The sequence below is a fragment of the Pantoea sp. YR525 genome (genome assembly GCF_900116775.1).
GTDB lineage: Bacteria > Pseudomonadota > Gammaproteobacteria > Enterobacterales > Enterobacteriaceae > Pantoea > Pantoea symbiotica.
In genome coordinates, this window is record NZ_FPBU01000002.1 from 173,015 (window position 1) to 634,387 (window position 461,373).

Annotated in this window: 431 protein-coding genes, 5 tRNA genes, 1 pseudogene and 1 other annotated feature (2 of these 438 only partly in view); of the genes and pseudogenes, 175 read left to right on the top strand and 262 right to left on the bottom strand. The window is 54.8% G+C overall.

Annotated features, from left to right (window positions below; all coding sequences use genetic code 11):
- On the bottom strand, positions 1–478 hold the 5' portion of the coding sequence (araD, locus tag BM323_RS04265; RefSeq protein WP_008106507.1) for an L-ribulose-5-phosphate 4-epimerase. It extends 221 nt beyond the left edge of the window; the window shows 478 of its 699 coding nt (coding positions 1–478); its start codon is at positions 476–478; its stop codon lies beyond the left edge, outside the window.
- Positions 479–725: 247 nt separating this feature from the next.
- Here araD and osmB point away from each other — a divergent pair, with 247 nt between their 5' ends.
- Positions 726–944 (top strand): osmotically-inducible lipoprotein OsmB, encoded by a 219-nt coding sequence (gene osmB, locus BM323_RS04270; RefSeq protein ID WP_008106509.1) that lies wholly within the window; start codon positions 726–728, stop codon positions 942–944.
- Positions 945–1,013: 69 nt separating this feature from the next.
- On the opposite strand, the gene yciH is transcribed toward osmB, so the two are convergent.
- The 5 genes from yciH to pgpB form a co-directional block, all read right to left on the bottom strand.
- A complete protein-coding gene (gene yciH / locus BM323_RS04275; protein ID WP_008106511.1) occupies positions 1,014–1,337 on the bottom strand; it encodes a stress response translation initiation inhibitor YciH in 324 nt (107 codons plus the stop codon).
- Complete coding sequence (gene pyrF / locus BM323_RS04280; protein ID WP_008106514.1) at positions 1,337–2,044, bottom strand: orotidine-5'-phosphate decarboxylase; 708 nt, start codon at positions 2,042–2,044, stop codon at positions 1,337–1,339. The genes yciH and pyrF overlap by 1 nt, the downstream gene beginning before the upstream one ends.
- Before the next feature lie 202 nt (positions 2,045–2,246).
- Positions 2,247–3,416, bottom strand: a complete 1,170-nt coding sequence (gene lapB, locus BM323_RS04285; protein ID WP_008106516.1) for a lipopolysaccharide assembly protein LapB — start codon at positions 3,414–3,416, stop codon at positions 2,247–2,249.
- Positions 3,417–3,422: 6 nt separating this feature from the next.
- The gene (locus BM323_RS04290) at positions 3,423–3,728 is read right to left on the bottom strand and encodes a LapA family protein (protein WP_008106517.1); all 306 of its coding nucleotides are present in this window, start codon (positions 3,726–3,728) and stop codon (positions 3,423–3,425) included.
- 128 nt (positions 3,729–3,856) lie between these two features.
- Complete coding sequence (gene pgpB / locus BM323_RS04295; RefSeq protein ID WP_008106519.1) at positions 3,857–4,621, bottom strand: phosphatidylglycerophosphatase B; 765 nt, start codon at positions 4,619–4,621, stop codon at positions 3,857–3,859.
- Positions 4,622–4,849: 228 nt separating this feature from the next.
- Between pgpB and ribA the strand changes: the two genes are divergently transcribed.
- Entirely contained in the window at positions 4,850–5,443 is a 594-nt protein-coding gene (ribA, locus tag BM323_RS04300) for a GTP cyclohydrolase II (protein ID WP_008106521.1), read from the top strand.
- Between the two features lie 49 nt (positions 5,444–5,492).
- On the opposite strand, the gene acnA is transcribed toward ribA, so the two are convergent.
- The 5 genes from acnA to topA all read right to left on the bottom strand — a co-directional run bounded on the left by acnA (position 5,493) and on the right by topA (position 13,219).
- Positions 5,493–8,174 (bottom strand): aconitate hydratase AcnA, encoded by a 2,682-nt coding sequence (gene acnA / locus BM323_RS04305; protein WP_091003307.1) that lies wholly within the window; start codon positions 8,172–8,174, stop codon positions 5,493–5,495.
- Positions 8,175–8,618: 444 nt separating this feature from the next.
- The gene (locus BM323_RS04310; protein ID WP_036648922.1) at positions 8,619–8,798 is read right to left on the bottom strand and encodes a hypothetical protein; all 180 of its coding nucleotides are present in this window, start codon (positions 8,796–8,798) and stop codon (positions 8,619–8,621) included.
- 3 nt (positions 8,799–8,801) lie between these two features.
- Positions 8,802–8,960 (bottom strand): YmiA family putative membrane protein, encoded by a 159-nt coding sequence (locus tag BM323_RS04315; RefSeq protein WP_071531660.1) that lies wholly within the window; start codon positions 8,958–8,960, stop codon positions 8,802–8,804.
- 493 nt (positions 8,961–9,453) lie between these two features.
- A complete protein-coding gene (cysB, locus tag BM323_RS04320; RefSeq protein WP_007892425.1) occupies positions 9,454–10,428 on the bottom strand; it encodes an HTH-type transcriptional regulator CysB in 975 nt (324 codons plus the stop codon).
- A gap of 193 nt (positions 10,429–10,621) precedes the next feature.
- Entirely contained in the window at positions 10,622–13,219 is a 2,598-nt protein-coding gene (gene topA, locus BM323_RS04325) for a type I DNA topoisomerase (RefSeq protein ID WP_008106525.1), read from the bottom strand.
- Between the two features lie 370 nt (positions 13,220–13,589).
- Here topA and BM323_RS04330 point away from each other — a divergent pair, with 370 nt between their 5' ends.
- Positions 13,590–13,838 carry a DUF2498 family protein gene (locus tag BM323_RS04330; protein ID WP_008106527.1) on the top strand — a complete coding sequence of 83 codons (249 nt, stop codon included), beginning with the start codon at positions 13,590–13,592 and terminating at the stop codon, positions 13,836–13,838.
- Between the two features lie 26 nt (positions 13,839–13,864).
- Here BM323_RS04330 and sohB read toward each other — a convergent pair whose 3' ends face one another.
- Entirely contained in the window at positions 13,865–14,911 is a 1,047-nt protein-coding gene (gene sohB / locus BM323_RS04335) for a protease SohB (protein WP_008106528.1), read from the bottom strand.
- 173 nt (positions 14,912–15,084) lie between these two features.
- On the opposite strand from sohB, the gene BM323_RS04340 reads away from it, so the two are divergent.
- Both BM323_RS04340 and cobO read left to right on the top strand, forming a co-directional pair.
- Positions 15,085–15,849: a YciK family oxidoreductase gene (locus BM323_RS04340; protein ID WP_008106531.1), complete on the top strand. Its 765-nt coding sequence runs from the start codon at positions 15,085–15,087 to the stop codon at positions 15,847–15,849.
- Entirely contained in the window at positions 15,846–16,433 is a 588-nt protein-coding gene (cobO, locus tag BM323_RS04345; RefSeq protein WP_008106533.1) for a cob(I)yrinic acid a,c-diamide adenosyltransferase, read from the top strand. Before BM323_RS04340 ends, cobO begins: the two co-directional genes overlap by 4 nt.
- Positions 16,434–16,470: 37 nt before the next feature.
- On the opposite strand, the gene rluB is transcribed toward cobO, so the two are convergent.
- A complete protein-coding gene (rluB, locus tag BM323_RS04350) occupies positions 16,471–17,346 on the bottom strand; it encodes a 23S rRNA pseudouridine(2605) synthase RluB (RefSeq protein ID WP_008106535.1) in 876 nt (291 codons plus the stop codon).
- An 817-nt stretch (positions 17,347–18,163) separates the two neighbouring features.
- On the opposite strand from rluB, the gene BM323_RS04355 reads away from it, so the two are divergent.
- Positions 18,164–18,820: a serine protease gene (locus BM323_RS04355; protein WP_175501684.1), complete on the top strand. Its 657-nt coding sequence runs from the start codon at positions 18,164–18,166 to the stop codon at positions 18,818–18,820.
- Here the strand turns inward: BM323_RS04355 and BM323_RS04360 are convergent, their stop codons facing one another.
- The gene (locus BM323_RS04360) at positions 18,821–19,441 is read right to left on the bottom strand and encodes an L-threonylcarbamoyladenylate synthase (RefSeq protein WP_008106539.1); all 621 of its coding nucleotides are present in this window, start codon (positions 19,439–19,441) and stop codon (positions 18,821–18,823) included.
- Between the two features lie 12 nt (positions 19,442–19,453).
- Positions 19,454–20,338, bottom strand: a complete 885-nt coding sequence (locus BM323_RS04365; protein WP_008106543.1) for an RNase RNM — start codon at positions 20,336–20,338, stop codon at positions 19,454–19,456.
- Between the two features lie 154 nt (positions 20,339–20,492).
- Positions 20,493–20,601: a sequence feature (Trp leader region), on the top strand.
- A 23-nt stretch (positions 20,602–20,624) separates the two neighbouring features.
- On the opposite strand from BM323_RS04365, the gene BM323_RS04370 reads away from it, so the two are divergent.
- The 6 genes and pseudogenes from BM323_RS04370 (at position 20,625) to BM323_RS04400 (ending at position 27,756) form a co-directional block, all read left to right on the top strand.
- Positions 20,625–22,187, top strand: a complete 1,563-nt coding sequence (locus BM323_RS04370; RefSeq protein WP_008106546.1) for an anthranilate synthase component 1 — start codon at positions 20,625–20,627, stop codon at positions 22,185–22,187.
- Positions 22,187–23,780 (top strand): annotated as a pseudogene (gene trpD / locus BM323_RS24600) (bifunctional anthranilate synthase glutamate amidotransferase component TrpG/anthranilate phosphoribosyltransferase TrpD). The gene BM323_RS04370 and the pseudogene trpD overlap by 1 nt, the downstream one beginning before the upstream one ends.
- A gap of 1 nt (position 23,781) precedes the next feature.
- Positions 23,782–25,149 carry a bifunctional indole-3-glycerol-phosphate synthase TrpC/phosphoribosylanthranilate isomerase TrpF gene (gene trpCF, locus BM323_RS04385; RefSeq protein WP_008106551.1) on the top strand — a complete coding sequence of 456 codons (1,368 nt, stop codon included), beginning with the start codon at positions 23,782–23,784 and terminating at the stop codon, positions 25,147–25,149.
- 46 nt (positions 25,150–25,195) lie between these two features.
- The gene (gene trpB / locus BM323_RS04390; RefSeq protein ID WP_007892408.1) at positions 25,196–26,389 is read left to right on the top strand and encodes a tryptophan synthase subunit beta; all 1,194 of its coding nucleotides are present in this window, start codon (positions 25,196–25,198) and stop codon (positions 26,387–26,389) included.
- Positions 26,389–27,192 (top strand): tryptophan synthase subunit alpha, encoded by an 804-nt coding sequence (trpA, locus tag BM323_RS04395; RefSeq protein ID WP_008106554.1) that lies wholly within the window; start codon positions 26,389–26,391, stop codon positions 27,190–27,192. Before trpB ends, trpA begins: the two co-directional genes overlap by 1 nt.
- Before the next feature lie 249 nt (positions 27,193–27,441).
- Positions 27,442–27,756 carry a BON domain-containing protein gene (locus BM323_RS04400; RefSeq protein WP_008106555.1) on the top strand — a complete coding sequence of 105 codons (315 nt, stop codon included), beginning with the start codon at positions 27,442–27,444 and terminating at the stop codon, positions 27,754–27,756.
- Between the two features lie 46 nt (positions 27,757–27,802).
- On the opposite strand, the gene ompW is transcribed toward BM323_RS04400, so the two are convergent.
- On the bottom strand, positions 27,803–28,435 hold the full coding sequence (ompW, locus tag BM323_RS04405; protein ID WP_008106557.1) for an outer membrane protein OmpW: 633 nt from the start codon (positions 28,433–28,435) through the stop codon (positions 27,803–27,805).
- A 245-nt stretch (positions 28,436–28,680) separates the two neighbouring features.
- On the opposite strand from ompW, the gene BM323_RS04410 reads away from it, so the two are divergent.
- The 4 genes from BM323_RS04410 to yciA are packed head-to-tail and all read left to right on the top strand — an operon-like array spanning position 28,681 to position 30,932.
- Entirely contained in the window at positions 28,681–29,097 is a 417-nt protein-coding gene (locus BM323_RS04410) for a YkgJ family cysteine cluster protein (RefSeq protein ID WP_008106559.1), read from the top strand.
- Between the two features lie 27 nt (positions 29,098–29,124).
- Positions 29,125–29,859, top strand: a complete 735-nt coding sequence (locus BM323_RS04415; protein ID WP_008106561.1) for a YciC family protein — start codon at positions 29,125–29,127, stop codon at positions 29,857–29,859.
- A gap of 59 nt (positions 29,860–29,918) precedes the next feature.
- Positions 29,919–30,458 carry a septation protein A gene (locus BM323_RS04420; RefSeq protein WP_008106564.1) on the top strand — a complete coding sequence of 180 codons (540 nt, stop codon included), beginning with the start codon at positions 29,919–29,921 and terminating at the stop codon, positions 30,456–30,458.
- A 54-nt stretch (positions 30,459–30,512) separates the two neighbouring features.
- A complete protein-coding gene (gene yciA, locus BM323_RS04425; protein ID WP_007892397.1) occupies positions 30,513–30,932 on the top strand; it encodes an acyl-CoA thioester hydrolase YciA in 420 nt (139 codons plus the stop codon).
- A 54-nt stretch (positions 30,933–30,986) separates the two neighbouring features.
- Here the strand turns inward: yciA and tonB are convergent, their stop codons facing one another.
- On the bottom strand, positions 30,987–31,715 hold the full coding sequence (tonB, locus tag BM323_RS04430; protein ID WP_175501683.1) for a TonB system transport protein TonB: 729 nt from the start codon (positions 31,713–31,715) through the stop codon (positions 30,987–30,989).
- A gap of 204 nt (positions 31,716–31,919) precedes the next feature.
- Here tonB and BM323_RS04435 point away from each other — a divergent pair, with 204 nt between their 5' ends.
- Positions 31,920–32,216, top strand: coding sequence for a YciI family protein (locus tag BM323_RS04435; protein ID WP_008106569.1), 297 nt, complete (start codon positions 31,920–31,922; stop codon positions 32,214–32,216).
- A gap of 190 nt (positions 32,217–32,406) precedes the next feature.
- Here the strand turns inward: BM323_RS04435 and BM323_RS04440 are convergent, their stop codons facing one another.
- Positions 32,407–32,580: a YciY family protein gene (locus tag BM323_RS04440; protein ID WP_007892390.1), complete on the bottom strand. Its 174-nt coding sequence runs from the start codon at positions 32,578–32,580 to the stop codon at positions 32,407–32,409.
- Between the two features lie 162 nt (positions 32,581–32,742).
- Between BM323_RS04440 and cls the strand changes: the two genes are divergently transcribed.
- A complete protein-coding gene (gene cls, locus BM323_RS04445; RefSeq protein WP_008106571.1) occupies positions 32,743–34,203 on the top strand; it encodes a cardiolipin synthase in 1,461 nt (486 codons plus the stop codon).
- 37 nt (positions 34,204–34,240) lie between these two features.
- On the top strand, positions 34,241–34,570 hold the full coding sequence (locus BM323_RS04450) for an HI1450 family dsDNA-mimic protein (protein ID WP_196761379.1): 330 nt from the start codon (positions 34,241–34,243) through the stop codon (positions 34,568–34,570).
- Positions 34,571–34,613: 43 nt separating this feature from the next.
- Here BM323_RS04450 and oppF read toward each other — a convergent pair whose 3' ends face one another.
- The 7 genes from oppF to BM323_RS04485 all read right to left on the bottom strand — a co-directional run bounded on the left by oppF (position 34,614) and on the right by BM323_RS04485 (position 43,226).
- The gene (oppF, locus tag BM323_RS04455) at positions 34,614–35,618 is read right to left on the bottom strand and encodes a murein tripeptide/oligopeptide ABC transporter ATP binding protein OppF (protein WP_008106573.1); all 1,005 of its coding nucleotides are present in this window, start codon (positions 35,616–35,618) and stop codon (positions 34,614–34,616) included.
- On the bottom strand, positions 35,615–36,634 hold the full coding sequence (locus BM323_RS04460; protein WP_008106576.1) for an ABC transporter ATP-binding protein: 1,020 nt from the start codon (positions 36,632–36,634) through the stop codon (positions 35,615–35,617). Before BM323_RS04460 ends, oppF begins: the two co-directional genes overlap by 4 nt.
- Positions 36,635–36,645: 11 nt before the next feature.
- Complete coding sequence (gene oppC, locus BM323_RS04465; RefSeq protein WP_008106577.1) at positions 36,646–37,554, bottom strand: oligopeptide ABC transporter permease OppC; 909 nt, start codon at positions 37,552–37,554, stop codon at positions 36,646–36,648.
- Positions 37,555–37,569: 15 nt separating this feature from the next.
- Positions 37,570–38,490, bottom strand: a complete 921-nt coding sequence (oppB, locus tag BM323_RS04470; protein ID WP_007892378.1) for an oligopeptide ABC transporter permease OppB — start codon at positions 38,488–38,490, stop codon at positions 37,570–37,572.
- 80 nt (positions 38,491–38,570) lie between these two features.
- Positions 38,571–40,211, bottom strand: coding sequence for an oligopeptide ABC transporter substrate-binding protein OppA (oppA, locus tag BM323_RS04475; protein ID WP_008106580.1), 1,641 nt, complete (start codon positions 40,209–40,211; stop codon positions 38,571–38,573).
- Between the two features lie 159 nt (positions 40,212–40,370).
- Entirely contained in the window at positions 40,371–42,005 is a 1,635-nt protein-coding gene (locus tag BM323_RS04480) for an ABC transporter substrate-binding protein (protein WP_036648926.1), read from the bottom strand.
- Positions 42,006–42,578: 573 nt separating this feature from the next.
- Positions 42,579–43,226: a YchE family NAAT transporter gene (locus tag BM323_RS04485; protein ID WP_008106584.1), complete on the bottom strand. Its 648-nt coding sequence runs from the start codon at positions 43,224–43,226 to the stop codon at positions 42,579–42,581.
- 445 nt (positions 43,227–43,671) lie between these two features.
- Here BM323_RS04485 and adhE point away from each other — a divergent pair, with 445 nt between their 5' ends.
- Positions 43,672–46,347 carry a bifunctional acetaldehyde-CoA/alcohol dehydrogenase gene (gene adhE / locus BM323_RS04490; RefSeq protein ID WP_008106586.1) on the top strand — a complete coding sequence of 892 codons (2,676 nt, stop codon included), beginning with the start codon at positions 43,672–43,674 and terminating at the stop codon, positions 46,345–46,347.
- Positions 46,348–46,402: 55 nt separating this feature from the next.
- On the opposite strand, the gene tdk is transcribed toward adhE, so the two are convergent.
- Positions 46,403–47,023 carry a thymidine kinase gene (gene tdk / locus BM323_RS04495; RefSeq protein ID WP_008106587.1) on the bottom strand — a complete coding sequence of 207 codons (621 nt, stop codon included), beginning with the start codon at positions 47,021–47,023 and terminating at the stop codon, positions 46,403–46,405.
- Positions 47,024–47,435: 412 nt separating this feature from the next.
- On the opposite strand from tdk, the gene hns reads away from it, so the two are divergent.
- Positions 47,436–47,843, top strand: a complete 408-nt coding sequence (gene hns / locus BM323_RS04500; RefSeq protein ID WP_008106589.1) for a histone-like nucleoid-structuring protein H-NS — start codon at positions 47,436–47,438, stop codon at positions 47,841–47,843.
- Positions 47,844–47,938: 95 nt separating this feature from the next.
- Here hns and BM323_RS04505 read toward each other — a convergent pair whose 3' ends face one another.
- From BM323_RS04505 to rssA, 5 genes are all read right to left on the bottom strand, one after another.
- On the bottom strand, positions 47,939–48,946 hold the full coding sequence (locus BM323_RS04505) for an NAD-dependent epimerase (RefSeq protein WP_008106591.1): 1,008 nt from the start codon (positions 48,944–48,946) through the stop codon (positions 47,939–47,941).
- 10 nt (positions 48,947–48,956) lie between these two features.
- Positions 48,957–50,300: a UDP-glucose dehydrogenase family protein gene (locus BM323_RS04510; protein WP_008106593.1), complete on the bottom strand. Its 1,344-nt coding sequence runs from the start codon at positions 50,298–50,300 to the stop codon at positions 48,957–48,959.
- A gap of 23 nt (positions 50,301–50,323) precedes the next feature.
- Positions 50,324–51,232 (bottom strand): UTP--glucose-1-phosphate uridylyltransferase GalU, encoded by a 909-nt coding sequence (galU, locus tag BM323_RS04515; protein WP_008106595.1) that lies wholly within the window; start codon positions 51,230–51,232, stop codon positions 50,324–50,326.
- Positions 51,233–51,425: 193 nt separating this feature from the next.
- On the bottom strand, positions 51,426–52,442 hold the full coding sequence (gene rssB / locus BM323_RS04520) for a two-component system response regulator RssB (protein ID WP_061718765.1): 1,017 nt from the start codon (positions 52,440–52,442) through the stop codon (positions 51,426–51,428).
- Between the two features lie 102 nt (positions 52,443–52,544).
- Complete coding sequence (gene rssA / locus BM323_RS04525) at positions 52,545–53,450, bottom strand: patatin-like phospholipase RssA (RefSeq protein WP_008106599.1); 906 nt, start codon at positions 53,448–53,450, stop codon at positions 52,545–52,547.
- A 96-nt stretch (positions 53,451–53,546) separates the two neighbouring features.
- On the opposite strand from rssA, the gene BM323_RS04530 reads away from it, so the two are divergent.
- From BM323_RS04530 to xthA, 5 genes are all read left to right on the top strand, one after another.
- On the top strand, positions 53,547–54,002 hold the full coding sequence (locus BM323_RS04530; protein ID WP_036648929.1) for a YchJ family metal-binding protein: 456 nt from the start codon (positions 53,547–53,549) through the stop codon (positions 54,000–54,002).
- A 182-nt stretch (positions 54,003–54,184) separates the two neighbouring features.
- Positions 54,185–55,033 carry a formyltetrahydrofolate deformylase gene (purU, locus tag BM323_RS04540; RefSeq protein ID WP_036648946.1) on the top strand — a complete coding sequence of 283 codons (849 nt, stop codon included), beginning with the start codon at positions 54,185–54,187 and terminating at the stop codon, positions 55,031–55,033.
- Between the two features lie 144 nt (positions 55,034–55,177).
- A tRNA-Tyr gene (locus tag BM323_RS04545) sits at positions 55,178–55,262 on the top strand.
- 42 nt (positions 55,263–55,304) lie between these two features.
- Positions 55,305–55,389 (top strand) — tRNA-Tyr (locus BM323_RS04550).
- A 115-nt stretch (positions 55,390–55,504) separates the two neighbouring features.
- Positions 55,505–56,311: an exodeoxyribonuclease III gene (gene xthA, locus BM323_RS04555; RefSeq protein WP_008110344.1), complete on the top strand. Its 807-nt coding sequence runs from the start codon at positions 55,505–55,507 to the stop codon at positions 56,309–56,311.
- A gap of 32 nt (positions 56,312–56,343) precedes the next feature.
- Here the strand turns inward: xthA and BM323_RS04560 are convergent, their stop codons facing one another.
- The 4 genes from BM323_RS04560 to BM323_RS04575 all read right to left on the bottom strand — a co-directional run bounded on the left by BM323_RS04560 (position 56,344) and on the right by BM323_RS04575 (position 60,332).
- On the bottom strand, positions 56,344–56,640 hold the full coding sequence (locus BM323_RS04560; RefSeq protein ID WP_008110345.1) for a YnjH family protein: 297 nt from the start codon (positions 56,638–56,640) through the stop codon (positions 56,344–56,346).
- Positions 56,640–58,562, bottom strand: a complete 1,923-nt coding sequence (locus tag BM323_RS04565) for a DNA topoisomerase III (protein WP_091003300.1) — start codon at positions 58,560–58,562, stop codon at positions 56,640–56,642. Before BM323_RS04565 ends, BM323_RS04560 begins: the two co-directional genes overlap by 1 nt.
- A gap of 21 nt (positions 58,563–58,583) precedes the next feature.
- Positions 58,584–59,627: a selenide, water dikinase SelD gene (gene selD / locus BM323_RS04570; RefSeq protein WP_008110347.1), complete on the bottom strand. Its 1,044-nt coding sequence runs from the start codon at positions 59,625–59,627 to the stop codon at positions 58,584–58,586.
- Between the two features lie 153 nt (positions 59,628–59,780).
- Positions 59,781–60,332 carry an NAD(P)H nitroreductase gene (locus tag BM323_RS04575; RefSeq protein WP_008110349.1) on the bottom strand — a complete coding sequence of 184 codons (552 nt, stop codon included), beginning with the start codon at positions 60,330–60,332 and terminating at the stop codon, positions 59,781–59,783.
- A gap of 169 nt (positions 60,333–60,501) precedes the next feature.
- Between BM323_RS04575 and sppA the strand changes: the two genes are divergently transcribed.
- The 3 genes from sppA to pncA all read left to right on the top strand — a co-directional run bounded on the left by sppA (position 60,502) and on the right by pncA (position 64,084).
- The gene (gene sppA, locus BM323_RS04580) at positions 60,502–62,361 is read left to right on the top strand and encodes a signal peptide peptidase SppA (RefSeq protein ID WP_008110351.1); all 1,860 of its coding nucleotides are present in this window, start codon (positions 60,502–60,504) and stop codon (positions 62,359–62,361) included.
- Between the two features lie 85 nt (positions 62,362–62,446).
- Positions 62,447–63,460: an asparaginase gene (gene ansA, locus BM323_RS04585; RefSeq protein ID WP_008110353.1), complete on the top strand. Its 1,014-nt coding sequence runs from the start codon at positions 62,447–62,449 to the stop codon at positions 63,458–63,460.
- A 15-nt stretch (positions 63,461–63,475) separates the two neighbouring features.
- On the top strand, positions 63,476–64,084 hold the full coding sequence (gene pncA / locus BM323_RS04590; RefSeq protein ID WP_008110355.1) for a bifunctional nicotinamidase/pyrazinamidase: 609 nt from the start codon (positions 63,476–63,478) through the stop codon (positions 64,082–64,084).
- 36 nt (positions 64,085–64,120) lie between these two features.
- Here pncA and BM323_RS04595 read toward each other — a convergent pair whose 3' ends face one another.
- Together BM323_RS04595 and msrB are read right to left on the bottom strand one after the other, a co-directional pair.
- On the bottom strand, positions 64,121–64,402 hold the full coding sequence (locus tag BM323_RS04595) for a YeaC family protein (RefSeq protein ID WP_008110357.1): 282 nt from the start codon (positions 64,400–64,402) through the stop codon (positions 64,121–64,123).
- A gap of 2 nt (positions 64,403–64,404) precedes the next feature.
- Positions 64,405–64,815, bottom strand: coding sequence for a peptide-methionine (R)-S-oxide reductase MsrB (gene msrB / locus BM323_RS04600; protein WP_008110360.1), 411 nt, complete (start codon positions 64,813–64,815; stop codon positions 64,405–64,407).
- Positions 64,816–65,153: 338 nt separating this feature from the next.
- On the opposite strand from msrB, the gene gapA reads away from it, so the two are divergent.
- Entirely contained in the window at positions 65,154–66,152 is a 999-nt protein-coding gene (gapA, locus tag BM323_RS04605) for a glyceraldehyde-3-phosphate dehydrogenase (protein WP_007889697.1), read from the top strand.
- 74 nt (positions 66,153–66,226) lie between these two features.
- Positions 66,227–67,099 carry a D-hexose-6-phosphate mutarotase gene (locus BM323_RS04610; protein WP_091003297.1) on the top strand — a complete coding sequence of 291 codons (873 nt, stop codon included), beginning with the start codon at positions 66,227–66,229 and terminating at the stop codon, positions 67,097–67,099.
- Between the two features lie 23 nt (positions 67,100–67,122).
- Here the strand turns inward: BM323_RS04610 and BM323_RS04615 are convergent, their stop codons facing one another.
- Positions 67,123–67,971, bottom strand: a complete 849-nt coding sequence (locus BM323_RS04615) for an aldo/keto reductase (RefSeq protein WP_008110362.1) — start codon at positions 67,969–67,971, stop codon at positions 67,123–67,125.
- A gap of 83 nt (positions 67,972–68,054) precedes the next feature.
- A complete protein-coding gene (locus tag BM323_RS04620) occupies positions 68,055–68,804 on the bottom strand; it encodes a MipA/OmpV family protein (protein ID WP_008110363.1) in 750 nt (249 codons plus the stop codon).
- 408 nt (positions 68,805–69,212) lie between these two features.
- On the opposite strand from BM323_RS04620, the gene yeaG reads away from it, so the two are divergent.
- The 6 genes from yeaG to BM323_RS04650 all read left to right on the top strand — a co-directional run bounded on the left by yeaG (position 69,213) and on the right by BM323_RS04650 (position 77,937).
- Positions 69,213–71,147, top strand: coding sequence for a protein kinase YeaG (gene yeaG / locus BM323_RS04625; RefSeq protein ID WP_008110364.1), 1,935 nt, complete (start codon positions 69,213–69,215; stop codon positions 71,145–71,147).
- Positions 71,148–71,238: 91 nt separating this feature from the next.
- The gene (locus BM323_RS04630) at positions 71,239–72,516 is read left to right on the top strand and encodes a YeaH/YhbH family protein (protein ID WP_008110365.1); all 1,278 of its coding nucleotides are present in this window, start codon (positions 71,239–71,241) and stop codon (positions 72,514–72,516) included.
- Positions 72,517–72,746: 230 nt separating this feature from the next.
- Positions 72,747–74,474 carry a potassium/proton antiporter gene (locus tag BM323_RS04635; RefSeq protein ID WP_008110366.1) on the top strand — a complete coding sequence of 576 codons (1,728 nt, stop codon included), beginning with the start codon at positions 72,747–72,749 and terminating at the stop codon, positions 74,472–74,474.
- Between the two features lie 78 nt (positions 74,475–74,552).
- The gene (locus BM323_RS04640) at positions 74,553–74,786 is read left to right on the top strand and encodes a DUF1480 family protein (protein WP_008110367.1); all 234 of its coding nucleotides are present in this window, start codon (positions 74,553–74,555) and stop codon (positions 74,784–74,786) included.
- 377 nt (positions 74,787–75,163) lie between these two features.
- Complete coding sequence (gene wbaP, locus BM323_RS04645; protein WP_008110368.1) at positions 75,164–76,630, top strand: undecaprenyl-phosphate galactose phosphotransferase WbaP; 1,467 nt, start codon at positions 75,164–75,166, stop codon at positions 76,628–76,630.
- 113 nt (positions 76,631–76,743) lie between these two features.
- Positions 76,744–77,937: a multidrug effflux MFS transporter gene (locus BM323_RS04650; RefSeq protein ID WP_008110369.1), complete on the top strand. Its 1,194-nt coding sequence runs from the start codon at positions 76,744–76,746 to the stop codon at positions 77,935–77,937.
- Here BM323_RS04650 and dadX read toward each other — a convergent pair.
- Positions 77,930–79,000: a catabolic alanine racemase DadX gene (dadX, locus tag BM323_RS04655; RefSeq protein ID WP_008110370.1), complete on the bottom strand. Its 1,071-nt coding sequence runs from the start codon at positions 78,998–79,000 to the stop codon at positions 77,930–77,932. The two genes, BM323_RS04650 and dadX, sit on opposite strands and share 8 nt — an antisense overlap.
- 21 nt (positions 79,001–79,021) lie before the next feature.
- The gene (locus tag BM323_RS04660) at positions 79,022–80,323 is read right to left on the bottom strand and encodes a D-amino acid dehydrogenase (RefSeq protein ID WP_008110371.1); all 1,302 of its coding nucleotides are present in this window, start codon (positions 80,321–80,323) and stop codon (positions 79,022–79,024) included.
- 494 nt (positions 80,324–80,817) lie between these two features.
- Here BM323_RS04660 and BM323_RS04665 point away from each other — a divergent pair, with 494 nt between their 5' ends.
- Positions 80,818–82,353: a SpoVR family protein gene (locus tag BM323_RS04665; protein ID WP_008110374.1), complete on the top strand. Its 1,536-nt coding sequence runs from the start codon at positions 80,818–80,820 to the stop codon at positions 82,351–82,353.
- Between the two features lie 36 nt (positions 82,354–82,389).
- Here the strand turns inward: BM323_RS04665 and fadR are convergent, their stop codons facing one another.
- Positions 82,390–83,109, bottom strand: coding sequence for a fatty acid metabolism transcriptional regulator FadR (gene fadR, locus BM323_RS04670; protein WP_008110376.1), 720 nt, complete (start codon positions 83,107–83,109; stop codon positions 82,390–82,392).
- Between the two features lie 320 nt (positions 83,110–83,429).
- On the opposite strand from fadR, the gene dsbB reads away from it, so the two are divergent.
- Positions 83,430–83,960, top strand: coding sequence for a disulfide bond formation protein DsbB (gene dsbB, locus BM323_RS04675; RefSeq protein WP_008110379.1), 531 nt, complete (start codon positions 83,430–83,432; stop codon positions 83,958–83,960).
- Positions 83,961–84,000: 40 nt separating this feature from the next.
- Here dsbB and BM323_RS04680 read toward each other — a convergent pair whose 3' ends face one another.
- From BM323_RS04680 to BM323_RS04690, 3 genes are all read right to left on the bottom strand, one after another.
- The gene (locus BM323_RS04680) at positions 84,001–84,447 is read right to left on the bottom strand and encodes a YcgN family cysteine cluster protein (protein WP_008110381.1); all 447 of its coding nucleotides are present in this window, start codon (positions 84,445–84,447) and stop codon (positions 84,001–84,003) included.
- A gap of 64 nt (positions 84,448–84,511) precedes the next feature.
- A complete protein-coding gene (locus tag BM323_RS04685; protein WP_008110383.1) occupies positions 84,512–85,171 on the bottom strand; it encodes a fumarylacetoacetate hydrolase family protein in 660 nt (219 codons plus the stop codon).
- A 267-nt stretch (positions 85,172–85,438) separates the two neighbouring features.
- Positions 85,439–85,714: a YcgL domain-containing protein gene (locus tag BM323_RS04690; protein ID WP_007889664.1), complete on the bottom strand. Its 276-nt coding sequence runs from the start codon at positions 85,712–85,714 to the stop codon at positions 85,439–85,441.
- A 153-nt stretch (positions 85,715–85,867) separates the two neighbouring features.
- Here BM323_RS04690 and minC point away from each other — a divergent pair, with 153 nt between their 5' ends.
- From minC to minE, 3 genes are read left to right on the top strand one after another with little or no spacing between them, the layout of a single operon-like run.
- Positions 85,868–86,578 (top strand): septum site-determining protein MinC, encoded by a 711-nt coding sequence (gene minC / locus BM323_RS04695; protein WP_008110384.1) that lies wholly within the window; start codon positions 85,868–85,870, stop codon positions 86,576–86,578.
- 33 nt (positions 86,579–86,611) lie between these two features.
- Positions 86,612–87,424 (top strand): septum site-determining protein MinD, encoded by an 813-nt coding sequence (gene minD, locus BM323_RS04700; RefSeq protein WP_007889662.1) that lies wholly within the window; start codon positions 86,612–86,614, stop codon positions 87,422–87,424.
- Between the two features lie 3 nt (positions 87,425–87,427).
- A complete protein-coding gene (minE, locus tag BM323_RS04705) occupies positions 87,428–87,697 on the top strand; it encodes a cell division topological specificity factor MinE (RefSeq protein WP_007889661.1) in 270 nt (89 codons plus the stop codon).
- A 55-nt stretch (positions 87,698–87,752) separates the two neighbouring features.
- Here minE and rnd read toward each other — a convergent pair whose 3' ends face one another.
- From rnd to BM323_RS04730, 5 genes are all read right to left on the bottom strand, one after another.
- Positions 87,753–88,874, bottom strand: a complete 1,122-nt coding sequence (rnd, locus tag BM323_RS04710; protein ID WP_091003294.1) for a ribonuclease D — start codon at positions 88,872–88,874, stop codon at positions 87,753–87,755.
- A gap of 98 nt (positions 88,875–88,972) precedes the next feature.
- On the bottom strand, positions 88,973–90,649 hold the full coding sequence (fadD, locus tag BM323_RS04715) for a long-chain-fatty-acid--CoA ligase FadD (RefSeq protein WP_139221401.1): 1,677 nt from the start codon (positions 90,647–90,649) through the stop codon (positions 88,973–88,975).
- 208 nt (positions 90,650–90,857) lie between these two features.
- Positions 90,858–91,451: a Slp family lipoprotein gene (locus BM323_RS04720; protein ID WP_008110390.1), complete on the bottom strand. Its 594-nt coding sequence runs from the start codon at positions 91,449–91,451 to the stop codon at positions 90,858–90,860.
- 60 nt (positions 91,452–91,511) lie between these two features.
- Entirely contained in the window at positions 91,512–92,210 is a 699-nt protein-coding gene (gene tsaB / locus BM323_RS04725; protein ID WP_008110392.1) for a tRNA (adenosine(37)-N6)-threonylcarbamoyltransferase complex dimerization subunit type 1 TsaB, read from the bottom strand.
- A 52-nt stretch (positions 92,211–92,262) separates the two neighbouring features.
- The gene (locus BM323_RS04730; protein WP_008110394.1) at positions 92,263–94,173 is read right to left on the bottom strand and encodes an ATP-dependent DNA helicase; all 1,911 of its coding nucleotides are present in this window, start codon (positions 94,171–94,173) and stop codon (positions 92,263–92,265) included.
- Between the two features lie 124 nt (positions 94,174–94,297).
- Here BM323_RS04730 and BM323_RS04735 point away from each other — a divergent pair, with 124 nt between their 5' ends.
- Positions 94,298–94,642 (top strand): RidA family protein, encoded by a 345-nt coding sequence (locus BM323_RS04735; protein ID WP_008110396.1) that lies wholly within the window; start codon positions 94,298–94,300, stop codon positions 94,640–94,642.
- 14 nt (positions 94,643–94,656) lie between these two features.
- Here BM323_RS04735 and BM323_RS04740 read toward each other — a convergent pair whose 3' ends face one another.
- Complete coding sequence (locus BM323_RS04740; protein ID WP_008110398.1) at positions 94,657–94,854, bottom strand: YoaH family protein; 198 nt, start codon at positions 94,852–94,854, stop codon at positions 94,657–94,659.
- Positions 94,855–94,964: 110 nt separating this feature from the next.
- Between BM323_RS04740 and pabB the strand changes: the two genes are divergently transcribed.
- The 4 genes from pabB to BM323_RS04760 all read left to right on the top strand — a co-directional run bounded on the left by pabB (position 94,965) and on the right by BM323_RS04760 (position 100,381).
- Positions 94,965–96,323: an aminodeoxychorismate synthase component 1 gene (gene pabB / locus BM323_RS04745; protein WP_008110400.1), complete on the top strand. Its 1,359-nt coding sequence runs from the start codon at positions 94,965–94,967 to the stop codon at positions 96,321–96,323.
- Position 96,324: 1 nt separating this feature from the next.
- A complete protein-coding gene (locus tag BM323_RS04750) occupies positions 96,325–96,894 on the top strand; it encodes a CoA pyrophosphatase (RefSeq protein WP_008110402.1) in 570 nt (189 codons plus the stop codon).
- A 340-nt stretch (positions 96,895–97,234) separates the two neighbouring features.
- Positions 97,235–98,599, top strand: coding sequence for an L-serine ammonia-lyase (locus BM323_RS04755; RefSeq protein ID WP_008110404.1), 1,365 nt, complete (start codon positions 97,235–97,237; stop codon positions 98,597–98,599).
- 219 nt (positions 98,600–98,818) lie between these two features.
- A complete protein-coding gene (locus BM323_RS04760) occupies positions 98,819–100,381 on the top strand; it encodes an EAL domain-containing protein (RefSeq protein WP_008110406.1) in 1,563 nt (520 codons plus the stop codon).
- Positions 100,382–100,429: 48 nt separating this feature from the next.
- Here BM323_RS04760 and BM323_RS04765 read toward each other — a convergent pair whose 3' ends face one another.
- Positions 100,430–101,995 carry a TerC family protein gene (locus BM323_RS04765; protein ID WP_008110408.1) on the bottom strand — a complete coding sequence of 522 codons (1,566 nt, stop codon included), beginning with the start codon at positions 101,993–101,995 and terminating at the stop codon, positions 100,430–100,432.
- Between the two features lie 511 nt (positions 101,996–102,506).
- On the opposite strand from BM323_RS04765, the gene manX reads away from it, so the two are divergent.
- The 4 genes from manX to BM323_RS04785 all read left to right on the top strand — a co-directional run bounded on the left by manX (position 102,507) and on the right by BM323_RS04785 (position 105,748).
- Positions 102,507–103,478: a PTS mannose transporter subunit IIAB gene (gene manX, locus BM323_RS04770; RefSeq protein ID WP_008110409.1), complete on the top strand. Its 972-nt coding sequence runs from the start codon at positions 102,507–102,509 to the stop codon at positions 103,476–103,478.
- Between the two features lie 58 nt (positions 103,479–103,536).
- Positions 103,537–104,337: a PTS mannose/fructose/sorbose transporter subunit IIC gene (locus BM323_RS04775; RefSeq protein ID WP_008110410.1), complete on the top strand. Its 801-nt coding sequence runs from the start codon at positions 103,537–103,539 to the stop codon at positions 104,335–104,337.
- A 14-nt stretch (positions 104,338–104,351) separates the two neighbouring features.
- Entirely contained in the window at positions 104,352–105,197 is an 846-nt protein-coding gene (locus BM323_RS04780; protein ID WP_008110411.1) for a PTS mannose transporter subunit IID, read from the top strand.
- A 92-nt stretch (positions 105,198–105,289) separates the two neighbouring features.
- Positions 105,290–105,748, top strand: a complete 459-nt coding sequence (locus tag BM323_RS04785; RefSeq protein ID WP_008110412.1) for a DUF986 family protein — start codon at positions 105,290–105,292, stop codon at positions 105,746–105,748.
- Here the strand turns inward: BM323_RS04785 and rlmA are convergent.
- The 4 genes from rlmA to BM323_RS04805 form a co-directional block, all read right to left on the bottom strand.
- Positions 105,745–106,551 (bottom strand): 23S rRNA (guanine(745)-N(1))-methyltransferase, encoded by an 807-nt coding sequence (gene rlmA / locus BM323_RS04790; protein ID WP_008110413.1) that lies wholly within the window; start codon positions 106,549–106,551, stop codon positions 105,745–105,747. The genes BM323_RS04785 and rlmA overlap by 4 nt on opposite strands.
- 141 nt (positions 106,552–106,692) lie before the next feature.
- Entirely contained in the window at positions 106,693–106,902 is a 210-nt protein-coding gene (gene cspE, locus BM323_RS04795) for a transcription antiterminator/RNA stability regulator CspE (RefSeq protein WP_008110414.1), read from the bottom strand.
- 83 nt (positions 106,903–106,985) lie between these two features.
- Entirely contained in the window at positions 106,986–107,060 is a 75-nt protein-coding gene (locus tag BM323_RS24235) for a DUF2627 domain-containing protein (protein WP_110866451.1), read from the bottom strand.
- A gap of 686 nt (positions 107,061–107,746) precedes the next feature.
- The gene (locus BM323_RS04805; RefSeq protein WP_008110415.1) at positions 107,747–108,022 is read right to left on the bottom strand and encodes a YebO family protein; all 276 of its coding nucleotides are present in this window, start codon (positions 108,020–108,022) and stop codon (positions 107,747–107,749) included.
- Positions 108,023–108,237: 215 nt separating this feature from the next.
- Between BM323_RS04805 and BM323_RS04810 the strand changes: the two genes are divergently transcribed.
- Positions 108,238–108,474: a YobH family protein gene (locus BM323_RS04810; RefSeq protein WP_008110416.1), complete on the top strand. Its 237-nt coding sequence runs from the start codon at positions 108,238–108,240 to the stop codon at positions 108,472–108,474.
- A gap of 36 nt (positions 108,475–108,510) precedes the next feature.
- On the opposite strand, the gene kdgR is transcribed toward BM323_RS04810, so the two are convergent.
- Positions 108,511–109,302 carry a DNA-binding transcriptional regulator KdgR gene (kdgR, locus tag BM323_RS04815; protein ID WP_008110417.1) on the bottom strand — a complete coding sequence of 264 codons (792 nt, stop codon included), beginning with the start codon at positions 109,300–109,302 and terminating at the stop codon, positions 108,511–108,513.
- Between the two features lie 193 nt (positions 109,303–109,495).
- Here kdgR and BM323_RS04820 point away from each other — a divergent pair, with 193 nt between their 5' ends.
- A complete protein-coding gene (locus BM323_RS04820; protein WP_008110419.1) occupies positions 109,496–110,878 on the top strand; it encodes an MFS transporter in 1,383 nt (460 codons plus the stop codon).
- Positions 110,879–110,929: 51 nt separating this feature from the next.
- Here BM323_RS04820 and htpX read toward each other — a convergent pair whose 3' ends face one another.
- The 4 genes from htpX to BM323_RS04840 form a co-directional block, all read right to left on the bottom strand.
- Complete coding sequence (gene htpX, locus BM323_RS04825; protein WP_008110421.1) at positions 110,930–111,811, bottom strand: protease HtpX; 882 nt, start codon at positions 111,809–111,811, stop codon at positions 110,930–110,932.
- Between the two features lie 220 nt (positions 111,812–112,031).
- Complete coding sequence (gene prc / locus BM323_RS04830; RefSeq protein ID WP_008110423.1) at positions 112,032–114,071, bottom strand: carboxy terminal-processing peptidase; 2,040 nt, start codon at positions 114,069–114,071, stop codon at positions 112,032–112,034.
- A gap of 19 nt (positions 114,072–114,090) precedes the next feature.
- Positions 114,091–114,771: an RNA chaperone ProQ gene (gene proQ / locus BM323_RS04835; RefSeq protein ID WP_008110425.1), complete on the bottom strand. Its 681-nt coding sequence runs from the start codon at positions 114,769–114,771 to the stop codon at positions 114,091–114,093.
- A 96-nt stretch (positions 114,772–114,867) separates the two neighbouring features.
- Entirely contained in the window at positions 114,868–115,368 is a 501-nt protein-coding gene (locus BM323_RS04840; RefSeq protein WP_008110428.1) for a GAF domain-containing protein, read from the bottom strand.
- 217 nt (positions 115,369–115,585) lie between these two features.
- Here BM323_RS04840 and yebS point away from each other — a divergent pair, with 217 nt between their 5' ends.
- From yebS to rsmF, 3 genes are all read left to right on the top strand, one after another.
- The gene (gene yebS / locus BM323_RS04845; protein WP_008110430.1) at positions 115,586–116,830 is read left to right on the top strand and encodes a membrane integrity lipid transport subunit YebS; all 1,245 of its coding nucleotides are present in this window, start codon (positions 115,586–115,588) and stop codon (positions 116,828–116,830) included.
- Positions 116,799–119,438, top strand: coding sequence for a PqiB family protein (locus tag BM323_RS04850; protein WP_008110432.1), 2,640 nt, complete (start codon positions 116,799–116,801; stop codon positions 119,436–119,438). Before yebS ends, BM323_RS04850 begins: the two co-directional genes overlap by 32 nt.
- Positions 119,439–119,510: 72 nt before the next feature.
- A complete protein-coding gene (rsmF, locus tag BM323_RS04855) occupies positions 119,511–120,935 on the top strand; it encodes a 16S rRNA (cytosine(1407)-C(5))-methyltransferase RsmF (protein WP_008110434.1) in 1,425 nt (474 codons plus the stop codon).
- A gap of 3 nt (positions 120,936–120,938) precedes the next feature.
- On the opposite strand, the gene BM323_RS04860 is transcribed toward rsmF, so the two are convergent.
- Entirely contained in the window at positions 120,939–121,586 is a 648-nt protein-coding gene (locus tag BM323_RS04860; RefSeq protein ID WP_036650188.1) for a metallophosphoesterase, read from the bottom strand.
- A 256-nt stretch (positions 121,587–121,842) separates the two neighbouring features.
- Between BM323_RS04860 and BM323_RS04865 the strand changes: the two genes are divergently transcribed.
- Entirely contained in the window at positions 121,843–122,574 is a 732-nt protein-coding gene (locus BM323_RS04865; protein WP_008110449.1) for a class I SAM-dependent methyltransferase, read from the top strand.
- 78 nt (positions 122,575–122,652) lie between these two features.
- Here BM323_RS04865 and BM323_RS24460 read toward each other — a convergent pair whose 3' ends face one another.
- The 7 genes from BM323_RS24460 to copC all read right to left on the bottom strand — a co-directional run bounded on the left by BM323_RS24460 (position 122,653) and on the right by copC (position 125,960).
- The gene (locus BM323_RS24460; protein WP_008110452.1) at positions 122,653–122,820 is read right to left on the bottom strand and encodes a hypothetical protein; all 168 of its coding nucleotides are present in this window, start codon (positions 122,818–122,820) and stop codon (positions 122,653–122,655) included.
- 117 nt (positions 122,821–122,937) lie between these two features.
- The gene (locus BM323_RS04870; protein ID WP_008110454.1) at positions 122,938–123,258 is read right to left on the bottom strand and encodes a hypothetical protein; all 321 of its coding nucleotides are present in this window, start codon (positions 123,256–123,258) and stop codon (positions 122,938–122,940) included.
- A gap of 195 nt (positions 123,259–123,453) precedes the next feature.
- Complete coding sequence (locus BM323_RS24605) at positions 123,454–123,597, bottom strand: cold shock small protein YmcF (RefSeq protein WP_085982370.1); 144 nt, start codon at positions 123,595–123,597, stop codon at positions 123,454–123,456.
- 2 nt (positions 123,598–123,599) lie between these two features.
- Positions 123,600–123,812 (bottom strand): transcription antiterminator/RNA stability regulator CspE, encoded by a 213-nt coding sequence (locus BM323_RS04875; RefSeq protein WP_007889586.1) that lies wholly within the window; start codon positions 123,810–123,812, stop codon positions 123,600–123,602.
- Between the two features lie 504 nt (positions 123,813–124,316).
- The gene (locus tag BM323_RS04880; protein ID WP_036650191.1) at positions 124,317–124,664 is read right to left on the bottom strand and encodes a YebY family protein; all 348 of its coding nucleotides are present in this window, start codon (positions 124,662–124,664) and stop codon (positions 124,317–124,319) included.
- A 33-nt stretch (positions 124,665–124,697) separates the two neighbouring features.
- A complete protein-coding gene (gene copD / locus BM323_RS04885; protein WP_008110456.1) occupies positions 124,698–125,579 on the bottom strand; it encodes a copper homeostasis membrane protein CopD in 882 nt (293 codons plus the stop codon).
- 3 nt (positions 125,580–125,582) lie between these two features.
- Positions 125,583–125,960, bottom strand: coding sequence for a copper homeostasis periplasmic binding protein CopC (gene copC, locus BM323_RS04890; protein WP_008110457.1), 378 nt, complete (start codon positions 125,958–125,960; stop codon positions 125,583–125,585).
- Between the two features lie 153 nt (positions 125,961–126,113).
- Here copC and BM323_RS04895 point away from each other — a divergent pair, with 153 nt between their 5' ends.
- Together BM323_RS04895 and exoX are read left to right on the top strand one after the other, a co-directional pair.
- Complete coding sequence (locus BM323_RS04895) at positions 126,114–126,344, top strand: DNA polymerase III subunit theta (RefSeq protein ID WP_008110458.1); 231 nt, start codon at positions 126,114–126,116, stop codon at positions 126,342–126,344.
- Positions 126,345–126,347: 3 nt separating this feature from the next.
- On the top strand, positions 126,348–127,016 hold the full coding sequence (gene exoX, locus BM323_RS04900; protein ID WP_008110459.1) for an exodeoxyribonuclease X: 669 nt from the start codon (positions 126,348–126,350) through the stop codon (positions 127,014–127,016).
- On the opposite strand, the gene BM323_RS04905 is transcribed toward exoX, so the two are convergent.
- Together BM323_RS04905 and BM323_RS04910 are read right to left on the bottom strand one after the other, a co-directional pair.
- On the bottom strand, positions 127,010–129,073 hold the full coding sequence (locus tag BM323_RS04905; RefSeq protein ID WP_008110460.1) for a prolyl oligopeptidase family serine peptidase: 2,064 nt from the start codon (positions 129,071–129,073) through the stop codon (positions 127,010–127,012). The genes exoX and BM323_RS04905 overlap by 7 nt on opposite strands.
- A gap of 139 nt (positions 129,074–129,212) precedes the next feature.
- The gene (locus tag BM323_RS04910) at positions 129,213–129,854 is read right to left on the bottom strand and encodes a tellurite resistance TerB family protein (RefSeq protein ID WP_008110461.1); all 642 of its coding nucleotides are present in this window, start codon (positions 129,852–129,854) and stop codon (positions 129,213–129,215) included.
- Between the two features lie 161 nt (positions 129,855–130,015).
- Between BM323_RS04910 and purT the strand changes: the two genes are divergently transcribed.
- On the top strand, positions 130,016–131,194 hold the full coding sequence (gene purT, locus BM323_RS04915) for a formate-dependent phosphoribosylglycinamide formyltransferase (RefSeq protein ID WP_008110462.1): 1,179 nt from the start codon (positions 130,016–130,018) through the stop codon (positions 131,192–131,194).
- Between the two features lie 45 nt (positions 131,195–131,239).
- Here purT and BM323_RS04920 read toward each other — a convergent pair whose 3' ends face one another.
- Together BM323_RS04920 and zwf are read right to left on the bottom strand one after the other, a co-directional pair.
- Positions 131,240–131,881, bottom strand: coding sequence for a bifunctional 4-hydroxy-2-oxoglutarate aldolase/2-dehydro-3-deoxy-phosphogluconate aldolase (locus tag BM323_RS04920; protein ID WP_008110463.1), 642 nt, complete (start codon positions 131,879–131,881; stop codon positions 131,240–131,242).
- 187 nt (positions 131,882–132,068) lie between these two features.
- Entirely contained in the window at positions 132,069–133,544 is a 1,476-nt protein-coding gene (gene zwf / locus BM323_RS04925) for a glucose-6-phosphate dehydrogenase (protein WP_036650196.1), read from the bottom strand.
- 372 nt (positions 133,545–133,916) lie between these two features.
- Between zwf and BM323_RS04930 the strand changes: the two genes are divergently transcribed.
- The 3 genes from BM323_RS04930 to BM323_RS04940 all read left to right on the top strand — a co-directional run bounded on the left by BM323_RS04930 (position 133,917) and on the right by BM323_RS04940 (position 137,640).
- A complete protein-coding gene (locus BM323_RS04930; protein WP_008110468.1) occupies positions 133,917–134,771 on the top strand; it encodes a MurR/RpiR family transcriptional regulator in 855 nt (284 codons plus the stop codon).
- 107 nt (positions 134,772–134,878) lie between these two features.
- Positions 134,879–136,321, top strand: a complete 1,443-nt coding sequence (gene pyk, locus BM323_RS04935; protein ID WP_008110470.1) for a pyruvate kinase — start codon at positions 134,879–134,881, stop codon at positions 136,319–136,321.
- Between the two features lie 86 nt (positions 136,322–136,407).
- Positions 136,408–137,640, top strand: coding sequence for an MFS transporter (locus tag BM323_RS04940; RefSeq protein WP_008110472.1), 1,233 nt, complete (start codon positions 136,408–136,410; stop codon positions 137,638–137,640).
- Positions 137,641–137,692: 52 nt separating this feature from the next.
- On the opposite strand, the gene lpxM is transcribed toward BM323_RS04940, so the two are convergent.
- From lpxM to znuA, 3 genes are all read right to left on the bottom strand, one after another.
- Positions 137,693–138,667 carry a lauroyl-Kdo(2)-lipid IV(A) myristoyltransferase gene (gene lpxM, locus BM323_RS04945; protein WP_008110474.1) on the bottom strand — a complete coding sequence of 325 codons (975 nt, stop codon included), beginning with the start codon at positions 138,665–138,667 and terminating at the stop codon, positions 137,693–137,695.
- Between the two features lie 126 nt (positions 138,668–138,793).
- Positions 138,794–140,122: a murein DD-endopeptidase MepM gene (gene mepM / locus BM323_RS04950; protein ID WP_008110476.1), complete on the bottom strand. Its 1,329-nt coding sequence runs from the start codon at positions 140,120–140,122 to the stop codon at positions 138,794–138,796.
- Positions 140,123–140,135: 13 nt separating this feature from the next.
- Entirely contained in the window at positions 140,136–141,107 is a 972-nt protein-coding gene (gene znuA / locus BM323_RS04955) for a zinc ABC transporter substrate-binding protein ZnuA (RefSeq protein WP_008110478.1), read from the bottom strand.
- A 77-nt stretch (positions 141,108–141,184) separates the two neighbouring features.
- On the opposite strand from znuA, the gene znuC reads away from it, so the two are divergent.
- Complete coding sequence (znuC, locus tag BM323_RS04960) at positions 141,185–141,940, top strand: zinc ABC transporter ATP-binding protein ZnuC (RefSeq protein ID WP_036650204.1); 756 nt, start codon at positions 141,185–141,187, stop codon at positions 141,938–141,940.
- A complete protein-coding gene (gene znuB, locus BM323_RS04965; RefSeq protein WP_008110483.1) occupies positions 141,937–142,722 on the top strand; it encodes a zinc ABC transporter permease subunit ZnuB in 786 nt (261 codons plus the stop codon). Before znuC ends, znuB begins: the two co-directional genes overlap by 4 nt.
- Positions 142,723–142,729: 7 nt before the next feature.
- On the opposite strand, the gene ruvB is transcribed toward znuB, so the two are convergent.
- From ruvB to aspS, 6 genes are all read right to left on the bottom strand, one after another.
- On the bottom strand, positions 142,730–143,734 hold the full coding sequence (ruvB, locus tag BM323_RS04970) for a Holliday junction branch migration DNA helicase RuvB (protein WP_007889560.1): 1,005 nt from the start codon (positions 143,732–143,734) through the stop codon (positions 142,730–142,732).
- Between the two features lie 8 nt (positions 143,735–143,742).
- Entirely contained in the window at positions 143,743–144,357 is a 615-nt protein-coding gene (gene ruvA / locus BM323_RS04975) for a Holliday junction branch migration protein RuvA (protein ID WP_007889559.1), read from the bottom strand.
- A 91-nt stretch (positions 144,358–144,448) separates the two neighbouring features.
- The gene (ruvC, locus tag BM323_RS04980) at positions 144,449–144,976 is read right to left on the bottom strand and encodes a crossover junction endodeoxyribonuclease RuvC (RefSeq protein ID WP_008110486.1); all 528 of its coding nucleotides are present in this window, start codon (positions 144,974–144,976) and stop codon (positions 144,449–144,451) included.
- Between the two features lie 37 nt (positions 144,977–145,013).
- A complete protein-coding gene (locus BM323_RS04985; RefSeq protein ID WP_008110488.1) occupies positions 145,014–145,757 on the bottom strand; it encodes a YebC/PmpR family DNA-binding transcriptional regulator in 744 nt (247 codons plus the stop codon).
- Between the two features lie 271 nt (positions 145,758–146,028).
- Complete coding sequence (gene nudB / locus BM323_RS04990) at positions 146,029–146,460, bottom strand: dihydroneopterin triphosphate diphosphatase (protein WP_008110490.1); 432 nt, start codon at positions 146,458–146,460, stop codon at positions 146,029–146,031.
- On the bottom strand, positions 146,460–148,241 hold the full coding sequence (aspS, locus tag BM323_RS04995; protein WP_008110492.1) for an aspartate--tRNA ligase: 1,782 nt from the start codon (positions 148,239–148,241) through the stop codon (positions 146,460–146,462). Before aspS ends, nudB begins: the two co-directional genes overlap by 1 nt.
- A gap of 232 nt (positions 148,242–148,473) precedes the next feature.
- Here aspS and BM323_RS05000 point away from each other — a divergent pair, with 232 nt between their 5' ends.
- The 3 genes from BM323_RS05000 to cmoB all read left to right on the top strand — a co-directional run bounded on the left by BM323_RS05000 (position 148,474) and on the right by cmoB (position 151,067).
- On the top strand, positions 148,474–149,295 hold the full coding sequence (locus BM323_RS05000; RefSeq protein ID WP_091003289.1) for a DUF72 domain-containing protein: 822 nt from the start codon (positions 148,474–148,476) through the stop codon (positions 149,293–149,295).
- 78 nt (positions 149,296–149,373) lie between these two features.
- Positions 149,374–150,102 carry a carboxy-S-adenosyl-L-methionine synthase CmoA gene (gene cmoA / locus BM323_RS05005; protein WP_008110496.1) on the top strand — a complete coding sequence of 243 codons (729 nt, stop codon included), beginning with the start codon at positions 149,374–149,376 and terminating at the stop codon, positions 150,100–150,102.
- Positions 150,099–151,067: a tRNA 5-methoxyuridine(34)/uridine 5-oxyacetic acid(34) synthase CmoB gene (cmoB, locus tag BM323_RS05010; protein WP_008110498.1), complete on the top strand. Its 969-nt coding sequence runs from the start codon at positions 150,099–150,101 to the stop codon at positions 151,065–151,067. Before cmoA ends, cmoB begins: the two co-directional genes overlap by 4 nt.
- A gap of 3 nt (positions 151,068–151,070) precedes the next feature.
- Here cmoB and BM323_RS05015 read toward each other — a convergent pair whose 3' ends face one another.
- The 3 genes from BM323_RS05015 to cutC all read right to left on the bottom strand — a co-directional run bounded on the left by BM323_RS05015 (position 151,071) and on the right by cutC (position 153,649).
- Positions 151,071–151,691 (bottom strand): LysE family translocator, encoded by a 621-nt coding sequence (locus BM323_RS05015; RefSeq protein WP_008110500.1) that lies wholly within the window; start codon positions 151,689–151,691, stop codon positions 151,071–151,073.
- Between the two features lie 178 nt (positions 151,692–151,869).
- Complete coding sequence (locus BM323_RS05020; protein ID WP_008110503.1) at positions 151,870–152,727, bottom strand: hypothetical protein; 858 nt, start codon at positions 152,725–152,727, stop codon at positions 151,870–151,872.
- 169 nt (positions 152,728–152,896) lie between these two features.
- Positions 152,897–153,649 (bottom strand): copper homeostasis protein CutC, encoded by a 753-nt coding sequence (cutC, locus tag BM323_RS05025; RefSeq protein WP_008110505.1) that lies wholly within the window; start codon positions 153,647–153,649, stop codon positions 152,897–152,899.
- Between the two features lie 85 nt (positions 153,650–153,734).
- Between cutC and BM323_RS05030 the strand changes: the two genes are divergently transcribed.
- Positions 153,735–154,874, top strand: a complete 1,140-nt coding sequence (locus tag BM323_RS05030; protein WP_008110506.1) for a MalY/PatB family protein — start codon at positions 153,735–153,737, stop codon at positions 154,872–154,874.
- Here BM323_RS05030 and BM323_RS05035 read toward each other — a convergent pair.
- Entirely contained in the window at positions 154,871–155,431 is a 561-nt protein-coding gene (locus BM323_RS05035; protein ID WP_008110508.1) for a VOC family protein, read from the bottom strand. The two genes, BM323_RS05030 and BM323_RS05035, sit on opposite strands and share 4 nt — an antisense overlap.
- A 311-nt stretch (positions 155,432–155,742) precedes the next feature.
- Here BM323_RS05035 and BM323_RS24675 point away from each other — a divergent pair, with 311 nt between their 5' ends.
- The 6 genes from BM323_RS24675 (at position 155,743) to aroQ (ending at position 162,085) form a co-directional block, all read left to right on the top strand.
- Positions 155,743–155,865: a hypothetical protein gene (locus BM323_RS24675; RefSeq protein WP_007889544.1), complete on the top strand. Its 123-nt coding sequence runs from the start codon at positions 155,743–155,745 to the stop codon at positions 155,863–155,865.
- Between the two features lie 170 nt (positions 155,866–156,035).
- On the top strand, positions 156,036–157,766 hold the full coding sequence (argS, locus tag BM323_RS05040) for an arginine--tRNA ligase (RefSeq protein ID WP_008110510.1): 1,731 nt from the start codon (positions 156,036–156,038) through the stop codon (positions 157,764–157,766).
- Between the two features lie 394 nt (positions 157,767–158,160).
- Positions 158,161–159,540 carry an MFS transporter gene (locus tag BM323_RS05045; RefSeq protein ID WP_008110512.1) on the top strand — a complete coding sequence of 460 codons (1,380 nt, stop codon included), beginning with the start codon at positions 158,161–158,163 and terminating at the stop codon, positions 159,538–159,540.
- 18 nt (positions 159,541–159,558) lie between these two features.
- On the top strand, positions 159,559–160,818 hold the full coding sequence (locus BM323_RS05050) for a gallate dioxygenase (RefSeq protein ID WP_008110513.1): 1,260 nt from the start codon (positions 159,559–159,561) through the stop codon (positions 160,816–160,818).
- Positions 160,818–161,657 carry an amidohydrolase family protein gene (locus BM323_RS05055; protein ID WP_008110516.1) on the top strand — a complete coding sequence of 280 codons (840 nt, stop codon included), beginning with the start codon at positions 160,818–160,820 and terminating at the stop codon, positions 161,655–161,657. The genes BM323_RS05050 and BM323_RS05055 overlap by 1 nt, the downstream gene beginning before the upstream one ends.
- The gene (gene aroQ / locus BM323_RS05060; protein ID WP_008110518.1) at positions 161,654–162,085 is read left to right on the top strand and encodes a type II 3-dehydroquinate dehydratase; all 432 of its coding nucleotides are present in this window, start codon (positions 161,654–161,656) and stop codon (positions 162,083–162,085) included. Before BM323_RS05055 ends, aroQ begins: the two co-directional genes overlap by 4 nt.
- On the opposite strand, the gene BM323_RS05065 is transcribed toward aroQ, so the two are convergent.
- Positions 162,086–163,312, bottom strand: a complete 1,227-nt coding sequence (locus BM323_RS05065; RefSeq protein ID WP_008110520.1) for a LysR family transcriptional regulator — start codon at positions 163,310–163,312, stop codon at positions 162,086–162,088.
- 130 nt (positions 163,313–163,442) lie between these two features.
- On the opposite strand from BM323_RS05065, the gene galB reads away from it, so the two are divergent.
- The 8 genes from galB (at position 163,443) to BM323_RS05105 (ending at position 170,906) form a co-directional block, all read left to right on the top strand.
- Positions 163,443–164,183, top strand: coding sequence for a 4-oxalmesaconate hydratase (gene galB / locus BM323_RS05070; RefSeq protein ID WP_008110522.1), 741 nt, complete (start codon positions 163,443–163,445; stop codon positions 164,181–164,183).
- Entirely contained in the window at positions 164,180–164,893 is a 714-nt protein-coding gene (locus tag BM323_RS05075; RefSeq protein WP_008110525.1) for a 4-carboxy-4-hydroxy-2-oxoadipate aldolase/oxaloacetate decarboxylase, read from the top strand. The genes galB and BM323_RS05075 overlap by 4 nt, the downstream gene beginning before the upstream one ends.
- Before the next feature lie 3 nt (positions 164,894–164,896).
- Positions 164,897–165,985: a 4-oxalomesaconate tautomerase gene (locus tag BM323_RS05080; protein WP_008110526.1), complete on the top strand. Its 1,089-nt coding sequence runs from the start codon at positions 164,897–164,899 to the stop codon at positions 165,983–165,985.
- 3 nt (positions 165,986–165,988) lie between these two features.
- Entirely contained in the window at positions 165,989–166,873 is an 885-nt protein-coding gene (locus BM323_RS05085; protein ID WP_008110528.1) for an NAD(P)-dependent oxidoreductase, read from the top strand.
- 116 nt (positions 166,874–166,989) lie between these two features.
- Positions 166,990–167,445, top strand: coding sequence for a GlcG/HbpS family heme-binding protein (locus BM323_RS05090; protein WP_008110530.1), 456 nt, complete (start codon positions 166,990–166,992; stop codon positions 167,443–167,445).
- 15 nt (positions 167,446–167,460) lie between these two features.
- On the top strand, positions 167,461–167,988 hold the full coding sequence (locus BM323_RS05095; protein WP_008110533.1) for a sugar dehydrogenase complex small subunit: 528 nt from the start codon (positions 167,461–167,463) through the stop codon (positions 167,986–167,988).
- Positions 167,981–169,582: a GMC family oxidoreductase gene (locus BM323_RS05100; RefSeq protein ID WP_008110536.1), complete on the top strand. Its 1,602-nt coding sequence runs from the start codon at positions 167,981–167,983 to the stop codon at positions 169,580–169,582. The genes BM323_RS05095 and BM323_RS05100 overlap by 8 nt, the downstream gene beginning before the upstream one ends.
- 10 nt (positions 169,583–169,592) lie before the next feature.
- Positions 169,593–170,906, top strand: coding sequence for a c-type cytochrome (locus BM323_RS05105; protein ID WP_008110537.1), 1,314 nt, complete (start codon positions 169,593–169,595; stop codon positions 170,904–170,906).
- A gap of 45 nt (positions 170,907–170,951) precedes the next feature.
- Here the strand turns inward: BM323_RS05105 and BM323_RS05110 are convergent, their stop codons facing one another.
- The 10 genes from BM323_RS05110 to BM323_RS05155 form a co-directional block, all read right to left on the bottom strand.
- Positions 170,952–171,359 carry a flagellar protein FlhE gene (locus tag BM323_RS05110; RefSeq protein WP_008110538.1) on the bottom strand — a complete coding sequence of 136 codons (408 nt, stop codon included), beginning with the start codon at positions 171,357–171,359 and terminating at the stop codon, positions 170,952–170,954.
- Positions 171,359–173,446: a flagellar biosynthesis protein FlhA gene (flhA, locus tag BM323_RS05115; RefSeq protein WP_008110540.1), complete on the bottom strand. Its 2,088-nt coding sequence runs from the start codon at positions 173,444–173,446 to the stop codon at positions 171,359–171,361. Before flhA ends, BM323_RS05110 begins: the two co-directional genes overlap by 1 nt.
- Positions 173,439–174,590 (bottom strand): flagellar biosynthesis protein FlhB, encoded by a 1,152-nt coding sequence (flhB, locus tag BM323_RS05120; RefSeq protein WP_008110543.1) that lies wholly within the window; start codon positions 174,588–174,590, stop codon positions 173,439–173,441. Before flhB ends, flhA begins: the two co-directional genes overlap by 8 nt.
- Before the next feature lie 520 nt (positions 174,591–175,110).
- Positions 175,111–175,941: a uroporphyrinogen-III C-methyltransferase gene (gene cobA / locus BM323_RS05125; RefSeq protein ID WP_008107714.1), complete on the bottom strand. Its 831-nt coding sequence runs from the start codon at positions 175,939–175,941 to the stop codon at positions 175,111–175,113.
- A gap of 11 nt (positions 175,942–175,952) precedes the next feature.
- Positions 175,953–178,556: a nitrate reductase gene (locus BM323_RS05130; protein ID WP_008107712.1), complete on the bottom strand. Its 2,604-nt coding sequence runs from the start codon at positions 178,554–178,556 to the stop codon at positions 175,953–175,955.
- Positions 178,553–182,620: a nitrite reductase large subunit NirB gene (nirB, locus tag BM323_RS05135; protein ID WP_008107710.1), complete on the bottom strand. Its 4,068-nt coding sequence runs from the start codon at positions 182,618–182,620 to the stop codon at positions 178,553–178,555. The genes BM323_RS05130 and nirB overlap by 4 nt, the downstream gene beginning before the upstream one ends.
- A gap of 10 nt (positions 182,621–182,630) precedes the next feature.
- The gene (locus tag BM323_RS05140; RefSeq protein ID WP_008107708.1) at positions 182,631–183,419 is read right to left on the bottom strand and encodes an ABC transporter ATP-binding protein; all 789 of its coding nucleotides are present in this window, start codon (positions 183,417–183,419) and stop codon (positions 182,631–182,633) included.
- Positions 183,420–183,489: 70 nt separating this feature from the next.
- On the bottom strand, positions 183,490–184,362 hold the full coding sequence (gene ntrB, locus BM323_RS05145; protein WP_091003284.1) for a nitrate ABC transporter permease: 873 nt from the start codon (positions 184,360–184,362) through the stop codon (positions 183,490–183,492).
- A gap of 11 nt (positions 184,363–184,373) precedes the next feature.
- Positions 184,374–185,627, bottom strand: a complete 1,254-nt coding sequence (locus BM323_RS05150; RefSeq protein WP_036649254.1) for a CmpA/NrtA family ABC transporter substrate-binding protein — start codon at positions 185,625–185,627, stop codon at positions 184,374–184,376.
- 265 nt (positions 185,628–185,892) lie between these two features.
- Entirely contained in the window at positions 185,893–187,113 is a 1,221-nt protein-coding gene (locus BM323_RS05155) for a nitrate regulatory protein (protein WP_008107702.1), read from the bottom strand.
- Between the two features lie 484 nt (positions 187,114–187,597).
- Between BM323_RS05155 and BM323_RS05160 the strand changes: the two genes are divergently transcribed.
- The 8 genes from BM323_RS05160 to BM323_RS05195 all read left to right on the top strand — a co-directional run bounded on the left by BM323_RS05160 (position 187,598) and on the right by BM323_RS05195 (position 196,582).
- Positions 187,598–188,092 (top strand): SH3 domain-containing protein, encoded by a 495-nt coding sequence (locus BM323_RS05160; RefSeq protein ID WP_154156458.1) that lies wholly within the window; start codon positions 187,598–187,600, stop codon positions 188,090–188,092.
- Between the two features lie 84 nt (positions 188,093–188,176).
- On the top strand, positions 188,177–189,391 hold the full coding sequence (gene icmH, locus BM323_RS05165) for a type IVB secretion system protein IcmH/DotU (protein WP_036649251.1): 1,215 nt from the start codon (positions 188,177–188,179) through the stop codon (positions 189,389–189,391).
- Positions 189,391–191,505 (top strand): type VI secretion system membrane subunit TssM, encoded by a 2,115-nt coding sequence (gene tssM, locus BM323_RS05170; RefSeq protein WP_008107695.1) that lies wholly within the window; start codon positions 189,391–189,393, stop codon positions 191,503–191,505. Before icmH ends, tssM begins: the two co-directional genes overlap by 1 nt.
- A 13-nt stretch (positions 191,506–191,518) precedes the next feature.
- Complete coding sequence (gene tagF, locus BM323_RS05175) at positions 191,519–192,217, top strand: type VI secretion system-associated protein TagF (RefSeq protein ID WP_008107694.1); 699 nt, start codon at positions 191,519–191,521, stop codon at positions 192,215–192,217.
- 33 nt (positions 192,218–192,250) lie between these two features.
- Complete coding sequence (gene tagH, locus BM323_RS05180) at positions 192,251–193,363, top strand: type VI secretion system-associated FHA domain protein TagH (RefSeq protein WP_008107693.1); 1,113 nt, start codon at positions 192,251–192,253, stop codon at positions 193,361–193,363.
- Positions 193,360–194,136, top strand: a complete 777-nt coding sequence (locus BM323_RS05185; protein WP_008107692.1) for a PP2C family protein-serine/threonine phosphatase — start codon at positions 193,360–193,362, stop codon at positions 194,134–194,136. The genes tagH and BM323_RS05185 overlap by 4 nt, the downstream gene beginning before the upstream one ends.
- A 13-nt stretch (positions 194,137–194,149) precedes the next feature.
- Entirely contained in the window at positions 194,150–195,100 is a 951-nt protein-coding gene (locus tag BM323_RS05190; RefSeq protein WP_008107691.1) for a hypothetical protein, read from the top strand.
- A 66-nt stretch (positions 195,101–195,166) separates the two neighbouring features.
- Positions 195,167–196,582 (top strand): serine/threonine protein kinase, encoded by a 1,416-nt coding sequence (locus BM323_RS05195; RefSeq protein ID WP_008107690.1) that lies wholly within the window; start codon positions 195,167–195,169, stop codon positions 196,580–196,582.
- Between the two features lie 6 nt (positions 196,583–196,588).
- On the opposite strand, the gene BM323_RS05200 is transcribed toward BM323_RS05195, so the two are convergent.
- Both BM323_RS05200 and chaB read right to left on the bottom strand, forming a co-directional pair.
- Positions 196,589–197,260 carry a gamma-glutamylcyclotransferase gene (locus BM323_RS05200; RefSeq protein WP_008107689.1) on the bottom strand — a complete coding sequence of 224 codons (672 nt, stop codon included), beginning with the start codon at positions 197,258–197,260 and terminating at the stop codon, positions 196,589–196,591.
- Between the two features lie 237 nt (positions 197,261–197,497).
- Positions 197,498–197,728: a putative cation transport regulator ChaB gene (gene chaB / locus BM323_RS05205; RefSeq protein WP_008107682.1), complete on the bottom strand. Its 231-nt coding sequence runs from the start codon at positions 197,726–197,728 to the stop codon at positions 197,498–197,500.
- A gap of 367 nt (positions 197,729–198,095) precedes the next feature.
- Here chaB and chaA point away from each other — a divergent pair, with 367 nt between their 5' ends.
- Positions 198,096–199,181, top strand: a complete 1,086-nt coding sequence (gene chaA / locus BM323_RS05210; RefSeq protein ID WP_008107674.1) for a sodium-potassium/proton antiporter ChaA — start codon at positions 198,096–198,098, stop codon at positions 199,179–199,181.
- Positions 199,182–199,255: 74 nt separating this feature from the next.
- Here the strand turns inward: chaA and kdsA are convergent, their stop codons facing one another.
- From kdsA to hemA, 6 genes are read right to left on the bottom strand one after another with little or no spacing between them, the layout of a single operon-like run.
- A complete protein-coding gene (gene kdsA / locus BM323_RS05215) occupies positions 199,256–200,110 on the bottom strand; it encodes a 3-deoxy-8-phosphooctulonate synthase (RefSeq protein ID WP_008107666.1) in 855 nt (284 codons plus the stop codon).
- Positions 200,111–200,140: 30 nt separating this feature from the next.
- Positions 200,141–200,950, bottom strand: a complete 810-nt coding sequence (gene sirB1, locus BM323_RS05220; RefSeq protein ID WP_008107665.1) for an invasion regulator SirB1 — start codon at positions 200,948–200,950, stop codon at positions 200,141–200,143.
- Positions 200,947–201,345 carry a SirB2 family protein gene (locus BM323_RS05225; RefSeq protein ID WP_008107663.1) on the bottom strand — a complete coding sequence of 133 codons (399 nt, stop codon included), beginning with the start codon at positions 201,343–201,345 and terminating at the stop codon, positions 200,947–200,949. Before BM323_RS05225 ends, sirB1 begins: the two co-directional genes overlap by 4 nt.
- Before the next feature lie 2 nt (positions 201,346–201,347).
- Positions 201,348–202,187 carry a peptide chain release factor N(5)-glutamine methyltransferase gene (prmC, locus tag BM323_RS05230; RefSeq protein WP_008107662.1) on the bottom strand — a complete coding sequence of 280 codons (840 nt, stop codon included), beginning with the start codon at positions 202,185–202,187 and terminating at the stop codon, positions 201,348–201,350.
- Positions 202,187–203,269 (bottom strand): peptide chain release factor 1, encoded by a 1,083-nt coding sequence (gene prfA, locus BM323_RS05235; RefSeq protein ID WP_008107659.1) that lies wholly within the window; start codon positions 203,267–203,269, stop codon positions 202,187–202,189. Before prfA ends, prmC begins: the two co-directional genes overlap by 1 nt.
- Before the next feature lie 41 nt (positions 203,270–203,310).
- Complete coding sequence (gene hemA, locus BM323_RS05240; RefSeq protein ID WP_008107657.1) at positions 203,311–204,567, bottom strand: glutamyl-tRNA reductase; 1,257 nt, start codon at positions 204,565–204,567, stop codon at positions 203,311–203,313.
- 216 nt (positions 204,568–204,783) lie between these two features.
- Here hemA and lolB point away from each other — a divergent pair, with 216 nt between their 5' ends.
- The 4 genes from lolB (at position 204,784) to BM323_RS05260 (ending at position 208,748) form a co-directional block, all read left to right on the top strand.
- The gene (lolB, locus tag BM323_RS05245) at positions 204,784–205,407 is read left to right on the top strand and encodes a lipoprotein insertase outer membrane protein LolB (protein WP_008107647.1); all 624 of its coding nucleotides are present in this window, start codon (positions 204,784–204,786) and stop codon (positions 205,405–205,407) included.
- Positions 205,404–206,273 (top strand): 4-(cytidine 5'-diphospho)-2-C-methyl-D-erythritol kinase, encoded by an 870-nt coding sequence (gene ispE / locus BM323_RS05250; RefSeq protein WP_008107645.1) that lies wholly within the window; start codon positions 205,404–205,406, stop codon positions 206,271–206,273. Before lolB ends, ispE begins: the two co-directional genes overlap by 4 nt.
- Positions 206,274–206,397: 124 nt before the next feature.
- The gene (gene prs / locus BM323_RS05255; protein WP_006118899.1) at positions 206,398–207,345 is read left to right on the top strand and encodes a ribose-phosphate diphosphokinase; all 948 of its coding nucleotides are present in this window, start codon (positions 206,398–206,400) and stop codon (positions 207,343–207,345) included.
- A 227-nt stretch (positions 207,346–207,572) separates the two neighbouring features.
- Positions 207,573–208,748 carry a GGDEF domain-containing protein gene (locus BM323_RS05260; protein ID WP_008107643.1) on the top strand — a complete coding sequence of 392 codons (1,176 nt, stop codon included), beginning with the start codon at positions 207,573–207,575 and terminating at the stop codon, positions 208,746–208,748.
- Here the strand turns inward: BM323_RS05260 and ychH are convergent.
- Complete coding sequence (gene ychH, locus BM323_RS05265) at positions 208,745–209,020, bottom strand: stress-induced protein YchH (protein ID WP_008107641.1); 276 nt, start codon at positions 209,018–209,020, stop codon at positions 208,745–208,747. The two genes, BM323_RS05260 and ychH, sit on opposite strands and share 4 nt — an antisense overlap.
- A gap of 257 nt (positions 209,021–209,277) precedes the next feature.
- Between ychH and pth the strand changes: the two genes are divergently transcribed.
- Together pth and ychF are read left to right on the top strand one after the other, a co-directional pair.
- Positions 209,278–209,865 carry an aminoacyl-tRNA hydrolase gene (gene pth, locus BM323_RS05270; protein ID WP_008107639.1) on the top strand — a complete coding sequence of 196 codons (588 nt, stop codon included), beginning with the start codon at positions 209,278–209,280 and terminating at the stop codon, positions 209,863–209,865.
- A gap of 111 nt (positions 209,866–209,976) precedes the next feature.
- The gene (gene ychF / locus BM323_RS05275; RefSeq protein WP_008107633.1) at positions 209,977–211,068 is read left to right on the top strand and encodes a redox-regulated ATPase YchF; all 1,092 of its coding nucleotides are present in this window, start codon (positions 209,977–209,979) and stop codon (positions 211,066–211,068) included.
- A 146-nt stretch (positions 211,069–211,214) separates the two neighbouring features.
- On the opposite strand, the gene BM323_RS05280 is transcribed toward ychF, so the two are convergent.
- A complete protein-coding gene (locus BM323_RS05280) occupies positions 211,215–211,667 on the bottom strand; it encodes an Lrp/AsnC family transcriptional regulator (protein WP_008107631.1) in 453 nt (150 codons plus the stop codon).
- Positions 211,668–211,877: 210 nt separating this feature from the next.
- Between BM323_RS05280 and BM323_RS05285 the strand changes: the two genes are divergently transcribed.
- Positions 211,878–212,489, top strand: a complete 612-nt coding sequence (locus BM323_RS05285; protein WP_008107629.1) for a LysE family translocator — start codon at positions 211,878–211,880, stop codon at positions 212,487–212,489.
- Between the two features lie 11 nt (positions 212,490–212,500).
- Positions 212,501–213,301 carry a 3-methyl-2-oxobutanoate hydroxymethyltransferase gene (gene panB, locus BM323_RS05290; RefSeq protein ID WP_008107626.1) on the top strand — a complete coding sequence of 267 codons (801 nt, stop codon included), beginning with the start codon at positions 212,501–212,503 and terminating at the stop codon, positions 213,299–213,301.
- Positions 213,302–213,392: 91 nt separating this feature from the next.
- Here the strand turns inward: panB and BM323_RS05295 are convergent, their stop codons facing one another.
- Together BM323_RS05295 and BM323_RS05300 are read right to left on the bottom strand one after the other, a co-directional pair.
- Positions 213,393–214,628: an MFS transporter gene (locus tag BM323_RS05295; RefSeq protein ID WP_008107625.1), complete on the bottom strand. Its 1,236-nt coding sequence runs from the start codon at positions 214,626–214,628 to the stop codon at positions 213,393–213,395.
- Positions 214,629–214,691: 63 nt separating this feature from the next.
- A complete protein-coding gene (locus BM323_RS05300; protein ID WP_008107617.1) occupies positions 214,692–215,645 on the bottom strand; it encodes a sugar phosphate isomerase/epimerase family protein in 954 nt (317 codons plus the stop codon).
- 322 nt (positions 215,646–215,967) lie between these two features.
- Between BM323_RS05300 and BM323_RS05305 the strand changes: the two genes are divergently transcribed.
- The gene (locus BM323_RS05305; protein ID WP_008107616.1) at positions 215,968–216,849 is read left to right on the top strand and encodes an SIS domain-containing protein; all 882 of its coding nucleotides are present in this window, start codon (positions 215,968–215,970) and stop codon (positions 216,847–216,849) included.
- 11 nt (positions 216,850–216,860) lie between these two features.
- Positions 216,861–217,793, top strand: coding sequence for a ribokinase (locus tag BM323_RS05310; RefSeq protein ID WP_008107613.1), 933 nt, complete (start codon positions 216,861–216,863; stop codon positions 217,791–217,793).
- 85 nt (positions 217,794–217,878) lie between these two features.
- Here the strand turns inward: BM323_RS05310 and BM323_RS05315 are convergent, their stop codons facing one another.
- Genes BM323_RS05315 through BM323_RS05325 form a run of 3 tightly spaced genes read right to left on the bottom strand, consistent with a single transcriptional unit; the run spans position 217,879 to position 221,212 of the window.
- Positions 217,879–218,859, bottom strand: a complete 981-nt coding sequence (locus BM323_RS05315) for a LacI family DNA-binding transcriptional regulator (protein WP_008107611.1) — start codon at positions 218,857–218,859, stop codon at positions 217,879–217,881.
- A 57-nt stretch (positions 218,860–218,916) separates the two neighbouring features.
- Complete coding sequence (locus BM323_RS05320) at positions 218,917–219,990, bottom strand: sugar phosphate isomerase/epimerase family protein (RefSeq protein ID WP_008107608.1); 1,074 nt, start codon at positions 219,988–219,990, stop codon at positions 218,917–218,919.
- A 16-nt stretch (positions 219,991–220,006) separates the two neighbouring features.
- The gene (locus tag BM323_RS05325) at positions 220,007–221,212 is read right to left on the bottom strand and encodes an MFS transporter (RefSeq protein ID WP_254773229.1); all 1,206 of its coding nucleotides are present in this window, start codon (positions 221,210–221,212) and stop codon (positions 220,007–220,009) included.
- Between BM323_RS05325 and BM323_RS24610 the strand changes: the two genes are divergently transcribed.
- Positions 221,163–221,312 (top strand): hypothetical protein, encoded by a 150-nt coding sequence (locus BM323_RS24610; protein ID WP_238541736.1) that lies wholly within the window; start codon positions 221,163–221,165, stop codon positions 221,310–221,312. The genes BM323_RS05325 and BM323_RS24610 overlap by 50 nt on opposite strands.
- A gap of 144 nt (positions 221,313–221,456) precedes the next feature.
- The gene (locus tag BM323_RS05330; protein WP_036649246.1) at positions 221,457–221,846 is read left to right on the top strand and encodes a cupin domain-containing protein; all 390 of its coding nucleotides are present in this window, start codon (positions 221,457–221,459) and stop codon (positions 221,844–221,846) included.
- Here BM323_RS05330 and BM323_RS05335 read toward each other — a convergent pair.
- Positions 221,843–222,517 carry a GntR family transcriptional regulator gene (locus tag BM323_RS05335; RefSeq protein ID WP_008107597.1) on the bottom strand — a complete coding sequence of 225 codons (675 nt, stop codon included), beginning with the start codon at positions 222,515–222,517 and terminating at the stop codon, positions 221,843–221,845. The two genes, BM323_RS05330 and BM323_RS05335, sit on opposite strands and share 4 nt — an antisense overlap.
- Before the next feature lie 115 nt (positions 222,518–222,632).
- Here BM323_RS05335 and BM323_RS05340 point away from each other — a divergent pair, with 115 nt between their 5' ends.
- Genes BM323_RS05340 through BM323_RS05355 form a run of 4 tightly spaced genes read left to right on the top strand, consistent with a single transcriptional unit; the run spans position 222,633 to position 226,609 of the window.
- Positions 222,633–223,313, top strand: a complete 681-nt coding sequence (locus BM323_RS05340; RefSeq protein ID WP_008107595.1) for a DUF2848 domain-containing protein — start codon at positions 222,633–222,635, stop codon at positions 223,311–223,313.
- Between the two features lie 8 nt (positions 223,314–223,321).
- Positions 223,322–224,665 (top strand): amidase, encoded by a 1,344-nt coding sequence (locus BM323_RS05345; protein ID WP_008107593.1) that lies wholly within the window; start codon positions 223,322–223,324, stop codon positions 224,663–224,665.
- 2 nt (positions 224,666–224,667) lie between these two features.
- Positions 224,668–225,303, top strand: coding sequence for a DUF4286 family protein (locus BM323_RS05350; protein WP_008107591.1), 636 nt, complete (start codon positions 224,668–224,670; stop codon positions 225,301–225,303).
- Positions 225,296–226,609: an MFS transporter gene (locus BM323_RS05355; RefSeq protein WP_008107588.1), complete on the top strand. Its 1,314-nt coding sequence runs from the start codon at positions 225,296–225,298 to the stop codon at positions 226,607–226,609. Before BM323_RS05350 ends, BM323_RS05355 begins: the two co-directional genes overlap by 8 nt.
- Positions 226,610–226,683: 74 nt before the next feature.
- Here the strand turns inward: BM323_RS05355 and BM323_RS05360 are convergent, their stop codons facing one another.
- Positions 226,684–226,887 (bottom strand): hypothetical protein, encoded by a 204-nt coding sequence (locus tag BM323_RS05360; RefSeq protein WP_008107586.1) that lies wholly within the window; start codon positions 226,885–226,887, stop codon positions 226,684–226,686.
- 61 nt (positions 226,888–226,948) lie between these two features.
- On the bottom strand, positions 226,949–227,566 hold the full coding sequence (locus BM323_RS05365) for a TetR/AcrR family transcriptional regulator (protein WP_036649243.1): 618 nt from the start codon (positions 227,564–227,566) through the stop codon (positions 226,949–226,951).
- Between the two features lie 297 nt (positions 227,567–227,863).
- Between BM323_RS05365 and BM323_RS05370 the strand changes: the two genes are divergently transcribed.
- Positions 227,864–228,073, top strand: a complete 210-nt coding sequence (locus tag BM323_RS05370) for a CsbD family protein (protein WP_008107582.1) — start codon at positions 227,864–227,866, stop codon at positions 228,071–228,073.
- Between the two features lie 43 nt (positions 228,074–228,116).
- On the opposite strand, the gene BM323_RS05375 is transcribed toward BM323_RS05370, so the two are convergent.
- Together BM323_RS05375 and BM323_RS05380 are read right to left on the bottom strand one after the other, a co-directional pair.
- The gene (locus BM323_RS05375; protein WP_008107580.1) at positions 228,117–228,395 is read right to left on the bottom strand and encodes a hypothetical protein; all 279 of its coding nucleotides are present in this window, start codon (positions 228,393–228,395) and stop codon (positions 228,117–228,119) included.
- Positions 228,396–228,473: 78 nt separating this feature from the next.
- Complete coding sequence (locus BM323_RS05380) at positions 228,474–229,097, bottom strand: response regulator (RefSeq protein ID WP_008107578.1); 624 nt, start codon at positions 229,095–229,097, stop codon at positions 228,474–228,476.
- A 217-nt stretch (positions 229,098–229,314) separates the two neighbouring features.
- Here BM323_RS05380 and BM323_RS05385 point away from each other — a divergent pair, with 217 nt between their 5' ends.
- The 7 genes from BM323_RS05385 (at position 229,315) to BM323_RS24245 (ending at position 235,770) form a co-directional block, all read left to right on the top strand.
- On the top strand, positions 229,315–229,845 hold the full coding sequence (locus BM323_RS05385; RefSeq protein ID WP_008107577.1) for a fimbrial protein: 531 nt from the start codon (positions 229,315–229,317) through the stop codon (positions 229,843–229,845).
- A gap of 291 nt (positions 229,846–230,136) precedes the next feature.
- A complete protein-coding gene (locus tag BM323_RS05390) occupies positions 230,137–232,656 on the top strand; it encodes an outer membrane usher protein (RefSeq protein ID WP_008107576.1) in 2,520 nt (839 codons plus the stop codon).
- A 47-nt stretch (positions 232,657–232,703) separates the two neighbouring features.
- The gene (locus tag BM323_RS05395) at positions 232,704–233,447 is read left to right on the top strand and encodes a fimbria/pilus periplasmic chaperone (RefSeq protein WP_008107575.1); all 744 of its coding nucleotides are present in this window, start codon (positions 232,704–232,706) and stop codon (positions 233,445–233,447) included.
- Between the two features lie 26 nt (positions 233,448–233,473).
- Entirely contained in the window at positions 233,474–233,956 is a 483-nt protein-coding gene (locus tag BM323_RS05400; RefSeq protein ID WP_008107574.1) for a fimbrial protein, read from the top strand.
- Positions 233,953–234,450, top strand: a complete 498-nt coding sequence (locus BM323_RS05405) for a fimbrial protein (protein WP_008107573.1) — start codon at positions 233,953–233,955, stop codon at positions 234,448–234,450. The genes BM323_RS05400 and BM323_RS05405 overlap by 4 nt, the downstream gene beginning before the upstream one ends.
- Positions 234,450–234,980: a fimbrial protein gene (locus BM323_RS05410; protein WP_091003278.1), complete on the top strand. Its 531-nt coding sequence runs from the start codon at positions 234,450–234,452 to the stop codon at positions 234,978–234,980. The genes BM323_RS05405 and BM323_RS05410 overlap by 1 nt, the downstream gene beginning before the upstream one ends.
- Positions 234,981–234,990: 10 nt before the next feature.
- Positions 234,991–235,770: an MrpH family fimbial adhesin gene (locus BM323_RS24245; protein ID WP_008107569.1), complete on the top strand. Its 780-nt coding sequence runs from the start codon at positions 234,991–234,993 to the stop codon at positions 235,768–235,770.
- Between the two features lie 21 nt (positions 235,771–235,791).
- On the opposite strand, the gene BM323_RS05420 is transcribed toward BM323_RS24245, so the two are convergent.
- The 6 genes from BM323_RS05420 to BM323_RS05445 all read right to left on the bottom strand — a co-directional run bounded on the left by BM323_RS05420 (position 235,792) and on the right by BM323_RS05445 (position 241,248).
- Positions 235,792–236,643, bottom strand: a complete 852-nt coding sequence (locus BM323_RS05420) for an aldo/keto reductase (protein ID WP_008107567.1) — start codon at positions 236,641–236,643, stop codon at positions 235,792–235,794.
- 118 nt (positions 236,644–236,761) lie between these two features.
- Positions 236,762–237,805, bottom strand: a complete 1,044-nt coding sequence (locus BM323_RS05425) for an alpha/beta hydrolase (protein ID WP_371515157.1) — start codon at positions 237,803–237,805, stop codon at positions 236,762–236,764.
- Positions 237,806–237,852: 47 nt separating this feature from the next.
- A complete protein-coding gene (locus BM323_RS05430) occupies positions 237,853–238,602 on the bottom strand; it encodes a carboxymuconolactone decarboxylase family protein (RefSeq protein WP_008107564.1) in 750 nt (249 codons plus the stop codon).
- Positions 238,580–239,050 (bottom strand): (R)-mandelonitrile lyase, encoded by a 471-nt coding sequence (locus BM323_RS05435; RefSeq protein WP_008107562.1) that lies wholly within the window; start codon positions 239,048–239,050, stop codon positions 238,580–238,582. Before BM323_RS05435 ends, BM323_RS05430 begins: the two co-directional genes overlap by 23 nt.
- Before the next feature lie 67 nt (positions 239,051–239,117).
- Positions 239,118–240,566 carry a heavy metal sensor histidine kinase gene (locus tag BM323_RS05440; RefSeq protein WP_008107560.1) on the bottom strand — a complete coding sequence of 483 codons (1,449 nt, stop codon included), beginning with the start codon at positions 240,564–240,566 and terminating at the stop codon, positions 239,118–239,120.
- A complete protein-coding gene (locus BM323_RS05445) occupies positions 240,559–241,248 on the bottom strand; it encodes a heavy metal response regulator transcription factor (protein WP_008107558.1) in 690 nt (229 codons plus the stop codon). The genes BM323_RS05440 and BM323_RS05445 overlap by 8 nt, the downstream gene beginning before the upstream one ends.
- A 208-nt stretch (positions 241,249–241,456) precedes the next feature.
- Between BM323_RS05445 and BM323_RS05450 the strand changes: the two genes are divergently transcribed.
- On the top strand, positions 241,457–242,500 hold the full coding sequence (locus tag BM323_RS05450; RefSeq protein ID WP_008107557.1) for an alpha/beta hydrolase: 1,044 nt from the start codon (positions 241,457–241,459) through the stop codon (positions 242,498–242,500).
- Here BM323_RS05450 and BM323_RS05455 read toward each other — a convergent pair.
- The 7 genes from BM323_RS05455 to BM323_RS05485 form a co-directional block, all read right to left on the bottom strand.
- Positions 242,497–243,708, bottom strand: coding sequence for a multidrug effflux MFS transporter (locus BM323_RS05455; protein ID WP_008107555.1), 1,212 nt, complete (start codon positions 243,706–243,708; stop codon positions 242,497–242,499). The two genes, BM323_RS05450 and BM323_RS05455, sit on opposite strands and share 4 nt — an antisense overlap.
- A gap of 121 nt (positions 243,709–243,829) precedes the next feature.
- Positions 243,830–244,669 (bottom strand): DUF817 domain-containing protein, encoded by an 840-nt coding sequence (locus BM323_RS05460; protein WP_008107553.1) that lies wholly within the window; start codon positions 244,667–244,669, stop codon positions 243,830–243,832.
- 157 nt (positions 244,670–244,826) lie between these two features.
- Entirely contained in the window at positions 244,827–246,209 is a 1,383-nt protein-coding gene (locus BM323_RS05465) for an NtaA/DmoA family FMN-dependent monooxygenase (RefSeq protein WP_008107550.1), read from the bottom strand.
- 19 nt (positions 246,210–246,228) lie between these two features.
- A complete protein-coding gene (locus tag BM323_RS05470; RefSeq protein WP_008107548.1) occupies positions 246,229–247,851 on the bottom strand; it encodes a dipeptide ABC transporter ATP-binding protein in 1,623 nt (540 codons plus the stop codon).
- Positions 247,848–248,708 carry an ABC transporter permease gene (locus tag BM323_RS05475; RefSeq protein ID WP_008107547.1) on the bottom strand — a complete coding sequence of 287 codons (861 nt, stop codon included), beginning with the start codon at positions 248,706–248,708 and terminating at the stop codon, positions 247,848–247,850. Before BM323_RS05475 ends, BM323_RS05470 begins: the two co-directional genes overlap by 4 nt.
- Complete coding sequence (locus BM323_RS05480; protein ID WP_008107544.1) at positions 248,705–249,727, bottom strand: ABC transporter permease; 1,023 nt, start codon at positions 249,725–249,727, stop codon at positions 248,705–248,707. Before BM323_RS05480 ends, BM323_RS05475 begins: the two co-directional genes overlap by 4 nt.
- Positions 249,724–251,334 carry an ABC transporter substrate-binding protein gene (locus BM323_RS05485; protein ID WP_008107543.1) on the bottom strand — a complete coding sequence of 537 codons (1,611 nt, stop codon included), beginning with the start codon at positions 251,332–251,334 and terminating at the stop codon, positions 249,724–249,726. The genes BM323_RS05480 and BM323_RS05485 overlap by 4 nt, the downstream gene beginning before the upstream one ends.
- Positions 251,335–251,633: 299 nt before the next feature.
- On the opposite strand from BM323_RS05485, the gene BM323_RS05490 reads away from it, so the two are divergent.
- The 3 genes from BM323_RS05490 (at position 251,634) to gap (ending at position 255,076) form a co-directional block, all read left to right on the top strand.
- Positions 251,634–252,854 (top strand): acyl-CoA dehydrogenase family protein, encoded by a 1,221-nt coding sequence (locus BM323_RS05490; protein ID WP_008107541.1) that lies wholly within the window; start codon positions 251,634–251,636, stop codon positions 252,852–252,854.
- Between the two features lie 155 nt (positions 252,855–253,009).
- Positions 253,010–253,990 (top strand): GlxA family transcriptional regulator, encoded by a 981-nt coding sequence (locus tag BM323_RS05495; RefSeq protein WP_008107539.1) that lies wholly within the window; start codon positions 253,010–253,012, stop codon positions 253,988–253,990.
- A 78-nt stretch (positions 253,991–254,068) separates the two neighbouring features.
- Positions 254,069–255,076, top strand: a complete 1,008-nt coding sequence (gap, locus tag BM323_RS05500) for a type I glyceraldehyde-3-phosphate dehydrogenase (RefSeq protein WP_008107537.1) — start codon at positions 254,069–254,071, stop codon at positions 255,074–255,076.
- Between the two features lie 43 nt (positions 255,077–255,119).
- Here the strand turns inward: gap and phoA are convergent, their stop codons facing one another.
- Entirely contained in the window at positions 255,120–256,526 is a 1,407-nt protein-coding gene (phoA, locus tag BM323_RS05505; RefSeq protein WP_008107534.1) for an alkaline phosphatase, read from the bottom strand.
- A gap of 244 nt (positions 256,527–256,770) precedes the next feature.
- Here phoA and BM323_RS05510 point away from each other — a divergent pair.
- Positions 256,771–256,858 (top strand) — tRNA-Ser (locus tag BM323_RS05510).
- A gap of 127 nt (positions 256,859–256,985) precedes the next feature.
- On the opposite strand, the gene BM323_RS05515 is transcribed toward BM323_RS05510, so the two are convergent.
- The 25 genes from BM323_RS05515 to putP form a co-directional block, all read right to left on the bottom strand.
- Entirely contained in the window at positions 256,986–258,329 is a 1,344-nt protein-coding gene (locus BM323_RS05515; protein WP_008107533.1) for a VasL domain-containing protein, read from the bottom strand.
- A 36-nt stretch (positions 258,330–258,365) separates the two neighbouring features.
- A complete protein-coding gene (gene tssE, locus BM323_RS05520) occupies positions 258,366–258,821 on the bottom strand; it encodes a type VI secretion system baseplate subunit TssE (protein ID WP_008107531.1) in 456 nt (151 codons plus the stop codon).
- Complete coding sequence (tssJ, locus tag BM323_RS05525) at positions 258,818–259,354, bottom strand: type VI secretion system lipoprotein TssJ (RefSeq protein ID WP_008107529.1); 537 nt, start codon at positions 259,352–259,354, stop codon at positions 258,818–258,820. The genes tssE and tssJ overlap by 4 nt, the downstream gene beginning before the upstream one ends.
- Positions 259,332–260,399: a type VI secretion system baseplate subunit TssG gene (tssG, locus tag BM323_RS05530; protein ID WP_008107527.1), complete on the bottom strand. Its 1,068-nt coding sequence runs from the start codon at positions 260,397–260,399 to the stop codon at positions 259,332–259,334. Before tssG ends, tssJ begins: the two co-directional genes overlap by 23 nt.
- Complete coding sequence (gene tssF / locus BM323_RS05535; RefSeq protein WP_008107526.1) at positions 260,363–262,117, bottom strand: type VI secretion system baseplate subunit TssF; 1,755 nt, start codon at positions 262,115–262,117, stop codon at positions 260,363–260,365. The genes tssG and tssF overlap by 37 nt, the downstream gene beginning before the upstream one ends.
- Positions 262,118–262,180: 63 nt before the next feature.
- On the bottom strand, positions 262,181–263,752 hold the full coding sequence (gene tssA, locus BM323_RS05540; protein WP_008107524.1) for a type VI secretion system protein TssA: 1,572 nt from the start codon (positions 263,750–263,752) through the stop codon (positions 262,181–262,183).
- Positions 263,752–267,132: an ImcF-related family protein gene (locus tag BM323_RS05545; protein ID WP_008107522.1), complete on the bottom strand. Its 3,381-nt coding sequence runs from the start codon at positions 267,130–267,132 to the stop codon at positions 263,752–263,754. The genes tssA and BM323_RS05545 overlap by 1 nt, the downstream gene beginning before the upstream one ends.
- Positions 267,132–268,571: a hypothetical protein gene (locus tag BM323_RS05550; protein ID WP_139221400.1), complete on the bottom strand. Its 1,440-nt coding sequence runs from the start codon at positions 268,569–268,571 to the stop codon at positions 267,132–267,134. Before BM323_RS05550 ends, BM323_RS05545 begins: the two co-directional genes overlap by 1 nt.
- A complete protein-coding gene (locus BM323_RS05555; RefSeq protein WP_008107517.1) occupies positions 268,571–268,834 on the bottom strand; it encodes a PAAR domain-containing protein in 264 nt (87 codons plus the stop codon). The genes BM323_RS05550 and BM323_RS05555 overlap by 1 nt, the downstream gene beginning before the upstream one ends.
- A gap of 713 nt (positions 268,835–269,547) precedes the next feature.
- Entirely contained in the window at positions 269,548–271,521 is a 1,974-nt protein-coding gene (locus BM323_RS05565) for a T6SS effector phospholipase Tle3 domain-containing protein (protein WP_008107513.1), read from the bottom strand.
- 16 nt (positions 271,522–271,537) lie between these two features.
- Positions 271,538–272,287 (bottom strand): T6SS immunity protein Tli3 family protein, encoded by a 750-nt coding sequence (locus BM323_RS05570; RefSeq protein ID WP_008107511.1) that lies wholly within the window; start codon positions 272,285–272,287, stop codon positions 271,538–271,540.
- 15 nt (positions 272,288–272,302) lie between these two features.
- Positions 272,303–274,804 carry a type VI secretion system Vgr family protein gene (locus tag BM323_RS05575; protein WP_091003273.1) on the bottom strand — a complete coding sequence of 834 codons (2,502 nt, stop codon included), beginning with the start codon at positions 274,802–274,804 and terminating at the stop codon, positions 272,303–272,305.
- A 43-nt stretch (positions 274,805–274,847) separates the two neighbouring features.
- On the bottom strand, positions 274,848–277,448 hold the full coding sequence (gene tssH, locus BM323_RS05580; protein WP_008105312.1) for a type VI secretion system ATPase TssH: 2,601 nt from the start codon (positions 277,446–277,448) through the stop codon (positions 274,848–274,850).
- 203 nt (positions 277,449–277,651) lie between these two features.
- A complete protein-coding gene (gene hcp / locus BM323_RS05585; RefSeq protein ID WP_008105313.1) occupies positions 277,652–278,143 on the bottom strand; it encodes a type VI secretion system effector Hcp in 492 nt (163 codons plus the stop codon).
- A gap of 4 nt (positions 278,144–278,147) precedes the next feature.
- Positions 278,148–279,839: an OmpA family protein gene (locus BM323_RS05590; RefSeq protein WP_008105314.1), complete on the bottom strand. Its 1,692-nt coding sequence runs from the start codon at positions 279,837–279,839 to the stop codon at positions 278,148–278,150.
- Positions 279,836–280,510, bottom strand: coding sequence for a type VI secretion system protein TssL, short form (gene tssL, locus BM323_RS05595; RefSeq protein WP_008105315.1), 675 nt, complete (start codon positions 280,508–280,510; stop codon positions 279,836–279,838). The genes BM323_RS05590 and tssL overlap by 4 nt, the downstream gene beginning before the upstream one ends.
- On the bottom strand, positions 280,507–281,847 hold the full coding sequence (gene tssK, locus BM323_RS05600) for a type VI secretion system baseplate subunit TssK (protein ID WP_008105316.1): 1,341 nt from the start codon (positions 281,845–281,847) through the stop codon (positions 280,507–280,509). Before tssK ends, tssL begins: the two co-directional genes overlap by 4 nt.
- Before the next feature lie 14 nt (positions 281,848–281,861).
- Positions 281,862–283,409, bottom strand: a complete 1,548-nt coding sequence (tssC, locus tag BM323_RS05605) for a type VI secretion system contractile sheath large subunit (RefSeq protein WP_008105317.1) — start codon at positions 283,407–283,409, stop codon at positions 281,862–281,864.
- A 29-nt stretch (positions 283,410–283,438) separates the two neighbouring features.
- Complete coding sequence (gene tssB / locus BM323_RS05610) at positions 283,439–283,936, bottom strand: type VI secretion system contractile sheath small subunit (RefSeq protein WP_008105318.1); 498 nt, start codon at positions 283,934–283,936, stop codon at positions 283,439–283,441.
- Positions 283,937–284,345: 409 nt separating this feature from the next.
- Positions 284,346–285,134 carry a phosphate starvation-inducible protein PhoH gene (phoH, locus tag BM323_RS05615; RefSeq protein WP_008105319.1) on the bottom strand — a complete coding sequence of 263 codons (789 nt, stop codon included), beginning with the start codon at positions 285,132–285,134 and terminating at the stop codon, positions 284,346–284,348.
- A gap of 72 nt (positions 285,135–285,206) precedes the next feature.
- A complete protein-coding gene (locus BM323_RS05620) occupies positions 285,207–285,410 on the bottom strand; it encodes a hypothetical protein (protein ID WP_008105320.1) in 204 nt (67 codons plus the stop codon).
- A gap of 297 nt (positions 285,411–285,707) precedes the next feature.
- The gene (efeB, locus tag BM323_RS05625; RefSeq protein ID WP_008105321.1) at positions 285,708–286,985 is read right to left on the bottom strand and encodes an iron uptake transporter deferrochelatase/peroxidase subunit; all 1,278 of its coding nucleotides are present in this window, start codon (positions 286,983–286,985) and stop codon (positions 285,708–285,710) included.
- 2 nt (positions 286,986–286,987) lie between these two features.
- Positions 286,988–288,106 carry an iron uptake system protein EfeO gene (gene efeO, locus BM323_RS05630; RefSeq protein WP_008105323.1) on the bottom strand — a complete coding sequence of 373 codons (1,119 nt, stop codon included), beginning with the start codon at positions 288,104–288,106 and terminating at the stop codon, positions 286,988–286,990.
- 54 nt (positions 288,107–288,160) lie between these two features.
- Positions 288,161–288,994, bottom strand: a complete 834-nt coding sequence (efeU, locus tag BM323_RS05635) for an iron uptake transporter permease EfeU (RefSeq protein WP_008105324.1) — start codon at positions 288,992–288,994, stop codon at positions 288,161–288,163.
- A gap of 218 nt (positions 288,995–289,212) precedes the next feature.
- A complete protein-coding gene (gene putP / locus BM323_RS05640; protein ID WP_008105326.1) occupies positions 289,213–290,697 on the bottom strand; it encodes a sodium/proline symporter PutP in 1,485 nt (494 codons plus the stop codon).
- Between the two features lie 391 nt (positions 290,698–291,088).
- Here putP and putA point away from each other — a divergent pair, with 391 nt between their 5' ends.
- Positions 291,089–295,033 carry a trifunctional transcriptional regulator/proline dehydrogenase/L-glutamate gamma-semialdehyde dehydrogenase gene (putA, locus tag BM323_RS05645; RefSeq protein ID WP_008105327.1) on the top strand — a complete coding sequence of 1,315 codons (3,945 nt, stop codon included), beginning with the start codon at positions 291,089–291,091 and terminating at the stop codon, positions 295,031–295,033.
- 39 nt (positions 295,034–295,072) lie between these two features.
- Here putA and BM323_RS05650 read toward each other — a convergent pair whose 3' ends face one another.
- The 14 genes from BM323_RS05650 to BM323_RS05715 form a co-directional block, all read right to left on the bottom strand.
- Positions 295,073–296,155, bottom strand: a complete 1,083-nt coding sequence (locus BM323_RS05650; RefSeq protein WP_008105329.1) for an acyltransferase family protein — start codon at positions 296,153–296,155, stop codon at positions 295,073–295,075.
- Between the two features lie 454 nt (positions 296,156–296,609).
- Complete coding sequence (locus BM323_RS05655; RefSeq protein WP_008105331.1) at positions 296,610–297,698, bottom strand: acyltransferase family protein; 1,089 nt, start codon at positions 297,696–297,698, stop codon at positions 296,610–296,612.
- A gap of 357 nt (positions 297,699–298,055) precedes the next feature.
- A complete protein-coding gene (gene tcyN / locus BM323_RS05660; RefSeq protein WP_008105333.1) occupies positions 298,056–298,808 on the bottom strand; it encodes an L-cystine ABC transporter ATP-binding protein TcyN in 753 nt (250 codons plus the stop codon).
- Complete coding sequence (tcyL, locus tag BM323_RS05665; protein WP_008105335.1) at positions 298,805–299,473, bottom strand: cystine ABC transporter permease; 669 nt, start codon at positions 299,471–299,473, stop codon at positions 298,805–298,807. The genes tcyN and tcyL overlap by 4 nt, the downstream gene beginning before the upstream one ends.
- Entirely contained in the window at positions 299,473–300,273 is an 801-nt protein-coding gene (gene tcyJ, locus BM323_RS05670) for a cystine ABC transporter substrate-binding protein (RefSeq protein WP_036648575.1), read from the bottom strand. Before tcyJ ends, tcyL begins: the two co-directional genes overlap by 1 nt.
- 107 nt (positions 300,274–300,380) lie before the next feature.
- Positions 300,381–301,367 (bottom strand): D-cysteine desulfhydrase, encoded by a 987-nt coding sequence (locus BM323_RS05675; RefSeq protein ID WP_008105339.1) that lies wholly within the window; start codon positions 301,365–301,367, stop codon positions 300,381–300,383.
- A gap of 131 nt (positions 301,368–301,498) precedes the next feature.
- Complete coding sequence (gene fliZ, locus BM323_RS05680) at positions 301,499–302,002, bottom strand: flagella biosynthesis regulatory protein FliZ (RefSeq protein ID WP_007891377.1); 504 nt, start codon at positions 302,000–302,002, stop codon at positions 301,499–301,501.
- A 51-nt stretch (positions 302,003–302,053) separates the two neighbouring features.
- Positions 302,054–302,776 (bottom strand): RNA polymerase sigma factor FliA, encoded by a 723-nt coding sequence (locus BM323_RS05685; protein WP_007891379.1) that lies wholly within the window; start codon positions 302,774–302,776, stop codon positions 302,054–302,056.
- Positions 302,777–302,919: 143 nt separating this feature from the next.
- On the bottom strand, positions 302,920–303,888 hold the full coding sequence (locus BM323_RS05690) for an HNH endonuclease signature motif containing protein (protein WP_008105342.1): 969 nt from the start codon (positions 303,886–303,888) through the stop codon (positions 302,920–302,922).
- 230 nt (positions 303,889–304,118) lie between these two features.
- On the bottom strand, positions 304,119–305,510 hold the full coding sequence (gene uhpT, locus BM323_RS05695) for a hexose-6-phosphate:phosphate antiporter (RefSeq protein ID WP_008105344.1): 1,392 nt from the start codon (positions 305,508–305,510) through the stop codon (positions 304,119–304,121).
- Between the two features lie 137 nt (positions 305,511–305,647).
- Positions 305,648–306,976 (bottom strand): MFS transporter, encoded by a 1,329-nt coding sequence (locus BM323_RS05700; RefSeq protein ID WP_036648590.1) that lies wholly within the window; start codon positions 306,974–306,976, stop codon positions 305,648–305,650.
- 10 nt (positions 306,977–306,986) lie between these two features.
- A complete protein-coding gene (gene uhpB / locus BM323_RS05705; RefSeq protein ID WP_008105348.1) occupies positions 306,987–308,483 on the bottom strand; it encodes a signal transduction histidine-protein kinase/phosphatase UhpB in 1,497 nt (498 codons plus the stop codon).
- The gene (gene uhpA / locus BM323_RS05710) at positions 308,483–309,073 is read right to left on the bottom strand and encodes a transcriptional regulator UhpA (protein WP_008105350.1); all 591 of its coding nucleotides are present in this window, start codon (positions 309,071–309,073) and stop codon (positions 308,483–308,485) included. Before uhpA ends, uhpB begins: the two co-directional genes overlap by 1 nt.
- A gap of 282 nt (positions 309,074–309,355) precedes the next feature.
- Complete coding sequence (locus BM323_RS05715; protein WP_008105351.1) at positions 309,356–311,056, bottom strand: FliC/FljB family flagellin; 1,701 nt, start codon at positions 311,054–311,056, stop codon at positions 309,356–309,358.
- Positions 311,057–311,394: 338 nt separating this feature from the next.
- Here BM323_RS05715 and fliD point away from each other — a divergent pair, with 338 nt between their 5' ends.
- The 3 genes from fliD to fliT are packed head-to-tail and all read left to right on the top strand — an operon-like array spanning position 311,395 to position 313,592.
- Complete coding sequence (gene fliD / locus BM323_RS05720) at positions 311,395–312,819, top strand: flagellar filament capping protein FliD (protein ID WP_008105353.1); 1,425 nt, start codon at positions 311,395–311,397, stop codon at positions 312,817–312,819.
- 12 nt (positions 312,820–312,831) lie between these two features.
- Positions 312,832–313,239, top strand: a complete 408-nt coding sequence (gene fliS, locus BM323_RS05725; protein WP_008105355.1) for a flagellar export chaperone FliS — start codon at positions 312,832–312,834, stop codon at positions 313,237–313,239.
- Positions 313,239–313,592 (top strand): flagella biosynthesis regulatory protein FliT, encoded by a 354-nt coding sequence (gene fliT, locus BM323_RS05730; protein ID WP_008105357.1) that lies wholly within the window; start codon positions 313,239–313,241, stop codon positions 313,590–313,592. The genes fliS and fliT overlap by 1 nt, the downstream gene beginning before the upstream one ends.
- 132 nt (positions 313,593–313,724) lie before the next feature.
- Here the strand turns inward: fliT and yedD are convergent, their stop codons facing one another.
- Entirely contained in the window at positions 313,725–314,198 is a 474-nt protein-coding gene (yedD, locus tag BM323_RS05735) for a lipoprotein YedD (protein ID WP_008105359.1), read from the bottom strand.
- A 195-nt stretch (positions 314,199–314,393) separates the two neighbouring features.
- Here yedD and BM323_RS05740 point away from each other — a divergent pair, with 195 nt between their 5' ends.
- The 3 genes from BM323_RS05740 (at position 314,394) to BM323_RS05750 (ending at position 317,734) form a co-directional block, all read left to right on the top strand.
- Positions 314,394–315,938, top strand: a complete 1,545-nt coding sequence (locus tag BM323_RS05740) for a methyl-accepting chemotaxis protein (RefSeq protein WP_008105362.1) — start codon at positions 314,394–314,396, stop codon at positions 315,936–315,938.
- Between the two features lie 11 nt (positions 315,939–315,949).
- Entirely contained in the window at positions 315,950–317,239 is a 1,290-nt protein-coding gene (locus tag BM323_RS05745; protein ID WP_008105365.1) for an ABC transporter substrate-binding protein, read from the top strand.
- A 171-nt stretch (positions 317,240–317,410) separates the two neighbouring features.
- Positions 317,411–317,734 carry a DUF6388 family protein gene (locus BM323_RS05750; protein ID WP_008105368.1) on the top strand — a complete coding sequence of 108 codons (324 nt, stop codon included), beginning with the start codon at positions 317,411–317,413 and terminating at the stop codon, positions 317,732–317,734.
- A gap of 195 nt (positions 317,735–317,929) precedes the next feature.
- Here BM323_RS05750 and iraP read toward each other — a convergent pair whose 3' ends face one another.
- Positions 317,930–318,223: an anti-adapter protein IraP gene (gene iraP / locus BM323_RS05755; protein ID WP_008105371.1), complete on the bottom strand. Its 294-nt coding sequence runs from the start codon at positions 318,221–318,223 to the stop codon at positions 317,930–317,932.
- A 62-nt stretch (positions 318,224–318,285) separates the two neighbouring features.
- Between iraP and BM323_RS05760 the strand changes: the two genes are divergently transcribed.
- Positions 318,286–318,525, top strand: coding sequence for a DinI-like family protein (locus BM323_RS05760; RefSeq protein ID WP_008105373.1), 240 nt, complete (start codon positions 318,286–318,288; stop codon positions 318,523–318,525).
- Between the two features lie 20 nt (positions 318,526–318,545).
- Here the strand turns inward: BM323_RS05760 and BM323_RS05765 are convergent, their stop codons facing one another.
- From BM323_RS05765 to BM323_RS05780, 4 genes are all read right to left on the bottom strand, one after another.
- Positions 318,546–318,812 (bottom strand): hypothetical protein, encoded by a 267-nt coding sequence (locus tag BM323_RS05765; RefSeq protein ID WP_008105375.1) that lies wholly within the window; start codon positions 318,810–318,812, stop codon positions 318,546–318,548.
- Between the two features lie 156 nt (positions 318,813–318,968).
- Positions 318,969–319,361, bottom strand: coding sequence for a hypothetical protein (locus BM323_RS05770; protein ID WP_008105377.1), 393 nt, complete (start codon positions 319,359–319,361; stop codon positions 318,969–318,971).
- An 82-nt stretch (positions 319,362–319,443) separates the two neighbouring features.
- Complete coding sequence (locus tag BM323_RS05775) at positions 319,444–319,773, bottom strand: hypothetical protein (RefSeq protein WP_036648578.1); 330 nt, start codon at positions 319,771–319,773, stop codon at positions 319,444–319,446.
- Positions 319,754–320,143, bottom strand: a complete 390-nt coding sequence (locus BM323_RS05780; RefSeq protein ID WP_008105381.1) for a hypothetical protein — start codon at positions 320,141–320,143, stop codon at positions 319,754–319,756. Before BM323_RS05780 ends, BM323_RS05775 begins: the two co-directional genes overlap by 20 nt.
- 144 nt (positions 320,144–320,287) lie before the next feature.
- Here BM323_RS05780 and BM323_RS05785 point away from each other — a divergent pair, with 144 nt between their 5' ends.
- On the top strand, positions 320,288–320,935 hold the full coding sequence (locus tag BM323_RS05785; RefSeq protein ID WP_008105384.1) for a S24 family peptidase: 648 nt from the start codon (positions 320,288–320,290) through the stop codon (positions 320,933–320,935).
- A gap of 120 nt (positions 320,936–321,055) precedes the next feature.
- A complete protein-coding gene (locus BM323_RS05790; protein WP_008105386.1) occupies positions 321,056–322,267 on the top strand; it encodes a diguanylate phosphodiesterase in 1,212 nt (403 codons plus the stop codon).
- A 32-nt stretch (positions 322,268–322,299) separates the two neighbouring features.
- On the opposite strand, the gene BM323_RS05795 is transcribed toward BM323_RS05790, so the two are convergent.
- Together BM323_RS05795 and fliE are read right to left on the bottom strand one after the other, a co-directional pair.
- Positions 322,300–323,007 carry a YnfC family lipoprotein gene (locus BM323_RS05795; protein WP_008105388.1) on the bottom strand — a complete coding sequence of 236 codons (708 nt, stop codon included), beginning with the start codon at positions 323,005–323,007 and terminating at the stop codon, positions 322,300–322,302.
- Positions 323,008–323,146: 139 nt separating this feature from the next.
- Positions 323,147–323,458: a flagellar hook-basal body complex protein FliE gene (fliE, locus tag BM323_RS05800; RefSeq protein WP_008105389.1), complete on the bottom strand. Its 312-nt coding sequence runs from the start codon at positions 323,456–323,458 to the stop codon at positions 323,147–323,149.
- Positions 323,459–323,698: 240 nt separating this feature from the next.
- Between fliE and fliF the strand changes: the two genes are divergently transcribed.
- The 15 genes from fliF to BM323_RS05875 all read left to right on the top strand — a co-directional run bounded on the left by fliF (position 323,699) and on the right by BM323_RS05875 (position 337,555).
- Positions 323,699–325,429 carry a flagellar basal-body MS-ring/collar protein FliF gene (gene fliF / locus BM323_RS05805; protein ID WP_008105390.1) on the top strand — a complete coding sequence of 577 codons (1,731 nt, stop codon included), beginning with the start codon at positions 323,699–323,701 and terminating at the stop codon, positions 325,427–325,429.
- Positions 325,426–326,418 carry a flagellar motor switch protein FliG gene (gene fliG, locus BM323_RS05810; protein ID WP_008105392.1) on the top strand — a complete coding sequence of 331 codons (993 nt, stop codon included), beginning with the start codon at positions 325,426–325,428 and terminating at the stop codon, positions 326,416–326,418. The genes fliF and fliG overlap by 4 nt, the downstream gene beginning before the upstream one ends.
- Positions 326,411–327,112, top strand: coding sequence for a flagellar assembly protein FliH (fliH, locus tag BM323_RS05815; RefSeq protein WP_008105393.1), 702 nt, complete (start codon positions 326,411–326,413; stop codon positions 327,110–327,112). Before fliG ends, fliH begins: the two co-directional genes overlap by 8 nt.
- Entirely contained in the window at positions 327,112–328,476 is a 1,365-nt protein-coding gene (gene fliI / locus BM323_RS05820; RefSeq protein ID WP_008105395.1) for a flagellar protein export ATPase FliI, read from the top strand. Before fliH ends, fliI begins: the two co-directional genes overlap by 1 nt.
- Positions 328,477–328,495: 19 nt before the next feature.
- Complete coding sequence (fliJ, locus tag BM323_RS05825) at positions 328,496–328,939, top strand: flagellar export protein FliJ (RefSeq protein WP_008105396.1); 444 nt, start codon at positions 328,496–328,498, stop codon at positions 328,937–328,939.
- Positions 328,936–330,201, top strand: coding sequence for a flagellar hook-length control protein FliK (locus BM323_RS05830; RefSeq protein ID WP_008105398.1), 1,266 nt, complete (start codon positions 328,936–328,938; stop codon positions 330,199–330,201). Before fliJ ends, BM323_RS05830 begins: the two co-directional genes overlap by 4 nt.
- Positions 330,202–330,330: 129 nt before the next feature.
- The gene (gene fliL, locus BM323_RS05835) at positions 330,331–330,816 is read left to right on the top strand and encodes a flagellar basal body-associated protein FliL (RefSeq protein ID WP_008105400.1); all 486 of its coding nucleotides are present in this window, start codon (positions 330,331–330,333) and stop codon (positions 330,814–330,816) included.
- A gap of 4 nt (positions 330,817–330,820) precedes the next feature.
- A complete protein-coding gene (fliM, locus tag BM323_RS05840) occupies positions 330,821–331,828 on the top strand; it encodes a flagellar motor switch protein FliM (RefSeq protein WP_008105401.1) in 1,008 nt (335 codons plus the stop codon).
- Positions 331,821–332,231, top strand: a complete 411-nt coding sequence (gene fliN / locus BM323_RS05845) for a flagellar motor switch protein FliN (protein WP_008105402.1) — start codon at positions 331,821–331,823, stop codon at positions 332,229–332,231. The genes fliM and fliN overlap by 8 nt, the downstream gene beginning before the upstream one ends.
- Before the next feature lie 2 nt (positions 332,232–332,233).
- Positions 332,234–332,629, top strand: coding sequence for a flagellar biosynthetic protein FliO (fliO, locus tag BM323_RS05850; protein WP_008105404.1), 396 nt, complete (start codon positions 332,234–332,236; stop codon positions 332,627–332,629).
- Positions 332,629–333,360: a flagellar type III secretion system pore protein FliP gene (fliP, locus tag BM323_RS05855; RefSeq protein ID WP_036648594.1), complete on the top strand. Its 732-nt coding sequence runs from the start codon at positions 332,629–332,631 to the stop codon at positions 333,358–333,360. Before fliO ends, fliP begins: the two co-directional genes overlap by 1 nt.
- Before the next feature lie 25 nt (positions 333,361–333,385).
- Positions 333,386–333,655, top strand: a complete 270-nt coding sequence (gene fliQ, locus BM323_RS05860) for a flagellar biosynthesis protein FliQ (RefSeq protein WP_008105408.1) — start codon at positions 333,386–333,388, stop codon at positions 333,653–333,655.
- Positions 333,655–334,443, top strand: coding sequence for a flagellar biosynthetic protein FliR (gene fliR / locus BM323_RS05865; RefSeq protein WP_008105410.1), 789 nt, complete (start codon positions 333,655–333,657; stop codon positions 334,441–334,443). Before fliQ ends, fliR begins: the two co-directional genes overlap by 1 nt.
- 630 nt (positions 334,444–335,073) lie before the next feature.
- Positions 335,074–335,709, top strand: coding sequence for a transcriptional regulator RcsA (rcsA, locus tag BM323_RS05870; RefSeq protein ID WP_008105413.1), 636 nt, complete (start codon positions 335,074–335,076; stop codon positions 335,707–335,709).
- A 142-nt stretch (positions 335,710–335,851) separates the two neighbouring features.
- Positions 335,852–337,555, top strand: a complete 1,704-nt coding sequence (locus BM323_RS05875; RefSeq protein WP_008105415.1) for a methyl-accepting chemotaxis protein — start codon at positions 335,852–335,854, stop codon at positions 337,553–337,555.
- A 71-nt stretch (positions 337,556–337,626) separates the two neighbouring features.
- On the opposite strand, the gene dsrB is transcribed toward BM323_RS05875, so the two are convergent.
- Together dsrB and BM323_RS05885 are read right to left on the bottom strand one after the other, a co-directional pair.
- Positions 337,627–337,821: a protein DsrB gene (gene dsrB / locus BM323_RS05880; protein ID WP_008105417.1), complete on the bottom strand. Its 195-nt coding sequence runs from the start codon at positions 337,819–337,821 to the stop codon at positions 337,627–337,629.
- A gap of 68 nt (positions 337,822–337,889) precedes the next feature.
- Positions 337,890–338,048, bottom strand: a complete 159-nt coding sequence (locus tag BM323_RS05885) for a YqaE/Pmp3 family membrane protein (protein ID WP_007891469.1) — start codon at positions 338,046–338,048, stop codon at positions 337,890–337,892.
- A 314-nt stretch (positions 338,049–338,362) separates the two neighbouring features.
- Between BM323_RS05885 and BM323_RS05890 the strand changes: the two genes are divergently transcribed.
- The 3 genes from BM323_RS05890 (at position 338,363) to BM323_RS05900 (ending at position 341,000) form a co-directional block, all read left to right on the top strand.
- Positions 338,363–338,596, top strand: a complete 234-nt coding sequence (locus BM323_RS05890) for a DUF2525 domain-containing protein (protein ID WP_008105419.1) — start codon at positions 338,363–338,365, stop codon at positions 338,594–338,596.
- Between the two features lie 359 nt (positions 338,597–338,955).
- The gene (locus tag BM323_RS05895; RefSeq protein WP_008105422.1) at positions 338,956–339,753 is read left to right on the top strand and encodes a mannosyl-3-phosphoglycerate phosphatase-related protein; all 798 of its coding nucleotides are present in this window, start codon (positions 338,956–338,958) and stop codon (positions 339,751–339,753) included.
- Between the two features lie 26 nt (positions 339,754–339,779).
- Positions 339,780–341,000 (top strand): glycosyltransferase family protein, encoded by a 1,221-nt coding sequence (locus tag BM323_RS05900; protein WP_008105424.1) that lies wholly within the window; start codon positions 339,780–339,782, stop codon positions 340,998–341,000.
- On the opposite strand, the gene dgcQ is transcribed toward BM323_RS05900, so the two are convergent.
- From dgcQ to BM323_RS05925, 6 genes are all read right to left on the bottom strand, one after another.
- Positions 340,997–342,649 (bottom strand): cellulose biosynthesis regulator diguanylate cyclase DgcQ, encoded by a 1,653-nt coding sequence (dgcQ, locus tag BM323_RS05905; RefSeq protein WP_091003270.1) that lies wholly within the window; start codon positions 342,647–342,649, stop codon positions 340,997–340,999. The genes BM323_RS05900 and dgcQ overlap by 4 nt on opposite strands.
- Before the next feature lie 133 nt (positions 342,650–342,782).
- Entirely contained in the window at positions 342,783–342,962 is a 180-nt protein-coding gene (locus tag BM323_RS05910) for a YodC family protein (protein ID WP_008105429.1), read from the bottom strand.
- Between the two features lie 182 nt (positions 342,963–343,144).
- Positions 343,145–343,279 carry a hypothetical protein gene (locus BM323_RS24680; RefSeq protein ID WP_255253243.1) on the bottom strand — a complete coding sequence of 45 codons (135 nt, stop codon included), beginning with the start codon at positions 343,277–343,279 and terminating at the stop codon, positions 343,145–343,147.
- Between the two features lie 44 nt (positions 343,280–343,323).
- Positions 343,324–344,226 carry a DUF808 domain-containing protein gene (locus tag BM323_RS05915; protein ID WP_008105432.1) on the bottom strand — a complete coding sequence of 301 codons (903 nt, stop codon included), beginning with the start codon at positions 344,224–344,226 and terminating at the stop codon, positions 343,324–343,326.
- Positions 344,227–344,240: 14 nt separating this feature from the next.
- A complete protein-coding gene (locus BM323_RS05920) occupies positions 344,241–344,513 on the bottom strand; it encodes a hypothetical protein (RefSeq protein WP_008105433.1) in 273 nt (90 codons plus the stop codon).
- 69 nt (positions 344,514–344,582) lie between these two features.
- The gene (locus BM323_RS05925; RefSeq protein WP_008105435.1) at positions 344,583–345,059 is read right to left on the bottom strand and encodes a very short patch repair endonuclease; all 477 of its coding nucleotides are present in this window, start codon (positions 345,057–345,059) and stop codon (positions 344,583–344,585) included.
- Between the two features lie 128 nt (positions 345,060–345,187).
- Here BM323_RS05925 and dcm point away from each other — a divergent pair, with 128 nt between their 5' ends.
- Both dcm and BM323_RS05935 read left to right on the top strand, forming a co-directional pair.
- Positions 345,188–346,579, top strand: a complete 1,392-nt coding sequence (dcm, locus tag BM323_RS05930; protein ID WP_008105437.1) for a DNA (cytosine-5-)-methyltransferase — start codon at positions 345,188–345,190, stop codon at positions 346,577–346,579.
- Between the two features lie 124 nt (positions 346,580–346,703).
- Positions 346,704–348,296: a methyl-accepting chemotaxis protein gene (locus tag BM323_RS05935; protein WP_008105440.1), complete on the top strand. Its 1,593-nt coding sequence runs from the start codon at positions 346,704–346,706 to the stop codon at positions 348,294–348,296.
- A gap of 42 nt (positions 348,297–348,338) precedes the next feature.
- Here the strand turns inward: BM323_RS05935 and BM323_RS05940 are convergent, their stop codons facing one another.
- Positions 348,339–348,587 (bottom strand): hypothetical protein, encoded by a 249-nt coding sequence (locus tag BM323_RS05940; RefSeq protein ID WP_008105442.1) that lies wholly within the window; start codon positions 348,585–348,587, stop codon positions 348,339–348,341.
- 76 nt (positions 348,588–348,663) lie between these two features.
- Entirely contained in the window at positions 348,664–349,362 is a 699-nt protein-coding gene (locus BM323_RS05945; protein ID WP_008105444.1) for a phosphohydrolase, read from the bottom strand.
- A gap of 570 nt (positions 349,363–349,932) precedes the next feature.
- Between BM323_RS05945 and BM323_RS05950 the strand changes: the two genes are divergently transcribed.
- The 3 genes from BM323_RS05950 (at position 349,933) to BM323_RS05960 (ending at position 351,767) form a co-directional block, all read left to right on the top strand.
- The gene (locus BM323_RS05950; protein ID WP_008105447.1) at positions 349,933–350,607 is read left to right on the top strand and encodes an ASCH domain-containing protein; all 675 of its coding nucleotides are present in this window, start codon (positions 349,933–349,935) and stop codon (positions 350,605–350,607) included.
- 204 nt (positions 350,608–350,811) lie between these two features.
- Positions 350,812–351,588: a DgsA anti-repressor MtfA gene (mtfA, locus tag BM323_RS05955; protein ID WP_008105449.1), complete on the top strand. Its 777-nt coding sequence runs from the start codon at positions 350,812–350,814 to the stop codon at positions 351,586–351,588.
- A gap of 103 nt (positions 351,589–351,691) precedes the next feature.
- Positions 351,692–351,767: transfer RNA gene (locus tag BM323_RS05960), tRNA-Asn, on the top strand.
- A 151-nt stretch (positions 351,768–351,918) separates the two neighbouring features.
- Here BM323_RS05960 and BM323_RS24465 read toward each other — a convergent pair.
- The 7 genes from BM323_RS24465 to BM323_RS05990 all read right to left on the bottom strand — a co-directional run bounded on the left by BM323_RS24465 (position 351,919) and on the right by BM323_RS05990 (position 358,816).
- On the bottom strand, positions 351,919–352,086 hold the full coding sequence (locus BM323_RS24465) for a hypothetical protein (RefSeq protein ID WP_008105452.1): 168 nt from the start codon (positions 352,084–352,086) through the stop codon (positions 351,919–351,921).
- Positions 352,087–352,269: 183 nt separating this feature from the next.
- On the bottom strand, positions 352,270–353,682 hold the full coding sequence (locus BM323_RS05965) for an EmmdR/YeeO family multidrug/toxin efflux MATE transporter (protein WP_008105454.1): 1,413 nt from the start codon (positions 353,680–353,682) through the stop codon (positions 352,270–352,272).
- A gap of 120 nt (positions 353,683–353,802) precedes the next feature.
- On the bottom strand, positions 353,803–354,552 hold the full coding sequence (locus tag BM323_RS05970; protein WP_008105456.1) for an ABC transporter ATP-binding protein: 750 nt from the start codon (positions 354,550–354,552) through the stop codon (positions 353,803–353,805).
- Entirely contained in the window at positions 354,545–355,420 is an 876-nt protein-coding gene (locus tag BM323_RS05975; protein ID WP_008105458.1) for an ABC transporter ATP-binding protein, read from the bottom strand. The genes BM323_RS05970 and BM323_RS05975 overlap by 8 nt, the downstream gene beginning before the upstream one ends.
- Positions 355,413–356,693: a high-affinity branched-chain amino acid ABC transporter permease LivM gene (gene livM, locus BM323_RS05980; RefSeq protein ID WP_008105460.1), complete on the bottom strand. Its 1,281-nt coding sequence runs from the start codon at positions 356,691–356,693 to the stop codon at positions 355,413–355,415. Before livM ends, BM323_RS05975 begins: the two co-directional genes overlap by 8 nt.
- A 10-nt stretch (positions 356,694–356,703) precedes the next feature.
- Positions 356,704–357,618 (bottom strand): ABC transporter permease subunit, encoded by a 915-nt coding sequence (locus BM323_RS05985; protein WP_008105462.1) that lies wholly within the window; start codon positions 357,616–357,618, stop codon positions 356,704–356,706.
- A gap of 82 nt (positions 357,619–357,700) precedes the next feature.
- On the bottom strand, positions 357,701–358,816 hold the full coding sequence (locus tag BM323_RS05990) for a branched-chain amino acid ABC transporter substrate-binding protein (RefSeq protein ID WP_008105464.1): 1,116 nt from the start codon (positions 358,814–358,816) through the stop codon (positions 357,701–357,703).
- Between the two features lie 401 nt (positions 358,817–359,217).
- Here BM323_RS05990 and BM323_RS05995 point away from each other — a divergent pair, with 401 nt between their 5' ends.
- Positions 359,218–360,666 carry an AMP nucleosidase gene (locus BM323_RS05995; RefSeq protein ID WP_008105468.1) on the top strand — a complete coding sequence of 483 codons (1,449 nt, stop codon included), beginning with the start codon at positions 359,218–359,220 and terminating at the stop codon, positions 360,664–360,666.
- Positions 360,667–360,717: 51 nt separating this feature from the next.
- Here the strand turns inward: BM323_RS05995 and BM323_RS06000 are convergent, their stop codons facing one another.
- On the bottom strand, positions 360,718–361,491 hold the full coding sequence (locus tag BM323_RS06000; protein ID WP_238541717.1) for a hypothetical protein: 774 nt from the start codon (positions 361,489–361,491) through the stop codon (positions 360,718–360,720).
- Positions 361,492–361,494: 3 nt separating this feature from the next.
- Positions 361,495–362,793, bottom strand: a complete 1,299-nt coding sequence (locus tag BM323_RS06005; protein ID WP_008105472.1) for an NCS2 family permease — start codon at positions 362,791–362,793, stop codon at positions 361,495–361,497.
- Positions 362,794–363,180: 387 nt separating this feature from the next.
- Here BM323_RS06005 and BM323_RS06010 point away from each other — a divergent pair, with 387 nt between their 5' ends.
- Positions 363,181–363,927: a response regulator gene (locus BM323_RS06010; RefSeq protein WP_008105475.1), complete on the top strand. Its 747-nt coding sequence runs from the start codon at positions 363,181–363,183 to the stop codon at positions 363,925–363,927.
- Here the strand turns inward: BM323_RS06010 and BM323_RS06015 are convergent.
- From BM323_RS06015 to BM323_RS06040, 6 genes are all read right to left on the bottom strand, one after another.
- Complete coding sequence (locus BM323_RS06015) at positions 363,864–364,913, bottom strand: carbohydrate kinase family protein (RefSeq protein WP_008105477.1); 1,050 nt, start codon at positions 364,911–364,913, stop codon at positions 363,864–363,866. The genes BM323_RS06010 and BM323_RS06015 overlap by 64 nt on opposite strands.
- Positions 364,914–364,917: 4 nt before the next feature.
- Positions 364,918–365,778, bottom strand: a complete 861-nt coding sequence (locus tag BM323_RS06020) for a ketose 1,6-bisphosphate aldolase (protein ID WP_008105480.1) — start codon at positions 365,776–365,778, stop codon at positions 364,918–364,920.
- 11 nt (positions 365,779–365,789) lie between these two features.
- Positions 365,790–366,473 carry a D-lyxose/D-mannose isomerase gene (locus BM323_RS06025; protein ID WP_008105484.1) on the bottom strand — a complete coding sequence of 228 codons (684 nt, stop codon included), beginning with the start codon at positions 366,471–366,473 and terminating at the stop codon, positions 365,790–365,792.
- A 62-nt stretch (positions 366,474–366,535) separates the two neighbouring features.
- Entirely contained in the window at positions 366,536–367,474 is a 939-nt protein-coding gene (locus tag BM323_RS06030) for an ABC transporter substrate-binding protein (protein ID WP_008105486.1), read from the bottom strand.
- 95 nt (positions 367,475–367,569) lie between these two features.
- Positions 367,570–368,553, bottom strand: a complete 984-nt coding sequence (locus BM323_RS06035) for an ABC transporter permease subunit (protein ID WP_008105488.1) — start codon at positions 368,551–368,553, stop codon at positions 367,570–367,572.
- A 10-nt stretch (positions 368,554–368,563) separates the two neighbouring features.
- Positions 368,564–370,069 carry a sugar ABC transporter ATP-binding protein gene (locus BM323_RS06040; protein ID WP_008105490.1) on the bottom strand — a complete coding sequence of 502 codons (1,506 nt, stop codon included), beginning with the start codon at positions 370,067–370,069 and terminating at the stop codon, positions 368,564–368,566.
- Positions 370,070–370,213: 144 nt separating this feature from the next.
- On the opposite strand from BM323_RS06040, the gene BM323_RS06045 reads away from it, so the two are divergent.
- Positions 370,214–372,802, top strand: a complete 2,589-nt coding sequence (locus BM323_RS06045; protein WP_008105492.1) for an ATP-binding protein — start codon at positions 370,214–370,216, stop codon at positions 372,800–372,802.
- Here BM323_RS06045 and phnE (BM323_RS06050) read toward each other — a convergent pair.
- From phnE (BM323_RS06050) to phnF, 13 genes are all read right to left on the bottom strand, one after another.
- Positions 372,756–373,640 (bottom strand): phosphonate ABC transporter, permease protein PhnE, encoded by an 885-nt coding sequence (gene phnE, locus BM323_RS06050; protein WP_008105493.1) that lies wholly within the window; start codon positions 373,638–373,640, stop codon positions 372,756–372,758. The genes BM323_RS06045 and phnE (BM323_RS06050) overlap by 47 nt on opposite strands.
- The gene (gene phnE, locus BM323_RS06055; RefSeq protein WP_036648584.1) at positions 373,637–374,500 is read right to left on the bottom strand and encodes a phosphonate ABC transporter, permease protein PhnE; all 864 of its coding nucleotides are present in this window, start codon (positions 374,498–374,500) and stop codon (positions 373,637–373,639) included. The genes phnE (BM323_RS06050) and phnE (BM323_RS06055) overlap by 4 nt, the downstream gene beginning before the upstream one ends.
- A gap of 83 nt (positions 374,501–374,583) precedes the next feature.
- A complete protein-coding gene (phnD, locus tag BM323_RS06060) occupies positions 374,584–375,510 on the bottom strand; it encodes a phosphonate ABC transporter substrate-binding protein (protein WP_008105497.1) in 927 nt (308 codons plus the stop codon).
- Positions 375,511–375,536: 26 nt separating this feature from the next.
- A complete protein-coding gene (gene phnC / locus BM323_RS06065; protein WP_008105499.1) occupies positions 375,537–376,367 on the bottom strand; it encodes a phosphonate ABC transporter ATP-binding protein in 831 nt (276 codons plus the stop codon).
- Between the two features lie 164 nt (positions 376,368–376,531).
- Positions 376,532–377,062, bottom strand: coding sequence for a ribose 1,5-bisphosphokinase (gene phnN / locus BM323_RS06070; RefSeq protein ID WP_008105501.1), 531 nt, complete (start codon positions 377,060–377,062; stop codon positions 376,532–376,534).
- Positions 377,062–378,198 carry an alpha-D-ribose 1-methylphosphonate 5-triphosphate diphosphatase gene (gene phnM, locus BM323_RS06075; RefSeq protein ID WP_008105502.1) on the bottom strand — a complete coding sequence of 379 codons (1,137 nt, stop codon included), beginning with the start codon at positions 378,196–378,198 and terminating at the stop codon, positions 377,062–377,064. The genes phnN and phnM overlap by 1 nt, the downstream gene beginning before the upstream one ends.
- Positions 378,195–378,899 (bottom strand): phosphonate C-P lyase system protein PhnL, encoded by a 705-nt coding sequence (phnL, locus tag BM323_RS06080; RefSeq protein ID WP_008105503.1) that lies wholly within the window; start codon positions 378,897–378,899, stop codon positions 378,195–378,197. Before phnL ends, phnM begins: the two co-directional genes overlap by 4 nt.
- Before the next feature lie 170 nt (positions 378,900–379,069).
- Positions 379,070–379,831, bottom strand: a complete 762-nt coding sequence (gene phnK, locus BM323_RS06085; protein ID WP_008105506.1) for a phosphonate C-P lyase system protein PhnK — start codon at positions 379,829–379,831, stop codon at positions 379,070–379,072.
- On the bottom strand, positions 379,821–380,669 hold the full coding sequence (locus BM323_RS06090; protein ID WP_008105508.1) for an alpha-D-ribose 1-methylphosphonate 5-phosphate C-P-lyase PhnJ: 849 nt from the start codon (positions 380,667–380,669) through the stop codon (positions 379,821–379,823). Before BM323_RS06090 ends, phnK begins: the two co-directional genes overlap by 11 nt.
- The gene (locus BM323_RS06095) at positions 380,662–381,738 is read right to left on the bottom strand and encodes a carbon-phosphorus lyase complex subunit (RefSeq protein WP_008105510.1); all 1,077 of its coding nucleotides are present in this window, start codon (positions 381,736–381,738) and stop codon (positions 380,662–380,664) included. The genes BM323_RS06090 and BM323_RS06095 overlap by 8 nt, the downstream gene beginning before the upstream one ends.
- Positions 381,738–382,313, bottom strand: a complete 576-nt coding sequence (gene phnH, locus BM323_RS06100; protein WP_008105512.1) for a phosphonate C-P lyase system protein PhnH — start codon at positions 382,311–382,313, stop codon at positions 381,738–381,740. The genes BM323_RS06095 and phnH overlap by 1 nt, the downstream gene beginning before the upstream one ends.
- Complete coding sequence (gene phnG / locus BM323_RS06105; RefSeq protein WP_008105514.1) at positions 382,313–382,759, bottom strand: phosphonate C-P lyase system protein PhnG; 447 nt, start codon at positions 382,757–382,759, stop codon at positions 382,313–382,315. Before phnG ends, phnH begins: the two co-directional genes overlap by 1 nt.
- On the bottom strand, positions 382,756–383,472 hold the full coding sequence (gene phnF / locus BM323_RS06110) for a phosphonate metabolism transcriptional regulator PhnF (protein WP_008105516.1): 717 nt from the start codon (positions 383,470–383,472) through the stop codon (positions 382,756–382,758). Before phnF ends, phnG begins: the two co-directional genes overlap by 4 nt.
- A gap of 309 nt (positions 383,473–383,781) precedes the next feature.
- Here phnF and BM323_RS06115 point away from each other — a divergent pair, with 309 nt between their 5' ends.
- Together BM323_RS06115 and BM323_RS06120 are read left to right on the top strand one after the other, a co-directional pair.
- The gene (locus BM323_RS06115; RefSeq protein ID WP_008105518.1) at positions 383,782–385,947 is read left to right on the top strand and encodes a bifunctional diguanylate cyclase/phosphodiesterase; all 2,166 of its coding nucleotides are present in this window, start codon (positions 383,782–383,784) and stop codon (positions 385,945–385,947) included.
- Between the two features lie 152 nt (positions 385,948–386,099).
- Positions 386,100–386,546: a transposase gene (locus BM323_RS06120; RefSeq protein ID WP_008105520.1), complete on the top strand. Its 447-nt coding sequence runs from the start codon at positions 386,100–386,102 to the stop codon at positions 386,544–386,546.
- Positions 386,547–386,669: 123 nt separating this feature from the next.
- Here the strand turns inward: BM323_RS06120 and BM323_RS06125 are convergent, their stop codons facing one another.
- The 3 genes from BM323_RS06125 to BM323_RS06135 are packed head-to-tail and all read right to left on the bottom strand — an operon-like array spanning position 386,670 to position 391,128.
- Positions 386,670–388,616 (bottom strand): hydantoinase B/oxoprolinase family protein, encoded by a 1,947-nt coding sequence (locus BM323_RS06125; RefSeq protein ID WP_008105522.1) that lies wholly within the window; start codon positions 388,614–388,616, stop codon positions 386,670–386,672.
- A 1-nt stretch (position 388,617) separates the two neighbouring features.
- The gene (locus tag BM323_RS06130; RefSeq protein ID WP_008105523.1) at positions 388,618–390,666 is read right to left on the bottom strand and encodes a hydantoinase/oxoprolinase family protein; all 2,049 of its coding nucleotides are present in this window, start codon (positions 390,664–390,666) and stop codon (positions 388,618–388,620) included.
- Between the two features lie 15 nt (positions 390,667–390,681).
- The gene (locus tag BM323_RS06135; RefSeq protein WP_008105526.1) at positions 390,682–391,128 is read right to left on the bottom strand and encodes a GNAT family N-acetyltransferase; all 447 of its coding nucleotides are present in this window, start codon (positions 391,126–391,128) and stop codon (positions 390,682–390,684) included.
- A gap of 316 nt (positions 391,129–391,444) precedes the next feature.
- Here BM323_RS06135 and BM323_RS24470 point away from each other — a divergent pair, with 316 nt between their 5' ends.
- The gene (locus BM323_RS24470; protein ID WP_008105528.1) at positions 391,445–393,952 is read left to right on the top strand and encodes an Ig-like domain-containing protein; all 2,508 of its coding nucleotides are present in this window, start codon (positions 391,445–391,447) and stop codon (positions 393,950–393,952) included.
- A gap of 312 nt (positions 393,953–394,264) precedes the next feature.
- On the opposite strand, the gene BM323_RS06145 is transcribed toward BM323_RS24470, so the two are convergent.
- The 12 genes from BM323_RS06145 to BM323_RS06200 form a co-directional block, all read right to left on the bottom strand.
- A complete protein-coding gene (locus tag BM323_RS06145) occupies positions 394,265–394,774 on the bottom strand; it encodes an Lrp/AsnC family transcriptional regulator (RefSeq protein ID WP_008109584.1) in 510 nt (169 codons plus the stop codon).
- A 140-nt stretch (positions 394,775–394,914) separates the two neighbouring features.
- Positions 394,915–396,231 carry a 4-aminobutyrate--2-oxoglutarate transaminase gene (gene gabT, locus BM323_RS06150; RefSeq protein ID WP_008109585.1) on the bottom strand — a complete coding sequence of 439 codons (1,317 nt, stop codon included), beginning with the start codon at positions 396,229–396,231 and terminating at the stop codon, positions 394,915–394,917.
- A 115-nt stretch (positions 396,232–396,346) separates the two neighbouring features.
- Positions 396,347–397,480, bottom strand: coding sequence for a M20 aminoacylase family protein (locus tag BM323_RS06155; protein ID WP_175501686.1), 1,134 nt, complete (start codon positions 397,478–397,480; stop codon positions 396,347–396,349).
- A gap of 7 nt (positions 397,481–397,487) precedes the next feature.
- Positions 397,488–398,414 (bottom strand): 2-hydroxyacid dehydrogenase, encoded by a 927-nt coding sequence (locus BM323_RS06160; RefSeq protein ID WP_008109587.1) that lies wholly within the window; start codon positions 398,412–398,414, stop codon positions 397,488–397,490.
- A complete protein-coding gene (locus BM323_RS06165; RefSeq protein WP_008109588.1) occupies positions 398,414–399,259 on the bottom strand; it encodes a GNAT family N-acetyltransferase in 846 nt (281 codons plus the stop codon). The genes BM323_RS06160 and BM323_RS06165 overlap by 1 nt, the downstream gene beginning before the upstream one ends.
- A 177-nt stretch (positions 399,260–399,436) precedes the next feature.
- Positions 399,437–401,101 carry an ABC transporter ATP-binding protein gene (locus BM323_RS06170; RefSeq protein ID WP_008109589.1) on the bottom strand — a complete coding sequence of 555 codons (1,665 nt, stop codon included), beginning with the start codon at positions 401,099–401,101 and terminating at the stop codon, positions 399,437–399,439.
- Entirely contained in the window at positions 401,098–401,949 is an 852-nt protein-coding gene (locus tag BM323_RS06175) for an ABC transporter permease (protein ID WP_008109591.1), read from the bottom strand. The genes BM323_RS06170 and BM323_RS06175 overlap by 4 nt, the downstream gene beginning before the upstream one ends.
- Positions 401,949–402,902 (bottom strand): ABC transporter permease, encoded by a 954-nt coding sequence (locus BM323_RS06180; protein WP_008109594.1) that lies wholly within the window; start codon positions 402,900–402,902, stop codon positions 401,949–401,951. Before BM323_RS06180 ends, BM323_RS06175 begins: the two co-directional genes overlap by 1 nt.
- A 66-nt stretch (positions 402,903–402,968) precedes the next feature.
- The gene (locus BM323_RS06185) at positions 402,969–404,573 is read right to left on the bottom strand and encodes an ABC transporter substrate-binding protein (protein ID WP_008109596.1); all 1,605 of its coding nucleotides are present in this window, start codon (positions 404,571–404,573) and stop codon (positions 402,969–402,971) included.
- A 263-nt stretch (positions 404,574–404,836) separates the two neighbouring features.
- Positions 404,837–406,114 (bottom strand): NAD(P)/FAD-dependent oxidoreductase, encoded by a 1,278-nt coding sequence (locus BM323_RS06190; protein ID WP_008109359.1) that lies wholly within the window; start codon positions 406,112–406,114, stop codon positions 404,837–404,839.
- A 14-nt stretch (positions 406,115–406,128) separates the two neighbouring features.
- Positions 406,129–406,797 (bottom strand): haloacid dehalogenase type II, encoded by a 669-nt coding sequence (locus BM323_RS06195; RefSeq protein ID WP_008109358.1) that lies wholly within the window; start codon positions 406,795–406,797, stop codon positions 406,129–406,131.
- A 29-nt stretch (positions 406,798–406,826) separates the two neighbouring features.
- Positions 406,827–408,296 (bottom strand): aldehyde dehydrogenase family protein, encoded by a 1,470-nt coding sequence (locus BM323_RS06200; protein ID WP_008109357.1) that lies wholly within the window; start codon positions 408,294–408,296, stop codon positions 406,827–406,829.
- Positions 408,297–408,493: 197 nt separating this feature from the next.
- On the opposite strand from BM323_RS06200, the gene BM323_RS06205 reads away from it, so the two are divergent.
- Entirely contained in the window at positions 408,494–408,676 is a 183-nt protein-coding gene (locus tag BM323_RS06205; protein WP_008109356.1) for a hypothetical protein, read from the top strand.
- 2 nt (positions 408,677–408,678) lie between these two features.
- On the opposite strand, the gene BM323_RS06210 is transcribed toward BM323_RS06205, so the two are convergent.
- The 6 genes from BM323_RS06210 to BM323_RS06240 all read right to left on the bottom strand — a co-directional run bounded on the left by BM323_RS06210 (position 408,679) and on the right by BM323_RS06240 (position 416,522).
- Positions 408,679–410,136: an NAD-dependent succinate-semialdehyde dehydrogenase gene (locus tag BM323_RS06210; RefSeq protein ID WP_008109355.1), complete on the bottom strand. Its 1,458-nt coding sequence runs from the start codon at positions 410,134–410,136 to the stop codon at positions 408,679–408,681.
- A 183-nt stretch (positions 410,137–410,319) separates the two neighbouring features.
- Positions 410,320–411,279, bottom strand: a complete 960-nt coding sequence (gene cbl, locus BM323_RS06215; RefSeq protein WP_008109354.1) for an HTH-type transcriptional regulator Cbl — start codon at positions 411,277–411,279, stop codon at positions 410,320–410,322.
- A 268-nt stretch (positions 411,280–411,547) separates the two neighbouring features.
- Positions 411,548–412,465, bottom strand: coding sequence for a nitrogen assimilation transcriptional regulator NAC (gene nac, locus BM323_RS06220; RefSeq protein ID WP_008109351.1), 918 nt, complete (start codon positions 412,463–412,465; stop codon positions 411,548–411,550).
- 569 nt (positions 412,466–413,034) lie between these two features.
- Positions 413,035–414,066 (bottom strand): ABC transporter permease, encoded by a 1,032-nt coding sequence (locus BM323_RS06230; RefSeq protein ID WP_091003268.1) that lies wholly within the window; start codon positions 414,064–414,066, stop codon positions 413,035–413,037.
- A gap of 14 nt (positions 414,067–414,080) precedes the next feature.
- The gene (locus BM323_RS06235; protein WP_008104783.1) at positions 414,081–415,565 is read right to left on the bottom strand and encodes a sugar ABC transporter ATP-binding protein; all 1,485 of its coding nucleotides are present in this window, start codon (positions 415,563–415,565) and stop codon (positions 414,081–414,083) included.
- 33 nt (positions 415,566–415,598) lie between these two features.
- Complete coding sequence (locus BM323_RS06240) at positions 415,599–416,522, bottom strand: sugar ABC transporter substrate-binding protein (protein WP_008104782.1); 924 nt, start codon at positions 416,520–416,522, stop codon at positions 415,599–415,601.
- A 507-nt stretch (positions 416,523–417,029) separates the two neighbouring features.
- Here BM323_RS06240 and BM323_RS06245 point away from each other — a divergent pair.
- Positions 417,030–417,105: transfer RNA gene (locus BM323_RS06245), tRNA-Asn, on the top strand.
- Positions 417,106–417,249: 144 nt separating this feature from the next.
- Here the strand turns inward: BM323_RS06245 and BM323_RS06250 are convergent.
- The 4 genes from BM323_RS06250 to BM323_RS06270 all read right to left on the bottom strand — a co-directional run bounded on the left by BM323_RS06250 (position 417,250) and on the right by BM323_RS06270 (position 421,746).
- The gene (locus tag BM323_RS06250) at positions 417,250–417,552 is read right to left on the bottom strand and encodes a helix-turn-helix domain-containing protein (protein WP_008104780.1); all 303 of its coding nucleotides are present in this window, start codon (positions 417,550–417,552) and stop codon (positions 417,250–417,252) included.
- A 14-nt stretch (positions 417,553–417,566) separates the two neighbouring features.
- A complete protein-coding gene (locus tag BM323_RS06255) occupies positions 417,567–417,911 on the bottom strand; it encodes a type II toxin-antitoxin system RelE/ParE family toxin (protein WP_008104778.1) in 345 nt (114 codons plus the stop codon).
- A gap of 546 nt (positions 417,912–418,457) precedes the next feature.
- Positions 418,458–419,444, bottom strand: a complete 987-nt coding sequence (locus BM323_RS24250) for an HNH endonuclease family protein (protein ID WP_139221399.1) — start codon at positions 419,442–419,444, stop codon at positions 418,458–418,460.
- Position 419,445: 1 nt separating this feature from the next.
- Positions 419,446–421,746 (bottom strand): AAA family ATPase, encoded by a 2,301-nt coding sequence (locus BM323_RS06270; protein ID WP_008104774.1) that lies wholly within the window; start codon positions 421,744–421,746, stop codon positions 419,446–419,448.
- Between the two features lie 100 nt (positions 421,747–421,846).
- Here BM323_RS06270 and BM323_RS06275 point away from each other — a divergent pair, with 100 nt between their 5' ends.
- Entirely contained in the window at positions 421,847–423,421 is a 1,575-nt protein-coding gene (locus tag BM323_RS06275) for an ATP-binding protein (protein WP_091003262.1), read from the top strand.
- Positions 423,422–423,508: 87 nt separating this feature from the next.
- On the opposite strand, the gene BM323_RS06280 is transcribed toward BM323_RS06275, so the two are convergent.
- The 5 genes from BM323_RS06280 to BM323_RS06300 form a co-directional block, all read right to left on the bottom strand.
- Positions 423,509–424,807 (bottom strand): NtaA/DmoA family FMN-dependent monooxygenase, encoded by a 1,299-nt coding sequence (locus BM323_RS06280; protein WP_008104770.1) that lies wholly within the window; start codon positions 424,805–424,807, stop codon positions 423,509–423,511.
- A gap of 11 nt (positions 424,808–424,818) precedes the next feature.
- Positions 424,819–426,018 carry a M20 family metallopeptidase gene (locus BM323_RS06285; protein ID WP_008104769.1) on the bottom strand — a complete coding sequence of 400 codons (1,200 nt, stop codon included), beginning with the start codon at positions 426,016–426,018 and terminating at the stop codon, positions 424,819–424,821.
- Between the two features lie 80 nt (positions 426,019–426,098).
- Positions 426,099–426,755, bottom strand: coding sequence for a methionine ABC transporter permease (locus tag BM323_RS06290; RefSeq protein ID WP_008104768.1), 657 nt, complete (start codon positions 426,753–426,755; stop codon positions 426,099–426,101).
- On the bottom strand, positions 426,736–427,866 hold the full coding sequence (locus BM323_RS06295) for a methionine ABC transporter ATP-binding protein (RefSeq protein WP_008104767.1): 1,131 nt from the start codon (positions 427,864–427,866) through the stop codon (positions 426,736–426,738). Before BM323_RS06295 ends, BM323_RS06290 begins: the two co-directional genes overlap by 20 nt.
- 12 nt (positions 427,867–427,878) lie before the next feature.
- A complete protein-coding gene (locus BM323_RS06300) occupies positions 427,879–428,706 on the bottom strand; it encodes a MetQ/NlpA family ABC transporter substrate-binding protein (RefSeq protein ID WP_008104766.1) in 828 nt (275 codons plus the stop codon).
- A gap of 212 nt (positions 428,707–428,918) precedes the next feature.
- On the opposite strand from BM323_RS06300, the gene BM323_RS06305 reads away from it, so the two are divergent.
- The 3 genes from BM323_RS06305 (at position 428,919) to BM323_RS06315 (ending at position 431,863) form a co-directional block, all read left to right on the top strand.
- Positions 428,919–429,560 carry a TetR/AcrR family transcriptional regulator gene (locus BM323_RS06305; RefSeq protein WP_036648441.1) on the top strand — a complete coding sequence of 214 codons (642 nt, stop codon included), beginning with the start codon at positions 428,919–428,921 and terminating at the stop codon, positions 429,558–429,560.
- A 74-nt stretch (positions 429,561–429,634) separates the two neighbouring features.
- Positions 429,635–431,017, top strand: a complete 1,383-nt coding sequence (locus BM323_RS06310; protein ID WP_091003258.1) for a D-arabinono-1,4-lactone oxidase — start codon at positions 429,635–429,637, stop codon at positions 431,015–431,017.
- A gap of 18 nt (positions 431,018–431,035) precedes the next feature.
- Positions 431,036–431,863, top strand: a complete 828-nt coding sequence (locus tag BM323_RS06315) for a glycosyltransferase family 8 protein (RefSeq protein WP_008104763.1) — start codon at positions 431,036–431,038, stop codon at positions 431,861–431,863.
- Positions 431,864–431,924: 61 nt separating this feature from the next.
- On the opposite strand, the gene BM323_RS06320 is transcribed toward BM323_RS06315, so the two are convergent.
- Positions 431,925–432,947, bottom strand: a complete 1,023-nt coding sequence (locus BM323_RS06320; RefSeq protein ID WP_008104762.1) for an LLM class flavin-dependent oxidoreductase — start codon at positions 432,945–432,947, stop codon at positions 431,925–431,927.
- 204 nt (positions 432,948–433,151) lie between these two features.
- Between BM323_RS06320 and BM323_RS06325 the strand changes: the two genes are divergently transcribed.
- Together BM323_RS06325 and BM323_RS06330 are read left to right on the top strand one after the other, a co-directional pair.
- Positions 433,152–434,219, top strand: coding sequence for a fatty acid desaturase (locus BM323_RS06325; RefSeq protein ID WP_008104761.1), 1,068 nt, complete (start codon positions 433,152–433,154; stop codon positions 434,217–434,219).
- Positions 434,116–434,901 carry a phosphate/phosphite/phosphonate ABC transporter substrate-binding protein gene (locus BM323_RS06330; protein ID WP_371515156.1) on the top strand — a complete coding sequence of 262 codons (786 nt, stop codon included), beginning with the start codon at positions 434,116–434,118 and terminating at the stop codon, positions 434,899–434,901. Before BM323_RS06325 ends, BM323_RS06330 begins: the two co-directional genes overlap by 104 nt.
- Positions 434,902–435,351: 450 nt before the next feature.
- On the opposite strand, the gene BM323_RS06335 is transcribed toward BM323_RS06330, so the two are convergent.
- The 8 genes from BM323_RS06335 to BM323_RS06370 all read right to left on the bottom strand — a co-directional run bounded on the left by BM323_RS06335 (position 435,352) and on the right by BM323_RS06370 (position 445,086).
- Positions 435,352–436,692: an LLM class flavin-dependent oxidoreductase gene (locus BM323_RS06335; RefSeq protein WP_008107339.1), complete on the bottom strand. Its 1,341-nt coding sequence runs from the start codon at positions 436,690–436,692 to the stop codon at positions 435,352–435,354.
- Positions 436,693–436,702: 10 nt separating this feature from the next.
- The gene (locus BM323_RS06340; protein ID WP_008107338.1) at positions 436,703–438,310 is read right to left on the bottom strand and encodes a dipeptide ABC transporter ATP-binding protein; all 1,608 of its coding nucleotides are present in this window, start codon (positions 438,308–438,310) and stop codon (positions 436,703–436,705) included.
- Complete coding sequence (locus BM323_RS06345; protein WP_008107334.1) at positions 438,307–439,140, bottom strand: ABC transporter permease; 834 nt, start codon at positions 439,138–439,140, stop codon at positions 438,307–438,309. Before BM323_RS06345 ends, BM323_RS06340 begins: the two co-directional genes overlap by 4 nt.
- Positions 439,137–440,129 carry an ABC transporter permease gene (locus tag BM323_RS06350; RefSeq protein ID WP_008107332.1) on the bottom strand — a complete coding sequence of 331 codons (993 nt, stop codon included), beginning with the start codon at positions 440,127–440,129 and terminating at the stop codon, positions 439,137–439,139. The genes BM323_RS06345 and BM323_RS06350 overlap by 4 nt, the downstream gene beginning before the upstream one ends.
- 13 nt (positions 440,130–440,142) lie before the next feature.
- A complete protein-coding gene (locus BM323_RS06355; protein WP_008107331.1) occupies positions 440,143–441,756 on the bottom strand; it encodes an ABC transporter substrate-binding protein in 1,614 nt (537 codons plus the stop codon).
- A 36-nt stretch (positions 441,757–441,792) separates the two neighbouring features.
- Complete coding sequence (locus tag BM323_RS06360; protein ID WP_008107329.1) at positions 441,793–442,317, bottom strand: GNAT family N-acetyltransferase; 525 nt, start codon at positions 442,315–442,317, stop codon at positions 441,793–441,795.
- 225 nt (positions 442,318–442,542) lie between these two features.
- Complete coding sequence (locus BM323_RS06365; protein ID WP_008107328.1) at positions 442,543–444,156, bottom strand: ABC transporter substrate-binding protein; 1,614 nt, start codon at positions 444,154–444,156, stop codon at positions 442,543–442,545.
- Positions 444,157–444,315: 159 nt separating this feature from the next.
- Positions 444,316–445,086, bottom strand: coding sequence for a hypothetical protein (locus BM323_RS06370; RefSeq protein WP_238541730.1), 771 nt, complete (start codon positions 445,084–445,086; stop codon positions 444,316–444,318).
- 590 nt (positions 445,087–445,676) lie between these two features.
- On the opposite strand from BM323_RS06370, the gene BM323_RS06375 reads away from it, so the two are divergent.
- The 4 genes from BM323_RS06375 to BM323_RS06390 all read left to right on the top strand — a co-directional run bounded on the left by BM323_RS06375 (position 445,677) and on the right by BM323_RS06390 (position 451,213).
- Complete coding sequence (locus BM323_RS06375; protein WP_008107324.1) at positions 445,677–446,474, top strand: hypothetical protein; 798 nt, start codon at positions 445,677–445,679, stop codon at positions 446,472–446,474.
- 102 nt (positions 446,475–446,576) lie between these two features.
- A complete protein-coding gene (locus BM323_RS06380; protein ID WP_008107322.1) occupies positions 446,577–447,080 on the top strand; it encodes a CS1 type fimbrial major subunit in 504 nt (167 codons plus the stop codon).
- Positions 447,081–447,301: 221 nt separating this feature from the next.
- Positions 447,302–450,037, top strand: a complete 2,736-nt coding sequence (locus BM323_RS06385; RefSeq protein WP_091003253.1) for a TcfC E-set like domain-containing protein — start codon at positions 447,302–447,304, stop codon at positions 450,035–450,037.
- A gap of 9 nt (positions 450,038–450,046) precedes the next feature.
- Positions 450,047–451,213: a CfaE/CblD family pilus tip adhesin gene (locus BM323_RS06390; RefSeq protein ID WP_008110576.1), complete on the top strand. Its 1,167-nt coding sequence runs from the start codon at positions 450,047–450,049 to the stop codon at positions 451,211–451,213.
- Between the two features lie 93 nt (positions 451,214–451,306).
- On the opposite strand, the gene BM323_RS06395 is transcribed toward BM323_RS06390, so the two are convergent.
- Entirely contained in the window at positions 451,307–451,900 is a 594-nt protein-coding gene (locus BM323_RS06395; protein WP_091003250.1) for a LuxR family transcriptional regulator, read from the bottom strand.
- A 167-nt stretch (positions 451,901–452,067) separates the two neighbouring features.
- Positions 452,068–454,164 carry an elongation factor G gene (gene fusA / locus BM323_RS06400; RefSeq protein ID WP_008110572.1) on the bottom strand — a complete coding sequence of 699 codons (2,097 nt, stop codon included), beginning with the start codon at positions 454,162–454,164 and terminating at the stop codon, positions 452,068–452,070.
- Positions 454,165–454,375: 211 nt separating this feature from the next.
- Between fusA and BM323_RS06405 the strand changes: the two genes are divergently transcribed.
- Entirely contained in the window at positions 454,376–455,287 is a 912-nt protein-coding gene (locus tag BM323_RS06405; protein WP_008110570.1) for a ketopantoate reductase family protein, read from the top strand.
- A gap of 114 nt (positions 455,288–455,401) precedes the next feature.
- Here BM323_RS06405 and BM323_RS06410 read toward each other — a convergent pair whose 3' ends face one another.
- Positions 455,402–456,169, bottom strand: coding sequence for a YdcF family protein (locus BM323_RS06410; RefSeq protein ID WP_008110567.1), 768 nt, complete (start codon positions 456,167–456,169; stop codon positions 455,402–455,404).
- A gap of 99 nt (positions 456,170–456,268) precedes the next feature.
- On the opposite strand from BM323_RS06410, the gene BM323_RS06415 reads away from it, so the two are divergent.
- Positions 456,269–457,330, top strand: coding sequence for a LacI family DNA-binding transcriptional regulator (locus BM323_RS06415; RefSeq protein WP_008110565.1), 1,062 nt, complete (start codon positions 456,269–456,271; stop codon positions 457,328–457,330).
- 47 nt (positions 457,331–457,377) lie between these two features.
- Here BM323_RS06415 and tmaR read toward each other — a convergent pair whose 3' ends face one another.
- The 4 genes from tmaR to dacD all read right to left on the bottom strand — a co-directional run bounded on the left by tmaR (position 457,378) and on the right by dacD (position 460,885).
- The gene (tmaR, locus tag BM323_RS06420) at positions 457,378–457,698 is read right to left on the bottom strand and encodes a PTS system regulator TmaR (protein WP_008110563.1); all 321 of its coding nucleotides are present in this window, start codon (positions 457,696–457,698) and stop codon (positions 457,378–457,380) included.
- A 161-nt stretch (positions 457,699–457,859) separates the two neighbouring features.
- Complete coding sequence (locus BM323_RS06425; RefSeq protein ID WP_008110562.1) at positions 457,860–458,918, bottom strand: FUSC family protein; 1,059 nt, start codon at positions 458,916–458,918, stop codon at positions 457,860–457,862.
- 247 nt (positions 458,919–459,165) lie between these two features.
- Entirely contained in the window at positions 459,166–459,630 is a 465-nt protein-coding gene (locus tag BM323_RS06430; RefSeq protein WP_008110560.1) for a GyrI-like domain-containing protein, read from the bottom strand.
- Between the two features lie 88 nt (positions 459,631–459,718).
- Positions 459,719–460,885, bottom strand: coding sequence for a serine-type D-Ala-D-Ala carboxypeptidase DacD (gene dacD, locus BM323_RS06435; RefSeq protein WP_154190099.1), 1,167 nt, complete (start codon positions 460,883–460,885; stop codon positions 459,719–459,721).
- Between the two features lie 201 nt (positions 460,886–461,086).
- Between dacD and sbcB the strand changes: the two genes are divergently transcribed.
- A protein-coding gene (gene sbcB, locus BM323_RS06440; RefSeq protein WP_091003247.1) for an exodeoxyribonuclease I crosses the window boundary here: on the top strand, positions 461,087–461,373 show its 5' portion. It continues 1,135 nt past the right edge of the window; the window shows 287 of its 1,422 coding nt (coding positions 1–287); the start codon lies at positions 461,087–461,089; the stop codon falls past the right edge of the window.

Sequence of the window (461,373 nt, forward strand, 5' to 3'; positions counted from 1 at the left end):
GCTCAGTTGCGCGCTGCGCAAAAGTTTCAATGATCACCTGCCCGGTGTTCCACTCGTATTCCTGCTCAATTTCTTCACGCTTCATTTGCCGTGTACAAGGAATGGTACCGTAGAAATCATCGGCGTGCGTGGTACCCAACGCGATGATTTCGCGTCCAGCCTGCGCCCAAATGGTGGCGTGCCGCGAGTGCGTATGCACGATGCCGCCGATCTCTGGCCAGGCGAGATAGAGCGCGCGGTGCGTAGCGGTATCCGATGACGGGCGCATTTTACCTTCAATCACCTCACCGCTGGCGAGATCGACAACCACCATATCGTCGCGCTGCATCTGTTCGTACTTCACGCCCGACGGCTTAATCACCAATAAACCGCGATCGCGGTCCACCGCACTGACATTGCCCCAGGTGAAAGTGACCAGGTTGTAACGGGGTAAATCGAGGTTGGCTTCCAGCACCTGCTGCTTTAACGCTTCCAGCATCTTTTTTCTCCTGCTAACTGTGATAGCTGAATTGTGCGGAGCAGTGAGGAAAAGCGTTATGGAAGGAATGGCTGTAAAAGCTGCGGAAAGTGGCTATGACGAGAAATCTGTGGCTTGGAAGGGGTTTCGAACAACAAACAAGATGTGGATTGCAGACTTGTAGTTTAGGACCGTTTTACCCTGCCGAGTGCGCCGTAACATCTATAATTAGAAAGTTACCTCGGTGATAACAATCAAGGAGAAGTTAATGACTACAACAATGAAACGTCTTACTGCTGCCGTATTGGCAACAACTTTAGTTGTCGCGCTGAGCGGCTGTTCAAACTGGTCCAAACGCGACCGTAATACCGCAATCGGTGCGGGTGCCGGTGCCATTGGTGGTTCAGTACTGACCAACGGCAGCGGACTCGGTACGGTTGGCGGCGCAGCTGTCGGCGGCATCATCGGCCACCAGATCAGCAAATAAAATATAATTATCAGGCTACGCAGCGCATCTACCTAACAACGGGCCACCTAATAAGTGGCCCGAACTGTTTCAACCGCCAGCCAGTTTGACTTTCATGCCTTTGGCTTCCAGCAGCGTTTTAATCAGATCGCGTTTGTCGCCCTGAATCTCAATCACGCCCTCTTTAACTGCCCCGCCACAACCACACTTTTTCTTAAGTTCAGCGGCCAGTTTTTCGAGTGCGCCATCATCCAGATCGATGCCGGTGACCAGACACACGCCCTTCCCTTTGCGTCCGCTGGTTTGGCGCTGGATACGCACGATACCATCGCCTTTCGGCCGCGGCGCTTTCTCTTCTTCATGGGTGATTCGGCCGCTGTCGGTCGAATAGACCAATCGATTGTCCTGAGCCATTAAGCCTCCTGTAAACTTTGCAGGATTTGCTGCAGTGTGGCGGCCGGATCGGCGGATTGGGTGATCGGACGCCCGATGACCATATAATCCACACCAGCGAGTTTAGCCTGCTGCGGCGTCATGATACGGCGCTGATCGCCCGCATCGCTGCCAGCCGGACGAATACCTGGGGTAACCAGCGCGAAATCCTGACCAATTACCTGCTTAAAGTGCACGGCTTCCTGCGCCGAACAAACCACGCCGTGCAGGCCGCAATCGCGGGTCAAACGCGCCAGTCGTTCAGCCTGCTCAGCTGGAGATAAGGTAATGCCCAAACCTTTCAGATCGTCTTCATCCATGCTGGTCAACACGGTTACTGCAATCAGCAGCGGTGCATCTTTACCAAATGGCACCAGCGCTTCACGTGCCGCGTTCATCATGCGAGCGCCACCGCTGGCGTGCACGTTCACCATCCATACGCCGAGATCGGCCGCTGCCGCGACTGCATGTGCGGTGGTGTTTGGGATGTCATGGAACTTGAGATCGAGGAACACTTCAAAACCACGTTCCTGCAGCGTTTTCACCAGCGATGGACCAAACAGCGTGAACATCTCTTTGCCCACTTTCAGGCGACACTGGCTTGGATCGATGCGATCTACAAACTGCAGCGCGCTGTTGAGATCATGATAGTCGAGTGCCACCAGAATAGGTGAAGTGGTTACAGGCATAACGTTTCCTCAGTAACAGGCACCCGCAGGCGCGATGGACAAACGGCAAGCATTCTACCTGCGCAGGCCGGTGCCGACAATCACGCTGCCGCCAGAACTTGCCTGTTTGACCGCTTGCTGCACGATGCTGAGGTAGTATCAGTATTAAACATTAAAGTATGTTGTAACTAATGAGCTTTAAATAGAAAAAACATACGGCCATTTATTGGCCGTCAAGTCCACGAATAGGTTTTACGGAAGACCAGGCGCGGCAAGATGGGCAATGCCAGTAAAGTGCATGTGCAGTGAAGCCGCATTTCTGGCAACGATATCGCGGCTTAGTACGGATTTGCTCGCCGACCATATCGCGCAGCACCATCAAGCTCTCTTTCGCGCGTCCGTCTTCCGCTTCGTGTAAGTGGAAGTCCATTAAACGATGGAACACGCGCATGGTGGGATGGCGTTGTAGCTGGCGATTGATATACAGCTGCGCCGCTTCGGGGCCCTGCTGCTGCTCGAGAATATCGGAGAGATAAAGCTCTGCTGCGGCGCCGGTATTTTCATCGACACAGCGTTGTAAGAATTGCGCCCAGTTTTCAGGTTGGTTCAGGCGCTGATAGCAGGTTTCCAGCATCGGTAAGGTTTCACTCACCAGCTCTTTATCCTGCTCGAGTACGCGCTGCAGTCGGCTGGCGGCTTTCGCATACTCGCCCTGCTCCATCAAAATGCGGCCCATCATGATAGAGACGCGCGCACTTTGATGATCGGCTGACTCGCCCTTCTTCAACAAACTCATCGCCCGATCAAGGTCGTCGCTGCTTAATGCCTGCAACGCCAGCTCACAGTAGAAATGGGCAATTTCGCCTTTCTGTTTGTCTTTGCCGAGCTTAACCAGCTTTTCCGCCACTTCGATGGCTTTTTGCCAGTCGCTGGTTGCCTGATGAATCAACAGCAATTGCTGGAGCGCACCAATGCGGAAATCGGTCTCTTCCACCAGTTGCCCGAACATATCTTCGGCACGATCGTACAATCCCGCCGCCATGTAATCACGGCCGAGTTGCTGGATCGCCAGTAAGCGCTGCTCGTAGCTGAGCGACGCACTTTCCATCAGGGATTGGTGAATGCGAATGGCGCGATCAACTTCACCACGCGAACGGAACAGGTTGCCGAGCGTCAGATGTGCTTCAACCGTGCCGCTGTCCTCTTTCAACATGTCGAGAAAGAGATCAACCGCTTTGTCCTGTTGATTGGAGAGCAGGAAGTTTACCCCTGTCACATAATCACGCGACAGGCGGTTCGCTTCCTGTTGCTTATCCTGATGTGCACTGCGGCGGCCCATATACCAGCCATACGCCGCAGCAACAGGAAGAAGCAAAAACAGCAATTCAAGCATCGAAAATTAATCCCGACGGCTGGCAGTTGGTGATGTGGTCACTGCGGTTGATTGTTCATTCTGTGCCTGCATACGTTTAAGTTTACGCTGTGCATTGGCCAGTGAAACCCGTAAGCGTAACCAGAACAGGCCACAAATTGCCCATCCCAGCAGGAATCCAGCGCCAAACAAGCTGGCGAGCAGTGTTGAAATGCGGAATTCGCCCTGCGCTAGCAGATAGTTAAAGGTGATGACTTGGTCGTTGTGCGCTCCGAGCGTGACGGAGATGATGAAAATGACCAATACCACGAGAAAAATAAGCAAATATTTCACAATGCGTCCTGTCGAGAGGTTATCCAATAGAAGTATGCCAAAAAACCGCCGTCGATGCTGCTTATCCCCACATCTGATAGCGCTTTTTTCTGCAAGCACAATCAATCATATGGGGACGAATAGCGTAATTACAATCCATCATCACGTTGCGCGATCTCACGATGCTCTTCTGGCGGGATGGTGAGCGGGCCGCAGAAACGCTGCGCAAGTAAAGTGGCAACGGTGACCAACAACCAGGATATCAGCGTTGCCATCACTAAATCACGCGGCCAGTGCATGCCTAACACTAAACGGCTGCCCATCACCGCGGTCGCCCAAACAAATAATACGGCAACCGTGGCGAAATGGCGGCGCGGCCACAATAACCCGATCGCCAATAACGCCCAGCTGGCGGCAAACATGGTGTGCCCGGAAGGAAACGCATAACCGGTTTCAAACGCCCAGTGATTCTTCAACCATTGCGGCAGCTGGGTATCGTTGGCCAGCAAAGTTGCGACCATTTCGCCACGCTGCTGACGATGCAGCTGATAAAACTCATCACCGTTAATGCCATGACTTTTTTCCAGCCAGATGACATACGGGCGCGGCTCCTGCACCTGCTCTTTGATTGTGGATTTGGTGTACTGACCGGCAAGAATTGCGCCGTTCATAATAAGGATGAGCAGAATCGCGGGTTTAAGCCGAAAGCGTAAACACCACAACACCCAGGCGCTGAGGATGATACTGGTGAGAATGCCCCACGGATTGGTGACGGTTTCTGTCATCCAAAACAGCACGCGAAGTAGATTGCCACTTTCCCCTGGTTGCCATTGCCAGTTGGATATCCATACGCCCAACGGCATGAGCAACAATAAAAACGCCCCTAAAGTGGTGCGCTGAATGATTTTTAACATTCGCTTCCTTTTAGATCCGCATTACTACGCGCGATTAGCATAACTTTAGCTGAAAAAAGAATAACATACCCATTGCGACTTGGATAATTGTGCTTTATCACTACAATCACTCTGACCGATTAACGGCAGCCGTTCGGGTTGTGGCACAATAGTGTAAGTTTCATCGGGCCATATGGCCCTTGCGTTATCATGATGATAGCGCATCCTCTGAAGGTTCTGGAGAGTCACATGCAGCTTAAACGGGTAGCAGAAGCCAAACTGCCCACGCCATGGGGAGATTTCCTGATGGTTGGTTTTGAAGAACTGGCAACCGGCCACGACCATGTCGCGCTGGTTTATGGTGATATTAGCGATCACAATCCGGTGCTGGCGCGCGTCCATTCCGAATGTTTAACTGGCGATGCCCTGTTCAGCTTGCGCTGCGACTGTGGTTTCCAGCTGGAAGCCGCGTTAACGGCGATTGCGGAAGAAGGTCGTGGCATTCTGATGTATCACCGTCAGGAAGGACGTAACATCGGTTTGCTGAATAAAATTCGTGCTTATGCGTTGCAGGATAAAGGTTACGACACTGTCGAAGCCAACCATCAGCTCGGTTTCGCCGCTGATGAGCGCGACTTCACGCTGTGTGCGGATATGTTCAAACTGTTGGGCGTCAATGAAGTGCGCTTGCTAACGAACAATCCGCGCAAAGTTGAGATCCTGACCGAAGCCGGTATCAATATCGTTGAACGCGTGCCGCTGGTTGTCGGGCGTAACCCGAAAAACGCGCACTATCTTGATACGAAAGCCGAGAAAATGGGTCATTTGCTACCGAAGTCTTAAGCAGATTTTAGAGCAGATAAAAAAAGCCGGGAATTCCCGGCTTTTTCTTTTAGTTCAGCATATTGCGTATCACATAATGCAAAATACCGTCGTTCTGGTAGTAGGTTAGTTCGTTACCCGTATCGATACGGCAGCGCGTTTCCAGCGTCTCTTTGCTGCCATCCGCGCGCGTCAGCGTGACGTTTACAGTGCCTCCCGGTTTCAGCTGTGACAGGTTCGCCACATCAATAAACTCTTCACCGGTGAGCTGCAGCGTTTTACGCGTCACGCCAGCCGGAAACTCGAGCGGCAGAATCCCCATACCAATCAGGTTAGAGCGGTGAATACGCTCAAAGGATTCGGAAATAACTACGCGCACGCCTTGTAAGCGCGGCCCTTTTGCTGCCCAGTCACGACTGGAGCCTGAACCGTACTCTTTACCGGCAATCACGGCTAACGGTACGCCTTCCTGCTGATACTTCATTGCCGCGTCGTAAATCGCCAACTGCTCATTAGTCGGGAAGTGTTTGGTATAACCGCCCTCCACACCCGGCACCATTTCGTTACGAATACGGATATTAGCGAAAGTGCCGCGCATCATCACTTCGTGGTTACCACGACGCGAACCGTAAGAGTTGAAATCGGTGCGCTCGACGCCATGCGACAGCAAATAGCGTCCGGCTGGACTTTCCGCTTTGATGCTACCCGCCGGAGAAATGTGGTCGGTGGTGACGGAATCACCCAGCATCGCCAGAATGCGCGCGCCTTTGATGTCCTGTACCGGCTTCGGCGTTTTCTCCATGTCATCGAAGAATGGCGACAGGCGGATGTATGTAGAATCGCCATCCCAATCATAGGTTGCCGCTTCGCTGACTTTGATTTGCTGCCACTCCGGCGTGCCGTCAAACACCTCGGCATACTCTTTGTGGAACATATCGCTGGTAACTTTCTGCACCGCTTCCGCAATTTCTTCCGGTGAAGGCCAGATATCCTTGAGGAAGACATCATTGCCCTGTCGATCTTGGCCGATCGGATCAGATTGCAGATTGATCTTCATGTTACCCGCTAAGGCATAAGCCACCACCAACGGCGGCGAAGCCAGCCAGTTGGTTTTAATCAGCGGGTGAATGCGGCCCTCAAAGTTACGGTTACCCGAAAGCACGGCAGCAACCGTGAGATCGCCCTCTTTAATCGCGCTTTCTATCGCATCGGGTAACGGACCGGAGTTGCCGATACAAGTGGTACAACCGTAACCGACCAAATTGAACCCTAATTCGTCCAGATAAGGCGTGAGTTGGGCCACAGCGAGATAGTCAGAAACCACTTTAGAACCAGGCGCCAGCGAAGCTTTAACCCACGGCTTGCGCATCAGGCCGCGTTCCACGGCTTTCTTCGCCAGCAAACCGGCAGCCATCAGCACGCTAGGATTCGAGGTATTAGTACAAGAGGTAATCGCCGAGATCACTACCGCACCGTCATCCAGCTGATAGCTTTCTCCGGTTTCGCTATCACGATAGCTAACCGTTTTATGCGGCTTTTGCGCCTGATTGACTTCAAGTTCGTTGCTGGCATCAAAGGCTGTAGGAACATCGCCCAGCGATACGCGATCCTGCGGGCGTTTTGGTCCGGCAAGGCTGGATTCAACATCACCCATGTCCAGCGCTAAAGAGCTGGTGAACACCGGTTCATCGCCCGCATTGCGCCACATACCTTGTTGCTTAGCATAAGCCTCAACCAGTTCAACTTGCTCAGCATCGCGGCCGGTTAGCGTCATGTAGCTTAAGGTAACATCATCAACCGGGAAGAAGCCGCAGGTCGCACCATATTCCGGTGCCATGTTGGCGATGGTGGCGCGGTCGGCCAGCGGCAAGTCCGCTAATCCATCACCGTAAAACTCAACGAATTTACCTACCACGCCGTGTTTACGCAGCATTTGGGTGACGGTTAACACTAAATCCGTTGCGGTAATACCGGGACGCAGTTTACCGGTGAGTTTGAAACCGACTACGTCAGGAATCAGCATCGAAACCGGCTGGCCAAGCATCGCCGCTTCAGCCTCAATTCCGCCGACCCCCCAACCCAATACGCCGAGCGCATTGATCATGGTGGTGTGCGAATCGGTGCCCACCAGCGTATCGGGATAAGCAATCTCTTGCCCATTCAGCGTCTCATGCCAGACAGATTTACCGAGATATTCCAGATTGACCTGATGACAAATCCCGGTGCCCGGCGGTACGACGCGGAATCGATTGAAGGCTTTTTGCCCCCAGCGCAGGAAGACGTAGCGCTCATGGTTGCGCTCCATTTCCAGATGCACATTTTCACCAAAGGCTTTGTCATCACCGAAATGGTCTACGGTGACAGAGTGGTCGATGACCAGATCTACCGGGGATAAGGGATTGACTTTGGCGACATCGCCGCCGAGGCGTTTCACCGCTTCGCGCATGGCGGCTAAATCCACCACCGCCGGCACGCCGGTAAAATCTTGCATTAATACACGCGCTGGACGATAAGCAATCTCACGATCGGCGTGAGCATCTTTTTGCCAGGCGACCAACGCTTCAATATCTTCTAGCGTGACAGAATCACCATCCTGCCAACGCAATAGGTTTTCCAGCAGGACTTTCATTGACTTGGGCAAACGATCAATATTGCCCAATTGCTGAGCTGCTTTGGGCAAGCTGTAGTAATGATATTTTTTTGCCCGAACATCCAGCGTGTCCTGACTCTGCTCGCGTAACGTTAACGACATAGCGCCTCCATGTAAGTGAATCTCTTTTTAAACCTCAGTGACTGCAAGGTTTAACTTAAAGATAGACCACATTACCGTTAACGTTTTGATAACAACACGAATTGACACATAAAAGCACAATGAAAAATGCCCCGACGTTTGTCAGGGCATTTATATAATTCAGTTTAATTTGAGTTAGAGCTTAAATCATCGCCCAAAAGGCGGCAGCCCAAAAAGCCAGGGAAAAGGTATATACGCTCACCCAGGATAATGTCGTTGTATTGATGTTCATAATTCACTCCCTCCCGGATTCCGGGCAAAAAAAGTCCACCGTCTTCAGCGTTGTACTGATGACACCGTTTTTTTAATGCTGAGTGTTAAAGGACGGGCTTTTAACTTGCCCACCGGATAATCCGGCAAAAAGAGGGACTAAATGTCTAAATATGGAACAGAACGCATACCGCGTTATTTGGACTTCATATCCATGAAGGATTCAATAAAGTTGCGCTGATTCTCACTGAGTTCCCACGAAACAGGAATGGTCACTTGTGGTTCAGTGGATACAACGTCTTTCACTTTGCACGCAGGCGTTTGCGGCTGACGCGCAGAAACCGGATGCTTACGACTGAGTGTATTTGCCCACATGGCTTAACCCCACATACGCCAAATCATTAACGCCACCACTACCCAGAACAGTGCTGAAGCAGCGAAGACAGTCATCCAAGCTTTGCGACGGGTGTTGCCAGTACGCTCAACTTTGGTGCTTTTAGTCCGGAAGCCCGGCTGTACAGTTATTCTCGTATTCATAGTTTTTGATAATCACTCTCAATAAAACGATTGATGACAACGATTAAGATTTAGGACGAATCCTAAACTTGTTAAGACCGAAAATCCAGTTATTTTTATTGAGCACAACGATTAACGCTATTTATCAAAACACAAAAGATTGATGAGATAAATTTAATTGCCAACATAACTATTAATTAAATCGTTACATTGTAAATTTGGGTTAACAGCAAATTAGATCCAATCTAAATTTGAGTTTAATTTACCAACCCAATAAAAAAGCCCTTCTCCATCAACTCTTAACTAGAGTATGGGAATATTCCTGGCGAGCTGCAAAGTAGCATCGTAAAAATTGTGTACTGATTCGCATTTAATAGATAACAATGAAAAAACATGTGACCCATGTTTCATTTACATAAAAATAATGATTTTTTTTGAAGTACTCGTGGCGCTAAGCGCTAAGGGATTCCGAAGGTGCCCACTGGACACCTTGGCAAAAGAATGAGTTAGGAATTTACTTGAAGGGTAATTTGATGTCGCGGAACATCGCTTCAATGTCTTCATTGGAGCGCAGTGCGACCGCCGCATCCACCACATCACGTGTGAGGTGCGGTGCAAAACGTTGAATAAAATCATACATATAGCTGCGCAGGAAGGTGCTACGTCTAAAGCCAATCTTGGTCGTACTATTCGTAAAGATTTCTGATGCTTCAATGCGCACCAAATCGGGGTCTGCAATCGGGTCCACCGCCATGCTGGCAATCACGCCAACGCCCAAGCCTAAACGCACATAGGTCTTAATTACGTCAGCATCTGTCGCAGTAAAGACGATGCGTGGTGTTAATCCTGCGCGATTGAACGCGGTATCCAGCTCTGAACGGCCGGTAAAGCCGAAGGTGTAGGTCACGAGCGGGAAATCCGCCAGCTCTTCGATCGTCACATTCGATTTACCTGCCAGCGGATGGTCGGGCGTCACGACGATGGCGCGATTCCAGTGATAGCACGGCAGCATGATCAAATCGTCATACAGATGCAGCGCTTCAGTGGCAATGGCAAAGTCCGCATTACCCTTTGAAACCGCCTCAGCTATTTGTGTGGGCGATCCCTGATGCATATGTAATGAGACGCGTGGATAACGTTCGATAAAACCTTTAATAACGCCAGGCAGCGCATAACGCGCTTGCGTGTGCGTGGTCGCTACATATAACGAACCTTTATCCGGCCAGGTATGTTCACCGGCAACCGATTTAATCGCGTCAACTTTGGAGAGCACTTCACGCGCAATCCGAATAATCTCTTCGCCTGCAGGCGTTACTTGCGTCAGATGCTTACCACTGCGCGCAAATATCTGCACGCCCAGCTCATCTTCTAACATACGGACTTGCTTACTGATGCCTGGCTGCGAGGTATATAAGCCTTCGGCGGTCGATGAGACATTAAGATTGTGATTTACCACTTCGACGATGTAACGCAACTGCTGCAATTTCATAGTTATATCTTCCTGGTAGCGACAGAGGTGCATTCCCGGCAGGCGTGTTTCCGCCTTGATTGCAGTGAGGGAGGGAAAGCGAGTCAGCGAAACGAAAAGAGTTCTATAACTACTATATCAGTTAAAGGAAGAATGTAGAACGAATAGCTATAAGGATAAGAGAAAGGCCAGCGCATGCTGGCCTTGTGGGGAATTACTTCTTCGCTTCCTGCCATTTGCCGTCAATATAGAACATTGACCAGCCAGTGGCTTTGCCATCCTTTTCGGAAGAGACATATTGTTGTTTAGTTTTGCGACTGAAACGCACCATCGTCTTATTCCCTTCCGGATCGGCGGCTGGCGCTTCTGACAGATATTTCAGCTTCTCTGGCAGACGGTCGGCAAAGCGTTGCAGCTCTTCCACCAGCGGCGCGCGCGTTTCACGTGATTTCGGGAAGGTATTCGCGGCAAGGAACACGCCTGCGGCACCATCACGCAACACAAAGTAAGCATCCGATTTTTCACACTGCAGTTCTGGCAGCGGCACCGGATCTTCTTTCGGCGGCGCAACATCACCATTACGCAGAATCTTACGGGTGTTTTTGCACTCGTCGTTGGTACAGGCCATGTACTTACCGAAACGCCCCATTTTCAGGTGCATCTCAGAACCACATTTCTCGCACTCTACAATCGGACCATCGTAGCCCTTGATGCGGAATTCGCCCTGCTCGATCTCGTAGCCGTCGCACTCTGGATTATTACCGCAGACGTGCAGCTTGCGCTGGTTATCGATCAGATAGCTGTCCATCGCGGTGCCACACTTCTGGCAACGACGACGGGCGCGCAGCGCGTTGGTTTCAGCATCATCGCCTTCCAGCACGTTGAGCACTTCATTTTCCGGGATCAGGTTGATGGTCTGCTTGCAGCGCTCTTTCGGCGGCAACGCATAACCCGAGCAACCAAGGAACACGCCGGTACTGGCGGTGCGAATTCCCATCGGACGGCTACAGGTTGGACAGTCAATCGACGTCAACACCATCTGGTTAGGCTGCATGCCGCCCTCTTCCGGATCTTTCTCAGCATCATCTAACTGCTGGCTAAAATCACTAAAGAAGGAGTCGAGCACTGCTTTCCATTCGGCTTCATTATTCGCCACCTGATCGAGACTATTTTCCATACGCGCAGTGAAGTCATAGTTCATCAGCTCGCGGAAATTAGACTCAAGACGATCGGTAACAATTTCACCCATTTTTTCAGCGTAGAAACGGCGGTTCTCAACACGCACGTAACCACGATCCTGAATGGTAGAGATAATCGAGGCGTAAGTAGATGGACGACCAATGCCGCGTTTTTCCAGCTCACGGACCAGTGACGCCTCGCTGAAGCGCGCTGGCGGTTTAGTGAAGTGCTGGCTTGGCATCAGCTCTTTAAGATCCAGCATGTCGCCAACATCAACTGGCGGCAGCGTCAGATCTTCATCATTTTTACGCAGCGCAGGCATCACGCGCGTCCAGCCATCGAAACGCAGCGTACGGCCTTTGGCTTTCAATTTAAATTCAGCCGCGCCCACGGTCAGCGTGGTGGAGTCATACTGAGCCGGTACCATCTGGCAAGCAACGAACTGGCGCCAAATCAGCTGGTAGAGTTTTTGCGCGTCAGCTTCCATATCTTTGAGTTGCTCAGCGACGATATTCACATCAGAAGGACGAATCGCTTCGTGCGCTTCCTGTGAATTCTCTTTGCTGGCATAAGTATTTGGCGCTTCTGGCAGATACTTTTTACCGAAGCTGCTCTCAACATAGCCACGCGCCATCGCCACGGCATCCTGGCTCAGGTTGGTGGAGTCGGTACGCATATAGGTGATGTGGCCCGCTTCATACAAGCGCTGCGCCATCATCATGGTCTTCTTCACGCCGAAGCCCAAACGCGTACTCGCCGCCTGTTGCAGCGTTGAGGTAATAAATGGTGCAGAAGGCTTGCTGCTGGTCGGTTTGTCTTCACGATCCAGCACTTCGTAACGCGCTTTCTGCAAAATCGCTACCGCCGCGTGAGTTTGCTCACGATTAACCGGGCGGAACGCTTTGTCATTCTGATGCGTAACCTGCATGGCCAGATCGGCGCCTTTCGGCGTGGCGAAATCAGCATCGATTTCCCAATACTCTTCTGGCACGAAGGCTTTGATTTCGTGCTCGCGCTCAACCACCAAGCGCACAGCAACCGACTGAACGCGACCAGCTGACAGGCCGCGAGCAATTTTCTTCCACAGCAGTGGCGATACCATGTAACCCACCACGCGATCCATAAAGCGGCGCGCTTGCTGTGCGTTGACACGTTCAATATTGAGCTCGCCCGGCTTGTCGAACGCCTGACGAATCGCATTCTTGGTAATTTCGTTAAACACCACGCGGCTAAAGCGCTTATCGTCCCCACCGATCACTTCCCGCAGGTGCCAGGCAATGGCTTCCCCTTCGCGGTCAAGGTCGGTTGCGAGATAGATGTGGTCTGCATCGGCAGCCAGGTTTTTCAGCTCGGCGACAACTTTCTCTTTGCCCGGCAGAATTTGATAATCCGCTTCCCAACCATGCCATGGATCAACGCCCATGCGGTTTACGAGTGCGGCTTTCTCATCCTTTTTTACCTTTTTTCCAGGTTTCGCTTTTTCCCCGTCGGCACTTTTACGGGCAGTTGAACCGCTGGTCGGCAAATCACGGATATGACCGACACTGGATTTCACCACGTAGTCATTACCGAGGTATTTATTGATTGTTTTGGCCTTTGCCGGGGACTCAACGATTACGAGTGATTTACCCATATGTACCTTTACCTAAATGAAACGTCCTGATAAACGGGAGAGAATTGGAGGTCCCAAAACCCAATGGGTTCAATATTGCTGCCAGCATTTCGCATTTCAAGGCAGCAGGGATAATCTCAGGTCAGATTGCGTCGACTTCTGCAACTTTATGATTAGGAGCGAGTTTTCCATCTGACAGAACCACACATCCGGGTGTGATCTCCCTGAAAGCTGAATCGCCCACACTCTACCTGATAAAATCCGTTACGCAACTTAATTAGCATTCTGCCTAATTTTGCGCCAGTTTTATGACGCAATGCTGATTTGCTGAACGCGATAGCTCGCAAGTAATATAGAAGGAGAAAAATGGCTGTCAAAAAAGAGGTGAAAAATGTCAGTGCCAACAGAATCTATTTCACGCCACGCGTTACTGGAAATAGCCAATCAGATGATCACGCAGCACGACAATTATTTTGTCGGATTAGAAGCTAATGACGTGATTCAGCAAGGTGAGATTTTGGTGTTTCGCGGTCCCTATTTTCTCGATGATCAAGGCTTGCCCACCGCCAAAACCACCACGGTATTTAATGTGTTTAAACACCTCGCGGTCGAACTCTCCTCTCAATATCATCTGGCATAAAAAAGCCCGGCAATTGCCGGGCTCGGTTACAACAGCGGCTTCTCGCCACGCTGCCATATTTTCAGAATCAACCGCTCTGCCGCCAGACTGGCGCTGTTAGTAAAGCGATCCATCATTTTACGCTTACGTGCATAGTGCACGCCTAACACGGTGAAGCGATCCATATGCTTGATAATCAACGCATCACTGGTGCCGATTTCATCGACCAGACCTAAATCCAGCGCCTGACGGCCATACCAATGCTCGCCGGTCGCCACTTTATTCAGATCAAGCGACGGACGCATCTGCTGTACGAAATCCTTAAATAGCTGATGCGTTTCATTGAGATCTTCCTGGAATTTCTCGCGCCCTTCGTCGGTGTTTTCACCAAACAGCGTTAAGGTACGTTTGTATTGACCGGCGGTATGCAGTTCGACGTCAATATCGTTACGCTTTAACAGGCGGTTGAAGTTAGGGATCTGCGCGACCACGCCAATCGAACCAATAATAGAAAACGGTGCCGCCACAATACGATCGGCCACGCAAGCCATCATGTAACCGCCGCTGGCAGCGACTTTATCCACTACAGCTGTCAATTGCAGGCCGGCATCACGCAGACGTTGCAGCTGCGAAGCCGCCAAACCGTAGCCGTGTACCACGCCACCTGGGCTTTCCAGACGCAGCAGCACTTCATCGCCCGGCAGCGCAACTGCCAGCACTGCGGAGATCTCTTCACGCAATGAGGTGACTTCACTCGCGTCCATGCTGCCTTTGAACTCCAGCACATACAGCGTGGGTTTCAGCGTCTCGCTCACGCCCGCTTTGGCATTGCGTTTATCGGCTTTCGCCTTTTGCTTCTCTTCTTTCTTATGCTGCTTGAGCCACACTTTTTGCGCCTGTGGCTTCATTTTGGCGAGCTGCAGATCTTCCTTCATCTCACGATAGTCATCATCAAGATGCGTCAAACGCAGCTGGCCGCTGCTGTGACGTTTACGCAGCGCGGCATTAAGCACAATCAGAACAATAGCTGCGATCGCCACCACCACGGTGACGGCCTTAGCCAGAAATAATCCGTAACTGGAGAAAAAATCCATTCTGCCGCCTTATTAAACAGTAAATTACAACAGCTTCAAGTTTACCCGCTTTACGCGCTGTCGTCGCCTGAAATGCCCGCAGGCGGCACAGAATGCGAGGCTAAGCGATTGCACCGCGCGGCAAATTCAGGCATAAAGCCAAAAACCTCCTGACCCGAGCAAAGGATATCGCTGTGCATTATCAACCGAAAAGCGATCTGCTGGAAAATCGCATCATTCTCGTCACCGGCGCTTCCGACGGCATTGGCCGTGAAGCAGCGTTGACCTATGCGCGCTACGGCGCGCGCGTCATCCTGCTGGGACGCAACGCCGACTCGCTGCAGAAAACTGAGCAAGCCATCAACCAGTTAAACAAGCAGCCTGCGTCTTCTTTGTTACTGGATCTGGCTAAAGCCACGCCAGAAAGCTGCCAGCAGCTGGCCGATCAGGTCGCTGCTCTGGTGCCGCGTCTGGATGGCGTGCTGCACAACGCCGGCATTCTGGGCGAGATTGTGCCGCTGGAAGAACTCGATCCGCAGATCTGGCGTGACGTGATGCAGATTAACCTTGATGCCACCTTCTATTTAACCCAGGCATTACTGCCGCTGCTGCTGCAATCAGATGCCGGATCGCTGGTGTTTACCACCTCCAGCGTAGGCCGCACCGGACGTGCCGGCTGGGGCGCGTATGCGGTTTCGAAGTTTGCCACTGAAGGCATGATGCAGGTACTGGCCGACGAGTATAAAAACCGTCATCTGCGAGTGAACTGCATCAATCCTGGCGGCACGCGCACCAAAATGCGCGCCAGCGCCTTCCCGGAAGAGGATGCCAATTTACTCAAAACCCCGGCTGATTTGATGCCGCTCTACCTCTATTTAATGGGCGATGACAGTCGTCGTAAAACCGGTACCAGCTTCGATGCGCAGCCGGGACGTAAAGCGGGGCCAGCAACCGCATGAGCGATCGCCATCAGCAACGCCAGCAACGCCTTAAAGAGCAGGTCGATGCCCGTATCGCCGCCGCCACCGAGACGCGCGGCATTTTGATGGTGTTCACCGGTAACGGCAAAGGCAAAACCACCGCCGCTTTCGGCACCGCGTTGCGCGCCTGCGGGCACGGCAAAAAAGTGGCGGCGGTTCAGTTTATTAAAGGCGAATGGCCAAACGGTGAACGCAACTTGCTGGAGCAGCACGGCGTCGAATTTCAGGTGATGTCCACGGGATTTACCTGGGATACGCAGAACCGCGAGACAGATACCGCCGCCTGCCAGTTGGTGTGGCAGCAGGCGCGTCGCATGTTGGCTGATGACAGCGTCGATCTGGTGATCCTGGATGAAATCACTTACATGGTGAGCATGGATTATCTGGATTTAAATGAGTTGGTCGATGTGCTGAACCAGCGCCCTGCACAGCAAAGCGTGATCGTTACTGGTCGCGGCTGTCATCGTACGTTACTGGATTTGGCGGATACCGTGACGGAAATGCGTCCGGTGAAGCATGCGTTCGATGCGGGAATTCAGGCACAGCAAGGAATAGACTGGTAAAACGCTGACGCCGCAAATTACGGCGTCAGGTTTCGCATCAGGAACCGCGTTTGGTGTTATTACGACGCGGATTGTTGCTCACCACACCGTGACGTTTTACCGCACGACGGATTTGGTTAGCCTTGGTGCGACGACGATCCTTTTCGACGGCAACTTTAGTCACCGTCTCTTCCGGCATACTGACTAACGTACGCAGATAGTTGACCGCCGGTAATTCCATCTCGATCCAGCCGCCGCGTGGCAGGCCTTTCGGCAACTGGATATCACCGTAACGCACACGCATCAGTCGGCTAACCTGCACGCCGACCGCTTCCCACAGACGACGCACTTCGCGGTTACGTCCTTCGGTCAGCGTCACGTTGTACCATTGGTTAATGCCTTCGCCACCAGCAAACTTAATGGTCTTGAACGATGCCGGGCCATCTTCCAGCTGCACGCCTTTGCTCAGCTGACGGATTTTATCGTCATCCACTTCGCCAAACACGCGAACCGCGTATTCACGCTCAACTTCACGGCTTGGGTGCATCAGACGGTTAGCCAGTTCACCATCAGTGGTGAACAGCATTAAACCGCAGGTATTCACATCCAGACGACCGACGGCAATCCAGCGTGAACCACGCAGACGCGGCAGACGATCAAACACGGTTGGACGCCCTTCCGGGTCGTTACGCGTGCAGAGTTCACCTTCCGGTTTGTAATATGCCAGTACGCGGCACACTTCGGTCGCCGACTCAGCGATGGACACCAGATGACCATCAATACGGATTTTCAGGGATTTATCACTTTCAACACGATCGCCAAGCGTCGCCAGTTTGCCGTCAACGCTGACGCGTCCGGCTGAAATCATGGTTTCGATTTCGCGACGCGAACCGTGACCGGCGCGCGCTAATACTTTCTGTAATTTTTCGCTCATGGAGCCTCGTTGTCGCCTTCCCAGGCGTCGTGGTAAGAAGAGGTACGATACAGGGATTACCAATTCCCATATCAGAATCTGTTACCGCTCTGCATCGCTGTTGCAATCTCAGACGGCCCGCGATTTTACACTAACGCAAGTTTTGTTAACACCTTTTCCTTTGCTGCCGATAACAGAGGGTCCGTTAAAAACGGCTTAATTAGCACCACGACAATAAACATTCAGCTGACTGATAGATCGATCTCCTTTTCGTCATCAGCATTCACACCAAGTCACTGAAATATTGTCATTTGCCCCTCACCTCTCTCACCTGAATCAGCCCCCAACTTAAGCCACCTGATACATTAGCGCTTCGCAAGACTGCGAGGGCAGTATTGCGCGCCACGCTTAAGGATAATCACAAACTTTAAATCTAATAAAAAAAGACAAAACAGCATAAAAAACTATTTAATGGCGTTAAATAAGCCCTTTTCTGGTAATAAATGTAAATTGATAGTTTATTGGCACTACAGGTTGGATTAAGTCTGTATTTTTGTATTTTTTGATTAATATTAAATTTGATGAATTGTTCTGAAGAAAAAACTGTGTAAAATTTAAGCCTGAAATCCAGTGAGTCGTCATAATAACATAGCTTTTATTTACTATTTATATTCGTTCAACTAACAAACCATTAACGAACACTGTGTAATTTCACTGATATTATAAACCGGCGCGCGCGGGATTTGACGCGTTTATTCATTTACGGAATGAATTTAATTTGCATGTCGAAAGTCTTCACCAGGGATTTTACGGACATGCTTTAATGAAGATCACTGCCATGAAAACCTCTCTGCTTTGGCCTGCGCTTGCTGCGCTGGCACTGAGCGGTTGTTCCGTGGGCCACACTGAGTACAGTCGTACTGCGATGCAACACGTTGATATGAGCGTGACAGGCATCCCGACTGTGCTGGGTTTGGGTATCCTCGGCACAACCATTCCTTTGACGCCAGAATACAGTCTGACGGCGGCGCACGTGGCAAAAACCGCCGTGCAACGTGTGAAGGCTTATCATCCCTATTGCGACGTCGCGATTATTTATCATAAGAACAGCCCAGAAACGCTGGCTAAATTCCGCAGCGGTGCGATTGGTGAACCGATTAAAATGTACGGCTATAGCTTTATTTCCGCTATGCCAGTGGAATCGAGCGGCGTTAATTTAGCGCGCACCGCAATTACCAATAAATGGAATAAAAAGCCCTGCATGGCGATGGCATCAAATGCTGGGGTTGTGCAAGGAATGTCGGGTGGCGCGGTATATAATGCTGACCAAACTATCGGCGGCGTGATTGTCGGTTACAGCCATGAAATATCTAACGTGCGCAGCAAGAAAGTCATTTTAAAAGATGTCTCGCTGTATATTCCGTACGGGGATTTCAAAAATTGGCTGGAATCCAATATTGGTCAGACGCAGAACGCCACGCCTGACCATGCATAATTACTCGAACGGGCGCGTGTCACCGACGCCTTCGCGTACCACTACTGGCGCATCGCTGGTGAGATCGATCACCGTGGTCGGCTGCTGTCCCAGCGTACCGCCATCGATGATCAGATCCACCAGCTTGCCAATGCTGTACTGAATCTCTTCCGGATCGGATTCGGTAAAATCGTTGCCCGGCAGCATCAGCGAAGTCGACATCATCGGTTCGTTGAGGCGCTCCAATATTGCCAGCGCTACCGGATTGGACGGCACGCGCAGACCGATGGTTTTACGTTTGTCATTCATCAAACGACGCGGCACTTCTTTGGTCGCCTTCAAAATGAAGGTGTAATTGCCCGGCGTATTATTTTTTAGGATGCGAAACGCGGAGTTATCCACCTGCGCGTAAGTCGACAGCTCCGACAAATCACGACACATCAGCGTGAAGTTGTGATTGCCATCCAATTGGCGAATGCGACAAATGCGCTCCATGGCATTTTTCTCTTCCAGACGACAACCCAGCGCATAGCCAGAATCGGTTGGATAAACAATCACGCTGCCTTTATTCAGATAATCAACGGCCTGATTCACCAGGCGCGGCTGCGGATTGTCGGGATGAATGTGAAAATATTGACTCATAAAAACCTCATATCACCTGTCTGCAACAGCAATGCTGGGCGCCAACTCGGGGAAGCGTTCCCAAACCGGCTCCACGCCGCCCGGTAACCATAACTTGCGTCCCAGTTCTATCCACGGACAAGGTTGGTGGAAATCTGATCCCTGCGACCCGGCTAACTGATGGTCACGCGCATAGGTTGCCAGCTGCGTGCGCTCGTTTGGCGCTTGCTGACACTGCGCGACTTCCATGGCATCGCCGCCCACGTCGGCAAAATGCGCAATCAGCCGCTTTAACCATTTAGCCGACAAACCATAACGACCGGGATGCGCCAAAACGGCATAGCCGCCAGAATGATGAATAGCATCAATGGCTTGTTTAATTGTACACCATTGCGGAGGCACGTAGCCGGTTTTCCCGCGCGCCAGATAATTCTTGAACACCTGTGCCATATTATCGGCTTTGCCAATCTCCACCAGATAACGCGCAAAATGGCCACGCGTAATCAAGCCACCTTGCGCCAGACGTTGGGCTCCGGCCAGCGCATCAGGAATACGCGCGCGCTCAAGGCGTTCGGCAATTTGCTGTGCACGATCCACACGTGTCTGATGCTGTTGCGCGAGGAATTCAGTCAGCGCGGGATGCTGGCAATCGACATTCAGCCCCACAATGTGGATTTCGTGGTTTTCCCATAAGGTTGACGCTTCTAAACCGGCTAGCACGCGGATCGGCAGATCCTGTTGCACCACTGCCGCCTGCGCTTCTGCCACGCCCGCCACCGTGTCGTGATCGGTGATCGCCAGCACGCCGACTTTCATCTCAACCGCACGCTGCACCAGCGCGGTCGGCGTTAATAAGCCGTCAGAAGCCAGCGAATGGCTGTGTAAATCATAAAGGGGAAAACGTGCGATGTCCGACAAGATAACTCCAGCAACTGCATAAACCGGCAGGCATGATAACGATTTTGTCCCTGGCTGAAAAAGGGTATTGACATTTTTCGCCCGAACCAGTTAACTAGTACACAAGTTCACACGTAACGGGTATTTAATCATGACTATTTTCGGTACGCTTTTAAATGGTTGGTGGCGCGAAGATCCCTTTATCGGGCGACATCGTCGTGCACAACTCGCGTAACCGCAGTGCAGATTGATACCTAAGCCCGCCACCGAGCGGGCTTTTTTTTGAGCGAAATTCAGAGAATCCATTATGGCTATTGCGAAACCTACATTGAAGTTGATAACCGGTACCGCGCCCTACCGCGAAGATCCGGCCGCAGTGTTTCATCAATTATGCGGCGCACGTCCAGCAACTCTGCTGCTTGAATCCGCTGATATCGACAGCAAACAAAACCTGAAAAGCCTGTTAATCGTCGATAGCGCGCTGCGCGTCAGCGCGCTGGGCAACATCGTCACCATCAAAGCGCTGTCGGAAAATGGTCGCGCCATCTTGCCACTGCTGGACGAAGCGCTGCCACCTGAAGTGCGCATCGATGTGCGCCCCGATGGCCGCGAGCTGCATTTCACTCAGCCGCAAGGTATGCAGGACGAAGATTCCCGCCTGAAAGCCCTTTCGGTTTTTGATGCGCTGCGCCTGATTCCGCAATTGGTGAACAGCCCGGAAGAAGAGCGTGAAGCGATGTTGCTCGGTGGATTGTTCGCTTATGACTTAGTCGCGGGTTTCGAAGATCTGCCAGAGCTGCGCAACGAACAGCGTTGCCCGGATTACTGCTTCTACCTGGCCGAAACCTTACTGGTGATCGACCACCAGCAACGCACGGCGCGTCTGCAGGCCAGCTTGTTCAGCCCATCGACCAGCGAGTTCCAGCGCCTGCAAGGCCGCATAGAACAACTGCGCGGGCAAATGACGCAAGCTGCGCCCGCATTGCCGGTCCAGCGCGTCGAGCAAATGACGCTGAGCACCAGTCAAAGCGACGAAGAGTATTGCAACGTGGTGCGTGAGATGCAGGAAGCGATTCGCATCGGCGAAATCTTCCAGGTTGTCCCTTCACGTCGCTTCTCGCTGCCGTGCCCTTCTCCACTGGCCGCTTACGACACGCTGAAAAACAGCAACCCAAGTCCTTATATGTTCTTTATGCAGGACCAGGATTTCGCGCTGTTTGGCGCCTCGCCAGAAAGCTCACTGAAATATGACGCGACCTCGCGCCAGATTGAGATCTACCCGATTGCCGGAACCCGTCCTCGTGGCCGCCATGCTGATGGCTCGCTGGATCGCGATCTCGATAGCCGCATCGAACTGGAAATGCGCACCGACCATAAAGAGATGGCCGAACACCTGATGCTGGTGGATTTGGCGCGTAACGATTTGGCGCGCATCTGCGTGCCGGGCAGCCGCTACGTAGCTGACCTGACCAAAGTGGACCGTTACTCGTTCGTGATGCATCTGGTGTCACGCGTGGTCGGCACGCTGCGCGCAGACCTCGACGTCCTGCACGCATACCGCGCCTGCATGAACATGGGCACGCTGAGTGGCGCACCTAAAGTGCGTGCGATGCAGCTGATAGCCGGAAAAGAAGGCACACGTCGCGGCAGCTACGGCGGCGCAGTCGGCTATTTCACCGCTAACGGCGATCTGGATACCTGCATCGTTATCCGCTCTGCGTGGGTCGAAGACGGCGTCGCCACCGTGCAAGCCGGCGCTGGTGTGGTGCTGGATTCACAGCCACAGGCAGAAGCGGACGAGAGCCGCAACAAAGCGCGCGCGGTATTGCGTGCCATCGCAACAGCCCATCACTGCAAGGAGATTTTCTGATGGCCGATATCCTGCTGCTCGATAACATCGACTCCTTTACTTACAACCTCGTTGACCAGCTGCGTACCTTCGGCCACAACGTGATGATTTACCGCAACATCGTGCCCGCAGAAGTGCTGATTGAACGCCTGCAGCAGATGGAGAATCCGATTCTGATGCTGTCGCCGGGTCCGGGCGCGCCGAAAGATGCCGGTTGCATGCCAGATTTGCTGCAAGCGCTGCGCGGTCGTCTGCCGATTATCGGCATTTGCCTCGGTCATCAGGCGATTGTTGAAGCTTACGGCGGACATGTCGGCCAGGCCGGCGAGATCCTGCACGGCAAAGCCTCTTCTATTACCCACGATGGCGAAGGCATGTTCGCGGGCCTGAGCAATCCGCTGCCGGTGGCACGTTATCACTCGCTGGTCGGCAGCAATACGCCAGCCGAATTGACCGTTAACGCCAGCTACAACGGCATGGTGATGGCCGTGCGCCACGATGCCGACCGTGTGTGTGGCTTCCAGTTCCACCCCGAATCCATTCTCACCACTCAGGGCGCGCGCTTGTTAGAACAGACGTTGGCCTGGGCGCTGGCGAAGTAATAGGGAGATTATGATGCAAACTATTTTGGAAAAACTTTATCAGTCCGAGACGCTGAGCCAGGGTGAAAGCCACCAGCTATTTAGCGCGATTATCACCGGTCAGCTGGAGCCGACGCAGTTAGCCGCCGCGCTGATCGCCATGAAAGTCCGTGGCGAACGTCCGGAAGAGATCGCTGGTGCCGCTTCCGCGTTGCTGGCCGATGCGAAACCGTTCCCTCGTCCGGATTACACCTTTGCCGATATCGTGGGTACCGGCGGTGACGGCAGCAACAGCATCAATATTTCTACCGCCAGCGCCTTTGTCGCGGCAACTTGTGGCCTGAAAGTGGCGAAGCACGGCAATCGCAGCGTCTCAAGCAAATCTGGATCGTCCGATCTGCTGGCGGCTTTTGGCATCAATCTGGATATGCCTGCTGAGCAGGCACGCCAGGCGCTGGACGATCTCAACGTCTGCTTCCTGTTTGCCCCGCAGTATCACAGCGGTTTTCGTCACGCGATGCCGGTACGTCAGCAGTTAAAAACCCGTACGATCTTTAATGTGCTGGGGCCGCTGATCAATCCAGCGCGTCCACCGCTGGCGGTGATTGGCGTTTACAGCCCAGAGCTGGTGCTACCGATCGCTCAAACGCTGAAAGTGCTCGGCTATCAACGTGCCGCGGTGGTACATGGCGGTGGCATGGATGAAGTGGCGCTGCACAGCCCAACGCAGGTCGCTGAGCTGCGTGATGGCGAAATCACCGGCTATCAGCTGACGCCAGAAGACTTCGGTTTTGGCTTCCATGATAAAGACGCGTTGGCAGGCGGCACGCCGGAAGAAAACCGTGACATTCTGACCCGTTTACTCCAGGGTAAAGGCCAGCCCGCCCATGAGCAGGCGGTTGCGGTGAACGTCGCAATGTTACTGAAAGTGTTCGGAAATGAAGATTTGCGCGACAACGCACAACGCGCCATCGCTGCCATTCGCAGCGGACAGGCCTACGAGCGCGTTGTCGCTCTGGCAGCGAGAGGATGAGATGAGTATTAAGGGCACTGTTTTAGAGAAAATCGTACAAGATAAAGCCGTCTGGGTTGAAGCGCGCAAAGCACAGCAGCCGCTGGCCACCTTCCAGAACGATTTGCAGCCTGCGGAACGTCATTTTTACGATGCACTGCGTGGCTCACGCACCGTATTCATCCTGGAATGCAAAAAAGCCTCGCCTTCCAAAGGGCTGATTCGCGAGGATTTCGATCCCGCGACTATTGCTGGCGTTTACCGTCACCACGCTTCAGCGGTATCGGTGTTAACCGATGAAAAATACTTCCAGGGCGATTTTGCGTTCCTGCCGATTGTCAGCGCCGCCATCACGCAACCGGTGTTGTGCAAAGACTTCATCATCGATCCGTACCAGATCTATCTGGCGCGCCATTATCAAGCCGATGCCATCCTGCTGATGTTGTCGGTGCTGGATGATGAGCAATATCATCAGCTCGCCGCCGTGGCGCACAGCCTGAAAATGGGCGTGCTGACCGAAGTGAGTAATGAAGAAGAGATGGAACGTGCCATCGCGCTGGAAGCCAAAGTCGTCGGCATTAATAACCGCGACCTGCGCGACCTGTCGATCGACCTGAACCGCACACGTCAGTTAGCGCCGCGTCTCGGACATGGCGTCACCGTCATCAGCGAATCCGGCATCCACAATTACGCGCAGGTACGTGAATTAAGCCACTTCGCTAACGGCTTCCTGATTGGCTCCGCGCTGATGGAAGAAGCGGATCTCACCGCTGGCGTTCGTCGCGTGTTGCTTGGCGATAACAAAGTCTGTGGCCTGACCCGCGCTGAAGATGCGCGTGCAGCGCAGGAAGCTGGCGCCATTTACGGTGGCTTGATCTTCGCTGAAGGCTCGCCGCGTAAAATCAGCATTGAGCAGGCGCAGTTGGTTCAGGCTGCTGCCCCGCTAAAGTATGTTGGCGTGTTCCGCAACAACGCTTTAAGTGACATTGTCACGCTTGCGGAGACGTTAAAACTGGCCGCAGTACAATTGCACGGCGATGAAGATCAGGCGTTTGTCGCACAACTGCGTCAGGCGCTACCAGCAGACACTAAAATCTGGAAAGCGTTGAGCATCAAAGATCACTTACCTGCGCGCGACTGGCCGCATGTCGATCGCTACGTGTTCGATAACGGCCAGGGTGGCACCGGCCAGCGTTTCGATTGGTCACTGCTGCAAGGCCAGGATCTCAGCAACGTATTACTGGCCGGTGGCCTCAGCGCTGACAACTGCGTTGAAGCCGCACAGCTGGGCTGTGCCGGCCTCGATTTCAACTCCGGCGTAGAATCTGCGCCAGGCATTAAAGATGCCAGCAAAGTCGCGGCGGTATTCCGCACGCTGCGCGCCTATTAATTTCGCTTGCCCGCCATCGCGCGGGCCGAATAAGGAAGATGAAAAAATGACCACGTTATTGAATCCCTATTTTGGCGAGTTTGGCGGCCAATATGTGCCGCAAATCCTGATGCCAGCTTTGCGCCAGCTGGAAAATGCGTTTGTTGAAGCGCAGCGCGATCCCGAGTTTCAGGCCGAGTTTACTGACCTGCTGAAAAACTACGCTGGACGCCCAACGGCTTTGACGCTGTGTAGCAACCTGACCAAAGGCACCAAAACCCGCCTCTATCTGAAGCGTGAGGATTTGCTACACGGTGGCGCGCACAAAACCAATCAGGTGCTGGGTCAGGCGCTGTTGGCCAAGCGTATGGGCAAAAACGAGATTATCGCGGAAACTGGCGCCGGTCAGCATGGTGTCGCATCAGCGTTAGCCTGTGCCCTGCTGGGTATGAAGTGCCGCATCTATATGGGCGCGAAAGATGTTGAACGTCAGTCGCCAAACGTATTCCGTATGCGTTTGATGGGCGCGGAAGTGATTCCAGTGCATAGCGGTTCAGCTACGCTGAAAGATGCCTGTAACGAGGCGCTGCGCGACTGGTCTGGCAGCTATGAAACCGCTCACTACATGCTCGGCACCGCCGCAGGTCCGCACCCGTTCCCAACTATCGTACGTGAATTCCAGCGCATGATTGGTGAAGAGACCAAAGCTCAGATTCTGGAGCGCGAAGGTCGTCTGCCCGATGCGGTGTTAGCCTGCGTGGGCGGTGGTTCGAACGCTATCGGCATGTTCGCTGACTTCATCGAAGAAGAAAGCGTTGGCCTGATCGGCGTTGAACCTGCAGGACACGGTATCGAAACCGGTGAACACGGTGCGCCGCTTAAGCACGGTCGCGTCGGGATCTACTTCGGTATGAAAGCGCCGATGATGCAGACCGAAGAGGGTCAGATTGAAGAATCCTACTCCATCTCTGCGGGTCTGGACTTCCCATCGGTGGGACCTCAGCATGCGCATCTGAACAGTATCGGCCGCGCGGAATATGTTTCGATCACCGATGATGAAGCGCTCAGCGCCTTCAAAGAGCTGTGCCGTGCTGAAGGGATTATTCCTGCACTCGAATCCTCACACGCGCTGGCACATGCGCTGAAAATGATCCGCGAGAATCCGGAAAAAGAGCAGCTGCTGGTAGTTAACCTTTCCGGACGCGGCGATAAAGACATCTTCACCGTTCACGATATTTTGAAAGCCAAGGGAGAGATCTGATGGAACGTTATAATCAGCTGTTTCAACGTCTGTCGGCGCAGAAAGAAGGCGCGTTCGTCCCCTTCGTTACCCTCGGCGATCCTTCACCTGAACTGTCGCTGAAAATTATCGATACTTTGGTGGAAGGCGGTGCGGACGCGTTAGAGCTCGGTATTCCGTTCTCGGATCCGCTGGCTGATGGCCCAACTATTCAGGGCGCGACGCTGCGTGCCTTTGCTTCCGGCACCACCGTGGCGCAGTGTTTTGAAATTCTGGCGACCGTGCGTCAGAAATATCCCGACCTGCCGATTGGCTTGCTGATGTACGCTAATCTGGTGTTCAGCAAAGGTATCGATAACTTTTATGCGCAGTGTGAAGCGGTGGGCGTCGATTCCGTGCTGGTTGCTGATGTGCCGCTGGAAGAGTCTGCGCCGTTCCGTCAGGCTGCCATGCGCCACAATGTGGCACCGATCTTTATCTGTCCGCCAAATGCCGACGATGAACTGCTGCGCGAGATTGCTGCGCACGGTCGCGGATATACCTATCTGCTGTCACGCGCAGGCGTCACCGGTTCAGAAAATCGAGCCAGCCTGCCGCTGCATCACCTGATCGAAAAACTGCGAGAGTTTAACGCTGCGCCACCGCTGCAGGGCTTTGGTATCTCTGAGCCTGGCCAGGTGAAAGAAGCGATCGCTGCGGGTGCGGCGGGCGCCATTTCCGGTTCGGCGATTGTGAAAATCATTGAGCGTAACCAGAATGATCCGGCAACGCTGCTCAGCGAGCTGAAAGCTTTTGTGAGTAGCCTGAAAGCGGCCACTCGCTAAATCCTTCAGGGCCTTATTCCCGCGCGGATAAGGCCTTTTTACCGTCATAAACCAACCCCCCTGCTCATTTTCTCGGCCACTCTCAGCTTTTCATACCCGGCTAAAACTGGGATTGGATCAATAAGTGGCAAAAATTCCCTATTTCTCACTTTTTCGCACGTGCCGATTTGCCGATTTCGCATCGCCAGACCACAATTAACTGCGCCGCCCCATTGCGGCGAAACATCATCTAAGACAGGGAGATAACCAATGAATTTTTTTAAAGTCGTTGCAGGATTTATGATGGCTGCGGTAATGGCGCTGGCTCTTAGCGCGTGTGCCCCCACAGCAACCAAAGAAGGCACTGGCGGTTACATCGACGATACCGTGGTAACAACCAAAGTTAAGGCTCAGTTGTTGAATGACGAGTCGCTGAAATCGACCGAAATCAATGTTGAAACCTTTAAGGGTAAAGTTCAGCTGAGCGGTTTTGTCAGCTCACCGCAGATGGCTAATCGCGCTGTTGCCGTAACGCGTAGCGTGGCAGGCGTGAAGTCTGTGGTTAACAATATGCAGATCAAATAACACAACGGGCGACCTTCTGGTCGCCCGCTTCATTTCTGCTTGCCGATTAGAAACGATATCCCGCACCAAAGAAGAACACCCACGGATCGATACGCGTGTTGATGTTTTGCTGCTCACCACCGGCTTTGAATTTCACTTCGGTATCAATGTCCATGTACCACAACGATGCGTTCAGCATCCAGTCGCGGTTGATTTGATAATCCAGACCAACTTGTCCGGCCATGCCCCACGAGTCTTTCACGCTCAGGTCGCTTAAGCCGGCATCCTGTCCAGTCTGATTGAATTTGGCATCATAGAAGGTGGTGTAGTTAATACCGACGCCCACATACGGGCGGACTTTGCTTTTGCTATCAAAGAAATAGTACTGCGCCATTAAGGTTGGCGGCAGCTGGCGCACGGTGGCCAGATTTCCGGTGGCGCCCAGTCCAACCTTATGACGAAACGGTGTGGCGGCCAGTAGCTCAACGCCGATGTTATCCGTCGCCATATAGGTAAAAGTTAAACCCAGTTGCGTATCGTTGCTGACGTTAAAGCCGCCCATACCCAGCACATTGTCAGAGCCTTCGGTCGGACGGACGGTGGCGCTACCTGCGCGCATAAAGAAATCACCGGCTTCATGAGCCAGAGCCAGTTGCGGAATTGCCAGCGCCATCAGCAGTGCGCATTTTGCCAGTTTCATAATCACTCCTTTGCCAAAAAAGATGGGTCTCGATGTTGAATGCGGCACAACATTTACCCCTTTTTTGGTAAAAGATCATCTGCATCAATCTAAATTAATCACTTAAAAAACAATGGATTGATTCAGATCAATTTTGGCCTTACACCGCGTAATAAAAGTCCGCTTGCGAAAATTTTTCGCCGTGATTATTTTACCTTTCCCCTGTGTGATTTTGGTTCGATGCCTTAGAGGTGGCGGGCGATCAGATGAGCGATTTACTAAACCCTTGTGTAACCTGTGGCGCATGCTGCGCGCATTTCCGTGTTTCTTTTTACTGGGCCGAAGCCGATGATGGCGCCGGTGCCGTTCCCGTTGAATTAACCGAGCCGTTAGGCCTGTTTATGCGCAATATGCGCGGCACCAACCAACACCAACCGCGCTGTGTTGCGTTAGAGGGAGAGGTCGGCGGCTGCGTCTCCTGCGGCATTTATCAGCAGCGTCCGTCACCTTGTCGGGAGTTTTCGATGTCCGGCGAGAACGGTGAACTGAACGAAGCCTGCGATCGCGCCCGTGCTCGCTATGGTCTTCCTGCGCTTTTTCACCCTTCTTTACCTGTTATGACAGAAAGTTATCCCAATGCGGGTGCCAGCACGCCAGTAGAACATGTACAATCGCCGGGTTAATTAATCCGGTTCTTTCAAGGAGTTTACATGTCTATCACGGCAAGCTCGTTATACCGTGACACAGGAAATTTTTTGCGCCATCAGTTGGTTACTATTTTACTGCTGGCGCTGCTGACCTCGTTCATTACTGTGATCGTCGGCCACGCGTTAACACCAGGTGAAGACCAGCTCTCATTGTTGAGCCAGTCAGATGACAGCGCATCCTCGCTGTTTGAGCTGGTACAAAATATGTCTCCGGACCAGCAGCGTATTTTGCTGCGCGCTTCCGCTGCAGGCACGTTTGCTGCATTAATTGGTAATACGCTGCTGCTGGGTGGCATGCTATTCCTGATCCCAATGGTGTCGGGCGGACAACGCGTGAGCGCACTGCGTGCTATTGGTGCGTCTGCGCCGATCTTGCCAAAGCTGCTGCTGCAAACCTTCCTGATCACCTTGCTGGTACAGCTGGGCTTTATGGTGCTGATGGTGCCGGGCGTGATTCTGGCCATCCTGTTTTCACTGGCGCCAGTGATTCTCGCCAATGAGAAGCTCGGCGTGATCGGCGCGATGCGCGCCAGCATGCGTCTCGCATGGAAGAATATTAAGGTTATCGCACCGGCCATTGTGCTGTGGCTGCTGGCCAAAATTGTGCTGATGTTCTTCTTTTCATCGCTGACCGTGCTGCCCGCCAACATCGCCTCCGTGGTGTTGAACGCGCTGGGTAATCTGGTCTCCGCTGTACTGATCATCTATCTGTACCGGCTGTATATGCTGTTACGTTAATCGTTATGGCGCTCACCCGGGCGCCATAATTGAACGCTCCTGCCCTAATTGGAAACGCTATGAAGCAGTTACTCGATTTTCTTCCCCTGGTGGTTTTCTTCATCTTCTACAAGCTGTACGACATCTTTGTCGCCTCCGGCGCACTGATTGTTGCCACCGGTCTGGCGCTGGTCGTCAGTTGGGTGCTTTACCGCAAGCTGGAAAAGATGACCATTTTTACTTTTGTGCTGGTTGCGGTATTCGGCACGCTGACGCTGGTGTTCCATAACGATGAATTTATCAAATGGAAAGTCACGGTGATCTATTCGCTGTTTGCCGTCGCGCTGCTCTACAGCCAGTGGTTTATGAAGCAACCGCTGATCCAAACCATGCTGGGTAAAGAGTTGCAATTGCCGTCAGGCGTGTGGCGAAATCTCAACATTGCCTGGGCAATCTTCTTCCTTGCCTGCGGCTTAGCGAATATTTATGTTGCGTTTTGGTTATCGCAGGAATTTTGGGTTAACTTTAAAGTGTTCGGTCTGACCGGCCTGACCCTACTCTTTACCCTGTTAAGCGGCGTGTATATCTGGCGACAGATGCCGCAACAAGAACAAAAATAATGCCACTCCGCCCGACAACGTCGGGCTTCTCTTCACCTGCAGAAGAACTGAGCAATGGACGAAAAACATAAGTCGCCGCAAGGCGAGATGGTGTTGCGTACCCTGGCAATGCCAGCCGATACCAATGCCAACGGTGATATCTTTGGTGGTTGGTTGATGTCGCAGATGGATATGGGCGGCGCAATCAAGGCAAAAGAGATTGCTGAAGGACGTGTTGTTACCGTGCGCGTGGATGGAATGACGTTCCTTAAACCCGTAGCGGTTGGCGATGTGGTGAGCTGCTACGCACGCTGCATCCGCACCGGCAACAGTTCCATGACCATTAACGTCGAAGTGTGGATCAAGAAAGTGTCGTCCGAACCCATTGGCCAGACTTACTGCGCAACTGAAGCGGTGTTTGTCTACGTCGCCGTCGACAATACCGGGCAATCTCGCCCACTGCCGCCCGGCAGAAGCAATTTAAGCGATCTATAACACTAAAAAAGCGGTCATCTGACCGCTTTCTTTTTGCCTATCAAACAGCAGTACTTATTCGATATTGGCGCCGCCGTTGATGCGGAACACGATATTCATGGTCAGATTCTTGCCAGGACGACCCGGCTGATAACGCCATTTCTTCATCGCCTGCTTCACTTCGCGCTCAAACATGTTGCGCGGTTCAGCCGATAAAATCTGAACGTTATCGACACGACCGTCACTATCAACATCAAACTGCACGCGTACACGTCCCTCAACGCGCAGCGCGAACGCACGCGCCGGATAGGCTGGTTTGCTGACGTTCATCGCTTTCGGGCCATCAGAGATGCTTGGCGTTGCGGTTGGATTGGCTTTCGGCGCAGTGGTTGGACGCGTCTGCGTGGTTGGCGCGTCCTGCTTCACCGGATTTTCCTGCGGCTTCACTTCCTGACGCGGTTTCGGCTCAACCTTTTTTTCCACCTTTGGCTTCGGTTTAGGTTTTGGCTTCGGCTTAGGTTCCGGTTTAGGAATCGGCACCGGCTCAACCTTCGGCGGCTCTGGTGCTACTTCAGGTTCCGGCTCAGGCTCGGGAGGTGGTGGCGTAACCTGGGCAGGTGCAGGTTCGGGTTGCACTTCAGGCGCCACCAGCGAAACGCTGATAGGCTGCGACGCTTTTGGAACTTCAATGACCTGATGAAACGATGCATAGAGAATGCCAGCGATCAACGAACCGTGAAGTACCACGGATAAAATTACAGCAATGGGGGTACGTGTAGGTAAAGGCGTAGTCAACGTGGTCATATCATTCATGTTCATTGAGTGAAGCGCAGATTTTAAATGCAAATAGCAATCAGTTTCAATAAGCGATGTAAATGTGGCTGCAGAAAGGCCTTTTTTAACCCTGATTGCGCTGAATGACAGCGTATTTATCTTTCGTTTGCACTCTGATTAACGATCACTTAACGTGTCACGCAATTTCGGCAAGTCTAACGGGAGTATCCCATCGTGCTTTACGTCATTTATGCGGAAGATACCGCTGATTCACTGGAAAAACGCAACTCGGTACGTCCCGCGCATCTTGCTCGTTTACAGCTGTTGCAAGATGAAGGTCGTCTGATTGCTGCGGGTCCGCTGCCAGCGGTTGACAGCAACGATCCAGGCCCGGCCGGTTTCAGCGGTTCCGTGATCATCGCCGAATTCTCTTCACTTGAAGTCGCGGAATCATGGGCCAAGGACGATCCCTACATTGCCGCAGGCGTGTATGAGAAAGTCGCGGTCAAACCGTTCAAACGCGTTTTCTAATCTATGTGGCAGTCAGTTTTACTGCTGGTGATAGCTTTCGCTCTCATCGGCAGGGCACTTTGGCTATGGCGTCAGCAAGGCTGGCGCAACGCTCGGCAGCACATTGTGATGTTAATTGTGCTGGCAGCGGCAGTAGAGATGGTCAATGTCATTCGGGTGCTACGCGGCGCATAGTGGCCGCGTAAGCCCATCAGACCATTTGCGAGATAAACAGGATGGAGCGGCGATGCTGCTGCGCCACCTGATGACGAATGGTGTGGATGCGTTTATAACGACGCGACTGCCCTTCCAGCCAGCGAGAACGACGACGGTGTACCTGACGTAACATTCTCCAGCGCGCCACTTCATTTTTGCTGCGTCTCATCACATCCTCTCAGACAGGCTAAACTCGGCAGGCATTATAAAGATCTGTTGGGAAATGCCAAATCGAAAGCTTCATCGAAACGTCATTCACGATTAAAGGTTTCACTACCTGTGATCAGCACGTAAACTTTGCACAACAAAGCGCGAACAGGATGTCCACTTAATGACCACATTTTATACCCTCATCAGTTGGTTGCTGCTGTTTGGTTACTGGCTGCTGATTGCGGGTGTCACGCTACGTATTCTGATGAAACGCCGCGCAGTCACCTCTGCAATGGCCTGGCTGCTGATCATCTACATTCTGCCGCTGGTGGGTATAATCGCCTATCTCTCCTTTGGTGAGTTGCATTTAGGTAAACGGCGTGCCGAACGCGCACGCACCATGTGGCCCTCTACCGCCAAATGGCTCAACGACCTCAAACAGTGTCGGCATATCTTTGCCACCGAACACAGCGACGTGGCGCGTTCCCTGTTTGATTTGTGCCGCCATCGTCAGGGCATTGCGGGCGTGAAAGGCAACCAGTTGCAGCTGCTGACCAGCTCCGACGACGTGATGCACGCGCTGATTCGCGATATCCAGCTGGCGCGTCACAACATCGAGATGGTGTTCTATATCTGGCATCCCGGCGGGCTGGCTGATGAAGTGGCGGAATCGTTGATGGCCGCGTCGCGTCGCGGTGTGCATTGCCGCTTGATGCTGGATTCAGCGGGCAGCGTCACCTTCTTCCGCAGTCCGTGGGTCAATATGATGCGCAACGCTGGCATCGACGTGGTTGAAGCGTTGCAGGTAAGCTTGCTGCGTGTGTTCCTGCGCCGCATGGACTTACGTCAGCATCGCAAAGTGGTGCTGATCGATAACTACATCGCGTATACCGGCAGCATGAACCTGGTCGATCCACGCTTCTTTAAGCAGGAAGCGGGCGTGGGCCAGTGGATTGATCTGATGGCGCGCATGGAAGGTCCAGTGGCAACCACCATGGGCATTGTGTATGCCTGCGACTGGGAGATTGAAACCGGTAAACGCATTCTGCCGCCCGCGCCAGATGCCAACGTAATGCCCTTCGAACAGGAGAGCGGTCATACCATTCAGGTAATCGCTTCTGGCCCTGGTTTCCCGGAAGATATGATCCATCAGGCATTGCTCACGGCGGTTTACTCCGCGCGCGAGCAGCTGATCATGACCACGCCCTACTTTGTGCCAAGCGATGACCTGCTGCACGCCATCTGTACTGCGGCGTTACGCGGGGTGGAAGTGAGCATCATTGTGCCGCGCCACAATGATTCGTTGCTGGTAGGCTGGGCAAGCCGCGCCTTCTTTACCGAGTTGCTGGAAGCGGGCGTAAAAATTTACCAGTTTGAAGATGGCCTGTTGCATACCAAAAGTGTGCTGGTGGATGGGCAGCTGAGTTTGGTCGGCACTGTTAATCTGGATATGCGCAGCCTGTGGCTTAATTTTGAGATCACATTGGTGGTTGATGATGATGGTTTTGGCAGCGATCTCGCTACCGTGCAGGACGATTACATCGCCCGCTCACGCTTACTGGATGGCGCTCGCTGGGCTAAACGTGCCTGGTGGCAACGCATCGTTGAACGACTGTTTTACTTCTTTAGTCCTTTACTGTAAAACGAGCGAAAATATTACCGCCTCAGGGCAAGCAGGAATGACCATGGATTTAAATAATCGCCTTACTGAAGATGAAACGCTGGAACAGGCTTACGATATTTTTCTTGAGCTGGCTGGCGACAATCTCGATCCCGCTGACATTATTCTGTTCAATCTGCAGTTTGAAGAGCGCGGTGGCGCGGAACTGTTCGATCCTGCGGAAGACTGGCAGGAACATGTTGATTTCGATCTCAACCCAGACTTCTTCGCAGAAGTGGTGATTGGCCTGGGTGAAGCTGATGGCGAGCCGATCACTGATGTGTTCGCACGCGTCCTGCTGTGCCGCGAGAAAGATCACAAACTCTGCCACATTCTTTGGCGCGAGTAAGCGACAGATAAAAAAACGCCGGGCAATCGCCCGGCGTTTTCATTTACAGCGGATCGACTTTTAGACAAGACACCGCATGACGGAAACTGCCTTCCAGCAGCGGTCGGGTTTTCGCGCATTCTGGTCCGGCAATCGGGCAACGCGTGCGGAATACGCAACCGGATGGCGGATTGATCGGTGATGGCAGCTCCCCTTCCAGCAGCTGGATTTCCTTGTTCTTCTCCAGATCCGGATCGGGAATCGGCACTGCTGACATCAGCGCGCGGGTGTACGGATGCTGCGGATTGTTGTACACCGCATCGTAAGTACCCAGCTCGACCGCATGACCGAGATACATCACCAGCACGCGATCGGAGATGTGTTTTACCACCGCCAAATCGTGCGCGATGAAGATCAGTGACAACCCCATTTCTCGCTGCAACTTCTGCAACAGATTGACGACCTGCGCCTGAATCGACACGTCGAGCGCCGATACCGGTTCATCACAGATAATCAGTTTAGGTTCAAGGATTAGCGCACGCGCAATACCAATACGCTGACACTGACCGCCCGAAAACTCATGCGGATAGCGGTTGATGAGGTTAGGTAGCAACCCAACCTTCATCATCATGCTTTTGACCTTATCCTTCACTTCCTGACGCGGCATCTTCGGATAATAGGTGCGCAGTGGTTCGGCAATGATATCGCCAATGGTCATGCGCGGATTAAGCGATGCCAACGGATCCTGGAAGATCATCTGGATATCGCTGCGCGCCTGACGCCACTGCTCCTGGCTTTGCCCCAGCAAATCGCGTCCTAACCAGGCGACGCGCCCTTCCGTAGCTTTCACCAGGCCGATGATGGCGCGGGCCAGCGTCGATTTACCGCAACCCGACTCACCAACGACACCCAACGTTTCACCTTCGTAGAGTCGCAGGCTGACGCCGTCGACCGCTTTCAGCGTGTGCGGTGCCTGCCAGAACCACTGTTTGCCATCCTTAATCTCGAAATGCACCTTAAGGTCGGCGATCTCCAGCAGGACTTTTTTCTCTTCGACTAAGGTGCTCATACTAATTCCTCCACCGGCTTGAAGCAGGCACGCAAGCGCCCTTCAGCAAAAGGCTCCAGCGGCGGTGCCTTGGAGCAAATGTCCATGGCGTAAGCGCAGCGAGGCTGGAACGGACAGCCTTGCGGCAGGCGCAGCAAGTTTGGCGGGTTGCCTGGAATGGTGGTCAGCGACTCGCCCTCTTCAGCGTCCAGACGTGGCACCGCACTCAGCAAGCCAATCGAGTACGGATGTGCTGGATGATAAAACACATCGCGGGCACGTCCATACTCCATGGTACGACCGGCGTACATCACCAGCACTTTGTCACAGATACCCGCTACCACGCCGAGATCGTGGGTAATCATCACAATCGCGGTATTAAACTCGCGCTTCAGCTCATTCAGCAGTGTCATGATCTGCGCCTGCACGGTGACGTCGAGTGCTGTGGTCGGCTCATCGGCAATCAGCAGCTTAGGTCGACACAGCAGCGCCATCGCAATCATCACACGCTGGCGCATACCGCCAGAGAATTCATGTGGGAACATCTTCATGCGCTTACGCGCTTCCGGCATTTTCACGGCGTCCAGCATGCGTACCGACTCTTCAAACGCCTGGGCGCTGTTCATGCCTTTATGCAGCTTCAGCACTTCCATTAACTGCTCGCCAACGCGCATATACGGATTCAGCGACGTCATCGGGTCCTGGAAGATCATCGCGATCTGCTCAGCACGCAGTTTGTTCAGTTTGTTTTCTGGCAGATTGAGAATCTCTGCGCCGTTGAATTTTGCTGATCCGCCAATGCGCCCATTTTTCGCCAGCAACCCCATCAAGGCAAACGCGGTTTGCGATTTCCCGGAGCCGGATTCGCCAACAATGCCCAGCGTTTCACCCGCATGCAGTGAAAAGTTGAGGTCGTTCACAGCGGTGACATCGCCATCGTGGGTGCTGAAGGTGACGCGCAGATCTTTTACATCCAGCAGCAGGTTATTGTTTCCCGCACGTGCAGCCATGGCTGGCTGAAATTCATGAATGGTCATCGGGAAACTCCTTAACGATCTTTCGGGTCGAGGGCATCACGCAAGCCATCGCCGATAAAGTTAAAACAGAACAGCGTGACCACGAGGAAACCTGCCGGGAACATCAGCAACCACGGCGAGACTTCCATCGAATTGGCGCCATCACTCAGCAACGCGCCCCAACTACTCAGCGGTTCCTGCGTGCCGAGGCCAAGGAAGCTGAGGAAGGATTCGAACAGGATCATGCTCGGCACCAGCAGCGAGGCATACACCACCACCACGCCCAACACGTTCGGCACAATGTGGCGCAATACGATTTTGAAGGTGCTGACACCGCCGACCTGAGCCGCTTCGATGAACTCTTTGCGCTTCAAGCCCAGGGTCTGCCCGCGCACGATACGCGCCATGTCCAGCCACGACACCATGCCGATCGCCACAAAGATCAGCAGGATATTGCGACCAAAGAAGGTGACTAGCAGGATGACGAAGAACATGAATGGGAAGGAGTTGAGGATCTCCAGAATACGCATCATCACCGAGTCGATTTTACCGCCCAGATAACCCGCCAGTGAGCCATACAGCGTGCCCACCAGCACCGCGATCAGCGCGGAAGCGATGCCAACCATCAGCGAGATACGGCCACCAATCGCAACGCGCACCAGCAGATCACGGCCAGAGGAATCAGTGCCAAACCAGTGACCGGAAACGGTATCCGGCGCGGCAGACATCATCGCCCAGTCGGTATCGTCATATTTAAATTGCGACAACATCGGGGCGAACACCACGAACAGCGTGATCACCAGCAGCACCAGCAGGCTTATAAAGGCCGCGCGGTTGTGAATAAAGCGGCGACGCGCATCCTGCCAGAGGCTGCGCCCTTCGACTTCCAGTTTTTCACTGAAGGCATCCAGAGCTTCGCTGTTTTTCTTACTTAACATCATGGGCGAGCTCCACAATCAGTAACGGATTTTCGGATCGATCACGGCGTACAGCACATCAACGATCGCGTTAAACAGGATGGTCAGCACGCCAACCAGAATGGTCAGGCTCATCACCAGCGAGTAGTCACGGTTCAATGCCCCGTTGACGAACAACTGGCCGATGCCCGGCAAACCATAGATGGATTCAATCACCATGGAACCGGTGATGATGCCGACAAACGCCGGTCCCATATAGGAAAGCACCGGTAACATAGCGGGCTTCAGCGCGTGACGCAGCACGATACGGCGCAACGGCAGGCCTTTGGCGCGCGCGGTGCGGATGAAGTTTGAGTGCATCACTTCAATCATCGAACCACGGGTAATACGCGCGATGCTGGCGATATAGGCCAGCGACAGCGCCACCATCGGCAGCAACATGTAATTCCATTGGCCGCCGTTCCAGCCGCCGCCTGGCAGCCAGCGTAAGGTAATCGCAAATACCAGCACCAGTAACGGTGCTACGACAAAGCTGGGGATCACCACGCCGGTCATCGCGACCCCCATCACGGCATAATCCCACAAGCTGTTCTGCTTCAGGGCGGCGATCACGCCAGCCGTTACGCCCAGCACCACGGCGAGGAAGAATGCCGCCAGACCGAGTTTGGCTGATACCGGGAAGGCGTGGCCGACCAGATAATTGACCGAGTAATCTTTGTATTTAAACGAGGGACCAAAGTCGCCATGTGCCAACTGCACCAGATAGCTCAGGTACTGTTTACCAATCGGATCGTTGAGATGGTACTTCGCTTCAATATTCGCCATCACTTCTGGCGACAGAACACGTTCGCCGGTAAATGGACTGCCGGGTGCCAGTCGCATCATAAAGAATGAGATGGTGATGAGGATAAACAGCGTCGGGATGGCTTCAAGAAGCCGACGCAGGATGAATTTTAACATTGCCGTACCTACCAGGCTGTTGCTTCACAAAGTAAAAAGGCGGTGCCGCAGCACCGCCACTGTCGATAGCCTGAGTGCTATTAATGTTTAATGATATACAGGTTTTTATCGACGGTTTTATCCAGCGGATCGTTGCCGGTGTAACCGCCCACGTAAGGTTTCACCAAACGCGCATTGACGTAGTAGTAAACCGGCACGATGGTGCTGTCTTTATCCAGAATCTGCTCAGCTTTCTGATAATCCGCTACGCGCGCTTTATCGTCTGTGGCTTTAACCGCATCGTGGATAACTTTATCGAAGTCAGCGCTCTTATAGTGCGAGGTGTTACTGCTGCTGTCAGACAGCATGATGTTCAGGAATGAAGTCGGTTCGTTGTAATCTGCGCACCATGCCGCGCGAGAGACATCAAAGTTGCCCTGATGACGCGTATCCAGGAAGGTTTTCCACTCCTGGTTCTCCAGCTTGATGTTAACGCCGATGTTTTTCTTCCAGATAGAAGAGGCAGCGATCGCCAGTTTCTTGTGCAGATCGGAGGTGTTGTACAGCAGATTGAAGGTCAGCGGTTTATCCGCAGTGTAACCCGCTTCAGCCAGCAGCTTTTTCGCTTCTTCGTTACGCTTGTTCTGATCCCACTTGAACCAATCCGGCGGCAGCAGTTCCATGCCATCGGTGGCTGGCGGGGTGAAGCTGTAAGCCGGTTGCTGACCTTGTGCCAGAACCTTGTTTACCATGATGTCGCGATCCAGACCGAGTTTCAGCGCGGTACGGACGCGTGGATCGGTGAATGGTGCTTTCTGGTTATTGATTTCGTAGTAATAGGTGCACAGATATGGCTTCACCATCAACTCTTTGCCGTTATCACGCTGCAGTTTTTTGAACAGCTCGATTGGCATGTTGTTGTAAGTGATATCACTGCCGTTCTCAGAGAAGTAACGGTTAACGTCGCTGACTTCGGAGTTAATTGGCAGGAAGGTGACTTTGTTCAGAACGGTATGCTCGTTATCCCAATACTGCGTATTACGCACGAGAGTTACGCGTTCGTTGATCACGTGTGATTCAAGTTTGAATGCGCCGTTGCCGACCCAGTTCTGCGGTTGGGTCCACTGATCGCCAAATTTGTCGATAGCAGGCTTATACACCGGAGACATCACTGAGTTGATCAGCAGCTTATAAAAGTACGGTACTGGCTCGCTCAGCGTCACTTCCAGCGTGTGATCGTCGATGGCTTTTACACCCAGTTCGGAAGTTGGCTTTTTACCGGCAATGATGTCGTCAACATTGACGATGTGGCCGTATTGCGGATAGCTGGCGTATGGCGATGCCGTTTTCGGATCGACCAGACGCTGCCAGCTATAAACGAAATCTTGTGCGGTGACTGGTTCACCGTTGGACCATTTGGCGTTCTTGCGCAGGTGGAAAGTCCAGACTTTGAAATCTTTGTTTTCCCAGCTTTCCGCCACGCCCGGTACCGGTTTGCCATCGCTGTCGCTGGTAATCAAACCTTCATACAGGTCACGCGCGATGTTGTCTTCCGGAACACCTTCAATCTTGTGTGGATCCAGCGACTGTACTTCATCGCCGTTACCGCGAACCAGTTCCTGTTTTGCTGCCAATTCAACGCCTGCTGGCACTGTTGCTGCCAGCGCGGCATTCCCTGCCAGCGCGCCGATTGCTGCTAATACGCCCGCTGCAATCAGGCTTTTTTTTGTGATGTTGTTCATTATTACGCTCCAGTTTTATTATCTTTACCGGGTCGATTTAACGCCCGGCGTACCCCGTTTCCAGGTGATCTTCGCGTGTCTGAACGAAGACCCTAATCACCCTTCAGGGTTTACCACGGTAAAGTGCCGCCCGACTGTAGCGCCGGATCGGCCCATTACTCAATGTTTCTTTATGTAATAGTATTTCAACGCCAGCATGTCCTGCGGATCCTTACCGGTAAAACCGCCCACCCACGGTTTGACCAACCGCACGCTAACGCGGTAGTAGACAGGTACGATTGGCGAATCTTTATCGAGTTGCGCTTCAGCCTGCTGATAAAGAGCGGCGCGCTTTGCTTCATCTGAGGTGGTTAATGTTTGCTTCATTAACTGGTCAAACGCCGGACTTTGGTAAAACGCGGTGTTGATTGATGAACCGCTCAACAGCATATTCAGGAAGGTCGAGGGCTCGTTGTAATCTGCGCACCATGTCGCGCGTACTACGTCATACTGCGCCTGATGACGTGCCTCCAGCAGCGTTTTCCACTCCTGATTCTGTAATGTCACCACCGCACCCAAATTTTTCTGCCACATCGAGGCCGCAGCAATCGCCTGTCGCTTGTTTTGTTCCGAGGTGTTGTACAGCAGCGTAAAACGCAGCGGGTTTTGCTGATTAAAGCCGGCCTCGGCTAATAACTGTTTGGCGCTGGCATTACGCTCGGACTGCGTTTGTTGCGCCCAGGTCGGTGGGGAAAGCGTGATACCGTGGGTAAACGGCGGCGTCAAACCGTAGGCAGGAATCTGCCCCTGTCCCATGATCTTCTGCGCAATGATGTCGCGATCAAGGGTTAACTTCAGCGCTGCACGTACTCGTGCGTCATCGAATGGCGCTTTTTTGTTGTTGATTTCGTAGTAGAAGGTGCACAGCAGCGGACTGATTTTGACCTCATTGCCGAGATCCTGCTGTAACTTTTTAAACAGTTCCGGCGGCACCGCACTGTTGGTCATATCGGTGCCACCGCTGCGATAGCGGTTGATATCACTGTTCTCTGAAGAGAGAGGCAAGAACAAGCCCTCTTCAATCACCGTGTGTGCATTATCCCAATACTGCGGGTTGCGTTTCACCACGATTTTTTCATTCACCACCCAGTCCGACAGCGTAAAAGCGCCATTGCCAACATAGTGTTGCGGCTGCGTCCACTGCTCGCCCCACTGCTCTATCGCCGGACGATAGACGGGTTTCATCGCACTGTGAGCCAGCATGGCAACAAAATAGGGAACGGGTTCAGAAAGGGTAACTTGTAGATGACGATCGTCGAGGGCTTTAACGCCGAGTTCAGCTGGCGCGGCTTTGCCAGACAAGATGGCATCAACGTTGGCGACATGGGCCGCCTGTAAATAGCTGGCGTAAGGCGAGGCCGTTTTGGGATCGGCCAGGCGCTGCCAACTGTAGACGAAATCCTGGGCGGTAACGGGCTGGCCGTTACTCCAGCGCGCATCGTCACGCAGCGTGAAAGTCCAGATGCGCCCCTCTTCGCTTTTCCATTGCTTAGCGACACCGGGGACGAGTTGACCGTTATTATCGGTTTCAACCAGACCTTCCAGCAAATTACGCATGACATTGGATTCCGGCACGCCTTCCGCTTTCTGCGGATCGAGCGTTGCCACTTCGCTGCCATTATTAATCACGATCCGCTGTAATTCGGATAATTGAGTGCCTGCGGGAATTTGTGCTGCCTGGCTTAAGGCCATTGCGCCTGTGAGACATAAGGCAAGCACTGAACGTACGGCCGTTTTCGCTACCATGCATTTCATCAACAAATATCAACCTTAATCATAAGCCTGATAGCCTGTAAGCAAGAAGCGTACACATTTGTCGCTATCAGATAAAAAATTTGTGATGTGCCGAAAATTATCAGAACCGATGCCCGCACGCCAAAGCTAAACTGCAAAAATGTTAGCAGATTCTCTTTTATCACGTTCAGCCAGGTAGGAAAAGTGTTAATTATTGGGATGAAAAATCATTTAACGCACTGATTTACACCAACATAATATCGTTATTGCATAAAGTTTATTCATTATTGTTATTAAGTTATAGCTTTTACGAATACAACTGAAAAATCATCATTTCACAACATAATGATTTCATCACTCAGCCAATGACTTTCCCGTAATGCTAACAAGAAAGAATTATACAGAGTATTTATCTGTGATAATTATCACAATTTAATGTGAACTGCTGGATACTTTTATCAGGATTAGTAGTAAAAGTGATGCGGAGGTTAATGCGTTAAGAAGGATGAATGAAATTACCAAAATGGTGCAATTACGTTTAACGTTGCACCATTGTGGATCGCGTTGCTGGTTAAGATTAAAAATTAAGTGCTTTTAATTGAGTAATCCGGGGAAGATTGATTTCATGCCGGTGACAATAAATTCTATGCCCAATGCCATTAACAACAATCCCATGATACGAGTGATAACGTTGATCCCGGTTTGGCCAAGTACTCGCACCATTAATGGTGCTGCGCGAAACAGTAGCCAACAGCAAAACGCGAAAATTGCAATCGCGATACTAAAGCCAATTAGGTTCTGCCAGCTGTGATAACGCGTACTCCAGACGATGGTTGAACTGATTGCGCCGGGACCGGCCATCAACGGTAAAGCCAGCGGTACCACGCCAATACTTTCACGAATGGCGCTCTCTGACTTCTCCTGCTTGTTCTGCTTATCCTCACCCAGTTTTCCGCTGATCATCGACATCGCGATGGTGACGACCAGAATCCCGCCGGCAATACGGAACGAATCTATCGAAATACCAAACAGATGCAGGATGCCATCACCAAGGAAAAGTGACGTCCACAGGATAATGGCGACGGCCAGGTTCGCGGTGAGGTTGGTTTTGTTGCGCTCAACCACAGCCTGATAGCTGGTCATGCTGATAAAGACCGGGATGATACCTACCGGATTTACCAGGGCAAACAAACCGACAAAAAACTTAATGTAGCCGGATAGATCAAGTAGCACGGGGTTCAAAGTGGGCTCCGGTAAAGTCTGAGTAGAAAAACGCGCTTAATGTAGTGCATAAGCCGGGCTGAAAACCAGAGGTGCCAACAGAAATTTATGCTACCGGCAAAGCTTTAAGTCAGTTCTTTCAACTACTGTTAACGTTGGGTTATCGCAATGAAGCCAGCAGGTACCGCAGATGTGGCACATCACGCTAACTTTACTTGCAAAAGTTAGTGCTGAAAGGTGTCAGCTTGGAACAGGATTGATCTGCATCAAAATTTACCTACCCCATCAGGGGTAATCTTACCCCGTCGAAACAACTTCCTGACGTTTAGTATCTTGACCAGGAAACCCTTTTAGTAAGCAAAGGCAAAACAGTTGCCAACCTGACCGAAATATAAGCATAGCGTGACTATACTTCTGGATTCAGGCTTGTTTACTAAAAGAGTTTAACTTCCTTCAGGAGAGCACTATGGCCGTTACTAATGTTGCCGAACTTAATGCACTGGTTGAACGTGTAAAAAAGGCACAGCGTGAGTACGCTAATTTCAGTCAGGAACAAGTTGATGCCATCTTCCGCGCTGCCGCACTTGCTGCTGCAGACGCACGAATTCCTCTCGCCAAGCTGGCCGTTGCCGAATCAGGCATGGGTATTGTTGAAGACAAAGTGATCAAGAACCACTTTGCTTCTGAATACATCTACAACGCTTACAAAGATGAAAAGACCTGCGGTATCCTCGCCACTGATGACACCTTCGGCACCATTACCATTGCTGAACCGATTGGCCTGATCTGCGGTATCGTTCCAACCACAAACCCAACTTCTACGGCTATTTTCAAAGCGCTGATTAGCCTGAAAACCCGTAACGGCATTATCTTCTCGCCACATCCACGTGCGAAAGATGCAACCAATAAAGCCGCAGACATTGTGCTGCAGGCAGCGATTGCGGCAGGTGCGCCTAAAGATATTATCGGCTGGATCGATACCCCTTCTGTCGAGCTTTCTAATCAGTTAATGCATCACCCTGATATCAACCTGATCCTTGCAACCGGCGGTCCGGGCATGGTGAAAGCCGCCTACAGTTCCGGTAAACCGGCAATTGGTGTGGGTGCGGGTAACACGCCAGTCGTGATTGATGAAACAGCGGATATCAAACGCGCTGTGGCTTCTATCCTGATGTCGAAAACCTTCGATAACGGTGTGATTTGTGCTTCTGAACAATCCGTGATTGTGGTTGATTCGGCTTATGACGCGGTTCGTGAGCGTTTTGCCAGCCACGGCGGCTATCTGCTGCAAGGTAAAGAGCTGAAAGCCATTCAGGACATCATTCTGAAGAATGGCGCGTTGAATGCGGCGATTGTAGGCCAGCCAGCGACAAAGATTGCTGAATTGGCGGGAATTAGCGTGCCTGCAACTACCAAGATTCTGATCGGCGAAGTGAAGCTGGTTGATGAGTCTGAGCCATTCGCACATGAAAAACTCTCTCCAACTTTAGCAATGTACCGCGCGAAGGATTACCATGACGCGGTCGATAAAGCCGAGAAACTGGTAACGATGGGCGGTATCGGCCACACCTCATGCCTGTATACCGACCAGGATAACCAAATCGAACGCGTGCACTACTTCGGCGACAAAATGAAGACCGCGCGTATTCTGATTAATACGCCGGCGTCACAAGGCGGTATCGGTGACCTGTACAACTTCAAGCTGGCTCCGTCACTGACGCTGGGCTGTGGTTCATGGGGCGGTAACTCCATTTCTGAAAACGTGGGACCAAAACATCTCATCAACAAGAAAACCGTGGCCAAGCGAGCTGAGAATATGTTGTGGCATAAACTTCCGAAGTCTATTTACTTCCGTCGTGGCTCACTGCCGATTGCTCTGGAAGAAGTGGCAACTGACGGTGCCAAACGCGCCTTTATCGTTACCGACCGCTTCCTGTTCAATAACGGCTATGCCGACCAGGTGACTCGCGTACTGAAATCACACGGTATCGAAACCGAAGTCTTCTTCGAAGTTGAAGCTGACCCAACGCTGAGCATCGTTCGTAAAGGTGCAGAGCAGATGAACAGCTTTAAACCTGATGTGATTATTGCACTCGGCGGTGGTTCACCGATGGATGCAGCAAAAATCATGTGGGTGATGTACGAGCATCCTGAAACGCATTTCGAAGAGCTGGCCCTGCGCTTTATGGACATCCGTAAACGCATCTATAAGTTCCCGAAAATGGGCGTCAAAGCGCGCATGGTTGCCATCACGACCACTTCCGGTACTGGTTCTGAAGTCACACCATTTGCCGTGGTGACGGACGATGCAACCGGCCAGAAATACCCATTAGCGGATTATGCTCTGACACCAGACATGGCGATTGTTGACGCCAACCTGGTGATGGATATGCCGCGTTCACTCTGCGCCTTCGGTGGTCTGGATGCGGTAACGCACTCACTTGAAGCCTACGTTTCCGTATTAGCGAACGAGTATTCTGACGGCCAGGCTTTGCAAGCACTGAAACTGCTGAAGGAAAACTTGCCTGCCAGCTATCGCGATGGTGCGAAAAATCCAGTGGCTCGCGAACGTGTTCACAATGCGGCGACTATCGCGGGGATTGCGTTTGCTAACGCCTTCCTGGGTGTATGTCACTCAATGGCGCATAAACTGGGTTCTGAGTTCCACATTCCTCACGGTCTGGCAAACGCCCTGCTGATTTCAAACGTCATTCGCTACAACGCCAATGACAACCCGACCAAGCAGACGGCTTTCAGCCAGTACGATCGTCCACAAGCACGTCGTCGTTATGCTGAGATCGCCGACCATCTGGGACTTTCCGCTGCTGGCGACCGTACCGCGCAGAAAATTGAAAAACTGCTCGCCTGGCTTGAAGAGATGAAAACGCAGTTGGGCATCCCAACCTCTATCCGCGAAGCGGGTGTGCAAGAGGCGGACTTCCTTGCGAAAGTGGATAAACTGGCTGAGGATGCATTCGATGACCAATGTACCGGTGCGAACCCACGCTATCCGCTGATTGCTGAGTTAAAACAAATCATGCTGGATACCTTCTACGGCCGTGAATTCTCTGAGTCACTGAATGAGAAAGCTGAAGAAGTTAAAGCTGAAGTAAAAGTTGATAAGAAAACGAAGAAAGCGTAAAGCGCTTTAAACAAAAAACCCGCTACGGCGGGTTTTTTTATGGCTTGCTGATGAGTTAGGCCTGGGGCGATTGTGATCCATATATCGCCTGAAGTGAACCTTCATCAATCGCCTGCTTATAATGTTTACGGCAGACCGATATATAGCGCTCATTGCCACCAATCACCACCTGCTCGCCTTCGCTAAAGGGTTTACCCTTCGCATCTAGACGAAGGACCATGCTGGCTTTTCTGCCACAGTGACAGATGGTTTTAAGCTCAACCAGCTTATCCGCCCATGCCAGCAAATATTGGCTGCCCACAAATAGCTCTCCACGGAAATCCGTGCGCAAGCCATAGCAAAGGACTGGAATATCCAGATTGTCGACAACATCAGATAACGCTTTCACCTGTTCGCGCGTGAGGAACTGGCTTTCATCGACTAACACACAATGCACGGGTTGTTTCGCATGCTCTGTCGCTATTTCCTCATCGAGCCTTGTCTCATCGTTATATAAAAATGCAGGAGACGAAAGACCGATGCGTGAACTGACTTTGCCTGCACCAAAGCGGTTATCGATCTCGGCGGTATAAACCAGCGATCGCATCCCGCGCTCGTGGTAATTATAAGAAGATTGCAGCAAAGCCGTTGATTTACCCGCATTCATCGCAGAGTAATAAAAATAAAGTTGAGCCATTAGAAAATCTCATCGTAGCCTATATCTGTTGCGCCGCAGTTTACCATAAAGCTGTATACCTGTAGCGATGCATTATTTTTATCATTTGCTCAAATTAACATCACCATCAAGATGGATATCACAGCGCCCAAAAAAGAGAGCACGTTTTGACAAAGTAGCGATTAAGCCGATATTTTATTCGTTTTAATTAAAGCCGAAGCGTCAGGATTAGCGTGGGCTAAGCGTTCAGCCTACTAAGCCAGTTAAAAAAGATTGCCAGATAAGTAAATATATTCTGAATAGCGTTATAAAATCGCACTCCTTTTTTATTTTTACGTTTTGCTTTTAAATCCGGCTATTGCAGTTATTTTTTTGCACCACTATTATGAGTCGGCAGAACAACCTCCATTTATTATATTTTGAGATTAGGACAATGAGCGAAGCACTTAAAATTCTTAATAATATCCGTACATTGCGCGCACAGGCTCGGGAATGCTCTCTGGAAACATTGGAAGAGATGCTGGAAAAACTCGAAGTTGTGGTCAATGAGCGTCGTGAAGATGATACTCATGCACAAGCGGAAAATGCAGAGCGCACACGCAAGCTTGAACAATATCGCGAGATGCTGATTGCCGATGGCATCGACCCAAATGAGCTATTGCAGGCATTATCTGAAACAAAAGTTCCGGGTAAAGCCAAGCGTGCTGCGCGCCCCGCTAAATATTCTTACGTTGATGAAAACGGTGAAAACCGCACCTGGACTGGCCAGGGCCGCACGCCTGCTGTGATTAAAAAAGCAATTGAAGAACAAGGTAAACAACTGGACGATTTCCTACTGTAATCATTCCAGCGCTCAGAATTGTAATTAGTTCACCACTAATTCACTTTGACCAGGTAAGAAAAAGGAAGCCAATGGCTTCCTTTTTTCATGCTTAATTATTGTTGATAGAAGCGGCGATACCAATCAACAAAATGCTGCACACCCTGCTCAACGCTAGTTTGAGGACGGAAATTGATCGCCTGATACAGAGGTTGTGTATCAGCGCTGGTACCCAGCACGTCGCCGGGTTGCATCGGCAGCATATTTTTCTTCGCTTCAATGCCCAATGCCTTTTCCAGCGACTCAATATAGGTCATTAAGCTGGTCGGCTGGCTATTGCCGATGTTGTAAACGCGATAAGGTGCCGAACTGCTTGCAGGCGAACCAGCTTCAACTGTCCAGCTATCATCCGATTGAGGAATTACATCCTGCAAACGTACGATCGCTTCTGCAATGTCATCAATATAAGTGAAGTCACGCGTCATTTGTCCGTTGTTATAAACGTCAATTTGTTCACCCGCTAACATCGCGCGGGTAAATTTGAACAGCGCCATATCCGGACGGCCCCACGGACCATAAACGGTGAAAAAACGTAATCCTGTAGTGGGCAATTGATAAAGATGTGAATAGGTATGCGACATCAATTCGTTAGCTTTTTTAGTGGCCGCATAGAGTGAAACCGGATGGTCAACGGAATCGTCCGTTGAAAAAGGCATTTTGCGATTCAGGCCATAAACTGAACTGGATGAGGCATACAAAAGGTGGCCGATTTTATGATGGCGGCAGCCTTCAAGAATATTGAGATGACCGATTAAATTTGCTTCGGCATAAGCATGGGGATTTTCGATCGAATAACGTACGCCAGCCTGAGCGCCCAAATGAATAACGCGTTCAAACGCATGCTCAGCGAATAAAGAAGAAATGGCCTGGCGATCCGCCAGGTCCATTTTTACGAAAATAAAATCAGAATGTTGTGTGTTCTGGTCTAAACGGGCCTGCTTAAGGCTGACATCATAATAGTCATTCAGGTTATCGATACCGACAACCTGGTGACCAGCGGCCAGCAAGCGCTGACTGACGTGAAATCCAATAAAACCTGCCGCGCCGGTGACCAGAAACTTCATACATCCCTCATTATTCTACGATTTTAATTGATGCTCCGCGGCCGATTGCATAGTACGTGAAACCGCGCTTGCTGATACGCTCTGGATCATACAGGTTACGACCATCAAAAATCACGGGTTCTTTTAACGCACTTTTGATGACGTCAAAATCTGGTGCACGGAAGTTTTGCCATTCAGTACAGATAACTAAGCCATCCGCACCCTGCAGCGCTGCTTCTTTGGTGCCCATCAACTTCAGATCGTTACGATGACCATAAACGCGTTGCGCTTCGTCCATCGCTTCTGGGTCAAACGCCTGAACCGTTGCACCGGCTTCCCACAGTGTTTCCATCAGCACGCGGCTGGAGGCTTCACGCATGTCGTCAGTGTTCGGTTTGAACGCCAATCCCCACAAAGCAAAGGTTTTGCCGCGCAGATCGTCGCCAAAATGACGCTTAATAAAGGTTGGCAGCTTGTTCTTCTGCGAATCGTTAACGTCTTCAACCGCCTGCAACAGACGCGGAGTGTAACCAATTGACTCAGCAGTACGAATCAGTGCCTGCACGTCTTTCGGGAAACAAGAACCGCCATAGCCGCAGCCAGGATAGATGAAGTGATAACCGATACGTGAATCTGAACCGATACCCTGGCGAACCTTCTCAACGTCGGCTCCCAGACGTTCTGCCAGGTTAGAGATCTCGTTCATGAAGCTGATTTTGGTTGCCAGCATGCAGTTAGCCGCATATTTGGTCAGCTCTGCACTGCGGATATCCATCAAAATCATACGATCATGATTACGGTTGAACGGCTCATACAGCTCGCGTAGCAGCTCAACCACTTCATCATTATCGGTACCGACAACGATACGCTCAGGACGCATACAGTCATTAACTGCTGCACCTTCCTTGAGGAACTCCGGGTTTGAAACCACGTCAAAGGCGATGTTCACATCACGCTTTTGCAAAGTTTCAGTCATCACCGCACGAACGCGATCCGCTGTACCTACTGGTACAGTTGATTTGTCGATAACAACTTTGTGATCGTTCATGTGCTGCGCGATTGTGCGCGCAACAGCTGTCACATATTTCAGATCGGCAGAACCGTCTTCATCCGGTGGCGTACCCACGGCGATAAACTGCATCACGCCATGATTAACGCCCTCTTCCGCATTCGTGCTGAACTTCAGGCGACCCGACTCGTAATTGGACATAACGAGTGGCGTCAGGCCCGGTTCAAAGATCGGAATATTGCCTTTTTTTAAGTTCTCGACTTTCTTTTCGTCGACATCAATACAGAGAACGTCATGTCCGACTTCGGCCAACACCGCAGCCTGAACCAGACCGACATAGCCGATACCAAATACAGTGACTTTCATTGAATTATCCTGTGTTTATTGAGTTACTTTTTGTTGCCTACCGCGCCTTCGAGCCACTGAGTGAAATCTTTACCCAGGACTGGATGGCGAACGCCGTACTCAACAAACGCTTGCATGTAACCCAGTTTGTTACCGCAGTCATGGCTAACACCGTTTAGGTGATACGCTTCAACGGTCTCTTTTTCCATCAGCATCGCAATGGAGTCAGTCAGCTGAACTTCGCCACCTGCACCTGGAGGCGTTTTCGCCAGCAGTGGCCAGATTTCAGCAGACAGCACGTAACGACCAACAACGGCCAGGTTTGATGGGGCTTCAGAAGCTTTAGGCTTCTCAACCACGCCAACCATTGGCGCACTCTGACCTGCAGAGAGATCAGCACCCTGGCAGTCAACCACACCGTAAGCGGTTACATCCGCAACTGGCTCAACCATGATCTGGCTGCGGCCGCTCTCTTCGTAGCGCGCCAGCATCTCTGCCAGGTTGTCTTTGGTTGGGTCAGATTCGTATTCATCGATGATTACGTCTGGCAGGATTACGGCGAATGGCTCATCACCAATCAGCGGATGTGCACACATTACTGCGTGGCCCAGACCTTTCGCGATACCCTGACGAACCTGCATGATGGTGACGTGTGGAGGGCAGATTGACTGGATTTCATCCAGCAGCTGACGCTTAACACGTTTTTCCAGCATAGATTCCAGCTCAAAACTGGTATCAAAGTGGTTTTCGATGGCGTTTTTAGAAGAGTGTGTAACCAGCACAATCTCGTTAATGCCTGCTGCAATGCACTCATTTACGACATACTGGATCAACGGCTTATCGACCAGCGGTAACATCTCTTTTGGAATAGCTTTGGTCGCAGGCAGCATACGCGTGCCGAGGCCTGCAACTGGGATAACCGCTTTTTTAACTTTAGTCTTATAGGCAGACATCAAAATACCTCTCTTAATAGGCCGTTCAAGTTAATACTTGATATGTCGGTTTAAAAACGAAATGAGTATATCAGTTACTATCAGGTGGATTTATCCTGGAAGAAGTTAATCCACGGAATTTAGGACTATTACCCAAGTGTAAAGCTTGCCCCTGGTCCTGTCTTCAACCCGTGGAAAATTTAAATCCGACGGGTCATTCTTCGGCTGATAGCATCAAACGTAGCCTGCCCCCAGCGCCCCAAATATGGCACTGCCAGGCGTCGGCACGTTGACTGATTTGATTGAGATGGGTGCTGCCCATAGTACCAAGTGGCACACCATTACTGAGTTGGATTTGATGAGTATTGATATGCAATGTAGCGTTGAGTCCTGCTGAAACCAGGATCAAATTTTTCAACTGGCGATGGTAATAGCCCACCAGTAACGGGAACTGACCGCTGAGATTGGCTTGCCGTAACAGCATGTTGACCTGCCGTAGCAACCCATTTAATTCAGGCAATCGCTGCTTCTGGCCGGAGAGTTGCTCCTGCAGCAAACCATTAAACAGCGCGCGCAGTAACAGCGCGGCTAACACGCCATTATCGCCAGCGCGTGTCACATCAAGGCAATAGAATGCCAAATCGTTATCAGACAGCGCCGCGATATCCAGCACTAAGCCCGGCTGTTCCGCCATGGTGAGCTGGCGGTAATTGATTCGGCAATTGGCGATGGTTTGCTGCACCGGCGGCTGGAGCTGTTTAAGTAATTTAGAGGCCGCCAGCGGATCGCTGACCAGCGCATCCCAATCCTGAAATAGCTGCTCATCCTCCTCCACTTTGGAGGTAAACATTGAGGGATAGAGACACTCAAACACCGCTTCACGGAAACGTTCAAGATTTTTGAGCGGTTTGAGCAGCACATCCTGCACGCCCAAACGCAACACATGGGCGATATCCGCCATATTTTGTGTGGCGGAGATAATCAAAATGGGCACATTGTTGCCGCGCGTGCGAAGACGCTCAACGAACGGGATACCGCCCATACGCGGCATTTCAAGATCGCAAATAACCAGATCCACTGACTGCGCCGACAACAATGTTAAGCCATCAACGCCATCTCCCGCCTCAAGCGTACTGGCGCCCAAGCTGGTTAATAAATTGTCTATCAATGAACGGAAAACGACCTCATCTTCGACAATGAGTATCTTTTTGCCGATTAGCGGTTTTTCCATTCTCTCCCCCTGCGTACCAGATAATTCAATAGTGGTTCATAAAATGCAGTTGCGCCTTTCAGAATTGGCTGAAGTAGCAACACCTGTGAATGAACAACCTGACTATCTGCCACGGACCAGCGGTAATAGTTCATCCATTTTTTTCTCAACGGCGGCCTTGCCAGCCGCGATGGCTTCTTCTGCACGATGGAAGTCCAGTGTGGAAATTTGTGGACAAAACGGCTGAATCAGCACATCCGGCGGATCGCCCGCCATGCGGTTACGTTTCAGGCGATTTTCCAGAACCTGGATGGATGTCGACATAATCTCCATCGCACCCGGCGTTTGATTAGCACGGCGTTGCGTCAGGCCAATCAGGCGTTGACGCAGTTTTTTCCCCCAGCTCAGCGCTTCAACTGCCGCCGCCTCTTCACCGCTTTGCGGCGTGACTGACAATAGATCTTGCTGCATCAGGTGCGCGTCATGCTGTAAATCCACAGCGATAACGATGTCAGCACCTAATGCGCGGGTTAATGAGATCGGTACAGGATTCACCACCGCACCATCCACCAACCAATACCCATTGTAAGCGATGGGTGGTAATAAGCCTGGCATACTACAGGACGCACGCACAGCTTGATGCAAATCGCCCTCGGTTAACCACACTTCACGTCCGGTACTCAGATTGGTTGCCACCACGCCAAACGGCTTGTCGCACTCATCGATCAGATCGTTAGGAATCAGCTGGCGGATATGACTGAACACCCGATCGCCGCGCAGGAGACCGCCGCGCTGCCACGAGAGATCCATCAGTCGGATGACGTCCCAGTAACGGAATGCGCTCACCCATTTTTCCATCACGCCCAGCCGTCCATTCACGTAAGCCGAGCCGACCAACGCGCCAACAGAACATCCCGCCACCACATCGATTTCAATCCCCGCGCGTTCCAGCGCATTGATCACGCCGATATGCGACCAACCTTTGGCAGCACCTGAACCTAGTGCCAGCCCGATTCTGACTTTTCTCATCTCACCTCATGATTGGCATGGTACGTAGCATCACGCCTGACAGTCGGCTACCATAGCGCACGCTTTAATTTACTTTAATCACTTCCAGGAGATGACGTGTCTGAAAAGTGCCCTTGCTGCAGCGGAAAGGAGTATAGCCTATGTTGCCAACCCTTTCTGAATGGCCAAACGAACCCGTCCAGCGCGGAGCAATTGATGCGCTCACGCTATACCGCCTACGTCGTGAAAGATGCCGCGTGGCTGGCAAAAACCTGGCACTCCAGTAAACGCGTGGCTGACCTTGAGACGTTATTATCCGAAAGTTTTAGCGGTACTGAATGGCTGGGCTTGAATGTAACTCGTTGTAATCATGGAAGCCACGAGAATGAAGCCTTCGTGACGTTTTTTGCGCGTTACCTCGAAAAAGGCCGCACTTCAGCCATCTATGAATGTTCGCGCTTTCTTCGCGAGGATCAACGCTGGTACTATGTCGACGGAACAACGCCTGAGTTGGGACGTAACGATCGCTGTCCTTGTGGCGCCGATAAAAAATACAAAAAATGTTGTGGTTAATCTGGACAGATAGACCCTAAATAATTTGAGTTGCAGCAAGGCGGCAAGTATGTGAATTCCCAGGAGCTTACAAAAGTAAGTGACTGGGGTGAGCATGCGCAGCCAACGCAGCTGCAGCGCAAAGTATGACGGGTATTCACAACGGCTTTACCATTCATCGCTTTGACAGGACTCTGATCGAGATGCAAGCGCAAACCATCCAACGAAAAGTTTTACGAACCATTTGCCCTGATGCGAAAGGTTTGATCGCCAAGATCACCAACATTTGCTACAAGCACGAACTCAATATTGTGCAGAACAATGAGTTTGTTGATCACCGTACCGGGCGCTTTTTCATGCGCACCGAGCTGGAAGGCATTTTCAACGACAACACCTTGCTGGCCGATCTTGATAGCGCGCTGCCAGTCGGTTCTGTGCGTGAACTGCAAAGTGCCGGTCGTCGTCGTGTGGTGATTCTGGTGACCAAAGAGGCGCATTGCCTTGGCGATCTGCTGATGAAAAGCGCATTTGGCGGTCTGGATATGGAGATTGCTGCAGTCATCGGTAACCATGAAACGCTGCGTTCATTGGTGGAACGTTTCGATATTCCGTTTGTGTTGGTGAGCCACGAAGGCCACACGCGTGAAGAGCACGATAACCGCATGGCGGACGAAATTGACCGTTATCAGCCTGATTACGTGGTACTGGCGAAATATATGCGCGTGTTGACGCCCGCCTTCGTGCAACGTTATCCAAACCAAATCATCAATATCCATCACTCCTTCTTGCCAGCGTTCATTGGCGCGCGTCCTTATCATCAGGCTTATGAGCGTGGCGTAAAAATCATTGGCGCTACCGCGCACTACGTGAACGATAACCTCGATGAAGGCCCAATCATCATGCAGGACGTGATCAACGTCGACCACAGCTACACCGCAGAAGAGATGATGCGTGCAGGACGAGACGTTGAGAAGAATGTGTTGAGCCGCGCGCTGTATAAAGTGTTAGGCCAGCGCGTGTTCGTTTACGGCAACCGCACGATCATTCTTTAACCACTTCGGCGCTGAACTGCACAACCTTTCAGCGCCACGCGTAAAAAGTGGGCAAACAGTTTTTATTTTCAGTGACGGCGCTTTACAGGCTGAGCGCATTTGTTATGATGCGCCCCGCTTTAAGACGCAATGATTCAGGCCAGTGGTGGGATTCCCGAGCGGCCAAAGGGAGCAGACTGTAAATCTGCCGTCACAGACTTCGAAGGTTCGAATCCTTCTCCCACCACCATCTGAATCGTCTCTGCTTGAAGCCACAATACGTAATATCCCCGGTGGGATTCCCGAGCGGCCAAAGGGAGCAGACTGTAAATCTGCCGTCACAGACTTCGAAGGTTCGAATCCTTCTCCCACCACCATCACATGTTTTCCCCTTCTGCTTTAATCGCTGTTTTCTCCCGCTTATCACCATGACTTTTGCCCAAAAACTCGTTACCATCGCGCCATACTTTTGCGGATAAAAATGGCAGCGAAATGAAATTTGTCTCTTTCAACATCAACGGCTTGCGTGCGCGTCCTCATCAATTAGCCGCGCTGGTTGAACAGCATCAACCTGATGTCATCGGCTTGCAGGAAACCAAAGTGCATGACGATATGTTCCCGCTCGAAGACGTCAGCAAACTCGGTTATCACGTGTTTTATCACGGGCAGAAAGGTCATTACGGCGTCGCACTGCTGACCAAAGCTGAGCCAGTCAACGTCTCACGCGGTTTTCCCGGCGATGATGAAGATGCTCAGCGCCGTATAATCATGGCGGAAATCCCGAGTCCAATTGGCGATATCACCGTTATCAACGGTTATTTCCCGCAGGGTGAAAGCCGCGACCATCCCACCAAGTTCCCGGCGAAAGAGAAGTTTTATCGCGATCTGCAAAGCTATCTTGAGCAGCAGTTGGCCGTGGATAAACCGGTGTTGATCATGGGTGACATGAACATCAGCAGCACTGATTTTGACATCGGCATTGGTGAAGATAATCGTAAACGCTGGCTGCGCACCGGCAAGTGCTCGTTCCTGCCTGAAGAGCGTGAGTGGATGGATCGCTTGCTGCAGTGGGGTTTGGTTGACACCTGGCGCGATAAGTTCCCGGAAACCAACGATCGTTTCTCATGGTTTGATTACCGCTCGAAAGGCTTTGACGACAATCGCGGTCTGCGCATCGATCTGCTGCTGGCGAGCCAGCCGCTCGCCTCGCGCTGTATTGAGAGTGGCATTGATTACGATATCCGCAGCATGGAAAAACCGTCGGATCACGCCCCAGTTTGGTCAACGTTTAAGCTGTAATGAAGCAGCGTGGCGTCATACGCCACGCGCTTTTATTTGATGATTTTCCAGATAAGCGGATTGGTGCCTAATACCTTCTCATCCCTGCCGCACTGCAATAACACGCCTTCTGCTTTAACCACCGCACCTTCAGAATAACTGCGATTCTCATAGGTACAGCACTGCATGCAGTTGCTCTGACGATTATTTTGCCCTTGCGTCCAGACTTCGGGTGGCAGATCCACCACCACATCGGTATTACCCGTACGATTATTTTCCGGCTGGCGGTTGGCCAGCGCCGAGGTGCTGCATAACAATAATCCGCCCAGCAACATCATTGCATAACGCATCACTCTGTCTCCTTGGTTTTGCGACGAGCCGTTTTTGGTTTGGCTCTCTTTTTGTGCCCAGGCGCAGTCAATCCGCGAAAGGCCTGTAACGACGGTCGCTGGCGTGCTTCACCAATCAGCCCAATCAAGGTGCTGACCAGCGGCTGCATAAACTCATCATAGCGACAAGATTTCTCACTGATGCGGGTCAGCGTTGATTCCCATTGCGCCGTCATATCCGGCCGGGCGGCCATTTCTGGCAGCGCATGGATCAACGCCCTGCCCGCATCCGTCGAATGAATATAGCGGCCTTTTTTCACCAGAAAAGTGCGGCGGAACAGCAATTCGATAATGCCTGCACGCGTCGCTTCCGTACCTAAACCATCGGTTGCACGCAGCACTTTCTTTAATTCTTTATCCTGCACAAAGCGGGCGATGCCCGTCATCGCAGACAACAGTGTCGCATCGGTAAACGGACGCGGCGGCTGCGTCTGCTTCGCCAGCACTTCGCCACGCTCGCACAGCAGCTCATCGCCTTTGGCGACCACCGGCAGCGGCGTACCGTCGTTCTCCTCGTCACGCTCTTTGCTGCCGAGCAGCGCACGCCAGCCGGCTTCGGCTAGAAAGCGCGCTTTGGCGACAAATTTACCGCCGCCGATATCGAGGTCAATCACGCATTTGCGGAACACCGCATCCGGGCAAAACTGCATCAGATATTGGCGCGCAATCAGACCGTAAATATTGGCTTCATTTTCGGTCAGATTGACCTTACTGGCACGCGCGGTGGGAATGATGGCGTGGTGCGCATCGACCTTTTTATCGTCCCAACAGCGGTTCTTCTGATCGGGATTGAAATCTGCTGGCGGCGTCAGATTGGGCTGATGCGCCTGAATGGCATTCAATACCGCATGGCGTCCGGCAAAGTGTTCATCGGGCAGATAGCGGCTGTCGGAACGCGGATAGGTGATCAGCTTGTGGGTTTCGTACAACCGCTGACAGCAATCGAGTACGTTCTGCGCGCTGAGGCCAAAGCGTTTGCCGGCTTCTATCTGCAGGCCAGAAAGCGAGAATGGCAGCGGCGCGGTATCCGACTCGCGTTTGTCGTTATAGCCGGTGACCAGCGCGGGCTTACCGTTAATGCGCTCAAGCACGTGATCCGCCAACGGACGATGCAGCAATCGCCCCTCTTCATCCTGCCATGGCTCGCAAGCGTCGCTTGGCACCCATGTCGCGACAAAACGCTCCTCTTTTGGCGTGACGATGTGTGCTTTAACCTCGAAATAGTCCTTCGGGATAAAGTTTTCGATCTCTTCATCGCGACGCACCACCAGACCCAGCACCGGCGTCTGTACGCGGCCAACCGACAGCACGCCATCGTAACCCGCATTACGCCCCAGCAAGGTAAAAGCGCGCGTCATATTGATGCCATACAGCCAGTCAGCGCGCGCACGCGCTAATGCGGACACGCACAGCGGAATAAATTCGCGGTTCTCACGCAAACGGCCGACCGCGCGTTCAACCGCCGAGGGATTGAGATCGTTAATCAAACAGCGCTGCACTGTTTTGCGTTTCTCTGGCGCGAGTTGCAGGTAATCCAGCACCTCATCCACCAGCAGTTGACCTTCACGATCGGGGTCACCCGCATGCACCACCGCGCTGGCTTGTTGCAGCAAGCCTTCAATCACTTTTAACTGCTTCGCCACCGAAGGACGCGGCTGCAAGCGCCATTTTTCCGGAATAATCGGTAAATCAGCCAGATTCCAGCGCGCATAGCGGCTGTCGTAACTGTCGGGTTGCGCCTGTTCAAGCAGGTGCCCAACACACCAGGTCACAACCTGGTCATTACCGCAGGCAATATAGCCGTCTCCGCGTCGATGCGGTTTCGGCAACACGTCGGCAATCGCACGCGCTAAGCTGGGTTTTTCGGCAATAAACAAACGCATGGATGGCGTCGTTCCTTAACGTCAGGTAACTACGGTAATCAGTGGACGATCGGCTTCGGCGGCAAACAGTTCGCCAATCGACGTTGCTTGTACGCCAGCAGCAGAGGCACAGCGCTGGAATGCATCAATAGTGCTGGGTTGAACCGCCACCAGCAAGCCGCCGGAGGTTTGTGGATCGCACAGCAGCGCGCGGGTGGCGTCATCAAGTGGGGAAACCTGCTCACCATAACTGGCAAAGTTGCGGCTGGTACCGCCAGGCACCGCTCCCGCAGCGATATAGTCATCGACGCCCGCCAGGCGCGGCACCTGCGACGCAATCACTTCAGCACGTAATCCGGAACCGTGACAGATTTCACTCAAATGACCAAGTAAGCCAAAACCGGTGACATCGGTCATCGCGCTTACGCCCGCCAGTTTGGCGAATTCCGCACCGGCTTTATTCAGCTGGCACATCACATCGGCGGCCAGCGACTGATGTTCAGGTCGCAGCAGGCCTTTTTTCTCGGCGGTGGTGAGAATGCCAATGCCTAACGGTTTGGTGAGGAAGAGCTGACAGCCGGCCTGCGCCGCGCTGTTCTTTTTCACACGCGCCACTTCGACAATACCGGTCACGGCCAGACCGAAGATCGGCTCTGGTGCATCAATCGAGTGCCCGCCCGCCAGGGCGATTCCTGCCGCCTGACAAGCAGCACGCCCGCCTTCGACCACCTGCTGGGCTACTTCAGGACTCAATACATTCACCGGCCAGCCTAAAATAGCGATCGCCATGATCGGTTTCCCGCCCATGGCATAAATATCGCTGATGGCGTTAGTGGCGGCGATACGACCAAAAGTGAAAGGATCGTCAACGATCGGCATAAAGAAATCGGTAGTGCTTACCACCGCAGTACCGTTCCCGAGATCGTATACAGCGGCGTCATCACGCGTTTCATTGCCCACCAGCAGTTGCGGATCGTGAAACGGGCTGAGCTCACTGCGCAGAATGGTTTCCAAAACCTGCGGCGAAATTTTGCACCCGCAACCCGCACCGTGGCTGTATTGCGTTAAACGAAGAGGTTCACTCATGGCGACTTCCTTATGCGATGAACAGAAAGCGCTATGTTAGCCTGGCTGTCAGTTGGGAGTAAGTGTTGCACGACCTAACCTCGATCTTTCGCACAGGCTTTGTGCAATCTCTGCAACGGCGCCTAACCTGCCGTAAATCGCCGCCTTTGTCTGTCAGAAATAACTGACAAAATGCGCGGTGTCCGGTGCCACCACAGTGGTGTTAGCTTTCAACTGCGGCGTGCCGAGATAGAGGAAACCGACAATCGCATCCTGTTCGCGGCAGCCGAAGGCTTCTCGCACGGACGGATGATCGGTCCAGGGTCCGCTACGCCAGATGCCGTTGAAGCCTTGCGCCACGGCGGCCATCTGCATCGCCATCACGGCACAGCTTGCAGACGCCAGCTGTTCCCAATGCGGCACTTTGGCGTGCTCTTCACAATGCGCCACCACAGTGATGATCATCGGCGCGCGAAAAGGCGCGGAAGCTGCTTTGTCGATCGCCTTCTGCTCAAGGTTGCTGTCTCGCGCGGCTTGTTCCAGCAAGTTAGCAAAACGCTCGCGCCCTTCATTTTCGACAATAATGAAACGCCAGGGCTGTAATGTGCCGTGATCGGGTGCGCGCATCGCGGCGTGCAGAATATTTTGCAACGCTTCCCCCGCCGGAGCCGGTTCTGCCAGACGTGACGCCGAGCGGCGATTAACTAATAAATCCAATGCATCCATTATTCTTCTCCCGTGAATAAAAAGCGTGGGCTAATCCTGGCACAGCGCGATCTTTTGTAACAGTCTGGCGCGATTTCCTGCTGACTTTTCGCACGCCGCTCTTTAGGATGAACCCGACATCGGGGCAGACCGCGTGCTGGCTGCCCTGCTACGTGAATATGGAGAGTTTATGCGCACTTTGTGGCGAATTATTTCCGGCCTGTTCCGCTGGACCTGGCGGGTACTGAATTTTATTCGGGAATTTATTCTTAATTTATTTCTTATTGTGTTGATCCTGGCGGGCGTCGGGATTTGGCTGCAGGTTTCCAGTTCCAATAGCAGTGAACCTGTGCAGCAAGGCGCGCTGAAAATCGATCTGAGCGGTGTGCTGGTCGACAAACCTTCCGTCAGCAATCGTTTGAGTCGTATCAGCCGCCAACTGTTAGGCGCCAATAGCGATCGCCTGCAGGAGAATTCCCTGTTTGACGTCGTTGACGCGATACGCCAGGCCAAAACCGATAAAAACATCACTGGCATCGTGCTGGAACTGCGTGACTTTGCTGGTGGCGATCAACCTTCGCTGCAATATGTGGGTAAAGCGTTGCGCGAATTCCGTGACGCCGGCAAACCTATTTACGCGGTCGGCGACAGCTACAGCCAGGCGCAATACTACATCGCCAGCTATGCCAACAAAGTGTATCTCTCACCGCAGGGCACGGTTGACCTGCACGGCTTCGCCACCAATGGTCTGTACTACAAGTCTTTACTGGATAAGTTGAAAGTGAACTCGCATGTGTTCCGCGTAGGCACTTACAAATCTGCGGTTGAGCCATTCCTGCGTGACGATATGTCACCGGAAGCGCGCGACGCCGACGGACGCTGGATTGGCCAGTTGTGGCAAAACTACCTGAATACCGTGGCGGCTAATCGTCAGATCACCCCAGAACAGCTGTTCCCAGGCGCAGCCGGCATCATTAGCGGCCTGCAAGCGGTGCAAGGCGATACGGCGAAATATGCACTGAACAATAAATTGGTGGATGCACTGGATACACGTGCAGCCGCCGATCAGGAACTGGTGAAAACCTTCGGCTGGGATAAGGCAAATAACGATTACCGTAGCGTCAGTATCTACGACTATACCGTTAAACAGCCGCCGCAGAGTCAGGATGGCAATATTGCGGTGATCCTCGCCAGCGGGGCGATTATGGATGGTGAAGAGAGCGCCGGAAATGTCGGTGGTGATACCACGGCGTCGCAAATTCGCGATGCGCGTCTGGATCCGAAAATCAAAGCCATTCTATTGCGTGTCAACAGCCCAGGCGGCAGCGTCACTGCGTCGGAAGCGATCCGTGAAGAGCTAGCGGCAGCTCACGATGCGGGTAAACCAGTAGTGGTTTCGATGGGCGGCATGGCAGCATCCGGTGGCTACTGGATTTCAACGCCTGCTGATTACATTGTCGCGGCCCCCAGCACGCTGACCGGTTCAATCGGTATCTTTGGCGTGATTAACACCGTTGAAAACAGCCTGAGTTCAGTAGGTGTGCATACCGACGGCGTGGCTACCTCGCCGCTGGCGGACGTGGCTACCACCAAAGCGCTGCCAACCGAAGTGCAGCAGCTGATGCAGCTGACTATTGAGAACGGCTATCGTAACTTCGTTGGTTTAGTGGCGACCTCACGTCACAAAACGCCAGACGAAATCAATGCGATTGCGCAGGGTCACGTCTGGACCGGTAGCGATGCAAAAGCCAATGGTTTGGTCGATGCGTTGGGTGACTTTGATGATGCCGTGGCGAAAGCCGCTGAGCTGGCGAAAGTCGTCAAGCCGGAGTTGAGCTGGTATCAGGATGATCCGGGCATGATCGATCTGCTGCTGAATCAGATGAACGCGTCGGTTCAGGCGGTGTTGCCGGCTGCGCTGAAAGTCTGGCTGCCTGCGCCAATGCTGGACGTGATGAGCGCAATGAAGCAGCAACCTGGCTTACTGAATAACCTTAACGATCCGCAAAATCGCTACGCTTTCTGCCTGAACTGCGGCAACGTACGCTAATCTTTACAGCCCGGCCGCTGGTCGGGCTGCTTTTCGTTCGCAATCCCCTTATACTGCGCGTTTTACGGCAAGTCTGAGTTCCTTCATGCAAAAGAAAAATATCTACGTAGCCTACACCGGCGGCACCATCGGGATGCAGCGCTCTGCGCAGGGCTACATTCCGGTCTCGGGTCATCTGCAGCAGCAGCTGGCAAACATGCCCGAATTCCATCGGCCTGAAATGCCGGCTTTTACTATCCATGAATATCAGCCGCTGATGGATTCCTCGGATATGACGCCGCAGGATTGGCAATCGATTGCGAACGATATTAAGCAAAACTACGATCGCTACGATGGCTTTGTGATTTTGCATGGTACCGACACCATGGCCTTCACCGCTTCGGCGCTCTCCTTTATGCTGGAGAACCTCGCCAAGCCGGTGATTGTCACCGGCTCGCAAATTCCCCTGGCAGAATTGCGTTCTGATGGTCAGCAAAACTTGCTGAACTCGCTGTACGTGGCGGCCAATTATCCAATTAACGAAGTTGCCCTGTTTTTCAACAACACGCTGTTTCGCGGCAACCGCACCACTAAAGCACATGCTGACGGCTTTAATGCTTTCGCGTCGCCCAACCTGGCGCCATTGCTGGAAGCAGGCATTCATATCCGCCGGTTGAATACGCCGCCCGCACCGCAAGGTCATGGCGAGCTGATTGTGCATCCGATTACGCCGCAGCCGATTGGCGTGGTGACGATTTATCCGGGGATCTCTGCCGACGTGGTGGGTAACTTCCTGCGCCAGCCGGTGAAAGCCTTGATCCTGCGTTCCTACGGTGTGGGCAACGCGCCGCAAAACGCCGAGTTCCTGTCAGAACTGCAACAGGCCAGCGATCGCGGCATTGTGGTGGTGAATCTAACGCAGTGTATGTCCGGTAAAGTGAATATGGGCGGCTATGCCACCGGCAATGCGCTGGAGCATGCGGGCGTAATCAGCGGTTTTGATCTCACCGTTGAAGCGACATTAACCAAACTGCATTTTTTATTGAGTCAGAACCTTACCAGCGCGGAAATTCGTGCCAAAATGCAGCAGAATTTACGCGGCGAACTGACCGAAGATTGATACGGAGCGAAACCAATGAAGCGGGCATTGATAATTATCGATATTCAGAACGATTTTTGCCCCGGCGGCCCAATGGCGGTGCATGATGGTGACCAAACGGTTGCCGTCGCCAATCGATTTGCGCGTGAGTTTCACGATCGGGGCGAATGTGTGGTGGCATTGCAAGACTGGCATCCAGCCAATCACGGCAGCTTCGCCTCAATCTCCGGCGAGCCGGTTTACACGCTGGGCGAATTAAACGGTTTAGCGCAAATCTGGTGGCCGGATCACGGTATTGAGAACTCTGTCGGGGCGGATTTCCACCCCGATCTCGATCGCTCTCTGATTGATGCCGTGTTCCATAAAGGCGGCGATGTTGAGGTGGATAGCTACAGCGCCTTCTTTGATAACGGCCATCGCCGCAAGACAGAGCTCGATAGCTGGCTGCGCGAGCGCGGCATCAGCGATTTGGTGATGTTGGGTATTGCCACCGATTACTGCGTCAAATACAGCGTGCTGGATGCGCTGGAGTTGGGTTACAACGTGGAGGTGGTTAAAGAAGGCTGCCGTGGCGTAAACCTGAATCCGGATGACAGTGAAATTGCTTTCGAGCAGATGGCAGCACAAGGTGCGGTATTAATCTGAAAATAAAGGGCTGGTGAGAACCAGCCCTTTGGCTTTTTAGTGCAGGTTGATGCGTGTGACATCGGGCTCAATGCCGAACTCTTCTTTCAGTTGTTTCTTCGATTTCATCACCATATCGCCACCTTTGCTGATGGTCATATGTTGCGGTTCGTCATTGTGGCGAGCCTGCCACAACATCACCAGCTGCAGGCAATTCTCTTTCTGCTCCGGCGTTAGCGCAACGCCATCCGGCCATTTGCCGATTTCAACCGCCGTGGAGAGTCGTTCGTAGACTTCCGGCGTCATCGCCTCCAGCATTGCTTCCAGTTCCTGTTTCATGCTTAGCCCTCTTGCTGATTGCCCTGCTCATCAGTGAAGTTTAGCGAAGCGGAGTTCACGCAATAGCGCTCGCCGCTTGGCTGTGGGCCATCCGGGAACACATGCCCCAAATGCGCGTCACAGTTGCCACAACGAATCTCAACCCGATGCATGCCGTGTGAATCATCTTCCAGATAGCGGATAGCTTCGTCACTAAAAGGCTGATAGAAACTTGGCCAGCCACAGCCTGAATCATATTTGGTTTCGGAGAGAAACAGCGGCGAGTTACAAACTAAGCAGTGGTAAATCCCTTCCTGCTTATTGTGCAGCAAGGCGCCCGAGAAAGGGGGCTCCGTTCCACGATGCTGAGTGACATAGCGCTGCATTTCGGAAAGCTGCGCAATTTTTGCGTCGGGTGCGGTGTCTTTAGCCATTTTGAGTTCCGGAGTGTCATTCTGAAAAAATCGACTAGTATTCTAACAAACGTACAACATCTATCGGGTCTTTTTTCGTGCTAACGCATCCGACATCTCTTCCACAGTACGATTTTGTGATGGCGATCACCCTTTGCAAAAGTCATCCCTTTTCAGCCCGCATTCGGCGTAACATAGGCGCGCAATAAGGGTGCTGCGTAAGCGATTGCGCAACGAATTATTCCTGGTGTTGGAATTGACCTGTCGCAACAATTGACACGATTCCGCTTGACGCCTGGTAAGGTTTTTGTAATTTTACAGCCAACCTTTTATTCACTAACAAATAGCTGGTGGAATATATGACTATCAAAGTAGGTATTAACGGTTTTGGCCGTATCGGTCGCATCGTTTTCCGTGCTGCGCAGCAGCGTTCTGACATCGAAATCGTCGCGATCAACGATCTGCTCGACGCCGATTACATGGCATACATGCTGAAGTATGACTCTACTCACGGTCGTTTTGACGGCACTGTAGAAGTGAAAGACGGTGCACTGATTGTTAACGGTAAGAAAATCCGTGTTACCGCTGAGAAAGACCCGGCTAACCTGAAGTGGGACGAAGTGGGTGTTGACGTTGTTGCTGAAGCGACCGGTATCTTCCTGACCGACGAAACTGCACGTAAACACATCACCGCTGGCGCGAAGAAAGTGGTTCTGACTGGTCCTTCTAAAGACAGCACCCCAATGTTCGTACGTGGCGCTAACTTTGACAAATATGCTGGCCAGGACATCGTTTCTAACGCGTCTTGCACCACTAACTGCCTGGCTCCACTGGCTAAAGTTATCAACGATAACTTCGGTATCGTTGAAGGTCTGATGACCACCGTGCACGCAACTACCGCAACCCAGAAAACCGTTGATGGCCCGTCTCACAAAGACTGGCGCGGCGGTCGTGGCGCAGCGCAGAACATCATCCCATCTTCTACCGGTGCAGCTAAAGCAGTTGGCGTTGTTCTGCCAGAGCTGAACGGTAAACTGACCGGTATGGCGTTCCGTGTTCCTACTCCAAACGTGTCTGTTGTTGACCTGACTGTTCGTCTGGAAAAACCAGCGACCTACAAAGAAATTTGTGCAGTGATTAAAGCTGAGTCAGAAGGCAAAATGAAAGGCGTTCTGGGCTACATCGAAGACGACGTGGTTTCTACCGACTTCAACGGCGAAACCCTGACTTCAGTGTTCGATGCTAAAGCAGGTATCGCTCTGAACGACAACTTCGTGAAACTGGTTTCCTGGTACGATAACGAAACTGGTTACTCACACAAAGTTCTGGATCTGATTGCTCTGGTTGCTTCTAAATAAGCTAACCGGCTAAATAGACAAGGGGTGACTTCGGTCGCCCCTTTTTTTCGACTGGATAAAGAGAAGGTCTGACCATGCAAGATACGCTTTATACCCTTCCGGTAGTGAATCAAATCACCCCTTATCTGTCACAGCGTCAGCTGGGTGATTTGCCGATTGTGGTGATCAGCCATCCCAAAGTACGTGCGGCGATTGCCCTGCAAGGCGCACATCTGCTCTCGTGGCAGCCGAGCGGCCAGCAGCCGGTGATTTGGCTCAGTGAAAAGACGCCGTTTACCACGGGCAAAGCAATTCGCGGCGGCGTGCCTATCTGCTGGCCGTGGTTTGGTCCGGCAGGTGAACCTGCACACGGTTTTGCACGTAACATGCCGTGGACATTGACCGCCCATGACGAAAATGAAGATGCAGTATTGCTGACTTTTACGCTGGAAAGCAATGCACAAACTAAAAAGCTGTGGCCACACGACTTCACCCTGCTCGCTCGTTTCCGTATTGCTGAACATTGTGAAATTGAGCTGGAAGCCTACGGCGATTATGAAGCCACGGCGGCGTTGCACAGCTACTTCCAGATTGCAGATATCGCGCAGGTCGAAGTGAGCGGATTGGGTAATAGCTTTATCGATAAGGTTAACGATAATGCGGTTGGCGCATCAGACGGCAAACAGACCTATCTTAACCGCGTGGATCGCATTCACACCGCAGCAGATGACTGCAGCGTGATTCACGATAAAGCCGTCAAACGTCAGATCGAAGTCTATCACCACTACCAGAGTGACGTTGTCACGTGGAATCCGGGTCCGGAATTGTCATGCAGCATGGGTGATATGCCAAATGAAGGCTATAAAACCATGGTGTGCGTGGAAACGGCGCGCATTAACAAGCCGTTGAAAAGCGCGGGCGAATCCCCTGCGCGTTTGGGCACCACGATTCGTATTGTTAAAAAGTAATAAGATGCGGCGCTGTTGCGCCGCTAAACCACATCCAATGAGGTTTTCGTTAGTGGCGCAGGAAACGCCCGATCGATGATGCTCAGCTCTTCAAGCGTCAGATTGATGCTAAGCGCCGCCGCGTTTTGCTGCACATGTGCAACGCTGCTAGCTTTTGGGATGGCTAAAATGCCCTGCTGACGTATCACCCAGGCCAGCATCACTTGCGCCACGCTAATGCCCTTCTGTTGTGCAATCTGTTGAAGATGCGGATCCTCAAACAACGCCTGTCGCAATCGTCCAGCCTGAGCCAACGGGCAATAGGCCATAATCGGCATCTCGCGCTGCTGACATTGTGGCAATAAATCGTACTCGATACCGCGCGACGCTAAGTGGTACAGCACCTGATTAGTTAAACAGGCTTTGCCGCCGGGCTCATGCCACAGTTCCAGCATATCGTCGTGGTCTAAGTTAGAGACGCCCCAATGGCGAATTTTGCCCTGCTGCTGCAAGGATTCCATCGCGCGGATGGTTTCTTCTAACGGCACATTGCCCCGCCAGTGCAACAGATAAAGATCGAGGTAATCGGTTTGCAGACGGCGCAGACTGCGCTCGCAAGCTTCAATAGCGTCAACTTCTCCGGCATTCCATGGATAGACCTTCGATACCAGCCAGGCTTGATCGCGACGTCCGCGTAACGCTTCCCCGACCACCTCTTCAGCGCCACCTTCTGCATACATCTCAGCGGTATCGATAACCTTGAGGCCGAGATCTAAGCCCGCCTGCAATGCCGCAACTTCCTGGCTGCGCAGTGATGGATTCTCGCCCATATACCAGGTTCCCTGGCCGATGGCGGGTAAAGCTAATTCACCATGAAATTGAATGGTCTTCATTACTCCTCCTGTTGCGCTAAATTGGGGCTCGGGATTGGTGCAATGCAAGAAAAACGCCTCATTATGAGGCGCTCATTTCATCATCAAAAGCTGTAACTGATACCGGTCCAGAGTGTGTACTGCCCACTCTTATTGACCATCGGGCTATCTTTAATTTCGCTGTCGAAGCGCGTGTAACGACCTGACAAGCTGGCGTTCCAGCTTTCAGTGATTTGGTAGCTGGCGTTCATCTCAACATACGGTGACCAGCTGTCGTCAGGATGGTACTCAGCGATGCCAGTACGCGCACTTTCATGCGAGGAAACACCGTAGTAATAACGGTTCTGATTGGCGCTGTTCCACAGCGCGCCAATGCCCGGAGTCAGGCTGAAAGCACCGAAATTAAAGCGATATAAATAGGTGAGATCCCACATCATGCCGTTGCTGTTATTGAGCACATCACCCAGCAATGTGGTGCGCACGATGCCCCAGTCCGCCACATGACGATAGTTGGCGCCGGCCATCAGCGTCATACGGCGCTTATCCAGCGCTTTCATATCACCCAAATCGTTGTCTTTAGGATCGTACTCCTGCGGCGATCCCAGCACGGTCAGCGACAGCTGGTTCTGAGGGTCTTTCCACAGGTAATAGCCGCCTTGCAGGCTGCGGAACCAGAAGTTTTCACCTTCATAATTAATCACCGGAATCGGCAGATAGCGGTCTTGTCCGCCCCGATAAGGTGACTGCGCGTAAATGACCGAAGCGCCGAGAGATAAGGGTTCTGCATGAGTGCCGAACGCCGCAAAATAACAAGGAACAGCCAAAGCAAGCGCTTTAAGTTTGAATTGGTTCACAATTTAATCAGTCCATTAATATAACAATCACACGCAGAGTCTAACCAAATTTTTGCTATCGGTTAACGTTTAATGATGCTCTCTAACCAGCACAGGGAAATAATCTGAGTGGCTGCAACGCTCTCGCTGCTTAGGTTGATTGCCTCGGTGCTTATGAGACTTTGTTATTGATATATCGCTGAATAAGGAGAAAAGTGGCTGCAGGTTTTCTGAATGCCTTCTACAGTTAAATGTAAGACGAGACTTTTTTGTACGAGCAGAGTAACCATAAGAATTGTGTACCCCGATTAAAAAACGTCAGGTTGGCATAAGGGTTGCTGTACTCAATAAAGAATATCTTCCGGGAGCTGCTACAAACTTTTATTACGCTCCTTTACCTGTGCTAAAAACGAAAGGACGGGCATCGCTATGAATATATTCGATCACTATCGTCAGCGTTATGAAGCTGCCAAGGATGAAGAGTTCTCATTGCAGGAATTCCTCGCCATCTGTAAACAGGATCGCAGTGCATACGCCAACGCTGCAGAGCGACTATTAATGGCCATCGGTGAGCCGGTGATGGTTGACACTGCGCAAGAGCCACGCCTTTCCCGCATCTTCTCCAACCGCGTCATGGGACGCTACCCTGCCTTCGAAGAGTTTTACGGTATGGAGGAAGCGATTGAGCAAATCGTCTCCTATCTGAAACACGCCGCGCAGGGTTTGGAAGAGAAGAAACAGATCCTTTACTTACTGGGCCCGGTGGGCGGCGGTAAATCTTCGCTGGCGGAGCGCCTGAAAGCGCTAATGCAGCGTGTACCGATTTATGTGCTAAGCGCCGACGGCGAACGCAGCCCGGTAAACGATCATCCACTCTGCCTGTTTAACCCGCAGGAAGATGCCAATATTCTGGAAAAAGAGTATGGCGTGCCGCGGCGCTACCTTGGCACCATCATGTCGCCTTGGGCGGCAAAACGTCTGCACGAGTTTGGCGGCGATATTACCCGTTTCAAAGTGGTGAAAGTGTGGCCGTCTATTCTGGAGCAGGTGGCGATTGCCAAAACTGAACCGGGTGATGAGAACAACCAGGATATCTCTGCGTTGGTCGGTAAAGTCGATATCCGCAAACTGGAAAATCACGCGCAAAACGATCCTGATGCTTACGGCTATTCAGGTGCGCTGTGCCGCGCGAACCAGGGCGTGATGGAATTCGTCGAGATGTTTAAAGCACCGATTAAAGTGCTGCATCCGCTGCTAACCGCTACGCAGGAAGGTAACTACAACGGTACTGAAGGGATCTCTGCCCTGCCGTTCAACGGCATCATTCTGGCGCACTCCAACGAATCAGAATGGGTCACCTTCCGTAATAATAAAAACAATGAGGCGTTCCTTGACCGTGTTTACATCGTCAAAGTGCCTTACTGCTTACGCGTTTCCGAAGAGATCAAGATCTACAACAAACTCTTGGATCACAGTGAGTTGACCACTGCGCCATGCGCGCCGGGTACGCTGGAAACGCTGGCCCGCTTCTCGATTCTGTCGCGTTTGAAAGAGCCGGAGAACTCCAGCATCTACTCAAAAATGCGTGTTTATGATGGCGAGAGCCTGAAAGATACCGATCCAAAAGCCAAATCATGGCAGGAGTATCACGATTACGCGGGCGTTGATGAGGGCATGAACGGCCTTTCTACCCGCTTCGCGTTTAAAATCCTGTCGCGCGTGTTCAACTTCGACCATGCCGAAGTGGCGGCCAACCCGGTCCACCTGTTCTACGTACTTGAGCAGCAAATTGAGCGCGAGCAGTTCCCACAGGATCAAGCCGAGAAGTATCTGGAGCACCTGAAAGGCTACCTGATTCCGAAATACGCCGAGTTCATTGGGAAAGAGATTCAGACCGCGTATCTGGAGTCCTACTCTGAATACGGTCAGAACATCTTTGATCGCTACGTTACCTACGCTGATTTCTGGATCCAGGATCAAGAGTACCGCGATCCTGACACCGGACAGCTGTTTGACCGCGAATCGCTGAACGCCGAACTGGAAAAGATCGAGAAACCTGCCGGGATCAGTAACCCGAAAGATTTCCGTAACGAGATTGTCAACTTTGTGCTGCGTGCCCGCGCGCAGAATAGTGGGCGCAATCCGAACTGGACCAGCTACGAAAAACTGCGCACGGTCATCGAGAAGAAAATGTTCTCGAACACCGAAGAGTTGTTGCCGGTGATTTCGTTCAATACCAAAACCTCAACGGACGAGCAGAAAAAACACGATGATTTTGTCGATCGCATGATGGAAAAAGGCTATACCCGCAAGCAAGTTCGCCTGCTGTGCGAGTGGTATCTGCGCGTGCGTAAATCTTCATAATCGTTATCTGTAAGCGTCGCGGTGCTTCGGTGCTGTAACAGGAGGCCGGGTTTTCCCGGCCTAAGCTTGCAATGCAGTTTGGGGGATTTTTATGGCCTATTTTATCGATCGGCGTCTCAACGGTAAGAATAAAAGCGCCGTCAATCGGCAGCGCTTTCTGCGCCGTTATAAGTCGCAAATCAAGCAATCGATCTCCGAGGCCATCAATAAGCGTTCGGTGACCGATGTCGAGAGCGGCGAATCGGTCTCGATTCCAATTGACGATATCAATGAGCCGAGTTTCCATCAGGGCCGTGGCGGCAGTCGCCATCGCGTTCATCCTGGGAACGACCATTTCGTGCAAAACGATCGCATTGAACGTCCGCAAGGTGGCGGCGGTGGCGGTGGTAGCGGCCAGGGCAATGCCAGTCAGGACGGTGAAGGCCAGGATGAGTTCGTCTTCCAAATCTCTAAAGATGAATATCTCGATTTGCTGTTCGAAGATTTGGCGTTGCCGAACCTGCGTAAGAATCAGCATCGTCAGTTAAACGAGTACAAAACCCATCGCGCGGGCTACACCTCAAATGGTACGCCGGCCAACATCAGCGTGGTGCGTTCGCTACAAAACTCATTGGCGCGTCGTACGGCGATGACGGCAGGTAAACGCCGCATGCTAAACGAACTGGAAGCCACGTTAACCGAAGTGGAAAACAGCGAACCAGCGCAGTTACTGGAAGAGGAGCGTTTACGGAAAGAGATCGCCGAGCTGCGCGCGCGCATCGATCGCGTGCCGTTTATCGATACATTTGATCTGCGCTACAAAAACTTCGAGAAGCGGCCAGAACCCTCCAGCCAGGCCGTGATGTTCTGCCTGATGGACGTATCAGGTTCGATGGATCAGGCCACCAAAGATATGGCGAAGCGTTTCTATATTCTGCTGTATCTGTTCCTGAGCCGTACTTATAAGAACGTCGACGTGGTTTACATTCGTCATCACACTCAGGCGAAAGAGGTCGACGAACAGGAGTTCTTCTACTCGCAGGAAACCGGCGGCACCATTGTCTCCAGTGCATTGAAGTTGATGGATGAAGTGGTTAAAGAGCGTTATGACCCGTCACAGTGGAACATCTATGCGGCGCAAGCGTCGGATGGTGACAACTGGGCCGATGATTCACCGCTCTGCCACGAGATCTTAGCCAAGCATATTCTGCCGGTTGTGCGTTATTACAGCTACATCGAAATCACGCGCCGCGCGCACCAGACCTTATGGCGCGAGTACGAACATCTGCAAGCGATGTTTGATAACTTCGCAATCCAACATATTCGCGAGCCAGAAGACATCTATCCAGTATTTAGAGAACTTTTCCACAAGCAGGCTGCAGAAGCCTAAGTCTATAAGCCGGTCACTGACCGGCTTTTTCTTTGCAGCAGCCCCGCTCACTTCCCGCCATTTCTTGTTGTTTTTTCATACAAATTTAGCTGTATATGGGATATGGCCCCACAGAATGAAAAAATGTGCAATTAAGCGCTGACAAGCTATTGATAAGGCATTATCTTTTCACCTTGTCTGTGTGAATCCCCCGCAGTTTGTCTTTTTTGCCCCGCCGCAGGAGAACGCCGTTGAATACCAGCATGATTTACAGTGTGTTTATTATTGGGTCCGTGCTGGTAGCAGCAAGTATTTTACTCAGTTCCTTTTCCTCGCGCCTTGGCATTCCGATTCTGGTGATCTTCCTCGCGCTCGGCATGTTGGCAGGCATTGATGGCATTGGTGGCATCGCGTTTGATAACTATCCGGTTGCCTATCTGGTCTCAAACCTGGCTTTAGCCATCATCTTGCTGGATGGCGGTATGCGCACCAAAGCGACCTCGCTAAAAGTAGCGCTCGGCCCGGCGCTATCGCTGGCGACCGTCGGCGTGATGATCACCGCAGGTTTAACCGGCGTAGCCGCTGCCTGGTTGTTTAAGCTCGACCTGATGCAGGGCTTCCTGATTGGCGCGATTATCGGTTCCACCGATGCCGCCGCAGTATTCTCGTTGCTGGGTGATAAAGGCCTCAACGAACGTGTCAGCTCCACGCTGGAGATTGAATCTGGCAGCAACGACCCGATGGCGGTGTTTCTCACCATCACGCTGATCGACATGATCCAGCAAGGCCAGTCAGGTCTGAGCTGGATGTTCGTGGTGCATCTGGTGCAGCAGTTTGGTCTCGGCATCGTATTAGGCCTTGGCGGCGGTTGGGCGCTGCAGCAGTTGATTAACCGCATCAATCTCGCGCAGGGTTTATATCCGCTGCTGGCGGTGAGCGGCGGCATCATCGTGTTTGCGCTGACCACGGTTATGGAAGGCAGCGGCATTCTGGCGGTGTATCTGTGCGGCTTCCTGCTGGGCAACAGCCCGATTCGCAACCGCCACGGTATTTTGCAAACCTTTGACGGCATGGCATGGCTGAGCCAAATCGGCATGTTTATTGTGCTGGGTTTGCTGGTGACGCCGTCCGATTTATGGCACATCGCGGTGCCGGCGATGATTCTGTCACTGTGGTTGATTCTGGTAGCGCGCCCGCTGTCAATTCTGGTGGGCCTGTTGCCTTTTAAGGGCTTTACTGGACGCGAACGTATCTTCATCAGCTGGGTGGGCTTGCGAGGCGCGGTGCCAATCATCCTCGCCGTCTTCCCGATGATGGCCGGACTGGAAAACGCCAAGCTCTATTTCAACATCGCCTTCTTTGTGGTGCTGGTATCGCTGATGCTGCAAGGTACGTCGCTGGGCTATGCCGCCAAACGTGCCAAAGTGGTAGTGCCGCCAACCGCCTCGCCGATTAGCCGGGTTGGACTGGACATCCATCCGGAGAATCCGTGGGAGCAATTCATTTACCAGTTGGGCGCAGACAAGTGGTGCGTCGGCGCGGCGCTGCGTGATTTGCAGATGCCCCGCGAAACCCGCATCGCCGCTCTATTCCGTGACAATGTGTTGATGCACCCCAACGGCAACACGCGCCTGAAGGAAGGCGATGTGCTGTGTGTGATTGGCCGGGAACGCGATCTCCCCGCATTGGGTAAAATGTTCAGCCAATCGCCGCCCGTCTCGCTGGATCAACGCTTCTTCGGCGATTTTATCCTCGATGCCGAGGCACGCTTGAAAGATGTAGCGCAAATCTACGGGCTTGAGTTGGATGAACAAACCAACGATCAGCAGTCGTTAGGACAGTTGGTGATGAGTTTACTGGGCAGCACGCCGGTGGTTGGCGATCAGGTGGAATGGAACCAGTTAACCTGGACGGTGGCAGAAAAAGAAGACAACCAAATCGTGAAAATCGGCGTGCGCGTAATGGAAGACAAGGAATAATCCGAGGCCATTATCGCTCGTAAACTGCGTGTGAACGACTATGCTCACTATTCAACCCAGTTAATACGGGAGAATGTAATGGGACACGTGGTGAAGATTGGTCGTTATGAAATTGTTGATGCAGAGTTCAATACTGACAATGGCGATACTGTGAGTATTCCCTGCCATACCAATCCCGGCCTGAGTGACCAACTCGACGGCTGGGATGTGGATACCAGTGTACCGGCATGGATTGATGAAGAGGCTGTCGATCTGCAAATCGGACACTATGACAAGCAGCAGGATCTTTGGGTACTGAAAAAACCTGCCTGACTGGCTGGCGCCGCCATTGATGGAAATGGCGGTCATTCCGAAAAGTTGTCTTAAAATGAAGCGTTATATCCGCGATTAATTAACTTTTAACGATATTTTTCAATTAGATAGCCAATTATTTCTTTAGTCATTTTTTTCCTTTTCAGACTATTTCCATATTAACTCTGTCAAATAACTCCTGCATACTCTTAAACGTTGCTGCAGCTTTTCGTGACGTGCATCACGTCTCAAACGGTCCTTTCCTTGCAGCGCTTATGGCAGCACAGACTTATAAATCGCTGAAAGAATTATTCTTTCTGCTTTTCAGCGGATCACTCCTGAGCGCGTACTTGATTCTGGTCAGGCCATCTTTTACTTAAGAAAAGAGAGCAGGTTTTATGGCAAGTACTTTGATAATGAATGATGCAACCCGCTCGTGGAGCGGACTGCGCAAAAACCTCATCGCAAAAGTCGCACTTAGTTTCTCGGATTTAATTGCGTTAAATCTGGCATTGTTTTTATCTGCCGCCACCGTTCAAGGTATTTGGGGCGAACTGGATACGTTTATTCCGCCTCAGCAGATTGAATACCGATTTATTGCCCAATTTAGCCTTTCTATTCTTTGCACCGCCTGGTTCTGGGTGCGTATGCGTCACTACACCTATCGCAAACCATTTTGGTTTGAATTGAAAGAAGTGATTAAAACCCTGTTCGTCTTCTCTCTGCTTGATCTGGCGCTGATTGCCTTTTCAAAATGGGACTTCTCGCGCATGGTTTGGGTGTTCAGCTGGACTTACGCCCTGCTGCTGCTGCCGCTGATGCGTGCCGTGGTAAAACGCGCGATCAATCGTGCAGGTCAGTGGCAGAAGGAAACCATCATTATTGGTTCCGGTAAAAACGCCATGGAAGCCTATGCAGCGTTGCAGAGCGAAGAGATCCTGGGTTACAACGTGCAGGCGTTCATTTCACTCGATGACGACCAACAGCACGAAAAAGTGAATGGCGTTCCGGTTATCACCTGGAAAGATATCAACTGGCAAACCATGGACCGTGACAACACGCAATTTATCGTAGCCACCGAATTTGAGCAGCAAGTGGTGCGCGATAAATGGCTGAAGTTCTTGTCCAAAATGAAGTGCCGTTCGATTTCCGTGATCCCAACGCTGCGCGGCGTGCCGCTATATGGCACCGACATGTCATTCATCTTCAGCCATGAAGTGATGATCTTACGCGTCAGCAACAACCTGGCAAAACGCTCTTCACGCTTCCTGAAACGCACCTTCGATATTGTGGTGGCATCCATGCTGCTGCTGTTCCTCGGTCCGGTATTCGGTCTGCTGTGTGCGATGGTGAAACGTGACGGCGGCAACGCGATTTATGGTCATGAACGCGTTGGACAAGATGGCGTGAAGTTTAAGTGCCTGAAGTTCCGCTCGATGGTGACCAACTCGCAGGAAGTGCTGCAAAATCTGCTGGCGACCAGCGAGGAAGCGCGTGCTGAATGGGATCGTGATTTCAAACTGAAAAACGATCCGCGCGTGACTAAAATTGGTAACTTCCTGCGCAAAACCAGCCTTGATGAGCTGCCACAGTTGTGGAACGTGATTCGCGGCGAAATGAGTCTGGTCGGTCCGCGTCCGGTGATTGAAGCGGAACTGGAGCGTTATGCCGGTGATGTGGATTACTACCTGATGGCGAAACCGGGCATGACCGGCTTGTGGCAGGTCAGCGGCCGTAACGACATCGACTACGATACGCGCGTTTACTTCGATTCCTGGTACGTGAAAAACTGGGCATTGTGGACTGACATTGCGATTCTGTTCAAAACCGCTGGCGTAGTGGTCCGTCGCGACGGCGCTTACTAATACCCTCGAGGCGATGCCTGTGCACTTCGGCAGGCATCGCTTTTTTTATCCCTTTCTTTTTCCCCAAAGAGTCATTACCCTTCCGGATTGTTTAACAGGTCGTCCGGTTCGTAATGCAAAAATTCACCTTAATACTCCTTAGCCTGGTGCTGCTGGCGCCACTGGGCATTGATCTTTACCTCCCTACATTGCCGCAAATCGCCGAAGGTCTTAATAGCCCGGTGAGCCTTATCCAAATCACAATTCCCCTGTTTTTATTGGTGATGGGCATCGGCCAACTGATTACCGGTCCGCTGGTGGATAATTTTGGTCGCAAGCCGATCGCCTTGATTGGTCTGGCGCTTTACATCGTTGGCAGCGCGATAGCCGCCACCAGCACACTGTGGCCGGTGTTCTTCCTTGCGCGCATCATTCAGGGCTGTGCCGTGTGCTGCACTGCGGTGGTGGCATTTAGTGGCGTGCGCGATCGTCTCAGCGGCGAAGATGCCGCACGCGCTTACGGCTTTCTCAATGGTGCGCTGAATATCGTACCTGCGCTGGCACCGCTGCTTGGCGGGATTCTGGCTGAAGCCTACGGCTGGCGTATGCCGTTCTGGTTCCTGTGTGGCTATGCGGTGGTAATCGGCTTGATCGTGATGCTGTGGCTGCCGGAAACGCGTCCCGCAGACACATTGCGCGTTAAAGGTTTACCGCTGGCGCAGTACGCTGCCATCGCTCGTGAACCGCGCTTCCTTGCCTTTGCTTTTGCCAATGCCGGCGCGCTAGGCATGGTGCTGACCTATGTGTCGCTGGCACCACACGTGCTGATGACCGAAGGCGGCCTGACGCCGCTACAATTCTCCTTTGCCTTTGGCGCCAATGGTTTTTGGATCATGCTGGTTAGCGCTTTCGTGAACAAAACCATTCGCAAAGCGGGACGTCCATTCTGTCTGGCGATGGGTTTCGCCACCATGTTGATCGGCGCGATTCTGTTGATGATGGGCACCACGCTATTACCGGCAGCGTGGCAAAACCATTGGTCGCTGTACATGATTCCCGTGGCGGTTTCCGTGGCTGGCCTGGCGTTCACGGTCGGTCCTGCCACAAGCTACGCGCTGGAGCCGTATCAGCAGCAAGCGGGCGTGGCCTCAGCACTGCAGGGATTTATTCAGATGGCGTGTGGTGCGGGCGGCAGCATGGCAATCGTGGCATTGCCGGTTGCGGAGAAATCGTCACTGGCATTGATGATGCTGCTGGGTGCAGCGCTGGCCATGACCGCCTGGCGCTGCAGCAAGAAGATGCACGGTCGCGTGACCGCGCTTAAATAACCTCAACCGGAACGCGTGGCGCGAGCGCGCACATCAGCTCGTAGCCCACCGTTCCGGCGGCTTTTGCCACCTCATCGATCTTCACCTGATTGCCCCACAGCTCAACCTTCGAACCGATGCCGGCCTGCGGGCAAGGTTCCAAATCGATCATCATCATGTCCATGGAGATGGCGCCGAGCGTTTGCGTGCGGATGCCATCTACGCTGACTGGCGTGCCGGTTGGCGCATGACGCGGATAACCATCGGCGTAACCGCAGGCGACAATACCGATACGCTGCGCGTCGCTGGCGTGATAGCGATAACCGTAACCTACGCCTTCACCGGCATTCAGCTGCTGCACACCAATAATTTCGCTGCTGAGCGTCATTACCGGTTGCAATCCGGTGCTGGCGATATCCTGCCAGTCACCGCTCGGTGACGCACCGTAGAGAATAATGCCGGGACGCACCCAATCAAAATGCGCTTCAGGATGCCATAGCGTAGCCGCTGAGTTAGACAAGGAACGCGGGCATCCGAGCCCTTCCGCCGCCCGTTCAACGCACTTCATCGGCTCAACTAATCCTTGCGGATTCTCTGCATCGGCAAAGTGCGCCATTAACGTCATTTCACCGACGTTCGGCATAGCACGCAGTTTCTGCCACGCCGCATGCGCCTGCTCTGGACGGAAACCAAGTCGATTCATGCCGCTGTTGATTTTGAGGTAAACATCGACCGGTGCCGACAGTTGCGCTTTGGCTAGCGCCTGAATTTGCCAGTTGCTGTGTACGCTGGTAGTGAGGCGATAGCGATCGATCAGCGCTAAATCATCGGCATGGAAGAAGCCTTCCAACAGCAGGATCGGCTTTTTCCAGCCCTGCTCCCGCAGTAAGATCGCCTCTTCCATATTCAGCAGCGCAAAACCGTCGGTTTCGGCCAGACTTTGCCACACGCGGGCCACACCGTGACCATACGCATTGGCTTTCACCACCGACCAGACGCGTGATTGCGGTGCCGCCTGGCGTACGACAGCCAGATTATGACGCAGTGCCTGTTGATTGATGGTGGCACCGGTTGGACGTGACATGCTTTTACTCTCCCTGAGGTCTCAGCGCGCCGCGCTGGCGTTACGCAGCGGCGAAGAATGTGGCTCAAAACCTGGCAGGTAGCGCAGCACTGACAAATCATCTGCGGCAATCGCCGGTTTCTGACCGGAAATTAAATCAGCCAAAAGCTGACCGGAACCACAAGCCATCGTCCATCCCAGCGTACCGTGCCCGGTATTGAGATAGAGATTGGAGAGCGGCGTGCGCCCGACAATCGGCGTACCGTCTGGCGTCATTGGACGCAATCCGGTCCAGAACGTGGCCTGTTCGACAAACCCGCCTTCAGGATAGAGATCGCGGACCACCATCTCCAGCGTTTCGCGTCGTGCCGGCAACAGTTTGGTGTTAAAACCAACAATTTCTGCCATGCCGCCCACGCGAATGCGATCGTCAAAGCGCGTAACCGCCACTTTGTAGGTTTCGTCGAGGATGGTGGAAACCGGTGCAGCGTCAGCGTTCTTGATCGGGATGGTCAACGAATAACCCTTCAGCGGATAAACCGGGATGGCGAGGATGTCTTTCAGCAGCGCGGTGGAATAGGAACCGAACGCCACCACGTAAGCATCGGCTTTGATCACCTCATCGCCACACTTCACGCCATAAATGCGATTGCCCTCGCGCAGCAACTGATCAACCGACGTGTTGTAGCGGAAGGTCACGCCCGCCGCCGCCGCCATTTCAGCCAGGCGCTGAGTAAACAGCTGGCAGTCGCCGGTTTCGTCGTTAGGGAGACGTAAACCGCCGGTGAGTTTATGCGCCGTCGCCGCCAGCGCAGGTTCGACATTTTTCAGCTGATGCGCTTCCAGTAATTCATAGGGAACGCCCGCATCGCGCAGCACGGCGATATCTTTGCTGGCGCTTTCGAACTGTTGCTGCGTACGGAACAGCTGCAGCGTGCCGCCCTGACGACCTTCATAGGCGATGCCGGTGCTGGCGCGCAGTGTTTTCAGGCAGTCGCGGCTGTACTCCGCGATACGCACCATGCGGCTTTTATTCTCTTGATAGTGCTGCATGTCGCAGTTACGCAGCATATTCCACATCCATTCCAGCTGGAACTTACTGCCATCGAGACGAACCGCAAGCGGCGCGTGACGCTGGAACATCCATTTGACCGCTTTCAGCGGAACGCCCGGCGCCGCCCAAGGCGCGGCATAGCCCGGTGAGATCTGCCCCGCATTACCGGCGCTGGTTTCCAGCGCGGCGGCAGGCTGACGATCGATAACCGTGACCTCATGTCCGGCCTGCGCCAGATACCAGGCGCTCGCCACGCCTACAACACCACTACCAAGAATCACTACGCGCATAAGCCCCTCGTCGCAGCAAAAGAATAATTAACTGTTAACCAAGCCCAAGACAGCATAACCCGACCGCCACTTAAATCTTACATTCGACCGACTTATTTCACATGTTTTTTACCTGGCTGCACACTGAAATCATGCAATAGAGCCAAAATCAGGATTTTTTATGCCTTAAATCCCTTAATCAGCAATTTATTATGCGGATGGTAGCGGTTTTGACTTTTTTCAGGAGAAAGCGCCGCAGTCATACAATCCACTTATAAACAGAATATTGTTCTGACAAATAAAATAAAACCAATATTTGTCATCAGTATCGACTTAACTAACGCTTTTTGAATGATTTTCTGCCAAAAGAATTCGATTGAGATTCAGTTTCGGATAGGCGACAGTGGACTATCATTGAAGTGTTCGCTCAGTTTTATTGGGCCATCTTTACTCAGGATGAGGCCTTAAACGATCGTGACAGGTAATTCCTGCCGCTTGCAAAACAGAGGTGCGCTATGACGACAATCTTTGACGAGCCAACCCGCAACAGTAAACGACTCAGTGATGGTCCCGACTGGACTTTCGAACTGCTGGATGATTATCTGGCGGAAATTGACCGCGTAGCCAAAAGTTACGGACTGGAAACCTATCCGCACCAAATTGAAGTGATCACCTCCGAACAGATGATGGATGCCTACTCCAGCGTGGGTATGCCGATCAACTATGCACACTGGTCGTTCGGCAAGAAATTCATCGAAACGGAACAGCGCTATAAGCACGGTCAGCAAGGCCTGGCGTATGAAATCGTCATCAACTCCAACCCGTGTATCGCTTATTTGATGGAAGAGAACACCATGACGATGCAGGCGCTGGTGATGGCGCACGCCTGTTACGGTCATAACTCTTTCTTCAAAAATAACTATCTGTTCCGCAGCTGGACCGATGCCAGTTCTATCGTGGATTACCTGCTGTTTGCGCGAAACTACATTACCGACTGCGAAGAGCGCTACGGCGTGGAGGAAGTTGAGCGGCTGCTCGATTCCTGCCATGCACTGATGAACTACGGCGTGGATCGCTATAAACGCCCGCAGAAAATTTCGCTGCAGGAAGAGAAAGCTCGCCAGCAGAGCCGTGAAGAGTATTTGCAGAGTCAGGTAAACACGCTGTGGCGTACGCTGCCGCGTAAAGAGAAGGAGTCGGTGCATATTGAGGCATCGCGCTACCCTTCTGAACCGCAGGAAAACCTGCTCTATTTCATGGAAAAAAATGCGCCGCTGCTGGAATCCTGGCAACGTGAAGTGCTGCGCATTGTGCGTAAAGTTAGCCAGTATTTTTATCCGCAGAAACAGACGCAGGTAATGAATGAAGGCTGGGCCACGTTCTGGCACTACACCATCCTTAATCATCTGTATGACGAAGGCAAAGTGTCGGAACGCTTTATGATGGAGTTCCTGCACAGCCACACCAACGTGGTGTATCAGCCGCCGTATAACAGTCAGTGGTATAACGGCATCAACCCGTATGCGCTGGGCTTTGCGATGTTCCAGGACATCAAGCGTATCTGTCAGACGCCAACCGAAGAAGACCGCTACTGGTTCCCGGACATTGCTGGTTCGGACTGGCTGAAAACCATGCATTTCGCCATGCGCGAATTTAAGGACGAGAGCTTTATCAGCCAGTTCCTGTCACCGAAAGTGATGCGTGATTTCCGTCTGTTCACGGTAATGGATGATGACCGCAACAATTTCCTTGAAATTGCAGCCATCCATGATGAAGCGGGTTATCGCGCCATTCGTCAGCAGCTGTCGGCGCAATACAATCTGAGCAATCTGGAACCGAACATTCAGGTCTACAACGTGGATTTACGTGGCGATCGCTCACTGACGCTGCGTTATGTGCCGCAACAGCGTGCGCCGCTCGATAAGAGCCGCAAAGAAGTGTTGAAGCATGTGCATCGTTTGTGGGGCTTTGATGTGATTCTTGAACAGCAGAATGAAGACGGCAGCGTTGAGTTGCTGGATCGTTCACCCGCGCGCGGCCCAACGCTTTAAAGCAAAAAACCGGACTGTTGAGGTCCGGTTTTTCTTTTAACGCTTGCTGGCTAAATCGTCCGGCATGCTTTTCTGCATCTTATGCCAAATCTCACCGCTGCGGCGTCCGTATTCACGCACGCTATCGACAATCTGCTCCTGCGATGGGTTGGCCACGCACAGGTCAGCCAATTGACGATAGAAGTTTCGCGCCAGTTCACGCGCTTCCAGGCTGGAGAAATAGTGACGACCAACGCGGGTATACAATCCTTTCAGGCCATTCAAAATCAGACCATAAATCGGGTTGCCCGAGGCAAACGCCAGGCCGCGGAACACGCGATAATCGAGCTCGGTATAGGCTTCGGCTTTATCTTCCTCGATCAGCGCATTCTCCAGCACTTCACGCGCTTTTTCTGGATGATGACGCAGCGCACGGCTGATAAAAATCGACGAGATGTTGGTGCGCACCGACAGCAAATTATCAATCAACTGCGGGACGCTATCGTGATCGAGTCGGGCCAGGGTTTCGAGGATGTTTAAACCGGAGGTTTCCCAGAAATCGTTAACGCGCGTCGGTTTGCCATGTTGAATGGTCAACCAGCCATCACGCGCCAGACGCTGCAACACTTCACGCAACGTGGTGCGTGTTACGCCAATCAGTTCAGAAAGCTCACGTTCGGCAGGTAGAATGGATCCCGGCGGAAAACGACTGTTCCAGATGCTTTCAATAATATACTCTTCAGCAAATCCCGCGGGGCTCTGCGCCTTAATCACCATAGCATTTATTTCTCGTTGCTTTCTTTATCGTAATGCGACTCATCATACCAGAGCGGCTATAGCGGAAATAGCCTGCCAACCGATTAAAAGCGCGCGCTGGCGCAAAATTCAGCCGTGAATTCAGAGGAAATTCCCCGGTCAGGCACACGTTTGCGCTGCGTCTGCAGCTTGCGCTCTTCGGGTCATGCGCTAAACAGACACTTTTTTGGCCTCAACGCGACTTAAGTCATTTTTGTACATGATTTTTTCCCCTTACCTGGCTGGCACGGTTGCGCTTTTGGTTTACACTGCGAAACATTAACGGTTACAGGAAAAGCAATATGTTGCGATATTTGAATCAATGCTCGCGTGGACGCGGTGCCTGGCTTCTGCTGGCCCTGACGGCGTTGGCGTTTGAATTGACGGCGTTGTATTTTCAGCACGTGATGGGGCTGCAACCCTGCGTAATGTGTATTTATGAGCGTTGCGCGCTGTTTGGCGTGATGGGCGCGGGCATTGTGGGCGCTATTGCGCCGAAAACACCGCTACGCTGGGCGGCCATTCTCATCTGGATCTACAGCGCAATTGAAGGCACGCGCCTCGCTTACGATCACACCATGATTCAACTGCATCCCAACCCGTTTGTCACCTGCGACTTTGCCGCGCGTTTCCCAACCTGGTTGCCGCTGGATAAATGGTTGCCTTCTGTATTCGTAGCGAGCGGTGATTGCGCTGAGCGCGGCTGGACCTTCCTGACCTGGAGCATGCCGCAGTGGATGATCGTGATTTTTGCCGCTTATCTGCTGGTGGCGCTGCTGGTGCTGATTGCACAACCGTTCAAACCGAAACGCCGCGATCTGTTCGGACGCTAAGCACAAACAAAACAGGCAGCCTTGGCTGCCTGTTCTATGTTTAACCGTTGCGATCCGGTCGATCGATAATATGCTCTTCCCAATCCCGCACTTCACTCTCACGCACCGCAATAAAACGCACGGAAATGCGCTGCGCATGCATCGCCTTTTTAGAACCGGCGATCAGCGGATGCCACGCCGGCAAGGTTTTACCTTCTCCTAACACACGATAGGCGCAGGTGCGCGGCAGCCATTCAAAACTGGTGAGGTTTTCACGCGTCAACTTGATGCAATTCTCTTCCAACTCAAAACGATGCTCGTAGTTACGACACTGGCAGGTTTTGATATTCAGCTGATTGCAGGCCACGTTGGTGAAGTAGATTTCGTCGGTGTCCGCATCCTGCAACTTATTCAGGCAACATTGGCCGCAGCCGTCGCACAGGGATTCCCACTCTGCGTCGTTCATTTGGTCAAGGCGTTTAGTCTGCCAGAAAGGTTGTTCAGTCATGATGGCGGTCCGGGTTAGCAAAGAGACCGCACCTTATAAAGGTTCAGGTGCGGTGATGCAAGTTTTACAGAACGCGTGTCGAAATACCGTGACCGGCCAGCGTGATTTCCAGCTTGTCGCCAGAACGCATCGGGCCAACGCCTTCAGGCGTACCGGTCAGCACCACATCGCCTGCGCGCAGGGTGAAATACTGGCTCATATAGGCAATCAGCGGCAAAATTTTGTGGATCATATCGGCGGTCGTGCCGTGCTGGCGCACTTCGCCGTTAACAATCAGCTTCAGTTCGGTGTCCTGAGGATCGCCGCTAAACTCAGAAACGGGAATAAAACCCGACAGCGGACACGAGTTATCGAAACCTTTGGATTTTTCCCACGGTTGGCCCGCTTTCTTCAAACCGGCCTGCACGTCGCGTAAGGTCAAATCCAGCGCGACGCCATAGCCAGCAATCGCCTTCGCCACGTGCTCTTCGCTCGCCTGTTTCAGCGTTGAGCCAATCAGCACCGCCAGCTCCACTTCATGATGCACTTCACCAAAATTTGCCGGAATCGACAGCGGCTGGCGCAAATCGCACACCGCAGTTTCCGGTTTGATAAACACCACCGGTTCGGTTGGCGTGGCACTTCCCATCTCCTTTATGTGCTTCGCATAGTTGCTGCCGACGCAAACCACTTTGCTGACCGGATAATCCAACAGAGCGCCCTGCCAGTTACGATGCTGATACATGCTATTCCCCTGCTTTGGTTATGTTTGCCGCCAGTGCATCTGGCGATGAAGTCTGGCTCAGTGCCGGAACGCGGCAGGCTGAGGTGGAATATATTAGCGGGTTTATGGCGGCTGGCGTGGCGGAAATTGTCAAAAGTCGTTAATCGTATACAACAAAATCAGCTAAACGCTTTGATAATTGCCCGCAATAAAGTGTTAAAGCGGGCAGTTAATTAACGCAAATAGCACTGATTATTTCTACAGGATATATTTACAGATGAATCTGAATTAATCTTTTTTACCCTGATCGAGATGAATGTTGAGCAGACTTTCAACCGGTGGTGGAATTTGCAAATAATAGCCGTGTTCGCTTAAACCTTGCTTAACTTTATTGATATCCGCATTAGCCAGCTTGTCACGCTTATCCAGCGATAACACCATTGCCAGCTGGGGTTTGCCGAAGCCACGCAGCAGTTCTTCCGGTACCCGTGAGAAATCGTCTTTTTTTTCAACATAGAGATAAGTCTGTTCACGTTGCGGGCTTCTGTAGATCACACAAAACATATTTTTTACTCGAATTAACCGATGGCGTCACTTGCCTGAATATAGCAGTAACTATAACATGCTTGCAGAACTTCGAATATTGACCGTTTGATGTTATTGCCGATTTTATCGGCGTACATTTAAGGGTCGTAAAACAGGACTGAGTCAGCACAGATGTCGCAAACGCCAATCGAATTCAAGGGAAGCAGTTTTACCCTGTCAGTCGTTCATCTGCATCATTCGCAACCCGAGGTGATTCGTCAGGCGCTACAGGACAAAATCGATCAGGCACCTGCCTTTTTGCTGAATGCGCCGGTAGTGCTGAATGTCTCAGCGTTAACCGGCGACATTAACTGGAAACAGATGCAACAAGCAGTGATGGCGACCGGTCTGCGTATCGTCGGTGTCAGCGGTTGCAAAGATGAAGCCCTGAAAAAAATGATTGCCCGCGCGGGTTTGCCGGTACTTTCGGAAGGTAAAGAGAGCCGCAAACAGGCTGCGGCTCCTGTGGTTGAAGCCGCGCCGGTTGTTCCGGCAGTGATCGCTGAAGCCGCCAGTAAAACCCGCATCATTAATACGCCGGTGCGTTCGGGCCAACAGATTTATGCGCGCAATGCCGACCTCATCGTCACCAGCAGCGTCAGCGCCGGTGCCGAATTGGTTGCCGACGGCAACATCCATATTTACGGCATGATGCGCGGTCGCGCGTTGGCCGGCGTCGGTGGACAACGCGACAGCCAGATTTTTTGCACCAACCTCGCCGCAGAGTTGGTCTCTATTGCCGGGGAATATTGGATGATGGACCACATTCCGGCGGAATTCTTTGGTAAAGCGGCGCGTCTGAGTCTCCAAGATGGCGCGCTGACCATTCAGACACTTAATTAAGCCCCTTTTCTTTCGTTAAGGAAATCAACATTTATGGCACGCATTATTGTAGTTACATCGGGTAAAGGGGGCGTTGGCAAGACCACGTCAAGCGCGGCCATCGCCACCGGCTTAGCGCAGAAAGGCAAAAAAACCGTCGTCATCGATTTCGATATCGGCCTGCGTAACCTCGATTTGATCATGGGCTGTGAACGCCGCGTGGTGTATGACTTTGTTAATGTCATTCAGGGTGACGCGACGCTGAACCAGGCACTGATTCGCGACAAGCGTACAGAGCAGCTTTATATTTTGCCGGCTTCACAGACGCGCGATAAAGATGCGCTGACGCGTGAAGGCGTTGAGAAAGTGCTGAACGATTTGGCGGCGATGGAGTTCGACTTTATCGTCTGCGACTCACCAGCAGGTATCGAAACCGGCGCGCTGATGGCGTTGTACTTCGCTGATGAAGCCATCATCACCACCAACCCGGAAGTCTCTTCAGTACGTGACTCCGACCGTATTCTCGGCATCATCTCTTCGAAATCCCGTCGTGCAGAGAATAGCCAGGATCCGGTGAAAGAGCATCTGCTGCTGACCCGTTACAATCCCGGCCGCGTTACCCGTGGCGATATGCTGAGCATGGAAGATGTGCTGGAAATTCTGCGCATTCCACTGGTTGGCGTCATCCCGGAAGATCAATCTGTCCTGCGCGCCTCTAACCAGGGTGAGCCGGTGATCCTCGACGCAAACGCTGACGCCGGTAAAGCCTATGCTGATACCGTAGATCGCCTGCTTGGCGAAGAACGCCCCTTCCGCTTTATTGAAGAAGAGAAGAAGGGTTTCCTTAAACGCCTGTTCGGGGGATAACCAATGGCATTACTTGATTTCTTTTTATCCCGTAAGAAGAACACAGCCAATATAGCCAAGGAAAGGCTGCAGATTATCGTAGCCGAACGCAGAAGGGGCGACAGTGAGCCCCACTATCTGCCGCAGCTGAAGCGCGATATTTTGGAAGTGATCTGTAAATACGTAAAAATTGACCCGGATATGGTGACCGTTCAGCTGGATCAGAAAGGGGATGATATCTCCATCCTCGAGCTCAACGTAACGCTGCCGGAGCCGGAAGACGTTCCTAAATGATTAAAGCGGTTTCCTGATTTTCCCCTGCGGTGTTGCGCAGGGGAAAATGCTCGCGTTAAAGTGCCTGCAGAATCTCGTCGATACCCGCTTTCAACAAATCGCCCCGCCAACCTGTCTGTAATTCAGGTGTGCGCGACGCGGTTTTCAATCCCCAATGTACACTCAGCACCTGATTAATCTGGCGACGTGAAGCCAGCAGTTCCTGGCTGAAACCACTCTCTTCACTTACCTGTTGCACCAGCGCTTTAATGGCTTTAAACGCCTGCTTGTAGTGCGGATGATCGATCAGATTAGGCAGCGGCGGCGGCAAGGTTGATTCATCCTGCGCCTGCGCTTCAGCCACCAGCGCCACCATCGCTTTACCGTGGAAGCGGATTTCATGGCCGTTCAGACCTAAATGATCCAGCTCACCAAGGCTGCCTGGCATAAAGCGCGCCACTTTCCACAGATTCTCTTCGCGTACCACGAAGTTCACCGCCATATCTTTCTGACGCGCGATGTTTAAACGCCATGCGGCCAGACGCTGCAACGCCGCCAGCTGACGCGGGCGCAGTTGCCACGCATTGATGATATCGCGCCAGGCTTCTTCCGGCTGCATCACATCGAGGCGACGCTGGCACAGCAAATTGCATTCGCTTAACGCCGCCGCCATATTGCCCGCTTCTTCGGTTTGCGCCACCAGCTTATGGGCAATCGGCAGCAGATAGGCGACATCGGCGGCGGCATATTCGCATTGACGCTCGGTCAGCGGACGCGCCAGCCAATCGGTACGCGACTCACTTTTATCCAGCTCAATCTGGTTGAAATGCATCACCATCGAGGCAAAACCCCACGACAGCGCCTGGCCGCTAAAGGCCGCCAGAATTTGCGTATCAATCATCGGATCGGGCAGGCATTTAAAACGATGCAGGAACACTTCCAGATCTTCGCCACCGGCGTGCAGGAATTTAGTGACCTGCTTATCCTGCAGCAACGCCACAAACTGCGTCCAGTCACTGATATTAAGCGGATCGATCAGGATCAATTGGTCGCCATCAAACAGCTGAATCAGGCCGAGCTGCGGATAGTAAGTGCGGGTACGCACGAATTCGGTGTCCAGCGCCACTGCGGCGTGCTGGCGTGCTTTTTCGCAAACGGCGGCCAGTTGGTCATTTTGGTCGATCAGAGTGTAATTCACGTTGTCTTTCTCGCTGCGGCAAACTACGCGCAGCGCTCCATGTTAAAAGCAATAAAAACGCCGGACTGTGCCGGCGTTAACCTGAGGAGAATGGCGCATTACTGCCCTTCTCGCTTCGCCTCATCACGCAATTCGCGACGCAGAATTTTGCCTACATTGGTCTTTGGCAACTCGTCACGAAACTCGATAATCTTCGGCACTTTGTAGCCGGTGAGCTGGCGACGGCAGTGATCCAGCACCTCTTCTTTAGTCAGTGATGGATCTTTCTTCACGATGCACACTTTAACCGCTTCGCCCGACAGATCGCTGGGAACACCAATCGCCGCAGCTTCACGCACTTTCTCGTGCTGCATTAGCACATCTTCGATCTCGTTAGGATACACGTTAAAGCCTGACACCAGAATCATGTCTTTCTTACGATCGACGATGCGAATAAAGCCTTCACTATCAACGGTAACAATATCACCGGTATGCAGCCAGCCATTTTTCAGCACTTCATCGGTCGCATCGGCACGCTGCCAGTAGCCAGTCATCACCTGCGGACCGCGAATACACAACTCTCCCGGTTCGCCTGGCGCTACATCTTTGTCTTCATCATCGACGATGCGCACATCGGTGGACGGCACCGGCAAACCAATGCTGCCGGTGTGACAGGTAATGTCATACGGATTCACTGACACCAGCGGCGAACACTCGGTTAGGCCGTAACCTTCCAGCAGATAGTGTCCGGTGAGTTTTTCCCAGCGCTCGGCGACCGCTTTCTGCACCGCCATGCCGCCGCCCGCTGACAGGCGCAGCGTGGAGAAATCGAGCTTATTGAAGTTGGCATCATTCAGCAGCGCATTGAACAAAGTGTTCACGCCGGTGATGGCGGTAAACGGGAACTTGCTGAGCTCTTTGACAAAGCCGGGTATATCGCGTGGATTGGTAATCAGCAGGTTGGTACCACCAAGATCGAGGAACAGCAGCCCATTCACCGTCAGCGCAAAAATGTGGTAGAGCGGCAGCGCGGTCACCACTTGCTCTTTGCCCGGACGCAGCAGCTTGCCGTAAGTGGCTTTGGTCTGTTCCAGATTGGCCTGCATATTGCGGTGTGTCAGCATCGCGCCTTTGGCCACGCCGGTGGTACCGCCGGTGTATTGCAGGAAGGCGAGATCGTCATTGGTCACGGTTGGGCGTTGATAGGTCATCTGTTCGCCCTGCGACAAGGCGCTGCGGAACGGGACCGCGCCCGGCAGATGGTATTTCGGCACCAGCTTTTTCACGTATTTAACGACGAAGTTCACCAGCGTGGCTTTCACCGGCGCCAGCTGATCGCCCATACGCGTTAGCATCACATGTTTGATCGGCGTTTCGGCTACTACTTTTTCCAGCGTGTGGGCAAAGTTCGAGACGATGACAATTGCACTGGCACCGCTATCAACTAGCTGATGCTTGAGTTCACGCGGCGTGTAAAGCGGATTGACGTTCACCACCACCATGCCAGCGCGCAATACGCCAAACAGCGCGACGGGATATTGCAGCAGGTTTGGCATCATCAGCGCCACGCGATCGCCCTGCTTCAAACCTAAACCTTGCTGCAGCCAGGCGGCAAAGGCGCGGCTCTGCTTTTCCAGCTGCCGATAAGTCATTGGCTGGCCCATATTAATGAAAGCCACCTGATCGGCGTATTGTTCTGCTGCGTGCTCGAAAAGTTCGACCAATGAAGCGTAACGATCCGCATTAATTTCCGCAGGGACATCTGCCGGATAGCGTTTGAGCCAAACCTTATTCAAAGAATCACCCCGATAATCTTGTTGCGTAGCCATCGCCGCCTCGACAATCAATGTTGTTAACAATATTTTAACTGATTGTACCAGTTTGCCTGTTTCGGCATTTTCAGGTTGCGAAGCGCATCACTAAATTTCGCGCATCGGTTGCGCGCCCAATAAAAAGGCCCGTTCGCAAGCACCGCGACCGGGCCGTAAATAACATAATAAAAACTTACTCGGTAAGTATTGTTTGCACCTGCGCCGGCTGGCCAAGGTTCATGCCCCAATACGGATTGGGTCCCCAATATCCCGCACGATGGCGCGTTGGGCCATACCAGATATACGGATCAATCGGCTGCGGCGGCGTCATCACCTGTTGCGTCAGATGCCAGCGCTGATAACCGCGCACATCGATTACTACAAAGTTGTAGCTGGCCTTACCAATATCCCCTTTCTCAATGCCTTTGATGTTGCCCAGCACCGTGATGTATTGGTTGTTCAAATCGACCGGATCGACAAAGCCGCGGATGTCGGCAAAGATGCGGCCAACCGAGGCGGCACCTAAACGCGGACGCGCGCTCTCATCCAGCGGTTGGGTCGCAATCTCTACGCGGGTTAAGCCGTTAAGATTGGTAACCTTCACCACTTTCCCGCCGAAGCGTGCTTCCTGGCCGACAAACAGTTGCGGCGCGTTCATCACGCGCAGTAAATCTTGCTGTGGAAGCTCAGAACTTCCTTTAATTGAATCTGGCACCGAAACACAGCCGCTGAGCAGCATTGCGCAGGCTAACAGAGCGCCAGACATCCCTTTACGACTTATTGGCATAGCACTTCTCCTGTTATTTCTCTGATTAGACTGAGCTCGCGAAGATAAGTTGCGCGCGACTTAGCGGCCGGGCAACTTTTTCCATGCCACTTCATTGCGCAGATAAACCGGCTCGGCATTCTCCACCGCGACCGCTTCGTCACGCTGCCAGGCGCTGAGCGCCAGCGGCAGCATATCTTCGGCGGCAGGTAATAACACGTCTGAAGCAATAAGCTGAGCGCCTGGTGAGGTCAACAGATGCGGATAGGCTTGCCAGCCGGTGCCAACGGCAGTCCATTCGCCGCCTAATGCCGCGATGCGTTCCTGCGCCACTTCCGGTTTGATCACCGCTTCGGTTTCCGCACCCAGCCATTCACCGTTTTCGTCGCGCTGATATTCAGCCCAATAGAGTTCGCCCATGCGCGCGTCAATCGCCGCCAGCACGCGCGTCGCGCCGGTCAAACGCCACGCGCCCTGCGCCATGGTCGCTAATGAGGAGACGCCGATCATCGGCAGATTCGCGCCAAGTGCCAGCCCCTGAGCAATACCAATGCCGATACGCACGCCGGTAAAACTGCCCGGACCCCGGCCAAACGCCAGCACGTCAAGCGCGGTCAGATCCAGCTGCTGCGCCTGCAACAGCTCCTGCACCAGCGGCAGAATACGTTGGGTGTGATCGCGCGGGGCGATTTCAAAGCGGGCATCAATCTGCTGCAGATTTTGCAGCGCGGCAGAACAGGCTTCTGTCGCCGTGTCCAGGGCTAAAATTCGGGCGGACATAACAACCTCAGAGAGTCAAAATGGCGCGCATCTTATCACAGCCTGGCACAAATTAGTGATCCGCAGGCTGACGGACAAATTCGATGGCGCGCGCAATATCGCGGGTGCGCGGCGTGGGCGGCAAACTGTTGAGGAACAGGCCGCCGTAAGGGCGTGAAACCAGGCGCTGATCGCAAATCACCAGCACACCGCGATCTTCCGTATCACGAATCAAACGCCCCACGCCCTGTTTCAGGGTGATCACCGCATCGGGCAGTTGCACATCATTAAAAGGATCGCCGCCACGCAGTCGACAATCTTCCATGCGTGCTTTGAGCAGCGGATCTTCCGGCGAGGTAAACGGCAGCTTGTCGATGATCACCAGCGACAGCGCATCGCCGCGCACGTCGACACCTTCCCAGAAGCTGCTGGTCGCGACCAATAGCGCGTTACCAGCTTCGAGAAACTGCTTCAGCAACTGTCCTTTACTGGTTTCGCCCTGCAGCAGCACCGGCAACGTCATCGAAGCGCGAAACTCGATGGCTAACTCGCGCATCATTTTGTGCGAGGTGCATAAGAAGAAGCAGCGGCCTTTGTTGGCATCAATCAGCGGCTTCATCATGCGCGCCAGCTGGCGAGCGCCGCCGGGATGATTGGGTTCCGGCATATTACGCGGCACGCACAGCAGCGCTTGCTGGGTGTAATCGAACGGGCTGTCGAGAATCATGGTGGTGGCGTTATCCACGCCAAGGCGGCTGGAGAAATGGCTCATCTGCTCATTTACCGCCAGCGTGGCAGACGTGAAAATCCACGCCGCTTTGCGGTTATCCATCACTTCCCGAAAACGTTCCGCCACCGATAACGGCGTCAGTGCCAGCGTGAAATGGCGGCTGTTGCACTCATACCAATAGCTGAAGCCCGGCTCATCAATGGCGCGCAGACGTTTCAGGCGCGTGCGATACAGCGCCGCGCGCTCAAAGGCGGCGTCCAGCAGCGCGGAGCGCCCGAGCGACAGTTTGATCACGTCGTAACAGAGTTCGAGCGCATCATCCAGCAAGGTAAACATGCGCATGATGTTGTTGTCGCTCAGCAGATCGCGCAGATTGCCGCGAAAGCCCGGTTCGCCGAGCGTCAAACGGAAATCCTGCGCGCATTGAGCCAGGCGATCAGCAGATTTCTGAAGCTGCTGCACATCCCGCACTTCGGTGCGATAGGCAATGATGATGTCTTTGGCGAGGTCCTGCAGTTGGCGGCTAGACAGCTGCTGACCGAAATACTGGCTGGCGATATCGGGCAACTGATGCGCTTCATCGAAGATCATCACATCGGCTTCCGGGATCAGTTCGCCAAAGCCGCCCTCTTTCACCACCAAATCGGCGAGAAACAGATGATGGTTCACCACCACCACATCGGCGTCCATGGCTTTTTTACGCGCTTTGACCACGAAGCAATCTTTATACAGCGGGCAATCGCTGCCGAGGCAGTTATCGTTGGTGCTGGTGACGAAGGGCCAGATCGGACTGTCTTCGGCCACGCCGTTGCAGTTGCTGACGTCGCCATCGGTAGTTTCTGACGACCAGCCGCGCACGCTGATCAAATCGCCCAGCGCCTGTACGCTGAGATCACCGCCGGTTTGATTCTGCTGCTCAAGACGTTCGAGGCATAAATAGTTGGAGCGTCCTTTCAGCAGCGCGGTTTTGCCGCTGAACTTCAGGGCACGCGCGATGGTGGGCAGATCGCGGTTATAGAGCTGATCCTGCAATGCTTTGGAGCCAGTGGAGACAATGACTTTTTTCTTCGCCCGCAATGCCGGCGCCAGATAGGCATAGGTTTTACCGGTTCCGGTGCCCGCTTCCACCACCAGCTCGCCGCCTTTTTTTACCGCCTCGGTGACCGCTTTGGCCATTTGGCGCTGTGCTTCACGCGGTTTAAAGCCCGGTATTGCCTGCGCCAGGGCGCCGTCAGCTGCAAAATCGTCTGCCACACTTCCTCACATCAAAAATAAAAACCACTGTAATTATGTCAGGATTCCCGGCAGGCAACCACAACAGATGACATCCGCCCCTGGGATATGGCAGGCTAGCGCAGCAAAATTAAAGGAGAACAGCATGACCATTACGCGTATTGATCCAGAGCACCGCATGTCTGAAGCCGTGGTGCATAACCAAACCGTCTATTACACCAGCGTACCGGAAAATCTGGATGAAGATGCGGAAGCGCAAACTGCCAATGCGTTGGCAGTGATTGACGCCATTCTGACGCGCGTGGGATCGGATAAGAGCAAGATCCTCGACGCCACCATTTTTCTGGTGGAGAAAAGCGATTTCACGGCGATGAATCGCGCCTGGGATGCATGGGTTTCACCGGGCAATGCGCCGGTGCGTTGCACCGTGCAGGCCGGTTTGATGAACCCGAAGTATAAAGTCGAAATTAAAATCATCGCCGCGCTGTAAAAATCGTTCGGGCGTTATTCGTTGTCGTCTTCTTCATCCTCGTCGTCTTCGAACATCGCCCGAATCGCTTCACCTTTATAGGTTTGACGAATTTCCTGCGCCACTTGCGCAATCGCCTGTCCGCTCGACATACCGCCCGCCATTAATTCCTGGATGCGTTCAACCGCTTGCTGCTGTTGCTCGTGGGATAACGCTGGAAGACCTGTAAACATAATTCACTCCTGGTGCATGGGGGACGCATTATTACCACGTGGAACAAACGGGTGCCAGCAACAAAAAAATATGTCAGGCTAGCCACCTGCTTGCTGAAGTGATTTGTCCCATGATGGTAAAAAGCCTCGTTCTGAAGTATACGCCCGAAACGCTGTTACACCTTTTTGCTCCGCTGGCCCACCAATGCTGGGCGATGTTGCTGACCTCCGGCCAGGCCGATCACGCGGATAACCGCTTTGATATCCTCACCGCCGACCCGCTCGCCACACTGACCACGCGCGGCGCCAGCACCGAAATTACCTGTGGTGATGAAGTGATTCACTCCGCCGCAGATCCACTGCTGCTGGTGCAACAGCAATGTGACGCGCTGGGTGTTAAGCCCGCTTTTGATGCCGATTTACCCTTTCAGGGCGGCGCATTGGGTCTTTTCGGTTACGATTTGGGACGGCGCTTTGAAACTCTGCCGCAGCGTGCGCAGCAGGATCTCACCACGCCGGATATGGCGGTGGGCATTTATGACTGGGCGCTGATCGCCGATCACCATCTGCAAAAACTGACGCTGATTTCGCTCAACGATGCCGAACAGCGCTGGCAATGGCTGCAAGCACAGGTCGCACCGCCAGCCGAGCCCTTCTCCTTGACCAGCCAATGGCAATCGAATCTCAGTTTTGACGCCTATGCGCAGCGGTTCCACGCGGTGCAGGCTTATATTCAGGCCGGTGATTGCTATCAGGTGAATCTGGCGCAGCGCTTTCAGGCGGGCTATCGCGGCGATGAGTGGCAGGCATTTTTGCGTCTCACGCAGGCGAATCGCGCGCCGTTCAGCTCCTTCCTGCGTTTGCCAAACAGCGCGCTGCTGAGTTTATCGCCTGAGCGTTTTCTCTCTTTACAGCAGCAGGAGATTGAAACGCGTCCTATTAAAGGCACCTTGCCGCGTCTTGCTGATGCCGAAGCCGATCGTTTGCAGGCAGAGAAACTCGCTAACTCAGAGAAAGATCGCGCTGAGAATCTGATGATTGTCGATCTGCTGCGCAATGATATTGGCCGCGTGGCCGTGCCCGGCAGCGTTAGCGTGCCGGAACTGTTCGTGGTTGAGCCTTTCCCGGCAGTACATCATCTGGTTAGCACCGTGCGTGCACGTTTGCCTGAAACGCTAAGCGCTACCGATCTGCTGCGCGCCTGTTTCCCTGGAGGTTCGATTACCGGCGCACCGAAGATCCGCGCAATGGAGATTATCGAAGAGTTAGAACCGCATCGTCGCAACGCGTGGTGTGGCAGTATCGGCTATATCAGCCTGTGTGGCCGCATGGATACCAGCATCACCATTCGCACGCTGATTGCGGAAAACCAACAGCTTTATTGCTCTGCCGGTGGCGGATTAGTGGCGGATAGCGACCTGAACGCCGAATATCAGGAAACCTTTCACAAGGTGAATCGTATTCTGCCCAGCCTGCGTGATGAGAACTGAGATGAATTTAACCCTTGAGCAGTTCCTCAGCCGCTTTGTCCTGCAACCGCCTTTGCACGTGCCAAAAAGCGCTATCAGCGGACGATGTGCGGCGGTGCTGGTACCGGTTATTGACGGCGCGGAACCTGGCTTGCTGCTCACACGTCGCTCATCACATCTGCGTAAACACGCGGGGCAAGTGGCGTTTCCCGGCGGCATGCAGGATGCCACTGACGCGTCGTTGATCCACACGGCGCTGCGTGAAGCGCAGGAGGAAGTGGGTATCCAGCCGGATCAAGTGCAGGTCATCGGCGTGCTGCCGGCGGTAACCAGCAGCACGGGTTTCGCCGTGACGCCGGTAGTGGGCATTATTCCAGCTGATTTGGCTTTGCAGCTCAATCCGGACGAAGTGGAAAGCGCCTTTGCCATGCCGCTGGCGGAAGCACTACGTTTGAGCCGTTACAGCGATCTCACCTTACGCCGCGGTCATCGCCAACATCAGGTTTGGTTGTCATGGTATGAGGATTACTTTATCTGGGGCATGACCGCCGGGATTATTCGTGCGCTCGGTCAACAAATCGCCCTGCCGTAAATCCTCTAATGCTCCTCAGTTAAGCGCCTTTCGGTCACCATAAATGGCGACCCTACAGTGGATTGACGCGTTTTTCGTAGGGTGCGCATTAATGCGCACCTGCATACAGATGCATATTAATGCTTAACTAACCAGCAATTTGCCCTAAATCCGCCACTTCGTGAGCCTTTCGCCAGAAAAACCGATCCGCTTCACAACTGTAGAAACGGATAACTATTTCTGTGGTTTATAATTAGTTTATTTCATGCGAAAAGCTTCTCGTTATCCGACATGGGCGATTACTATTAGCCGCATAAACGGCTTCTGCCGTACAGAATAAGATTTGTGAGGAGTGTCACCGGTGATTAGTGTTTTTGACATGTTTAAAGTGGGCATCGGCCCATCCAGTTCACATACCGTCGGCCCGATGAAAGCGGGCAAGCAGTTTGTTGATCTGCTGGCCGAACAAGGCAAATTGCAGGACGTGACGCGCGTGGCGGTCGACGTCTACGGTTCACTTTCGCTCACTGGCAAAGGTCACCACACCGATATCGCGATTATCATGGGCCTGGCGGGTTTCGAACCGGCCACCGTGGATATCGACGGCATTCCCGCGTTCATCAAAGATGTGGAGCAGCGCGAACGTCTGCTGTTAGCCAAGGGCGCGCGCGAAGTGGATTTCCCCCGTGAAGGCGGCATGGTGTTCCGCAGCGAAAACCTTTCGCTGCATGAGAATGGCATGACAGTGTTCGCTTTCGCTGGCGATCTATTAATTCTGAGCAAAACCTACTATTCCATCGGCGGCGGTTTCATCGTTGATGAAGAGCATTTCGGCCAGCCAGTGCTGGACGAAGTTTCTGTGCCGTGGCCGTTCCACTCTGCTAAAGAGCTGCTCAGCCATTGTCGCGAAAGCGGCCTGTCGCTGTCTGGTTTGGTGATGAAAAACGAACTGGCGCTGCATACTCGCGACGAGATTCACGCCTATTTTGGTCATGTGTGGCAAACCATGCAGGCCTGTATCGATCGCGGTCTCAATACCGAAGGCGTGCTACCGGGCCCACTGCGCGTACCACGTCGCGCAGCTTCCTTACGCCGTCTGCTGGTTTCATCTTCTAAGCATTCGAAAGATCCGATGGATGTCATCGACTGGGTGAACATGTTCGCGCTGGCGGTCAATGAAGAGAATGCGGCCGGTGGTCGTGTGGTGACAGCACCCACCAACGGTGCCTGCGGCATCGTGCCGGCGGTGCTGGCCTATTACAATCACTTTATCGAACCCGTTACGCCCGATATCTTTATCCGCTACTTCCTCGCCTCTGGCGCCATTGGCGTGCTGTATAAAATGAACGCCTCGATTTCAGGTGCCGAAGTGGGTTGTCAGGGCGAAGTTGGCGTGGCCTGTTCCATGGCGGCCGCCGGTCTGGCGGAACTGCTCGGCGGTAGCCCGGAGCAAGTGTGCGTCGCGGCGGAAATCGGTATGGAACACAATCTGGGATTAACCTGCGATCCAGTCGCCGGCCAGGTTCAGGTGCCGTGCATTGAGCGTAACGCCATCGCTTCCGTGAAAGCCATCAACTCCGCACGCATGGCACTGCGTCGCACCAGTGAACCGCGCGTATCGCTGGATAAAGTGATTGAGACCATGTACGAAACCGGTAAGGACATGAACGCCAAATACCGTGAAACCTCGCGCGGCGGATTAGCAATAAAGGTCCAGTGCGACTAACGCTTCGCTGATGATTAAAGCAACAGTTGACTATTTTTCTTCATCTGTTGCTACCTCCAACTGAGTAAACCAGATACATTGATTTTGAGCGCGGCCCTTTGTGGCCGCGCTTTTTTTGGTGCCGTTTTTTTTATTCAGCCGCGCTAAACCTGGCCGCCTCAATGCCGATAACCTACACGTTAATTTGGCTTCAATCTTTGTTTTGCAAGGTGGTTACTGATGCTCATTCCCCAGCAATTTGTGGGTCAATTTCGCCGTAAGCGACTGCTTATCGCGTTAGTGATCGCCTCGCTGGTTCTGGTCCTGACGCTGACTTTTCGCTATATCGAAGAGAAATCGCGCATTGAGCAGCAGTCGCTGAATTTCGCCACCCGCGCGATTGAACGCTTTGATCGTATGTTCTCGCCGCTGGATGTTTCCGCCAACAACACGCTCGGCCTGGTTGGCGTACCTTGCTCGCAGGTGCGTTATCCGCTGATTGAGAAAATTGCCGCGCTGCAAACCGTGCGCACCGTTTTGCTGGTGCAGGACGACACGCTCTACTGCTCAAGCATTTTCGGCCCGCAAAGTCTCTCCTTCAGCCAAACCTATCCTGAATTAGCCATCAATAATCAGCGCATGATGTTAGCCACCGATAATGATCTGCTGAAAGGATCACCGGTGCTGCTGCTGTGGACGCCAAAATCACTGGATAACCGTGAAGGGCTGCTGCAAGTCATTAATATTGAGTTGATGACTAACTATCTGCTGGAGCCGCAGTTGCCGTGGGTGGAGCGCGCCATCTTCAACGTCGGTGGTCAGAGCCTTGAATACGGCAATCCGCTGATTGAACAAACCGAGCCTTCTGAAGATGAAGTGGCTTACGATCAGGCGTCGCTGCGTTATCCGTTCAGCATCACCTTGTATGGCCCTTCTCCCGCCCGGCTGGCGCTCAACACGCTACCTTCACAGCTGCCGCTGGCGCTGATGCTGAGCCTGCTGATGGGTTATATCGTCTGGCTGGCGACCGCTAACCGCATGAGCCTTAGCTGGCAGATCAGTTATGGCATCACCGCCAACGAATTTATGGTCTATTGCCAGCCGTTGATTAACGCCAAAAGCGGCGAGTGTGACGGCATGGAGCTGCTGCTGCGTTGGCATAATCAGCGTCAGGGCTGGATTGCGCCGGACGTGTTTATTCCGCTCGCCGAGCGGCAAAACCTGATCGCGCCGTTAACCCGCTTCGTGCTGGCGAAAGTGGTGGATGAGTTGCCCAACCTGCCGCAATGTCCGTCGTTCCATATTGCCATCAACGTTGCCGCCAGCCATTTCCGCGACCGCGCCATTGTGGAAGACCTGCAGAATATCTGGTGGCCCGCCAATCCGATTCCAAAACTGGTGGTCGAGCTGACAGAGCGTGATGCCTTGCCGATTATCGATCAATCGGTGGTGTCGCAGCTGCATGAGATTGGTGTGCGTCTGGCGATTGATGATTTCGGTACCGGCCACAGTTCGCTGGCTTATTTGAAAGACCTCAAGCCGGACGTACTTAAAATCGACAAAATTTTCACTGCCGCCATTGGCACCGACGCGATTAACGCGACCGTGACCGATATGGTGATTTCGCTGGCACAGCGTCTGAATATTTCGCTGGTGGCGGAAGGTGTGGAAACCGCCGAGCAGGCGCACTATCTGCGTGAGCGCGGTGTCGACCATCTGCAAGGCTATTTCTACGCGCGTCCCATGCCGATTGAAGATTTCCCGCAGTGGCTGGAGCAGCATCAGGCGCAGTTAAGCGCATAAAAAAACGGCCACTTATGTGGCCGTTTTTATTCGCATCAATCAGATTACTTACTCGGCGTGTTCTTCATGATCGAATGGCTTATCTTTGGTCACGCGCACCAGGTCAATACGGTAATCGGTCGCCTCAATCACCTGGAAATGCAGCGGCGGTAAATCAATCACTTCGCCCGGCAGTGGCAACTGGCCTTTCTGCGCGATCAACAAACCAGCTAACGAGGCGTGATCTTCATCAGCCTTCACTAACTCGTGATGATCCAGCAACTGTTGCAGCGAGTGCAGATCGGTACCACCCTTCACTAACCAACCGTCGCCATCGGCAATGATGTCTGGCGTTTCATCTTCATCCGGGAACTCACCGGCAATCGCTTCCAACACGTCCAGCGGCGTGATCAGGCCCTGCACCACACCAAATTCGTTGGTAACAATCACGAAGCTACCTTTGGCACGACGCAACACGCCCAGCAGATTGATTGGGTCCAGCGTTTCCGGTACCACAATCGCCGGGGTATTAGCGGCAAAGGTTGCCACATCCATACCGTGTTCCAGCGCCACCAGCAGCTCTTTGGCACGCACCACGCCGATGATTTCATCCAGCTCACCGCGACACACCGGGAACAAGCTGTGTGGCGTATCCAGCAGCTGAATGCGGATTTCATCCAGCGGGCGCGAAACATCTACCCACGAAATGTTGCCGCGCGGCGTCATGATGCTGCGAATTGAGCGCTGCGATAACGTCAATACGCCGTTAATCATGTAGCGCTCTTCGTCTTTAAACGCTTCCTGCGGCATCGCTTCGGTCAACGAGGTTTCTTCGGTGGTCGTCGCTTGCTTACGCTGGCGTCCGCCCATCAGACGGAGAATCGCTTCGGCGGTGCGTTCACGCATCGGCCGATGTTCCTGATGCTTAATAAAGTTACGGCGCGCAATCTGGTTGAACAGCTCGATGATGATCGAGAAGCCAATCGCCGCGTACAGGTAACCTTTAGGAATGTGGAAACCAAAGCCTTCGGCCACCAGCGACAGACCAATCATCAGCAGGAAGCTCAGACACAGCACCACCACCGTTGGGTGTGCGTTAACAAAATTCGTCAGCGGTTTCGAGGCCAGCAGCATCACGCCCATAGCGATTACCACCGCAGTCATCATCACCGGCAGATGGTTCACCATACCGACCGCAGTAATCACCGCATCAAGTGAGAACACCGCATCCAGCACTACGATCTGAATCACCACCGCCCAGAAACTGGCGTAGCTCTTATTGCCCTGATGTTCGAGTCCGCGGTTCTCGAGCCGCTCATGCAGTTCCATGGTTCCCTTGAATAACAGGAACAAACCACCGAACAACAGAATTAAATCTCGTCCGGAAAAGCTGAAATCGCCTACGCTGAATAGGGGTCGCGTCAGCGTCACGATCCAGGAGATCAGTGACAGCAAGCCAAGACGCATAATCAGGGCGAGCGACAAACCAATCAGTCGGGCTTTATCGCGCTGCTTCGGCGGCAATTTATCCGCGAGGATGGCGATAAACACCAGGTTATCAATACCAAGAACGATTTCCAGCACGATCAGCGTAAGCAAACCCGCCCAAATTGAGGGGTCGAAGAGAAATTCCATCAATGACTCCTTACCGAACGTGAAGGCGCACGAAATTGCATCTGCACCAGAGGGCGAGACGAGAGATCGTTACAGGTGGTGATAACGCTGAAGAGCGTGGAAGCAGGCGCGGAAAAGCGCTGAGAACATGTTGAGCGACGTCGGTGACGGTCCATAAAGGTGAGCTGAAGCCCGGTACTCCTGAATAAAAAACAGAACGCTAATGTATCAGTTACATCAACGACGTCAAAAAAATTTATTACATTTACAAATATCTACGTGAACGCATGAATAACGAACAAAAGTGCACATTAGCGCCGTTACGCTCGAAATAGCTGACAAACATCACATAATTTATTTTTTCGATCACTAAAATAAATCGCGACCTTATCGCTGTGCAGCGGATTGTTTCGTTTTATTTATTGATGCTCTTTCTCTATCACATCACTAACGATCCACCTGAAACACTAACGGTAATTTTCAATGATTCCCGGCAATGCCAGAGAATCTCTCACGCGAACGGAGGTAGCAAGTGACCATTGCTATTGTAATTGGTACACATGGCTGGGCGGCAGAACAGTTGCTTAAAACAGCAGAAATGCTGTTGGGTGAGCAGGAAAATGTCGGATGGATTGATTTCGTTCCCGGCGAAAATGCAGAAACGCTAATCGAAAAGTATCAGGCACGGCTGGCAGATCTCGACACGTCAAAGGGCGTGTTGTTCCTGGTCGATACCTGGGGTGGCAGTCCATTTAATGCGGCCAGCCGCATTGTGGTAGATAAGGATGGCTATGATGTCATCGCCGGCGTCAACATTCCGATGCTGGTGGAAACCCTGATGGGACGTGATGACAATCCATCGCTGGAAGAACTGATTCACATCGCGGTAGAAGCCGGTCGTGAAGGCGTTAAAGCCCTCAAGACTGAAACGCCTGCGCAAGCCGCAGCTGCACCGGCTCCGGTTGCAGCGAAAGCGCCTGCTCAGCCGCAGAAACCGATGGCTCCGGGCGATCACATGAAGATCGGCCTGGCGCGTATTGATGACCGCTTGATTCACGGGCAAGTGGCCACGCGCTGGACCAAAGAGACCAACGTTAGTCGCATCATCGTAGTGTCTGATGAAGTGGCCAACGATCATGTGCGCAAAACCCTGCTGACACAGGTTGCTCCTCCAGGCGTCACCGCGCATGTGGTGGATGTCGACAAGATGGTTCGCGTGTGGAACAACCCGAAATATGGCCAGGATAAAGTGATGCTGCTGTTCACCAATCCCACGGATGTAGTGAGGATTGTTGAGCAAGGCGTGGACATTAAGTCGGTCAATATTGGTGGCATGGCGTTCCGTCAGGGCAAAACGCAGGTGAACAACGCGGTATCGGTGGATGAAAAAGATATCACGGCGTTCCGCAAACTTAATGAACGCGGTATCGAACTGGAAGTACGTAAAGTGTCCAGCGATCAGCGACTGAAAATGATGGACCTGATCGCCAAGGTCAATCCGTAGTTCGCCCTTTGCCTGCATATGTGGGCGAATTTTAGAGACCTTGCAGAGGAGAAATGCAATGGAGATAACCACGCTACAAATCATTTTGATATTTATTGTGGCCTGTATTGCCGGGATGGGATCGATTCTTGATGAGTTCCAGTTCCACCGTCCGCTGGTGGCTTGTACCTTAATTGGTGCGGTCCTCGGTGATATGAAAACCGGTATCATCATCGGCGGTACGCTGGAGATGATTGCACTGGGCTGGATGAACATCGGTGCGGCCGTTGCACCAGATGCGGCGCTGGCTTCTATTATCTCAACCATTTTGGTTATCGCCGGTGGCCAAAGCGTCGGTGCCGGTATCGCGCTGGCGATTCCACTGGCCGCAGCGGGTCAGGTTCTGACCATCATCGTGCGTACCATCACTGTCGCCTTCCAGCACGCAGCAGATAAGGCAGCTGAGAAAGGTAACCTTAATGCGATCAGCTGGATCCACGTTTCTGCGCTGGTATTGCAGGCGATGCGTATCGCGATCCCAGCCTTGATCGTGGCGATTTCTGTGGGTACTCACGTGGTTCAGGAACTGCTGAACTCGATTCCAGAAGTGGTCACCAACGGCCTGAATATCGCCGGCGGCATGATCGTGGTAGTCGGTTACGCGATGGTCATCAACATGATGCGTGCGGGCTACCTGATGCCGTTCTTCTACCTTGGCTTCGTTACTGCAGCCTTCACCAACTTCAACCTGGTTGCGCTTGGCGTGATTGGCGTGGTGATGGCGGTGCTGTATATCCAGCTGGCACCGAAATATAACCGCGTTGCAGGTGCTGCCAATGCCGGTCCTGCAAACAATGACCTCGATAACGAACTCGACTAGGAACAGGTGAAATCATGGTTGATACAACTAACACTCCAAAGAAACTCACCCCCGGCGATGTCCGTGGTGTGTTCCTGCGCTCTAACCTGTTTCAGGGTTCGTGGAACTTTGAACGTATGCAGGCGCTGGGTTTTTGCTACTCAATGGTGCCGGTGATTCGTCGCCTCTATCCAGAAAACAACGATGAACGTAAACAGGCAATTAAACGTCACCTCGAGTTCTTCAACACCCATCCTTACGTAGCGGCGCCGGTACTCGGCGTTACCATGGCGATGGAAGAGCAGCGTGCCAACGGTGCGCCAATTGATGATGCGGCGATTAACGGCATTAAAGTGGGTCTGATGGGGCCGCTGGCAGGTGTAGGTGACCCGATCTTCTGGGGTACCGTGCGTCCGGTGTTTGCTGCGCTGGGTGCCGGTATCGCCATGAGCGGCAGCTTGCTGGGTCCATTGCTGTTCTTCATCCTGTTTAACGCGGTTCGTCTGTTAACGCGTTATTACGGCGTGGCGTACGGCTACCGTAAAGGTGTGGATATCGTCAGTGATATGGGCGGCGGCTTCCTGCAGAAACTGACGGAGGGCGCGTCGATTCTCGGCCTCTTTGTCATGGGGGCCTTGGTCAACAAGTGGACGCATGTGAATGTGCCGCTGGTGGTGTCGCGCATCACTGACCAGACCGGTAAAACCACGGTTACCACGGTGCAATCGATCCTCGATCAGCTCATGCCTGGCCTGATCCCGCTACTGCTGACCTTTGGCTGTATGTGGCTGCTGCGTCGTAAGGTGAATGCGTTGTGGATTATCGTCGGCTTCTTCGCCCTCGGTATCTTCGGTTACTGGATCGGCCTGCTCGGTCTGTAATCAGCCAGCCGGGAGCCCTGCTCCCGGCTATTTATGAGCGGCATTACCTGAGCGCCCACATTGAGGTAATTTCGATTGAGGAAGAGTATTTTATGTCACTGACTGACGCGCTGATCGCCCTGCTGATTGCAGGCTTCATTCTGTTCGCCATCTATGATGAAGCGATCCTGCCGCGCCGCAACGGCCCGACCAAACTGCGCGTTGCTCTGCGCCGTCGTCACAAGATTGATAGCGCCATTTTCGTGGTGCTGCTGCTGATTCTACTGTGGAACAACATTGATAAGCATGGCACGCAACTCACCACCAATTTGCTGATGATGCTGTGCTTTATGGCGATTTGGCTGTTCTGGGTGCGTAGCCCGAAGCTGCTGATGAAGGAGAATGGACTGTTCTTTGGCAGCGTGTGGATCGATTACGCCCGCATTCAGAGTATGAACCTGTCGGAAGACGGCATTCTGGTGATGCAACTGGAGCAGCGTCGCCTGCTAATTGCCGTCAAACAGCTGGATGATTTGGAACGCATCTACAATACGCTGGTGGAAGCGCGTTAATCGCGCTGCCACAACGTCAGCATGAAGTCGGCATCACAGGTAAACTCGCTGGATGCCGCAAGCTTCTGCCACACCTCTTCGCGCGCACGCCAGGCAAATGGTGTCATCTGTAATAAGCTCACCGCCTCACTTCCGCTCAACGTCATGCTGTAATTTAGGTTTTGCTGATCGATCTGCTTAAAACCGGCATACATCTTCTCTTCTGCCGCATGCAGCTGCACTTCGCGATAAATCAGCGCCTTGAATTGCTGCAAGTGATGCGGACCCGGCGTCACCGTTAGCAGATAGCCACCCGCTTTAATCACGCGGCTCAGCTCCTCTTCATTGCAGGGCGCATAAATGCGCACCACGCCATCAAGAGAAGCATCGGCAAAAGGCAAACGCTGGCTGGAGGCCACGCAGAATTTAACTACGCGATAGCGTTTAGCGGCCATGCGAATCGCTGCTTTTGCAACATCCAGACCAAAGAGTTGCGCCTGTGGTAACGCGTCGGCCATCGCTGCGGTGTAATAGCCTTCTCCGCATCCGATATCTAACAGCTGCGCATTTTGCTCACTCAGGTGCTGCGCGAGGATTTCGGCAACACCCGCGCGCAACGGCTGATAATGTCCAGCATCGAGGAAGGCGCGCCGAGCCTGCAGCATCTCGGCGCTATCGCCCGGTTCGCGCGAACCTTTGTGCTGCACCGGCAGCAAATTGACGTACCCTTCTTTGGCCTGATCAAATTGATGACCCGCATCACAGCGGAAGCTATTCGCCTGCTGCAATAAAGGCTGATGACAAAGTGGGCAAATCAAAGACATAGATAACTCCGGGTTAGCAATTCGCGGCGCAGTTTACCCTGATCATCTGGCTACAGAAAGGATAAAAGAAAAAGCCCCGTTCAGTGAACGGGGCTTTAAGATTCGTTTCAGTGGTGCATGGCACCGAGCCTGAGGGCGAAATCAGATTGGGGTAACGTTGACCGCAGCAGGACCTTTCTGGCCGTCCTGGATTTCGAACTCAACGCTTTGGCCTTCGGCCAGAGTTTTAAAACCATTGCCCTGGATTGCAGAGAAGTGTACGAACACATCTTTGCTTCCATCAGCAGGAGTAATAAAACCAAAACCTTTAGACTCGTTGAACCACTTAACCTGACCTTTAATCTTTGCCATTTCGCAAATTTCCTTTCAATGATTATATTGCCCGCAGGCAGACTTACAGATAAACCAGAGACATTACTGAATGAGGCACTAATTTAAGGTTCGGCAAGGAAGCGGTATTCAACGTCAACGTCTTTACTCGTAACTTCTTTACTGAAGATGCCATACATAAACAGAACTGTACCTCGTTTGACCCACGATTTGTTATCACATATCCGTAAATTAATGGCAAGCCATTTTTAAACGGTGATCGACGTGACGCACATAATTAGTTAATTGGCGGTCCACTTCATCAATCAACATATTGACACCCAACGCGTAAGGTGCGCAAAAAAGGGTTATCAGTCAGTATAGTTAGCGCTTAATCCTTACTTAGTCAAGCGCAGCGGTAATGTCTAAACAGGTACATTCTAAAGGGGTTAACAGTACGACAAAAATATTGCACTAATATGGCATCAATAAAATATTCCACTAAAAAGTTCGCCAGCCACACAACAACTGCGCGCCGTTCAAATCTTGTACAAATAGTTTTCTCAGGTATAAGTTATTAATTGCTTTGCACCAAAATCAGGAGAAACCAATAATATGCGCCCCATATAAACGCATTAACATTAGGTGGCATTTATCTCAATTTTAACTAACTACCCAACAATTAAATGTTAAAAAAAACATTGATGAGCTTGATTTAACAAAAACTCCTTAGGATTAATCTTAGTTGATATTCTTTCTGGCAGAGATCATCGCTTTTCATACTTGATTTAGGAAGCGAATTCGCTAAAAGGCATTATCCCGCCACGCACCATTTCAGTGCGCAGCCGGTTGCCCAATCGGCGATTATTCCCCCCCTTCCAACGCCTTAACGTTCGGGGATCATCCGAATAAAATCGCGTTTTTCATCCGCGTCTTCATCCGCTGGTGGTTTTGCTGTGGATGGCTGTGCGTCAACCAAACGACGCAGTAGCGCATTCTGTTTCTTTTGCTCTTCGATAACGGCTTCCAGCAAACGGATCTGCTCACTGGCGCGCACGCTAGCCCGGTTAACAAAGAACCAGACAATAAAGGCCACAAGAATGATGATGGCCAGAACGCCATAGTTAAACAGCGGGCTGGTGTTTGCGGCTAATTCGTTCATAACTGCCTCTGTAGTCAAAAATCAAACATCTACTCCGCCGCTGATTCTACTCGTTGCCGGGGCAAAAGATAATAGGTAGCGACGGAAAGCAGATTATCCCGCAAAACCCTCTTTCAGTTATCTCTGATCGATTCGATGGCGAAAGCGAGGCATGCTGCTACAGTAGATTCGCAGCCATGTTGGACGCGCTGCGTTGTGTATCACAAGGAGAAAAGATGAAACTACTTATTCGGACGATTATGCTGGTGGCATTAATTTGGTTGGCGATGCTGCTAACCGGCTATGGCGTACTCACCGGCAGCAATAAGAATGCGGCGGGATTGGGACTGCAATGCAGCTATCTGACCGCACGCGGCATGATTACAGCACAGTATCTGCACACAGACAGCGGTATCGTCGGCGTAACGGATTGTCCACTGCTGAAGAAAAGTGGCGAAGTAGTCGACAACTAAGCGGCGAAACGGGCTGGCAACAGCCCGTTTTTCATTTCAGAACGGATAGTCGTGGTAGCCCATTTGTTCAGACAGATTGCGCGCCGCACGGTGCAGCATCGCCACATACTCATTTTTGGCTTCTTCTGAAAAACGAATGGTTGGGAACGAAATGCTCAATCCCGCAATCACCACGCCAAAGCGGTCAAACACCGGCACCGCGATACAGCGTAAGCCCTCTTCCTGCTCTTCATTATCTTCGCCAAATCCCTGCACTTTCACCTGATCCAGCACCGCCAGCAGCGCTTCTGCAGTGACAATGGTTTTGGCGGTACTGCGGCGGAACTCCACTTCGCTGAGGATCTCTTGTACTTCAGTGCGATCGCGCCATGCCAGCAACACTTTACCAATTGCGGTGGTGTGCAGTGGATTGCGGCGGCCGATGCGCGAATACATACGCAGGTTATACAGTGAATCGATTTTATGGATATAGACGATGCTGTCTTCTTCCAGCGCGCCGAGGTGAATGGTTTCTTTGGTTAGACGCGACAGCTCACGCATCTCAATATCGGCGCTACGAATCAGATCGACGTTTTGCAACGCTTTGGCACCGAGTTCAAACAGCTTAAGCGTCAGCGAGTACTTCTCACTTTCCCCTTCCTGCGCCACATAACCAAGCGATTTCATGGTTTGAAGAAAGCGATAGACGGTGCTTTTCGACATCATCACGCGTTGGGACAATTCGGTGATACCGTGATCGCGCTCTTCGCCCAGCGCCTGCAGAATGCCAAACACTTTCATCACCGATGAAACCGAGTCCGGCTGTTTATCGTTATCGCTGCTCGCCATGGCGCGTATCCTTTTTTGACAGTGTTTCAAAAAAAACGGAACAGAAGCGCCAGTATATGCGTTTCAACCTGATGGCGGCAACGACTGACGCTAAGTGACACATCCACACGTAATTTTATGTCAATGAATGCGGTGCTTTTCGGCAGCGAATTGATTAGCATGATGATATTCACTTCCTTTACTTACCTAACTTATGTCCTCTACTGTTACTCAGGATGGATTGCCCGTTCCACAGCGCTATGGCGCGATCATCACCATTGCGCTCGGTATCATGATGGCGGTGCTGGATGGGGCTATCGCCAACGTGGCCTTGCCAACCATTGCGCGTGAACTGAATGCCAGTCCAGCCGAATCGATCTGGATTGTTAACGCCTATCAAATCGCTATCGTTATCTCGCTGCTGTCGCTGTCGTTTCTTGGCGATATGCTTGGTTACCGCCGCGTCTATCAAGTTGGACTTGCGCTGTTTATCGCCACCTCGCTGTTTTGCGCCCTCTCCTCATCACTGAATACGCTGACCGTGGCGCGCGTGCTGCAGGGCTTTGGTGGCGCAGCTCTGATGAGCGTCAACACTGCGCTGATCCGCATCATCTATCCGCAGCGCTTTCTCGGGCGCGGTATGGCGATTAACTCGCTGATCGTCGCGGTGTCGAGTGCAGCCGGGCCAACCGTGGCGGCAGCGATTCTTTCGGTCGCCAGTTGGAAGTGGCTGTTCCTGATCAACATTCCACTCGGTATTGTTGCGCTGTGGTTGGCGTTGCGTTTCCTGCCGGATAACCCGCAGAAAGCCAAACAACAGAAATTCGACGTACCCAGCGCCATAATGAATGCGTTGTTCTTTGGCCTGCTGATTACAGCACTGAGCGGTTTCTCACAAGGGCAAAACGGCTGGCTGATTGTGGCCGAGTTGGTGGCATTGGTGTTGGTAGGCATAGTGTTTGTCCGTCGTCAGTTGGCAATGCCGGTGCCATTGTTGCCGGTGGATTTGCTGCGCATTCCGATCTTCTCGCTGTCGATTGGCACTTCAATTTGCTCGTTCTGCGCGCAGATGCTGGCGATGGTGGCGCTGCCGTTTTTCCTGCAAAACGTGCTCGGTCGTGATGAAGTAGCAACCGGTTTGCTGCTCACGCCGTGGCCGCTGGCAACTATGGTGATGGCACCCATTGCGGGTCGATTGATCGAGAAGTTCCATGCCGGATTATTGGGCGGACTGGGATTAGCGATGTTCGCTGCCGGTCTGTTCCTGCTGGCACTGTTGCCGACTCAGCCAACTGATGTGGATATCATCTGGCGCATGATGCTATGCGGTGCCGGTTTCGGTCTGTTCCAGTCACCCAACAATCACACCATCATCACCGCAGCACCGCGTAATCGCAGCGGTGGTGCCAGCGGAATGCTCGGCACCGCGCGTCTGGTGGGACAAAGCAGCGGCGCGGCGCTGGTAGCGCTGATGTTTAATCTGTTCCACGACCACGGTACACACGCCTCACTGCTGCTGGCAGGTGGCTTTGCCAGCGTTGCCGCCGTGGTGAGCCTCGCGCGTATGACGCAGACACGGCAGACTGCCGAATCCTGAAAACAGCAAGGGCGCCATCTGGCGCCCTTGTTTTTGGTATGCAAACACTGGTTACTTCAAGTATTCACCGCTGCGCAACGCTTCGATACGTTTATCGAGCGGCGGATGCGACATGAACAGCTCACTAAACGATTTGCTTTTACCGTTGATACAGAACGCCATCATGCTGCCTGGCTCCTGCGGCTCGTAGCTGGTTTTCAAACGTTGCAGTGCGGCAATCATCTTCTCGCGACCCACCAGTTTGGCGGAACCCGCATCGGCATGGAATTCACGGTGACGTGAGAACCACATAGTGATGATGCTGGCAAGGAAACCGAACAGCAGTTCCAACACCATGGAGACCGCGAAATAAACCATCGGATTACCGTTACTGCTCTCTTCACCGTCACGGTTGCCCGACAGGAAGCCAGCAGCTATCTGCGCCAGAATACGCGAGATGAAGATAACAAAGGTGTTCACCACACCCTGAATCAGCGTCATGGTGATCATGTCGCCGTTAGCGATGTGGGCGATTTCGTGTGCCAGCACCGCTTCCGCTTCATCGCGGCTCATGTTTTGCAGCAAGCCGGTGGAAACAGCGACCAGCGACGCGTCACGGCGCGCGCCTGTCGCAAAGGCGTTAATGTCGGGCGCGTGATAAATCGCCACCTGCGGCATCGCAATGCCAGCCTGTTGTGCCTGGCGGCCGACGGTTTCCATCAGCCAGCGTTCCGTCTCATTACGCGGTTGTTCAATAACCTCACCGCCAACGGATCGTAACGCCATCCATTTGGACATCAGCAGTGAAACAAACGCACCGCCAAAGCCAAACAGACCTGCCATAATCATCAGACCCTGAACACTGCTTGACTGGATTCCTGTCAGACTCAAAATCAGTCCGAATACCAACATCACCGCCAGGTTGGTGAGCAGGAAAAGAGCAATACGCATCATAAACGTTAATCTTCCTCAGTTGTGCACGCGCATATGCGCGGATATCTATCCTATGGTCATCGCCGCGCATTTCAAGCAACCTTAATCTTTAAGTGCCTAAAAAGACATAACTTTACATTAGGCAGTGAAGTGCGCAATTCAATGTATCAGCAGCGCTTAATAACGATTTTAGCCTAAAAAAAAGCACCGCCGAAGCGGTGCTGTTTCACAGGCCAAACGGTTATTTCGCGCTTTCGGCTGCAGGCTGAGATTTCTCAAGCTGCGCCATGTCGTTAGCGATTTTCACCGTTTCATCCAGATATGGATCTGGCTCTTTATAGTCCTTCGGCAGATCTTCGATGCTCTTCAGCGGCGCTTTGCCTTCCGCCTGATAGCGTGCGTTGATACGCTCCAGACGCAGTGCATCATCTTCGCGGTTCTCTTTCTCACGCTGAGCAAGATTGAGCGACACGATATTACGCTTGTCTTTCATCGCATCGAAACGCGCAATATCTTTCATGATGTACTGGAACTCGCGATCTTTAGCGATGCGATCGGCGTGCTCTTTGGTCAGCTGCGGTACCAGCGGCTCGATATCGCCGGTTTTGGTGTAGCTTGCCGCATTCACGCTGTCCCAAGGCAACGCGTTGTCCTCGAACTTCTCACCGGTTTCTGCCGCTTCGACGCCGGTTGGCATCAGCAGATCCGGCGTTACGCCTTTACGCTGAGTACTGCCGCCGTTGATACGGTAGAACTTCTGAATGGTGTACTGTACGGAACCCAACGCTGGCCATTCAGGACGCAGCATCTGATCGTAGATGCGGTTCAGCGAACGATACTGCTGCACGGTGCCTTTACCGAAGGTCGGTTCACCGACAATCAGAGCACGACCGTAATCCTGCATCGCCGCAGCGAAGATTTCTGACGCTGAAGCACTGAAGCGATCAACCAGCACCACCAGCGGACCTTTGTAATAGACGATGCCGTCATTATCGCTGTCTTCGCGCACGCGGCCATTGTTATCACGCACCTGCACCACCGGACCGCTTGGAATAAACAGGCCAGAGAGTGAAACGGCTTCAGTCAAGGCGCCACCGCCGTTGGTACGCAGATCGATCACCACGCTGTCAACGTTCTGCTTCTGCAGTTTCTGCAGCTGCACCTTCACATCGTCAGTCAGGCCAACGTAGAAGCCAGGAATGTCGAGCACGCCGACCTTCTCTTTGCCAACGTTATGCACGGTACCTTTCACGGCGCGATCTTCCAGACGGATTTTTTCACGCGTCAGCGTGACGGTGCGGGTTTTCGTGCCCTTGCCGGCTGGCAGGATTTCCAGGCGTACTTTGCTGCCTTTCGGTCCTTTGATTTTTGAAACTACATCATCCAGACGCCAGCCAATCACATCTTCCATCGGCTTGCCCGGCTGAGCGACACCGACAATGCGGTCACCGACGCTGATCGCTTTACTCTTCGCCGCCGGACCGCCTGCGACCATCGAGTTGATCACCGTGTAATCGTCATCCATCTGCAGCACTGCGCCGATACCTTCCAGCGACAGGCTCATTTCGGTATTGAACTGCTCGGTGTTGCGCGGTGAAAGATAGTTGGTATGGGGATCGATTTCATGCGCGAACGCAGTCATCGCCAGCTGGAACACATCTTCACTGTTGCTTTGCGCCAGACGGCGGATGGCAAAGTTGTAACGCTTGGTCAGCGTTTCGCGGATCTCTTTCTCATCTTTACCGGCCAGTTTCAGGCTCAGTTCGTCATATTTAACTTTGGCATCCCACAGCGCGTTGAGCTCATCAACGCTCTTCGGCCATGGCGATTTTGCCCGGTCAATGTCAATGGTGTCATTGCCGGTGAAATTCATTGGGCGGTTCAGCACGCTCAGCGCATATTGATAGCGCTCAAAGCGGCGTTTCTGCGCCAGATTGTAGAGATCGTAAAACACATCCAGCTTACCGCTGCGGAACTCATCACCGACGGTGGTTTTCTTGTCGGCGAATTGCGCGACATCCGATGCCAGCAGCACGTTGTGGCTGTAGTCGAGCAAATTCAGGTAGCGATCAAAAATTTTCGCAGAAAAGTCCTGATTCAAATCGAACTGACGATAGTGAGAGCGGGTAAAACGCGATGTAACGCGTTCGCTGACGGTGGGATGCTGTGGATCTTCGTGTAGCTGGGGAATCTGGTCGGCGCGGGTAATATTATCTGCACCAAAGGTGGGGCCTGCTAAAAGCAGGCCCGCGATCATACCGATCTTTAAAATATTGTTCATGCCAGGGTCAGCCTCCGTTTCAGAACTGCAAATGTTCTGCGCGCACAATCATAGCCATGCCGGAAGCGAGCTGAACCCGAACGCCATCTTTGGTAATTTCCAGAATGGTAGCGTCCATTGCACCTTTGCCTGCGGTCACTTTGATGTTCTGGCCGGGCTGCAACGTTGAGGTATCAGTGACAGGTTTAGCACGCGGTGGCTGCGGCGCTGCGGCACGTTCAGTAGCGGCCGCACGCGGCGCCTGAGGACGTGGCTTACGCGGTGCATCACCTTCGGCAGCTTTACGCGGAGCAGGCTTGCGCGGACGACGTTCAGCGGTCTCTTCACCGGCTTCACGCTTCTTCGCTTTCTGCTGATCGCGCTGCGCCTGAACGCGGGCTTTAGCTTCTTCCAGTTGCTTGCGCGCATGTTCTACGTGTTGCTCATCCAGCACGCCACAGGCGTTGCCATCGAGATCGACACGGATGGCACCTGCTTTGATGCCATAAAGATAACGCCAGCTAGAGGTATAAAGACGTAAGGCAGAACGCAGTTGCGTCTTGCTCAGGCTCAGTTCGCCTTGAACACGCTCGACCAGATCTTGAAAAATGCCGATTTTGAGCGGACGCGCCTCGCCTTCGGCGCTAAAGCATTGCGGAAAACGTTCCGCCAAAAAGGCGATGACTTCTTTACTGCTATTCAACTTAGGTTGATTTTCCATGAAATTTCCTGATTACAACGGATTTGCCGACCAGAGCAGGCATGAACAGGCGACATTATAATGACAACATCGCCAAATGCTATGTGATCCAGTCGATTAGCTGTGCGTCAGCTGAATAAATTTTACGATGTCGCTGCCCGCCAGCACTTCACAAAGCCCGTCGGTAAGGGCCACCAGCCCCGCTTCATCCTCGCTATCGAAGCGAGAATAAACCGTACTATCAATGTCTAAAACACCCACGAGGGTGCCATTTACTTTCAGAGGAATCACGATTTCGGCGTTGCTGGCCGCGTCACAGGCGATGTGACCTGGGAACGCGTGCACGTCTTCCACCAACTGCACTTTGTCCTCGGCTACCGCTGTACCACACACGCCTTTGCCAACCGGAATACGTACGCAAGCGATTTTGCCCTGGAACGGGCCCAGCACCAGCGTGTTCGGTTCCGTCAGTAAATAGAATCCAGCCCAGTTCACGCCTTCCAGGCGTTCAAAAAGCAACGCGCTGCAATTACCGAGCGCGGCCAGGAACGAGGTTTCGCCCGCCAACAGAGCGCGGATATCGCGATTCAAATCCTCGTAAAAAGCTTTTTTGTTCATTGTTCAACCATAACTCGTCACTGTGGTGACCTTGTTGTCACTCAGTTGTTAAAATAAGCACTAATAATCCAGGCGCATAAGGTGAATCATTCTGTTAGTTACTATACCCTTAGCAGTCGGTGGATAAGAGTATTCTGGTACCACCGAATATTGCAGGCAAATTTGCGCTACTCAGCATGCCGGTAAACGTAACGAACGATGGGCACTTGCGTCACCTATGAAAATTCACGCTATCAGCCAGACGTTGCCCCACGCACGTTATCAGCGTTGTCCGCAATGCGATACCCTTTTTTCCTTACCGGATGTGAAATCGCATCAGACAGCCTATTGCCCTCGCTGTCATGCACAAATTCAGAGCGGCCGTGACTGGTCGATGACGCGACTCACCGCCATGGCGGTAGTGATGATCGTGCTGATGCCGTTCGCCTTTAGCTTGCCGCTGGTCGATATTCGCCTGCTTGGCATGCGCATTAACGCCAGCCTGGTGGAGGGCGTGATTCAGATGGCGCAGCAGGGCGACACGTTAACCGCGTCGATGGTGGCGTTTTGCACCATTGGCGCGCCGGTCACGCTGGTCGTCGGCATCCTCTATCTCTGGCTGGGCAACGCGCTGGGTATGAACCTGCGCCCGGTCCTGCTGATGATGGATAAGCTCAAAGAGTGGGTGATGCTGGATATCTATCTGGTCGGCGTGGCGGTGGCCTCAATCAAGGTGCAAGATTACGCCTCGCTGGAAGTGGGCTACGGTTTAGTGGCTTATATCGCGTTGACGGTGCTCAGCTTGCTGACGCTGATTCATCTAAACGTTGAGCAGCTGTGGGAACAGTACTATCCGCAAGCGATGCCCACTTCCCCGCCCGAAGAGTGGCAAGTGTGCCTTAACTGCCATCAAACCGGTGTAGCCGATGAGCGTGGGCGCTGCACACGTTGCCACACGCCGCTCGACTATCGCCGCCGCCACAGTTTGCAGAAATCCTGGTCAGCGCTCATCGCCTCAATTGTGCTGCTGATCCCCGCCAATTTGCTGCCGATTTCGGTGGTGTACGTGAATGGCGCACGCCGTGAAGACACCATATTCTCCGGCATTCTGGGATTGGCATCGGGCAATATACCGGTCGCCGCCGTGGTGTTTATCGCCAGTATTCTGGTGCCCTTTACCAAAGTGTTAGTGATGCTGACCTTGCTGATCAGCATTCATTTCAAATGCGAACAGGGTTTAAAAACCCGCATTCGCCTGCTGCGCGCCGTCACCTGGGTGGGACGCTGGTCGATGCTGGATCTGTTCGTGATTGCTGTAACCATGTCGCTGGTCAATCGTGACCAGCTTCTGGCTTTTACCATGGGACCGGCCGCCTTCTATTTTGGTGCCGCCGTTGTTCTGACCATTATGGCTGTAGAGTGGCTTGATAGCCGCCTGATCTGGGATGCACATGCAACAGGAAACGCCGACTACACCGACTAGCGCCAATCTGCGCAACAAGCGCAAGATTTCGCCGTTCTGGTTATTGCCCATCATCGCCCTGCTGATTGCTGGCTGGCTGCTGTGGACCAATTATCAGGAGCGCGGTACGACGATCACCATTAACTTCCAGACCGCCGACGGGATTGTGCCAGGCCGCACACCCATTCGCTATCAGGGCGTTGAAGTGGGCACGGTGCAAGGCATTGTGCTGAGTGATGACTATCGCAGCATCCAGATTAAGGCCAGCATCAAAAGCGACATGCGCGATGCGCTGCGTGAAGACACCCAATTCTGGCTGGTGACGCCGAAAGCGTCGCTGGCGGGCGTCTCCGGACTTGATGCGCTGGTCGGCGGTAACTACATCGGCATGATGCCGGGCAAAGGTAAAGAGAGCGATCACTTCACCGCGCTCGATACCCAACCTAAATATCGCGTCAATACCGGCGAGCTATTGATCCATCTGCGTGCACCGGATCTCGGCTCGCTTAACACCGGTTCGCTGGTCTACTACCGCAAAATTCCGGTGGGTCGCGTTTACGATTACAGCCTGAATAACAGCACCGATGGCGTCACCATTGATGTGCTGATTGAGCGCCGCTTTATCAATCTGGTGAAAAAGCAGAGCCGCTTCTGGAATGTCTCCGGCGTTGATGCGGATGTCAGCCTGAGCGGTGCCAAAGTGAAGCTGGAAAGCCTGGCCGCGTTGGTGAACGGTGCGATTGCCTTCGATTCGCCCAATGACGGCGAGCAAGCGCAGGTGGATGCCAATTACCAGCTCTATCCGGATTTGGCGCGCAGTCAGCGCGGCGTGCAAGTGAAACTGGATTTGCCGAGCGGCGATAACCTGAAAGCCGATAGCACGCCGCTGATGTATCAGGGGCTGGAAGTCGGCACCTTAACCAAACTCAACCTGCTGGATGGCGGCAAAGTAACCGGCGAGTTAACAGTCGATCCTTCAGTAACCGGTTTGATGCGCAGCGGGACGCGCATTGAAATGCGTACACCGAAGATCAGCCTGACCGACACCAACCTCAGCAGCCTGTTAACCGGCAATACCTTCGAACTGGTGCCCGGCGAAGGTGAGCCGCAGGATCACTTCACTGTGTTACCGGCCAGCGAAACCTTGCTGCAAAAACCTGACGTGCTGACGGTAAAACTCAGCGCACCGGAAACCTACGGCATCGATGCCGGCCAGCCGGTGATGCTGTATGGCATGAAAATCGGCCAGGTGATTTCACGCACGCTGGATCAGAATGGCATCAGCTTTGTCGCGGCCATCAACCCGGAACACCGTAATCTGGTGCATGCCGACAGCAAGTTTGTGGTGAATAGCCGCCTCGATGTGAAGTTTGGCCTCGACGGTATGCAGGTGCTGGGTGCCAGCGCACGCGAATGGGTCGATGGCGGCATTCGCCTGATTCCCGGCGCGAAAGGCAATCCATCCAGTCGTTATCCTTTATATGCCGATGCGGAGCGGGCCCAGGAAGGCATCGTGGGCGAACAGCCGCCGACCACGCTGAAACTTACCGCCAACAGCTTGCCGGATGTGCAGGCCGGTTCGGTGCTGCTGTACCGCAAATTCCAGGTTGGTGAAGTGGTGGATGTGGTGCCGCGCGCGGATGCGTTTGAAATCTCGATTCACATTCAGCCGCAGTATCGCAAGCTGCTCACCAGCGAAAGCGTGTTCTGGGCCGAAGGCGGCGCCAAAGTGCAGCTCAACGGCAGCGGCTTGACGGTACAAGCGTCTCCGCTCAACCGAGCGCTGAAAGGTGCCATCAGCTTCGATAATCTGACCGGCGCGCAGGCCGCGAAAGGCGTTAAGCGTGTGCTCTACGCTTCAGAAACAGCCGCGCGCGCAGTTGGCAGCCAGATCTCGCTGCACACCTATGACGCTAGCAAACTGGCGGCGGGAATGCCGATTCGCTATCTCGGCATCAACATTGGTCAGGTTGAATCGCTGGCGTTGAGTTCGGATAACAATCAGGTTGTCGCTAAAGCGGTGCTTTATCCGGAATACGTGCAGGACTTCGCGCGCATCGGCAGTCGCTTCTCGGTGGTATCTCCGGAGATCTCTGCGGCGGGCGTTAATCATATTGAAACGCTGTTGCAGCCTTATCTCAACGTCGATCCGGGCAAAGGTGCTCCGGCGCGCACCTTTGAACTGCAGGAAAGCACCATCACCGATTCACGCTACCTGAACGGCTTGACAATTTATGTCGATGCAGCTGACGCGGGATCGCTGTCGGTGGGCACGCCAGTGCTATTCCGAGGCGTAGAAGTGGGCACCGTTACCGGAACATCGCTGGGCAATATGGCGGATCGCGTGCAGATCGCGCTGCGTATCAGTAAGAAGTATCAACATCTGGTGCGCAATAACTCGGTGTTCTGGCTGGCTTCAGGCTATAACTTCGATTTCGGTCTGATTGGCGGCGTGTTGAAAACCGGTACCTTCCAACAGTTCATTCGCGGCGGCGTACAGTTTGCCACGCCGCCGACGGTGCCATTAGCACCGCAGGCCGGCGCCAACAAACACTTCCTGCTACAGGATGAAGCGCCGAAAGCGTGGCGCGACTGGGGTACCGCGATTCCGGACCCTAATCAACCTTAAGCAAATCGGGCAGCCTGGCTGCCCGATTCTTTTTCGCGTGTTACACTTCGCGCTCATTTCGTTTCCCGGTAGATGCCCGTGTCCGATCGCTTTCCCGAAGATTTCCTCGCGCTGATGCGTGCCAGCCTTGCTGACGACGCCGAACTGCAACGCTTTCTCGCTATTAGCCAGCAACCGCTGCGTCGCAGCTTACGCGTCAACACCTTAAAAATTAGTGTGGAAGATTTCCTCGCCCGCACCGCCAACTATGGCTGGCGCTTGTCGCCCATTCCGTGGTGCGCAGAAGGGTTCTGGATTGAGCGTGACGACGAATCGCTGCCGCTCGGTAGCGTAGCGGAACACCTGAGCGGACTGTTCTACATCCAGGAAGCCAGCTCGATGCTGCCGGTCACCGCGCTGTTTGATGCCGCACCTGATGCGCGTCAGGTGATGGATGTAGCTGCTGCACCGGGCTCCAAAACCACGCAGATGGCCGCGCTGATGCGTAATGAAGGCGCTATTCTGGCGAACGAATACTCGGCCAGCCGCGTTAAAGTGCTGCACGCTAATATCAGCCGCTGCGGTGTCAGCAATGTGGCGCTGACCCATTTTGATGGCCGCGTGTTTGGTGCCGCGCTGCCAGAGCGTTTCGATGCCATTCTGCTTGATGCACCCTGCTCTGGCGAAGGCGTAGTGCGTAAAGATGCCGACGCGTTACGTAACTGGACTCTGGCCAGCACCGAAGCGATCGCTGAGACCCAACGCGATTTGCTCGACAGCGCATTCCATGCCTTGCAGCCCGGCGGCACGCTGATTTACTCCACCTGCACACTGAATCAGATCGAGAATCAGCAGGTGATTCACTGGTTGCAACAGCGTTATCCCGATGCGGTTGAAATCGTACCGCTGAATGGCCTATTCGCCGGCGCCGATCAGGCGTTAACCGCCGAAGGTTTCCTGCACGTGTTCCCGCAGATTTTCGATAGCGAAGGTTTCTTCGTCGCGCGTCTGCGTAAAACCGCCAGCATTCCCGCGTTGCCCACGCCAACCTATAAAGTTGGCAAACTGCCCTTCTCTCCGGCCAGCCGTAAACTGAGCGCCGAAGTGCAGCAGGCGGCGGCAAAAGTCGGCTTGCAGTGGGATGAGAACCACACGCTGTGGCAGCGCGATAAAGAGCTGTGGCTGTTCCCGGCGGCGCTGGAGAGTTGGTTGGGCAAAGTTCGCTTCTCGCGCATCGGCCTTAAGCTGGCAGAAACCTTCCCTAAAGGTTATCGCTGGCAGCACGAAGCGGTTGTGGCGCTGTCGCAGCCAGGCAGCGCGCTGGATTTCGAACTCAGCGATGCGGAAGCGGAAACCTGGTATCGCGGTCAGGATATTCATCCGGAAACCTTGCCCAATCGGGATGAAGTGATCGTCACCTATCAGCAGCAGCCGCTGGGATTGGCGAAGAAAGTGGGTAATCGCATTAAAAACAGTTATCCGCGTGAACTGGTGCGCGACGGGCGTCTATTCCGTTAAACGTCACTGCAATTGCACCAGAGTAAGATGATTGCCGAAGACCGCGCCGGTATCGATGTAATGCTGATTCGCCACATTAAGCGGTTGTTCTAACGGCGTGTGGCCGAAGTAGAAATCACTGGCGCCATCGATGTGGGTTGAACTGCCGCGTTGATGGCGTCCCAGCCGATCGCGACTCCACACCACTTGCTGCCAGTCAACATCCTGCCCCAGCGCATAATGGCTGGCAGGATAATCGGCGTGCGCAATGACCACTACGCGATCGCCGAAATCCAGATGCAGGATCAACGGTAACTCAGCGCAGCGTTTTAACGCATGGCGCGCAGCAATTAATTTTGCGCCCTTCAACTGCCAAAACCACTCGCCGCCGTTCATCATCCATAAGGTTTGATCGCGCCCATCCAGCGCAGCGAGCGCCATCTGTTCGTGATTGCCGCGCACGCAGCGAAACCAGGGTTCCTGCATCAGCGCTAGACAGCCACGACTGTCCGGCCCGCGATCGATTAAATCGCCCACCGACAGCAATAAATCCTGCTGCTTATCGAAATCCCGCTTCTGCAGTTGCGCATCGAGCTGGGCGCGGCAACCGTGCAGATCGCCAACCACCCAAATCTTTCGCCACATTTGCGTGTTTACCGTTTGGTAAAGCATGTAATCTTCCCCGGTTGACTGGAAGTTTAGTGAGCCCGGCATAAAGTATAGTCCGGTCAGGTTTAGCCAGCGGAGGGAACAGTATGAGCGGACGGAAGCAATTCATTGGTGTATTAATCGTTATTTTCATCGGCAGCTTGCTGCTACTGGAATCACTCGCTCGTCTGGTACATCTGTTATTTGTGGGATAATTACGCGACTTTACATTCCGCGCTAAACGCCTAAACTCCTTTGCGCATCATATAAAGGAGCCTGTATGAGCCAGAATATTTACGACAATCCTACCTTTTTTGCCGGTTACGCCACCTTGCCACGTTCCGTTAAGGGATTAGACGGCGCACCAGAATGGCCCGCACTGCGTGCATTACTCCCTGATCTGCAGGATAAACGTGTTCTCGATTTAGGCTGCGGCTACGGCTGGTTTTGCCGATACGCACAGCAGCAAGGCGCACGCGACGTGCTGGGACTCGACGTTTCCGAGAAGATGCTGGCGCAGGCCGCAACCATGACGCAGGGAACGCAGATTCGCTATCAGCGCGCCGATTTAGAAACGCTGCAGCTATCCGAATCCTTTGATCTCGCCTATAGCTCGCTGGCGCTGCACTACCTCACCAATATTGACGCGCTTTTCGCTACCCTCTTTAAGGCAATCACGCCTGGCGGCGCGCTGGTGTTTTCCTGTGAACATCCGATTTACACCGCGCCTGCACAACAGCAGTGGATTGTGGATGAGCACCAGCAGCGCAGCTGGCCGGTCAATCATTATCAGCAGGAAGGCGAACGCATCAGCAACTGGTTTGCCGATGGCGTGAAGAAGCAGCATCGCAAGCTGTCAACCTGGATCAATGCAGTGATCGGCGCAGGATTTGAGATCGTGCATCTCGATGAATGGGGTCCGAGCGAAGAGATGGTTGCGCTGAATCCCGCGCTGGCGGAAGAACGCGATCGTCCGATGATGTTTTTGCTGGCAGCGCGTAAACCATTGTGACGTTGTCTTGAGGCTGCACACTGCAGCCTTTTACATATCCCTGCGACGCTATTTGTGACATTCAGGAGGCATTGCGTACTAGCGCGTGATTAAAAAGATCGCCAGCAAGAAGAAGGCTAATAAACCGGCGAATGTCAGCGTTCCAATACGCGGCGTTTTGGCGCGGCCAACTACCACACCAATAAAGATACAAAGCAGCGTTAGGGTGCCAATCATTACCCAGAGAAGATATTGTGTATTTGCCATGAAGGATCCTTATCCGGCCATTAATCAGATGCGCCAACGTTATACCATTTTTCGCACAGACTGACTGCAGCTATATGACCGCACCTTTTCTGCTGATTATTTCCCGTCCGGTCATCATCAAGTCGCGTTATGCTCGCAACGCACAGCCTTGAGATTTTCCAACTGCTGTAAACGCGCTGCAGCCTTATTGTTCGCACTGGCTTTCGCAAGGCCGTTACCGATACCAAAATCCCCGACGAAGCCGAGTATGGTTAGCGCGTCAAACTCGCCAGTTTTATCGATCTGCTGCTTAACACTCTGGCTTTTAGCAATCTCCTGATTCAGTGCTGCACAGTCGTAGGTTTGCGCTTCGGCATCGCTCACATTGGCAGACTGCGGATATTGTTTCAGCGCGCAACCACTCAGCAGCATGGCGATCAGAATAACAGGCTTGTACATCTTGCAAGATTCTCACTAAAGCGGCGATTTATTACGAGAAACAGTAGCATCTGGGGGAGATGACGATCGGGGGAATAAGTAACGTTAAGATGGGTATTTAGAAATAAAAAAGCACTGCCTAAGCAGTGCTAATAATTCTGATATCAGGCAATTACCTGATAAGCCCTAATAATTATCAGGGCAGAATATCCATTATTATGCAGTTTTCAACATAATCATTGATGATTTGCAGAAAATGCATTTAGCGCCATGCGGGTTCATTTTAGTAATATCGAACGCGGAGGTGCGATATTGTGAACTCTGGCAATGCGGACATCTTAAACGATGATAAATACGAATAATTACAGACCTAATACATTTGTTGCAGACGGACCTTTAGGACCATCTTCAACTGAAAACTCAACACGCTGACCTTCATCAAGTGAGCGATAATCAGTGCCCTGAATGGCTGAGAAGTGGACGAAAACGTCCTTGCTGCCATTTTCAGGAGAAATAAAGCCGAAGCCTTTTTCAGAGTTGAACCATTTTACCGTTCCAAGAATTTTATTAGACATAATTTTTACCTTTTAAATGAGCCTATTGGCGTAAGGGCCGAGTTGCAGATACGAATCAGAACTTAGGATAAGACTCAAAGAGAAAGGGCTTGAAGCGGCACTAACTGGGATGAGAAATACAATGGGAACTAACCTTCTAACTGTCTGCTATTCAGACCGACGAAGCATTAACGCATTTATTTGCGCCACTAGCAAGCGAAAATAATATTTAATTCTCGATGAGTAATCGTTGTTTTTAAATTTGCAACGCAAAAAAGAGGCAAAAAAAGACCGAATACGATTCCTATATTCGGTCCAGGGAAATGGCTCTTTGAGAGCCGTGCGCTAAAAGTTGGCATTTTTGCAGGCGAGGACGCCTTGCCATTTAAAGGTAGACCAGGATTGGTGGTTTTCCAGCCAATATGGAGGTTTGATACGGAAAGGTGACAACTCTGTGATCGTGCAGACAGAACGGGGAAGCAGCGTAGCGACAGAAATGTGCGCTACGCCCGAAAAATTAGGGGATTACTTATCGCACAGTTGCTGGGCGCGATCGATGATCGGCTGCAGACTCATTTTCTGACCTGGATGGGCTTTATCAACGGCGACGATGGTGTCGATCGATTGCAGCGTGCCCTGCCCGGCAGTTTTGCGCGCCAGGGCTTTATCGTTGAGCGGATACTGCAGCAGCGTGCCCGGATTAATCGCGAACAGCGCGCCGTCTTTCTCGCAGGTCAACATCACCTCTTCGCGGGTGAAGGGCCATTTGTCTTTTCCAATCTCAAAACGGCTGACGGTAATAATCTGTGCCGCCATCGCCTGGCTGCACAGCGCCATCAATACGCAAGCTGGAATCAGTTTCTTCAGCAAAATATCGACCTCATTTCATCTTCTTTAATGACACATTCAGGCCGGTGACAGCGTGGCAAACACGCTCACCAACCCAATAACAATAACGGCCAGCAGCAGCTCAAGCTGCGTCAGGCGAATAAACAGATGCGCTGTATTGCTGGCCGCCAGGCGAAAACGCGGCACCAGCAGATAACGATTGGTTAACGCGATAGCGATCATCAGCATGACCAGCAGCACTTTCACCACCAGCAGCTCGCTCCACAGCGTGGCTTGCCAATTCAGCGGTGAACCGGCAATCAGCAGGCTATTAATCGTGCCCGTCAGCAGCGCTAGCGCTACCGCGAGATGTCCGTAACGCGAGAAGCGCATCATGCAGCGGATCGCATCGGTGCGAAAGGCAATCTGCCGCGCTTCACGCATCAGCACTAATAGCGGCAATAATCCACCCGCCCAGAATGCAGCCGCAATTAAATGCAGTGCATGATTGCCTTGCTGCAGCAATCCAGGCCAGCCATCGCGCATCGCGGCATGCCCTACGCCGGCTAAAGCCATCAGCTGCAAGAGGCCGCTGCATAGCAGCAGATTTTGCCGCAGTGTGCCACGCAGCAGCAGCGCCAACGTGCTCAGCAGTGCGAAAGCAATTTCCCAGCGCCAAACCTGACCGAAGCGTGTGCTAAGCACCGCTTGCCAGGTTGCGCTGTCACTGACATTTCGCCAGTCGCCGCTCATCAAGCCGGTTTGTGTTGCCAGCATCAACAGCGCGCTGAACAAACTCAGCAGCGCGCTGGTACGTAAAATTAAACCTAAACGTTGTGATAACAGCGGACGATAGCGGCGCGGCGCCAGCAGCGCGGTATAGAAGGCGCTACCGGCGAGCAGCAGCACCGACAAAAAATGCAGCGCTCGTAGGCCAATCCACAACGTGCTCAAACTCATCAATCACTTCACGCTGAAGCTGTAGCTGCCTTTGGTTTTATGCCCATCAACGGACAGCACATGCCAGTTAACCTGATAATTGCCCGCTGGCAGCGGCTGGCTGATCGGCACAATCAACTGATCATGTTGTTTATCGTTGAGTTCGGCTTTTCCGACCGCCACCGGCTGATGTTGAGAATTAAGCACATCCACGCCACTGAACGCCGCTTCAACATCTTCGGTAAAGGTCAGCGTTAAATTCTGCGGGGACGTTTCCACCACCGCTTTATCGGCTGGAACCGGTGTTTTCAGGTGAGCATGCGCCATGGCAAACTGGCTGAAGGCCAGCGTTGATGACGCCAGAAGTAGCGCGACGAACGAGTTGAACGCAGTTTTCTTCATGACTTCTTCCCTTTTAAATACGGCAAACCACCGTAAACGTGGCAGCAGGATACGCCGCCGATCCGCAGGTGTCGAGACTTGCGGTGCGATCCAATCCACTTGATCCCAGGGTCCGAAACCATTACTTTTGCCCCTGTTTATCAGGAGAAAAGCATGAGCCAAAACCTTGCCCTGCTCTCGCAGGAAGAGAAAGACAAAGTGAATGTCGATCTGGCCGCCGCAGGCGTTGCATTTAAAGAGCGCTACAATATGCCGGTGATTGCCGAAATGGTGGAACGCGAGCAACCCGAAGCGCTGCGTGACTGGTTTCGTCAGCGCTTAATGAACTATCGCCAGGCTTCGCTTAGCCTGTCGCGCCTGCCCTACGAACCTAAGCAGAAGTAATTTATGTTACGTGTTATTGATACCGAAACCTGCGGCCTGCAGGGCGGCGTGGTGGAAGTGGCGTCGGTGGATGTCATTGATGGTCAGATTGTTAATCCGATGAGCGACTTAATCTGCCCGGATCGCCCCATCAGTCGTCAGGCAATGGCGGTACATCGCATTACCGAAGCGATGGTAGTGGGCAAACCCACCATTGAAGAAGCGATTGGCCGCTATCATGGCAGCCCGCATTATGTGGCACACAACGCCAGCTTTGATCGCCGCATGTTGCCTACGATGCCAGGCGAATGGATCTGCACCATGACGCTGGCGCGTCAACTGTGGCCAGGCATTAAATACGGCAATCAGGCGCTGCGCCACAGCCTGAAGCTGGATGTCACGCCGCCTGCTGAATTGCATGCGCACCGCGCATTGTATGACTGCTACGTCACCGCTGCGCTGCTGATCCGCATTATGGAAACCTCCGGCTGGAACGCCGAGCAGATGGCTAATTTATGCCAGCCCGCGCCGGTGAGCGGCGATGTGTTCCCGTTCGGCAAATATCGCGGTCAGAGCATTGGCAGCATCGCGCGTAAGGATCCCGGCTATCTGCGTTGGGTGCTGGAAAATGTGCGCGATTTGCGCCCACCGTTACGGCAGGCGCTGCGCAAGTACGTGAAGAGCGATCAGTAATCGACGCGGTCTGGCAAGCTGCCCTGCGCCAGACCGATCAGAAAGGTGAACTCCTGCGCCACACCTTCGTACGCTTTGAAACGACCCGATTTGCCGCCGTGACCAGAATCCATCTCAGTGCAGAGTAACAGCAGCGAATCGTTGGTTTTCAGCTCACGCAGTTTCGCCACCCATTTGGCCGGTTCCCAATACTGCACCTGTGAATCGTGCAGGCCGGTGGTAACCAGTAAATGCGGATAGGCTTTGGCTTCGATGTTGTCATACGGGCTGTATTGGCGGATGAGGTGATAAAACTCCGCCTGTTCAGGATTGCCCCACTCATCGTATTCGCCGGTGGTCAGCGGAATCGACGGATCGAGCATCGTAGTGACCACATCCACAAATGGAACCTGCGCCACCACGCCGTGGAACAGATCTGGTGCCATGTTCACCACTCCGCCCATCAGTAATCCTCCGGCGCTGCCGCCCATCGCGTAGAGCTGCTGACGATTGCCATACCCTTTCGCCACCAGCGCTTCGGTGACATCAATAAAATCAGTGAAGCTGTTGATTTTATTCTTCAGCCGGCCACCGTCATACCATTGCTGGCCGAGTTCGCCGCCGCCGCGCACATGAATAATGGCGTAGACGAAGCCGCGTTCCAGCAAGCTGATGCGGCTGGTGCCAAAGCTGGCATCCATGCTGCTGCCGTAAGCGCCGTAACCATATACCAGCAACGGATTGTTACCGCGCTGGAAATGCTTGCGGTGATAGACCAGCGAAACCGGTACTTCCGTCCCATCGCGCACGGTGATCCACAGATGCTCGCTTTTATAATCCTCGGATTTGAAGCCCGGCACCGGCGTGCGCTTTAGCACGCGACGATCGCCGGTTTCCATATTCAGTTCAAACAAGGTGGTTGGCGTGGTCATGGAGGAGTAGCCATAGCGCAAAGTGTCGCTTTCCGGCGAAGGGTTGTAAGCCAGCCAGGTAACATAGGCCGGATCGTCGAAGGCGATACCAAAGCTTTCGCCGCTCTCCCAGTTAATCTGCCGTAAGGTGTTCACGCCGTGCTGACGCTCTTCCACCACCAGCCAATGGCGGAACAGCTGGAAATCCTCCAGCACCACGTTGTCACGTGCCGGGATCAGCGATTGCCAGCGCGCTTCCGCCAGCCACGCGCTGCGAAAGAGGCCGAAGTTTTTGCCGTCGCGATTCGAGCGAATGTAGAACTGATGATTGTAGTGATCGATGCTGTATTCATGGTCGCGGCGACGCGGACAAAACGTTTGCGGCTGTGCATCTGGATACTCGGCATCGATCAGCAGAATCTCGCTGGTGTTGGTGCTGTATAGCGCAATCAGAATGAAGTGCTCGGAGGTGGTTTTGTGCACGCTCAGGTGGAAGGAATCATCCTTCTCTTCATACACCAACTGATCGTCAGATTGCGGATGTCCCAGCTCATGGCGCCACACCTGATACGCCAGCAGCGTTTTCGGATGCTTACGCACGTAGTAGAGCGTGCGGGAATCATTGGCCCAGGCCACGCTGGATGACGCATTGGTCAGCACTTCCGGATACCAGCTGCCGCTCTGTAAATTACGGAAGCGAATGCCGTATTGACGGCGTGACAGGAAGTCTTCCGCTAAGGCCATCACCTGATTGTCCGGCGTAATCGCCAGCGCACCCATAGTGTAAAAATCACTGTGCGCGGCTCGCTGGTTACCATCAAGCAGCAGCTGCCACGGCTCCTCCGCCGGCGCGTCTAGCGGCTGGCGGAAATAGGCGGGATATTCGTTGCCCACTTCATAGCGGCTTTGATAGCGATAGCCGTTTTTCACGTAGGGCACCGAGTGATCCTGCGGCGGAATACGGTCAACAATCTCTTTCAACACTCGTTCCTGCAGCGGATTCTGCGACGCCATCATGGCGCGTCCATAATCATTTTCGGCGTGCAGATGGGCCAGCACTTCTGGATTCTCGCGGTCGTCATCACGTAACCAGTGATAATTATCGATGCGCGTTTCACCGTGCAGATTCATGGCATGGGGAATTTTTTTCGCGTGTGGCTGATTCATTAGGCTCTTCTCCCTGAAGGACAACATTCAGCAAGCGTGGCACTAATCGCGTTCGATGCCAAGCTGCACGCAGCATCACTTTGCGCAGAGCAAGCCAGACAGGGAAAACGAAGGCTGCGGATGCAACCTTCGTAATGGATTACGCGGCTTTTTCCGCATCGATATCGCGTTGAATACCGTCGCGCACATCCTGGGGAATTTTCAGCGCATCGCCGAGCGCGGAGAGATAACTGCGCTCCATAAAGTGGTCGACATCAATGGCGGCACAGCTGAGGAAATAGAGCTCCAGCGCCTCTTCTTCGTTTTTAACATCGGCGGCCAGCCAGTTGGGATCGAGCGGGCGATTCATCGCCTGCTGAATCAGCGCTTCAGCTTGAGCGCCGTAGCCCGCCTGCTGGATGTTTTGCTCAATCGCTGCGCGCTCCTGATCGTCAATATGACCGTCACTTTTAGCCGCGAACACCAGCGCCGTGACTAAACGCTCTGCGCGTTGATCCATCGGCGTTTGCAACTGGCCGAAACCCGCATCGTCCTGATGGGTTTCACGTATGCGCTGTTTGTATTTGTTCCACAGCAGCGCGCCCGCCGCCGCGCCGCCGCCCAACAACAAGGCTTTGCCGCCATATTTGGTCAGCAACTTACGCGTGGATTTACTGCCCACCAGCAATCCCGCCAGCCCGCCTAATGCGCCGGGTGCCAGCATGTCACTTAAGCCGCCCGACTTTCCGCCACCGCCCTTCTTCGCCAGCACCGATTGAATTTGCTGTAGCCAATTACTCATCGTTTAACTCCCGTTTAATTTTCCGTTCTCCATGCTGCCGCAGGCTGTGTCAGTTAACGTCAGAGCGGGAAAAGTAAGGCAAACCTGATCGTGGCGAAAGCGTGAGTACGCAAACGTTTTCGTTTATACTGCGCGCGCATTTTGACTGCTAAGGTGAAATTATGACGACTCTCGGAACCGCGCTGCGCCCTGCCGCTACGCGTGTCATGCTGTTAGGTTCAGGCGAATTAGGCAAAGAAGTGGCACTTGAGTGCCAGCGTCTGGGTGTGGAAGTGATCGCGGTGGATCGTTATGCCGATGCGCCGGCGATGCATGTGGCGCATCGCAGCTATGTGATCAACATGCTAGACGGCGACGCGCTGGCCGCACTGATTGCCCAGGAAAAGCCGCACTTCGTGGTGCCAGAAATTGAAGCCATCGCCACCGAAAAACTGCTGGAGCTGGAAGCGCAAGGTCAGAAAGTGGTGCCGACCGCACGCGCCGCGCGTCTGACCATGAACCGCGAAGGCATTCGTCGTCTGGCAGCGGAAGAGTTGTCGTTACCGACCTCGACTTACCAATTTGCTGACAGCAAAGAGAATTTTGTGGCCGCCGCTGAGGCGATTGGATTCCCGTGCATCGTTAAGCCGGTGATGAGCTCATCCGGTAAAGGCCAGAGCTTTATCCGCGAAGCCAGCCAGCTGGAGAAAGCCTGGGATTATGCGCAGCAAGGCGGACGTGCCGGTGCGGGCCGCGTGATCGTTGAAGGCGTGGTGAAGTTTGATTTCGAAATCACCCTGCTGACCATTAGCGCGGTGGATGGCATCCACTTCTGCGCGCCGATTGGTCATCGTCAGGAAGATGGCGATTACCGTGAATCATGGCAGCCGCAGCAGATGAGTGAACTGGCGCTGCAACGCGCGCAAGATATCGCCGCTAACGTGGTGAAAGCGCTCGGAGGATACGGCCTGTTTGGCGTGGAGCTATTCGTCTGTGGTGATGAAGTGGTGTTCAGCGAAGTATCACCGCGTCCGCACGATACCGGCATGGTAACGCTGATTTCGCAAGATCTGTCCGAGTTTGCGCTGCATGTGCGCGCCTTCCTCGGTCTGCCAATTGGCGGTATCCGTCAATACGGTCCTGCAGCGTCGGCAGTGATTCTGCCTGAGCTGAACAGCCAGAACGTGCAATTCGGGAATATCGAAGCCGCGCTGGGATCCGGGTTGCAGCTGCGCCTGTTTGGTAAACCGGAAATCGTCGGTCAGCGCCGTTTGGGTGTGGCTTTGGCGATCGGTGAAAACACCGATGAAGCTATCGCGCGCGCCGTTGCCAGTGCAGCAGCGGTGAAAGTGGAAGGTTAAATGTAAGTTGAGAGGTCGCCATGAATGGCGACCCTACGCAAGACGCTACGCGCGTGCCCCTTCAACCGCTTCACGCGCCAGACGCGTAATACGATCCCAGTCACCGCTTTCCAGCGCATCATTTGGTACCAGCCACGAACCGCCAATACACAGCACGCTTTTCAGCGCCAGATAATCACGATAGTTGGCTGGCGAGATGCCGCCGGTTGGGCAGAAACGCACCTGCGGGAACGGACCGCCAATCGCCGATAATGCTTTCACGCCACCATTGGCTTCTGCCGGGAAGAATTTGAACTCACGCAGGCCGTAATCCATGCCGGTCATCAGTTCTGAAACTGTGCTGATACCTGGAATCAATGGCACCGGACCTTCAACCGCAGCCTTAAGCAGCGATTCCGTCAATCCTGGGCTGATAACAAACTGCGCACCGGCGTCAGTGACTTCTTTCAATTGTTGGGTGTTGATAACCGTGCCCGCACCAACAATCGCTTCCGGTACTTCTTTAATCATGGCGCGCAGCGCGTCCATCGCCACCGGGGTACGCAGCGTGACTTCCAGCACACGCACACCGCCCGCTACCAGCGCTTTCGCCATCGGCACCGCGTGTTCCAGCTTGTTCACCACGATGACCGGCACGACCGGGCCAGTTTTCAGGATCTGTTCAGCACTTGTTTTCCAGTTCTTCATCACGTTTCCTTAGTTGCATCAGCCCGGCGTTTAACCACGCTGTCAATAATTGGGCTCTACCATACAAGATCGGCTGGAGCGGCGTCCATCGGATATCAAAATTTTTTGAAACTCAGGTTCACTTTTAAGAAAAATGAATTTTGGCCGAAAAAAAAGCCCGCGCATTGGCGGGCTCAGCTTTAGGTCTTTATTCGAACTCGTTCCAGGAACGGCCATCGCGGGTAATCATCGCGACTGAGGCAACCGGTCCCCACGTTCCCGCCTGATACGGCTTCGGTGCTTCGGCATCGGCATTCCAGGCATCGATGATGGAATCCACCCAGCCCCATGCAGCTTCAACTTCATCACGGCGCACAAACAGCGCCTGAATACCGCGCATGGTTTCCAGCAGCAGACGCTCGTAAGCATCGGCCAGATGCGACTGATTGAAGGTTTCGGAGTAGCTCAGATCCAGCTTGGTGGTCTGCAGTTTATGCTTGTGGTCGAGTCCCGGCACTTTGTTGAGGATTTCGATATCCACGCCTTCGTCTGGCTGCAGACGAATGGTCAGCTTGTTCTGCGGCAGTTCAGCGTAAGAATCTTTGAACAGGTTCATCTCAGGATTCTTGAAGTACACCACCACTTCAGAGCATTTGGTTGGCAAGCGCTTGCCGGTACGCAGATAGAACGGCACGCCAGCCCAACGCCAGTTGTCGATATCCACGCGGATAGCGACGAAGCTTTCAGTGGCGCTCTGCTTGTTCGCGCCCTCTTCTTCCAGGTAGCCTGGCACTTTCTTGCCCTGCACAAAGCCAGCGGTGTACTGACCACGCACGGTTTTCTCACGCACGTTGGTTTGATCAATACGGCGCAGTGAGCGCAGCACTTTCACCTTCTCATCACGAATCGCATCCGCGCTCAGATCGGATGGCGGCGACATGGCAATCATGGTGAGGATCTGCAACAGGTGGTTCTGAATCATGTCACGCATCTGGCCAGCTTTGTCGAAGTAACCCCAACGGCCTTCGATACCGACCTCTTCCGCCACGGTGATCTGCACGTGATCGATGGTGCGGTTGTCCCAGTTGTTGACGAAGATGGAGTTGGCAAAACGCAGCGCCAGCAGGTTGAGCACCGTTTCTTTACCCAGATAGTGGTCAATACGGAACACCTGACCTTCTTCGAAGTATTTGCCAACGCTGTCATTGATCTCTTGCGAGGTTTCCAATGAGGTGCCGAGCGGCTTTTCCATCACCACGCGCGCCGGTTTGGCGTTCAGCTTGGCGGCGCCTAAACCGTCACAGATCGCGCCGAAGGTGCTTGGCGGCATGGCGAAGTAGTTGATGGTGACGCGGTTTTTCTGGTCAAGCATTTTGCCCAGTTTGGTGAAATGCGAGGTGTCATTTACGTCGAGGTTACAGAAGTCGAGACGGCTGCTGAGAGTGTCCCACAGCGCTTCATCGATCTTCTCTTTCATGAAGGTTTCCAGCGCTTCACGTACCACTTTGGTGTACGCGGCTTTGTCCCAATCCGCGCGACCCACGCCAATAATGCGAGTGGTTTCATGAATCTGACCGGCTTTTTCCAGCTGATACAGTGATGGCAACAGTTTACGGCGCGCTAAATCGCCTTTGGCACCGAAAATCACCAGATCGCATGCCTGGGCTGTTTGTGTAACCGCCATTTTCCTCTCCTCGTTGCAGGATATACCCGGCTTGAGCGTTCTCATCACGCCGGGTCCTTATTGTAATTTTCTTACAGCACAATGTACGTTTTTCGCCGGTCCAGGACAACCCGAACACCGCGTTTTGCTGGCGTTAACTGTGAACGTAATAAAGGTGTTAAGTGTGTTGTAGCGTGCCATTTGAGCACATTTTCTGTTTCGATATTTGTCGTGGCAAAACACGTCAGCGATCAAAGTATCGCAAAAAATTCGCGTTTACATTTGTCCTCCGCTGCGTGCGAGGTGCTATTACACGGTATATTCTTGGGAATTGGCAGCGATTTCATTGATTGATGAACGCGGAAAAGTGATTGACGCTCATTAGGTTAAACCATGCTGGAACAAATTCAGGCGCAACTCGATGCGTTAAGTAAATCCGAACGTAAAGTCGCAGAACAAATTCTCGCTGCGCCGCAGCAGGCGATGCACTCCAGCATCGCCACGCTGGCACGCGCCGCTGACGTCAGCGAACCGACGGTGAATCGCTTCTGCCATCGTATGGGCACGCGCGGCTTTCCTGACTTTAAATTGCAGCTCGCGCAGAGCCTGGTGAAAAGCCCGAACTGGGTGAGCCGCGATGTGGAAGAAAATGACAGTGTGGAAAGTTATAGCCACAAAATTTTTGATTCCGCGTTAGCCGGCCTCAGCCGCGTCCGCCAGCAACTCGATTCTCAGATTATTCGCCAGGCCGTTCAGGCATTGTCAAACGCCCATAAAATTGCCTTCTTTGGCCTTGGTGCCTCTGCCGTGGTTGCACACGACGCCACCAATAAATTTTTGCGTTTTAATCTGCCGGTCATCTGGTCAGAGGATATTGTGATCCAGCGCATGAGTTGCATAAATAGTGGTCCAAATGATGTGTTTGTTCTCATCTCACATACTGGTCGCACCAAAAATATGGTAGAACTGGCTCGCCTGGCGCGTGTAAACGCTTCCACTGTGCTGGCTATCACTTCTCCGGGTTCCCCACTGGCGGCCGAAGCCACACTGGCTTTGACGCTCGACGTGCCCGAAGATACCGATATCTACCTGCCAATGGTTTCCCGCCTCGCACAATTAACCGTGATTGATGTTCTGGCGACAGGGTTTACCCTTGAGCGCGGCGCCGCTTTCCGTGAAAATTTGAAACGGGTGAAAGAAGCGCTGAAAGATTCACGCCTGGAGAAACAGGCGCAGGAAAATAATTAACATCACATTCACAATGTGAGTCGAATCACAGCCCATCGATCATATAGAATAGATGAACACTACGTGTCACTTGAGAGCGACACGATACTTTGCTAACGGAGTCCTTCATGTCCAGACGTCTCAGAAGAACCAAGATCGTTACAACCCTCGGTCCAGCCACCGATCGCGACAACAACCTCGAAAAAATCATCGCGGCGGGTGCTAACGTTGTACGACTCAACTTCTCCCACGGCACACCGGAAGATCATCAGCAGCGCGCCAACAAAGTCCGTGAAATCGCGGCGAAACTGGGACGTCATGTGGCGATCCTTGGCGACCTGCAAGGTCCAAAAATTCGCGTCTCAACCTTCAAAGAAGGCAAAGTGTTCCTTAACGTCGGCGATCGTTTCCTGCTGGATGCCGACTTAAGTAAAGGCGAAGGCGACAAAGAAAAAGTCGGTATCGATTACAAAGGCCTGCCAGAAGATGTGGTGCCAGGCGATATCCTGCTGCTGGACGACGGTCGCGTACAGCTGAAAGTGTTGGAAGTTCAGGGCGTAAAAGTGTTCACCGAAGTTACCGTCGGTGGCCCGCTCTCCAACAATAAAGGCATCAACAAACTTGGTGGCGGCCTCTCTGCCGACGCGCTGACCGAAAAAGACAAGGTTGATATCGTTACCGCCGCGAAAATTGGCGTGGATTATCTGGCCGTCTCCTTCCCACGTAACGGCGAAGATATGAATTACGCACGCCGTCTGGCGCGCGACGCCGGCTGCGATGCCAAACTGGTGGCGAAAGTGGAACGTGCTGAAGCCGTTGCCTCACAGGAAGCGATGGATGACATCATCCTCGCCTCTGACGTGGTGATGGTTGCGCGGGGCGATTTGGGGGTAGAAATTGGCGATCCAGAGCTGGTGGGTATTCAGAAAGCGTTGATCCGTCGCGCGCGTCAGCTGAACCGCACCATCATCACTGCAACGCAGATGATGGAATCGATGATCACCAATCCAATGCCAACGCGTGCCGAAGTCATGGACGTGGCAAACGCCGTGCTGGATGGTACCGATGCGGTGATGCTGTCGGCGGAAACGGCTGCAGGCCAGTATCCGGCTGAAACAGTATCAGCGATGGCGAAAGTTTGCCTCGGCGCAGAGAAAATCCCGAGCGTTAACGTTTCTAAGCACCGCCTGGAAGTGCAGTTCGATAACGTGGAAGAAGCGATTGCCATGTCGGCGATGTATGCTGCCAACCATCTGCAAGGGGTTTCGGCCATCATCACCATGACCGAATCGGGCCGCACCGCGCTGATGACTTCACGTATCACTTCCGGTTTGCCGATCTTCGCCATGTCACGTCATGAACGTACCCTGAACCTGACCGCGCTGTACCGTGGTGTTACACCGGTGTTCTTCGACAGCAATAATGATGGTGTTGCCGCCGCGCACGATGCAGTTAACCTGCTGCGCGAAAAAGGTTTCCTGGTTTCAGGCGATCTGGTGATTGTTACCCAGGGTGACGTGATGTCGACCACTGGCACCACCAATACCAGCCGTGTACTGCGCGTAGATTAATACGCAACACCGACAGCGGCTGTAACAACATGGACAAACGCGACTGCCTGGCAGTCGCGTTTTTATTTTTTTGACAAGGAGGCCAGATGGCCCGCTATCAACCTATTACTCAACTCACCGGGCGCGTGCTCCTGTTTCCACTCGCGCTGGTGCTATTTGAGTTCGCCACCTATATCGCGCATGACATGATCCAGCCCGGCATGCTGCTGGTAACGTCTGAATTCAGTGTCGGCCCGGAATGGGTATCCACCTCATTAACCGCGTATCTGATGGGCGGCGTGGTGCTGCAATGGCTGCTTGGTCCGCTTTCGGACAAATATGGCCGCCGTCCAGTGTTGCTGTTTGGCATTCTGTTCTTTGCCGCCGCCTGTATTCTGACCACGTGGGTCAGCAGTATTGAAGAGTTTGTCGCGCTGCGATTTGTGCAGGGCATTAGCCTGTGCTTTATTGGCGCAGTCAGCTATGCGGCGGTGCAGGAAGCCTTTGACGAAGCGCTGGCGGTGCGCATGATGGCGCTGATGGCCAATGTCGCGCTGCTGGCACCGTTAGCGGGCCCGCTGGCCGGTGCGGCATGGCTTACCGTTGGCGAATGGCGCAGCATGTTCTGGCTGTTTGCGATTTGCAGCGTGATTGCGTTTGCCCTGCTGTGGCGCGTGATGCCGGAAACGGCTGGCGACCGCAGTCACTCTATCGCCCTGCCAACGCTGGCGCGCGGCTATGCGCGTTTAGCGCACGATCGTCAGGTGATGTACGGATCCTTTGCCATTGGTTTGGTGTTTATCCCGATCCTGACTTGGGTGGCGCTGTCGCCAGTGATTCTGATGCACGATGAAGGATTGTCGCGCATGCAGTATGCGCTGCTGCAGTTGCCGGTGTTCCTGGCGATGATTGCCGGCAATATCACGCTGGGCAAACTGGCAGGCCGCGTTCCGATTGAGCAGCCAGTGAAATTTGCTGCGTGGCCAATCCTGATTGGTCTGAGCATTTCGCTGCTGGCTAACTTGCTGGATAGCCACACCTATCTGCTACTGACCGCCGGTTTAAGTCTGTACGCTTTTGGCGCGGGCATGGTGAATGCCGGTCTGTACCGACTGACGCTTTACTCAAGTAATGAAGGCAAAGGTAGCGTGGCGGCGATGCTCGGCATGATCAGTATTCTGACCTTAGCAGTCGGGATTGAGCTGGCGAAAAGCGGCTACTTCAGCGGCGGAACACCGTGGTTTAGCGGGATTAACTTCGTGGCTGGCGTATTGTGGTTTGGGCTGGTGACGCTGTTCCTGCGCGAGCGTAAGCGTCGCAGTCATGTGGCAGCAGTGTAATGTAAGGTGCGCAGTGATGCGCACCTGGTCGCCATGAATGGCGACCCTACGTTTACTTCTTAGGATAAAGATCTTTGCGCGCGTAAGGTTCGATGTCACCTTCCTTACGCGTTTTCAGCAGCTTTAAAATCCATGTGTACTGTTCTGGATGTGGGCGCACAAACACTTCTACTTCTTCATTCATGCGGCGTGCCAACGTGTTGTCATCGGCATCCAGCAAGTCATCCATAGGCGGACGCACATAGATTTCCAGACGATGGGTTTCGCTGTTATACACCGGGAAAAGCGGCACCACGCGTGCGCGGCACACTTTCATCAGGCGACCGACTGCCGGCAACGTTGCTTTATAAGTGGCAAAGAAATCCACAAACTCGCTGTGTTCCGGGCCGTGATCCTGGTCCGGCAGATAATAGCCGTAATAACCCTGACGCACCGAAGCGATAAACGGCTTAATGCCGTCATTACGCGCATGCATGCGGCCACCAAAACGGCGTCGCACGGTATTCCACAAATAATCCATTAACGGATCGCTTTGATTGTGGAACATCGCCGCCATCATCTGACCTTCAGACGCCAGCAGCATCGCCGGAATATCCACACCCCAACCATGCGGCACAAGGAAAATAACGTTCTCTTTGTTCGCCTGCAGTTGCTCGATGATTTCCCGGCCGTGCCAGTCAACGCGCTTACGCACATGTTCCGGATTGCGTAATCCGAGTTCAACCATCATCGCCATCGCCTGCGGTGCGGTGGCAAACATACGATCAGCAATCTCTTCGCGCTGCGCTTCGCTCAATTCCGGCAGGCAATAATAGAGATTGATCAGCGCACGGCGGCGCGCACTTTTCGCCAGTTTACCGGCGAACTTGCCCAATCCGCCCAGAATCGGATCGCGCACTTTGGCGGGAAGTAATGCCATGCCGGCCAGCGCACCAATCGCCAACCAACTTCCCCAGTATTTCGGCTTTAAAAAAGAACGTTGAAAAACGGGAATAAACTCACTGTTATTTTTCTTTCGGGTTTCCATGCACTCGCCTCTGACAATGACCGGTCAATAATAGTGACGATGGTTAATTTTGCAATCTTCATGCGCCAGATAGCAAAAAACCGACGAAGAATCCGTCGGTTTTTAAGTGTTACGCGCAATAATGCGTTATTTCAACGTCAATTGCGGCAACCAGGTTTTGACTTGAGCCATGTAAGTGCTGCGATCTTTACCGGTCAGCCCTTCCATGCGCGGCAGTTTTGCCGTCAATGGATTCACTGCCTGATTGTTGATCCAAACTTCATAGTGCAGATGTGGGCCGGTGGAACGTCCGGTGTTACCCGACAGCGCAATACGATCGCCGCGTTTCACTTTTTGCCCCGGTTTCACCAGCGCTTTACTCAAGTGCATATAACGCGTCATGTACTGACGACCGTGACGAATTGCCACGTAATTTCCGGCAGCACCGCCATTTTTCGCCATCACCACTTCACCATCACCCACGGCTAACACTGGCGTACCAATCGGCAGCGCGAAGTCGACACCTTTATGCGGTGCGATGCGGCCGGTTACCGGGTTAAGGCGGCGCGGATTGAAGTTGGAGGAGACACGATATTGCTTAACCGTTGGGAAACGCATAAAGCCACGTGCTAACCCAGATGCATTGCGATCGTAGAACTTGCCGTCTTCCGCGCGGAAGGCGTAATAATCTTTGCCGCCGGTGCGTAAACGCACGCCCAGCAGTTGGCTTTGAGCACTTTTGCCATCGAGCATTTCACGTGACATCAACACACTGAAATCATCACCGGCACGCAGTTTGCGGAAGTCCATTTGCCACTGCATCGCTTTAATGACGTTGCTGGTTTCTGCGCTGCTTAAGCCCGCACGTTGGGCGCTGGCGGCAAAACTACCGCGTACTTCACCTTTCAATACGCTGTTACGCCATTCACCCTTTTGCAGCTCCTGCTGCATCTTGAAGCTGCCGTTGTCAGCGCGCTGATAAGTACGGGTTTCACGGCGATCGATTTCCCAGCTGAAGGTTTGCAGTTGACCATCCGCATCCAGCGTCCAGCTCAGTTGCTGGCCGACGCGCATGTTGCGCAAATCTTTATCGCTGCTGACTAGTGCATTGATGTCGCCCATCTCAATACCGTACTGATTTAACGCGCTGCTCAGCGTATCGCCTGAAGAGACGGTGTAATCATGTACGTTGGGATTGTCCGGAACGTCTTTATCGATGTCGTCAGCAGGAATATCGTCGGCCGGTTCTTCAGTTGTCTGATCAATCGGCTCGCTGGCTTCTGGCAACAGCGTACGTAATTCGTCTTTATCCAACGCGATGGTTTTCACGATGGGCGCAACATCACGCGGATGGTAAACGTAAGGCCGCCATACGGCGACGGCCAACGTAACAACGGTTAATGAACCCAGCATAACGCGGTGGGGGCGCGGCAAATTATTAAATGCGAGGGCGACAGAGCGGGCTATCTGCTGCACTTTTACCTATTCCTCATGCTCCATTCAGGCAGCTCGCATACTGGCTCGACAACTGTGAAAGGAATTTCACATAGCTGTCTTTGGATAAGCTGATGTCCATTCCCAATGGATCTAACGTGCCTTTACGGACGGAAGTTCCACGGGACACGGCATCGATGACGGCCGGTCTGAATTGTGGTTCAGCGAAAACGCAAACGGCTTTCTGCTCAACCAACTGTGTTCGTATTTGATGTAAACGCTGGGCGCCCGGCTGGATCTCAGGGTTAACGGTGAAATGCCCTAAAGGTGACAAACCGTAATGTTTTTCAAAGTAGCTGTAAGCGTCGTGAAAAACGAAATAACCCTTGTTCCGCACAGGCGCGAGTTGCGCGCCGATGTGTTTGTCTGCATCGGCTAATTCTGCCTTAAATTCTTGCAGATTAGCGTCAAGTTTGGCTTTGCTTTGCGGCATAAGTTCCAATAATTTTCCATGGATTGCAACCGCAGTTTGTAAGGCCATGTCAGGGGACATCCACAGGTGCATATTAAACTGGCCGTGGTGGTGATGTGCATGAGAAGGGTCTTGGTCTTCAGAATTTTCTGAGTCATGATCATGATCGTGACCGTGCTCATGTTCCTCATCGTCATCATCGCCGCTAATCAAAAGCGGTTTTATACCTGGCAAGGCGGCAATTTCCAGGTTTTTATTGGCGGGTAATTCGGCCGCTGACTTGGTGAGAAAGGCTTCCATTTCAGGCCCCGTCCACACCACTAAGTCTGCGTTTTTAATACGTTTTACATCAGAAGGACGTAAGGCATAATCATGTTCTGATGCGCCATCAGGCAGCAATACTTCAACTGGCGTAATGCCATCTGCAATAGCCGCTGCGATAAATCCGATAGGTTTGATTGAAGCGACAACTGCAGAGTGCGCAGGTAACGCGCTTGAAGCGGCAATTGCCGCAGCAGTAAGGGTGAAAATAAGGCGCTTTTTATTGTGTAACATAATACGTCATTCCATCGTGACCCGTTGATGGAATGTGATATTATAACATTCGAAATTCAATGCAACCCGTAAATAACATGCCGCCACTTGTTACCCTTGAAAACATTTCTGTGAAATTCTCCCAGCGTCCAGTGCTCGCAGGCATTAGCCTCACACTTGAGCCGGGAAAAATTCTCACCCTGCTCGGCCCGAATGGCGCCGGTAAATCCACGCTGGTTCGCGCGGTGTTGGGGCTGCTTAAACCCACCAGCGGCAGCGTCAAACGCGCCACTGATTTACGTATCGGTTATGTGCCGCAAAAACTGCACATCGATCCGACTTTGCCGATCACCGTTGAGCGCTTTATGCGTTTGTCCCGTGGCACCAAACGCGATGCCATTTTGCCAGCGCTGAAGCGCGTTCAGGCTGGACATCTGCTGCACGCTACGCTGCAAAAACTCTCCGGCGGTGAAACCCAGCGTGTGCTGCTGGCGCGCGCATTACTCAATGAGCCGCAACTGCTGGTGCTCGATGAGCCGACACAAGGCGTTGACGTCAACGGCCAGGTTGCGCTGTACGATTTGATCGATCAGCTGCGCCGTGAATTAAATTGCGGTGTGCTGATGGTTTCACACGATTTGCATCTGGTAATGGCGAAAACCGACGAAGTGCTGTGCCTCAACCATCACATCTGCTGCTCGGGCACGCCGGAAGCGGTATCACAACATCCTGAATTTATCGCGATGTTCGGCCCACGCGGCGCACAACAGCTGGCGATTTATCGTCATCATCATAATCACCGTCACGATTTACAGGGACGCATTGTTCTGCGCAAAGGAAATGGCCCGTCATGATTGAACTGTTATTACCTGGCTGGCTGGGCGGCGTTTTGCTGGCGCTGGCGGCCGGTCCACTTGGCTCGTTTGTGGTTTGGCGCCGCATGTCCTACTTCGGCGATACGCTCGCGCATGCCTCTTTACTGGGCGTGGCGTTTGGTTTGCTGCTCAACGTGAATCCCTACTATGCGGTGATTTTGGTGACCGTGTGTCTGGCGTTGGGATTGGTGTGGCTGGAGCGTCGCCCGCATCTGGCGATCGATACGCTGCTCGGTATTATGGCGCACAGCGCGCTGTCGCTGGGTTTAGTGGTTGTCAGTCTGATGCAAGGCGTGCGTGTCGATCTGATGGCTTATCTGTTCGGCGATCTGCTGGCGGTGACGCCCGATGATTTATGGATGATGGGTGGCGGCGTGGCAATTGTACTGGCGGTGATGGCGTGGCAGTGGAATTCGCTATTGTCGATGACCATCAGCCCGGAGCTGGCGCAGGTCGATGGCGTTAACATTCAGCGCACGCGTTTGATGTTGATGCTGGTCACGGCATTGACCATCGGCGTGGCGATGAAGTTTGTTGGTGCCTTGATCATTACGTCACTGCTAATTATCCCTGCGGCGACGGCGCGTCGCTTCTCGCGCTCACCGGAACAGATGGCCGGTTTTGCGGTGATTGCCGGTGTTATCGCGGTGACCGGTGGACTGACCTTCTCCGCCACCTACGATACGCCAGCCGGCCCTTCGGTGGTGTTATGCGCCGCAGTGTTGTTCATCATCAGCATGGCAAAAAAACCGGCGGCATAATGCCGGTTTACTCTTCGCGACTGATACCAAAGTGTTTGTAAGCATGCTGCGTTGCCATTCGGCCGCGTGGCGTGCGTTGAATGAATCCTTGCTGGATCAGGAAGGGTTCAATCACATCCTCGATAGTTTCCCGCTCTTCGCCGATCGCCGCAGCCAGATTATCTAAGCCAACCGGGCCACCCGAGAACTTGTCGATAATCGCCAGCAGCAGTTTGCGGTCCATATAATCAAAACCCTGGCTGTCGACGTTAAGCATATCCAGCGCGCTGGCTGACACTTCGCCGCTCAAATTACCGTTAGCACGCACTTCAGCAAAGTCACGCACGCGGCGCAGCAGGCGGTTAGCGATACGCGGCGTTCCGCGCGCACGACGCGCTATCTCCAGCGCGCCCTCTTCACTCAGCGCCAGGCCAAGACAAGCCGCGCTACGGCCAACGATGTGCTGAAGATCGGGAACGTTATAGAACTCAAGACGCTGCACAATGCCGAAGCGGTCACGCAGTGGCGAGGTTAAAGAACCGGCGCGCGTGGTGGCACCAATCAGGGTAAACGGCGGCAGATCGAGCTTAATCGAACGCGCTGCCGGACCTTCACCGATCATGATATCCAGCTGATAATCCTCCATCGCCGGATACAGCACTTCTTCAACCACCGGCGACAGGCGATGGATCTCATCGATAAACAGCACATCATGCGGTTCAAGATTGGTGAGCATCGCCGCCAGATCGCCGGCTTTTTCCAGCACCGGCCCGGAGGTGGTGCGCAGATTGACGCCCATTTCGTTGGCGACGATGTTAGCCAGCGTGGTTTTACCCAATCCTGGCGGACCGAAAATCAGCAGATGATCGAGTGCATCGCCACGCAGTTTCGCCGCCTGGATGAAAATCTCCATCTGCTCGCGTACCTGTGGCTGACCAACATATTCCGTCAGCAGCTTGGGGCGAATGGCACGGTCGAGCGTTTCTTCTTCATTAAAGGAACTGCCCGAGACCAGGCGATCGGCTTCAATCATGCTTTACCTCAAATAGCTGCGCGCAGGGCTTCACGAATCAGGGTTTCGCAATCCGCATCCGGTTTACCGACTTTGCTGATCATCCGGCTGGCTTCCTGCGGTTTATAACCGAGAGCCACCAGCGCTGAAACCGCTTCAGCTTCGGCATCGTTATTGTCTTGTGCGGCGGAAGGCGTGGTCAACGTAAAGGTTGAATCACCACCAAACAGATCGCCGTGCATGCCAATAAAGCGGTCTTTCATCTCCACAATCAAACGCTCGGCGGTTTTTTTACCGACGCCCGGCAGTTTGATCAGGGAAGCAATCTCTTGTCGCTCAACGGCGGTCACGAACTGCTGTGCCGACATACCCGACAAAATCGCCAGCGCCAGTTTAGGCCCAACGCCATTCACCTTCACCAGCTCGCGGAACAGCGTGCGTTCCTGCTTGTTATTGAAACCGAACAGCAGCTGCGCATCTTCACGTACCACGAACTGGGTGAAGATGATCGCTTCCTGATTGATCTCCGGCAGCTCGTAAAAGCAGGTCATTGGCATGTGCACTTCATAACCGACACCGTGCGCCTCAATCAACACCAGCGGCGGCTGTTTTTCCAGAATGTTGCCTCGTAAACGACCAATCACCTGAGCAGTTCCTTAATCTGTTAGTAAGCCTGAGTTTATAGCATAAAAAAGGCTGGATGAATATCCAGCCTAACTTCGCGTTTCGTTTCCGCTAACCCGATCGCATGCGACCGCGCGTCATCACCAATTTGGTGTCACTGATACGCGCTGCATTTTGGCTCATATGGCAATGCGTGATGGCGATGGCCAGCGCATCGGCGGCATCCGCTTGCGGATTGGCCGGCAGTTTTAGCAAGGTACGCACCATATGCTGCACCTGACTTTTCTCTGCGCCGCCAGTGCCGGTGACAGTTTGCTTCACCTGACGCGCTGCATACTCAAACACCGGCAAATCGTGATTCACCGCCGCGACAATCGCCGCGCCGCGCGCCTGGCCCAGCTTGAGCGCTGAGTCCGCGTTCTTCGCCATAAACACCTGCTCGATGGCGAAATAGTCGGGTGAGAACTGCGTGATGATTTCGCTGACGCCCGCGTAGATCAGTTTGAGGCGCGTCGGCAGATCGGTGACGCTGGTGCGGATACAGCCGCTGCCCAGATAGGTAAGCTGGCGGCCGGTTTGGCGGATAACACCGTAACCGGTGACGCGCGAGCCGGGATCGATCCCGAGAATTATCGCCACAGCGCGTCTCCGGTGAGTGGGGTTTTAAGCAACGCCATTACAGCGTTTCTGCGATCTCATCAGAGATTTCACCGTTATGGTAAACTTCCTGCACGTCGTCACAGTCTTCCAGCATGTCGATCAAGCGCAGCAGTTTCGGCGCAGTTTCGGCATCCATTTCGGCTTTGGTTGAAGGGATCATTGAGACTTCAGCCGAGTCGGCTTTCAGACCGCCCGCTTCCAGCGCGTCACGCACCGCACCCATCTCCTCCCACGCGGTGAAGACATCAATCGCGCCGTCGTCATAGGCCACAACGTCTTCTGCACCGGCTTCCAGCGCCGCTTCCATCACCGCATCTTCGTCCTGACCTGGCGCGAAGGAGATAACGCCCTTCTTGCTGAACAGGTAAGCAACAGAACCGTCGGTACCGAGGTTGCCGCCGGTTTTGGTGAAGGCATGACGCACTTCGCCCACGGTACGGTTACGGTTGTCGCTCAGGCACTCAATCATCACCGCTGAGCCGCCCGGACCGTAACCTTCATAAATGATGGTTTCCATGTTGGAATCATCTTCACCGCCCACGCCGCGTGCGATAGCACGGTTCATGGTGTCGCGCGTCATGTTGTTAGACAGCGCTTTGTCCATCGCTGCGCGCAGACGTGGGTTGGAACCCGCATCGCCACCGCCCAGTTTCGCAGCGGTGACCAGCTCGCGAATGATTTTGGTGAAGATTTTACCGCGCTTAGCGTCCTGAGCAGCCTTGCGGTGCTTGGTGTTCGCCCATTTACTGTGTCCAGCCATTTTGCATATTCTCCGATCTTATCAATCGCACGGGCTATCTTACTGGCGATCTCGGCTCCCGGCAGTGCTCGCAATCCTCACGTACATAAGTACGCTCCGGTTGCTGTGCGCTGGCGGTAACCGACCTCGCTGCGACGATTACGCCCGACTGTTCAATTTTAGTGGTGCAGGTTTCACATCCTGCACCGGGTTTAAGGGACGAAGGAATAACTTCGTCGAATTCACGGAATTTAACTGAACTGCCACGGGAAAAACGCGCGGCGGTGAGCATTCAGATAAATTCTTCAATTGCCTGGCGATTACTCCAGGACTTGGTGAGGGCTGCGGCAGCGGCGGGTTCGAGCCAGCGCGCGGCGAGATGCTCGGTGAGCAGCAGGTCGCGCTCTGCGGGTATGGCCAACCTGAACCAGTGTTCGCGATTGTGCGTGGTGCCCGGTGCGTAACGATGGCGATAGTGCGGGAAGATCTCAAACTCGATTTGCTTGTGGCAATCGTCCAGCACTAACTTTTCGTGCGCAATATCGATGGCGAGCTCTTCTAACACTTCGCGCTGAGCCGCCTGGCGCGGGGTTTCGCCCGCTTCCAGGCTGCCAGTGACCGATTGCCAAAAGCTGTCGTCATCACGTCGCTGCAGCATTAACACCCGGCCGGTATCGCGGGCAAAAATCACCACCAGCACCGAAACCGGATGTTTAAAGCCCATTACTTGTTCTCTGTCTTTTCTTTCTTCGGCGCCACCAGAATGCCGAGGTCGAGCAATGCAGCTGGGTTGGCTTCGCTTGGGGCTTCGGTCATCATGCATGCGGCGGCGGTGGTTTTCGGGAACGCGATCACATCACGGATGTTATCGGTGCCGGTCAACAGCATGGTCAGACGATCCAGACCGAACGCCAGGCCCGCGTGCGGCGGCGTACCGTATTTCAGCGCGTCGAGCAGGAAGCCAAACTTCTCACGTTGCTCTTCTTCGGTGATGCCGAGGATGCTGAATACCGTCTGCTGCATTTTCCCGCTGTGGATACGCACGGAACCGCCACCCACTTCGTAGCCGTTAATCACCATATCGTAGGCATTGGCCACCGCTTGTACCGGATCGGTTGCCAGCTCTTCTGCGCTCAGGTCTTTCGGCGACGTGAACGGATGGTGCATCGCTGCCAGGCCGCCCTCTTCATCTTCCTCAAACATTGGGAAGTCGATCACCCACAGCGGTGCCCAGGCTTTGTCATCGGTGATCTGCAGGTCGCGGCCCACTTTCAGACGCAGCGCGCCCAGCGCATCCGCTACCACTTTAGCGCGGTCCGCGCCGAAGAAGATCAGGTCGCCATCTTGTGCACCCGTGCGGTTGAGAATGTCTTCAACGATTTCTGCACTGAGGAACTTGGCAACCGGGCTCTGTACGCCTTCGAAGCCTTTAGCGCGTTCGTTGATTTTCATCCACGCCAAACCTTTAGCGCCGTAGATTTTGACAAATTCGCCGTACTCATCGATTTGCTTACGCGTCAACGCCGCGCCGCCCGGTACGCGTAGGGCAGCCACGCGGCCTTTGGCATCGTTGGCTGGACCGGCAAACACCTGGAATTCCACGTTTTTCAGCAGATCGGCAACGTCCACCAGCTCCATTGGATTACGCAGGTCTGGCTTATCGGAACCGTAACGGTTCATCGCTTCCGCAAAGGTCATCTGCGGGAAGTCACCGAGATCCACGCCTTTGATGTTAATCCACAGTTCACGAATCAGACGTTCCATCTTTTCACGCACCTGCTCGGCGGTCATGAAAGAGGTTTCCACGTCGATCTGGGTGAATTCAGGCTGACGATCGGCACGCAGATCTTCGTCACGGAAACACTTAACGATCTGATAGTAGCGGTCAAAACCCGACATCATCAGCAGCTGTTTGAACAGCTGTGGCGACTGCGGCAGCGCGTAGAATTTGCCTTTATGCACACGGCTTGGCACCAGATAGTCACGCGCGCCTTCAGGCGTGGCTTTGGTCAGCATTGGCGTTTCGATATCGAGGAAACCCTGGTCGTCCATAAAGCGACGCACGAAGCTGGTAATTTTAGCGCGGGTTTTCAAACGCTGCGCCATTTCCGGACGACGCAGGTCCAGATAGCGATAAGTCAGGCGCGCTTCTTCGCTGTTGACCTGGTTAGAGTCCAGCGGCAGCGGTTCAGCACGGTTGATGATGTTGAGCTCATGAGCGAACACTTCGACTTCGCCGGTTGCCATGTCGCTGTTTTTGTTCTTTTCGTCACGTGCGCGCACGGTGCCGGTGATCTGGATACAGAATTCGTTACGCAGCTCAGATGCCAGCTGGAAAGCGTCCTGACGATCGGCATCGAAGAACACCTGTGCGATACCTTCACGGTCACGCATATCGATAAAAATCAGGCTACCCAGATCGCGACGGCGATTTACCCAGCCGCAGAGAGTGACTTGCTGACCCACGTGAGACAGATTGAGCTGTCCGCAATATTCTGTACGCATAACGTATCCTTTTAACTTCGCCGCTGCTGCCAGACAACATCAGGCCGCGTAACCTTCTGAGATGCTGTCGCAAAAAAGGCGGCTATTATAATGGAAAAACCCATGCAGGATAAGTGGAGCCCGATCAAAGCGGACAAAACATTATGCTTTATCGCGCTGTTTTTCCTGCCGACATCAAAACAGGGTACATTAAGCCGCCCTTTCCCGCCCCTAAAGGATTCAGGAGTTCGCGTTGACACTTCGCATAGGATTACCGCAATGGCAGCACGCGCAATGGAAACAGTTCGGCATTGAGACTTTAGCCGACTACGCGCAGCTGTTTGGTTGTGTGGAAGGCAATACCACGTTGTATGCGCTGCCAAAGCCGGAAGTAGTAATGCGCTGGCGCGATATGACGCACGACGATTTCCGTTTTTGCTTTAAGTTTCCCGATAACATCAGTCATAAAGCGGCGCTGCGCGATTGCGATGAGTTGCTGACGGAGTTTTTCCGCCTGCTCGATCCGCTGAGCCAGCGCATTGGTCAATATTGGCTGCAGCTACCCGCCGCGTTTTCACCGGCACAGCTGGTTGATTTATGGTCCTTTCTCGATGGTTTGCCGCGCAATTTCCGCTATGGCGTTGAGGTGCGGCATCAGGCGTTTTTTGCTAAAGGTGACGCCGAACGCGCGCTGAATCGAGGTTTACTGGATCGCGGTGTTAATCGGGTGATTTTAGATAGCCGTCCGGTGCATGCCTCAACCTCGCAAACCGCCGCCGCCGTGGATGCGCGATCGAAAAAGCCGCGCGTGCCGCCGCATGCGGTACGCACCGGTTCGCAACCGATGGTGCGTTTCATTGGTAGCGATAACGTGGCGGAGAGCGTGCCGCTGTTTCAACCGTGGCACAGCAAGCTACAAGCGTGGCAGCTGGATAGCGATCCCATGATGTTTATTCATACGCCGGATATGGGCGAGGTGTTTCCACTGATTCAGGCGTTGTGGCCACAGTTGCAGCAGTTGGAGCCATCGTTACGCGATCTGCCCGACTGGCCGCAGCAATCGAGCCTGTTCTAGACGCAACGCAAAGGGTGCAGCCCGCCCGCGTTTCTGCCAAAATAGCGCCCTTTCCGTTTTCTCTCCGGACCTTTCATTATGTCTGATCGCGATACGCTATTTTCCGCGCCCATCGATAAGCTGGGCGACTGGACCTTTGACGAGCGCGTAGCTGAAGTTTTTCCCGATATGATTCAGCGCTCGGTGCCGGGTTATTCCAACATCATTTCGATGATTGGCATGCTGGCAGAACGCTTCGTTCAGCCGAATAGCCAGGTTTACGATCTTGGCTGTTCGCTGGGAGCCGCCACATTGTCGGTGCGCCGCAATATTCATGTGCCTGGCTGCCAGATTATTGCTGTAGATAATTCGCCGGCGATGGTTGAGCGTTGCCGTCGCCACATCAATGCTTTCCGTGCGGATACGCCGGTGCAGGTGATCGAAGCGGATATTCAGGATATCCACATTGAGAACGCCTCGTTGGTGGTGCTGAACTTTACCCTGCAATTCCTTGAGCCGCCGGCTCGTCTCGAGTTGCTGAAGAAGATCGTTAATGGATTGAATCCGGGCGGCGCGCTGGTGCTGTCGGAGAAGTTCAGTTTTGAAGATGCCGATGTCGGCGAGTTGCTGTTTAACATGCATCACGATTTCAAACGCGCTAACGGTTACAGCGAGCTGGAGATCAGCCAGAAACGCAGCATGTTGGAGAATGTGATGTTGACCGATAGCGTCGAAGCGCATAAGGCGCGCCTGAAAACCGCCGGTTTCAAACATGCGGAGTTGTGGTTCCAGTGCTTTAATTTTGGTTCGTTGGTGGCGTTGAAATGATTGAGTTTGGCCGTTTTTATCAGCAGATTGCCACCGGCCCGCTGGCCAGTTGGCTGGAAGTGTTACCGGCGCAAGTTGCCGCATGGCAGCGTGAGAATTTGCACGGTAAGTTTCGCGACTGGGAGAAGTCCGTTGATTATCTGCCGCTCCTGACGCCGCAGAAGCTGGATTTGTTGCACAGCGTGAGCGCGGATGTTGAGGATCTGACCGATCGGCAGCGTCTTGGCATTGAGAATCTGCTGCGCAATTTGATGCCGTGGCGCAAAGGTCCTTATTCGCTGTACGGTACCGAGATCGATACCGAATGGCGTTCCGACTGGAAATGGGATCGCGTATTGCCGCACATTTCGCCTTTGCAGCATCGCACGGTGCTGGATGTCGGCTGCGGCAGCGGTTATCACATGTGGCGTATGATTGGCGCGGGCGCGAAGCTGGTGGTCGGTATCGATCCGATGCAGCTGTTTTTGTGCCAGTTTGAAGCGGTGCGTAAGCTGTTGGGCGACGATCGTCGGGCGCATTTGCTGCCGCTGGGCATTGAGCAACTGCCGGCGTTACAAGCGTTCGATACCGTGTTTTCAATGGGCGTGCTTTATCACCGCCGTTCGCCGCTTGATCATCTGATGCAGCTGAAAAATCAGTTAGTCAGCGACGGTGAGTTGGTGCTGGAGACGCTGGTGATTGAAGGCGATGAGAACGCGGTGCTGGTTCCGGGTGAGCGTTATGCGCAGATGCGTAATGTGTACTTTATCCCTTCTGCGGCGGCGCTGAAGAGCTGGCTGGAGAAGTGCGGATTTGTCGATGTGCGCATCGCGGATTACGCGGTGACGTCCGTGGAAGAGCAGCGTCGCACCAGTTGGATGACCAGCGAGTCGCTGGCCGAGTTCCTTGATCCGAATGACAGCAGTAAGACCGTTGAAGGTTATCCCGCCCCGCTGCGTGCTGTATTAGTCGCCCGCAAGCCATAATGCTTAACGCCGCGATAGCGCCAGCTTCGCGGCAAAGCCAATAAAGACGCATCCCGTCAGGCGATCCATCACTTTCAGCACCGCTGGACGACGCAGATGTGTCGCAAAGTACTGGCTGCTGCCGATCAGCACCGCATTCCACACTAATCCAATCACCATATGTGTGAGAGCCATCAGCGTACACCACAGCGGCACCGATGCGCCCGCCGGAATGAACTGCGGCAGGAAGGTGACGTAGAACACGCCGACTTTGGGGTTTAACAGATTACCGAATAGTCCGCGTGTGAAGCAGGCAACATAGCTTTGCTCTTTATTCTGCGCATGCTGACCTGCTTCCGCTTGGGTACGTGGGTTGATGAGTAATTTGACGCCGAGATAGAGCAGATAGGCCGCACCGATCCATTTCAGCAGGTTATACGCCATTTCCGAAGCCAGCAGCAGCGCGCCCAAGCCAAGGCCCACCGCAACGCCCCACACCAGGCAACCCAGCGTGACGCCAAACGCCGTGGCCGATGCACGTTTCCAACCTTGCGCGGCGGCGGAACGCAACACTAATGCGGTATCAAAACCGGGCGTGAGCGTGAGGATGGTGATGGCGAAAAGGAATGAAAGGATCAGTGTCATGTGCGGGCTCCCTGTTAGTCGGCGTATATTAGTTGAAATTTATGCCTTAAGCCCGTGCCTTTCAGGTAGAAATGTGGGGCCGCTGCGTAAAGGCGTCGTGGACACATCCCTGTGGACTCTGCCGCCGCATCCATGCGGCGGAAGCTTTACTCCGCGGCCCCACATTCCTACCTTCATATCAGTCTTGTGCGGCTGTTTCGCTGGGGGCGTTCCAGTATTGGTATTTATAAGCGGAGCTGAGATGGCGTTCAATGGTGCCTTTGGCGAATACTTCGGTTTCATGCAGATAACTGAGCGTACAGTTGCCCACTTCATCCCACAGTTGGCACTCATCCACCGAGCGAAGCGTGCTCACTGGCGTGGTCGATGTGCCGTTCAGGCGCAGTTCCCGCCACTGGTTATCGTAGCTGTAAGTATCTTTGCTGCGCGCGCTGCTGGATGAAGTCACCAATCCTTGTGGATTCCAGCGCCAGCTGCTTTCGCCATTGGTCATGCTGTCGCTGCCGCGCGCCACGCTTTTTTCTACTCTGAACTGTTTGTCATAGCGGTAAGTGGTATCGGTAAAACCATCTTTGCCCATGCTAGTGAATTTATCGGATGAGCTGACGATGTTGCCATGCTGGCCGATTTGCCAGCTGATGGTGCCCTGACGGTTATCAACCACTTCTTCCTGCCCCGCTTTAATTACTTTGACCATGTAGGCATATTCCGCCACCCAGCCGCGCTGAACACGCGCGATATGCTGTTCCATCGTCAGCAGGACGTTGCCTTCATTTTTGTCGTAGGAGATATCGGCCACCATCAAATCGCCGCACTGATCAAACTGGCCGAGTACGCGCTTTTGCGAGTCCACATCTTTGCCAAATTCGCCCGCCACCACCTGACGCACCGCGCCTTTGGCATCGCCACCCAGCATGATCCAGTTGTTGCTGCTGGTGATGTTTTTGCTCATCGGTGGACACGCCGTGCTGACCGCCAGCGCGACGCCGCAGTAGGGGAGAAGCAGCAGTAAAACGGTACAAGGGATGGATTTCATGAAGGTTATCCGTACGAGGCCATAGAGTAATCAAAGCATCATTTACACGATCACGCTATCTCTACGGGAATGGCAGATAAAAAGAACCCCAGTTAGAAGAACTGGGGTTGGTACTTGCAAACATCACGTCGTTTGGACTGGCGTGCTGCGCGGCAAAATCGGGGTGAATTCAGGCTACCCGGACGGCGCTCATCTGCGTCATGCTTTTCATGGCTTCAACCACATCACCATCAACGCAATAGCGACTGAATTCATCGGTTTCCGCTTCGGAGCACATTGAAACACCGGCTTTGCGGTAGCGCATCGGCGAAGCGACTAAACGGCTGGCGGAGCTGTGAACTTCCTGCAATCCACTGTCGATGAACTTCTGGATGTTGCTCAAACGCACGCCCGCACCGGCCATAATAATCGGACCTGTGCTGTGTTCATTTAGTTCCCGTAATAATGCAATTCCTGCTTCGGCGCTCTGTTGCTGGCCAGACGTCAGGATACGCGCGATGCCTAAATCAGCCAGCACCTCAAGTGAGCGTTTTGGACTGTGGCATAAATCAAAGGCGCGATGGAAGGTGACGTCCATGCCGTCACACAGCGTCATAATCTGCTGCATACGAGCAATATCGACATGCGCATCTTCATCCAGCATGCCAATCACTAAGCCGGGAAAACCGAGTTCACGCATTAGCGCAACGTCCGATTTCATCGACTCAAACTCATAGTTGGTGTAGCAAAAATCGCCGCCACGCGGACGGACGATAGGATGTACCGGGATCGAAATTTCACGTCGTGCCGCTTCCAGCACGCCGGCTGAAGGCGTCAACCCACCTTCGCGCGGTGCGCTGCACAGCTCCACGCGATCGGCACCGGACAGCTGCGCAGTCATTGCGCAGTCGATGCCGTAGCAACAAATTTCCAGTTTCGTCATACCATGCTCCTTCTCATGACTTCTGGCTCGGGATGAATGCTTCAGTTAGTCTACTTAATTGGACAGTTTACGTGGAACTCGCACTATGGCATTCGATTTTAATCAATGGATAGACCGTCGTCACAGCGATAGTTTGAAATGGCACAAATATGGTGATCGCGATGTGCTGCCGCTCTGGGTAGCTGACAGCGATTTCCGTTCGCCGCCGAGTGTGATTGAGGCCATTAAACAGCGCGCTGAGCACGGCGTTTTTGGCTATGGCGCTACGCCAAGCGGATTGATAGATATCACCCTTTCCCGTTTAGCGCAGCGCTACAACTGGCAGATTGAGCCGGACTGGATTGTGCTATTGCCTGGCGTGGTATGCGGTTTGAATCTTTCGGTCCGCGCATTCACGGAATCGGGCGAATCGACAGTTTCCCCAACGCCGATTTATCCGCCGTTTCGCGGTGCGGCAAAACTGGCCGATCGCGCGCAGGTGCATTTACCGCTGCGTTTACAGGACGATCGCTGGGTAATGGATCTTGACTCCAGCGCCATGCAGGGCAATGAGCGCCTGCTGATGCTGTGTAACCCGCAGAATCCGGGCGGTACGGTTTATCGCCGTGACGAGTTGGAAGCCCAGCTGGCATTTGCGCAGCAGCATGATTTGATCGTCTGCTCCGATGAAATCCATTGCGATCTGTTGCTGTCACCCGGCGCGCAACACATCCCGTTTGCAGCATTAAGTGAAGATGCCGCACAGCGCAGCATCACGCTGATTTCTCCCTCGAAAACCTTCAATATTGCCGGATTGGGCGCGTCGATGGCGATCATTCCCAATCCAGAGTTGCGAGCACGCTTTAAACGTGTGCGCGAAGGCATCGTGCCTGGCGTGGATATTCTGGCGCTAGTGGCGGCCGAAGCGGCGTGGCGCGATGGCGATGAATGGCTGGCGGCGCAGCTGGATTATCTGCGCGCTAATCGCGACTGGCTGGTGGCGCAGGTCAATGCGCTGCCAGAACTGCAGATGGCCGCGCCGGAAGCGACTTACCTCGGTTGGATCGACGCCAGCAAACTGGATGTCGCCAGTCCAATGGACTACTTCGAGCAGCACGGCCTCGGTTTTTCACCGGGTCACGATTTCGGCGACGATAATTTCGTGCGCTTCAACTTTGGTTGTACGCGCGCCACGCTGGAACAGGCGGTGACGCGTTTGCAGCTGGCGGTAGCAGCGCGCCGTTAAGACTGCTCGCTGGCGACGATCTCTTCTAGTCGCCACGGATGAAACTTGATAGTGGTTTGCCCGTCCGTTACCGCCAGCGTCGGATTGGGCAAACGTTCATTCTCGCCTTTGGGCGCGCTGGTTTTAAACGAGATGCCCGGCTGCTTCAGCGCATCATCCGAAAGCAGCGCCATCGCGCGCACACCCAGCGTTTCCGGTTCACCGCGCAGCACAATCTCCACGTGTTCCCAACCTTCATGGCGATACAGTTTCTCGCCCGGCCACGGCAGTTCAATCACATCGATTTGCCAGCCCGCGAGGTTCAATGGCTGATGCAGTTTGAACAGGCAGATCGGGCGACCATTGATCATTGCTTCGGAAAACTGCGTGCCGATTTGCAGCAATCCAGTTTTCCAACGTTCTGCCGTCGCAAACTGGTGACAGCGTACCGCAACGTGATCGGCTTCATGTTCAGCCAGGTTAATGCCTAAACGTTCAGCAAATAGCGCCAAAGAGTGCTCAAAACGAGCCAGGTCTTGTTTTAAATCATCCAATTCCATAGGAAAGTTGGTCCGCATCACGTTTTACCTCTAATTCAGTTCAGGTTTACTAATCAATATGAAATTTGCTAGCCGTTGATTCCGCTTGACAAAATTGTCGGATTCATCCGATTTAGGCGTCAAAAAGGCTGAAAACCGCATAAATAGACCATTCATTTCGGATTTATCGCCAAAACAGGTCCAGCAGTTACTTTATGAAAGTGGCTTAACCTTCTGTTATTATTCAGGATAGTTAATACAATGAGATAACTCTTATTTAAGTTGCAAACAATTGCAGCCTGATACCCTTTCTTATAAATTTGTGTTTCACAACTACAAGGAACGGCCTTATGTCTATGCTCATTGTTGTCGCGGTCCTGATTGCATTAATGGGATTTGCAATTTCCCGCCATTGGAAGGTGCGTGAAGACAAAAGCGTTAAAAATCCTCGTCGTCACCCACGGCGCCGTTAATCGGCGCTGAGGGCCCGATGTTACGTCTCACTCAATACCGAATAGCTGACTCACTTTAACATTTCACGTATACTTCCCCTCTTATTTTTCCGTCCCGCCGCGCAGTTGCGGGATGACGACATCGGCTCGCCGCCTACAGGCGGGCCTTTTCAGCATATGAAGGTAACGCGGTGAATATTCAGGCTCTTCTTTCCGACAAAGTCAGTCAGGCAATGATTGCGGCGGGTGCGCCTGCCGATTGCGAACCTCAGGTTCGTCAGTCTGCGAAGGTACAGTTCGGTGATTACCAGGCAAACGGTATGATGGCCGTGGCGAAAAAGCTCGGTCAGGCACCGCGACAACTGGCTGAGCAGGTGATTCAGCATCTGGATCTTAACGGCATCGCCAGCAAAGTCGAAATCGCCGGTCCCGGCTTTATCAATATCTTCCTCGATCGTGCATGGCTGGCGGCGCAAACCGCGCAGGCGCTTCAGCTGCCGCGCCTCGGTGTGAGCAGTGTCGCGCCGCAAACTATCGTGGTGGATTACTCCGCGCCCAACGTGGCGAAGCAGATGCATGTCGGTCACGTCCGCTCCACCATCATTGGTGATGCCGCAGTGCGTACGCTGGAGTTTCTCGGCCATAAAGTGATCCGCGCCAACCACGTCGGCGACTGGGGCACGCAGTTCGGCATGCTGATCGCCTATCTGGAAAAGCAGCAGAACGAACACCACGAAGAGATTGCGCTGGCTGACCTGGAAGCCTTCTACCGCGAAGCCAAAGTGACCTACGATGCCGACGAAGCTTTCGCCGAACGCGCACGTAACTACGTGGTGAAACTGCAAGGTGGCGATGAATATTGCCGCAGCATGTGGAAGAAGCTGGTCGATATCACCATGAGCCAGAACCAGCTGGTATATGACCGCCTGAACGTGACGCTGACGCGCAACGATGTGATGGGTGAAAGCCTGTACAACGACATGCTGCCGGGCATCGTCGCCGATCTGCGTGAAAAAGGCCTGGCGGTGACCAGCGAAGGTGCCACGGTAGTTTTCCTTGATGAGTTTAAAAACAAGGAAGGCGAACCGATGGGCGTGATCATTCAAAAGAAAGATGGCGGCTATCTCTACACCACCACCGACATCGCCTGCGCCAAATACCGTTTTGAAACCCTGCATGCCGATCGCGTGCTCTACTACATCGATTCCCGTCAGCATCAGCATCTGCAGCAGGCGTGGACCATCGTGCGTAAAGCCGGTTATGTGCCGGAATCAGTACCGCTTGAGCATCACGCATTCGGCATGATGCTGGGCAAAGATGGTCGTCCATTCAAAACCCGCAGCGGCGGCACTATTCGCCTCGCCGATTTGCTGGATGAAGCAGTCGAACGCGCGCATACGTTGGTGAGCGAGAAGAATCCAGAGATGTCAGCGCAAGAGCTGAAAGATCTGTCGGAAGTGGTGGGTATCGGTGCAGTGAAATACGCTGACCTGTCGAAAAGCCGCACCACCGATTACATCTTCGACTGGGACAACATGCTGGCATTCGAAGGCAACACCGCGCCTTACATGCAATACGCCTACACGCGCGTGCTGTCGGTGTTCCGCAAAGCCGGTATTGATGCCGATAGCCTGAGCGGCGACATCGTGCTGACCGAAGAGCGTGAAGCGCAGCTGGCCACGCGCCTGCTGCAGTTCGAAGAAGTGATTACGCAGGTCGCGCGCGACGGTACGCCGCACGTGATGTGTGCTTACCTGTACGATCTGGCCGGACAGTTCTCTGGCTTCTACGAACACTGCCCTATTCTCTCCGCCGAGGACGAGAACATCCGTCAAAGCCGTCTGCAGCTGGCCGCGTTAACCGCGAAAACGCTGAAGCAAGGTCTGGACACGCTGGGCATTAAAACCGTCGAGCGCATGTAATACCATCAGCGGAGAGCGCCGCAAACGGCTCTCCGCTACTTTCCCTCTTCTTTCCTGTTAAAAATCCCCCTTAATCTGCTCTGAATTTGGCTTTTATCCTGCTCAATACCAGCCATTTCTCTCGCTGCACACGCTTTCTCAATTTTCCGACATAGCTCACCAAATAAACAAAACTCATACCTTCATAACCATTTTATGGCAGACAAAGTCGCACGCCATCCCTAATTTGGTAATGGAAGCAAGAAAGCAAAAACATGCAACAAGCTGTTTTAAAAGCTAAAAACTATAAAACTTATCCCTGCAATCGGGTTAAAGTGATGCCCCCGGCCCATGTCAGGGCGTAAAAGAATCTCAACCCGATAACGTCATTAATAAAAAAATCAGAGCGTATCCTATGAGCAATCACGACATTATCGATGTAAAAGGCTGGATCGACGCCCGCCCGATCACCGGATACCAGTGGCTGACCCTTAGCCTGTGTTTCATCATCATCATGTTTGATGGCTACGACGCGGCAGCGATGGGGTTCATTGCGCCCGCGCTGATTGAAGACTGGGGCATCAGCCACGCGGAAATGGGGCCGATTCTCGGCGCTGCGATGTTCGGTGTGGCAATTGGCGCGCTGATCGCCGGTCCGTGGTCCGACAAATTCGGCCGGAAGCGCGTACTGCTGTTGTCGATTGCCGTCTTCGCCTGCTTCAGCCTGATGAGCGCTTTCGCCCGTACGCCGCTGGAAATGGGCGCGTTACGTTTTCTCACCGGTCTTGGTCTCGGCGCGGTGATGCCCAACTGCGTCACGCTGGTGTCGGAATATATGCCGGAGCGCCGCCGCAGCCTGATGATCACCGTGATGTACAGCGGGTTTAATATCGGTTCCGGACTGGGCGGATTCATCGCCGCCGGCATGCTGCCGCACTTTGGCTGGCAAGCGGTGCTGGGTTTTGGTGGCCTGCTACCGTTGCTAATGTTGCCACTGCTGCTGTGGCTGCTGCCGGAATCGGCGATGTACATGGTGGTGCGCAAAGTCAGTCGCGACAAGATTGCTGCGGTGCTCAAACGTCTGGGCGGCGAGTTCTCCGCTGGCACCGCCTTTGTGCTCAATGCGCCAATCATCCCGAAAAAAGCCCAGGTGCTGCAGCTGTTCAGCCGCGGCTATGCGGGCGGCACGGTGGTGTTATGGCTCACCTATTTCATGGGGCTGTTCGTCATCTACCTGCTTAACGGTTGGCTGCCGACCATTCTCCGTTCTGGCGGCGTAACGCTGGAGCGTGCCGCGATTGTCGCCGGCTTGTTCCAGCTCGGTGGCACCTTTGGCGGCCTGATGGTCGGTGGGCTGATGGACCGCTTCAAAGCGAAATACGTTATCGCCCTGTTCTATCTGCTGGGCAGCTTTTGCCTGGTATCGCAGGGCATCTGGAGCTTTGGCCCGAATGTGCTGGCCCTGCTGGTGTTCCTCGCTGGCGTCTGTATTAACGGGGCGCAAACCGGATTGCAAGCCTTCTCCCCGGCCTTTTATCCCACTGAAATGCGTGCCACCGGCGTGTGCTGGATGCACGGCATTGGACGCAGCGGCGCCATTATCAGCTCCTCGCTGGGCGGCGTGCTGCTCGGCGTTTTCCCTGGGCAAACAGCCATTTTTATCGTTTTGTCGCTCCCGGCAGTTTTGGCGGCACTTTCCATCACCCGACATCACCCTGCACAGGTGGCCCGTCAGGTTAAAGGCATCGACCTTAATGACCTGCCGTCCCTGTCGCGTACCCTCAATAATCGATGAAGTAGAGGTCAAAAAATTATGGCTAAAATCATAGGCGGTTTAGCGGTTTCTCATACCCCCACCATTGGCTTTGCGGTTGATCACAACAAGCAGCAGGAAGGCGCATGGGCACCGATTTTCGATGGCTTTGCGCCGATGCAGCGCTGGCTGGAAGAGAAGAAACCGGACGTGCTGCTGTATGTGTTTAACGATCACGTCACCTCCTTCTTTTTTGATCACTATTCGGCGTTTGTGCTGGGCATTGATGACGAATATGCCGTGGCGGATGAAGGCGGCGGCCCGCGCGATCTGCCACCGGTAAAAGGTCACGCGGCGCTGTCACAGCATATTGGTGCCAGCCTGATGGCGGATGAGTTCGATATGTCATTCTTCCAGGACAAAGCGCTGGATCACGGCCTGTTTTCGCCGCTGTCGGCGCTGGCACCGTGGCAAGGCGGCTGGCCGATGCAGGTGGTTCCGCTGGCGGTGGGCGTTTTGCAGTTCCCGATTCCGACGGCGCGTCGCTGCTATAAACTCGGCCAGGCACTGAAGCGCGCGGTGGAGAGTTTCCCGGAAGATTTGAAAGTTGCGGTGGTAGCAACCGGCGGCGTTTCGCATCAGGTTCACGGCGAACGCTGCGGCTTTAATAATCCCGAATGGGATGCGCAGTTTATCGATCTGTTGATCAACGATCCCGAACGTCTGACCGAAATCACTCTGGCGGAATACGCCACGCTCGGCGGCCTGGAAGGTGCGGAAGTGATTATGTGGTTGATCATGCGAGGTGCGCTGTCGGCCAACGTCGAGAAACTGCATCAGGATTACTATCTGCCTTCGATGACCGGTATCGCCACGCTGATCCTCGAAAACCAGTCACGCGAAGCACCGGTTGATGTGCATCAGCGTCAGCGTGACAAGATCAACCTGCAAATGAGCGGCGTGGAAAAACTGCCCGGCACCTATCCGTTCACCCAGGCGCGCAGCCTGAAAGCGCTGCGCATCAACCGCTTCCTGCACCGCATGATTCAGCCAGAGTGGCGTAAGCGTTTCCGCGAAGCTCCGCAGGCGCTGTATCAGGAAGCCGGACTGACCGCTGAAGAGCAAACGCTGATTACCGAGCTCGACTGGCGCGGCATGATCCATTACGGCGTCAGCTTCTTCCTGCTGGAAAAATTGGGTGCGGTGGTGGGCGTGTCTAACCTGCATATCTATTCGGCGATGCGCGGCGAAACGCTGGAACAGTTTCAGCAGACGCGCAATCAGCAGGTGCTCTACTCGGTAGCGGGGAAAAAAGAGTGATGTTTACGCAACCGGTTATCGACTGCCATCACCACGTTTTTGATCCAGTAAACTTTCCCTGGACGCCCGAGAGCGCCTACAACCCGGACGGACACGAGCTGGCGACGCCGGATTACTATCGCGCCGTGATGCAGGCCTACAACATCCGCCACTCGCTGATTGTCGGCCCAACATCGGGCTATAACACCGACAATCGCTGCCTGCTGGATACCATTAAGCGCGGTGAAGGACGGTTCAAGGGCATTGCCGTCACGCCGCGTGACGTGGATAGCGACACGCTCGCCAGCCTGAAAGATCAGGGCATTGTTGGTATTGCGCTTAACGTGGCGATGCTCGGCACCGAGCCATTTCTCCAGCTTGATGCCCTGATGGGCAGGCTGGCGGAGCTGGACCTCTTTGCCCAGATTCAGGTGCAGAACGATCAGCTGCTGGCGCTAAAGCCGCTGCTGTCACGCACCCGCACGCGTTTGCTGATCGATCACTCCGGCCGACCAGACGTCGGCGCAGGCGTAGCACAACCGGCCTTTCAGGCGCTGCTGTCGCTGGCCGGTCAGCAGCGCACCAGTGTGAAACTTTCCGGTCTGGCGAAATTCTCCCGGCAGCCGTATCCCTTCAGCGATGGACATCCCTATTTGCTGGCCTTGCTGGACGCTTTCGGCGCGGAAAATTGCATGTGGGGATCGGACTGGCCCTTCCTGCGCGCCACTGAACGCATGGATATGGGCACGCAACTGCTGCTGATCGAACAGCTGATCCCCGATGAAAAGAGCCGCCGTCAGGTGCTTTGGCACACGCCACAGCGGCTGTTTGGTTTTACTGAATTACAGGAGTCACGATGAGAACCATCTATGTACTGAACGGCCCGAACCTCAATCTGCTGGGCACGCGAGAACCAGAAACCTACGGCTCCGACACGCTGCAAAGCGTGGAAGCGCTGTGCCGCGCAACGGCGGAAGAGCTGGGTGTGGCGATTGAGTTTCGCCAGACCAACCACGAAGGTGAAATGATTGAGTGGATTCAGCAGGCGCGTTTCGAGGCGCAGGCGCTGGTGATCAACCCGGCAGCGTGGACGCACACCTCAGTGGCGATCCGCGATGCGGTGACCGGCGTGGCGTTGCCGCTGTGGGAAGTGCACATCACCAATGTGCACAAGCGTGAGCCCTTCCGTCACCACTCCTATCTTTCCGATGTCGCGCAGGGCGTGATCTGCGGCTACGGTATTCGCGGTTACCGCTATGCGTTGATGGAAGCGGCGCGCGCAGGCTGATTATTCATCCTGCCCGCACACTTTTCGCAGGCAGCGGATCAGCGCATCCGCTGCCGGTGAGTGCAGACAGCCCGCACGCACCGTCAGTCCGATGGCGCGATCGGTATCCGGTAACGGCACTGGCAGCGCCACCAGCGCGCCGGACGCCAGTTCCACTTCCAGCTGGTGCGCGGAGACCGCCGCCAGCATATCCGACTGCATCAGCAAGCCGCGCACCAACGCCAGATCGCCGGTTTCCACCACCGGATCGGGCGCCGGAATGCCCATCGCCTGAAAACTGTTATTCAGCAGATATCGCGCTGGCGTGGCCGAACGCGGCAGCACCCAACGCGCAGCGCGCAGATCTTCGGTAGAAAGCTCACGTCCTAATAGCGGATGATCGTGACGCGCCAGCAGCACCATGCGTTCCGAGAACAGCGTCTCGCGCGTCACGTCCAGCGCATCTTCATCGCGGCGCAGCGCGCCAAAGATAAAATCGATATCGCCCGAGCGCATTTCCGAGGCCAGCACGCCAAAGGCGCTTTCACTGGTTACCACGCGCACGCCCGGATAACGCGCCGTCAGCATCACGATCGCCTGTGGCAGGATACGCGTGCGTCCCAGCGGCAATGCGCCCACGCGCACCGTTCCCTCAAGTATCCCGCTGCGGGCAGCAATATCAGCTGGAATGTGGCGCAGTTCATTCAGCGCTCGCCGCACGTTGGCTTCAATTTCACGCCCGGCCAGCGAAGGCATCATGCCGTGCGGCGTGCGCTCCAGCAGCGCGATGCCCGCACCGTTTTCCAGCACGCGCAGCGCGGCGCTCACCGCTGGCTGGCTCAGCCCGAGCCGTGCCGCCACCGTCTGCATATGCCGCGTCTGACACAGGGTGATAAAAATTTGCAGCCGACGCACGTTAAACAGCCACAGCGGTTCTGCATCGCTACGCTGCGCGCCGCGTCCCTGCAATTTTGCCAGACGCTGCGGCACCTGATGCAACTCCTCAATCGCCCGCAACGCGCGCGGCAGCACGCATTTACCGAAGTCAGTCAGCATCATGCCACCGGCATGACGTTCAAACAGCGTCACGCCTAAGGTGAGCTCCAGGTCGCGAATGGCACGGGTAATGGCCGACTGGGTGCGAAATAATTCATCTGCCGCCCGCGAGACACTGCCTTGTGCCACCACCTGACTAAATGCCCTGATTTGCATCAGGTTTGTCAGCTCTTGCATGTCCTTTTCCGCCATCTTTCCCTGCCCCTTTTCGCTACCGATCGATGTCGCAATATAAATAAAACGCATACCCGCTGCAATTAAATGAATTATCGCCGCCAGGTTGGCAATGACAGCATGGAAAAAAACAGCGGAGGAGTATGCCATGACTAACAACACCCCAAAAAAAACCGCGCTGGTGGTCAGCGCTCACTCAGCGGATTTTGTCTGGCGCGCCGGCGGTGCCATCGCGCTGCACCACGCGCAGGGCTATGACGTCCACGTTGTCTGCCTGTCGTTTGGCGAGCGCGGCGAGTCGGCCAAGCTGTGGCGCAAAGGGGAGATGAGCGAGGCGAAAGTCAAAGCCGCCCGCCGCAACGAGGCGCAGGCCGCCGCCGAGATTCTGGGTGCCAGCATTGAATTTTTTGATCTCGGCGATTATCCGCTGCGTGCCGACAAAGAAACCCTGTTCCGCCTCGCCGATGTCTATCGCCGGGTGCTGCCGCACTTTGTTCTGACCCATTCGTTGCAGGATCCCTACAACTACGATCACCCAATGGCCACGCATCTGGCACAGGAAGCGCGCATTATCGCCCAGGCCGAAGGCTACCGTCCGGGTGAAAAAATCGTCGGTGCGCCGCCGGTTTACTGCTTCGAACCGCATCAGCCCGAGCAGTGCAACTGGAAGCCGGATGTGCTGCTGGATATCACCTCGGTGTGGGACAAAAAATATCAGGCGATTCAGTGCATGGCCGGGCAGGAACATCTGTGGGAATACTACACGCGCGTGGCGCAGCAGCGCGGCGTGCAGGCCAAGCGCAACGTCGGGATTACCACCAGCCGCGACATCATTTATGGCGAAGGTTATCAGAGCATCTTCCCACGCGTAACCGAGGATCTGGCATGAGCATCATCGCTAAAAAAGGCGTCGCGGTGCGCCACATTCCGCGCGCGGCGGCTGCAGATATCGACGCGCTGGCCCGCTCTGGCGTCGCCACCGTGCACGAAGCGCAGGGCCGCAAAGGCTTGCTCGATCCCGCCATTCGCCCAATTCAGCAGGATTGCGCCATCGCGGGCAGCGCGGTCACCGTGCTGGTGGCACCGGGCGATAACTGGATGTTCCACGTCGCAGTGGAGCTCTGTCAGCCGGGCGATGTGCTGGTGGTCGCACCGACCTCACCGTGCAGCGACGGCTTCTTCGGCGATCTGCTGGCGACCTCGCTGCAAGCGCGCGGTGTGCGTGGACTGGTGGCGGATGTCGGTGTGCGTGATAGCCGCACGCTGCGCGAGATGGGCTTTGCCGTCTGGTCGCGCGCAGTGTATGCGCAAGGCACAGTCAAAGAGACGCTCGGTTCGGTGAACGTGCCGCTGGTATGTGCCGGGCAGCTGGTCTGGCCGGGCGATGTGATCGTCGCCGATGACGACGGCGTGGTGGTGGTTGCACGCGATGAAGCCGCCAGCGTCGCAGCCAAAGCGCGTCAGCGTGAAGAGCTGGAAGAGAGCAAACGCCTGCGTTTAGCGGCCGGTGAGCTGGGTCTTGATATCTATCAGATGCGCCCGCGCCTGGCGGAAAAAGGACTGCGCTATCTCGACACGCTCGATCAACTGGAGGAGTAAACCATGCGCCAGCGTCGCATTCCCTGCTTACTGATGCGCGGCGGCACCTCCAAAGCCGCCTGTTTTCTGGCGCAGGATCTGCCCGCAGATCCTGCGGCCCGCGATCGGGTGCTGCTGGCGGTGATGGGATCGCCCGATATCCGCCAGATTGACGGTCTCGGCGGGGCCGATCCGCTCACCAGCAAAGTGGCGATCGTCAGCGCTTCGCGGCGGGACGATGCCGATGTCGATTACCTGTTTGCTCAAGTCAACGTCGATCAACCCAGCGTCGATTACGGACAAAACTGCGGCAATATCCTCGCCGCCGTCGGGCCTTTCGCCGTGGAACGCGGGTTGGTAAAGGCAGGCAATCAACGCACCCGCGTGCGCATCTTTATGCAGAACACCGGGCAGATTGCCGAAGCAGAGTTCGCCACGCCCGACGGTGAAGTCGACTATGACGGTGATCTGCGCATTGATGGCGTACCCGGCAGCGCAGGCGAGATCGCCCTCACCTTCAAAGACATTGCCGGATCGAGCTGTGGCGCGCTGTTGCCGACCGGCCAGCCGCGCGACTGTTTTGATGGCATCGATGTCACCTGCATCGACAACGGCATGCCGGTGATTTTAATCCGTGCGGCGGATGTCAATCGCAGCGGCTATGAAAGCCGCGACGCGTTAGACAGCGACAGCGAGCTCAAGCAGCGGCTGGAGTCGATTCGCCTGCAGGCCGGACCACGGATGAACTTAGGGGATGTCAGCCAGCGTACGGTGCCCAAAGTCACGCTGCTGGCCGAAGCGCGTCACGGCGGCGCGATCAGCTCACGCACCTTTATTCCGCACCGCTGCCACGCCTCGATTGGCGTGCTCGGCGCGGTGAGCGTCGCCAGCGCCTGCCTGATCCCCGGCAGCGTCGCCGACGGACTGGCGCGTACCAGCCAACAACCTCAACAGCGCCTAAGCGTGGAACATCCCAGCGGCGAATTCAGCGTGCTGCTGCAGCGCGAAGGCGATAACCCGCTAGCGGGTTGCGGTTTACTGCGCACCGCACGCGCCATCTTTGCCGGTGACGTCATGATTCCGGCGGCGGTCTGGCCATTCAGCAAGGAGTAATTAATGAACATCACCTTTATCGGATTTGGCGAAGCGGGCGGCATTCTCGCCCATGACTTACAGGCGCAAGGCAACGCGGTGACGGTGTGGGACCGCAAAGCCCTCGCGGCAGAAACCCTGCCCGCGCTGCAGCAAAAAGCGCAACAAGGCGGCGTGCGGCTGGCAGCTTCACTGGCCGATGCGCTGCAGGATGCCGCGCTGGTGTTCTCCACCGTTACCGCGTCGCAGGCACTCAACGTGGCGCAGCAGGCGGCAGCGCTGTTACAGGCCGGGCAGCATTTTCTCGATCTCAATTCCGTCGCGCCGCACACCAAACGGGCAGCAGCTGAAGTGATTTACGCTGCGGGTGCCAGCTATATCGACGTGGCGGTGATGGCGCCGGTGCCACCCAAGCGGCTGGCGACGCCGCTGCTGATTGGCGGTGCGCAGGCTGAACGGGTGCAGCCGCTGCTGGACCAGCTGGGCCTCAACAGCCGCCTGCTGGGTAGCGAAGTGGGTGAAGCCTCGGCGATTAAGATGTGCCGCAGCGTGATGATCAAAGGCCTCGAAGCGCTGACCACCGAATGTCTGAGCGCGGCGCGCCAGTACGGCGTAGAGCAAGCGGTGCTCGATTCGCTGCATGCCAGCTTCCCGTCGATGGGCTGGAACGATCAGCTGCCACACTACCTGATCAGCCGCGTGGCGGAGCACGGTCAGCGACGTGCTGAAGAGATGCAGGAAGTGGTGAAAACGCTGCAGGACGTCAAGGTACCGGCCGCCATGAGCGCAGCGATTGTTACCACCCAACAAGGGCTGGTAGATGCGTTAAACGCCCGCGCCCTGCGCTATCAACAACTCACGCCGTTCGTTTGGCAAGAGACGCTGGATAAGCTCTATCCACCTCAATGAGTTATACGCCCAAAGGTATGCGTTTTGTTTATCGGCAATTGTTTACATTTTTGCAACGGCGTAGCGTAAGCGAGACGAGAAGCAGGTTATAAAACAATAAATATCGGAAGCAAAACATGAAGATTAGAGCATCTGTCACCCTTTCCCTGCTGCTGGCAGCGGGTATTGGCCAGGCCAGCGCAGCCGCGCTGGACGCCAGCCACACCAACCAGGTTATCACCAGTGTGAAAAACAGCATCAGCGCCCAGCACAGCACCGGCTGCGTGGCGGTGGTTGATGCCAGCGGCACGCTGCTGGCCTTCCAGCGCCTTGACGGCGCGTCGCCGGGCTGTGTCGATGCCGCGATTGGCAAAGCACGTACTTCGGCTCTATATCACGCCCCTTCCCTGAAATTTATGCAGCGTCTGCAGAGCGGCGAAACCACGGTGCTCGCCATCCCGCACGCTGTGGCACTCGGCGGCGGTTTCCCGCTCACGCTGCAAAATGAAGTGGTCGGCGCGGTCGGCGTCAGCACTCCCAAACAGGATCTGGATAACCAGGCTTCAGAGGCTGCCGCTCAGGCGCTGAAATAACTTTCGGGAATTTCCATGATGACTCTTTCACGCCGCCGGTTGCTGACCGGCACGGCGGGCCTGCTGGTGGCTGGCGTCCTGACCCAGGCGCTTCCCGGCAGCCTGGCTTTCGCCTCGCCGCCGCTGGCCGCCGCAGTCGCGCCTTCTGCCAGTTTCACTGCGATTTCCACCCGATTAACCGGACTGGAACAGCCGGATGCCCTGCTGGCGCAGCGCCTTTACAGCTGGCTGCACGACCACTTCCCGCAGCTGGATAGCCAGCTCGATACGCTCAACGCGCTGCTGCAACAGCAACCTGCCGCCAACGGCAGCAGCCTGCTGGCGCTGCTGAGTACGCATCCCAAAGCCCTTAACGATCTTTATCAGGCGCTGGTTTCCGGCTGGTATCTCGGCGTTGTTGGCCCGCTGCCGCGCCCGCAATGCATCGCTTTTGAGAACATCGTCAGTTATCAGCTGCTACGCGATTCCCTGTTACCGCCGAGCTACGCGCCGGGGCAACCTAACTTCTGGACGCAGCCGCCTGCAAGGAGAGCACATGTCTGATTCATTAAGCGCCGATGTGGTAGTGATTGGCGCCGGGATTGCTGGTTCACTGGCGGCGCTGAAAATGGCTAAAGCCGGCGCATCGGTATTGATGCTGGAGTCCGGCCCGGAGATTAAGCGCGATCAGGTGGTGGAGTATTTCCGCAACTCGCCGTTTAAGGGCGACTTCACCGAACCTTATCCGCCGCAACCGTGGGCGCCGCAGCCGAAATTTATTCCCAGTGATAACAACTACCTGATCCAGAAAGGCCCGGATCCCTATCGCGCCCAATATCTGCGCGGCACCGGCGGCACCACATGGCACTGGGCTGGACAAGCGTTCCGCCTGTTGCCAAACGATATGCGCATTCAGTCACTGTACGGCATTGGCCGCGACTGGCCGATCAGCTATGACGAGCTGGAACCCTATTATTGCGACGCCGAATACCAGATGGGCGTTTCTGGCGATAGCGATCTGGCCTCGCCGCGTTCGCGCCCTTACCCGCTGCCGGGCATTCCGCTGCCGTACGGTTTCGATCGCCTGAAGCAGCGTCTCGGTCCGCTGGGTTATGAGGTGGGCATTGGCCCGCAGGCGCGTAACAGCATCGCCTATGACGGTCGTCCGGCCTGCTGTGGCAACAATAACTGCATGCCGGTTTGCCCGATTGATGCGCAGTATCACGGCGGCATCGCCGCGCGTAAGGCGCTGGATGCCGGTGTCAAAATCGTTACCAACGCGGTGGTGTTCCGCATTGAGGCCGACGACAAAGGCACCATTCAGGCGGTGCACTATCTCGACCAAAACAAAGCGCGCCATCGCGTGACCGGCAAACAGTTTGTCCTGACCGCCAACGGCATCGAAAGCCCGAAAATTCTGCTGCTCTCCACCAGCGATCGCTACCCGAACGGCATTGCCAACAGTTCCGGCATGGTGGGCCGCAACCTGATGGATCATCCGGGATCGTCAGTAGAATTTTACGCCGATGAGCCGGTGTGGTTTGGACGTGGACCGATGCGTCCTGGCAGCATCAATAATATGCGCGACGGTGATTTTCGTGGCGAGCGTTCGGCGCTGCGTATCGACCTCGCCAACACCTCGCCGGTGCGCTACCTCACCGAACGTCTGGTGCGTCAGGGCTATTACGGCAAGGCACTTAACGACAAGCTGGCCTTCCAGGCCGAGCGCTTTGTCCAGCTGAAGTGTTTGCTGGAGATGCTGCCGGAGCCGCAAAACCGCGTCACGCTGAGCAAAACCGAGAAGGATGCGTGGGGTATTCCACGCCTCGAGGTTTACTACAGCTTCCCGGAATATGTGCATCGCGGCTATGACCAGTCGATGATCGACTTCCAGCGCATGGTGAAAGAGATGGGCGGAACGGAAGCGGTTTACAGCAAGCGCGGCGTTTACGACAACAACCAGCACATCACCGGCACCATGATCATGGGCAGCAATCCGCAGGATTCGGTGGTGGATGGTCACTGCCGCACCCACGATCACCCGAACCTGTTTATCGCCGGCACCGGCATTATGCCGTCGGCCTCGACGGTTAACTCAACGCTGACCGGCACCGCGCTGGCGCTGCGTATGGCCGATAGCGTTCTGGCAAGCTTGTAAGGAGCACCCGATGAAACCTGTATTTATTCAGGCCGCTATCGCGGTGGTCCTGATGCAGTGCGCCATGGCGCAGGCGGCGGACAATACCGCCCAGATTAAGCGCGGCGAATATCTGGCGCGCGCCGGTGACTGTACTGCCTGTCACACCGCCACCAACGGCCCGCTGTTTGGCGGCGGCTTTGCGGTCAGTACGCCTTTCGGCCAGATCTGGGGCAGCAATATCTCCTCCGATAAGCAGTACGGTATCGGCAGCTGGAGCGACGATCAGTTCGTGGCCGCAGTGCGCGACGGCATTGGCAAAAACGGCGAGCAGCTCTATCCGGCAATGCCGTATGACTCCTTCACCAAAATGAAGCGCGACGATGTGCTGGCGATCAAGGCCTATCTGCTGTCGATGCCGCCGGTGCATCAGACTTCACCGCAAACCGACCTGCCGTTCCCGTTCAACCAGCGCTGGGGCATGCGCTTCTGGAAGTGGTTCAACTTCGATAAGGGCGAATTGCAGACTGATACGCAGCAGAGCGCGCAGTGGAATAATGGTCGTTATCTGGTTGAAGCGCTGGCGCATTGCGGCACCTGTCATACGCCGCGTAATCTGACCATGGGCATGGATAACGATAAAGCGCTGGCGGGCGGCGATCTCGGCGGTTGGATGGCGTACAACATTACGCCAGATAAGCAGGCAGGCATCGGTGACTGGAGCCAGCAGCAGCTGGTGACCTACCTGAAAACCGGGTTTGTCGCCAACAAAGCCAGCGCCTCCGGTCCGATGGCCGAAGCGATTGAGCACAGCCTGCAATATCTGCCGGAGAGTGATCTGCAGGACATCGCCACCTATCTGCGCAGCGTCAAGCCACAGCCGGACGCGCAGCAAACCCGTGCGCGCGACAGCTGGGGACAACCTTCCACCGCGCTGATTGCACTGCGCGGTGCCGATGACGCAACCCGCAATGCTCAGCCCGGCGCGGTGCTGTTTGCCGGTAACTGTGCCAGCTGTCATGGCGCGGAAGGTGCGGGATCGGGCAGCGGATTCCATGCCTATCCATCACTGTTCCATCACACCAGCACCGGCGCGGCAGATGCGCTGAACGTGGTATCGGTGATCCTCAACGGCGTACATCGCAATATGACCGAGGGCGAAGTTTTTATGCCGCCTTTTGCCCCTGAACTGAGTGACCAGCAGGTGGCGGATGTCAGTAACTTTGTGACCCAGCAGTTTGGTAATCCGGCGGCGGCCAAAGTGGATGCGAAGCAGGTTAGAGAATTAAGAGAGGATGCAAAACTGGCTTCACCTCCGATTTACGGTCAGGGAGATAAGCCTTAATTAACGCACTCGGCGGCGCAGGATGCGCCGCCGATGTAACACGCGTTACTGATAATTCACGGTCACTTCACTGCTCACCACGCGAAAGCCCGGCGGCAATGCGCCCTTCCCCTGAAAGCCAAACGCCAGATGCAGCGTCTCTTCCGCCGCCACATTGGCTAAGCCACGCGTACTGCCGCTGGCCCCTTCGATTTCGACACAACGATCGCCCGCACACAAGCGTACCAGCAAACCCGAAGGCGCAGGACGGCTGAGTTGATAACGCCAGTTCACCAGCGAGATGTTACCCGGCGCGCTGGAAGGCGCACGCAGCGCAGGCGTCATCAGCCAGTTACCGCGCACGCCAATGCTTGGGCCACTGGCGCTGGCGCTCCAGGCACCGCTGGCCGCATCGGCAGCCAGCGGCAGCGCCATCATCGGCAACATCATCAATGCCCAGCACCAGCGACGCATTACTTGCCTCCAATGGTGGCGGTCATGCGGATCTGACGGTTGTCGGTCAGCTCCATATTCGACAGCACAATCAGCTGCGGCAGGTTGCGGCGCAGGAAGCGCGCCAGCAGCGCACGCAACGGATGATTGACCAGCAGCACCGGCGGCGCACCCGCCATCTCTTGCTGCTGCAGTGCGCCTTGCGCTTGCACCAGTAAGCGATCCGCCAGACCCGGCTCAAGCCCACCGCCGCCCTGCAGCGCCTGCAGCAGCAGACGTTCCAGCGTGGCATCGAGGCCAATTACCTGCACTTCGCCGTTGCCAGGGAACCATTGCTGGGTAATCGCACGTCCCAGCGCCACACGCACTACGCTGGTCAGCTCTTGCGGATCGTTCTGTACCGGCGCGTGTTCCGCAAGGGTTTCAATAATGGTGCGCATATCGCGAATCGAGACGCGCTCGGTCAGCAGGTTTTGCAGCACTTTATGCAGCGTGGTCAGGGTGATGACGCCCGGCACCAGATCTTCGGTCAGCTTCGGCATCTCTTGCGTAACGCGATCCAACAGCTGTTGCGCTTCCTGACGGCCAAACAGCTCGCTGGCGTATTGTCCGATCAGGTGATTGAGGTGCGTTGCCACCACGGTGCTGGCCTCAACCACGGTAAAGCCCTGAATCTGCGCCTGCTCTTTCAGGGCGCTATCGATCCAGATCGCCGCCAGACCAAAGGCCGGATCGACAGTCGGCTCGCCCGGCAGCGAACCGGCGGCGGTGCCTGGGTTGATCGCCATCCAGCGTCCCGGATAAGCATCACCGCTGCCAATTTCCACGCCTTTCATCAGGATGCGGTAACGCGCGGGCGGCAGCTCCATGTTGTCACGGATATGCACCACCGGCGGCAGGAAGCCGACCTCCTGCGCCACCTTCTTACGAATACTGCGGATACGCCCCAGCAGTTCGCCGTTTTGCAGGTGATCGACCATCGGAATCAGGCGATATCCCACTTCCATACCCAGCGAATCTTCCAGCTGCACATCGGTCCATGATGCTTCCACGGTAGCCGGCGTTTCCTGGGTCTTCACAAGGCTTGAGGCTTCGGTTGGTTTCTTTGGCTGCATTTCGCGACCGCGCAACCACCAGGCAAGACCCAGCAGCGCAGCGGTAAACAGCAGGAACACCAGGTTTGGCATGCCCGGCACCAGGCCGAGCAAACCAATCACGCCGCCACTCAGCATCAGCACGCGCGGGTTCTTGAACAGCTGGGTCACCATCTGCTCGCCGACATCCTGATCGGTGCCCACGCGCGTCACAATGACACCCGCAGCGGTGGAGATCACCAGCGCCGGGATCTGCGCCACCAGGCCATCACCGATGGTTAACAGCGTGTAGGTTTCGCCCGCATGACCGAGATCCATGCCGTGCTGCACCACACCGACCAACAGGCCGCCGATGATGTTGATCACCATGATCAAAATGCCGGCGATGGCATCACCACGAACAAATTTACTCGCACCGTCCATCGAGCCGTAGAAGTCGGCTTCCTGCGTCACTTCGGTACGGCGTTGCTTGGCTTCCTGTTCGCCAATTAAACCGGCGTTGAGGTCGGCATCGATCGCCATCTGCTTACCCGGCATACCATCCAGCACAAAACGCGCGCCGACTTCAGCGATACGTCCCGCACCCTTGGTGATGACCATGAAGTTGATGATAACGAGGATGATGAACACCACGATACCGATGGCGAAGTTACCGCCAACGAGGAAGTGACCAAAGGCTTCCACCACGCGTCCGGCGGCATCGGCACCGGTATGGCCTTCCAGCAAAATGATACGGGTTGAGGCGACGTTCAGCGCCAGACGCAGCAGCGTCGAGAACAGCAGAATGGTCGGGAATGCGGCGAACTCCAGCGTGCGCTGGGTGAACATCGCCACCAGCAGCACCATGATCGACAGCGCAATGTTAAAGGTGAACAGCAGGTCAAGAATGAATGCGGGTAACGGCAGCACCATCATCGACAGGATCAACATGATCAGTACCGGCCCAGCCAGCACCTGCCATTGCGTGTCTTTAAAGTTGCCTGGTAAACGCAGCTTCTCGGCTAAATTAGCCATCGTTAGTGTTCTCTCCTGCAAAGTCCATGTCTGCCGGAACCGGCAGGTTTTTTGGTTTGTTTGGAATCAGGCCGCCTTCGCGCTTCCAGCGTCGCAGCTGCCAAACCCAGGCCAGCACTTCTGCCACCGCGCCGTACAGCGCGCCGGGGATGAACTGACCAATTTCTGTGTGTCGATACAACGCACGCGCCAGCGGCGGTGCTTCGAGAATCGGGATACGGTGCTCTTTGGCGAGCTCACGAATTTTCAGCGCGATATCGCCGGCGCCTTTGGCAATCACTTTCGGCGCGCTCATCTTGCCTTCCTGATACTTCAGCGCCACCGAGTAGTGCGTTGGGTTGGTGACGATAACATCGGCTTTCGGTACATCGGCCATCATGCGCCGACGAGCGGCGGCACGCATCGCCTGACGAATACGACCTTTAACGTGCGGGTCACCTTCGTTCTGTTTGTGTTCGTCGCGAATTTCCTGACGCGTCATCTTCAGCTTTTTAAAGTAGCTATAAAGCTGCCAGAACACGTCAAAACCGACCATCGGGAACAGGCCGAGCATGATCAACCCGCAGCAGGCAGCGATCATCGATAAACCATGATGCAGCGCGTTGATGGGTGATTCGCTCATCAAACGCAGCATCTCTTGCCAGTGGCTCCAGATGTACCAACCGGCAACGATGCCCACCAGCACCGCTTTCATAATCGACTTCACCAGCTCAGCGGCGGTTTGACCGGAGAACATGCGGCCGATTCCGGTGAGCGGGTTAAGCTTTTTGAGATCGAACTTGATGGATTTGCCGCTGAAGTTAAGGCCGCCCAGCGCCATCGGTCCGGCAATCGCCACTACCACTAAACCGCCCATCAGCGGCAGCAGCGCGATCACCGCCTGCTTAATCAGGCTGCCAATGTGGCCGATGATCACTTTGTCATCGCTGACCATGCCGTGATCAAAACGAAAACCGGTGGCGACCATACTGGCCAGACGCTCCGCCATACTGTTGCCGCCGACCCACAGGATCAGCAATCCAATCAACAGCATCATCACTGAAGTCAGCTCGCGCGAACGCGGAATCTGCCCCTCCTCACGCGCTTTTTCAAGTCGGTGGGGTGTGGGCGATTCTGTTTTGTCCTCGTTACTCTCTTCAGCCACGACATACCTCAGCTGGCAGGAATTCTGAGCATAGAATGCCAAAACCCCGTCAGGCTAAAGCGCGGATTAAAGGGGGGAAATGTGAGCTTATTTAGCCATAAGTGAAATTGCGGGCTGATGGGTAGCCATAAATGGCTTAATGCCGCTCAGTTAAGCATTGGTTTGCATATGTATGCAGGTGCGCATGAATGCGCACCCTACGAAAAACGCGCCAATCCTTTGTAGGGTCGCCATTTATGGTGACCGAAAGATGCTTAACTGACGTGCATGTTGTTAAAAAGGGCTCATTTTTTGCAGGCGCTGGCACGTCTGCTGCGGCAAAAGGGGCATTCGCAGCGCTGAGGCTTTTACGTTGGGCCAGGAGCCTCACGCATGGATGCGTGAGGCAGTTCGGGGCCGGCCAGGACGGCCGATCCCCGAACGGTCCGTTGGCACAACGTGGAAGCCGAAGGCACCGCGTTAGCGGCGCGAGGACGGCCCGTGACGCAACAGATGTGTCAGCGCCCGCACGAATAAAGCCTTACGCAATAAATGGCGCCGCTACCCTACTCGAATGTGCGTCAATGCTGACCGGATGGCGATAAAAGCGCACCACGTCACCAACCAACAATAACGCCGGTGATTGTGCTTGTTGTACCTCAACGGTATGCGCCAGCTCAGCCAGCGTGGTGATCATCACCCGCTGATCGGCGCGCGTGCCATTCTCAATAATGGCCACCGGCGTCTGCGCGCTGCGGCCCTGCGCCTGCAGCTGTGCGCTGATGCTGGCGCTCCATTTCAGCCCCATGTAAAACACCAGCGTCTGATTATCGGCGGCGAGGCTGGCATCATCCAGCTGCGGTTCACCGCTTTTGCCGTGGCCGGTAATTAACCGCAGCGACTGTGCGCAATCGCGGTGCGTTAGCGGAATGCCGCTGGCTGCCGCGCATCCGGCGGCGGCGGTAATACCCGGCACGATCTGGCAGGTGATTCCCGCCTGTTGCAGATAGAGCATCTCTTCACCGCCGCGCCCGAAAATAAAGGGATCGCCGCCTTTGAGCCGCACCACTTGCCGCCCGCTGCGGGCTAAATCCACCAGCAGCTGATTAATTTGTGCCTGCTTCAAACCGTGGCTGCCGGGCTTCTTGCCGACATCAATCGCCAGCGTCTCCGGCGGCACTTCCGCCATGATCGCCTCGCTCACCAACCGGTCATACACCACCACATCAGCGCTGTTGATCAGCCGCCAGGCTTTTAAGGTGAGCAGTTCTACGTCGCCCGGCCCGGCACCAACCAGCCAGACGCCACCTTGCGCCTGTTCGCCGTCACGCGGATTAAACAGCTTGTCGAGGGATTCACTGGCTTGCGTCATGATGTTTTCCGTTACTGCGCCACGCGCAGAGATGAGAGCAGTTGTTTGAGCTCCGGAATACAGGAGCCACAGTTGGTGCCGCATTTCAACACCGCGCCAAGCGCCGCCGGGGAATCACAGCCCTCGGCGATGGCCCGGCGAATCGCCACTTCTCCGACGCCAAAGCAGCTGCAAAGGGTTCGTCCGTGGCTGCCGCCCTGCGTCGGTCGTCCACCTAACAACGCATGTCGCTGCTGCGGCGAATCGGGCGGCTGACTAAAGGCCTGCGCGATAAAGGGGTGATCGATGTCCGGCAGCCAGGGCGCGGCATAAAAGGCGCATGCCAACTTGCCCTTGCGCCAGCCAAGCCAGTGCAATTGCTGTCCCGCCTGCGCCTGCTGCCATTGCAATGCCGACATGCCGGGCAGTTGCATCAGCCATTCGCCAGCATGAGCGTTGCCCGCCAGCACATAGCGCTGCACGCCGGGCTGTGGCGCACGCGACCAGTAAAGTAATGCAGGCGGCGTGATGATGTCCGGCAGCCACAGCCAGCCTTGCCACGTCGGACGCACAGGTTGCAAACGCACAGCTGTTTGCTTTAACGCTGGCTGTGCGGAATCGGGACAACAGGTGGCCGCCACCAATCCATCGACGTTGGCCTGCCCGCTGAACTGCCTTGTCCAGTGCATCGGCACGAAGAGTTGCCCACGCTGCAGGCCACTGTCGAGGGTGACGCGTCCGCTGCACCATCCCAGCGCCGACTGCACGCGCGTCACATCGCCGTGGCTTAAGCCGTGCGCCGCCGCATCCAGCGGATTTAGCGCGACAAAAGGCTCATCGTAATGCTGCATCAGGCGCGGCACGTTGCCGGTACGCGTCATGGTGTGCCACTGATCGCGGATGCGGCCGGTGTTCATCAGCAGCGGATAATCAGTGGTCGTGAGGGTTTTAATCGGCATCGCGGGCGGCAGCAGACGCGCTTTGCCATCGCCATGGTAAAAGCGGCGATCGGCAAACAGCCGCGCGGTGCCGTTAGGTGACGCGGCAGTGATCGGCCACTGCACCGGCGCTAACTGGTCATATTGCTCACGCGTGATGGTTGCCAGCGCGCTAATATCAAAGGCGCGCGTGCCGTAATTCTCAAAACCGGACAGCGCGGCATGCTCGGCGAAAATCTCGCATGGATGCTGCCAGGCAAAGGCCGCGCCAAAACCGAGCCGCTGCGCCACCTGCGCCAGCAGCCACCAATCCGCTTTGGCCTCACCGGCTGGCGCGGTAAAATTGCGCTGGCGTGAGATACGCCGCTCCGAGTTGGTCACGGTGCCGTTTTTCTCGCCCCACGCCTGCGCCGGAAGTAGCACGTCAGCAAACTGTGCCGTGTCGCTGTGGGCGCTGACTTCCGACACCACCACCAGCTCGCATTTCGCCAGCGCCTGCGCCACGCGGTTACCTTCCGGCATCGAAACGGCGGGATTGGTGCCCATGATCCAAACCGCTTTGACATCACCGCGTTCGATGGCGTTGAACAGATTTACCGCCGTCAGTCCCGGCTGCTGCGCAACACGATCGCTCCCCCAAAAGCGCGCAACACGATCAACCTCTGGTGCGCTAAAGCCCATGTGCGCCGCCAGCTGATTGGCTAAGCCGCCCACTTCACGGCCGCCCATGGCGTTGGGCTGTCCGGTCAGCGAAAACGGTCCGCAGCCCGCACGGCCGATTTTGCCGCTGAGCAGATGCGCATTGAGGATGGCGTTGTTGTTATCGCTGCCGGTTTGTGACTGATTGATGCCCATGCACCACAGCGTCAGCACGCGCGGCTGCACGGCGAACAGCTGCCAGAACGCCACAATCTCATGCTCACTCAGCTGGCAGGCAGCGGCGACCGCCGCCACATCCCACGCCTCACAGGCGGCTAAGGTGGCCTCAACATTTGTCAGATGCGGCAACATGCTGGTATCGATACCCGCATGGTGTGCCAGCCAGTTCAGCAGCCCGGCAAACAGCGCGCTATCGGATCCCGGTTGCAGCGCCAGATGCAGGTCGGCAAGGTCACAGCTGGCAGTACGACGCGGATCGATTACCACCAGCTGCATCTCTGGGCGTTCGGCTTTGGCTTGCACCAGCCGCTGCCACGCCACCGGATGCGCCCATGCTGCATTGGAGCCGACCAACACCACGACATCGGCCTGTTCAAGATCGTCATAGCAGCACGGCACCGCATCGGCACCGAAAGCGCGTTTGTAACCCACCACCGCCGAAGCCATACACAGCCGTGAATTGGTATCGATGTTGGCAGAGCCAATAAAGCCCTTCATCAGCTTATTGGCGGTGTAATAATCCTCCGTCAGCAGTTGACCGGAGCCGTAAAAGGCCACCGCCTGCGGCCCATGCTGATCGATGATGCGCCGGAAACCTGCCGCCACGTGGTCCAGTGCGGCTTCGATACTGACGCGCTGACCATCAATCTGCGGCCAGAGCAAACGACCTTCATGCGTCAGAGTCTCGCCCAGCGCCGAACCCTTAACGCACAGCCGACCGAAATTAGCCGGATGCTGCCGGTCGCCACTCACCGGCGCATCCAGGGCTTTCACCTCCACGCCACATCCAACGCCGCAGTACGGACAGGTGGTTTTCATGAGGCCGCCGCCAGCGCAATAATCGGCTGCTGCCCGAGCCACACTTTGCCGCCTTCCACGCGCACCGGCCAGCAGCGCAGTTGATGCTCGGCATTATCGAGACTTTGTCCGTCGCGCAGCCGCACGCGCTGCTTGTAAAGCGGTGATATCACCACCGGCTCGCCCGCGACGTCGCCGAGAATGCCGCGCGACAGCACGCTGGCTTGCGTGCCGGGCTCAATATCTTCCAGCGCATAAATCGCCTCGCCCAAGCGGAACAAGGCCACACGCTGGCCGCCCAGCCGCGCACCCATGCCCGCAGACGGCGGGATGGCGTCGACATGGCAAATGGCACTCCAGGGTTCTGCCGGCAAAGTGGTGACCGGAATGCTGTCCGCCGTCGCGGGCTGACGCTGACCGCGTACCTGCACATAGTTGAGCGTCTCGTCAGGCTGCTCGCTGTTGACGGTGGCGGTAAACAAGGCGCGACGCGAAGGATCCTGCAGCGTGCTGTGCCATTCGCACTGATAGCGATCCACCACGCGCTGCATCTCCTGCTCCAGTTGCGTGGCCATGCCGAGTGAATCCTCGATTACCACCTGGCGCAGGTAGTCGAGTCCGCCTTCCATGTTATCCATCCACACGCTGGTGCGTTGCAGGCGATCGGCGGTGCGCACATAGAACATCAAGATGCGGTCAACGTAGCGCAGCAGGGTTTCATCATCGAGATCGCTGGCGAACAGATCAGCATGGCGCGGTTTCATCCCGCCGTTGCCGCAGACATACAGGTTCCAGCCTTTTTCCGTGGCGATTACGCCAATGTCCTTGCTCTGCGCTTCGGCGCATTCACGCGTGCAGCCAGAAACCGCCATTTTGATTTTGTGCGGGGCGCGCAGCCCTTTGTAGCGATTCTCTAATGCGATGGCGAAGGCGGTGGAATCCTGCACGCCGTAGCGGCACCAGGTTGAACCAACGCAGGATTTTACCGTGCGCAGCGATTTGCCGTAGGCGTGACCGGTTTCAAAACCCGCCGCGATTAGGCGTTCCCAGATATCCGGTAACTGATCGAGCCGCGCACCGAAAAGATCGATGCGCTGACCGCCGGTGATTTTGGTGTAGAGATCGTAACGAGCTGCTACTTCACCAATCGCAATTAGCCCTTGCGGCGTAATTTCACCGGCTGGCACACGCGGTACCACCGAATAGGTGCCATCTTTCTGGATGTTGGCGAAGTAGCGATCGTTAGTATCCTGCAGCGGCAGATGTTCGGGCTTCAGTAAGTAGTCATTCCAGCATGATGCCAGCAATGATCCCACCAGCGGTTTGCACACTTCACAGCCCTGTCCGCGCCCGTTGAGCTGCAATAGCTGCTCAAAGGTGGTGATGTTGCCGACGCGTATCAGGTGATACAGCTCCTTACGCGAGTAGGCAAAGTGCTCGCAGATATCCTTCTTCACTTCCACGCCCTGACTGGCGAGCTGGAACTCCATCACCTGTTTGACTAATGCGCTACACCCACCGCAGCCGGTCGCCGCTTTGGTGCAACTTTTGATCGCCGCCATGTCACCGCAGCCGCCCTGCACTGCTCCGCAAATGTCCGCCTTGCTGACGTTATGGCACGAGCAGATTTGCGCGCTGTCTGGCAACGCCGCGACACCCAGTGCTTTAGCCGGCGCTCCCGCTAACTGCGGCAAAATCAGGCTTTCTGGCTCTTCCGGTAACGGTAACTGATTCAGCATCATCTGCAGCAGGCTGGCGTAATCTGCGCTGTCGCCCACCAGCACGCCGCCAAGCAGCGTTTTGCGATCTTTGCACACCACCAGTTTTTTGTAGATGCCCTTTGGATTATCGATCCACTGATAACTTTGGCTGTCAGCGGTGCGCCCGTGCGCATCGCCAAATGACGCCACTTCCACGCCGAGCAGTTTCAGTTTCGTGCTCATGTCGGCACCGCTGAACGCCAGTTCTTCCTGCGCCAGCTGCGCCGCCAGTACGCGCGCCATTTGATATCCCGGCGCAACCAAACCGAAAATTTGCCCTTGCCACAGCGCGCATTCACCAATCGCATAGACATCTGCGGCGCTGGTGGCGCAAGCGTCGTTGATCAGAATGCCGCCGCGTTCACCCAGTTGCAGACCGGCGGCGCGCGCCAGTGCATCACGCGGACGAATACCCGCTGAAAATACCAGCAGGTCCGTTGCCAGCAGGCTGCCATCGGCAAAACGCAGCTGCAGGCTGCCATCCGGCAGACTCTCAATCGCTTCAGTTTGCTTGCTGGTATGAACTTGTACGCCCAGCGCGCTGATTTTGCCGCGCAGCATCTGCGCGCCGCCGTCATCCAATTGCACCGCCATCAGACGCGGCGCGAACTCCACCACATGGGTTTCCAGACCGAGCTGTTTCAATGCGTTGGCGGCTTCCAGTCCGAGCAGCCCGCCTCCAATCACCACCCCGCGCGTCGCCTTTCTGGCACAATCAGCAATCGCATCCAGATCGGCCAGTGTGCGGTATACAAAACAACGCGCGTGATCGTGGCCGGGAACCGGCGGTACAAACGGCACCGAGCCAGTCGCCAGCACCAGTTTATCCCAGCTCAATTCCGCGCCGCTGGCATCACGCAGGCTGCGTTTTGCACTGTCAATTGCCACCACTTCACAACCGCTGCGCAGTTCGATGCCGTGTTGCTGAAAGAAGTTATCGCTGACCAGTGACAAATCGTCCGCGCTTTTACCGTTGAAGTATTCGGTAAGATGCACGCGATCGTAGGCCATCTGCGGCTCGTCGCCGTACACCACGATGTGATAGTGCTGATGCAGTTCACGACTCACCAGCTGTTCGAGAAAATGGTGGCTGACCATGCCGTGTCCAACCACGGCGAGAAGAGGTTTGCTCATCATCTGGCTTCCTGCAGCGCTCGGCTGCGTTGTGTTGTCGTCAAGACCGAACAGCGCGTTAATGCCCACCTGCGCGGCCTGTTGAAGTTGCGGTAGCAGCGTGCCTGCCGCCTGGCTGTCGCCAAACAGCAGCACGCCGCGCAGTGCGCCATTGCGCAAAAATAGACGGCGATAGTGCTGGTGCAGCGGGTCAAAGCTACTGATGGCGTCGCCTTCGCTGATATCGCCCGCACTGAACATCTCAATGCTGCTGACTTTCAGCCGCGTACCGTTTTCCTGATAGTGAAAGTCGGCCACGGGTTCACCCGCCAGTTGTGCTGCCAGCACGGCGGCCTGCGCCAGACAAGGCGCAATCAAGCCAAAGGTTTCTCCGTTGATTTCGCAGCACTCGCCGAGCGCATACACATGCGGAAGCGCGGTTTGCAGTTGACGGTTAACCAGAATGCCGCGCTGACAAGGCACGCCCGCCGCTTGCGCCAGCGCGATCTCCGGCAGCACGCCGATGGCGATCACCACCTGTTCCGCCGCGATAACCGCACCATCGCTGAGCGTGACGCTGTCCGCGTCAATGGCCTGCAAAGAGACGCCGAGCCGACAGCGAATACCGCGCTGTGTCAGATGCTGCTGCAACAGCGCACCCGCTTTGGCATCCAGTTGGCGGTCAAGCAACCACGGGCGATGATGCAGCAGCGTGACGTCACGTCCACGCTGACGCAGCGCCGCTGCAGCTTCCACGCCAATAAATCCCCCGCCCAGCACCACCACCGGACCTTGCTGCGCGAGCATGGTTTCCACGTCTCGCACCGTGCGAAAACCCTGCACCTGAGGGCGATGGATGCCGGGCAGATCCGGCATGCGCGGCTGGGAACCGCAGGCGAACACCAGCTTGTCCCAGTGCAGGGTGCGCTGGTCGGTTTGCACTGTGCGCGCAGGGATATCCACCTGCAGCGCTTCTTCACCCATCAGCAGTTGCACCTGATGTGCCGCATACCATTCGGGCGCGTGGAGCACCGTGTCAGCAAAGGCTTTTTCGCCCGCCAGCACCGGCGACAGCAGTACCCGGTTGTAATTGCCGTGCAGCTCACGGCCAATCACCGTGATGGCGTAGCGACCCGGCGCACGTTGCAGCAAGGTTTCCACCATGCGCATCGCCGCCATGCCGTTACCGATCACTACCAGTCGCTGCACCATGGTTGTCCCCTTACGCCACAGCCGTTTGCTTTTCATAAAGGAAATGCAGAATCCGTTGGCGCAGCTGGTGATAACGCGGCTCGTCGGCCAGCGCTACCCGTGAACGTGGACGCGGCAGGTCGATGTTGAGAATGTCACCGACCTGCGCGGCGGGGCCGTTGGTCATCATCAGCACGCGATCCGACAGCAACACCGCCTCATCGACATCGTGCGTGATCAGCACAATGGTGGTGTTGAGCTCCTGCTGGATGCGCATCACGCTGTCTTGCAGATGAGCGCGCGTCAGCGCATCCAGCGCGCCGAACGGTTCATCCAGCAGCAGCACTCGCGGTTGCATGGCCAGTGCACGCGCAATACCGACACGCTGCTTCATGCCGCCGGAGATCTCCGACGGACGCTTATGCAACGCGTGACTCATCTGCACGCGATTGAGGTTGTGTTCGATCCACTCGCTCATCTCGCTTTTGCTCATCTTTCCTTTGAACACTTGCTGCACCGCCAGCTCCACGTTTTGGTAGGCGGTCAGCCACGGCAGCAACGAATGGTTCTGGAATACCACCGCACGCTCTGGACCGGGACCGCTGATTTCGCGGTTGTCACACAGCAACACGCCGCTACTCGGCTGCGTTAGCCCAGCGATCAAATTGAGTAACGTGGACTTTCCGCAGCCGGAGTGACCAATCAGGCTGAGCGTTTCACCTTCATGGATATCAAAACTGACGTTATCGAGGGCGAGGAACTCGCCGCCTGCGGTATTGAAGCGCTGGCTGATCTGCTGTACGCGAATAATTGGATTCATTTTTCAATTCCCGATGATTCTGAGTTTTCGGTCGCCATAAATGGCGACCCTACAAAGGCGTCGGATGCCCTTATTTTTCCCAGCTAAAGCGGCGTGCCAGTAGCATCAGCGCCTGTTCGAGCAGTAACCCGACCACGCCGATCACCACGATGGCGATGAGGATGTTTTCCACATTGAGGTTGTTCCACTCGTTCCAGATCCAGAAACCGATACCGAGCCCCCCGGTGAGCATTTCCGCGGCGACAATCACCAGCCACGCGATACCCATCGATAAACGCATGCCGGTTAACACTGCAGGCAGCACCGCCGGGAACAGAATGCGGCGCATCACTGTCCACTCACTGAGTCGCAGCACGCGCGCCACATTGAGGTAATCCTGCGGAATTCGCTGTACGCCTTCGGCGGTGTTGATCACCATCGGCCAGATGGAGCAGATGAAAATTGTCCAGCTTGATGCCGGCTCAGCGCGCTGGAACAGCAGCAGGCCAATCGGTAACCAGGCAAGCGGGCTGACCGGGCGCAGCAACGCGATGATCGGGTTGAGCATGTGCGCGATAAAGCTAAAACGACCAATCAGGAATCCGGCGGGAATGCCCACCAGCGCCGCCAGACCAAAGCCGATTGCCACCCGTTGCAGCGAGGCGATCACGTTCCAGCCGATGCCCTGATCGTTGGGGCCGTTGTTGTAAAACGGATCGGCAAACAGCGTGACGGCGGCTTGCCAGGTGGCGTACGGCGTGGGGAAGCCTTTGCTAGACATTGAGGCCAGTTGCCAGACAAACAGCAGCAAAATCAGGCCGCAACTGGCGGGGATTAGCCGCTGCAACAGAGGACGGAGCCAGCGTTGACCTCGACGCGGTGCGGGCGTCACCTTGAGCGCAATCACCTGCGCGGGTTGCGCGGCGATCGGCGCGGCGTTGAGCGTGCGTGCTTCAGATTTCATCATGACCTCACTTAACTGCGTTTAAGGGCAAAACTGTCGGCATAAGCGGCGGGATTGCTGCCGTCCCACACTTTGCCGTCGAACAGCGTGCTGCTGCGCATCTCGCCGGCTGGGACGCTGATGCCGCCCACCGCGCTGGCGGCCTGTTTGTAGATATCGATACGGTTAATCTGACGCGCCACTGCTGCGTAATCAGGCGCGGTTTGCACCATGCCCCAGCGCTTCATCTGCGTCAGGAACCACATGCCATCGGAAATCCACGGGAAGCTCACTTCACCTTCGCGGAAGAAGCGCATACCGTGCGCGTCCTGCCAGCGCTGACCGAGCCCGTTTTCGTACTGACCGAGCATGCGCCCCTCCAGCGTTTCCACTTTGGTGTTGATCCACGCGCGCCCGGCCAGCACCTGCGCGGTCTCTTTGCGGTTAGCGTCGGAGGCATCGATCCAGCGCGCGGCTTCCAGCACTGCGGCGGTCAGCGCACGGGCGGTATTCGGGTTCTCATGAACCCAGGAGGCGCGCGTGGCGAGAATTTTTTCCGGATGATCCGGCCAGATTTGCTGCGTGGTCGCGGCGGTAAAACCGATGTTGTCGCTGATGGCGCGCTGATTCCACGGCTCGCCCACGCAGAAGCCACTCATGTTGCCCATCTTCATGTTCATCACCATTTGCGGTGGCGGGACCACCACGGTGCGCACATCCTCAAACGGGTCGATTCCAGCGTTGGCCAGCCAGTAATAGAGCCACATGGCATGCGTACTGGTTGGGAAGGTATGTGCGAAGGTAAAGCTGCCTTTGGCTTGACTGGCGATTAATTTTTGTAGGCTGGCGGCATCGGTGACTTTCTGATCTTTAAGCTGATTCGCCAGGGTTATGGCCTGCCCGTTGTTGTTGAGCGTCATCAGGTTAGCCATCTCATGTTGAGGCCCGGCAATGCCCAACTGCAGACCATAAATCATGCCGTACAACGCGTGCGCTGCGTCCAACTCACCAGCGGTGAGTTTGTCGCGTACCGCCGCCCAGCTGGCTTCTTTACTCGGTTGCAACGTCAGGCCGTATTTTTTATCAAAGCCTTTTACTGACGCCATCACCACCGGCGCGCAGTCGGTGAGCGGAATAAAGCCGACGCGAATGTTGCTCTTTTCGGGCGCGTCGGAACCGGCAGCCCACACCGCATTGCGTAATCCCGGCAGTAAATAGCTGCCACCGACCACCGCGCTACCCAGGAGAAATTGACGTCGTGACAACGTGAACCGCGTTTTGCTCATCATGCGCATCCTGAAAAAAAAGAATAAAAAAAGGCGTCCTCCCGCATGTCGCAAAAACATGGGGCCGGACGCCTTTATCCAAAGCACTCGCTTCACCGCCGTTGGCGAAACAAATGCGCAATGTCTATAAGGTATTGCAAAGCCTGTGCCAAAAATATCAGGCCGTTTTATCAAGCCTGGCGCTATAAATCCGCTGAGGGTGCGTCATTTTTGCACTGCGCTGACGCACCCTACGCACAGGGTTTGTGCAGCTACCTCATTCGGGTTATGCCTTGAGCGTGGCGGCAACCGCCAGCACTGCCTGGGCAATTTCCAGCACCCGTTTGTTCTGGTTCATGGCGCTCTTACGCAGCGCCTGCCACGCATCCTGCTCGCTGAAACCGTGCTGTTGCATCAACCAGCTTTTAGCCTGATCGATAATTTTGCGTTCATCCAGTGAAGCGCGCATCGAGGCGAGTTCATCAGCCTGCGTCTGCAGACGCTGCGACTGCTCACGGATCAACGCCAGCACCGAACGCCCGAGTTGGGGCGCGAGGCCATTGCTGTCCAGCGTGGTTTCAGCGCCTGACAGCCAGCTGGCACCCGCGACATAGAGCGAAAAACTGGCCTCTTCTCCGATGGCAATCGGCGGATGTTCGCTGTGCTGGGCAGCCGCAATCGCACACTGACAGCGGTTCATCAGCGTGGCGCACAGCGTATCTTCAATCTGTTTCATCTGATCGAGACGCGAGCTAAGCAGACTAAACCACTGCAACACACCATTTTCACCGCACTGTGCGCCGGTGCAGGCGATGCGTCTTAGCCGCTCAATCTGGCTGCCGGCATCGGCTATCGCCTGCCAGCGTTGCAAATTTTCCGCATCAGAAAACTGGCTGAAGGTGGCAAAGCTTTGCTCCTGCGCAGCGATCAACACCTGAATGCGCTGCCGTTGCGTCTCGGTAAATTCACCGGCAGCGAATCCCGCCGAACCGGTGGCGCGCTCCTGTCCGGCCAGCTCTTTGCCTTGCATAAAGCTAAATAGCGCGATTAACGCACGCGAGATGTCCGGCTCACTGGCGGTATCCGCCGCTTCAAATACCAGATTGAGTAAGGTGCAGATGATGTGATTAAACGCATTCATCGCCTGCGCCTGCGTCATGGTGCGGCTGTGTACTTGCTGACGCAGCGCCGGTAGTCCGTCCAGCGCCTGAAGCGCAGTAGCGATCAACATGCAAAATCGGCTATAGCCGGGCTGCGCCTCTGCTTCTGGCAGCACCGCCATCGCACTCTGCTCACGCAATCCAACCTCGGCGGCGCGCTGTGCCAACTCTTCACCAAACAATCGACCAGCCGAGCACAGCCAGATATTGCTGGCTCCACGTTCACGCTGCAGCACATGGATCAATTCACTGATGGCGGTAATCTGTTCGCCGGTGCGCAACAGCCGTTGCAAACTGGCTATCTCGCTGGCGCGGCTGGCACGCAGATAGTTCAAAGCCCGATTCATTGCTTTCTCCAGCGGTTTAGCGGAGTAAACAGAGGATTAAGCAAAAGCCATGCCGTGCTGCGTTTAAAAATGGCAAAAATGTGCCCGGAAATTCCGAATTTAAGAAAATTGTTTCGCTGAGCAATCTTTTTTAATCTGAAAAAATAGATTAATCTTATTTACCATTTTTGATTGGCACTAGCAGCGACCAAATGCCGCTGCGCACCCGCGCATCGCTAACTGCAGCGAATAAATTAACGAAGCTTATCTATCACCGTGACTATGTGTTTTATATCATTGTCCTGCGCTGCTTTTTCGCCCGCTAGCATGGGATTTCTCATGGGGCAATGGTTTGAATTCTAAAAAGTCTTAGGTAGACTTAGTTCAGCACTATCTTTCTGTAATCTGTCTGTTTTTTTGATGGCTTTCTCGCTGCCTAATCTGCCTGCCTTAAAGGCTCGTGCCGCAGATTACTCTGCAGCTAATCTGATGAAATTTGAGGATCATGGTGAATAAGAGTCTCGTGCTTGTGTTGCTGGCGGTGTTAAGTCTGGCTGCGTGTAAAGCGCCACCGCCACCCGTTACTGATGACACGCTGGTAACCAGTGAAGTGAATGGCGTCCAACTGGTTCATCGTCATGCGGTGGCAGCACCTGGCGAATTCACGCCGGTCAATGAGAGTTATCGCGCGCTCTATGCGGCATCAGTGATGACCACGCCTGATTTTGGTGGCAAGGTCGTGCGCTATCTTGATAACGCCAAACCGTTTGAAGTGCTGGGACGTGTTGAACACAGCTGGCTGGCGGTGGCCGATGAGCCTAACGGCCAGTTAATTGGCTATATTCCGCCGAAAGCGGGCGTAGAGAGTAGCCGTTATGACGCGACCATTCGTAGCGATCGCCCGCGCCCTCGCCGCAACAGCAAACAGGTCTGTGTGGCCGTTGGGGGCGCCAGTAAAGCTTGTCGCACTAACGATACCGCGACCTGGATTTTAGACTGATAATGCAATCCGGCGCACAATGCCCGCAGCAGCTTTCGCCGTGCGGGCTGTGATTTTCGCCCTTGCCTGGATAACCAAGATTTAATGACTCAGGATTCCCTTGCTCGCGATGGCATTGTCGCGGGCAATGATAACCTTTTGCTTAATGCCGCAGCACCTATCCTGAATGCCGTGGTACGTATACGGCAGGCCGCTACGCATGACGATCCTGCTGGATTGCGCCAGTTACTGATCGAAGAGATACGCCAATTCGAACAACGCTGCAAACAAGCAGGTTTACCTTTTGAGATGATCATCGGCGCGCGCTACTGCCTGTGCAGCGTGCTGGACGAAGCGGCGGCGCAAACGCCGTGGGGCACGCGCGGCGTGTGGTCCGGTAACGGCATGCTGGTGACTTTTCATAATGAAAGCTGGGGCGGCGAGAAAGTGTTCCAGCTGTTGTCGCGCGTTTCACAGAGCCCGCAGCAGCATTTGTGGCTGCTGGAACTGATCCACTATTGCCTGTTGCTCGGCTATGAAGGTCGCTATCGCGGCAGTGACAGCGGTCGTGCACAGTGTGAAGCGATCCGCAAACGCCTGGCGCAATTGATAGCCGAGCATCGTCCGTCGAGCGCCAATCCGGCGGTGCCGCTGGTGGAAGTGCATCCTTTGGTCAGCACCCTGACGCGTCCAATGGTGCCACTCTGGGCCTGCGTTACCTTAGCCACGCTGGTGGCGAGCCTGATTTACAGCGGGCTCAACTGGCGACTCGGCAACGCCGCCGAACCGCTGTTGCGCACCATCTATCAAACCCCGCTGCCACAAATCACGCCAGGACGTCGCCCTACTTCCCCTCAAGCGCTGCTCGATCTGCATCAACGTCTGAATGATGTGATTGCGGCCGGACAGCTGGAAGTGAGCGACGGCGCGTTCGGCAGCAAAGTGATCATCCCCGCTGACAAACTGTTCTCCAGCGATGGCACGGTGGTGAATCAGGTGGGTCGTGCGCTGCTGGCGCATGTTGCCAGCGCGATGAAAACCGTGAAAGGCACGGTTTTGGTGTCGGTGTATACCGACAACAGCCCGGTCGATGGCCGTTTCGCCTCGAGCTACGAATTCTCCTTTGCCCGCGCACGCGCCATCACTCAGCTGCTTAATCCGCAGCTCGCCGAAGGTCACAGCGTGAAAGCAGAAGGTCGCGGCGACAGTAATCCGCTGCTGCCGAACGACAGCAATGAAAACCGCGCCCGCAATCGTCGGGTGGAAATCACCCTGTTTGTGACACCGGAAACCCTCGGCAATCATCAGGGAGGCCAATGATGCGCGCATCACTGCAACATCTGTTAACCCATCGCCTGCTGTGGAGCCTGATTGGCGTCACGGCGCTGAGCTGTGTGCTATGGATGCTCGGACCGCTGTGGAGCTGGGGCGATACGCGCCCGCTCGAGCCGGTATTGCCGCGCCAGTTAGCGGTCGGTCTGCTTTATCTACTCTGGCTGCTGTTCCAGTTTATCCCGGCATTGTGGCGCGGCTGGTTTAACAGCAAGCTGCTTAATCGTCTGCAGCAGATGAGCCAGGAAGAGTTATCCGATCGTCAGGCCACAGAAACCCTGCTGGCGCAGCGCTTCAGTGAAGCGGCGCTGCGTTTAAAGCGTACTCAGTTTGGTCGCCGCCATCACCAGAGCTGGCTGGCTCGTTTTCAAAGTCATTACCTTTATCAGCTGCCGTGGTACGTGATGATTGGCGCGCCGGGCGCCGGTAAAACCACCGCGTTACTCAATGCCGGTCTTGAATTCCCGCTGACCGACAGCCTCGGTAAAGCGGCGATTCGCGGCGTGGGCGGCACGCGCCATTGCGACTGGTGGTTTACTGACAGCGCAGTACTGATCGATACCGCTGGGCGTTACGCCCTGCAGGAGAGCCAGCGCGCGCGCGACGGCGCGGAGTGGCAGAGTTTTATTAACCTGCTGAAGCGCTATCGCACCCGCCAGCCGATTAACGGCGTGATCATGACCATCAGCGTCTCCGATCTGCTGACCGATTCAGCCGAAGCGCGTCATGCGCAGGCCAGCGCGCTGCGTGAGCGCATGGCGGAGCTGCATCAGCACACCGGCATTCACTTCCCGGTTTACGTGATGGTGACTAAAACCGACCTGCTCAAAGGGTTTATGAGTTTCTACGGCAGCCAAAGCAAGCCGCAGCGTGATGCAATTTGGGGCTTTACCTTCCCGTGGGAACCGGGCAAACCGCACAAAGATGACTGGCATCGTAGCTTCAGCCAGCAATATCAACACTTAGAGCAGCGTTTACAGCAGCAGTTGGCCGAGGTGATGGCGGGTGAACGCGATCTCACCCAGCGCGCCGACAGCTTCCTGTTCCCGCAAGAGTTCAGCTCGCTGCGTCCGCTGCTGAATGAGTATCTCGATGTGGTGTTCTCCAGCCATCAGGAGCCGATCGCCTGGTCGGCGCGCGGTCTGTTCTTCACCAGCGGCACGCAGGAAGGTTTGCCGTTTGACCGCATCATGGGCGAACTCAATCGTAAACTGCAGCTGCCGCACACCGGGGAAAGCAGCCTGGCCGCCTGGGATAGCGTTAATCGCAGCAGTCCCATTCCGGGCAACAAAGGGCAGAGTTTCTTTATCCGCGATTTGCTGAGCGATTTGGTGTTCCGCGAAAGTGGCCTGGCGGGTAGCAATCGCCATTGGGAATACCGCAACCGCCTGTTCCATTGGATCGGTTATGGCGTGCTGACCGGCGCGCTGCTGCTGCTCTCTTGTTTGTGGCTCACCAGCTATATTCAGAATCAGCGTTATCTCGACCAGGTTGCAGAGCGCATTGGCCCGATCACCACGCAAAGTCAGCAGGTGATCCATCAGCCCGCCGATAATATTTTTGATCTGCTACCCTTCTTAAATAACCTGGTGAAACTGCCGCTCTCCGAGCGTTTTTCCCTCGACAATCCACCGCTTACCATGCGCGTTGGGCTGTATCGCGGCAACCAGGTAAGCGATGCGGCGTGGGCGCTTTATCAAAATGCGCTTAAGTCTTTACTGTTGCCGCGCGTGGCACAGCAGATCACTAATTTGCTGCGTGACGATCCGGGCACCGATAACGAATACAGTCGCAATGCGCTGCGCGCTTATCAAATGCTGTATCAGCCACGCAATTATGACGGCGAGTTCCTGCGTGGCTGGCTGATGCAAAACCTGCAGCGTACGCTACCGGATGATGTTAGCGCGCGTGATTTGCAGCAGCTCGACTGGCATCTGAGCCAGCTGCTGGATCAACAAATTCAGTCTTCGCCCTATGCGCGTGACAACGCGTTGATGATGCGCAAGCTTGCGGAGAATCTGAAAAATGCCGGTGACAGCAGCAACACGCTGGCGATTGCGCCGCACGTCGTTTCGCAGCGATTGACCAGACACAGTGAGTAATGGTGAGGTAATCATGCCGACACACACTGCGCCGGGCTGGTACGGCAAGTTACCGGCTACCGGCGATTTTTTGCGCCAGCGTCTGAGCGAAAATACCGTGACGCCGTGGAGCCACTGGTTTCAACAGGGATTGACGCACTGGCATCAGCAACCGGATGCCAGTCCGGCACAGTTTTTACGTGCGCCGGTGTGGAATTTTGTGTTGCCGCTTTCGCCGCTGCGTCAGCAGGTGCAGATGGGCTGCCTGCTGCCCTCATGCGATCGCGTGGGCCGCAGCTGGCCGCTGCTGGCGCTGCGTAGCTTCCCGCTGAGCCGCTGGCACAGCGCGCAGCTGGCAATGTCCGGCGACTGGTTTCAGGAATTGGGCGCGCTGCTGCTGCACGCGGTGCGCGATCGGCTCAATCCCGATGCGCTGGAACAGCAAATGCAGCGCCTGTCGCCGCTGCTGGTGCCGGATACGCAGCGCAGCGACATCATGGATGTGATTGGTTTTGATGATTTGCCCTGCACGCTGAGCTGGCGTGAAGTGGCTGACAGGTTCGATCCGCAGCAGCACATGAGCTACTGGTGGAGTAATCGCAGTGACGGTTTTAGCCATGCCACGCATAAACACAGTGGCCCGCTGACTGCGCAACTTTTTTCATTATTGTTTAACCCGGCGTCTGGTGCACAGCCGGGCCGCAACGGCCTCTATCCACCGATGTTTGAATAGGCCGTCGCGTTTGCCTTGTTAACGGGATGACTCATGCAATTTACCATTGTGCAGTGCAATACGGATGTGCCCGCCAAGACGGTAGCCTTCAAACCGCCCGGCGGCACCATCGGCCGCAGTCAGGATAACGATCTGGTGCTGCCTGACGAATCGCGCGCCATATCGCGCTTGCAGGCGCTGGTGCACCTTTCGCCGGAGGGCGAATGCCGCCTGACCAATCAGGGCAGCGTCACGTCGGTGGTATTGAACGGCGTCGCGTTGCAACGCGGCTCGCAAGTGGCGTTGCAGGATGGCGACACGCTGCAAATTGGTGAGTACGGGCTCGAAGTGCGCGATCCCAACAACCTCAAAGCCCGCCAGGACGATCCGCTGGCGTTCTTTGCTGACAGCAGCGATGACCCGCTCGGCATGATGCAGGAGCCCGACGTGATTCCCGAGCCGGTTGCGCGTCAGGAACGTCGCAACGATCCGCGTCTCGCCATCGATCCGCAAAGCGATGCGCCGACGCTGCCAGCCACCTTGCCGGGCGTCTCTCAGGACAAACTGATTGCCGCGTTGCTGGAAGGCATGGGGCTGAACAACGGCCACCAAACCACCATCACCGAAGAGCAGATGCGTGTCACTGGCCGCATGCTGAGCCTGTTTTCGCAAGGCACCGTCGCCCTGCTCTCCTCGCGCTCGATTCTCAAGCGCGGCGTGAAAGCCGACATGACGATGATCCTCAACGAGGCGAATAACCCGTTCAAAATTCTGCCGTCCGGTAAAACCGTGTTGATGCAGATGTATCAGAGCCAAATGCCGGGCTTTATGCCGCCGGAACCGGCGGTGCGTGATGCGCTGGTGGATTTGCAGGCGCATCAGCTTGGGATGATTGCCGGCATCCGCGCAATTATCGCCGCCATGCTGCAATCATTTAACCCGCAGCGCTTAGAAGAAGAAGCGCGCAAAGATGGCGTGCTGCCAAAGCTTGGGTTTAGCACCGGACGTAAAGCGGCGCTGTGGGATTATTTCTCACGCCACTATCAGCGTACCGCCGGTGAAATTGAAGATGACTTCCACACGCTGTTCGGCGAAGCCTTCCTGCATGCCTATGATATGGAAGTGAATCAATACAAAGATTCTCAGACGCGGACCGAAGACGCATGAAGATGATGTTTGCCAGCCGCTGCCAGCAAGGCATGCGCGACGAAAATCAGGATCGTACTGGCGCTGAGCTGGACGATCATAAAGCCTGTTTTCTGGTGTGCGACGGCGTGGCCGGTTTGCCCGGCGGAGATATCGCTGCGCAGCTGGTGCGCGACACGCTGCTGACGCAGTTGCAACACAGCGAAACCTTCACGCCGGAAAGCACGCGCGCTGCCATCGAACACTGCCAGCAGGTGCTGATTGAGGCACAGGGAAACAATCCGAATTTTTCCCGGATGAGCACCACGCTCGCCGCGCTGTTTATTGACCGTGAAAAACAGCTCGCATGGTGGGCGCACGCTGGCGACAGCCGGGTTTATCACTTCCGTCACGGGGTGCTGAATCAGGTCACGCGTGATCACAGTTTGGCCCAGCAGTTACGCGAGGCGGGCTATGAAAATACCGGCATTAACAGTAATTTACTCTATAATGCGCTCGGTGTTGAGCCTGCCCGTCCGGCCACCTTTAGCGAGGTGATTACGCTGGCCGACGGCGACGCGTTTTTAGTTTGCAGCGATGGATTCTGGCTCAATCTCACCACCCACGAAATGGAACTGGCCCTGCGCATGGTGAATGCCTGCGAAGAGTGGCTGACTTTGATGGAACAAGCCGTTAACCGCAGTGTTAAAAGCGACAATCTCAGCGCTCTGGCCGTCTGGATTGGCGAACCGCAGGAAGCGACGCTGCTTTATTCCCAGGCTGATGCGGCACGTTTTCTGCCGTCACGTTATTGATCCAAGGATTCTTATGAAAGTGTGGTTGACGGGCTTCGCAACCCTGTTGCTGGCCGGAAATGCGCAGGCAGAAGATTATCGTGTGGTCTATTCACCGAGCCTGTCATTGGAAGTCTACATCGATGACGTGGCGAGCAAAGCACCCAACGATTGGTGCAAAGAGACGCTGCCGCTGCGCATTGTTTCGGGCAAAAGCACCGATTCCAGCGTCCTGACCAGCTTCCTGCCGCGCGTCGGTACGCTGCTGGCTAATCAGTGCGGCTTGCTGGATGAACTGCCGTGGCAGATGACTAATAAAGAGGGCAGCGTGCTGGCAAACGGTAGCGCGGCCAAATTACAGAACTGGCGTCCCATCGTCATCAACGATGCTACGGCCAGCGCAACCGCCAATAATGCCGCGCCGCTCGATCTCTCGCGTCCGGCGGATAGCACACCGCTTCAGCATTTTGCCTTGCCGGGCGGCTGTCATTTCCGCACCTGGTGGGATGACAAAGGCGAATCGCTGTTTATCCCGGATAACCCGAATCAGCACTGCTCCACCGAAGGCTGGCTGGAAGGCCCGAGCGAAATGACGCTGATGAGCAACGGTAAAACGCGCAATGTGGCGCTGAATTTCTATCAGGGCTACCCGATTGCAGATTTGAAACTAAGCGGTCCGCCGCTGGAAGTGGTCTCGGTGAATAACCAGCGCATGATCGTTACGCGTCCGGATGCCGATGATAGCTGGTTAGTGCTGCCGTTTGATGCACAACAGCATGTGTGGCGCTTCAGCGGCACACTTCTGGTGAAGATGGACAAAACCGCCGATCAGGACAGCGATGTGCTGAAAAAGCGGGTTGAGACGTTACGCGGCGTTTGGTCGCCGCAATTTATGCCACAGCAAAAAGTGACTGTGTTACTGATTGACACCCTGCATGCGGATCTCGCCGATCCGGCGATTGGTGCCTGGCGTAACATTAATTAATTAGCAGTCGTTGCCCGCCGTCATCGTGATGACGGGGCGCTACAGGACGTGTTCAGAGAGTTCACTATGTCGGCAAACGAAAACCATACACCTAACGCCCTGCCTGCGGGCTACCGGTTTAATGAATTTGAAATCAAGGAAGTGATTGGCGGCGGCGGCTTCGGCATTGTTTATCGTGCCTGGGATCATCAGCTGGAACGCACTATCGCTATCAAAGAGTACATGCCCGTCTCGCTGGCGGTGCGTGCGGCGGATATGTCGCTGGAACTGCGCGGTGAGCGTTTCCATAAGCTGTTCACCGCCGGTCGCAATAGCTTTATTCAGGAGGCGCGCCTGCTGGCACGCTTTAATCATCCCGGCTTGCTGCACGTGTTGCGCTTCTGGGAAGAGAACGGCACCGCGTACATGGGCACGCTCTATTACAGCGGCATGACGCTGAAAGAGTGGCAGATCACCAGTCCGGACAGCATTGATGAGAGCTGGATCCGTCGCCTGCTGCCGCCGCTGTTTGGCGCCATCGATACCATTCACGCTGCCGGTTATCTGCATCGCGACATCTCGCTGGATAACATCCAGATTCAGGAAAATCAGCTGCCGGTGCTGCTCGATTTTGGCTCGGCGCGCAAAGAGATCGGTAACCTCTCTGATGAAACCGAGATCATGCTTAAACCCGGCTTTGCGCCGATTGAGCAATACAGCGAAGAAGGCGAAATCGAGCAAGGTCCGTGGACCGATATCTATGCGCTGGGCGCAGTGCTGCATAACCTGATCACCGGCCATGCGCCACCGGTGAGCGTGGTGCGCTGCATTGAAGATAACTATCAGCCGCTGGTGGAACGCAAGCCGGAAGGCTATTCGCTGCCGCTGCTGCACGCCATCGACTGCGCGTTAGCGATGAAGCCAGAAGATCGTCCGCAGAGCATTGATGCCTTTGCTAACTTGATCGATCTGCCGGTGAGCGATGTCGAAGCGCTCTCTACCAACATTCCGGTGGTGGCCGAACCGGTCGTACCGGCGGAGCCGATTGTGGCAACGCCGGAACCGCAGGTGTTGGCGGTCAATCATGCCGCAGCCGCCGTTGAACCTTTGACGCCGCGCAACGTGCGTCGTCTGTCACCCGGTTTAGTGGTGGCCGCCGCGATTGCCGTTCTGGCGGTTGTGGTAGTGGTTTGGAAAGCGAATCGTCACAGCGAAGTACCGCCGGTGGCCGCGAGCACCACGCCAGCAGCGCCTGCTGCACCCGCCAATAATGTGGCGAGCACTGCGCCAACGGTAGCGACAGTTTATCTGCGTTTGCAGGCGGGTGAGAATGTGATGCTGAATGGCGAAGCCCGGGATGTGAAGCCCTCGAGCAGCGGGTTTGCTTCATTGAATCTGGCAGCGGGGAACTATCGCATTGAAGTGCGTAACGGCAACCAGGTGCAGAGCCAATCGTTGACCATCGATAAGCCGGGAACCTGGCTGATTAATCCAGCGCAGTAATGCGCGTTAGCGCGCTGCTGAATGATTCTGCAGCGCTCTGACTTCTGCCGCCAGGCGCGTCAACGCCGCTTCCTGCATCCCACGTTTGCCCAGCTCCTGTTCCAGCGCATAGAGATACTGTGCGTTGGTGCCGAGCGGCCCGCTGGCCTGGGCAATTAATGGCGCAATGGTGCTGCGGCATGAGTCGGTTTCATACAGCGGATGACGCGGATCCATAATGAACACCAGCGCGGTGACGTTGCGTCCATCCTCCAGCTCCAGCTCACACCAGGTTGGCAGATAGCAGCCGGTGATCATTTCACGCTTCCACAGCAGCTCCAGCTCATCATGCAGTCGCGATTCCGGTAAACGGAACGCCAGTCCACTGGTGGATCCGCCCTCTTTCAGTGCCAGCATGCGGCCAGGCGCGGTGACGGTGCCGCGACCGGCAATCAGACGCAGACAAAATGCACGGTGCCAGCCCTCTAATCGGCCAGGCGCCACTTCTGCCGCTTCAAAAATCGGGTTCCACATCAGCGAGCCGTAGCCAAAAATCCACACCGGGCTTTGATCAGGACGACAGGCAAGCGTCGCTGACAGCGATGCCGCACGCTTTTCACAGCTCCAGAACAGCGCTTCATCAATATCGCCAAACGATGTTTTACAATCTGCTTTTAATAAAAATTCCCGCGTTAACACTGTGGTCTCCTCTACTGCGCTGACATCTTGCCGGTGTGGTTCCTTAAAACTGATGTCTACAGGCGACGCTGAACACTTCGCCTTAAGAGAAGACATTAATTCATTTTTAACAAAACATTCAAGATTGACCCCGATCACAAAAGGGAAATTCTATGTAAATAGCATCGGCTGCCTGGCGAGTAACTTGAATGGCGAAGGGAAAAATGCGAAGCGGGCCGCACCGGCCCGCAAGACAAGCTAGTTTTTAGGGTGCCACTTGTCATCGTCACCTTTTGAGTACTCATGCTTGACTGCTGCCCAGGCGACTTTGTGGGCCACCTCTTCGCGCGACTCCTCGCCACGCCGGTCGTCGGGATCTTTGTATTGGTCCCAGGCGCTGTTAAAGGCCTCTTGATAGATGGTTTGCGCTTGAGCTGGCAGGACATGACGCACGCTGTCTGGCAGCTCTTTGTTTGATGAATAAGGCATATTTCCTCCTGTTTCATACCCAGGGTTTAAGTCTGGATCATCTGAGTCAAAACGCAAACTGGTACTTTCACTGGCAGATGGCGTAAAACAGGTTTAAACCTTCATAAACTTGGCACTATGCGTCGATTAACCAGACCAATCTCATCTTTAATTGGGTGAGTGACTCATGCAACATAATGAATACAGGCGTTAATCCAGCGATAACACACTCTTTTGCCGTGTTATGCATAACAAACGCTTTTGGTAAAATCGCGTAAAGGCACAGCAGCACAGCTGATGAAAAGTTACACTGCGTTACGTCAGAAAACTCATTATATTAATCAGGCAATGATTGCCTGCTTTGTACTTTTTCCGGAGAGGATGGTAAATGCCTGGACATGAGAAAACCCGCCATACCGAGTACTCACTGATTTTCCCCGTTGCTGCGCTGGCGGTGCTGAGCTTCTTCGGTAACCAGACAGCGCTTCTGCCGGTTATCGGCATCAACCTGCTGGCATTAGTTGCCATTCTGTTTAGCGCGTTCAGCGTGGTGCGTCACGCCGACGTTCTGGCACACCGTTTAGGCGAACCTTATGGCTCGCTGATTTTAAGTCTCTCCGTTGTCATTCTCGAAGTGAGTCTGATTTCGGCGCTGATGGCCACCGGCGATGCCGCGCCCGCGCTGATGCGCGACACGCTCTACTCAATCATCATGATTGTGACCGCCGGTTTGGTCGGCTTCGCCCTGCTGCTGGGCGGACGCAAGTTTGCCACGCAGTACGTTAACCTGGCGGGCGTTAAGCAGTATATGATCGCCATTTTCCCGCTGGCGATTCTGGTACTGGTGTTTCCCAACGCGTTACCCGGCGGCAACTTCACTACCACTCAGGCGCTAATTATCGCGGCGATTTCCGCAGCGATGTACGGCGTGTTCCTGCTGATTCAGACTAAAACGCACCAAAGCCTGTTCGTTTATGAGCATGAAGATGATGGCGACGATCCGCATCACGGTAAGCCTTCTGCGCACAGTTCACTGTGGCACACCGTATGGCTGATCGTGCATCTGATTGCGGTTATCGCCGTAACCAAGATGAACGCCAATCCGCTGGAGAGCCTGCTGACAGAGCTGAATGCCCCAGCACAGTTCACCGGCTTCCTGGTGGCGCTGTTGATCCTGTCACCGGAAGGATTGGGTGCGATTAGAGCGGTGCTGATGAATCAGGTGCAGCGCGCAATGAATCTGTTCTTCGGTTCGGTGCTGGCGACCATTTCGTTGACGGTGCCTGCAGTTACTATCATCGCTACCCTGACCGACCAGCAATTGGTGTTCGGCCTTGAGCCACCGCAGATGGTGATCATGAGCGCCGTGCTGATCCTGTGCCACATCTCGTTCTCAACGGGCCGCACCAACGTGTTGAACGGTGCCGCGCATCTGGCGCTGTTTGCCGGTTATTTGTTGACGATTATGCTGTGAGTGACAGGTCGCTATTTATGGCGACCAGCCAATAAAAAAGGCGCCATCGGCGCCTTTTTCACATCTGAAAACAATCAGTTGCTGGTGTCCAGCTCTGGGAAGCTCTTCACCAGATCGTCGATCGCTTTCATCTGCACCAGGAATGGCTCCAGCTTATCCAGCGGCAGTGCGGATGGACCGTCGCATTTAGCGCTGTTTGGCTCTGGGTGTGCTTCGATGAACAGACCAGCAATGCCAACCGCCATACCAGCGCGCGCCAGCTCAGCCACCTGCGCACGACGGCCGCCAGACGCAGCGCCGAACGGATCGCGCGTTTGCAGCGCGTGGGTAACGTCGAAGATCACTGGGCTATTTTGCGTGACGTTCTTCATCACGTTGAAGCCGAGCATATCGACAACCAGGTTGTCATAGCCGAAGTTGCTGCCGCGATCGCACAGGATAACCTGATCGTTACCGCCTTCGACGAATTTGTCATAGATGTTACCCATCTGGCCTGGGCTCACAAACTGTGGCTTCTTCACATTGATGACTGCGCCGGTTTTCGCCATCGCTTCCACCAGATCGGTCTGACGGGCGAGAAATGCCGGCAGCTGAATCACATCAACCACGTCAGCCACCGGCTGCGCCTGCGATGCTTCGTGCACGTCGGTGATGATTTTCACACCGAAAGCCTGCTTCAGCTCCTGGAAAATCTTCATGCCCTCTTCCAGGCCTGGACCACGATAGGATTTGATCGAAGAGCGGTTCGCTTTGTCAAAAGAGGCTTTGAATACGTAAGGGATGCCGAGTTTGTCGGTGACCTTAACGTAGTGTTCGCAGATGCGCATGGCGAGATCGCGCGATTCCAGCACGTTCATGCCGCCGAAGAGAACGAATGGCAGATCGTTTGCGACCTTGATATCGCCGATTTTCACTACTTTCTGTGTCATGCCCTTTCCTTTCCTTTTATCGGGTAACGCTTAGTGCAGTGTTACCTGTTTCTGTTCAATTGCGTGAATCTGCACTTTAATCATCTCGCTGACCGGATCTTCAGGACACTGTTCAACGAAATAGGTCAAATCAGTCAGCGCGATGTGTTCACACTCTAATTGCGCGTAAATCAAACCACGGTCGCGAATCTCATAAGGATCATCAGGATCGATCTGCAGCAGCACTTTGCTGACGTTCAGCGCCAGCTCCATCTGCTTCTCTTCCATCAGCGCGGATTTCAAGGTGTCGAGCATCTTGCGCATCACGTTGATGGTCTTGGCTTCGTCGAGATCATCGTTATACAGCTTGGCGGTTGGGCTAATGTTGCCTTTGAGCCACACTTCCAGCGTATGCGTATCCAGCGTTTCGCCGTTGAACGGGTTGATCAGCCACATTTCGCCATCTAACCAATCGGCGCGCAGAATCAGCTGCGTCGGGAAAATCACCGGCATTAGCGGCAATTCCAGCTCATCGGCGATGTGCAGCAGAATCACACCCAGCGACACTGCAGTGCCCTGACGGCTCTTCAATACTTTGTCGATCCACAGCGCGTCAGAGAGATTGTAGACGCCGCTGGCGCCACCAAATCCCCACTGACGATAGAACAGCTCCAGCAGCTTACCCAGCTGCAAATCGGCGTCCTGCTCGCTGCTGATGAACTCACGGGCTTCATCGACCATTGCCGCCAACTGTTGTTGCACAGAAGGCGCAGAAAAATCATTGCGTATGGCGCATGTGGCGCCAATCACCGCTTCACTCAACGGTGTTTCACTGTAATCGAGTTGCTCTGGCGAGGTCATACAATCCCCAATAACGGCATTTTGGTCATCGCCAGCTTAATCACAAACAGCAAAGCTACGATTGCAATCAGGAAGGCGATCCAACGTGTCCCCATTTTACGTGGGCGACGGCTCAATGCCACGGAACCTAAGGCGATGTAGATAATAACCGCTAACAGCTTCTCCGTCAGCCAGCTTCCTTGCGGTGTGAACGGATAAAAGTGCGTAATCATCACTAGCAGCGCACCGCTTAACAGCAAAAAGGTGTCGTTGATGTGCGGCGCAATGCGCACCCAGCGGCGCTGCAGCATCGCTGAGCCGGTGGTTTGCCAGTAGAAACGCAGCAAAAACAGACAAATCGTCAGCGCGACGGTCAGCAAGTGAAAATGTTTAATGAGGGGATACCAGCTAGCCATCGTTATTCCTTGTTAAAAAATTGTCCTAGTGTGACGCGCGGATTACCGCCGTAATCGTCAACGGTGCTTACCGCCTGATAACCGTGCTGCGTCATGATGGCGCGTACGGCTGCGCCTTGCTGCCAGCCATGTTCCAGCAGCAACCAGCCGCCAACGTGCAGCCAGTTCGGTGCGGTGTGAATGATGAAACGTAAATCAGCCAAACCCTGATCGTCCGCCACCAGCGCACTAAGCGGCTCAAAGCGCACGTCGCCCTGCTGCAGATGTTCATCGGCGGCATCAATGTAGGGCGGATTGCTGACAATCAGATCAAAACGTTGGGCGGGAAGATCGCTGAACCAGTTGCTGAGGATGAAGCGGGCGTTTTCGATGTGCAGACGTTGCGCGTTGTCCTGCGCCAGTTCCACCGCTGCGGCAATACGATCGCAGCCGATAACCTGACAGCCTGGCCGCTCGCTGGCCAGCGCCAGCGCGATCGCGCCGGTGCCGGTGCCTAAATCCAATAGTGAGGTTGCGGTAAGCGGCAGATGTGCCAGCGCCTGTTCCACCAGCACTTCGGTGTCCGGGCGCGGAATCAGTGTGGCATCGCTGACGCGCAACGGCAGCGACCAGAATTCACGCTCGCCGACCAGATGCGCAATCGGCTCACCGTTGACGCGGCGCGCCAGCAGCGCATTCAGCTGTTCCTGCTGCTGCGCGTCCAGTTCGGCATCGTCAAAGGCGATCAGCCAACTGCGCGGTTTGCCCGTCACGAAACCCAGCAATATTTCCGCATCGCGCTTCGGGCTGTCGCCACCACAGAGCGCGACTACAGCCTGCTGTAGCCAGCGACGGATGATCATTAGTCTTGTCCAGCCAGCGCGGCCAGCTGATCGGCTTGATACTCCTGCACAATCGGCTCAATCAGGGAATCCAGCTTGCCTTCCATCACCTCGTCGAGACGATAAACCGTCAGGTTGATGCGGTGATCGGTAACGCGGCCCTGCGGGAAGTTATAGGTGCGGTTACGGTCCGAACGGTCGCCGCTGCCGAGCAGGTTACGACGCGTTGAGGCTTCTGCTGCATTACGCTTTGCCGTTTCCGCCGCATGAATACGCGCACCCAACACCGCCAACGCTTTGGCTTTGTTTTTGTGCTGTGAACGTTCGTCCTGACACTCCACCACAATGCCGGTTGGCAAGTGGGTGATACGAATCGCGGAATCGGTGGTGTTAACGTGCTGACCACCGGCACCGGAAGAACGGAAGGTGTCGATTTTCAAATCGCCGGCGTTGATTTCCGGCATTTCCGCTTCTGGCAGCTCCGGCATCACCGCAACGGTACAAGCCGAGGTGTGAATACGGCCCTGCGATTCGGTTTCCGGCACGCGCTGGACGCGGTGACCGCCCGATTCAAACTTAAAGCGGCCATACGCGCCATCGCCGATGATGCGGGCGATCACTTCTTTATAGCCGCCGTGCTCACCTTCGTTGGCGCTGATGATCTCCACCTGCCAGCGACGTGCTTCAGCATAACGGCTGTACATACGGAACAGATCGCCAGCAAAGATTGCCGCTTCATCACCGCCGGTGCCGGCGCGCACTTCGACAAAGCACGGACGTTCATCGTCGGGATCTTTCGGCAGCAGCAGCACTTGAAGCTGTTGTTCCAGCTCTTCGCGCTTCTCGCGTGACAGCTTCAATTCTTCCTGCGCCATCTCGCGCATTTCCGGGTCTTCCAGCATCATTTCGGCAGTTTCAACATCTTCCTGCACCTGCTGCCATTCGCGGAAACAACGGGTGACGTCGCTAAGCTGGGCATATTCGCGTGATAACGCACGGAAACGATCCTGATCGGCAATCACGCCGGCATCGCCCAGCAACGCTTCCACTTCCTCGTGGCGTTCCTGGAGCGCTTCCAGCTTGGCAACAATAGAGCTCTTCATGTAATAGCGGGTATCCCAGTGATAGGTCGTGACTGACCAGATTACTCTAAACCGAGGCTGTCACGTAAGATCTGCAGGCGTTCGCTGTCGCCGTCGCGCGCGGCCTGCTGCAGTGATTTGGTTGGTGTATGAATTAAACGGTTGGTCAGCTTGTGCGCCAACTCTTGCAATACTTTTTCGGCGTCAGCGCCCTGCTGCAGCGCGGCCAGCGCGCGTTCCTGTAACTCGGCGCGCACCTGATCGGCCTGCGAGCGATATTCACGGATGGTCTCAACCGCGCTTTGCGCGCGCAGCCAGGCCATAAATTCGCCGCTCTCCTGCACCACAATGCTTTCGGCCTGCACGGCGGCGGCTTTACGCTGCGCCATGTTCTGCTCGATGATCGCTTGCAGATCATCAACGCTGTAGAGATAGGCGTTCGCCAGCTTGCCCACTTCCGGCTCGACATCGCGCGGTACGGCGATATCCACCAGCAGCATCGGCTGATTGCGACGCGCTTTCAGTGCGCGCTCCACCATCCCTTTACCGATAATCGGCAGCGGGCTGGCGGTAGAAGAGATAATGATGTCGGCATCGGCCAGACGGGTTTCGATATCGCCGAGGCCAATCACTTCGGCTCCAACCTCATCAGCCAGCAGCTGCGCGCGTTCGCGGGTGCGGTTGGCGATCATCAGCTTCTTGACGGAGTGTTCGCGCAGATGACGCGCCACTAACTCGATGGTTTCACCGGCGCCGACCAGCAGCACGTTAACGGTGCTGAGCGATTCAAAGATTTGACGCGCCAGGGAACAGGCGGCGAAGGCGACCGAAACGGCGCTGGCACCAATCTCGGTTTCGGTGCGTACACGCTTGGCCACCGAGAAGGTTTTCTGGAACATGCGCTCCAGTTCACTGCTCAGCGCATGATCGCGTGACGAATCAACAAAGGCTTTTTTAACCTGACCTAGAATCTGCGGTTCACCCAACACCAGTGAATCCAACCCGCTGGCTACACGCATCAGATGGCTGACCGCCGCGTTATCCTGATGCCAGTAGAGGCTGTTGCGCACATCCTCTTCACGCAGATCATGATAGTCACACAGCCAACGCACCAGCTTCTCCTGCAGGTCGGCTTGCTGCTCTACACTGAGGTAGAGTTCCGTACGGTTGCAGGTCGAGAGGACCACGCCGCTCTGCACCATCGGCTGGGACAGCAGGCTATTCAGCGCCAGTTCCAGCGTGTCTGGTGTAAACGCAACGCGTTCGCGTAGCGCAACAGGTGCAGTTTTGTGGTTGATTCCGAGTGCAAGCAGCGTCATGTGATTCGGGTTGGGATATCCCAAGAGTTGTCAGGGTTTTGTGCAGCGCATTCTACAAGATGCCACAGGTCAAGAAAAGCCATACAAAGCCTATGACTGTAATAAGATTAAACTGATCGTGCGCAATTATTGCCATAACAGCATTGACGGCTTACATGCGGATGGTTAGCGTTACCGGTTACGAAGTAAAAACGTGTCTGAGGAGATGACCACGTGATGCATTTGCCCCCGCGCAAGTTACTGCGCCTTTTACCCCTTGCCAGCGTGTTACTGGCTGCATGTACCATTAACAAACCACAAGGTCCGGGCCCAAGCACCACGTCACCGCAATGGCAGCAGCATCAACAAGCCGTGGCGAAAATCAGCCAGTATCAGACGCGCGGCGCGTTCGCGTACCTGTCGGATAAGCAAAAAGTCTATGCGCGCTTTAACTGGCAGCAAACCGCTGCCGATCGCTATCGTCTGCTGTTAACCAATCCGCTCGGCAGCACCGAATTGCAGCTGGATGCGCAAGGTTCCGTGGTGCAGATCGTTGATAATAAAGGCAAGCGCTACGTCAGCAACGATGCAGAGAAGATGATTTCACAGCTTACCGGCATGGATATCCCGCTAGCCAATCTGCGTCAGTGGATGATGGGCTTGCCGGGCGATGCCAGCGATTATCAGCTGAATAACAATTACCAGCTGCAAAGCCTGAACTACAGCCGTAACGGTCAGCAGTGGAAAGTGAACATTGCTGATTACGACAGCAAAGTGAATCCACCGCTGCCGGCGAATCTGGAGCTGTCTGAAGGCGGCCAGCGCATCAAATTACGCATGGATAGCTGGACCACCCAATGATCACCACGTGGCCCGCGCCAGCAAAACTGAATCTGTTTTTGTATATCACTGGCCGTCGTCCTGACGGCTACCACAACCTGCAAACGCTGTTTCAATTTCTCGATTACGGTGACACGCTGGAAATCACGCCAGACAGCAGCGGCAAGATTACGCTGCTGACACCGCTGGACGGCGTACCGGATGAAGAGAACCTGATTGTGCGTGCCGCGCAGGCGTTAAGAACCTTCGCCGCCGCGCGTGGCACTTTGCCTGCGCAAGCCGGTGCCAGCATCGCGCTGGAAAAACTTTTGCCGATGGGCGGCGGGCTTGGCGGCGGTTCTTCGGATGCGGCAACGGTGTTAGTGGCGCTAAATCATCTGTGGCAAACCGGCTTAAGCGTTGCTGAGCTAGCAGCGATTGGCATCAAGCTGGGCGCGGATGTGCCAGTGTTTATTGGTGGTCACGCAGCCTTTGCTGAAGGCGTGGGCGAACTGTTGCAGCCGGCTGAACCGGCAGAAAAATGGTATCTGGTGGCGCATCCGGGCGTGAGTATCGCAACGCCGGATCTGTTCCGCGATCCCGATCTGACGCGCGATTCACCAATCCGCACATTAGATGAACTGTTACAGCGTCCTTTTCACAATGATTGTGAGTCTGTGGCAAGAAAACGTTTTCGTAAGGTTGATGAGCTGCTTTCCTGGCTGCTAGAATACGCGCCGTCGCGCCTGACTGGGACCGGAGCTTGTGTGTTTGCTGAATTTGACACCGAATCCGACGCACGTCAGGTGCTGGAGCTTGCCCCGAAATGGATTTGCGGATTTGTGGCGCGCGGGCTTAACCTCTCGCCGTTGCAGCGCACACTTTCTGGGCTAAAAGCGTCTACGTGACAGTGTCACACGTTCCAGACACTGCATGTTGCGCATTAACACACCCGTATGAACATGCTCTTTGGTATTCGCCGGTTACTCTAGAGCCGTTCATTCTCTGGACGCCAAGCCTGAGGTTCTTCTCGTGCCTGATATGAAGCTATTTGCTGGTAACGCCACCCCGGAACTAGCACAACGTATTGCCAACCGCCTTTACACTAGCCTCGGAGACGCCGCTGTTGGCCGTTTCAGTGATGGTGAAGTAAGTGTACAGATCAACGAAAATGTACGCGGTGGTGATATTTTCATCATCCAGTCCACCTGTGCCCCCACCAACGATAATCTGATGGAGCTGGTTGTGATGGTCGACGCTTTGCGTCGGGCTTCTGCTGGTCGTATTACTGCTGTTATTCCTTACTTTGGCTATGCGCGTCAGGATCGCCGTGTGCGTTCTGCTCGTGTACCGATCACCGCCAAAGTAGTTGCCGATTTCCTTTCCAGCGTGGGCGTTGACCGTGTTCTCACCGTTGACCTGCATGCTGAACAGATTCAGGGCTTCTTTGATGTCCCGGTGGATAACGTCTTTGGCAGCCCAATCCTGCTGGAAGATATGCTGCAAATTGGCCTGGAAAATCCAATTGTGGTATCCCCAGACATCGGTGGCGTAGTGCGTGCCCGCGCCATCGCTAAACTGCTTAACGATACCGATATGGCTATCATCGACAAACGCCGCCCGCGCGCGAACGTTTCTCAGGTGATGCACATTATTGGTGACGTTGCGGGTCGTGACTGTGTACTGGTCGACGATATGATCGACACCGGCGGTACGCTGTGCAAAGCGGCTGAAGCGTTGAAAGAGCGCGGCGCGAAACGTGTCTTCGCTTACGCAACTCACCCAATCTTCTCTGGCAACGCGGTGGAAAATCTGCGTAAGTCGGTGATTGACCAGGTGATTGTCTGCGATACCATTCCGCTGTCTGAAGAGATGAAATCTCTGCCTAACGTGCGTACTTTGACGCTGTCTGGCATGTTGGCCGAAGCGATTCGTCGTATCAGCAACGAAGAATCAATCTCCGCGATGTTTGAGCATTAATTCATCGCGTGAAACCGGGCCTTGTGCCCGGTTTTTCTTTGTTCACTGTCCTAAACCTGACTCACCGATTAAGCCACTTTCGCCGCTGATATTTGCGCGATAAATTTCGTTAAATCTTGCTATTCTCGCTGCCATCCACTCTTTTCCCGCAACTCGCATTGCCGCCCTTTAGCGCTCCAATAATTAATGGTATTTTCTTCCCCACTTTTTCAAGAGCTCCGACCACTATGACTCTCGACATCTACACACTGTTTGTTTGCGAGCTCTATGTGCTGGGGTTTTTGAGTATCATTTTGGTTTTTGCCTGGGTTGGCGCGCAGTACGATCGCGTATTGGGCTGCACCACGCTGGCGTTGGTTTTAACGTTGATCGCGGTGTTCCTCAGCAGCTTACGCAGCGCGGGATTCCAGTTTTTACCGGTAGCGGTCGGCAACATCATGCTGCTGCTGGCTTACGGCAATCTGCTCAACGCCTTCCGCATCTTCTGCGGTAAAACCATTGGACTCAGCTGGTTAGGCGGCGGTTTATTGTGGGCGATTCTGTGCCTGTTCCCCGAGTTTTATCACAGCCAGCCGAAGCGCGTGCTGGTGGTTTGCCTGCTGTGCATCATCTATACCGGCGCGCTGATCCGCTTGCTGTGGCGCGTGCGCGCTTCGTTAACCGTTACCTTCTGGCCGGCGCAAATCCTGCTGTGGATCCATCTGCTGTTTCACGTGGCGCGCATCTTTCTCGATGATGCGGTAGCAACGCCGGTGCGTGGTGCGATCGGCGGCTCCAGCTTCTCGGTTTATGTGATTCTCGAATCGATTCTATTTGTCATTGGCCTGAGCTTCACTATTTTGGCGATGGTGAATGAGCGCACGCAAATCGCCCACAAACTGGCATCAATGCTCGATCCGCTCACCAGCGTGTGGAATCGTCGTGCGCTTTTCGAGCAGGCAGATAAAATGGTGCTGCGCAGCGCGCGACAATCACAGCAATTTGTTTACAGCGCGGTGCTGTTCGATCTGGACCATTTTAAAAGCATCAATGACCGGTTTGGCCACCAGCAAGGCGATCAGGTATTAATCGATTTTTGTCAGGTAGTGCAGGCGTTGTTACCGGAGAGTGGACATTTTGCCCGTCTGGGCGGTGAAGAGTTTGCAGCGATTATTCCCGGCGATGCCGAGCAGGCGCAGCGCGTGTGTGAACGTATCCGTTTAGCAACACAGCTGTCGCAACCCAACGACGTACGCTATACCGTCAGTATCGGTTTTGCCACCGCACTGCAGCCCGGCGAACCTTTCCCGCCGTTGCTGGCGCTGGCCGATGAAGCTTTGTATCGCGCAAAAGCAAGCGGCCGTAACCGCATCGAATGTTATCTCGCGCAGTTACAGCCGCTGCAGCAAACCGTACTCACTTAATGTGATGAGTGATTGCGACGGCAGCGCTTATCGCCGTAATGACGCAACCAGTAATAGCGATCTTCCACGCGCTCACGTCCGCTGACGCGCGCGCCGACCAGCCACAGCAAAGCGCCAACGAAGATGCTGAACATCGCACCGTGCGCGAGAAATTGTGGCAGGTTGAGTGAAGGAAGCTGATTGATAATGGAATAGCCGACGCCCAATACCATCGTCAGTAAACCCAAACACATCAAACCGTTACCTACATAGCGGCAATTTTGACGTTTCATGATCCACCTCCATCCTTATATAGGCAAAACAGCACGTATGGTTAACTAGCCATAAGCTTAGGCAATAGTTGCCGCTTAAGTTGCGTACAGGATCACATATCCTTCACAACCTTTGACAAATCTTTACCGCCAGTGCCTTGATTTCGATAGAAAATGATTAGTCACGCAGAGACATTATCTGCTGCTTGTGGCCTTTGTCATCCGTGCCGCCAGGCAGTAAACTATCGCCCTTTCCGCAGCAAGACAGGATAAACATCGTGAGCAGCATTAAACTGATTGTGGGGCTGGCCAATCCCGGCGCTGAATACGCCGCAACGCGCCATAACGCTGGCGCCTGGTATGTCGATTTACTGGCGAGCCGCAACAATCAGTCGTTAAAAGACGAGCCAAAATTTTACGGCTACACCGCGCGCCTGTCGCTGGCGGGAGAAGATGTGCGCCTGCTGGTGCCCACCACGTTTATGAACCTCAGCGGGAAAGCGGTGGCGGCGATGGCGACCTTCTATCGCATTGCGCCAGAAGAGATTTTGGTGGCGCACGATGAGCTGGATTTACCGCCCGGCGTAGCAAAATTTAAGCAAGGCGGCGGCCACGGCGGCCACAACGGCCTGAAAGACATCATCAGCAAACTGGGCAACAACAATAATTTTCACCGTTTACGTGTCGGCATTGGCCATCCTGGCGACCGCAATAAAGTCACTGGTTTCGTGCTGGGCAAGCCGCCAGCCAGCGAACAAAAGCTGATTGACGATGCCGTAGACGAAGCGGTGCGCTGCACCGAGTTGTGGCTGAAAGAAGACAAGATCAAGGCGATGAACCGCCTGCACGCGTTCAAGGCGGGCTAAGGCCAATTCCCGCGCCGCAGAAGGCAATTCTGTGTATAATGCGCGAAATTTTTTGAATCTGTCGGCGCTTTTAAAAAGCGCCGCGCACTCAGTGAGAAAGGTAATCAGACCATGGGATTTAAATGCGGTATTGTGGGCCTGCCGAACGTCGGTAAATCCACCCTGTTCAACGCGCTGACTAAAGCGGGTATCGAAGCAGCCAACTTTCCGTTCTGCACCATCGAGCCAAACACCGGTGTAGTGCCAATGCCCGATCTGCGCCTCGATCAGCTGAGCGAGATTGTTAAGCCACAGCGTGTAGTGCCAACCACCATGGAATTCGTCGATATCGCCGGTCTGGTGAAAGGCGCCTCTAAAGGTGAAGGCCTGGGCAACCAGTTCCTGACCAACATCCGTGAAACCGAAGCCATCGGCCACGTAGTGCGCTGCTTCGAAAACGACAACATCATCCACGTAGCGGGTAAAGTTAACCCAGCGGAAGATATTGACGTGATCAACACCGAGCTGGCGCTGTCGGATCTCGACACCTGCGAACGCGCGATTCAGCGTTGCCAGAAGAAAGCCAAAGGCGGTGACAAAGATGCTAAAGCCGAACTGGCTGCGCTGGAGAAGTGCCTGCCGCACCTGTCAGAAGCGGGCATGCTGCGCGCACTGAATCTGGATGCTGACGAGAAAGCGGCAATCCGCTACCTCAGCTTCCTGACGCTGAAGCCAACCATGTACATCGCTAACGTCAACGAAGACGGTTTCGAAAACAATCCGTACCTCGATCAGGTGCGTGCGATTGCCGAAGCTGAAGGTTCAGTCGTGGTGCCGGTGTGTGCTGCGGTTGAATCTGATATCGCTGAGCTGGAAGATGACGAGCGCGATGAGTTCATGGCTGAACTGGGCCTGGAAGAGCCGGGTCTGAACCGCGTGATCCGCGCCGGTTATGCGCTGCTTAACCTGCAAACCTACTTCACCGCTGGCGTGAAAGAAGTGCGTGCATGGACCATCCCCGTTGGCGCCACTGCGCCACAGGCGGCGGGTAAAATCCACACCGACTTCGAGAAAGGCTTTATCCGCGCTCAGACCATCGCGTTTGAAGATTTCGTTGCGTTCAAAGGTGAACAAGGCGCGAAAGAAGCCGGCAAGATGCGCTCAGAAGGTAAAGAGTACATCGTTAAAGATGGCGACGTGATGAACTTCCTGTTCAACGTCTAAAGCCTTAATGTTGTCTGCCGCGCTATCGCGTCAGACAAAAAATCCCAAAATCCACGCATTGGCGTGGATTTTTTTTATCCCTTTTACCCAGACGAATTGGCTGCAAAAACTGGCGGCATGGTGCGTTCGCTTGTTTCAGCGGAAATTCACAGCGGTAACGGGCGATCCTGAATCACCGTTTTCATCACTAGCGTCGACGTTAACCGTTGAACACCAGGCAGACCGGATAGCTTTTCATCATACAGCTGCTGGAAAGCGGGCAAATCGCGCGTGGTGATGTGTAGCAGATAATCCGGATCGCCAAACAAACGCTGCGCCAGTGTAATTTGCGGCAAATCCTCCACCGCGTCTTCGAACGCACTCACCGCACGGCGATCGCCTTCGCGTAAAGTCACAAACACGATTGCCGAAAAGTTATATCCCAGACAGACGGGATCAAGATGCGCGCGATACCCACGGATAATGCCGCTTTGTTCCAGCGCTTTAACCCGGCGATGGCAAGGAGAGAGGCTCAGCCCAACCCGTTCTGCTAGCTCCGTCACCGATAAGCGGCCATCCGCTTGCAGCTCAGCAAGAATATTGCGGTCAATACGATCCATTTGGAAACTTATTCCTGAATTAGCGTTTAGCACGCCCCACATTGAGAGCACATTCTAACTCTCTGAGGATATTCTTTCTAGCGAATGACGCATGACGTAATAGATGATTCATCCGCTAACCGGGACTGAGAACGTGCTTAACAAACTACCTTTAATGCGCTTCTGCGCGATGTTTTCTTACCTCAACGTTGAGATGAAAGGTGCATCGCCATGGCGCTGAGTTTCTTCGCGGCATTTTGGGCCGTATCGGTTCTATTCGTTATCACACCGGGCGCTGACTGGGCCTATGCGATTTCCGCTGGCATGCGTGGAGGGCGGGTGATCCCGGCGGTTCTGGGTCTGCTCAGCGGCCACCTGATTGCCACGCTTATTGTTGCGGCTGGCGTTGGCACGATGGTCGCCAGCTTACCGGCGTTGATGAAAGTGTTAACCGTGGCGGGCGCGTGCTATTTAATCTGGCTGGGCATCGGCATGTTGCGACATCCCACCATTCCCAGTGCAGGAGACGCCACTGACGCAGGCAATGCCGGTCGCTGGGCGCTGAAAGGGCTTTGCATCAGTGGCCTTAACCCAAAGGTGTTTCTGCTGTTTCTGGCGCTGTTACCACAGTTCACCGATCCGCAGGGCGCATGGCCACTGCCATTACAGATGGCAGCGTTAGGTATGGTTCATGTATTTAGCTGCGCGGTGGTGTACCTGATTGTAGGATTAGGTTCCAGAGCGGTGTTACGCACCCGCCCGCAGGCTGCACGAAGGGTCAGCCAAACATCCGGTGCTCTGATGATCGTCATCGCAGCACTCTTACTGACAGAATCGCTTTGATGAGATATTGAATGCCAGATATCACGCTAACCCACCTGCAAAAAATGAAAAAGCGTGGCGAAAAGATTGCCATGCTGACCTGCTACGATGCGACATTTGCGCATGAGTCCAGCCGTGCTGGCGTCGATATGCTGCTGATCGGCGATACCCTCGGGATGATCCTGCAGGGCCACGACAGCACGCTGCCGGTCACCCTTGATGATATGGCGTATCACACGGCCAGCGTGAAAAGCGGTAATGCCGGCAGCTTTATCATCGCCGATCTCTCCTTCATGACCTACGCCTCGCCTGAACAGGCGCTGCAAAGCTCGGGCCGCTTGATGCAGGCCGGTGCGCAGATGGTGAAGCTTGAAGGCGGTGAATGGCTGTGTGAATCCGTTCGCCAGTTAACGCGCAATGGCATCCCAGTCTGCGCGCACATTGGACTGACACCGCAATCAGTAAATGTGTTTGGTGGTTTCAAAGTTCAGGGGCGAGGCCAGGAGCCGGCGCAGACTCTGATCGATGCGGCGATAAAATTGGAAGCGGCCGGTGCGGCAATGATTTTGGTTGAAGCTGTTCCCAGCTCGGTGGGCAAAGCGTTGAGCGAAGCGGTTGCGGTTCCGGTTATCGGCATTGGCGCTGGCGTGGATACCGATGGTCAGGTGTTAGTGCTGCACGATATGCTCGGGCTCAGCATCACCGGGCGTGCGCCTAAGTTTGTGCGTAACTTTATGTCGGGTCAGGAAAGCATTCAGGTCGCCATTCAGAGCTATGTTGCAGCAGTCAAGGACAGGAGCTTTCCCGCCGCCGAGCATTGTTACGCAGAATAGCGCCGCAGACATCAACGTCTAATCTGTTGCTAGCAATAAAAAGCCCAGTTATTAACTGGGCTTTTTTTTTATAACCAAAATCTCACGTCTGTCAGGCGGCTTTATCCGTCATCGCCACCCGCGCATCCAGCTCTTCTGGCGTTTTCAGGAATGGCGTCAGCACGCCGCTCAGCACATAAAGCCCGGCATAAATCCCCAGCACCCCGCCCGCGCCCAGCGATGAGTAGAACAGCGCAGTGATAGCGGGAGCGATAAATGCGCCCAGACCTGCGCCCAGATTCAACACCGACATCGCTGCGCCTTTGCTGTCCGGGGCCAGTAACGGGAACAGCGCTGACAGCGGCACATAACCCGCCATGGTAATGCCGCACAGGCACAGCACGAACGCCATCACATAGAAGTTATGGCCCAGCACCTGCGGCACCGACCAAACCAGAATCAGCACCGCGGCATAGCCAAAGCCGCCGACCCACATAATGGTGGTACGCCAGCCAAACTTATCGCCGAAGAAGCCAAAGAACAGGTTGGCGAAAATCGCCACCAGGAATACCGCCGACCACATATGCAGCCATTCGGTTTTGCTGTAGCCGAAACTGATCAGGTACAGCGGCAGGAATGTGGCTAAACCATATTGGGCGATGCCGTTGACCGATTTCACCACCAATCCCATGGCGATCACCGGACGCTGCAAAATGGTGATGCCTTTAATTAACTCCGCCGCACTGAAAGGATGAATTTCAGATGCCGGTACCACGTCACGGTTAACCCAAATGCCTAACACTGAGCCCACCACCACAAACACCATGCCGATCCACAGCACATGAATTTCGCCCATCACCGGCAATGCCAGCGAGGAGAAGAACGGACCGATGACACTTAAACCCAGCGAGAAGGTAAACCAGAACCAACCCACTGCGGTAGAACGGCGCTCCACCGGCGTGCTGTAGTTAATCCAGATGAGAAACGAGTAGGCAAACAGCGGATAACCGATGCCGCGAATGGCATAAAATGGCAGCATCCAGGCCATGTGCATGGTCTTGAGGCCAATGCCGATAAACCCGATGCTGCCGATGACGAAGGTGATCAGCCCATATACCATCACTTTGCGCGGTCCGAGGGTTTGCACCAGCACGCCAGTTACCCAGGCCGCCAGCGTCACCGTGACACCGTATGCGGTGATCAGATAAGAGGCCTGCGCGACGGAGAGTCCTTTATCCACCAGCCAGATGGCAATCCACGCTTGTTCTACACCATCACCGATCATGAATATCGCGAGGCCGATATAGCCCCAAAGCAAGTTTTTAGGCAAACCTATTTTATCGAACATAGTTTCCCCCAGTGTCAGACACTGACTGGTTGTAGTTAATAGAGGTAAGTTTTGATTTTGTTTTTATTCAGCGATGATTTTCATCAGCATGCCCTGCACTTTCAGTGCATCCTGGCTTTTAATCAGCTGATCGATCTCATCAATGCTCAGGCGGTCGATAAAACTTGAAAGCGCTTTATACATGCGAATATTTTGCGCGCATTCGGCAACCGGATCTTCACGGCTTGGGAAGGTATCGAAATAGATCAGGCCGCTGAAGTTAACGCGTTTTGCGTAATAGATGTATTCCAGCGTCTGCATCAGATGCACTGAACCCAGCATCAACCCATCATCAAAATGGCCATAGCCATCGTTCAAGTGGAAACCCACCAGACGGTTTTTGCGTGCCGACTGGAACAGCGAGAAAGCGGGATTCTCTTTCTTCATGATCATGTGGCAAAAATCGAGGGTAATACCGAGATTGTCGGAGCCCACGTCATCAATCAGCATGAGCGTTGAAGAGACATCACCAATAAAGGAGAAGGTGCGCGGCTCATACGGCTTGTATTCAAAGCTGAATTGCATATCCGCGTGGGACTGCGTCACGGTCTGTAATGCGCTGACCAGCCACTCATAGGCGCGGAAATAATCCTGCTGGAACGGATAATCGTAGCCATCGTAGCCAAACCACAGCGTGACGGTATTACCGCCGAGGTATTTGCACATCTCTGCGGCTTCAAGGGTAATTTCAATCGCTTTTTTACGCAGTGCGGCATCCGGATTGGTGAATTCACCGTCAATGAACTCTTTGTTATAACGCAGTGCAATGCCACCGACCTGCAAATTGTTATCGGCGATGGTCTGCTTGATCAGTTCTTTATCCTGACCAATAAAATGTTCCGGATAATTCAGCTCAATATGCGTCAAGCCCGCAACGGTACCCATACGCGTAATAAGATCGCAAGTATCCATTTTGTTCTTCGCCGCAAACAGATCGGCTCTGGAGCGAAATGAATTTATACGTGATGAGAATTTCATTTTTAAATTACCTTTAATGGGATTTCCACTTTCTTATAAATGAGAATATTCATCAGGTAAATGCGGATAGATAAATACTACCGCTAATAAAATAAAAGGGTAATTTATAATAGTGAAAATTTTACTGCGAGTAAAACCATTAAAATACAACAAGTTAAATAATCATTTTCCTGCTAGTAAAATAACAGTCGCAATTATGATACTTTTATTTTACTACCAGTAAAATGCATCAGTAAAACGTTTTACAGCATGTGATCCAGTTAACACTTTTCCCCTAATCACCATGCTAGCTTAGCGACAACGTTTTTATTGAGCGCTCAACATGCATAACCGACTTAAAGGCAATGAGATATTCCTGCTGGCTCGCACGCTTGCACCTGAGCTGGGAAAAAAGGAACGGTCTATTGCACGTTTTATTGACGACAATCCACAGTCATTATCTAAAATGTGCATCACTGATATTGCGAATTATCTGAATGTCAGCGTATCGAGCATTACTAAAGTATCTAAAAAACTCGGCTTTACCGGTTTTCACGATCTGAAAATCAATATCGCCCGGCAAGTCAGTACGCAGGAAGATATTATTGATATTCCAGTGATTCCGGATTCAGAGAAATATGTTGAGCAGGTGATTGAAAGCACCTTTTTAAATTCAGTGCTGGCGCTACAGGATTCACTGAGTGTGATTAACAGTGCCGTGATCAAAGCGGTGGCGTATCTGTTTATTAATAAGCCAGAAAGTGCACGCATCTTTATTGCCGGATGCGGTGGTTCAGGCTCAATCTGTGATGATTTCAATCATAAGTTGCTGAAAATCGGTATCTTCTCGTCGGTTTTCAGTGACAGCCACAAGCAGTTGATGACCGCCTCATTGATGCAACCCGGCGATATTCTGCTGGCAATTTCCCACTCCGGCCAAACCACAGACATTATCCAGATGGTAAAAGCGGCGAATGAGAACGGCGCAGAAACCATCTGCCTGACCAATTATCCCAACAGCCCGCTGAGTTTAATTGCCAGGCACTCGATTATCTCCTCGGTTAAAAACAATCCGATTACCGGAGAAAACGCCACCACGCGCATTGTGCATCTGAATATTCTCGATGCCATTTTTACCATTATCGCCAGCAAGACCAGCGAAAAAAGCCAGACCAGTTTACACAACACTAGAAATGCGGTTGCGTCCAAACGCACCGCCAATTAAGGGCCGAAATGATGAAACATAATATTGTTGTTATTGGCAGTCTTAACTACGACATTCTTGTCCAGCAGGATCGCCTGCCGGAAATTGGGGAGACGTTTACCGGCAACGAATTAATGCTAATGCCGGGCGGAAAAGGGGCAAACCAGGCGGTTCAGTGCGCCAAGCTGGGCTTGAACGTCAATATGGTGGGCTGCGTAGGCAATGATATTTATGGCAGTGAGCTCATAAAATCGCTGAATGAAAACGGAGTATCGGTGGATAACATTAGCCAACGCGGAAAAACCTCGGGCATTGGCATCGTGCAGATTCTGGAATCCGGCGATTACTGCAGCACCATTATTAAGGGCGCAAACTACCTGTTAACCGAATCCGATATTCACGATGGGTTATTCAGCGATCGTCCACTGTTAATCCTGCAGTCGGAAATTCACGATCATGTGGTTGAACGTGCCATCAGCGTTGCACGCCGTCACGATTGCCAGATTTTGCTCAACAACGCGCCAGCACGCGAAATCTCTGTGCAGGCGCTGAGCCAGGTGGATTTTCTGGTGGTGAATGAGACCGAAGCCAGCTTTATGAGCAAAACTTCCGTCACGTCGGTCAAGGAAGCGATGGCCTGTGCGGCGGCGTTACAGCAGAAGGTGAATGGCCGGGTGATTATCACGCTGGGCGAGAAAGGCGCGGTGTTATCCGGTGATGCAGGCGCCAGACATTATCCCGCCGTGTTCTGCCCGGATGTGGTGGATACCACCGGCGCAGGCGATTCCTTTATTGGCGGCATCGCCTATTGCCTGGTGAACAATATCGCTCTGGAAGAAGCGATTCCATTCGCTGCTGAAATCAGCTCCTGCTCAATTCAGAAATATGGCGGTCAGAGTTCTTTCCCGATGCTGCCTGATGTAGCCCATGCGCTGACGCAAAACCGCCAGCGGCTGTTTGGGTAACACTGCACGCCTGGCGATCCCAAGAGCATCATTACACCGTCTAGCACCCTCTTCGGCAACGTAGAATCTATCCGCAAGTGCCCCATCAAGTACTGGCACGCACCACAAAGTGCCAGTCCATCATAATGCGTTGAGCCGGCGAATCAGGTTGGTCGATCTTATTCAGCAGCAAATCGAACGCTTCTCGCCCCATATCGCGCGACGGCTGCGCCAGCGTGCTCAGCGGCGGCGTGACCATTTCGGCGAGGTCGGTGCCATCAAATCCGGTCACCGCAATATCCTGCGGTACGCGCAGTCCGGCGGCGTGAATGGCTGAAAGCGCGCCCGCCGCTAAGGTATCCGACACCGCGAACACTGCATCTGGACGCTCGGGCGCTGCCAGCAAGCTTTCCATCGCCTGTTTACCGGCATTAAAACTCAGCTCGGTGGCGTAAGAGATGGCCTGCCAGCTGCGCGCTTCGTGGCTAAGTTGCTGCTGATATCCCGCCTGTCGCAGCTGCGCATATTTATAGCTGAGATCGTGGTTGATTAACGCAATACGCTGTCGTCCCCTGCTCGCCAGATACGCCACTACGTGCTTTGATGCCTGCACATCATCAATGCCGACGCAGGAGACATCCCCAGCATCAGCGTATTCCGCGCACTGCACCCACGGCGTTTCGCCAATCAGCTGTGCCAGCTCTGGCAACTTACTGAATGCATCCATGGTGATAATGCCATCCACCATTTTACCGGCCAGCAATTGCAAACTGGAGCGCGAGCGCTCGATGTCTGATCCAGAATTACACAACAGAATGCGATAGCGGTTCTTCTCCGCCTGCTCCTCAATGCCTTTCACCAACTCGGCGCAGAAAGGATTGGAGATATCCGACACCATGACGAGAATCATTGAGCTACGCGCTGTGCGCAACTGACGCGCTAACAAGTTTGGCTGGTAATTACTCGCTTTAATGGCTTGCAGGACTTTCTCACGATTCTGCGCTTTTACCGTGTCGCTGTTATTCAGCACCCGTGAAACTGTCGCCACAGAAACGCCCGCTAAACGGGCGATTTTTTGGATGGACATGCTTGCAACTCTTGCTCAGTCAGATACTACGGAGGCTACCATAATTCCGCGCCCACCTTAATCATGCGACTCTGCCGCGCTCAACCCCAGCTGCGCGCGGATGCTGGCCGCTTGCTGCGATTGTGCGGCGAAGTCATCAAATGCCCGATCGGCCACCGGAATGATGTGGCGACGGATGAACTCAGCGCCCTCACGCGCGCCGGTTTCCGCCTCTTTCAGACAACATTCCCACTCCAGCACCGCCCAACCATCATAATCGTACTGCGCCAGCTTGCTGAAAATGGCCGGGAAATCGATCTGTCCGTCACCGGGTGAGCGAAAACGACCGGCACGATCTATCCAGCGCTGATAACCGCCATACACGCCGCTGCGTCCGTTCGGCAGATACTCGGCATCTTTAACGTGAAACGCCTTGATGCGCTGATGGTAGATATCGATGAACTGCAAATAGTCGATATGCTGCAAGTGCAAGTGGCTGGGATCGAACAAGATGTTGCAGCGCGGATGATGGTTCACCAACGCCAGGAAGCGTTCAAACGTCACGCCATCATGCAGATCCTCACCGGGGTGGATCTCGTAACAGACATCAATGCCGTAGCGGTCAAACTCGTCGAGCACCGGCAACCAGCGCCGTGCCAGCTCTGAGAAAGCTTCACTCAACAGCTGAGGATTGTGCGGCGGCCACGGATAGAGATACGGCCAGGCCAGCGAACCGGAGAAGGTCGCGTGAGCCTGCAATCCCAGCCTGGCCGACGCGGCTGCCGCCAGCTTCACCGTCTGAATCGCCCATGCGGTGCGCTTTTCCTGGTCACCGCGTAAAGCGGCGGGTGCGAAGCCATCGAAGGCGACATCGTGGGCTGGGTGGACAGCAATCAACTGGCCTTCCAGATGCGTCGATAATTCACTGATCTGCAAGCCGTAGTTCGCCAGTAAACCCGTCACTTCATCGCAATAGGTTTGACTGGTTGCGGCGTGCGACAGATCAAAAATCTTCGGGTGATTACAAGGCACTTGTAACGCCTTATAACCGAGCGCAGAAGCCCATTGCGCCAGCCCTTCCAGTGAATTAAACGGTGGCTGCGGGCCAATAAACTGCGCGAGAAAAATTCCAGGTCCTTTTACCGTTTTCACGTACACCTCCAGTCAATCAAACCTCTTCATCCCGGTATTTAAAGGTGAAGAGGAAAAGAACGGCGATCACCGCCGCCGCAATCGCGGGGATCCACCAGAATGTTGCCCAGTTTTGCGCCGTGCCCTCTCCGGCAATCAGGCGGTTGTAGAGCGCGCCGGAAATCTGCGAGCCCAGCAACATGCCGATACCGTAGGTGAACATCACCACCATGCTTTGCGCCTGCCCTTTCACTTTTTCCCCAGCGATGCGGTCGGTGTAGATAAAGCCGACCACAAAGAAGAAGTCGTAACAGACACCGTGCAGCAGAATACCCATGTAGATCAGTGCGCGGCTTTCATCATTCATGCCCATGGCGAACAGCGCGTAACGCACAAACCACGCCACCATGCCGACCAGCAACATGTATTTGACGCCGAGGCGGCGGAACAGCAGAGGGATCACCAGCATGAAGAAGATTTCTGACATCTGACCAAAAGACATCGCGGTACTGACGTTACTCACGCCCGCATCCGCCAGCCAGGACGCGGTGTAGGCGTAATAGGTGCCGAGCGGGATGGAAATCAAGGTGGCGCAGAGCGCAAACACGAAGAAGTGACGAATTTTCAGCAGCGCGAAGGCATCCGCACAGAACAGATCGCGCACTTTTAACGGCATGCCTTTCGCCGGTGCTGGCGTGTGCGGCAGCGTCAGGCTGTAGATCGCTAACGCCACGGAACAAATCGCGGCCAGATTGAAAATCCCGGTGCTGGAGGCGATACCGGTGACACCAATAAAGATGCCCGCCACAATCCAGCCAATGGTCCCAAACACCCGTACTACCGGAAAACTTTTGTCACTGCTGGCCAGGCTGTGAAAGGCGATGTTGTTGGAGAGCGCCAGCGTCGGCATAAAACAGAGCGTGTAGCCAAACAGCAATCCAATCAGCAGCGCACCGTTTTCGGCCACCAGCGCGGCCGGGACAAACCATAAGATCACCGCGCCCGCCAGGTTCATTACCGCCATCACCTTCTGCGAAGGAAAGAAGCGGTCGACCAACATGCCCAGCACAAACGGCGACAGAATCGAGGCGATCGGCCCCGCCGAAAAGGCGTCACCAATCAGCAATGACATGTTGTGTTGCGTCATCACCAGCCCGAGCGTAACGGACCAGCTTCCCCAAATGAAAAACTGCATGAACATCATTAACGACAAGCGGGGAATCAGCAAACGCTGCTGTCTCACCGCGATTTCAGAATCTGTAGTTGTCGAAACCATGCTGACCTCACGCCAAAAAGAAATCGATTACATTCCACAGAGAGCTAAAAGTAATCGATTACTTTAAGCAGTTCCTGGTGACCGATCACAATTCTTTTACAAGTGTCTCGGCCTTGATCGATCGACTTGTATTGGAAGTGAGCGCGCGCAGCCTTGCAGATTTGCACTATCCTGTGCGGGAGAGATTTTAATGACTATTCAGGGGAATGAGATGAAAGGTGCCGATAACGAGCATGAAAACAGTGCGGAAACGTTGCTGCAAAGCGGGCATGCATGGAACGGCCAGCACATTGAACACTATCCCGCCGGTCAGCCCGAGATCACGGTGATGAAGATGACGATTCCTGCGCATTCCGAGCTGCCGTGGCATACGCATCCGATGCCTAACACTGCGTATATTTTATCCGGCTCGCTCACCATCGAGGACAAAGCCAGCGGCGAGACTAAAACCTTCAACGCGGGCGAAGCTTTTAATGAATCCATCGACATTGCCCATCGCGGCTTCACCACCGACCAGCCTGCCGAGCTGATTATTTTCTATGCCGGGGTTGAAGGTATTGATCTTTCCATTCCGCTACCGGGTGAAGAAGCAGAGTATTAATTATTCAGCAGCGCCTGCTTAAACGAATAGATATGCACCCGCGCCGCCTCTTCTGCCTGTTCGGCATTTCCCTGCTCCAGCGCGGCAATGATCGCTTCGTGTTCGGCGATCACTTCGTTCATGTGCGCAGCGCTGGAAAGCGTAGTGGCCCAGAAACGCTGTGCCTGCGCGTGGATGATGCTGAGAATATCGGCCAGACGACCATTGGCGGCGATATCCGCCAGCACCTGATGAAACTCGCGGTCCAGCAACATCATCTGCTCGCGATCGCGTGAGGCGCTGGCATGGGCAATACGCTGATTCATTTCCCGCAAATAGGCGATTTGCGCCGCATTGACCCGCTGCGAAGCCAGTCGCAAACACAGCGCCTCATTCACCAAACGCACCTCAATTAACTCCAGCGCATCATCAATCGACAGCGGCGACACCATCACGCCCTTGCGCGGGATGATCTGCAACAGCCCTTCCGTCTCCAGCCGATGCACCGCCTGATTCACCGGCGTTCTGCCCATCTCAAGGTCATCCATCACCTGCGCGATATTGAGATAATCGCCCGGTTTGTAGCGCAGCGTGATCAGCCGGTGCTTGAACGCCAGATAGGCGCGCTCATTAAGCGAAATGCTCTTCGGTGTCGTCGGCGAGCTCACATTTTCAGCCATCACATTACTCATCGCGCAAATCCTTATTAGGTAACTGAGACATATTACACAAAAACCTGGCATGAAAATGGCTAGATTGAAATCACAGTGAAATTTCACACGCATTTCTCAACTGGAGATCTATCCCATGCAATTACGGTTTACGACAGATTACGCCGATGCGGCACTGCTAGATGTTGAGGTTAATCAACTTGTTATCGCGGGCTGGGTTGGACGCGATCAGGAAGCGGTACTGCACCATATCAGGGAACTCGAAGCACTCGGCGTGCCCGCTCCTGGTGCAGTGCCGCTGTTTTACCGCGTTGCGACCAATCAATTAAGTCAGCAAACGCAGCTGGAAGTGGTTGGCGACCAAACATCCGGTGAAGCCGAACCCTTTGTGTTTTTCCATCGCGGCGAATATTGGGTTTCGCTGATTTCCGATCACACCGATCGTCATCTGGAAACCTTCAGCGTGGCGCTATCGAAGCAGGCGTGCATCAAACCGGTTGCCGGTCACGCGTGGCGTATGTCCGAAGTCAAAGCGCACTGGGATCAGCTGGAGCTGCGTGCCTGGATCAACGTCAACGGCGACTGGGTAACTTATCAGCAAGGCGCCCTCGCCTCATTGCTGACGCCGCTCGATCTGCTTAGCCGCTATTTTTCCACGAGCCAGGTTGAGGAAGGTTTTGCCATGTCGTGCGGCACGCTCAGCGCCATCGGCGGGATTCGTCCTTCGAGTGAATTCCGCATGGCGCTGCACGATCCGGTGCTGAACCGCACGCTGGAACACACCTACATCACTGGCTCGCTGCCAGTTATCGCCTGAGGTTCCCTATGACAACGTTATGGCAAGCGAGCCAGCAGCTGCTAGCCGGGAAAATTAGCCCGGAAACCCTGACCCAGGATGCGCTGCGTGCAATCGCGGCGGAAGCCGGTGAAGGCAAACGTGTCTTCACCAAGGTATATGCCGATGCTGCGCAGCAGCTGGCGGCGCAAGCCAGCGCGCGCTGGCAGCAGCAACAGCCGCGCAGCGCGATTGATGGTCTGCCTATCAGCATCAAAGATCTGTTTGATGTCGCCGGAGAAGTGACCACTGCCGGTTCCCGCTTGCTGAGTAACGCCAGCGTAGCCACGGCGAATGCCAGCATAGTTGATCGGCTGCAGCTGTCCGGTGCCGCCATCGTTGGCAAAACCAATATGAGCGAGTTCGCCTTCACCGGCCTCGGCGTCAATCCGCATTACGGCACACCCGCCAATCCGTGGCAGCGCGCGCAGCAGCGCATTCCTGGCGGTTCCTCTTCCGGTGCGGCGGTGGCGGTGAGCGATGGCATGTGCCTGGCGGCCGTTGGCACCGATACCGGCGGTTCGGTGCGCATTCCAGCGGCGCTGTGCGGATTAACCGGTTTTAAACCCAGCGCCAGCCGTATCGATCAACGCGGAACGCTGCCGCTGGCGGCGTCGCTCGATAGCATCGGCGTGATCGCTCACGACGTGCGCAGCTGCTGGCTGCTTGATAGCGTGATCGCTGCTCAACCGCTGGAGATCGATGAGCGGAATCTGTCGGAGGCGCATTTCGTGATTCCGCAGACGCGGGTGCTGGCTGGCCTTGACGAACACGTCAGCGCCGCCTGGCTGCATGCGCTTGATGTGCTGCGCGCGCAGGGCGTGAAAATCACCGAGCTGCCGCTGCAAGAGCTAGCGGAACTCGACACCATCAACGCACGCGGCGGCATTACCGCGTGGGAAGCCTGGCAATGGCATCAGCAATACGCCCAATCCCAGTCGGAAGCTTACGATCCGCAGGTTCTAACGCGCATTCAACGCGGCAGTTTGCTGAATGAAGAGGATGCCGCCGAACTCTACCAACTGCGCGCCGACTGGAAACAGCGCGTCGAGCAGGCGGTTGCGCCTTTCGACGGCATATTGATGCCGACGGTACCGCTGATCGCGCCGACGCTGGCCGAGCTCGAGGATCCCGCGCGTTATATGCAGGTCAATCTGCTGATGCTGCGCAACACCAGCGTGATCAACATGCTTGATGGCTGTTCAATTTCTCTGCCTTGTCATCAGCCCGGCGCCGCGCCGGTTGGCCTGATGCTCTCTTCCACCCATGGCAACGATGCTGCATTACTCAGCTGGGCTGCCGCGATTGAAACCACCCTAAAACGGAGTAGCTGATCATGACTCAACCTCACGGCATGTTGTTTGTCGCCACCAATATCGATGCTGCAGATGAAGCGGATTTCAACCAATGGTATGACCACGAACACGTTGAAGAGCGCGTAGCGATCAGCGGCTTTCTTAGCGGTACGCGTTATCAGGCGGTGGATGCCGAACGCAAATACCTCGGCCTGTATGAAACCGCATCGCTGGAAGCCTTTACCAGCGCAGATTATCACGCCGCCTTCACGCGCCAGACCGAATGGTCGGTGAAGAATCTCAACAAGATGGTCAATCCGATGCGCCGCGTCTGCGCCATCTCCCATCAGCATGGACAAGGCAGCGGCAGCCATCTGGCGGTGCTGACGTTGAAAGCCGGTATAGATGTTGCATCGCTGGGCATCTGGCAAAACAGCGTGCAGCAAACGCCGGGCTACATCGCCTCACGTTTGTTGACGCCTGACCCCACGCTGAGCTCGCCGCTGCCACGGGAAACCAGCGCGACGCGACCGATGCATCCAATGCTGCTGCTGAGCTGCCGAGACGCACAGGTATGTAAAACCCTTGCCGCAGATGCCGCGCAGGCGCTCAACGCGGACGTACAGCTCTACTCCCTCAGCTGGCAGTTAACCAAACAGGAGATGGCTCATGGCTAATACTGATTCAACGTTGCCGCACGCTTCCGGCGAGCGCGTCAGCCACAGCAAAACCGGTCGTCTCGCGGCGGCCAGCTCCATCGGCACCGCGCTGGAGTGGTATGACTTCACGGTCTACAACATCATGGCGGCGCTGGTGTTTAACCACGTGTTTTTCCCCAGTTTCGATCCGCTGGTCGGCACTATTCTGGCGTTTTCCACCTATGCGGTCGGCTACATCTCCCGTCCGGTGGGCGGCTTTATCTTTGGTCATCTCGGTGATGTCGCCGGGCGTAAAGCGGTATTGATCACCACATTAGTGATTATGGGCGTCACCACCGCGCTGATGGGCCTGCTGCCCAGCTATGCGGTGTGGGGCATCTGGAGTCCGGTGCTGCTGGTGGCTTTACGCTTTATTCAGGGCATTGCATTAGGCGGCGAATGGGCCGGTGCGGTGTTGCTGTCGATGGAGCATGGCGATGCCAACAAGCGTGGCCGTAACGCCTCGTTTGCGCAGGTGGGTCCATCGTGCGGCACCTTGATTGGTACCGGGTTTATCACGCTGGTGACGGTGGCATTGAGCGGCGAACAGTTTCAGGAGTGGGGATGGCGCATTCCGTTCCTGCTCAGTCTGCTGCTGGTGATGTTTGGTTTATGGCTGCGTCGTGGCGTGGAAGAGACACCGACCTTTGTCGCGATGCAGCAGGCGGAGAAAACCACGCATACGCCGCTCAAGGAGGTGTTTGTGCGCTATCCGCGCGAGCTGCTGATCGCGGGCGGTTCACGCATTGGCTCCGACGTGCTGTATGCGCTGGTGGTGGTGTTTACCCTGACTTACGTCACCACGGTGCTGCAACTGCCGCGTCCGCTGGCGTTGATGGCCACCATGCTCGGTGCGATCGGCAATGCCATCACGGTGCCGATGTTTGGCGCGCTTTCCGACAAACTCGGCCGTCGTCCGGTTTACATTGCCGGTGCGCTGCTGGCGATCGTCTGGTCGTTTGTGTTCTTTGTACTGCTGGATAGCTCGCAGCCGGTGCTGATCGTACTGGCGGTGATTGGCGGCTTGCTGATTCACGCGGTGATGTACGGACCGCAGGCGGCATTTGTCACCGAGCAGTTCCCCAGCCACGTACGCTACGCCGGATCGTCACTGGCTTACACGCTGGCGGGCATCATCGGCGGCGGCTTTGCGCCCTTGATCATTACGACCTTGTATAAAGAGATGGGCAGCACGCTGTGGGTATCGCTGTATGTCAGCCTGGCGTTGCTGATCACGCTGTTTGCGCTGTGGAAGGCGAAAGAGACCGCGCATCGCCCGCTTTAATCAGTCAGGTGTTTGGCGAGGGATTGCCAGACTTCAGCAGAGTAGAACAACAAGGCGCGGCACGCGCGACCCTATTAGTGCAGTTTTTTCGCCAGGATACGAATGGCTTTATCGCAGGCAACTTTGGTTTTGCTATCGGTGGAACGTAAACTCAGGCGATACAACGCGCCAATAAGTTCCTGAACGGTAAGCGCTTCATCAGGACGAAGGATACGTGTCACCACCCTTCCCACCAATGCGCGAATCTCTTCCGTAATATCTGAATCTTCGTCTTTCACTTGCCCTCCGGCTTTACGCTTCGCTTATTTAGGAAGTATCCGCCTCCTAATTAGACAAATTTTAGTCCAGCAGCTTCATTACTAACTTAATGGTCTCAGGTTCATCTTTTACATCCGTGATCTTGCCCACAACGCGCATGCCAAAGGCGATACAGAGGATCAATCCTGCGGCGGTATCGACATCCAGATTGGGCGTGACCGATCCATCTTCCTGGCCCTGTTTGAGTAACGAGGCGAGGAAGTTTTTGTTACGCAGCACCGCTTCACTGACCAGTTGCGAGAGATCGTCATCCAGCACCTGTAGCTCCACCGCGCTGCCCACCACTAAACAGCCGGTACGACCTTCCACCGCCCGCGCGGAATCGAGATAAAACTGCAGCAGCTCGCTGAGTTTCTCGCGGCCAGTAGTGAACTGCGCCAGACGCTGACGCAGATCGGCATTGCGCACCGAAAGGTAGCGTTCAAACACCAGCAGAAACAGGCTGCGCTTATCTTTGAAAGCTTTATAAATGCTGCCCGCCGTCAGCCCCATCGCCTCGCCTAAATCATTCAGTGAAGCGGCATGAAAACCCTTTTGACGAAAAACGATCATGGCTTTGTCCAGAGCCTGTTCGATATCGAACTCTCTTGGGCGGCCACGTTCTCTGCTTTTCGTGTCGGTGGTTGGCGTTTTGCTCATAGCGGATGGCATCGGGTAATGCGGGTTTCCAAAAGTTGACGGAAATGTCTTATCGGTGGTTACTATATCGCAACAAACCATTGTTTGTATAGACAGGTAGTCGTAACGCCTTATAGAGCAATGAGTTAGCTAGTAAAACCTAACTTTATCACCGCTCCACCTCACGCAATTTCAAATTTTCGAGTTAGCTCACAGCCCTGCCAGGCAAAGCGCAAATCCTGTGCCAGAATTAATGCACCCGCTGGCATCAGGCCAGCAAAGGCGAGCACACAGTAACCACTAACCAGGGAGTTCGACATGAACGAAGATCGTATTAGCGGCAACTGGAAGCAGTTCAAAGGGAAAGTGAAGGAAAAATGGGGCGACCTGACTGATGATGATATGACCGTGGTCGAAGGAAAACGCGATCAGCTGGTCGGTAAAATTCAGGAACGATACGGTTATGAAAAAGACCGTGCGGAGAAAGAAGTCAAAGAGTGGGAAGATTCGAATAAGTTCCACTGGTAAATCCTGACGTTATGCCGGACAACCCGTGTCCGGCATGCAACGATCAGTGCTTGGTGGAGTCGTCCGCCGCAACGTTTTTCGCCATAAAGCTCACCACGTTTTCTTCAGATTTCTCAGCGTTGTCGGCTGTGCTGCTGCTCTTCACCAACGCTAAAGCCAGTTTGGCAACCCGCACATCTTCCGCCGTGTCACCGGCATGAATCATCTTCTCTAATTGCGCGAGCAGCGTGGTGCGCGAGACCGGTGCATCCTGATTAAATAATTCAAGTACGGCATCACCAATCGCAATGTCGCATAGCTGTTTATCATTACTGTTTTTCATGGGCTCTCTGTAATCGTCTCAACCAACCCTGGCCGGAAGATCCTGACGCTGCAAAGCATACCCATTCATTCCATAAAATTAAAGGCTATTTCTCTGCCCAAATTCATATAACTGTTTAACCGTTTTGAATTTCAACTTTTCCATTAAACGGCATTTATAGGTGGCTACGGTTTTGGTGCTCAGGTTCATCTTCAGAGCAACTTCGGTATTTTGCAAACCATCCACCAGCAACTGGAAAACCCTAAACTCCTGGGTGGATAACATCGCAATTTTTTGTTGGTCCGACAATTCACTGCCCTCTCCCACCTGGCGTTTGATCAGCGGGAAATAACTATAGCCGTTAATACCTGCGTTAATCGCACTAATGACTTCCTGCAAGTTTTTATCTTTGCTAACAAAACCATTCGCCCCCGCAGACGCACTGAGCGGAGCATAATAGTCAGGATTTTTTGCAGATAAAACCACAATGACACCACTAAAATCCCTGCGTCGAAGATGTTTCACCACCTCAATGCCATCGATGCGCGCAATATCAATGTCGATAACCAACACGTCGGGATTATGTAATTCAACCAGCTTTTGACCTTCGAGGCCATCATCCGATTCTGCGACAATGGAGAATTGATCTTTTTCTAATAATGTCCTGACGGCTAAACGGATTAAAGGATGATCGTCAATAATAATTGAGCGTATAAGTGCCATACGTAATCTCTCTAAATAATTCAAACTACGGTTTAATAATCCTGCACGTCATTTACTGCCCGGCAATGTAGGTTTCACCCTACAGATCCTGACAATCCATTCTGATTGAGTAGGAATTTCCCTACTTGTACACTCATTCCAACTCGTAACAAGCTGGTTTTTAGTAAGATTTTTTTAATAAAAAAATCATCAAAAACAAAACATTAAAGGACTAAACATGAAACTTAACGCACTTGCCATTGCCACCTTAATTGCATTGGGAACAACCTCAGCTTCCCACGCTGCTGACCAGGGCAGCGGTACCATCACTTTCACCGGCTCCATCATTGAGGCGCCATGTTCTGTTTCTCATGAAAATAGCGACCAAACAGTCGATCTGGGTCAGGTCTCTAACGTTTCTCTGGCGAACGGCGGCAAGTCTCAACCTCGTCAGTTCAATATCATGCTGGAAAACTGTGCCCTAACCACCAAGAAAACCGTTACCACGACCTTCACCGGACCAGCGGGCAACTCAGACCGTGTAGGAATTGCCGGCACCGCCAAAGGCGCGAGCATTGCTATTGTCGATGGCACCTACAATTTAATTAAGCTGGGCACGCCTTCAGTTGCTCAGGCACTGCAGGATGGCAACAATAATCTCAGTTTCGCTGCTTACCTGCAGGGAGATAAAGATGAAGACGATAAAGATCTTCCCATTGTTCCAGGTGAATTCCAGGCAGTAGTTAATTTCGGCCTCAACTACCTGTAACCCTCAATCGAGCATGCGGTTACCGCATGCTCTTTGTAACGCCTCTTTACGCGACAACGCTAAATTCTGTTAATCCGGCCAATATAAGCGACAGTAACTGGCAGGAATTAATACCTGATCGCCCCGCGGCTTTCTGCTAACGGCCTGAAAACACGTCACCCCTCAACCTGTAAGAAAAATCCTGGGGAAAATTTAATTTCCTCCTCATCGTGTCGCTCTCTCTCATCGTTATATTTTCATACTCGGTTCGGATTGCGTCTGCACACCTCAGGGAAATCAAAGGTTAAGATTATGAAGGTGGTTTGTTACAAGATTTTCCCGAGATTCCGGCCAACGCAGCTGAGTTTATTAATAGCGAGTCTTTTCCTGGGATTTTCCAGTCATAGCTTGTCTGACAATATTGAATTCAATACTGATATTTTGGATATCAATGACCGGAAAAACATTGACCTTTCCCGATTCTCAAACAGCGGATTTATTCTCGCTGGTGAGTATGAAATGTCAGTGTTTATCAACAAACAAGCACTGCCAGAGCAAACCGTCATTATTCAGACTCAAGAAGAGACGAATAAAAGCACGGTATGCATCACGCCAGACCTTATTAAACAGTTTGGCCTGAGAAAGAGTGTGATTGAAAAAATCGTTTGGCAGCAACAGGGAAAATGCATTGACACTGCAAGCATGACGGGATTAGAGGTGCGCCCTGATCTGGCCACCTCGGCGCTGTATATCAGCATTCCCCAGGCTTATTTACAATATGTCGATGAAAACTGGGATGCTCCGGCGATGTGGGATAATGGTATTCCCGGCGCATTGTTTGATTACAACTTCAATGGGCAAACACAGAGTCAAAAAAACGGGCAGCGTCTGATGCTCAACGGTAATGGCACCGTTGGCGCAAACCTTAACGCATGGCGTTTTCGCGCCGACTGGCAATCTCAACCTGGAAGATCGCAAAACAATCAAAGCAAAACCCTGGCACAGCAGTTTGACTGGAGCCGCTATTATGCGTACCGCGCCATTCCAGGCTGGGAAGCAAAAGTCTCTGTCGGAGAAGATTATTTAGGTTCAGAGCTCTTCGACAGCTTCAGCTACGCGGGCGTGAGCGTAGCCTCAGATGATAGCCAATTACCGCCTAACCTGCGCGGTTATGCCCCTGAAGTTACCGGCATTGCACGTACCAATGCGCTGGTGATTATCAGCCAACAAGGTCGTGTGCTTAAAGAGGTTCAGGTCGCTGCTGGCCCATTCCGCATTCAGGATATTGATAATGCCGTCTCCGGCAAACTGGATGTCCGTGTTGAAGAGCAGGATGGCACGGCGCAAACCTTTACCATAGAAACGTCTAGCATTCCCTATCTGACGCGGCCTGGACGCATGCGTTACAAATTCGCAGCGGGAAAATCTTCTCAATCTCGCCATCAATTTAAAGGGCCTGCATTTGCCAGTGGCGAATTATCCTGGGGCGTGAGTAACGGTTGGTCGCTATTTGGTGGTGGTGTGGCGGCAGGAAATTACAATGCTTTGGTGCTGGGTATTGGTCGTGATTTGTACTGGTTGGGTGCTTTATCATTTGATATCACACAATCACGCGCCGCCTTACCTGATATCGCGGAAAAGCTGACTGGACGATCCTATCGACTCAGCTATTCAAAAAACTTTGAGCAGTACGACAGCCAGATTACTTTTGCCGGTTATCGTTTCTCCGAGCGTAATTTCCTCAGCATGAATGAATATCTGGAAACGCGCAAAACGGGCAGCCGTCAGCAAAACAGCAAAGAACTTTATTCGGTCACCGTTAATAAGCAGTTCCGTGATTTACGTTTGAGCACCTATTTCAACTATAACCACCAAACGTATTGGAGCTTGCCGGATAACGATCGTTATAGCGCTAACCTGTCGCAATATTTTGATATTGGCAATTTACGCAATCTGAGTTTATCGCTGTCCGCCTATCGCACTATTAATAATGGCAGCAAAGATGATGGCGTATTTGTCTCGCTGTCGATCCCATTGGGTAACAACGCCACGCTGAGTTATAGCGCCGCACAAGGCCGCGATGGGACAAATCAGCGCGTTAATTATTATGGACGTCTGGACCAACGCAACAGTTATCAAGTGGGAACGGGGATCAATAGCCATGGCAGCACGTCGAACGGCAGTATAACGCATGACGGCGAACTGGCGCATTTGAACGCTAACGTCAGTTCGCAAACAGGAAAATCCACCACGTTTGGCTTCAATGTGCGCGGTGGTGCAACGGCAACGACCAAAGGCGCCGCGTTGCATCGTTCCAGCAACATGGGCGGCACACGTTTAATGATTGATACCGACAATGTGGCCAATATTCCTGTTAGCAGTGGCGGACTAGCGGTGCGCAGTAACCGCTTTGGCAAACTGGTATCGACTGACGTCAACAGTTATTACCGCAATAGCGCCAGCCTCGATCTCAATAATCTACCGGACAATGTCGAAGCTGAACGTTCGGTAGTGCAAGCCACGCTAACTGAAGGTGCCATTGGCTACCGTAAATTTGCCGTCATCGCCGGAGAGAAAGCGATGGCGATCATCCGGCTGGCCGACGGTTCCTATCCACCGTTTGGCGCCACGGTGCACAATCGCAAAAAACAGGAAGTGGGCATTGTGAGTGACAGCGGCAATGTCTATCTCACGGGTATTGCTGCAGGTGAAAGTATGACAGTGAAATGGGCAGAGAAAGTGCAATGTAGCATTGCGTTGCCACAATCACTTAACCCACAAGACTTTACTGCAAATCTATTTCTTCCTTGCCGAAGAGACGGTGAGATTTAATTAAAACTGCAGCCTTTGACTGGCTATTGTAATAACAGGATATAACCATGTTTTTTCAATTTAAAAATGCATTGTTGTCTACACTTTTGCTCAGTGTTATTGGCCTTCAACCCACCTACGCGGCGATTTCGCTGGATCGCACGCGCATTGTATTTGATAGCACGCAGAAATCCGTCAGCTTACGTATTAGCAACGAAAATAAAAAACTGCCTTACCTGGCGCAAGGCTGGCTGGAAGATGCCGAAGGAAATAAGATCACCGGCCCTTTAGTGGTGCTGCCTCCGGTACAACGTGTTGAACCTGGCGCCAGCAGCCAACTGAAAATCCAGGCCTTACCGGCAGTCGCATCATTGCCCCAGGACAGAGAAAGTTTGTTCTTTTTTAATTTACGTGAAATTCCACCGAAATCATCAAAGCCTAATACGCTACAAATCGCCTTGCAAACGCGCATTAAACTTTTCTATCGCCCCGCCGCTATTATCGCAGATAAAAGTGCCGCGCCATGGCAGGAACAACTCAAGCTCAGCCGCGAAGGTGATAAATATCGTATTCACAACCCAACCAATTACTACATTACCTTGGTTGAAGGACGGAAAAGTGCAAAAGGCAAAACGATTGAAAGTTTTAAACCCCTTATGCTAGCACCTCAAAGTCATCAATTGCTGACGTCATCGGTAACGGAATTGGGTTCATCGCCGGTGATTAACTACGTCAATGATTACGGTGCCCGCCCCAAACTCCAGTTCAGTTGCAAAGTTAATCTCTGTATTGCCACACCACTAGATAATTAAGTCTGATTTCGTTAAGGCAAAAGAAAATGAGTTGGCTAACGGCAGTAAAAAAAGTTGTTATTTTATCGGCGTGTCTTTTGCCGCTGACTGCTTTGGCGTCCAACATTCACGTTAATGTCGAGGTGTTAGGGCCTTCATGCACCATCAATAACGGTGAAACGATTGAGGTGGACTTTGGTGATGAAGTCTTATCCACCAAACTTGACGGAAATCATTACCTGGAGATGTTTTTTGTTAACTTCCAATGCAATGCCTCCACACCCAACACCATCTTTCTTAAAATTGAAGGCGAGCAATGGGACAACAGCATTAAAGTACTTAAAACCAGCAAAGTGAATTTGAGCATTGAATTTTTTAGAGCCGGTAAATGGTTTCCACTTAATGAGCGGCTGGAAGTGGACCCACTGAGATCTTACGCATTCGAAGCTGCACCTTACAAAATTGGCAATCTCAAAGTACAAGCGGGTCCGTTTAGCGCAGCAGCAACGCTGGCGGTATATTACGAATGAACAGCACCCGCTTTTATACTCTCACTCTGATGATTATTGGAGATCTTTTGTTGTGCAGTAACATGGCCAGTGCCGTACCGAATCTACTACTTAAAGGTACAATCATTGAGCCGCCGCCTTGTAAGATTAATGACGATCAACCCATTGATATCAGTTTTGGCGAGGATTTGGGTGTAAGTAAAATCAATGGGGATAATTATCGCCAGACAATTGATTACGTCATTAAATGTGCAACTAATGATTCTTCATTTAAATTGATGCTCACTGTGAGCGGCAATGTCATGAGCAAAGATAATACGGCGATTCAATCGAGTAAATCAGGATTGGGTATTCGCATATTGCAAAATAATCAGCGTGTTCCTATTGGTTCAGCATGGGTTATTAATATGGCTAGACCTCCCGTTTTGGAAGCGGTACCGGTAGCCGATCCAGCGATTAAATTGTCCGAGGGCAGCTTCCTCGCAACCGCCTCACTCGTTGCGGAGTACCAATAATGGGTTTATGGATTCTCTGGCGAAATATAGTGGCGATACTTCTGTCGCTGGTTTCCCCGTTATCGCTCGCTACCGATATCCATTTTAGTGGTGCACTAATTGCCGAGCCTTGTGTCATCGAAGCCGGAGATGACGCTTTAGAGCTGAATTTCGGCAACATTATTGACCGAGAACTGTATGTCCATCATCGATCTCAAACGATGCCTTTCACACTGAATCTGATTGGTTGCTCCATCGATACGGCTAAAATTGTTGCCATTACTTTTAGCGGCCAGGAGAGTAATGAATTGGCCGGATTTCTGGCGACACAGGCCGGTAGCAAAGCTGCGGGTATCGCTATTGGCTTGGAAACATTGTCTGGGGAAGCCGTGTTACTGAACAAGGTCGCCCCGCCTGTTACGTTGCAAACCGGACGAACCTTGATTTTATTACGTGCGTATATTCAGGGCGAACCCAATGCTATTCGCGATCGCACCATCATTCATGGCGCTTTTAGTGCCATTGCGACATTTAATTTGAATTACCAATGAGGAATTCCGGGTGAATATACGCAGTTTATTACCCCCCTTTTTTATATTCTGGCTATCGGCAGCCATTGCAGGGCCATTCCCTGTACCATTATCAATCACCAGAACCGATGATCGACCCGTCGCTCGCTTAAAAGTTGTTTGGACAACCATTGATGTCCCCTTTGCTGATGCCCAGGCTCCGGCAAATTATTGGTTTGGCAGTTCCTTTTCAACAGGCCTTGACTTTAAAGTCGTACAAAGTGAGACCTGCGTTAATGATATATGTGGTTCGAAAGTCATACCGGGTGAAACCATCAGTGCGACCGCCATGCGCGCGTTTAAAAAAGGCCCCTCAACGACTTACTATCCTGCGGCTGGCGGACAAAATGGTGTTTGCGTGGCATTTGGTGGTATTCCACAGGGCAATACATCTTATGCAACCGCCATGTTGCCAACGGGTTGTCTAAAAGCACAACCACCTAATGTTCATTGTTTTATCGTTACGCCCGAAATAAATTTAAATCACGGATCTATTTCAATTAAGGATGTAACAACTTCGACTGCCAGCACCTCAGCCAGCATTAGCTGCTCACAAAAAAATAATGCCAAATTAAGTCTGGCGAGCAAACTCACTTATGTGCCACTTAATAATGATGCTAAAGCCAATATTCTTATAAATAATAAAAAACCAAACGAAACACATTCTCTGGAAGCGGGCCTATCTTCCCTGACCATTACCAGCCAGCTGGAAGGCATTACTCAAGGCGGCATCTATTCAGGTACCGCCGTATTAATTGTTGAGCCGGTCTAGAGTGATTGATATTAGAACTGTTTAGACATCCAGTTTCCTGCCGGTCAGCCACTCGACCATTGCGGGATCGCGGTGCGAGAAGAAGGCGCTGGTCGCGCTATCCAGCGCGGTAATTTGCTGCATTTCTGCCTCGCTGAGTTCAAAGTCCAGCACGTTGATATTTTCTGCCATGCGTGCTTTGCGCACCGATTTCGCCAGCGACACGATGCCGCGCTGGAAGATCCAGCGCAGAACCACCTGACCAACGCTTTTGCCATATTTTTCGCCAATCTTCGTCAGCAGCGGATGCTGGAATAAACCGTTTCTGCCTTCCGCAAACGGCGCCCAGGCTTCGGGCTGAATATTGCGGCTCTTCATCCACGGCACGGCATGCAGCTGTTGGTTGAACGGATTGACTTCAATCTGATTGACCGCCGGGACCACCTTGTTAAAGGCGATAAGATCCGCCAGGCGATCTGGCTGGAAGTTGCTGACGCCAATCGCTTTGATCTTGCCTGCCTGCTGCAACTCTTCCATCGCCCGCCACGCACCGTGCACATCGCCGTACGGCTGGTGAATCAGATAGAGATCGACATAATCCATCTGCAAGCGATTGAGTGAGCGCTCAAACTGCGCCTTGGCACCTTCATAGTTAGTGTCCTGCAGCCACAGTTTGGTGGTGACGAACAGCTCATCGCGCGCGATGCCGCTCTGCTTGAGGGCATTGCCGACCTGAGTTTCGTTTTGATAAGACGCGGCAGTATCAATCAGGCGATAACCGGTTTCAATGGCGTCGATTACCGCGCGCTCGCACTCGGCGGCATCGGTCATCTGAAACACACCAAAGCCCAGCAGAGGCATGTCGAGGCCGTTATTGAGTTTTACCGTTTGCATGGCGTTATCCTTTTGAGAGTTTCCAAAAGCATAACGCCACCGCATTGATTTGATTAGACCCTGTAATCAGCTAGGGTTTATTAGTTGTATTCATCAATCAATAAACCCTGCCGTTGAGCTATTGCAGATGCTTCTGCTGCAAAAACTGGCTAACCTGATCGGCGATCTGTACGTTATTCAGGTCGGAGAACGGGAAATGAGTGTTGCCTTTAATGCCGATTTCCGGCAGGTGAATCACCTGCACATCACCACCGTGTTTATTCACCACATCTCGCCACTGGCGCGCCATCGCCAGCCTTACGCGCCAGCTGTCCTGCGCTGGCATGGCGCTGGGTTTATCCGGGATGTTATCGCCATAGAAGATGAGAATAGGAATTTTGGTCAGCGCCATAAACTTATCCAGCGCCACCGGCTCACCCTTCAGCGTATCGAACGCGCTGGGCATTGCTGGCGGTAATTCATTTTCTGGAAACACAAAGCCGCTACCCGGTTCAAAGGCGACGATGGCTTTGACCTTGCTGTTTTTCATCGCGGTGTACCAGCCTGGTCCGCCGCCCTGCGAATGGGTAAACAGAATAGCGGGACCGCTTTTATCGACCACGGCGGACAGCGCATCCGAAATCACATTGACGTCAAACGGCCCGGTATTCGGCGTCATCTGGCGGAAGTATTGGTTCAGCGCCTCTTTATCCTGTGCGAACTGCACGCCTTTGAAGAAGGTGGGCCACACGCCGAGACGGAACTGATTGAACCACAGCTGCTCATCCGGTTTCGGCGTTAGTGTGCTCTCCACCGTGCTGCGACCGGCGCTACCGCGACGCGGCTGATCGACCAGATAAGTAGCAAATCCGCGTCGCAGAAAGAGGTTCTGGAACCCTTCGCGCCCATCCGGCGTGCTTTCCCAGGTGCGGGAAAACTGTCCGGCACCATGCAGCATGACAATGGGATATTTATGCGCATGTGGCGGAATTTGATACAACACCGCCGCGTGATCGCCGTGATAGGTTTGGCCTGCAGGATCCAGCGGCTTTTTGGCATCGAATTGCCCTGGCGCGGTTATCACCGTGCCGCCCGCCGCAAAACTGCCTTGTTCCTGAATTACTAAAGGTTCCACCTGTGCGGCGGCGATAATGCTGGTCGCCAGCAGACAGATGCTGCAGATTTTGAGTGAATTTTTCAAAAATCTTTCCTCTGTAATGAATAGCTAACTTATATCGCCTGCAATGCGCTTTCCGCCCGATCCGCCGCCTCAATTTCCCCATCGGCGCGCAACAGGTCCGCCAGCTGCTGCAACTGGCCGCGCGTGATCCCTACGCGCAAGCTGGCGCGCGTATGTGACAGCAGCTGCGATTCTGCTCCCGGCGTGGCGGCCAAGGCGCCTACCGTGGCCAGCTCGCGGCTTTGCCAGTCGAGGTTGTCACGGGCAAAAATATCGCCAAACAGATGGGTTTGCAGGAACTGGTTGATCACCGGCGCGAAGTCGAAAAGTGGTCCTTGCACCGGCGCGCCAGAAATTTTGGTCTGGTTGTCGGTGCCCAACTGACGCAGCGCATCGCCCACCGGAACCGGCTGCACCGGTTCTTTACCGATTACATCCTTGATGCCGCGCTGCTTGCGCGCTTCAGTGACTTTCATCAGCGCGCTCAGCGCGTTGAGACTGCGCGGGAAACCGGTGTAGGCATACAGCTGCACCAGAATTTCTTTGGCTTCGTTTACCGTTAATCCGGCGTCCAGCCCCTGATTAAGCGCCGCATCCAGTTTTTCCATGTTGCTGGTTGCCATAAACGCCGCCATCAGCGGAATGGCTTGTTGACGTGCCGAGAGCGTCTCGGACGGATTTGATGACTGATTCATTGCAGGTGTCACTCCTTGTTGGGTTGCAGCATAGGTCGCCAGGTTACAGGCGAACATCATGACGATGCCGACGGTGAGTTGCTTAATCGGCGCGATAGTGTTCATCAGTCACTTTCTCCATCCAGGTTACGCTTTTGCCGTCCACCATGCCGGTCACCGCGATATGTGTCATCGCACTGTTGACGCTGGCACCATGCCAGTGCTTGACGCCTGGCGGGCAGATCACCACATCACCGGCACGGATGATCTGCACCGGTTGCCCTTCCTGCTGGGTGAAGCCCACGCCGGAGGTGACAATCAGCCGTTGCCCGGCGGGATGCGTGTGCCACGCCGCTCGCGCGCCGGGCTCAAAGGTGACATACGCAGCCGAGGCATTAATGTCGTTGTCCGCCACAAACAGCGGATCAACGCGCACCTGACCGGTGAAGTTCTGCGCGGGACCGGTAAGCGCTGATTGGCTGCCGGCCGGTGCAATCTGCACCAATGGCTCGGCGGCAACCGATGAGAAAGCGAGGGAGAGTATTAGCCCCAGATAACCCGATTTTGCTGTCATGCCGTGCGTCCTATTTTGTTGAACATGGATGCTGCGAAGCATCGATTCTAACGAGGCGCAGATGTCGTCAGGCTGACGCATTACTGACAATATTGTCAGTTTGCAGTGAGGCGACGGGCGCGGCAGACAACGCTTTAGGTTCCGGCATTAAGGCAAAGGTCAGCCCAAAAGTGTTGATTCCCCCTTCACTGCGCGCGAACACGTCACCGCGATGCATGATGGCCACCGCACGCACAATCGATAATCCCAGCCCATGGTGGGTGTCGCTTTTGGCACGCGACGCGTCCACGCGGTAAAAGCGCTCAAACAGGCGATGCAGATGCTCCGGCGCGATGGCGTCGCCGTGGTTCGAAACCGCCACCCTCGCCTGCGTGGGGGATTCACTCAGCGTGACGGTAATGGTGCTGTGCGGCGCGGCATGGCGCGCACTGTTTTCCAACAGATTCGCCAGCGAGCGATGGAATAAGCGCCGATCGATATGCACCTGCGCATCGCCGTCAATCTGCAATCGCAGCTGCTTTTCGGCGAAACTGGGCTCTATGTATTCAGCGGTTTTAGCGGTCTCGGCGCGCAGCGACACGCACGTCAGCTGTGAAGCGTGTTCCCCAGCATGTGCGTGAGAAAGAAACAGCATGTCATTGACGATGGAGGTCATGCGTTCCAGCTCTTCCAGATTGGAGCCGAGTAAATCCTCCAGCTCCACCAGCGATCGGCGGCGCGCTAAGCCTAGCTGTGTCTGACCGATCAAATTGGTCAGCGGCGTGCGCAACTCGTGCGCGACATCAGCATTGAAACTCTCCAGCTGCCGCCACGCGACCGCCTGTCTCTCCAGTACGCCGTTAAATGAGGAAGCCAGCGGCTGCAGCTCGTCCGGCAAGCTGTCGGTATTGAGGCGCTGAGCGTGATCGCCGGGCACCAGCTGCTGCGCCTGCTGGCTCAGCGCGCCCACCGGACGCAGGCCAATGCGTGAAATCGCATAACCGAGCAGCGCCACAATAAACACGCCAACCAACGCGATAATCAGCAGCGTGCGCGTGAAGGCATCCAGCGTGCCCATGTAAGGCGTGGAGTCGATGGCCACCACATAGCGCAGCGCTGGCCGCTCGCCGTGCGCGGCAATGGTTTTCACCAGCAGAAATAGCGAGCAGGCCTCATCGGTCGCGCCCGGCACTTTATTAAAACCTTCCTGCAATGCGTCCCAGCGCACGCCAACTGGCGGCGAACCGCCCACGCTGAAACGTGCATCGTCACTCAAAATCCAGTAACGCACGCGCTCACCTTCCGCGCTGGTTAAATCGGTGAACTTACTGGCCAGCGCCGACCAGCCTTCAGGCGAGCTGCGCGCGCTAATCCACGGGCTCATCAGCGATTCACGAAACTGCAGTTCGTTGTGCATTTGCTTTTGCAGCGAATCATGCAGCGAACTGCGCATCAGCAGGCCAATCGTCGAGACGATCAGCACCATGCTGACAACAAACATCAGCGCCAGCCGCGCGGAGATCGAACCTTTAAACATGCTGATCCTCCCGCACTTCCAACACGTAGCCCATGCCGCGCACGGTATGCAGCAGTTTGACCGCAAAAGGTGCGTCGATTTTGCCGCGTAGCCGTTTAATCGCCACTTCCACCACGTTGGCGTCGCTATCGAAATTCATGTCCCAAACCTGTTCAGCGATCATCATCTTCGACAAAATTTCGCCCTGATGCCGCGCCAGCAAACTGAGCAGCGCGAACTCTTTGGCGGTCAGCTCCAGCCGATTGCCGTGACGGAATACGCGGCGCGCCAGCAGATCGAGATGCAGATCGTGGATTTGCAACTGGGTGATGTCGGCACCATCGGTGGCGCGACGCCGCACCAGCGCCTGGATGCGCGCCACCAGTTCAATCAGCGAAAAAGGCTTGGGCAGATAATCATCCGCACCGAGCCGCAATCCTTTTACCCGCTCATCCACCGAACCGCGCGCCGACAGCATCAACACCGGCGTTTGTTTGCTGCTGCGAATGCCTTCCAGCACGCGATAACCGTCGATGCCCGGCAGCATCACGTCGAGGATCACCGCGTCGTAATCAAACTCGAGCGCAAAGTGCAGCCCTTCCGCGCCGTCGGCTGAGACATCCACGGTAAACCCCGATTCACCCAGCGCGCGGCTCAGGTAAGTGGAGGTTTTCTCTTCGTCTTCAACCAACAATAAGCGCATAGCGGATGCTTCCTTTGTTTACATTGTTGAACGTTATGTTGCGCGCCGCTCACCAACAGCAAGCTGACAAGTTGCTGACAGCGCTGTCAGCCAGCCCGGATGAAACTGACAAGGTTGTTATGTTCTGGTCATGATGCTGTCAGCCCGCGCGCCTTAAGCTTCCTTGCACGGCCACTTTTCAGGCCACGACTTTTCTCCGGGAGCGAAGATGAAACTCACTGCTATACATGCCCTGCTGATCACAGCAATCTCCGTCAGCGCACAGGCCGCTGATTACAAACAAAACCCGTTCACGCTGGTTTATGACGGCGCAATAACCCAAAACGTGGCGGGCAAGGTCAACATCCATCCCGTGAAGTATGATCTGCACGGCCTGCAAATCGCCGCCAATGTCTACACGCCCGCCCATTACGACCCGGCAAAGAAATATCCCGCGATTGTGATCGCGCATCCTAACGGCGGCGTGAAAGAGCAAGTGGCTGGTTTGTACGCACAGCGACTGGCCGAACACGGTTACATCACCATCACCGCCGATGCTGCCTATCAGGGTGCCAGCGGTGGCATGCCACGCAGCGTGGATATTCCGGCTAACCGCATTGAAGATATTCACGGCATGGCCGATTACCTCAGCCGCTATCCCGGCGTTGATGCTGAGCGCATTGGCCTGCTCGGCATCTGCGGCGGCGGCGGTTACTCGCTGAAAGCGGCCCAGACTGATAAACGGTTCAAAGCGCTGGCAACCCTGAGCATGTTCGATTCCGGGCGCGTGCGCCGCAACGGCTATCAGGATTCACAACTCGCCACTGTTCAGGATCGCCTGCGGGCCGCCACCGAGGCGCGCAGCAAAGAAGCGTCCAGCGGCGAAGTCACCTATTCCGGCGACGCCAATCTGACTGATGAGCAGATCGCCAAATTGCCGTTCGACCTCTATCGCCAGGGCTACGCCTATTACTGGAAAACTCACGCCCATCCCAACTCAACCTTCCGCTACACCACCAGCAGCCTGCTGGAGTTGATGCGTTTTGATGCACAAAGCAACATGGAGCTGATTAATCAGCCGCTGCTGATGATGGCGGGCAGCAAAGCTGACTCGCTCTACATGACGCAAAGCGCCTTTAGCAAAGCCAGCGGAACCACTAACAAAAGGCTCTATCTCATCGAAGGCGCAACCCACATAGAGACGTATTGGGTGCCACGTTATGTCGATGAAGCGATGAGCCAACTCGATCCGTTCTTCGACCAGAACATTTAACCTTGCGACTTTGCCGTGGCGGCGCTGATCGCCATGACCGCACTCGCCACGGTAAACAGCGCGATAATCCAGCCCATGGTCCACGGTGTGCCGTCGCTTAACAGCGCCAGCAGCAACGACGAGATGATGCCGCTGCCGTATTGCAGCGAGCCAATCAGCGCCGAGGCGGAACCCGCCATATTCGGCACCGCATCCATCGCCGCCGCCGTTGAGGCGGCCGCGATAATGCCGTTCATCGAGAAGAACACGAACACCGAGAGAATGATCATCACGATGCCGCCGAGCTGCAGTTTGGTGCAGAACGCGAGGATCAGCGCTGCCACGGTGGCGGTTAACACCGCAAATTTCAGCAGCGACTCAAGCGGATAGCGATGCACTAAACGTCGGTTCACCATGCTCACCGCCATCAAACCCACCACGTTGACCGCAAACAGCCAGCCATAGTGCTGCGCATCAATGCCGAAATAAGAGATGTAGACAAAAGGCGAGCCGGTAATAAAGGCGTAGGCCGCGACGTAATAGAACGCCACGCAGAGGGTAAACCGCATGAAATGGCGATTTTTCAGCAGTTCGAAATAGTTGCGAAACGCGCCCGGTAGCGAGGCTTTCACCCTTTTCTCCGGCGGCAAGGTTTCCGGCAACCAGCAGATCAACATCAGCATCACGCCGCCGATAGCCGCTAAAAGCCAGAAGATGGCATGCCAGGATGTCACGCGGATCATCTGCCCGCCCAGCAGCGGCCCGGCAATTGGCGCAATCGCCATAATCACCATCAGCGTCGAGAGCATCTGCGCGGCACGCGAGCGAGCAAACAGATCGCGAATCATGGCGCGCGCCAGCATCGGTCCGGTACAAGCACCCAGCGCCTGGAACACGCGCCAGAACACGATGTGGGTAATGTCAGTGGAGAGCGCACAACCCGCAGAGCCGATGACAAACAGCGTCAACCCAATAAACAGCGGCGCTTTACGGCCGAAGTGATCGCTCAACGGCCCCCAAATCAGCTGGGCAATACAGAAGCCGATAAGAAAGCCGGTGATGGTGAGTTCCGCATCGCCGTGCAGCTCGCGCGCCATGATCGGCATGGCGGGCAGATAGATGTCCGTGGATAGCGAGGTGATCGCCATCAACGCACTCAGAATGAGGATAAACGGCAAACCGCTCGATTTGACGGTGAAGGATTGCGTACGCGTTGAGGCGTGATCCATGTTGAATTCCAGAGAGATCGAATTCGTCCATGTTAACGGAAGGGATTGTGAAGATAATGGCCTGAAATGACATTGCGCCTATGAGGAAAATTCATTAATAGGCGCAATGAATTGACATGACTTACTGCGCAATATGCACGCGTTTTTTTATATCCTTAAGGAACAGCGTGATAGTAAATGTCATCATCACCAGCATTGACCATGCGCCCCACTTGCCGACATGCACCGTCGCCCACGCGCCAAGCTGATTGGGATATTGCCAGACGCCAAAAAAGGTGCCCAGATTCTCTGCCAGCCAAATAAAGAAACCGATCAGGATAAACGCTACCAGCAGCGGCATGCGAAATGGACGATCGTAGGGGGTAAATATCACTTCCGAGCGTGCATATAAGCCCAACGCCACCGCTGCGATATACCAGCGGTAATCACCGATATAGTGATGGGTAAAGAAATTTGCATAGAGCGCCAGCGAGAGCAGCACCGCATGAAGAATCGGCGGATGATGGCGGATTTTAAGATCCATCAGACGCCAGCACTGAATTATGTAGCTTCCAACCGCCGCATACATAAAGCCGCTAAAGAGCGGTACACCGCCGATTTTACTCCAGCCCGCTTCGGGGTAATGCCATGAACCAATGGCTGACGAGGTTTTGAATAGCTCTAAGCCAAAACCGAGCAGATGAAACAGAGTGATGGATTTCAGTTCATCCCAGCTTTCCAGTTTGGTGGCAACCATTACTAGCTGGATAGACACGGCGATCATCAGCAGCAGGTCGTAACGCGCAATGCCGAACATGCCGCCACGCGGCACACAAAATATCGCGAGGAAAAACAGGCCAGCAAATAAGCACGCTCGCGCCTCTTTAATGCCAAACCAGATAAACTCGATGCCAAACCGCCTAATACCGGTTAAGCGCATTGCAGGAGGATGAATGAGAAACTGATCGAGGCGATTATGCATAACGGATTCCCTGCGCAGTGAAACGTCCTTTTTATCAGCATAATCAAAAAGTCAGGCAGCGTCGCGTAATGCTTATCCGTTGGAAAGCGTGGTCGCCATAAATGGCGACCCTACGGTTTTGTAGGGTGCGCATTTATGCGCACCTGGTTAAAGCGTGTTACTCACCCAACCTCAACGTCCGTTGCGGATGCGACGCCGGCAGCTTGCTCTCCTTGCCAAAAATCTTCTCGCGCAGCGTGCCTGGTTTGTACGCCGTTTGCGCCAGACCACGTTTTTGCAGCACCGGCACCACGTGTTCGACCCACTCATCCCACCAGCCGAGCGTGGTGATCGGCACCACGTTAAAACCATCAACGCCGGCATCAGCAAACTGCTGCACCCGGTCGGCGATCTGCTCTGGCGTACCGGCGAAGCGGCCCGGCAGCAACGCATGCTGGATCAGGTATTCGCGCCACGTCAGCACACGGCCTTGCCCATAATCAGCATCAACCGCGATACGGAATTTCGAGCGCATATGCTGGCTGAACTCCTCGCGGCGACTGAGTTCGGTCAGCGGCGTATCGGGATCGATATTCGCCAGATCGATGCCCGAACCTCCGCTATAGAAGCCCTGCAATGCATTGATATCAATGTTGTCGAACAGATATTGCTGCTTGCGCTTCGCCTCTTCCTCAGTCGATCCAATCACGGTGGACAGCATCACCAGCTTCTTCAAATCCTCCGGCTGGCGACCGAAATCCACCACATCCTGATTGAGGATGGCGATATCTTTGCGCGCGGTGTCTGGCGTTTGCGATGGCAGGAACGTCACTTCGGCGTTGCGCGCGGCAAAGCGGCGTCCGGCATCCGAGTTGCCGGCTTGGAAGAACACCGGGCTGCGCTGCGGTGAAGGCTCAACAATGTGCGGCCCTTCCACCCGATAGCGCTTACCAACGTGGTTAATTTTGTGGATCTTGTCGGCATCGAAAAAGCGGTTGGTGGCGGGATCGTGCAGCACCGCGCCCTCTTCCCACGACAGCTCCCACAGCTTATACGCCACATCGAGATACTCCTGCGCCCATGCGTAGCGTTCGTCGTGCGGCACAATGTCCTGATAGCCGTAGTTGCGGAAGCCGTTGGAGAGATACGAAGTGACGATATTCCAGCCGATGCGACCGCGGGTAAATTCATCCAGTGAGGAGATCTGGCGCGCAAATGAGAACGGATGGGTCTGAATCACGTTGCTGGTCACCACTAAACCAAGATTTTCGGTGGCTAAACCCAGTGCCGAAAGAATGGTGATCGGATCGGGCTCGGGGAACTGAGTACCGGCACTAATCGTGGTTTTGCCGTCGCCATAGTCGATGTCATACACGCCCACCACATCGGCGATGAACAAGGTATCAAACAGCCCGTTCTCCAGGGTTTTCACCGTCTTTACATAGGCATCAAGCTGGTTGTAGTTGTACTGCACCTGACCTTCCGGCGTGCGCCAGTAACCGTGGCTATGGTGGTTCGGCGTGAGATGCAAAAATCCGTTATAAATCAGTTCACGTGACATGTTCGCTCCTGTAGCAAAGTTAGGCAGTTTCCGGCGCGGCCAGACGTGGCAGCGAGGCAAGTAACGTCTGGGTGTAAGGATGGCGCGGGCGGTAGAACACCTCATCGGCGGCGCCCTGCTCGACCGCCTGGCCGTTTTGCATCACCAGCACGCGATCGCTCATGTGATGGATCACGCCAAGATCGTGCGAGATAAACAGATAGCTGACGCCGAGCTGCGCCTGTAGATCGCTGAGCAGATCGAGGATCTGCGCCTGAATGGTGACATCCAGCGCCGACACCGCTTCGTCGAGCACAATCACTTTTGGATGGGTCGCGATCGCGCGGGCAATCGCCACACGCTGGCGCTGGCCGCCCGACATGCGCGCTGGCCACTGCGTGAGATGCTCTGCGCCGAGCCCAACCGATTGCAGCAGGCTAATCGCCCGCTCGCGCGGTGTTTGCGTTGGCGCATGCCGATCGAGCGCAATCGCATCCAGCAGGATGTCGGCCACGCGCCAGCGCGGATCGAACGAGGAGAGCGGATCCTGATACACCACGGCGATCTGGCGGCGAATGGCACGTTGATCGGCGGCGGACGCGTGGCTCCACGGCTGACCGGCAAACAGCACCTCGCCGCTGTCCGGTGTTTCCAGCGCCAGCGCAATGCGTGACAAGGTGGTTTTGCCTGAACCCGACTCGCCGACAACCCCCAATGTCTCGCCGCGTTTTAAGCTAAAGGAGACGTCATCGACGGCGCTGTGCCCGCGAAAACGCTTCACGATATGTCGCGCTTCCAGCAGCACTTCCGCTGATGGCGTCACGGATCGGATTGGCACGCTGGACGCGCTGCCCGAAAGGCGTTGCCCTTTGGTGTGTTCGCTGGGAATCGCGTTAATCAAACCTTGGGTATACGCATGCTGCGGCTGTTGCAGGACTTGCTGCGCCGTACCCGCCTCAACAATTGATCCGCCCTGCATCACCAGAATCTGATCGGCGATTTTTGCCACCACCGCCAGATCGTGGCTAATCAGAATTACGCTGGTGCCGCGATCCAGCATCTGCCGTAAGACCTCCAGCACCTGCGCCTGCACCGTGACATCCAGCGCGGTGGTGGGCTCATCGGCGATCAGCACATCCGGATGCAGCGCAATCGCCGAAGCGATCAACGCGCGCTGGCGCAAGCCTCCCGATAACTCTCCCGGCCGCTGGCTGGCGCGATAAGCCGCCTGCGGCACGCCGACTTCTTCCAGCAAGGTCTGCACTTTCTGCTGACGGCTGGCGGCGTTGCCCCAGCCATGCAGCGCCAGCGCTTCGGCGATCTCTTTGCCCACCGGACGCAGCGGATCCAGCGACACCAGCGCGTCCTGCAAAATGAAACCCACTTTGCTGCCGCGCACCTGCCGCCACCAACTGTCGCTACGCTGCTGCAGCGTCTCGCCGTGCAGGCTCAGCGTTGCAGCCTGCACCTGCAATCCTTCACCAGCTAATCCCACCAGCGAACGAGCAGTGACGCTTTTTCCCGATCCAGATTCACCCACCAGTGCCAGACATTGCCCACGTTGCAGTGCGAAGCTGACGTTCTTCACAATATGGCGCGGTGGTCCGCTTTCGCTGCTGGCCCAGATATTCAGGCCGCGCACATCAATCACATTGCTGCTCATTTGCGCTTCTCTCCTTCCGCTCGCTGCTGGATGTAGCGGCCAATCTGCGTGAACGACAGCGCCACCAGCACAATGGCAATGCCCGGCAACACTTCCAGCCACCAGGCGACGGTGACGTTAATTTTTCCGGCTTCGAGCAGCGCGCCCCACTCCGGCGACGGTGGCACTACGCCTAATCCAAGAAACGACAATCCAGATGCCCACACCACCGATTGCCCGATGCCTAACGCCACCAGCGAGAACAACGGCCGGAACACGTTGGGCGCGATGTGCTGGATAAACAGCCGCGGCCAGGGATGACCGAGCGCACGCGCCGCTTCGACATAACCGGATTGTTTGACCTGCAATGCCTGCGCACGCACCAGTCGCGCATAGCCCGGCGCGGTGCCAATGCCGACCGAGATCAGTAAACTGCTGGCGGATGGACCCAGCAGCGCAACAAACAGCAGCGCCAGCAGCAAGGTGGGAAACGCCAGCAGGATTTCCAGCAGACGGTTAACCGGCTCCGCTAGCCAGCGCGGCCCGAGCGCGGCGCTAAAACCAAGCACCACCGCACCCAACAGCGCGATCACCATCGCGCCGATGCCAATCAGCAGCGACTGACGCGTGCCCCAGATAATGCGGCTGTAGAGATCGCGCCCAATGTCATCGGTGCCAAGCCAGTTGTTCCACGAAGGTGCTTGCAGCGCGCGATAGAGATCGGTGCTGAAGGGATCGTGCGTCGCCAGCACGCCAGGCGCGATGGCCGCGACAATAAAGAACAGCGCCACGAGGGCGGAGAGCAGCACCGAAAGCGGCAACTGCCAGCTGATGCGCGTGGTGCGCTGTGCGGCGTAATCCGTGAGATGAGCTTTCATGCGCGACCTCGCAGACGGGGATCGACGATCAGGTAAATCAGGTCAACCGCCAGGTTAATGACGATGTAGAGGAAACTGATAAGAATCACGATGCCGGAGACCAGCGCAAAATCCTTGTTGCTCACCGCATTGACCAGCACGTTGCCGAGTCCCGGCCGGGCAAATACCGCTTCCACTAGCACCGCGCCAGAGAGCAAATTGCCAATCGCCCAGCCGCTCAGCGTGATGGCCGGAATCAGCGCGTGACGTAACACATGGCGCAGCCGCACGCCTGCCAGACTCATGCCGCGCGCCCGCGCCGACAGCACAAACGGCTGCTGCATACTGCGTTCAAATTCGCCGCGAATGGCGTGACCAATAAAGCCCGCCAGCGGAATCGCCAGCGTGATGGCGGGCAGCACGGTGCCGAGCAGGCTGGTGCCGCCGACCACCGGGAACCAGCGCAGGCCGATGGCGAAAACGATCAGCAGCAGAATACCAATCCAGTACTGTGGCAATCCGGCCATGATGGTTTCCACCGCCGAACCAAACGCCGCCAGCCGACGGTTGCGACCGGCGGTGAGCAGCGTCCACGGAATGGCGATAATCCACGCCAGCAGCAGCGCGGCAATCGCCAGCGTAAAGGTCGGCAGCAATTGCTCGGCGATGATGTGCACCACCGGCCGCTGCAGCTCAAATGAGAAACCAAAATCGGCGTGTAGCAGCCGCCAGAAATAGTGCAGATACTGCTCGACAATCGGCTTATCAAAACCGTATTGCGCGTTGATCGGTGCCAGCTCAGCCGGCGTGCGTTCAATCACCTGCCCGGAAGTAATATTCAGCAGGATAGTGGCGCGATCGCCTGGCAGCACCGACAGCACCAAAAATGTCACGGTGATGGTGCCCCACAGCACGAACAGCGCGGAGGCGATACGCAGTGAAATCCGCCGCAGCAACAACGCCGTGCGGCTGCGTGGCATGGCCACGTTTGCCAGATGGGCGGCGCTGTTTTGCGGCGGCGATGACGTTAGTTCACTCATGGCTGCTCCTGCACGAAGTAAGCATCGTTAAAGTTCAGCAATCCGTTGCCCTGATCCTGCCAAAGCCCGCGTAGGTTGTTGGCGATGGCAACGTTGTAGGTGAAGTTGTAGCCACCGATGGCAATCGCCTGATCGTCAAACCACTTTTGTAACAGGTCAAACTTTTGCCGACGGCGTTGCGCATCGGGATCGCGCTGCGCATCAAGGATTTGCGCTTCAACTTCAGGATTATTGAAAAAGCTGGTGTTGTTGCCGTTGAACGCGCCGTTGAGCGCATGGTTGTAGACGATGTCGAGGATGTTGGGTGACGGCCAAACCCAGTAACCAAAGCTGATTTCCTTATCTCCCGGACGCGAACGTGCACCGGCAAAGCCTTCGGTTTGCGTCAGCGGGATCAGATCCAGCTTAATGCCGACGCGTTTGACCTGGTCCTGCACTGCCTGCAGCATCAACGCGCCTTCCTGGTCGATAATCGCCTGAATAAACGGTAAGCGTGCATCCAGCGTTTTACCGTCTTTGGTGCGATAGCCGGCGGCATCGCGTCCGGTCCAGCCCGCGTCATCCAGCAGCTGATTGGCTTTGGCGATATTGAGCGAATAGCGATCGTCGACATTCAGATAGAGCGGTGTGCTTTTACTCAGCGAGCCGTTGCCCTCATACGGCACTGCGCCTTTAAACACGGTTTTGACAATCTGCTTGCGGTCCAGCGCGTAAGCAAATGCCTGGCGCACCCGCTGATCGGTAAACGGACCGCGCTGCACATTAAAGGAGAACGCCTGCGGCCGTCCCGTGGCGACGTAAGAGAGCGTTTGATAGTGACGTTGCAGCGCCTGCCACTGCGCGGATGGCGGCTGATAAATCACCTCCGCGCCGCCGCTCACCAGTGCGCCCCAGCGCGTGGTGGCATCCGGTACAAACTTCCACTCCAGATGCTTGATATACGCCGGGCCGTTGTGGTACGCGTTTGGCGGTGCCCAGCGATAGTCGTCATTGCGCACAAAGCTGATGCCATCGCCGCGCACCCAGCGCGCCACTTTCCACGGTCCGGTGCCGACCGGTCGTAAGCACTTCTGCTCGCTGCTGTTATGCGCCAGCGAATCGGGCGATTGAAATCCGTAATGACCGTTTGCCAGTACATTATAGATTTCGGGATTCGGCTCAGATAAATGCAGCGCCACGGTATAATCATCGACCTTGGTAAATCCGGTCATATAGGTAAAACCGTGCCAGCCTATTCCTTTTTGCCACGCTGGATAATTCGCAATAACCGCATCGGCATTAAATACATCGCCATCGGTAAATTTAACGTCGTGGCGTAAATGAAACGTAATGGTTTTACGATCGGCGGATTCACTCCAGCTGGCAGCCAGCCACGGACGAATTTGTCCGTTGTCATAACTCACCAGATAATCAAAAACCTGACGCGATAAATAAGCTTGCTGCACCCAGCCGCCCCACAAGCAAGGTGGCTCCTGCTCATGCAGATAAACCAGCGTGCCGTTGCTATAACGGGGCGAATCGCTCTGCGCGCTGACGCTTAAGGGCAACGCACCACTTATTGTCGCCAATATCGGCATGAATAACCGCTGAAGAGACAGATATTTCATTTCGCTACATTTCCCGGTTAAAGACAAATAACAGATTTCGCATGGATCTATTCCGCTTGAAATTATATTTTTTGGAAATTAATGGGTAACTCACGGAGTAGCGTTTGAATAGAGCACAGATATAAAACGCGGCAAATAACAATAGTGGCAGTGAATATGCAGAATTGAATTATTTGTTCCATATAGTGAAATAAGCAGCGATTAGTTATTTGGTGAAATAGCTTACGCTGAAAAAGCATTAATTTGCGCCCGATGGCGATGACATAGTAATGAAAATTTCTACGCTGGAGGGAAACGTCATGTCGCACATCGAATCAGGTTGGGGAGCTGGCCCGTCATCCCGTTATGAACAGCTGGCGGAGCGTTTCCGTCCGGTGTTCCAGAAAATACACGCGGGCGCGATTGAGCGTGAGCTGCAGCGTCAACTGCCGCTGGAGCAAATTGCGTGGCTGAAACAAGGCGGTTTCACCGCACTGCGCGTGCCGGAGAGCCATGGCGGCTTGGGCGCGACGCTGCCTGAGCTGTTCGCACTGCTGATTGAGCTCGGCGAGGCGGATTCCAATCTGGTGCAATCGATTCGCGGTCATCTCGGCTTTGTGGAAAACGTGCTGAACAGCGGCAGCAGCCCGTTTCGTGACAAGTGGCTGACGCGGCTCGGACGCGGCGAAATCGTCGGGCCCGCATGGAGCGAAACCGGCGATGCGCGCCAGTCTGAATTCTCCACGCACATTGCGCGCAGCGGCGAATCCTGGCGTCTTAATGGCCGCAAGTTTTACACCACCGGCTCGCTCTATTCTGACTGGATTGATATCGGCATCACCGATGAAAACGGCAAAGGTGTATCGGTGACGGTTTCCCGCACCGCAGAAGGCGTGACGGTGCTCGACGACTGGAACGGCTTCGGCCAAACCCTGACCGCCAGCGGCACGGCAATTTTCGCTAACGTGGCGATCGCCGCCGATGACATCAATGAAGAGATTCATTTCAGGTATTCACCGGCGTTTTATCAGCTGATTCATCTGGCGACACTGGCCGGCATAGGCCGCGCGCAGAGCGGCGAAGTGGCGCAGCAGGTGGCTTCACGCACGCGCACATACAGCAACGGTAATGCGCCGCGTGCCGCGCAGGATGCGCAGATTTTGCAGGTGGTTGGACGCCTGCGTGGCGCGGCCTACAGCAGTGGCGCGATTGTGCTGCACGCCGCCAGCGCGCTGCAACGTGCCTATGACGCCCACTTCAGCGGCGATCAGGATCACGAGAACCACGCGGTGGCGATTGCCGAACTGGAAGTGTCGCAGTCGCTGAATGTGGTGAGCGATTTGTTACTCAACGCCAGCTCGACGCTGTTTGATGCGCTGGGTGCGTCGGCCACGTTGAAACCGCTGGCGCTTGACCGCTTTTGGCGCAACGTGCGCACCCTTTCTTCGCACAATCCGCGCATCTATAAGGATCGCATCGTCGGCGATTTCGCCGTGAACGGCACGTTGCCGCCCGAGCAGTGGCGCATCGGCGTAGCGTAAGATCGCCATTTATGGTGACCATTTAACCAGGTGCGCATGAATGCGCACCCTACGATTTTGTAGGGTTGCCATTCATGGCGACCTGGTATGCATGGCGTTAATCCCTGCCTCATGAGACACTCCGGCTTATTCCGTCAATAAATCCATTTCACGCCATGAAAACCTTTCTGATTATTGTGCCCGACGGCGGCATGCTGTTTGAAGCGGCGGGTATCGCCGATATCCTGATGCGCGCCAACCAGCATCTACCGGCTGGCGTTGATCAGCAACGCTATCGCGTTAGCCTCGCCACCACTCAATCACATCAGGTGATCCACGGCCAATCCGGCCTCAATCTATTAGCCGACCTTAAACTGGCCGATCTCGATCCGCGCAGCGCGTGGGACACCATCATGATCACCGGACGCGGCGACAGCGCGGAAGAAGGCAACATGGTGGTCGATTTCATTAAGCTGGCGGCTCCGCAGGCGCGACGCGTGGTGTCGGTATGTGGCGGCGCGATGCTGCTGGCGGAATCCGGATTGCTGGATGGTCGCCGTGCCACCACGCACTGGCGCTTACTCGATACCTTGCAATCGCGCTATCCAGAGATTCAGGTGGAAGGCGGCCCGCTATTTATTCAGGACGGACCGATCTGGACCTCCGGTGGCGTCAGCTCGGGTTTTGACCTGACATTGGCGCTGGTGGAAGAGGATTTCGGCTTTAGCGTGGCGCGCGATATCGCGCAGGATATGGTGATGTATCTGCGTCGTCCCGGCGGACAGATGCAGTTCAGCCGTTTTCATCTGCAAACGCCGAGCGGCATTGGCCCGATCGGTGAACTGCAGCGCTGGATCCGTGCCAACCTCGCCGACGATCTGTCGGTGGAGAAGCTGGCGGAGCGCGTTGCCATGAGCCCGCGCAACTTCACCCGCGTGTTCACCCGTGAAACCGGCGCGCCGCCCGCACGTTATGTGGCCGAAGCGCGCCTCGCCGCCGCGCGTGAAAAGCTGGAGCAAAGCAACGACACGCTGGATCGCATCGCGCAACATACCGGCTTCGGCAGCAGCATCAATTTACGCCGCAGCTTTGAGCGCCAACTGCATCTCACGCCGGGCGAATATCGCCAACGCTTTCACTGCAGAAAATTGGCGTAAAGTGATCCTTTTTTGGCGTTTACGCCACTGCGTCGTCGGCTTAGAGTGACTCCAGCATCTTCGGAAAAGGAGTCAACCATGACTAAGATCGGCATTAACGGCTTTGGCCGTATCGGACGTAACGTTTTTCGTGCAGCGTTGGGCAGCGATGATATTGAAATCGTCGCCATCAACGACCTCACCGACAGTAAAACTCTCGCGCATCTGTTGAAGCACGATTCCCTGCTCGGCCGATTACCGGCGGAAGTAGAAGCCGGCGAAGGCGAATTGCGCATTGATGGCAAAGCGGTGCGGGTGTTCAGCGAGCGCGATCCGGCGAATATTCGCTGGCGCGATGTCGGCGTGGATATCGTGATTGAAGCCACCGGCTTCTTCACCGAACGTGACAAAGCCGCCGTACACATCACCAGCGGTGGCGCGAAACGCGTGATTATCTCCGCGCCGGGCAAGAACGATGACCTGACAATTGTGTTGGGCGTCAACGATCAGCGTTACGATCCGCAGCAGCACTTTGTTGTGAGTAACGGCAGCTGCACCACCAACGGCTTAGCGCCAGCGGCGGCGGTGCTGCATCAGGCGTTTGGAATCGAGCACGGTTTAATGAACACCACGCATGCTTATACCAACAGCCAGGTGCTACACGACCAGCCAGAGAAAGATCTGCGCGGTGCGCGAGCGGCGGCGCTGTCGATTGTGCCTTACTCAAGCGGTGCGGCGAAGGCGCTCGGTCGGGTGATTCCGGAGCTGGATGGTCGATTGACCGGCTATTCCCTGCGCGTGCCGGTGCCGGTGGTTTCGATTGTGGATTTAACCGTGACGCTGAAACGCGATGTGACAGCAGAAGAGGTGAACGACGCCTTTAAAGCGGCGGCAGAAGGTCCGCTGAAGGGGATTCTCGGATACAGCGATGAGCCGCTGGTATCGAGCGATTATCAGGGCGATGCCCGTTCATCGATTATTGATGGGCTTTCTACGCTGGTGATTGGCGGCAATCTGGTGAAGATCCTTGCCTGGTACGATAACGAATGGGGCTTCTCGAACCGTTTGGTGGATTTAGCCCGCTTGATGGCAAAACGCGGCTTGTAAGGTAGGGTCGCCATTAATGGCGACCTTCTCACCAATAACGCCGTTACTTCAACCCCATCGCATCCTTCAGGGTAAAGAACAGATCGGTCTGATCGGTCAAGCCCACCACATTGGCTGCATGCGGGCCATACGCTGCAATACGCACCTGCGTGCCGGTGTGCTCCTGCGAATCCTCTTCTGAATTGCCGTAACTGATGGTCATCACTGCACCATCTTTGGTGTTCACCGCCTGCGTCAGGCCCGGTGCTTTGGTGCCGTTTTCCACGATCTGGCTGCTGTGCGCGTGATCGGCGGTCACCACCACCAGCGTGTCGCCATGCTCGCGTGCAAACGCCAGCGCCTGCTGCACCGCTTCATCCAGATCGACGGTTTCACCAATCTGACCGCATGGATTAGCCGCATGATCCTGCTTATCAATCGACGCGCCTTCCACCTGCAGGAAGAAGCCTTTCTCATTGGTGCTCAACAGGTCGATAGCTTTTTTAGTCATCTGCGCCAGCGTCGGTACCGAAGCTGGACGCTCTTTATTCACTTCACAGGTCACCACCGGCTTATCAATGTTGCCGTGATAGCTGGCTTTCGGTCCCTGCCAGCGCACCGGCATATTGCCGTCGGCGAACAGGCCAAGCACCGGTTTGCTCTGGTCGGCCTGTTGAATGGCGTTCATGCCATCCAGATTATCAATCCACTGATAGCCCAGCGCCTGAGCCTGTTCGCGCAGGGTTTTGCCCTGATACTCGCCGGCTTTGGCGGTTTCGCCGAAAGATTTCGCGCCGCCGCCCAGCGTAACGTCCGCACGGGTTTTCAGCATCTGCTCGGTAATCGATCCTTTACCGCCCTGCTCCAGCGCGTTTGCCGGACACAACTCGCTGGTTTTCTCCGGGCCGTAGCATTTGCGCGAGGTGACGTGGGCAATCAGGGCAGCTGGCGTGGCGTCCTGCAGTTCAGCAGTGGAGACGTTGCCGGTGGCTTTACCGGCGGCTTTCGCCAGCTCAAGAATCGTCACCTGATCTTTGCCGTTCACGTCGACGCCAATTGCGCCGTTATAGGATTTGGTGCCGGTGGCCCACGCGGTGGCTGAGGCGGCGGAATCCGTCACGTAATTTGGCTTGTGGGTTTTCTTATCTAATGAATAGTGCGTGTATTGACCGGTTAGCGGCAACGCATCAATACCGGGGAAAAAGCCGCCTGCACCACGCGCCTGATTACGCGCGGCGGTGATTTCCGAATCACCCATGCCGTCACCAATCAGTAGAATCACGTTTTTCGCCGTGCTATTGCTTAATGACGCTTTCAGCGCTTCGGTCTGGTCGCCAGTGAGACGACGCGCGCCGCCGTGTTCGGTGACATCGCCGGTAGCGGCGCGGGAATATTGTGCATCTCCTGCCACTGCTGATGTCGCGATCAGCGAAGCCAGCAGCGTAACCGTAAAGAGAGGTATCTGTTTCATTTATAAGCATCCTTATCCATAGATATAACCAAATGTTTCCGCGGACAAGTCTGCGACAGTGCGGTGACATTTTTGTGACAGAAAGGGAATGATTTGATGACAGAATCGCCATTGTGAACAGGCTAACGGCAATACGCTCAGAGCTTAAGCGAATAGAACAAAAGGAGAAAATAGCACTTGACCCTTTTCAGCGATCTCCCTATAGTAGCGCCCCGTTGACCCAGCGCGGTTGACAAAAAAATGTGGTGAGGTGTCCGAGTGGCTGAAGGAGCACGCCTGGAAAGTGTGTATACGGCAACGTATCGGGGGTTCGAATCCCCCTCTCACCGCCACATTCTAAAGAAGAGCCTGAACGAAAGTTCAGGCTTTTTTTTGCCTGTTCTACAGAGAGGGGGATTCGAACCCCCGCCTAATTTAACAGCTGGCAAAAGCAAATTAGCCCGCGGATTTTGCTCAATATTACTCTCTTGAAGATGTGGCCACCTCTTGATAACTGGCGATAAGCTGCTTCAAGTGCATTTCCGCTTGTGCTAATTGATGTTGTGGAACGTCACCACCTGATTGCTGCAACACGCGCAGTTCTTCTTCCAGTGGCACCGTTCCGTTGAACGCCTGCGTCATATCATAGACTGCCGTTTTCAGTTCGCTCACCGTCAGATATTTGCCGCGCTTCTCATCCAGTCCGTTCAGGCGCTGCGACAACATGTTTAGCTGCTCCATGCCCTGCTGCCATCCCTGCATTTTCTCAGCAGGCAGGGCTGCCGCCTTGAGTTGCTTGTTCCAGCGCGCGCTCATCGTTTTAACAGCGTCCGAATCAGGCAATAACAGGCTGGCCTGCATCACCAGCGCATTACCGTGCTGCAGATTCCAGTCCGGCGCTGCGCCCTGCAGCCAGTTTAGTTGCTGCTGTGTTTGCTCCAGCCATGCACCGTTGTTCAGCCATTCAGGTGGATTAGCCTCCAGTTCAGCAATCCTTTCCGGTGTCAGAGGCGCAGGGATTGGCGATACCGAAGCCAGTGATTCCTGCTGCAACGGTAAGCCCTTCTCAGTATTTTGCTCAACAACATAAGTGGCGGCGATGATAAGCGACACGCTCAGCAGCGTTGCGCCCACGCCACTGATAAACGCCCGACGGCGCAGCCGCCACAAATCGGGTGCAGGCGCATCCGGAGACGGAACATACACCCAGCCGCTGACTTCTGCACTTGTTAACGCCAGTGCGGGCTTGTCAATCGGAACGACTTCAGGCAGCTTGTCCACGGCATCAGGCGTTGATACCTCGCAGTGTTCCAGCATTACCACCGCACTGCGGATGCGGTCCAGGAGCGGATCAAGCTGGCTAAGCTGACGCAGTTCAAGGCGTTGCAGATGATCGCCGGCTTCGCTGAGTAAGCGCGCCGCCTGGCTCAGCGCCGTTAAGTCTGCTTCGGTTATCGTTTGAGTACGCAGGAATTGTTGCAACCGACGGCTCAGCCCTGCCAGCAGTTCGATGCGTGCGTGCGCTGGCTGCGGCCATAACGTCGGCCAATCGCGGGTAATCAATGCTACCAGCACCGCCAGGCCTTCCGTCATACCTGCCGTTCCTGCCGTGTGCGCACGCGAAAGCGTGTACCAAACGGCACTTTGTAATTCGACGCCGTTTTTTTCGAACAGCGTTAAACAGAGCGCGGATACATGTGGCCAATCGACATCCGGGCGCGCAGGATGTGACAGCTTCTGCATTTCCTGACGCAGCGCAGCATATTCCGCAAACGCACGCGGATCGCCGCCGGTTTTAACAAACCGAGGTTGAGATGAAGTCATTGCTGTGTTCCAAAAAGCCCTAATCAGGCAAAAAAATTAAACAGATGCCCTGGCATCCAGATACTGCTGCTGCTTCATATGGCGGATCATCACGCGCCCTTCCGGCATAAATTCGGTGCCGAAGCGCACCAATCCGCCCTCTTTGAGTTCGGCATCAATGGCATAGCGCAACTCGCCGGGCATGCTCTGTTCGAGTAACACCACATCAATGCGCTTCAGGCGCGGCTCATATTTCAGCAGCACGCCGGAAAGTGTGTGCATCAACTGGTGTGCGGTGCCGGGCATGCCCTGCAGGATACGCGTCATATCGGGCAGGCCGTAATCGGGAATATGCGACAGCGATCCGGCGCGAGTATTGAGGATGCGCTGCATGTTATCGAGCACGGAGAGGATCACCTGATCCTGTTCCTTCACTCGGTCCAGCTCCAGCCCACCCGCGAAGCTGCCTTTCAACAGCTCATACAGCGAAGGTTGATGATTGCCGCCACTCATGGTTTTTCCTCGCTGATCAGGCGCAGGCTGTTGCTGCTTAACTCAATCACGCGCGCTTTATCCGGATCCAAATCATTGCGCTCCAGCACCAGCCGCCAGCTGTTTTTCGCCATATCCGGCTGCTGGAACAGCGCGACTACCGCGACAAATTTAGCTTCTTTTTCCATCGGCATATTCAGCGACACGTCGCCGCCCGGCGTCAGCACCACATCGCGATCGGCGAGGAGTTCGGCTTTGAGCACGTCCGCCGCATCGCCGGTCAGTTGCTGATACACCGCGCCGTCAAACGCTTTGCGCTCGCTGAGCTGGAACACGCGCACCATCACCGGCTGCGACAGCGGATTATGCTCGCGGCTGTCGCTGTTGAGGCTTTCACGCGCGCTGAAATCAAGTTGCAGGATTTTAATCTGCTTGTAGAAAATCGCGTCAAACGCCGCGACGGATCCATCGGTGACTTTCTGCTGCAAACCGCAGCCGCCAAGCAGCAACAGTGCGCTGCAAATCATAAATTTAATCGAAGTGGTAACTGACACGTCGCTGCTCCTCGCAGGGTTTGACCGGGCGCATGCCTGCATAGCAACCCAGTTCAGTAGTAAAAGTTTGGGGGATGTCGCTGCATGCTTCGTCCGCGCCCAGCACGCCGGTCATGCCGAGCCAGAACGGCGCATCGCCGAGTTCCGGCGGTGCCAGCAGCTGCGTCTCCAGACACAATCGAATACGCGCCCGGTAGCGCCAGCCGAGATATACCCGCAGCATCACCAGAAAATCCTGATACAGCTGGCCGTCCGGCAGCCAGCGCGTGGCCTCATCCGCGCAGGCGGTTTGCAGTTCAATCAGCAGCTGGCTGTTGGCATCCATCGCTTCATCGCCGAGCGGCGCGTTGCCATCCAGTACGAACTCGCATTCCAGCGGATGACTAACCGGCACCGGACGCAGACAGTGCGGCTGCACTGTCACCGAGGTGTTCGGCGCAAGCAAACGCACCAGCGCGCGAATGCCCTCTTCCGTTCTGCCCGGCTGACGCATGACGCCGAGTAGCGCCAGAAAGCGTGAAACCGGCGTGGCGATATGCTTGCAGGTGCCGGGAATGCCCAATCCCACCAGCCCGAGCAGCGATTGCGACGTGCTGTCGCCGCCGCCTGCTTCAAAAGTTGCCGGATACGAGTATTTGCGCCAGATGCGATAAAACTGCGTCAGGATGCGGTGGTTAAAAATATCGAGAAAGCCCTGCAGCGCTTCATGCCCTTCGTCGCGTTGGGTGATGTCATCGATATAGCTTCCCGGCAGCGGCGAATCCACGCCGTATAAACCCAAAAACGTGGTGCGCACCACCGGCGGCGCAGCGGCATCAGTTTCATTGTATTCAACCGCTTTCAGCTCACCTGCCGGAAACCCCATGCCGGGATGCGGCAGTAGCCGCACCGCATCGTTCTGCGGTTTGCTGGTGCTGCCGAGCGGCGGCTTATCGCGATGCTGATGTTCAATCAGCTGGCAGAGGCGGTAAAAGTTCAGCCGCGTCAGCTCCTGCTCCAGCCGGGGCGTCAGCCGGAGATGCGGCGATTGTGCTTCTCTTCCCATTCGAGGCGCTCTCCGGTTGGCTGCAGGATTAAAATCAGACGGTTAAACAGGTGGATATCGGTATACAACGCGAAGAAGCGGCTGAGCATTTCGCCAAACAGGCAGATATCGCCGCTGCCGGCAAAGCCGCTGCTGTCGAGAGTGATTTCGATCTGCACGCCGCGCAGCAGATAACCCTGCTCAAAGCGTTCGGTCTCTTTGTGGCAGACGTGCAGGATGGCGTCCAGGCGGCGGCGATTCATTTCGCTGTGCGTCCAGTCGTACAGCGCCAGCGTGCCGCGCAGCACCTCGGCGTTATCCATCATCCACAGAAAACTCGAACCGAGATGGCTCAGCACGCGCCAGTGGAAGCGGTCACGATTGGGCGGGTAACACGGCAGCGTCGGCGCGCACAGGTTGCGCACCTGCATCGCCACGTCGGTGCTGCTCACGGCGGTATCCAGCAGCGTGCTCTGCAGCGCGCGACGCGGCAGCTGGCCGTTGGTGCCGGTGACGCTCACCGACAGGCTTTCGTTTTCCGGCAGGCTGTGATTATCAAAGGCTTCGCCGCCGAGGATCATCCAGGTTTCGTGCAGCCCGGACGGCCCGCGCCGCACGCGCGTGTGGAAGTAATGCTCCGGCGCTTCATGACGCAGCATGCCGCCTTTGTGGCGGAAGCTGCTGAATGGCACGTAAGGCTGATTTTTCGAGCAGATCACCGAATCCACCGAGTAGATTTCGGTGTGACCGTCCTGCACGCGCATCGGGCGCAGCATGTATTCGGTCTGTAATCCGTTGATCATCAGCGGATCGGATTCCATCGCGAACAGATTAATCACCGGCACGGCGTTGAGGCGCAGATGTTTTTCGCTGAACTGAAAATCATGCTCCCAGCGCTGTGCCAGCACCACATCGAGTTCAAACCACGGCAGCGATGCGGGCAGCGCCACCTGCTCCAGACCGCGCAGATTCACCGCCATAAACTTCTCGCGGAAGGTGAAGTATTCCAGCAGCAGCTGATAGCCGCTAAAGCTGCCCTCATCGCCCGGCCACAGCCGATCTTCCTCGCTGAAGCCCTGCGCGCTGAAGTGCCCGTCGAAGCGGCGGCTGTCGGTTTCGCCCGGCAAACGCAGTGCGATGCTGGCGACGTTAAGCGTTAATGCTTCGTGCAGCGCACAGGCCAGCGGCGCATCGGCGTTGAGATAGAGCGGAATGCGGCTGACGTCGATACGGCTCCAGTCGGCCAGCGCACCGCCGTTAAAGCGCAGGCGAACAACTGAACGTCCGGCGGCATCGGTGGTTAATTTTGCCGACTCCAGCGCCAGCGGCAGCACCTGCACGTCGCGTGTGGTGGTGTAGCGACAGCGCGTGCCTTTTTCACCCACCGGACGTGAGATTACTTCAAAGCCGCGTGCCAGCCGCATCGGCTCCTTCATCTCGCGCCAGTCGGGCGTGAATTCCACCACCGACATGGACGGAATGGTGCGCAGATAGTGCGGCCACAACAGGCTGACCAGACCTTCGGTCAGTTCTGGCAGGTCGTCGTCGAGCTTTTCACGCAGGCGACCGACCATAAAAGCAAAGCCTTCGAACAGTCGTTCAACGTAGGGATCGCGCGCGCCAGCTTTGTCGAGATTGAGCATCGCTGCCTGTTCAGGATGGGCGCGGGCAAACTCTTCGCCCGCTTCTTGCAGGTAGCGCATTTCAGCGTCGTAATAACGCAGGGTTAAATCGTCCATGGTATTCACATCAGTAATGTGCAGCCCGAACCAGTCAGGCAACAGGAAGTTAAAAAGCAGAAGTCAGCTGCAGAGGATGGAGGCCCTGACCGGGTCAAGCGTGATGAGGCCGGATAACAGCGAGTCCATTTCCGGCTGGATGCGCGTGCGTTCACTTTCACTGCGCGCGGCTCGGGCACGCAGCAGCTTCAGCCGCCGGGCGCGCACTTCGAATAATAAGGTTGGTTCCCACTGCGCAAGCGTCAGTGCGCCGGCATGCTGATTGAGTTCATCCAGCAGATACAGCGCCATTTCACTTTTACCGAATTGCTCGCACACTCGCGCCATTAGCAGACGTATTAACCACTGATCTCGCAAACTATTGGTGCCCGGACGCATCTGCAGCCACGCCAGTGCGGCTTCCACGCTTTCCGATTCCGCTTTATCCACCGCCTCGTTTTCCAGGGACAGGATGTCGTTGTCAGGTCCGGCAACCAGCGTGTCGCTCTCCGCAAAGCCCACGTCGCTCATCACTTTTTGCGCGATCCAGTTGCGCGTCACCTCATCGGCAAACGGTGTGCCGTCTGAATACGAGAGCGTTTCCAGTCCCGGCAGCCTTGATAAAAGTCCATGCAAATCCTGCTGCACAATGTTCGCCAGCGCCGCGCCCTTGTCCTGACGATTCAGCGCTTCACAGGCGTACCACTGAAGATCGAACCACACGTGATTGATGGCCTGCGCAAACAGCGAGTCCGTCAGTTCCAGCAGTTCCGTCCAGCTTTGCTGCAGATACAGGCGCTTAAGGTGCGCACGGTGATCGGGTTTTGGCGGCGGCAGACGCGTATTGCCGCCGGTTCCAAGCGCGGGAAGATTGAGGATGGTATCCCAACGTACGCTTTTCATCAGATGGTGGGCGGAAAGCCAGCCGCCGGGCTGCTCGCGCAGGTAGTTTGCCAACACCTTTGCCTGTGCCTTCAACGTTTCACCGGAGTTAACCGGCGCGAGTTCAGCAAGCGACGAATCATCCACGTCCGTATGTGTCGGGCTGTTGAGTGGCACCATCGCGCTGGCACCCCCGTTCTGAGCTAAACGCAGCTCCAGCGCGCGCAACAGCGGCTGAAGCCCGTTGCGTTCATCTTCATTGAGTGCATCTTCAATCAGCAGCAATGCACCGCTAATGCGGCAAACCCGCGCGATATCGGCTTCCGGCCATAACGTCAGGCTGTCGAGCATTCTGGCGCTGCCTAGCCAGGCCAGCGCGCCCTGCCGACTGCGGCTGCGTTGTGGATGAAGCTTTCCACCAAACTTATGCAGCGCGGCGGCCAGCAGTTCCAGCCCTTCCGCCAGCCCCTGCTCGCCGTCCTGATGCAGGCGCGCCCACGCGTAAAAAGTGATAACCCGGATATCCTTGCTCACGGTTGTCAGCAACGATTCCGACAGGCGGGCGATGGCGTCGGTATCAAAGCCGGAAAGCTTGTTCACCTCTTCGCGGATCTGCATAAACTGATCGTCATACGCCGGATCGTCTCCGGCGGGCAACGCTTTACTGATGGGTTCCAGCCAGCGCGCCCAGTCGCTGCGACGCTGTTGTGCATCGGTTCTCAGCGTGGACGCATCCACGCCGCAGGCAAGAACCAGTTCGGTCATTGCGCTCATTATTCTGCTCCCTCCATGTCAGTACTGACGTCATCCATAACCGCTTCGCGCGAGGCCATCGCCTCGGAAGCGCTGGCCGCATCCACGCTGAAAATCTCCGTTGGCAGCGTAAAGCCCCGCAGACGCAGCAGCGCCAGCGGGCCGTCGCGCATCTGCGTGCGCAGCACCCACGTTAGCGTGCGCTTATCCGGCGTGGTAAAGCTCAGCAGCCAGCGGCTGCGATCGAGACGTTCACGTTTTGCCTGCTCCAGCAAGCGGATAAAGCCCCAGGTGCCAGGATAATCGCCGTAAATCTGTGCACTGCTTTTCACACCGGTCCAGGTCAGCAACGTACCCGGCTTCAGGCTGTCGCCCGGCCAGCGCATCGCCTGCCACGTCGCCATCTGGTTGAAGTAGCGCAGCGGCTGGCCGTCGAGCATCAGCTGGGTTTCAATCACCTCCGGCGCAGCGCGCCCCTGCAGTTCAAAGCTGATGCCCTGGGTGCCATCGGTAAACAGAATATCGGAGAGCTCGCGCAGCTGATTGACCGCCTTAAGGAAAGCGGGATTAAAGGTCAGTCCCTGACTGTGTGCCGCATCCGGCACCCAGCTGCTGCCCTCTTTCTGTAGTACGCCACCGAGGCGGCTGCTGAGGAAGCTGTCAATACGCCCGGCATCGCGGCGGATAAACTCCGCCAGCATCGGCAGTGACGCGTCACTTTGTCCCGCCGCGAACGGATAGCGTCCGTCAAACGCGGTGCGCCAGTTTTCCACGATGGAGCGCTGCCACTGCGCGTTCAGGCTCACCGCCGACGGCTGCAGGATGGTTTCCCACGCCTGCGTCAGCGGCTGCACGAACATCGTCTGGCCAAAGCCGCTCCACTCTTCGCCGAGGCTCGCCGCCATCAGGCTGCCGTACTGCTGGGTATCGGTCAGATCGACACTTTTGCCCTGAAACACCGTCTGCGCCAGCGTTTGCAGCATCTCCTGCGGATCGGGCGCGGCGGCGACCTGCTGCAGACGTAAGCGCACACGGGTGATGCGGGTTAAGTAGGTTTGCAGCGTCAGGCTGCTGTCGGCGGCCATCAGCTGCGAGCCGCTGTTTTTGCCGGTCAGCGCCAGCAGCGGGCCGAAGGTGACATCCAGCGGCCCTTCAGGGCCGGTGGCTTTCTGGCTGATAACCGGCTTGTCTTTCTGGCCGATCAGGTCTTTGGCCGAGTTAATCAGCGTATCGGAGAGCGCCTCGCGCTGCTGGCCGGTCTGGCCCTGCCACGCCAGCGTGTTCATCAGTGCAATCAGCGGTGACTGGCGCACGTCGCTCATCAGCGTCAGCTGGTCCGTAACGTTAGCAATGTTCTGTGCCGGATTGAGCCTGATACCGTTGAGGAAATTCAGCCAGCTGGAGGCGAAGTCCCTGAAATAGCGCTCAGTTAACCGCGCCTTCAGCGCCTCCGGGGAAATCTCCTGCGGCACCGCGCTGCGGCTGTCGCTGAGCACCCAGTCGATTTCATCGCGCCGGGTGTTGGCCGCTTTCTCAATCTCCTGGCGCACGCCACCTTCCCACGCCTGGCGAGTAAACACGCCCGGAACTCTGTCGTCACTGCTGAACAGCCGGCGCATATCGGTGCCCGGCGTCATATCTTCCAGCGTCAGGTCGGTGTAGTTGCGGCGCACGTCGCGCAGGACGTTCTGATACAGCGTCATCTCGGCGTTGCGCTGGCCGGTCTGCAGCAGCAGCACCTGACGTACCTGACTCAGCAGCGACGCATTGGGTTTGATGCGCCAGCCCGGCTGCGACGGCAACGACGCGGCATAGAATGCCCACAAATCCGGGGCCAGCGTCTGCCACAACGACGTTGAAATGCCTGGATATTCCGGCTGAACGGTCGCCATGGTCTGCGCATAAAACGCCGGTTCGGCACGCTCCGGGCGCGCCATCATCAGCCAGGCCTTTAACTGCTTATACCCCGGCTGCGCCAGCGTGGCGCGCAGTGGGCTGGCGGCGGGAAGGCTGGCCAGATAGGTCAGCTTCTCTTCCAGCGCGATGCGCGCCGGTTCGTGGATCAGCCGCTGTGCAGCAACGCCGTACCACGGCAGCAACGCATCATGCAACTGCTGCGTGTGGTTAATGCCGAAGCGCTGATACCAGGGCGCGCCGTGCTCCAGCCAGTGCTGCTGCTGACCGAGATCGTTACGCAGGCCGTGCAGCGCAATGAGCTGAGCATCATCAATCTTCGCTGAATTCACCAGTACCTCAGCTTTATCCGCCGCGCTGACAATCTGATGGCGGTTGAACAATGAGGAGGCCAGCATGCCCGCGCCGCCGAGCAGCATCAGGCTCATCATCGACCAGGCCAGCGTTTGTTCCCACGGCAGCCCGGTACGACGACCTCTGGCGTGGTCTGACGCGATACCCTGCCAGATCGCACTGTCGGATAATGCGTGAGGATGCACGCTGTCCAGCGCAGGCTTTGCTTCCGGCAGGCTGAACATCAGACCACGCAGTAAACTGCGACGCGCCGGGTCCAGCCACGGCGCTAAGCGCTGCTGCCAGGCCTGACTTTCACCGCTGGCAAGCTGCTGCGACAGACGCAGCAGCCAGTCGTGGCTGATGTTATCTTCCACCTGAGCCAGACCGCGTTCACGTAACGGAGCAACCAGGCTTTCGAGCTGTTGAATAATATTCTCCGGTAGCGCTTTTGCTGGAAATACAGAGCCTACCGCGTTGCTTTCACGTTCTGGCTGCGGCCAGTCACTGTGATCAAGCTGCCAGATCCACACCGGCGCACGCCAGCGCAGCGCGGTGGCAATCTTCTCCAGCGAGCGCATCGCTGCATCGCTTTTTTGTGGTATCAGGGTGGAATTTGAATCCTGAACCAGCACAATGCCGTCCAGCGGACGGCTGCGGCGCAGCTTGCGCAGCGCGGCGTATTTTTCGTTATCTAACTGAGCATCGAGGCTACCACCGTAAATAAGAACCGTACGGTTACCCTCCATCCACACATTTTTGCCAAGTCCCGGTACAAGCTGGCTGATCGCGGCGTCGTCGCCGACCACCAGAAGCAGACGAACTTTGCTGCGCCAGAAGAGGTTGTAGCGTGAGCGAAGATAGTTGCTCATATCGCTCGCCAGGCATGTGGAAGCAGTGGCAGAGGCAGGCATATCTTCTTTTTTGTCACCCGATGGCCTGACCGGGACGCCCGCATTCAACGGACTGAATAAGAAGAAAATCACCGTACATATCAGGCACGCGAGAAAAACAAATCCCGTCAACGGTAACCAGAACTGACGGGTGGTTGCTTCAACGGGTAAGGCTTTTAGCTGGGATAGCAGGAATAAAAAAAGCAGTAAAACGGACACGGCAACGAGCCCGTACCCCAGCAGACGAAAGAAGTTATTCATTATTTTTTATTCCTTTCATGCTCACCGGCAGCACGGAAAAATCCCGGCAGCAGCGCGCTGGCCACCACCTTTCGTAACGCGAATGCCAGACCCGGTAAGGTCACGCCAAGTACGGCCAGTAAAGTGATCGTTCCCCACCACGAAAATAACCAGACCGGGAAGGCAAAACCTAAAGACCAGATAAGAAGAGTATTAAGCAGCACCGCCAGCATCATTCCACCGGCAGGGAAAGGCGCAGCCTGCGCCCGTTCGGGGGAAGTGTTCATCAGCGGCATTTGCCTGCCTGCCACCATCGTCCAGGCCTGTTTATCATCGGCCCACACCAGCCACTGGCTACCCATGTCGTAATTGACGGCTTCAATTGCCGCAACGGACATCAGCCAGCCTGCAAGGTGGCCGTAACGATCGCAGCCTTCATCAAAATCAATGAGCCCCGCCATCGGTGCTGAACTGCGCAGAGACAGCGGCAGCTCAAATACGGCAGATGTCAGTTGCTGACGCTGAGGGGCGGTGAGTCCGCTGAACCACACCATCCCAACAGATGCAGATGGTTGCTGGTTCATCTCTTTCAGCTCTTTTAGCTCGGCTGAGAGTTCACTGGTTTGCAGCGGCATGGCCCGAAATACCTTTACGGCTTCTCGTTGCTGAGCAGCAGAAAGCAGTAAGGGAGGCGCGAGTAATAGTGCGCTGGCAAATTCAGCCAGGGTTTCATTTACCTGACGATAATGTATTGCCAGAATCAGTACCGGGTTGTGCGATGCCAGCAACTGGTTATTCCAGAATTCGAAAGCAAATTCGGCGGGTAACACATGGAAGGTGGGCGTCCACGGCAGTGCAAGCTGTTTCCACAGTGACGCAACACGCTGCTTTTCCTGCTTCAGTGATGCGGCAGACGTCTGAATAACAACAGTTAGTGCGCCGCTGGGATACCAGTTTGCTAACGATGGTGCTATCTGCTTGAGCAGTGCCTGGCTAAGCTGCTCAAAGCGTGAAATTCCGGGGATGAGTGCTTCACCTGCAAGCAATGTGGTGGATTTATCAATAGCGTCATTTTTAGCGACCAGACCTGTCAGCTGAGGGACAAAATCAGAGTTCACCATTAAATTTCTCTGATTAACAACGCACAGGTGCTGATGGGCATGCTGCTGCCAGGCGGCATGTAAATTCTGTCGCCAGCTGTTCCAGTAAAATGCCTTCAGAGCCTGAACTTCCCACCCTAATAAATACAGGGTGAGGATTGCCATCGAACTTACCAGCATCGTCGCGGCCAGCGGGAGCCAGGCTCCGGATGAGAGAGAAGACCGATCTTCCACTGAACCAGAAAACAAAAGCCAGGCAACACTGATTAATACGCAAAAGAAAATAATAAAAAAACAGATCCACGGGGAACATGCGCTGGCGGGTGTCCGCTCAGGCACTTCCGGTACTGACCATCCCATTAGCCGATCTCCATATCCGGCAGGGTTGCGATAACCACCGAGCCACATTTCGTTTTGCAGCCATGTATAACGATCCCACGTCCATTTTCTTCATAAGATGCAATATCGCATTCGATAATACGGTTAGTGCCATGTAATGGGCAGGACACCGTATCATGCAGCAGGGCGGCATTTTTCCCCTGAATATCGAAAGTAGATGATGCAGATGTGACTTTGCCACCGTGGGACGTAGAATCTCCCAGGACGACTGCTAATTTGCCCATTATTATGACCTATACTTTATTTACTGAACGAGTGGGTGACTAATTTAATATAACTGTCCATGCGAAATTATTAAGCCCCATTAAAAAAACCAACGAAGGGTAAGTAAGGTTTTCATTTCAAATGGGTTATCGAATTATTGGAATGCCATAATATTCGAGAAGGCCCAAAAAAAAGAAAGAGAAGATAACCGACAAAAACCATACTATTAAAACACTGAAATAAGCCCTCTCAGAAAGAATCCAATATATTAACGCAATGATACAGCTAGATAAAATTGCATATAAAAACATTATCAGATAAACAAACCCAAGCATCCCCCCTCCATAAAACCAGCTAGCTATAAAGTTAACTTCGATAACGTAAGATACTCAACCAAAAGGAGTAAGATGAAGTGAGTATTGCCAATAATAGTATGCGATAAACATCAAGCATAGGGTTGTTAAAATTCACATTATAAAAAATCTTATTACTTTATATCCCTTACCAGGACTTACTGTCACAAGCAATGTAAGAAATAACCCTGAAATTGTGCAACCAATCGCGCCCCAGAAAATTAATGCGTATACCCCTGCCATTAACTTACTCCTAACAAGCCTTTAAATATCCAGCCTATGTCACACTGAAGAATACAGACACATTTAACAAGACTCGGCCTAATTAAATTTAAAAATCATTGATATTTTTAATGTGGCGAGATAGATGTTATAATTAATCACATACTAATTTTTTCTTTATTAATAAGATCCCATTCAGCTTTTTTTCTTTGTAATTCATCTTCAGGAATGACTTCGGTAGATATCTCCGGGGGGATATTGGGAATATTTAGCTCACCCTTTTCAAAATATGAGTCATATCCTTTAGTCCAATCAGCTACATCACGTAACTTTGCCATGAAATCCTTATCCCATGTGGCATCACAAAAACCAATAGGCAAATCATAGGCAACAACCCGTCGCATAAAGTCAGGACTATTAGGTAAGGTACTGTGATCGGTTGGCTGCGAAATATAAGCGCCGACTCGGATGCGACGTTCTTCATCAGTTTCCTCACGCATCACAGGTTTGGCTTTAGGATAATCCTGACCAGATGATTGGTATTTTCCGGTTGGCAATTTATTTCTTGGATATAAAACTACAAAATTATCAAAAGTATCATCATTTGGCACCATCACTTTTTGTTGTTCATTATTTTCACTTTCGTGAAACTGCCCCCACCCAAATCCTTCGCGGGATGCAGGGCTTTCATCCCATTTTTTACCATTCCCGGGCCGTATCTTATCAAAATCAACCATTTCATGTGCGAGAATTGGTTCAGGGACTTCTTCAGCATTAATATCTAAAGTCTGTTTATCAGGCTCATTGTAAGTAAATAAATCACCGTTATCATCCCAAAACGGCTTACCATCAGGCAGTGGCCAGAAAGCCGTTTTGGCGTTAGGTTCTGAACCACATGAGGTAGAACGCGCCATCATTCTTTGAAACAAATGGCCTTTATAATTTGTAATTAATTTATGAGGTTGTTGATCCTCTCCACTATTAGGCAATCCCTGCCAACCAAGGCTCAACAGAGGAGATGACCCCATAACCCTGTCGTGTGGATTACAGTATATATAGAGCCTGCCATGGTTATCCCTTTCAGGTATCTGCTTTCCTGATGCTAATGTAATAGATATTTTTGGTGTCCAGGGTTTATTATCATCAGATTTCCCAACAAACAACTTGCTATATTTATCAGGAGGAAGGAAAGTAGCCCGATCAGCTATTTTTTTTATAATTGCTTCAAGAGTTTGCTCTCTCGCCCTATCTGAAACTATCTCATTACTGGGCGTAGAAAAATAATCTGTAACTTTTGACTTCATTCCATAAGGTGAATTAAGGATGAAAAGGCTATCCGGTGCTTTCTTCGACAGTGTCGTTGCAGCCAGAGCTATCATGGTCCCCTGGCTATGAGATATTACGCTAACAGTGTCTTGTGGATACTTTTCCCGAATTGAATCAATTAAATCAGCTAGGCGCTTGGCCGCATGCGCATAATATTTTCGTGGCGGTGCAGTTGTTAACAGGCGGTCAAAATCTGGAGCAAATGTTTGTACCTTATGATTAACAAAGCGGATGTATTCATTGAAACCCTGACCACTCCAGAGTGAAAATAGATTGGTTGTTCCATTTTGGAACGGCCCCCCACCCCAGAACCATGGGCCTTTCCCCCGTAATGCTTCTGGAGAAACACCTTGATTTTTAAGGTGATGATAATCTTCACTTTGCTTATTAACCAGAGGTATTTGATAAGTGTCCTCCTCTCCATCAGCTGAACGATAACCCCAATAAAAACGGATTACTGGCGAGTTAGCTTCTTTGGCATTAAGCAATACACGGTCTTTCTTATAATTATCAAAATCTTTTGAGTCGTCACAATTATATATATTTGACTTTAACTCATATAGTGTCTTCGCTAAGCCCAAACGAATATTTAACCCATTACATAAGTTCTCTTCTGCGGAAGAATACCATTCTCCAGTTGAGTTTACACCATGAACAAAAATAATAACCCCTGGGTAATGAGGAGGGTGTTTACATTCAGCCCTAACCTGAACGCTTTTCGGCGAAAGACTACTTCGAAATTGAGGTGTCCCGTTATCACTAAAAAAACAAGCAGCATCTCGGGTTGGTTCTTTTCCATTTTTCATATCAGTGAACTTCCTGTCAGTTTGAAATGTACTTTATTTTTCTAGGCTTGATACTTTCATTACAATGAAAACGGTCATCTATTGACGTGCTGTTTAACACTAAATCTTCATCATTAATAAAACCATAACTAGTTGAATTTAACGGTGCGTTATGACTGTAGTAAAACTTACTCAAAGCACTTATTTTAGTAAGTACGGAATCATCCTTAACTATGATGGAAATATTTGGACCAGCAACCTCCATCCGGGAGTTTTTCGAGGGGTTATTAACATTTCTAAAAGATATAAAGTGAGTAGAGTTACCATACTTATAGTTAACATTTCTAGTAGGATATGCAATGACATCATCTCCAGCAGAGTAGATGAATTTACCAATAAAAGATAAAACATCATTACGCTCACTGATAGATACCTCATTTTGAAGTTTTTTGTCACTACCCTCTATTCCAGCGAGCTTCTTAATTTTTCTCTTTGTGTCATTGTAGTATACGAATCCACCACTACTGCAACTCACATAATTTTCAAAGGTGAAAAAACGATGATTATCTATGCGATAGACAATCTGCGGGTCAACATCGATCTCAACACTCCTGATAGCACGGCCACCTGAACCACTTGGAAAGCCGTAACCAAAGCTTCCACCTACAGTAGGTATCATTGGTAAAATAAAGCTCCAGATAACTATCATCACAACTACAAGGAAAGTTAATACAGACAATATTATTTTTTTTCTTCTGCTCATGGTTTTACTTTCAGTATTATCCATTGTAATACCCCAATGTTATTTTGATGTCGGATTAAATGTCAGGATCATGTCGTCAACAATTTCAGATTGAGCCAATTCCGTCTCGCCAGAAGCAGAAGTAACTCCCTCAATCACTTTTCCTCCCGGCATGGTAATGCGGTAAGGCAGGTTGGCTATCGGATGACCTGTTAACGCATTTGTGACGACAAACTTCTCATCAAAAGTTTCTGGTGAAAATGACTTCATCACACCTTCCATATTCGCTGCACCAGCTTTACTTATGCCCGCATTTTCAACCAGCAGCTTGCCCGGCCCGCCAATCTCCACGTTGCCCCCTTTCAGCTTTATATACCCGCCGCCACAAATCAGCGTCAGCTCATCCTGCGCCGTCACGACCAGCTTCCTGCCGCTCGAAATATGCGTGTCCTGCGTTGACCAGGTCGTCACGTTTCCGCCCTGCGCCTGCACGTCGATATCGCCCCGGGATGTGAACAGCTTCGCGCCCTCGCGGCTGTACAGGCTGATTTGTTTGCCTGCCGCGACGGTGAAGTCCTTCTGCGCGCCGAGGTCCATCTGCTTTCCGGCGGTCAGCGTCAGGTTATCCTGCGCCGACAGCTGCATATCCCCGCCGCTCACCAGCGCCACGCCCTGCGGCGCGCTGCCCAGCAGCACTTCCTGCTGCATGCCTTCTATCTTTTTCTGCAGCAGCGCCTGCTGACGCGCCACGTCCGCCGCCAGCGCCTGTGCCTGCTGCGCGCTGGCCGCCAGCGACTGCATTTCCGTCAGCGCGGCGGACAGGCGCGACAGCACCGGCTGCATCTCCTTCTGCTTACCCCGCGCACCTGCCTGCCCGTCCGCGCTGATAAACAGCCCTTTGTTCGCGCGAATGGCGCCCCAGCTGTCGGTGCGCAGCTCGAAGCCTTCACCGCGAGCCTGCCTTTCACCATCCACCAGATGACCGAGGTTGAGCTGACTTTTACCGCCGTATTCGGTGCTGAGCTTGATGTGCTCCTGGCCACGCGTGTCGTCGAGGCGCAGCTTGTTGTTCGACGGCGTGCGCAGCACGTTGCGCCTGTAGTTGCGGATGGTGACGTGGTCCGCATGGGATGAATCATGCAGCACGCCCGCGATGTACGGGCGGTCCGGGTTGCCGTGCTCGAAGCCAATCGCCACCTCGGTGCCCGCCAGCAGCGGCAGGTGCAGGCCGTAGGTGTCGCCGGCGAACGGGCGCGACTGGCGCACCCACAGGCTTTCATGCCCGCTTTCCCAGCCCGCGCGGTCAAACAGCATGCTGACGCGATAGCGCCCGTCGCGGTCAATGTGGCCGTAGGTATCATTTGTGGTGGTGCTGGTGATGCGCGCCGGCAGGGTGCCGGCCATCACGGGGCGCGGCGCCGGTTCCGGGCGGTAGCCGTAGCGGCCTCCCGCCGGGATGCCGTGGAAGGCGGTTTCCATGCTGCTGTCGCGCGCCGCGCGGCACAGCAGCGAGGTGATAACCACGCCGCTGCGAAATACTTCAGCAACGTTGTCGCCGCCGCTGGCGCGCACCACCACGCCGGGCATCAGCGAGGCACAGCTGGATTTGGCGCTGAGCCGCGTCTGCCCGTTGAGGTAGCGCTCGTGGCGCAATCGGGCGTAGAACGCGCCGCTTTCGGTGGCGGGAGTCGCACTGTACGCCTCGCCCGCCTGCAGGTAGTTATCCGCCCAGTGGTAGGCTTCGCCACAGGTGGTGTCGTCGCCGCCGGTGACGTCGGCCTGCGCGTTCATGTCGGCGGTGGCGTCGCGATAGTTGTAGTCGCGGGTGCTGACGGTTTTCTCCACCACCCGGAAGCGGCTTTCCATTGCCCACACCGACTCCACGCCGCTGTCGTGCAGGCCGGACGGCGGCACGGCGGGCAGCGTCAGGCCGGTCTGGTAGCCCTGCGGGCCGTCGTAAAATTCCACCACGTCAATGTTGAGGCGCGTGTCGGTGGTGAAGCGGAACCAGATGCCCACTTCCGCCAGCAGGCGCGATACGAAGCGCAGGTCGTCTTCGTCAAACTGCATCACCTGCTCGCGCTTCGGGTAGTCGCGGCTGAGGTTAAACACGAAGTCCTGCCCGCGCATGCTGTGGCGGTCGCGCAGGATGGATTCGACAATCTGCGGCACCGACGCATCCTGCCAGATGGCGTTCTGCCGGGTGCGCGCCAGCAGCGCCAGACGCGGCTGCAGCGTGATGGCGTAGCGCGCCTCATCTGCCGACACGCCGAGCGTATCGAAGCCGGTGACCACCCCCTGCACTACGCGCAGCGGTTCATTTTTTTTCAGTAAGTCGCTGAGGCTCTGCGGCGAGGCCTGCAACGTCAGCGAGGCGGTTTTCATCAGCATCGCTTCGCGGCTGATGTGCTTGTCAGTGCTGGTAAAGATAATTTTCCAGCTGAAGGGCGCGCTCAGCGACTCCTCGCCTTCGAAGCTCAGCACGTCGAGCGGTGAGGCGCTGCCCGTGACCTTCAGCCGGTGATGGCTGTGGCTGAACAGGGTAATGGCCGTATCTGTCATGGTTAAATCCTTTTAAATGCCGCAGGCAGGAACCGTCGATCATTCAGAACGTAAAGGTCACTTCACCTTCATCATTGGTGTCCAGCGTCAGGCTGTTGCCTAAGGTGCCGCTGGCGCGGTGCTGCAGAATCATCTGGCTCAGCACCGGCAGGATCTGCTGATTGAGCAGGCTGTCGACGTTGCGCGCGCCGGTGTCCGGCAGCAGGCATGCGTCGGTGAGCATGTCACACAGGCCGTCGCCGATAGTGGTGCGGATGCCGTAATGCCGTTGCAGCCGCTGGCTCACCTGGCTGAGCTTCATCTCCACGATGATGCGCATCGCGTCGCGCGCCAGCGGGCGGTAAATCACCGTCTGGAAACGGGCCAGCAGCGCCGGCTGGAAGTGGTCGCGCAGGATTGGGCGCAGGCACTCCTGCAGGTCGGATTCGGCTGCTTTGGGCATTTCTTCCAGCAGCTGCATCAGCGCGTCGCTGCCGAGGTTGGATGTCATCAGAATTACTGTGTTGCGGAAGTCGATTTCGCGCCCTTCGCCGTCGCGCATAAAGCCACGGTCAAACACCTGATAAAACAGGTTAATCACGTCGCGGTGCGCTTTTTCCACTTCGTCGAGCAGCACCACGCTGTACGGGCGCTTGCGCACCGCTTCGGTGAGAATTCCGCCCTGGCCGTAGCCGACGTAGCCCGGCGGCGAGCCTTTGAGCTGGGAAACGGTGTGCGCTTCCTGGTATTCGCTGAGGTTGATGGTGATTAACGACTTCTCGCCGCCGTACAGCAAATCGGCCAGCGCCAGCGCAGTTTCGGTTTTGCCGGTGCCGCTGGTGCCGACCAGCAGGAACACGCCCTGCGGACCGTTTTCCGCAGTCAGTCCAGTTTTCGAGGCGCGCAGGCGCTGGGCGATGGCATTGAGCGCTGCATCCTGCCCGACCACGCGCGTGGCGAGCTGGTTTTCCAGCGTCAGCAGTTCGGCCTGCTCGTCCTTCATTAATGAAGAGAGCGGTACGCCGGTCCAGTCGGCAATCACGCCCGCCACGATGCGCGCGTCGACGTCGGCGGTGAGCAGCGGATCGCCGGGCTGCAGCGCGTCCAGATCGGTCTGGAGCTGTGCGATGGCGCTGCGCTGGCTGGCGTCTTTGCGGCCTTCCAGCAGCTCTTGCATCAGCGACTGCACGATGCCGTAGCGCTGCTCCAGCGCCTCCAGCTCTTCATCGGTTACCGCAATCAGGCCGGCGATTTCTGCCAGCCGCTCCTGCGAAACCGCGCCGCCCAGCGCTTCGTCGTCGAGGATGGTGCGCTGCTCGATGTTCAGCGCGTCCAGTTTCGCTCTGAGTCGCGTGATGGCTTCCGGCACCGTGTCCTGACTCATGCGCACGCGCGCGGCGGCGGTGTCGAGCAGGTCAACCGCCTTGTCCGGCAGCTGGCGGCCGGTGAGGTAGCGGCGCGACAGCGTGACGGCGGCGCGCACTGCCGCATCGGTGATGTGCACGCCGTGATGGTCGGCGTAGCGCGACTTGAGGCCGCGCAGCATCAGGCACGCGGTGTCGTCGTCCGGCTCGTCCACCTTCACCATCTGGAAGCGTCGCTCCAGCGCGGCGTCCTTCTCAAAGTACTGCTTGTATTCGCTCCAGGTGGTGGCCGCGATGGTGCGCAGCTCGCCGCGCGCCAGCGCCGGTTTCAGCAGGTTGGCCGCATCCGCGCCGCCCGCTGCGTTGCCCGCGCCGATGATGGTGTGCGCCTCGTCGATAAACAGCAGCACTGGATGCGGCGCGTTCTGCACCTCGGTGATGATGTTTTTGAGGCGCTGCTCGAACTCGCCCTTCACGCCCGCGCCCGCCTGCAGCATGCCGAGGTCCAGCGTGTGGACGCTTACCGTTTTCAGGCTATCTGGCACGTTGCCTTCGGCAATGCGCAGCGCCAGCCCTTCCACCAGCGCGGTTTTGCCAACGCCCGGCTCGCCGACCAGAATCGGGTTGTTCTTGCGGCGGCGCGACAGGATATCCACCATCTGGCGGATTTCGTTGTCGCGGCCAAACACCGGGTCGATTTTGCCGCTGCGCGCGTCACTGGTAACGTCGCGGGTGAAGCGGGCAAGGGCTTCGGCGGTCGGAGTTTTGGTTTCGCCTATGGGAGCTTGTTGGATAGTGTTGACCGGCATCTCTGGCTGCTCGGCTTCCGCACGCTCGTCGGACTGTGCTTCGAGCATCGTCTGTAAACGCTCGAGCTGGCTGATGCGCAGGCTCAGCAGCGGCCACAGTCCTTCACAGCGCACCAGCGACGGCTGTTCGGCCAGTGCCATCAACAGATGGATGCTGCGGATTTGCAGATTGTTATCAGATGCGGAGGCCATCAGCCACGCCTGCTTTAACAGCGCTTCTAATGAGGACGAAAGCTGCGGACGCCCGCGCACCGCACGCGGCTGGCGGTCGAGAAACGCCAGCAAATCCTGCCAGATGGCATCCATATCCCACTCGTAGCGGCGCGCAATTACGGTAATGTCGCCCTCGCCCTGTTCCAGCAGCTTGAGCAGCCAGTGTTCAGGCTGGATTTCAGCGTGCGCGCGGGTCTGACACAGCGAGGCGGCGGCTTCGAGCGCCTGAGCGCAGAACGGGTTGAGGCGACGCAGAAGCGCGGCTGACTGACTGTCCATAGCAAAATCTCCTGATTAGGGGCACGCTACCGCCCGTCGCCGTGTACCGAAGCGCATAAGGTCAGCAGGTCTGAGGTGGAAATGACTTGTGGTTTCACCCTGAAGGGATGAAAGCAAAAGGCATCTGGCGTGGTGCCTTTCAAGGTCGCCATGAATGGCGACCCTACGAGGTGGGCGGTCCGATGGGACCGCCCTTACAGCTGTTATGCTGTCGCTCTCTCATTCCACGAATCGGAATGAATGATGTTGCCGTCTTTATAGGTCCAGGTGATTTTTTCGTAGCGCAGCTCAATCTGCTCCAGATGGTTGTGCTTCTCTTTCGACGGATCCTTAACGTCGTGCATCACCGGATTGACCTTCACCACCTTCACGTTCTCAAGCTTGGTGTTGAAGTACTCCACTTCCTGGCCGGCGTCGCTGATGCGGTACCATTTGAACTCGGCAGACTTCAGCGTCTGGCCGGTGGTGACCGCCTTGTAGAGGTACGGGCTGGACGAGTCGATTTCCTTGGTGAACAGGAACGGCGTGTGGATGCGCGTGCCGGTCAGTTTGCCAGTGTTGTTGTCAGTCGGGATGTACAGGTTATGTTCCTGCGCCACCACTTCGATGCTGCCTTCGCGGTCCTGCACGTCCACCGATCCCTTGATGTCCGCACCGCCGTCGTCCTTCAGCCACAGATAAACCGGAATTGCCATGTTGTTACTCCTTTTCTTCATGATTGCCGTCACCATCCTGTGATGACGGAGGGATTGCGTCCGGCGCCTGGCAGGCATCGGCCTGCGGCACCAGACTGATTTCTACCCGCCGGTTAGCCGCGCGGCCTTCCGGCGTGTCGTTGCTTTCAATCGGGCGGCTCTGGCCGAAACCCTGCACCGCGAAGCAGCTTTCGTCTACGTCGCCGGTGTCGCGCATCCAGTCACGCACGGATTCGGCGCGCTTCAGCGACAGACGCTGATTCAGTGCCGGGTTGCCGGTATCGTCGGTATAACCCGCGACCACAATCAGCCAGCCCGCGCGCGCTTTGATGTTGACCAGCGCGTTCACCATCACTTTGGTCGAGCCTGTTTTCAGATCGGATTTGCCTGAATCAAACAGCGACATCGCGTCCAGCCGCACCAGTGTGGGCTGCGGTTTTGGCTTCGGTGTAGGTTTTGGCTTAGGTTCAGGTATCCAGGTACTAATGGCGTGCAGTACCGGCAGATGCAGATGCCCGCCCTGATAAAGCCCCAGACTCAGGCGCAGCGGCGCGCCCTGACGCGCATAGTTGTCGAGCTGACTCGCGTCCTCGCGCAGCACCTGCACAGCAGCGAGCTTCGGGGCGTAGTCGGTCATGGCAATGCGGTTGTAGTGTTCGAGGTCGAATACGATGCGATGGATTAGCGACTGGTTGTTCCAGGCCACCGCACAGAGTGCGATGACTGCGGCAACAGTGAAGGCCGTGATCGCCGTGCGCAACGCGCGGATACCCGGCGTCACGCCACGTCCTTCTGGAAGCAGCGGAAGGATAAAGTCGGGCAGGATGACGGCTATGTTCGCTGCAGCACCGGCGCGGCGTATGGTGGTGTGCTGCCATAACCAGGCGCACCACAGAGAGTCATAGTCAGCAACCGGCGTAGCGGGTTGCAGCTGCAAAACATATGTAGCGGGTATCACGGCGGCGACATCACTGTGCACCTCCGTCAACACGCGCAGCACATGCTGACGCGTCCACGCATCCAGCGAATTGAGCAGGACCTGCTGCTGGATCGCCACGCTTCCGCCCGACTGCAGCCATTCACTTGAGCCACGCGGTGAGATGTCGTCCTGCCAGATTTGTGGGCTATTTCCCGCCAGCTGTACCTGCCAAAGCGGTGCAGCGCACTGCGTCATCTCGCCGGCAACGCCGATGTTAAGCAGCAGCGGCAGCGACTGACGGGTTTCACGGCGCAGTAACGCAATTTGCCAGCGCAGAGCGAACAGCGCATTTTCCAGCGCTGCGCTGTCCTGCTGTTGCTGTGGACTGATATTGAGGCAGATTGAAATCTGGCGGCCCCAGTCGGGACGTTGCAGCAACAACTCACGCACGTTGTGCTGCAGTTCGCTGCTATCGGCAACGTGAATAAAGCAGCCGTGCGGCAACACGCGTACCGGTTCCACGTCCGACAGACCACTTGCATTGCAGCAAAGCATCACCGGCTGCCGATAAGCTACATCGGGCAAATCAGTCCATTCCTGACTCGTCACATGCTTGCGGCGGCGCAGCACTCTGAACGTTACCGTGCCAGCCAGCAGCAGTATCGCCAGCAACACGAGGAAATCGCTGCTGCGCGTAAAGCTCAGAAACTGCGTGCACAACACCGCCGCAAGCAGCCAAATCCAGAGCACCAGCAGGCGTGGAAGCAGCGTCGTCATCCTTTGACTCCGGGCAGCAGCGCCGTGATGAGGTGATCGAGCCAGTGATTCAGCCCCCACCAAAGCGCGGCCAGCAGCAGCGCGGTCAGGCCAAGACGTGCAGGCCAGCTGCTTAACCAACCCGCTCGCAGCCCACCACTTGCCAGCGATAACAACGGCGCATCCGCCTCACGCGTGAAAGGTGGTACGCGCTTAGTTAGCGCGCTCACCAGCTGCTGGCGCGCGGGTGCATCAATAGCGGTATATCCGCCGAGAAAGCCCAGCATCATCACGCGATGAAAACAGGTCAACACCATGCCATCGGCTTCCGGCTGCGCCAGCACCTGCTGCATGCGGTCGCACAACGTTTCGCCCGCATCCATGGTCTGTAAAAAATGGCCCTGCAGCGGCATGTGATACCACTGCACGCAGGCATCATCCTGCACGCCGCGCCCTTTAACCGCCTCATCCAGCAGCGCGCACTGCGCCAGCAGAATGTCATGGCGGCTCTCGCGGCTGACGCCCGCGCCACGCAGCGCCAGTTGCACGCGTTCGGCGTCACTGACGCAGCGCTGCCACAGCGCAAGCCCTTCGCCATCGGCAAATTGCGGGCCGTGGCGCAGGCTGATCACCTGCAGCCAGGTGTTCTGCAGCAGCGCATCAATATCGATAGTTTTTGCTTCAGTACTCATGATCTCAGCACCGCGAAGAGTTCCAGTTCCGGGTCACCCAGCGTGCCGGGTACGTAAAACATGCAACTGCCGCTGTCGAGCATCGCGCGGGACGCCGGATGGGACAGATCCAGCGAGAAATACTGGTTCTCCAGGCGCAGTGGAATGGCGGCCGGCACGTGACTGAGCGGCTTGAGTGGAATGCCCAGCTGCGAGCTGTTGACCAGCGCAGTCACGTCATCCGGGCTGCCGACTTTGCACTGACGCGGGAACTGCTCCTGCAGCTGCGCCACCGGCAGCGGCGAGCGCACCGACAGGTAGAAATCGGCTTCCTCGCGCAGGCGTGGATCGTTGAGGCGCGCCTGCCACTGACGCAGACGGCTGTCGTGCGTCATGTCGATTGCCACCATGCGCGACGGCAGGCTGGCTTCCAGTAGTGTGCCGAGTAGGTCGAACAACGGCGGAAAGACATCATTCAGATTGTCATGGCGGTAAGCCGGAATGGCGCTGACCTGATGTTCCAGTGAGAACGTCAGCAGACTGCCCGCCAGGCGCGCCAGTTCGGGATAAAGCCGTTCCGGCGGGCTTTGCGGATGACGTTGAAAATCGGCCAGCAGCGGCTCGGCGCTGTTTAGCGCGTTGAGCAGCCAGAACAGCGACACGTCGGCGACGGCAAAATCGGCCATGCGCTGGTTGCTTTCGCGGCGCATTGCCATCAGACGCGCCAGCCGTGCGCGCAGCTGCGTCACCAGTTGTTCAAGTGCCGTCATCAGCCACGGGCTGGATTGCAGGGTCAGGAGTGGCGGCAGGAACTGGCTGTCCAGCACCCAACCGCCCTGCGCATCCTGCTGCAGACGCGCCACCGGACAGGTCAGCCAGTCGCTGTTGTCCTGATGTGCATAACGCAGCGTCAGTTCAGGCTGCAATACCGCAACCTGCCGGGTATCGTCCCCGAACAGGTTGCGGATATCGCGCCAACGCTGACGGAATCGTACCGGACGCTCCGCCACGTCGCTCTCCTGCAGGCAGTTGCCGCCGTTGGCGTAGAGCTGCGGCAGCGCCAGAACAACCGTCACTTCCTTCTGCTCCGCCTCAAGCGTCAACGTCGGTGGCAGCGGATCGGCGTTGTGGGTATCGATCAGCGTGCCATCACGAAAACGCAGGTGCAGATGACGCGGCTTGAGCCGGCCAAGCTTCAGCGCATCCGGCTCAAACTCAACCTGAAATACGCCCCACGGCTGATTAAGCCCCATGCGCGCAATGCACTCGCTGTGCCACGCCTGCCAGGCGGACTGCTGCTGAAAGTGCTGGGGCGAGATCATGGTGCCCCGGCCCCAGAGTGGTTGTTCTGTTTTCATCCCTGAGTTCCGCCTTACGCTTTAGCTTTCGGCATCTGAGAAACCAGCGACAGGTTCACGTCCATGCCTTCCACCTGGAAGTGCGGGATGGCGAACAGCTTGACGCGGAAGAAGCCCGGGTTGTCCTCAATATCTTCAACCAGCACCTTCGCATCGCGCAGCGGATGTGAAGACTGCAGCTCGTCGCCCGGATCGGTCATCTCGGTCACCAGCGTGCGCACCCAGGTGTTCAGTTCCAGCTCCAGCAGGCGGCGGTCTTTGGTGGTGCCAATATTTTCGCGCTGGATCAGCTTCAGATAGTGCGCGATGCGCGACAGCAGGAAGATGTACGGCAGACGTGCGTTGATGCGGCTGTTGGCGGTGGCATCAGCGGTGTCGTAGATTGCCGGTTTCTGCGTCGAGTTAGCCGAGAAGAAGCAGGCGTAATCACGGTTCTTGTAGTAAGAAAGCGGAATGAAGCCGAGGTTGGCGAACTCGAACTCGCGGGTTTCCGGGATCATCACTTCAGACGGGATTTTCACCTGGTTGCCGGTGCCCAAATCGTACAGGTGGATCGGCAGATCCTGCACCGCGCCGCCAGCCTGCGGGCCACGGATTTGCACGCACCAGCCGTTGCTGATGAAGCTTTGCACCATGTTGGCGGCAAAGGCGAACGAGGCGTTGGTCCACAGGTATTTATCGTGATCCGGACCTTTTACTTCTTCAATGTAGTTGAAGCTGCGCACCGGCACGGTGTCCGGGCCATACGGCAGACGACCGAGCACGCGCGGCATGGTCAGGCCGATATAGCGTGAATCATCGGTGTCGCGGAACGATTTCCACTTGATGTATTCGGCACGGTCAAAGTAGTTGCCGATGTCTTTAATCGCCGCCACTTCTTCCATCGATTCTTTGAGGAAAAACTGCGGACCGACAGAACCGATAAACGGCATGTGTGCCGACGCCGCTACTTTCGACAGGTTGCGCAGCAGCGCGATGTCCTGTGCAGAAGCATCGAACTCGTAAGCTGAAATCACCGCACCAATTGGCTCGCCGCCCGGCGTGTCGTATTCGGCAACATAGGTTTGCAGATAGAGGCCGCTCTGAATGATTTCCGGCGCGTCTTCGAAGTCCTGACGCAGGTCATCTTTCGACACGTCCAGCACTTCAATTTTCACGTTCTGGCGGAAGTCGGTTTTATCCACCAGCGACTTCAGGCCGCGCCACGCCGATTCCACTTTCTGGAACTCGTCGTGATGCATCACCGCGTCGAGCTGGCGGCTGATCTGGCGGTCCAGCTCAGCGATATGGTGATCCAGCAGGTTTTTATCCAGCTTCTCCACTTTCGCGCCGCTGATTTTCAGGCGCGTCAGGAACACCTGCATCGCGGCGGTGACGCGCTCGTCGGCGGTGGCATCAGACATCGCCTGATTGTCCTGCCAGACGTTGAGGTCACTCAGCTCTGATACCGGATTGAGGTTGATTTTTTCAAACAGCGACGCGTAGACGCCGCCCGCAGCCGGGCGATCCAGCACGGTGGTTGCGCCATTGGCATGGGTTTCATTCTGAACTGACATCAGCATTCTCTCTCTATAGTCCGTTACGGGGATGATCAGGCTTGATCGGTGGCTAACGCAGACAGCTCGCTACGCAGTTCGTCGCTGAGTGCCGGATCTTTCAGGATGGCTTCCAGCTCTTTGCGGAAGGTAACGTTATCCAGCAGGTTGGATTTGAGGTCGCGCAGCAGATTGCGCATCGCCAGCATGGCGCGCAGCTGAGGGATTTGGCGGGCAACCTGCTCCGGTTCGAAGTCCTTCATGTCGCGGAAGTTCAGTGCCACGTTCTCTTCGCTGCCGTCACCGGCGAGGGTGTTTGGCACGGAGAATTTCACTTCAGGCGCGATATCGGCCAGCACGCTGTTGAAGTTGTTTTTGTTGACGTTGATTTTTTCGCGTTCAGACAGCGGGCGATCTTCCGCGCCGTTGCTGAAATCGCCGGTCACCAGCAGCTTAAGCGGCAGCTCGGTCTTCTTAGCGGCTGAACCCGTGTGCAGGTCAAGCTTCAAATTAATACGTGCTTTAGGGATTTCGTTCTGGTAAGAGTTGCTCATGTTTACTCCTTGTAAAAATGGCGCGGAAAGCACGCGTAGGCACACTTTCCCTGTGTGTTACCGCGCGAATATATAGCTGATATTTTAGGAAGGCAATAAAGCGAGGCGATCTTTGTGATCTGATTTATATAGGAAATTTCTTAAGATTTGAGTTAAGGCATTGATGAGCACTGAAAAAGCATCCAGGATTATTCCCAAAATTATTTTTTGGATTGTCGAGATACTTTTGCAGGCGACACTTTTTCAAAGATAAATAATAAAGCGATATTAATCGTTGTCGTAAAGTGAAAATTCGGGGGTTGGGGCAAGCGATGCTGAGAAAAAACCGCCCGATTGTATGCCATCATCCCGCACATAAAAAACCCGGCTCACGCCGGGTTTTGCTTAGGCTACGTTCTCAATCAAACGGTTAACTGTAAGCGTGCAGCGTGCGTTGGCACAGCGCTGAACGGACGCAATCCTCTTTGCCGAAACGCACCACGCCAATCATCTCATCCTCTTCGAAGCGCGCTAACGCATCGGCGAGACCAGATTTAGCATGGGAAGGCAGGTCGCACTGGGTGATATCGCCGTTGACGATAACCGTCACGTTTTCCCCCAGGCGAGTCAGGAACATCTTCATCTGTGCGGCGGTGACGTTTTGTGCCTCATCAAGGATCACCACAGCATTTTCAAAGGTACGTCCACGCATGTAGGCGAAGGGCGCGATCTCTACCTTGGCAATTTCGGGCCGCAGGCAGTATTGCATAAAGGAAGCGCCGAGACGTTTAACCAGAACGTCATATACCGGTCGGAAATAAGGCGCGAATTTCTCGGAAATGTCTCCGGGGAGGAAACCGAGATCTTCATCCGCCTGCAGAACCGGGCGCGTCACGATAATCCTTTCGATATCCTTATTGATCAGGGCCTCAGCCGCTTTGGCTGCGCTAATCCAGGTTTTTCCGCAGCCGGCTTCACCGGTGGCGAAAATAAGCTGTTTCGTTTCTATGGCATGGAGATAGTGTGCCTGAGCTTCATTTCTGGCTTCAATCGGCCCGCGGTCACGTGCATCACGCGCCATACCAATCGAATCCAACCCACCCATTTGCACCAGCGAAGTGACCGATTCTTCTTCACGCTGACGGTGACTGCGAGAGTCGCTACGAATAACGCGTCTTGCTTCACGACGTGCTTTGATCACTGCTTTCTGTCTTCCCATAGTGGCACCTTACAGTTGGTTTCATTTATCGCGGCGGATCACCCGCGGCGATGACTTGAACGCTTTAGAGGTTTAGTTGGCTTCCTTGTAAGCCGTGTCGAGCCAGTGAGAATGGTACGCATCAGCGCCGAGACGCAGGCGCGCACCGGTAAAGAAAATGAGATTGAACGAGAACGATGTTTGAAAAGTAGAGAGGTTGTTTAGCAGGGAAGAAATCCCCCGCAGTGTACTGCGTGTGTTGAAACTATTTAACTGTCCCACAGAGAGACGAATCATGCGCGAACTCCAGTGGCTTAGCCACACAACTGACAACGCTTATGAATAAAGTGCATCATATTTGCGGTGGTTTGCAACATTAATTTTACGTCCCGATAAAGAAAAAAAGATAAGCGAAGCCTGAGGTCTTTTACCTTAAATTAAATTTTGTAGATTTATCAAATGGATGGTTTATTGGTGGGTGGTAGAACTTTTTAGGAACATTCGGAAGCGACTACGTCCAGCGTAAAGTTTAAGGAATGCTTAACAAACGCGCCTGCGTATCGCTAGCCAACGCAGGCGCTGCACATTTATTAATCAGGCCTGCAGTAAAGATTGCCCGAGATAATGGTTTTTATCCGCCACACCCGGCAGCGCAAAAAAGTATCCGCCACCAATCGGGCGAATATATTCTTCCAGCGCTTCGCCATTCAGGCGCTGCTGCACGGTAATAAAGCCTTTGGCTAAATCATGCTGGTAACAAACAAACAATAAACCCATATCCAGCTGACCCGATCCGGTAATACCGCTGGAATAGCTGTAACCGCGCCGCAGCATCAAGCTGCTATCGGTTTGCGGTGTACGTGGGTTGGCGAGACGAATATGTGCATCCAGCGCAATTAAATCACCATCGGGATCTTTGCTGTAATCCGGTACGTCATGCTCGTTTTTCATGCCGAGCGGCGCTCCCGATAACTTCTCACGACCGAAGATGGTTTGCTGCTCGCCGAGCGGCGTGCGGTCCCACATTTCGACATGAAAACGGATGATGCGCACCGCCTGATAGCTGCCGCCGCGCGTCCACGCCGGTTCCTGCTGCTCGTCGGTGACCCACAACAGCTGGTTCATCAACGCTGGATTGTGGGTATCAGGATTGGCGGTGCCATCTTTGAACCCCAGCAGGTTGATCGGCGTTTCTTTACCGTTGCTGCGCGCCGCATGGTCGGCAATAAAGCCGTCACGACGCCAGCGCACCGCCAGCAAATCCGGCGTACGTTTGATGATGTCACGCAGCGCGTGAATCACCGTGTCCTGCGTGTTGGCGCAGATCTGTAGCAGCAGGTCGCCGTGGCACTGTTCAGCATCCAGCGAATCGTTGGGAAAACGCGTCATGGTTTGCAGCTGCGCCGGCTTGTGTTTGCTTAAGCCGAAGCGCTCATCAAACAGCGAGGTGCCCACCGACAAGGTCATGGTGAGATTATCGGGCGCGATATCGGCACCGAGAATCCCCGAATCCATCGGCGGCAGCTGCGGATTAGTGACAGCAGGCGCCGGTCCACCTTGCGTGAGAAATGCGAAGCGCTCGGTCAGCAAGCGAAACAGACGTTCAAGCTCGGCTTTATCGCTGGCCAGCACATCGAACGCCACCAGCATCATCGAGGCCTGCTGCGGCGTAACGATACCGGCTTGATGATCGCCGTAAAAAGGTTGCGCCTGCTGGCGCGAGTTGGGTGCAACCGTGCCGGGAGAGAAGCTATCGGCGGCGGCCGTGTGGAACGGACAACCGCCGCCGAGGGCGGCCGCGCCGCCCAACATGCCTAATCCCTGCAATAATCGACGACGCGACGGCTGCGCCGCGTCATTTTTATCACTCATGATCAGTCGAGACCCAAGGTTCCACGCAGCAGGGAGAGATCTTCCGCTAGCGTGGTAATCGGGCCTTTCAGTGCATTACGGTCAGCGGTGGTCAGTTTTTCGTACGACTCAAAGCCGTCTTTAGTGCGATATTTGCTGAGAATGCCGTCCACTTTCTTGAAGTTGGCATCCACTTTCGCCAGCAGCTGCGGATTGTTTTTCTGCAGCAGCGGACGCAGCAGATCAACGATTTTCTGCGCGCCATCAATGTTGGCCTGGAAGTCAGAGAGATCGGTACGGCTGTAACGGTCTTCTTCACCGGAGATTTTGCTGGAGGCCACTTCTTCAATCAGACCCGCCGCGCCGCCGACCACTTTCGCCGGTGGGAACGCCAGTTCGCTGATGCGGGTTTGCAGATCCAGCACATCCTGATTCAACTTAGTGGCAAACTCTTCGGCACCTTTGGTGGTGTTATCGGCGAACAGGATTTTTTCCAGACGGTGGAAACCGGTGAATTTCGGATCTTCGTTTTTCTTCTCGAAGTCATCTTCACGCGCATCAATTCTGCCATCGAGGTCGGAGAACAGCTCGGCGATCGGTTCGATACGCTCGTAATGCACGCGCGTTGGCGCATACAAGGCTTTGGCTTTCTCAACGTCACCGGCTTTCACCGCATCGGTAAACGCCTTGGTGCCCGCCACCAGCTCTTTCACTTCGTTCATTACGTAGACTTTGTAATCGGCGATAGGGCCAACCAGCTCCAGCACATCCGGTTTGCCGGATGCTGCTTTCTTCGCATCACCACTCACTACCAGCTTGCCTTTCGGATTGCTCAGCAGGCCGCAGGTCATGTCATATTCGCCCGCTTCCAGATTGGCGGTCAGTTTCTGGCTGAAGCCTGGCGCGATGTTTTCACGCTCTTCCACCACCATCACCCCTTTCAAAATCTCCCACTCCAGCGCTTTCTGGCTGTTGTTTTTGATGATGAACTGGGTTTTACCGGCCTGCACGTTGAGCGACATCGGCTCACATTGTTTGTCGGTCACGGTAACCGTGACTTGCGGGACGGCAGCAGCAGAAGCGGCACCGGAAAGCGCCAGCATAGCAACCAACAGCGCCTTACGGCGGAAGCGAATCGTCATAGTGATATCCCTGTTACATGGAAGAACAGGCGCGCAATCGCGCCTGATTTAATTTCAGCGAGTGGTGCGCGCCGCGTTGATCGAAGGTCGCGCCGGGAAGAAGAACAGCAGTAGCGCCGGAATAAGGTAGATGAGCCACATCGCCACTTCGCTGACGCTTGGCGCTTCCTGATAGCCCAAAATCCCTTCCAGCAGCGTGCCGAATACCGAGTGCGTTGACAGCGTGTTGCTCATATCGAACGCGACATCCTGGAAGTGATTCCACAATCCGGCTTCGTGGAAGGCGCGAATGGCACCGGCAGCCAATCCGGCGGCAACAAACAGAATGAACAAGCTGGTCCAGCGGAAAAAGTGCGCGAGGTTGAGGCGAATGCCGCCGTAATAGAGCAAAAAGCCCAGCGCCACGGCAGTAGCCAAGCCGAGCACCGCGCCGAGCGGCGGTGCATACCCGACATCCTGAGTGAAAGCGGCCAACAGGAAGAACACCGATTCCAGCCCTTCACGCGCCACCGCCAGAAACACCATCAGCACCAGTGGAAAGCCGCTGCCGCCCTGCTTCTGCAGCGCCTGATCGACCGATTTTTCCAGCGTGGCTTTGATATTGCGCGAGACTTTGCGCATCCAGAACACCATTGATGTCAGGATCACCACGGCAATCACCGCGACGATGCCTTCGAACAGCTCCTGCTGTTTTTGCGGGAACTCACCGGTGGTTTCATTGATGAAGATACCCAACGCTAAGCAGAGCGCGGCAGCGATAAATACGCCAGCCCACATCGCGGGAAACCATTGGGTGCGCTGGGTGCGTTTGAGATAGCTAGCAATCAGGCTGACGATGAGCGCTGCTTCCAGACCTTCGCGCAGCATGATGAGAAAGGGAACGAACATCACCAACCTCTTGAATTTTAAGAAGAGTAAAGCTTGGGTAAAAAAACGTAAAGTGCGAACGATATCGATTATCATTATCGCAGGGAGAAATACAAGTCACAGCGGGAAATTAATTTTGATTTTGCGGGTTGGAGAGCGGGAAGATGGGGGATGGTCGCCATAAATGGCGACCCTACAGATGTGGGAATGAGGTCGCCATGAATGGCGACCCTACGGAGTTACTTGCTTTGGTATTCGGCTTCGGCTGCGGCAAAGCGCTGCTGCGCGGCTTCAGATGGGCCACGACCCAACAGGCTGAACACCACAATCGCGATGCTGGCGAAGGCGAAGCCAGGAATGATTTCGTACAAATCGGTGTAACCGTAAGATTTCCACAGCAACACGGTCAGCGCACCCACCACCATACCGGCCAGCGCGCCGTTGCGCGTCATACGCTTCCAGCACACGCCGAACAACACTACCGGACCAAACGCGGCACCAAATCCTGCCCACGCATAGCTGACTAAACCAAGTACGCGGTTTTCCGGATTCGCCGCCAGCGAGATAGCGATCAACGCAATCAGCAGCACCATCAAGCGCCCTACCCACACCAGCTCTTTCTGGCTGGCATTTTTGCGCAGGAAGCCTTTATACAAGTCTTCGGTCAGGGCGCTGGAGCACACCAGCAGCTGACAGCTCAGCGTAGACATCACCGCTGCCAGAATCGCAGAGAGTAAGATACCGGCAATCCACGGGTTGAACAGAATACGCGCCAGCTCAATAAACACGCGCTCGCCGTTCTGGCTCACGTTAGCCGCGTGTTCTGGATGGTTCTGGAAATAAGCGATACCAAAGAAGCCGACGGCAACCGCCCCCGCCAGGCACAGGATCATCCAAATCATGCCGATGCGACGTGCAGTGCGAATGGTGTGATGTGAATCGGCCGCCATAAAGCGCGCCAGAATATGCGGCTGACCAAAGTAGCCGAGACCCCAACCGAGCAGCGAAATCACCGCGACAAAGTTCAGCCCTTTCAGCATGTCGAGATTCTCAAGGCTTTTCGCCTTAATCACCGCCATCGATTCATCCAGGCCACCTACCGCGACAATGACAATCACCGGCGTCAGAATCAGTGCAAAGATCATCAGGCTGGCTTGTACGGTATCGGTCCAGCTCACCGCGAGGAAACCGCCCACCAGCGTATACAGAATGGTGGCTGCGGCACCGGCCCACAGCGCGGTCTGGTAATCCATACCAAAGGTGCTTTCAAACAGACGCGCACCCGCGACCACGCCAGAAGCACAATAGATAGTGAAGAAGATCAGAATCACCACTGCCGAGATAACGCGCAGCAGTTTGCTGTTGTCCTCGAAACGGCTGGAGAAGAAGTCTGGCAGGGTTAATGCATTATCATGATGCTCGGTCTGCACGCGCAGACGTCCCGCAACGATGCGCCAGTTCAGCCATGCGCCAATAATCAGGCCGATGGCGATCCAGCTTTCTGAAATACCAGATAGGAAAATGGCGCCCGGCAGGCCCATCAATAACCAGCCGCTCATATCGGAAGCACCGGCAGACAGCGCGGTAACCACGCTACCCAAACTACGTCCGCCGAGAATATAGTCGTCAAAACTTTTGGTTGAACGGTAAGCAATGAAACCGATTAACACCATCCCAAGGATATAAACGATAAAGGTCACCAACATCGGTGTACTTATACTCATCTGACTCTCCACTTATTATTTGATCCACTAAGAGAAATCTTCTAATCATCGCTGCCGGAACGGGGCAACGGCATGATTTGACCGCATCCAGAGAAAGCGATTTCTCTTAAGGCGCGGTATCCTGCCGCAAAGGTGCGGCGCGCACAATGCATTTAACACAGCTGTCACATTGGTGACACTAATGCTGCTTTTTTTCTGCCCAGAGGTTGCACTCGATCACATTAAGGTTGCACCTCGGTCGCCATGAATGGCGCCCCTACAGAAAACGCCTGGCTTCGTAGGGTCGCCATTCATGGCGACCGCCCAGCAACATCGGTTGCACAAAGTTGCAACATAGGTGATATTGCTGCCACGCAAGCGATGAATCACTATTTTCGAGGACGAGGACATCATGGGAACCACTACCATGGGGGTGAAGCTGGATGAAGCCACCCGCGATCGCATTAAACTGGCAGCACAGAAACTTGACCGCACATCACACTGGCTGATCAAACAGGCCATTTTTAACTATCTGGAGCAGCTGGAAGCCGGTGAATCCGTGCCGGAAATCCCGCAACAGTTAATCGATGCGCTGGCTGATGAAGGCGTGCCAGAAGAGTCACTGCAGCCTTTCCTCGACTTCGCAGAACACATTTTGCCGCAGTCGGTAACGCGTTCGGCGATCACTGCCGCGTGGCGTCGTCCTGAGACCGATGCCGTGCCGATGCTGCTGGAGCAAGCGCGTCTCCCTGCCCCGCTGGCAGAGAAAACCCATCAGTTGGCTTACAGCCTCGCCGACAAGTTGCGGCACCAGAAAGGTGCAACCGGGCGCGCTGGCATGGTGCAAAGTTTGCTGCAGGAGTTCTCGCTCTCTTCACAGGAAGGTGTGGCGCTGATGTGTCTGGCGGAGGCGCTGCTGCGTATTCCGGATAAACCGACGCGTGATGCGCTGATCCGCGACAAGATCAGCAACGGCAACTGGCAGTCGCATCTGGGCCGCAGCCCGTCGATGTTCGTCAACGCCGCCACCTGGGGCTTGCTGTTTACCGGCCGTCTGGTCTCTACCCACAACGAAGCTAACCTGTCGCGCTCGCTCAATCGCATTATCGGCAAGAGTGGCGAACCGCTGATCCGCAAAGGCGTCGACATGGCGATGCGCCTGATGGGCGAGCAGTTTGTTACCGGTGAAACCATCGCCGAAGCGCTGGCCAATGCGCGCAAGCTGGAAGAGAAAGGTTTCCGTTACTCTTACGACATGCTGGGCGAAGCGGCGCTGACCGCCAGCGATGCCAAAGCCTATTTGGTGTCCTATCAGCAGGCGATTCACGCCATCGGCAAAGCGTCGAATGGTCGCGGTATTTATGAAGGTCCGGGCATCTCGATTAAGCTGTCGGCGCTGCATCCGCGCTACAGCCGCGCGCAGTATGAACGCGTGATGGACGAGCTTTATCCCATCCTCAAATCCCTGACGCTGCTGGCGCGCTCGTATGACATCGGTATCAACATTGATGCGGAAGAAGCCGACCGCCTTGAGCTGTCGCTCGACCTGCTGGAAAAACTCTGTTTCGAACCGGAGCTGGAAGGCTGGAACGGCATCGGCTTTGTGATTCAGGCATACCAGAAGCGCTGTCCGTTTGTGATTGATTCGCTGATTGACCTGGCGCAGCGCAGCCGTCGCCGCCTGATGATCCGCCTGGTAAAAGGCGCATACTGGGACAGCGAAATCAAGCGCGCGCAGATTGATGGCCTGGAAGGCTATCCGGTTTACACCCGCAAGGTGTACACCGACATCTCTTATCTGGCCTGCGCACGCAAACTGCTGGCGGTACCGAACCTGATCTATCCGCAGTTTGCTACCCACAACGCGCACACGCTGGCAGCGATCTACCAGCTGGCAGGTAATAACTATTATCCGGGCCAGTACGAATTCCAGTGCCTGCATGGCATGGGTGAACCGCTGTACGAGCAGGTGGTTGGCAAAGTCGCCGATGGCAAACTGAATCGTCCGTGCCGTATTTATGCACCGGTCGGCACCCACGAAACGCTGCTGGCGTATCTGGTGCGTCGTCTGCTGGAGAACGGTGCCAATACCTCCTTCGTGAACCGCATCGCCGATAACACCTTGCCGCTGGATGAGCTGGTCGCCGATCCGGTGGCTGCCGTGGAGAAGATGGGCGTCGCGGAAGGCGCGGTAGGTTTACCGCATCCGAAAATCCCGCTGCCGCGCGATCTGTATGGCGCCAAGCGTGCCAACTCTGCTGGTCTGGATATGGCCAACGAACATCGTCTGGCGTCGCTTTCCAGCGCCCTGCTCAACAGCGCCAGCCAGCCGTGGATCGCCCAGCCGCTGGTAGAAGGTGAATTAGGCGAAGGCGTGAGCCGCCCGGTGCTGAATCCTGCCGCGCCAGCGGATGTAGTGGGCAGCGTGCGTGAAGCCACCGAAGCCGAAGTGTCGGATGCGCTGGATGCGGCGGTGAATGCCGGTCCGATCTGGTTCGCCACACCGCCGCAGGAGCGCGCCGCAATTCTGGAACGTGCTGCCGAAGCGATGGAAGGCCAGATGCAGCAGCTGATTGGCTTGCTGGTGCGTGAAGCCGGTAAAACCTACAACAACGCCATCGCCGAAGTGCGTGAAGCGGTCGATTTCCTCTACTACTACGCGGGCATGGTGCGCGACGATTTCGATAACGAAACCCATCGTCCGCTGGGTCCGGTAGTGTGCATCAGTCCGTGGAACTTCCCGCTGGCAATCTTTGCCGGACAAGTTGCCGCAGCATTGGCAGCCGGTAACAGCGTGCTGGCGAAACCGGCAGAGCAAACTCCGCTAATTGCCGCGCAGGCGGTGCAAATTCTGCTGGATGCCGGCGTGCCGGCTGGCGTGCTGCAACTGTTGCCAGGCCAGGGCGAAACCGTGGGCGCGCAACTGACTGGCGACGAGCGCGTGCGCGGTGTGATGTTTACCGGTTCAACGGCGGTTGCAACGCTGCTGCAGCGCAATCTGGCCGGTCGTCTTGATCCTCAGGGGCGTCCAACGCCGCTGATCGCCGAAACCGGCGGCATGAACGCGATGATCGTGGATTCCTCAGCGCTCACCGAACAGGTGGTTGTCGATATCGTTGCCTCGGCGTTTGATAGCGCCGGTCAACGCTGCTCGGCGCTGCGTCTGCTGTGTGTGCAGGATGATGTGGCCGATCACACCTTGAAAATGCTGCGTGGTGCGATGGCGGAGTGCCGCATGGGCAACCCGGAACGTCTCTCGACCGACATTGGCCCGGTGATTGATGCCGAAGCCAAAGCCAATATCGAGCGTCACATTCAGGCGCTGCGCAACAAAGGCTTCAAGGTGTATCAGGCGGCGCAAGAGAATCCGCAGGACACTAAAGAGTGGAACAGCGGCACCTTTATTAAGCCGACGCTGATTGAGCTGGATCAGGTCAGCGATCTGGATAAAGAGGTGTTTGGTCCGGTACTGCACGTGGTGCGTTTCTCGCGCAATAACTTACCGCAGCTGGTCGAGCAGATTAACGCGTCGGGTTACGGCCTGACGCTCGGCGTGCACACGCGTATCGATGAAACCATCGCGCAGGTAACGGCGACGGCTAAAGTCGGCAACCTGTACGTGAACCGCAATATGGTGGGTGCGGTGGTTGGCGTGCAGCCTTTCGGCGGCGAAGGTTTGTCTGGTACTGGTCCGAAAGCTGGTGGTCCGCTCTATCTGTATCGCCTGCTGGCCAATCGTCCAGACGGTGCGCTGCGCATCACCTTTGATCGTCAGGATGCCGAGCGTCCGGTTGACAGCACGGCGCGTGCCGAGTTGATGCGCGCGCATCAGGCCTTGCAGCAATGGGCGCAGGATAAGCCTGAGCTGCTGGCGCTGTGTCAGCGTTACGACGAGCTGGCGCAGGCCGGTACGGTGCGTCTGCTGCCGGGGCCAACCGGCGAGCGCAACACCTTTACCCTGCTACCGCGCGAACATGTGCTGTGCATCGCCGATAACGCGGAAGATGCGCTGACGCAGTTGGCGGCAGTGACCAGCGTTGGCAGCCAGGCCATCTGGCAGGATGATGAGCTTCATAGTGCGCTGCGTAAGTCTTTACCAGCGGAGGTGCAAGCGCACATCAAGCTGGTGAAGGATGCGCTGGCGGCGGAGTTTGATGCGGTGATTTATCACGGTGATGCCGATCAGCTGCGCAGTTTGTGTGAGCAGGTCGCGGCACGCGATGGCGCGATTGTTTCGGTGCAGGGCTTTGCGCGCGGCGAAACCAATCTGCTGCTGGAACGTTTGCTGATTGAGCGTTCACTGAGCGTCAATACCGCCGCAGCGGGCGGTAATGCGAGTTTGATGACCATCGGTTAACAGTAACAACGTAGGGTCGCCATTAATGGCGACCTTTTTTTAAGCCGCAGACTTACCTCGCTTCAACCCAATCAGCGTTGGAAACACAAACAGCGACTGCCCCAATCCACGATTGGTCACTTGCCACACTGCCACTGAACACAGCGAACAAATCCCGACGATCGCCAGCGGATAGAAGCAGGCCCACAGTATCGAGAACCACGCTTGCTCAAACAAGTGATGACGCTGGGCGAACAGAATCGCCGACATGCCGAAGAACTCAATGAAGATGCGGTGAATCACGTAGATTTGCAGCGTATTGCGCCCGACCCAATTCAGATAGCTCATCTTGAAATGCGCATTCAACCAGCGACACGCCGCCACGCTGAACAGCACCGCAAGGATGCACATGAACAAACTCTTATCCAACCCAAAGATGACGTGCAGACCAGACAACGCGGCCAATATCGCCCACGGCACAATGTTATCGCGTCGCCATTCACTGAGACGCAGCATCATCGGGCTCCAGAAAGCACCCAGCAGGAAGAACAGGAAATACTGCGCCACGCTTTGTGGTCCCCAATACGGAATGATCTTCTCCACCGCCAGATAGTTCAGCGCAATTGCCACCACCAGCAACGCCACTTTCTGCTGTTTAAAGATCTTGGCGCACAGGAAATAGAGCGCTAAGCCGTAGAGATACCACGAGGTGCTCATGGCGAGGAACGTGAGCTTTAAGAACTCCAGCAGCGAACCGGCATACGCCGCATTGAGGTTCTGCGAAATACGCTGTCCGGTGATCTCGGTTGATATGCCAACAATCGACCACCACTGAATAAAGCCCCACAGAATATAGAGGTAAAACAGGTTAGTGATGCGGCTGGTAAACACCTGTTTCCACGGCCGATTTAAAATACCGTTCGTGGCTAATAAACCCGATACAAAGAAAAACGCTGGCATACGCAGCGGCGACAATACGGTATTAAACTGCACCCATATTTCAGCTGGGATCCAACCCGCCGTCAATAATTTCACCGTGCCTTCGAATCCAGGTAATACGGTGTGATACAACACCACCAGTAATATGCAGGCTCCCTTGAGGGTATTTATCCATGCGATATCTTCTTTCCTGGCGTTATTCATATGATGACTCCCGCTGCTGTTGCTGTGTAGGTCTTAAGGAGAAGGTTGAGGAAATAAGCGTTGATGCATTTATGATTATTCAACGATTATTAAACAGCGGGCGAAGGCATGATGTAGCGAAAGTCCTAAATGTTTTTTTGTGGTCCTGATATAACAATACTTTACAGATCCAGACAAAAATAGAACCCTGAGCAGGCTAAGGAAATTTGCCTTAATTAGAGTCACTAATAGGTTATTAAGTAAAATAAGTGTGAGCGGTGTCGCGCAGGGAAATTAAGAACAATCCACCCTTTCTTATGCCAGATTAAATTCAAATCCTAAATAAAGAATTATTTAATGTGGCAAATGGATAAGCGTGAATATTTGCATTGTGGTAACGAGGAAGTTGATTGGACGCCATTAATGGCGACCAACCAACAAACATAATCAGGGCCAGCAAACTGGCCCGATTAAATTATTGCTGCGGTGCGCTTTTGTTCTCAAGCGCAGATTTACGCAACAGGCGCGGATAGAGAAATAGCATGCGGCCCGGACCGCGATTGAGCAGAGTCCACACCAGCAGCGAAATACTGGTACACAACGCAACGCCGGTAATTGGCATTAGCAGCGCCCATGCCCAGCTAAAGGCGGTATTGTCAAACCAGCCATAATGCACCGCCAGCACAATCGCACTCAGCCCCAGCAGCTCAATAAAGATGCGGTGCAGCACGTAGATTTGCAGCGTGTTGCGGCCAATCCAGTTGAGCCACGCCATATTGAATCGTTCATTGAGGAAGCGGCACAGTACAATGCCAAACACGATGGTTAGCAGGCTGTAAAACGGATTTTTGTAGATGCCGCCAACATGATGCAGCAGGCCAATCAGCGCAATGCCGCCCAGCATCAACCAGTGCTGACGCTTCAGCTCGCTCAACTCAATCAACGCCTGGCTGAAGAACACGCCGAGCAGGAAGTAGAGATAGTTCTGCGCCACGCTGGCAGGTCCCCAGCCGGGAATCAGGCTGAACTGCGCCGCGTAGGTGGCGACAATCGCCAGCGCCATCAAGGCCAGCTTCTGTTTGTGGAAAAGCTTGGTGAACAGGAAGAATCCGGCCAGCGCGTAGAGATACCACAGGCTGGTCATTGAGGTCATCAGCAGCTTAACGAACTCAAACGGCGTGTCGGCATAGGCGGCGTTTTTGGTGCTGGAGAGCCGTTCACCCAGATGTGTGGAGATGTAGTGAATGCTTAACCACTGAATCACGCCCCACAGCAGGTAGAGATAGACGATGTTGCTGAACTTTTTAGTGAACACCTCTTTCCAGCTCTTTTTGGTGATTGAGCTGGCGGCCAGCAAACCGGAAACAAAGAAGAAAGCCGGCATGCGCAGCGGAGACAGATAGGTGTTAAACGCCACCCACCAGTGCGCTGGCAGCAGTCCAGCGGTGAGATGATGCAGCGAAGGCGCGAACGTGGTGATGATGGAGTGATGTAACACCACCATCAAAATGCAGCCCCCTTTGAGCGTGTTGATCCAGAGGACCTCTTTCCTGGCAGTCGTCATTGCTATGTCCTAATTGCGCCATGAATTTGTAAAGAATTATTTATATTTACAAAGATGTCTCAATCAGGACTTTCCTAATAAGAAAAATCTCGGAAGCACTAAGGCGATAAAAAGTTAATTTATCTTTAGATTCATTGCGTTATATTTAATTATGAAATTAACTTTAGGATAAAACCGAGAGATAAAGACCAGCAGATAATGAGTTAAAACCGGTTATTTCTTTATTGAAAGTCTTGCAATTGAGTAGAAATATCGATGAGCGGTTAAGCGGTGCGCATGAATGCGCACCCTACGATGTAACGTGCAGGATGCGCATGGTCTTGTAGGGTCGCCAGTTAGGGTGACCTGCCGTTTAAATCACTGGTTCAAAAACTTGTCAAGAAATTGCCGGGTACGCGCCTGCTGCGGGTTACTAAACAGCTCTTTTGCCGCGCCCTGCTCCACGATGCGTCCCTGATCCATAAATATGGCGCGATCCGCGACGTCACGCGCAAAGCTCATCTCATGGGTGACGATCACCATGGTGCGTTTCTCCTGCGCCAGCGCGCGAATGGTGTTAAGCACCTCGCCCACAAGCTCAGGATCAAGCGCCGAGGTCGGCTCATCGAACAGAATCACTTCCGGACGCATCGCCAGCGCGCGCGCAATCGCCACACGCTGTTGCTGCCCGCCGGAAAGACGACGCGGGAAACTCTCTTCCTTGCCGTGCAATCCCACTTTCTCCAGCAAACTGCGCGCCCGCGCGATGGCTTCTGCCTTCGGTTCGCCCTTGACGATCACCGGCCCTTCAATGATGTTCTCCAGCACCGAACGGTGCGGGAACAGATTGAAGTTCTGGAACACAAAGCCAACCTGCTGACGCAACTGGCGCACCAGCTGCTTCTGCTTATTGAGGCCGAGCGCCGCATCAATGGCGATATCACCGACTTTGATACGTCCGCTTTCCGGCACTTCCAGCAGATTGATACTGCGCAGCAGCGTGGTTTTACCGGAACCGCTCGGCCCGATAATTGCCACCACTTCGCCTGGCGCCACGTCGAGATCGATGCCGTGCAGCACCGTCTGGCCGTGAAACTGTTTCACCAGCTGACGGACTTCAATTGCACTCATTTGCCCTCCCGATCCTGTCGATTCACATGCGCTTCAAGGCGGTTTTGCAACGCCGACAGCACGGTCGCCATCACCCAGTAAATCAGCGAGGCCGCCAGATACATGGTGAACACTTCCAGCGTCCGTGAGGTGATCAGCTGCGCCTGACGGAACAGCTCCGGCACCTGAATGGTGGCGGCCAGCGAGGTATCTTTCACCAGGCTGATAAAGCTGTTGCCCAGCGGCGGCAGCGCGGTGCGCGCGGCCTGCGGCAGGATCACGCGACGCAGCGTTTGCCACGGCGTCATGCCGATGCTGGCAGCAGCTTCCCACTGCCCGCGTTCAATCGAGGCAATCGCGCCACGCAATGATTCAGAAGCGTAAGCGGCGGTATTCAGCGACAGACCAATCATCGCCGACGGAATCGGATCCAGCTCGATACCAAACTGCGGCAGACCGTAATAGATCATAAACAGTTGAGCGATGAGCGGCGTGCCACGGAAAATCGACACGTAGATGCGCGCCAGCCAGTTGATCGGCCAGAAGTGCGACAGACGCATCAGCGCCAGCACGAAGCCGAGTATCAGGCCGAAGAACATCCCGCCGATACTCAGCTGCAGCGTGAACAGCGCGCCTTTCAGTAAAAATGGTGCTGAATCCAGCACCAGTTGTAAGCTTTCCTGCATTATTTAGTGACGTCCGCGCCGAACCATTTCTCAGACAGTTTGCTCAGCGAGCCATCTTTCTGCATGTCCGCGATAGCAGAGTCGATCGCTTTCAGCAGATCGTCGTTGCCTTTACGCAGCGCCACGCCCGATTCCAGGCGGGAGAAGGCCGGGCCAGCCACCGCCATGGTGTCGCCGGTTTTCTTCACCAGATCCAGCGCCGCTAAGCGGTCCACCAGAATGGCGTCTAAACGGCCTGAACGCAGATCCTGATATTTGGTCGGGTCATCATCATAGGTACGCACATCGGCTTTCGGCACGTTATCTTTCAGCCACTGCTCGTAGTTGGAGCCGAGGCCGACGCCGACTTTCTTTCCTGCCAGATCGTCTGGCTTGGTGACGGTGGCCGCGTTTTTCTTCAGCGTCAGCGCCTGCACACCAGAGATGGTGTACGGCGTGGAGAAGTCATACTTCTTCTTACGCTCTGGAGAAATAGTGACCTGATTGATCACCACATCGATGCGTTTGGAATCCAGCGAGGCCAGCATGCCATCCCATTTGGTAGGACGCAGATCGGCTTTCACGCCGAGGTGTTTCGCCAGCTCCTGCGCGAATTCCACTTCAAAACCGGTCAGCTGGCCTTTTTCGTCCTGGAAACTGAACGGCGGATAAGTGCCTTCCAGACCGACGCGCAGCTCACCTTTACTCTTCACTTTTGCCAGCAAATCTTCGGCGGCGAAGGATTTAACGTTAACGCCCGCAACCAGCGCGACCGCCATCATGCCCATCACCATTTGGCGACGAATAGGAGAGAAAATCATGTTTACCCCATTTATTGTGATGTGTTGTTGTGTGCTTTGAAGGGTCGCCATTCATGGCGACCTCTTCTGAATAACCGCCGGATTATAAACCGTTTTTACGTTCTGTCTCAGATCGAAGGGTGATAAGCAAATAACGCCGGCGATCCACCGGTATGCACGAACAGCAGCGGACCTTCACGACGGAAGCGATTTTGCGCAATGCCATCGATTAATCCCGCCATCGCTTTGCCGGTATACACCGGATCGAGCATGATGCCTTCGAGCCGCGCCAGCAGTTTCACCGCCGCCATGCCCTCTTCGTTCGGCTCGCCGTAACGCGGCGCGAAGTAATCATCCCACAAGGTGATCGGCGCTTTGGCCTGCACTTCCAGCTGCTCAGCCAACGCGCTACGAATGCGTTCCACCACCGGCAGCTGCGCCTCGACTTTGCGCGATACGGTGACGCCCACCAGCTCGGTTTCTGGCAGCAGCTGCTCCAGACCAATCGCCAAACCAGCGTGCGTGCCGGCGCTGCCGGAAGCCACCACCACCGCAGCGAAATCCACCACGCCTTCGCTTTGATGGGCAATCTCCTGCGCGCACTCAACGTAACCAAGCGCACCGAGCGCATTGGAGCCGCCAACCGGCACAATGTAAGGACGGAACCCCTGCGCTTCGAGGTGTTCGGCCTGCGCGGCCAGCTGTTCAGTGGGATTGTGCAGCGCATCGACCATGACGATTTCCACATCCATCAAATCGAGCAGCAAGCGGTTGCCGTTGCTGAGGTAGTTTTCTGCTGTAGTGCCAATCGGGTTTTCCAGCAGCGCCACGCACTTCAGGCCGAGCTTCGCGGCCACGGCTGCAGTTTGACGTACGTGGTTAGATTGAATAGCGCCCGCCGTCAGCAGCACATCCGCGCCTTCACGCAGCGCATCCGCAGCCAGAAATTCGAGTTTACGCAGTTTGTTGCCGCCGAGAGCAACGGGCGTGAAGTCATCGCGCTTAATAAAGATATCGCGACCAAGATAGTCAGAAAGCCGTGGCAAATGCTCAAGCGGCGTAGGTGCACCGAGTAATTCAAGACGTGGGAACTGGTGCAGAAGATGTAAGGACAATGCAGCCTCCATTCGGGCAATGTGCAGTTATCCATACAGTGTTGCAGAAGATGAGAAAAGTCGCACCCGGAATTCACCGCGTGCTGCCCTTGTTGCTGTCATGCTCGACAACAACAAGGGTGGATTCACCATCAGCCCTGCTGCCAGCCTAAAAACTGGTCATATTTACGCAGTGCGATGCGGTAATTGTTATTACCCGCATCAGGCAGATCGTTCTCCAGACACTCATGCCAGCTATTGCCCCGTAATCGATCGGCCGGGAAATTTTTCGCCTTCAGCATGTCATCAAGCCGACGCAAACGTACCACATACTCGCGTATGGTACTGTGGCTCATCTCCGTCTGCTCAAACAGGTATTGCTTAAACGCCATAATGTCGAAGTAATTCGGATGGGTATTACAAAAAATATCGCTGCAGAAACGACACAAGGCGGTCAATTCTGGCTGGAGTTTCATCCACACCTGATCGTCAATCATTTGGTCCATGCGTGCGATGGCCTCTTTATTGATGATCTGTCCGCGAAAGACTAACGCCATACGATCTAAAACTTTGCCACAGTGTGAACAATTGCTTTGGCTGTGCTTATAGTCTTTAAGATAGCGACTTAAAGGTCTGGCTTTAACTTTGGCTCCCATTGCTGAGTCCCCGGTTTTATTGTTTTTTTCGATCGCCAGGAACTGAGTCTGTTAGCGCGCCCCCGATAATCGGGCACGCAGGCGTTTGATCGCCTGACTGTGCAGTTGGCTGACGCGGGATTCCCCCACTTCCAGCACCGCGCCAATCTCCTTCAGGTTCAGTTCTTCCTGGTAGTACAGTGTGAGCACGAGTTTTTCACGTTCAGGCAACGCCTCAATCGCTTCAATTACGCGGTCACGTAGGTTTCCTTCCAACAACTGATGAAGCGGGTTGGCTTCCTCATGCCCCTCCGTCACCAGCTCCGCACTGTCGCCGTGTTCTTCCCGATACTCGTCGTAGGAGAAGAGTTGGCTGTTGTTGGTATCGAGCAGAATCTGCCGATACTCCTCCAGCGAAACATTCAGTCGCTCAGCCACTTCCTGCTCAGTAGCCGAGCGCCCCAACGCTTGTTCTACCTGATGCATGGCACCTGCTACTTCGCGCGCATTTCTGCGAACGCTGCGTGGTGCCCAGTCGCGACTGCGCAGTTCATCCAGCATTGCTCCCCGGATACGCTGCACGGCGTAGGTGGTAAAGGCGGTGCCCTGTAGCGCATCGTAGCGCTCCACGGCATTCAATAAGCCAATGCCACCGGCCTGCAGCAGATCGTCAAGCTCAACGCTGGCTGGCAAACGTACCTGCAGGCGCAGCGCTTCATGCCGCACCAGAGGAACGTAGCGCTGCCAGAGCGAATGTTTATCCATCACGCCATCGGCGGTATAGAGATCGTTCACGTTGACTACCCTGCGTTAGTAAAGTTATCGGCATGATTATCCAATTCTGTAGGGGTTTTGATTGGCAGAATAGGCGGGCAAAAGCGAGGTTATTTCAAATTTGTTATGGATGGCGGTGGATCGCACCGCCATCCGCTCGGCGGTTAGCGCAAATTACGCAGTCTTTCCCGCGTGCCAGGCGGCACCGCGTCCCATAATGCGCAAACTTTGCCCTCAAGTGCCTGATAAAAAGGGGTAATCAACGCTTCAGTTTCCAGCGCGGGATTAAACAGCACCTGACCGGTTTCCGCGTTGATGCTTATCATTTTGTTGATAAACAGCCGCTGCAGGTCGCTGCGCAGGAATAAGCCGTTATCTGCGCTGTTATCCGCCAGAAAGCCCTCTTCATTCTCTTGCGTGTCGATGTAGCAGGCTTCCACCCACGGCCAGCTGTGACGTTCGGTCAACTGCGTGCCGGTGATGATGCAGGCGCCGTAACGTGCTTTCACCGCCGAAGTGAACTCCGCCTGGCTGGTGCGTTGCAACACTTTGGCTTTCACGCGTCGTCCGACTTCGGTGCCAGGCATCACGCCGCTCGGCACTTTGTATTGCGGCGTGCTCAGCACCACCAGAAACTGGATTTTGCGTGACAGCGGAAAGCACGGATGTGCCTGCGCATCAAATAGCTGCCAGTACTCCTCTTCCTCGGTCTGGCGCATCAGCACCAGCTTAAAGCCGCGACTGTTCAGCAGATTCTGCGCCGCCGCCGAGTTGGGATCGAGCATGGCAAACACCTGTGTTTCGCCCACCACTTTCCAGCGCCCCTCTTTGCGCGCTTCATCATTACGACGAAAGTAGAGAAACGCCTGCTGGTTTTTCAGGTAGTGCTCAAAGCGACGCAGATAATTTTTGCGCTCGTTGTCGTCCGAGACAAACAGCAGATCCTCGATCGGGCTGTTAATCTCCTCCTGCGCGAACAGCGCGCGGATCACCAAATTGCGAAAGCTGGTCGACGGGCTCAGCAACCCGCGTGCGGTAAGCTCTTTCTCGTCGGGATGCTGCTGCGTATAGCGCAGGGCAATCTCTTCGAAGGTCAGCAGCTCACCCGGTAACAAGTCATAATTGAAGCGCATAGACACCCCAGAAACGGAAAAAAGTGGTTCAAAAATTGGAATGATTCTGAGGGGAGTTATCGGCAAATTTGATGTGGACTGTAACAAGACAGTTACTTTTCTGAGGATGTTTGGTGGTCGGTAAAATCTTTGTTTTTGTTGGGATGTGATTTGGATTAGTGCAGAAGGAATCACTGGGTTGGTTTTGTTCCAGGTCGCCATGAATGGCGACCAATTTACTTCTCTTGCGACTAAGCCGCTTTGAGCCGTTGCAGGCGTTTCTCACGGCGGATCTTACGCTCTTCAAACACCGCCACCAGCGCCATCAGGGCGATACAGCCGATGGCTGCCGCATCGAGCGCGGCAAAGGTCCCGGCCCAACCGGTTAAGCCAAAGATTGGCGTGCCATCCGCAATCATGCCTAAGCCTAACTTAGCAAAGCTGTCGCCAATCAGGTAAGCAAAGGTGCCTTTGATGCCATCGGCGGCGCCAATGGCTTTTTTCGGCACAAAGCCGACGGCGGCAACGCCAATTAACAGTTGCGGACCAAACACCAGGAAGCCCAGAGCAAACAGCGACGCCAGATAGACATACTGATTGCTGGCATGTTGATAGATGCCGAGCGTGGCGATAATCAACGCCAGCGCCACACATGCCACCAGCGCACGACGACCATTCGCCAGATCCGACAACCATCCCCACAGCAGCGTGCCGACTAACGCACCGACTTCAAACAGCGTGAAGCCCTGAATCGCCACCTCTTTTGAGAGTTTTAACTCCTGATAGGCATACACCGTCGACCACTGATCGATACCAATGCGCACCACATACAGGAAGATGTTGGCGAAGCACAGCAGCCAAATCACTTTGTTTTTCAGCACGTACTCAACAAAGATCTGCCATTTGGTCATCGCCTGATCTTCAGTTTCCTTATCCTCTTCGCTGATCTCTTCACCAAACAGCTCTTCGGCTTTGCCCAGACCGTAGGATTCGGGAGAATCACTGCCGTAGCGCAGACCGATAAAACCGACGACCAGCGCAATCAGTGACGGAAACACAAACATGCCGACCACATGACCATCGAAAAGGTAGTTGGCACCAAACAGCGCCACACCGGCCGCACCCGCGCCGCCGAGGTTATGCGAAATGTTCCACATGCCGAGATAGCTGCCGCGTTTACGACGAGGCGTCCACTTGGTGATGGTGGAATAACTACAGGAGCCGCCGGTACTTTGGAAGAAGCCACTCAGCGCATAAAACGCGATCATCAGGAACAAACTCACTGAACCGGCGCCCATGCTGGCGCTGAAGCCCAGCATGCAGATTGCTGAGAGGATCAGCATAAACGGCAGGAACTGCTTGGTGTTTTTACCATCGGCGTAATAGGAAACCAGCGTTTTACCGACGCCGTAAGTGATGGAAAAGCCGAGGCCAATCATCCCCAACTGCGTCATGCTGAGTCCGTAGGTGGTGATCATGTCGTTCTGCGCAATGTTGAAGTTTTTGCGGATCAGATACATGGTCAGGTAGCCGATAAAGACCACCAGATAGGACTGCATAAAGGGTTTGAACCACATCTTGCGCCGCTCGTCGAGCGACAGATTCAGGGTCGGCTTGCGCACCTGATTTAAGAAAGCCAGCATGGAGTGCTCCTGATTAATGACCTGCGTGATGGCAGGCATTGTAAAAATCAGCAGCGGTTTCGGCCTGAGACAACTGCCCGGCGCAACCGGGAAAATTTCTTAGTTTTATAGATATAAGCGCAAAAAGCGGGGATGCATCACACTTCCTCGCGCTGGCGCGGCGTTTGAGCATGCAAGAACGGCAACAGTAGCAGGGCCGAAATGCCCGCCGCGCAGGCGATGACCGCGAAAAAGCCGCTCCAGTGCCAGACATCAATCACCCGCGCCAGCGGCCAGCCTGAAAGCGACGCGCCCAGATAGGCAAACAGTCCAACAAATCCGGTCGCTGCGCCCGCCGCATCTTTGTGCGAACACTCGGCCGCCGCCATGCCGATCAACATCTGCGGGCCGAAGACAAAAAAGCCGATGGTAAAGAAACACGCAGCCTGCATCACGTAGCTGGCAAACGGCATCAGCCACAGCGATCCCACTGACAGCAAAATGCCGGCGGCAAAGATCAGGTTCATCGGGCCACGATTGCCGTTGAATAATTTATCCGATCCCCATCCCGCCACTAACGCGCCACCGAAGCCACCGAGTTCAAACATGGTCACCGCCGAGTTAGCCGTCACCAGATTCACGCCCAGCGTCTCGGACATATAGAGATTTCCCCAGTCGTTGATCGCGGCACGCACCACGTAAACCAGCACGTAACACAGTGACAGCAGCCAGATGTAAGGGTTGAGCAGCACATATTTGGCGAGGATCTCTTTGTGACTCAGCCCCGCGCCCTCTTGCTGCTGGGCGATTTCCAGCGCATCGTGGCGCCAGTCCCCGACCGGCGGTAATCCTACGGTTTGCGGGCGATCGCGCAGTCGCCAGCAGAGGAAAATGCCGGCGACAATCGCCAGCCCGCCAGCAATCATCATGCCGGCGCGCCAGCCATAATGCAGCGCGGCGGCCCCAACGATCATCGGGATAAGCGCACCGCCGACGTTTTGTGCCGTATTCCACAGCGCCCACCAACCGCCGCGTTCGGTGCGAGAAAACCAGCTGGTGAGCAGACGCGCACAGACCGGCGATCCCCATCCCTGGAAAAAGGCATTCAACACCCACAACAAGGCGAATGCCCACAGCGAGGTGGAGAAGCCAAACAGAATATTCACCACGCCCGTCGCTATCAGCCCAATGCCCATGAAATAGCGCGCATTGGAACGATCGCTAACGATGCCAGAGAAAAACTTCGACAGACCGTAAGTGATGTAAAACAGCGTCGCCAGCAGGCCGATATCCGTGCGCGTCATCACGCCCGCCGCCAGAATTTCCGGCGACGCGGCGTTAAAGCTTTTACGGGTGAAATAGAACAGCGCGTAGCCGAGCCAGATGGTGATCATGATATGGCGACGCCAGTAACGATAGCGCGCATCAATGGTCGCTTTATCCCCGATTGGCTGCGCGCTGGCTGGCGCTTTGAGAAATCTGAACATCATCTTTTGCTTATCCATTGCGCAGAGGTAACGTGACGCTAACGCGCGTGCCGTGGGTGCAGGAGATTCCCAGCGAGCCGCCTAGCGCCGTCACGCGTTCGCGCATGCCGGCAAGGCCAAAACCTTGCTGCGGAGAACCCACCGGTAAGCCGCAGCCATCGTCTTCAATCACCAGCAGCAACCGCTGCTCCTGCAATGTGCCTTGCAGCGTCACCGCGCGGGCGCTGGCGTGTTTCACCACATTGTTGAGTCCTTCCTGACAGACACGGAACAGCGTGACGCGCTGCGCTTCACTGAGCCGCGCTTCGTCAATCTGCCAGTCGAGATGGCTGATGATACCGTGCCCTTCCAGCTCCATTTCCCGCATCAGCGAGCGAATAGCCTGCTCGAGCGAAAGATCGTCCAACTGGCGCGGACGCAAGCGCCCCAGCAATCGGCGCACGGAGTCGTAAATGCCCAGCGACAGCTGCTCAATCAACATGCCGCTCTGCTTCACACCATTCTCCGGGCTGATGCGCTGCATGATCCCGGCTTGCGTACGAATGGCGGTGATGGTTTGGCCGATATCATCGTGCAGTTCACGCGCCACTTCGCGCCTTACGCTCTCTTCAGTCTCCAGCAAGCGTTCCGTTAGGCGACGATTGCGCACCAACTCGGTTTGCAGCGACTGATTGAGTTCACGTAAGCGCTGAATCCCCGCGCCAAGCAGCAGCCCGGTCAGACTTTGCGCCAGCAACGATAACAGCAGATCGACCGCATGATCGTGCCAGGTCTGGCTGGCGATCAACGCAATGGCATTCATCAGTGTGGCGATCAGCGCGCCCTGCCAGCCGTAATGCCACGCCAGCGCAATAATCGGCAACGCCAGACAAAACGGTGTGAAGCGCGACAGCTCTGCCGGCAAGCCAAGCTGCAGCCACAAACTGACCATAAACAGCAGCACATAACCAAACAGATGGCGCACGCGCCAGTTGACCGGCTGTCCGACCAGCGAAGGACCGAGTGGCTGCCAGCGCGTGCTGGTGAGGTAGTGCCAGATCACCAGGCAGGTTGGTGCTACGGTCAATGCGCCGGTCAGCGTAAGCAGCACCGCATTTAGCGCTGCGGGTTCAGTGATCCACGGCAATGCCTGCAGCAGCGCCGCGCACACCATCGCACCGCCCTGCCACAGCAAGGTGTGCCAGTCGCGCTGATGACGATAACGGGAGATCAGCGCCACCGGCAGCAGCGTCAGCATGCTACCCAGCATTAGCAGCGGCAGATGCGCCAGCGCCACTTCACGTGAGAGCCAATAAAGCAGCAACCACTCAGCACCGAGCAGCACCGGCCAGTAGGCACGCGGGCACTGCAACATCAGTCCAAGGCGCAGGCCAAAGGGAAACAGCAACACCGCCAGCTCAGGACGATCCGCCAGATGCAGGCTGATGCTCCACAGGCAAAACCACGCGGCAGAGAAGATACAAAAACTGGCGATAACGGCAATCAGCCGCGAAAAGAGTGGCTGCATTACCAGCCATCAAACATGCGACGCGCCAGTTCAACGTCGTTACTGACGTTGAGCTTTTCCAGCAAATTGGCGCGATGAACGTGAACGGTTTTCGGCGACAGGCCCAGTTCGGCCGCGATCTCTTTCACCGCTAAACCTTGCGCCAGTTTTTCCGCCACCTGGCGCTCGCGTTTGGTGAGCGGATCCTGACGTCCAGAGGCGAGCTTCAGGGCGATATCGGGCGTCAGATAGCAGCCGCCTTTGGCCACGGTATGCACCGCCGCGATCAGTTCATCGGGGCTGCATCGTTTAGATAGGAATCCACGCGCCCCAGCATTGAGCGCCTGCTCCACCAGCGCCGGGCTGTCGTGCACCGACAGCATGATGGTCGCCATGCCTTTCGGCAGCTGGCTTAACAGCTCCAACCCGGAGATATCTGGCATCGAGATATCGCAGATGCACACCTGCACGCCGCGCCCCGGCAGCTTATTGAGCGCTTCCCGCCCGGAACCGCATTCGGCAACAACCTGGAAATCCGGTTCCAGCCCCAGCAATTGGGCAAAACCCGAACGGACGATCACATGGTCGTCGATAAGCGCAATGGTGGTCATGAGGTTTCCTGGCGGCGAAAAAACGCGCTTACCTTAGCGATAAGCTGGGGAAGCTTCAAGCGGATTGGGTGAAGGTGGCGGGTTTGGGTTTATACAATGACGTATCGGTCGCCATAAATGGCGCCCCTACCCGGTTTTGTAGGGTCGCCATTTATGGTGACCGACTTGTATCACTTGCAGAATTTACCGGCGAATTATGAGCAATTACCTGCATATTATGAATATGCAGGTATAAAAAAACCCCGCCGAAGCGGGGTTTGATAAGCAAGGAGCTTAGAGCGATTAGCCCTGCAGCAGAGACAGAACCTGCTGTGGAACCTGGTTAGCTTTAGCCAACACTGAGTTACCCGCCTGCTGGATGATCTGAGCTTTAGACATGTTTGAAACTTCAGTTGCGTAGTCAGCATCCTGAATACGAGACTGTGCTTCAGACAGGTTAGTGGTGGTGTTGTTCAGGTTAGTTACCGCTGAATCCAGACGGTTCTGAATCGCACCCAGGCTTGAACGGAACTTATCGATGCTGCTGATAGCTGAGTCCAGAGCGGCCAGTGGATCGGTAGTTGCAGTACCGGCGCTGGTGGCTTCAGTGGTCAGTTTGCCAGCAGAGCTTACATATGCTGCTGCACCTACGTTAGCAGCATATTTACCAGTACCAGTACCGCCAGTTACTGTTACAGCACCAGTATCTGCATCCGCTTTGTAAGTAGTGGTATAAGAACCAGTTGTGGTCAGCTCACCATCGCTATCAACATATGCTTTAACACCCGCAGCACCAGTTGAAGAACCTGAAGTGAAGGTAGTGCTAAAGTTTAGAGCCTGTTGGTTAAACTTGATAGTAACATCGTTTGCAGTAGTATCTGCTTTGACGTTAGCAAGCAGAGCGTCTGAAGCCACTGAATCTTTGTAAGTTACGCCACCAGCACTACCTGCAAAGTTATAAGTTTTACCATCAAAGGCTACTGATGAACCACCTGCAGTCGTGTTTGCATCTGCTGCAGTGAACAAATCACTCATGGTCGCACCAGTAGTAGCACCGGTGGAGTTGTTGGTTGACAGAGCACCATTTACCAAGTACGCAGTCTGTCCACCAATTGTAATGTTGCCACTTGCGTCGGTATCAAAGTTAACTTTACCAGTGGTAGAAGTATATGTACCTGACTTCGTCTGACCTGCATCAGCTTTCAGGGAAGCACCGAGCGCCGTGGTGTTCGCACCAGTAGTAACAGTTTTAGTAGTAGTGAAGTTTTTAGCTGTCGCATCGTAGGTATAAGTACCGGCATTTGCACCAGTAGCAATTGTAACGGTATCGCCAGTATTCAACTTCGAGAAAGCAGTATCAGCAGTTAAAGCATCAAAGTTAGTAGTAACAGTAACGTTCGTTGGGTCAGTTACGTTAGCACCAGTCGCTGCTAAGTCGCTGATAGTCGCTGCTTTGTTCGCAATAGTACCAGAACCGTTTACGTTGAAGCCATTCAGACCCAGAGTTTTAGAGTCAATCTGCTTCAAGTCAATGTTGATGGTCTGGCCATCGTTCGCGCCAACCTGAATTTTCAGAGTGCCGTCTTTAGACAGTACGTTCACGCCGTTGAACTGAGTCTGACCAGATACGCGGTCAATTTCGTCCAGACGTGATTTGATTTCGTCCTGAATTGAGTCCAGGTCAGACTGGCTGTTGGTGCCGTTCTGAGACTGTACGGTCAGTTCACGAACACGTTGTAAGTTGTTGTTGATTTCTGACAGCGCGCCTTCAGTAGTCTGCGCAGCAGAGATACCGTCGTTGGCGTTACGCGCAGCCTGAGTCAGGCCGGTAATGTTAGACTGGAAGCGGTTAGCAATTGCCTGGCCCGCTGCGTCATCTTTAGCGCTGTTAATACGAAGACCAGAAGACAGACGCTCGATAGAAGTAGACAGAGCAGACTGGTTCTTGTTGATGTTGTTCTGAGTGATCAGCGAGAGGCTGTTGGTATTAATGACTTGGGCCATGATAATTATTCCTGTTAATCAAGTCTTTCGGTTAAGGTGTGGGCTTCAACCCGCCGGCTTCAGCGCCGTCAATGTTGTTATCGTCTGCCCTTAAACAACCTTTAGATTTTTTTTAGGACCAGGTGAAAATTTTTCCCTTCAACCTGTCACGCTTATCTTTATCGCCCTACCCGAAGAGTTCTTTAGACCAACTTGATCATTTTTCTAGCCCCCGAAATACCCTTCTCTATATACGCTATTCGCTTTATTACCTGCTGGTAAATAATTCTAAACTTTGCCCATAAAGAGCCGATAACCCGCGGTATTGATTCTCCGTGTCGACATAGAAAGGAAACAACATGACCACAATTTCTACCCTCGGTATCGGTTCAGGCCTCGATTTAAGTACTATCCTGGATAACTTGAGTACGGCAGAGAAAGCCTCTCTTACACCTATCTCTAATCAGCAGACCGCGTACACCGCGAAGCTGAGCGCCTACGGCACCTTGTCGAGCGCGTTAACGACCTTCCAGACAGCCAACACGGCATTAAACAGTGCGGATTTGTTCACCGCCACCAGTGCTGCCAGCAGCACCACCGCATTCAGCGCCACCACGTCTGGCAGCACCATCGCCGGAAAATACAGCATTAGCGTTACTCAGCTGGCGCAGGCACAGACGCTGACTTCCGGCGTACAAACCAGCAATACCACCGCGCTGGGCAGCTCGGATGCCAGCCGCACGCTGTCGATCAAACTGGCAGACGGTACCAGCAAAGACATTACGCTGACCAGCGATCAAACTTCACTGACCGGCATGCGTGACGCGATTAACGGTGCCAACGCTGGTGTCAGCGCCAGTATTATTAAAACCGGTGATGGCGCCTATCGTCTGTCGCTGACCGCGTCGAAAACCGGTGAAGCCAATGCGGTTTCTTCCGTTACCGTGACTGGCGATGACACGCTGCAGGGCATTGTCGGCTTTGATTCAACCAAAACCGATGCCGACAACCCGCTGGACGTCAGCGTCGCCGCGCAAGATGCCGAGTTGACGGTCAATAACGTCGCCATCACCAGCAGCACCAACACCATCAGTGATGCACTGGAAGGGATTACGCTGAATCTGAATGATGTCACCAGCGGAAATCAGACGTTAACCATCACGCAGGATACGTCTAAAGCCTCCACCGCGATTTCCAACTTTGTGGATGCTTACAACAATCTGCTGGATCAGTTCACCAGCCTGACCAAATACACCGCGGTGGATGTCGGCTCAGATACACAAGACTCCAGCAACGGTGCGCTGGTTGGTGATAGCACGCTGCGCGGCATTCAAACCCAGATCAAGAGTCTGCTGACCAACACGGCTAGCTCTTCAACCTACAAAACGCTGGCGCAAATCGGTATTACTACCGACCCGACCACCGGTGAGCTGTCGTTAGATTCCGACAAGCTGAAAACCGAGCTGACCAAAGATCCGGCCGGCGTGAAAGAGATGATTGTGGGTGACGGTAAAACTACCGGTATCACCACCAAACTGGCGACTAACCTGACCAGTTGGCTGTCATCTACCGGCAGCATTCAGTCCGCGAAAGATGGCGTCAGCAAGACGCTGAATAACCTGACTGAGCAGTACAACAACATGAACACGCGTATTAACGCCCTGATTGCGCGTTATAAGACGCAGTTCACGCAACTCGACGTCACCATGAGCTCGCTGAACAGCACCAGCGATTACCTGACACAGCAGTTCGACAGCATGACCTCGAGCAGCAGTTCTAAATAGTAAGGAGTGACCATGTACAGCGCTACAGGCACACAAGCCTATGCAAAAATTGGGGTGGAGAGCTCAGTGATGAGCGCCAATCAACAGCAGCTGATTACCTTGCTGTTTGACGGTGCGATCAGCGCACTGGTCCGCGCCCGCCTGTTTATGCAGGACAACAATATCCAGGGAAAAGGTAACTCGATTTCCAAGGCCATTAATATTATCGAGGGCGGACTCAAGCAGGGCCTCGATGAGCAATCAGGCGATGACCTTACCGACAACCTGTTAGGGCTCTATTCCTACATGGTTCGTCGTCTGGTTCAGGCTAATCTGCGTAATGATGTCGAAGCCCTCGAAGAAGTTGAAGGTCTTCTGCGCAATATCGCTGATGCCTGGAAAGAAGTCGTACAACCTCAACACCTTCAGGACGCCGTTTAATGAATATTGCACCGTCACTTGTCACCGTTTACCAACAGTTACTCGACCTCAGCCACGGAATGCTGCGTTTGGCAGCAGACGGCGAATGGGATGATTTGATTACCAAGGAAGTGGACTATGTCAGTGCGGTGCAAAGACTGGCGCAATCAACCGAAGCCGCCGCACCGTCGCGCCAGCTGCAAGAGCAGTTGCGTCCGGTGTTACGCCATATTCTCGATAATGAGAGCGAAGTGAAACGTCTGCTGCAGTTGCGTATGGATGAATTGACGCAACTGGTGGGCCAGTCATCGATGCAGAAATCGGTGATGAGCGCGTATGGTAAGCAAGGTAGTGTGTATTTGCCGCAGGGTTGATTCGTTGCGATGAACTGAATGAAAAACGGGTGGGAAGTTAGCTTCTCACCCGTTTTTTTCGATTCCAGGTCGCCATAAATGGCGACCCTACGGGCAGAATATGTAGGGTCGCCATTTATGGCGACCTGGGAATTACTGTGCGGATGCAGACGACACCGTAATTGGGCGCATAATCTCTGGCTCGATATCCTGAATCACCGCCTCGTTCGGACGCTTCGCCACTTCTTCCAGCGCCTGCTGACACTCAACGGTTGGGCGATCCACTTTACGCAGTCTCAACCCATCGTAACGCAGCTCACCGTTCTCCAGCACCAGCGGCATCACGCGCACCTGGCGTGTCACGTTGACCCAATCATCGCCCAGACGGGTTAATTTGCCCGGCTTGGCAATCACGCGTTGCCATTGACGGCAATCCAGCGTGTCGCCTTCGGCACCGATAATCAGGCTGCCCATCGCTTGCTTGCTGATTAGCTTGCTCTGCGGGCCCACGGTTTGCCAGTTGCCTTTGAGCTCCAGCGGCGCCGGGGTTTTCACGGCCTGGTCATAATTGCTGATCTGCGCACAGCCACTCAGCGCCAGCGCGGCCACTATCATCCACTTTTTCATTCTCGATCCCTACACTCGCATCAATGGCGGCTACGTTATAATTTTTCCCATCCGTTGCGCAAGGTATCTGCTGCGCGCCGCATGATTTTCCTCAAGCTGTTCACTTCTGCGCCGATAACTCTTCTGGAGTTAAAAGAGCCTGCAAAAACAATAATTACCGACTACACACTCACCTTCGTTACGGAGAACACCGTTATGCGATTGACTCTTCGCGCGCGTCTGACATCGATTGTTGGCCTGCTGTGCATTTTACTGATTGTTGCCGCCATCTGGGGAATCATCGGCCTGCGCGCCGCCGACCAACGGGCGCAAAACGCCTACCAGAATGAGCTGTTACCGCTGCAATATTCGTCCCGCCTGTACCGCATGGTGCAGGAACAATCCTCAACCCTGTTCGATGCCCTGCGCTACTGGACCGACAGCAGCGAAGTGGATAAGCGTCTGGCGCGCATTGCGCACTACGGCGAGCAGATTGCGAAAGACCGTCAAACCTGGCAGCAGCTGGCGTTTGATGCGCAAACCAAACCCCTCAGCCAGCAATTCATCACCAATCTCGACGGCTGGCAAAGCGCGCTGAAGGATGCCGGTGAACTGCTGAAGGGCGGCAACCCATCCGGCGCGCTGGTGGTGATTGAAACCCGCCTGCGCAGCGGCAGTCAGCTACTGCAACAGGATATCGATCAGCTTGATGCGCTGATGCGTCAGCATGCCGAACTCACCTATCAGCAAAGCAACAGCGATTATCAGTTGGCGCGTAATAGCCTGATTATCATTTTGCTGGCCGGGCTGAGCGTGGCGCTGGTGTTTGGCTGGTTGCTGATCCGCTCTATCAACCGATCGATTGGTCAGGCACGCGAACTGGCCGAATCGATTGCCGCCGGTGAACTAAATCATGATATCGGTAGCGTTTCGCGCGATGAGATGGGCGAACTGATGCAGTCGCTACTGCGCATGGATGTGCGTCTGGCGGAGATCGTGCGTGAAGTGGGCGAAAGTGCCAGCGCACTGAGTGATGCGGCGCGGCAGATGGCCGACGGCAATGATGATCTCTCTGAACGCACCCATTCGCAGGCCAGCTCGCTGGAGCAAACCGCTGCCAGCATGGAGCAGATGACCGCCACGGTGAAACATAACGCCGATAACGCGGCGCAGGCCAACGAACTGGCCACCGATGTGCGTCATCAGGCCGAACGCGGCAGCAGCGTATTGCGTGATGCGGTCAGCGCGATGGAGGAGATCGAATCCTCCAGCAAACGCATCGCCGATATCAACCGGGTGATCGATGAGATCGCCTTCCAGACTAACCTGCTGGCGCTGAATGCGGCAGTTGAAGCGGCACGCGCAGGCGAACAGGGGCGCGGCTTTGCCGTGGTGGCATCCGAAGTGCGTCAGCTGGCGCAGCGATCCGCCGGAGCCGCGCACGAGATCAAAGCGTTGATCGATGCCAGCGTCGGTAAAGTAGAAGCCGGCAGCGCGCTGGTGCAGCGTTCTGGCGCGATGCTCAATGACATCAATCTGGGCGTGGCGCGCGTGGTGGATATTGTCGGTGAAATCGCCGTGGCCAGCCGCCAGCAATCCAGTGGCATTGAACAGGTCAACACCGCTGTGATTCAGATGGATGGTGCGACGCAGCAAAACGCCTCGCTGGTGCAGGAAGCCAGCGCCGCCAGCCAGACCGTCAGCGAACATGCCGGATTGCTGGTGGAGAAGATGGCCTTCTTCCGCTTGCAACAGCGCTAAGGAGCGACATGATGCGTAAACTTCTCGCGATATTACTCGCCACGCCGCTGCTGAGCCACGCGGCGACCACGCTGAATATCGCCACCATCGCCAACGGCGATATGACCATCATGCAGCAGCTCGCCACGCGCTACGAACAGGAGCATCCGGACGTCAAACTGCAATGGCATGTGATGGACGATGGCGCACTGCGTCAGGCGGTCCTATCAGCGATGAACAGCGGCCAGGCGCAGTTCGATGTCATCACCGTCGGCACCTATGAAGCGCCGCTGTGGGGCGAAAAAGGCTGGCTGGCACCGCTGAATAAGCTGCCCGCCGATTACGACAGCGATGATCTCATCGCGCCGGTGCGCAAAGCGCTGTCGTTCCAGCAAACGCTCTACGCCCTGCCGTTCTACGGGGAAAGCAGCATGACCTACTACCGAAAAGATCTGTTTGCGCAGAAAGGGTTAACCATGCCGGATAATCCCGACTGGACCGATATCAAGAACTTCGCCGCCAAACTCACCGATGTGCAAAAAGGCATTTACGGCCTGTGCCTGCGCGGCCAGCCAGGCTGGGGCGATAACGTGGCGTTCATGACCACCATGGCGAATGCCTATGGCGCGCAGTGGTTCGATGAAAACTGGCAGCCGACGCTAAATTCGCCGGAGTGGCGCGAAGCGCTGAGTGATTATCTGCAGGTGGTGAAGCAGGATGGCCCGCCGGACACGGTGAAAAACAGTTTCGGCCAGATTTTGCGTCTGACCGCGCAAGGTAAGTGCGCGATGTGGATCGACAGCACGGTGGCGGCCGGTTTGCTGGTTAATCCGCAGATCTCATTAGTCGCCGATAAGCTGGCCTTTGCGCCTGCGCCGGGCGGCATCACGCGTAATGGTTCGAACTGGTTATGGTCGTGGGCGCTGGCGGTACCGGCTAACACGCCGAATCGCGAGGCGGCGATAGCTTTTATTAGCTGGGCGACGTCAAAACAGTACATCCAGCAAGTGGCCGATACCGTCGGCTGGGGCGCGGTGCCGCCGGGCAGCCGCAACTCCACTTATCAGCAGGCGAGCTATCAGCGTCTGGCGCCGTACGCCGCGCAGGTACGAGCGGCGATTGATTCGGCTACCGTCGAGCAGCCCACGCTCAATCCGGTGCCTTATCAGGGCGTGCAGTACGTGAGCATTCCTGGATTTGATCAGATGGGTAACGCCGTCGGGCAAAATCTGGCGGATATGCTGAGCGGCAAACTGACGCTGGATGAGACGCTGGCGAAGAATCAGCAGGACGTCGCGCGGATTTATCAGCAGTTGCATTAATGTTGTGGTCGCCATAAATGGCGACCCTACGGGATTTGTAGCGAGTGTGGTTTCGTAGGGTGCGCATTAATGCGCACCTGGTTGCCACGAATATCGATCCAACAGCGGAATCCTGACAACGCAGCTTGCGCGCGTTACACTAGCGCGCAAGTTGATATGCAGGAACACCGAATGAAAACCCCAGAAGAGTATTACGCTCAGGCACGCACGATGTTTTTCGCCGCCCACCCCGATTTCCAATCCGCATTGGATGAACTGACCGAAAGCGATGCACGCCAGGCGAATTTGTCATTAGCGCAGTTACGGGCCTGGCACGCTGAACGTATTTATGCCGCGTTTTTACGTCAAAAGAAGCTGGACGGCATGCTGTTTTCCATTCAGCTGGCAGAACCCGACAAAGCCGTCGCTGCCGATGCCATTGAAAAGTATCTGAAATCTCACGCGGAAGCGTTAGGAATGACGTGGGAAGAGTTCTGCATCAAGAACGAGCTTTAAGTGCAACGCATTGAAAATGCATCAAAGATACATCTCCAACCACACAAATTGTTCAGGAAAAAGTTGTACAAGTCGATCGAACTTGTATAACTTACTCATCACGACGTAAGTCGTAGATTGTCCTTGAACGAATGGTGCTGTTGCACCGCCTCTGGAAGTGTTGCTGGATTTCCACTTCCAGAGGTCATATTTTTTCTACCCTTCTCGCTCGATCCCTTTCACTTCGATATAACTTGCCACCGCCAGCAGACGATTGACGTGGGTAAGCAGCAGATCCACATCCGACTGTAAAAAATCCTGCGACGCACGCGATGCGGTGACAATTGCATCCTGCACCGTATCGGAAATGGTCAGCGTATTATCCTCTTTTGCCTGAATCAGCAGTGCCGCAATCAGCAATGACTGCGCCTCAACCTGCGCCACCAGCTCTTTTGCTTCCACATCCATTTTTGCCATTTTCAATAAGATATCGATAACCAGTTGGCGCATGTTTACCCCTGTTTTTATTTACAGTACTATATCGCACCCGATCCAATGAATGGAACGCCCTGATGTTTGTGGAGTTGATTTACGATAAGCGCAACGTGGCCGGATTACCGGGCGCACGTGAGATGATTTTGCAGGAGTTGGAAAAGCGTGTACAGCGCGTCTTTCCCGATATTGAGGTACGCGTCAAACCAATGGAACGTAACGCGATAGATACCGATTTGAGTAAGAACGATAAAGCGACAGTTGCGCGGATTGTTGAAGAGATGTTCGATGAGGCAGAAATGTGGCTGGTGGCCGATTAGGCCACCAGTGCGTTAGAGGCTTAGCTTTCCTGCTCAGCATGGTTGATGGCGATTTCCAGATCCTGAATCGCCTCATCAATGTCATCCAGCAGCTTGCCCTGTTTATTCAGCAAGGTATCGAAGCGTCCCGCATATTCTGTGTCTTTATACTCACCCGCATCAAAAGCCAGCCAGTGGGCAGACAGCGTCTCAGTGTTGGTCTGCGCGTAGTGGCGCATCTCTTTAAGCTGGGAGGTGACATCACGCAGGTAGTCAGTTTTGGTTTTTACAGTTTCTGTATCACTCATGCTATCTTCCTTTTCGCTTAATAAGACGATTTAAATAACGCTTGAATGATTAAAGGTAGTGCAAAATATCGAAGCTGCCTTAGGAATAATCGGAAGTGACTAAAACCTGTGAGTAAACAGGGGACATCCCGGTCCCCAATGGTGCGTCGTCAGGCACTACAGATATTTCCTCGCCAGCTCAATCAGCTCATCCTTCGCGGCATCACCCAGTTTGATCACGCCCTGCTCGACAAAGTTAAACGCGCGTCCGAAATCCTTCACGCCTTCTGAGAATGCCTCACTTGCGTCATGGCTCTGCGCCGCTGCGGCGGCTGGCGGCGCTTCGGCTGCAATGGGAGCAGCGGCTTCCGGTACGCTGGGCGGCGCAACCTCGGCTGCAGCAACGGGCGCAGCCTCCACAGGCGCTGGTGTTATCGCCTCAGATGTAACAGCCGGTGCCGCTTCAGGTACCGCTGCGACTGCGACTGGCGTAGCCACTTCGTTGGCGAAATCTTCCGCAGGTGACGATGCGATGGTGGTGGTTGGATTGATAACAGTTTGATCGCTCATAATGCTCTCCTTCTTACTGAATAAAGACCGCAGTCGGGTAACAGTGGCTGCAATCCACGTGGTAATTCGCATGCTGACCTCCTTAACGCTTGGGTTGAGGTGGCGATTTATCTCCTTCAGCCGGTTTCCCCTTTTCAGCCGGATTGCTGATTGGGTGCTTCGCTATCCCATCGAGTTTGTTTTGCAGCGCCACCAACTGGCTGGTGAGTTCCGCCACGCGCGCTTCACGTCGTTCTGAGATCGTTCGATATTGCTGTCGAATCTCTTCAACGCGCTGATTGGCGCTGTTACTCACAAACAGAAACAGTACCGTCATCGCCACGCACATCAGCGACAGCATCAGCAGAAAGCCGCCGAAGAACAGCTGGCGTCGATGGTTTTTCACTACGTACTCACTGTTTATCTGCATCATCACGACTCTCCTCCAGAGTGGTAATCAGTTGATTCACCTGGCTGCGAAACTTATCGCTATGTTCGGTTTCGGTGGTCGCCAGTAAAATACTCAGGGCGTTTTTGATCAGCCGCAGATCGGTTTCCAGCGAAGAGATTCGCCGCAGGTTTTTGTCGTGTCGGACGCGCAACTCATCGTTTTCCTGGCGCATCAAGGCATGACCTTCTTTGAGCAGCATCACCTGTTCTTTGTAGCTGGTGATGATCTCCCCGCCGGCACGATTGCTGGTGACGATAGCGGCGATACCCGCCATTAACGGTTTCCAGAACACAGCTGCTGCGCCGCCGCCGAGAAGCAACGCACCTACGCTGGTGACTAAACTACTTTCCATGCTTTACCTCTCACCCCTGGCAAGGGTTGTGCCCCATAAGCACGCTGACCACCCTTGCCAGCTTCGCGGTCAACGCCTGAATTTAAGTTTACTTTGGCTTGTGAATTTAAGTATACTTAAGTCGTTCCTTCAGGAGATGTCAAGATGATGAAAAAAGAATCTTCCGGTGAGCGCATCCGGGCACGACGTAAAGCACTACAGTTAACGCAGCAGGCGCTGGCGAAGAGCGTTGGTGTATCGCATGTGGCTGTATCGCAATGGGAAAAAGAGGAAACCGTTCCGCGCGGCGAGAACTTATTGCGGCTGGCGGAGTGGCTGCAATGCACAGCGGCATGGATTATTGATGGGGACGGCGAAGTGTTTGCCACCCACGCCAAAGCCGCGCCGGTTATGGCGGTGCCATTGATTAGCCTGGCGCAAGCGTCAACGTGGTTGGGCGAGCAGCGGTTGTTGCTGAAACAGCAGGCAACGCGCTTTCTCTACAGTGAAAGTCAATTGGGCGATGGCGCGCTGGCGGTCACGGTGGAAGACCACGCGATGCAGCCCGATTACCGGCCCGGAGACAGTGTGATCTTTGATCCAGACGTTCAGCCACAGCCTGGCGATGTAGTTTTGGCGCTGGTCGATGGTGCGGCGCTGGTGCGAATTTATCGTCTGCAAACGCAGCAGCAGGATGAGAAAATCTTCACATTGCGCGCGCTCAATGATGATTTTCCTCAGCTGCATTCTGAGGAAATTTCGCTGCAAATCATCGGCACGTTAATGGAGTTGAGACGTTACCGAGGCGGCTAGCCGCTACGCTTAAACCGTTATTTTAAAAAAAGTTTAGTCTGAGCGCGGGAAGCTATGGACAGACCCCGCTGTAAGCCTGTTAATCTAGCCGCAAAATTATAATTTAGCCGGACAATCGCCATGCTCACCACCATCCTTTATCGCAGCCATCTGCACGACCACGTGCCGATTAAAACGCTCGAAGATATGGTTGCTAAAGCCAATCGCAAAAACAAAAATTCGGATGTCACCGGCATCCTGCTGTTCGACGGCCTGCACTTCTTTCAACTGCTGGAAGGCCCGCGCGACGCGGTGCAAGGCATCTATCAGCGTATTTGTCAGGACGCACGCCACCACAATCTGGTGGAATTGATGCACGACTTCGCGCCAGAACGCCGTTTTGGCAAAGTCGGCATGGAGCTGTTCGATCTGCGCGAGCATGACAAAGACACTGTGCTGCAAGCGGTGCTGGATAAAGGCACCTCGCGTTATCAGCTCACCTACAAAGATCGTGCGCTTCAGTTTTTGCGCACTTTCGTGGTGGCGCGCGACAAAGAGAACTACTTTGAGATCCCACCCGCCAGCACCTGGGAATTTATTCCCGATGATGAATGGCTGAATGAGCTGGATGACCTTGATCAGAGCGTGCAGGATTGCCGCTTTGCCTTTCAGCCGATTATCGATCCCTTCGCACGCCGCGTGACCTCACTTGAAGCGCTGATTCGTACGCCAAACGGCGGCTCGCCGGAAGAGTATTTTTCTGCGTTTGGTGGTGAGGCGATTTATCACGCGGATATTCAGTCGAAACGCCTGGCGTTTAACGTCGCGAGTAAGCTGGGTATTGGCGAGCATCGCCTGTCGATCAACCTGCTACCGATGTCGCTGGTGACGGTGCCAAACGCGGTGGATTTCCTGCTGGCCGAGATCAAAGCCAGCGGGCTGGTGCCGCAGCAGGTGATCGTCGAAGTGACGGAAAATGAGATCATCTCGCGCTCGGATGAATTTGCTGCCGAAGTGAGAAAGTTGAAAGCGGCGGGGATCAGCCTGGCACTGGACGATTTTGGTGCCGGTTTTGCTGGCTTGTCGCTGTTATCGAAGTTCCAGCCGGACAAAATCAAAATCGATCGCGAGATTATCCGCGATGTGCATAAAAGCGGCCCGAAGCAAGCGATCATGCACGCCATCATTAAGTGCTGCGCATCGCTGGAAATCGCGGTGATTGCCGAAGGTGTGGAACAAGCCGAAGAGTGGATGTGGCTGGAAGCGGCGGGCATTAGCCAGTTCCAGGGTTTCCTGTTTGCGCATCCGCTGTTGAATGGATTCCCGGCGGTGGCGTGGCCTGAGATTAAATAGTGTGGCGGTCGCCATAAATGGCGACCCTGCAACTAATAATACGTCATCTCGATATTGCCATACTGCTTATCAACCACCTCGCCTGCTGCGTCGGTGGTAATAATGTCGCAATAATAAGGAACATCGTTTTTATATTTGCAGACATTGCTGACGGTTTTAATCTGGTCATTACGCTTCACCGTGGTGACCACGTCAGAAATCTTTTTCTTATCTTCTGCCCGCACTGCAGTAGCACGCGACACTTCCGTTCCGGCCTGAGTAATACTCAATACCGCCATTTCACCCGCGCTGTTATAGGCGAGGTGAAACGCTGCATCGGAAGCAGGCGATGAGATCTGCTCCACCAAACCCTGTTTGTTGTAGGCAATATCTACCGTCATGCTCGGCGTGACTTTCTTCACCATGGCGCAGTTTTTATCCAGCGTTACCACCACGTCCTGACCGTTTTCGCTGCCTTTTAATGCGTCGCCATCGCGCGCAACCTCAATCACTTCGCCCTCTTTGCCCACCGATTTAACATGCGTTGGACAGCCGTTGCGGTCGAAATCGACGTTCACTTCGAAGATTTGCTGGCCGTCGGCGGTGAACAGCGTTTGATGGGTATTTTTGACTTTTCCAGGCAGCGCTTCGAATTGATAGAGATAGGCAAAGTTTTTCATTTGCGGGTAATACGTCGCTTCATCCTTGTCACATCCTGCTAGCAGGGTGATAGCGATCAAAAACAGCAGGGTTTTCTTCACGTGAGAATCCTCTTCTCAAAATAAGGCAGCGCGTTGGGCGGTGTATTCACTGTGATGCAGCAACCTTCCCGCCTGAGATAAAACCATCACCGCGCTGAACTATACTCGAAAGAAATACCCGAAAGAAAGCCGAAAGAAACTACACCTGCATACTCATAATATCGGTATACGCCGACACCAGTTTGTTACGCACCTGCACGCCCATCTGCATGGAAATAGAGGATTTTTGCAGATCGACCATCACATCGTTTAACTGGATGCCCGGTTTACCCATTTCAAAATCCTGCGCTTGCGCGCGCGCCGTTGTCTGGGTTTCGCTGATCTTGTCGAGTGCTGCTTTCATGGTGGCACTAAAATCGACCTGATTGGTGGACTCCGCCTGCTTACCGCTGGCCTGCAGAGACGTCATCTGCAGCTGCTGCAGCACACCCTCAATCGCCTGAATTGACATTGCCTGACCCCTAATGAAGAAGTGATTAAATTTTCACGATGAGAAAGTTAACACACTGTCAATAGGACAAAGGCGCTAAATGACCGCAAAAAACCCGGCTTATCCACCCATCGATGTGACCCGAATCATCAAATAATGCCTGCCAATAAGTGGAATTTAATTTTCCTCCCCCCTGAATTTGGGGGAAGTCTTCAGGGAGTTCGTTTTGTCACCACTAATAATTTCAGGCAGGAATCGGTCATGAATGCGAGTGCAGCCGCTACACCAGAGACAGCAAAGAAAGGCTTCAGTGACCTTCTCGCCCGCCTGCGCGCCAATCCGCGAATTCCTTTAATTATTGCTGCCGCTGCGGTTATCGCAGTGGTGTTTGCGTTGGTGCTGTGGGCAAAAGCGCCAGACTATCGCGTCCTCTATAACAACCTCTCCGATGAGGACGGCGGTGCGATTGTCACGCAGCTGACGCAAATGAACATCCCTTACCAGTTCGCCGATAACGGTGGAGCACTGATGGTGCCCGCCGATAAAGTGCATGAGCTGCGTCTGCGTCTGGCACAACAAGGTCTGCCGAAAGGCGGCAACGTTGGCTTCGAACTGATGGACAAAGAGAAGTTCGGCATCAGCCAGTTCAGCGAGCAGATCAACTATCAGCGTGCGCTGGAAGGTGAACTGTCGCGCACCATCGAAACGCTCGGTCCGGTAAAGAGCGTGCGCGTGCATCTGGCGATGCCAAAACCAACCTTGTTCGTGCGTGAGCAGAAAGCCCCTTCCGCTTCGGTAACGCTGAATCTGCAACCTGGCCGCGCGTTAGATGAAGGCCAGATTCAGGCTATTCAGCATATGGTCTCCAGCAGCGTGGCCGGTTTACCGCCGGGCAACGTTACCGTTGTCGATCAGGCCGGTCGTCTGTTGACCCGCTCCGATAGCGAAGGTCGCGACCTGAATGATGCGCAACTGAAATATGCCTCTGAAGTGGAAGCCCGCTTCCAGCAGCGCATCGAAGCGATCCTCAATCCAATTGTTGGTCAGGGCAATGTGCATGCGCAGGTGACGGCGCAGATCAACTTTGACCGCAGCGAGCAGACCGACGAGAAATACCAGCCGAACGCCAATCCAAACAATTCCGCCGTGCGTTCTCGCCAGACCAGCAACTCCGAACAAAATGGCAGCCCATATCCTGGCGGCGTGCCGGGTGCGTTGTCGAATCAGCCTGCGCCAGCTAACACCGCGCCGGTGACCAATCCGCCAGCTAATAACAACAATAATGCCAACGGTCAGAACGCTAACGCGCAAAACGCCAATGCGCAGAATAACGGCAGCACCACCAGCACCGCACAGCCTTCTGGCCCGAGCAGCTCGACGCGCAACGACACGGTTAACTACGAGCTGGATCGTACCATTCGTCATACCAAGCTGAACGTCGGTGATGTGCAGCGCCTGTCGGTTGCCGTGGTGGTGAACTACCGCGACGACGGCAAAGGCAAAGCGGTGGCGCTGAATGATCAGCAGATCAAGCAGATTGAAGATTTAACCCGCGAAGCGATGGGCTATTCACAAACCCGTGGCGACAGCGTCAATGTGGTGAACTCGCAGTTCAACATGACCGAGCCAGCCGGTGGCGACCTGCCATTCTGGCAGCAGCAATCGTTCTTCGATCAGATGATGACTGCCGGTCGCTGGCTGCTGGTGGCGTTGGTCGGCTTCATCCTCTATCGCAAGCTGGTACGTCCACAGCTGATGCGTAAGAAAGCGCAGGAACAAGCAGCAGCGGAAGCGCTGGCGGCACGTGCTGCGGCAATGGAAGAGGAAGAAGCCTTTAGCGTTCAGCTCAGCAAAGACGAGCTGGATCAGGAGCGTAAATCTACTAACCGCATGAGCGCCGAGGTGATGAGCCAGCGTATCCGCGACATGTCTGAAAACGATCCGCGCGTCGTCGCGCTGGTTATCCGCGAATGGATGAGTAAAGAACTATGAGTCTGACCGGTACAGAAAAAAGCGCCATTCTGATGATGACCATCGGCGAAGAGCGCGCGGCGGAGGTGTTCAAACACCTCAACCAGCGTGAAGTTCAGCACCTGAGTGGCGCCATGGCCAACATGCGCCAGGTTTCACACAAACAGCTGACCGAAGTGCTGCGTGAGTTCGAAATCGATGCGGAACAGTTTGCGGCGCTGAGCCTCAACTCCAACGATTACCTGCGTTCGGTGCTGATCAAAGCGCTGGGCGAGGAGCGCGCCTCAAGCCTGCTGGAAGATATTCTCGAGAAAAACGAGACCACCAGCGGTATGGAAACGCTCAACTTCATGGAGCCACAGGCCGCCGCCGACCTTATTCGCGACGAGCATCCGCAGATTATCGCCACCATTTTGGTGCACCTCAAACGTTCCCAGGCGGCAGATATTCTGGCGCTGTTCGACGAGCGTCTGCGTCACGATGTGATGCTGCGTATCGCGACGTTCGGTGGTGTCCAGCCGGCGGCGCTGGCGGAACTGACCGAAGTGCTCAACGGCCTGCTCGACGGTACCAACCTCAAGCGCGCGAAGATGGGCGGCGTGAGAACCGCAGCAGAAATTATCAACCTGATGAAAACCCAGCAGGAAGAAGCGGTTATCGAAGCGGTACGCGACTTCGATGGCGAGCTGGCACAGAAGATCATCGACGAGATGTTCCTGTTCGAAAACCTGGTGGAAGTGGACGACCGCAGCATCCAGCGCCTGTTGCAGGAAGTGGAATCCGAGCAGTTGCTGGTGGCATTGAAAGGTGCCGAGCAGCCGCTGCGCGAGAAGTTCCTCAAGAACATGTCTGCCCGTGCGGCCGATATCCTGCGCGACGATTTGGCCAACCGTGGTCCGGTACGTATGTCTGCAGTGGAGAACGAACAGAAGGCCATTCTTCTGGTGGTGCGCCGCTTAGCAGAATCCGGCGAGATGGTAATTGGTGGTGGCGAGGAAACCTATGTCTGATGCCTTTTCCGCCCGCGCGTGGCAGCGCTGGCAGCCTGATGATTTAGGCAGCCCGTTCGGTGCCGAACCGGAGCCTCAGTTAGAGGAGCCGGAGATCGATGTTGAACTGAGCGCCGAAGCGGAACAGGAGCAACAGCTGGAACGTATGCAGCAGCAGATGCGCAAAGATGCGCAGACGCAGGGCTACAGCGAAGGCTATCAAAAGGGTTTTGCCGAAGCGCAACAGAACGGTTATGACGCGGGATTCCAGCAAGGCTTAGCCGATGCGCAGCAGCAGCAAGCGCCGCTGCAGGCGCGTATGCAGCAGCTGGTAACCGAGTTCCATCACACACTGGAAGCGCTCGACAGCGTGATCGCTTCACGTCTGATGCAGCTGGCACTGGAAGCCGCGCGCACGGTGATTGGCCAGGCCACGCAGGTGGATGGCACCGCCCTGCTGCGTCAAATCCAGCAGCTGATTCAGCAGGAGCCGATGTTCAGCGGCAAGCCGCAGCTGCGCGTCCATCCGGATGATTTACAGCGCATCGAGCAGACACTCGGCCCAACGCTCGATCTGCACGGCTGGCGCTTGCTGGCCGACAGCACGCTGCACCCTGGCGGCTGTAAACTTAGCGCCGAAGATGGCGACCTTGATGCGAGCGTGGCAACGCGCTGGCAGGAGCTGTGCCGCCTGGCCGCTCCGGGGACACTGTAATGACCTCCTCACGCCTTTCACGCTGGCTCGGCGCACTCGATGCCTTCGAAGAGCGTATTTCACAGGTGCAAACCGTGCGTCGCTACGGTCGCCTGACGCGCGCCACCGGCTTAGTGCTGGAAGCCACTGGCCTGCAACTGCCGCTCGGTGCTACCTGCATTATTGAACGTACCGATGGCAGCAAGATCACTGAAGTGGAAAGTGAAGTGGTCGGCTTCAACGGCCAGAAACTGTTAATGATGCCGCTGGAAGAAGTGGACGGCATTTTGCCGGGCGCACGGGTTTATGCGCGCGTCAGTGGCGACAGCGGGCACAGCGGCAAACAGATGCTGCTGGGCCCGGAGCTGTTGGGTCGTGTACTCGACGGCAGCGGCAAACCGCTGGATGGTTTACCCGCGCCAGAAACCGGCTATCGCGCCCCGCTGATCACCGCACCGTTCAACCCGCTGCAACGTACGCCGATTGAAGATGTGCTGGATACCGGCGTGCGCGCCATCAACGCCCTGCTCACCGTGGGTCGCGGTCAACGTATGGGCCTGTTCGCCGGTTCCGGCGTCGGTAAAAGCGTGCTGCTCGGCATGATGGCGCGTTACACCAAAGCCGATGTGATTGTGGTGGGCTTGATTGGTGAACGTGGTCGTGAAGTAAAAGAGTTCATTGAAAACATTCTCGGTGCCGAAGGCCGCGCGCGTTCGGTAGTGATCGCCGCACCCGCTGACGTCTCGCCGCTGCTGCGTATGCAGGGCGCGGCGTATGCCACGCGTATCGCCGAAGATTTCCGCGATCGCGGCCAGCACGTGCTGCTGATTATGGATTCCCTCACCCGCTACGCCATGGCGCAACGTGAAATCGCGCTGGCCATCGGTGAGCCACCGGCCACCAAAGGTTATCCGCCTTCGGTGTTCGCCAAACTGCCAGCGCTGGTGGAACGCGCCGGTAACGGTACGCACGGCGGCGGTTCGATCACCGCGTTTTATACCGTGTTGACCGAAGGCGACGATCAGCAAGACCCGATTGCCGACTCGGCGCGTGCGATTCTCGACGGCCACATTGTGCTGTCGCGCCGTCTGGCGGAAGCCGGTCACTATCCGGCGATTGATATTGAAGCATCGATCAGCCGCGCCATGACCTCATTAATTGATGAGACGCATTATGCGCGCGTGCGCCAGTTCAAACAGTTGCTCTCCAGCTTCCAGCGTAACCGCGATCTGGTGAGTGTGGGTGCGTATGCCGCAGGCAGCGATCCGATGTTGGACCGCGCCATCAAGCTCTATCCCGAGATGGAAGCTTTCCTGCATCAGGGCATTTTCGAACGCAGCGACTACGACGATGCCTGTTTGCATCTGCAGGCGATGTTCGGTTAACGCCAAACGAGGTTAAGTCATGAAAACGGCCAGTGCGATCAACAAGCTGCGCGATATGGCGGAGCAGGAACTGGAGAGTGCGGTGATTCACCTCGGCGATATGCGTCGTGGTGTGCAGCAGGCCGACGAACAACTCAGCATGCTGCTGGATTATCAGGATGAGTACCGCAACAAGCTCAATCAGGATATGTCCGGCGGCATCGCCAGCACGCGCTGGACCAATTATCACCAGTTTATTCAGACGCTGGAAAAAGCCATCGAACAGCATCGCCAACAGCTTTCCCAGTGGAATCAGCGCCTCGACACCGCGCTGAGCAACTGGCGTGAAAAGCATAAGCGACTCAATGCTTATCAAACGCTGATCACGCGCGCTGAGGAAAACGCATTACGACAAGAAAACCGTCTCGATCAGAAACGGATGGATGAATTTGCCCAACGGGCCGCATTGAGGAAAGGCGAATGATTACGCTGCCAACAGTTGCTACGCAAACCTCGGTTTTGGGAGACGCTGACAGTTCAGTTTCATCAGATCTTTTGCAGGGCGCAGACACCCTGCCGCAGGGATTTATTACTGAACTCGGCAACCGCTTGCTGACGCTGGTAAAGCAACAAGCTGTTAACACGCAATCGACTGATCTGACAACAGAAGTTGATGAAAAAGACGTCAAAAAAGCCTCTTTAAGCGCGTTATTGCAGGCGCTGGATAAACCAGATGCGTTAAACGCACTTTTACAGCCGGAAAACACTAAAGCCACGCTGAAATCAGCCGATGATAAAGACAAGAGTGAGGCAAGTTCGTTAACTGCCAGCGACTTACAGAATGTGCAGGCGTTATTCGCCATGTTGCCGGTGGCGGTTGAGAACCGCACCAGCACAGCCACGGTAAGTAGCGGCACAGGCGAAGGCAAAGCTGACACCCGCGCTTCGCTTAATTCAGCATTGTTAAGCGGTTCGCTTGAAGGTGCAGTAAAAGAAGAAACAGCACAGCCGGATAGCACAGCGAAGAAATCCAGCGATGTTGGAACGCTCTTAACGCAAACGGCTGCCAGCACGCAGACCAGCAGCAGCGTCAACACCACCGCCAGTAACAGCAGCGGCTTGACGCTGGATGAGAGTTTTAAGCAGGTGCTGAATGCGCTGAGTAAGCCGGAAGAGCGCACCGCCGCGCAGAGCAATGATGACCAGGTCGCGCCATTAACCAGCGCACCGCTCAGCGCCACCAGTTCGCTGGTGAGCAGCACCGCTTCGACCAGCACCACGCCGTCGACGCCCATGCTGAATGCGCAGCTCGGCAGCAGCGAGTGGCAGCAGGCGCTGAGTCAGCAGATTGTGATGTTTAGCCGCAACGGGCAGCAGAACGCCGAATTGCGTTTACATCCGCAGGATCTGGGCGCTATCCAGATCAGCCTGACGCTTGATAAGGATCAGGCACAGTTAAGTATGGTTTCCAGCCACAGCCAAGTGAGGGCCGCGCTGGAAGCGGCTCTCCCTCAGCTGCGAACAGCGCTGGCGGAGAGCGGAATAAACCTGGGACAGAGTAACGTCAGCAGCGACGCCTTCGCACAGGGCCAGAGTTATCAGGGCCAGCAGGAAGGACGTCGTGACGGACAGCACGGCAGCTTTACCCTCTCCCAGGACAGTGACAACGAGATAACGCCTATTGCCGTCCCGGCAGCCCTTCAAGCGCGCGCGGCCGGTAACGGCGCTGTCGATATCTTTGCCTGACAGCCGCTAAACGCTGAAGGTAAGCGTAAAACCCGCGTCTTTTCTTCCCATTGTTTGACTTAAGACGCGGGATAATCTGTCCAGGTAAGCCGAGAGGCTTGCCCATAATTCACAGGAAGTAACTGCAAGATGTCTGATAACGCGAAAGCTAAAGGCCGCAAACGTTCACTACTACTACCGGTGTTACTGATTGTAACGCTGGCCGCTTGCAGCGTGGCAGGCTATGCAGTCTGGCGAATGATGAATAAACACGAAGGCAGCCAACCGGACGCGGCGAAAGTCGAGCCACCGGCTGCTCCCGTATTTTTTGCAATGGATACGTTTACAGTAAACCTGGTCAATCCTGACAACGATCCCGACCGTGTGTTGTACGTAGGTTTCACCCTGCGTCTGCCCGATGAGGATACCCGTCGTCGGATGAACGATTACCTGCCGGAAGTGCGCAGCCGTCTGCTGTTACTGCTTTCGCGTCAAAGCGCGACGGCACTGGCAACAGAGCAAGGCAAACAGGCCCTGGTTGAGCAGATCAAACAGGCACTGGCGCCGCCGCTGGTAAAAGGTCAACCGGCTCAGGTTGTCAATGACGTGCTGTTTACCGCCTTCATTTTGAGGTGATTTAATGGGCGATAGCATTCTCTCCCAGGCTGAGATTGACGCGCTGCTTAATGGCGACAGTGACAGCGCGGAAGTAGAGAACAGTTCCAAAGGGACCGATGGCGACATCCGTCCCTATGATCCCAATACTCAGCGCCGCGTCGTACGTGAGCGTCTGCAGGCGCTGGAGATCATCAACGAGCGCTTTGCCCGTCATTTCCGTATGGCGCTGTTCAACCTGCTGCGCCGTAGCCCCGATATTAGTGTGGGTGCGATCAAGATTCAGCCGTACCACGAGTTCGCCCGCAACCTGCCGGTGCCAACCAACCTGAACCTGATCCACCTAAAGCCGCTGCGCGGCACGGCGCTGGTGGTGTTTTCACCGAGCCTGGTATTTATTGCTGTCGATAACCTGTTTGGCGGCGACGGTCGTTTTCCGACCAAAGTTGAAGGCCGTGAATTTACCCATACCGAACAGCGCGTGATTCGCCGCATGCTGAAGCTGGCGCTGGATGGTTATAGCGACGCATGGAAAGCGATTTATCCGCTGGAAGTCGAGTATGTGCGTTCTGAGATGCAGGTGAAGTTCACCAACATCACCACTTCACCGAACGACATCGTGGTTAACACGCCGTTCCAGGTGGAGATTGGTAACCTGGTCGGTGAATTCAATATCTGTATTCCGTTTTCGATGATTGAGCCGCTGCGCGAGCTGCTGGTCAATCCGCCACTGGAAAACTCCCGCCGTGAAGATAATCACTGGCGCGACAATCTGGTGAAACAGGTGCAGCACTCGGAGCTGGAGCTGATTGCCCACTTCGCCGAAACATCGCTGCGTCTGTCACGTATTTTGCAGCTGAAACCTGGTGACGTCCTGCCCATTGAGAAGCCGGACCGCATCATTGCTCACGTCGATGGCGTGCCGGTGCTGACCAGCCAATACGGCACCATCAATGGCCAGTATGCCCTGCGTGTAGAACATTTGATTAACCCGATTTTGAATTCGCTGAACGAGGAACAGCCCGATGAGTGACAGCAAGAAACCGTCCGACGACGACATCTCCGCGGACGATCTGTGGGCTGCAGCTATGAACGAACAAACCACCACCAGCGCGCCAGATCCAACTGAGAATGTGTTCAAATCGCTGGAGAATCCTGGCATCAGCGGTTCGCTGCAGGATATCGACCTGATCATGGATATTCCGGTCAAACTGACTGTGGAACTGGGTCGTACCAAGATGACCATCAAAGAGCTGCTGCGTCTGACGCAAGGTTCTGTGGTGGCGCTGGATGGCCTGGCCGGTGAACCGCTGGATATTCTGATCAACGGTTATCTGATCGCGCAGGGTGAAGTGGTGGTAGTGAACGACAAATATGGCGTGCGCATTACCGACATCATTACCCCGTCTGAACGTATGCGTCGTCTGAGCCGTTAAGCATGTTAAAGCACACGCAAGCGGAACAACCGGTAGCGAGCCAGCCGGTGGTCTCGACCGGTTCGGTGATTGGTCAGGTCAGCAGCGTGCTGGCGGTAATTGTTCTGCTGATTCTCGGCTGCGGCTGGCTGGCTAAACGTCTTGGGTTTGCCCCGAAAACGGTGACCGGCCAGGCGCTGAAAGTCAGCGCCACCGTGCAGGTGGGTCAGCGCGAGCGTGTGGTGATTGTCGATACCGCCGATGCGCGTCTGGTGTTGGGCGTTACCGCCCAGCAGATTACGCATCTGCACTCGTTACCGCCGCTGCCGCCAGAAGAACAGGCGAATCACAGCGCTGCCCCGCAGGATTTTCGTCAGTTGTTCCAGAATCTGGTTAAACGTCCCGGAAAACCACAATGATGCGTCGATTACTTGCTCTCCTGCCGCTGCTGTTGCTGGCACCGGTTGCCCATGCGCAGCTGCCGGGTTTAATCAGCCAGCCGCTGGCCAATGGCGGCCAGAGCTGGTCGCTGCCGGTGCAGACGCTGGTTTTCATCACCTCGCTGACCTTTATTCCGGCCGTACTGCTGATGATGACCAGCTTCACCCGCATCATCATTGTGTTTGGTTTACTGCGTAACGCCCTCGGCACGCCATCGGCGCCGCCAAACCAGGTGCTGCTCGGCCTTGCGCTGTTTCTGACCTTCTTTATTATGGCGCCGACCTTCGACAAGATTTATTCCGACGCCTATCTGCCGTTCAGCCAGGACAAAATCAGCATGGCGGACGCGATTGATAAAGGTGCGCAGCCGCTGCGTGAATTTATGCTGCGTCAAACGCGCGAAGCCGATTTAGCGCTGTTTGCTCGTCTGGCCAACACCGCACCGATTCAAGGTCCGGAAGCGGTACCGATGCGCATTCTGCTGCCGGCGTATGTCACCAGCGAATTGAAAACCGCCTTCCAGATTGGTTTCACCGTGTTTATCCCGTTCCTGATCATCGACCTGGTGGTCGCCAGCGTACTGATGGCGCTGGGGATGATGATGGTGCCGCCGGCCACTATTTCCCTGCCGTTCAAGCTGATGCTGTTCGTGCTGGTGGATGGCTGGCAACTGCTGGTGGGTTCACTGGCGCAAAGTTTCTACTCGTAACCCGACATTTCCCGAGGAGTGCAACATGACACCTGAATCAGTAATGGTTATGGGCCAGGAAGCAATGCGCGTCGCGCTGCTGATGGCCGCGCCGATGTTGCTGGTGGCGTTGATCAGCGGTTTGATCATCAGCGTGCTGCAAGCCGCGACCCAGATTAACGAACAAACGCTCTCCTTTATCCCGAAGATTCTGGCCGTTGCCGCTACCGCAGTGATCGCCGGTCCGTGGATGCTGAATCTGATGCTGGATTACATTCGCACGCTGTTTAGCAATCTGCCGTACATCATTGGCTAATGATTAACCTCGACAGCAGCCAGCTGATCCATTGGGTCGCACAATTCTTCTGGCCGATGGTGCGTTTGCTGGCGCTGTTTGCCAGTGCGCCGGTGCTGAGCGAAAAATCGATTCCCAAACGCGTCAAAATTGGCCTCGCGGTATTAACCACCTGGATCATCCTGCCGGTGCTGCCGCCGGTTGAAGCCACGTTATTTACACCCGCCGGATTTTGGTTGCTGCTGCAACAGTTGTTGATTGGCATCAGCATCGGCCTGACCATGCAGTTCGCCTTTGCAGCGGTACGCATGGCGGGAGAAGTGATTGGTTTGCAGATGGGTTTGTCCTTCGCCACCTTCTTCGATCCGGGCAGTCGCCTGAACATGCCGGTGCTGGCACGTTTTCTCGATATGCTGGCAATGCTGCTGTTTCTTACCTTCAACGGACATCTGTGGCTGATTTCGCTATTGGTGGACAGTTTTCACACCTTGCCGATCAGCGACCAGCCGCTCAACGCCAATGCCTTTATGGCGTTAGTCAAAGCCGCCGGATTAATTTTCCTTAATGGCATGATGTTAGCGCTGCCCTTAATAGTTCTACTCCTCACGCTAAACATGGCACTAGGTTTGTTAAACCGTGTTTCACCACAGCTATCGATTTTCGCTGTTGGCTTCCCGATTACCTTAACGGTGGGCATCCTCAGCGTTGGGTTGATGATGCCGCTGCTTGCTCCCTTCTGCGAACATCTGTTCAGCGAAGTCTTTGATTTACTCGCCCAGTTTATGTCAGAACTTTCCCGCGCGAGTTGATTAACTATTCTGTAGGCGTTCTTAAGTAATAGTTAAGCAACCAGAAACAGTCTGTGCATTTTTCGAACCATTTTTTCCAGAAATCAACTGAGGAAATTCTGATAAATGCGCATTTTAGGTGAAAATTATTCTTATTAAACCGCGCTTCGCGTATTTTAGTCAGACGATTCCTAAGGGGCTAAACCTTGAGAATTGGTTGATGAAATGCTCAAAGGGCTGTTTTTAAACAAAAAAAATTTCAAAGCGATTTTTCTTGTCTAAATCCCTTTTTTCCGGCATTGTCAACGCTCGCTGAAGCGTCATACTTTCGCTAAACAAATGTTTTTAAGATTTGTCCTATCAGATTTGTCTGTGATCTGCGCGATAGTGACAGGGCTCTCAAAACAGAGCGAATTAAACACTTAATGCAAATCCTCAGCCATCCCTACTATGGCTGGGCTGAGAGTGACGTGGATGTACTAAAAAAAATAACTTCGCAGCACGGTTCAGGGAAGAGTCATGATGGCGCATGGATTTCTATCGCCAATCTGCCGAGCAGAATAAAAAAGTGTCTTTGGAAATTTCTCTCGTACCGCAAACGCGTATTCATCGTTGATTTAAACGGATAACAAATTGGTGAGGGTCGCTATAATGCCAACGATTATTATGGATTCATGTAATTACACACGCCTGGGTTTGTCTGACTATATGTCTGCGAAAGGAGTTAAAAAGAAAAATATTACTCCTGTCTCAGACATCGACCAATTGCAACAAAGATGTGAGCAAATAAAGCCGGGCGTCGTGTTTATCAACGAAGAGTGCTTTATTCACGAATCTGATTCCAGCGATCGTATTCGTGCTATTATCATGCAGCATCCTGACACCTTATTCTTTATTTTCATGGCGATCTCGAATATCCATTTTGAGGAATACCTCTACGTTCGTAAGAACCTGATTATTACGTCAAAATCGATAAAAACTTCGACGCTGGATTCTTTGTTAGGCACCTACCTGCAAAAGAAACTCAACGCTTCGCCACGTATTTCTGCTGGGCTCGACGTGCATCCACTGACATTAAGTCAGACTGAATCAAATATGCTGAAAATGTGGATGTCAGGTCATGACACCATTCAGATATCTGAGAATATGCAAATTAAAGCCAAAACTGTTTCGTCACATAAAGGTAATATTAAACGTAAAATTAAAACCCATAATAAGCAGGTTATTTATCATGTCGTACGTTTGACTGATAATGTCACCTCAGGGATTTATGTTAACGTGCGATAATTTCCTTCAGTGAATAAAGGGGCCAATCCAGCGATTGGCCCCTTTCTCGTTTTGCGAGTTTGATCTCACTTTCCTGCCTAATCCTTTCCCCTCGCCTGCCGATGCTTATTCTCATAACACCTACCTACATGAGAGCAAGGATATGAAAACAGCATCGATTGATGAGCAATATAAGCTCAGCATCTGGCAGAACCTGCGCCTGATGCCTTTGTTCAGTATGATCTTTGGTGGCATTCTGCTGCTTTTTGCCCTGTGCATTGGACTCGCCAGCTACTTTTTGATTCAGAGTAATAACTCACTCAATGATGCCACGGAAGAAATTCAAATCCGCATGGGCATCTCTAACAGTTCTAACCATCTGCGCACTGCGCGACTGAATGTGCTGCAATCCGGTGCCGCCGCGCGTATTGGCGAAATGGATGGTTACCGTGCCGATTTAGCGCGCACCGAGACGCGAATTAAACAAGCGCGCGAAGGCTTTAAACTCTATATGGATCGCAAGGCGAAAACGCCGGCGGATATTGCCCTCGATGAGCCGCTAACCGCCAGCTTCAATGCTTATATTGATAAAGGCCTCAAGCCGATGATTGAATCGGCTAAGCAAGGCAGCTTTGAAGGCATTGTGGCGCAGGAAACCGACGTCACGCGCAAGCTGGATGACGCCTATAACGCCGTGTTGTTGAAGGCGATTAAAATCCGTACCGACCGCGCCGAAGCGATTAACGCCGCCGCCGCACATCAATCGCGCGTCGGCTTTATTGCGATGGCAATCGCATTTGTCGCCGCATTAGTGTTAGTGCTGTTGACCTTCGTGTTCCTGCGTCGCGTGGTGATTAACCCGCTGCGCCAATCTGTTGACCGCATCGAACGAATTGCGCAAGGCGATTTGACCGCACCGGAGCAAGCCTATGGCCGCAGCGAGATTGGTAGCTTGCTGCATAACCTGCAACTGATGCAGGCGTCGCTGGTGCGTACTGTAGGAACGGTGCGTGAAGGTGCGGTGGCGATTTATCAGGGTTCCAGCGAGATTTCCGCCGGTAACACCGACCTCTCATCGCGTACTGAAGAGCAAGCTTCAGCGCTGGAGCAAACCGCCGCCAGCATGGAGCAGCTTACCGCAACGGTGAAACAGAACGCCGAGAACGCGCATCATGCCAGCCAGCTAGCTGCTGATGCCTCTGGCAAAGCACGCAGCGGCGGCGATCTGGTGAGTGGTGTGGTGCAAACCATGAATAACATTTCTGGCAGCTCGAAGAAGATTGCCGAGATCACCAACGTCATCAATAGCATCGCTTTCCAGACCAATATTCTGGCGCTGAACGCGGCCGTCGAAGCGGCGCGTGCCGGTGAGCAAGGCCGTGGTTTTGCCGTGGTAGCCAGTGAAGTACGTAATCTGGCACAGCGTAGTGCGCAGGCGGCTAAAGAGATTGAAACGTTGATCGCGGAATCGGTGGGTTTGATTACCAACGGTTCACGCCAGGTCGGTGAAGCCGGTAATACCATGGGCGAGATTGTTGAAGCGGTGCGTCGCGTGACGGACATTATGGCGGAGATTGCTGCCGCGTCGGATGAGCAGAGCCGTGGCATCCAGCAGGTGAGTCTGGCGGTGACCGAGATGGATAACGTGACGCAGCAGAACGCCTCGCTGGTTGAGGAAGCCTCTTCGGCAGCGGCTTCGCTGGAAGACCAGGCTGGCCGATTGACGCAGGCGGTAGCGGTGTTCCGTTTGAATGATGCGCCGGTTGCGCAGGTGGCTAAAGCGGCGCAGTCCGGGTTGCGTACGCCGAATCTGGCGCCGCGTCCGGCATTGGCGACGTCGGGAAATGATAATTGGGAGACGTTTTAAGCGTTGAATTTGCAGAGGTCGCCATGAATGGCGACCCTACAACTCAGGTGCGCATTTATGCGCACCTGGCATCAAGCCCCTTCATACGGCTCAACAAACACGCCTTCGGCATGATCGCTTTCATTAAAGAACCAAATCCCCAGCGGGTAATCTTCTAACGCCACCAGATACATGGTGCCCTCATTGAATGCTTCCACTGCCAGCACCGTACCTACACGGCGCGGGCCGCCGTCGGTTTTAACCGTAACGCGATCGTTCACCTTCATTGATTACTCTCCACAAATTGTCCTGCGACACAGTTTAACGGAAGATAATCAACACTGCCTGATCGCGATCAGCGTCGGGCGATAACCCACACCGCATGAACGATACCGGGAATGTAGCCGCACAGCGTCAGCAGAATATTAAGCCAGAACGCCCCGCCGAACCCGACCTGCAAGAACACGCCCAGTGGCGGTACCAAAATGGCGATGACAATACGTAAAAAGTCCATATTCACTCCCTGATATCACTTAACAATCAATCGCTAAGCATAGACGCTGTTACGCACTGTGCATTTAAAGGCAGGTAAAACTCTGTCAAGATGCGCTTTTTCGCTTTCTTAACGTTTCATTGAGAGACTTTTGACGCGGGCTGCTCGTACACTTCTCCTCACTGCACCAACCCCAAAGGCGCAGTCAACCTAAAAGTAACAAGGATTTTTGCCCGCGCAGCGCGGGCTTTTTTTTGCCCGCAATTTGCCCGCGACGCCCTCTTTTCAGCACCGTCTATACTGTTAACTCATCCAATCGCCTCTGGGAGGGCGCTATGACGACGGCAAAAGAGTACAGCGAGAATGTGCAGCGCGAAGTCAATATTGATGTCGATGCGCTGCTGGAGGCGATTCAGAAGAAATCGTCGGGCGAGATACAAGAGTATATGGAGGCCGAAAACGCCCATCGTGTCAAAGTGAATGGCAAGCCTTATGACTCTTACACCGACTTAGCGGAAGCCTTCGAACTCGACATTCGCGACTTCGCCATCAGTGAAGTGAACCGCTGAAATCGATTTCAAAAAAATACCCGGCGGGATGGCCGGGTAAAAATAAATCAGTAAATTCGTTACACCAGGGAATTCTTAACACCCGGTCAGATTACGCCTTAGTCCGATTAAGACAAGTCTTATCCCTGCATGTAAATCGAACAATTTTGTATAACCATTCATGCGAATCGCCCCACGCACCGCGTCACAGCTGGTTTCAGCTGTGCACGAAATGTGCATCGCGCATCCCGTCACGTCTGCTGTTTAAGAATTATCCTGGATGTCGCTGGCCGGGTCGCCGGAAAAAGTGTGATCGCGATTCCGCTATTATACTGATTACTCTTCGCTTTACGGATGCCACTGGCGTAAGGAGTGTGATGATGCTGAGTCTTAACTCTTCCCTGATGATCGTTACCGATCTTGATGGCTCATTACTGGATCATCATGACTACAACTGGGATGCGGCCAGTGAATGGCTGGCGCGTCTGAAACAACATCTGATTCCGCTGGTGATTTGTTCCAGCAAAACGGCGGCAGAGATTATTCCACTGCAAAAGAAGCTGGGCATTGTTGGCGCACCCTTTATTGCTGAAAACGGTGCGCGCGTGGTGCTGGGCGGTGAACAGACGCCGCCAACCGAAACCAGCGCCGGTTATCACGCGCTGTGCCAAACACTACACGCGTTGCAGGCACGGTTCCGCTTCAACGGTTTTCATGAATTTAGCGATGCCGAAGTGGCACGCTTCACCGGTTTAACGCTCACCGAAGCCAGCCAAAGCCGCCTGCGCGAAGCGTCGGAAGTGGTGCTATGGCGCGATGATGAACACCGTTTGCAGGAATTTCGTGAGGCGCTTGCCGAATACCATCTGGCGTTAACCCAGGGCGGACGCTTCTGGCATGTGATGCCCGCCGGCACCGGCAAAGGCATCGCGCTGGCGGAAATCCAGCAGCATCTTGCCGCGCAAGAAGGAGAATCGCGCACCACCATCGGCCTGGGCGATGGCCCCAACGATGTGCCGATGCTGGAGCGCGTTGATTATGCCGTGGTGATAAAAGGCTTCAGCAAAACGCCGGTAGAACTGCAACGCACCGATACCGAGAACGTTTACCACACCGCGCACGTCGGTCCGCAGGGCTGGCGTGAAGGTCTGGACTATTTTCTTGCGCCGAACGAGTAACGGCCTTTAACCAGAAGGATGAGACGATGAGTGATTTTTACCAGAATGGTGTCATTACTAATTTCCATAATCTCACCCACCGCAGCGTCGAATCGCTGGAAAAGGAGATGGTGCGCTTCTCACGCAAACGCAAAATGGGGCTGATTTTGCCGTCGCTGTTTTCGGAACTGGAAGGCCCGGCGCTGGATAACATTGTTAACGAACTGGCGAAAGTGCCCTATCTGGATGAGATCGTGATTGGCCTTGACCGCGCCGATCGCGACCAGTTTCTCTTTGCGCGCGAGTTCTTCTCCCGCCTGCCGCAGCGCCATCGCATCTTGTGGAATGACGGCCCGCGCCTGAAAGCGCTGGACGCCGAACTGGATAAAGAGGGTTTGTCACCGAGCCAACCCGGTAAAGGCCGCAATGTGTGGTTCTGTACCGGCTACACGTTGGCTTCCGATCGCACCCAATGCGTGGCGCTGCACGACTGCGATATCGTCACCTACGAACGCGGCATGCTGGCACGTTTACTCTATCCGCTGGCCAATCCATCATTTCAGTATGAGTTCTGCAAAGGCTTTTACGCGCGTGTGGCCGATGGCAAATTGAATGGCCGTGTTGGACGTTTGCTGGTGGGTCCGCTGCTGCGCTCCTTGCAGAAAGTCTACGGTCACTCGGAATATCTTGATTACCTCACCAGCTTCCGCTATCCGCTTTCTGGCGAGTTTGCCATGCGCACGCACGTGCTCAACGGCATCAAGATTCCCGGCGATTGGGGATTAGAGATTGGTGTGCTTTCGGAGATTTATCGTAACTACACCACGCGCCAGACGTGTCAGGTGGAGATTGCCGATAACTACGACCACAAACATCAGCCGCTGGCGGAAGATGATGGCACCGGCGGTTTGAAGCGCATGAGTAATGACATCGTACAGTCGCTATTGCGTAAGCTGGCGACCATGGGCGTGCCGCTCACCAGCGATTCGTTCCGCGTATTGAAGGCCACTTACTACCGCAATGCGCTGGATATGATGGAGATCTACAACCACGAAGCCACCATGAACGGCCTCAAGTTTGATCAGCACATTGAAGAAGCGGCGGTGGAAATGTTCACTCAGGCGATTCTCGATGCCGGACAAGCCTTTATTGAGCGTCCGAACGAGAAACCGTTTATTCCCAGCTGGAGCCGGGTGCAATCGGCTTTCCCGGATATTTTGCAGCGTATTTATCAGGCCGTCGAAGAGGATAACGACGGCAAGGTTTAATTGGCTGCACAGACGCGATTACGCCCACCCGTCTTCGCCAGATAGAGCCTGCTGTCCGCGCTGGCCTGCAGGCTCTCAGCCTCATAATCGCCCTGCTCTTCACTGCCGCTGACGCCCGCCGAAAGCGTAATGCCAAAGGTGGTGCTGGCGTTAACCAGAATGGTTTTCGCCTCCAGCCGCACGCGAATCCGCTCCGCCACCGCCTGCGCCTCTGCCAATGTAGTTTCTGGCAGCACAATGCAGAACTCTTCCCCGCCGACGCGTCCAGCGACATCGTATTTGCGTAGCGTGTGGCTGATCACGCTCGCCACGCGGATAATGGCCTGATCGCCGGCCTGATGTCCCCAGGTATCGTTGACCTTTTTGAAATGATCGATATCCAACTGAATTACCGCCAGCGGCGTTTGCTGCTGCTGGCCGCGCGCCGCCAGCGCATCAAATTGCTCGAAGAAGTCACTGCGATTGAGTAGGCGTGTCAAACCATCATAATTTGCCCGCCACACCAGTTTGGCCGACATATCATTCAGGCGCCGCACCAAACGGAAGATCACCTGATGCGCCGCCACCAGCAGCAAGACAAACACCAGCCACATGCCCACCATAAACAGCGCCACACGGCCTAACTCTTGAGAAAAGCCCTGCTTCAGACTTTGAACATTGACGATGTAGGCATCAACGTTCCTGAGTTTGCTCCAGGTAATAAACTGCGTCCCGAGCCGCGACACGCCAGCTGGACTCTGCAGAATTTGCTGCTCTAACAACGCCTTTTGTTCTGCGGTTAATGGCTGGTCGTTGGGTGCAGTCAATCGAGTAATTTCATGCAGTGAGCGATCCAGCAATACCATTTTGCCCTGCAATGAGCTGTTGCGCGCGGATGCAAGCAAAGCATGGATACGCGACTGAGTGAAATCCATCGACAGCACGCCGTACCAATAACCTTCGCTGATAATCGGCGTGCTGACCGTCATCATCAGCCCTTCATCAAATAAGCCCTGATAACCTTCGGTCCAGCGCAGGCGTGCATGCAGCGGATTGTGCGGATCCTGATCGCGGAAATAGGGGCGCTGGATCATGGTGGCGTAGCTCTCTTCCAGCTCCTGCGCGTTTTGCGGCGGACGCGAACTGATATAGAAACCGGCCCGCGAGATGTACCAGAAGCGGGAATGGAAATCCTGTTTGGTATCGCCAAACTGCAGGATAAAGCTGAACTCGAGCGCCGCACGCAGCTCATGATCGATATGGGTATCGTCACGCGATAACAGCGGGTCGCGCGTTAGCCAGCTATCGCCGACACCGTTAATCGGCATGCTGCGCGGGCTGGATAGCTGTAGCTGCCAGGGATTCTGCTGACGCAGCTGCTGGAAGCGCGCCACCGTTTCGCGCGCGTGATCGGAATCGAGCGGATGAGTCAGCGCGTAGTTGAGCATTTGCTGGTAATAGAGCAGCTCGTCCAGGCTCTCCTGGAACTGGCTGTCGAGGTTTTTCTGCACGTCGGATAACTGCGCGCGTTGACGCTGTTCGTAATTGTTTTTCAGCTCAAAGGCTTCATGCACGGTGAGAAAAGCGGAGAAGAGAAAGACCGCCAGAAAGCAGAGATGGACCGGTATAAATGGACTTTTCCAACGCGATAATTGAGGTGAGTTTGGCATGTGCATCCCTGCTTCGAAAAGAGGCGAATGCGCAAAGTGTAGTCAGTTTGGAAAAAAATTTATAGGCAGGGATCAAAGGTAAATCATTGAGCTACAACTCCATTCGGGACGGTAAAAACCGTCCCGAATGGATTCAACTGGCCAGCTGTTGCGCGCTCGATAAGTGACTGAGTTCGTCACTGTGGAACGCCTCACGTCGCACGCTGTAACCATCATACCAACGACACTCTACCATTCCGCTGGCATAGCCGGTGACCACCATGGTGGGTCCGCCCTGTTTGTGCTGAACTTCGTCACTGATTGCAAAGATCATACCGCACCTCCCTCTTTCATCGTTAAATGACCGAGTTTAGGTATAGCAGCTGTGACCGATTTTTTCCTATACGATAAATCTATTACTTCTACTAAATCAGAATAAGCAGTTAAAAACTCTGTAAATAAAAAAAGCCGACAAGATTTATTGTCGGCTTTGATAGCACTTCCCGAACAGGAAAATTAGATTTTGCAGCCTTCGCAGTCCGCTTCGTCGCTGATATCAGCAGGGACTTCGTTGGCTTTCTCTGCCGCTTTGGCTTCAGCCTGTTCCAGCTGTGCATCGATATCAAATTCAAACATATCGTCGTTCATCATCGTTCTCCTGACCGTGATTAGAAATTTACAGCGCTTTATAACTGCTAGCCGCGCAGCTTAGCAATCAGATTTACGCCTAACAGCACGATCGACCCAATGATAAAGCCGATCACCAGATTGGCGCCGTTGCTCAGCAGCGCCGAGACCAAACCGTTGAATCCGGCGCTGTATTCGCTGATGGCGTGATGTAACGGCGTAATGCCGTGCACCACAATGCCGCCACCGACCAAAAACATCGCGAGGGTACCGACCAACGTTAAGGCTTTCATTAACCAGGGCGCAAAGGCCAGTAACACGCCGCCAATCGCCTGCGCGACGGTAGAGGATTTCTCTTTAAGCCAGAATCCCAAATCATCGATTTTGACAATCATCGCCACGATGCCGTACACGCCGATGGTCACCAGAATAGCGACGCCCGCCAGAATCAGTACCTGATTCAGCAGCGGCGCCTCTGAAACGATGCCCAGCGTGATGGCGACAATTTCTGCCGAGAGGATAAAGTCGGTGCGCACCGCGCCTTTGACTTTATCTTTTTCGAACGCACGCGGATCCTGCTGCGCCAGCTTATCGAGACGCTGTTGACGCGCTTCCGGACTCTGCTCAGCCTTATCGTGATTCAGGCTGTGCAGCACTTTCTCCACGCCCTCGTAGCAGAGATACGCGCCGCCAATCATCAACAGCGGCGTAATCAACCAGGGCGCAAAAGCCGAGATCAATAACGCTAGCGGCACCAAAATTAATTTATTGAGAAAGGAGCCTTTTGCCACGCTCCATACAACCGGCAATTCACGGTTGGCTTTGACACCGCTAACCTGCTGCGCATTCAGCGACAGATCGTCACCCAATACGCCTGCGGTCTTCTTTGCCGCAACTTTGCCCATTACCGAGATATCGTCGAGCAGTGTTGCAATATCATCCAGAAGTGTAAGTAAACTGGTTCCTGCCAAAGTGGTATTCCTTATTATTCCGGTTCGTGATCCTGACAACAGGGGCAACGCTCAATCGCCGTCACTGACATATCGGCGATGCCCGCACAGTCCCATTCAACGCGTAATGGCCCCGTCAGATCTCCGGCGTGCAAATACTTGCTCACCGGACTTTCCGTCATGCCGCTGATCTCTTCGGTGGCGACCAGCCGATCGCCAAGATAAATGCGCGCCGTGGCTTGGGTTGTCACCATCCGCTCATCGCGGAGTTGATACAGGCGCTTAACGGTAAGTTTGATGCTGCTCATGGCTCATTCCGCGTCCCAGAGAAAAGGGAGATCTAAACTGTTATGGCGGCTAAAAGCAACAATCTCGCACTATTCAACGCGATAGTGATGCAAGCCCTGATGGTCGATTTCGCTGCTGTCGGTTGCCGCCAGCAGCCACTCTTCTAAACGTTCAATCAGCGCGCTGTCCTCCAGCTGCAGTTTGCCGCGCAGCGCGCACTCCCAAACAATCAGTACTTTCCAGCCTCCTTCGCGCAGTTGCTCGACGTAACGCCGGTCGCGCTCAACGTTACTGTTAATTTTGCCACTCCAGAATTCGGTACGCGTGGCGGGCATCTTAAATAAGTAGCAGTGATGGCGATGCCAGAAGCAGCCGTGAACAAAGATGATCGCTTTCTCGGCGGGCAGGACAAAATCCGGGCGGCCCGGTAGCGCTTTATCCTGCACGCGATAGGTGAAGCCGCGATCTTTAAGAATCAACGCAATACGCTGTTCAATCGCGGTATCCTGATTGCGAATGGCGCGCATGTTTTTGCTGCGAATGGCTTGCGAGTGAACGTCTGCCATAGCGTCTCCTTGTATTAGCGCTTCTTCAACTTTAGCGGCTTAGGCCAAAAGCGAAAGCACACCGCACGCCAATTTCCTCGTTGCGTGATGAGTGTTAGCATAGCCGCTTCACTGTTAAGGAAAAACGCATGCTCGCTATCGACCCCGTCTCGCCCTCCCCGTTTACCGCCAATCAGGATGACGCGACGTCGCTGTTACTGCAGGTGCTCGATATCTATGCCGCACGCGATGTGGTTATCACCTTAACTGACGCCGGTGGCCGCGACTGGAGCGTGCCGCGTTTGAATCGTATTCGCGCCGGTAAAAGTGCCGCGCCGGCGCTCTCCAGCCGCGAAGTCGCCAGCCTGCAGGCCTTGCTGCCACAGCGTCCGGCGCATTATGACGACGCCAAATTCCAGTTTGTCGATCTGTTTGCCGGTATCGGCGGCATTCGCCGTGGCTTCGAGCAGATTGGCGGTCAGTGCGTGTTCACCAGCGAATGGAATAAAGAAGCGGTGCGCACCTATAAAGCCAACCTGTATAGCGATCCGCAGTTGCACCACTTCAACAGTGATATTCGTCTGGTAACGCAGCCTGCGGGCATCAGCGATGAGCAGGAAATTTATCAGCATATCGATCGCACCATTCCCGATCATCAGGTGCTGCTGGCCGGTTTTCCTTGCCAGCCCTTCTCGCTGGCGGGCGTGAGCAAAAAGAATGCGCTGGGTCGCGCGCACGGTTTTGAGTGTGAAGCGCAAGGTACGCTGTTCTTCGATGTGGCACGCATTCTCGCCGCTAAAAAGCCGCCGTTCTTCGTGCTGGAGAACGTGAAAAACCTCAAGAGCCACGACAAAGGCCGCACCTTCGCCATCATCATGGCCACGCTGGATGAACTCGGTTATGACGTGGCGGATGCCAACGACAGCGGTTTGCCGGATGCCAAGGTTATCGATGCGCGCCATTTTCTGCCGCAGCATCGCGAGCGCATTGTGCTGGTGGGCATTCGTCGCGACAGCGGTCTCAGCAGGGGTTTCTCGTTGCGCGCCCTGCCCGCGCTCTATCCGCAAAACGTGCCGTCACTTCACAGCCTGCTGGAAACCCAGCCGGAAGCGAAATACACGCTGTCGCCGACCTTGTGGAATTATCTCTATCAATACGCGAAAAAGCACAAAGCCAAAGGCAACGGCTTCGGCTTTGGCCTTAACGATCCGCGTAATCTGAACATTTGTGTGCGTACCTTATCGGCGCGCTATTACAAAGATGGTTCGGAAATCCTCATCGATCGCGGCTGGGATCATGCGCAAGGCGAAAGCGATTTCCAGCAGGCTGAGAATATGGCGCGCCGTCCGCGTCGTTTAACCCCGCGCGAATGCGCCCGCTTGATGGGTTTTGAAGCGCCGGGAGAAGCCAAACTGCGCATTCCGGTGTCCGATACGCAAGCCTACAAGCAGTTCGGCAACTCGGTGGTGGTACCGGTATTTGCTGCGGTGGCGCAACTGTTATTACCGTTGATTGAACAGTACGCCGCGCAAAAGGCGTAGCTATTCAGGACCACAATTTTATTTAGGGCCGCGCTTTATGCTGTTTTCCGCCTAATCGCGCCCGCTGTCACCAAACTGTCACGCGTGCTGCCAATACTCCTGTTTTATTTTTTGGAGGCGTGTGATGTCACTCCTGTCCGTTATCTCTCTGCCGCTGAGGCTGCGCGCGCGGTTATCCCTGAAAATTCCGTTGTGGCTCACCAGTTTGCGTAGCCAGTTTTTGCTGTTCATTGTGCTGTTCTGCGCGCTGCAGTTTGCCGGTGTGCTGCTGCTGAATACCCACGTGAATCAGACGCAAACTTCACTGCAGCAGGCCAATCAACTGCGCGAACGTCTGGCCCTGCTGGATAAAGCGCGCATTGAACTGCTCACCGCCAGCGATAACAGCCATCGCGCCGGCATCTATCTGATGCAGGATCAGCAAAGTGGCTCGGTGGATAGCTGGAAAAGTCTGGCTGCGGCGGCCGATGACTCGTTGAAAAATGCACAGCAACAGTTCGCCGCCTATCACGCCAATGCAGATAGCCCGCTGGCGCAAGGTTTCGCCATGCTGGCGGAAGGATTGCAGGAGCAGCTGAAAGGATTAGCGGCCAACGACATCAACGCCTTTTTTATGGTGCCGATGCAGGCGTTTCAGCAGCAGTTTAATGATGCCTGGTTCAGTGAAATCGAGCAGGCTAATCATCAGCTCAGCAGCGTGAATCAGAACACGCTCAGCACCTTGAAGCTGAGCCGCAATATGTCGCTGATTGTCAGCGCAGTGCTGATGGCGCTGTTAGTGCTGGCCTCCAGCTTGCTGATGCGCGGCGTGCTGTTGCCGTTGCGTCGCGCTAACGCGCAGCTGGAACAGATCGCCACCGGTGATCTGGTCGATGCGCAAAACCATCCGCGTCGCCAGTCGCTGGAAACACGCCAGCTGTTCCAGTCGATTGATACCATGCGGCGCGGCTTGCAACAGATTGTGCGCGACATCAACACGGTGGCAGTCAGCGTCGCCGCCGGTGCCGAGGATATGCAGCAGCACAACGAAAAAGTGATGCAGCAACACCAGAAGCAAAATGCCAGCTTCCATCACTTGTCGCAGCGCTTAGATCGCGTCTCAGAAGAGGTGGAGATCGGTGCGCAGTTCTCACAGCAGGCGACGCAGGAAGCACAATCAGCCGATGCGTTAATGCGTAACTGCGCGGTAGAGGTCGATAAGATGGAAACCCAGATGCAGCAGATTGTCACCGCATCCGATGATATCGCCGGGATTGTGGGCATGCTGGATGACTTGTCGATGCAGACGCGGTTGTTATCGCTGAATGCCGCCATTGAGTCGGCACATGCGGGCGCTTACGGCCGCAGCTTCTCGGTGGTCGCCAAAGAGATGGGGTTGCTCTCGCAGCAAAGCGGGGCTTCCACGCGCCAGATCGATGGCTTGATTCAGCATACGCAGCAGCATGTGCATGATGGCTTCGATAAGGTGAAAGCGCTGGAAGTGCTGTTCGCGCAGATCAGCGCTGCGGTGTCTGGCGTGGTAACGCAGCTGAACGAGCTGCAGCAAAACAGTGCCGCGCAGAGCCATCGGGTGAAAAAGATTGCGCTGGAAGTGGTGGAGATGAGCGGACAGCTGCAGCAAAACGAAGCGCTGAACGCCCATCAGGTGCAATCGGCGGTGCAATTGCGCGAGTTATCTGACCGCCTGGCGCAGCGTGCGCAGCAGTTCCGTATTTAATCTGCAGACATAAAAAAACCCGTCAATGACGGGTTTTTTCGCTTATTTCTTCTTCTTACTTTTCTTCAGCAGCGCACGAATCTGCTTCAATTCCGCAGCGGAGAGCTGATCTTCCACCGCTTCCTGGGTGTCCAGGCTATCAATGGCCGGTTGCGCACCCGCATCTAAACTGGCCTGCAAGCGATTAACGATCTCCTGACTCATGGAGATTTGGTTATCTGCGGCTAACTGTTTGATGTGCTCTTTCAGTGCCGGGTCAATTTTAATGGTTAAGTTAACGGTCTCGGTCATTTTCATACTCCCTTTTGATTTACAACAACGTAGCGGAAGCAGATGAAAGTTAACAGACTGTCATAAAAATTTAATATTACGAGTGTATAGGGCTGAAATCCCTTAACACCGATTCATCAACCGACGTCAGATTGCCCTGCAATTCGGCGCAAAGTTTGCCCATGTAGTGCACAAGAAAATCGGCGTTGTGTTCCGCCAGCAGGCGCCCGGCTTCGGTTTGCATGGTTTGCGGTAAACCCAGCAGCTTTTTCTGGAAGTGATCCAACGTCCACTTCACGTCATCCAGTTCACGCTCTTTTCCTAACGGATCTTCGCTATCGAACAGCGGACGACCTAGCGCGCCAGCCGTGTAGAAAACCCGCGCCAGGCCGATAGCACCTAATGATTCGAGACGATCGGCGTCCTGCACAATTTTCGCTTCCAGCGTTTGTGGCGCGATACGCGCACTAAAGCTGTGAGCCTGCACCGCGTGCGCGACGGCATCCAGCAGTTCAAATGGGAAGTCCGGGAAATCCTGCTGCAGAATGCGGCGCGTCTCTTCCGCCGCATAAGTTGAGGCTAAATGACGTTCAGGATGGTTTTTCGGCAGGTTAACCACATCGTGAAAGTAGCAGGCGGTCATAACGATCATAGGATCGGCGTCGCTGTGCTGCATGATGCGCTTGGCACTCATCCAGACGCGGCGCAGGTGCGCGATATCGTGGGCTTTGTCGTCATGCAGCCAATTGAGCTGCAGCCAGTTCTCGTAGCGTTGTTGCCAGTGAGTAAGTGACATCGTGCTTCTCCTGTTATTGCTGTTATCTAAGTTCCTGCGGACATCATAGCGGCCTGGTCATGACACTTTTTTTACATCCTTCCAGGATGTGCAAAGCGTAAAAATGAGATCCCGATCTTGTTATAGCGCTGTTAACGTCACTTGCACAGCAGCCATTACGATTTCGGCATTTCCTTAGCGGGTTTTAGTTAAATAACTCTGTTCAACAGGCTTAATATATTCGCGTCATCAACAAATTTCGCTTTAGCGCTAAATTCCAGTTATATGTGCTGATATATGCGGCTTCTTAAGGGCAGATCAACACGGCATTATCTGAAAAGGTTCCCATTCTGGGCTTTATAACGTACTGTATCTGGAAAAATTCTGGCTTCGGATCCCTTGCGAAGTCCTTTTCAGCACACATTTTGCTTATGAACCATTTTTAAAATCTAAAATTGCCAGATTAGCCTGATACTAAGGCGACAAATTATTAAGCAAACTGATTCAAACCCATTATGCTAGCTCTCACATCTACGGATGTTGGGGGATTCTTCGCAGTTTCCGGGTTTGTGACACAATAAGAGGTATGCAATGAAAGAACGGCCGATTCTTTTTTCCGAACAGCGGGTGCGCGCCCTGCTGGTTGGCCAGCAAACGCAGACCCGGCGCATTATGAAAACTCAAGCTTTCGGTCCGGGTCAGGATCACCATGAAGGCGTACACGCGTTTGACGTCAGTGCCAATCACCTGCACGGCTATAAATTGATGTCGATGACCGATGTCAGTTCGCACTGCCCGTTTGGTCAGGCGGGCGATGGTTTGTGGGTGCGTGAAACCTGGCGTGGCCCGATTGTGCCGGAAAACTTACTGGCAGATTACGAACGTGATCCCCTGCCATTCCGAAATGCGGCGTATTGCCAATACCGCGCAGACAGCAATGAACTGGGACAGCTGGATGAGAATTTGCAGAATGCCGAGCAGTTTGGCTGGCAGACCGCAATTCATATGCCGCGCTGGGCTAGCCGCATCGATCTGCAAATTACCTCGGTACGTGCCGAGAAGATTCAGGACATCAGTGAAGATGACATCATGGCAGAAGGCGTGCAGACCGATTCGCACTTCCTGAATAACTTCTTCACCATGAATATGAATTCTGAATCGCCGAAAGAAGCCTACCGCAAAGCGTGGCAGAAACAGTACGGCGCCACCAGCTGGGAAGTGAACCCGTGGGTTTGGGTGATCGCGTTTCAGCGGGTTGAACGCTAAAGATAAACGCTGCGAAGCATGCAAACGTAAGGTCGTCATTCATGACGACCTTTTTTATTTCCTCACCATGACTTTCCCGCTTTGCCACGCCAATCACAGACAAATCCTCGACTAACTGGTTGAATAGCCGGCTTTGATTACGCGCTGGTAATTCCTCCTTTGCCGCGCCAGGATACTGTTTTCGTCTGAAGAGTGAGTGACGCAATGTTCAAATGGCCGTGGCATGCGCAAATAGAGACTTCAGTACTGGCGCTTCCCTGGCAACAGGCGCTGGCGCAGCCCATCTTTTCACTGCTCGATCCTGATGAAAAAACCGCACTGGTTACGCTGGCACAACGCTTCCTCCAGCAGAAAAAAATCTCGCCGCTGCAAGGCCTGCAGCTCGATGAACTGTTGCTGACACGTCTGGCGCTGCTGTTTTGTTTGCCTGTATTGAAGCTTGGACTCGAATGGCTCGATGGCTTCCATGAAGTGCTGATCTATCCCGAGCCGTTCAACGTCGACGATCGCTGGGAAGATGATAACGGTCTGGTGCACCACGCGCCGGCGGTGCACGCCGGACAAAGCTGGACGCAAGGTCCGGTGGTGTTAAACGCATTGGATATTCAGGATTCACTCGATCTTTCCGGTTTTAACCTGGTGATCCACGAAGTGGCGCATAAACTCGATGCGCGCGGCAGCGGTTATACCAGCGGCATTCCGGTGATGGCGTTACGTGATGTCGCCAGCTGGGAGAAAGATTTGCAGCAGGCGATGGCAGAAATTGAAGCTGAAGTTGAATTAGTCGGTGAACAGGCGGCAACCATCGATCCCTACGCCGCCAGCGATGCAGCAGAGTGTTTCGCGGTGCTGTCAGAGTATTTCTTCAGCGCACCGGATTTACTGGCTAACCGCTTCCCGGTGATGTATCGCCATCTGCAGCAATTCTATCGTCAGGATCCACTGGCGCGATTGGCGATGCTAACAGCAGAACCTGCTTAAATCGCGATCGCTTTGTACTAATGCTAGCCAGTTGAATACAAATGTGTTTTAAGCTGTTGACACCTGCAAGGGGCGCCATTAATATTCGCCTCGTTCACACGATTCCTCTGTAGTTCAGTCGGTAGAACGGCGGACTGTTAATCCGTATGTCACTGGTTCGAGTCCAGTCAGAGGAGCCATATATAGAGAAGCCCGCTTAGGAAACTAAGCGGGCTTTTTGCTTTTACGGATTGCAGGCATAAAAAAAACCCGCTGGCCTATGAGCGAGTTCTTTATTCATCAGCGCACAGCTCGTTCCAGTAGCTGTAGCGGATCACATGGTGCAGGCGCCTATCTCTCATAGTAGCGATACACCGATGGATGGAACTCAACGCCGTACAGTTGGCTGATGGGAATCAGCAGGTCGATATGATTGCTGAGATCGAATTCGCCCTCTTCTGCGGGTCCAGTCTCGCCATTGATCAGTTGGTTAAACCACTGCTGCAAGAGGTGTTTCATTGTCAGCTGCTCCACAAATGATTGAGGCTGACAGTAAACCGCATGCGCCCCTATAACCAAAACGATTAGTTGTGCGCTTCTTTGCCAAATAATGCATATATGTCGGTGCGCATAAATGCGCACCTTACGAAAACTCTGGCAAACAGCTGTAGGGTCGCCATTTATGGCGACCAGGCCAATGCGTTATCCCCGACTCTTCGCCATCATCTTGCGATAATTGTTCAGCCATTTGCCGCTGTTGAGTCGCCACCAGAAGAATACGCCGCGTACCGTCCAGTCGAGGAACATACCGAGCCACACGCCAATCACGCCCATGCCCAGCACAATCCCAAGGAAATAACCGGCCACCACGCGTGCGCCCCACATACTGAACATCGACACATACATGGTGTAACGCGCATCGCGCGCGCCCTTCAGGCTGGCGGGCAGCACCCATGACGCGGTCCAGATCGGCATAAAGGCGGCATTAAGCCAAATCAAATGCTTGGTGACTGAGATGACTTCCGGATCGCGGCTGTAAAACTGCGCGAGTGTTCCGGCGAGCGGCACGGTAATCAACGCCAGCGAACATAATCCAATCATCGCCAGCCAGAATACGTGTTTGATTTGCCGTTCCGCCTGCATCACCTGATTCAGCCCCAGCCTGCGCCCGGTAATAATGGTCGATGCCGATCCCAACGCGTTACCCGGCAGGTTAATCAGCGAAGCAATTGAGAAGGCGATAAAGTTACCGGCGATCTCATTGGTGCCCATGCCAGCGACAAAAATTTGCGTCAGCAATTTGCCGCCATTAAACAGCACCGATTCAATACTGGCGGGCACGCCAATGCCCAACACTTCCATCAAAATATTGCGATCCCAGCGCCGGAAATAGCTGGCGATGGAGATTTTCAGTGCGGGCGTAATACCGCGATACAGCACGTAAATCGCCGCTGCCGCACCGATATAGCGTGAGATGGTTAAGCCCAATCCGGCACCGACAAAGCCCAGCCCTTCCCAACCCATGCAGCCGTAAATCAGCACGCTACTGATCACGATGTTGAGAATGTTCATGCCGCCGTTGATCAGCATCGGGATTTTGGTATTACCCGCACCACGCAGCGCGCCGCTACCAATCAGCGCAATCGCCGCCGCAGGATAGCTCCACGCTGAGGTTTGCAGATAGCTCAGCGCCAGCTCTTTCACTTTGGGATCGGCGCTGCCGGCAATCACATCAATGATCAGATGCCCCCAAAACTCGATAGCGATCACCAGTACAAACGCCAGCGCGGTCATCAATCCCAGCGACTGTCGCGTGGCGGCTCGCGCACGTTTACCGTTGCGTTTTGCCAGGCTGAACGCCACCACCACCGTGGTACCAAGATCGATAGCGGCAAAGAAGGAGATGATCACCATATTGAAGCTGTCGGCCAGACCAACGCCCGCCATCGCTTCTTTACCCAGCCAGCTCACCAGGAAGGTACTGAGGACGCCCATCAGCATCACGCAAAGGTTTTCGATAAAAATGGGCACGGCTAATGGGGTGATTTCTCGCCAGAACAACGTACGGTAAGAGCGGCGCTTGGGATACCACGCCGTGTTTCTGACCGCCCGCATCACTGCTACGCCAGGATTTTGCAAGGGATTACCAAATCACTTTGGAGAGGAAGAAGAGTAATAATGATGATAGGCCACTGAGAATTATGCAAAGTGTTTCCCATCACCATTTAATCATTATTACAAACTTTTTGTCGCCACCACCGCAGGATCGGCTGCGCCACCCAAATAGGCGCTGCGCACTTCATCATTGTTGAGCAGCTCGGCACCGCTACCGCTCAGGCGAATCTCGCCGTTCACCATCACATAACCGCGATCCGCCAGCTGCAATGCATGGCGGGCATTCTGCTCCACCAGAAACAGCGTCATGCCTTGCTGAGTCAACTCGCGCAGGATGCCAAAGATCTGCTTCACCACGATCGGCGCGAGGCCCAGGCTGGGTTCGTCGAGCAGCAACAACTTGGGTCGACTCATCAGCGCGCGGGCAATCGCCAGCATCTGCTGCTCACCACCGGAGAGCGTCATAGCGCGCTGCTTGCGCCGCTCCAGCAGGCGCGGAAACAGCTGATACATACGCTCTTTATCCTCTTTGACAAACCGTTCGCCGATGGCAATGGTGCCCATCAGCAGGTTCTCTTCCACCGTCATATCAGGAAAGATGCGCCGCCCTTCCGGTGCCTGGGCAATGCCGCTGGCGGCGATGAAGTGCGTGGAACGCTGGCTGATTGCGTCACCGCGCAAACGAATCTCGCCGCTGGCAATGCGCGGCTGACCAAAGATCGACATCAGCAGCGTGGATTTTCCCGCACCGTTAGCGCCAATCAGCGCCACGGTTTCGCCCTGATTCACCGTCAGCGATACCTGCTTTAGCGCCTGCAAAGGACCGTAAAACACATCGACCTGCTCAAAAGCCAGCATCGGTTCAGCCATGATCGCTCTCCTCTTCCGCGCCGAGATAGGCGGCAATCACTTTGGGATCATGACGAATCTGCTGCGGCGTGCCCTGAGCAATCACATCGCCATGATCGAGCACCACGATGTGATCGGAAATGCGCATCACCATCGGCATATCGTGTTCAATCAGCAACACGCTGATGCGATGATCGGCGCGCAGGCGATGCAGAATCTCGCTCAGCGCCTCAGTTTCCACCGGATTCAGCCCAGCCGCCGGTTCATCCAGACAAATCAGCTCCGGGCGCGTACACATGGCGCGCGCGATCTCCAGCCGCCGTTGCTGACCGTAAGAGAGCGTACCGGCCAGGCGGTTGGCGCTGGCGACTAAATCGACGTTTTCCAGCCAGTAGAAAGCGCGATCCAGCGCACGATTTTCTGCTTCACGGTAGCCACGCGTGTTCAGCACGCCCGCCAGCAGCTGACGATTGACCTGCATATGCTGTGCCACCAGCAGATTCTCAATCACCGACATCTCGCGGAACAGCCGAATATTTTGGAAAGTACGCGCCAGCCCGGCGCGGTTCACCAGATGCGCGCCGCCAAACATCTTGTACCAGAGCCGCGAGCCGAGCCGGGTGGGATTGATCCAGTCGCCCGCATGGATTTTCTGCCCCAGCACCTGAATCACATCGGTGCTGCGCTGGTTGGCGTTGAGCACAATGCGACCGCCGGTGGCGCGATAGAAGCCGGTCAGACAGTTAAACACCGTGGTTTTACCCGCGCCGTTGGGACCGATTAATGAGGTCACTGAACCGCGCTCCACCGCCAGGCTGACATCATTCAGCGCTTTGATGCCGCCGAAGCGCATCATCAGGTTGTTTACTTGCAGAATGGCATCACTCATGGCGCACTCCTTTTCGCAGCGGCACGCCGACGCGCGCGGTGCGCACCAGCCCGCGCGGCCGCCAGATCATCATCAGCACCATCAACATGCCGAACAGCAGCACGCGGTATTCGGCAAAGCTGCGCAGCAGTTCCGGCGCTACCGTCAACACAAACGCCGCCAGCACCACGCCAAGCGTCGATCCCATGCCGCCGAGCACCACGATAGCGAGAATCAGCGCCGACTCAAAAAAGGTGAACGAGGTAGGATTGACGAAGCCCTGATAGCTGGCGAAAAACACCCCAGCAATCCCCGCCGTTGACGCGCCCAACATAAAGGCCGAAAGCTTAACCAGCACATGATTGAGCCCCATTGCGCGGCAGGCAATCTCATCTTCACGCAGCGCTTCCCAGGCACGACCAATCGGCATGCGCGTCAGGCGATGCTTGATCCACAGCACCAGTAACACCACCAGAACCAGCACCACATAGATAAAGATAAACTTCATATTGGGGTTGTAAGTGACATGCAGAAACTCGTGATACGGCACGCCACCATCGCGCGCGCGACGGGCAAACTCAAGGCCAAAGAAGGTGGGCGACGGTACGGAAACCCCGTTCGGACCGCCAGTAAAGGCCACCCAATTGGTCAGCACCAGGCGAATAATTTCACCAAAGCCGAGCGTAACAATCGCCAGATAATCACCGTGCATACGCAGTACCGGGAACCCAAGCAGCGCACCGGCAAAAGCCGCCAGTAGCGCCGCCAGCGGCAGCATGCTCCAGAAACCCAATCCGAGATATTGATAGCCAAGCGCCAGGCCGTACGCACCGATGGCATAAAAGGCGACGTAACCGAGATCGAGTAATCCAGCGAGGCCAACCACAATGTTCAAACCCAGCCCGAGCAGCACATATATCAGGCCGAGAATCGCTACCGTCAGTAGGTATTTGCTGGAGAGGAACGGAAAGGCCAGCGCCACGATCAGCAGCAGCGGCAATATCCAGCGCAAACGCGAACGATAGCCGGGCTCGCGCACATAAACACCGTCATCGCTGCTGGCAAACTTACGCATGATGCGCTGACCAAAAGGCGCGTGCAGAAACACGCTAAACAGCAAGCGCCCCGCCATCACCACCGCCACCAGCAGCGCCACGCGCTGTGGCGACAGTTTGAAGCTGTAACCGTCGAGCACCACGCCAACAATCGGACCAAACACCACCAGCGCCACCAATCCCGCCAGCAGCGTGTCGAGCAGCGCCTGGCGCAGAGGACTTTGCGTCATTGCATTCATCGGGGCTTCCTCACACTTTAGCGACCAGCGGCCGTCCCAGCAGTCCTTGCGGGCGGAAGATCAAAATCACCACCAGCAGCGAAAACGAGAACACATCTTTGTAGTCAGAATTCACCATGCCGGCGAACTGCGCCTCCGCTACGCCCAGCAATAATCCTCCGAGCATCGCGCCCGGTAGCGAACCGATGCCGCCGAGCACTGCCGCAGTAAAGGCTTTGATGCCAATGATAAATCCGGCGTAAAAATCAAAGGTGCCGTAATTCATGGTCACCAGCACGCCAGCCAATCCGGCCATCGCCGCACCAATCACGAACACCAGCGAGATAACGCGATCGGTATTGATACCGAGAATCGAAGCCATACGCCGATCCTGCTGCACCGCGCGGCAAATACGCCCGAGTTTGGTGTACTGGATAATCCAGGTCAGCAGCGCCATACCGCAAAATGCGGCGATCAGGATGAAGATTTTGGTCCAGGTGATCTGCACCACGCCGCCATCAAACTCCATGCGCAACACGCCGGTGAGCAGCGTGGGAATGCCCTGTTGATTCGGCCCCTGACTAAGCTGCACGTAGTTCTGCAAAATCAGCGACATGCCGATCGCCGAAATCAACGGTGCGAGGCGCGTCGAGTTACGCAGCGGCCGATAAGCGATACGCTCAATCGCCCAGCCGTAAGCCGAAGTGACAATAATGGTGAAGATTAAGGTGCCGAAAATCAGTAGCGGGAAGGAGTGAATGCCGAAAAAGCTGAGTAGCGATAAGCCAATGGCACACAGATAGGCGGAGATCATATACACCTCGCCGTGGGCGAAGTTGATCATGCCGATGATGCCGTAAACCATGGTGTAGCCGATGGCGATCAGGCCATACACTGCGCCCAGCGTTAAACCGTTGATCAGCTGCTGTAAGAAGAAGGCGTCCATAATGTCGTCTCGTACTCAATGGGAGCGCACACCTCGCGCTCAATCGCGAATGGCCCCGCAGCGCGCGGGGCCGCGTGGCACATTACAGCTGGTGATACTTGCCTTTGTCGTCCCATTGGTACACGACGTAATCCGACACTTTGAGATCGCCTTTACTGTCCCAGGCTTTTTTGCCCATCACGGTATCAACGCTGTTGGCTTTCAGCCAGTCGCTGGCCTTGGCGTTGTCTTTACCTGCCGCTTTGTAAGCAGCCGCCAGCGTTTGCACGGAGGCGTAGGCATACAAGGTGTAACCTTCTGGCTCAAATCCGCTGGCACGGAATTTCTCGATCACCGCTTTGCCATCGGCGATGGTGCGCGGATCGTTGCCGAAGGTCATGTAGACGCCTTTGGTGTATTGCGGGCCGCCTGCTGCCGTTACCATCTCTTCAGTCACGATGCAGTCGCCAGAGAAGAAGGCGGCATTAACGCCCTGCTCACGCATCTGGCGCACCAGCGGACCGGCCTCCGGATGACAGCCACCGAAATAGACCACGTCCGGTTTCAGCGCGCCGATCTTAGTTACCAGCGCATTGAAATCTTTCTCACCGCGCGACAACCCTTCATACAGCACTTCTTTCACACCACGCTTTTCAAGCGAGGCTTTGGTGGCATCCGCCAAACCCTGGCCGTAAGTGTCTTTGTCATGAATAATGACCACGTTCTTGGCTTTGAGCTTATCGATGATGTAATCCGCGGCGATGGCGCCCTGCTGGTCATCACGACCACACATGCGGAACATGGTTTTCATGCCGCGTTCGGTAATTTTCGGGTTGGTTGATCCGGGGGTGATCGCCAGCACGCCGGCCTCATCATAGACTTCCGAGGCGGGCATGGTGGATGAGGAGCAGAAGTGGCCGACTACCGCCATCACCTTGTCTTGATCGACCAGTCGGTTAGCGACAGATACCGCCTGTTTCGGTTCACAAGCATCATCGCCCTGCACCAGTACGATTTTCTCGCCGTTGATGCCGCCCGCCGCGTTGATATCCTCCGCAGCCTGACTCGCGCCTTTCCAGTATTGCGCGCCGTACGTTGCATTAGGCCCAGAGAACGGACCGGCCACACCAATTTTAATATCTGCCTGAGCGTAAAAAGCCACGCTTAAACAACCTGCAATCGCCACCTTCATTGGGTGTTTTATGAATTTCAAAGACATGCTTTCAATCCTCAACGGGTCAGGAACGGAGCCATACCACGGCATGGGAGAAATCAATTTCTGAAACTTTGGCAAAACAGCGTGCGGCCCACAAACCCGTAGGGTCGCCATTCATGGCGACCTCTTTTCAGTAAAGACATCGATTCATTAAGGCCACGGTTGAAAACTAAGCAATAAGCTCGCCAATACCGCGAAGGTGGACGATTTATTACTCGGGCATCGCTCCAGAACAGGAGACACGCGATGTAACATCCCTGCTGATCATAAACATAGCTGTGGTTACGCCACGCACCAGCACCGTGATGGTGCAGAATGCGGTCGATCACAGATTCTTCATCGTCGCGCTGGGTTTATCCGCTATGCTCTGGTGAAAACGGTCCACGTTTCCTGAAGGAGAACCCATGAATACACAACGGAACGGATTGAGCAGCCAGCAAGCGCTGGACGAATTAGAACGCCTGTACGATGCAGCCGTTGACGCGCTGCGCAACGCCATCCGCGATTTCACCACTAGCGGGCAGTTGCCGGATGAAGCCGCTCGTCAGCAAGGGCTGTTTGTCTATCCGCAGCTGCGTATCACCTGGCTTGGCGAAGGCCCGCAGAAAAATCGTACCCGCGCATGGGGACGTTTTACCCATACCGGCAGCTACAGCACCACCATCACGCGCCCGGCGCTACTGCGTCATTATCTCAGCGAGCAGCTGCAGATGCTGGAGAAAGAATACGACGTGCTGATTGAGGTCGCGCCATCCCAGCAGGAAATTCCTTATCCTTATGTGATTGACGGCTTATCACTGGATCGCTCAATGAGCGCCAGCATCGCACGCCATTTCCCGACCACCGAACTGTCGCAAATCGGTGATGAAACCGCCGACGGCCTGTTCCACGCCAATGCGATTTTCCCGCTGTCGCACTTTGACGCGCTGCGCACCGATTTCTCACTGGCTCGCCTGCGCCACTACACCGGCACCGGCGTAGAGCACTTTCAGCCGTTTGTGCTGTTCACCAACTACACGCGCTACGTTGATGAGTTCGTGCGCTGGGCAATTGAGCAAGTACAGGATCCCAACACGCCTTACGACAGCCTGGCCTGCGCCGGTGAAGTGGTGATCACTGCCGATACTCAAGACCCCACGGCGATGATGTCCGATCTGGCGTGGAAGAAGCACCAAATGCCCGCCTGGCACCTGACATCACCGAATCGTCGCGGCATTACGCTGGTGAACATCGGCGTTGGCCCGTCCAATGCCAAAACCATCTGCGACCATCTGGCGGTGATTCGTCCGCACGCCTGGCTGATGATTGGCCACTGCGGCGGTCTGCGCGAAAGCCAGACCATCGGCGACTATGTACTGGCGCATGCCTACCTGCGCGACGACCACGTACTGGATAGCGTACTGCCGCCAGATATCCCAATCCCCAGCATCGCCGAAGTGCAGCGCGCACTGTATGACGCCACCAAAGCGGTGAGCGGCATGCCCGGTGAAGAAGTTAAACAGCGCCTGCGCACCGGCACCGTGGTCACCACCGATGACCGTAACTGGGAGCTGCGCTACTCCGCTTCTGCGCTGCGCTTCAACCTGAGCCGCGCCGTTGCGGTTGATATGGAGAGCGCCACCATCGCCGCACAGGGTTACCGCTTCCGTGTACCCTACGGCACCTTGCTGTGCGTATCGGATAAACCGCTGCATGGCGAGATCAAGCTACCGGGCCAGGCAAACCGCTTTTATGAAGGCGCAATCTCCGAGCACCTGCAGATTGGCATCTGCGCGGTAGAACTGCTGCGAGCTGAAGGGGATAAGCTACATTCAAGGAAGCTGAGAACCTTTAACGAGCCACCGTTCAGGTAATGATGATGGCGTTCCGGCCCTTAAAGGGCCGGAACATTGCAGTAAAACGCGTTATGACATTTTCAAAACGATATTCTGCACAAACCACGCCAGCACCAGAAGGCCGGTCGGGATCATGATTTTCCAGGTTATACTGTTATTGAAGGCAGATATTTTATCCTCCAACTGATTGAATCGTTGATCAACTCTTTCAAACTTCTCGTCAATCCTCTCGAATTTTTCATCTATTTTTTCGAACTTTTTATCGATTTTGTCGAATTTTTGGTCGAACTTCTCTTCCATCCGCTCAAACTTTTTATCGATACGTTGTTCCAGCGCCCCCAGCTCGCCCATGATCTCCACACGCATTACGCCCTGCTCGGCTCTGACCTTTTCGATATCCGCTTTGGTGGCAAAATGTTCTGAACGCGCCGTGAGCACCGCAACATCTGTCTGAATCTGCTGCGTGGTTTTTTCCAGCTGTTCAACCCGTTTGGTTAATTGTTCCATTTGATGATCTCCTTTGTTTCCAACGTCAAAAATAAGCGGTGGGAACACACGAGTTGTATTGCTAATGGGGTAATCCATCACCGAATCCTCTTCCATCGCGTTGCTCAATCTTTCCACCACACCGTTAGTGAAACAGATTTGCGCAGCGTTAACATTCCACGATCCCGCCATTCGCAGCACATTTTTTGCGGGCAGGTTTAAACAACACGCCCAGCCTGGGCCGTTTTGAGATTGAAGGAAAGTGAGCATCAAAAAGGATTGCGAGGTGACACGCAGAAAATAAACGAAGGGATGCAACAGCAGACACGGAAGCCCGAGCGGGCTTCCGTTAAGCAAGATTTACGCGCTCAGCCAGCCCAGTTTGATGACAAACAGAATCGACAGAATGATCAGCGCCGGGTTGACCTCTTTGGTGCGGCCGCTCAGCAGTTTCACCACTGTCCAGGTGATGAATCCGAAGGCAATACCGTTGGCGATTGAGTAGGTTAGCGGCATGGTTAGTGCAGTCACGGTAACCGGCGCGGCGGTGGTGATGTCTTTCCAGTCAATATCAGCCAGACCAGATGCCATCAATACCGCAACAAACAGCAGCGCTGGCGCGGTGGCATAAACCGGTACACTGCCCGCCAGCGGCGAGAAGAACAGGCTTAGCAGGAACAGAATCGCCACCACAATTGCCGTCAAACCGGTACGGCCACCGGCGCTGACACCCGCAGCAGATTCCACATAGCTGGTGGTGGTTGACGTACCGAGCAGCGAACCGAACAGCGCGGCAGCGCTATCTGCGATCAACGCACGGCCCATTTTCGGCACGTTGCCTTGCTCATCCGCCAGTCCAGCACGCTTGGTCACACCCAACAAGGTGCCCGTGTTATCGAACACGTCCACGAACAGGAAGGCGAAGATTACGCTGACCAGGCCAACGTTAAAGGCCCCAGCGATATCCAGCTGCATAAAGGTTGGCGCGATTGAAGGCGGAGCAGAGAACACGCCGCCAAATGGCGTCAGGCCAATGCCCATGGAGATGAAAGTCACCACCAAAATGCCGATCAGCACCGCGCCGGTAACGCGACGCGCTTCCAGCACCACAATGATGAAGAAGCCGAGCAGCGCCAGCAGCGGGCCCGGTTTGGTCAGGTCGCCCAAGCCAACCAGCGTAGCTGGGTTATCCACCACGATACCCGCGCCTTCCAGCGCGATGATTGCCAGGAACAGGCCGATACCGGCACCAATACCGGCACGCAGCGGCAGCGGAATGCTGTTAATAATCCACTCACGAATCTTGAAAAGCGACATGGCAAAGAAGATCACCGCCGACAAGAACACCGCGCCCAGTGCGACTTGCCACGTGTAACCCATATGCAGAACCACGGTATAGGTAAAGAAGGCGTTGAGGCCCATGCCCGGTGCGAGTGCAATCGGATAGTTAGCGATCAGGCCCATTAACACACAGCCAATCGCCGCTGCCAGACAGGTCGCCACGAAGACCGCACCTTTATCCATGCCGGTTGCACCGAGAATGCTCGGGTTAACAAACAGGATGTAAGCCATTGCCAGGAAGGTGGTGATCCCCGCAATAATTTCTGTGCGAACCGTTGTGTTGTGCGCTTTTAGTTTGAAGAGTTTTTCTAACATCATCATCTCTCATGAGCGGAGTCGGCACGAATGCGCGCGCTCCTTGCCAATGTGGTTTACAGACTTATTGTTGTATTGGACGCAAGGCGTTTAACCTTCCCCTGTCCACATAGCAATAGCTATGCCATCACCCTACGCAATCGATTACGTTTCCGAATAATGCTTCGCTTAGGATAATTCCGAACCAGAATGAGGCGCGATTATGGTGCATTGCACCAGCGCTGCGCAATCGTTTTCCTTCGTTGCGATTGTTTGGCAAAAAGAGTGCGGCACTGCACGCTTCCACACTCTGCCAGGCGATGGCGCTCACGTTTCTGTTGCCGGAATCAGCAGGTAAAAAACATCGGGTTACACTGCTTTTAACCCTTTCGTAACAAAAGAGGCGCACCCATGAAGCCCGCGATTTTGGTGGTCGATGATGATCGTGCAGTGTGCGAATTGCTGCACGATGTATTGAATGAACACGTGTTTACCGTTTATTGCTGCCATCAGGGTAGAGATGCGCTGGCCCTGCTGGCGCTCCACCCGGAAATTTCGCTGGTGATGCTGGATATGATGTTGCCAGACACCAACGGCTTGCTGGTGCTGCAACAGATGCAGCGGCAGCGTCCCGATCTGCTGGTGATCATGTTGACCGGCATGGGTTCGGAAGCGGACATGGTGGTGGGACTGGAGATGGGCGCGGATGATTACATCGCCAAGCCGTTCAACCCGCGCGTGGTGGTGGCACGAGCGCGCGCTGCACTGCGTCGCTGCGGACGCCTGGCGCAACCGGAAGCGTTGCCGGATGAAGGCTGGCAATTCAACGGCTGGCGGCTGGACGATGCGCGCTGTCAGCTGTTCAATCCGCAGCGCGAAAGCGTGCCGCTGACGCAAGGTGAATACACGCTACTGCGTGCGCTGGTGGCGCATGCGCGCAAAGTATTAACCCGCGATCAACTGCTCGAACTGACGCACAGCGAAAGCCTCGAGGTATTTGATCGCACCATTGATGTACTGATTATGCGGCTGCGACGCAAAATCGAAAGCAATCCGCATCAACCGAGCCTGATCCGCACCATTCGCGGTCTCGGCTATGTTTTCTCCGCCGACGTGATGCGTCCGGCCTCTTCGGCGCGTGAAACACAAATCGCCTGATCCATCCAGCGCTGCATCTCGGCTAATGGCCGCGTGCCGTCCAGCGCGTTAGCGGCATGCAAATTAAAACAGGCGCAGGTGTGCGCCAGCTTCAGCGTTTCCGTCAGCGACCAGCATTCGTGGCTGGCATAAAGTACACCGGCGCAAAACGCATCGCCCGCGCCAACGCTACCCACAATCTCTTCCGGCGCTAAACACCACGCCGGTTGCCAGCGCCCTTCGCCGTCCGCTTGCTGGCCCCACGCGCCTTCCGGTGCGTGAATCACCACCCGCTGACGTACGCCTTGCTGCATTAGCCAGGTCGCCGCCTCGGCAAAGGCTGCGGGTGCGGCAAGCCCGTGCGGCGTACGCAGACTTACGCCGGTGAGCGATTGCGCCTCCAGTTCGTTAATCACCAGATAGTCGAGCCAGCGCAGCGCAGGCACCACCAGCGGGCGATATTCGCCCACGCGCGACACCAAATCGAGTGAGGTGAGGTAGCCGCGTTGCTGCATCTGCGCCAGCAATCGTGCGCTGCGCGTGCCGTATTCCTCATCCGGCACATCGAGGCTATCCAGCAGCAGCAAATAACCAAGATGGAAGATGCGATGTGCAGTGGAGACGTCGGCGAAATGCGCCAAATCAAGCTTGCCATTGGCACCGCGTGCATGGAAGAAGGTGCGCTGGCCGTCCGGCGTGGTCATCACCTGCGTCATCGCCGTGTTGATGCCTGAGGTGCGCTGCACAAACTGGCGATCGATGTGATGGTCATCCAGCAGTTGCAGGATGTAGTCGCCGTCGCTGTCCTCGCCCACCATGCCAACGCCCGCCAGCGGCAGATTCAGCTGCATGCGCGCCAGGGTAAACAGCACGTTGAGCGCCGCGCCGCCGCTGCACTTCTCGCTGTGCTGAATCTCCGTCAGCCAGCCCTGTTCCGGCCAGTGGCTGATGCGCTGCACGTGATCTACCAGCATGCTGCCGGCACCGATGATTCCGTTACGCACCATCCTGTCAGGCCCTCCCGGCGCTGCCAAATACCTGCATCTGCTGCGCCACCACGTTGGCGATGTCGCGTTCCACCGCCATCAGCAATTCGGCAAAGGAGTCGTAACGCGCATCGCGCTGGGTAATCTGCGCTTCAATCGCGCCGAGTGCCGCCTGCGACATGCCGGTGTAGAAGTTAATTTTGTTGATGCCGAGGCTGACGGCGCGGCGGAAGTCCGCATCGCTAATTCCGGAGCCGCCATGCAGCACCAGCGGAATGCCAGCCGTCGAGCGAATCGCTGCCAGCCGGTCGAAGTCGAGTTTGGGTTCGCCTTTGTATTTGCCGTGCGCATTGCCAATCGCCACCGCCAGGCAATCAATGCCAGTGGCGTGTACAAAATCAGCGGCCTGCGCCGGGTCGGTAAATTTATCGCTGTCAGCCTCGCCAAACAGCGCGCCGCCTTCATCGCCGCCCACCGCACCGAGTTCGGCTTCCACCGAAACGCCAAGCGCGTGGCACATCTTCACCACTTCGCGCGTCTGGCGTACGTTTTCCTCGTAGCTGAGCGTCGAGCCATCGAACATGACCGAGGTGAAGCCAAGGCGAATCGCCTGCATCACCGCCTCAAAGTGCAGGCCATGATCGAGATGCAGCACCACCGGAATATCGTGCAGCGCCGCTTCGGTGCGCACGGCGGCGACCAGATGTTCGAGGCTGACATACTTGAAATGCACTTCGGCAATGCTGATGATAAATGGCGAGCGCTGCCGCTCAGCCGCCTGATAGAGCGCGCGCAGAAAATGGGTGTCGAGGACGTTAAACGCGCCGAGCGCGTAGCCGTTCTGTTGCGCATGGGCCAAACCCTGCGCCAGGGAAATCAGTGCCATATCAGGCTCCTTTAGGCCAGCCAGCGGTGATATTCGTTACACAGCAGCCAGCGCGGTTCTTCATCTTCATCAAGTGGATTAAAGCGCGCCAGCGGGGTGAGAAACACGTTGTCATGTTCGTCGTCGTTGGGCATTGAGACTTCGCCCACCAGCACGTCGCCGTAGCCCTCTTCACCCCAAAAGCTGTGCCAGATGCCCGGCAGCAAAGTGACGCTTTCGCCCGGCGATAAACGCAGCTGCGAACCGGCGGCGTGGGTTTGGCGGATGCCATCCAGCGTAACGTTGACCGCCGTATCGGCCAGCTGATTGCCCGCGCGGTTATGCAGCGTGACGATCAGATTGCCGCCGCCGCGATTGATAATGTCTTCCATCTTTTGCGGGTGATAATGCATCGGCGTGACCTGCCCTTCGCGCACGTGCATGATCTTTTCGGCGTAAGGTTTAGCCCACGGCTGGCCACCGCGCGAACCGTTACGCAATGTGAACAGGGTTAAACCGGTTTGATTGAAATCGTCAGCGCCAAAGCTGGTGACATCCCAGCCGAGGTGCAGCGCCAGCAGTTCATCGGCGTCATGTTTATCGAGCGCGCGCCACTGGCTGAGACCGTAATCGGCCCAAGGCGGCAGATGCACATCCTGGCGCATAAAGAATTCGCGGGTGCGTTGTAGGATCGCATTCACTTCTGAGCGTTGCATGAAAGCTCCTCACGTTATGGGGTTCAGGTCGCCATGAATGGCGACCCTACATCTGTGTGGGCTTACTTCACCGTCCAGCCCTTGTAACTGCTAACGCTGTTACGATCGATCATCGTCACCGGAATCAGTACCGGCTTATCTGGCGCGGGTTTGCCCTGCAGGATGTCGTAGCCAATCTCCACCGCTTTCGCCGCCATCACCTGCGGGTCTTGCGCTGGCGTTGCCACGAACAGCGAGCCTTTGCGCTTCAGCGCCTCTTCACCGTCTGGCGATCCATCGACGCCGACAATAAAGAATTCATTGCGCTGCGCCTGTTTCGCCGCCAGATCGGCACCGATCGCGGTTGGGTCGTTAATCGCGAACACGGCATCAATCTTCGGATTAGCCGACAGCAGGCCGGTCATCACTTCCAGGCCACCTTCGCGGCTGCCTTTGGCGTTCTGGTTGTAGGAGAGCAGCTTGATGTCCGGATGGGTTTTCAGCTCGTTCATGCAGCCTTCCACACGGTTCTGTACCGCAGAAACTGGCGGTCCGTTGATGATCACCACGTTGCCTTTGGCTTTCAGGCGGTCGGAGATGTATTTACACGCCATGGCACCGGCGGCGGTGTTATCGGAGGTGATAGTGGCGTTAGCGCCGTCTGCCGCCACGTCGACCGCCACCACTACAATCCCGGCATCACGCGCACGTTTTACCGCGGGCGCGATGCCTTTGGAATCGGCGGCGTTGAGGATAATCATGTCTACTTTGGCGGCGATGAAGTTATCAATCTGCCCTACCTGCTGACCGAGATCATAGCCGCTGGAGACCAGCGTTACGTTGACCTTGTCACCCGCCAGCTCGCGCGCCTTCAGCTCCGCACCTTTGGTGATCTGCACGAAGAACGGGTTGGCGAGATCGCCGACGGTCACACCAATGGATTTCAGCTCTTTGGCCTGCACCAATGGCGCGCTCAGAAGCGTAGCCGCCAGCAGTCCGGTTAGAATCGGATTAAAACGCATAGTCGATGTTCTCCTGCTTTTTGGTTTTTATGGTCGCCATAACTGACGCCCCTGCTTACTTGTAGGGTCGGCATTCATGCCGACCTGGTAACAACTCAACCCACGTGATGCCGCGTCCGGTACTTATCGATCAACACCGCGATAATGATCACCGCGCCCTTGATCACTAACTGCCAGAAATAGGAGACACCCATCAGCGTCATGCCGTTATTCAGCGTGGCGATGATCAGCGCACCAATCAGCGTGCCGGTAATGGTGCCGATACCACCGACAAAGCTGGTGCCGCCGAGGATCACCGCCGCTATCGCATCCAGCTCATAGCCAACGCCGAGGTTACCGTTGGCGCTGTAGAGCCGCGAGGCGCTCATCAATCCGGCCAGCCCAGATAGCAAACCGCTCATGGCGTAGACAAACAGCAGCACCACGCTAACTTTGATGCCGGTCAGGCGCGCCGCCTGCACGTTGCCGCCGACCGCATAAATGTGCACACCTAAGGTGGTGCGACGCAGAATGAACCAGCACAGCGCAATCACCGCAAAGGCGATGATGATCAGCCACGGCACCGGCCCGAGATAGCCGTTGCCTATCCACTCAAAGTTGATGTCGGAGTTAATCACCGTGGTGCCGTTCGCCAGCAGATAAGCCGCGCCGCGCATCGCGGTATAGGTGCCGAGCGTGACAATAAAGGGCGGCAGCCCTGCCCACGCCACCAGAATGCCGTTGAACAAGCCCATAATTAGCCCAGCACCTAACGCCGCCGGAATCGTCAGTGACGCAAACGCCGGATCGAGTGACACCACCATCGCCACCACCGCCGTGGTACCGAGCATCGATCCCACCGACAAATCGATGCCGCCGGTGAGAATGACAAAGGTCATGCCCGCCGCCAGCACGATGTTGATCGAGGCCTGACGCGTAATGTTGAGCAGATTGCCCTCGGTGAAGAAGTTCGGCGTGACAAAGCCGAACACCGCCACGATCAGGATCAGAATCGGCAGGATGCCGACGGTTTGCAGCAGGTCACTCATTAACGCGCGCTTTAGCGTTGGACTTTTTACGCGTGCGGATTCACTGGTCATTGCGCTCTCCTCAGGCCTGAACCGGCTGCGCGCCGGTGGCCAGTGTCATAATGTTTTCCTGGCTAATCTCTGCCCCACTCAACTCACCGGCGATGGCGCCTTCACGCATCACATAGACGCGGTCGCTCATGCCCACCACTTCCGGTAACTCGCTGGAGATCATTAAAATCGCCACGCCCTGCTGCGCCATCTGCTGCATCATGCGGTAGATTTCGCTCTTGGCGCCGACATCAACGCCGCGCGTCGGCTCATCAAGAATCAGGATGCGCGGCGCAATCGCCACCCAGCGTGAAATCAGCAGCTTCTGCTGATTGCCGCCGGACAAGCCGCCCGCGCGCACCTGCGCATGCGGCACGCGGATGTTGAGCGCATCAATCGCCTCGCTGGCGATCTTCTGCCCTTTACGCCGGTTCAGCAGCCCGTAGCTGGCATCGCGCTCCAGCGTCGCCATCACAATGTTGTCCTGCGCCGCCAGTTCAAGAAACAAGCCCTGCTCTTTGCGGTTCTCGGTGAGAAACCCGATGCCGCGCGCAATGGCGTCACGCGGCGAGTGAATCTGCACTTTTTCCCCGTCGATCCAGATCTCGCCGCCGCTCGGTTGATGCACGCCAAAAATCAGCTGCGCCAGCTCGCTGCGCCCGGCGCCGACCAGCCCCGCCAGCCCGACGATCTCACCGGCCCGCACCGAGAGGCTGCTGGGATGCACTTTGTGTTTGTCGCACAGGTGATTGACCGCGAGACGGATGTCGCCGAGTGGAATGTTGCGATCTTTATTGAACAGATCGCTGAGCGGACGCCCGACCATCATGCGCACCAGCTCACTGGCATTGAGCTGCTCGCGCGTCAGGCTGCCGACGTACTGCCCGTCGCGCAGCACGCTGACGCGATCCGACAGCTCATACACTTCCGCCATGCGATGGCTGATGTAGATGATCGCCATCCCTTCGCTGCGCAGACGTTTAATCAGCGCAAACAGCTGCTCGGTTTCCCGGTTCGAGAGTGCGGCAGTCGGCTCATCCATCACCAGAATGCGGCTGTTGCGATGTAGCGCGCGGGCGATTTCCACCTGCTGCTGCTCGGCAATGCTCAGGCGACTAACCAGATCGGTAGCGCTGAACTGCGCGCCCAAACGATCAATCACTCGCTGCGCCTCTTCCGCCATCTGGCGACGCTTCACCAGACCCGCGCGGGTGATTTCACTGCCGAGAAAGATGTTCTCCGCCACCGTCAGATTGGGTGCCAGATTGATCTCCTGATAAATCAAGGTAATGCCCGCCGCCAACGCCTCTTTTGGGCCTTTAATGGTGTACGGCTGGCCGTCGATAAGGATTTCCCCGCTGCTGGCGGTATAAGCACCGGCCAGAATTTTCATCAATGTACTTTTGCCCGCGCCGTTTTCGCCCATCAGCGCATGCACTTCACCGGGCCAGACCGTAAGATCGACGCTCTTCAGCGCATAGAAGTTGCCGAAGCGTCGGGTGATCGCGCGCATTTCTAATATCGGTGCTGTCGCCATAACGAGGCTCCTGCTGGCAAAGGTTGCAGCGAGTAAAGCCTCCTTAGATAAATGGAAAATGTCAGCGGCCATTCATATTTGTCATATTTCGCCCCGATCGCGCTTCTATACTCGCCAGCAGTTGAGCGGTAAGGAGTGACAGCCATGAGTCACAGTCTGCACTGGCACGCGGGCGCGCGCAGTCGCCTGCTGCTGTTTAATCTGCTGGTGATGTCGGTGACGCTGGCGGTGAGCCTGGTAGCGATTTTTGGATTTCGCCACGCAGGTCACATTCAGGAACAGGCGCAGGCACAAACGCTGGCCGATATGAACGGCAGCCTGGCGCTGGCGCGCGATACCGCCAATGTGGCAATCGCGGCAGTGCGTTTATCGCAGGTGGTGGGTGCGCTGGAGTATCAGAGTGAATCGGCGCGCCTGCAGCAAACGCAGCAAGAGCTGCAGCGGTCGCTCAGCTTACTGGCGAATGCGCCGCTGGCGTCGCAGCAGCCGCAGCTGCTGACGCGCATCCGCGAGCGCAGCCAGATGCTGGAACAGACCATCAACCAATTGCTGCGCGCCGGGCATCAGCGCCATCTGCAGCGCAACGTGATGCTTAGCGGGCTGTGGCAATCGCAGCTGTTACTTAATCGCATTGACCTGCTAACGCACGCTGATTCCCCTTCCGCCGCGCTGCGCCAGCAAACTCACAGCTTATTCAGCGTGGCGATTCAATCCAGCGCGCCGCAGGCCGCAGTGCAGCAGCTGCAATCGGTGCTGCGCCAGTGGCAAGCGTTGAGGCTCAACGGCGTGCTGAATACGCAGGTGCAGCGGCTGATCGCCACCAGTACTGATTTGCAGCCGGTGGCGCAGCAGCTGGAACAGAGTGATATCGCCATCGCCTACGCCACTTATCGCATCAAAGCGCTGGTGGCGATGCTCAACGACGACATCACCCATTACGTGCAGCTGGTGGCGCAGCAGAGCGACGCACGCAGCGCGGTAACCCATGAAGAGCTGGATTCGATCATCGGCTTTATCGGCCTGTTTATGCTGCTGGCGCTGCTGATCACCGGTTACGCCGGTTACTACATCTACCGCAACCTCGGTTCGAGTCTCACCGCCATCGCCCATGCCATGACTCGGCTGGCGCAGGGTGAGAAAAGCGTCAACGTGCCGGGTTTGGCGCGGCGCGATGAGCTGGGCGATCTGGCGCGCGCCTTCAACGTGTTTGCGCGCAATACCGCGTCGCTGGCGCACACCTCGCGCCTGCTAAAAGAGAAAAGCAACCAGCTGGAATCAACCTTTCTCGCCATGCGCGACGGCTTTGCGCTGTTTGATAACAGCGGCCAGCTGGTGGTGTGGAATGCGCAATATGCCGAGCTGCTCGGCATTGCGCCGCGCGAACTGCATCGCGGTTTGCACTATCAACAGCTATTAAAACGCGTTGATGTTGAGCTCAACGGCTTAGCCGATGCGCAGGAAGTGCGGCTGGCGGATGGACGCACGCTGGAGCTGCGCTTCAGCCCGGTGCCACGGCGCGGCATGGTGAATACCGTGCTGGAACGCACCACGCGCAAGGCGTTAGAAGAGGCGCTGCTGCACAGCCAGAAGATGAAAGCGGTTGGACAGCTAACCGGCGGACTGGCGCACGACTTCAATAATCTGCTGGCAGTGATAATTGGCAGCCTGGCGTTAACCGTCGATCAGCTGCCGCCCGGCACGCTCGCCAGCCGTATCGATCGTGCGCGTCAGGCTGCCGACCGCGCGGCGCAGCTGACGCAGCGTTTGCTAGCGTTCTCGCGCAAGCAGGCGCTCTATCCGCGCGCGGTGTCGGTGGTGGAACTGGTGGATAATTTGCATTCGCTGCTGCAACACGCACTTTTGCCCGGCCAGCAACTGGTAATCGATGCGCAACGTCCCGGCTGGCCAGCGTGGATCGATGCCGGACAGTTGGAGAATGCGCTGATCAATCTGGTGGTCAACGCGCGCGACGCGATGGCGCAGCAGAGCGGCGAAATCCGCCTGCGAATCTGGAATCAGCGCAAACAGGAAGCCGACGGCAAGCGCGATCGCGTCACCATTGAAGTGATCGATCACGGCTGCGGCATGTCGGCGGAGGTGCGTGAACAGGTCTTCGAGCCGTTCTTCACCACCAAAGCGATCGGCAGCGGCAGCGGTTTGGGCTTATCGATGGTATATGGCTTTGTGCGCCAATCCGGCGGGCAGATCGAGCTGGAAACCGCGCCCGGCCAAGGCACCACCGTGCGGCTGTTATTGCCGCGCGCGCCTGAAGCGGCACAACCGCTTAGCGTGCCGCCGCCGCTGGTGCCGCAGGCCAGCAACGATCGGCTGGTGTTGGTGCTGGATGATGAACCGACGGTGCGACAAACGCTGTGCGAACATCTGCATCAGCTGGGTTATCTGACGCTGGAGTGTGGCGACGGCGAAAGCGCGCTGACGCTGCTGCGCCAGACGCCGGATATTGAGTTGCTAATTAGTGATTTGATGCTGCCGGGCGGCATTAACGGCGCGGATGTGATTCGTCAGGCGCAGGCGCAGTGGCCACATCTGGCAACAGTGTTGATCAGCGGTCAGGATCTGCGCCAGACGCAGGTGACGCTGCCGCTGTGTGAGCGGCTGGCGAAACCCTGGCATCAGGCGCAGCTGATGCAGGCGCTGGAGCGCGCCTGGCAGCGCAGTGAACGGCTTAGTCGCGCGCGGCAGGCTGCCACAACGGCACCCCTTTCCCCGTGATGTAACGCTTACGCAGCTTGCTGGAGACAACATCCATGATCATCACCACCGCCACCAGAATCAGGGTCAGGAACATCACCACATCCCAGTTCCATAAACGCATGTTCTCGGCATACACCAGACCCACACCACCTGCGCCGACAAAGCCCAATACCGCCGCTGAGCGGGTGTTGGACTCAATCTGATACAGGCTGAGCGCGAGGAAGGTCGGGAACGACTGGGTGAAAATGCCGTAGCGATGTTTCTGCAGGCTGTTCGCGCCGACCGCGCTCAGGCCGCGACTCGGCGAGCGCTCCACCGCTTCGTGACCTTCGGCATAGAGTTTGCCGAGCAAGCCGACATCCTGCATCACAATCGCCAGCACGCCGGCCAGCGGTCCCATGCCGACGGCGCGCACGAAGATCAGCCCCCAAATCGCCATGTCGATGCCGCGCAGCACATCCAGCACGCGGCGTACCACCAGTGAAATCGGTCGCGTAACCGGATCGTGCATCACATTGCGCGCTGCGAGGAACGAGACCGGCAGCGCAATCAGCGATGCAGTTAGCGTGCCGGAGAACACAATCGCCAGCGTAATCCCGACCTGCGTGAAGTAGTAAGCAAACGGCCAGTTGAGGAAATCCTGCCAGACAAACATACGCAGGAAATAGCGGCTGAGCTGCTGGCAGCCAATGAGAAAACGGCTCCACTCAATGCCAAAGAATTCGAAGAAGAACAGGTAATAGAGCGCGATGGCAAGCGCCACCAGCGCAACGCGGCGCAGATAGCGGTTCTGCGCGGCAAACAGGGCAACATGCTCCTGCTTGAGTTTGGCGACATCCGGCGCTAAGGCGATCATGCTGTGTCTCCTTCCACTACGCGGCGACGCAGCCAGCCGGACAGCGTATCCAGCAGCGACACCACCACAATGATCAGCAACAGCGTGATGCTGACCTGATCGTAACGATCGAGTTTGATATTGGTCATCAGCTCTTGCCCGATACCGCCCGCGCCGACCAAACCAAGGATGGTTGAGGAGCGGAAGTTGATTTCCAGACGCATAAAGCTGTAGGAGAGAAATGTCGGTTTGACCTGCGGCCAGAAGGCAAAGCGCATGCGCTGCAGTTTGCTGGCACCGCACGCCGCGAGGCCGCGCACTGGTTTATCTGAGGCGCTCTCAATCGCTTCGTAAAACAGTTTGGTCAGGCTGCCGACAGTATGCAGCGCCAGCGCGAGGAAGCCGGGAATAGCGCCAATGCCGAACGCCATCACGAACATCACCGCCCACGCCAGTTCCGGCATGGTACGCAGGAAGGCGACAAAGGCGCGGATCGCCACACGCAGGCTGCGCGGCGTTTGGGTGTTATCGGCGGCGAAAAACGCCAGCACACCGGCAACGGCCACCGCCACGATGGTGGACGACAGCGCCAGCTGCAAGGTTTCCCAGATCAGCGGCAGCTGAAAGTGTAAGCGATAGCCCCAATAGGCCAGCGAGCCTTCAGTTTTGCCGTCGGCGAACAGTAATGACAAATGCAGCACCGGCAGAGTTTCACCGATGTAGTCAAAAAAGTGTGGCAGCGACTGCCAAACGGTAAGCAGGTTAAATTCCGCCATCTTGCCCGCGGCCAGATAGAGCGCCAGCAACAGCAGCGACCACAGCAGCGAGTCGCGCTTTTGCTGGCGGCGGATGCGTTGGTAGTAGTGTTCAAAATCGGTCAAGGGGGGATTCCTGTGTAACCAGGTCGCCATGAATGGCGACCCTACAATGTAAGGTGCGCATTAATGCGCACCGTTGTGAAGGCTTAACCGCGCGTACCTTTCATCAAATCACGCTTCATATCGATGATGTTCTGATAATCCGCCACGGTAGCCGGGCCGATGTGCTGGGTACCGCCAACCGCTTTAACAAAGCAGCCGTGATCTTCTTTATCCAGTTTCTTGATGGTGGCCACCACCTTCGCTTTGAAGTCAGCGGGCAGGTTGTTGCTCACCAGAATCGGGCCGTTCGGGATCAGCGGCGACTGCCAGATGATGCGGATCTGCTTCATCAGGTCAGGATGATCCATGCGAATCAAACGGCCAAAAGCACCCGAGGTATAACCGGTTTCACGGTCGCCAATCAGTGACGTCCAGGTTACCGCGCCTTCGAACTGACCGTTCAGCACGCCGAGGATGTCCTGCTCGTGGCCGCCGGAGAAGGTGACGCTGGAGAAGGTGTTGTTGTACTTATCGTCAACCGTACCGCCGAACTCTTTCTTGAACGCCTGGTTCGGCATCAGGAAGCCAGAAGTTGAATCGGGATCGGCCATGCCGAACGATTTGCCTTTCAGGTCTTCCAGCTTTTTGTACGGGCTGTCAGCTTTAACGATCACCACCGAGTGATAACCCTGTGAACCGTCTTTGTCGTCCACCACGATGCCCACCACGTCCACCGCTTTCGGGTTTTGCAGGTAAACCGAGGCAAATGAAGCCGGTGACATGCTCAGCACCAGGTCGATTTTGTTGCCCAGCAAGCCCTGAATTACGCCTGAATAGTCAGACGAGTTGCGCAGTTTGGTATCCACCTGCAACTCTTTGTCGAAGAAATCTTTCACACATTGGTTATCACCAATCTGCTGCGTGGCGTTCTGGCCGCCAAGAATCCCGAGGTTCAACTCTTTTGGTGCATCCGCTGCGTTTGCGCCAAATGCCATCGCAATAGTCAGTAAAGCTAAAGAAGTCAGTTTCATTCTTAGGTTTTCTCTTGCTGTGGGAGTTAGTGGAGCTGGTTAATTTCGTCGCCGTACAGCTCATGCATCAGGCCGTCGGTCAACTGGGAAGGATGTCCATCGAACAGGATTTTGCCGCGCTGAATGCCGATCACGCGGGTACAGTAGCTTTTAACCAGTTCGATGGAGTGCAGGTTTACCATCACGCTGATGCCCTGCTCGCTCACCTGACGCAGCACATCCATGATGCGTTTGGTGTTTTTTGGATCGAGTGACGCCACCGGTTCGTCGGCCAGCAAAATGCGCGGGTTCTGCATCAATGCCCGGCATATCGCCACGCGCTGCATCTGGCCGCCAGAGAGGTTTTCCGCACGCTGCAACGCCTGCGGCAGCATGTTCATCCACTGCAGCAGTTCGATAGCGCGAGCGCGGTCGGTTTCGGAGAAGACTTTGAAGAACGATTTCAGCGTCGAGGTCTGGCTCAAACGACCGAGCAGCACGTTGGTCAGCACATCAAGACGTGGCACCAGACAAAAGTCCTGGAAAATCATGCCGCATTCGGTGCGCCATTCGCGCATCTGCCGGCTATTCAGCGTAACCACATCGCGATCCACTTCGCCGTGGCGATTGCTGAGGATCGCGCCCTGCGACGCTCTGATGGTGCCGTTCAGCATGTGTAACAGTGTCGATTTGCCTGCGCCTGAGCGGCCAATCACCGCTACCAACTCGCCCGCATGCAGATCGAAGCTGACGTTATCCAGCACCTGATTGGCGCCGTAGGTTTTGCACAATCCCTGCACCGACAACACCTTGTTGCCCTGCCCTGTAACGTGCGGGTAAGGGTTGTCGACGACGGTTTTCAGTAATGCCTGAGCCATGTTGCACTCCATCTCTTCTGAGGTGTTGATTGCCCGCTATTACGGGCAAAACGGATGAAAGCTTGATGACAGTAAAATGATTAAACGGTGACACCGTAGGGTCGCCATTCATGGCGACCGTCCGTTAATGCATGCAACGCACCAGGTCGCCATGAATGGCGACCCTACGGGGTAATCAGCTGGCGCAGATGCTCGAGGGTGTCGCTCAACGCGCCATCGTTATTCAACGCATGACAATGTGCGGGCAGCGGTTCGGTGGCGCGCGCCAGCCGTTTTTCTATATCCGCTTGCGACTCGCGCCCGCGCTGTCGCAATCGCGCTTCCAGCACCGCAGGTGAAACCTGCAACACCAGCGGCAGCAGCTGCGTGCCGTAATGCTGCTGCACAATCGGCAGATGCAGGCGCGAACCGTTGACCAGCACATTTAGTCCGCGTGCCAGCCACAGATCGATCTCCTCGCCCAGCCCGTAATACATGCCGTGCGCCTGCCAGCTCACGGCGAACAAGCCCAGCGCCTCGCGCCGTCGGAACTCGGCTTCACTCAGCGCCACATGGTTCTCGCCGCCCGCATCGGCGGCGCGCGTAATGTAGCGATGGGCAATCAGCAGATTCTCCGGCGGCGCCTCGCGCAGCGCGTTCAGCAGGCTGTCTTTTCCCGAGCCCGAAGGCCCGGTAAGCCAGATCAGGCGCGCCATCAGAACACCAGCTTGCCTTGCGACCAGACGTGACGAATGTGCGAATGACCATGTTCGGTATGCGCCAGCACTAAATCGGCACGCAGTCCTTCAGCGATGCGTCCGCGATCGTGCAGACCTATCGCCCGCGCAGGATTGCTGGTCACCAGCGCAGCCGCCTGCGGTAACGTCAGCGTGTTGCGTTCATCAGCAACCAGGCGGAACACCGCATCCAGCAAGCTGGCGGGATAGTAGTCGGAGGAGAGAATATCCAGCAGGCCGTGGCTGGCAAGATCCGCCGCCGCCACGTTGCCGGAGTGCGAACCGCCGCGCACGATATTGGGCGCGCCCATCAGCACCTGCATGCCGCACTCGCGCGAGGCGCGTGCTGCCTCCAGCGTGGTAGGGAATTCGGCAATGGCGCTGCCGACGTCATGGGATTCAGCCACGTGCGCCGCCGTAGCATCGTCGTGGCTGGCGATCGGAATACCGCGCGAACGGCACAAACTGGAGATGGCGTTGCGATTCGGCGTGGAGAACTCGGCGGCCAGCGCCAGTTGCTCACGCTCAAACTGATCCATCTGCTCGTCGTTAAGCTGATATTTGCCCTGATAATAGGTGCGATACATCTCCAGCGAGGCGTACTGACGCTGACCCGGCGAGTGATCCATCAGCGACACCAGCGACAGCTCTGGCGTGTTCATCAACTTCTCAAACAGTGGCAGCGTGGTGTGATGCGGCAGCTCGCAGCGCAGATGCAAATGGTGATCGGCGCGGTTAATGCCTTTGCGATTGCTATCCTGAATCGCCTCAATCATCTTATTAAGGTTTTCAATGCGATGCCCGCCATCGCGCACGTCGCCGACGCCAATCGCGTCCAGCACCGTGGTGATGCCGCTGGCAACCATTAACGCATCGTGGCTGCTCATCGCCGAGTGCGCCGGCCAATCCACTTTGGGGCGTGGCGTGAAGAACTTGTCGAGATTATCGGTGTGCAGCTCCACCAAACCCGGCAGCAGGAAGGCGTTTTCGCCATCCAGCGCGCCCGGCAACTGGCTGACGCTGTCGCTAAAGCTGGCGATGCGCCCGTCGCGAATCTCCAGTGAACCCGCCACCACGGCCTGCTCCAGCACCAGCCGGACGTTATTAATGATCATGCTTCTGCTCCTGCTTTCATTGGCTGCATGACGTGCAGGCGATCGGCTACGCGTTCGCGCACCGCTTCGTCATGGAAAATTCCGACAATGGCGGCACCACGGGCGCGCGCCTGTTCAATCAGTTCAACGACTGCGGCGCTGTTGGCGCTGTCGAGCGAGGCGGTCGGCTCATCCAACAACAGCACCGGATAGTCGGCGATAAAGCCGCGCGCGATGTTGACGCGCTGCTGCTCGCCGCCGGAGAAGGTGGACGGTGCCAGCGACCACAAACGCTCCGGCACGTTAAGGCGCGTCAGCAGCTCTTTGGCGCGCTTCTCGCAGAAGGCGCGCTCGGTGCCGCGCTCCAGCAGCGGCTGCATGACGATCTCCAGCGTCGGCACGCGTGGAATGACGCGCAAAAACTGGCTGACCCAGCCGACAGTGTGACAGCGAATTGCCAGAATCTGCCGCGCGGGCGCGTTGGCCATGTCGATCCATTCGCCCTGATGTTGTAGCCAGATGTGGCCGCTGTTGGCCTGATAGTTGCCGTACAGCGCACGCAGCAGCGTGGATTTTCCGCTGCCGGAGCGGCCATGCAGCACCACGCATTCGCCGCCGCTGACTTCAAGATTGGCGTCCTGCAATACCGGCAGCGCGGCGCTGCTTTGGTTGTGCAGCACAAAGGTTTTGCTCAGATGCTCTACGCGCAGTAAAGGTTGCATAGTGATGTCCTGATGGTTTTGATAGTTGTGCTGGTCTTCGAGAAGGTCGCCATAAATGGCGCCCCTACGGGCAATACGGTTGCATTGGGCACGTCGTAGGGTCGCCATTTATGGCGACCGGCGAAATTGGGCTCGTCGTAGGGTCGCCATTTATGGCGACCTTGTTCATCTCAACTCAGCACCGATGAAACCAGCAGTTGCGTATACGGATGATGCGGATCGTCCAGCACCCGATCGGTCAACCCGCTCTCCACCACGCGGCCCTGCTTCATCACCAGCAGGCGATGCGCCAGCAACCGCGCCACGCCGAGATCGTGCGTCACAATCACCACCGCCAGATTCAGCTCGCGTACCAGCGTGCGCAGCAGATCCAGCAGGCGCGCCTGCACCGACACATCCAGCCCGCCGGTCGGTTCATCCATAAACACCAGCGTCGGCTGCGTTACCAGGTTGCGCGCAATCTGTAAACGTTGCTGCATGCCGCCCGAGAACGTGGTGGGCAGATCGTCGATGCGATTAGCAGGGATCTCCACATCCTGCAGCCAGCGCATCGCTTCTTTACGGATATCGCCATAATGACGCTGGCCCACCGCCATCAACCGCTCGCCGATATTGCCGCCCGCTGTCACCTGCGGACGCAAACCGTCAAGCGGATGCTGATGCACCACGCCCCATTCGGTGCGCAGCAAGCGGCGGCGATCGCTTTCGCTCAGTTGATAGAGATCCTGCGCGCGATAGAGAATGTTGCCCTGCTGCGGCGCCAGGCGTGCCGACAGGCTGCGCAGCAAGGTGGTTTTACCGGATCCGGATTCGCCAACGATGCCTAACACTTCGCCGGGATAGAGCTCAAAACTCACCTCTTCAAAGCCTTTGCCGGGCGCGTAAAGGTGAGTGAGATTGTTGACCGCAAGCAGCGGCTGTTCACTGTGCATGCTGTTGTTCCTGCTGCTGGTGGCAAAAATCGGTATCGGAGCAGACAAACATGCGCGTACCGGCGTCATCCATCACCACCTCGTCGAGGTAGCTGTGGCGCGAACCGCACAGCGCGCAGGGTTCTTCCCACTGCTGCACGCTGAACGGGTGATCGTCGAAGTCGAGGCTTTCCACTTTGGTGTACGGCGGCAGCGCATAGATGCGTTTCTCACGCCCGGCACCAAACAGCTGCAGCGCCGGCATCATGTGCATCTTGGGGTTGTCGAATTTGGGGATTGGCGACGGATCCATCACGTAGCGATCGTTGACCTTCACCGGATAAGCGTAAGTGGTGGCGATGTGGCCGTAGCGGGCGATATCCTCATACAGCTTCACCTGCATGATGCCGTACTCCTCCAGCGCGTGCATGGTGCGGGTTTCAGTCTCACGCGGCTCGATAAAGCGCAGCGGCTCGGGGATCGGCACCTGGAAAATCAGGATCTGATCTTCTTCGAGCGGCGTTTCCGGAATGCGGTGACGCGTCTGGATCAGCGTGGCGTCACGGGTAGCTTCGGTGGTGGCCGCGCCGCTGACGCGCTGGAAGAAGCGACGAATCGATACCGCGTTGGTGGTGTCATCCGCGCCCTGATCGATCACCTTCAGCACATCGGCATCGCCAATGATGCTGGCGGTGATCTGAATGCCGCCGGTGCCCCAGCCGTAAGGCATCGGCATTTCGCGTCCGGCAAACGGCACCTGATAACCTGGAATTGCCACCGCTTTCAGAATCGCGCGGCGGATGGTGCGTTTGGTCTGCTCATCCAGATAACCGTTGTTGTAGCCGGTTAACTCACTCATGGTTCTGCTCCTGATGCTGTTGGCGTAGCCGTTTCAGCAGCTCAAGCTCCGCCTGGAAATCGACGTAGTGCGGCAGTTTCAGATGCGAGACAAAGCCCGCCGCTTCCACGTTGTCGGCATGCGACAGCACAAACTCTTCGTCCTGCGCCGGACCGGCAATGCGTTCGTTGTACTCTGGCGCCTGCAGCGCGCGATCCACCAGCGCCATCGCCATCGCTTTGCGCTCGGAGCGACCAAACACCAGGCCGTAACCGCGCGTAAAGTGCGGCGCGCTGCTGGTTTCGGTGGTGAAGCCGTTGACCATCTCGCATTCGGTCAGCAGGATTTCGCCAATCTCAATCTCAAAGCCCAGCTCTTCCGGGCAGATGGAGACGCTGAGATAGCCAGTGCGAATTTCTCCGGCGAACGGATGGTTGCGGCCGTAGCCGCGCTGCGTCGAGTAGCCCAGCGCCAGCAAGAAACCTTCGTCGCCGCGCACCAGCTGTTGCAGCCGTGCGGCACGCGTGGCTGGATAACCTGGCGGTTCGCGGGTGATGTCGCACGGCTCGCTGCCGTCATCCTCTTCACGTGCCGCTAATCCTTCTGCGGTCATCATGCTGAACACGTGCGGACAGCGTTCGGGCAGCGCCTGATCGTCACGCGGTGCAGCGGGCGTTTCGCCGTTTGCCAGCAGGGTGAAATCGAGCAGACGATGGCTGTAATCGTAAGTTGGGCCGAGAACCTGGCCGCCCGGCAGATCCTTGTAGACGGCGGAGATTCGGCGTTCGAGGCGCATCTCTGCGGTTGCCAGCGCCAGGCTGTCGGCGAGGCGCGGCAGCGTGGTGCGATAGGCGCGCAGCAGGAAGATCGCTTCCACCAAATCGCCGCTTGCCTGTTTAATCGCTAAGGCCGCCAGCTGCGGATCGTAGATGCCGCCTTCGGTCATCACGCGATCAACGGCTAAACCCAACTGTTGCGCGACCTGATCGCAGCCCAGTTCAGCGACTTCGCGATCGCCACGACGCAGATCGGCCTGCAGCTCATGGGCGCTGGCAATCGCCTTTTCGCCCCCTTTTACCGCAACATACATCAGCACACCTCCACGTCGGTGGTGCGTGGCAGCGCCATCATCGCTTCACCGCAGGTGAAAATCAGATCCACGCCCTGTGGGAACGGATGCGGACGCTCACGCAAATAATGCAGAATCGCTTCCGGCAGCTGCGGCGCAATGGCACGTGATTCACGTAAGCCGGGACCAGAAAGACGCAACGTTAAACCGCCGCTCAGTGATGGCACTTCCACAATCAGCGTGGTGCTTTTTTCCGGGGACATGTTGTCGCCAGAGGCGAACAGCGCCGGATCGGGATTGGCCGCCGCGTGCGTCAGCGCAAAGGGGGCATCGCGCTCATCGACAATCGGCACACCGGTATGGAAACGCAGGTTGCTGCGCACCACCTCATTATCAATGCGATTATCCAGCCACAATGCGCTCTCCTGATCGACCAGCGTCAGCAGCACCGCCGTGGCCGCCGGCGAGAGATCGCCCCAGCCCTGTTGCAGCGGCAGCGACACCATCACGCCCGGCTCGCTCATCGCTTTTAAAATGCGGCGAAAGGCACGTTGGGCATCAGCCACCGGATGGTTAAAACTTGCCAGTAAAGTCATCAGTTATCTCCGCGAACCAGCGTAAAGAAATCCACTTTGGAGCTGGCGATTTCACGCGCGCGCAGCTGACGCTGCTCTTCACGCAGTGCCGCCAGCGGGGCAATCAATTTTTCCTGCAACAGCGCCTGGGTTTCCGGCTGTTGCAGCAGCGCATCAATCAGCGCGCAGCGTTCGGCGTGCGCTTTGTCGCGCCCCAGCACGTAGCTAAAGCCGAGCGTGCCGTCGTGCAGTTTCACCACCGCGCGCGTTACCGTGGCATCGCCCATCACGAAGCGTTTGCCGCTGCCGCCCATGCGCGCCTGCAAACGGGTTAAGCCGGTTTCTGCCGGGCGGATGCGTTCAAAATCGGCGTTGAGGCGTAACGGTTGCCAGTGCGCCTCAAGCTGGTTGGCATCGCTGTGCGCCAGCACCGAGAGCCAATGCTGGCGGGCTGTTTGCTGTGTCATTCGTGCTCCAGAGTCAGTTCAATCATGTCGCCACGCGTCAGGCTGACGGAGTATTCCGCTACCTGACCGTCGCTGTGTTTATTCAGGGTGCGTACGCACAGCAGCGGCGACTGCAGCGCAATCTCCAGCTGCTTGCACTCTTTGGCCTGTGCGCGACGGGTGCTGATACGGGTTTGGCTGCGCGTCAGGCTCAGGCCAAGCTGCTGCTGCATAAAATCGTGCAAGGAACCGCTGTGAAACTGCTGCAGCGCCGGCCACCAGCTGAGTTCCGCCAGGAAGTGGTTGATGACGCACACCGCCACGCCATTGACGCGGCGCAGCGTGCGCAAGTGAATGACGTTGTCGCCTTCGTTCACACCCAGCGCGCTCGCCACATCGCTGCTCGCCGGACGCAGCACCGCCAGCAGACGTTCGCTGGTGGGATGACTGCCCTGCTCCATCAGGTTCTGGCTGAAGCGGGCTTGCGCATGCAGCGGATAATCGTAAGGACGCATCAGCACCAAAATGCCGACACCGTGACGCCGTTGCAGCAGGCCTTTGTTGACCAGCTCGTCAACCGCGCGGCGCAAGGTGTGACGATTCACTTCGTAGTGATCGGCCAGCTGCTGCTCGGAAGGCAGATAGTCGCCGCAGCGATAGCGCTCCTGCAGCGCCTGCTCCAGTTGGGCGGCAACGGCCTGATACACAGTGGTCGGATGTCTGGATATCTCCATCACGCTCAATACCTCATTCGCATTGGTTGAGGAACGCAGCGGGCTTGCTGCGGGATGGCGATTACATTGCGCATGTCAGATGACAGCGCCGTGACGGCTCAATGACGGGCGGATGAATTTGCTTTAGGGCAGCAGAATCACAGCGAAACGGCAGCGGTTTTAATAAATTATTTTTAACTGTTCTCTTTGTGACAGTGTTCAAAAATTTACCACTTATTTACATCGTGATTTCAACACCCTTACAGGATACAGCCTGCGGATGTTCTGCTAAGTTAAAAGATGAATCCTTCTTGTCAGGCTCACCTTAAAATGATTAACGCAATAAAACTATCGGATGGTTTTCGCCGCAACTTTGTTCGTGAAGTAATTTTGCCGCTGATGGCAATTTTGCTGCTTACCTTTGTCGGCGCGGGCGTGGGTCTGTTCTGGGGGACATCATTAACCAATAACGAAGCGCGCGATCAGCAACAGCGCATGATCGAGGCTTCCTTTACCCAGAGCCTGACGGAACATCTGCGCCAGCTGCGAAGCCTGACGCGCTGGTCGCCGCTGGCCGATCAGCTGGCGTCGCCGCATCCCGACCAAAGCTGGCTGACGCAAAATGTCGGCGGTTGGCTGTATGACATGTTTGATCACCAGCTGGTGGTGCTACTGGATCGCGACAATCAGTTGATCAACGTGTGGCGCAACGGCCAGCCGGTGCCGGACAAGCGCATCGGCCCTTATCTGCAGGACATGCTGAACAGCCCGCTGGTGCAAAACAGCGATGTGGCGGCGGGCCCGACCGATCACGCCGATTTCGTGCGTATCGGCCAACGCGCTGCCGCGCTGGCGGTGGGCGATATCAGCAGCACCAAACAGGCCGGGCGCTATCGTCTGGTGAGCATTAAGTTTCTCGATGACGGCTATCTGCGCAACCTTGCCGATCGCAGCCAGCTGCGCCAGCTGCATTTCAGCGACAGCGAACCGGCAGGAGAAACCAAAGCGCGCTTTCTGCTGAATTCACAACAGGGCGATCCGGTCGGCTATCTCAGCTGGAATCCGGATAAACCCGGCGCGCAGATGATGCGCACCATTGGCCCTTCTACTTTGTTGTCGGTGCTGCTGATTACCGTGCTGTGTTTGGTGATGGTGCGGCGCATCTGGACCTCGTCACTCAAGCTGTCGCAGTCGCTCTTAAAACTCGGTGCCAGTGAAGCGCAGGCACAGCATCTGGCCTTTCATGATGTGTTAACCGGTTTGCCGAATCGTTCACTGGTGGAAGATCGCTTAACCCAGGCGCTAGCGGTGGCCGGACGCCACGATCAGCGCGTGGCGCTGCTGCTGTTGGATCTCGATCGCTTCAAAAATATCAATGATACCTACGGTCATCACGCTGGTGATGAGCTGATTATTGAGGTGGCGCGCCGACTCAATGAGATTGTGCGCGCCAGCGATACAGTGGGTCGTATTGGAGGCGACGAGTTCATCATCGTGATGCCGGATGTGGAGAATATTGGTCAGGTGCAATCGCTGGCGAAACGTATCATCAGCCGCCTGAGCGAGCCGTATCAGCTGGTCGGCAGCGAGCTGTGGGTTGGCGTTAGCGTCGGTCTGGCGCTGGCACCGAAGGATGGCATTGATCGAATGGAGCTGATGCGCAAAGCGGATATCGCGCTTTATGACGCCAAGAATCACGGGCGCGGCCAGTATCGCCAGTTCGAAAAAGTGATGGATGAATCGCTGCGCACTCGCCAGCAGATGGCGGCGGATTTACGTCAGGCGCTGGTGAAATTTGAGGGATTAGCGGTGTGGTATCAGCCGTTAATGGATATCAGCGGTCAGCATGTGGTGGGATTGGAAGCGCTGTTGCGCTGGCATCACGCTATGCGCGGCGACGTTTCGCCGGGTGATTTCATCGCCATCGCCGAAGAGACCGGCATGATCATTCCGCTCGGCGAATGGGTGCTGCGCGAAGCCTGCAAAACCGCGCTGAAGCTGCCGGATATTGTGATGGCGGTGAACGTCTCGCCAGTGCAGTTCCGCGCGGTGAATTTTGTCGAGCGCATCATTCATATCGTGCAGGAAGAAGGCGCCGATCCTAGACGCATGGAGCTGGAGATCACCGAAGGCGTGCTGATTGAGGATGAACACGAGGCGCGCAACAGCATCATCGCGCTGCGCGAAGCCGGTTTCCGTATCGCGCTGGATGATTTTGGTACCGGCTATTCGAGCCTTAACTACCTCAGCACCTTCCCGGTGGACAAAATCAAAATCGACCGATCCTTTACCCAGTCGCTGGGCGTGGCGCAGAACTCTACCGCGATTGTTGAATCAGTGGTGCGGTTGGGCCACGCGATGGGCTTAACGGTGACCGCCGAAGGCGTCGAGACCGAAGGCCAGAAAAACGCGCTGGCCGATGCGGGCTGCAATCAGCTGCAAGGGTATTTGTTTAGCCACGCGGTGCCGTTTAGTGAGATTGAGAAGATGATGTGAGTGACATCTCCGTAGGGTCGCCATTTATGGCGACCTGGCCAATAATCCCGCCGCGCCGTATAAATTATTCTTAATACGTCCCTCAGGTTTCACATCCCGTCATCGCCCTCTAGCCAGACATGCTGCAAAATCATTCCGGCAAGGAGGCCATTATGAAAAACCGCAAATATCCGCGATTAAAACATCATAATTACCGCGCTAATGGCGCGTATTTCATCACGCTGGTTTGCTATCGCCGCGCACCTTTATTTGGTCAATTTATCGCAGCGGAATTCTGTCTGACTTCAATTGGTGATTACGTCATCAAAACCTGGCGGGCTTTACCCCAGCGCGATACTTCAATCATCCTCGATGCCTTTGTCCTGATGCCGAATCACCTGCATGGCATTATTTGGCTGAATGAAAGCGCACAGAGAACCCTGCTAAATATTGTTAATTGGTTTAAAGCCGAGATTACGCGTGAAACAGGTGTGAAGGTGTGGCAACGCAGTTTTTATGATCGTGTGATTCGGGATGAGAGGGAGTTACTGGCGTTCAGAAAATATATTGAAAACAATCCGAAACAGTGGGAATGGGATCGGTTGTATGTGAATGGTTGAGGTTGTGCGGTTGTTAGCAAGGTCGCCATAAATGGCGACCCTACGAAGGTGTGTGACGTCTGTATTTATGGCGATAAGCGGAGCTTTTGTAGGGTCGCCATTTATGGCGACCTTGCCGAAACGTCACACCGAATAACGCCCTCTGAGATCCGCGAAAATAACATCCATCGACGCATCACTGTCTGCGGCCACCGCCGTAAACACCTGCTGCTTAAGGAAATGCCGCCAGCTCACCGGCGCGGCGGCCAAAAATGCCGTCAGCACGCGATAGCGCTCCGGCGTCCAGATCGCTTCAAACGCACTGCGCGCCATACCGTGATCAAAATGCTGCGCCGCCGAAGATCGCATCTCAGCCCGAAGTCGCGCGGTTTCCACCTCATCAATCTCACCCTCGCGCAGCGCCACGCCATAACTATCTCGCGCCACTTGCTCAGAGACAAACCCACAGCGCACATCCTGCACTACCTGCTGCACATCGCGCTCCACCGGCAAACCGTACCCACCCGCGCCGGGTCCGCGCACTTCGACGATATCGCCCGGCTGGCAGTGAATTACGTCGGTGTTGCCATGTTCAATCGCGGTGCCGTTACGCAGCGTGCGGAAGTGCGAAAGGCCGCCGGATTCGCCGCCCAGCACGCCCGCCGAAGCGAACACCGACCGGTTGCGGTTACGCGCCGTCACCGTGGTATTCGGCGCAAAAACTTCAAACGCCATCTCGGTGGCTAAACCGCCGCGATAGCGCCCGGCTCCGGCGCTGTCGGCGGCTAAGCCGTAGCGATGGAAATGGATTGGCACTTCCGCTTCATTAATCTCAATCGGCGTGTTTTTCAGGAACGCCGATAAGCCGCCCGATCCGTCCGGGCCATCGTGGCGCGGCGTGCCACCTGCCCCGCCGCCGACCGGGCCGAGCGAGGCCACCACGCTACGGTTGGCGCTGTCGGTAGTGCGGATGTTCATGATCGAGTTACCGCCCGGCGAATTCGCCGGTAAGCGATCGGGGATCGCCTGCGAAAATACGCCGAGCGTGGCGATTTGCGACAGCGCACAAGTCAGCGAGCGCATGCCGACCGCCGCCGGTGCTTCGCAGTTCATCACCGTGCCCGGCGGCAGAATGGCGCGCGTTGGCCGCAAGGTACCGGCGTTGAGCAGCAGGTTACGATCCAGCGTCGAGAGCACATACGTCACGCCAACCAGCGCCAGTGGATGACGCTCGCGTCCGCCGGTTGGCATGTTCAGCGACGAAGCCAGCTGCGGATCGCTGCCGGTGTAATCGAGTTCCAGCGTGTCGCCGCTGACGCGCAAGGTGATCGCCACGCGGCACGGGAAACCGCCTTCGCCATCTTCATCGGCGAAATCAGCATAGAAGTATTCGCCATCCGGAATGGTCTTGATAATGCTGCGCGCCTGCGCTTCAGCGTAATCGAGAATCCCTTCAATACCTTGCAGAAAATCGGTGACGCCAAAGCGCGCAATGATGTCGTGGATTTTGCGTTCACCGACGTTAACCGAGGCAATCTGCGCTTTGAAATCGCCCCAGTTCTGCTCCGGCGCGCGCACGTTGAGGCGCATGATGCGCGCCACCTCTTCATTCAGTTCACCGTGGCGCACAATTTTCAGCGGCGGAATGCGAATCCCTTCCTGCACGATATCGGTGAGCGAACGGGATAAAGACGCGGGCACCGCGCCGCCGACATCGGTGTTGTGAATGTGCCCCACCACAAAGCAGACAATCTCGCCGCCATGAAACACCGGTTTCCAGATATGGATATCCGGCGAGTGCGTGGCGACGTTACCGGCGTAGGAATCGTTGGTGATGCAGATATCGCCTTCTTCGTAGCTGTCGATCAGCGCCAGCACCGGGCCGTAATCGATGCCGCTGTACCAGGGCGCGCCGAAGCTGCGCGGTGAGGCGAACGCCAGGCCGTCGCGGCTGACAATCTGGCAGGAAAAATCTTCCGTCTCTTTGACGAAAGTGGAGTGCGCAGTGCGCATCAAGGTGAAGGCCATCGCATCGGCGGCGGCCGCGCAGTAGTTGGCCAGAATTTGCAGGTTACGTCCGTCAATCGCCATGTTAGTTCGCCTCCACCGGCGTGATCAGCAGGTTGCCAAAGCTATCCACATCCACTTTCATGTTGGGCGGCACGCAGGTGGTGCAGTCATCCTGCGCCACAATCACTGGGCCGATCAGCTGATGCCCGGCGCGCAGCGTGGCGCGCAACACCACATCCACCTGATGCGCCGCGCCATCGATCCACGCGCTAACCTGCTGCGCCACTTCAACCGGCGCATCGGCGGCGGCCAGCTGATTGAGCATCGGTTTCGGCGTGGGCGAGGCGATCACCAAACGCAGATTGATAATCTGCACCGGCGCGTCGGCATCAAAGTGACCAAACAGCTGCTGATGCTGGCGATCAAAGGCATCATGCAACGCCGTGACATTGGCCTGCGCCAGCCACTGCGGCTCGAGCGCCACTTCGATTTCAAATGACTGGCCGCGATAGCGCATGTCGGCGCTGTAGTGCAGCGTGAACGGCATATGCGCGCCGTGCTGGCTGCTGAGCCAGTCACGCGCACGCTGGCTCAGCGCCTCGGCTTCGGTCGCCAGACGATCCGCCAGCGAAGCATCAAGATCGCTATACAGCGTGCGGATAAAGTCGTTACGAATATCCGCCACCAAGCCACCAAGCGCTGACAGCACGCCCGGCGTCGGCGGCACAATCACCCCTTTCATGTTTAGCTCACGTGCGAGGAAGCAGCCCATCATCGGGCCCGCACCGCCAAAGGCGAGGAACCAGAATTCACGCGGATCGAGCCCGAAGCGTGACAGCAAGCCGCTGGTGTCGCCATACATGCTGGAGATCGCCAGCTCGATGGCGGTTTCGGCGGTCTCTTCAACGCTGATGCCGAGCGAATCCGCCAGCGGCTGCCACGCTGCGCGCGCGGCGGCGACATCCACCTGCACCGCGTTGTAGCCGAGATCGCCGTGACCAATCATGCCGCAGGCGGCAAAAGCATCGGTGGCGGTTGGCTGCGTGCCGCCGCGCTGAAAGCACACCGGGCCCGGCAGCGATCCGGCGCTGTCCGGCCCCATTTGCAGCACGCCCTGATTATCAATCCACGCCAGCGAACCGCCGCCCTGCCCAACTGACGTCACCGCCACAGACGGAATGTAGATTGGGAAATCACCGATGATTTCGCCGTTGCCCTGCGCGACCTGGCCATCAACGATCACCGCCACGTCGGCGCTGGTGCCGCCAATATCGAGGCTGAGGATTTTGTCGAAGCCGCAGGCGCTGGCGAGGAAGCTGGCACCGATTACGCCCGATGCGGTGCCGGACAGCACCATCTGCACGCACTCGCTTTTTGCCTGCTCGACGCCCATCACACCGCCGTTGGATTTGGTGATGCGCGGTGGAGGACGCACACCTTTCTCTTTTAACGCGCGCTCAAACGATTCCAGATAATGGATCACCATCGGCTGCACGTAGGCGTTGATGGTGGCGGTGATGGTGCGTTCGTACTCGCGGATGATCGGCCAGATATCGGCGGAACAGGAAGTCAGCAAGTCGGGCGCGTGTTGATTGATGATGGCTTTCACCGCCGCTTCGTTGTGGCGGTTGCGATAGCTGTGCAGCAGTGCCACCACAATCCCCTGACAACCGGCTTCGCGCGCGGCGTTGATCGCATCCAGCACGCTTTGCCGATCGACCTCGGTCAATACGTTGCCGTGGCGATCGGTGCGCTCTTTGATAGCAAACACCCGGTCGCGCGAAATCAGCGGTGCCGGGCGACGCGAAAACAAGTCATGAATGTGCGGGATCTTCAGGCGCGCCAGCTCCAGCACATCGCAAAACCCTTCGGTGGAGAACAGCGCCAGCTTTACGCCGCGTCGCTGGATCACCGCATTGATACCAACGGTGGTGCCGTGCGTGAAGTAGTCAATCTGTTGCGGATCGATGCCATCGCGCTGCTGCAATTGAGTTAACCCGGTGAGGATTTCGCTGCCGGGCTGGTCCGGTCGCGACAGCACTTTCAACGTGTGAATCTGATTGGTGTGTTCATCCAGCACGGCGAAATCGGTGAACGACCCGCCAATATCGACGCCAACGCGGTAACCCATGTGAAAACTCCAGTGTCAGGAGGGAGGAAATTCCATCAGTTTTTGCGGATCCTGCACCACGCGCCAGCCGAGGCGCTGATACAGCGGATGCGCATCATTGGTCGAGAGCATCCAGCGGTGCACCGTCGCCAGCTCTGGATGCGCACGCACGCACGTTGCCAGCCAGCTGCCTAATCCGTGACCGCGCCAGTTCTCATCAATCATCACATCGCACAGCCAGCCGAAACGGGTGTAATCCGTCACCAAACGCGCAAAGCCAATTTGCTGGTTTTGGTGATACAGACCGAACGGCAATGAACCAGCAAAAGCGCGTTCGGTTTTGGCGCGCGGCTGGTCTTGTGCCCAATACGATTTTTCCGTCAGCTGTTGATGGATGTAATCAAAATCCAGCCTGGCGCGCTCGGTTGAGAGCGTGAAGGCATCGCGCTGCCAGGTCTGATCAGGAATGGTGAGTGTGCTCATAACAACTCCTTGTAACGGTTGGAATCAGTGTAAGGGGGTTGGTTTTACCATGAAAACTGAAGCACGGCCGCTAACGCGCAGGATGCAGCGATTTTGCCACCGGAATGAAATTTTATGCTGTGGAGCTGGCGCAATAACAAGCTGCATATACCGTTATTTACCTGCCTCATCCCCGGCACTTTTCTTTGCAGACGGTTCTTGAACGCCCCTATTACCCGTTGCTTTAACATCCTTCAGCGCTTTGTTGTGGAGGGCTGCGTTACCGTACCGCCAGGACACAGACAGTACTGTTAAAAACATATAATGGAATATTCTTATGATTGAGCTCTTTGCACGCACCGAAACCACCTATATCGAAAAAGCCAACGGCAATTTAGTCTTTGGCAACACGATAGCACTCGCCGAAAAAGGCACAATGGAGCTGGTTATCGGCACCGACCGCTTCCTGATCCCGATTGATGAAAATGGCTTCTGGCGCTGGGAGGCGACCACGCCGTATGCCGATGGCAACTACAGCCTCTCGCTGCGTCAGTACGACCGTGCTGGAAACCTTTCCGAACCCACACTCGCCACGATTGTTGTTGATTCCACGCCGCCTGAAGCACCGCTGCTGATCAAACTCTATGATGATTTCGGCGCAGAGCAGCGCGGATTTGAGCCGGGCGATACAACCGATGACAAACGCCCGACGCTGACCGGCGTTGCGCAGAAAGGCACCACGGTTTACCTGCTCAATGACAAAAATGAGAAAATCGGCAGCGCCGTTGCGGATAAAGACACCGGCGTGTGGAAGATGGAGCCATCGCAGGACCTTGCAGACGGTACGAATAATCTGAGACTGGTTGCTGAAGAGACGTTTGCTAAAGTGCCCCGAACGGGCCCCCCTTCTGCGCCGTTTACCATTGTGATTGGTGAAGACGCATCCGTTCTGCCGCCAAACACCATCACCATTAAAGAAGCCATCGACGACGTTGGCACCTACATGGGCAAACTCAGCAGCGGTGCGCTGACCGACGACACCACGCCAACCCTGCGCGGCGACGTTTCTGCTGGCAACACGGTCACCGTTTACTATCGTCTGGCGGGCAGCAGCACCTGGACCGGTAGCGCTACCGCGACGGTGAACGGCACTGAGTGGAGCTGGACGCCGGGCAGCGCGCTGGCTTACGGCGAGTATGAGTTCCAGGCCAGCATCGGCGGCTTCAGCAGCAGCCTGTTCACGCTGGATATCGCCACCGCCGCAGACATTGCTAATAAAACCCGCATCGAAATGGTCAAAGATGATTTTGGTGCCTGGCAGGGTGAGTTGAGCAGCGGCGCGATAACCGACGACGCCACGCCATCCTTCAGCGGTCGCGGCGAAGCCAACGGCAAAGTGGTGCTGCGATTCGCACAGGTTGGGCAGTTGGCGAATACCGTTGTGGTGGATGTCGACAGCAGCGGTAAATGGGCGTGGACGCCAGCATCAGGCCTGCCAGCCGGCACCTGGAGCTTTGAGGTTCAGCCGCAGGGTCACAATGCCTGGTCAAATACCTTCTCGCTGAGCATCACCGGCAGCGACGGTTTTAACCCGGTTATCACCGACGGTTATGACGATATGGGCACGTCTAAGGTGCTGGCAAACGGTGACCGCACCGACGACACCACGCCAACCCTCAACGGCCAGGCCGAAGCCAACAGCATTGTTTATCTGCGTGCGACTAACGGCACAAACGCCACCGTTTACAGCGTCACCGCCGATACGGCTGGTAACTGGACATGGACGCCACCGGGAACACTGGCCTACGGCAAGTGGGATTTCCAGGCGAGCAAAATGTCTACTGGGGGCTGGAGTAATGCCTTCACGCTGAATCTGGAAGTTGAGAAGGTAGGAACTTCAGGGCTCGAGGATTTTGATTGGGTACATGATTATCTTAGGAGTGTAGGAGCTCCTTATAATAGCGCATCAGTGCCTGCGAACACCCTCAGTCCTAATGGCCTCAGGTTTATCAAGGATGCAACGGTCATGGGACCCGGATTTGGTCATGAATATGCAATATTCACAGGCGGTTTGCACCTTTCGCTGGGATGGGATGAAGGTACAACAGATTTTGAATTTAAATTGAGTTCACTTGCAATCAATGCTGACACATTTATAGCTTATATAAAAATTTATGATATCAATGGTAAATTTATTACCCAAGAAAATCATGGCATGGTGAAAGGTGATCAAACAGTTCATACTTTCCGATATATTGCACCAGAAGGTACGCTAATTGGTAGATTTGAAGTCACTAGATCAGCCGGTGCTGGAGGTGGTGGCATTGAAGATATTCGTTGGGGAACAAAATCCCTGAACTCATTTGCTATAGAGGAAGAATCTCAGTCGACATTATTGCATGATGACAGTATCCATCAGTTGTACAGTGCAGATGATTTAGCGACTCAGAAAATCACCGGCAGCGAAGAGCAAATTGACACCCTGCAACTTACCGATTCAGGACAGCTCCTGGATTTAACCGCGCAGAATAGCTCGATTGAATCGATTGAAATTATCGACATTACCGGTAGCGGCGATAATATTCTTAAGCTCGATCTCAACGCCCTGCTCCAGCACGGCGAGAAAGATCTGTTTATCGAAGACGGTAAAACGCAGTTGCTGGTTAAAGGCAATGAAGGTGATGTGGTTCAGCTCAAAGATATTCTGCCTGAAGGCAGCGATATCAGCGAATGGCAACATCAGGATGGCACTGTTACCGTTGCGGGCGTGGAATATAATGTCTACAGCCACGGCGATGACGCGGAATTGCTGGTGCAGCAGGGTGTGAAAACTGAACTGGTTTAATCGTTAAATAATTAATCCGTTCTGTGATTTAAATTCAGGCCACCGTGTTATTGCGGTGGCTTTTTTTGTCCGAATAACAAACCGCATATTCCGTAGCGGCGCGATTAATCGCGCGGTTTGGATTTGATGGTTTACATATCGTGCCCGCAGATGAATTGCGCAATATATTGCGCCATTACGGGATGTGCGAGGGTTTATTTCTGCGCGCGGTTTTATGCCAGGTCGCCATAAATGGCGACCCTACAAAAACGCGTAAATAACATCTGTAGGGTCGCCATTTATGGCGACCTCTATTCCAGACACACAAACAACTCAACCAAACTCCACCGAATTCTGTTTCGAAATTAACGATCTCAACGGCACGCTGCTTTTCATAATCGGTGATTTAATCACGATATAACTGAAGTATTTATCGATGCCGATCTGCGCATCCAGCATCTTCTCAATCACTTCCTGGTAATGTTCAATGCTGCGGGTAATAAAGCGCAGCAAATAGTCGTAACCGCCGGTGATCAGATGACATTCCATTAACTCATCCACCTCACGCACCGCGTTTTCGAATTTCATAAAATCTTCGCGGCGATGGCCAGAGAGCGTGACTTCGGTAAATACCGTCACGGAATCGGTGATTTTGGTGAGATTGATGTGGGCTTCATAACCGTTGATAAATCCGGCTTGCTCAAGGCGCTTGACGCGTTGCAGGCACGGACTGGGCGAAAGCCCAACGGCATCGGCGAGATTGACGTTGCTGATACGGCCATCTTTCTGGAGTTGCACCAGAATATTGATGTCGATGCGGTCGAGTTTCATTAAGCCGTTCATAGCACCCCTCATTGCCAACCGATTAGGTTTAACCTCCCGAAGATATAACACGCTTTAAGGTAAATGTGCTATCTCGTTAACTGGTTATACCAGCGGGAGGTTTTCAAATTACTGCAATAATTTCAATGAGGAAGCGCTTTTTAACCCAGCCGACCGCTGGCGCGCGCCAGCGCGATATCAAAGATATGCAGCGCTTCTTCCAGTTGCGAATCGGTGGTGACCAGCGGCGCGAGGAAGCGCACGGTGTTGCGATGAATACCGCACTTAATCAGCAGCAAACCTTCCTGACAGGCGCAGTCGAGAATTTTCTGCGTCATCGCCGCATCCGGCTTTTTGGTCTCGAAATCGACGATCTCAACCGCCTGCATAAAGCCAATGCCGCGCACATCGCCGATGCAGGCATACTTCTCGGCCAGCTGTTGCAGGCGCGCATTAAGCTGCTCGCCGAGCTGATTGGATCGCGCCAGCAGATTGTCATTTTCCAGCAGATCCAGCACCGCCAGCGCCGCCGCACAGGCCAGCGCGTTGCCGCCGTAGGTGCCGCCTAAGCCGCCCGGTTGTGGCGCATCCATGATCGCCGCTTTTCCGACCACGCCAGAGATCGGCAAACCGCCGCCGATACTTTTCGCCACCGTCACCAAGTCCGGCGTAATGCCAAGATGCTGGAAAGCGAACATCTTGCCAGTACGACCAAAGCCGGTTTGCACTTCATCAAGGATCAGCACAATGCCGTGCTTTTCGGTGATACGGCGCAGCGCCTGCATAAAGTTAGCGCCAGCCTGCAGGAAGCCGCCATCGCCCTGCACCGGTTCGATGATGATCGCCGCCACGCGTTCTGGCGCGATCTGCACCGCGAACAGCTGATCCAGCGCTTTCAGGCAGTCGTCATCGCTTACGCCGTGAAACGCATTCGGGAACGGCAAACGATAGATATCGGAGGGGAACGGGCCGAAGTTTTGTTTGTAAGGCGCAGACATGCCGGTCAGCGTGGTACCAAGCAGTGTGCGGCCATGAAAAGCACCATCGAAGGCGATAACACCGCTGCGTTTGGTGTGGGCGCGCGCAATCTTCACGGCATTTTCTACTGCTTCCGCGCCGCTGGTGAAGAACACACTTTTGAAATCTTCACCGTTGCCGACCAGCGCATTGAGGCGCTTAGCCAGCTCGATGTAGCCCGGATACGCCACCACCTGGAAACAGGCGTGCGATACTAAACCGAGTTGTTTGGTGACTGCGTTGACCACCGCCGGATGGTTGTGCCCGACGTTGAGCACGCCGATGCCACCGACGAAATCGAGATAGCGATTGCCCTCAACGTCCCATACTTCGCTGCCTTTCGCCCGCTCGATCACCAACTGATGCGCAGTAATGACGCCACGTGGCACATGCTGCTCACGCGCGTCGAGTAACAGGCTGTTATCGGAATATGTTTGCTGCTCCGCCATGACATTCTGCATTTTTAAAACCCCTTTCCACGTAACGTTCGGATGGCTCAAGTATCGCAACCTGTTGGTTTCTCACGCTGCCGTAATCCAGCGGGCAGCGGCATTTCCTGTCAAAATCCACCGCCAATCAGCAGGGAAATTCTGCACCCAGCGCATGCCGCGCCAGCGCCGTCAGCGTCTGGATGCCGTGCGGAATCAGCTGATCGTTAAAGTCGTAGGCCGAGTGATGCAGCGGCTGGCTCGGCGCGGAGCCAATCCACAGATACGCGCCGGGACGCGCCTGCAACATAAAGGCGAAATCTTCGGAGGTGAGCGCCGGCTGTTTGGCCTGCTGTGCGTGAATACCGGCCTGATCCAGCGCGTCTAACGCCAGCTGCGCCATCGCCGCGTTATTCACCGTGGCCGGGTAATAACGCAGATAGTTCACGTCCGCCTGCAAGCCGTGTGCGGCGGTGACGTGCAGCGCCATTTCCCTCAGACGATTTTCGATGATGTCCTGCGCCGCCGCGCTGAAGGTGCGCACCGTGCCGGTAATGCTGGCTTCTGCCGGAATCATGTTGTGCGAGAAGCCGCCCTGCATGCGCGTCACGCTAAGCAAGCCGGGTTCGCAGGGATCGAGCGCGCGCGCCACCAGCGTGTTGAGTTGCACCACCAGTTCGCTGGTCGCCAGCAACGTGTCGCGCGTTAAATGCGGCTGCGCGGCATGTCCGCCGCCGCCTTTGACGGTGATATCGAAGCGATCCGCCGCCGCCATGATCGCGCCGGGCCGCGTCTGCACTTCGCCGAGCGGCAATTCCGGCCAGTTATGCAGCGCGAACACCGCATCGCAGGGAAACTGCTGGAACAAGCCGCTATCGATCATCGCTTTCGCACCCGCCAATCCCTCTTCGGCAGGCTGGAAGATAAACACCAGCGTGCCGTCAAAATCGCCCTGCTCTGCCAGTTCAAGCGCCGCGCCCAGCAGCATCACGGTGTGACCATCATGGCCGCAGGCGTGACACACGTTATCGTGCACGCTTTTCCACGGCTGATTGCCGTTATCCTGCATCGGCAGCGCATCCATATCGGCGCGCAGGCCAATCATGCGCTTGCCGTTGCCGCGCTTCAGCACGCCGACCACACCGGTTTTACCGAGGCCGCGATGAACTTCAATGCCGTGTTCTTGCAACAGCTGCGCCACGATGTCGCTGGTGCGCTGCTCCTGATAACCCAGCTCGGGATGGGCGTGCAGATCCCGTCGCAGCGCGACTAATTGTTCCAGTTGCATCTCAGTATCCCCGGTTGCGATCGATCAGGCCGACCATCGGTTCGCCGCGCTGATAGCGGCGCAGATTGTCGAGCAGCGCGGCGACGGCGCTGTCGGTTTGTGTTGCGCTGGCGATGTGCGGCGTCAGCCAAATGGCCGGATGCTGCCAGAACGGATGTCCGGCAGGCAGCGGCTCGGGATCGGTGACATCAATCACCGCCGCGCTGAGTTTGCCGCTTGCCAGCGCAGCCAGTAAATCCGCTTCGTGAAGTTGCGGACCGCGTCCCACCTGGAGCAACGCTGCACCGTCAGGTAGCTGCGCGAATAATTGCGCATTGAGCAAGCCGCGCGTGCTGTCGGTGAGCGGCAGCAGGCACACCAGAATGTCGCTGTGAGCAAGGAAATCACCCAGCTGATCGCTGCCGTGCCAGCAATGCACGCCGCTGATTTCACGCGGGGTGCGGCTCCAGCCAGCGCAGTCAAAACCCAGTGACACAAGTTGTTTTAAGCAAGCCTGACCGAGTTCGCCCAGCCCCATCACGCCCACACGGCGCTGGCTGGCGGTGCGAATTGGGTGAGTTTGCCACTGCTCATCACGCTGCTGCTGAAAGTAGCGTGGCATATCGCGATGTAAGCCAAGTACCGCGAAAGTGACGTACTCGACCATGCCTTGCGTCAGGCCAGGTTCGATCATGCGAACCACCGGCAAATCGGGTGGCAGTTGGCTGAGATCGAATTGATCCGCGCCCGCGCCGACCGATAACAGCGCTTTGAGATTGGGAAAGGTGCGCATCAGGTTTTCCGGTGGCTGCCACGCCACCAGCAGTTCAACCTGCTCGGGATCGCCGATATCCGGCCAGATGTGCAGCTGAATATCCGGCGCATGTTGCGCCAGCCAGCGCTGCCAGTGCGCGCCGCGCGTGGCTTCTGATTTGTAGACGATATGCATCAGGCCATCGCCTGGGTCATCAACCCGAACGCCTGCATCTCACCTTCTTGCGGTGACCACGGCGTTCCCCGAATCATGGTGGTGGGCGCATCCACCTGCGCCAGACCCAGGGTTTCCAGCCAGGCCGCCAGCGGCAGCGCGCCATCGGTATCAATACGCACGAACTCGCCGCGCAGGCCTTGCATCAAAGCGGAAATCAGCGTTTGCGCGATGTCGACATTCAGCGCGATCACCGGGCCAATCGCCCAGCCGTGACCGAAGCGTCGCAGGCTGGCAAAACCGTGCACGCGCTGTTTGGCATCCTGCAGCAGCACGGTTTGGTAATCGGTAATCAGGCTGTTGATCAGAGCTGGACGCCACATGCCGTGCGCCTGATGATCGAGTTCGATCAGCAGATCGGCGTCTGCGGCTTGTGCGTTACGCAGCGTTAAACCGGCTGGAATAGTGACATTCGGTACCGCCGCCAGTTCGCGCGTTTGATGCTGCTGAATGTGGCCAGTGACCTCAAAGCCGAGCTTCTGGTACAACCCTTTGCCCATTTCTGTGGCGTGCAGGCGGATGTTGTAGTCGGGGAATTTCTCCAGCAGCGCAAGCATCAGTTGCTTGCCGGTGCCGCGGCCTTGAAACTGCGGATTCACCACCACCAAACCGATGGTTGCTGCCTGCTCGCCCCAGCGCCAGCCAAAGGCGCTGCCGACGAATTCGCCGTTTTCTTCAGCGACCACGCCTTCACCCAGCGCCAGCGCTTGCTGCCAGTCTTCCCGGCGGTGCGGCCATTTGAGCTGTTGGGTGATGGCGTAGCCGTGTTCGATGTCGTTTTGCGTCATTGCGCGTAGTGTGATCATGGTTTTCCTTGCTAGTGAGGTCGCCATAAATGGCGACCCTACGAGTTCTGTGCATGTGCTGACGGTCGCCATAAATGGCGACCCTGCGGGTTCTGTGCATGTGCTGATGGTCGCCATAAATGGCGACCCTACGGGTTCTGTGCTGTTGTAGGGGCGCCATTTATGGCGACCTGGCATTCACTCCGCCTTCAACACTTCTTCGTGCTCATCCAGCCAGCCTTGCCGCAACTCTGGCACGGCGCGTTTCAGGCGTTCGAAATAGAGTTCGCTGGTCGGCTTATCGTAATCGGCGCGGGCAATCTGCGTAACGATCTTGCCGGATTTCATCACCACGATATCGTCGCACACCGCGCGCACCGCGTGCATATCGTGGCTGATAAACAGCACCGACAATCCCAGTTCGCGTCGCAACTCGCTGATCAAATCCAGCACCGCCGCAGCCACCACGGTATCCAATGCTGATGTCACTTCGTCGCACAGAATCAAATCTGGCTCGGCCGCCAGCGCACGCGCCAGGTTCACACGCTGCTTCTGTCCGCCAGACAGCGCCCACGGACGTCGCCATAGCACGGTGCGCGGCAGCTTCACCAGATCCAGCAATTGATGCAGTCGTGCCTTCAGCGCCGCGCCTTTCAAGCCATGGAACAACACCAGCGGACGCGTCAGAATCTGCTCGACGCTGTGCGCCGGATTGAGCGCGGTATCAGCCATCTGGAACACATATTGAATACGGCGCAGCTCATTGTCCGGGCGCTTATGCATATCGCCGTTAATGTAGTGGCCGTTAAACAGAATATGGCCGTGGCTCGGCGCGTTGAGTCCGGCAATGGCGTGCGCCAGCGTGGTTTTACCTGAACCGGACTCACCAATAATGCCAATCGCCTGGCCTTTCCATAGCTTCAGATTGATGTCTTCGAGAATACGGATTTTCTGCTGGCCGTTGCTGTCGCGCGGGCCGTAACCGGCGCTGAGATCGCGCACTTCCATCAGCGGCTGCATATCCGCATCGGCGCAAGTCCAGCTGCTTGGACGCTCTTTTTGCCGCGCCGCATCCATCAGCAGTTTGGTGTACTCCGCCTGCGGTGCGCCAATCAGTCTTTCGGTGGTGCCGTATTCCGCCATCTGACCGCGCAGCAGCACCAGAATGCGGTCGGCCATCTGCGCAACTACTGCTAAATCGTGGCTGACGTAGATCGCCGTGACGCCGCGCTGCGCTACCACGCGGCGAAACGCTTTCAGTACTTCCACTTGCGTCGTCACATCGAGTGCGGTGGTCGGTTCGTCGAGGATCACCACATCCGGATCGCCAATCAGCGCCATCGCCGTCATCAGGCGTTGCAGCTGACCGCCGGAAACCTGATGCGGAAAGCGGTCGCCGATGGTATCGGGATTAGGCAGCGCCAGCTCGCGGAACAGCGCAATCGCCTTCTGTTTGGCGTCTTTGCGCTTCATGGTGCCGTGAATCACCACCGGCTCAATCACCTGATCGAGAATGCGCATGCCGGGGTTAAACGACGCCGCCGCACTCTGCGCGATGTACGCCACTTTGTTGCCGCGAAACTCGCGCAGCTGGCCTGGCGACAGGCTGCGCACATCGGTGCCCGCCATGTGAATATTGCCGTCGGCGATGCGACAGCCGTGGCGCGCATAGCCCATCAGCGCCATCGCAATGGTGGTTTTGCCGGAGCCAGATTCACCAATCAGCGCCAGCACTTCGCCTTTCTGCACCGTGAAACGAATATCAGAAACCAGATCGATCTCTTCACCTTTGTCGGTCTGCGCCGTTACGCGCAGGTTCTCCACCGAGATCACCGGCATAGCGGTATGTGGCGTCACGTTCATGCTCCCTCCTTCGCCAGCGTCAACGGACGCATCTGCTGCAGGCTATCGATAAACAGATTCGCGCCAATGGTCAGGCTGGCGATAGCCACCGCCGGCATCAGCACCGCTGGCGAACCGTTGAACAAGCCCTGAATGTTTTCACGCACCAGCGTGCCCCAATCGGCATACGGCGGTTGCACGCCAAGGCCAAGGAAACTCAAGCCGCTCAACAGCAGCACGATATAGACAAAGCGCAGGCCGAAGTCGGTGAGCATTGGATGCACCATGTTCGGCAGGATGTCGTGGATCGCCACGTACCAGCGGCTCTCCCCGCGCAAACGCGAGGCACGCACGTAATCCATATTGCGCAGGCTGCTGGCCATGGCGAAGGCGATACGGAACGCGCCCGGCCAGTAAGTGAAGATGGCGGTGAGAATCAGCATCGGCAGCGATGAACCGAACACTGCGACAATCATCAGCGACAGCACTTTGCCCGGCAGCACCAGCAGCGCATCGTTAACGCGACCCAGCACCTCTTCCAGCCAGCGCCCGGCGACCGCCGCCAGCAGCGCCAGTAAGGTGCCGATAATACTGGCGCACAGCGCGGCGGTGAGCGCCAGGCCAATTGAGAATTTCGCGCCGTAGAGAATGCGGCTGAGGATATCGCGCCCCAGATAATCGGTACCGAGCAGGTTGGCAGACGTCATGCCACCGAGCATCGGCCCGCCGCCAATGTCTTCGACGTTATGCGGCGCTAGTTGGTTACCAAACAGCGCCATCAGCAGCCAAAACAGCGAGATCAGCAGTCCGATGCGGCCCGAAAGCGACAGCGACTGAAACAAACGTACAGGCAGCAGTAACGTATTCATCAGCTTCTCCATTTCGGGTTAAAGGCGATGGTGAGGATATCGGCCGCCAGCAGCAGCACCAGATAACAGGCGGCGAACAGCATGACGCACAGCTGCACCACCGGCAGATCGCGGTTGCTCACCGCATCCACCAGCGCACTCGCCAGACCGGGATAGCTAAAGATCGATTCGATGATGATCACGCCACCGAATAGATACGACAGGCTGAGCGAGATGGCGTTGGCAATCGGCCCGACCGCATTCGGCAGTGCGTGGCGCAGCACCGCACGCAGCGGCGACACGCCTTTCAGCAGCGCCATCTCCAGATACGGGCTGTCGAGCTGGTTGATGATGGCGGAACGCGTCATGCGCGCCATCTGCGCCACCAGCACGCAGCACAGCGTTAACACCGGCAGCGCGTAGGCTTTGAGGTAGCTGATGACGTCCATGTCCGGGCTGCCGAACGACATCGCCGACACCCAATGCAGTTTCACCGCGAAGATCAGCACCGCCACCGTGGCCACCAGAAACTCCGGCACCGCAACGGTTGCCATGGTGCTGATCACCAGAAAACGGTCCAGCGCCGAACCGCGATTCATCGCCGCCACGATGCCGATAATCAGCGCCAGCGGCACGCAGATCACCGTGGTGATGCCGGCTAACTCCAGCGTGGCGGGAATGCGCTGCTCGACCAGCTGCAGCACCGGCAGATGGCTGGCGAACGAGGTGCCAAAATCACCCTGCAACATGCCGGTGAGCCAGGTGAAGTAGCGCACCAGCAGCGGCTGATCGAGTCCCAGCTGCTGGCGCAACGCCGCCACCGTTTCCGGCGTGGCGTTTTGCCCGAGAATCATCTGCGCCGCGTCGCCGGGCAGCAGGCTGGTGATAAAGAACACCACCGCCGAGACGATAAGCAAGGTCAGGATGCCTGCGCCTGCGCGCCGGGCAATCAGGAACAACATGTATCGGTTCATCGGCGATCTCCTTGTTCAGAATCTTCAGGCGCTGATTGTGCGGTCGCCATAAATGGCGACCCTACGTTAGGCATTCAGCCAGGCGAATTCATGGAAGCGATAACCCATCATCATGCCGCTTGGCCAGGCTTCAACGCCGCCCACTTTCTTGCTGTAACCGTCAGTGGAGCTGATAAAGGTTGGGATGATGGTGCCGCAGTGATCGTAAATCAGCTTCTGCATGTCACCGTACATCTGCTTGCGTTTGGTCTGCTCGCGCTCGCCGCGCGCCGCCACCACCAGCTGGTCAAACTGCTCATTCTTCCAGCCCGATTCGTTGTTGGATGCGGTGGAGAGATAGAACTGCGAGAACAGCATATCCAGCGTCGGGCGCGGGTTGATTGAGCCGTAGCCGACCGGATCTTTAGTCCAGTGCGTTGACCAGTAACCGTCATATGGCACGCGGCGCACTTTGATATTCAGACCAGTGCTGCGCGAAACCTGCTGAATCAGCTGGCCGCCCTCCACCGAGCCTTCAATGTTTGGCGTGGTGATGATCTCCACCGTCGCGCCTTTCATGCCGGCTTTCTCGATGTGGAATTTGGCTTTCTCGGCATCGAGCGGACGCGGTTTGAGATCGGCGTTATACAGCGGATGCCACGGCGGTACCGGCGTATCGTTACTGACGTCGCCGTAACCCTGCAGCACGGTTTTCACCAGGATGTCGCGCGGCTGCAGATACTTCATCGCCAGCACGAAATCTTCGTTGCTGCCCGGCTTCACGTCAGTACGAATGATTAAGTTGGTGTACATGCCGGATTTGCTCTCCAGCACGCCGAAATCCGAGGTGGCTTTGATGCGGTTGCAGTCGGCGGCGCTCAGGGTGGAGACGATGTGCAGATCGCCCGACATCAGCGCATTGACGCGCGCTGCCTGATCGGTGACGCCCAGCAGCTCGACTTCATCCAGATGCGGCAGGCCCGGCTTGAAGTAGTTCGGGTTTTTCACGCCGACCGAACGCACGCCCGGCGTGAACTCTTTCAGTTTGAACGGGCCAGTGCCGATGCCTTTGCTGAAGTCTTTGGTGCCGTCCTGCACGATCAGGAACGGCGCGCTGGCCAGCATAAACGGCACGTCGAAGTTGGCCTGCGCCAGCTCCAGCGTCACTTCGTTGTCGTTAACGGCAGTGAAGGTTTTGAACTGATCGGCCAGCTTGAAGGCGTTGGACGCTACCGCCGGATCTTTGTGGCGGCTCAGCGAGTAGATGACATCTTTGGCGGTCAGCGGTTTGCCATCGTGGAAGGTGACGCCTTTGCGCAGTTTGATCTGCCAGGTGATGCCGTCGCTGGAGTCGATGGATTCCGCCAGCGCCGGTTGCACCGCGAGGCTTTTATCCAGTTCGGTGAGGCCGCTGTAGACCATGAATTGACGGGTGTAATCGCCGCTGTTGTTGCCTTTGGCCGGATCGAGTGTGTCGGTGGCGGAGGCGTTAGACATGGCGGCGCGCAGCTTGCCACCTTTTACTGGGGTGGTTGCCGCAAAACTCATCTGCGGGAAAGCGATCAAACCGCTGCTCATCACGGCACCAGCAGACAACAACTTCATCAGGCCACGGCGCGACATCGACCCTTCGGTCAGCATGCGGGTTAAGGCCGGATTTACAGCGTCAGACTCTTTATCGAATTTACTCATCTGCACACCCTCAATATGAATTGTTGTTGATTTCGTTGTTCGTCTTTTAGGCGGTCGCCATAAATGGCGACCCTACAAAACCCGCGTTATCTGCACGATTTCATCGGCGCGGTCGCCATAAATGGCGACCCTACAAAACCCGCGTTATCTGTACGATTTCATCGGCGCGGTCGCCATGAATGGCGACCCTACAAAACCTCGCCGTTCTCAACGTAGGGTCGCCATTTATGGCGACCGTTTCGATGACCGCACGATCCAGGTTTTCACGACAACCGATCCTTGGCTTTGTAATACAAACCCGCCAGGGGCAAAAACCACGGTTTCCCGTGGTAACCGGGCAGCGCAGGCCAGGTATCGCGCTGCCAGGGATTTTCGTTGCGTTTCTCCGCCAGCAGGTCGGCCATCACGCGGCCCATCCACACCGACATCTGCGTCCCGTGGCCGCTGTAACCCATCGAATAAAACACGCCATCCTGTTCACCGGCATGCGGCAAGCGGTCGGCGGTCATATCCACCATGCCGCCCCAGCAGTAATCGATGCGCGACTTGCCCAACTGCGGGAACAGCGCGGTCATTGCCGCACGCAGTACGTCGCCGCTGCGTGTGTCCGATGTCGGATTGCTCACCGCAAAGCGCGCGCGGCCACCAAACACCAATCGACGATCCGACGTGGTACGGAAGTAGTTGCCAATATTCAGTGAGGTCACATAGGTGCGGTCTTTCGGCAGCACCTGATTGATCAGTTCGTCACCAAGCGGTTCCGTCACCACAATAAAGCTGCCGACCGGCACGATGCGGCGCTGGAACCACGGGAAAGGCCCTTCGTTGGAGACGCCGGTTGCCATCATCACTTTGTCGGCGATGATCTCGCCCTGCGCGGTGCTGACGCGGTGGCGATAGCCGTCGAGGCGCGTTAAGCCGGTCACTGCGTGATGCGGGAAGATCTTCGCCCCGCTGCGCGCCGCCGCTTCCGCCAGCCCGATACCAAACTTGCCCATGTGCATCTGGCCGCCACGCTTTTGCAACAGGCCACCGTGAAAGGCATCGCTGCCCACTTCACGGCGAATATCATCTTTGCTAATCAGCTCGATTTCCGGATCAACGGTGTCGCGCATCAACTGCCACGCGCTGCGCAGGCCGGGAAAATGCGAGGCTTTGCTGGCGAGTTTCAGCTTGCCGCACAGACGAAAATCGCAATCAATCTGCTCTTCGCGCACCAGCTGTTCGACGTAGCTCACAGCATCGTCATAGGCACGATAGAAGCGGCTGGCCTGCTCGATTCCCTGGCTCTCCACCAGCGAGGCAAAGTTCTGCGCCACGCCGGTATTGCAGTGTCCACCGTTACGCGCCGACGCCTGGCTCATTACCTCGCCGCTCTCCAGCAGCACCACGTTGATGCCGCTGCGCGCCAGGTTGAGCGCCGTCGAGACGCCGGTAAAACCGCCGCCAATCACCACCACCTCAGCGGTGCTCGGCAGTGCGCCAGTGGCTGCGCCGTTAAAGGTCGGTGCTGTGGCTTGCCAGAATGATTCGAGTTTCATCGCCGCCTCCGGGCTTAGAGTCCAACCACAGCGGCCAGACCGCCGATATCGTTGATTTCGGTGTATTGATACGCCGGATTGGCCGGATCGTGACCGCGATTGACCCACACCTTGTTTTTGATGCCCATGTCGTAGCAGGTCATCAGGTCATAACGCAGGCTGGAGGAGACATGCAGAATCTCTTCCGGACCGCAGTTCAGCTTGTCGAGCATGTACTCGAAGCCTTTCATCTGCGGCTTGTAGGCACCCACTTCTTCGGCGGTGATGGTCATATGAATCGGCGCGCCAAGACGCGGCACGTGATGCGGGATCAAATCGTCCATCGAGTTAGTGAGCAGCACCAGCGGGAACTCTTTGGCTACTTTGGCTAAACCGGCGGGCACGTCAGGATGTGGACCCCATGTGGCGCAGTCGGTGTAGATAAAGTCGCTGTCCGCCTGGCTCCACGCCACGCCCCACTTTTTGCAGGTGCGCTGAATGGCATCGCTGACCACGTCGTAATACGGCTTCCACGCGCCAAGCACTTCGTCAAAACGGTAGCGGGCGAAATCAGTGGTGAACGCCAGCATCTCCTGTGCGGATACACGATCTTTGAAGCAACGTTCGGCTGCGCCTGCCATGTCAAAATTGATCAGGGTGCCGTAGCAATCAAAGGTGATGAATTTCGGTTTAAACAGTGCCATGAAGCGACCTCGCGGTTGAGAACACAAAATTAGAAATCGATTAACACGCTTTTCTGGCGCTGACAGGCCTGGAATGCCTGACGTCCCAGATCCTTGCCAATGCCCGAACCGAGGAAACCGCCGGTCGGAATAATGAAATCGCCGGAGCGGCCATAGCGATTGACCCACACGGTGCCGGATTCCAGCGCGCGCACCGCACGCAGCGCACGCGGCAGACTCAGCGTATGCACGCCCGCGCACAGGCCGTAGGTTTCGTGTGCCGCCAGCGCCAGTCCTTCTTCCTCGTCATCAAACTGTTGCACGGTGAGCACCGGACCAAAAATTTCCTGCTGCACCGCCGGATTATCGTGGGCAACGCCGCACAGCAGCGTTGGCTGCCAGAACCAGCCTTCTGCGGTGTCGGCAAAGCGTTCACCGCCCACCAGCACTTCCGCGCCCTGCGCTTTGGCATCGGCGATTACCGAGGCCACTTTTTTACCCTGACGCTCATCGATCAGCGGCGCATAGCGGCTGCTCTCCTGCCAGGTCACGCCCGGACGCGGCTGCTGACAGAGCGCCACCAATCTATCCAGCAACGGCTGCGCAATGCCGCGCTGCACAATCAATCGGGTTCCGGCGACGCACGCCTGGCCGCCGTTGGCGGTGAAGCCGCGCAGAATACGCTGCGCTAACACGTCGATATCACCGGCATCGTCGAACACCAGCTGCGGGCTTTTACCGCCCAGCTCCAGCGTGACCGGTTTCATGCCGTGCTGCGCAATGTCGCCCATGATGCGAGCGCCGGTAAGCGTGGAACCGGTAAAGGAGACTTTGCGCACCAGCGGATGGGTGACCAGCGCGTTGCCGGTTACCGCGCCGCTGCCCTGCACGATATTCAGTACGCCCGCCGGTAAACCGGCCTGCACCGCCAGTTCGGCCATGCGCACGGTAGAGAACGGCGTCAGCTCAGAAGGTTTCAGCACCACAGCATTTCCTGCTGCCAGCGCCGGGCCGCACTTCCATGACGCCATCGACAGCGGGAAATTCCACGGCGTAATCGCGCCGATCACGCCGTACGGCTCAGCAATCAGCATGCCGAGGCTGCTTTCCTGAGTGGGGAACAGGTCGCCGCTGTATTTGTCGGCGCACTCGGCGTAGAAGCGAATGGCTTCGGCGGTGAAGGGAATTTCGTGCTGCATTACGTCGCTGATTGGGCGCGTAGAGCCCAACGATTCAAGCTGCGCCAGTAATGGATCGCTCTCGATCAGATCGGCCCAGCGACGCATGATTTTGCCGCGCTCACGTGGCGCACAGCTGCTCCAGCCACTGGTTTTCAGCGCCTGGTGCGCGGTGGTGACGGCGCGATCAACATCTTCAATCATGGCTTCGCTGAGTTCGGCATAGACTTTGCCATCGGACGGACGTTTAACGGCAAAACGCGCGCCCGCCGTTTTAAGATGTTGCCCGCCAATATAATGACCGGCAGGAAGTAAAACTTTTTCAGGGTCGAAACTTAACATGGAAAATTCCTTATTTGTTACACCCATCACAGACGCGCTAATTAACGATTTGCACTGCGTTTTTCTGTCACGCTAATAAGCTAATGCAGAAAGTATGCCAGCCCAGTGAAAAATAAAAATGCGTAAAAAACAGCGCAAAAAAATTTTCTGCCGTATTGGTGAGCGAAATTTTGCGGAATTGCCGAAGGAATAAACAGATGATTTACTTCACAAAATATGTGCGTCGCGACGGTGCAATGCGCATGAAACTTGCACTAAAACGGGGATGGACGACAAAGTATGACGCGACACACAAAATAAACAGCGCCGCGAACCTGAGGGTTGCGGCGCTGTTTTTGTTGGTCGCCATTAATGGCGACCCTACAAATAGGGAGAGTTAAAATTAAAGACTGCCAATATGAAACGTCTTCTGCTCTAAATACTCTTCGATACCGTAACGCGATCCTTCACGACCTAAGCCGGATAATTTAATTCCACCAAAGGGTGCCGCGTCTAATGAAATTGCACCGGTATTAAATCCGACCATACCAAATTCTAATGATTCTGCCACGCGCCATGCCCGGCGAATATTCTCGGTAAAGAAATAAGCCCCAAGTCCATAAGGCGTGTCATTCGCCATGCGGATTGCCTCTTCTTCCGTGTCGAAGATAAACAGCGGTGCTACCGGGCCGAAGGTTTCTTCATGTGCAATACGCATGCTGCTGGTGACGTTGCCCAATACCGTGGGCTCGACAAAGGTGCCGTTTGGCGCGCTGATGCCGCCGCGCAGCAAGGTCGCGCCCTGGCTGAGTGCATCGTCGATATGGCTGTTAACTTTTTCGACGGCGCGGTCGTTGATCATTGGCCCGATGGTGCTGTCCGGCGCAAATCCGTCACCGACTTTGAGCGCAGATACCGCTTCCAGCAAGCGTTCACTGAAGCGCTCATAGATGCTGCGCTGCACCAGAATGCGGTTGGCGCAGACGCAGGTTTGTCCGGCGTTGCGGAATTTACTCGCCATCACGCCGGGAATGGTCACGTCGAGATCGGCATCATCAAAGACAATCAAAGGCGCGTTGCCGCCCAGCTCCAGGCTCAGGCGCTTGATGCTGTCGGCGCTCTGCTGCATCAACAGCTGGCCGACGCGGGTGGAACCGGTGAAAGAAATTTTGCGCACCGTGCGGCTGGCGGTCAGCGTGCTGCCAATTTCGGTTGGCAAGCCGGTTAACACTTGCAACACGCCGCTGGGGAAACCGGCGCGTTCGGCTAACACCGCCAGCGCTAATGCCGACAGCGGCGTTAACTCCGACGGCTTAACGATAATCGGGCAACCTGCGGCCAGCGCGGGCGCGACTTTGCGGGTGATCATCGCAATCGGGAAGTTCCACGGCGTGATTGCAGCCGCCACGCCAACTGGCTGCTTGAGTACCAGAATGCGGCGATCGTCGCTCGGCGCGGGAATGGTGTCACCGTAAATACGACGCGCCTCTTCCGCGAACCATTTCACGAAGCTGGCGCCGTACAGCACTTCGCCTTTGGCTTCCGCCAGCGGTTTGCCCTGCTCGGCGGTCATGATGATCGCCAGATCGTCGGCATTATCGACAATCAGCTGATGCCATTTTTCCAGCAGCGCGGCGCGCGTGGCGTTGGGGGTTTTGCCCCAGCTGACGCGCACCGACTCAGCATAATCTATCGCCTGCTCGGTTTCCGCCGCACCCAATGCCGGAATGGTGGCAATCGGCTGCTGCGTGCCGGGATCGATCACCTCAAGCGTTGCGCCCTGATGCGCATCCTGCCAGCGACCGCCAAACAGCGCCTGCTGGCGCAGTAATTCCGTATCTTTCAGTTGAATTCGCGACATGACAATCCCCTGTATCTTCGTCATTTCACTGTAACGTGAGGCGACAGCGCAGGATGTTTTTCTGGCGCAGGGAATTTGTGTCGGTGTCTGTTTTGCGGCGGGAAAAGAAATTTTATGCTGTGTGGGGGAAGGTCGCCATAAATGGCGACCCTACGAAGGATCGGTACGGTTTTTTCCAACGAATCAAATCTGGAAATCGATGGCCGGTTCGTTTTCGGTTTCGTACGAGAGCGCCTGACGTTTGATCTCCTCCAGCGACAGATTGGCGTTACAGAGTTCGAGGAACTGCCAAACGTAATTGCGCTGCAACTGGCCACGCTTCAGGCCGAGCCATACGGTATTGGCATCGAACAGATGGTGCGTGTCGATTTTTACCAGGTCTTCCCCTTCGTAAATATCACACGCCTGATCGGCCAGAATTCCCACCCCAAGACCAAGTTCAACGTAGGTTTTCACCACGTCAGAATCCTGCGCGCTGAGCACGATATCCGGTCTGAGTCCTGCCGCCTGGAAAGCACGATCGACCCGCGAACGGCCGGTAATGCCCTGACGATAGGTGATCAGCGGATAACGACTGAGGCTGGCGAGCGTGACCGGCTGATGCTGCAACAGTTCATGATCATGCGGCACTAAAAGTGAGTGATGCCAGCTGAACCACGGAAATGCCGCGAGGCTGCTGTTATTCACTAACTGCTCGGAGGCGATGCCGATATCGGCTTCACCCGCCAGCAGCATGGCAACGATCTCCTGCGGCGATCCCTGATTCAGTTCGAGACGCACGTTGGGATAGAGCTGACGAAACGCTTTGATCACGCGCGGCAGACTGTAACGTGCCTGAGTGTGCGTGGTGGCGATAGTCAGCACGCCGCTGGTTTCATTGGTAAACACATCCGCTAAGCGGCGAACTTTGCCCGCTTCATCAAGGATGCGCTCAGCAATGGTCAACAGCGCCTTGCCCGGTTCGGTCATGCCTAAGAGTCGCTTGCCACGACGAATAAAAATTTCCACGCCCAGTTCATCTTCCAGATCGCGAATATGGCGGCTTACTCCTGATTGGGAGGTAAACAATGTATTCGCCACTTCGGTCAGGTTGAACTCGCAACGGGCTGCTTCACGTATAATTTTAAGTTGCTGGAAATTCACGCCCTTTTCTCCTGATTCCTGCCCCTGTTTCGTCCATGTTATGAAGTTGGCGTCATCGCAACAAATAATAAAAAACGGTGTGTTATGCGGAATAGTAATAAGGGAGGTTTTGATGGATGCCCTCACCCCAACCCTCTCCCGCAAGCGGGCGAGGGAGCTGACCGAGCAGCTGGATGGTAAGGTAGATAATTGTGCTACATGAGGGCTGGATCGGTCCCCTCTCCCGCAGGCGGGAGAGGGTTAGGGTGAGGGAAAAAGCACGTTTAACTCATCCCACCAGCATCAATTCACGATCCTCTACCGCCGGCTTATTCAGCAGCGACAGCAGAATATTCTTCACCGCCTGCGCCGATGGCGACAGCGGCAGACGCGCCGAGATGTTCAGCGACAGCGGCAGATTCAGCGATGGACTGTTAATTCGCGCCATCCACGCATGGGTTGAACTCACCAGCGCACGCGCCGCAGACTCTGGCAGCACCGTGACGCCCATGCCGCTGGAAACTGCCGCAGTCAGCGTGGAGATCGATTCGATTTCACCGATGATGCGCGCGCTCAGACGACGCAGCGAGAACGCTTCATCAACACGTTTACGCACCGCGCTGTAGTCGCGTGGCAGGAACAGGCTCATCTGCGCCACTTCCGCCAGATCGACAGTCGCACCCGGACACGCCGTTGCGCCCACCAGATAAAGCTCTTCTTTCATTAATGGAATGCTGTTGATGCCCGCTGTTGGCGCACGATCGTACAGCACCGCCATGTCCAACTGGCCGTTCATTACTTTTTCGTTCAGCGAGGTGCCGCTGTTTTCATGCAGATACACCAGCACATCCGGGAACTGCTCACGCACTGTTTGCAACAGCGGCATGGTGAGCGAGGATGCGGCGGTGCCCGGCGCTAAACCGATGGAAACCTGGCCGTTGAGTGCCTGGCCGGCGTTGATCACTGCCGTTTGCGCCTGTTCACACTGACGCAGAATGGTGCGAGCGTGGGCATACAGAATTTTACCGGCTTCAGTTGGCGTCACGCCGCGCTTGGTGCGGATCAGCAACTGCTGATCGAGTTCATTTTCCAGCGTAGCGACCTGCTGGCTAAGCGCAGGCTGCGCGATGTGCAGCACTTCTGCTGCCTGAGTCAGGCTGCCGATATCGACGATTTTTACAAAATACTTGAGTCGTCTTAAATTCATGTTGCCTCCGTCAATCCCCGAATACCCAGGTTGGGCGTCTCAGCCTGCTGGCTTGTGGAAATGAAGTTGCAATATGCAGGCCAGGTTTGTTTGCGACGCAAAATTGCATCGCCAGATTTTTCCTAAAGGCACGGAAAATAAGCGTTTGTGATTACCTCGAAGGAGTTAATAAGCGCGAGCGATGACGCAAAAAGAGTAAGAACTAAACGAATTGCACTGCAATGGGGCAGGAAATGCGAGTCAGGCGTGCAAAAAAGTGATGACCGGATGAGCTGGTTTGGTGCAGATAACGCAGAAAATGAGCAGAAATGGCTGGAATGAAACCAAACGAGCGTAAAAGAACGGGTTTAACCAGTTGGAAAACTTATGTGGGGGCGGTGCGCGTTGTCCCTCACCCTAACCCTCTCCCGCGCGCGGGAGAGGGAACCGATCCTGCACAATGTCGATACGCAAAATAATTCGCGCTGTAGCAAGGCGGCAAGAAAATTCAGCCCCGGGAGCATAGTTCACTATGTGACCGGGGTGAATTTTCGCAGCCAACGCTGCTACAGCGTGAAGTATGAAGCGTATCAGCGTTTTTTACGGTTGCGATGCATATCTATTGAAACTGCCGCCACGATGATGATGCCCTTAATGATGTCCTGCACATAAGCATCCACACCGACAAAGGTGAAGCCGCTCTTAATCAGGCCAAGAATCACCGCACCAATCAGCGTACCGGTAATGCGTCCAACGCCGCCCATCAGGCTGCTGCCGCCGATAACGGCTGCGGCGATGGCATCCAGTTCGTACGCCATACCCATGCTTGACTGGCCGCTACTGACACGTGCCGCCAGCACCACGCCCGCCAGGCCTGAGAGCGCACCGGCGATGGTGTAGACGATGATCAGATACTTATTAACGTTGATACCGGACACTTTGGCGGAGGTCATGTTGCCGCCAATCGCGTAGACATATTTACCGTAACGGGTATGTTTCAGCGCGATGTGGAACAGGAACGCCACCACCAGGAAGATAATCACCGGCATTGCGCCCTGGCCGATGGAGGTGAAGCCATCTGACAGGAAGCTGATTGGGTTACCCTGCGTGTAGTACTGCGCCAGACCGCGTGCCGACACCATCATGCCGAGCGTGGCGATGAATGGAGGAATACCGGTTTTGGTGATCAACACGCCGTTCATCACGCCGCACAGCAGCCCCACGCCAATCCCGGCAACAATCGGTATCACCGCAGGCAAGTTGACCAGCGACGGATACATCGGCGACAGGCTGTCTGAAGTTTGCGCCAGACTGGCCGCCACTACCGCGGTTAAAGCGATAACCGAACCGGATGACAGGTCGATACCGGTGGTAATAATGACCTGAGTCACGCCCACCGCGATGATACCGATGATCGCTACCTGCAGAATAATCAGTACTAAGCGGTTGGTGTTCATCAGGAAAGATTGATCACGTACGTACCAACCGGCAATTTCGAAAATCAGGGCAATGCCCACCATCACAACAAAAATCCCGGTGTCTTTTGGCAGCTTGTGACGCAAGTTGCTAAAGAAAGAACTCTGATCTGCGGCCTGCGGGGCCGTAATTTTTACGTTACTCATAGATGTCTCACGCCTCACTCGGATGCCAACGACAAAATGGATTCCTGATTGGCCTCTTCTTTATCGAGGATGCCGGTTATACGTCCGCCGTGCATAACCATCACGCGGTCGCTCATGCCGAGAATTTCTGGCAGCTCGGACGACACCATGATGATGGCCACGCCGCGATTCGCCAGTTCACTGATTAAGCGATAAATCTCTGCTTTTGCACCAACGTCGATACCGCGCGTTGGTTCGTCGAGAATCAGGATCTTCGGTTGCGCCAGCAGCCAGCGAGCAATCAGCACCTTCTGCTGGTTACCGCCGCTGAGGTTATTGATGATCTGATCCATGGTTGGGGTTTTGATGTTCAGTTTGCGAATCTGATCCATGCAGTCCTGCGCCATTTTGATGTGGCTGACAAAACCGCTTTTATGGGTGTAATCGGGCATGTTGACGATGCTCATGTTCTCCATCACCGACAACACCAGGAACAGCCCCGACTTTTTACGGTCTTCGGTCAGGAATGCCATGCCTTTCTCAATCGCCGTCGAAGGCGAATCGATCTTGACCGGCACGCCATCAATCAGGATTTCACCGCTGTCGAAACTCTCCATGCCGAACAAGCTTTCCATCACTTCGCTGCGTCCGGCACCCACCAATCCCGCCACGCCAAGGATTTCGCCTTTGCGCACCGAAAAGTTGATGTCGGTGAAGCGATCTTTGCAGGTCAGATTGCGCACCGTCAGCACATCTTCACCAATTTCACCGTTGAATTTCGGGAACAGCTGGGTCAGTTCACGGCCTACCATCTGCGTAATCAGTGACTGGCGGGTGTATTCACTGGTGTTGTTGCTGCCTACCCACGCACCGTCACGGAAAATGCTGATCTCATCGGTTATCGCAAAAATCTCATCCATCTTGTGGCTGATATAGATGATGGCTTTGCCCTGCTCGCGCAGGTCGCGGATGATGGTGAACAGATGCGCCACTTCGGTTTCCGTCAGTGCCGAGGTCGGTTCATCCATAATCACGATGTCCGAATTCCAGGAGACCGCTTTGGCGATTTCCACCATCTGCTGCGAGGCGATACTCAGCTCGCCCACCATACGATCGGCTTTCAGACGGATGTTCAGTCTGTTCAGCAGTTCCTGCGTCTGTTTGTTCAGCTTGCCGTGGTCAACAAAGCCGTACTTCATCGGTTCGCGACCGAGCCAAATGTTTTCGGCTACGGTCATGTAAGGCACCAGATTGAGTTCCTGGTGAATCATGGAGATGCCGGAACGCAGCGCATCCATGGTGTCCTGAAACTGCACTGGCTCCCCTTTAATGCGAATGGTGCCCTTATCGGGACGATACATCCCGATAAGGCATTTCATTAAAGTGGATTTGCCCGCGCCATTTTCACCCATCAGGGCATGTACCGACCCCGGTTTGATTCGCAGTGAGACATTGTCGAGTGCCTTCACTCCGGGGAAGAACTTGCTGATGCCTTCGGCTTCAAGCGCAAAAGCGGTCATACATCACCTCCGTACGGCTGAGTCGGTTACGGTTTATTTCTGGTTCTGACTGGCGAATTTTTCGTAGTTATCTTTGGTGATCAGCTGGAACGGGATATCGACCACTTTCTGCACTTTCTCGCCGTTAATCAGTTTGACCGCCGTTTGCACAGCGCCTTCACCCTGACCTTTCGCATCCTGGAATACGGTAGCGACCATCTTGTCGTTCTTGATCATCTGCAGTGCATCCGGTGTACCATCCACACCTGCGACCAGGATGTGATTCGGGTTTTTACCAAGCGCCTGCAGTGCACCAATCGCCATTTCATCGTTGTTGGAGGCGATTGCCTGAATGTCATCGCCCGCTGTCAGCCAGTTACTCACCACATCTACCGCATCGTTACGGGTAAATTTGGCCGTCTGTTTCTGCACGACTTTGATATCCGGGTATTTCGCGACCACCGCTTCCACACCTTTGGTGCGTTCACGCGTTGATTCGTTAGCCAGGTCGCCCAGCAGAATCGCCACGTTGCCTTTGCCGTTCATCTTTTTAGCCAGCGCTTCCATCTGCAGACGTCCCGCCAGCTCAGAATCGGAACCCACAAACGCCATTTTGTCTTTCAACTCGCCAGCCGGTTTACGGTTAACGAACACCAGCGGCACGCCGGCTTTCGCGGCGGCATCCACCAGCGGTTTCACGGCGTTGGTATCCACCGGGTTAACGATGATGGCGTCAACGCCCTGACCAATGAAGTTCTGTACCTGCTGCAGCTGCTGAGCCACGTCGCCTTTGGCGTCTTCAACCTGGCCCTTAATGTTGTCTTTTTGCATCTCTTTCTGCATCGCGGTGCGCAGAATGGTGAGGAAGTTGTCATCAAACAGCGCCATAGAAACGCCTACCTGAAGGTCTTTTGCCATCACTGCGGCAGGTAACATGCAAACTAACAGGGAAGTTAATAACGCTTTTTTGAATTTCATAGGGAACCCTTCTTTATCATTAACATGCTCAGGTTGGCTGATACTGCGAATGAAAAATATCTTTTACATTCACTCAACGTCACTGGCGCTTTTTTTGTGGTTGTAGAGGTAAGGCTTCTGATCTAACGCTATCGGTTTACAGCATCTATTTCTTGTAACTCATTCCTTATCAATCAGTTATTTTCAAAATGCCGTTTTAGATGAAGGAACTCGTTTCGCTGGTGATGATTAGCAGTTCATTTATTTCATCTAACTTGCATTTGAAACTTTCATCATAAAAGCACTGAAATGATTGTTTTAAAATCGGCAAATAACAAAACTTTGACATGCCTCTAACATCTCAAAGGAATTGGTTTTAAAGTGAGATCTTGCTGGCAGTTTAGAATCTGATCATTCAAGGCAGAAAAGCAGCATTCCGCTGCTTTTACGCGCACTTAAACCAGAAGTGTGCAGTAGAGCTTTGACAACGGGGATCGGCATCGCTAATATGCGCCTCGTTCACACGATTCCTCTGTAGTTCAGTCGGTAGAACGGCGGACTGTTAATCCGTATGTCACTGGTTCGAGTCCAGTCAGAGGAGCCAAATTCAAAAAGCCCGCTCAGGGAAACCTGAGCGGGCTTTTGTGTTTTTGCGGTTTTGCGGTTTTGCCAGGTCGCCATAAATGGCGCCCCTACAATGTTCCGGTGCATTTCGTAGGGTCGCCATTTATGGCGACCAGCAGGATTCTTACACTACGAATTCGAAATGCGAACCATCAGGCAACTCGATATCCAGACGCAATTTTCCCCCCGCCGCTTCGATGTAACGCTTGAGCGTTGAAAGCTTAAGATCGCGTCCCGGCTTTTCCATACCAGCAACAGTCGGTTGTTTGATGTTGAGCGCCTGTGCCATTTCCACCTGAGTTTTCTGCACTTTCTCACGCAGTTCTGCAAGGTGGATGTTAAGCAGCATCTCTTCTGCCATCGCTTGTGCGTTAGCAACGACTTCAGGCTTCTCATCAGCAAGAATCTGTTCCAGCGTTCTCCCCATCGCGTTACTCCTTTTCATCTCTTATTCTCTAAGTACTCGGTAAATTCACGATCGGCCAGCGGGATCATCTCGGCATAAAAGCGCTTTTCATTTCCCACCTTACTGCCTGCACAAAGCACAATTCCTGTTCGCCAAGGGTCGAAGGCGAAAAATGCCCGTATTGGATCGCCTTTACTCTGCACACGCAGCTCTTTCATATTGCTGAAACGTGATCCTTTGATCGAATCGGCATAAGGCCTGCATAATCCCGGCCCTTTCTGGCGTAAAACGATCAATCCTGCCAGCACACAAGTTCGATCTGTGTCATCAAGCGACATCAACCAGCTATCAAATCGCTCCGTGGTTTCAATCTGCCACACACTAACCTCTATTAATATAGGTCTAAAGCTATATAGGTGTAAAGCGATAATCGGAGTGTGCCGGGAAGGTATAAAATTGGAATTTGCTAAAATGCATATGACTTTTAGCTGGCTTAATTAATATGGGCGGAATTAACTTTGTTATAAAAATGCAAATTATGGTTAAAAGCAGATGTTCGAGGAAATAATTTGGTTAGTCATATAGTTAAATGTATGGAATATTAATTAAAAAAATTGATGAGCATTACCTTGACGCTAATATTCAACGTTCACTTTTATGATCTAGAACTTGAGGTTTTATTTAATTCTCGCCCTCCTCAATATCAAATATATTATTTACTGATAACCTTAAGCAATATAAATCAAAAAAGCCCTTGAAAAAATCAATTTCATTGCTTATTAATTAATATTATATGAAACTCAAAATGCCTTATAAAAAATAGTAGCAGAAAATTCATAAAAAAATTTAATACAAATTTATAATGCATAATTTATAAAATATGTTTTCGCAAGAAAATTATATCCATCCACCTTAACTAGGTATCATTAGATATTTAATAACTCAGCCCGCAGTCTATCTTTAAAATCGTCTAAATAAGCTTTTGCTAAACTACTGAATGGCGCATGAGGCATTGTAAGATTTCGCATCTCAGTTAATATCTTTTCCTGAAGAAGTTTGATACTTTTTATTGCATTAATTACGTCAGGGAAGTTATTTAACTCTGAATTATTGAGATTTTGAATTATAGTCCCTAACTCGACAACTACCTCCTCTAAAAACCTCATTCTATTAATTAATGAAATTCTTTCTTGAACTAACTTAATTCTGTTTAATCCATAAACTTGAATTGAGATCGCACCTCTTATACTAATATTTCTTTCTAACCGCTCTTGACCCAACATAGCGTAATCATGATTATTTTCATCAACATCATGAATCATTTGAGGTATAATCAATCCGACTGCGTTATCATTTTTAATGCAATATGTTATGTGCTCCGAAGGATTATCTCGTGTCGGGTCCAGCAGTAAAGGTTTTTCTTGTGAGAAATTTTTGTTTTCGGCTAAACTTCTTACACCTAATATTGGAAAAGAATCTTTCTTTCCTGTCTGCATGTTTTGATGAAGTTGTCTCATATTATTGACCACAACTGGTATTATTTGCTTTCTACGTCGATTGCAGTCAATACAACTTGGTAGTAAATTTTCCCAATCCATAGCAACCCACCAATATCCTGGGTGCTGATGCTCACCCTCAACAGCACCTTTAGGTCTGTAATGCTCAACATCCACCGGTGCTTGGCTAGCATAAAAAGATTCACAATAAGCGCATTTACCATGGAATAATTCTTCGAGCCTTTTCTTTACATCATCAGATTTATAGACTGAAAATTTAAATGACTCTCTTTTTTCATTGGGTTTTAACGGCTTCGTCATGTGAGCCCTAACCCTTTCAAGTTCTGTTGTTCCATCTTTCTTTGTTGACATGAGTGAAGGTGGTGGGGGTTTATTCCCTCTTTTTACAGAACGCATTTCAATATCCCTCTAATGCCTTAATTATTGAACGGCGAGTTTCTTCTTCAAGAATGTGTAAACCGGTTTTACTTTCATGTTTACGACGCTGCAAATATTCTGCAACTGCTTTCTGAACTATTCTTTCTACTTCGGTTGAGCCAAGAGGTAATGAAGAGCTCACTTGCTGTTCAAGCTCTTTTAGCGCTTCTTCTTCTACAGGTTTTAAAACAATACCACTTGCTTTTTTAGCCAAAAGGTCAGCTAAATGAGCTAGTTTAGCTTCTGCCCCACTTGAGTCTGTACTGAACATACTGAATAAATCAGATGTCAATAACTGTTCAATAGTAAGATTTTCAATATTAGGTAGCTGATCAATTAATTCAACCATTATAGGAATTTCATTATTTTTGTTTTTTGAAATTCTAATTCTATTAAATACAACCACTTCGTTTTCATACATTCCCCTTAAACACAAGGGGTCATGAGTTGTAGCGATGAAGTATGCATTTGGAAATGTTTGCCTTAAGGCGGTCATTATTTGCATCTTCCAGCGAGGATGAAGGTGCGCCTCAATTTCATCAATCAATATTATAGCTTTAGCTTTATCAAACTCAACTGTCCCACTCCGGCATTGTCCTGCAAGTAATCCTTTTAGTACATCGCAAACCATTGCCAGCACTGACCTGAAACCTGAAGATACAACAGATAATGGTGTCTTTACTTCCGTAATATTATTATAGTCACCAACTTTAGTGACCATAAGACAGCGATTATTTTCTTTGTCACGAATTAAAACATCAAAGTCTTCATCCACTGATAGTATTTTCCTTAGAGCTCTTACAACCATCAAAAATTCATTATCTGGAAGACTGAGTAACCATACTTCAGGATTTACCAAAACACGATCAGAATAAAATAGCGTCCCAATATTACCTAATGAATTCTTTAATCTATTATTAGCTCCATACTGTCTGAAGGCACCATAGGCAAAGAGTGGTGGTATCGCATCGATTTCACCAGTAACTTTCAACTTAAAATCATTCTCAATTTGTAATTCTAGAATTGCTGAATTAGTGAATTCAACGATGACTGAAGCTGATTTTGGACTATAACCATTTGTACTACCCATTAATTCAGGTGAAAGAACAAATGTTAATGGTGATTTGCCTAGCTGGCTACGTTGTATCTCTCCACATAGTGCTAATGCAATAGCCTCAAGAATAGAACTCTTCCCTGATGAATTTTCACCTAATATTAGTAAAGCTGCAGCTTCATCTTGATAGTTATATACATTATCTGCGAGCCTAACTTTAGGCATTTTCAACTTAATGCTTTGTAATGACTTAAAGTTTTTAAGTTCAAAGAATGATGGTGTTATATATTCTATGCGTGAGACGGGCGTGCTACTTTTCATTTCTTTTTTAAGTATTTGCTTGTTTTTTAATTCATTAATGGATTCATTAAGCACCTTAATTCCAATGGGGGTTTTATAAACATCTTGTAATATACAATAAAGTTTACTTTTAGCTTTTAACAGTTTTTTATCGAGTTTTATTTCTATAACTTTAATAAGTCGCTTAAGTAACAAAAACCATGTACCACCAAACTCTATAGTTTTAAATTCAAAAAGAGGTGACTCGATTTCTCTAACAAGATTAGATAACAATATATTCATATAATTATCGTATGCTTTACCTCTCTCTTCAATCAAATACTGACTATTTAAATTAAAGAGTTTTATTGTTATCTCTGCGCGACGCGTTAGTGCTAAGATTTCACCGGAATAGTCGACAGAAAAATGCATGCCGAAATTTTTAACTTCGCAGGGATTCAATAATAATGCTCTATCCATATGCTTCCCTCGCCACAGTCCAAAATTTTCATTGGCGAAATTTTTTACATCTTCTACCGAAGGGAGTTCCCCACGGTTTTTACCTGAAACTGGGAATGTATTTCGAGAATTAGCATTACACTGTGAGCATACTGAGTAATAATTACCCCAGTCAGTTCTGAGCCAAATATAATAAACATGAGAAAAGTCAGACTTCAATAATGGCATTGCGCCATCAGTTGGTCTAAAAAGGTGTATGGATAGCGGATTTTTACTCTCGCAAAATGCACACTTAGAATGAAAAAGCTTATTCAACGCTAATTGTATCGATTCATCATTTATTCTAAATCGCGTTGGAGGTACTGATGTTTGAGCTTTTCTATCATCAGAAAGGCTCATGAACTCAACTAGATCACTACGTTCAGCTCTTGCTTCTTGACTTTGGAATGGGAGTGGTGGTGCAACATCGTTTCTGTTATGAAATAGCATTAGTTACACTCCTGTAACTACAATTGATTTATATTTGCATTTTACCTTTATAGCATGATAGATATGTCATAAACAATAATTAATTTAATTGGGGTTAAGGATGAAACATCAAGTAGGAACTCTGGATGCGGTACCCTCAAAAAGACTTTTCCTATCAATAATAGCTGATTACGATCTTAATAAATCCATATGTGAATTGATTGATAATAGTTTCGACGTTTGGACGCGAAATGGCAGAAGAAACAGCATCGAAATTAATATTACCCTAAACAAAGAACAGGGTGTTATTAGTGTTGAAGATAACGCGGGTGGCCTTTCACAAAATGAACTGAAATACATCGTTAGCCCTGGTCATACTGGTTCCTCTTCAACAGATCAAACTATTGGAATTTTTGGTGTGGGTACAAAAAGAGCAGTTGTAGCTTTGGCTAGCGATATCCAAATTCAAACCCGGTACAAAAAAGAACAAACGTATCAAGTCGAATTTGATGACAATTGGCTTGATGATGAAGAGTGGATTCTACCTCTATTTACAGTTGGAGATATTGATTTTGGTTCAACACGTGTAGAACTGAAGAAATTGAGAATTATTATCACCGATGATCTAATTGAGAAGCTGCATAACCATTTAAGAAAAACTTATGGAAAACTGCTAACCATAAATAATGTTTACTTGAAGTTAAATGATAAGATCATTGACCCCGAGTTTTTTGATAATTGGTCATACCCTCCGAACTATGAACCCAGAAGATATCATGGAATATTAACTACAGATAAAAAAAGAAATATTGATGTTGAAGTTATTGCAGGCCTAAGTAATGAGTCTAGTCCTGGTGCAGGAGAGTACGGTGTTTATTTTTATTGTAATGACCGTTTAGTAGCCCCAGCAATGAAAAGTTTTGATGTGGGGTTTACAAAAGGCCAAGCAGGACTACCCCATCCAAAATTATCTTTAACAAAAGTAATTGTTTCAATGCAGGGCGATGCATCAGAAATGCCATGGAATAGTAGTAAATCTGACATTAATGTCAAACATCATGTTTTCATAGCACTGCATGATTGGCTTGTTCAAGTCGTTAAAGAATATGCAACATTATCAAGGCTTTGGATGGGGGAATGGCCAGACAAAGTCTTTTCTCATGATAAAGGGAGTATTATTGATGTTCCCATTGAAAATTTTATAAATGTAAAAAAATCTTTTCTGCCCGACCCACCTAAATCAAGAATGAGATTGGCAGAAAAGATTGCAAAGAAGAATGAAAGATTATCAATTCGCAAGCCATGGACGAAAGGATTGTATGAAGGGGTTGTAGCCTCTGTTACTTTATCAAAACAACCTTTATCGCAAGCAAATTGGTTAGCATATAGTTTATTAGGAATAACATTGAAATCAGCCCTTAAAGAGTTTGTTGTTAATGAGATTAATTGCAACTTATCAGACCAAGATATCAAGAAATTATTGAATTTTAAAAATGGAAAGTTACCAGAAAAAATAAAAGAGCTAATAACATTACCGGACTTACTTTGGGGTAGGGTTGAGAATATTTTGCACAGGCAAGAGAATTTACTCTATAGCCGAACCACACCCTCTGTTAGTCCAAATGAGTTCATTGAAGCAAAAGAAGTAACAAGTGAAATATTAAAAAAACTCTTTAAATTAGACACAAAGGATTAACTTAAAATTAATTTCAATAATGTATTACTTGAAGGCATATTAGCATGGATTACAGGACCGCTATTTATGCCTTCCATTATATTATATTTATTTTTCTGTTAACTCAGCCAGCTCCAGGCTGCTGCGGAAATCGTTGCCGACATAATCCGTATCAATCAGCTGGCGGCGACGCAGTTCTGGCAACAAGCCGTTGAGCAGCAAATCCTGTTGACCGGGCTGACCGAGTCCATGCAGTGAAATCACATCCAGCACGCCAGCGCGATAGCGCTGTTCAATGGCATCGGCCAGGGTTTCTGGCGTACCGGCGACAAACCAGTGGCCGGTCTCTTCAGCTTTGATGATCAGCTGACGCAAGGTTAATCCTTCCAGCGCATAGCCACGGAAAATGGCAGCACGCCCCTGACGACGATGCACCTGCGCCAGCTCGGGAATAAACGCGGCGGGCAGCGGTTGGCCCAGTGGCAAATCGCGCAGATCCACCTCGCCGCCCAGCATATCAGCCACGCGTAATCTGCCCTGCTCATAGTTAATGCGTTCATGCTTATCGCGTAGACGGCGCGCCACATCGGCGTCGCTGTCGCCAATGATGGCGTGGAACGAGTTCATGATCAGCGGCGGATTATGTTCGCGGCCGAAACGTCGCGCCCGCTGCTGCACATCAGCCACGAAGGTTTGCGCCGCCTCAAACGTGGGCTGCGAGGTGTAAATCACTTCGGCATAACGTGCGCCGAGCGTTACGCCCGCCTCAGATTGTCCCGCCTGAAACTGCACCGGACGGCGCTGTGGCGGCGGCGGAACGTTAAGCGGCCCCGCCACCTGGAAATAGTCACCGCGATAGTTAATCGGATGCAGTTTAGTGTGGTCGAGTTTAATGCCACCGCTGGCGGTGCGCTGCACTGCTGCCCGTTCGTTGGCGTCATACAGCGCATTCATCACTTCGATAAATTCAGTGGCGCGCGCGTAGCGCTCTTGCGGTGGCGGCAGCTGGCTTTCACCGAAGTTCTCTTCGCCAACCGATGAGGTCACCGCATTCCAGCCCGCGCGACCGCCGCTGATGTGATCGAGCGTGCCAACCTGACGCGCCAGATTATACGGATGCAGCCAGCTGGTGCTGACGGTGGCGATCAAGCCGATATGCGAGGTCACCTGGCTCAATGCCGCCAGCGCAATCAGCGGATCTTGCGTGCCGGTGGTGCCAGCTAATCCGGCCGGATCGGCCTGCAGCAAATCGGCAGTGAACAGCCCGGTAATCTTTTCGCGCTCGGCAATCTTCGCCAGTTCGATGGCGCGCGTGATGCCCACGCCCGGCTGGCTATCATTGGCGGCGGAAATCACGCTGCTGGCGCCGACCAGCGTTTTGAGTTTTCTGCGATAGGTTTGCGACACATCACTCTCCTTTATAGTTGTCGCGCGAAATCCGCTTTGACATGGTTTAAGGCGTCCGCATCGGTCAGCAGACGTAAGCCGGTGCGCGCCAGCACGCGCGCGCCAATCAGCAGCGCCTGATAACCACGCTCAGAGTTGGCCGCTTCACGGAATGGCACGGTGTGGAAAATCAGATCGTCGGGGCCGATTTTCAGCCACGGATGCGCCGTCGGCACCGCATGGCTGATGTCGCCGGCATCGGTGGAAACTTTGTTCTTCTGCGGCGACAGATCGACGGTTTCGCCCGCAGCCGTGAATTCTTCCAGCAGCAAGGCATCCAGCGCTGAGTTCAGTTTGAAATCGCGTGGGCCAATTTGATGATCAATCTCGACGCGTGCGCCGGTCGCCAGCGCCACGCCTTCAGCAATGGCACGCAGACGCGGTTCAAGGGATTCCACCACTCCGCGGCTGTCCGCGCGGATGTAGTAATGCGCCGAGGCGTATTCCGGGATCACGTTCGGGGCCTGGCCGCCGTTGGTGATAATGCCGTGCACGCGCACGCCATCCGGCAGTTGCTGCCGCAGCACGCTGATACCGTTGTAGAGCAGCACCAGCGCATCCAGCGCGTTGATACCTTCATGTGGCGCGCTGGCGGCGTGCGACGGCTTGCCATAGAAGTGGAAATAGAGATGATTATTGGCCAGCGTGGATTCGGTCAGCCGGGTTTTGCCCGCTGGATGCACCATCAAGGCCACGTCAACATCCTTGAGTAATCCGGCTTCGACAAAGCGCTTTTTCACATTGCCTTTCGGGCCGCCCGGTCCGGCTAATCCGCCCTCTTCTGCTGGCGTGCCTAGCACCACCACGCGTCCACCGGTTTGATCCAGCACCTGCGCCAGCGTGATGGCAGCCGCCACGCTGGTGGTGCCAATCAGGTTGTGACCGCAGGCGTGGCCGATGCCGATCAGCGCATCATATTCTGCGAGAAAAGCGATGGTTGGGCCCGGTTTGTCGCTGGCCTTGACCGCGTAGAACGCCGTTTCATGGCCGGCGACGTTGCGCGTGACGGCAAAACCCTGCGCCGTGAGTAGCTGGGTGAGCTGCTCGCTGGCGAAATATTCGTTGTTGCCGGTTTCGGGGTTTTGAAATATCGCCTGCGATACCTTGAGGTAAGTGGCGCTGTGTTGTTCGAGGTTGTTTTCCAGCGTGAGCTGAAGCGGATTCAGCGACATGAGCATTTTCCTTGTTGCGTTTAGGTCGCCATAAATGGCGACCCTACAAAGGCCACCACCGTTCACATGGCCACGGCAAATCAATGACGTTTATCGATGTGCTGCACCAACCGGTCGCCGACCCACTGAATGCCGCACACCAGCACAATCAGCACCGCAATCACCGCGATCATCACTGAGGTTTCAAAGCGCTGATAGCCGTAACGGATCGCCAGATCGCCGAGGCCACCTGCGCCAATTGCGCCGGCCATCGCCGAAGCGCCAATCAGCGCCACCAGCGTGACAACAAAACCAGACAGAATGCCGGGCAGCGCTTCCGGGATCAGCACATCCCAGACAATGCGCAGCTTGCTGGCGCCCATGGCGCGCACTGCATCAATCAATCCGCGATCGACATCGCGCAGCGACACTTCCGCCACGCGCGCGAAGTACGGCGTTGCGGTGATCGACAGCGGCACAATCGCTGCCCAGGTACCGAGCGAGGTGCCGACCAGAAAACGGGTAAAGGGAATCAGCGCCACCAGCAGAATGATGAACGGCAGCGAGCGGAAGCTGTTGATGATCAAGCCCAGCACGCGATTAACGCCGCGATGTTCGGCGATGCCGCCGGGGCTGGTCATCACCAAAATCAGGCCGAGCGGCAAGCCCGCCACCAGCGAAAACAGACCGGAAATCACCGTCATTAATACCGTTTCGCCTAACGCATTAAGTAAAAGATCAATCATCACTGGCGACATAACCCACCAACTCCACTTGAGCCTGCTGCGCGTGCAGCCAGCTGAGAATCTGTTGCTCGTCGGCCGCGTTGGCCGCCGGGAGCGCAATAAAGAAACGCACCACCGCGTAGTGCTGGATGTGATCGATGCCGCCCTGCAGCAGGCGGAACTTGCCCGGCAGCGCGCCGGCAAAGCGGGTGAGCAGATCGCCCTGCGCATCGTCACCGGCAAAGTGCACGCTGTAGATGGCATCGCCCTGCTTCTCATCGCTGAGGCGCGCGGCAATATTTTCCGGCAGCTGCGGCAGCAAACCGCGCAGCAGCGTGCGCGTCAATTGCGACCTGGGATGCGCAAACACCTGCCAGACCGGACCTTGTTCAATGATTTCACCGGCATCAATCACCGCCACGCGATGGGCGACAGATTTGATCACTTCCATCTCATGAGTGATCAGCAGAATGGTGATACCGAGTTTTTGATTCAGAGATTTGAGCAGCGCCAGAATCGAGCGCGTGGTTTCCGGATCGAGCGCCGATGTGGCTTCGTCGCACAGCAGCAGCGCCGGGCTGGCCGCCAGCGCGCGGGCAATGCCGACGCGCTGTTTTTGGCCGCCGGATAACGCCGCCGGATAGCTTTGCGCTTTGTCCGCCAACCCCACCAGCTCCAGCAATTCCGCCACGCGCTGCTGGCGCTGCGCTTTATCCATGCCGGCGATTTTCAGCGGCAGCGCCACGTTCTGCGCCACCGTTTTGGCCGATAACAGATTGAAGTGCTGAAACACCATGCCAACGCGACTGCGCACCGTTTGCAGCTGTTTTTCCGTCAGGCCGGTAATGTTGCGGCCTTCGATTTCGATGACGCCTTCATCGGGTTGTTCCAGGCCGTTGAGACAGCGGATCAGCGTGGATTTCCCCGCGCCGCTGCGTCCAATCAGGCCAAGAATTTCGCCTTTCTGCACCGTCAACGAGATATCGCGCAGCGCCTGGGTTGGTCCAAAGCGACGTGACACGCCTTGCAGGCGCACCACGCTGCCGCTGTCGCGAAACTTCACCTGCGCCTCGTCATGAGTGCTTTCCGCCACGCCGCGTTTCACGGCGGTAAAGGGCGTTTCGGCTGCTGAGAATAGCGTCATCTTTTTCGTTCCTTACCAGGCCGTTTCGCCCGTGCCTTTGTAGACTTTGTCAAACACGGTCTTCACGGCATCGTTCTGATAAGAAGCCACCAGCGTTTTCACCCACGGCGCGCTGACATTCTCTTTCTTCACCGCAATAAAGTTGTTGTACGGGTTATCTTTTACCGGCTCCTGCGCAATGCGATCTTCTGTGGTTAGGCCACTTTTCAGCGCCCAATCGGTGTTGACCACGGCGGCATCCAGATCCGGAACGGAACGGCCGATGATGCCGGAATCCAGCTCTTTGATTTTCAGATGATGCGGATTCGAAGTGATATCGGCGGTAGTGGCCGCAATGCCGACGCCCGGCTTCAGTTTGATCAGACCTTGTTGCTCGAGTAGCACCAGACCGCGCGCTTCGTTAGAGGGATCGTTGGGCACGCCAATCACCGCGCCCTCTTTCAGCGCTTTGGCGCTTTTCACTTTCTTCGAATAGAGACCAATCGGCCACACGGCGGTATCGCCGACGCGTACGATGTCGTAGTGATTCACCTTGATTTGGTTATTGAGGAACGGCTGATGCTGGAAGGCGTTGGCATCCACTTCGCCGTTTTGCAGCGCTTCGTTCGGCTGGTTGTAATCATTGAAGATCACGGTTTTCACCGTTAAGCCTTTTGCCGCCGCCTGTTTGATCACTTCGCGCCAGACATCTTCATCTTCGCCGCTGATGATGCCGACTTTTACCGAGGTTTTATCCGCTGCGTGCGCGATGGACAACGGCGACAGCGCCGCGCTGGCCAGCAGCAAAGCACCAGCACTTAACAAGAATTTATTTTTTACTGAGACAAAACGTGTGTGCATAAAGTGTTTCCCGATCGTTATAATTGCGCGAGTCAAAATAAGCTGTCGTGACGACAGATGACCGCAGTATACGCAGTTGCTTATTCCCGCATTATGATTTATTCAGGAAAGCTATTCCTGAAAAGCATAAAGCCGCGCGCCGCTCGCATCGCCACAAGCGAGAAAATGGCTGTGTTATCCTTCCCCTTTTGATGGACTTGTTACTGAGCGCTATGTCGGACACCACAATTAAACGAAAAAATGACCCTGAAGGGCTGAAGAAACGCATCCTTGCCGGTGCGCTGAAAATGTTCGCCGAGTTCGGCATGCAGGGTGCGCGGCTGGAGCAGATTGCTGAACACGCGCAAACCACCAAACGCATGGTGGTGTACCACTTCAGCAATAAAGAGCAGCTGTATATTGAGGTGCTGGAACAGGTGTATCAGGCGATTCGTGAGCACGAAACTGGGCTTAATCTCGCCGAGATGGAGCCGGAACTGGCAATGACCAAACTGGTGGAAGCCAGCTTCGATTACCACGTTTCCCACCCGGATTTTATGCGGCTGGTGTGTACCGAAAACCTGCTGCGCGGGCGCTACATCATGCAATCCGAACGCATCAAGGCACTCAACAAAAGTGCACTCGATTTGCTGGATGACATTCTGACGCGCGGCCAACAGCAAGGGCTGTTTATTGATGGGCTGGATACCGTCGATGTACACCGCTTGCTCAGCAGTATTTGTGTGCACCACGTCTCCAATCGTTACACCTTCCACACGCTGTTCACGCCAAACGATAGCGAAGAGGACAGCATCCGCCGTAATCGCCAGTTAGCCGTCACCGCCACGCTGCGTTACGTGCGCAAAGCCCCGTAGGCTGCGGCTGTGCGCTGATGGTCTACGCTTTAAATCCTGGGACCGTCACAGACCTCAATTTAAGGAACGCCGTAGTGAACAAAGACCCCCACCTTTATCCCTTACGCCATACGCACAATACTGACCAGGACAGCGCACTGTGGAACTGGGCGCAAAACACGGTGGTTGGTCAGCGTAGTCAGTTACAACAGCCGCAAACGGAAGCGGAGTTACAACAACTGCTGCGCAGCGCTAGCGGCAAAGTGCGCGTGCTGGGCAGCCGCTTGTCGCCGGGCCGCATGCTGGGCGTGAATGAGGAGGATTTGCTGCTGGACCTCAGCGCGTTCAACGGCGTGATTGCGCAAGACGCCGACAGCGTCACCTTTGCCGCCGGCACGCCACTGGAACAGGTTTACAGCACCTTAACCGGGATGGATCGCATGCTGGCCTCGTCGCCGGGCGTGATTGCAGTGCAAACGCTGGCGGGCGCGATGGCCACTGGCACGCACGGCCAGGGTTTAGCACAAAGCTCAATCGCCGATGAAGCGTTGCGCATCCGCATGGTGTTGGCCGACGGCAGCGTGCGTGAACTTGTGCGCGGTGAGCCCGATTTCGCCGCCGCGCAAGTTTCGCTCGGCACTTTAGGCATTGTTACCGCCGTGACGCTGCGCACCCGCCCTTTCCGCCTGTTTACCTGCCACAAGTTTGCCGTCTCCGCCGATACGCTGGAAAAGGATCTGGTTGAGTGGAATCAGCAGTATGAGATGAGCAAAGCCTGGTGGTTTGTCGATGACAACCTGATGCACGTATGGAACGCGCACGAGGCCAGCGACGAAGAGGCTGAAGCCTGGCATGCCAATCAGCGTGAAGTGATTGAGCATGGCGATGACACCGACAGCAGCCTGAATGACACCATCGATCAGACGCTGGCGCAGATGCATCGTGATACGCAGATTCACGGCAAAGGCGGCAAGCAGTTTCGCACCGTGACGCGCTTCCGCGATTTCACCGATATCAGCGGCGATATCTATCAGCTGTTTTGTCGCGGTATTGCCGTGCCGCAGATCAACGTTGAGATCGGCGTGCCGCTGGAGAAAACGCCGCAGATTATCAGCAAAATCAAAGCGTGGTATGCCGAGAATCATCCGCATATGCACTATCCGATCATTCTGCGTTGCACCGGCGCGTCTGAAGCCTGGCTCAGTCCGGCGTATCAGCACGCTACTTGCTTCTTCGGCTTCGTGGTCTATTACGCCGATGACGGTTCGCTATCGCAGGATGGCCTGCATTTTCTTACCGAAGTTGAGAAGCTGCTGGCAGCCGAAGGCGGACGTCCGCACTGGGGCAAATATTACGACCCGCAGCGCTATCAGTGGCGCGATATCTATCCGCAGTGGGACGCTTTCCGCGCGGTGCGCAACCAGCTCGATCCACAACGCCGTTTTAGCAATGACTATGTCACTGCTTTGTTTGATTAAGTTTGAGGGGGAGAAACCATGTTTGCATGGGTAACGCTGTTAACGCAGCCGGACTATTTTATTGGCGTGAAGGCGCTGCACCGCTCGCTGAAGCGCAGTGAAACCCGCTGGCCGCTGATTGTGATGGTCACTGACGCCATCGATCTGGAGACGCGTGAAGCCTTGCAGGCGCTGGGCTGCGTAATCCATCCGGTGGATCCGCTGATGCCAAATGCCGAACTGGAGCAGCATTACGCTTCGGCGCAGTTCGGTGAAGTGTGGAGCAAACTGCGCGCGTGGGAGCTGGTTGACTGCGAGCGCGTGGTATTTCTCGATGCCGATATGCTGGTGCTGCGCAATATGGATGAGCTGTTCACGCTCGACCTGGGCAAGCATGCGCTGGCAGCGTGTCACGCCTGTCGCTGCAATCCCAACAAGATCGCCAGCTATCCGGCCAGCTGGCAGCCGGAGAATTGCCATTATACCTGGCAGGATCGCGGCGAACCGGCACCCTCCACGCTTGATCGCTATCTGAACGGCGGTTTCCTGGTGCTGAAGCCGGATCTGGCGGTGTTCGAGTGGCTGCAGGAGAAAGTGGCGGGCATTACCGATTTGCGTCGCTATCCGTTCTCCGAGCAGGATTTACTCAATGAAGTGTTCGAAGATCGTTGGTTACCGCTTTCGTATAAATACAATGCGCTGAAAACCTTGCCGTTCCAGCACAGTAAGATGTGGCGCGAAGATGAGGTGAAGAACCTGCACTTCATTCTGGCGAAACCGTGGAAACGCGATTTGAATCAGCCCGAGTCTGAACGTGACCGTTATTACGCGCTGGATAAGCTGTGGTGGGAGTTGGCGGCGGATTGAATTTGATTTTTTAACATGCGTATCAGGTCGCCATAAATGGCGACCCTACGAAATCTTAGACTTAACGCCAACCCAACTCCGGTGCAACGTGGGTCAAAATGCTCTCAATCACGTGCGCACAATAATCCACGCCTAACTGGTTCGGAATGGTCAGCAGCAGCGTATCCGCTTCAGCAATCCCTTCATCCTGCGCCAGCTGTTTGATCAACTGATCCGGCTCAGCGGCGTAGCTGCGACCAAAGATAGCGCGGGTTTTCTCGTCGAGGAAACCTACCGAATCCTGATCCTGTCCACTGCGACCAAAGTAGGCGCGGTCGGTGTCGTTGGTCAGCGCAAAGATGCTGCGGCTCACCGAAACACGCGGCGTACGCTGATGGCCCGCTGCTTCCCACGCCTGACGATAAGCACGAATCTGCTTCGCCTGCTGTACGTGGAATGGCTCGCCGGTTTCATCATCTTTCAGGGTTGAGCTTTGCAGGTTCATGCCCTGCTGCGCTGCCCAGATGGATGTTGCATTGGAACCCGATCCCCACCAGATACGCTCACGCAAACCGGCCGAGAACGGCTCAAGTCGCAGCAAGCCCGGCGGATTCGGGAACATCGGCTGCGGATTCGGTTTCGCAAAACCTTCACCGCGCAGCACTTCCAGCAGTTCCTCGGTATGACGACGGCCCATATCGGCATCGCTTTCACCATTCTGCGGATCAAAGCCAAAGTAACGATAGCCTTCGATAACCTGCTCCGGCGAGCCACGGCTCAGGCCGAGCTGCAGACGACCGTTAGAAATCAGATCCGCCGCACCGGCATCTTCCGCCATATACAGCGGGTTTTCGTAACGCATATCAATCACGCCGGTACCAATTTCGATCTTTTTGGTACGCGCACCGACCGCCGCCAGCAGCGGGAACGGCGAACTCAACTGACGCGCAAAGTGGTGCACGCGGAAGTAGGCGCCATCGGCACCCAACTCTTCAGCCGCGACCGCTAAATCAATCGATTGCAGCAGGACGTCCTGCGCCGAACGGGTGGCGGATTGTGATGATGGGGTCCAGTGACCAAAGGATAAGAAGCCAATCTTTTTCATGCTGAAATTCTCCTCGTGAGCCACGCAGGCTCGAACGTTTTCAATGCAGCAAGGTTACGCCACAGACGAGGTGACTGATAGCCAATAGATTTCGCGCGCTTCATCAACTTTTTTGCATAAGTAAGAAAAAGAGATTCTTTGTGTTCATCACGGTGATCAATCATCGTCAGAGGCCTAATCTCTGTTCACAGGTTCAGCTTCTCCATGAGTAAAGGGACATCCGCCTATCTCAGCGCGCAACAGCGCGAGGTGGTGCATCAACTGGCGCGCAGCTGGCTGTGGCGCAGCGAATTGCCAACGTGGCTATTGATGGTGGCGGTGTACGGCGGCTGGTTCGCCAGCGTTGTCTATTGGCAAACGCTGGGATTAACCTTGAGCACGCTGCTGTTGATCCTGTTTACCACCTGGTATATGTCGCTGCAGCATGAGTTGATTCACGGTCACCCGACACGTTTTCCCCGGCTCAACCAGCTGTTCGGCACGCTGCCGCTGGCGGTGTGGTATCCGTATGGTTTATATCGCGATTCGCATCTGGCGCATCATCGCAATCACACGCTGACCGATCCCGATGAAGATCCGGAAACCTACTACCTTTCACCGGCGCGCTGGGCGCAACTCAAGCCGTGGCAGCAGCAGGTAATTCATCTGCGTAATACTTTTCCCGGCCGCTTACTGATCGGCCCGCTGCTGGATATGGGCGCGACCGTCAAAACCTTGCTGAATGCCTTTATCCAGCGCGATACACCGGCGATGGCGATGTGGACTATTCATCTCAGCTTGCTGAGCGGGCTGTTTTACTGGATGACGCTGCACGGTTTATCGCCGCTGTGGTTCGTGCTGACGGTGAGTTATCCGGCGCTGATGCTGACCAAAGTACGATCCTTCTACGAGCATCGCGCTGAAGAAGAACCGCTGGCGCGCTCAGTCAATAACGAAGCCGCGCTGCCGTGGCGCTTGCTGTTCCTCAATCTCAACTATCATTCTGTACATCACGATCTGCCCGGTTTGCCGTGGTACGGATTACGCAAAGTCTATTTGCTGTATCGCGATGGCTATCATCAGCGTAATCACGGTTTTCGCGTCGCCGGTTATGGCGAGTGGATAACCCGCTTCTGGCGCAAATCGGTCGAGGTTAATGCCCATCCGGGTACGCAAAAGGATGCACAGGATGCCCACTCTTTCGTTACCGATGTACGACATCAATCATCAGGCAACTATCGGCCTGACCTCAGCGCTAACGACGCTGCTGCAACAACGCGGCGTGCCAGCTGAGGTTAGCTGGCCGCAGGATTTACTACCGCACTGGCGCGATGAGCAATTGCTGCTGGGCCAAACCTGCTGTTATCCGCTGGTGGAACTGCTGCCCGATGTGCAGCTGGTCGGCACCTTTCACTCCAGCGCGCAGGGCTGCGACGGCAAGCGCTATCGCAGCTGGCTGGTGGCACGCCGCGAAGATGAGAACCTGACGCTCAGCGATTTTCGTGGACGGCGCGCGGTGTGCAACAGCAACGATTCGCACTCCGGCTTCAACTCGCTGCGCTACGTGATTGCCCCGCTGGCGCAGAACGGAAAATTCTTCAGCGACACCCGTTTTAGCGGCAGCCATCGTCAGTCGCTGGCGGCGTTGCGTGCCGGCGATGCGGATATCGCGGCGATTGATTGCATCACCTGGGCGCTGCTGCGCCGCAATTATCCAGAGGAGTTGGCCGGACTGGAGATCATCGGCGAAACGCCGCTGTGCGCCGCGCTGCCGCTGATTACGTCGGCCAAAACCGATGCGGAAACCCTTGAAAAACTGCGCGGTGCGTTGAGCGAGCTGACCAGCGATACGCGTTATCAGGATCTGCTGGCGGAGAGTTTGATCAGCGGGTTCAGCGTGAGCGAACGGGCGTTTTATGACGAAGTGCGGGAGTGGAAAGATCGCGCCGCCGCGCTGGGCGTGACGGCGTTGTAAACACCTGTTTATCCATTGGAACGGTCACCATAAATGGCGACCCTACGGGAAATGTGCGGGATTTTGTAGGGTCGCCATTTATGGCGACCTTGCCAACATTAAGCTACATCAGGCGTTTATGACGAAGTGCGGGAGTGGAAAGATCGCGCCGCCGCGCTGGGCGTGACGGCGTTGTAAACACCTGTTTATCCATTGGAACGGTCACCATAAATGGCGACCCTACGGGAAATGTGCGGGATTTTGTAGGGTCGCCATTTATGGCGACCTTGCCAACATTAAGCTACATCAGGCGTTTATGACGAAGTGCGGGAGTTAAAAGATCGTGCCGCCGCGCTAGGCGTGACGGCGTTGTAACCATCTTTATCAATTAAAACGGTCACCATAAATGGCGACCCTACGGGAAATGTGCGGGATTTTGTAGGGTCGCCATTTATGGCGACCTTGCCAACATTACGCTACCTGCTGACGACCACGCTGCACGGCGAACTGGTTTTCCGGCTCGGCCAATCCCAGGTTCTCGCGCAGCGTCTCGCCTTCATACTCTTTGCGATAAATACCCCGCGCCTGCAACAGCGGAATCACCTGTGCCACGAAATCATCAAACGCGGTTGGCGTACCGCCGCGCACGATAAAGCCGTCGGTTGCACCTTGCAGGAACCAGTTCGCCAGCCCTTCCGCTACCTGCTCCGCCGTACCGAGGAAACTCGGGCGTGGCGTGGCTTCTTCCAGCGCCGCCTGACGCAGCGTTAAGCCGCGTTCACGGGCGTTCTGCTTAATCTTGTCGGTGGTGCTGCGGAAGCTGTTGCTGCCCAGCTCGCCAATGTCCGGGAAAGGGGCATCCAGCGCGTACTGACTGAAATCGTGATGCTCGAAGTAGCGGCCAAGATACTCCAGCGCTTTATCAATAGTCACCAGCTCGGCAGTTTGCTGATAGCGACGCTCGGCGTCTTCCTCGGTTTCGCCAATAATCACGCTGATGCCCTGGAATACACGAATATCATCGGCATCCCGCCCTCGCGCCACCAGCCTGCGACGCACGTCTTCGCGGAACTCGCGCGCCTGCTCCAGCGTTTCCTGCCGCGTGTAAATGGCATCGGCGGCTTCGGCGGCGAAGGCTTTACCCGCTTCAGAAGCGCCTGCCTGGAACACAATCGGACGCCCCTGCGGCGAGCGGCCGACATTGAGCGGTCCCTGCACCGAGAAGTAGTGTCCCTGATGATTCAGCGTATGCAGCTTGTCGGCGGCGAAGAATTCCCCGCTCTGTTTGTCGCGCACAAAAGCATCGCCTTCCCACGAATCCCACAGCCCTTTCACCACCTGCAAATATTCGCTGGCGACGCGATAACGCTCGTCATGTTCCGGATGCGTGCTGCGCGAGAAGTTTTTCGCCGAGCCTTCCAGCGGCGAGGTCACCACGTTCCAGCCAACGCGACCGCCGCTCAGGTGATCGAGGCTGGCAAACTGGCGCGCCACGGTAAACGGCTCGCTGTAGGAGGTTGAAAGCGTGGCGACCAGGCCGATTTTTTTAGTTACCAGCGACAGCGCCGACAACAAAGTGATCGGCTCAAAACGGTTGAGGAAGTGCGGAATCGACTGCGGCGTGATGTACAAACCGTCGGCGACAAACAGGAAATCGATCTTCGCCTGCTCGGCTTTGCGCGCCAGATCCAGCACGTAATCGATGTTAATGCTGGCATCCGCCACCGCATCGGGATGACGCCATGCCGACATGTTGCCGGATACGCCCTGAATAATCGCGCCCAGCCGCAGCTGACGTTGTGTCTGACTCATTCTGCTCTCCTTAATATGCGTTTGCGGGCTGCCAGTCGGGAATGACCGGCAGCGCCTGTAACAGTTTTTGCGTCCACGGATGCTGCGGCGCGGCGAACACTTGCTGCAGCGCTCCGCTCTCCACCACTTGCCCGTTCTGCATCACCAGCACGCGATCCGCCAGATGCTGGATCACGCCGAGATCGTGAGAGATAAACAGCAGCGCGGTGCCGTGTTCGGCCTGCATGTCAGCCAGCAGATCCAGCACCTGCGCTTGTACCGAAACGTCGAGCGCGCTGACCGGTTCATCGGCCACCAGCAGCGCCGGATTCGGCGCAAAAGCGCGCGCAATCGCTACGCGCTGACGCTGACCGCCGGAAAGCTGTTGCGGATAACGCTGCAGGAAGCGGTCGCCAAGCTGCACTTCATCCAGCAGCTGGCGCACCCGCTGTCGCCGCGCATCGCCGTAAATCCCGGCGCTATCGAGGCTTTCGCCGATAATTTTTTCCACCGTGTAGCGCGGATCAAATGAGCTGAACGGGTCCTGCGCGATCAGCTGTAGCCGCGCACGCCGGGCGCGACGCGCTTTCTCCGGCAGACGATCCCAGCGCTCCCCTTCCAGCAGTAGCGTGCCGCTGTCCGGTTCGGTTAAGCCCATCACTACTTTCACCAGCGAGGTTTTGCCGGAGCCGGATTCGCCGACCACGCCAAGCGTTTCCCCGGCGTGCAGTGTGAAGTTGATGTCGTTGAGCACCAGACGATCGCCGTAGGCTTTGTGCAGGCCGATGCCCTCCAGCAGCGGCGCGCTGCTGCATGTCGGGCGCGGCGGCAGCGGCGTCGGTTCCGCTGCACTGAGGCGCAAACCGCGCGTGGCGGGCGTCGGCACCGCGCGCAGCAGGCGCTGCGTCCAGGCGTGTTGCGGACGATTGAGCAGCGGGCCGCTGTGGCCCTGCTCCACCACTTCGCCATCGCGCATTACCAGCACGCGATCCGCCAGTTCCGCTACCACCGCCAAATCGTGGCTGATCAGCAGCAGGCCGTGGCCGTCGCGGCGGCGCTGCGCCAGCAGTTGCAGAATCTGCCGCTGTACCGTCATATCCAGCGCAGTGGTCGGTTCATCAGCAATCAATAAAGTTGGCGTGCCGGCCAGCGCGGTAGCGATTAACGCACGCTGGCGCTGGCCGCCCGAAAGTTGATGCGGATAGCGTTCAAGGCGGCTTTCGGCATCGTGAATGCCCGCCGCCTTTAGCAGTTCGATGCTTTTGTCCTGCAAATTGCCGCGATGACCGGCGGCGCTTAGGGCATCACTTAACTGCTGACCAATGCGGCGCAGCGGATCGAGCGACACCAGCGCGTCCTGCAACACATAGCCAATGCGACGACCGCGCAGCGCGCGCCAGTCGCTGCGGCTGGCGTGGCGCATATCGCGGCCGTCGATGGTAAAACGGTCGGCGGTTAACACCGCGCCTTCCGGCAGCAGGCCAAGCAGGCTGCGCGCGGTCAGGGTTTTGCCGGAACCGGATTCCCCGACCAGCGCCACCGATTCGCCTGCCGCGACTTGCAGGTTGAGGTTTTTCACCACCTGCTGCGGCCCGAAACGGATCGAGAGATTCTGGATATCAATAAACGGCTGACTCATGCGGATCGTCCTTCAAAGCGTGCCTGCCAGTAACGACCGAGCGTATTCACCGCAATCACCGTCAGCGTAATAAACACGCCCGGCCACACGGCGATCCACCACGCGTTACGCAGATAGTTGCGTCCTTCCGCCAACATCAGGCCCCATTCTGCGGTCGGCGGCTGCGGCCCCATGCCGAGAAAACTCAATCCGGCGGTGCCGATAATCGCGGTGCCGAGCCCAAGCGTGGCCAGCGCTGGCACCTGCGCAATGGCGTGCGGCAGGATGTGGCGCGTAATCAGCGTGAAGCGCGACAGGCCAAAGGTGCGCGCCTGCTCAACGTAACCGGAGGTCATCACGCTGTAGGTTTGTGCGCGTACCACGCGAGCAAAACGCGGCACCGACGCGACGCCGAGCGCGATAATCAGGTTGTTGGTGCCGGGCCCGGTGAAGGCGATGAGCATCAGCGCCAGCAGCAGATCGGGAAAGGCGGAGATCACATCCACCGCGCGGCTCAGCAGCTCATCCACCACGCCACGCGCCAGCGCCGCCACCAATCCCAGCAAGGTACCAAACACCACCGCCAGCGCCATCGCCGCCACGCTGATCAAAAGCGAATAGCGGCTGCCGTAGATCACGCGCGTCAGCAGATCGCGTCCCAGCTGATCGGTGCCCAGCCAGTGCTGCGCCGACGGCGGCAGCTGCGCGTTAACCGGATCGGCCAGCAGCGGATCGCTGTGCGCCAGCCACTGCGGCGCGATCACCGCGATTGCCAATACAATGAGAAACAGAATCGCCGCCCACACCGCGGCGGGCAGCGCAACCGGAAGGCGTTGCAGTGTGGCAATCATGATTTGCTCTCCCCGCGCAGACGCGGATCAATCCACAGCGACAGGATGTCAACCAGGGTGCTCATCACCACGTAGATCAGCGCTGAGAGAATCGCCACCGCCAGCACCACCGGCAGATCCTGCGCCAGCACCGCATCGACGGTGAGTTTGCCGAGGCCGGGACGTCCAAAGACCTGTTCGGTGATCACCGCGCCGCTCAGCAATCCGCCCACCAGCCAGCCGGTTAACGTGACGGCGGGCAGCGCCGCATGACGCAGCGCGTGGCGAAGACGAATAGTGGTTTCCCCCACGCCCCACGCACGTAACGTAAGGGTGAATGGCGCATCCAGCGCGCGCTCCAGCTCGCGGCGCAGCAGCTGAGCGATCACCGCGCCCTGCGCCAGACCGAGCGCCAGCGCAGGTAGCACCAGCGACGATAGCGAGCGATCGCCCGCCACCGGGAACCAGCGCAGCGTGAAGCTGAAAATAAACAGCAGCACGATGCCCATCCAGAAAGAGGGCGTGGACGCCAGCAGCAGTTCGACACCGTTAGCCACGCGGCGACCAACGCGACGATGCGCGGTGCCGATGGCAATCACCACCGCAAAAATGATGCTGACCAGCAGCGCCGCCAGCGTCAGTTTGATGGTTGGCCACAGCTGCGTGGCCAGCAGATGGCTGACTTCGGTATTGAGCATGTAAGAGCGACCAAAATCGCCGTGCAGCACGCGCCACATATAGTGCAGATATTGCCACCACAGCGGTTCGTTCAGGCCCCATTCAGCGCGGATCGCCGCCTCAATCGCGGGCGTACGCAGCTGCTCACCGATCAGCAGGCTGACGATATCGCCCGGCGCCAGATGCACGCCGAGAAAGGCCAGCGATACCGCCGCCCACAGCACCAGTACGCCGCCCAACAGACGGCTGACGATGCGGCGCGTCAGGTCGCTGCGCCACACCGATGGCCGACGCGCGCGTGGCGTGCGGGTGACAATGCTTTCCAGACTCATCTTCGCCTCCTGATTAGTGGTCGCTGAGCCAGATGTCGTACGCGTTCTCCGGCATCTGTTTAAAACTGCGGAAACCGGCACCGTGCACGTAGCTGGCGGTGGCGATCTGGTCTTCGGGTTCATACAACGGGATCGCCAGCGCCTGCTGTGGCAGCGCGTATTGCTGCAGCTGGCTGTAGAATTTACGGCGCTGATTGATATCCAGCGTCGCTGCTGCCTGATCGAGCCAGCCGTTGATTTGCGGGCTGTTGACGCGGCTGTAGTTAATCGGCCCGCCGGCTTTCACCGGGCGATAGTGGTTTTCGATATCAATGCCGTCGGTTTCGGTATTCGAGTTAGCAATCGAGCCGAAGTGGCCGGTGTTACGCACGTCGGTATAGGTGCCGGAATCGACATAGCGCAGTTTGAGGTCCACGCCGAGACGCTGACGCGCCTGCGCTTGTACCGCCTGTAGCAGCACATCGCGCTGATCGCGCACCGTTGCCTGCGCCTGAATCACCTCAATGCTCAAACGCTGGCCGTCTTTGGTGCGGAAACCGTCGCTGTCGCGCGTTTGCCAGCCCGCTTCGTCCAGCAGCTGGTTGGCGGCGGCGGGATTGTTACCGTACTGACCTTCGAGATCGTTGTTGTAGAGCGGATCGACCGGCGAGGTAATGCCCCACGCGCGGGTGCGTTCACCGCGATACACCGACTTGAGCAGCGGATCGATATCCAGTCCTTGCAGTAATGCCTGACGCACCTTCACATCCTGCGTCGGGCCGTATTCCACGTTGAGGAACAGCGAATAAGGCGTGCCGGTATTCAGCGCGTGCTGATAGGTGAAGTCGGGGTTGTCTTTGAATCCACCGGCGTCATTGCCGGAGATGCCTTCAATCGCGTCCAACTGACCGGACAATAGCGCGCCGGTGCGCACCGAGGATTCCGGCAGGAAACGATAGGTCACGCGTTCGAGATATGCCGGACCTTGATGTTTGGCGGTGGCGGGCGCCCAGTTGTAGTGCGGATTGCGCACCAACGTCACCTGCTGGCCTTTTTCGTAGCTTTCGATAATAAATGGCCCGGTACCGGCGATCTCTTTGCCACCGGCTTTCAGCTGCGGTGAGTTCCAGCTGGCCGGCGCCAGAATCTGCAATTTGGCGGCGAACGACAGGAACGGCGAATAGCCCTGCTTCAGCGTGATGGTGACGGTGTGATCGTCCGGCGTCGCCACGCTGGCAATGCGCGCGCCCAAGGCACAGATGCTGCTACCGGCGCAATACTTCGCATCCTGCACGTGGCGGAAATTCTCGGCCACCGCGTTGGCATCCAGCTTCTCGCCGTTGGAAAAGGTGACATCGCGGCGCAGGCTAAAGCGATACACTTTGCCGTCCGGGCTGACCTCATAACTTTCTGCCAGCCAGGGTACGAAACTGCCGTCGGTACGGCGCGCCAGCAGCGATTCCCACACGTTACGCAGCGTCACTTCCGCTTTGGATTGCCCGTTCAGCTGCGGGTTAAACGGCACAGGTTCGGTTTCGACGCCAAAGGTTAAGCTGCCGCCGCTGCGCGGTTGCTCTGCGGCGAACAGTGATGCGCTTCCCAGCAGGCAGGTGACACCCAGCGCGAGAGTGATTGAATTCGCTTTCATAAGATCCTTGGTGGTTGCAGGTGCTTTTTTAGTTGTTCAGGCGATTTTGGCGATAGGTTGATCGGCTGGCGGGTTGAATTCCTTTTTCAGAAACACCAGCGCTTCGCCTAATGGATTGGTGCGGTGATGAAACGGTTGATAACCGCGACGCAGATAGAGCTCGCTCAGCCACGGATGCTTGATGGCGGTGGCGAGATAGACGCCCGGCGCTTTCAGCGTCTCTTTCAGCAGAGTTTCTTCGGCGTAGGTAATGATGTCGCGGCCAAAGCCCTGCCCTTTGTAATCAGGATCGACAGCAAACCAGTGGATAAACGGCAGCGACGAAGGTGCATTTTCATCCTGCTGCCACGGAAAACGCACCGTGACGGTCGCTACTGAGCGTTTCCATTTGCGCAGCACCAGCACGGTTTCCTGCTCAATGACGCGGCGAACCTGCTCGACGTTGCCCTGTGAAATAGTGAAATGCACATCCAGCGCCACCAGCGCGGCGTAGGCACGCTGCAACAGCGCAAATATTTCTTCCGCATCGTCGGGCTTGGCAACTTCAATTAGCTGACTCATGGTGACCGTTTCCTTATTCAATCCTGCCGAAAGTATTAAAATCCGGCGGATTAAAGTAAACCGAGAATAACGGCAATCGATTTGTTGAATATGGGAAATGGTATTTTATGACGAGGCAATAATCCGCGCGGAAATAACCATCGCGTAGGGTCGCCATTAATGGCGACCGTTGGGTGCAAATGTGAAAGCCAGGTCGCCATTAATGGCGACCCTACGGAGTCAGAATTACGGTTTGGTTACCCACACATCGTAAACGCTTTCTGGCATCTGCTTATAGCTGCGGAAACCGTAGCCATGCACGTAGCTGGCGGTGGCTAACTGATCTTCCGGTTCATACAGCGGCACTGCCAGCGCCAGCTGCGGTAAACCGACCTGCTGCAGTTGGCTGTAGAAATCGCGACGCTGCTTGAGGTCCAGCGTGCTGGCGGCTTTATCCAGCAAGCCATTGATCTTCTCATCGTTGACGCGGCTGTAGTTAATTGCTCCGCCCTGAGCGATCGGACGATAGTGGTTTTCGATATCCACACCATCGGTTGGCGTGTTGGAGTTGGCGATGGTGCCGAACTTGCCGCTTTTACGCACATCCGCATAAGTACCGGAATCGACGTAATTCAACTTGAGATCGACACCAAGACGCTGACGCGCCTGCGCCTGAATCGCCTGCAGCAGCACATCGCGCTGATCGCGCACCGTCGCCTGCGCCTGAATCAACTCAATGCGCAGACGCTGGCCCTCTTTAGTGCGGAAACCTTCGCCATCACGCGTTTTCCAACCGGCTTCATCCAGCAGCTTGTTGGCCGCATCAGGATTGTTGCCATATTTGCCCTCCAGCTCTTTGTTATAGAGCGGATCGATGGGCGACGTGATGCCCCACGCGCGGGTACGTTCGCCGCGATACACCGACTTCAGCAGCGGATCGATATCCAGACCTTGCAGTAACGCCTGACGCACTTTCACATCTTGCGTCGGGCCATATTCCACGTTGAGGAACAGCGAATACGGCGTACCGGTGTTCAGCGCATGCTGATAGGTAAAGTCGGGATTGTCTTTAAATTCACCGGCATCGTTACCCGAAATGCCTTCAATGGCATCAACCTGGCCCGACAGCAGCGCGCCAGTGCGCACCGAGGATTCCGGCAGGAAGCGATAAGTAACGCGATCGAGATACGCCGGTCCCTGATGCCTGGCGGTGGCCGGTGCCCAGTTGTATTTCGGGTTTTTAACGTAGGTCACCTGCTGGCCTTTCTCATAGCTTTCGAGAATAAACGGCCCGGTGCCCGCCAGATCTTTGCCGCCCGATTTCAGCTGCGGTGATTTCCAGCTGGCCGGGGCCAGAATCTGCAAGCCCGCAGCGAAGGAGAGGAAGGGTGAGTAAACCTCTTTCAGGGTGATCACCACAGTGTGATCGTCCGGCGTTTCAATCTTCTCGATGTGCGAACCCATCAGGCACAAACTGGTGCCGGCGCAATATTGCGCGACCTGAGTTTGGCGGAAGTTCTCAGCCACCGCGTTGGCATCGAACTTCTCGCCGTTGGAGAAGGTAACGTCCTGACGCAGGTTAAAGCGGATCACTTTGCCATCCTGGCTGGCCTCATAACTTTGCGCCAGCCACGGCACAAAGCTGCCGTCCGGACGGCGCGCCAGCAGCGATTCCCAGAAGTTACGCAGCGTGATTTCCGCTTTGTCCTGACCATTAAGCTGCGGGTTAAAAGTGGTCGGTTCGGTTTCGACACCCACCGTTAAACTGCCACCGCTAACCGGTTGAGCGGCGGCTACAGCATTAAACGTGTTTCCCAGCAGGCTAAAACCTAATGCCAAAGCTATTGAAGTTAATTTCATATTGTCCTTGGTGATTGCAGGTAAATATTATGTATGGCCTTAATCTGGCCTGTATTAATTCCCGCTGAATTATTAAAACCCGGACAAATAAATGTAAAACGACAATAGTGGCAATCGATTTGTTGAATATGGCAATTCATCAATAACTGAAAAAACAGATTATTGTGACATGCTTGCCGGTAGCGGAGGCACGCCGGATAACCCGCGTAACCCGTACTCGACCATTGCCATATAGACCGCAAAATAATCCAGCGCCATTTGCATAAAGGAGAGATGCAAAATGAGTGTATTGCTGGCTTTGTCCAGCGTCAGCAAACCCGCCGCTTCGGCGTCCTGCAGGCAGCGTTTGATGTGCGAACGCGATACCCCACATTTCAGTGACGCTTTCAGGTAGTTGTACTCAATAACGGTGGTTTTTTGTTGCAGACTTTCGATGTAAAGATCCATCAGCAGCATATGCCCGGCATCCCTGAAAATGAAGGCTTTACTCTCTGGCACCATATCGAATAAGTAGACATGCTTGAGGGTAATTTCAGCGTATTTTTTAAAGTATTCGGCATGAAAGTTTTCCATTTTCAGGCATGCCGAAACGTCGAAATCTCCATACAACATGCCATACGGGATCATCATGGTATTAATTAAGGCGCGGGTTTCATCCAGCGCTTTGCTGGTCACCGTGTAGGTTAACTTGCGTTTATCCTGCGCATCCTTTTTAACTTCCATACGCCCGCCTACCCGAATAAACAGCAGAAAGGAGTCAATGGTGTTGTCGCTAATCAGGCCGGTTTTCTTACAAAAGTCTTTTACATCACGCAGCGTTGGGTTTGCTGAGGTGAAGGAGTACGCCATAATGGCCGAACCAATAATAAAGCGATTGGCTTTAAAAATGACTTTAAAATAGAGCGGCTTAGTCAGATACAGTCTAAACAACAGTTTGTAATGCTTCTGCATAACTAACGAGATGTTTTTATTTGACTTAATCTCTGTTGCGCGATGATAAATTAATGCTGTGAGTTGCTGTTTGCTTTTCATATTGCTGTGTTGTGTGCCTGGTTATCAATTATAAATATTTCAAAAACCACCCACCTTCTCATACGTTATTTTAAAGCCGGTTGAGAATCGGTTGATGATGCTTTTGGGAGGCATTTTTTCTGAGGTTAACATTTTAAGATTAACAAGGGTCTTTTTGCCCTTCCGAGTACGATCTTACCATCAATGCGCTATTTTTTGTAAAGCCTGATTTTATTTTAACCTGATAAGGCCATTTCTAAGCCTGTAAATTAATTTTTGTTTTTATAGCTATTTCATTAAGTTAGGTTGCGATATTTTGGCAAGTATTCCCTTTGCAGCACGGCTTAAAAAAATTAACCACAAAAATGGACAGTGACTTAACAAAGCCCTTATGAGAACTTTCTTAACGCACGGTTATTCCGCTTGATTAAGCCACGCTGGCTTATAGCTATGCCGATTTTCACAGGGAATATCCGACAGGTTTTTAATGGATTTCATAAGGATTTATCATGGACGATTCACCGCAAAAAACGCTGCATCACGGCTTTTCATTGAGTATTTCATCCAATAATTATCTGCTAAAAAAACTCGCTTACCCTCTGATCCTCATGGGTTTTATTGCTATGCCATCAGCATGGGCAAATATGAGTATCTATCCAATGGAAGTCACCCTGAATAATCAGGGTGCGGCACAGGTGCAGACATTATCACAGAGTGGTGAAGCGCAGTTTATTCGCGTCAGCATCAAGCGAATTGAGCGTCCTGCGACACCGTTTGAAAAAGAAATATTGCTTGAGGATGCCGTTTCGCGCCCGCTTATCGCCACACCGGATAAGTTCGCGCTCGCTTCCGGTTCTCAACGCATCATTCGGCTGATTTCATTACAACCGCCGGAAAAAGAGACCGCCTGGCGCGTCTACTTTGAGGCCGTTGCTGCCCCGGATGAATTGAAAGATAAATCGCTGCCGAATAATAACATCAGCAATCAGGTCGGCATCAATTTAGTCTGGGGCGTGCTGGTCCATATTCCGCCGCGCAATGCCCGGTTATCGCTTACTGCATCCACATCGGGCGAAGTCAAGAATTCAGGTACGGTACGCGTAGTGATTCGTGAGGTGGCGGTTTGCTCAAAACAACATATCAGCAGCAGCTGCCAGTGGAAAAAAGAACACGCCACGGTTTATCCGGATGAAACACTGCGCTTCAAAGCCTGGAGTTCGGCAGAATTAAGCGCTGCTCAGGAAGTCAGAATTAAATATATTGATCTCAACACGCGGAATATAGCCGAGTACGTTATCGGACAATGATCAACACCTATTAAAGGAATAACAACCTGTTTGTTATAAAGCAGTTTACTACCCATGAGACGGTCATTTACGGCCAGTACAAGGATTTTCACGGAGCTACAAATGCAAAAATTAATTAAACCACTTGTCATCGCTGCTGCGTTAACGGCTGTATTTAATGCACAGGCGGTGCAGAAAGATATTACGGTGAATGCGAATGTCGATTCGACGGTCGATATGACCCAGGCGGACGGAACCGCATTACCGGGCACCATTAATATGCAATATATTCCGGGCCGTGGTTTGTCTACCTATTCACTGGACACCAAAATCTGGTCGAACTCGCAAACCGCCAATATTAACGTTGCGCTGGTGAGCGCTGCTCAGCTTAACAATACCGTCACCGGTACAGCGGTACCCTTGACCGTCACGCTGGGCGCGGATTTAAAACCGATTACTACCACCAACACACCGCTGACTTACGCCTCGCTGTTCCCGGCGGGTACCGCCAACGGTTCGTCAGTCTTGCCACTGAAAATCTCGCAGACCACGCAAGGCGTGCTGGCAACCGGTACCTATTCCGGCGTGATCAGCCTGTTAATTACTCAGGCCACCACGCAGAGCTAATTTGTCGGCATTGACTGATCAATTATTTCGGGGGGCATTCGCACCTAATGCACGTCAGTTAAGCGTAATCGGTCGCCATGAATGGCGACCCTACAGCAGTTGGCGAGGTTTTCGTAGGGTGCGCATTCATGCGCACCTGCTTACATAGGCAATTTATTGCTTAAGTGAGCGGCATTAGGCAGGTCGCCCCCCTTATTATTCTTTTTCAGCAGGATGCTGTAATGAAGGTCAATATTCGCGTCGTATTAATAGCCTCTTTCATTACCCTGATCCCCTCTCTTGCAGCCCGCGCTGCCACGCAGGTTCCGCCTGGTTTTGAATCGCTGGTTACCGGCCAGACGCTGTGGGTCAACCTTTCTGTTTACGGGCAATCGCTCGGCCTGTTTGAAGCCTCTGTTTCGCTTGATACCGTCACGTTCTTAAAACCGCATCAGGTTGCACGGGCGGTGATGCAGCATTATCAAAAGGATCCGCAGAAGGAAAAGCGCTTAGACCATTTGATCAGTGCACCGCTGGCACGCAACGGCAACAAGGCATGCAGCAGCAACGGCGGCGCAGCAGGCTGCGACTATCTGGAAACCGATTCCCTCGCGCTGATCTACGACGAAAATAATGCCAAAGTGGCGCTGTTTCTCGGCCCGGAATTTGTGCCGCTGGCGGCAGACAACGCATCGCCCTACTACCAGCAGACCGCCGAAACGGAAGCGGCGTTTATTCATCAGCAGAATATCAATTTCGTCACCAATCGCGATGACCAAACGTTATCCCTGCAGGGTGCGGGCGCGCTTGGACTCACTGAAAACAGCTATGCCGGTATCGACTGGGACTATCTGGCGCAAAAATACCGTCAGCAGAGTCATCAGGAAGTGCGCTTTAACAACGTGTTTCTGCGCCGCGATCTCGGCAAACGCTATTACGTGCAGGCCGGACGCATGGATTCGCGCGATATCTTTAGCAACGCCGGCGGCAACATTACTTTAAGCCAGTTGCCGCTTAGCACCATTGAAGGTGCGCGCGTCGGTTCGACGCTCGCCTGGATGAACCGCGCACAGGCGGCGCAAGGCACGCCGGTGACGGTGTTTATTACGCGTCCGTCGCGTATTGATGCTTATCGCGGGCAACAACTGCTGGGCACCTTTTACCTCAATGCGGGCACGCAAAACCTCGATACTAGCGCCTTTCCCAATGGCAGCTACAGCGTGACGTTGCGCATCTATGAAGAGAATCAGTTGTCACGTACCGAACAGGTACCTTTTAGTCGTACCGGCAATGCCACCAGCCAGAACATTGAATGGTTTGTACAAGGCGGAACCATTCCCGATCGCGAGATGCAGGGCAACGGCGCTGCGTCACAGCAGAGCGCCGACCGCCGCGTGATGCAGGCGGGCATCAAAGTGCCTGTGACGCAAGACGCTGCGCTGACCGGCGGTGTCGCCGTGACCAATCGCAACCGCTTTATCGAAAGCGCGCTCGACTGGAGTCACGGCTTTGATAACCCGCTGCTCGACGGCATTCTCACCACCCGCTTTAGCTACCTGAAAGGCAGCGAAGGCTCGCGCGGCAATATCCAGCAGGTCGCCTATAACGACGGATTCTCCCTCAGTTTCTACCGCAGCGCCTTGTATGCGCAGGATTGCTACAGCAACAACGGTGGGCAATACGGTTTCAGCGGGTGCTACCAGAGCAGCAGCCTGATGTTCAGCGTGCCAGTGAAAAGCTGGTATCTGAATGCCGGCTACAGCGCCAGCAAGAATGAAGGCCGCAATGTGCTGCCCGTTCAATTGGATGATAACGCCGTCGTGCCACAGTGGGCGCGCCGTAACCTCTACAGCAAAACGCAGACCACCACCTGGCAGGCTGGCCTTGGGCGCGGTTTTAGCGTCAACGGCATCAATATTAATACCAGCGCCAATCTCTTTACCCGCACCAGCAGCAGCGGAACCCAGCGCGATAATGGCGGCTTCCTCTCAGTTTCACTCTCGCGCGTCAGCACCCCGACCGTCAATTCACGTTCGAGCTACAGTTCGCTCGGCATGACCTACCAAACCGATCGCAACAACAAAGATCAGATTGGCTATAACGTGGCGCAGAACTGGTATTTCGATGCGCAGAATCAGCAGGAAATCGGTGTGAACCTCAACGGTAGTCAGGAAAACAAGCTGAATGCTTCCGTTTATGGCAAAACCGGCGGCGAATACGGCAGCGGCAGCCTGGCGGTCAGCTCGGCATCGTCCGGTTCATCCGCTCAACGCTTTAGCAGCAGCGGCAGCTATAACTCCTCTTTGGCGGTGGCGCGTTCCGGTCTGTACTGGGGCAAATGGGGCAACGGCCTGCCCGGTGCGGCGGTCGGTTTGCATGTGGCAAGCAGCGATGAGAGTCGCGATACCCGGGTGGATGTCTCGGTTGATGGCGCGGGCAGCGCCAGCCTGCACGGCACCGGCCGCACGCTCTTCAGCGTACCGGCTTATACCCAGAGCGCGATCAGCATCAATGATTCCATCGAATCCACCGACGGGATGCGCAGCGAAATTACTCAAGGTGCCGGACGACGCACGCTGTTCATCGCGCCGGGGCGCATGTTGGTCAGCAAGGTGAATATTGTGTCGCGCTACACCTGGCTCGGCAGGCTGATGATCAATCAACAGCTTCCACTGGAAGGTGCCACACCGCTGAATGTCGCCAGCTGGTCCGGTTTAGGCCAGGGCGGATTCAGCGCTGAGACCGATCACCGCATAAAAAATCTCTACATGGTGCGCGGCATGCAGATGTACCGCTGTGCAATGAAGGTGAAAAGCACCCATGACGTGGTGCGTTACGTCGGCGATAGCGACTGCCAACCTATCGAACTGGCTTCAGTGCCGCAGGATGTGCAGCAACGAGCAAAAATGCTGATTGTCACCCGCCAGGCGGATGAGGTTCCGCTGGCACGCACCGCGCCTTCTGCGCAACAACAATAGGGATTTTGGATGAAAAGTAGCTTTCTTAGCGCGCTGACGCTGTTTTGGTTAATGGTCAACACATTGGCGCAGGCGGCCACGCTCACGCCTTCTGGGCGCAATACCAGCGTTGCGGTGACGTTTGACCGTATGTCAGTGCCGGCGCAATTGCCGATCTGGACCAATGAAAATGGCGGTTACGATACCAATGACGCGCCAAAATGGGGCCGCAACACGCTGGTTTGCCAGTCGCGCACCAGCAATCAATATGGTGCCTGCCTGACATTACCTGTCTGGCTGGAAGCGTCTCCGTCACCCTATCCCGTGCCGCTATTGTTTACCGAAAGCAGCACCAAACAGACGTTGGTACTGAATGTCTATCTCACCAAAAGGCGCTCATTGAATAATGTGGTGGTGGCGACCAATCTGGTGCCGATGAATGCCTTTGGCGGTGCCGTTACGCCGCGTGGCGATGGCACCGATTATTCAGCCTATCTTCCCTCTTCTGAGCTGAGTAAATTCCCGTCGGCGGGCACCTGGAGTGCGACGCTGAAAATGTCGCTGATGCAGTGGCCAGTAACCTCCTGCACCGGAAATTCGCAGAACGTGAACGTGGGTTGTACCAATGTGACGAAGATGGGTGACTGGATCGCCAGCATCACCTTTAAGGTGACGGATTACGGTAATCAGCAGATTTATCTGCCAGAGTTTGGCAATGCGGCCGCCAATATTGATCTCGGTTTAAAAACCTTCCCCGGTGCGCGCGCCACCACCACCGTCAGCGGCAGCCGTTCCCTGGATATGTGCCTGTACGACGGCAATAACTCTGACAGCAACCGGGTGAGCATCTTATTTCAGGACGAAGGTGCAGCCGCGCCCGCCAGAGCCACGGGATTATTTTCGTTATATCGCACAGGCGCGGACAAAAATCTGGCGCAAAATCGTCTCGATTATGCGATTGAAGTGATTAACCCGCTGACCAAAGCGCGCCAGACAGTTGAGAACGGCAGTGAAATTATCTGGAGCGGCACCAACAGAGGTGTGTTGCGACGTGTGGTGTTACCGGGCCAGAGCAATTCGGTGCTGTGCGTTCCCGCGCCGATGCAGCTTATTACGCCAGCCTTCACCCTGTCGTCAAAAACAGCGGGCCGTTATCAGGGTACGTTGAGAATTATTTATACCCCGACGACGCAATAATGGCGCGAGCGGTGAAGACATTATCCGATGTTTTCGTAGGGTGCGCATTTATGCGCACCAGGTCGCCATGAATGGCGACCGTGCGGGGTAGGTTTAAAAATTATTGGTGAAACGCTGATAGAGATGCAGGCTGTTTTTCAGATTGAGTTTTTTAACGATCTTATTCTGATGGCTGTAGAGTGTTTTTTTATTTACACCGGTAATCTTCGCCACCCCTTCAATCGATTCGTAAGTGAATAAACAACACAGGAAGTTGAATTCTTTACGGGTTAAATGATTATTGATGGCGGGAGCAGCCAACAGCTGGCCGTTTTTATGCTGGCACAACATCATCGCCAGCCTGGTACTGATGGTGCCGATTGGAGATTTTTTATCGATAAAACAATCGGCTGTAATGGCATGAGTGCTGTAATTAATCTTGCTTTTCACTGAATCTGAAAAGAAAATCAGTGTTGCATTTAAGGTGATTTTCAGTCTGGTCAGATAATCTATCTGAACCAGCGCCGTGCGAAAGTTTACCGGCAAATCAAAAATAATGATCGGTGAAAGGCTGGCGGTTTTTTCCCTGTCACTCATTAGCGTCTTCATTTCACGAAGCGTATTACAGCAAGTGATATTTGAATTTTCCAGCAGCGCAATTAAGCCCTGCTGGTGATAGCAAGACTGATCCAGATAAATGACATCCATGATTAATTTCCGATAAATATCCCTCATTCTGCAAATACTATCGGCTTACCGGCGGAAATTAACTGTCCATTTTTGGTGCTAAATAATTCACGTCATCGACCGGTCGATTTAAAAGTAGACCGGGCACAAAGTGTTACCTCTGTGCCCGGTCTGATCTCACTCTAAAGCTAGAGGCGGGCGGCGATGATGCTTTCAGCCACGTTGCGTGGCGCTTCCGCGTAGTGCGCAAACTCCATGCTGTAGGTTGCGCGGCCTTGCGACATCGATCGCAGTGTGGTGGCATAGCCAAACATCTCGGACAGCGGCACTTCGGCGCGAATAATGCGCGCACCAAAGCGTTCATCCATGCCCTGCAGCGTACCGCGACGCGCCGACAGATCGCCCATCACGCCACCGGCATACTCTTCCGGCGTTTCCACTTCCACCTGCATCAGCGGTTCGAGGATCACCGGATCGGCCAGTTTCGCGGCGGCTTTGAAGCCAAAGATCGCCGCCATACGGAATGCCATTTCCGATGAATCGACGTCGTGGTACGAACCAAACGTCAGCGTGGCTTTGATGTCCACCACCGGATAACCGGCCAGCACGCCGCTGTTCAGCGCTTCACGAATCCCCTTCTCCACCGAAGGAATGAACTCGCGCGGCACCACGCCGCCTTTGGTAGCATCTTCAAAGGCAAATCCGGCACCCGCCTGCTGCGGCTCCAGCGTCAGCACCACATGGCCGTACTGACCTTTACCGCCCGACTGGCGCACAAACTTGCCTTCCACCTCGCGCACCGTTTTGCGAATGGTTTCGCGATAGGTGACCTGCGGCCGACCAATGTTGGCTTCCACGCCAAACTCGCGCTTCATGCGATCCACGATAATCTCCAGATGCAGCTCGCCCATGCCGGAAATAATCGTCTGGCCCGATTCCTCATCGGTGTGCAGACGGAACGACGGATCTTCGGCCGCCAGCCGCTGCAACGCCAGGCCCATTTTCTCCTGATCGCTCTTGGTTTTCGGCTCAATCGACAGCGAAATCACCGGATCGGGAAACTCCATGCGCTCCAGCGTGATCACCGCATTGGGATCGCACAGCGTTTCGCCGGTGGTGACCTCTTTCAAACCCACGCAGGCGGCGATATCGCCAGCACGAATCTCTTCGATCTCGATACGGTCATTGGCCTGCATCTGGACGATGCGACCGATGCGCTCTTTGCGCCCTTTCACCGCGTTCCACACGCTGTCGCCTTTGCGCAGCACGCCGGAGTAGACGCGCACGAAGGTCAGCTGTCCGACGTAGGGATCGCTCATTAGTTTGAACGCCAGCGCCGAGAACGGCTCGCTGTCATCCGCATGACGTTCGTCGTGTTCGCCCTGCTCGTTGACGCCGCTCACCGCCGGTACGTCGAGCGGTGAAGGCATCAGTTCAATCACCGCGTCGAGCATGCGCTGCACGCCTTTGTTTTTGAACGCGCTACCGCACAGCATCGGCTGGATTTCACCGAGCAACGTGCGCTGACGCAATCCGGCAACGACCTCGTCTTCACTGAGATCGCCCTGCTCCAGATAGCGATCCATCAGCGCTTCGCTGGCTTCTGCTGCTGCTGCCACCATGTTCTCGCGCCACTCGGCGGCGAGTGCCTGCAGCTCAGCAGGAATCGACGCATAGCTGAAGCTCATGCCCTGGCTGGCGTCGTCCCAGTAAATGGCGCGCATTTTGTTGAGATCAACCACGCCGCTGAAGTGCTCTTCCGCACCGATAGGAATCACAATCGGCACCGGATTGGCGTGCAGGCGATCTTTCATCATCTGCACCACGCGGAAGAAGTCCGCGCCCTGACGATCCATTTTGTTGACGAAGGCGATGCGCGGCACATGATATTTGTTGGCCTGGCGCCACACGGTTTCAGACTGCGGCTGCACGCCGCCAACGGCGTCATACACCATCACCGCGCCATCAAGCACGCGCATTGAACGCTCAACTTCAATGGTGAAATCGACGTGTCCGGGCGTATCGATGATGTTGATGCGGTGCGGCGTGAAGCTGCCGTCCATACCGGGCCAGAAGCAGCTCACCGCCGCCGAGGTAATGGTGATTCCACGCTCCTGCTCCTGCGCCATCCAGTCGGTGGTTGCCGCGCCATCGTGCACTTCACCTAACTTGTGGCTCATTCCGGTGTAAAACAGGATGCGCTCAGTGGTGGTGGTTTTACCGGCATCGATGTGCGCGGAGATGCCGATGTTGCGATAACGTTCGATGGGGAGGGTTCGGGGCATGATGCGTCCTTAGTCATTCGACTAGTTATGCGGCGCGCACCATTGCCCGCCGCTGCGCAACAGCCTAAACCTATTGTACGAGTAAATACGAACAGTTTGAGCCTTTTTTAAACATCGTTAAAATCTTGTATCTGATTCAGCATTTACGGGCTGGAAAGCCGTCGCCGCTCACTTTAAGGTAAGGCTTTCACTCTCAACGGGAAAATTGACCATGCGTATTCTGGTAGTCGGCGCCGGCGCCACCGGCGGCTATTTCGGTGCGCGTCTGGCGCAAGCAGGACGTGATGTGACTTTTCTGGTGCGCGAGCGCCGCTTTCAGCAACTGCAGCAGACCGGTTTGGTGCTCAAAACGCCCGCCGGTAGCGAAGTGATTCAGCCGCAGCTGGCGCAGGCCGGTTCGCTTTCGGGGCATTTTGACCTGATTATTTTGACGGTGAAAAGCTTCGCGCTGGATCAGGCGATGACCGACATCGCGCCCGCTGTCGGTCCTGACACGCTGATCATGCCGATCCTCAACGGCATGCGACACATCGATACGCTGCGTGCACGCTTTGGCGACAAGGTGATTGGCGGCCTGTGCAAAATCAACGCCACGCTGGGTGAAAACGGCGAAGTGCTGCAGATGACGCCGCTGCATATCCTCTATTACGGCGCGCTGGACGGTCACAATGATGCGCGTTTGCAGCGGGTGGATGAAGCGCTGCGTGCGGCGCAGTTTGATACGGTGTTTGCCGACAACATCATCAGCGAGCTGTGGGAGAAATGGTTGCTGCTCAGCACATTGGGTGCGGTGTGTTGTCTCGCGCGAGGTAATACGCAACAGGTGCTAACGTCACAAGGCGGCGAAGCGCTGCTGCAAAGCGTATTTGGTGAAGTTTTGGCAGTGCTGAGTGCGGAAGGTTATCAGCAGCGCCCGGCGGTGACGGCGAAGATTTATGAGACGCTGAACAATCCCAAAGCGGCAATGACCTCGTCAATGTATCGCGATTTAACTCAGGGCTTTGAGATTGAGGCCGATCAGGTGATTGGCGATCTGCTGGTGCGCGGCGCACGCAGCGGCGTGGTGACGCCGTTGCTGAACGCGGTGTATGTCAATTTGCAGGTGTATGTTCAGGGTCGATAAAACGGATCGGCGTGGATGACAATCTCCGGATTGGTTTTTCGTAGGGTGCGCATTTATGCGCACCAGGTCACCATAAATGGCGACCCTACGGAAATAATGTGAGTGATTGGTCCATCATAGCCTTGACTGCACGCCTGGCAACTGCTTCAGACGTTGCCAGCCTGCTTCCACCACTTCTGGCACCTCAACGTGGCCGAGGAAACCTTTGCCGCGTGGCCCGTAACCATTTTCATCGTCACGCAGACGCTGGATTTCCCCCATCAGCAGCGAGAGAAAGCGCTCCATCGACCACAATCCCTGCGGCGGCGCACCAATAATGCGCAACATGCCCGCGTCCATCTTCACCTGCGGCACAAAAACCGGCCAGCTGATAAATTCCGGCGCATCCGCACGATCGCGCCATTGATAGCGGAAGGTTTCCCTGGTGCGACGCTGCATCAGCGGATCCTGCACCAGCAATACGCGCTGCGGCTGCCAGCTGTGCTCATCCAGCAGCTTCTGGCTGAAGGCGGCGTTTTCCCCGCAGTTGCGTGAGGCGGTTTCCAGCAGCAGCAAATCGTCTGGTAGTGCGGCAAAGACGCGAGCGACATCGCCTAACAATTCGGCTTCGCTTTTGCCTTTGCTGTCGATTTGGCGATACAGCGGATGCGCCGCGAGCATCTCCACCAGCAACGGCGTTGAGTGGCCAATGCCGCCGCTGATCAATAACGGCAGCTGATATTTTTTCGCCACGGCAATCACCGCTTCCACGTTCGGTAGTACCGCGTGACCGGCGAGAATGGCTAAATCGATGTCGAGCGAGCCATCTTGTGGCATCTGATCCAGCGCCAGCCAGGCCGCCAAGGTGTTGATATCCTGAATCTGATGGTTATTGAGTTGCATCCGGTTCTCCTCTTTTTACCTTTGGCAGTGTAGCGGCTTAAGTGCGTGTCGGCAGGGAAAAATTTGCTACACTCGCAGCTTAATCTTCAGGAGAGATTCATGACTGCGCGCTCAGTAACCCTCGACGATGTTGCTCATCTGGCTGGGGTTTCTTATCAAACCGTTTCCCGCGTCCTCAACCATTCCGAGCAGGTTTCGCCGCGCACCCGCGCCAAAGTAGAAGCCGCGATGCAGCAGCTCAACTATGTGCCGAATCGCGTGGCGCAGCAGCTGGCGGGCAAAAACACCCGTACGCTGGGGCTCGCTACCAGCGATTTAGCCTTGATGGCGCCTGCGCAGATCGCTTCGGCGATTCAGCAACGCGCGGCAGCGCAGGGTTATCATCTGGTGATCGCCATGGCGAATCCCGACAGCGCGCCGCAGGACACCGTGAATGAATTGCTGGCGCAGCGCGTGGATGCGCTGCTGATCAACCTGCCGCTGGATGCCGCGCAGGCCGCGCAGATTCAACAACAGTGCGACAACAAACCGGTGCTGTTTCTCGACGTGGAGCGCAGCGCTGAAGTGGCGCAGTGCCAGTATCAGAGCGAATCCGGTGCGCAGCAGGCGGTTGATCATCTGGTGGCGCTCGGCCATCGTCAGATTGGCGTGTTAAATGGCCCGGCAAGTTCCGCTTCGGCGCGCGCACGTTTTGCCGCGTGGCAGCAGGCGCTGGCGGCGCATCAACTCACGCCATTCTGCGTGTTGAGCGGTGACTGGAGCGCGGCTTCGGGCTATCAGGCGCTGCTGGCGCAGTTGCCCGACCATCTGCCGCAGGCGCTGCTGGTGGCCAACGATCAAATGGCGCTCGGCGCGATGCGGGCGCTGCATCAACATGGCGTGAGGATCCCGGCGGAGATTTCGCTGATTGGTTACGACGATACGGCGGAAAGCGCGTGGTATCAGCCACCGTTAACCACCGTGCGGCAGGATTTGCAGCAGTTGGGCGCGGTGAGTGTTGATCGCTTGCTGGCGCAGCTGGAAGGCGGCGAAGCGGCAGAGAAGACGCTGGAAACCGAGTTGGTACTGCGTGAAACCACGGCGGCACCGCAGCAGGATGAAGTGGATGTGGCAGAGATTGCCCAGCAGTTGCAGGTTTTGGCGCGGAAGTTGAAGCGTTGAGCGGGAAGTAGAAAGAAAAAGGTCGCCATGAATGGCGACCATACGATTTATTGCGCTTTTGGCTCGCCCATCGCTTTCAACTTCTTAGACAGCTCGCGACGCTCTTTAGAGAGGTCAGCGTTTTTGATGATGTACTCATCAACGCGGTCTTCATAGTCCACACGCATGCTGGCGATAATTTCCTGCACCGCCTCGATGCTCATGCCTGGTTTGATGTATTCACTCAGGTTGTCCAGCAGCAGCACACGTTTCTGGTTATCACGGACTTTCTTCTCGTTATCCACGATTTCGCGCTGCAGTTTGTTTTTACGACGGAACATACGCACAAACTCCAGTACGTCCTGAAATGATTGCTTGGCATTTTCCATGTTGGCACCTTTCTTGAGGCCTGCGTCGGCAGGCGGAATAGTCATAACGTTTAGCTTAGCGGCTTGGCCGCCAGGGTTGCAATTCTCACCGCTAAATTCGGACTGGCGCTTATCTTAGCGCAAAGAAAGGGTGATTCACATTAAGTCATTGCCTGAGAAAACTATTTACGCAGCGCCAGCCGCACTAAATCGGTCATGCGCTCCAGCTGACGCGCCTGTTCGAGGCTCAGCCAGACGTAACCGTAAATCGCCGTGGTTTCGGAACGTCCGCTGCGATTGGCAATCAGCTGCTCCAGTTCCTGAGTGATCTCTTCCAGCGCGTGGCTGTTGGCGGTGATCTGCTCGGTTTCGCCTTTCACCATCAACGTTGCCAGCGCATTCAGCGTGTCTTCGGTCATCTGCTGGGTGCGGCGCAGCGTGGGCGCGTTGAGCATAATCAAGTGGCTTTCACGCGACGACCACCATGCATCAATCTGCATCTGCATGGTATTCACCATATTGCGATTGATGGTTTGGATCGCCTCAAACACCGATTTCGGAATGCGCGTCTCTTTGCTCGCCGGCTCCAGCAGCGCACGCATTTTGATCACGCCGCTCAGCAGCTTCTGGAAAGGTTTATTCAGCCGCGGTTTCTCCAGCAGATTGGCGGAGAAACCGGTGTGATGCAGCTTGGCCATGGCGATAAATGCATCCGACAGCTGGATACGCCAATGGGTGTACGCGCGTTGCGCCCAGATGGCGCTAAACAGCAGTGCCATCAATGAACCGAGAATCACGTCGCCGCCTCGCCACATGGCGATGGTGAAATCCCCGGCCGGTGCGCCAACCACTACGCCGAGCGTGATACCGATCAACAGCGCCATGTAAGGATGTTTGCCCAGCGTCAGATAGCCGCAAACCACCATCACGATGGCGCACCACACCAGCATCACCGGCAGCGAAAACAGCTCAAGCTTGAGCGCAATCAGGCCGGATATCAGACCGGCGAAGGTGCCGCTAATACGCTGCACCACACGCGGCAGCACGTTGCCCCAGGTGGAAATCGGCCCCATCACTACCACCAGCGTAATCAGCGGCCAGGTGCCTTCGGGAATGTCGGTGAGGCGTACAAACAGGAAGCACAGCACAAAAGCGATAGCGATGCGCACGCCGTGCACGGCGCGATAGTGGCGGTAGAACCAGAACTCAATCTGCGAGATGGGCTTGTCAGCGCGTAACATGGTTGTCCGGGAACGCTAAAAATTTGCGCGCTATGTTACCCTGGCGAGGGCTGCGGCATCAGGGTTGAACGCAACTATTTTTCGTGTTTTGCTGAAATTCAACATGGGCGTTACATCAGGTTTTCCCAATGGAAACATTGATGTAACGCATTCAGTTTTATGCGGCCATTAAGAAGGTCGCCATGAATGGCGACCTTACGGGTGCGGTGCGGTTTTGTAGGGTCACCATTTATGGTGACCGCGTAATTTAATCAGCCGCACGTACCGGAATATACATATCCACCAGCCAGTCGCCGCTGTCGGATCCATCAGAAAGGTAATGCTCAAAGCACGGACGATTGTCGACTTGCCAACCGCCCAGGGCGTTCAAGCTATCGAACAAACTGCGCCACGCGCTGAAGAAATCGTTGTTGAGCACTTCAACACGCGCATGAAAATAGCGGCCGCCAGGCAATAATCCTTTTTCAATATCGTCGCCCGCTGCCGGAATCATCTCTTCTGGCGCGGTAATCACCGTTTCCACGCGCAGCTCTTCGGGCGGCAACTCCTGCGGATTGCCGTAATAGATCGCCAGCCATTCGCCTTCAACCTTGTGCTCGCTCACCCAGCTTTTCAGCTGGTTAAAGCCGCGCGGCACGGTTTCCTGCCACGGACCTTGCAGATGATAACCGAGCCAGCTTTGCGGATTACGTTCAACAATCGATGCTTTCATACCTTGCCTCTCGTCAGCAGCAGAAACAGCGATTGTGCCATCACCGCCGCAGCACGGCGACGATGATGACGCGGAAATACGCGGCAGATTACAGTTTCTGTTTCACGTAATCGCTGATGCGCGTAATGATGCCCGCCTGATCAACCGCTTGCAGCGCGTAAAGCGGATAGCTTGCCAGCTGCTTATCTTTGTCCATCACCTGAATTTCACCAATCTGCTCGCCCGCTTTCAGCGGCGCTTCCAGATCTTTGCGATCGATAACGTATTTCGCCATCACGTTGGCCACTTCGGTGCGCGGCAGCGACAGATAAATATCCTGCGTGGTGCCGACATCTACTTTATGCGGATTGCCGTACCAGACATTTTCGGTGCCGATTTTTTTGCCCGCGTGGAACAGCTGCACAGTATCAAAGGTGTTTTGGCCCCACACCAGCAGCTTGCGCGCCTGATCTTCACGGCCTTTCGGGCTCTTGCCACCCATGATCACTGCGATCAAGCGATGACGCCCGACGACGTTGGAGGCGATGATGTTGAAGCCAGCGCTTTCGGTGTGGCCGGTTTTCAGGCCATCGACGTGCAGATTTTGATCCCACAGTAAGCCGTTGCGGTTGTTCTGGGTGATGCCGTTCCAGCTCAGGGTTTTCTCACCGTACATGGCGTAGAAATCGGGCTCACCGCTGATGATGGCGCGCGACAGTACCGCCAGATCGCGTGCCGTGGTGTGCTGGCCCGGCGCATCGAGGCCGTGCACGGTTTCGAAATGGGTGTGCGACAGACCGAGCTTCTGCACGTAGCTGTTCATCATGGTAACAAAGCTGCTTTCGCTACCGGCCACGTGATCCGCCAACGCTACGCAGGCATCGTTACCCGAATCGATGATCACGCCGCGCATCAGGTCGCGCACCGTGACCTGATCGCCCGGCTTGAGGAACATCAGCGAAGAACCTTTGAACACCGGATTGCCTGCGCCCCACGCATCTTTGCCGATGGTGACTTTGTCATCGCGGCTAATTTTGTTCTGATCGATAGCGCGATCCACGACATAGCCGGTCATCAATTTGGTCAGGCTGGCCGGATTACGCTCTTCATCCGGATTGCCGGCAGTGAGAATTTGTCCGGTTGTGGCGTCCATCAACACCCACGAAGCCGCATCAATCGGCGGTGGCGTCAGGGGAAACGGCATGCTGTCGTCAGCCTGCGCCAACGATGCCCAAACAATCATTCCAGATACAGTTACCAGCAGACGCCTTTTCAACACTTCTTCCTCAAGCTAAAAAAATGAATTTACCGCCGCACGTTTTACGGCAAATAGCGCTTACAGATCTGAATAAATTGAAAAAAAGTATGAACTGCGCATAAATGCTGCGCGCCCGCTCGCAGCGAGGATGATCAAGGTTGTACTGCTATCCACGGACGACTATCCTGTGCGTTGATTCTCCATTGCCAGGATAACGCCGTGCCCGCCTCTGAGTTCACCTTCTTATTTCACGATTATGAAACCTTCGGTAAAAGCCCATCGCTGGACCGTCCGGCGCAGTTCGCGGGCCTGCGTACCGATAAAGAATTCAATGCGGTAGGTGAACCGCAGGTGTTTTATTGCCAGCCAGCCGACGATTATCTGCCGCAGCCGGAAGCGGTGATGATCACCGGCATTACGCCGCAAACCGCCAAAGCGCGTGGCGTGACAGAAGCGGCGTTTGCCGAACGCATTCACGGCCTGTTTAGCGAGCCGCAAACCTGTGT

Bases quoted from the DNA above. Each gene is read 5' to 3' on its own strand.
- osmB (WP_008106509.1), top strand. From the start codon at position 726: ATGACTACAACAATGAAACGTCTTACTGCTGCCGTATTGGCAACAACT.
- yciH (WP_008106511.1), bottom strand. From the start codon at position 1,337: ATGGCTCAGGACAATCGATTGGTCTATTCGACCGACAGCGGCCGAATC.
- pyrF (WP_008106514.1), bottom strand. From the start codon at position 2,044: ATGCCTGTAACCACTTCACCTATTCTGGTGGCACTCGACTATCATGAT.
- lapB (WP_008106516.1), bottom strand. From the start codon at position 3,416: ATGCTTGAATTGCTGTTTTTGCTTCTTCCTGTTGCTGCGGCGTATGGC.
- pgpB (WP_008106519.1), bottom strand. From the start codon at position 4,621: ATGTTAAAAATCATTCAGCGCACCACTTTAGGGGCGTTTTTATTGTTG.
- ribA (WP_008106521.1), top strand. From the start codon at position 4,850: ATGCAGCTTAAACGGGTAGCAGAAGCCAAACTGCCCACGCCATGGGGA.
- acnA (WP_091003307.1), bottom strand. From the start codon at position 8,174: ATGTCGTTAACGTTACGCGAGCAGAGTCAGGACACGCTGGATGTTCGG.
- BM323_RS04310 (WP_036648922.1), bottom strand. From the start codon at position 8,798: ATGTGGGCAAATACACTCAGTCGTAAGCATCCGGTTTCTGCGCGTCAG.
- BM323_RS04315 (WP_071531660.1), bottom strand. From the start codon at position 8,960: ATGAATACGAGAATAACTGTACAGCCGGGCTTCCGGACTAAAAGCACC.
- cysB (WP_007892425.1), bottom strand. From the start codon at position 10,428: ATGAAATTGCAGCAGTTGCGTTACATCGTCGAAGTGGTAAATCACAAT.
- topA (WP_008106525.1), bottom strand. From the start codon at position 13,219: ATGGGTAAATCACTCGTAATCGTTGAGTCCCCGGCAAAGGCCAAAACA.
- BM323_RS04330 (WP_008106527.1), top strand. From the start codon at position 13,590: ATGTCAGTGCCAACAGAATCTATTTCACGCCACGCGTTACTGGAAATA.
- sohB (WP_008106528.1), bottom strand. From the start codon at position 14,911: ATGGATTTTTTCTCCAGTTACGGATTATTTCTGGCTAAGGCCGTCACC.
- cobO (WP_008106533.1), top strand. From the start codon at position 15,846: ATGAGCGATCGCCATCAGCAACGCCAGCAACGCCTTAAAGAGCAGGTC.
- rluB (WP_008106535.1), bottom strand. From the start codon at position 17,346: ATGAGCGAAAAATTACAGAAAGTATTAGCGCGCGCCGGTCACGGTTCG.
- BM323_RS04355 (WP_175501684.1), top strand. From the start codon at position 18,164: ATGAAAACCTCTCTGCTTTGGCCTGCGCTTGCTGCGCTGGCACTGAGC.
- BM323_RS04360 (WP_008106539.1), bottom strand. From the start codon at position 19,441: ATGAGTCAATATTTTCACATTCATCCCGACAATCCGCAGCCGCGCCTG.
- BM323_RS04370 (WP_008106546.1), top strand. From the start codon at position 20,625: ATGGCTATTGCGAAACCTACATTGAAGTTGATAACCGGTACCGCGCCC.
- trpCF (WP_008106551.1), top strand. From the start codon at position 23,782: ATGAGTATTAAGGGCACTGTTTTAGAGAAAATCGTACAAGATAAAGCC.
- trpB (WP_007892408.1), top strand. From the start codon at position 25,196: ATGACCACGTTATTGAATCCCTATTTTGGCGAGTTTGGCGGCCAATAT.
- trpA (WP_008106554.1), top strand. From the start codon at position 26,389: ATGGAACGTTATAATCAGCTGTTTCAACGTCTGTCGGCGCAGAAAGAA.
- BM323_RS04400 (WP_008106555.1), top strand. From the start codon at position 27,442: ATGAATTTTTTTAAAGTCGTTGCAGGATTTATGATGGCTGCGGTAATG.
- ompW (WP_008106557.1), bottom strand. From the start codon at position 28,435: ATGAAACTGGCAAAATGCGCACTGCTGATGGCGCTGGCAATTCCGCAA.
- BM323_RS04410 (WP_008106559.1), top strand. From the start codon at position 28,681: ATGAGCGATTTACTAAACCCTTGTGTAACCTGTGGCGCATGCTGCGCG.
- BM323_RS04415 (WP_008106561.1), top strand. From the start codon at position 29,125: ATGTCTATCACGGCAAGCTCGTTATACCGTGACACAGGAAATTTTTTG.
- BM323_RS04420 (WP_008106564.1), top strand. From the start codon at position 29,919: ATGAAGCAGTTACTCGATTTTCTTCCCCTGGTGGTTTTCTTCATCTTC.
- yciA (WP_007892397.1), top strand. From the start codon at position 30,513: ATGGACGAAAAACATAAGTCGCCGCAAGGCGAGATGGTGTTGCGTACC.
- tonB (WP_175501683.1), bottom strand. From the start codon at position 31,715: ATGACCACGTTGACTACGCCTTTACCTACACGTACCCCCATTGCTGTA.
- BM323_RS04440 (WP_007892390.1), bottom strand. From the start codon at position 32,580: ATGAGACGCAGCAAAAATGAAGTGGCGCGCTGGAGAATGTTACGTCAG.
- cls (WP_008106571.1), top strand. From the start codon at position 32,743: ATGACCACATTTTATACCCTCATCAGTTGGTTGCTGCTGTTTGGTTAC.
- BM323_RS04450 (WP_196761379.1), top strand. From the start codon at position 34,241: ATGACCATGGATTTAAATAATCGCCTTACTGAAGATGAAACGCTGGAA.
- oppF (WP_008106573.1), bottom strand. From the start codon at position 35,618: ATGAGCACCTTAGTCGAAGAGAAAAAAGTCCTGCTGGAGATCGCCGAC.
- BM323_RS04460 (WP_008106576.1), bottom strand. From the start codon at position 36,634: ATGACCATTCATGAATTTCAGCCAGCCATGGCTGCACGTGCGGGAAAC.
- oppC (WP_008106577.1), bottom strand. From the start codon at position 37,554: ATGATGTTAAGTAAGAAAAACAGCGAAGCTCTGGATGCCTTCAGTGAA.
- oppB (WP_007892378.1), bottom strand. From the start codon at position 38,490: ATGTTAAAATTCATCCTGCGTCGGCTTCTTGAAGCCATCCCGACGCTG.
- oppA (WP_008106580.1), bottom strand. From the start codon at position 40,211: ATGAACAACATCACAAAAAAAAGCCTGATTGCAGCGGGCGTATTAGCA.
- BM323_RS04480 (WP_036648926.1), bottom strand. From the start codon at position 42,005: ATGAAATGCATGGTAGCGAAAACGGCCGTACGTTCAGTGCTTGCCTTA.
- adhE (WP_008106586.1), top strand. From the start codon at position 43,672: ATGGCCGTTACTAATGTTGCCGAACTTAATGCACTGGTTGAACGTGTA.
- tdk (WP_008106587.1), bottom strand. From the start codon at position 47,023: ATGGCTCAACTTTATTTTTATTACTCTGCGATGAATGCGGGTAAATCA.
- hns (WP_008106589.1), top strand. From the start codon at position 47,436: ATGAGCGAAGCACTTAAAATTCTTAATAATATCCGTACATTGCGCGCA.
- BM323_RS04505 (WP_008106591.1), bottom strand. From the start codon at position 48,946: ATGAAGTTTCTGGTCACCGGCGCGGCAGGTTTTATTGGATTTCACGTC.
- BM323_RS04510 (WP_008106593.1), bottom strand. From the start codon at position 50,300: ATGAAAGTCACTGTATTTGGTATCGGCTATGTCGGTCTGGTTCAGGCT.
- galU (WP_008106595.1), bottom strand. From the start codon at position 51,232: ATGTCTGCCTATAAGACTAAAGTTAAAAAAGCGGTTATCCCAGTTGCA.
- rssB (WP_061718765.1), bottom strand. From the start codon at position 52,442: ATGGAAAAACCGCTAATCGGCAAAAAGATACTCATTGTCGAAGATGAG.
- rssA (WP_008106599.1), bottom strand. From the start codon at position 53,450: ATGAGAAAAGTCAGAATCGGGCTGGCACTAGGTTCAGGTGCTGCCAAA.
- purU (WP_036648946.1), top strand. From the start codon at position 54,185: ATGCAAGCGCAAACCATCCAACGAAAAGTTTTACGAACCATTTGCCCT.
- xthA (WP_008110344.1), top strand. From the start codon at position 55,505: ATGAAATTTGTCTCTTTCAACATCAACGGCTTGCGTGCGCGTCCTCAT.
- BM323_RS04560 (WP_008110345.1), bottom strand. From the start codon at position 56,640: ATGCGTTATGCAATGATGTTGCTGGGCGGATTATTGTTATGCAGCACC.
- BM323_RS04565 (WP_091003300.1), bottom strand. From the start codon at position 58,562: ATGCGTTTGTTTATTGCCGAAAAACCCAGCTTAGCGCGTGCGATTGCC.
- selD (WP_008110347.1), bottom strand. From the start codon at position 59,627: ATGAGTGAACCTCTTCGTTTAACGCAATACAGCCACGGTGCGGGTTGC.
- BM323_RS04575 (WP_008110349.1), bottom strand. From the start codon at position 60,332: ATGGATGCATTGGATTTATTAGTTAATCGCCGCTCGGCGTCACGTCTG.
- sppA (WP_008110351.1), top strand. From the start codon at position 60,502: ATGCGCACTTTGTGGCGAATTATTTCCGGCCTGTTCCGCTGGACCTGG.
- ansA (WP_008110353.1), top strand. From the start codon at position 62,447: ATGCAAAAGAAAAATATCTACGTAGCCTACACCGGCGGCACCATCGGG.
- pncA (WP_008110355.1), top strand. From the start codon at position 63,476: ATGAAGCGGGCATTGATAATTATCGATATTCAGAACGATTTTTGCCCC.
- BM323_RS04595 (WP_008110357.1), bottom strand. From the start codon at position 64,402: ATGAAACAGGAACTGGAAGCAATGCTGGAGGCGATGACGCCGGAAGTC.
- msrB (WP_008110360.1), bottom strand. From the start codon at position 64,815: ATGGCTAAAGACACCGCACCCGACGCAAAAATTGCGCAGCTTTCCGAA.
- gapA (WP_007889697.1), top strand. From the start codon at position 65,154: ATGACTATCAAAGTAGGTATTAACGGTTTTGGCCGTATCGGTCGCATC.
- BM323_RS04610 (WP_091003297.1), top strand. From the start codon at position 66,227: ATGCAAGATACGCTTTATACCCTTCCGGTAGTGAATCAAATCACCCCT.
- BM323_RS04615 (WP_008110362.1), bottom strand. From the start codon at position 67,971: ATGAAGACCATTCAATTTCATGGTGAATTAGCTTTACCCGCCATCGGC.
- yeaG (WP_008110364.1), top strand. From the start codon at position 69,213: ATGAATATATTCGATCACTATCGTCAGCGTTATGAAGCTGCCAAGGAT.
- BM323_RS04630 (WP_008110365.1), top strand. From the start codon at position 71,239: ATGGCCTATTTTATCGATCGGCGTCTCAACGGTAAGAATAAAAGCGCC.
- BM323_RS04640 (WP_008110367.1), top strand. From the start codon at position 74,553: ATGGGACACGTGGTGAAGATTGGTCGTTATGAAATTGTTGATGCAGAG.
- wbaP (WP_008110368.1), top strand. From the start codon at position 75,164: ATGGCAAGTACTTTGATAATGAATGATGCAACCCGCTCGTGGAGCGGA.
- BM323_RS04650 (WP_008110369.1), top strand. From the start codon at position 76,744: ATGCAAAAATTCACCTTAATACTCCTTAGCCTGGTGCTGCTGGCGCCA.
- dadX (WP_008110370.1), bottom strand. From the start codon at position 79,000: ATGTCACGTCCAACCGGTGCCACCATCAATCAACAGGCACTGCGTCAT.
- BM323_RS04660 (WP_008110371.1), bottom strand. From the start codon at position 80,323: ATGCGCGTAGTGATTCTTGGTAGTGGTGTTGTAGGCGTGGCGAGCGCC.
- BM323_RS04665 (WP_008110374.1), top strand. From the start codon at position 80,818: ATGACGACAATCTTTGACGAGCCAACCCGCAACAGTAAACGACTCAGT.
- fadR (WP_008110376.1), bottom strand. From the start codon at position 83,109: ATGGTGATTAAGGCGCAGAGCCCCGCGGGATTTGCTGAAGAGTATATT.
- dsbB (WP_008110379.1), top strand. From the start codon at position 83,430: ATGTTGCGATATTTGAATCAATGCTCGCGTGGACGCGGTGCCTGGCTT.
- BM323_RS04680 (WP_008110381.1), bottom strand. From the start codon at position 84,447: ATGACTGAACAACCTTTCTGGCAGACTAAACGCCTTGACCAAATGAAC.
- BM323_RS04685 (WP_008110383.1), bottom strand. From the start codon at position 85,171: ATGTATCAGCATCGTAACTGGCAGGGCGCTCTGTTGGATTATCCGGTC.
- BM323_RS04690 (WP_007889664.1), bottom strand. From the start codon at position 85,714: ATGTTTTGTGTGATCTACAGAAGCCCGCAACGTGAACAGACTTATCTC.
- minC (WP_008110384.1), top strand. From the start codon at position 85,868: ATGTCGCAAACGCCAATCGAATTCAAGGGAAGCAGTTTTACCCTGTCA.
- minD (WP_007889662.1), top strand. From the start codon at position 86,612: ATGGCACGCATTATTGTAGTTACATCGGGTAAAGGGGGCGTTGGCAAG.
- minE (WP_007889661.1), top strand. From the start codon at position 87,428: ATGGCATTACTTGATTTCTTTTTATCCCGTAAGAAGAACACAGCCAAT.
- BM323_RS04720 (WP_008110390.1), bottom strand. From the start codon at position 91,451: ATGCCAATAAGTCGTAAAGGGATGTCTGGCGCTCTGTTAGCCTGCGCA.
- tsaB (WP_008110392.1), bottom strand. From the start codon at position 92,210: ATGTCCGCCCGAATTTTAGCCCTGGACACGGCGACAGAAGCCTGTTCT.
- BM323_RS04735 (WP_008110396.1), top strand. From the start codon at position 94,298: ATGACCATTACGCGTATTGATCCAGAGCACCGCATGTCTGAAGCCGTG.
- BM323_RS04740 (WP_008110398.1), bottom strand. From the start codon at position 94,854: ATGTTTACAGGTCTTCCAGCGTTATCCCACGAGCAACAGCAGCAAGCG.
- pabB (WP_008110400.1), top strand. From the start codon at position 94,965: ATGATGGTAAAAAGCCTCGTTCTGAAGTATACGCCCGAAACGCTGTTA.
- BM323_RS04750 (WP_008110402.1), top strand. From the start codon at position 96,325: ATGAATTTAACCCTTGAGCAGTTCCTCAGCCGCTTTGTCCTGCAACCG.
- BM323_RS04760 (WP_008110406.1), top strand. From the start codon at position 98,819: ATGCTCATTCCCCAGCAATTTGTGGGTCAATTTCGCCGTAAGCGACTG.
- BM323_RS04765 (WP_008110408.1), bottom strand. From the start codon at position 101,995: ATGGAATTTCTCTTCGACCCCTCAATTTGGGCGGGTTTGCTTACGCTG.
- BM323_RS04775 (WP_008110410.1), top strand. From the start codon at position 103,537: ATGGAGATAACCACGCTACAAATCATTTTGATATTTATTGTGGCCTGT.
- BM323_RS04780 (WP_008110411.1), top strand. From the start codon at position 104,352: ATGGTTGATACAACTAACACTCCAAAGAAACTCACCCCCGGCGATGTC.
- BM323_RS04785 (WP_008110412.1), top strand. From the start codon at position 105,290: ATGTCACTGACTGACGCGCTGATCGCCCTGCTGATTGCAGGCTTCATT.
- rlmA (WP_008110413.1), bottom strand. From the start codon at position 106,551: ATGTCTTTGATTTGCCCACTTTGTCATCAGCCTTTATTGCAGCAGGCG.
- cspE (WP_008110414.1), bottom strand. From the start codon at position 106,902: ATGGCAAAGATTAAAGGTCAGGTTAAGTGGTTCAACGAGTCTAAAGGT.
- BM323_RS04805 (WP_008110415.1), bottom strand. From the start codon at position 108,022: ATGAACGAATTAGCCGCAAACACCAGCCCGCTGTTTAACTATGGCGTT.
- BM323_RS04810 (WP_008110416.1), top strand. From the start codon at position 108,238: ATGAAACTACTTATTCGGACGATTATGCTGGTGGCATTAATTTGGTTG.
- kdgR (WP_008110417.1), bottom strand. From the start codon at position 109,302: ATGGCGAGCAGCGATAACGATAAACAGCCGGACTCGGTTTCATCGGTG.
- BM323_RS04820 (WP_008110419.1), top strand. From the start codon at position 109,496: ATGTCCTCTACTGTTACTCAGGATGGATTGCCCGTTCCACAGCGCTAT.
- htpX (WP_008110421.1), bottom strand. From the start codon at position 111,811: ATGATGCGTATTGCTCTTTTCCTGCTCACCAACCTGGCGGTGATGTTG.
- prc (WP_008110423.1), bottom strand. From the start codon at position 114,071: ATGAACAATATTTTAAAGATCGGTATGATCGCGGGCCTGCTTTTAGCA.
- proQ (WP_008110425.1), bottom strand. From the start codon at position 114,771: ATGGAAAATCAACCTAAGTTGAATAGCAGTAAAGAAGTCATCGCCTTT.
- BM323_RS04840 (WP_008110428.1), bottom strand. From the start codon at position 115,368: ATGAACAAAAAAGCTTTTTACGAGGATTTGAATCGCGATATCCGCGCT.
- yebS (WP_008110430.1), top strand. From the start codon at position 115,586: ATGAAAATTCACGCTATCAGCCAGACGTTGCCCCACGCACGTTATCAG.
- BM323_RS04850 (WP_008110432.1), top strand. From the start codon at position 116,799: ATGCAACAGGAAACGCCGACTACACCGACTAGCGCCAATCTGCGCAAC.
- rsmF (WP_008110434.1), top strand. From the start codon at position 119,511: ATGCCCGTGTCCGATCGCTTTCCCGAAGATTTCCTCGCGCTGATGCGT.
- BM323_RS04860 (WP_036650188.1), bottom strand. From the start codon at position 121,586: ATGCTTTACCAAACGGTAAACACGCAAATGTGGCGAAAGATTTGGGTG.
- BM323_RS04865 (WP_008110449.1), top strand. From the start codon at position 121,843: ATGAGCCAGAATATTTACGACAATCCTACCTTTTTTGCCGGTTACGCC.
- BM323_RS24460 (WP_008110452.1), bottom strand. From the start codon at position 122,820: ATGGCAAATACACAATATCTTCTCTGGGTAATGATTGGCACCCTAACG.
- BM323_RS04870 (WP_008110454.1), bottom strand. From the start codon at position 123,258: ATGTACAAGCCTGTTATTCTGATCGCCATGCTGCTGAGTGGTTGCGCG.
- BM323_RS04875 (WP_007889586.1), bottom strand. From the start codon at position 123,812: ATGTCTAATAAAATTCTTGGAACGGTAAAATGGTTCAACTCTGAAAAA.
- copD (WP_008110456.1), bottom strand. From the start codon at position 125,579: ATGAGTTTGAGCACGTTGTGGATTGGCCTACGAGCGCTGCATTTTTTG.
- copC (WP_008110457.1), bottom strand. From the start codon at position 125,960: ATGAAGAAAACTGCGTTCAACTCGTTCGTCGCGCTACTTCTGGCGTCA.
- BM323_RS04895 (WP_008110458.1), top strand. From the start codon at position 126,114: ATGAGCCAAAACCTTGCCCTGCTCTCGCAGGAAGAGAAAGACAAAGTG.
- exoX (WP_008110459.1), top strand. From the start codon at position 126,348: ATGTTACGTGTTATTGATACCGAAACCTGCGGCCTGCAGGGCGGCGTG.
- BM323_RS04905 (WP_008110460.1), bottom strand. From the start codon at position 129,073: ATGAATCAGCCACACGCGAAAAAAATTCCCCATGCCATGAATCTGCAC.
- BM323_RS04910 (WP_008110461.1), bottom strand. From the start codon at position 129,854: ATGAGTAATTGGCTACAGCAAATTCAATCGGTGCTGGCGAAGAAGGGC.
- purT (WP_008110462.1), top strand. From the start codon at position 130,016: ATGACGACTCTCGGAACCGCGCTGCGCCCTGCCGCTACGCGTGTCATG.
- BM323_RS04920 (WP_008110463.1), bottom strand. From the start codon at position 131,881: ATGAAGAACTGGAAAACAAGTGCTGAACAGATCCTGAAAACTGGCCCG.
- zwf (WP_036650196.1), bottom strand. From the start codon at position 133,544: ATGGCGGTTACACAAACAGCCCAGGCATGCGATCTGGTGATTTTCGGT.
- BM323_RS04930 (WP_008110468.1), top strand. From the start codon at position 133,917: ATGCTGGAACAAATTCAGGCGCAACTCGATGCGTTAAGTAAATCCGAA.
- pyk (WP_008110470.1), top strand. From the start codon at position 134,879: ATGTCCAGACGTCTCAGAAGAACCAAGATCGTTACAACCCTCGGTCCA.
- BM323_RS04940 (WP_008110472.1), top strand. From the start codon at position 136,408: ATGGCCCGCTATCAACCTATTACTCAACTCACCGGGCGCGTGCTCCTG.
- lpxM (WP_008110474.1), bottom strand. From the start codon at position 138,667: ATGGAAACCCGAAAGAAAAATAACAGTGAGTTTATTCCCGTTTTTCAA.
- znuA (WP_008110478.1), bottom strand. From the start codon at position 141,107: ATGTTACACAATAAAAAGCGCCTTATTTTCACCCTTACTGCTGCGGCA.
- znuC (WP_036650204.1), top strand. From the start codon at position 141,185: ATGCCGCCACTTGTTACCCTTGAAAACATTTCTGTGAAATTCTCCCAG.
- znuB (WP_008110483.1), top strand. From the start codon at position 141,937: ATGATTGAACTGTTATTACCTGGCTGGCTGGGCGGCGTTTTGCTGGCG.
- ruvB (WP_007889560.1), bottom strand. From the start codon at position 143,734: ATGATTGAAGCCGATCGCCTGGTCTCGGGCAGTTCCTTTAATGAAGAA.
- BM323_RS04985 (WP_008110488.1), bottom strand. From the start codon at position 145,757: ATGGCTGGACACAGTAAATGGGCGAACACCAAGCACCGCAAGGCTGCT.
- nudB (WP_008110490.1), bottom strand. From the start codon at position 146,460: ATGGGCTTTAAACATCCGGTTTCGGTGCTGGTGGTGATTTTTGCCCGC.
- aspS (WP_008110492.1), bottom strand. From the start codon at position 148,241: ATGCGTACAGAATATTGCGGACAGCTCAATCTGTCTCACGTGGGTCAG.
- cmoA (WP_008110496.1), top strand. From the start codon at position 149,374: ATGTCTGATCGCGATACGCTATTTTCCGCGCCCATCGATAAGCTGGGC.
- cmoB (WP_008110498.1), top strand. From the start codon at position 150,099: ATGATTGAGTTTGGCCGTTTTTATCAGCAGATTGCCACCGGCCCGCTG.
- BM323_RS05015 (WP_008110500.1), bottom strand. From the start codon at position 151,691: ATGACACTGATCCTTTCATTCCTTTTCGCCATCACCATCCTCACGCTC.
- BM323_RS05020 (WP_008110503.1), bottom strand. From the start codon at position 152,727: ATGAAATCCATCCCTTGTACCGTTTTACTGCTGCTTCTCCCCTACTGC.
- cutC (WP_008110505.1), bottom strand. From the start codon at position 153,649: ATGACGAAACTGGAAATTTGTTGCTACGGCATCGACTGCGCAATGACT.
- BM323_RS05030 (WP_008110506.1), top strand. From the start codon at position 153,735: ATGGCATTCGATTTTAATCAATGGATAGACCGTCGTCACAGCGATAGT.
- BM323_RS05035 (WP_008110508.1), bottom strand. From the start codon at position 155,431: ATGCGGACCAACTTTCCTATGGAATTGGATGATTTAAAACAAGACCTG.
- BM323_RS24675 (WP_007889544.1), top strand. From the start codon at position 155,743: ATGTCTATGCTCATTGTTGTCGCGGTCCTGATTGCATTAATGGGATTT.
- BM323_RS05045 (WP_008110512.1), top strand. From the start codon at position 158,161: ATGAGCAATCACGACATTATCGATGTAAAAGGCTGGATCGACGCCCGC.
- BM323_RS05050 (WP_008110513.1), top strand. From the start codon at position 159,559: ATGGCTAAAATCATAGGCGGTTTAGCGGTTTCTCATACCCCCACCATT.
- BM323_RS05055 (WP_008110516.1), top strand. From the start codon at position 160,818: ATGTTTACGCAACCGGTTATCGACTGCCATCACCACGTTTTTGATCCA.
- aroQ (WP_008110518.1), top strand. From the start codon at position 161,654: ATGAGAACCATCTATGTACTGAACGGCCCGAACCTCAATCTGCTGGGC.
- BM323_RS05065 (WP_008110520.1), bottom strand. From the start codon at position 163,312: ATGGCGGAAAAGGACATGCAAGAGCTGACAAACCTGATGCAAATCAGG.
- galB (WP_008110522.1), top strand. From the start codon at position 163,443: ATGACTAACAACACCCCAAAAAAAACCGCGCTGGTGGTCAGCGCTCAC.
- BM323_RS05075 (WP_008110525.1), top strand. From the start codon at position 164,180: ATGAGCATCATCGCTAAAAAAGGCGTCGCGGTGCGCCACATTCCGCGC.
- BM323_RS05080 (WP_008110526.1), top strand. From the start codon at position 164,897: ATGCGCCAGCGTCGCATTCCCTGCTTACTGATGCGCGGCGGCACCTCC.
- BM323_RS05085 (WP_008110528.1), top strand. From the start codon at position 165,989: ATGAACATCACCTTTATCGGATTTGGCGAAGCGGGCGGCATTCTCGCC.
- BM323_RS05090 (WP_008110530.1), top strand. From the start codon at position 166,990: ATGAAGATTAGAGCATCTGTCACCCTTTCCCTGCTGCTGGCAGCGGGT.
- BM323_RS05095 (WP_008110533.1), top strand. From the start codon at position 167,461: ATGATGACTCTTTCACGCCGCCGGTTGCTGACCGGCACGGCGGGCCTG.
- BM323_RS05100 (WP_008110536.1), top strand. From the start codon at position 167,981: ATGTCTGATTCATTAAGCGCCGATGTGGTAGTGATTGGCGCCGGGATT.
- BM323_RS05105 (WP_008110537.1), top strand. From the start codon at position 169,593: ATGAAACCTGTATTTATTCAGGCCGCTATCGCGGTGGTCCTGATGCAG.
- BM323_RS05110 (WP_008110538.1), bottom strand. From the start codon at position 171,359: ATGCGTCGCTGGTGCTGGGCATTGATGATGTTGCCGATGATGGCGCTG.
- flhA (WP_008110540.1), bottom strand. From the start codon at position 173,446: ATGGCTAATTTAGCCGAGAAGCTGCGTTTACCAGGCAACTTTAAAGAC.
- cobA (WP_008107714.1), bottom strand. From the start codon at position 175,941: ATGACGCAAGCCAGTGAATCCCTCGACAAGCTGTTTAATCCGCGTGAC.
- BM323_RS05130 (WP_008107712.1), bottom strand. From the start codon at position 178,556: ATGAAAACCACCTGTCCGTACTGCGGCGTTGGATGTGGCGTGGAGGTG.
- nirB (WP_008107710.1), bottom strand. From the start codon at position 182,620: ATGGTGCAGCGACTGGTAGTGATCGGTAACGGCATGGCGGCGATGCGC.
- BM323_RS05140 (WP_008107708.1), bottom strand. From the start codon at position 183,419: ATGAATCCAATTATTCGCGTACAGCAGATCAGCCAGCGCTTCAATACC.
- ntrB (WP_091003284.1), bottom strand. From the start codon at position 184,362: ATGAAATCTGAAGCACGCACGCTCAACGCCGCGCCGATCGCCGCGCAA.
- BM323_RS05150 (WP_036649254.1), bottom strand. From the start codon at position 185,627: ATGAGCAAAACGCGGTTCACGTTGTCACGACGTCAATTTCTCCTGGGT.
- BM323_RS05155 (WP_008107702.1), bottom strand. From the start codon at position 187,113: ATGAATCGGGCTTTGAACTATCTGCGTGCCAGCCGCGCCAGCGAGATA.
- BM323_RS05160 (WP_154156458.1), top strand. From the start codon at position 187,598: ATGGTGAATAAGAGTCTCGTGCTTGTGTTGCTGGCGGTGTTAAGTCTG.
- icmH (WP_036649251.1), top strand. From the start codon at position 188,177: ATGACTCAGGATTCCCTTGCTCGCGATGGCATTGTCGCGGGCAATGAT.
- tssM (WP_008107695.1), top strand. From the start codon at position 189,391: ATGCGCGCATCACTGCAACATCTGTTAACCCATCGCCTGCTGTGGAGC.
- tagF (WP_008107694.1), top strand. From the start codon at position 191,519: ATGCCGACACACACTGCGCCGGGCTGGTACGGCAAGTTACCGGCTACC.
- tagH (WP_008107693.1), top strand. From the start codon at position 192,251: ATGCAATTTACCATTGTGCAGTGCAATACGGATGTGCCCGCCAAGACG.
- BM323_RS05185 (WP_008107692.1), top strand. From the start codon at position 193,360: ATGAAGATGATGTTTGCCAGCCGCTGCCAGCAAGGCATGCGCGACGAA.
- BM323_RS05190 (WP_008107691.1), top strand. From the start codon at position 194,150: ATGAAAGTGTGGTTGACGGGCTTCGCAACCCTGTTGCTGGCCGGAAAT.
- BM323_RS05195 (WP_008107690.1), top strand. From the start codon at position 195,167: ATGTCGGCAAACGAAAACCATACACCTAACGCCCTGCCTGCGGGCTAC.
- chaB (WP_008107682.1), bottom strand. From the start codon at position 197,728: ATGCCTTATTCATCAAACAAAGAGCTGCCAGACAGCGTGCGTCATGTC.
- chaA (WP_008107674.1), top strand. From the start codon at position 198,096: ATGCCTGGACATGAGAAAACCCGCCATACCGAGTACTCACTGATTTTC.
- kdsA (WP_008107666.1), bottom strand. From the start codon at position 200,110: ATGACACAGAAAGTAGTGAAAATCGGCGATATCAAGGTCGCAAACGAT.
- sirB1 (WP_008107665.1), bottom strand. From the start codon at position 200,950: ATGACCTCGCCAGAGCAACTCGATTACAGTGAAACACCGTTGAGTGAA.
- BM323_RS05225 (WP_008107663.1), bottom strand. From the start codon at position 201,345: ATGGCTAGCTGGTATCCCCTCATTAAACATTTTCACTTGCTGACCGTC.
- prmC (WP_008107662.1), bottom strand. From the start codon at position 202,187: ATGATCATCCGTCGCTGGCTACAGCAGGCTGTAGTCGCGCTCTGTGGT.
- prfA (WP_008107659.1), bottom strand. From the start codon at position 203,269: ATGAAGAGCTCTATTGTTGCCAAGCTGGAAGCGCTCCAGGAACGCCAC.
- hemA (WP_008107657.1), bottom strand. From the start codon at position 204,567: ATGACGCTGCTTGCACTCGGAATCAACCACAAAACTGCACCTGTTGCG.
- lolB (WP_008107647.1), top strand. From the start codon at position 204,784: ATGCATTTGCCCCCGCGCAAGTTACTGCGCCTTTTACCCCTTGCCAGC.
- ispE (WP_008107645.1), top strand. From the start codon at position 205,404: ATGATCACCACGTGGCCCGCGCCAGCAAAACTGAATCTGTTTTTGTAT.
- BM323_RS05260 (WP_008107643.1), top strand. From the start codon at position 207,573: ATGACTCTCGACATCTACACACTGTTTGTTTGCGAGCTCTATGTGCTG.
- ychH (WP_008107641.1), bottom strand. From the start codon at position 209,020: ATGAAACGTCAAAATTGCCGCTATGTAGGTAACGGTTTGATGTGTTTG.
- ychF (WP_008107633.1), top strand. From the start codon at position 209,977: ATGGGATTTAAATGCGGTATTGTGGGCCTGCCGAACGTCGGTAAATCC.
- BM323_RS05280 (WP_008107631.1), bottom strand. From the start codon at position 211,667: ATGGATCGTATTGACCGCAATATTCTTGCTGAGCTGCAAGCGGATGGC.
- BM323_RS05285 (WP_008107629.1), top strand. From the start codon at position 211,878: ATGGCGCTGAGTTTCTTCGCGGCATTTTGGGCCGTATCGGTTCTATTC.
- panB (WP_008107626.1), top strand. From the start codon at position 212,501: ATGCCAGATATCACGCTAACCCACCTGCAAAAAATGAAAAAGCGTGGC.
- BM323_RS05295 (WP_008107625.1), bottom strand. From the start codon at position 214,628: ATGTTCGATAAAATAGGTTTGCCTAAAAACTTGCTTTGGGGCTATATC.
- BM323_RS05300 (WP_008107617.1), bottom strand. From the start codon at position 215,645: ATGAAATTCTCATCACGTATAAATTCATTTCGCTCCAGAGCCGATCTG.
- BM323_RS05305 (WP_008107616.1), top strand. From the start codon at position 215,968: ATGCATAACCGACTTAAAGGCAATGAGATATTCCTGCTGGCTCGCACG.
- BM323_RS05310 (WP_008107613.1), top strand. From the start codon at position 216,861: ATGAAACATAATATTGTTGTTATTGGCAGTCTTAACTACGACATTCTT.
- BM323_RS05315 (WP_008107611.1), bottom strand. From the start codon at position 218,859: ATGTCCATCCAAAAAATCGCCCGTTTAGCGGGCGTTTCTGTGGCGACA.
- BM323_RS24610 (WP_238541736.1), top strand. From the start codon at position 221,163: ATGAACATCATTAACGACAAGCGGGGAATCAGCAAACGCTGCTGTCTC.
- BM323_RS05330 (WP_036649246.1), top strand. From the start codon at position 221,457: ATGAAAGGTGCCGATAACGAGCATGAAAACAGTGCGGAAACGTTGCTG.
- BM323_RS05335 (WP_008107597.1), bottom strand. From the start codon at position 222,517: ATGAGTAATGTGATGGCTGAAAATGTGAGCTCGCCGACGACACCGAAG.
- BM323_RS05340 (WP_008107595.1), top strand. From the start codon at position 222,633: ATGCAATTACGGTTTACGACAGATTACGCCGATGCGGCACTGCTAGAT.
- BM323_RS05345 (WP_008107593.1), top strand. From the start codon at position 223,322: ATGACAACGTTATGGCAAGCGAGCCAGCAGCTGCTAGCCGGGAAAATT.
- BM323_RS05350 (WP_008107591.1), top strand. From the start codon at position 224,668: ATGACTCAACCTCACGGCATGTTGTTTGTCGCCACCAATATCGATGCT.
- BM323_RS05355 (WP_008107588.1), top strand. From the start codon at position 225,296: ATGGCTAATACTGATTCAACGTTGCCGCACGCTTCCGGCGAGCGCGTC.
- BM323_RS05365 (WP_036649243.1), bottom strand. From the start codon at position 227,566: ATGAGCAAAACGCCAACCACCGACACGAAAAGCAGAGAACGTGGCCGC.
- BM323_RS05370 (WP_008107582.1), top strand. From the start codon at position 227,864: ATGAACGAAGATCGTATTAGCGGCAACTGGAAGCAGTTCAAAGGGAAA.
- BM323_RS05375 (WP_008107580.1), bottom strand. From the start codon at position 228,395: ATGAAAAACAGTAATGATAAACAGCTATGCGACATTGCGATTGGTGAT.
- BM323_RS05380 (WP_008107578.1), bottom strand. From the start codon at position 229,097: ATGGCACTTATACGCTCAATTATTATTGACGATCATCCTTTAATCCGT.
- BM323_RS05385 (WP_008107577.1), top strand. From the start codon at position 229,315: ATGAAACTTAACGCACTTGCCATTGCCACCTTAATTGCATTGGGAACA.
- BM323_RS05390 (WP_008107576.1), top strand. From the start codon at position 230,137: ATGAAGGTGGTTTGTTACAAGATTTTCCCGAGATTCCGGCCAACGCAG.
- BM323_RS05395 (WP_008107575.1), top strand. From the start codon at position 232,704: ATGTTTTTTCAATTTAAAAATGCATTGTTGTCTACACTTTTGCTCAGT.
- BM323_RS05400 (WP_008107574.1), top strand. From the start codon at position 233,474: ATGAGTTGGCTAACGGCAGTAAAAAAAGTTGTTATTTTATCGGCGTGT.
- BM323_RS05405 (WP_008107573.1), top strand. From the start codon at position 233,953: ATGAACAGCACCCGCTTTTATACTCTCACTCTGATGATTATTGGAGAT.
- BM323_RS05410 (WP_091003278.1), top strand. From the start codon at position 234,450: ATGGGTTTATGGATTCTCTGGCGAAATATAGTGGCGATACTTCTGTCG.
- BM323_RS05420 (WP_008107567.1), bottom strand. From the start codon at position 236,643: ATGCAAACGGTAAAACTCAATAACGGCCTCGACATGCCTCTGCTGGGC.
- BM323_RS05430 (WP_008107564.1), bottom strand. From the start codon at position 238,602: ATGAACACTATCGCGCCGATTAAGCAACTCACCGTCGGCATCGTCATG.
- BM323_RS05435 (WP_008107562.1), bottom strand. From the start codon at position 239,050: ATGACAGCAAAATCGGGTTATCTGGGGCTAATACTCTCCCTCGCTTTC.
- BM323_RS05440 (WP_008107560.1), bottom strand. From the start codon at position 240,566: ATGTTTAAAGGTTCGATCTCCGCGCGGCTGGCGCTGATGTTTGTTGTC.
- BM323_RS05445 (WP_008107558.1), bottom strand. From the start codon at position 241,248: ATGCGCTTATTGTTGGTTGAAGACGAAGAGAAAACCTCCACTTACCTG.
- BM323_RS05450 (WP_008107557.1), top strand. From the start codon at position 241,457: ATGAAACTCACTGCTATACATGCCCTGCTGATCACAGCAATCTCCGTC.
- BM323_RS05455 (WP_008107555.1), bottom strand. From the start codon at position 243,708: ATGGATCACGCCTCAACGCGTACGCAATCCTTCACCGTCAAATCGAGC.
- BM323_RS05460 (WP_008107553.1), bottom strand. From the start codon at position 244,669: ATGCATAATCGCCTCGATCAGTTTCTCATTCATCCTCCTGCAATGCGC.
- BM323_RS05465 (WP_008107550.1), bottom strand. From the start codon at position 246,209: ATGTCACGTGAACTGATTTATAACGGATTTTTGCATCTCACGCCGAAC.
- BM323_RS05470 (WP_008107548.1), bottom strand. From the start codon at position 247,851: ATGAGCAGCAATGTGATTGATGTGCGCGGCCTGAATATCTGGGCCAGC.
- BM323_RS05475 (WP_008107547.1), bottom strand. From the start codon at position 248,708: ATGAAAGCTCATCTCACGGATTACGCCGCACAGCGCACCACGCGCATC.
- BM323_RS05480 (WP_008107544.1), bottom strand. From the start codon at position 249,727: ATGAGTGAACTAACGTCATCGCCGCCGCAAAACAGCGCCGCCCATCTG.
- BM323_RS05485 (WP_008107543.1), bottom strand. From the start codon at position 251,334: ATGAAATATCTGTCTCTTCAGCGGTTATTCATGCCGATATTGGCGACA.
- BM323_RS05490 (WP_008107541.1), top strand. From the start codon at position 251,634: ATGTCGCACATCGAATCAGGTTGGGGAGCTGGCCCGTCATCCCGTTAT.
- BM323_RS05495 (WP_008107539.1), top strand. From the start codon at position 253,010: ATGAAAACCTTTCTGATTATTGTGCCCGACGGCGGCATGCTGTTTGAA.
- gap (WP_008107537.1), top strand. From the start codon at position 254,069: ATGACTAAGATCGGCATTAACGGCTTTGGCCGTATCGGACGTAACGTT.
- phoA (WP_008107534.1), bottom strand. From the start codon at position 256,526: ATGAAACAGATACCTCTCTTTACGGTTACGCTGCTGGCTTCGCTGATC.
- BM323_RS05515 (WP_008107533.1), bottom strand. From the start codon at position 258,329: ATGACTTCATCTCAACCTCGGTTTGTTAAAACCGGCGGCGATCCGCGT.
- tssE (WP_008107531.1), bottom strand. From the start codon at position 258,821: ATGAGTGGCGGCAATCATCAACCTTCGCTGTATGAGCTGTTGAAAGGC.
- tssG (WP_008107527.1), bottom strand. From the start codon at position 260,399: ATGGGAAGAGAAGCACAATCGCCGCATCTCCGGCTGACGCCCCGGCTG.
- tssF (WP_008107526.1), bottom strand. From the start codon at position 262,117: ATGGACGATTTAACCCTGCGTTATTACGACGCTGAAATGCGCTACCTG.
- tssA (WP_008107524.1), bottom strand. From the start codon at position 263,752: ATGAGCGCAATGACCGAACTGGTTCTTGCCTGCGGCGTGGATGCGTCC.
- BM323_RS05545 (WP_008107522.1), bottom strand. From the start codon at position 267,132: ATGAATAACTTCTTTCGTCTGCTGGGGTACGGGCTCGTTGCCGTGTCC.
- BM323_RS05550 (WP_139221400.1), bottom strand. From the start codon at position 268,571: ATGGGATGGTCAGTACCGGAAGTGCCTGAGCGGACACCCGCCAGCGCA.
- BM323_RS05555 (WP_008107517.1), bottom strand. From the start codon at position 268,834: ATGGGCAAATTAGCAGTCGTCCTGGGAGATTCTACGTCCCACGGTGGC.
- BM323_RS05565 (WP_008107513.1), bottom strand. From the start codon at position 271,521: ATGAAAAATGGAAAAGAACCAACCCGAGATGCTGCTTGTTTTTTTAGT.
- BM323_RS05570 (WP_008107511.1), bottom strand. From the start codon at position 272,287: ATGGATAATACTGAAAGTAAAACCATGAGCAGAAGAAAAAAAATAATA.
- BM323_RS05575 (WP_091003273.1), bottom strand. From the start codon at position 274,804: ATGACAGATACGGCCATTACCCTGTTCAGCCACAGCCATCACCGGCTG.
- tssH (WP_008105312.1), bottom strand. From the start codon at position 277,448: ATGGACAGTCAGTCAGCCGCGCTTCTGCGTCGCCTCAACCCGTTCTGC.
- hcp (WP_008105313.1), bottom strand. From the start codon at position 278,143: ATGGCAATTCCGGTTTATCTGTGGCTGAAGGACGACGGCGGTGCGGAC.
- BM323_RS05590 (WP_008105314.1), bottom strand. From the start codon at position 279,839: ATGACGACGCTGCTTCCACGCCTGCTGGTGCTCTGGATTTGGCTGCTT.
- tssL (WP_008105315.1), bottom strand. From the start codon at position 280,510: ATGAGTACTGAAGCAAAAACTATCGATATTGATGCGCTGCTGCAGAAC.
- tssK (WP_008105316.1), bottom strand. From the start codon at position 281,847: ATGAAAACAGAACAACCACTCTGGGGCCGGGGCACCATGATCTCGCCC.
- tssC (WP_008105317.1), bottom strand. From the start codon at position 283,409: ATGCTGATGTCAGTTCAGAATGAAACCCATGCCAATGGCGCAACCACC.
- tssB (WP_008105318.1), bottom strand. From the start codon at position 283,936: ATGAGCAACTCTTACCAGAACGAAATCCCTAAAGCACGTATTAATTTG.
- phoH (WP_008105319.1), bottom strand. From the start codon at position 285,134: ATGGGAAGACAGAAAGCAGTGATCAAAGCACGTCGTGAAGCAAGACGC.
- BM323_RS05620 (WP_008105320.1), bottom strand. From the start codon at position 285,410: ATGATTCGTCTCTCTGTGGGACAGTTAAATAGTTTCAACACACGCAGT.
- efeB (WP_008105321.1), bottom strand. From the start codon at position 286,985: ATGAGTGATAAAAATGACGCGGCGCAGCCGTCGCGTCGTCGATTATTG.
- efeO (WP_008105323.1), bottom strand. From the start codon at position 288,106: ATGACGATTCGCTTCCGCCGTAAGGCGCTGTTGGTTGCTATGCTGGCG.
- efeU (WP_008105324.1), bottom strand. From the start codon at position 288,994: ATGTTCGTTCCCTTTCTCATCATGCTGCGCGAAGGTCTGGAAGCAGCG.
- putP (WP_008105326.1), bottom strand. From the start codon at position 290,697: ATGAGTATAAGTACACCGATGTTGGTGACCTTTATCGTTTATATCCTT.
- putA (WP_008105327.1), top strand. From the start codon at position 291,089: ATGGGAACCACTACCATGGGGGTGAAGCTGGATGAAGCCACCCGCGAT.
- BM323_RS05650 (WP_008105329.1), bottom strand. From the start codon at position 296,155: ATGAATAACGCCAGGAAAGAAGATATCGCATGGATAAATACCCTCAAG.
- BM323_RS05655 (WP_008105331.1), bottom strand. From the start codon at position 297,698: ATGACGACTGCCAGGAAAGAGGTCCTCTGGATCAACACGCTCAAAGGG.
- tcyN (WP_008105333.1), bottom strand. From the start codon at position 298,808: ATGAGTGCAATTGAAGTCCGTCAGCTGGTGAAACAGTTTCACGGCCAG.
- tcyL (WP_008105335.1), bottom strand. From the start codon at position 299,473: ATGCAGGAAAGCTTACAACTGGTGCTGGATTCAGCACCATTTTTACTG.
- tcyJ (WP_036648575.1), bottom strand. From the start codon at position 300,273: ATGATTTTCTCTCCTATTCGTCGCCAAATGGTGATGGGCATGATGGCG.
- fliZ (WP_007891377.1), bottom strand. From the start codon at position 302,002: ATGGGAGCCAAAGTTAAAGCCAGACCTTTAAGTCGCTATCTTAAAGAC.
- BM323_RS05690 (WP_008105342.1), bottom strand. From the start codon at position 303,888: ATGCGCTTCAATTATGACTTGTTACCGGGTGAGCTGCTGACCTTCGAA.
- uhpT (WP_008105344.1), bottom strand. From the start codon at position 305,510: ATGCTGGCTTTCTTAAATCAGGTGCGCAAGCCGACCCTGAATCTGTCG.
- BM323_RS05700 (WP_036648590.1), bottom strand. From the start codon at position 306,976: ATGTTCAGATTTCTCAAAGCGCCAGCCAGCGCGCAGCCAATCGGGGAT.
- uhpB (WP_008105348.1), bottom strand. From the start codon at position 308,483: ATGCAGCCACTCTTTTCGCGGCTGATTGCCGTTATCGCCAGTTTTTGT.
- uhpA (WP_008105350.1), bottom strand. From the start codon at position 309,073: ATGACCACCATTGCGCTTATCGACGACCATGTGATCGTCCGTTCGGGT.
- BM323_RS05715 (WP_008105351.1), bottom strand. From the start codon at position 311,056: ATGGCCCAAGTCATTAATACCAACAGCCTCTCGCTGATCACTCAGAAC.
- fliD (WP_008105353.1), top strand. From the start codon at position 311,395: ATGACCACAATTTCTACCCTCGGTATCGGTTCAGGCCTCGATTTAAGT.
- fliS (WP_008105355.1), top strand. From the start codon at position 312,832: ATGTACAGCGCTACAGGCACACAAGCCTATGCAAAAATTGGGGTGGAG.
- fliT (WP_008105357.1), top strand. From the start codon at position 313,239: ATGAATATTGCACCGTCACTTGTCACCGTTTACCAACAGTTACTCGAC.
- yedD (WP_008105359.1), bottom strand. From the start codon at position 314,198: ATGAAAAAGTGGATGATAGTGGCCGCGCTGGCGCTGAGTGGCTGTGCG.
- BM323_RS05740 (WP_008105362.1), top strand. From the start codon at position 314,394: ATGCGATTGACTCTTCGCGCGCGTCTGACATCGATTGTTGGCCTGCTG.
- BM323_RS05745 (WP_008105365.1), top strand. From the start codon at position 315,950: ATGCGTAAACTTCTCGCGATATTACTCGCCACGCCGCTGCTGAGCCAC.
- BM323_RS05750 (WP_008105368.1), top strand. From the start codon at position 317,411: ATGAAAACCCCAGAAGAGTATTACGCTCAGGCACGCACGATGTTTTTC.
- iraP (WP_008105371.1), bottom strand. From the start codon at position 318,223: ATGCGCCAACTGGTTATCGATATCTTATTGAAAATGGCAAAAATGGAT.
- BM323_RS05760 (WP_008105373.1), top strand. From the start codon at position 318,286: ATGTTTGTGGAGTTGATTTACGATAAGCGCAACGTGGCCGGATTACCG.
- BM323_RS05765 (WP_008105375.1), bottom strand. From the start codon at position 318,812: ATGAGTGATACAGAAACTGTAAAAACCAAAACTGACTACCTGCGTGAT.
- BM323_RS05770 (WP_008105377.1), bottom strand. From the start codon at position 319,361: ATGAGCGATCAAACTGTTATCAATCCAACCACCACCATCGCATCGTCA.
- BM323_RS05775 (WP_036648578.1), bottom strand. From the start codon at position 319,773: ATGATGCAGATAAACAGTGAGTACGTAGTGAAAAACCATCGACGCCAG.
- BM323_RS05780 (WP_008105381.1), bottom strand. From the start codon at position 320,143: ATGGAAAGTAGTTTAGTCACCAGCGTAGGTGCGTTGCTTCTCGGCGGC.
- BM323_RS05785 (WP_008105384.1), top strand. From the start codon at position 320,288: ATGATGAAAAAAGAATCTTCCGGTGAGCGCATCCGGGCACGACGTAAA.
- BM323_RS05790 (WP_008105386.1), top strand. From the start codon at position 321,056: ATGCTCACCACCATCCTTTATCGCAGCCATCTGCACGACCACGTGCCG.
- fliE (WP_008105389.1), bottom strand. From the start codon at position 323,458: ATGTCAATTCAGGCGATTGAGGGTGTGCTGCAGCAGCTGCAGATGACG.
- fliF (WP_008105390.1), top strand. From the start codon at position 323,699: ATGAATGCGAGTGCAGCCGCTACACCAGAGACAGCAAAGAAAGGCTTC.
- fliG (WP_008105392.1), top strand. From the start codon at position 325,426: ATGAGTCTGACCGGTACAGAAAAAAGCGCCATTCTGATGATGACCATC.
- fliH (WP_008105393.1), top strand. From the start codon at position 326,411: ATGTCTGATGCCTTTTCCGCCCGCGCGTGGCAGCGCTGGCAGCCTGAT.
- fliI (WP_008105395.1), top strand. From the start codon at position 327,112: ATGACCTCCTCACGCCTTTCACGCTGGCTCGGCGCACTCGATGCCTTC.
- fliJ (WP_008105396.1), top strand. From the start codon at position 328,496: ATGAAAACGGCCAGTGCGATCAACAAGCTGCGCGATATGGCGGAGCAG.
- BM323_RS05830 (WP_008105398.1), top strand. From the start codon at position 328,936: ATGATTACGCTGCCAACAGTTGCTACGCAAACCTCGGTTTTGGGAGAC.
- fliL (WP_008105400.1), top strand. From the start codon at position 330,331: ATGTCTGATAACGCGAAAGCTAAAGGCCGCAAACGTTCACTACTACTA.
- fliM (WP_008105401.1), top strand. From the start codon at position 330,821: ATGGGCGATAGCATTCTCTCCCAGGCTGAGATTGACGCGCTGCTTAAT.
- fliN (WP_008105402.1), top strand. From the start codon at position 331,821: ATGAGTGACAGCAAGAAACCGTCCGACGACGACATCTCCGCGGACGAT.
- fliO (WP_008105404.1), top strand. From the start codon at position 332,234: ATGTTAAAGCACACGCAAGCGGAACAACCGGTAGCGAGCCAGCCGGTG.
- fliP (WP_036648594.1), top strand. From the start codon at position 332,629: ATGCGTCGATTACTTGCTCTCCTGCCGCTGCTGTTGCTGGCACCGGTT.
- fliQ (WP_008105408.1), top strand. From the start codon at position 333,386: ATGACACCTGAATCAGTAATGGTTATGGGCCAGGAAGCAATGCGCGTC.
- fliR (WP_008105410.1), top strand. From the start codon at position 333,655: ATGATTAACCTCGACAGCAGCCAGCTGATCCATTGGGTCGCACAATTC.
- rcsA (WP_008105413.1), top strand. From the start codon at position 335,074: ATGCCAACGATTATTATGGATTCATGTAATTACACACGCCTGGGTTTG.
- BM323_RS05875 (WP_008105415.1), top strand. From the start codon at position 335,852: ATGAAAACAGCATCGATTGATGAGCAATATAAGCTCAGCATCTGGCAG.
- dsrB (WP_008105417.1), bottom strand. From the start codon at position 337,821: ATGAAGGTGAACGATCGCGTTACGGTTAAAACCGACGGCGGCCCGCGC.
- BM323_RS05885 (WP_007891469.1), bottom strand. From the start codon at position 338,048: ATGGACTTTTTACGTATTGTCATCGCCATTTTGGTACCGCCACTGGGC.
- BM323_RS05890 (WP_008105419.1), top strand. From the start codon at position 338,363: ATGACGACGGCAAAAGAGTACAGCGAGAATGTGCAGCGCGAAGTCAAT.
- BM323_RS05895 (WP_008105422.1), top strand. From the start codon at position 338,956: ATGCTGAGTCTTAACTCTTCCCTGATGATCGTTACCGATCTTGATGGC.
- BM323_RS05900 (WP_008105424.1), top strand. From the start codon at position 339,780: ATGAGTGATTTTTACCAGAATGGTGTCATTACTAATTTCCATAATCTC.
- dgcQ (WP_091003270.1), bottom strand. From the start codon at position 342,649: ATGCCAAACTCACCTCAATTATCGCGTTGGAAAAGTCCATTTATACCG.
- BM323_RS05910 (WP_008105429.1), bottom strand. From the start codon at position 342,962: ATGATCTTTGCAATCAGTGACGAAGTTCAGCACAAACAGGGCGGACCC.
- BM323_RS24680 (WP_255253243.1), bottom strand. From the start codon at position 343,279: ATGATGAACGACGATATGTTTGAATTTGATATCGATGCACAGCTGGAA.
- BM323_RS05920 (WP_008105433.1), bottom strand. From the start codon at position 344,513: ATGAGCAGCATCAAACTTACCGTTAAGCGCCTGTATCAACTCCGCGAT.
- BM323_RS05925 (WP_008105435.1), bottom strand. From the start codon at position 345,059: ATGGCAGACGTTCACTCGCAAGCCATTCGCAGCAAAAACATGCGCGCC.
- dcm (WP_008105437.1), top strand. From the start codon at position 345,188: ATGCTCGCTATCGACCCCGTCTCGCCCTCCCCGTTTACCGCCAATCAG.
- BM323_RS05935 (WP_008105440.1), top strand. From the start codon at position 346,704: ATGTCACTCCTGTCCGTTATCTCTCTGCCGCTGAGGCTGCGCGCGCGG.
- BM323_RS05940 (WP_008105442.1), bottom strand. From the start codon at position 348,587: ATGACCGAGACCGTTAACTTAACCATTAAAATTGACCCGGCACTGAAA.
- BM323_RS05945 (WP_008105444.1), bottom strand. From the start codon at position 349,362: ATGTCACTTACTCACTGGCAACAACGCTACGAGAACTGGCTGCAGCTC.
- BM323_RS05950 (WP_008105447.1), top strand. From the start codon at position 349,933: ATGAAAGAACGGCCGATTCTTTTTTCCGAACAGCGGGTGCGCGCCCTG.
- mtfA (WP_008105449.1), top strand. From the start codon at position 350,812: ATGTTCAAATGGCCGTGGCATGCGCAAATAGAGACTTCAGTACTGGCG.
- BM323_RS24465 (WP_008105452.1), bottom strand. From the start codon at position 352,086: ATGAAACACCTCTTGCAGCAGTGGTTTAACCAACTGATCAATGGCGAG.
- BM323_RS05965 (WP_008105454.1), bottom strand. From the start codon at position 353,682: ATGCGGGCGGTCAGAAACACGGCGTGGTATCCCAAGCGCCGCTCTTAC.
- BM323_RS05970 (WP_008105456.1), bottom strand. From the start codon at position 354,552: ATGGCTGAACCGATGCTGGCTTTTGAGCAGGTCGATGTGTTTTACGGT.
- BM323_RS05975 (WP_008105458.1), bottom strand. From the start codon at position 355,420: ATGAGTGATGCCATTCTGCAAGTAAACAACCTGATGATGCGCTTCGGC.
- livM (WP_008105460.1), bottom strand. From the start codon at position 356,693: ATGAATGCAATGACGCAAAGTCCTCTGCGCCAGGCGCTGCTCGACACG.
- BM323_RS05985 (WP_008105462.1), bottom strand. From the start codon at position 357,618: ATGGACGCCTTCTTCTTACAGCAGCTGATCAACGGTTTAACGCTGGGC.
- BM323_RS05990 (WP_008105464.1), bottom strand. From the start codon at position 358,816: ATGTCTTTGAAATTCATAAAACACCCAATGAAGGTGGCGATTGCAGGT.
- BM323_RS05995 (WP_008105468.1), top strand. From the start codon at position 359,218: ATGAATACACAACGGAACGGATTGAGCAGCCAGCAAGCGCTGGACGAA.
- BM323_RS06005 (WP_008105472.1), bottom strand. From the start codon at position 362,793: ATGATGTTAGAAAAACTCTTCAAACTAAAAGCGCACAACACAACGGTT.
- BM323_RS06010 (WP_008105475.1), top strand. From the start codon at position 363,181: ATGAAGCCCGCGATTTTGGTGGTCGATGATGATCGTGCAGTGTGCGAA.
- BM323_RS06015 (WP_008105477.1), bottom strand. From the start codon at position 364,913: ATGGTGCGTAACGGAATCATCGGTGCCGGCAGCATGCTGGTAGATCAC.
- BM323_RS06020 (WP_008105480.1), bottom strand. From the start codon at position 365,778: ATGGCACTGATTTCCCTGGCGCAGGGTTTGGCCCATGCGCAACAGAAC.
- BM323_RS06025 (WP_008105484.1), bottom strand. From the start codon at position 366,473: ATGCAACGCTCAGAAGTGAATGCGATCCTACAACGCACCCGCGAATTC.
- BM323_RS06030 (WP_008105486.1), bottom strand. From the start codon at position 367,474: ATGCGTTTTAATCCGATTCTAACCGGACTGCTGGCGGCTACGCTTCTG.
- BM323_RS06035 (WP_008105488.1), bottom strand. From the start codon at position 368,553: ATGACCAGTGAATCCGCACGCGTAAAAAGTCCAACGCTAAAGCGCGCG.
- BM323_RS06040 (WP_008105490.1), bottom strand. From the start codon at position 370,069: ATGGCGACAGCACCGATATTAGAAATGCGCGCGATCACCCGACGCTTC.
- BM323_RS06045 (WP_008105492.1), top strand. From the start codon at position 370,214: ATGAGTCACAGTCTGCACTGGCACGCGGGCGCGCGCAGTCGCCTGCTG.
- phnE (WP_008105493.1), bottom strand. From the start codon at position 373,640: ATGATCGCCTTAGCGCCGGATGTCGCCAAACTCAAGCAGGAGCATGTT.
- phnD (WP_008105497.1), bottom strand. From the start codon at position 375,510: ATGAAACTGACTTCTTTAGCTTTACTGACTATTGCGATGGCATTTGGC.
- phnC (WP_008105499.1), bottom strand. From the start codon at position 376,367: ATGGCTCAGGCATTACTGAAAACCGTCGTCGACAACCCTTACCCGCAC.
- phnN (WP_008105501.1), bottom strand. From the start codon at position 377,062: ATGGCGCGCCTGATCTGGCTTACCGGGCCTTCGGGCTCGGGAAAAGAC.
- phnM (WP_008105502.1), bottom strand. From the start codon at position 378,198: ATGATCATTAATAACGTCCGGCTGGTGCTGGAGCAGGCCGTGGTGGCG.
- phnL (WP_008105503.1), bottom strand. From the start codon at position 378,899: ATGCAACCTTTACTGCGCGTAGAGCATCTGAGCAAAACCTTTGTGCTG.
- phnK (WP_008105506.1), bottom strand. From the start codon at position 379,831: ATGCACAGTGAACAGCCGCTGCTTGCGGTCAACAATCTCACTCACCTT.
- BM323_RS06090 (WP_008105508.1), bottom strand. From the start codon at position 380,669: ATGAGTGAGTTAACCGGCTACAACAACGGTTATCTGGATGAGCAGACC.
- BM323_RS06095 (WP_008105510.1), bottom strand. From the start codon at position 381,738: ATGTATGTTGCGGTAAAAGGGGGCGAAAAGGCGATTGCCAGCGCCCAT.
- phnH (WP_008105512.1), bottom strand. From the start codon at position 382,313: ATGACTTTACTGGCAAGTTTTAACCATCCGGTGGCTGATGCCCAACGT.
- phnG (WP_008105514.1), bottom strand. From the start codon at position 382,759: ATGACACAGCAAACAGCCCGCCAGCATTGGCTCTCGGTGCTGGCGCAC.
- phnF (WP_008105516.1), bottom strand. From the start codon at position 383,472: ATGGAGATATCCAGACATCCGACCACTGTGTATCAGGCCGTTGCCGCC.
- BM323_RS06115 (WP_008105518.1), top strand. From the start codon at position 383,782: ATGATTAACGCAATAAAACTATCGGATGGTTTTCGCCGCAACTTTGTT.
- BM323_RS06120 (WP_008105520.1), top strand. From the start codon at position 386,100: ATGAAAAACCGCAAATATCCGCGATTAAAACATCATAATTACCGCGCT.
- BM323_RS06125 (WP_008105522.1), bottom strand. From the start codon at position 388,616: ATGGCGATTGACGGACGTAACCTGCAAATTCTGGCCAACTACTGCGCG.
- BM323_RS06130 (WP_008105523.1), bottom strand. From the start codon at position 390,666: ATGGGTTACCGCGTTGGCGTCGATATTGGCGGGTCGTTCACCGATTTC.
- BM323_RS06135 (WP_008105526.1), bottom strand. From the start codon at position 391,128: ATGAGCACACTCACCATTCCTGATCAGACCTGGCAGCGCGATGCCTTC.
- BM323_RS24470 (WP_008105528.1), top strand. From the start codon at position 391,445: ATGATTGAGCTCTTTGCACGCACCGAAACCACCTATATCGAAAAAGCC.
- BM323_RS06145 (WP_008109584.1), bottom strand. From the start codon at position 394,774: ATGAACGGCTTAATGAAACTCGACCGCATCGACATCAATATTCTGGTG.
- gabT (WP_008109585.1), bottom strand. From the start codon at position 396,231: ATGCAGAATGTCATGGCGGAGCAGCAAACATATTCCGATAACAGCCTG.
- BM323_RS06160 (WP_008109587.1), bottom strand. From the start codon at position 398,414: ATGCATATCGTCTACAAATCAGAAGCCACGCGCGGCGCGCACTGGCAG.
- BM323_RS06165 (WP_008109588.1), bottom strand. From the start codon at position 399,259: ATGATCACACTACGCGCAATGACGCAAAACGACATCGAACACGGCTAC.
- BM323_RS06170 (WP_008109589.1), bottom strand. From the start codon at position 401,101: ATGAACGTGACGCCACATACCGCTATGCCGGTGATCTCGGTGGAGAAC.
- BM323_RS06175 (WP_008109591.1), bottom strand. From the start codon at position 401,949: ATGAATACGTTACTGCTGCCTGTACGTTTGTTTCAGTCGCTGTCGCTT.
- BM323_RS06180 (WP_008109594.1), bottom strand. From the start codon at position 402,902: ATGAACCGATACATGTTGTTCCTGATTGCCCGGCGCGCAGGCGCAGGC.
- BM323_RS06185 (WP_008109596.1), bottom strand. From the start codon at position 404,573: ATGAGTAAATTCGATAAAGAGTCTGACGCTGTAAATCCGGCCTTAACC.
- BM323_RS06190 (WP_008109359.1), bottom strand. From the start codon at position 406,114: ATGAAACTCGAATCATTCTGGCAAGCCACAGCACCGACCTTTAACGGC.
- BM323_RS06195 (WP_008109358.1), bottom strand. From the start codon at position 406,797: ATGGCACTGTTTAAACCGAAATTCATCACCTTTGATTGCTACGGCACC.
- BM323_RS06200 (WP_008109357.1), bottom strand. From the start codon at position 408,296: ATGTTAAGTTTCGACCCTGAAAAAGTTTTACTTCCTGCCGGTCATTAT.
- BM323_RS06205 (WP_008109356.1), top strand. From the start codon at position 408,494: ATGATTTACTTCACAAAATATGTGCGTCGCGACGGTGCAATGCGCATG.
- BM323_RS06210 (WP_008109355.1), bottom strand. From the start codon at position 410,136: ATGTCGCGAATTCAACTGAAAGATACGGAATTACTGCGCCAGCAGGCG.
- nac (WP_008109351.1), bottom strand. From the start codon at position 412,465: ATGAATTTAAGACGACTCAAGTATTTTGTAAAAATCGTCGATATCGGC.
- BM323_RS06230 (WP_091003268.1), bottom strand. From the start codon at position 414,066: ATGAGTAACGTAAAAATTACGGCCCCGCAGGCCGCAGATCAGAGTTCT.
- BM323_RS06235 (WP_008104783.1), bottom strand. From the start codon at position 415,565: ATGACCGCTTTTGCGCTTGAAGCCGAAGGCATCAGCAAGTTCTTCCCC.
- BM323_RS06240 (WP_008104782.1), bottom strand. From the start codon at position 416,522: ATGAAATTCAAAAAAGCGTTATTAACTTCCCTGTTAGTTTGCATGTTA.
- BM323_RS06250 (WP_008104780.1), bottom strand. From the start codon at position 417,552: ATGGGGAGAACGCTGGAACAGATTCTTGCTGATGAGAAGCCTGAAGTC.
- BM323_RS24250 (WP_139221399.1), bottom strand. From the start codon at position 419,444: ATGCGTTCTGTAAAAAGAGGGAATAAACCCCCACCACCTTCACTCATG.
- BM323_RS06270 (WP_008104774.1), bottom strand. From the start codon at position 421,746: ATGCTATTTCATAACAGAAACGATGTTGCACCACCACTCCCATTCCAA.
- BM323_RS06275 (WP_091003262.1), top strand. From the start codon at position 421,847: ATGAAACATCAAGTAGGAACTCTGGATGCGGTACCCTCAAAAAGACTT.
- BM323_RS06285 (WP_008104769.1), bottom strand. From the start codon at position 426,018: ATGTCGCTGAATCCGCTTCAGCTCACGCTGGAAAACAACCTCGAACAA.
- BM323_RS06290 (WP_008104768.1), bottom strand. From the start codon at position 426,755: ATGTCGCCAGTGATGATTGATCTTTTACTTAATGCGTTAGGCGAAACG.
- BM323_RS06295 (WP_008104767.1), bottom strand. From the start codon at position 427,866: ATGACGCTATTCTCAGCAGCCGAAACGCCCTTTACCGCCGTGAAACGC.
- BM323_RS06300 (WP_008104766.1), bottom strand. From the start codon at position 428,706: ATGCACACACGTTTTGTCTCAGTAAAAAATAAATTCTTGTTAAGTGCT.
- BM323_RS06305 (WP_036648441.1), top strand. From the start codon at position 428,919: ATGTCGGACACCACAATTAAACGAAAAAATGACCCTGAAGGGCTGAAG.
- BM323_RS06315 (WP_008104763.1), top strand. From the start codon at position 431,036: ATGTTTGCATGGGTAACGCTGTTAACGCAGCCGGACTATTTTATTGGC.
- BM323_RS06320 (WP_008104762.1), bottom strand. From the start codon at position 432,947: ATGAAAAAGATTGGCTTCTTATCCTTTGGTCACTGGACCCCATCATCA.
- BM323_RS06325 (WP_008104761.1), top strand. From the start codon at position 433,152: ATGAGTAAAGGGACATCCGCCTATCTCAGCGCGCAACAGCGCGAGGTG.
- BM323_RS06330 (WP_371515156.1), top strand. From the start codon at position 434,116: ATGCCCACTCTTTCGTTACCGATGTACGACATCAATCATCAGGCAACT.
- BM323_RS06335 (WP_008107339.1), bottom strand. From the start codon at position 436,692: ATGAGTCAGACACAACGTCAGCTGCGGCTGGGCGCGATTATTCAGGGC.
- BM323_RS06340 (WP_008107338.1), bottom strand. From the start codon at position 438,310: ATGAGTCAGCCGTTTATTGATATCCAGAATCTCTCGATCCGTTTCGGG.
- BM323_RS06345 (WP_008107334.1), bottom strand. From the start codon at position 439,140: ATGATTGCCACACTGCAACGCCTTCCGGTTGCGCTGCCCGCCGCGGTG.
- BM323_RS06350 (WP_008107332.1), bottom strand. From the start codon at position 440,129: ATGAGTCTGGAAAGCATTGTCACCCGCACGCCACGCGCGCGTCGGCCA.
- BM323_RS06355 (WP_008107331.1), bottom strand. From the start codon at position 441,756: ATGAAAGCGAATTCAATCACTCTCGCGCTGGGTGTCACCTGCCTGCTG.
- BM323_RS06360 (WP_008107329.1), bottom strand. From the start codon at position 442,317: ATGAGTCAGCTAATTGAAGTTGCCAAGCCCGACGATGCGGAAGAAATA.
- BM323_RS06365 (WP_008107328.1), bottom strand. From the start codon at position 444,156: ATGAAATTAACTTCAATAGCTTTGGCATTAGGTTTTAGCCTGCTGGGA.
- BM323_RS06375 (WP_008107324.1), top strand. From the start codon at position 445,677: ATGGACGATTCACCGCAAAAAACGCTGCATCACGGCTTTTCATTGAGT.
- BM323_RS06380 (WP_008107322.1), top strand. From the start codon at position 446,577: ATGCAAAAATTAATTAAACCACTTGTCATCGCTGCTGCGTTAACGGCT.
- BM323_RS06385 (WP_091003253.1), top strand. From the start codon at position 447,302: ATGAAGGTCAATATTCGCGTCGTATTAATAGCCTCTTTCATTACCCTG.
- BM323_RS06390 (WP_008110576.1), top strand. From the start codon at position 450,047: ATGAAAAGTAGCTTTCTTAGCGCGCTGACGCTGTTTTGGTTAATGGTC.
- BM323_RS06395 (WP_091003250.1), bottom strand. From the start codon at position 451,900: ATGGATGTCATTTATCTGGATCAGTCTTGCTATCACCAGCAGGGCTTA.
- fusA (WP_008110572.1), bottom strand. From the start codon at position 454,164: ATGCCCCGAACCCTCCCCATCGAACGTTATCGCAACATCGGCATCTCC.
- BM323_RS06405 (WP_008110570.1), top strand. From the start codon at position 454,376: ATGCGTATTCTGGTAGTCGGCGCCGGCGCCACCGGCGGCTATTTCGGT.
- BM323_RS06410 (WP_008110567.1), bottom strand. From the start codon at position 456,169: ATGCAACTCAATAACCATCAGATTCAGGATATCAACACCTTGGCGGCC.
- BM323_RS06415 (WP_008110565.1), top strand. From the start codon at position 456,269: ATGACTGCGCGCTCAGTAACCCTCGACGATGTTGCTCATCTGGCTGGG.
- tmaR (WP_008110563.1), bottom strand. From the start codon at position 457,698: ATGGAAAATGCCAAGCAATCATTTCAGGACGTACTGGAGTTTGTGCGT.
- BM323_RS06425 (WP_008110562.1), bottom strand. From the start codon at position 458,918: ATGTTACGCGCTGACAAGCCCATCTCGCAGATTGAGTTCTGGTTCTAC.
- BM323_RS06430 (WP_008110560.1), bottom strand. From the start codon at position 459,630: ATGAAAGCATCGATTGTTGAACGTAATCCGCAAAGCTGGCTCGGTTAT.